Annotated in this window: 441 protein-coding genes, 16 tRNA genes, 3 other RNA genes, 9 pseudogenes, 1 riboswitch and 1 other annotated feature (1 of these 471 cut by a window edge); of the genes and pseudogenes, 304 read left to right on the top strand and 165 right to left on the bottom strand. The window is 58.5% G+C overall.

From position 1 onward, the window contains the following. Positions 1-145 precede the first annotated feature (145 nt). Positions 146-232 (bottom strand) — tRNA-Leu (locus MTP38_RS11075). Between the two features lie 234 nt (positions 233-466). Between MTP38_RS11075 and MTP38_RS11070 the strand changes: the two genes are divergently transcribed. From MTP38_RS11070 to MTP38_RS11055, 4 genes are all read left to right on the top strand, one after another. After that, on the top strand, positions 467-841 hold the full coding sequence (locus MTP38_RS11070) for a DUF3592 domain-containing protein (protein ID WP_249233586.1): 375 nt from the start codon (positions 467-469) through the stop codon (positions 839-841). 16 nt (positions 842-857) lie between these two features. Beyond that, positions 858-1,808 carry an FKBP-type peptidylprolyl isomerase gene (locus tag MTP38_RS11065; RefSeq protein ID WP_249233585.1) on the top strand — a complete coding sequence of 317 codons (951 nt, stop codon included), beginning with the start codon at positions 858-860 and terminating at the stop codon, positions 1,806-1,808. 303 nt (positions 1,809-2,111) lie between these two features. Continuing rightward, positions 2,112-3,947, top strand: coding sequence for an ATP-dependent zinc metalloprotease FtsH (ftsH, locus tag MTP38_RS11060; protein WP_249233584.1), 1,836 nt, complete (start codon positions 2,112-2,114; stop codon positions 3,945-3,947). A 155-nt stretch (positions 3,948-4,102) separates the two neighbouring features. Further along, positions 4,103-4,702: a transcriptional regulator, IclR family protein gene (locus MTP38_RS11055; RefSeq protein ID WP_249233583.1), complete on the top strand. Its 600-nt coding sequence runs from the start codon at positions 4,103-4,105 to the stop codon at positions 4,700-4,702. Positions 4,703-4,793: 91 nt separating this feature from the next. Here MTP38_RS11055 and dnaK read toward each other — a convergent pair whose 3' ends face one another. Continuing rightward, a complete protein-coding gene (gene dnaK / locus MTP38_RS11050; protein ID WP_249233582.1) occupies positions 4,794-6,608 on the bottom strand; it encodes a molecular chaperone DnaK in 1,815 nt (604 codons plus the stop codon). A 101-nt stretch (positions 6,609-6,709) separates the two neighbouring features. After that, positions 6,710-7,771: an SseB family protein gene (locus tag MTP38_RS11045; protein ID WP_249233581.1), complete on the bottom strand. Its 1,062-nt coding sequence runs from the start codon at positions 7,769-7,771 to the stop codon at positions 6,710-6,712. Positions 7,772-7,920: 149 nt separating this feature from the next. Here MTP38_RS11045 and MTP38_RS11040 point away from each other — a divergent pair, with 149 nt between their 5' ends. The 5 genes from MTP38_RS11040 (at position 7,921) to leuD (ending at position 15,669) form a co-directional block, all read left to right on the top strand. Continuing rightward, complete coding sequence (locus MTP38_RS11040; RefSeq protein WP_330221118.1) at positions 7,921-9,660, top strand: ABC transporter ATP-binding protein; 1,740 nt, start codon at positions 7,921-7,923, stop codon at positions 9,658-9,660. Beyond that, on the top strand, positions 9,657-11,432 hold the full coding sequence (locus tag MTP38_RS11035; RefSeq protein ID WP_249233580.1) for an ABC transporter ATP-binding protein: 1,776 nt from the start codon (positions 9,657-9,659) through the stop codon (positions 11,430-11,432). Before MTP38_RS11040 ends, MTP38_RS11035 begins: the two co-directional genes overlap by 4 nt. A 128-nt stretch (positions 11,433-11,560) precedes the next feature. Beyond that, positions 11,561-11,824, top strand: a binding site (T-box leader). A 211-nt stretch (positions 11,825-12,035) separates the two neighbouring features. Next, positions 12,036-13,688 (top strand): 2-isopropylmalate synthase, encoded by a 1,653-nt coding sequence (locus MTP38_RS11030; RefSeq protein WP_249233579.1) that lies wholly within the window; start codon positions 12,036-12,038, stop codon positions 13,686-13,688. A gap of 215 nt (positions 13,689-13,903) precedes the next feature. After that, positions 13,904-15,163, top strand: coding sequence for a 3-isopropylmalate dehydratase large subunit (gene leuC, locus MTP38_RS11025; protein ID WP_249233578.1), 1,260 nt, complete (start codon positions 13,904-13,906; stop codon positions 15,161-15,163). 17 nt (positions 15,164-15,180) lie between these two features. After that, positions 15,181-15,669, top strand: coding sequence for a 3-isopropylmalate dehydratase small subunit (leuD, locus tag MTP38_RS11020; RefSeq protein WP_227621538.1), 489 nt, complete (start codon positions 15,181-15,183; stop codon positions 15,667-15,669). A 97-nt stretch (positions 15,670-15,766) separates the two neighbouring features. Here the strand turns inward: leuD and MTP38_RS11015 are convergent, their stop codons facing one another. Then, positions 15,767-16,054 (bottom strand): hypothetical protein, encoded by a 288-nt coding sequence (locus MTP38_RS11015; protein ID WP_249233577.1) that lies wholly within the window; start codon positions 16,052-16,054, stop codon positions 15,767-15,769. Between the two features lie 296 nt (positions 16,055-16,350). Between MTP38_RS11015 and leuB the strand changes: the two genes are divergently transcribed. From leuB to ilvA, 4 genes are all read left to right on the top strand, one after another. After that, positions 16,351-17,424 (top strand): 3-isopropylmalate dehydrogenase, encoded by a 1,074-nt coding sequence (leuB, locus tag MTP38_RS11010; protein ID WP_227621864.1) that lies wholly within the window; start codon positions 16,351-16,353, stop codon positions 17,422-17,424. Positions 17,425-17,805: 381 nt separating this feature from the next. Beyond that, a complete protein-coding gene (locus tag MTP38_RS11005) occupies positions 17,806-18,282 on the top strand; it encodes a hypothetical protein (RefSeq protein WP_249233576.1) in 477 nt (158 codons plus the stop codon). 250 nt (positions 18,283-18,532) lie between these two features. Then, positions 18,533-18,655, top strand: a complete 123-nt coding sequence (locus MTP38_RS13645) for a hypothetical protein (protein WP_256466375.1) — start codon at positions 18,533-18,535, stop codon at positions 18,653-18,655. Positions 18,656-18,960: 305 nt separating this feature from the next. Further along, complete coding sequence (ilvA, locus tag MTP38_RS11000; protein ID WP_227621861.1) at positions 18,961-20,166, top strand: threonine ammonia-lyase; 1,206 nt, start codon at positions 18,961-18,963, stop codon at positions 20,164-20,166. Between the two features lie 53 nt (positions 20,167-20,219). Here the strand turns inward: ilvA and MTP38_RS10995 are convergent, their stop codons facing one another. Continuing rightward, positions 20,220-20,393, bottom strand: a complete 174-nt coding sequence (locus MTP38_RS10995) for a hypothetical protein (RefSeq protein WP_015565547.1) — start codon at positions 20,391-20,393, stop codon at positions 20,220-20,222. Between the two features lie 21 nt (positions 20,394-20,414). Then, entirely contained in the window at positions 20,415-20,720 is a 306-nt protein-coding gene (locus MTP38_RS10990) for a hypothetical protein (protein WP_227621860.1), read from the bottom strand. 178 nt (positions 20,721-20,898) lie between these two features. Here MTP38_RS10990 and MTP38_RS10985 point away from each other — a divergent pair. Further along, a tRNA-Gln gene (locus MTP38_RS10985) sits at positions 20,899-20,969 on the top strand. Between the two features lie 61 nt (positions 20,970-21,030). On the opposite strand, the gene thiC is transcribed toward MTP38_RS10985, so the two are convergent. From thiC to thiW, 5 genes are all read right to left on the bottom strand, one after another. Further along, positions 21,031-22,341: a phosphomethylpyrimidine synthase ThiC gene (gene thiC / locus MTP38_RS10980; protein ID WP_227621859.1), complete on the bottom strand. Its 1,311-nt coding sequence runs from the start codon at positions 22,339-22,341 to the stop codon at positions 21,031-21,033. A 27-nt stretch (positions 22,342-22,368) separates the two neighbouring features. Beyond that, positions 22,369-23,202, bottom strand: a complete 834-nt coding sequence (gene thiD, locus MTP38_RS10975) for a bifunctional hydroxymethylpyrimidine kinase/phosphomethylpyrimidine kinase (protein ID WP_249233575.1) — start codon at positions 23,200-23,202, stop codon at positions 22,369-22,371. Positions 23,203-23,291: 89 nt separating this feature from the next. Continuing rightward, entirely contained in the window at positions 23,292-23,945 is a 654-nt protein-coding gene (thiE, locus tag MTP38_RS10970) for a thiamine phosphate synthase (protein WP_249233574.1), read from the bottom strand. Then, on the bottom strand, positions 23,932-24,753 hold the full coding sequence (gene thiM / locus MTP38_RS10965) for a hydroxyethylthiazole kinase (RefSeq protein ID WP_249233573.1): 822 nt from the start codon (positions 24,751-24,753) through the stop codon (positions 23,932-23,934). Before thiM ends, thiE begins: the two co-directional genes overlap by 14 nt. Before the next feature lie 21 nt (positions 24,754-24,774). After that, complete coding sequence (gene thiW / locus MTP38_RS10960; protein ID WP_227621855.1) at positions 24,775-25,290, bottom strand: energy coupling factor transporter S component ThiW; 516 nt, start codon at positions 25,288-25,290, stop codon at positions 24,775-24,777. A 574-nt stretch (positions 25,291-25,864) separates the two neighbouring features. Between thiW and MTP38_RS10955 the strand changes: the two genes are divergently transcribed. The 3 genes from MTP38_RS10955 to MTP38_RS10945 are packed head-to-tail and all read left to right on the top strand — an operon-like array spanning position 25,865 to position 29,052. After that, a complete protein-coding gene (locus MTP38_RS10955; protein WP_249233572.1) occupies positions 25,865-27,151 on the top strand; it encodes an SPFH domain-containing protein in 1,287 nt (428 codons plus the stop codon). Positions 27,152-27,166: 15 nt separating this feature from the next. Further along, on the top strand, positions 27,167-28,252 hold the full coding sequence (locus MTP38_RS10950; RefSeq protein WP_249233571.1) for a hypothetical protein: 1,086 nt from the start codon (positions 27,167-27,169) through the stop codon (positions 28,250-28,252). Positions 28,253-28,269: 17 nt separating this feature from the next. After that, positions 28,270-29,052: a TPM domain-containing protein gene (locus tag MTP38_RS10945; RefSeq protein WP_249233570.1), complete on the top strand. Its 783-nt coding sequence runs from the start codon at positions 28,270-28,272 to the stop codon at positions 29,050-29,052. A 190-nt stretch (positions 29,053-29,242) separates the two neighbouring features. Here MTP38_RS10945 and MTP38_RS10940 read toward each other — a convergent pair whose 3' ends face one another. The 4 genes from MTP38_RS10940 to MTP38_RS10925 form a co-directional block, all read right to left on the bottom strand. Beyond that, positions 29,243-30,007 (bottom strand): amino acid ABC transporter ATP-binding protein, encoded by a 765-nt coding sequence (locus MTP38_RS10940; RefSeq protein WP_330221117.1) that lies wholly within the window; start codon positions 30,005-30,007, stop codon positions 29,243-29,245. Further along, positions 29,997-30,761 carry an amino acid ABC transporter permease gene (locus tag MTP38_RS10935; protein WP_227620553.1) on the bottom strand — a complete coding sequence of 255 codons (765 nt, stop codon included), beginning with the start codon at positions 30,759-30,761 and terminating at the stop codon, positions 29,997-29,999. Before MTP38_RS10935 ends, MTP38_RS10940 begins: the two co-directional genes overlap by 11 nt. Before the next feature lie 108 nt (positions 30,762-30,869). Next, positions 30,870-31,712 carry an amino acid ABC transporter substrate-binding protein gene (locus MTP38_RS10930; protein ID WP_249233569.1) on the bottom strand — a complete coding sequence of 281 codons (843 nt, stop codon included), beginning with the start codon at positions 31,710-31,712 and terminating at the stop codon, positions 30,870-30,872. A 475-nt stretch (positions 31,713-32,187) separates the two neighbouring features. Beyond that, on the bottom strand, positions 32,188-32,763 hold the full coding sequence (locus MTP38_RS10925) for a nitroreductase family protein (protein ID WP_249233568.1): 576 nt from the start codon (positions 32,761-32,763) through the stop codon (positions 32,188-32,190). A gap of 305 nt (positions 32,764-33,068) precedes the next feature. Between MTP38_RS10925 and MTP38_RS10920 the strand changes: the two genes are divergently transcribed. Then, positions 33,069-33,428 (top strand): twin-arginine translocation signal domain-containing protein, encoded by a 360-nt coding sequence (locus MTP38_RS10920; protein WP_249233567.1) that lies wholly within the window; start codon positions 33,069-33,071, stop codon positions 33,426-33,428. Positions 33,429-33,530: 102 nt separating this feature from the next. Here MTP38_RS10920 and MTP38_RS10915 read toward each other — a convergent pair whose 3' ends face one another. Both MTP38_RS10915 and MTP38_RS10910 read right to left on the bottom strand, forming a co-directional pair. Further along, on the bottom strand, positions 33,531-33,992 hold the full coding sequence (locus MTP38_RS10915) for a threonine/serine exporter family protein (protein WP_249234688.1): 462 nt from the start codon (positions 33,990-33,992) through the stop codon (positions 33,531-33,533). Continuing rightward, on the bottom strand, positions 33,992-34,783 hold the full coding sequence (locus MTP38_RS10910) for a threonine/serine exporter family protein (RefSeq protein WP_249233566.1): 792 nt from the start codon (positions 34,781-34,783) through the stop codon (positions 33,992-33,994). Before MTP38_RS10910 ends, MTP38_RS10915 begins: the two co-directional genes overlap by 1 nt. 183 nt (positions 34,784-34,966) lie before the next feature. Between MTP38_RS10910 and MTP38_RS10905 the strand changes: the two genes are divergently transcribed. The 3 genes from MTP38_RS10905 to MTP38_RS10895 all read left to right on the top strand — a co-directional run bounded on the left by MTP38_RS10905 (position 34,967) and on the right by MTP38_RS10895 (position 39,627). After that, the gene (locus MTP38_RS10905; RefSeq protein ID WP_249233565.1) at positions 34,967-36,046 is read left to right on the top strand and encodes a SpoIID/LytB domain-containing protein; all 1,080 of its coding nucleotides are present in this window, start codon (positions 34,967-34,969) and stop codon (positions 36,044-36,046) included. A 149-nt stretch (positions 36,047-36,195) separates the two neighbouring features. Beyond that, the gene (locus MTP38_RS10900; RefSeq protein WP_249233564.1) at positions 36,196-38,622 is read left to right on the top strand and encodes a glycosyltransferase family 2 protein; all 2,427 of its coding nucleotides are present in this window, start codon (positions 36,196-36,198) and stop codon (positions 38,620-38,622) included. 213 nt (positions 38,623-38,835) lie between these two features. Beyond that, on the top strand, positions 38,836-39,627 hold the full coding sequence (locus tag MTP38_RS10895) for a glycosyltransferase (protein ID WP_249233563.1): 792 nt from the start codon (positions 38,836-38,838) through the stop codon (positions 39,625-39,627). A 130-nt stretch (positions 39,628-39,757) separates the two neighbouring features. Here the strand turns inward: MTP38_RS10895 and MTP38_RS10890 are convergent, their stop codons facing one another. Then, positions 39,758-39,898: a hypothetical protein gene (locus tag MTP38_RS10890; RefSeq protein ID WP_249233562.1), complete on the bottom strand. Its 141-nt coding sequence runs from the start codon at positions 39,896-39,898 to the stop codon at positions 39,758-39,760. Between the two features lie 135 nt (positions 39,899-40,033). After that, positions 40,034-40,294 (bottom strand): hypothetical protein, encoded by a 261-nt coding sequence (locus MTP38_RS10885; RefSeq protein ID WP_249233561.1) that lies wholly within the window; start codon positions 40,292-40,294, stop codon positions 40,034-40,036. A gap of 35 nt (positions 40,295-40,329) precedes the next feature. On the opposite strand from MTP38_RS10885, the gene rfbA reads away from it, so the two are divergent. From rfbA to rfbB, 3 genes are read left to right on the top strand one after another with little or no spacing between them, the layout of a single operon-like run. After that, positions 40,330-41,217, top strand: coding sequence for a glucose-1-phosphate thymidylyltransferase RfbA (gene rfbA / locus MTP38_RS10880; protein WP_227620545.1), 888 nt, complete (start codon positions 40,330-40,332; stop codon positions 41,215-41,217). 16 nt (positions 41,218-41,233) lie between these two features. Continuing rightward, the gene (gene rfbD, locus MTP38_RS10875; RefSeq protein WP_249233560.1) at positions 41,234-42,151 is read left to right on the top strand and encodes a dTDP-4-dehydrorhamnose reductase; all 918 of its coding nucleotides are present in this window, start codon (positions 41,234-41,236) and stop codon (positions 42,149-42,151) included. A gap of 21 nt (positions 42,152-42,172) precedes the next feature. Beyond that, a complete protein-coding gene (rfbB, locus tag MTP38_RS10870; protein ID WP_158395064.1) occupies positions 42,173-43,237 on the top strand; it encodes a dTDP-glucose 4,6-dehydratase in 1,065 nt (354 codons plus the stop codon). A gap of 122 nt (positions 43,238-43,359) precedes the next feature. Here the strand turns inward: rfbB and MTP38_RS10865 are convergent, their stop codons facing one another. After that, positions 43,360-44,439 (bottom strand): 6-phosphofructokinase, encoded by a 1,080-nt coding sequence (locus tag MTP38_RS10865; RefSeq protein ID WP_227620539.1) that lies wholly within the window; start codon positions 44,437-44,439, stop codon positions 43,360-43,362. Positions 44,440-44,674: 235 nt separating this feature from the next. Here MTP38_RS10865 and MTP38_RS10860 point away from each other — a divergent pair. From MTP38_RS10860 to MTP38_RS10850, 3 genes are all read left to right on the top strand, one after another. Continuing rightward, positions 44,675-44,748 (top strand) — tRNA-Gln (locus tag MTP38_RS10860). 29 nt (positions 44,749-44,777) lie between these two features. Next, positions 44,778-44,850 (top strand) — tRNA-Pro (locus MTP38_RS10855). A 287-nt stretch (positions 44,851-45,137) separates the two neighbouring features. Beyond that, on the top strand, positions 45,138-45,983 hold the full coding sequence (locus MTP38_RS10850) for a CPBP family intramembrane glutamic endopeptidase (RefSeq protein ID WP_249233559.1): 846 nt from the start codon (positions 45,138-45,140) through the stop codon (positions 45,981-45,983). 37 nt (positions 45,984-46,020) lie between these two features. On the opposite strand, the gene tsaD is transcribed toward MTP38_RS10850, so the two are convergent. From tsaD to MTP38_RS10835, 3 genes are all read right to left on the bottom strand, one after another. Next, positions 46,021-47,028, bottom strand: coding sequence for a tRNA (adenosine(37)-N6)-threonylcarbamoyltransferase complex transferase subunit TsaD (tsaD, locus tag MTP38_RS10845; protein WP_249233558.1), 1,008 nt, complete (start codon positions 47,026-47,028; stop codon positions 46,021-46,023). A gap of 4 nt (positions 47,029-47,032) precedes the next feature. Beyond that, positions 47,033-49,618, bottom strand: coding sequence for a DNA polymerase I (gene polA, locus MTP38_RS10840; protein WP_249233557.1), 2,586 nt, complete (start codon positions 49,616-49,618; stop codon positions 47,033-47,035). A 278-nt stretch (positions 49,619-49,896) separates the two neighbouring features. Then, complete coding sequence (locus MTP38_RS10835) at positions 49,897-50,082, bottom strand: ferredoxin (RefSeq protein WP_227620535.1); 186 nt, start codon at positions 50,080-50,082, stop codon at positions 49,897-49,899. A 137-nt stretch (positions 50,083-50,219) separates the two neighbouring features. Here MTP38_RS10835 and MTP38_RS10830 point away from each other — a divergent pair, with 137 nt between their 5' ends. The 3 genes from MTP38_RS10830 (at position 50,220) to MTP38_RS10820 (ending at position 52,456) form a co-directional block, all read left to right on the top strand. Continuing rightward, the gene (locus tag MTP38_RS10830) at positions 50,220-50,561 is read left to right on the top strand and encodes an arsenate reductase family protein (RefSeq protein ID WP_249233556.1); all 342 of its coding nucleotides are present in this window, start codon (positions 50,220-50,222) and stop codon (positions 50,559-50,561) included. A 269-nt stretch (positions 50,562-50,830) separates the two neighbouring features. Further along, a complete protein-coding gene (locus MTP38_RS10825; RefSeq protein WP_249233555.1) occupies positions 50,831-51,703 on the top strand; it encodes an Ice-structuring protein in 873 nt (290 codons plus the stop codon). A gap of 135 nt (positions 51,704-51,838) precedes the next feature. Beyond that, the gene (locus MTP38_RS10820; protein WP_249233554.1) at positions 51,839-52,456 is read left to right on the top strand and encodes a sugar O-acetyltransferase; all 618 of its coding nucleotides are present in this window, start codon (positions 51,839-51,841) and stop codon (positions 52,454-52,456) included. A gap of 65 nt (positions 52,457-52,521) precedes the next feature. On the opposite strand, the gene MTP38_RS10815 is transcribed toward MTP38_RS10820, so the two are convergent. Then, entirely contained in the window at positions 52,522-53,520 is a 999-nt protein-coding gene (locus MTP38_RS10815) for a glycosyltransferase family 2 protein (RefSeq protein ID WP_249233553.1), read from the bottom strand. Between the two features lie 150 nt (positions 53,521-53,670). Here MTP38_RS10815 and MTP38_RS10810 point away from each other — a divergent pair, with 150 nt between their 5' ends. From MTP38_RS10810 to MTP38_RS10785, 6 genes are all read left to right on the top strand, one after another. Continuing rightward, positions 53,671-54,051, top strand: coding sequence for a GntR family transcriptional regulator (locus tag MTP38_RS10810; protein WP_249233552.1), 381 nt, complete (start codon positions 53,671-53,673; stop codon positions 54,049-54,051). Beyond that, positions 54,044-54,745 carry an ABC transporter ATP-binding protein gene (locus MTP38_RS10805; protein ID WP_227620525.1) on the top strand — a complete coding sequence of 234 codons (702 nt, stop codon included), beginning with the start codon at positions 54,044-54,046 and terminating at the stop codon, positions 54,743-54,745. The genes MTP38_RS10810 and MTP38_RS10805 overlap by 8 nt, the downstream gene beginning before the upstream one ends. After that, positions 54,739-55,572 carry a hypothetical protein gene (locus tag MTP38_RS10800; RefSeq protein ID WP_227620523.1) on the top strand — a complete coding sequence of 278 codons (834 nt, stop codon included), beginning with the start codon at positions 54,739-54,741 and terminating at the stop codon, positions 55,570-55,572. Before MTP38_RS10805 ends, MTP38_RS10800 begins: the two co-directional genes overlap by 7 nt. Positions 55,573-56,021: 449 nt before the next feature. Next, positions 56,022-57,119, top strand: coding sequence for an ABC transporter substrate-binding protein (locus MTP38_RS10795; protein WP_227620521.1), 1,098 nt, complete (start codon positions 56,022-56,024; stop codon positions 57,117-57,119). Between the two features lie 30 nt (positions 57,120-57,149). Beyond that, positions 57,150-58,079, top strand: a complete 930-nt coding sequence (locus MTP38_RS10790; protein WP_227620519.1) for an ABC transporter permease — start codon at positions 57,150-57,152, stop codon at positions 58,077-58,079. 7 nt (positions 58,080-58,086) lie between these two features. Next, positions 58,087-58,905 carry an ABC transporter ATP-binding protein gene (locus MTP38_RS10785; protein ID WP_304999964.1) on the top strand — a complete coding sequence of 273 codons (819 nt, stop codon included), beginning with the start codon at positions 58,087-58,089 and terminating at the stop codon, positions 58,903-58,905. Between the two features lie 51 nt (positions 58,906-58,956). Here MTP38_RS10785 and MTP38_RS10780 read toward each other — a convergent pair whose 3' ends face one another. Both MTP38_RS10780 and MTP38_RS10775 read right to left on the bottom strand, forming a co-directional pair. Beyond that, entirely contained in the window at positions 58,957-60,285 is a 1,329-nt protein-coding gene (locus tag MTP38_RS10780; RefSeq protein WP_249233551.1) for an MATE family efflux transporter, read from the bottom strand. 32 nt (positions 60,286-60,317) lie between these two features. Beyond that, on the bottom strand, positions 60,318-61,226 hold the full coding sequence (locus MTP38_RS10775) for a pyridoxal-phosphate dependent enzyme (protein WP_227620513.1): 909 nt from the start codon (positions 61,224-61,226) through the stop codon (positions 60,318-60,320). Positions 61,227-61,451: 225 nt separating this feature from the next. Between MTP38_RS10775 and MTP38_RS10770 the strand changes: the two genes are divergently transcribed. The 16 genes from MTP38_RS10770 to MTP38_RS10695 all read left to right on the top strand — a co-directional run bounded on the left by MTP38_RS10770 (position 61,452) and on the right by MTP38_RS10695 (position 75,968). Further along, complete coding sequence (locus MTP38_RS10770; protein ID WP_227620511.1) at positions 61,452-61,835, top strand: sigma factor-like helix-turn-helix DNA-binding protein; 384 nt, start codon at positions 61,452-61,454, stop codon at positions 61,833-61,835. A 27-nt stretch (positions 61,836-61,862) separates the two neighbouring features. Beyond that, positions 61,863-63,218, top strand: a complete 1,356-nt coding sequence (gene ffh / locus MTP38_RS10765) for a signal recognition particle protein (RefSeq protein WP_227620509.1) — start codon at positions 61,863-61,865, stop codon at positions 63,216-63,218. An 86-nt stretch (positions 63,219-63,304) separates the two neighbouring features. Next, positions 63,305-63,547 (top strand): 30S ribosomal protein S16, encoded by a 243-nt coding sequence (rpsP, locus tag MTP38_RS10760; RefSeq protein WP_015565585.1) that lies wholly within the window; start codon positions 63,305-63,307, stop codon positions 63,545-63,547. 16 nt (positions 63,548-63,563) lie between these two features. Next, positions 63,564-63,797: a KH domain-containing protein gene (locus tag MTP38_RS10755; RefSeq protein WP_015565586.1), complete on the top strand. Its 234-nt coding sequence runs from the start codon at positions 63,564-63,566 to the stop codon at positions 63,795-63,797. Between the two features lie 181 nt (positions 63,798-63,978). Further along, positions 63,979-64,515, top strand: a complete 537-nt coding sequence (gene rimM / locus MTP38_RS10750) for a ribosome maturation factor RimM (RefSeq protein ID WP_249233550.1) — start codon at positions 63,979-63,981, stop codon at positions 64,513-64,515. A gap of 3 nt (positions 64,516-64,518) precedes the next feature. Beyond that, positions 64,519-65,754 (top strand): tRNA (guanosine(37)-N1)-methyltransferase TrmD, encoded by a 1,236-nt coding sequence (trmD, locus tag MTP38_RS10745; RefSeq protein ID WP_249233549.1) that lies wholly within the window; start codon positions 64,519-64,521, stop codon positions 65,752-65,754. Positions 65,755-66,036: 282 nt separating this feature from the next. Further along, complete coding sequence (locus MTP38_RS10740; RefSeq protein WP_005920365.1) at positions 66,037-66,300, top strand: HPr family phosphocarrier protein; 264 nt, start codon at positions 66,037-66,039, stop codon at positions 66,298-66,300. 84 nt (positions 66,301-66,384) lie between these two features. Next, positions 66,385-66,627, top strand: coding sequence for a hypothetical protein (locus MTP38_RS10735; protein WP_227620504.1), 243 nt, complete (start codon positions 66,385-66,387; stop codon positions 66,625-66,627). Continuing rightward, complete coding sequence (gene uvrC / locus MTP38_RS10730) at positions 66,624-68,477, top strand: excinuclease ABC subunit UvrC (protein ID WP_249233548.1); 1,854 nt, start codon at positions 66,624-66,626, stop codon at positions 68,475-68,477. Before MTP38_RS10735 ends, uvrC begins: the two co-directional genes overlap by 4 nt. A gap of 64 nt (positions 68,478-68,541) precedes the next feature. Continuing rightward, positions 68,542-68,769, top strand: a complete 228-nt coding sequence (locus MTP38_RS10725) for a DUF1653 domain-containing protein (protein ID WP_227620500.1) — start codon at positions 68,542-68,544, stop codon at positions 68,767-68,769. A 117-nt stretch (positions 68,770-68,886) separates the two neighbouring features. Then, positions 68,887-70,368: a C69 family dipeptidase gene (locus MTP38_RS10720; RefSeq protein WP_249233547.1), complete on the top strand. Its 1,482-nt coding sequence runs from the start codon at positions 68,887-68,889 to the stop codon at positions 70,366-70,368. A gap of 256 nt (positions 70,369-70,624) precedes the next feature. After that, positions 70,625-71,380 carry a DeoR/GlpR family DNA-binding transcription regulator gene (locus MTP38_RS10715; RefSeq protein ID WP_249233546.1) on the top strand — a complete coding sequence of 252 codons (756 nt, stop codon included), beginning with the start codon at positions 70,625-70,627 and terminating at the stop codon, positions 71,378-71,380. After that, complete coding sequence (gene pfkB / locus MTP38_RS10710) at positions 71,377-72,282, top strand: 1-phosphofructokinase (RefSeq protein WP_249233545.1); 906 nt, start codon at positions 71,377-71,379, stop codon at positions 72,280-72,282. Before MTP38_RS10715 ends, pfkB begins: the two co-directional genes overlap by 4 nt. Positions 72,283-72,314: 32 nt before the next feature. Further along, entirely contained in the window at positions 72,315-74,234 is a 1,920-nt protein-coding gene (locus MTP38_RS10705; RefSeq protein WP_249233544.1) for a PTS fructose transporter subunit IIABC, read from the top strand. Between the two features lie 599 nt (positions 74,235-74,833). Further along, on the top strand, positions 74,834-75,274 hold the full coding sequence (locus MTP38_RS10700; protein WP_227620491.1) for an Lrp/AsnC family transcriptional regulator: 441 nt from the start codon (positions 74,834-74,836) through the stop codon (positions 75,272-75,274). 136 nt (positions 75,275-75,410) lie between these two features. Next, on the top strand, positions 75,411-75,968 hold the full coding sequence (locus MTP38_RS10695; RefSeq protein WP_249233543.1) for a DUF4358 domain-containing protein: 558 nt from the start codon (positions 75,411-75,413) through the stop codon (positions 75,966-75,968). A gap of 64 nt (positions 75,969-76,032) precedes the next feature. Here MTP38_RS10695 and MTP38_RS10690 read toward each other — a convergent pair whose 3' ends face one another. The 11 genes from MTP38_RS10690 to glgB form a co-directional block, all read right to left on the bottom strand. Continuing rightward, positions 76,033-77,145: an SGNH/GDSL hydrolase family protein gene (locus MTP38_RS10690; RefSeq protein WP_249233542.1), complete on the bottom strand. Its 1,113-nt coding sequence runs from the start codon at positions 77,143-77,145 to the stop codon at positions 76,033-76,035. Positions 77,146-77,168: 23 nt separating this feature from the next. After that, positions 77,169-78,896: a class I adenylate-forming enzyme family protein gene (locus MTP38_RS10685; protein WP_249233541.1), complete on the bottom strand. Its 1,728-nt coding sequence runs from the start codon at positions 78,894-78,896 to the stop codon at positions 77,169-77,171. A 144-nt stretch (positions 78,897-79,040) separates the two neighbouring features. Continuing rightward, a complete protein-coding gene (locus tag MTP38_RS10680) occupies positions 79,041-79,973 on the bottom strand; it encodes an ATP-binding cassette domain-containing protein (protein WP_249233540.1) in 933 nt (310 codons plus the stop codon). Between the two features lies 1 nt (position 79,974). Next, complete coding sequence (locus MTP38_RS10675) at positions 79,975-81,027, bottom strand: ABC transporter ATP-binding protein (protein ID WP_249233539.1); 1,053 nt, start codon at positions 81,025-81,027, stop codon at positions 79,975-79,977. Positions 81,028-81,039: 12 nt separating this feature from the next. Next, positions 81,040-82,071 carry an ABC transporter permease gene (locus tag MTP38_RS10670; protein ID WP_227620480.1) on the bottom strand — a complete coding sequence of 344 codons (1,032 nt, stop codon included), beginning with the start codon at positions 82,069-82,071 and terminating at the stop codon, positions 81,040-81,042. Further along, complete coding sequence (locus MTP38_RS10665; RefSeq protein WP_227620478.1) at positions 82,071-83,012, bottom strand: ABC transporter permease; 942 nt, start codon at positions 83,010-83,012, stop codon at positions 82,071-82,073. Before MTP38_RS10665 ends, MTP38_RS10670 begins: the two co-directional genes overlap by 1 nt. A gap of 183 nt (positions 83,013-83,195) precedes the next feature. Further along, the gene (locus MTP38_RS10660; RefSeq protein WP_249233538.1) at positions 83,196-85,232 is read right to left on the bottom strand and encodes an ABC transporter substrate-binding protein; all 2,037 of its coding nucleotides are present in this window, start codon (positions 85,230-85,232) and stop codon (positions 83,196-83,198) included. 195 nt (positions 85,233-85,427) lie between these two features. After that, complete coding sequence (locus MTP38_RS10655) at positions 85,428-86,711, bottom strand: 4Fe-4S dicluster domain-containing protein (protein ID WP_249233537.1); 1,284 nt, start codon at positions 86,709-86,711, stop codon at positions 85,428-85,430. Positions 86,712-86,718: 7 nt separating this feature from the next. After that, positions 86,719-87,702 (bottom strand): trigger factor, encoded by a 984-nt coding sequence (gene tig, locus MTP38_RS10650; protein WP_249233536.1) that lies wholly within the window; start codon positions 87,700-87,702, stop codon positions 86,719-86,721. A 99-nt stretch (positions 87,703-87,801) separates the two neighbouring features. Then, entirely contained in the window at positions 87,802-89,724 is a 1,923-nt protein-coding gene (locus MTP38_RS10645; protein ID WP_249233535.1) for a hypothetical protein, read from the bottom strand. Between the two features lie 161 nt (positions 89,725-89,885). After that, on the bottom strand, positions 89,886-91,850 hold the full coding sequence (gene glgB, locus MTP38_RS10640; RefSeq protein WP_249233534.1) for a 1,4-alpha-glucan branching protein GlgB: 1,965 nt from the start codon (positions 91,848-91,850) through the stop codon (positions 89,886-89,888). 174 nt (positions 91,851-92,024) lie between these two features. Between glgB and MTP38_RS10635 the strand changes: the two genes are divergently transcribed. From MTP38_RS10635 to MTP38_RS10625, 3 genes are all read left to right on the top strand, one after another. Further along, positions 92,025-93,380 (top strand): alpha-amylase family glycosyl hydrolase, encoded by a 1,356-nt coding sequence (locus MTP38_RS10635; protein WP_249233533.1) that lies wholly within the window; start codon positions 92,025-92,027, stop codon positions 93,378-93,380. Positions 93,381-93,398: 18 nt separating this feature from the next. Then, positions 93,399-93,920, top strand: a complete 522-nt coding sequence (locus MTP38_RS10630) for a transcription repressor NadR (protein ID WP_227620464.1) — start codon at positions 93,399-93,401, stop codon at positions 93,918-93,920. 98 nt (positions 93,921-94,018) lie between these two features. Further along, positions 94,019-94,561, top strand: a complete 543-nt coding sequence (locus MTP38_RS10625; RefSeq protein ID WP_249233532.1) for a TetR/AcrR family transcriptional regulator — start codon at positions 94,019-94,021, stop codon at positions 94,559-94,561. A 77-nt stretch (positions 94,562-94,638) separates the two neighbouring features. On the opposite strand, the gene MTP38_RS10620 is transcribed toward MTP38_RS10625, so the two are convergent. Then, positions 94,639-95,550 (bottom strand): LysR family transcriptional regulator, encoded by a 912-nt coding sequence (locus tag MTP38_RS10620; RefSeq protein ID WP_249233531.1) that lies wholly within the window; start codon positions 95,548-95,550, stop codon positions 94,639-94,641. A gap of 197 nt (positions 95,551-95,747) precedes the next feature. Between MTP38_RS10620 and MTP38_RS10615 the strand changes: the two genes are divergently transcribed. From MTP38_RS10615 to MTP38_RS10605, 3 genes are all read left to right on the top strand, one after another. Then, positions 95,748-97,049, top strand: coding sequence for an adenylosuccinate synthase (locus MTP38_RS10615; RefSeq protein ID WP_249233530.1), 1,302 nt, complete (start codon positions 95,748-95,750; stop codon positions 97,047-97,049). Continuing rightward, complete coding sequence (pyrB, locus tag MTP38_RS10610) at positions 97,040-97,990, top strand: aspartate carbamoyltransferase (RefSeq protein WP_249233529.1); 951 nt, start codon at positions 97,040-97,042, stop codon at positions 97,988-97,990. Before MTP38_RS10615 ends, pyrB begins: the two co-directional genes overlap by 10 nt. A 292-nt stretch (positions 97,991-98,282) precedes the next feature. Next, positions 98,283-99,515 carry a glycerate kinase type-2 family protein gene (locus tag MTP38_RS10605; protein WP_249233528.1) on the top strand — a complete coding sequence of 411 codons (1,233 nt, stop codon included), beginning with the start codon at positions 98,283-98,285 and terminating at the stop codon, positions 99,513-99,515. 46 nt (positions 99,516-99,561) lie between these two features. Here the strand turns inward: MTP38_RS10605 and MTP38_RS10600 are convergent, their stop codons facing one another. The 3 genes from MTP38_RS10600 to MTP38_RS10590 are packed head-to-tail and all read right to left on the bottom strand — an operon-like array spanning position 99,562 to position 101,928. Continuing rightward, on the bottom strand, positions 99,562-100,377 hold the full coding sequence (locus tag MTP38_RS10600; protein WP_249233527.1) for a transporter substrate-binding domain-containing protein: 816 nt from the start codon (positions 100,375-100,377) through the stop codon (positions 99,562-99,564). A gap of 39 nt (positions 100,378-100,416) precedes the next feature. Next, a complete protein-coding gene (locus MTP38_RS10595; RefSeq protein ID WP_249233526.1) occupies positions 100,417-101,226 on the bottom strand; it encodes an amino acid ABC transporter ATP-binding protein in 810 nt (269 codons plus the stop codon). 18 nt (positions 101,227-101,244) lie between these two features. Further along, the gene (locus MTP38_RS10590; protein WP_249233525.1) at positions 101,245-101,928 is read right to left on the bottom strand and encodes an amino acid ABC transporter permease; all 684 of its coding nucleotides are present in this window, start codon (positions 101,926-101,928) and stop codon (positions 101,245-101,247) included. A 390-nt stretch (positions 101,929-102,318) separates the two neighbouring features. On the opposite strand from MTP38_RS10590, the gene MTP38_RS10585 reads away from it, so the two are divergent. The 15 genes from MTP38_RS10585 (at position 102,319) to MTP38_RS10515 (ending at position 119,334) form a co-directional block, all read left to right on the top strand. Further along, positions 102,319-103,344, top strand: coding sequence for an NAD(P)H-dependent glycerol-3-phosphate dehydrogenase (locus MTP38_RS10585; protein WP_227620449.1), 1,026 nt, complete (start codon positions 102,319-102,321; stop codon positions 103,342-103,344). An 18-nt stretch (positions 103,345-103,362) separates the two neighbouring features. Beyond that, the gene (locus tag MTP38_RS10580) at positions 103,363-104,148 is read left to right on the top strand and encodes a zinc dependent phospholipase C family protein (RefSeq protein ID WP_249233524.1); all 786 of its coding nucleotides are present in this window, start codon (positions 103,363-103,365) and stop codon (positions 104,146-104,148) included. A gap of 12 nt (positions 104,149-104,160) precedes the next feature. Then, positions 104,161-105,414 carry an MFS transporter gene (locus tag MTP38_RS10575; RefSeq protein WP_249233523.1) on the top strand — a complete coding sequence of 418 codons (1,254 nt, stop codon included), beginning with the start codon at positions 104,161-104,163 and terminating at the stop codon, positions 105,412-105,414. Between the two features lie 334 nt (positions 105,415-105,748). Then, entirely contained in the window at positions 105,749-106,345 is a 597-nt protein-coding gene (locus tag MTP38_RS10570) for a twin-arginine translocation signal domain-containing protein (RefSeq protein WP_249233522.1), read from the top strand. A gap of 189 nt (positions 106,346-106,534) precedes the next feature. After that, the gene (locus MTP38_RS10565; protein WP_249233521.1) at positions 106,535-109,291 is read left to right on the top strand and encodes an insulinase family protein; all 2,757 of its coding nucleotides are present in this window, start codon (positions 106,535-106,537) and stop codon (positions 109,289-109,291) included. 259 nt (positions 109,292-109,550) lie between these two features. Next, entirely contained in the window at positions 109,551-109,802 is a 252-nt protein-coding gene (locus tag MTP38_RS10560) for a chemotaxis protein (RefSeq protein ID WP_249233520.1), read from the top strand. Next, a complete protein-coding gene (locus MTP38_RS10555; RefSeq protein ID WP_442900524.1) occupies positions 109,799-111,247 on the top strand; it encodes a phage terminase large subunit in 1,449 nt (482 codons plus the stop codon). The genes MTP38_RS10560 and MTP38_RS10555 overlap by 4 nt, the downstream gene beginning before the upstream one ends. Positions 111,248-111,360: 113 nt before the next feature. Beyond that, a complete protein-coding gene (locus MTP38_RS10550) occupies positions 111,361-113,127 on the top strand; it encodes a portal protein (RefSeq protein WP_249233519.1) in 1,767 nt (588 codons plus the stop codon). Continuing rightward, positions 113,124-114,065, top strand: a complete 942-nt coding sequence (locus MTP38_RS10545) for a ribosomal-processing cysteine protease Prp (protein ID WP_249233518.1) — start codon at positions 113,124-113,126, stop codon at positions 114,063-114,065. The genes MTP38_RS10550 and MTP38_RS10545 overlap by 4 nt, the downstream gene beginning before the upstream one ends. Before the next feature lie 58 nt (positions 114,066-114,123). Further along, complete coding sequence (locus MTP38_RS10540) at positions 114,124-115,143, top strand: N4-gp56 family major capsid protein (RefSeq protein ID WP_227620434.1); 1,020 nt, start codon at positions 114,124-114,126, stop codon at positions 115,141-115,143. Positions 115,144-115,254: 111 nt separating this feature from the next. Next, positions 115,255-115,470, top strand: coding sequence for a hypothetical protein (locus tag MTP38_RS10535; protein WP_227620432.1), 216 nt, complete (start codon positions 115,255-115,257; stop codon positions 115,468-115,470). Positions 115,471-115,550: 80 nt separating this feature from the next. Further along, a complete protein-coding gene (locus MTP38_RS10530) occupies positions 115,551-115,934 on the top strand; it encodes a hypothetical protein (protein WP_227620430.1) in 384 nt (127 codons plus the stop codon). A 14-nt stretch (positions 115,935-115,948) separates the two neighbouring features. Beyond that, complete coding sequence (locus tag MTP38_RS10525) at positions 115,949-117,832, top strand: hypothetical protein (protein WP_249233517.1); 1,884 nt, start codon at positions 115,949-115,951, stop codon at positions 117,830-117,832. A 1-nt stretch (position 117,833) separates the two neighbouring features. Continuing rightward, positions 117,834-118,022 carry a hypothetical protein gene (locus tag MTP38_RS10520; protein WP_227620426.1) on the top strand — a complete coding sequence of 63 codons (189 nt, stop codon included), beginning with the start codon at positions 117,834-117,836 and terminating at the stop codon, positions 118,020-118,022. A 13-nt stretch (positions 118,023-118,035) separates the two neighbouring features. Further along, positions 118,036-119,334 (top strand): cell envelope biogenesis protein TolA, encoded by a 1,299-nt coding sequence (locus MTP38_RS10515; protein WP_249233516.1) that lies wholly within the window; start codon positions 118,036-118,038, stop codon positions 119,332-119,334. Positions 119,335-119,580: 246 nt separating this feature from the next. Here MTP38_RS10515 and MTP38_RS10510 read toward each other — a convergent pair. From MTP38_RS10510 to MTP38_RS10495, 4 genes are all read right to left on the bottom strand, one after another. Then, positions 119,581-119,657: transfer RNA gene (locus MTP38_RS10510), tRNA-His, on the bottom strand. 8 nt (positions 119,658-119,665) lie between these two features. Then, positions 119,666-119,739 (bottom strand) — tRNA-Arg (locus MTP38_RS10505). Between the two features lie 135 nt (positions 119,740-119,874). Continuing rightward, entirely contained in the window at positions 119,875-120,414 is a 540-nt protein-coding gene (locus MTP38_RS10500; RefSeq protein WP_249233515.1) for a phosphatase PAP2 family protein, read from the bottom strand. A 21-nt stretch (positions 120,415-120,435) separates the two neighbouring features. Continuing rightward, positions 120,436-121,002 (bottom strand): DUF1643 domain-containing protein, encoded by a 567-nt coding sequence (locus tag MTP38_RS10495; protein ID WP_249233514.1) that lies wholly within the window; start codon positions 121,000-121,002, stop codon positions 120,436-120,438. A 165-nt stretch (positions 121,003-121,167) separates the two neighbouring features. Between MTP38_RS10495 and MTP38_RS10490 the strand changes: the two genes are divergently transcribed. Genes MTP38_RS10490 through MTP38_RS10480 form a run of 3 tightly spaced genes read left to right on the top strand, consistent with a single transcriptional unit; the run spans position 121,168 to position 125,280 of the window. Beyond that, entirely contained in the window at positions 121,168-123,090 is a 1,923-nt protein-coding gene (locus MTP38_RS10490) for a BMP family ABC transporter substrate-binding protein (protein WP_249233513.1), read from the top strand. A 27-nt stretch (positions 123,091-123,117) separates the two neighbouring features. Next, positions 123,118-123,771, top strand: a complete 654-nt coding sequence (locus tag MTP38_RS10485; RefSeq protein WP_249233512.1) for a metallophosphoesterase family protein — start codon at positions 123,118-123,120, stop codon at positions 123,769-123,771. Between the two features lie 12 nt (positions 123,772-123,783). Beyond that, the gene (locus MTP38_RS10480; RefSeq protein ID WP_249233511.1) at positions 123,784-125,280 is read left to right on the top strand and encodes a carboxypeptidase M32; all 1,497 of its coding nucleotides are present in this window, start codon (positions 123,784-123,786) and stop codon (positions 125,278-125,280) included. Positions 125,281-125,340: 60 nt separating this feature from the next. Here the strand turns inward: MTP38_RS10480 and MTP38_RS10475 are convergent, their stop codons facing one another. Continuing rightward, positions 125,341-125,643, bottom strand: coding sequence for a DUF6465 family protein (locus MTP38_RS10475; RefSeq protein WP_227620413.1), 303 nt, complete (start codon positions 125,641-125,643; stop codon positions 125,341-125,343). Positions 125,644-126,402: 759 nt separating this feature from the next. On the opposite strand from MTP38_RS10475, the gene MTP38_RS10470 reads away from it, so the two are divergent. After that, positions 126,403-126,481 (top strand) — tRNA-Leu (locus MTP38_RS10470). 62 nt (positions 126,482-126,543) lie between these two features. On the opposite strand, the gene MTP38_RS10465 is transcribed toward MTP38_RS10470, so the two are convergent. The 9 genes from MTP38_RS10465 to MTP38_RS10425 form a co-directional block, all read right to left on the bottom strand. Further along, the gene (locus tag MTP38_RS10465; protein WP_097775163.1) at positions 126,544-128,040 is read right to left on the bottom strand and encodes a tyrosine-type recombinase/integrase; all 1,497 of its coding nucleotides are present in this window, start codon (positions 128,038-128,040) and stop codon (positions 126,544-126,546) included. A gap of 2 nt (positions 128,041-128,042) precedes the next feature. Further along, positions 128,043-128,408 (bottom strand): helix-turn-helix domain-containing protein, encoded by a 366-nt coding sequence (locus tag MTP38_RS10460; protein ID WP_113993110.1) that lies wholly within the window; start codon positions 128,406-128,408, stop codon positions 128,043-128,045. A 113-nt stretch (positions 128,409-128,521) separates the two neighbouring features. Next, the gene (locus MTP38_RS10455; RefSeq protein WP_249233510.1) at positions 128,522-129,331 is read right to left on the bottom strand and encodes a DUF6551 family protein; all 810 of its coding nucleotides are present in this window, start codon (positions 129,329-129,331) and stop codon (positions 128,522-128,524) included. After that, a complete protein-coding gene (locus MTP38_RS10450; protein ID WP_097771475.1) occupies positions 129,322-129,996 on the bottom strand; it encodes a type II toxin-antitoxin system PemK/MazF family toxin in 675 nt (224 codons plus the stop codon). The genes MTP38_RS10455 and MTP38_RS10450 overlap by 10 nt, the downstream gene beginning before the upstream one ends. An 86-nt stretch (positions 129,997-130,082) precedes the next feature. Further along, positions 130,083-130,310 carry a hypothetical protein gene (locus MTP38_RS10445; protein ID WP_097775161.1) on the bottom strand — a complete coding sequence of 76 codons (228 nt, stop codon included), beginning with the start codon at positions 130,308-130,310 and terminating at the stop codon, positions 130,083-130,085. Positions 130,311-130,684: 374 nt separating this feature from the next. Continuing rightward, entirely contained in the window at positions 130,685-131,176 is a 492-nt protein-coding gene (locus MTP38_RS10440; protein ID WP_015565818.1) for a sigma-70 family RNA polymerase sigma factor, read from the bottom strand. 533 nt (positions 131,177-131,709) lie between these two features. After that, positions 131,710-132,417, bottom strand: a complete 708-nt coding sequence (locus MTP38_RS10435) for an ImmA/IrrE family metallo-endopeptidase (RefSeq protein WP_097784816.1) — start codon at positions 132,415-132,417, stop codon at positions 131,710-131,712. After that, on the bottom strand, positions 132,417-132,698 hold the full coding sequence (locus tag MTP38_RS10430; RefSeq protein WP_097775158.1) for a hypothetical protein: 282 nt from the start codon (positions 132,696-132,698) through the stop codon (positions 132,417-132,419). Before MTP38_RS10430 ends, MTP38_RS10435 begins: the two co-directional genes overlap by 1 nt. 43 nt (positions 132,699-132,741) lie before the next feature. Continuing rightward, a complete protein-coding gene (locus MTP38_RS10425) occupies positions 132,742-132,939 on the bottom strand; it encodes a hypothetical protein (RefSeq protein WP_097775157.1) in 198 nt (65 codons plus the stop codon). Positions 132,940-133,148: 209 nt separating this feature from the next. Here MTP38_RS10425 and MTP38_RS10420 point away from each other — a divergent pair, with 209 nt between their 5' ends. The 41 genes from MTP38_RS10420 (at position 133,149) to MTP38_RS10220 (ending at position 165,617) form a co-directional block, all read left to right on the top strand. Then, entirely contained in the window at positions 133,149-133,976 is an 828-nt protein-coding gene (locus MTP38_RS10420) for an XRE family transcriptional regulator (protein ID WP_097776430.1), read from the top strand. Between the two features lie 19 nt (positions 133,977-133,995). Beyond that, positions 133,996-134,199, top strand: coding sequence for a helix-turn-helix domain-containing protein (locus tag MTP38_RS10415; RefSeq protein ID WP_223383275.1), 204 nt, complete (start codon positions 133,996-133,998; stop codon positions 134,197-134,199). Between the two features lie 275 nt (positions 134,200-134,474). Continuing rightward, positions 134,475-134,810 (top strand): hypothetical protein, encoded by a 336-nt coding sequence (locus MTP38_RS10410; protein WP_015565819.1) that lies wholly within the window; start codon positions 134,475-134,477, stop codon positions 134,808-134,810. 191 nt (positions 134,811-135,001) lie between these two features. Next, the gene (locus MTP38_RS10405; protein WP_015565820.1) at positions 135,002-135,790 is read left to right on the top strand and encodes a DUF975 family protein; all 789 of its coding nucleotides are present in this window, start codon (positions 135,002-135,004) and stop codon (positions 135,788-135,790) included. Next, the gene (locus MTP38_RS10400; protein ID WP_431733468.1) at positions 135,717-136,109 is read left to right on the top strand and encodes an SLOG family protein; all 393 of its coding nucleotides are present in this window, start codon (positions 135,717-135,719) and stop codon (positions 136,107-136,109) included. The genes MTP38_RS10405 and MTP38_RS10400 overlap by 74 nt, the downstream gene beginning before the upstream one ends. 107 nt (positions 136,110-136,216) lie before the next feature. Then, positions 136,217-136,387: a hypothetical protein gene (locus MTP38_RS10395; RefSeq protein ID WP_008723379.1), complete on the top strand. Its 171-nt coding sequence runs from the start codon at positions 136,217-136,219 to the stop codon at positions 136,385-136,387. A gap of 15 nt (positions 136,388-136,402) precedes the next feature. After that, complete coding sequence (locus MTP38_RS10390; protein ID WP_249233509.1) at positions 136,403-137,518, top strand: hypothetical protein; 1,116 nt, start codon at positions 136,403-136,405, stop codon at positions 137,516-137,518. 61 nt (positions 137,519-137,579) lie between these two features. Continuing rightward, positions 137,580-137,858 carry a hypothetical protein gene (locus tag MTP38_RS10385; protein ID WP_024739416.1) on the top strand — a complete coding sequence of 93 codons (279 nt, stop codon included), beginning with the start codon at positions 137,580-137,582 and terminating at the stop codon, positions 137,856-137,858. A gap of 18 nt (positions 137,859-137,876) precedes the next feature. Next, entirely contained in the window at positions 137,877-138,389 is a 513-nt protein-coding gene (locus MTP38_RS10380) for a hypothetical protein (protein WP_223383279.1), read from the top strand. Continuing rightward, complete coding sequence (locus MTP38_RS10375; protein ID WP_015563522.1) at positions 138,386-138,619, top strand: immunity 17 family protein; 234 nt, start codon at positions 138,386-138,388, stop codon at positions 138,617-138,619. Before MTP38_RS10380 ends, MTP38_RS10375 begins: the two co-directional genes overlap by 4 nt. 13 nt (positions 138,620-138,632) lie before the next feature. Next, on the top strand, positions 138,633-139,175 hold the full coding sequence (locus MTP38_RS10370) for a hypothetical protein (protein WP_006773020.1): 543 nt from the start codon (positions 138,633-138,635) through the stop codon (positions 139,173-139,175). Positions 139,176-139,216: 41 nt separating this feature from the next. Further along, a complete protein-coding gene (locus MTP38_RS10365; protein WP_227622993.1) occupies positions 139,217-139,630 on the top strand; it encodes a hypothetical protein in 414 nt (137 codons plus the stop codon). After that, positions 139,566-140,645 carry an ankyrin repeat domain-containing protein gene (locus tag MTP38_RS10360; RefSeq protein ID WP_097791864.1) on the top strand — a complete coding sequence of 360 codons (1,080 nt, stop codon included), beginning with the start codon at positions 139,566-139,568 and terminating at the stop codon, positions 140,643-140,645. Before MTP38_RS10365 ends, MTP38_RS10360 begins: the two co-directional genes overlap by 65 nt. A gap of 11 nt (positions 140,646-140,656) precedes the next feature. Further along, the gene (locus tag MTP38_RS10355; RefSeq protein ID WP_097838497.1) at positions 140,657-141,277 is read left to right on the top strand and encodes a hypothetical protein; all 621 of its coding nucleotides are present in this window, start codon (positions 140,657-140,659) and stop codon (positions 141,275-141,277) included. 12 nt (positions 141,278-141,289) lie between these two features. After that, positions 141,290-142,129: a DUF2262 domain-containing protein gene (locus MTP38_RS10350; protein ID WP_097838498.1), complete on the top strand. Its 840-nt coding sequence runs from the start codon at positions 141,290-141,292 to the stop codon at positions 142,127-142,129. A gap of 13 nt (positions 142,130-142,142) precedes the next feature. Further along, positions 142,143-142,646 (top strand): DUF2004 domain-containing protein, encoded by a 504-nt coding sequence (locus MTP38_RS10345; RefSeq protein ID WP_097838499.1) that lies wholly within the window; start codon positions 142,143-142,145, stop codon positions 142,644-142,646. A gap of 36 nt (positions 142,647-142,682) precedes the next feature. After that, positions 142,683-143,009 (top strand): DUF5713 family protein, encoded by a 327-nt coding sequence (locus tag MTP38_RS10340; RefSeq protein ID WP_249233508.1) that lies wholly within the window; start codon positions 142,683-142,685, stop codon positions 143,007-143,009. A 122-nt stretch (positions 143,010-143,131) separates the two neighbouring features. Further along, entirely contained in the window at positions 143,132-143,776 is a 645-nt protein-coding gene (locus MTP38_RS10335; protein WP_249233507.1) for a hypothetical protein, read from the top strand. Between the two features lie 24 nt (positions 143,777-143,800). After that, complete coding sequence (locus MTP38_RS10330; RefSeq protein ID WP_025543807.1) at positions 143,801-144,265, top strand: hypothetical protein; 465 nt, start codon at positions 143,801-143,803, stop codon at positions 144,263-144,265. A 19-nt stretch (positions 144,266-144,284) separates the two neighbouring features. Next, positions 144,285-144,959 (top strand): hypothetical protein, encoded by a 675-nt coding sequence (locus tag MTP38_RS10325; RefSeq protein ID WP_243140403.1) that lies wholly within the window; start codon positions 144,285-144,287, stop codon positions 144,957-144,959. A 23-nt stretch (positions 144,960-144,982) separates the two neighbouring features. Then, positions 144,983-147,415 carry a DUF6892 domain-containing protein gene (locus MTP38_RS10320; RefSeq protein ID WP_156072598.1) on the top strand — a complete coding sequence of 811 codons (2,433 nt, stop codon included), beginning with the start codon at positions 144,983-144,985 and terminating at the stop codon, positions 147,413-147,415. 11 nt (positions 147,416-147,426) lie between these two features. Next, entirely contained in the window at positions 147,427-148,287 is an 861-nt protein-coding gene (locus tag MTP38_RS10315; protein WP_249233506.1) for an NADAR family protein, read from the top strand. 6 nt (positions 148,288-148,293) lie between these two features. Further along, on the top strand, positions 148,294-148,674 hold the full coding sequence (locus MTP38_RS10310) for a hypothetical protein (protein ID WP_156072604.1): 381 nt from the start codon (positions 148,294-148,296) through the stop codon (positions 148,672-148,674). A 46-nt stretch (positions 148,675-148,720) separates the two neighbouring features. Continuing rightward, positions 148,721-149,422, top strand: a complete 702-nt coding sequence (locus MTP38_RS10305; protein WP_249233505.1) for a hypothetical protein — start codon at positions 148,721-148,723, stop codon at positions 149,420-149,422. Positions 149,423-149,436: 14 nt separating this feature from the next. Further along, a complete protein-coding gene (locus MTP38_RS10300; RefSeq protein WP_243140404.1) occupies positions 149,437-149,712 on the top strand; it encodes a hypothetical protein in 276 nt (91 codons plus the stop codon). A 13-nt stretch (positions 149,713-149,725) separates the two neighbouring features. Then, positions 149,726-150,619 (top strand): hypothetical protein, encoded by an 894-nt coding sequence (locus tag MTP38_RS10295; RefSeq protein WP_442900523.1) that lies wholly within the window; start codon positions 149,726-149,728, stop codon positions 150,617-150,619. A gap of 122 nt (positions 150,620-150,741) precedes the next feature. After that, the gene (locus MTP38_RS10290; RefSeq protein ID WP_156072612.1) at positions 150,742-151,701 is read left to right on the top strand and encodes an NTF2 fold immunity protein; all 960 of its coding nucleotides are present in this window, start codon (positions 150,742-150,744) and stop codon (positions 151,699-151,701) included. A 14-nt stretch (positions 151,702-151,715) separates the two neighbouring features. Beyond that, complete coding sequence (locus MTP38_RS10285) at positions 151,716-152,285, top strand: hypothetical protein (protein ID WP_097777486.1); 570 nt, start codon at positions 151,716-151,718, stop codon at positions 152,283-152,285. 41 nt (positions 152,286-152,326) lie between these two features. Further along, complete coding sequence (locus tag MTP38_RS10280; RefSeq protein WP_249233504.1) at positions 152,327-156,748, top strand: suppressor of fused domain protein; 4,422 nt, start codon at positions 152,327-152,329, stop codon at positions 156,746-156,748. 15 nt (positions 156,749-156,763) lie between these two features. Continuing rightward, the gene (locus tag MTP38_RS10275) at positions 156,764-157,627 is read left to right on the top strand and encodes a CbrC family protein (protein WP_015565834.1); all 864 of its coding nucleotides are present in this window, start codon (positions 156,764-156,766) and stop codon (positions 157,625-157,627) included. A 9-nt stretch (positions 157,628-157,636) separates the two neighbouring features. Further along, on the top strand, positions 157,637-158,188 hold the full coding sequence (locus MTP38_RS10270; protein WP_006059611.1) for a DUF4304 domain-containing protein: 552 nt from the start codon (positions 157,637-157,639) through the stop codon (positions 158,186-158,188). A gap of 26 nt (positions 158,189-158,214) precedes the next feature. Then, positions 158,215-158,751 carry an SF0329 family protein gene (locus MTP38_RS10265; protein ID WP_006059612.1) on the top strand — a complete coding sequence of 179 codons (537 nt, stop codon included), beginning with the start codon at positions 158,215-158,217 and terminating at the stop codon, positions 158,749-158,751. A gap of 11 nt (positions 158,752-158,762) precedes the next feature. Continuing rightward, the gene (locus MTP38_RS10260; RefSeq protein ID WP_015565835.1) at positions 158,763-159,122 is read left to right on the top strand and encodes a hypothetical protein; all 360 of its coding nucleotides are present in this window, start codon (positions 158,763-158,765) and stop codon (positions 159,120-159,122) included. Positions 159,123-159,137: 15 nt separating this feature from the next. Continuing rightward, positions 159,138-159,743 (top strand): DUF3885 domain-containing protein, encoded by a 606-nt coding sequence (locus MTP38_RS10255; protein WP_015565836.1) that lies wholly within the window; start codon positions 159,138-159,140, stop codon positions 159,741-159,743. A gap of 451 nt (positions 159,744-160,194) precedes the next feature. Beyond that, on the top strand, positions 160,195-160,728 hold the full coding sequence (locus MTP38_RS10250; protein WP_249233503.1) for an RNA polymerase sigma factor: 534 nt from the start codon (positions 160,195-160,197) through the stop codon (positions 160,726-160,728). After that, a complete protein-coding gene (locus tag MTP38_RS10245; RefSeq protein ID WP_097791873.1) occupies positions 160,721-161,410 on the top strand; it encodes a DUF4367 domain-containing protein in 690 nt (229 codons plus the stop codon). The genes MTP38_RS10250 and MTP38_RS10245 overlap by 8 nt, the downstream gene beginning before the upstream one ends. Positions 161,411-161,582: 172 nt before the next feature. Beyond that, positions 161,583-161,969, top strand: a complete 387-nt coding sequence (locus tag MTP38_RS10240) for a hypothetical protein (protein WP_227612091.1) — start codon at positions 161,583-161,585, stop codon at positions 161,967-161,969. Between the two features lie 117 nt (positions 161,970-162,086). Further along, positions 162,087-162,932 carry a hypothetical protein gene (locus tag MTP38_RS10235; RefSeq protein ID WP_143406017.1) on the top strand — a complete coding sequence of 282 codons (846 nt, stop codon included), beginning with the start codon at positions 162,087-162,089 and terminating at the stop codon, positions 162,930-162,932. A gap of 913 nt (positions 162,933-163,845) precedes the next feature. Beyond that, positions 163,846-164,358: a hypothetical protein gene (locus MTP38_RS10230; protein WP_015565839.1), complete on the top strand. Its 513-nt coding sequence runs from the start codon at positions 163,846-163,848 to the stop codon at positions 164,356-164,358. Between the two features lie 95 nt (positions 164,359-164,453). Beyond that, a complete protein-coding gene (locus MTP38_RS10225; protein ID WP_005929376.1) occupies positions 164,454-164,894 on the top strand; it encodes a hypothetical protein in 441 nt (146 codons plus the stop codon). A gap of 336 nt (positions 164,895-165,230) precedes the next feature. Next, positions 165,231-165,617 (top strand): hypothetical protein, encoded by a 387-nt coding sequence (locus MTP38_RS10220; protein ID WP_097785778.1) that lies wholly within the window; start codon positions 165,231-165,233, stop codon positions 165,615-165,617. A 112-nt stretch (positions 165,618-165,729) separates the two neighbouring features. Here the strand turns inward: MTP38_RS10220 and MTP38_RS10215 are convergent. From MTP38_RS10215 to MTP38_RS10170, 10 genes and pseudogenes are all read right to left on the bottom strand, one after another. Continuing rightward, positions 165,730-166,794 (bottom strand): annotated as a pseudogene (locus tag MTP38_RS10215) (relaxase/mobilization nuclease domain-containing protein); the annotation flags it as partial. A gap of 58 nt (positions 166,795-166,852) precedes the next feature. Next, positions 166,853-167,638 (bottom strand): hypothetical protein, encoded by a 786-nt coding sequence (locus MTP38_RS10210; protein WP_249233502.1) that lies wholly within the window; start codon positions 167,636-167,638, stop codon positions 166,853-166,855. 171 nt (positions 167,639-167,809) lie between these two features. Continuing rightward, positions 167,810-168,532, bottom strand: coding sequence for an AAA family ATPase (locus MTP38_RS10205; protein ID WP_097782402.1), 723 nt, complete (start codon positions 168,530-168,532; stop codon positions 167,810-167,812). A gap of 34 nt (positions 168,533-168,566) precedes the next feature. Then, positions 168,567-168,953, bottom strand: a complete 387-nt coding sequence (locus MTP38_RS10200; RefSeq protein WP_005921746.1) for a DUF2500 domain-containing protein — start codon at positions 168,951-168,953, stop codon at positions 168,567-168,569. 1 nt (position 168,954) lies between these two features. Continuing rightward, entirely contained in the window at positions 168,955-169,302 is a 348-nt protein-coding gene (locus MTP38_RS10195; RefSeq protein WP_249233501.1) for a DUF6054 family protein, read from the bottom strand. Further along, positions 169,203-169,892: a recombinase family protein gene (locus MTP38_RS10190; RefSeq protein ID WP_442900522.1), complete on the bottom strand. Its 690-nt coding sequence runs from the start codon at positions 169,890-169,892 to the stop codon at positions 169,203-169,205. The genes MTP38_RS10195 and MTP38_RS10190 overlap by 100 nt, the downstream gene beginning before the upstream one ends. Before the next feature lie 93 nt (positions 169,893-169,985). Beyond that, entirely contained in the window at positions 169,986-170,168 is a 183-nt protein-coding gene (locus tag MTP38_RS10185) for a hypothetical protein (protein ID WP_005945116.1), read from the bottom strand. Positions 170,169-170,391: 223 nt separating this feature from the next. Then, positions 170,392-170,733: a replication initiator protein A gene (locus MTP38_RS10180; RefSeq protein ID WP_097786354.1), complete on the bottom strand. Its 342-nt coding sequence runs from the start codon at positions 170,731-170,733 to the stop codon at positions 170,392-170,394. A 797-nt stretch (positions 170,734-171,530) separates the two neighbouring features. Then, positions 171,531-173,108, bottom strand: coding sequence for a MobQ family relaxase (mobQ, locus tag MTP38_RS10175; protein ID WP_442900567.1), 1,578 nt, complete (start codon positions 173,106-173,108; stop codon positions 171,531-171,533). Between the two features lie 269 nt (positions 173,109-173,377). Beyond that, positions 173,378-173,695: a DUF3847 domain-containing protein gene (locus tag MTP38_RS10170; RefSeq protein WP_316541617.1), complete on the bottom strand. Its 318-nt coding sequence runs from the start codon at positions 173,693-173,695 to the stop codon at positions 173,378-173,380. Positions 173,696-173,781: 86 nt separating this feature from the next. Between MTP38_RS10170 and MTP38_RS10165 the strand changes: the two genes are divergently transcribed. The 5 genes from MTP38_RS10165 to MTP38_RS10145 all read left to right on the top strand — a co-directional run bounded on the left by MTP38_RS10165 (position 173,782) and on the right by MTP38_RS10145 (position 176,613). Next, positions 173,782-174,321, top strand: a complete 540-nt coding sequence (locus MTP38_RS10165; protein ID WP_223383315.1) for an RNA polymerase sigma factor — start codon at positions 173,782-173,784, stop codon at positions 174,319-174,321. Then, positions 174,314-175,009 carry a DUF4367 domain-containing protein gene (locus MTP38_RS10160; RefSeq protein ID WP_005924698.1) on the top strand — a complete coding sequence of 232 codons (696 nt, stop codon included), beginning with the start codon at positions 174,314-174,316 and terminating at the stop codon, positions 175,007-175,009. The genes MTP38_RS10165 and MTP38_RS10160 overlap by 8 nt, the downstream gene beginning before the upstream one ends. A gap of 171 nt (positions 175,010-175,180) precedes the next feature. Beyond that, complete coding sequence (locus MTP38_RS10155) at positions 175,181-175,567, top strand: hypothetical protein (protein ID WP_223383317.1); 387 nt, start codon at positions 175,181-175,183, stop codon at positions 175,565-175,567. A 156-nt stretch (positions 175,568-175,723) separates the two neighbouring features. Continuing rightward, positions 175,724-176,116, top strand: a complete 393-nt coding sequence (locus MTP38_RS10150) for a hypothetical protein (RefSeq protein ID WP_223383318.1) — start codon at positions 175,724-175,726, stop codon at positions 176,114-176,116. A gap of 11 nt (positions 176,117-176,127) precedes the next feature. Further along, on the top strand, positions 176,128-176,613 hold the full coding sequence (locus MTP38_RS10145) for a hypothetical protein (protein WP_249233499.1): 486 nt from the start codon (positions 176,128-176,130) through the stop codon (positions 176,611-176,613). Here the strand turns inward: MTP38_RS10145 and MTP38_RS10140 are convergent. The 12 genes and pseudogenes from MTP38_RS10140 to MTP38_RS10085 form a co-directional block, all read right to left on the bottom strand. Next, positions 176,607-177,245: pseudogene (locus MTP38_RS10140) on the bottom strand (ParA family protein); the annotation flags it as partial. The gene MTP38_RS10145 and the pseudogene MTP38_RS10140 overlap by 7 nt on opposite strands. Next, positions 177,245-178,114 carry a DUF6017 domain-containing protein gene (locus MTP38_RS10135; RefSeq protein WP_097791888.1) on the bottom strand — a complete coding sequence of 290 codons (870 nt, stop codon included), beginning with the start codon at positions 178,112-178,114 and terminating at the stop codon, positions 177,245-177,247. The pseudogene MTP38_RS10140 and the gene MTP38_RS10135, both read right to left, overlap by 1 nt. Positions 178,115-178,239: 125 nt before the next feature. Beyond that, entirely contained in the window at positions 178,240-178,854 is a 615-nt protein-coding gene (locus tag MTP38_RS10130; RefSeq protein ID WP_249233498.1) for a helix-turn-helix domain-containing protein, read from the bottom strand. After that, positions 178,814-180,310 (bottom strand): tyrosine-type recombinase/integrase, encoded by a 1,497-nt coding sequence (locus tag MTP38_RS10125; RefSeq protein WP_249233497.1) that lies wholly within the window; start codon positions 180,308-180,310, stop codon positions 178,814-178,816. Before MTP38_RS10125 ends, MTP38_RS10130 begins: the two co-directional genes overlap by 41 nt. Then, positions 180,307-180,678 carry a helix-turn-helix domain-containing protein gene (locus MTP38_RS10120; protein ID WP_156072646.1) on the bottom strand — a complete coding sequence of 124 codons (372 nt, stop codon included), beginning with the start codon at positions 180,676-180,678 and terminating at the stop codon, positions 180,307-180,309. Before MTP38_RS10120 ends, MTP38_RS10125 begins: the two co-directional genes overlap by 4 nt. Positions 180,679-180,793: 115 nt before the next feature. Next, positions 180,794-181,603 (bottom strand): DUF6551 family protein, encoded by an 810-nt coding sequence (locus MTP38_RS10115; protein ID WP_112145401.1) that lies wholly within the window; start codon positions 181,601-181,603, stop codon positions 180,794-180,796. Next, the gene (locus MTP38_RS10110; protein ID WP_097839050.1) at positions 181,594-182,268 is read right to left on the bottom strand and encodes a type II toxin-antitoxin system PemK/MazF family toxin; all 675 of its coding nucleotides are present in this window, start codon (positions 182,266-182,268) and stop codon (positions 181,594-181,596) included. The genes MTP38_RS10115 and MTP38_RS10110 overlap by 10 nt, the downstream gene beginning before the upstream one ends. Before the next feature lie 86 nt (positions 182,269-182,354). Beyond that, a complete protein-coding gene (locus MTP38_RS10105) occupies positions 182,355-182,582 on the bottom strand; it encodes a hypothetical protein (RefSeq protein WP_005927345.1) in 228 nt (75 codons plus the stop codon). Positions 182,583-182,957: 375 nt separating this feature from the next. Then, on the bottom strand, positions 182,958-183,449 hold the full coding sequence (locus MTP38_RS10100; RefSeq protein ID WP_249233496.1) for a sigma-70 family RNA polymerase sigma factor: 492 nt from the start codon (positions 183,447-183,449) through the stop codon (positions 182,958-182,960). Positions 183,450-183,985: 536 nt separating this feature from the next. Then, positions 183,986-184,693: an ImmA/IrrE family metallo-endopeptidase gene (locus MTP38_RS10095; protein ID WP_178845264.1), complete on the bottom strand. Its 708-nt coding sequence runs from the start codon at positions 184,691-184,693 to the stop codon at positions 183,986-183,988. Continuing rightward, on the bottom strand, positions 184,693-184,974 hold the full coding sequence (locus MTP38_RS10090; protein WP_120081417.1) for a hypothetical protein: 282 nt from the start codon (positions 184,972-184,974) through the stop codon (positions 184,693-184,695). Before MTP38_RS10090 ends, MTP38_RS10095 begins: the two co-directional genes overlap by 1 nt. A 44-nt stretch (positions 184,975-185,018) precedes the next feature. Next, the gene (locus MTP38_RS10085; RefSeq protein ID WP_097839054.1) at positions 185,019-185,216 is read right to left on the bottom strand and encodes a hypothetical protein; all 198 of its coding nucleotides are present in this window, start codon (positions 185,214-185,216) and stop codon (positions 185,019-185,021) included. Between the two features lie 208 nt (positions 185,217-185,424). Here MTP38_RS10085 and MTP38_RS10080 point away from each other — a divergent pair, with 208 nt between their 5' ends. The 8 genes and pseudogenes from MTP38_RS10080 (at position 185,425) to MTP38_RS10045 (ending at position 193,367) form a co-directional block, all read left to right on the top strand. Further along, positions 185,425-186,252, top strand: coding sequence for an XRE family transcriptional regulator (locus tag MTP38_RS10080; protein ID WP_249233495.1), 828 nt, complete (start codon positions 185,425-185,427; stop codon positions 186,250-186,252). Between the two features lie 19 nt (positions 186,253-186,271). Continuing rightward, the gene (locus tag MTP38_RS10075; RefSeq protein ID WP_249233494.1) at positions 186,272-186,475 is read left to right on the top strand and encodes a helix-turn-helix domain-containing protein; all 204 of its coding nucleotides are present in this window, start codon (positions 186,272-186,274) and stop codon (positions 186,473-186,475) included. Between the two features lie 381 nt (positions 186,476-186,856). Then, positions 186,857-188,416, top strand: a complete 1,560-nt coding sequence (cls, locus tag MTP38_RS10070; protein WP_005921174.1) for a cardiolipin synthase — start codon at positions 186,857-186,859, stop codon at positions 188,414-188,416. Between the two features lie 210 nt (positions 188,417-188,626). Beyond that, positions 188,627-190,060 carry a phospholipase D family protein gene (locus tag MTP38_RS10065; RefSeq protein ID WP_249233493.1) on the top strand — a complete coding sequence of 478 codons (1,434 nt, stop codon included), beginning with the start codon at positions 188,627-188,629 and terminating at the stop codon, positions 190,058-190,060. After that, positions 190,039-190,749 carry a response regulator transcription factor gene (locus MTP38_RS10060; RefSeq protein WP_005929827.1) on the top strand — a complete coding sequence of 237 codons (711 nt, stop codon included), beginning with the start codon at positions 190,039-190,041 and terminating at the stop codon, positions 190,747-190,749. Before MTP38_RS10065 ends, MTP38_RS10060 begins: the two co-directional genes overlap by 22 nt. Further along, positions 190,749-191,792, top strand: coding sequence for a HAMP domain-containing sensor histidine kinase (locus tag MTP38_RS10055; protein ID WP_005929825.1), 1,044 nt, complete (start codon positions 190,749-190,751; stop codon positions 191,790-191,792). The genes MTP38_RS10060 and MTP38_RS10055 overlap by 1 nt, the downstream gene beginning before the upstream one ends. Positions 191,793-191,825: 33 nt before the next feature. After that, positions 191,826-192,889: pseudogene (locus MTP38_RS10050) on the top strand (FUSC family protein). A gap of 142 nt (positions 192,890-193,031) precedes the next feature. Next, positions 193,032-193,367 (top strand): hypothetical protein, encoded by a 336-nt coding sequence (locus MTP38_RS10045; RefSeq protein WP_217211257.1) that lies wholly within the window; start codon positions 193,032-193,034, stop codon positions 193,365-193,367. A gap of 252 nt (positions 193,368-193,619) precedes the next feature. Here MTP38_RS10045 and MTP38_RS10040 read toward each other — a convergent pair whose 3' ends face one another. The 4 genes from MTP38_RS10040 to MTP38_RS10025 all read right to left on the bottom strand — a co-directional run bounded on the left by MTP38_RS10040 (position 193,620) and on the right by MTP38_RS10025 (position 196,285). Continuing rightward, on the bottom strand, positions 193,620-194,117 hold the full coding sequence (locus tag MTP38_RS10040; RefSeq protein ID WP_249233492.1) for a hypothetical protein: 498 nt from the start codon (positions 194,115-194,117) through the stop codon (positions 193,620-193,622). Further along, positions 194,098-195,603: a Y-family DNA polymerase gene (locus MTP38_RS10035; protein WP_249233491.1), complete on the bottom strand. Its 1,506-nt coding sequence runs from the start codon at positions 195,601-195,603 to the stop codon at positions 194,098-194,100. Before MTP38_RS10035 ends, MTP38_RS10040 begins: the two co-directional genes overlap by 20 nt. A gap of 162 nt (positions 195,604-195,765) precedes the next feature. Further along, a complete protein-coding gene (locus MTP38_RS10030) occupies positions 195,766-195,936 on the bottom strand; it encodes a type I restriction enzyme endonuclease domain-containing protein (protein WP_249234686.1) in 171 nt (56 codons plus the stop codon). A gap of 142 nt (positions 195,937-196,078) precedes the next feature. Then, positions 196,079-196,285 carry a DUF6219 family protein gene (locus tag MTP38_RS10025; protein WP_097839462.1) on the bottom strand — a complete coding sequence of 69 codons (207 nt, stop codon included), beginning with the start codon at positions 196,283-196,285 and terminating at the stop codon, positions 196,079-196,081. Positions 196,286-196,560: 275 nt separating this feature from the next. Between MTP38_RS10025 and MTP38_RS10020 the strand changes: the two genes are divergently transcribed. From MTP38_RS10020 to trxB, 19 genes and pseudogenes are all read left to right on the top strand, one after another. Next, on the top strand, positions 196,561-197,340 hold the full coding sequence (locus MTP38_RS10020; protein ID WP_249233490.1) for a DUF134 domain-containing protein: 780 nt from the start codon (positions 196,561-196,563) through the stop codon (positions 197,338-197,340). Between the two features lies 1 nt (position 197,341). Further along, a complete protein-coding gene (locus tag MTP38_RS10015) occupies positions 197,342-197,998 on the top strand; it encodes a Crp/Fnr family transcriptional regulator (RefSeq protein ID WP_097771467.1) in 657 nt (218 codons plus the stop codon). Between the two features lie 79 nt (positions 197,999-198,077). Beyond that, on the top strand, positions 198,078-198,620 hold the full coding sequence (rbr, locus tag MTP38_RS10010; RefSeq protein WP_158394941.1) for a rubrerythrin: 543 nt from the start codon (positions 198,078-198,080) through the stop codon (positions 198,618-198,620). A 21-nt stretch (positions 198,621-198,641) separates the two neighbouring features. Next, positions 198,642-199,016, top strand: coding sequence for a desulfoferrodoxin family protein (locus MTP38_RS10005; RefSeq protein WP_005921786.1), 375 nt, complete (start codon positions 198,642-198,644; stop codon positions 199,014-199,016). Next, positions 199,004-199,336, top strand: a complete 333-nt coding sequence (locus tag MTP38_RS10000) for a ferredoxin-thioredoxin reductase catalytic domain-containing protein (protein ID WP_330221116.1) — start codon at positions 199,004-199,006, stop codon at positions 199,334-199,336. The genes MTP38_RS10005 and MTP38_RS10000 overlap by 13 nt, the downstream gene beginning before the upstream one ends. 18 nt (positions 199,337-199,354) lie before the next feature. Then, the gene (locus MTP38_RS09995; protein ID WP_005946404.1) at positions 199,355-199,558 is read left to right on the top strand and encodes a 4Fe-4S binding protein; all 204 of its coding nucleotides are present in this window, start codon (positions 199,355-199,357) and stop codon (positions 199,556-199,558) included. Next, a complete protein-coding gene (locus tag MTP38_RS09990; RefSeq protein WP_249233489.1) occupies positions 199,555-200,130 on the top strand; it encodes a 4Fe-4S binding protein in 576 nt (191 codons plus the stop codon). Before MTP38_RS09995 ends, MTP38_RS09990 begins: the two co-directional genes overlap by 4 nt. A gap of 28 nt (positions 200,131-200,158) precedes the next feature. Then, positions 200,159-200,479, top strand: a complete 321-nt coding sequence (trxA, locus tag MTP38_RS09985) for a thioredoxin (RefSeq protein ID WP_249233488.1) — start codon at positions 200,159-200,161, stop codon at positions 200,477-200,479. Further along, the gene (locus tag MTP38_RS09980; protein ID WP_249233487.1) at positions 200,476-202,170 is read left to right on the top strand and encodes an FAD-dependent oxidoreductase; all 1,695 of its coding nucleotides are present in this window, start codon (positions 200,476-200,478) and stop codon (positions 202,168-202,170) included. Before trxA ends, MTP38_RS09980 begins: the two co-directional genes overlap by 4 nt. Then, positions 202,167-202,838: a GTP pyrophosphokinase gene (locus MTP38_RS09975; RefSeq protein WP_249233486.1), complete on the top strand. Its 672-nt coding sequence runs from the start codon at positions 202,167-202,169 to the stop codon at positions 202,836-202,838. The genes MTP38_RS09980 and MTP38_RS09975 overlap by 4 nt, the downstream gene beginning before the upstream one ends. 342 nt (positions 202,839-203,180) lie before the next feature. After that, positions 203,181-203,612: an RrF2 family transcriptional regulator gene (locus MTP38_RS09970; protein WP_015553424.1), complete on the top strand. Its 432-nt coding sequence runs from the start codon at positions 203,181-203,183 to the stop codon at positions 203,610-203,612. A 22-nt stretch (positions 203,613-203,634) separates the two neighbouring features. Beyond that, positions 203,635-205,548 (top strand): acyl-CoA dehydrogenase family protein, encoded by a 1,914-nt coding sequence (locus MTP38_RS09965; RefSeq protein WP_005946387.1) that lies wholly within the window; start codon positions 203,635-203,637, stop codon positions 205,546-205,548. Positions 205,549-205,571: 23 nt separating this feature from the next. Further along, on the top strand, positions 205,572-206,783 hold the full coding sequence (locus tag MTP38_RS09960) for an FprA family A-type flavoprotein (protein ID WP_005946385.1): 1,212 nt from the start codon (positions 205,572-205,574) through the stop codon (positions 206,781-206,783). A 165-nt stretch (positions 206,784-206,948) separates the two neighbouring features. Next, on the top strand, positions 206,949-209,465 hold the full coding sequence (locus MTP38_RS09955) for a ribonucleoside-diphosphate reductase subunit alpha (RefSeq protein WP_249233485.1): 2,517 nt from the start codon (positions 206,949-206,951) through the stop codon (positions 209,463-209,465). A 10-nt stretch (positions 209,466-209,475) separates the two neighbouring features. Beyond that, positions 209,476-210,519, top strand: a complete 1,044-nt coding sequence (locus MTP38_RS09950; RefSeq protein ID WP_005946381.1) for a ribonucleotide-diphosphate reductase subunit beta — start codon at positions 209,476-209,478, stop codon at positions 210,517-210,519. Between the two features lie 34 nt (positions 210,520-210,553). Next, positions 210,554-211,417, top strand: coding sequence for a nitroreductase family protein (locus tag MTP38_RS09945; protein ID WP_097777347.1), 864 nt, complete (start codon positions 210,554-210,556; stop codon positions 211,415-211,417). Positions 211,418-211,545: 128 nt separating this feature from the next. After that, positions 211,546-212,727, top strand: coding sequence for an FprA family A-type flavoprotein (locus MTP38_RS09940; protein WP_249233484.1), 1,182 nt, complete (start codon positions 211,546-211,548; stop codon positions 212,725-212,727). 161 nt (positions 212,728-212,888) lie between these two features. Next, a pseudogene (locus MTP38_RS09935) lies at positions 212,889-213,212 on the top strand (thioredoxin family protein). A gap of 14 nt (positions 213,213-213,226) precedes the next feature. Further along, on the top strand, positions 213,227-214,156 hold the full coding sequence (trxB, locus tag MTP38_RS09930; protein WP_249233483.1) for a thioredoxin-disulfide reductase: 930 nt from the start codon (positions 213,227-213,229) through the stop codon (positions 214,154-214,156). 500 nt (positions 214,157-214,656) lie between these two features. On the opposite strand, the gene MTP38_RS09925 is transcribed toward trxB, so the two are convergent. Continuing rightward, on the bottom strand, positions 214,657-215,994 hold the full coding sequence (locus MTP38_RS09925) for an FMN-binding protein (RefSeq protein WP_249233482.1): 1,338 nt from the start codon (positions 215,992-215,994) through the stop codon (positions 214,657-214,659). 233 nt (positions 215,995-216,227) lie between these two features. Next, a pseudogene (locus MTP38_RS09920) lies at positions 216,228-216,350 on the bottom strand (sugar kinase); the annotation flags it as partial. Between MTP38_RS09920 and MTP38_RS09915 the strand changes: the two are divergent. Continuing rightward, a complete protein-coding gene (locus MTP38_RS09915; protein ID WP_249233481.1) occupies positions 216,343-216,981 on the top strand; it encodes a hypothetical protein in 639 nt (212 codons plus the stop codon). The pseudogene MTP38_RS09920 and the gene MTP38_RS09915 overlap by 8 nt on opposite strands. Here MTP38_RS09915 and MTP38_RS09910 read toward each other — a convergent pair. The 6 genes and pseudogenes from MTP38_RS09910 to MTP38_RS09885 all read right to left on the bottom strand — a co-directional run bounded on the left by MTP38_RS09910 (position 216,978) and on the right by MTP38_RS09885 (position 220,938). Further along, positions 216,978-217,829 (bottom strand): PepSY domain-containing protein, encoded by an 852-nt coding sequence (locus MTP38_RS09910; RefSeq protein ID WP_249233480.1) that lies wholly within the window; start codon positions 217,827-217,829, stop codon positions 216,978-216,980. The genes MTP38_RS09915 and MTP38_RS09910 overlap by 4 nt on opposite strands. A gap of 171 nt (positions 217,830-218,000) precedes the next feature. Next, positions 218,001-218,204, bottom strand: a complete 204-nt coding sequence (locus MTP38_RS09905; RefSeq protein WP_154244646.1) for a transposon-transfer assisting family protein — start codon at positions 218,202-218,204, stop codon at positions 218,001-218,003. Next, entirely contained in the window at positions 218,194-218,709 is a 516-nt protein-coding gene (locus tag MTP38_RS09900; protein WP_249233479.1) for a YodL domain-containing protein, read from the bottom strand. The genes MTP38_RS09905 and MTP38_RS09900 overlap by 11 nt, the downstream gene beginning before the upstream one ends. An 8-nt stretch (positions 218,710-218,717) precedes the next feature. Continuing rightward, the gene (locus MTP38_RS09895; RefSeq protein ID WP_249233478.1) at positions 218,718-219,605 is read right to left on the bottom strand and encodes an LPD16 domain-containing protein; all 888 of its coding nucleotides are present in this window, start codon (positions 219,603-219,605) and stop codon (positions 218,718-218,720) included. Then, a pseudogene (locus MTP38_RS09890) lies at positions 219,605-220,384 on the bottom strand (replication initiator protein A). The gene MTP38_RS09895 and the pseudogene MTP38_RS09890 overlap by 1 nt, the downstream one beginning before the upstream one ends. 125 nt (positions 220,385-220,509) lie before the next feature. Continuing rightward, entirely contained in the window at positions 220,510-220,938 is a 429-nt protein-coding gene (locus tag MTP38_RS09885; protein ID WP_249233477.1) for a helix-turn-helix domain-containing protein, read from the bottom strand. Between the two features lie 13 nt (positions 220,939-220,951). Between MTP38_RS09885 and MTP38_RS09880 the strand changes: the two genes are divergently transcribed. The 3 genes and pseudogenes from MTP38_RS09880 to MTP38_RS09870 all read left to right on the top strand — a co-directional run. Further along, positions 220,952-221,194 carry a hypothetical protein gene (locus MTP38_RS09880; RefSeq protein WP_249233476.1) on the top strand — a complete coding sequence of 81 codons (243 nt, stop codon included), beginning with the start codon at positions 220,952-220,954 and terminating at the stop codon, positions 221,192-221,194. A gap of 241 nt (positions 221,195-221,435) precedes the next feature. Then, positions 221,436-221,972 (top strand): phosphatase PAP2 family protein, encoded by a 537-nt coding sequence (locus tag MTP38_RS09875; protein ID WP_249233475.1) that lies wholly within the window; start codon positions 221,436-221,438, stop codon positions 221,970-221,972. Between the two features lie 54 nt (positions 221,973-222,026). Further along, positions 222,027-222,134 (top strand): annotated as a pseudogene (locus MTP38_RS09870) (recombinase family protein); the annotation flags it as partial. A 147-nt stretch (positions 222,135-222,281) separates the two neighbouring features. Here MTP38_RS09870 and MTP38_RS09865 read toward each other — a convergent pair. Continuing rightward, positions 222,282-222,357 (bottom strand) — tRNA-Ala (locus tag MTP38_RS09865). 72 nt (positions 222,358-222,429) lie between these two features. Then, on the bottom strand, positions 222,430-223,272 hold the full coding sequence (locus MTP38_RS09860) for a DNA-3-methyladenine glycosylase family protein (RefSeq protein ID WP_249233474.1): 843 nt from the start codon (positions 223,270-223,272) through the stop codon (positions 222,430-222,432). Positions 223,273-223,567: 295 nt separating this feature from the next. Here MTP38_RS09860 and MTP38_RS09855 point away from each other — a divergent pair, with 295 nt between their 5' ends. From MTP38_RS09855 to citC, 3 genes are read left to right on the top strand one after another with little or no spacing between them, the layout of a single operon-like run. Next, positions 223,568-224,422, top strand: coding sequence for a LysR family transcriptional regulator (locus tag MTP38_RS09855; protein WP_249233473.1), 855 nt, complete (start codon positions 223,568-223,570; stop codon positions 224,420-224,422). 12 nt (positions 224,423-224,434) lie between these two features. Beyond that, positions 224,435-225,802 carry a triphosphoribosyl-dephospho-CoA synthase CitG gene (gene citG, locus MTP38_RS09850; RefSeq protein WP_249233472.1) on the top strand — a complete coding sequence of 456 codons (1,368 nt, stop codon included), beginning with the start codon at positions 224,435-224,437 and terminating at the stop codon, positions 225,800-225,802. After that, a complete protein-coding gene (citC, locus tag MTP38_RS09845; protein ID WP_249233471.1) occupies positions 225,795-226,838 on the top strand; it encodes a [citrate (pro-3S)-lyase] ligase in 1,044 nt (347 codons plus the stop codon). The genes citG and citC overlap by 8 nt, the downstream gene beginning before the upstream one ends. Positions 226,839-226,908: 70 nt before the next feature. On the opposite strand, the gene MTP38_RS09840 is transcribed toward citC, so the two are convergent. Then, positions 226,909-227,763: a hypothetical protein gene (locus MTP38_RS09840; protein ID WP_249233470.1), complete on the bottom strand. Its 855-nt coding sequence runs from the start codon at positions 227,761-227,763 to the stop codon at positions 226,909-226,911. A gap of 140 nt (positions 227,764-227,903) precedes the next feature. Here MTP38_RS09840 and MTP38_RS09835 point away from each other — a divergent pair, with 140 nt between their 5' ends. Beyond that, the gene (locus MTP38_RS09835; RefSeq protein WP_249233469.1) at positions 227,904-228,446 is read left to right on the top strand and encodes an AAA family ATPase; all 543 of its coding nucleotides are present in this window, start codon (positions 227,904-227,906) and stop codon (positions 228,444-228,446) included. Here the strand turns inward: MTP38_RS09835 and MTP38_RS09830 are convergent. The 3 genes from MTP38_RS09830 to MTP38_RS09820 form a co-directional block, all read right to left on the bottom strand. Beyond that, positions 228,406-228,735 (bottom strand): hypothetical protein, encoded by a 330-nt coding sequence (locus MTP38_RS09830; RefSeq protein ID WP_249233468.1) that lies wholly within the window; start codon positions 228,733-228,735, stop codon positions 228,406-228,408. The genes MTP38_RS09835 and MTP38_RS09830 overlap by 41 nt on opposite strands. 318 nt (positions 228,736-229,053) lie before the next feature. Beyond that, positions 229,054-229,737 carry a gamma-glutamyl-gamma-aminobutyrate hydrolase family protein gene (locus tag MTP38_RS09825; RefSeq protein WP_249233467.1) on the bottom strand — a complete coding sequence of 228 codons (684 nt, stop codon included), beginning with the start codon at positions 229,735-229,737 and terminating at the stop codon, positions 229,054-229,056. Between the two features lie 85 nt (positions 229,738-229,822). Next, a tRNA-Ser gene (locus MTP38_RS09820) sits at positions 229,823-229,914 on the bottom strand. A gap of 253 nt (positions 229,915-230,167) precedes the next feature. Between MTP38_RS09820 and MTP38_RS09815 the strand changes: the two genes are divergently transcribed. Beyond that, positions 230,168-231,187, top strand: coding sequence for an alpha-hydroxy-acid oxidizing protein (locus MTP38_RS09815; RefSeq protein ID WP_249233466.1), 1,020 nt, complete (start codon positions 230,168-230,170; stop codon positions 231,185-231,187). A gap of 69 nt (positions 231,188-231,256) precedes the next feature. Here the strand turns inward: MTP38_RS09815 and MTP38_RS09810 are convergent, their stop codons facing one another. Beyond that, the gene (locus tag MTP38_RS09810; protein ID WP_249233465.1) at positions 231,257-232,207 is read right to left on the bottom strand and encodes an RluA family pseudouridine synthase; all 951 of its coding nucleotides are present in this window, start codon (positions 232,205-232,207) and stop codon (positions 231,257-231,259) included. A gap of 173 nt (positions 232,208-232,380) precedes the next feature. On the opposite strand from MTP38_RS09810, the gene MTP38_RS09805 reads away from it, so the two are divergent. The 8 genes from MTP38_RS09805 to MTP38_RS09770 all read left to right on the top strand — a co-directional run bounded on the left by MTP38_RS09805 (position 232,381) and on the right by MTP38_RS09770 (position 242,731). Next, positions 232,381-233,115 carry a hypothetical protein gene (locus MTP38_RS09805; protein ID WP_249233464.1) on the top strand — a complete coding sequence of 245 codons (735 nt, stop codon included), beginning with the start codon at positions 232,381-232,383 and terminating at the stop codon, positions 233,113-233,115. 420 nt (positions 233,116-233,535) lie between these two features. Further along, positions 233,536-236,196 carry an alanine--tRNA ligase gene (gene alaS / locus MTP38_RS09800; protein ID WP_249233463.1) on the top strand — a complete coding sequence of 887 codons (2,661 nt, stop codon included), beginning with the start codon at positions 233,536-233,538 and terminating at the stop codon, positions 236,194-236,196. 278 nt (positions 236,197-236,474) lie between these two features. Next, positions 236,475-236,807, top strand: a complete 333-nt coding sequence (locus MTP38_RS09795; RefSeq protein WP_227621261.1) for a histidine triad nucleotide-binding protein — start codon at positions 236,475-236,477, stop codon at positions 236,805-236,807. 28 nt (positions 236,808-236,835) lie between these two features. Continuing rightward, the gene (locus MTP38_RS09790; protein ID WP_249233462.1) at positions 236,836-237,375 is read left to right on the top strand and encodes a phosphoribosyltransferase family protein; all 540 of its coding nucleotides are present in this window, start codon (positions 236,836-236,838) and stop codon (positions 237,373-237,375) included. Positions 237,376-237,462: 87 nt separating this feature from the next. After that, positions 237,463-239,490, top strand: a complete 2,028-nt coding sequence (locus tag MTP38_RS09785) for a ComEC/Rec2 family competence protein (protein WP_249233461.1) — start codon at positions 237,463-237,465, stop codon at positions 239,488-239,490. Between the two features lie 69 nt (positions 239,491-239,559). Beyond that, the gene (gene holA / locus MTP38_RS09780; protein ID WP_227621258.1) at positions 239,560-240,588 is read left to right on the top strand and encodes a DNA polymerase III subunit delta; all 1,029 of its coding nucleotides are present in this window, start codon (positions 239,560-239,562) and stop codon (positions 240,586-240,588) included. Next, complete coding sequence (locus MTP38_RS09775; RefSeq protein WP_249233460.1) at positions 240,585-241,202, top strand: toprim domain-containing protein; 618 nt, start codon at positions 240,585-240,587, stop codon at positions 241,200-241,202. Before holA ends, MTP38_RS09775 begins: the two co-directional genes overlap by 4 nt. A 158-nt stretch (positions 241,203-241,360) precedes the next feature. After that, positions 241,361-242,731 carry a sodium-dependent transporter gene (locus MTP38_RS09770; protein ID WP_249233459.1) on the top strand — a complete coding sequence of 457 codons (1,371 nt, stop codon included), beginning with the start codon at positions 241,361-241,363 and terminating at the stop codon, positions 242,729-242,731. A gap of 116 nt (positions 242,732-242,847) precedes the next feature. Here MTP38_RS09770 and MTP38_RS09765 read toward each other — a convergent pair whose 3' ends face one another. Next, entirely contained in the window at positions 242,848-243,252 is a 405-nt protein-coding gene (locus MTP38_RS09765; RefSeq protein ID WP_249233458.1) for a DUF1284 domain-containing protein, read from the bottom strand. Next, the gene (locus tag MTP38_RS09760) at positions 243,249-243,821 is read right to left on the bottom strand and encodes a biotin transporter BioY (RefSeq protein ID WP_249233457.1); all 573 of its coding nucleotides are present in this window, start codon (positions 243,819-243,821) and stop codon (positions 243,249-243,251) included. Before MTP38_RS09760 ends, MTP38_RS09765 begins: the two co-directional genes overlap by 4 nt. A 240-nt stretch (positions 243,822-244,061) precedes the next feature. On the opposite strand from MTP38_RS09760, the gene guaA reads away from it, so the two are divergent. After that, positions 244,062-245,612 (top strand): glutamine-hydrolyzing GMP synthase, encoded by a 1,551-nt coding sequence (gene guaA / locus MTP38_RS09755; protein WP_249233456.1) that lies wholly within the window; start codon positions 244,062-244,064, stop codon positions 245,610-245,612. A 258-nt stretch (positions 245,613-245,870) separates the two neighbouring features. Here guaA and MTP38_RS09750 read toward each other — a convergent pair whose 3' ends face one another. Then, complete coding sequence (locus tag MTP38_RS09750) at positions 245,871-246,764, bottom strand: LysR family transcriptional regulator (RefSeq protein ID WP_249233455.1); 894 nt, start codon at positions 246,762-246,764, stop codon at positions 245,871-245,873. 202 nt (positions 246,765-246,966) lie between these two features. Here MTP38_RS09750 and MTP38_RS09745 point away from each other — a divergent pair, with 202 nt between their 5' ends. The 6 genes from MTP38_RS09745 (at position 246,967) to MTP38_RS09720 (ending at position 252,171) form a co-directional block, all read left to right on the top strand. Next, positions 246,967-248,259, top strand: coding sequence for an aminotransferase class V-fold PLP-dependent enzyme (locus MTP38_RS09745; RefSeq protein ID WP_249233454.1), 1,293 nt, complete (start codon positions 246,967-246,969; stop codon positions 248,257-248,259). Between the two features lie 51 nt (positions 248,260-248,310). Next, the gene (locus MTP38_RS09740; protein ID WP_249233453.1) at positions 248,311-249,540 is read left to right on the top strand and encodes a dicarboxylate/amino acid:cation symporter; all 1,230 of its coding nucleotides are present in this window, start codon (positions 248,311-248,313) and stop codon (positions 249,538-249,540) included. 42 nt (positions 249,541-249,582) lie between these two features. Further along, positions 249,583-250,350, top strand: a complete 768-nt coding sequence (locus MTP38_RS09735; protein ID WP_249233452.1) for a threonine/serine exporter family protein — start codon at positions 249,583-249,585, stop codon at positions 250,348-250,350. Next, a complete protein-coding gene (locus tag MTP38_RS09730) occupies positions 250,350-250,787 on the top strand; it encodes a threonine/serine exporter family protein (protein ID WP_158405175.1) in 438 nt (145 codons plus the stop codon). Before MTP38_RS09735 ends, MTP38_RS09730 begins: the two co-directional genes overlap by 1 nt. A 217-nt stretch (positions 250,788-251,004) precedes the next feature. After that, positions 251,005-251,640: a DNA-3-methyladenine glycosylase family protein gene (locus MTP38_RS09725; RefSeq protein WP_249233451.1), complete on the top strand. Its 636-nt coding sequence runs from the start codon at positions 251,005-251,007 to the stop codon at positions 251,638-251,640. A gap of 21 nt (positions 251,641-251,661) precedes the next feature. Further along, positions 251,662-252,171 carry a methylated-DNA--[protein]-cysteine S-methyltransferase gene (locus MTP38_RS09720; protein WP_249233450.1) on the top strand — a complete coding sequence of 170 codons (510 nt, stop codon included), beginning with the start codon at positions 251,662-251,664 and terminating at the stop codon, positions 252,169-252,171. A 47-nt stretch (positions 252,172-252,218) separates the two neighbouring features. Here the strand turns inward: MTP38_RS09720 and gltA are convergent, their stop codons facing one another. Then, positions 252,219-253,613, bottom strand: coding sequence for an NADPH-dependent glutamate synthase (gene gltA, locus MTP38_RS09715; RefSeq protein WP_227621243.1), 1,395 nt, complete (start codon positions 253,611-253,613; stop codon positions 252,219-252,221). A 1-nt stretch (position 253,614) separates the two neighbouring features. After that, on the bottom strand, positions 253,615-254,460 hold the full coding sequence (locus MTP38_RS09710; protein WP_249233449.1) for a sulfide/dihydroorotate dehydrogenase-like FAD/NAD-binding protein: 846 nt from the start codon (positions 254,458-254,460) through the stop codon (positions 253,615-253,617). Between the two features lie 316 nt (positions 254,461-254,776). Here MTP38_RS09710 and MTP38_RS09705 point away from each other — a divergent pair. From MTP38_RS09705 to MTP38_RS09675, 7 genes are all read left to right on the top strand, one after another. Continuing rightward, positions 254,777-254,852, top strand: a tRNA-Gly gene (locus MTP38_RS09705). 7 nt (positions 254,853-254,859) lie between these two features. Beyond that, positions 254,860-254,935, top strand: a tRNA-Val gene (locus tag MTP38_RS09700). A gap of 3 nt (positions 254,936-254,938) precedes the next feature. Next, positions 254,939-255,012, top strand: a tRNA-Asp gene (locus MTP38_RS09695). An 8-nt stretch (positions 255,013-255,020) separates the two neighbouring features. Beyond that, positions 255,021-255,093: transfer RNA gene (locus MTP38_RS09690), tRNA-Phe, on the top strand. Between the two features lie 31 nt (positions 255,094-255,124). Beyond that, positions 255,125-255,200, top strand: a tRNA-Gly gene (locus MTP38_RS09685). A 198-nt stretch (positions 255,201-255,398) separates the two neighbouring features. Continuing rightward, complete coding sequence (locus tag MTP38_RS09680; protein WP_249233448.1) at positions 255,399-257,180, top strand: ABC transporter ATP-binding protein; 1,782 nt, start codon at positions 255,399-255,401, stop codon at positions 257,178-257,180. Beyond that, on the top strand, positions 257,177-259,063 hold the full coding sequence (locus MTP38_RS09675; protein WP_249233447.1) for an ABC transporter ATP-binding protein: 1,887 nt from the start codon (positions 257,177-257,179) through the stop codon (positions 259,061-259,063). Before MTP38_RS09680 ends, MTP38_RS09675 begins: the two co-directional genes overlap by 4 nt. 50 nt (positions 259,064-259,113) lie before the next feature. Here MTP38_RS09675 and MTP38_RS09670 read toward each other — a convergent pair whose 3' ends face one another. The 3 genes from MTP38_RS09670 to MTP38_RS09660 all read right to left on the bottom strand — a co-directional run bounded on the left by MTP38_RS09670 (position 259,114) and on the right by MTP38_RS09660 (position 261,806). Continuing rightward, positions 259,114-259,674, bottom strand: coding sequence for a GNAT family N-acetyltransferase (locus MTP38_RS09670; RefSeq protein WP_249233446.1), 561 nt, complete (start codon positions 259,672-259,674; stop codon positions 259,114-259,116). A gap of 188 nt (positions 259,675-259,862) precedes the next feature. Further along, the gene (locus MTP38_RS09665; RefSeq protein WP_249233445.1) at positions 259,863-260,792 is read right to left on the bottom strand and encodes an AEC family transporter; all 930 of its coding nucleotides are present in this window, start codon (positions 260,790-260,792) and stop codon (positions 259,863-259,865) included. 18 nt (positions 260,793-260,810) lie between these two features. Then, positions 260,811-261,806, bottom strand: a complete 996-nt coding sequence (locus MTP38_RS09660) for a nucleoid-associated protein (RefSeq protein ID WP_249233444.1) — start codon at positions 261,804-261,806, stop codon at positions 260,811-260,813. Positions 261,807-262,205: 399 nt separating this feature from the next. Here MTP38_RS09660 and MTP38_RS09655 point away from each other — a divergent pair, with 399 nt between their 5' ends. Further along, positions 262,206-262,583, top strand: a complete 378-nt coding sequence (locus MTP38_RS09655) for a PH domain-containing protein (RefSeq protein WP_249233443.1) — start codon at positions 262,206-262,208, stop codon at positions 262,581-262,583. 102 nt (positions 262,584-262,685) lie between these two features. Here the strand turns inward: MTP38_RS09655 and MTP38_RS09650 are convergent, their stop codons facing one another. Then, positions 262,686-262,925: a hypothetical protein gene (locus MTP38_RS09650; RefSeq protein ID WP_227620193.1), complete on the bottom strand. Its 240-nt coding sequence runs from the start codon at positions 262,923-262,925 to the stop codon at positions 262,686-262,688. Positions 262,926-263,196: 271 nt separating this feature from the next. On the opposite strand from MTP38_RS09650, the gene MTP38_RS09645 reads away from it, so the two are divergent. From MTP38_RS09645 to fabZ, 13 genes are all read left to right on the top strand, one after another. Beyond that, positions 263,197-264,093 (top strand): helix-turn-helix domain-containing protein, encoded by an 897-nt coding sequence (locus MTP38_RS09645; RefSeq protein WP_249233442.1) that lies wholly within the window; start codon positions 263,197-263,199, stop codon positions 264,091-264,093. A gap of 25 nt (positions 264,094-264,118) precedes the next feature. Then, positions 264,119-265,450: an MATE family efflux transporter gene (locus MTP38_RS09640; protein ID WP_249233441.1), complete on the top strand. Its 1,332-nt coding sequence runs from the start codon at positions 264,119-264,121 to the stop codon at positions 265,448-265,450. Beyond that, positions 265,447-265,830 carry a VOC family protein gene (locus MTP38_RS09635; protein WP_249233440.1) on the top strand — a complete coding sequence of 128 codons (384 nt, stop codon included), beginning with the start codon at positions 265,447-265,449 and terminating at the stop codon, positions 265,828-265,830. Before MTP38_RS09640 ends, MTP38_RS09635 begins: the two co-directional genes overlap by 4 nt. 273 nt (positions 265,831-266,103) lie before the next feature. Beyond that, entirely contained in the window at positions 266,104-266,337 is a 234-nt protein-coding gene (gene acpP, locus MTP38_RS09630; RefSeq protein WP_149794608.1) for an acyl carrier protein, read from the top strand. A 2-nt stretch (positions 266,338-266,339) separates the two neighbouring features. Beyond that, entirely contained in the window at positions 266,340-267,215 is an 876-nt protein-coding gene (gene accD, locus MTP38_RS09625) for an acetyl-CoA carboxylase, carboxyltransferase subunit beta (RefSeq protein WP_249233439.1), read from the top strand. Next, on the top strand, positions 267,212-268,177 hold the full coding sequence (locus tag MTP38_RS09620; protein WP_249233438.1) for an acetyl-CoA carboxylase carboxyltransferase subunit alpha: 966 nt from the start codon (positions 267,212-267,214) through the stop codon (positions 268,175-268,177). The genes accD and MTP38_RS09620 overlap by 4 nt, the downstream gene beginning before the upstream one ends. Then, positions 268,174-269,127, top strand: coding sequence for a beta-ketoacyl-ACP synthase 3 (locus MTP38_RS09615; protein WP_227620199.1), 954 nt, complete (start codon positions 268,174-268,176; stop codon positions 269,125-269,127). The genes MTP38_RS09620 and MTP38_RS09615 overlap by 4 nt, the downstream gene beginning before the upstream one ends. Then, on the top strand, positions 269,124-270,059 hold the full coding sequence (locus MTP38_RS09610) for a nitronate monooxygenase (protein ID WP_249233437.1): 936 nt from the start codon (positions 269,124-269,126) through the stop codon (positions 270,057-270,059). Before MTP38_RS09615 ends, MTP38_RS09610 begins: the two co-directional genes overlap by 4 nt. Beyond that, positions 270,053-271,120 carry an NAD(P)H-dependent flavin oxidoreductase gene (locus tag MTP38_RS09605; protein WP_227620201.1) on the top strand — a complete coding sequence of 356 codons (1,068 nt, stop codon included), beginning with the start codon at positions 270,053-270,055 and terminating at the stop codon, positions 271,118-271,120. The genes MTP38_RS09610 and MTP38_RS09605 overlap by 7 nt, the downstream gene beginning before the upstream one ends. After that, complete coding sequence (gene fabD / locus MTP38_RS09600) at positions 271,117-272,055, top strand: ACP S-malonyltransferase (protein WP_249233436.1); 939 nt, start codon at positions 271,117-271,119, stop codon at positions 272,053-272,055. Before MTP38_RS09605 ends, fabD begins: the two co-directional genes overlap by 4 nt. Then, positions 272,052-272,801 carry a 3-oxoacyl-[acyl-carrier-protein] reductase gene (gene fabG, locus MTP38_RS09595; protein WP_249233435.1) on the top strand — a complete coding sequence of 250 codons (750 nt, stop codon included), beginning with the start codon at positions 272,052-272,054 and terminating at the stop codon, positions 272,799-272,801. The genes fabD and fabG overlap by 4 nt, the downstream gene beginning before the upstream one ends. Before the next feature lie 14 nt (positions 272,802-272,815). Next, a complete protein-coding gene (gene fabF, locus MTP38_RS09590) occupies positions 272,816-274,054 on the top strand; it encodes a beta-ketoacyl-ACP synthase II (protein WP_249233434.1) in 1,239 nt (412 codons plus the stop codon). 3 nt (positions 274,055-274,057) lie between these two features. Beyond that, positions 274,058-274,522: a 3-hydroxyacyl-ACP dehydratase FabZ gene (fabZ, locus tag MTP38_RS09585; RefSeq protein WP_227620205.1), complete on the top strand. Its 465-nt coding sequence runs from the start codon at positions 274,058-274,060 to the stop codon at positions 274,520-274,522. Positions 274,523-274,585: 63 nt separating this feature from the next. Here the strand turns inward: fabZ and MTP38_RS09580 are convergent, their stop codons facing one another. The 3 genes from MTP38_RS09580 to MTP38_RS09570 are packed head-to-tail and all read right to left on the bottom strand — an operon-like array spanning position 274,586 to position 276,647. After that, the gene (locus MTP38_RS09580) at positions 274,586-275,434 is read right to left on the bottom strand and encodes a bifunctional 5,10-methylenetetrahydrofolate dehydrogenase/5,10-methenyltetrahydrofolate cyclohydrolase (RefSeq protein WP_249233433.1); all 849 of its coding nucleotides are present in this window, start codon (positions 275,432-275,434) and stop codon (positions 274,586-274,588) included. An 18-nt stretch (positions 275,435-275,452) separates the two neighbouring features. Then, entirely contained in the window at positions 275,453-276,085 is a 633-nt protein-coding gene (locus MTP38_RS09575) for a cyclodeaminase/cyclohydrolase family protein (RefSeq protein WP_249233432.1), read from the bottom strand. Continuing rightward, the gene (locus tag MTP38_RS09570) at positions 276,060-276,647 is read right to left on the bottom strand and encodes a 5-formyltetrahydrofolate cyclo-ligase (protein ID WP_249233431.1); all 588 of its coding nucleotides are present in this window, start codon (positions 276,645-276,647) and stop codon (positions 276,060-276,062) included. The genes MTP38_RS09575 and MTP38_RS09570 overlap by 26 nt, the downstream gene beginning before the upstream one ends. Positions 276,648-276,902: 255 nt before the next feature. On the opposite strand from MTP38_RS09570, the gene glyA reads away from it, so the two are divergent. Both glyA and MTP38_RS09560 read left to right on the top strand, forming a co-directional pair. After that, positions 276,903-278,156, top strand: coding sequence for a serine hydroxymethyltransferase (gene glyA, locus MTP38_RS09565; protein WP_249234685.1), 1,254 nt, complete (start codon positions 276,903-276,905; stop codon positions 278,154-278,156). A gap of 505 nt (positions 278,157-278,661) precedes the next feature. Further along, the gene (locus MTP38_RS09560; RefSeq protein WP_249233430.1) at positions 278,662-279,189 is read left to right on the top strand and encodes a hypothetical protein; all 528 of its coding nucleotides are present in this window, start codon (positions 278,662-278,664) and stop codon (positions 279,187-279,189) included. Between the two features lie 197 nt (positions 279,190-279,386). Here the strand turns inward: MTP38_RS09560 and MTP38_RS09555 are convergent, their stop codons facing one another. Continuing rightward, a complete protein-coding gene (locus MTP38_RS09555; protein WP_227620210.1) occupies positions 279,387-279,839 on the bottom strand; it encodes an S-ribosylhomocysteine lyase in 453 nt (150 codons plus the stop codon). A 17-nt stretch (positions 279,840-279,856) separates the two neighbouring features. After that, positions 279,857-281,611 carry a pyruvate kinase gene (gene pyk / locus MTP38_RS09550; protein ID WP_249233429.1) on the bottom strand — a complete coding sequence of 585 codons (1,755 nt, stop codon included), beginning with the start codon at positions 281,609-281,611 and terminating at the stop codon, positions 279,857-279,859. A gap of 313 nt (positions 281,612-281,924) precedes the next feature. On the opposite strand from pyk, the gene MTP38_RS09545 reads away from it, so the two are divergent. From MTP38_RS09545 to MTP38_RS09535, 3 genes and pseudogenes are all read left to right on the top strand, one after another. Then, complete coding sequence (locus tag MTP38_RS09545) at positions 281,925-283,103, top strand: phosphopentomutase (protein WP_249233428.1); 1,179 nt, start codon at positions 281,925-281,927, stop codon at positions 283,101-283,103. Positions 283,104-283,148: 45 nt separating this feature from the next. Then, positions 283,149-283,333: pseudogene (locus MTP38_RS09540) on the top strand (TnpV protein); the annotation flags it as partial. A gap of 142 nt (positions 283,334-283,475) precedes the next feature. Beyond that, complete coding sequence (locus MTP38_RS09535) at positions 283,476-283,991, top strand: GNAT family N-acetyltransferase (protein WP_249233427.1); 516 nt, start codon at positions 283,476-283,478, stop codon at positions 283,989-283,991. 343 nt (positions 283,992-284,334) lie between these two features. Here the strand turns inward: MTP38_RS09535 and MTP38_RS09530 are convergent, their stop codons facing one another. The 4 genes from MTP38_RS09530 to rnpB all read right to left on the bottom strand — a co-directional run bounded on the left by MTP38_RS09530 (position 284,335) and on the right by rnpB (position 288,926). Beyond that, the gene (locus tag MTP38_RS09530) at positions 284,335-286,098 is read right to left on the bottom strand and encodes an LCP family protein (RefSeq protein WP_249233426.1); all 1,764 of its coding nucleotides are present in this window, start codon (positions 286,096-286,098) and stop codon (positions 284,335-284,337) included. 30 nt (positions 286,099-286,128) lie between these two features. Beyond that, complete coding sequence (locus tag MTP38_RS09525; RefSeq protein ID WP_249233425.1) at positions 286,129-286,485, bottom strand: NusG domain II-containing protein; 357 nt, start codon at positions 286,483-286,485, stop codon at positions 286,129-286,131. A 6-nt stretch (positions 286,486-286,491) separates the two neighbouring features. Further along, complete coding sequence (locus MTP38_RS09520; RefSeq protein ID WP_249233424.1) at positions 286,492-288,417, bottom strand: NAD(+) synthase; 1,926 nt, start codon at positions 288,415-288,417, stop codon at positions 286,492-286,494. A 171-nt stretch (positions 288,418-288,588) separates the two neighbouring features. Then, an RNA gene (gene rnpB, locus MTP38_RS09515) (RNase P RNA component class A) lies at positions 288,589-288,926 on the bottom strand. Between the two features lie 99 nt (positions 288,927-289,025). Between rnpB and MTP38_RS09510 the strand changes: the two genes are divergently transcribed. From MTP38_RS09510 to MTP38_RS09460, 11 genes are all read left to right on the top strand, one after another. Further along, entirely contained in the window at positions 289,026-289,937 is a 912-nt protein-coding gene (locus MTP38_RS09510; RefSeq protein ID WP_249233423.1) for an RluA family pseudouridine synthase, read from the top strand. 184 nt (positions 289,938-290,121) lie between these two features. Then, positions 290,122-292,011 carry a M23 family metallopeptidase gene (locus MTP38_RS09505; RefSeq protein ID WP_249233422.1) on the top strand — a complete coding sequence of 630 codons (1,890 nt, stop codon included), beginning with the start codon at positions 290,122-290,124 and terminating at the stop codon, positions 292,009-292,011. A 24-nt stretch (positions 292,012-292,035) separates the two neighbouring features. Continuing rightward, complete coding sequence (deoD, locus tag MTP38_RS09500; RefSeq protein ID WP_249233421.1) at positions 292,036-292,755, top strand: purine-nucleoside phosphorylase; 720 nt, start codon at positions 292,036-292,038, stop codon at positions 292,753-292,755. 170 nt (positions 292,756-292,925) lie between these two features. Then, positions 292,926-293,375, top strand: a complete 450-nt coding sequence (locus MTP38_RS09495; protein ID WP_227620298.1) for a cytidine deaminase — start codon at positions 292,926-292,928, stop codon at positions 293,373-293,375. A 212-nt stretch (positions 293,376-293,587) separates the two neighbouring features. Continuing rightward, positions 293,588-294,760: a BMP family lipoprotein gene (locus tag MTP38_RS09490; protein ID WP_249233420.1), complete on the top strand. Its 1,173-nt coding sequence runs from the start codon at positions 293,588-293,590 to the stop codon at positions 294,758-294,760. Positions 294,761-295,006: 246 nt separating this feature from the next. Further along, a complete protein-coding gene (locus MTP38_RS09485) occupies positions 295,007-296,521 on the top strand; it encodes an ABC transporter ATP-binding protein (protein WP_227620299.1) in 1,515 nt (504 codons plus the stop codon). After that, a complete protein-coding gene (locus tag MTP38_RS09480) occupies positions 296,522-297,688 on the top strand; it encodes an ABC transporter permease (protein ID WP_249233419.1) in 1,167 nt (388 codons plus the stop codon). It abuts the gene before it with no gap. 1 nt (position 297,689) lies between these two features. Beyond that, positions 297,690-298,607 (top strand): ABC transporter permease, encoded by a 918-nt coding sequence (locus MTP38_RS09475; RefSeq protein WP_249233418.1) that lies wholly within the window; start codon positions 297,690-297,692, stop codon positions 298,605-298,607. Positions 298,608-298,793: 186 nt separating this feature from the next. Next, positions 298,794-300,116 carry a thymidine phosphorylase gene (locus tag MTP38_RS09470; RefSeq protein ID WP_249233417.1) on the top strand — a complete coding sequence of 441 codons (1,323 nt, stop codon included), beginning with the start codon at positions 298,794-298,796 and terminating at the stop codon, positions 300,114-300,116. 182 nt (positions 300,117-300,298) lie between these two features. Beyond that, positions 300,299-301,657 carry a Trk system potassium transporter TrkA gene (gene trkA / locus MTP38_RS09465; RefSeq protein WP_249233416.1) on the top strand — a complete coding sequence of 453 codons (1,359 nt, stop codon included), beginning with the start codon at positions 300,299-300,301 and terminating at the stop codon, positions 301,655-301,657. Positions 301,658-301,672: 15 nt separating this feature from the next. Continuing rightward, a complete protein-coding gene (locus MTP38_RS09460) occupies positions 301,673-303,115 on the top strand; it encodes a TrkH family potassium uptake protein (RefSeq protein ID WP_249233415.1) in 1,443 nt (480 codons plus the stop codon). 63 nt (positions 303,116-303,178) lie between these two features. Here the strand turns inward: MTP38_RS09460 and MTP38_RS09455 are convergent, their stop codons facing one another. Next, entirely contained in the window at positions 303,179-304,723 is a 1,545-nt protein-coding gene (locus tag MTP38_RS09455; protein WP_249233414.1) for a YifB family Mg chelatase-like AAA ATPase, read from the bottom strand. Positions 304,724-305,031: 308 nt separating this feature from the next. Here MTP38_RS09455 and MTP38_RS09450 point away from each other — a divergent pair, with 308 nt between their 5' ends. The 25 genes from MTP38_RS09450 (at position 305,032) to glmS (ending at position 331,026) form a co-directional block, all read left to right on the top strand. Beyond that, positions 305,032-305,424, top strand: a complete 393-nt coding sequence (locus tag MTP38_RS09450) for a hypothetical protein (protein ID WP_249233413.1) — start codon at positions 305,032-305,034, stop codon at positions 305,422-305,424. A 73-nt stretch (positions 305,425-305,497) separates the two neighbouring features. Then, on the top strand, positions 305,498-307,180 hold the full coding sequence (locus MTP38_RS09445) for a phospho-sugar mutase (protein WP_249234684.1): 1,683 nt from the start codon (positions 305,498-305,500) through the stop codon (positions 307,178-307,180). Between the two features lie 181 nt (positions 307,181-307,361). Next, positions 307,362-308,525, top strand: coding sequence for a 2-C-methyl-D-erythritol 2,4-cyclodiphosphate synthase (gene ispF, locus MTP38_RS09440; protein WP_249233412.1), 1,164 nt, complete (start codon positions 307,362-307,364; stop codon positions 308,523-308,525). A 17-nt stretch (positions 308,526-308,542) separates the two neighbouring features. Then, positions 308,543-309,442, top strand: coding sequence for a diadenylate cyclase CdaA (gene cdaA / locus MTP38_RS09435; RefSeq protein WP_227620227.1), 900 nt, complete (start codon positions 308,543-308,545; stop codon positions 309,440-309,442). Then, positions 309,439-310,734, top strand: coding sequence for a CdaR family protein (locus MTP38_RS09430; protein ID WP_249233411.1), 1,296 nt, complete (start codon positions 309,439-309,441; stop codon positions 310,732-310,734). The genes cdaA and MTP38_RS09430 overlap by 4 nt, the downstream gene beginning before the upstream one ends. Before the next feature lie 4 nt (positions 310,735-310,738). Further along, positions 310,739-312,334, top strand: a complete 1,596-nt coding sequence (locus MTP38_RS09425; RefSeq protein ID WP_249233410.1) for an NAD(P)/FAD-dependent oxidoreductase — start codon at positions 310,739-310,741, stop codon at positions 312,332-312,334. An 8-nt stretch (positions 312,335-312,342) separates the two neighbouring features. Beyond that, positions 312,343-313,683: a 5-bromo-4-chloroindolyl phosphate hydrolysis family protein gene (locus tag MTP38_RS09420; RefSeq protein ID WP_249233409.1), complete on the top strand. Its 1,341-nt coding sequence runs from the start codon at positions 312,343-312,345 to the stop codon at positions 313,681-313,683. Next, positions 313,680-315,812: a single-stranded-DNA-specific exonuclease RecJ gene (gene recJ, locus MTP38_RS09415; protein WP_249233408.1), complete on the top strand. Its 2,133-nt coding sequence runs from the start codon at positions 313,680-313,682 to the stop codon at positions 315,810-315,812. The genes MTP38_RS09420 and recJ overlap by 4 nt, the downstream gene beginning before the upstream one ends. Before the next feature lie 2 nt (positions 315,813-315,814). Beyond that, a complete protein-coding gene (locus tag MTP38_RS09410) occupies positions 315,815-318,169 on the top strand; it encodes a RelA/SpoT family protein (protein ID WP_249233407.1) in 2,355 nt (784 codons plus the stop codon). Between the two features lies 1 nt (position 318,170). After that, the gene (gene dtd, locus MTP38_RS09405; protein ID WP_227620233.1) at positions 318,171-318,635 is read left to right on the top strand and encodes a D-aminoacyl-tRNA deacylase; all 465 of its coding nucleotides are present in this window, start codon (positions 318,171-318,173) and stop codon (positions 318,633-318,635) included. 3 nt (positions 318,636-318,638) lie between these two features. Next, positions 318,639-319,244, top strand: a complete 606-nt coding sequence (locus MTP38_RS09400; RefSeq protein WP_249233406.1) for an MBL fold metallo-hydrolase — start codon at positions 318,639-318,641, stop codon at positions 319,242-319,244. 16 nt (positions 319,245-319,260) lie between these two features. Then, the gene (gene hemZ / locus MTP38_RS09395; RefSeq protein WP_249233405.1) at positions 319,261-320,730 is read left to right on the top strand and encodes a coproporphyrinogen dehydrogenase HemZ; all 1,470 of its coding nucleotides are present in this window, start codon (positions 319,261-319,263) and stop codon (positions 320,728-320,730) included. Then, a complete protein-coding gene (locus MTP38_RS09390) occupies positions 320,696-321,631 on the top strand; it encodes a uridine kinase family protein (protein WP_249233404.1) in 936 nt (311 codons plus the stop codon). The genes hemZ and MTP38_RS09390 overlap by 35 nt, the downstream gene beginning before the upstream one ends. 204 nt (positions 321,632-321,835) lie before the next feature. Then, on the top strand, positions 321,836-322,285 hold the full coding sequence (locus MTP38_RS09385; RefSeq protein WP_249233403.1) for a zinc ribbon domain-containing protein: 450 nt from the start codon (positions 321,836-321,838) through the stop codon (positions 322,283-322,285). A gap of 174 nt (positions 322,286-322,459) precedes the next feature. Continuing rightward, positions 322,460-323,185, top strand: coding sequence for a MazG family protein (locus tag MTP38_RS09380; RefSeq protein WP_249233402.1), 726 nt, complete (start codon positions 322,460-322,462; stop codon positions 323,183-323,185). A gap of 32 nt (positions 323,186-323,217) precedes the next feature. Next, a complete protein-coding gene (locus tag MTP38_RS09375; protein ID WP_227620239.1) occupies positions 323,218-323,487 on the top strand; it encodes an HU family DNA-binding protein in 270 nt (89 codons plus the stop codon). 206 nt (positions 323,488-323,693) lie between these two features. Further along, positions 323,694-323,981 (top strand): RNA-binding S4 domain-containing protein, encoded by a 288-nt coding sequence (locus MTP38_RS09370; protein WP_249233401.1) that lies wholly within the window; start codon positions 323,694-323,696, stop codon positions 323,979-323,981. 57 nt (positions 323,982-324,038) lie between these two features. Then, positions 324,039-324,323, top strand: a complete 285-nt coding sequence (locus MTP38_RS09365; RefSeq protein ID WP_227620241.1) for a YabP/YqfC family sporulation protein — start codon at positions 324,039-324,041, stop codon at positions 324,321-324,323. Continuing rightward, positions 324,320-324,781: a hypothetical protein gene (locus tag MTP38_RS09360; protein ID WP_227620242.1), complete on the top strand. Its 462-nt coding sequence runs from the start codon at positions 324,320-324,322 to the stop codon at positions 324,779-324,781. Before MTP38_RS09365 ends, MTP38_RS09360 begins: the two co-directional genes overlap by 4 nt. A 47-nt stretch (positions 324,782-324,828) precedes the next feature. Next, positions 324,829-325,137 carry a septum formation initiator family protein gene (locus tag MTP38_RS09355; protein WP_249233400.1) on the top strand — a complete coding sequence of 103 codons (309 nt, stop codon included), beginning with the start codon at positions 324,829-324,831 and terminating at the stop codon, positions 325,135-325,137. A 63-nt stretch (positions 325,138-325,200) separates the two neighbouring features. Then, complete coding sequence (locus MTP38_RS09350) at positions 325,201-325,743, top strand: S1 RNA-binding domain-containing protein (protein ID WP_249233399.1); 543 nt, start codon at positions 325,201-325,203, stop codon at positions 325,741-325,743. A gap of 100 nt (positions 325,744-325,843) precedes the next feature. After that, the gene (locus MTP38_RS09345; RefSeq protein ID WP_249233398.1) at positions 325,844-327,064 is read left to right on the top strand and encodes a THUMP domain-containing class I SAM-dependent RNA methyltransferase; all 1,221 of its coding nucleotides are present in this window, start codon (positions 325,844-325,846) and stop codon (positions 327,062-327,064) included. A 259-nt stretch (positions 327,065-327,323) separates the two neighbouring features. Then, positions 327,324-328,196: a DUF5685 family protein gene (locus MTP38_RS09340; RefSeq protein ID WP_249233397.1), complete on the top strand. Its 873-nt coding sequence runs from the start codon at positions 327,324-327,326 to the stop codon at positions 328,194-328,196. Beyond that, positions 328,193-328,750 carry a hypothetical protein gene (locus MTP38_RS09335; protein WP_227620247.1) on the top strand — a complete coding sequence of 186 codons (558 nt, stop codon included), beginning with the start codon at positions 328,193-328,195 and terminating at the stop codon, positions 328,748-328,750. The genes MTP38_RS09340 and MTP38_RS09335 overlap by 4 nt, the downstream gene beginning before the upstream one ends. A 443-nt stretch (positions 328,751-329,193) precedes the next feature. Then, positions 329,194-331,026: a glutamine--fructose-6-phosphate transaminase (isomerizing) gene (glmS, locus tag MTP38_RS09330; RefSeq protein ID WP_249233396.1), complete on the top strand. Its 1,833-nt coding sequence runs from the start codon at positions 329,194-329,196 to the stop codon at positions 331,024-331,026. 439 nt (positions 331,027-331,465) lie between these two features. Here glmS and MTP38_RS09325 read toward each other — a convergent pair whose 3' ends face one another. From MTP38_RS09325 to MTP38_RS09290, 8 genes are all read right to left on the bottom strand, one after another. Beyond that, positions 331,466-332,947, bottom strand: coding sequence for an Ig-like domain-containing protein (locus MTP38_RS09325; protein WP_249233395.1), 1,482 nt, complete (start codon positions 332,945-332,947; stop codon positions 331,466-331,468). Between the two features lie 32 nt (positions 332,948-332,979). Next, positions 332,980-334,092 (bottom strand): HlyD family secretion protein, encoded by a 1,113-nt coding sequence (locus MTP38_RS09320; RefSeq protein ID WP_249233394.1) that lies wholly within the window; start codon positions 334,090-334,092, stop codon positions 332,980-332,982. Between the two features lie 2 nt (positions 334,093-334,094). After that, complete coding sequence (locus MTP38_RS09315) at positions 334,095-334,550, bottom strand: hypothetical protein (RefSeq protein WP_227620251.1); 456 nt, start codon at positions 334,548-334,550, stop codon at positions 334,095-334,097. A gap of 62 nt (positions 334,551-334,612) precedes the next feature. Next, entirely contained in the window at positions 334,613-334,990 is a 378-nt protein-coding gene (locus MTP38_RS09310; RefSeq protein WP_227620252.1) for an endonuclease domain-containing protein, read from the bottom strand. A 418-nt stretch (positions 334,991-335,408) separates the two neighbouring features. Next, entirely contained in the window at positions 335,409-335,816 is a 408-nt protein-coding gene (locus tag MTP38_RS09305; RefSeq protein ID WP_249233393.1) for a hypothetical protein, read from the bottom strand. Positions 335,817-335,930: 114 nt separating this feature from the next. Next, positions 335,931-338,267 carry a peptidase domain-containing ABC transporter gene (locus MTP38_RS09300; protein ID WP_249233392.1) on the bottom strand — a complete coding sequence of 779 codons (2,337 nt, stop codon included), beginning with the start codon at positions 338,265-338,267 and terminating at the stop codon, positions 335,931-335,933. 448 nt (positions 338,268-338,715) lie between these two features. Beyond that, a complete protein-coding gene (locus MTP38_RS09295) occupies positions 338,716-339,120 on the bottom strand; it encodes a hypothetical protein (RefSeq protein ID WP_249233391.1) in 405 nt (134 codons plus the stop codon). Between the two features lie 671 nt (positions 339,121-339,791). Further along, positions 339,792-339,865, bottom strand: a tRNA-Asn gene (locus MTP38_RS09290). A 366-nt stretch (positions 339,866-340,231) separates the two neighbouring features. On the opposite strand from MTP38_RS09290, the gene MTP38_RS09285 reads away from it, so the two are divergent. The 3 genes from MTP38_RS09285 (at position 340,232) to sigG (ending at position 342,758) form a co-directional block, all read left to right on the top strand. Further along, on the top strand, positions 340,232-341,065 hold the full coding sequence (locus tag MTP38_RS09285; protein WP_249233390.1) for a sigma-E processing peptidase SpoIIGA: 834 nt from the start codon (positions 340,232-340,234) through the stop codon (positions 341,063-341,065). 7 nt (positions 341,066-341,072) lie between these two features. Further along, the gene (locus MTP38_RS09280; protein WP_249233389.1) at positions 341,073-341,792 is read left to right on the top strand and encodes a sigma-70 family RNA polymerase sigma factor; all 720 of its coding nucleotides are present in this window, start codon (positions 341,073-341,075) and stop codon (positions 341,790-341,792) included. A gap of 198 nt (positions 341,793-341,990) precedes the next feature. Then, complete coding sequence (sigG, locus tag MTP38_RS09275) at positions 341,991-342,758, top strand: RNA polymerase sporulation sigma factor SigG (protein WP_249233388.1); 768 nt, start codon at positions 341,991-341,993, stop codon at positions 342,756-342,758. Positions 342,759-342,793: 35 nt separating this feature from the next. Here sigG and MTP38_RS09270 read toward each other — a convergent pair whose 3' ends face one another. Next, positions 342,794-343,045 (bottom strand): sporulation transcriptional regulator SpoIIID, encoded by a 252-nt coding sequence (locus tag MTP38_RS09270; protein ID WP_015565655.1) that lies wholly within the window; start codon positions 343,043-343,045, stop codon positions 342,794-342,796. Between the two features lie 108 nt (positions 343,046-343,153). After that, positions 343,154-343,254, top strand: a riboswitch (TPP riboswitch). An 85-nt stretch (positions 343,255-343,339) separates the two neighbouring features. Here MTP38_RS09270 and thiT point away from each other — a divergent pair. Next, entirely contained in the window at positions 343,340-343,912 is a 573-nt protein-coding gene (thiT, locus tag MTP38_RS09265; RefSeq protein WP_227620259.1) for an energy-coupled thiamine transporter ThiT, read from the top strand. Between the two features lie 140 nt (positions 343,913-344,052). Continuing rightward, a tRNA-Ala gene (locus MTP38_RS09260) sits at positions 344,053-344,128 on the top strand. Between the two features lie 194 nt (positions 344,129-344,322). Here the strand turns inward: MTP38_RS09260 and MTP38_RS09255 are convergent. Next, positions 344,323-345,210, bottom strand: a complete 888-nt coding sequence (locus MTP38_RS09255; protein WP_249233387.1) for a GDSL-type esterase/lipase family protein — start codon at positions 345,208-345,210, stop codon at positions 344,323-344,325. A gap of 168 nt (positions 345,211-345,378) precedes the next feature. On the opposite strand from MTP38_RS09255, the gene MTP38_RS09250 reads away from it, so the two are divergent. Beyond that, a complete protein-coding gene (locus MTP38_RS09250) occupies positions 345,379-345,666 on the top strand; it encodes a hypothetical protein (RefSeq protein ID WP_227620261.1) in 288 nt (95 codons plus the stop codon). A gap of 106 nt (positions 345,667-345,772) precedes the next feature. Here the strand turns inward: MTP38_RS09250 and MTP38_RS09245 are convergent, their stop codons facing one another. The 4 genes from MTP38_RS09245 to MTP38_RS09230 form a co-directional block, all read right to left on the bottom strand. Beyond that, positions 345,773-347,497 carry a recombinase family protein gene (locus MTP38_RS09245; protein ID WP_442900519.1) on the bottom strand — a complete coding sequence of 575 codons (1,725 nt, stop codon included), beginning with the start codon at positions 347,495-347,497 and terminating at the stop codon, positions 345,773-345,775. Next, entirely contained in the window at positions 347,494-347,958 is a 465-nt protein-coding gene (locus MTP38_RS09240) for a hypothetical protein (RefSeq protein WP_097774989.1), read from the bottom strand. Before MTP38_RS09240 ends, MTP38_RS09245 begins: the two co-directional genes overlap by 4 nt. A 188-nt stretch (positions 347,959-348,146) precedes the next feature. Continuing rightward, a complete protein-coding gene (locus MTP38_RS09235; protein ID WP_097781461.1) occupies positions 348,147-348,401 on the bottom strand; it encodes a CPCC family cysteine-rich protein in 255 nt (84 codons plus the stop codon). Positions 348,402-348,449: 48 nt separating this feature from the next. Further along, positions 348,450-348,884: a hypothetical protein gene (locus tag MTP38_RS09230; RefSeq protein WP_097773868.1), complete on the bottom strand. Its 435-nt coding sequence runs from the start codon at positions 348,882-348,884 to the stop codon at positions 348,450-348,452. 676 nt (positions 348,885-349,560) lie between these two features. Here MTP38_RS09230 and MTP38_RS09225 point away from each other — a divergent pair. From MTP38_RS09225 to MTP38_RS09210, 4 genes are all read left to right on the top strand, one after another. Next, a complete protein-coding gene (locus MTP38_RS09225; protein WP_249233385.1) occupies positions 349,561-350,712 on the top strand; it encodes a cysteine desulfurase family protein in 1,152 nt (383 codons plus the stop codon). Positions 350,713-350,869: 157 nt separating this feature from the next. Continuing rightward, positions 350,870-352,069 carry a tRNA uracil 4-sulfurtransferase ThiI gene (gene thiI, locus MTP38_RS09220; RefSeq protein ID WP_249233384.1) on the top strand — a complete coding sequence of 400 codons (1,200 nt, stop codon included), beginning with the start codon at positions 350,870-350,872 and terminating at the stop codon, positions 352,067-352,069. A 3-nt stretch (positions 352,070-352,072) separates the two neighbouring features. Continuing rightward, the gene (locus MTP38_RS09215) at positions 352,073-353,398 is read left to right on the top strand and encodes a competence/damage-inducible protein A (protein ID WP_249233383.1); all 1,326 of its coding nucleotides are present in this window, start codon (positions 352,073-352,075) and stop codon (positions 353,396-353,398) included. A gap of 17 nt (positions 353,399-353,415) precedes the next feature. Next, on the top strand, positions 353,416-354,354 hold the full coding sequence (locus tag MTP38_RS09210) for a CinA family protein (RefSeq protein ID WP_249233382.1): 939 nt from the start codon (positions 353,416-353,418) through the stop codon (positions 354,352-354,354). Between the two features lie 133 nt (positions 354,355-354,487). Here the strand turns inward: MTP38_RS09210 and MTP38_RS09205 are convergent, their stop codons facing one another. The 7 genes from MTP38_RS09205 to MTP38_RS09175 all read right to left on the bottom strand — a co-directional run bounded on the left by MTP38_RS09205 (position 354,488) and on the right by MTP38_RS09175 (position 365,245). Next, positions 354,488-355,429, bottom strand: coding sequence for an ATP-binding cassette domain-containing protein (locus tag MTP38_RS09205; RefSeq protein ID WP_227620266.1), 942 nt, complete (start codon positions 355,427-355,429; stop codon positions 354,488-354,490). Then, on the bottom strand, positions 355,422-356,477 hold the full coding sequence (locus MTP38_RS09200) for an ABC transporter ATP-binding protein (RefSeq protein ID WP_255668054.1): 1,056 nt from the start codon (positions 356,475-356,477) through the stop codon (positions 355,422-355,424). The genes MTP38_RS09205 and MTP38_RS09200 overlap by 8 nt, the downstream gene beginning before the upstream one ends. 24 nt (positions 356,478-356,501) lie before the next feature. Further along, a complete protein-coding gene (locus tag MTP38_RS09195) occupies positions 356,502-357,443 on the bottom strand; it encodes an ABC transporter permease (RefSeq protein ID WP_227620267.1) in 942 nt (313 codons plus the stop codon). Beyond that, entirely contained in the window at positions 357,443-358,393 is a 951-nt protein-coding gene (locus MTP38_RS09190; protein WP_227620303.1) for an ABC transporter permease, read from the bottom strand. Before MTP38_RS09190 ends, MTP38_RS09195 begins: the two co-directional genes overlap by 1 nt. Before the next feature lie 27 nt (positions 358,394-358,420). Then, entirely contained in the window at positions 358,421-360,448 is a 2,028-nt protein-coding gene (locus MTP38_RS09185; RefSeq protein WP_249233381.1) for an ABC transporter substrate-binding protein, read from the bottom strand. Between the two features lie 429 nt (positions 360,449-360,877). After that, the gene (locus MTP38_RS09180; RefSeq protein WP_249233380.1) at positions 360,878-362,905 is read right to left on the bottom strand and encodes a peptide ABC transporter substrate-binding protein; all 2,028 of its coding nucleotides are present in this window, start codon (positions 362,903-362,905) and stop codon (positions 360,878-360,880) included. 312 nt (positions 362,906-363,217) lie between these two features. Next, positions 363,218-365,245 (bottom strand): peptide ABC transporter substrate-binding protein, encoded by a 2,028-nt coding sequence (locus MTP38_RS09175; RefSeq protein ID WP_249233379.1) that lies wholly within the window; start codon positions 365,243-365,245, stop codon positions 363,218-363,220. A 353-nt stretch (positions 365,246-365,598) separates the two neighbouring features. On the opposite strand from MTP38_RS09175, the gene MTP38_RS09170 reads away from it, so the two are divergent. The 4 genes from MTP38_RS09170 (at position 365,599) to MTP38_RS09155 (ending at position 370,352) form a co-directional block, all read left to right on the top strand. Then, entirely contained in the window at positions 365,599-366,018 is a 420-nt protein-coding gene (locus tag MTP38_RS09170) for a hypothetical protein (protein ID WP_249233378.1), read from the top strand. A gap of 11 nt (positions 366,019-366,029) precedes the next feature. Beyond that, entirely contained in the window at positions 366,030-368,648 is a 2,619-nt protein-coding gene (locus MTP38_RS09165) for a translation factor GTPase family protein (RefSeq protein ID WP_249233377.1), read from the top strand. Positions 368,649-368,650: 2 nt separating this feature from the next. Continuing rightward, positions 368,651-369,550, top strand: coding sequence for an NAD(P)H-hydrate dehydratase (locus tag MTP38_RS09160; protein ID WP_249233376.1), 900 nt, complete (start codon positions 368,651-368,653; stop codon positions 369,548-369,550). Between the two features lie 76 nt (positions 369,551-369,626). Continuing rightward, complete coding sequence (locus tag MTP38_RS09155) at positions 369,627-370,352, top strand: NAD-dependent protein deacylase (protein ID WP_249233375.1); 726 nt, start codon at positions 369,627-369,629, stop codon at positions 370,350-370,352. 110 nt (positions 370,353-370,462) lie between these two features. Here MTP38_RS09155 and MTP38_RS09150 read toward each other — a convergent pair whose 3' ends face one another. Next, a complete protein-coding gene (locus tag MTP38_RS09150; RefSeq protein WP_249233374.1) occupies positions 370,463-371,155 on the bottom strand; it encodes a peptidoglycan-binding domain-containing protein in 693 nt (230 codons plus the stop codon). A 3-nt stretch (positions 371,156-371,158) separates the two neighbouring features. Beyond that, positions 371,159-373,777 carry a peptidoglycan-binding protein gene (locus tag MTP38_RS09145; RefSeq protein ID WP_256466365.1) on the bottom strand — a complete coding sequence of 873 codons (2,619 nt, stop codon included), beginning with the start codon at positions 373,775-373,777 and terminating at the stop codon, positions 371,159-371,161. 148 nt (positions 373,778-373,925) lie between these two features. On the opposite strand from MTP38_RS09145, the gene MTP38_RS09140 reads away from it, so the two are divergent. Beyond that, on the top strand, positions 373,926-374,807 hold the full coding sequence (locus tag MTP38_RS09140) for an aldose 1-epimerase family protein (protein ID WP_249233373.1): 882 nt from the start codon (positions 373,926-373,928) through the stop codon (positions 374,805-374,807). An 87-nt stretch (positions 374,808-374,894) separates the two neighbouring features. On the opposite strand, the gene MTP38_RS09135 is transcribed toward MTP38_RS09140, so the two are convergent. The 3 genes from MTP38_RS09135 to dapF all read right to left on the bottom strand — a co-directional run bounded on the left by MTP38_RS09135 (position 374,895) and on the right by dapF (position 377,924). After that, positions 374,895-375,446, bottom strand: a complete 552-nt coding sequence (locus MTP38_RS09135) for a hypothetical protein (protein ID WP_249233372.1) — start codon at positions 375,444-375,446, stop codon at positions 374,895-374,897. A 225-nt stretch (positions 375,447-375,671) separates the two neighbouring features. After that, entirely contained in the window at positions 375,672-376,859 is a 1,188-nt protein-coding gene (locus tag MTP38_RS09130) for an LL-diaminopimelate aminotransferase (RefSeq protein ID WP_249233371.1), read from the bottom strand. A 225-nt stretch (positions 376,860-377,084) separates the two neighbouring features. Further along, positions 377,085-377,924 (bottom strand): diaminopimelate epimerase, encoded by an 840-nt coding sequence (gene dapF / locus MTP38_RS09125; RefSeq protein WP_249233370.1) that lies wholly within the window; start codon positions 377,922-377,924, stop codon positions 377,085-377,087. Between the two features lie 410 nt (positions 377,925-378,334). Between dapF and acpP (MTP38_RS09120) the strand changes: the two genes are divergently transcribed. From acpP (MTP38_RS09120) to mgtE, 3 genes are all read left to right on the top strand, one after another. After that, positions 378,335-378,568 carry an acyl carrier protein gene (gene acpP / locus MTP38_RS09120; protein WP_227620281.1) on the top strand — a complete coding sequence of 78 codons (234 nt, stop codon included), beginning with the start codon at positions 378,335-378,337 and terminating at the stop codon, positions 378,566-378,568. A 127-nt stretch (positions 378,569-378,695) separates the two neighbouring features. Continuing rightward, positions 378,696-380,135: a proline--tRNA ligase gene (gene proS / locus MTP38_RS09115; RefSeq protein WP_227620282.1), complete on the top strand. Its 1,440-nt coding sequence runs from the start codon at positions 378,696-378,698 to the stop codon at positions 380,133-380,135. A gap of 342 nt (positions 380,136-380,477) precedes the next feature. Next, on the top strand, positions 380,478-381,857 hold the full coding sequence (mgtE, locus tag MTP38_RS09110) for a magnesium transporter (protein WP_227620283.1): 1,380 nt from the start codon (positions 380,478-380,480) through the stop codon (positions 381,855-381,857). A gap of 49 nt (positions 381,858-381,906) precedes the next feature. Here the strand turns inward: mgtE and MTP38_RS09105 are convergent, their stop codons facing one another. Continuing rightward, on the bottom strand, positions 381,907-382,872 hold the full coding sequence (locus MTP38_RS09105; RefSeq protein WP_249233369.1) for a GNAT family N-acetyltransferase: 966 nt from the start codon (positions 382,870-382,872) through the stop codon (positions 381,907-381,909). A 456-nt stretch (positions 382,873-383,328) separates the two neighbouring features. Here MTP38_RS09105 and MTP38_RS09100 point away from each other — a divergent pair, with 456 nt between their 5' ends. Further along, positions 383,329-383,652: a PadR family transcriptional regulator gene (locus MTP38_RS09100; protein WP_178682898.1), complete on the top strand. Its 324-nt coding sequence runs from the start codon at positions 383,329-383,331 to the stop codon at positions 383,650-383,652. Position 383,653: 1 nt separating this feature from the next. Further along, positions 383,654-384,241 (top strand): DUF2812 domain-containing protein, encoded by a 588-nt coding sequence (locus tag MTP38_RS09095; protein WP_178682900.1) that lies wholly within the window; start codon positions 383,654-383,656, stop codon positions 384,239-384,241. A gap of 51 nt (positions 384,242-384,292) precedes the next feature. Here the strand turns inward: MTP38_RS09095 and MTP38_RS09090 are convergent, their stop codons facing one another. Both MTP38_RS09090 and MTP38_RS09085 read right to left on the bottom strand, forming a co-directional pair. Then, entirely contained in the window at positions 384,293-384,958 is a 666-nt protein-coding gene (locus tag MTP38_RS09090) for a sigma-70 family RNA polymerase sigma factor (protein ID WP_120119672.1), read from the bottom strand. Further along, a complete protein-coding gene (locus tag MTP38_RS09085) occupies positions 384,942-385,772 on the bottom strand; it encodes a helix-turn-helix domain-containing protein (protein WP_249233368.1) in 831 nt (276 codons plus the stop codon). Before MTP38_RS09085 ends, MTP38_RS09090 begins: the two co-directional genes overlap by 17 nt. 248 nt (positions 385,773-386,020) lie before the next feature. Here MTP38_RS09085 and MTP38_RS09080 point away from each other — a divergent pair, with 248 nt between their 5' ends. The 5 genes from MTP38_RS09080 (at position 386,021) to MTP38_RS09060 (ending at position 391,680) form a co-directional block, all read left to right on the top strand. Then, positions 386,021-386,629, top strand: coding sequence for a CHC2 zinc finger domain-containing protein (locus tag MTP38_RS09080; RefSeq protein WP_249233367.1), 609 nt, complete (start codon positions 386,021-386,023; stop codon positions 386,627-386,629). A gap of 73 nt (positions 386,630-386,702) precedes the next feature. Continuing rightward, positions 386,703-388,019, top strand: a complete 1,317-nt coding sequence (locus MTP38_RS09075; RefSeq protein ID WP_156070283.1) for a DNA primase family protein — start codon at positions 386,703-386,705, stop codon at positions 388,017-388,019. Between the two features lie 365 nt (positions 388,020-388,384). Beyond that, positions 388,385-389,650 carry a plasmid recombination protein gene (locus tag MTP38_RS09070; protein WP_227619541.1) on the top strand — a complete coding sequence of 422 codons (1,266 nt, stop codon included), beginning with the start codon at positions 388,385-388,387 and terminating at the stop codon, positions 389,648-389,650. A gap of 17 nt (positions 389,651-389,667) precedes the next feature. Continuing rightward, positions 389,668-389,961, top strand: coding sequence for a hypothetical protein (locus MTP38_RS09065; RefSeq protein ID WP_097782879.1), 294 nt, complete (start codon positions 389,668-389,670; stop codon positions 389,959-389,961). 96 nt (positions 389,962-390,057) lie between these two features. Further along, the gene (locus tag MTP38_RS09060; protein WP_097782878.1) at positions 390,058-391,680 is read left to right on the top strand and encodes a recombinase family protein; all 1,623 of its coding nucleotides are present in this window, start codon (positions 390,058-390,060) and stop codon (positions 391,678-391,680) included. Positions 391,681-391,738: 58 nt separating this feature from the next. On the opposite strand, the gene MTP38_RS09055 is transcribed toward MTP38_RS09060, so the two are convergent. The 6 genes from MTP38_RS09055 to MTP38_RS09030 form a co-directional block, all read right to left on the bottom strand. Further along, positions 391,739-391,876 (bottom strand): helix-turn-helix domain-containing protein, encoded by a 138-nt coding sequence (locus MTP38_RS09055; RefSeq protein ID WP_249233366.1) that lies wholly within the window; start codon positions 391,874-391,876, stop codon positions 391,739-391,741. 202 nt (positions 391,877-392,078) lie between these two features. Next, positions 392,079-392,549 (bottom strand): YhcH/YjgK/YiaL family protein, encoded by a 471-nt coding sequence (locus tag MTP38_RS09050; protein ID WP_249233365.1) that lies wholly within the window; start codon positions 392,547-392,549, stop codon positions 392,079-392,081. A 12-nt stretch (positions 392,550-392,561) separates the two neighbouring features. Further along, entirely contained in the window at positions 392,562-393,470 is a 909-nt protein-coding gene (locus MTP38_RS09045) for an SPFH domain-containing protein (protein WP_227620285.1), read from the bottom strand. Positions 393,471-393,487: 17 nt separating this feature from the next. After that, positions 393,488-393,946 carry an NfeD family protein gene (locus tag MTP38_RS09040; protein ID WP_249233364.1) on the bottom strand — a complete coding sequence of 153 codons (459 nt, stop codon included), beginning with the start codon at positions 393,944-393,946 and terminating at the stop codon, positions 393,488-393,490. A 217-nt stretch (positions 393,947-394,163) separates the two neighbouring features. Continuing rightward, positions 394,164-396,020, bottom strand: coding sequence for a glycoside hydrolase family 13 protein (locus MTP38_RS09035; RefSeq protein ID WP_249233363.1), 1,857 nt, complete (start codon positions 396,018-396,020; stop codon positions 394,164-394,166). A gap of 206 nt (positions 396,021-396,226) precedes the next feature. Next, a complete protein-coding gene (locus tag MTP38_RS09030; RefSeq protein WP_249233362.1) occupies positions 396,227-398,623 on the bottom strand; it encodes a glycogen/starch/alpha-glucan phosphorylase in 2,397 nt (798 codons plus the stop codon). A 446-nt stretch (positions 398,624-399,069) separates the two neighbouring features. Between MTP38_RS09030 and zapA the strand changes: the two genes are divergently transcribed. From zapA to mgsA, 9 genes are all read left to right on the top strand, one after another. Further along, positions 399,070-399,423 (top strand): cell division protein ZapA, encoded by a 354-nt coding sequence (gene zapA, locus MTP38_RS09025; protein WP_227620289.1) that lies wholly within the window; start codon positions 399,070-399,072, stop codon positions 399,421-399,423. Between the two features lie 38 nt (positions 399,424-399,461). Beyond that, positions 399,462-401,528: a U32 family peptidase gene (locus tag MTP38_RS09020; protein WP_249233361.1), complete on the top strand. Its 2,067-nt coding sequence runs from the start codon at positions 399,462-399,464 to the stop codon at positions 401,526-401,528. A gap of 11 nt (positions 401,529-401,539) precedes the next feature. Next, a complete protein-coding gene (dut, locus tag MTP38_RS09015) occupies positions 401,540-401,986 on the top strand; it encodes a dUTP diphosphatase (RefSeq protein ID WP_227620291.1) in 447 nt (148 codons plus the stop codon). A gap of 12 nt (positions 401,987-401,998) precedes the next feature. Next, positions 401,999-402,550 (top strand): Maf family protein, encoded by a 552-nt coding sequence (locus MTP38_RS09010; RefSeq protein WP_227620292.1) that lies wholly within the window; start codon positions 401,999-402,001, stop codon positions 402,548-402,550. Positions 402,551-402,725: 175 nt separating this feature from the next. Beyond that, complete coding sequence (locus MTP38_RS09005) at positions 402,726-403,748, top strand: rod shape-determining protein (protein ID WP_227620293.1); 1,023 nt, start codon at positions 402,726-402,728, stop codon at positions 403,746-403,748. A 132-nt stretch (positions 403,749-403,880) separates the two neighbouring features. Further along, positions 403,881-404,711 carry a rod shape-determining protein MreC gene (mreC, locus tag MTP38_RS09000; RefSeq protein WP_249233360.1) on the top strand — a complete coding sequence of 277 codons (831 nt, stop codon included), beginning with the start codon at positions 403,881-403,883 and terminating at the stop codon, positions 404,709-404,711. A 12-nt stretch (positions 404,712-404,723) separates the two neighbouring features. Further along, positions 404,724-405,257, top strand: coding sequence for a rod shape-determining protein MreD (gene mreD / locus MTP38_RS08995; protein ID WP_227620295.1), 534 nt, complete (start codon positions 404,724-404,726; stop codon positions 405,255-405,257). A 27-nt stretch (positions 405,258-405,284) separates the two neighbouring features. Then, the gene (locus MTP38_RS08990) at positions 405,285-407,471 is read left to right on the top strand and encodes a peptidoglycan D,D-transpeptidase FtsI family protein (protein ID WP_249233359.1); all 2,187 of its coding nucleotides are present in this window, start codon (positions 405,285-405,287) and stop codon (positions 407,469-407,471) included. 146 nt (positions 407,472-407,617) lie between these two features. After that, the gene (gene mgsA, locus MTP38_RS08985; RefSeq protein ID WP_158405691.1) at positions 407,618-408,022 is read left to right on the top strand and encodes a methylglyoxal synthase; all 405 of its coding nucleotides are present in this window, start codon (positions 407,618-407,620) and stop codon (positions 408,020-408,022) included. 271 nt (positions 408,023-408,293) lie between these two features. Here mgsA and MTP38_RS08980 read toward each other — a convergent pair whose 3' ends face one another. Then, positions 408,294-408,812, bottom strand: a complete 519-nt coding sequence (locus MTP38_RS08980; RefSeq protein ID WP_249233358.1) for a hypothetical protein — start codon at positions 408,810-408,812, stop codon at positions 408,294-408,296. Beyond that, complete coding sequence (gene rnhA, locus MTP38_RS08975) at positions 408,809-409,273, bottom strand: ribonuclease HI (protein ID WP_249233357.1); 465 nt, start codon at positions 409,271-409,273, stop codon at positions 408,809-408,811. Before rnhA ends, MTP38_RS08980 begins: the two co-directional genes overlap by 4 nt. A gap of 399 nt (positions 409,274-409,672) precedes the next feature. Here rnhA and MTP38_RS08970 point away from each other — a divergent pair, with 399 nt between their 5' ends. The 11 genes from MTP38_RS08970 to MTP38_RS08920 all read left to right on the top strand — a co-directional run bounded on the left by MTP38_RS08970 (position 409,673) and on the right by MTP38_RS08920 (position 424,188). Further along, positions 409,673-411,469, top strand: coding sequence for a ribonuclease J (locus tag MTP38_RS08970; RefSeq protein WP_249233355.1), 1,797 nt, complete (start codon positions 409,673-409,675; stop codon positions 411,467-411,469). Positions 411,470-411,496: 27 nt separating this feature from the next. Further along, positions 411,497-413,503: a DHH family phosphoesterase gene (locus MTP38_RS08965; protein WP_249233354.1), complete on the top strand. Its 2,007-nt coding sequence runs from the start codon at positions 411,497-411,499 to the stop codon at positions 413,501-413,503. Continuing rightward, on the top strand, positions 413,503-414,606 hold the full coding sequence (gene glf, locus MTP38_RS08960) for a UDP-galactopyranose mutase (protein WP_249233353.1): 1,104 nt from the start codon (positions 413,503-413,505) through the stop codon (positions 414,604-414,606). The genes MTP38_RS08965 and glf overlap by 1 nt, the downstream gene beginning before the upstream one ends. A gap of 287 nt (positions 414,607-414,893) precedes the next feature. Next, positions 414,894-415,349, top strand: coding sequence for a 50S ribosomal protein L9 (gene rplI / locus MTP38_RS08955; RefSeq protein WP_249233351.1), 456 nt, complete (start codon positions 414,894-414,896; stop codon positions 415,347-415,349). A gap of 83 nt (positions 415,350-415,432) precedes the next feature. Continuing rightward, positions 415,433-416,830 (top strand): replicative DNA helicase, encoded by a 1,398-nt coding sequence (gene dnaB, locus MTP38_RS08950; protein WP_015564739.1) that lies wholly within the window; start codon positions 415,433-415,435, stop codon positions 416,828-416,830. Continuing rightward, on the top strand, positions 416,830-418,305 hold the full coding sequence (gene tilS, locus MTP38_RS08945; protein WP_249233350.1) for a tRNA lysidine(34) synthetase TilS: 1,476 nt from the start codon (positions 416,830-416,832) through the stop codon (positions 418,303-418,305). The genes dnaB and tilS overlap by 1 nt, the downstream gene beginning before the upstream one ends. Next, positions 418,292-418,840, top strand: a complete 549-nt coding sequence (gene hpt, locus MTP38_RS08940; RefSeq protein ID WP_227621440.1) for a hypoxanthine phosphoribosyltransferase — start codon at positions 418,292-418,294, stop codon at positions 418,838-418,840. The genes tilS and hpt overlap by 14 nt, the downstream gene beginning before the upstream one ends. A gap of 94 nt (positions 418,841-418,934) precedes the next feature. Then, the gene (gene ftsH / locus MTP38_RS08935) at positions 418,935-421,007 is read left to right on the top strand and encodes an ATP-dependent zinc metalloprotease FtsH (RefSeq protein WP_227621458.1); all 2,073 of its coding nucleotides are present in this window, start codon (positions 418,935-418,937) and stop codon (positions 421,005-421,007) included. A gap of 21 nt (positions 421,008-421,028) precedes the next feature. Continuing rightward, positions 421,029-422,114 (top strand): hypothetical protein, encoded by a 1,086-nt coding sequence (locus MTP38_RS08930; RefSeq protein WP_249233349.1) that lies wholly within the window; start codon positions 421,029-421,031, stop codon positions 422,112-422,114. Positions 422,115-422,319: 205 nt separating this feature from the next. After that, complete coding sequence (locus tag MTP38_RS08925) at positions 422,320-423,126, top strand: hypothetical protein (RefSeq protein WP_249233348.1); 807 nt, start codon at positions 422,320-422,322, stop codon at positions 423,124-423,126. A gap of 84 nt (positions 423,127-423,210) precedes the next feature. Next, a complete protein-coding gene (locus MTP38_RS08920) occupies positions 423,211-424,188 on the top strand; it encodes a Na/Pi cotransporter family protein (RefSeq protein ID WP_249233347.1) in 978 nt (325 codons plus the stop codon). A 495-nt stretch (positions 424,189-424,683) separates the two neighbouring features. On the opposite strand, the gene MTP38_RS08915 is transcribed toward MTP38_RS08920, so the two are convergent. Continuing rightward, the gene (locus MTP38_RS08915) at positions 424,684-426,015 is read right to left on the bottom strand and encodes an MATE family efflux transporter (protein WP_249233346.1); all 1,332 of its coding nucleotides are present in this window, start codon (positions 426,013-426,015) and stop codon (positions 424,684-424,686) included. A gap of 362 nt (positions 426,016-426,377) precedes the next feature. Here MTP38_RS08915 and yfcE point away from each other — a divergent pair, with 362 nt between their 5' ends. The 3 genes from yfcE to MTP38_RS08900 all read left to right on the top strand — a co-directional run bounded on the left by yfcE (position 426,378) and on the right by MTP38_RS08900 (position 428,308). Further along, positions 426,378-426,926, top strand: a complete 549-nt coding sequence (yfcE, locus tag MTP38_RS08910; protein ID WP_249233345.1) for a phosphodiesterase — start codon at positions 426,378-426,380, stop codon at positions 426,924-426,926. 103 nt (positions 426,927-427,029) lie between these two features. Further along, a complete protein-coding gene (locus MTP38_RS08905) occupies positions 427,030-427,287 on the top strand; it encodes a heavy-metal-associated domain-containing protein (RefSeq protein WP_227621446.1) in 258 nt (85 codons plus the stop codon). 46 nt (positions 427,288-427,333) lie between these two features. Then, complete coding sequence (locus MTP38_RS08900) at positions 427,334-428,308, top strand: ketopantoate reductase family protein (RefSeq protein WP_249233344.1); 975 nt, start codon at positions 427,334-427,336, stop codon at positions 428,306-428,308. Between the two features lie 310 nt (positions 428,309-428,618). On the opposite strand, the gene MTP38_RS08895 is transcribed toward MTP38_RS08900, so the two are convergent. The 3 genes from MTP38_RS08895 to MTP38_RS08885 form a co-directional block, all read right to left on the bottom strand. Further along, complete coding sequence (locus MTP38_RS08895) at positions 428,619-431,105, bottom strand: ATP-dependent DNA helicase (protein WP_249233343.1); 2,487 nt, start codon at positions 431,103-431,105, stop codon at positions 428,619-428,621. Positions 431,106-431,135: 30 nt separating this feature from the next. After that, positions 431,136-432,227, bottom strand: a complete 1,092-nt coding sequence (locus MTP38_RS08890) for a hypothetical protein (protein ID WP_249233342.1) — start codon at positions 432,225-432,227, stop codon at positions 431,136-431,138. Between the two features lie 66 nt (positions 432,228-432,293). Further along, positions 432,294-432,860 (bottom strand): uracil-DNA glycosylase, encoded by a 567-nt coding sequence (locus MTP38_RS08885; RefSeq protein WP_227621450.1) that lies wholly within the window; start codon positions 432,858-432,860, stop codon positions 432,294-432,296. Between the two features lie 188 nt (positions 432,861-433,048). On the opposite strand from MTP38_RS08885, the gene pta reads away from it, so the two are divergent. The 5 genes from pta to MTP38_RS08860 all read left to right on the top strand — a co-directional run bounded on the left by pta (position 433,049) and on the right by MTP38_RS08860 (position 436,984). Beyond that, entirely contained in the window at positions 433,049-434,074 is a 1,026-nt protein-coding gene (gene pta, locus MTP38_RS08880; RefSeq protein ID WP_227621451.1) for a phosphate acetyltransferase, read from the top strand. 141 nt (positions 434,075-434,215) lie between these two features. Beyond that, entirely contained in the window at positions 434,216-435,523 is a 1,308-nt protein-coding gene (locus tag MTP38_RS08875; RefSeq protein WP_249233341.1) for a glycoside hydrolase family 55 protein, read from the top strand. Positions 435,524-435,550: 27 nt separating this feature from the next. Next, positions 435,551-436,150: a hypothetical protein gene (locus MTP38_RS08870; protein ID WP_249233340.1), complete on the top strand. Its 600-nt coding sequence runs from the start codon at positions 435,551-435,553 to the stop codon at positions 436,148-436,150. Between the two features lie 314 nt (positions 436,151-436,464). Next, on the top strand, positions 436,465-436,749 hold the full coding sequence (locus MTP38_RS08865; RefSeq protein ID WP_249233339.1) for a BrnT family toxin: 285 nt from the start codon (positions 436,465-436,467) through the stop codon (positions 436,747-436,749). 10 nt (positions 436,750-436,759) lie between these two features. After that, positions 436,760-436,984 carry a BrnA antitoxin family protein gene (locus MTP38_RS08860; protein WP_249233337.1) on the top strand — a complete coding sequence of 75 codons (225 nt, stop codon included), beginning with the start codon at positions 436,760-436,762 and terminating at the stop codon, positions 436,982-436,984. 129 nt (positions 436,985-437,113) lie between these two features. Here the strand turns inward: MTP38_RS08860 and ssrA are convergent. The 8 genes from ssrA to MTP38_RS08820 all read right to left on the bottom strand — a co-directional run bounded on the left by ssrA (position 437,114) and on the right by MTP38_RS08820 (position 442,474). Then, positions 437,114-437,462, bottom strand: a transfer-messenger RNA (tmRNA) gene (ssrA, locus tag MTP38_RS08855). Positions 437,463-437,528: 66 nt separating this feature from the next. Next, positions 437,529-438,011, bottom strand: coding sequence for an SsrA-binding protein SmpB (smpB, locus tag MTP38_RS08850; RefSeq protein ID WP_227621454.1), 483 nt, complete (start codon positions 438,009-438,011; stop codon positions 437,529-437,531). A 112-nt stretch (positions 438,012-438,123) separates the two neighbouring features. Next, positions 438,124-438,723, bottom strand: coding sequence for a recombination mediator RecR (gene recR / locus MTP38_RS08845; protein WP_227621455.1), 600 nt, complete (start codon positions 438,721-438,723; stop codon positions 438,124-438,126). A 15-nt stretch (positions 438,724-438,738) separates the two neighbouring features. Continuing rightward, positions 438,739-439,077 carry a YbaB/EbfC family nucleoid-associated protein gene (locus tag MTP38_RS08840; protein WP_015563753.1) on the bottom strand — a complete coding sequence of 113 codons (339 nt, stop codon included), beginning with the start codon at positions 439,075-439,077 and terminating at the stop codon, positions 438,739-438,741. A 165-nt stretch (positions 439,078-439,242) separates the two neighbouring features. Beyond that, positions 439,243-441,099, bottom strand: coding sequence for a DNA polymerase III subunit gamma/tau (gene dnaX, locus MTP38_RS08835; RefSeq protein WP_249233335.1), 1,857 nt, complete (start codon positions 441,097-441,099; stop codon positions 439,243-439,245). Positions 441,100-441,178: 79 nt separating this feature from the next. Next, an RNA gene (gene ffs / locus MTP38_RS08830) (signal recognition particle sRNA small type) lies at positions 441,179-441,278 on the bottom strand. Between the two features lie 97 nt (positions 441,279-441,375). Beyond that, positions 441,376-442,059, bottom strand: a complete 684-nt coding sequence (locus MTP38_RS08825) for a sigma-70 family RNA polymerase sigma factor (RefSeq protein ID WP_249233334.1) — start codon at positions 442,057-442,059, stop codon at positions 441,376-441,378. A gap of 34 nt (positions 442,060-442,093) precedes the next feature. Further along, positions 442,094-442,474: a recombinase family protein gene (locus tag MTP38_RS08820; protein ID WP_330221115.1), complete on the bottom strand. Its 381-nt coding sequence runs from the start codon at positions 442,472-442,474 to the stop codon at positions 442,094-442,096. 169 nt (positions 442,475-442,643) lie between these two features. Between MTP38_RS08820 and MTP38_RS08815 the strand changes: the two genes are divergently transcribed. The 15 genes and pseudogenes from MTP38_RS08815 to MTP38_RS08745 all read left to right on the top strand — a co-directional run bounded on the left by MTP38_RS08815 (position 442,644) and on the right by MTP38_RS08745 (position 450,971). Beyond that, positions 442,644-442,847 (top strand): transposon-transfer assisting family protein, encoded by a 204-nt coding sequence (locus MTP38_RS08815; protein WP_118658790.1) that lies wholly within the window; start codon positions 442,644-442,646, stop codon positions 442,845-442,847. 110 nt (positions 442,848-442,957) lie between these two features. Then, entirely contained in the window at positions 442,958-443,707 is a 750-nt protein-coding gene (locus MTP38_RS08810) for an SDR family NAD(P)-dependent oxidoreductase (RefSeq protein ID WP_249233333.1), read from the top strand. 86 nt (positions 443,708-443,793) lie between these two features. Next, positions 443,794-444,141: a DUF6054 family protein gene (locus MTP38_RS08805; protein ID WP_249233332.1), complete on the top strand. Its 348-nt coding sequence runs from the start codon at positions 443,794-443,796 to the stop codon at positions 444,139-444,141. A 1-nt stretch (position 444,142) separates the two neighbouring features. Next, complete coding sequence (locus MTP38_RS08800; RefSeq protein WP_249233331.1) at positions 444,143-444,502, top strand: DUF2500 domain-containing protein; 360 nt, start codon at positions 444,143-444,145, stop codon at positions 444,500-444,502. Between the two features lie 51 nt (positions 444,503-444,553). Continuing rightward, positions 444,554-444,712 carry a hypothetical protein gene (locus MTP38_RS08795; protein ID WP_055186498.1) on the top strand — a complete coding sequence of 53 codons (159 nt, stop codon included), beginning with the start codon at positions 444,554-444,556 and terminating at the stop codon, positions 444,710-444,712. 119 nt (positions 444,713-444,831) lie between these two features. Further along, on the top strand, positions 444,832-445,269 hold the full coding sequence (locus tag MTP38_RS08790; protein WP_249233330.1) for a radical SAM mobile pair system MarR family transcriptional regulator: 438 nt from the start codon (positions 444,832-444,834) through the stop codon (positions 445,267-445,269). Beyond that, entirely contained in the window at positions 445,266-445,955 is a 690-nt protein-coding gene (locus MTP38_RS08785) for a radical SAM mobile pair protein A (protein ID WP_249233329.1), read from the top strand. The genes MTP38_RS08790 and MTP38_RS08785 overlap by 4 nt, the downstream gene beginning before the upstream one ends. Beyond that, positions 445,943-446,851, top strand: a complete 909-nt coding sequence (locus MTP38_RS08780) for a radical SAM mobile pair protein B (protein ID WP_112115496.1) — start codon at positions 445,943-445,945, stop codon at positions 446,849-446,851. The genes MTP38_RS08785 and MTP38_RS08780 overlap by 13 nt, the downstream gene beginning before the upstream one ends. Positions 446,852-446,952: 101 nt before the next feature. Further along, positions 446,953-447,216: pseudogene (locus MTP38_RS13725) on the top strand (hypothetical protein); the annotation flags it as partial. Between the two features lie 13 nt (positions 447,217-447,229). Beyond that, a complete protein-coding gene (locus MTP38_RS08775) occupies positions 447,230-447,739 on the top strand; it encodes a TnpV protein (RefSeq protein WP_442900566.1) in 510 nt (169 codons plus the stop codon). Between the two features lie 437 nt (positions 447,740-448,176). Next, positions 448,177-448,638, top strand: coding sequence for a DUF523 domain-containing protein (locus MTP38_RS08765; RefSeq protein ID WP_249233326.1), 462 nt, complete (start codon positions 448,177-448,179; stop codon positions 448,636-448,638). Continuing rightward, positions 448,623-449,399: an HAD hydrolase family protein gene (locus tag MTP38_RS08760; RefSeq protein ID WP_249233325.1), complete on the top strand. Its 777-nt coding sequence runs from the start codon at positions 448,623-448,625 to the stop codon at positions 449,397-449,399. The genes MTP38_RS08765 and MTP38_RS08760 overlap by 16 nt, the downstream gene beginning before the upstream one ends. A gap of 57 nt (positions 449,400-449,456) precedes the next feature. Further along, a complete protein-coding gene (locus MTP38_RS08755) occupies positions 449,457-449,906 on the top strand; it encodes a low molecular weight protein-tyrosine-phosphatase (RefSeq protein WP_005946296.1) in 450 nt (149 codons plus the stop codon). Positions 449,907-449,918: 12 nt separating this feature from the next. After that, positions 449,919-450,506 carry a pentapeptide repeat-containing protein gene (locus MTP38_RS08750; RefSeq protein ID WP_249233324.1) on the top strand — a complete coding sequence of 196 codons (588 nt, stop codon included), beginning with the start codon at positions 449,919-449,921 and terminating at the stop codon, positions 450,504-450,506. Between the two features lie 12 nt (positions 450,507-450,518). Beyond that, on the top strand, positions 450,519-450,971 hold the full coding sequence (locus tag MTP38_RS08745; RefSeq protein WP_249233323.1) for an aminoacyl-tRNA hydrolase: 453 nt from the start codon (positions 450,519-450,521) through the stop codon (positions 450,969-450,971). 80 nt (positions 450,972-451,051) lie between these two features. On the opposite strand, the gene MTP38_RS08740 is transcribed toward MTP38_RS08745, so the two are convergent. Then, positions 451,052-451,707 carry the 3' portion of an alpha/beta hydrolase gene (locus tag MTP38_RS08740; protein WP_249233322.1) on the bottom strand. The gene runs 85 nt beyond the window's last position, so the window shows 656 of its 741 coding nt (coding positions 86-741); its start codon lies off the right edge, out of view; it ends in the stop codon at positions 451,052-451,054.

Below are 451,707 nucleotides of genomic sequence, written 5' to 3'. Positions count from 1 at the left end.
CACTCTTACAGTGGTCTGTCGTGCTTTCTTATGATAAGGTCTGGGACGTTTTTCGATGGAAGCAAGAGATTCATTTTGTTTTCCGAAGAATACAAAAAATCCGAACCCTTCGCCTATTGGAAAAAAAGTTCGGATTTTGTTGATGTGGTGCGGATAAGAGGACTTGAACCTCCACCGAGTTGCCCCGATTAGAACCTGAATCTAACGCGTCTGCCAATTCCGCCATATCCGCATATTCTGTCTTTGTTCGTGGCCATTCGGCTCGGAACGATAATTATTATACCACGAATGCAGAGAAAGTCAAGCACTTTTTTCAAAAATCATGCTACAAATTTTCGAGCGAAAATTGTTGCATTCCGTATAGGCCGAATGGGGCGAAAAATCTGGCGGGATATGGTACAATAAATATCACCCCCTGCGGGGCAGGCGGCCCGGCGGGACTATTTACGGAAGAGGGAAACTACAGATGTTCAATATCATTATCTTTCTCATCGGCGCAGGCATCATGTTCTATATGGCGTGGCGGAGCTGGTCGCGTCGGCGCAGGCTCATGACCCGGGGCGAAAAAGTAGAGGCCGCAGTGGCGGGCACGGTGCAGAGCCGGGACGGTGAAGCCTATCTGCTGGAATTTTCCACCGCAGGCGGCATCCACCATCTCCATTATCCCAAGCCCGCAAAGGGCAGAGAGCTGGCGCAGGGCGCGGTCGTCACCCTTTATTATGACCCGGACGACCCCGCCGAGATGTACGTCGAGGGCGATAAGTCCGTTCTGGGCGCGGAAGTGCTGTACATCGTGCTGGGCATCGTGCTGCTGGTGCTGATGGCCGGCATCGTCCACTGAGAGGGGGAAAAGAAAGATGAAACTCGAACATTTTGGAATGGCAGAGCCGGGCGACTGCCGGGTGGTCTTTTCCGCGACGGCGGCAGAGCTGGAAGAAGCCGTGCAGGCCGTGAGAGCCGCCCCGGGGGCTGCGCAGGACGAAGATGACCTGCTGACGGCGGCGGTGAACCGGGCGATCCTGGAGGGATTTTCGCCCTTGTTTGCTCAGCTGATGGAAGAGCATGGCTTGCAGCCTGTCACAGACCCGGATTTTGAGCTTCTGGCGGTGAACCGGACCGAGGGATTCCGGGTGGGGGCGCAGTTCTTCTGTCTGCCGCCGCTGGAGCTGGGGGGATACACCGGCTTTGTCCAGCCCATCCAGCCCCGGCCCATCCGGGAACTGACCATCGAGTTGGAGATCAACCGGAATCACGGCGACGAGGACCGTGCCGCCGACGCCGAGGGCAGGCGAGAACTCCGGGCCAGAGTGACGCAGGAAATCTACGCCCAGCGCTGCCAGCAGGCCCGCGCCGTGGCCGAACAGGCCCTCATCGCCCAGCTGGGCACACAGGTCACAGGCCCGCTGCCCAAGCAGCTCGTGGCGGGCAACTACTTTGCCGAACAGCGTCAGTTCAACCTGCGGATGCAGGCCAACGGCATCAACTTCGACCAGTATCTGAAGGTACAGGGCCAGACCGTGGAGGAGTTCCGCGCATGGCTCCACACCGAGGCGGAGCGCAAGCTGCGCAGCCGGATGGGCCTGCTGCTGGTGGCGCAGCGAGAGCAGCTCTGGCCCACGGAGGCCGAGGTGGAGGAAGAACTGGCCCACTGGGACGACAAGCGGGACGGGGAGCACACCTTCCCCTCAAACGACCGCCGCCGCGCCGCGCAGCGCATCGCGTCCAGCCGGGCCGCTGCCTTCGTGCTGGCCCACTCCACTCTCACGCCGCCGCCCGCTGAGCCGACGGTGCTGAAGGCCGAAAGCTGAATCTCATCCTCCGGGAAAACCGCAGGGTAATAAAAGACAGGGGAAGCCTGCCGGATGGAAAATGCATCCGGCGGGCTTCTTTGTTAAGAATCTGCGAAGTTTTTGCAAAGTTACCCTCGAAACGCTGGTTTCTTAAATAGCGTCGTGGTATGCTACTATCAAACTCACAGGGAACTGCAGGGCACTGCCGTTTCCGAGATCATAAGCTTTGGTCGTCCCGCTTCAGCCTGCCCGGCACGCCAGTGCCTCTCCCCGTGGGAGAGGTGGCTGCAAAGCAGACGGAGAGGGCGAGGAGGGAACCCCATGAAAGAAGTCAAGACCCCAAAAAAGCCGCTGGCCATCTATTACGCCATCGTGCTGCTGGTGCTGATGCTGCTCAACTTCGTGCTCGTGCCGTGGATGAACGAACGGCAGATCAAGGAAGTGGACTACGGCACCTTCATGTCCATGACCGAGGAGAAGGACATCGGCCGGGTGGATGTGGAATCCAACCAGATCCTTTTTACCGATAAAGACGAAACGCAGGTCTACAAGACGGGCCTCATGAACGACCCTGACCTGACCCAGCGCCTCTACGACGCAGGCGCACAGTTTTCCAGCGAGATCGTCGAGCAGGCCTCGCCGCTGATGAGCTTTCTGCTGAGCTTCGTGCTGCCCATCGTCCTCTTCGTCTGGCTGGGCAATGTTATGAACCGGAAGCTGATGGAGAAGGCCGGCGGCGCGAACTCGATGATGTTCGGCGGCGTGGGCAAGTCCAACGCTAAGGTCTATGTCCAGTCCACCCACGGCATCCGCTTCGCGGATGTGGCCGGCGAGGACGAGGCCAAAGAGAATCTGCAGGAGATCGTTGATTATCTGCACGACCCTAAGAAATACGAGGAGATCGGCGCTTCCATGCCCAAGGGCATCCTCCTCGTCGGCCCTCCGGGCACCGGCAAGACCATGCTGGCAAAAGCCGTGGCCGGTGAGTCCAATGTGCCCTTCTTCTCGATCTCCGGCTCGGAGTTTGTGGAGATGTTCGTGGGCATGGGTGCCTCCAAAGTGCGCGACCTGTTCAAGCAGGCGAAGGAAAAGGCTCCCTGCATCGTCTTTATCGATGAGATCGACGCCATCGGCCAGAAGCGCAACAGCGGCCAGCTGGGCGGCAACGATGAGCGGGAGCAGACCCTGAACCAGCTGCTCACCGAGATGGACGGCTTTGAGGGCAACACTGGCGTCATCATCCTCGCGGCCACCAACCGCCCGGACTCCCTCGACCCCGCCCTGACCCGTCCCGGCCGCTTCGACCGCCGTGTGCCGGTCGAGCTGCCCGACCTCAAGGGCCGCGAGGAGATCCTGAAGGTCCATGCCAAGAAGGTGGCGCTTGCCCCCGGCATCGACTTCAACACCGTGGCCCGGATGGCCTCCGGCGCTTCCGGCGCAGAGCTGGCCAACATCGTCAACGAAGCCGCTCTGCGGGCCGTCCGCTCGGGCCGCAAGAGCGTGACGCAGGCTGACCTTGAGGAGAGCATCGAGGTGGTCATCGCAGGCTACCAGAAGAAGAACTCCATCCTCACCGACAAGGAAAAGTGCATCGTGGCCTACCATGAGGTCGGCCATGCGCTGGTGGCGGCGCTCCAGAGCCACTCCGCTCCCGTCCAGAAGATCACCATCATCCCCCGCACCTCGGGTGCGCTGGGTTATACCATGCAGGTCGAAGAGGGCAACCACTACCTCATGACCAAGGAAGAGCTGGAAAATAAGATCGCCACCCTCACCGGCGGTCGTGCCGCCGAGGAGGTGGCCTTCCAGTCGGTCACGACCGGTGCATCCAACGACATCGAGCAGGCCACCAAGCTGGCCCGCGCCATGCTCACCCGCTACGGCATGAGCAAGGAGTTCGACATGGTAGCCCTTGAGACGGTGAACAACCAGTATCTGGGCGGCGACACCTCGCTGGCCTGCTCGGTCCAGACCCAGAGGGAGATCGACCAGCGGGTCGTGGAGCTGGTGAAGACCCAGCACGAAAAGGCCATCCGGATCCTGACCGACAACCGGGCCAAGCTTGACGAGCTGGCAAAGTACCTCTACGAGAAGGAGACCATCACCGGCGACGAATTTATGGCCATCCTCGAAGAAAAAGCCTCAGATGAAAAATAAAAGGAAAGCGCTGCAATAATCTGACCGCCGTATCCGTATTCATTACAGATACGGCGGTTTTCTGATGCGCCGTGTCGCAAATAAGATAGTAATTTGGGAAGACCCCTCCGTCAGCGCTGACGGAGAGGTCATCCCCCTACAGGAGGATACGACATATGAGACTGAACAAGAACACTGCACGCCGTGCCGCTGCTGCGGCCGCTCTGCTGACCATGACCGCTGCAATGAGCGTGGGCGCTTTCGCTGCCGATGACACGGTCGTCGAGGGCTATCTGCCCCCGCAGGCCGAGAGCGTCATGACGCAGGGCGACATCGCCCTCCACTCTGACGTTCCGGTGGGGGAGGTAGACCCCAACTACGGCGGCTACGCCTCCCCGGTGGAGAATCCCATTCAGGGCAACGTCATGATGATCTCCGACGCAGCGGAGGAAAAGCACGAGGCCCGTTACACCGTCAAGGGTCTGCTGGGCAAGCAGGTGCTTTATACCGCCCGTCAGGAAGGCCAGGTGCTGACGCTGGACGCTCCGGATGACAACGCTACCTTCCGGGCCACCATCCTCGATATGCAGGCCCTGCTGGATCAGGGCGTGAGCACGCTGGTGTTCAAGACCGGCAAGACCTCCACCACCCTGAACCTGACCCTCCTGTGCGAGGGCCAGAAGTCCGGCACCAAAGTGACCCTGCGCCACCTCGGCAGCAGCGCCCGCCTCACCGTGGGCTTCCGCAGCCGCCGCGACCTCATCGTCGGTCGCTGAGCCGCAAACGAACCGTTTTCTCTCCTCTTTTCCACTGATACGAACAGCAAGAAGGCCCGCTGCATTCATCGCAGCGGGCCTTCTTGTGTGTTCAGATGGTATCGTCCGGGCCGCTCCCGCCCTGCTCCGAGGCATAGAGGAGCATCAAATGGTTTGCGCTGGCCTCCAGCTGGCTCTTGGCCTGACGGAGGTTCGCTTCCTCCGTCTCGTTCATCTTCTCGGGCTTGTCCTTCCGCAGGCAGCGGCGGAGGTTCGCCACATCGGCTTTGATGCGGTTCTTCTCCTCCTTGTCCAGCTCCTTCTTGCACTTCGAAAGGGCTTCGTCTACCTTATAGGCCAGCACTTCGGCCTGATTGTGGAGATCGAGACGCTCCTTGCGGCGGCTGTCCTCGGCCTCGTAGGCGGCGGCGTCCGCCATGGCGCGCTGGATCTCATTCTCCGAGAGGTTGGTGCTGCCGGTGATGGTGATGTTCTGCTCCCGGCCCGTGCCGAGATCCTTGGCTGATACCTTGACCACGCCGTTGACGTCGATGTCAAAGGTGACTTCGATCTGAGGCTTGGACGAGAAGCTGGCCCGGATGCCGTTCAGCTTGAACTTGCCGAGGCTCTTGTTGTCCCGGGCAAAATGCCGCTCGCCCTGCAGGACGTTGATCTCCACGCTGGTCTGCATGGGGCGGGCCGTGGTGAAGAGCTGGCTCTTGCGGGTGGGGATCATGCTGTTGCGGGTGATGAGGGGGGTGGCAACGCCGCCCAGCGTCTCGATGGAGAGGGTCAGAGGGGTGACATCCATCAGCACGAGGCCCTGCGCCGCTGCACCGGTGGCACCGGCCAGCTTGCCGCCGCCCTGCAACAGGCCGCCCTGTACGGCGGCACCCATCGCCACGCACTCGTCGGGGTTGAGGCTGTGGCTCGGCTCACAGCCCAGCAGTTCTTTTACCTGACGCTCGACGGCAGGCATCCGGGTGCTGCCGCCCACCAGAAGCACCTTGCCCAGCTGGGAGGCCGAGATGCCGGCGTCCCGCAGTGCGTTCTGCACAGGGGCCACGGTCCGGGCCAGCAGGTCGCCGGTCATCATTTCGAACTGGGGGCGGGAGAGGGTCAGGTCGAGGTGGTGGGGGCCGTCCTTGCCCACCGCGATGAAGGGGAGATTGAGCTGGGCCGAGAGGGCGCTGGACAGCTCCTTCTTGGCCTTTTCGGCCTCTTCCTTCAGGCGGCCCATGGCGGCGGGGTCGCGGGAGAGGTCGATGCGGTCAGATTTCTTGAACTCGGCCACCGCATACTCCACGATGCGCTGGTCGAAGTCGTCGCCGCCCAGACGGGTATCGCCGCCGGTAGCCAGCACCGTGAAGGTGCCGTCCTCGATCTCGATGATGGAGACATCGAAGGTACCGCCGCCGAGGTCGTAGACCAGGATCTTCTGGGGTGCTTCGTTGTCGAGGCCGTAGGCCACGGCTGCGGCGGTCGGCTCGTTGATGATGCGCAGGACGTTCAGGCCCGCGATGCGGCCCGCGTCCTGCGTGGCCTTGCGCTGGCTGTCGTCGAAGTAGGCCGGGACAGTGATGACGGCCTCCGTCACCGGCTCGCCCAGATAGCTTTCGGCGTCGCGGCGGATCTTGGTCAGGATCATGGCGCTGATCTCCTGCGGGGTCAGGTCCTTGCCGTCGATGTGGACGCGGTAGTCGCTGCCCATATGCCGCTTGATGCTGGACACCGTCCGTCCGGAGTTGGCGGCGAGCTGGCGCTTGGCCGCGCCGCCCACCAGCCGCTCGCCGTCCTTGGTAAACGCCACCACACTGGGGGTGGTGCGTTCGCCCTCTGCGTTGGTGATAACGACGGGCTTGCCGCCCTCCACCACGGCTACGCAGCTGTTGGTGGTGCCAAGGTCAATACCGATCACTTTGCTCATTCTGGTCGTCCTCTCTGCTTTTGCGACGCGCATATTTTCTCATAGGTATCATATCGGTTCCGTATGACGATTCCTTGGAGCATTTGTAAAGATTTTGTGTTTCAGCCCGACTCGTTCTCGAGCAGCTGGCGAATGACGCGCTCGGTCTCATCCAGCCAGCTCCGGGCTGTCTCGTCGCCCTCCTTTTGGCGGATGAGGAAGCCCTGTTTTGCCTCGGCCAGCTGGGCCAGCGCCTGCTTGCGGGAGATATACTGCGTCTCATACTGGGCCACCCGGAGGCAGACCTGCGGCATATAGGCGATGTCGGGGGTGGAGGCGCAGAGCTTCTGGGCCTTGCGGTAGGCCCGCAGGGCTGCGCCCACGCCCTTGCCCTGTACCATGGCGTCGTCGCCCAGCGCCACCCATGCGGCTACGTCTCCGGCATCGGCGGCTTTTTTCCAGAACTTCCGGGCCTGCGCGGGGCTTTTGCGGCAGCCTTTGCCCTCGTAGAGCAGCTCGCCCATCATGGCGAGACCCTCGGCGCAGCCCTCCTCGGCGGAGAGCTGATAGAAGTGCATCGCGTCGTCCCAGCGGCCCTCGGCCATGGCCCGGTTCCCGGCCCGCAGCTCCTCTTCGCCCGGCTCGCTGGTGTCGTGGCCGGCATGGAGCAGGCCGTTGAGGAGCGAACAGTCCAGCGTGGCCGAGCTTGTCCATGGGTCGATGACTACGCCGTCGATGTGGTCGGAGTCCAGCGCCGACTGCATGGCGGCAGACAGAAGCATTTCGGCCATAGGGCGGCTGGCGGTGCCCTTGTCGGCCTCCGCCGCCCGCACCGAGGTGAAGAGGGGCAGATAGCACCGGCCCTTCTGGGTGTGCAGGGTCCAGAACGGCAGGTCCTTGGCCTTTTCCGCCGGGACGGGGTGCTCGGCCCACGGGGCCGCGCCGTCCGGCTGGTCGGACGAGGCTTCCAGCGGCACCAGCACCCGGGTGTCCAGCTCGAGGGCATAGTTGATGGCGTTCATCAGCGCCCAGAAGCTCTCCTCGTTCTGGCCCTTATAAAGCGCAGCCACTGCCCGCTCCACGGCGGGGCAGCCTGTGCCCAGCGGCCCATACTCCGGCAGCTTTTTGCGGTCTGCCGCGCCCACCGGGCGCAGCCGCAGCCGTGCTGCTCCATCCTTTGCCATAGCATCCACCATTCTTTCGTTTGAGATTCCTTTCCAGTATAGCAGGATTTTCCGTTTTTCTCAATCGGAAACATGGCATTCTGGTTTGGAATGCGCTATAATAAAAACTGTTTTGACTGAAATACATCAGAGAAAGGGAGAATCGAGCCTTGAATAAAATGCTTCGCTACCTCAGCGGCTATAAGCGCGAGAGCGTGCTTGCGCCGCTTTTCAAGATGCTGGAAGCCACCTTTGACCTGTTCGTGCCGCTTGTGATGGCCGACATCGTCAACGTGGGCATCGCGGCCCACGACTTCCGCTACATCCTCGTGCGGTGCGGCATCCTGCTCCTGCTGGCCTTCGTGGGCCTTGTCTGTAGCCTGACCGCCCAGTATTTCTCGGCCAAGGCCGCAGTGGGTTACGCCACCGGCCTGCGCCACGCGTTGTTTGAGCACATCCAGCGCCTGAGCTTCACCGAGATGGACACCATGGGCACCAGCACCCTCATCACCCGGATGACCAGCGACGTCAATCAGGTGCAGAGCGGCCTGAACCTCTTCCTCCGGCTGTTCCTGCGCAGTCCCTTCGTGGTGTTCGGCGCGATGGTCATGGCCTTTACGGTCAATTTCCGCGCCGCCCTCATCTTCGTGGTGGCCATCCCGCTGCTGAGCGTCGTGGTCTTCGGCGTCATGGTCATCACCCGACCCCTGTATAAGGCGGTGCAGGCGCGGCTCGACCGCGTGCTGGGCCTGACCCGCGAGAACCTCACCGGCGTCCGCGTCGTCCGCGCCTTCGACAAGGAGAAGACCGAGGTGGACCGCTTCGAGGACGCCAACGAGCTGCTGACGAAGATGCAGCTCCACGTCGGCCACATCTCTGCCCTGATGAACCCGCTGACCTATGTCATCATCAACCTTGCCATCGTGGCGCTGCTGTATGTGGGCAGCATCGAGATCAACATCGGGGGCATGGCCTCCGGCGACGTTATCGCGCTGGTCAACTATATGAACCAGATCTTGATCGAGCTGGTCAAGCTGGCCAACCTCATCGTGCAGGTGAGCAAGGCGCTGGCCTGTGCAGGCCGTGTGCAGGCCGTGCTGGACACCGAGCCGGGCATGGAGTTCCCGCGGGAGCCTGCCGGTGAAGTCCCGGCGGAAAAGGCCGGCGACGCCGTCCGCTTCGACCATGTGGGCCTGACCTATCAGGGCGCAGGCGCACCCAGCCTCTCCGACATCAGCTTCACGGCCAAGCGCGGCCAGACCATCGGCATCATCGGCGGCACCGGCAGCGGCAAATCCAGCCTCATCAGCCTCATCCCCCGCTTCTACGACGCCACCGAGGGCAGCGTGGAGATCATGGGCCGCCCCGTCCGGCAGTACCCCCGGGCCGACCTGCGGGGCAGGGTGGCCGTGGTCATGCAGAAGGCCCAGCTCTTCGGCGGCACCATCCGCTCGAACCTGCTCTGGGGCAACCAGAACGCCTCCGAGGCTGACCTCTGGGCCGCGCTGGAGACGGCGCAGGCTGCGGAGTTCGTCCGGTCCAAGCCCCTCGGCCTCGATGAACCGGTGGAGCAGGGGGGACGAAACCTCTCCGGCGGCCAGAAGCAGCGCCTGACCATCGCCCGCGCCCTCGTGGGCAGGCCCGACATCCTCATCCTCGACGACAGCGCCAGTGCACTGGACTACGCCACCGATGCGGCCCTGCGCAAGGCGCTGGCCGCGCTGCCGGGTGCTCTGACCGTCTTCATCGTCAGCCAGCGTGCCGCCAGTCTGCAGCACGCAGACCAGATCATCGTGCTGGATGACGGCCATATGGTGGGCCTTGGCCGTCACGCCGAGCTGCTGGACAGCTGCCCGGTCTATCGTGAAATTTACGAGAGCCAGTTCAAGAAAGGGGATGCGCAGAAATGAGTGCAAAAGCAAAAAGCAGGCTGACCCCTGAGCAGCAGAAGGCCACTATGACCCGGGTGCTCCAGAAGATCAGGCCCTACGGATTTTTTGTGGGGTGCAGCCTCATCGTGGCGGCGGTGAGCGTCGCGGCCCAGCTGTATATCCCCATCCTCTGCGGCGACGCCATCGATATGATGCTGGGCAAGGGGGACGTGGACTTCGCGGGCGTGCTGCGCATCGTGTATGAGATCGTGGCTGTGGCCGTGACCGCCGCCTTTGCGCAGTGGCTGCTGAGCGTCTGCAACAACCGCATCACCTTCGCGGTCAGCCGCGACCTGCGAAACGCCGCCATGCGGAAGATCCAGACCCTGCCCCTCTCCTACCTCGACAGCCACCCCTCCGGCGACATCGTGAGCCGGATGGTGGCCGACGTGGATACCTTCGCCGACGGCCTGCTGATGGGCTTCACCCAGCTGTTCTCGGGCGTGCTGACCATCCTCGGCACCCTGCTGTTCATGCTGCGGCAGAACGTGCCCATCACGCTGGTGGTGGTCTGCATCACCCCCCTGAGCCTCGTGGTGGCCAGCTTCCTCGCCAAGCGCAGCTATGGCTACTTCCAGAGCCAGAGCACCGTCCGCGGCGAGCAGACCGCCCTCGTCAACGAGATGATCGAGGGCCAGAAGGTCGTGCAGGCCTTCGGCCATGAGGCCCAGAGCCTTGCGGCCTTCGATGAGGTGAATGGCCGCTTGCAGGACGTGAGCCTGAAGGCCATCTTCTTCTCCAGCCTGACCAACCCCGCCACCCGCTTCGTCAACAACATCGTCTACGCAGGCGTCGGCCTTGTGGGTGCGCTCTACGCGGTGGGCGGCGGCATCTCCATCGGCCAGCTGAGCATCTTCCTGAGCTACGCCAACCAGTACACCAAGCCCTTCAACGAGATCTCCGGCGTCGTGACCGAGCTGCAGAACGCTCTGGCCTGCGCGTCCCGGGTGTTTGAGCTGCTGGACGCCGAGGACCAGTGCCCCGAGGTGGAAAACGCTGTCCGCCTCGAGCCGGACGGCCACGTCCAGATCGAGGACGTCTCCTTCCGCTACCTGCCCGACCGCCCGCTCATCGAGGGGCTGTCTCTGGACGTCAGGCCCGGCCAGCGCATCGCCATCGTCGGCCCTACCGGCTGCGGCAAGACCACCCTCATCAACCTGCTCATGCGGTTCTATGACGTCAACGGCGGTGCCATCAAAGTTTCCGGCACCGACATCCGGGATGTGACCCGCGCCTCCCTGCGGGGCAGCTACGGCATGGTGCTGCAGGACACCTGGCTGCGGGCCGGTACGGTGCGGGAGAACATCGCCTACGGCAGGCCGGACGCCACCCTCGACGAGGTGGTGGCCGCAGCCAAGGCCGCCCACGCCGACAGCTTCATCCGCCGCCTGCCCGAGGGCTATGACACCGTCATCGCCGAGGACGGCGGCAACATCAGTCAGGGCCAGAAGCAGCTGCTCTGCATTGCCCGCGTGATGCTCTGCCTGCCCCCGATGCTGATCCTCGACGAGGCCACCTCCTCCATCGATACCCGCACCGAGGTGCGCATTCAGGCGGCCTTTGCCCGGATGATGCAGGGCCGCACCAGCTTCATCGTGGCACACCGCCTGTCCACCATCCGGGAGGCCGACGTCATCCTCGTGATGAAGGACGGCCACATCGTGGAGCAGGGCGACCACGACACGCTGCTGGCACAGGGCGGCTTCTACGCCAAGCTCTACAACAGCCAGTTCGAGGGCGTGGAGACCTGAGCGGGGAGAAACGCAAATTTTGGAAAATTTCACCGCTGTTCACATGAAATCGTTTCAGCTTCGTCATGAGGCAAACTTCTTGACAGGGACGGCAGGTTTTGCTAAAATGAGGTCACTTTGAACAAAGCGCAAATGCGTTGACGGGGAAAAAACGATCTTCTTCTGCGTGCAGAGAGCCGCCGGGTGGTGCAAGGCGGTGCAGAGGGTTTCGGTTACTGGCCCCTGAGCGGCAGGGCTGAAGCAGACAGTAGGCCCTGACGGAAGCCCACCGTTATCCGGGCAGCGATTCGCCCCAAAAAGCCGATCGTGCAGAGCGGCTGTGTGTTGAGCACAGCAAAGAGAGTGGTACCACGGGTGCCCTGTAACAGAAATTACAGGCTCTCGTCTCTCAGGGGATTTCGTCCTTTGAGAGACGGGAGCCTTTTCGTTTGTTAATAGGAGTCAACCTCTCCGTCACGCCTACGGCGTGCCACCTCTCCTATCGAGGAGAGGCCTTGGCATTCCGGAAAGCTTTCCCTCTTCGCCAGAGGCTCCCCTCGGTAGGGGAGCTGTCGAGCGGATGCGAGACTGAGAGGTTGATACAGAAAAACGGAGGAAAACAACATGATGGACGCTACCAAATACGCACCGGGATATTACCCCGTGCCCGCCGGTTATGACAGCTGGGTCAAGAAGGACCACATCGAGAAAGCTCCCGCATGGTGCAGCGTGGACCTGCGGGACGGCAATCAGGCCCTGATCGTCCCCATGAGCCTTGAGGAAAAGCTGGAATTTTTCCAGATGCTGGTGAAGATCGGCTTCAAGGAGATCGAGGTGGGCTTCCCCGCCGCCAGCGAGACGGAGTACGAGTTCCTCCGCACCCTCATCGAGAAAAACATGATCCCCGAGGACGTCACCGTGCAGGTGCTGACCCAGTGCCGTGACCACATCATCCGCCGCACCTTCGAGGCGGTCAAGGGTGCGCCCCGGGCTGTCATCCACTTCTACAACTCTACTTCCGTCGCCCAGCGTGAGCAGGTGTTCCATAAGTCCAAGGAGGAGATCAAGCAGATCGCCGTGGACGGCGCAAAGCTGGTCAAGCAGCTGAGCGAGGAGTACGAGGGCAATTTCCTCTTCGAGTACAGCCCCGAGAGCTTCACGGGCACCGAGGTGGACTACGCCGTGGAGGTCTGCAATGCGGTGCTGGACATCATGCAGCCCACCCCCGACCGCCCCATGATCATCAACCTGCCGGTCACGGTGGAGATGAGTATGCCCCATGTCTACGCCAACCAGATCGAGTACTGCGACAAGCACCTGAAGTACCGCGACAGCGTCATCATCTCCACCCACCCCCACAACGACCGCGGCACCGGCGTGGCCTGCGCGGAGCTGGCGGTTCTGGCAGGCGCACAGCGGGTGGAGTGCTGCCTCTTCGGCAACGGCGAGCGGACCGGCAATGTGGACGCTGTGACCCTCGCTATGAATCTGTACAGCCACGGCGTAGACCCGAAGCTGGACTTCTCCGATATGCCTGCCATCTGCGCCACCTACGAGCGTGTCACCCGGATGCACATTTATGAGCGCACCCCCTACGCCGGTCAGCTGGTCTTTGCCGCCTTCTCGGGCAGCCATCAGGACGCCATCGCAAAGGGAATGGCCTACCGCAAGGAGAAGGGCGACCATCGCTGGACCTGCCCCTACATCCCGGTGGACCCCCACGACATCGGCCGCACCTACGACGCCGACGTCATCCGCATCAACAGCCAGAGCGGCAAGGGCGGAATCGGCTTCGTGCTGGAGCAGAACTACGGCTACAACCTGCCCGCCAAGATGCGGGAGGCGCTGGGCTATAAGGTCAAGAGCGTGTCCGACCACAGCCACAAGGAGCTGAGCGCAGGCGAGGTGCTCCACATCTTTGAGGAGGTCTTCCTCAACAAGACCAAGCCCCTGTCCGTCGTCGAGGCCCATTTCGCGCAGGTCAACGGCATCACCGCCACCGTCACGCTGGACATGAACGGCCAGCGCAAGGTCATCACCTCGGTGGGCAATGGCCGTCTGGATGCCGTGGCCAACGCCATCCAGAGCGCCACCGGTATGGAGTTCCATCTGGAAACGTATTCGGAGCACAGCCTTGACGAAGGCTCTACCTCCCGCGCAGCCTCCTATGTGGGCCTCGAGTGGGGCGACGGCACCGTCACATGGGGTGCGGGCACCGACACCGACATCATCGTTGCCGGTGTGCACGCGCTGGTGAGTGCCATCAATAATAAGTAACGAGAGTAAATAAGGGGCAGCTCTGCACAACCTCTCCGTCATTGCTTCGCAATGCCACCTCCCCTATCGAGGGGAGGCCTTGGCATTCCCCGCAAAGTAAGCGGTTTCGCCAGAGGCTCCCCTACTAGGGGAGCTGACGCCGCAGGCGGCTGAGAGGTTGGACAGAGGAGAGACTGACCATAGAGAACAAGCTACGATAAAAGGAGAGTACCATCATGGGAATGACCCAGACGCAGAAAATTCTGGCCGCACACGCGGGCCTCGCCGAGGTCAAGGCGGGCCAGCTCATCAACGCCAAGCTCGACATCGTGCTGGGCAACGACATCACCACACCGGTGGCCATCAACGAGTTCGAGAAGGCAGGCTTTGACGGCGTGTTCGACAAAGAGCACATCGCCATCGTTCTCGACCACTTCGTGCCCAACAAGGACATCAAGAGCGCGACCCAGTCCAAGCAGTGCCGCGAGTTTGCCAACAAGTACGACATCCTCAACTTCTATGATGTGGGCCAGATGGGCATCGAGCACGCGCTGCTGCCCGAAAAAGGCATCGTGACAGCGGGCGACTGCGTCATTGGCGCAGACAGCCATACCTGCACCTACGGTGCGCTGGGCGCTTTCTCCACCGGTGTCGGCTCCACCGATATGGCGGCCGGCATGGCCACCGGCATGGCATGGTTCAAGGTGCCGGCTGCCATCCGGTTCGTCCTGACCGGAATGCTGCCCCCGCGGGTGTCCGGCAAGGACCTCATCCTTCACATCATCGGCATGATCGGCGTGGACGGTGCGCTGTATAAGTCGATGGAGTTCACCGGCCCGGGCGTCGCTTCGCTGTCGATGGATGACCGCCTGAGCATCTGCAACATGGCCATCGAGGCGGGCGCAAAGAATGGCATCTTCCCGGTGGACGACGTGACCAAGGCCTACCTCAAGGGCCGCAGCCAGCGGGAGCCGGTGTTCTACGAGGCCGACCCGGACGCCGAGTACGAGAAGGTCATTGAGATCGACCTGTCGGCCCTCGAACCCACCGTCAGCTACCCTCATCTGCCCGAGAACACCCACCCCGCCAGCGAGGGAAAGGACATCAAGATCGATCAGGTGGTCATCGGCAGCTGCACCAATGGCCGCCTCGAGGATATGGAGGCTGCTTACAACATCCTGAAGGGCAAGCACATCGCAAAGGGCGTGCGCGGCATCATCATCCCCGCCACCATGGCTGTGTATAAGGAGTGCATCCTGCGCGGCTGGACGACGGCCTTCATTGACGCGGGCTGCATCGTCTCCACCCCCACCTGCGGCCCCTGCCTCGGCGGCTACATGGGCATCCTCGCCGAGGGCGAGCGCTGTGTCTCCACCACCAACCGCAACTTCGTGGGCCGTATGGGCCATGTCAAGAGCGAGGTGTATCTGGCATCGCCCGCTACCGCTGCCGCCAGCGCACTGACCGGCTATATCACCGACCCCCGCACGGTCTGAGAAAAGGAGAGTCACCCATGAACAACGCAAACGGTTCTGTTTTTAAATACCCGGACAACGTGGATACCGATGTCATCATCCCGGCCCGCTACCTGAACACCCAGAACGCCAAGGAGCTGGCCGCACACTGCATGGAGGACATCGACAAGGACTTCATCAACAAGGTGAAGGAGGGCGACATCATGGTGGGCGGCTGGAACTTCGGCTGCGGCTCCTCCCGTGAGCACGCGCCGCTGGCCATCAAGACCGCAGGCATCTCGGTCGTCATCGCCAAGAGCTTTGCCCGCATCTTCTACCGCAACAGCATCAACATCGGCCTGCCCATCATGGAGTGCCCCGAGGCTGTGGACGCCATCGGTGCAGGGGACACCGTCAGCGTGAACTTCGACACCGGCGTCATCACCGATGAGACCACCGGCAAGACCTTTCAGGCCGAGCCTTTCCCGCCCTTCATCCAGAAGATCATCGCCGATGGCGGCTTGATGAAGTCGCTGACGAAAAAGTAAAGTTTTTGCTGCGGCGGCGCGGTTTCGCGGGGTTAAGTTTTCTTATGAACGGCTTCACGCGCTTGTGGCGCGGATTAAATCGCTCTTACGGTGGGGCTTAGTTCTCTTTTGCGTGCCAAAAGAGAACCAGAAAAGCCCCCGCTACTTTCGAGGCGCGGGAGGCACGAATCAAGGGCTGCTCGCCCTTGATAATCCCGGAGGAGATGTCGAAACGGAAAAAAGCTAGCCGCTGCGCTAAACGCTTTTTTCTCGTTTCTCCGACTTGCTGCTTCGCAGCTGGTGTTACGCCCTTGCAGGGCGTGAAGTTCAGCAGAAAGGTGAAATCTTCGGCGGAGCCGTAAATAGGAGAAGCACAAAAAAATGCGTTTAGCGCAGCGGCTAGCATTTTTGGGCTTCGACTTCCGTTTTGGGTTTGTTAAGGGCGAGCAGCCCTTAACTCGTTGCGGGGAGAGTGGAGTCCAGAGGTAGGGAGGGGGGAGTCGAAACACCCCTCCCTGCCTCTGGCCCGCGCGGAGCGCAAGCCGCTTGACCTCAAGAAAAAACATCCCCCGCGCCACCAGCGCGAGAACCTACTTAAAGAAAAAACAGCCCTACTGCAACGGCAATCTGCCCCCGCACCCACCCAAAAGCAAGAATCCTGTCATAAATCGCTGCCCAATCGAAGAAAGGATGCCCATTATCATGGAAAAAAATATCGCTGTCATCTGGGGCGACTGCTCCAGCCCCGAGATCGTGAAGCAGACCCTCCGCGTTCTCGATAAGGTGGCCGAGAAGTACGGCCACACCTTCCACTACACCGACGCCGCAATGGGCGGCGAGGCCATCGACAAGTACGGCGACCCGCTGCCTCAGCACGAGCTGGACAAATGCCTTGCGGCAGACAGCGTTCTTCTGGGCGCAGTGGGCGGCCCCAAGTGGGAGGGCCTGCCCGGCGAGCAGCGCCCCGAAAAGGGCCTGCTCCGCCTCCGCGCCGGGATGGGCCTCTACTCCAACAACCGCCCGGCCAAGATCTGGCCTCAGCTGGCCCCGGCCAGCCCCCTCAAGCCCGAGATCGTGGCCAAGGGCATCGACTTCATCATCGTGCGTGAGCTGATCGGCGGCGTCTACTTCGGCAAGCACGAGACCTATACGCTGGAAAACGGCGAGAAGCAGGCCGTGGACTCCATGCCCTACTCGGAGCACGAAATCGAGCGCATCGGCCGCATCGGCTTCGAGACGGCGATGAAGCGCCGCAAGAAGCTCTGCTGCGTGGACAAGGCCAATGTGCTGGACACCAGCCGCCTCTGGCGTGCCGTTATGCACCGCCTGCAGGCCGAGTATCCCGAGGTGGAGTACAGCGAGATGTTCGTGGACAACTGCGCGATGCAGGTCGTGAAGGACCCCAGCCAGTTTGACGTCATCGTCACCGAGAATATGTTCGGCGACATCATCTCCGACGAGGCTTCGATGATCACCGGCTCCATCGGCATGATCCCCTCGTCCAGTCTGGGCGACGGCACCCGGGGTCTGTATGAGCCGATCCACGGCTCTGCTCCCGACATCGCGGGCAAGGACATCGTCAACCCCACCGCCTGCATCCTCTCCGCCGCCATGATGCTGCGGTACTCCTTCGGCATGACCGAGGAGGCCGACGCCATCGAGAGCGCGGTGAACAAGGTGCTGGACAAGGGCCTGCGCACTGCCGATAATATGAGCGAGGGCTGCACCTGCCTCGGCTGTACCGCAATGGGCGATGCCATCCTCGCGGAGATCTGAGCCAGAGCAGGCAATGTACGAGCGCCGCAGACGGCAGAGCACAATAGGCTGTTCCGGCAGGCACTGTTTTTATCGCAAGGCAAGAAATTAGTGCAACATGAAAACAGCATATTTGCGATATGCAATTCAACGCTGTTGCTGTTGCATTAAAAAGTTGAATTGCTATAAAACTTGCGATAAAATAAAATGCACCGCCGTCTCTCACGATTTTGTGGGAGGCGGCGGCTTTTTGTATCCCAGAGATAAAAAGTATGTCTTATAATTTTAACAAAATGCCAAAATCGAAAAAATAGGGTAGATAATATTGACGAAAGTTGCCCGAAAATGTATTATTGTGATATGGAGGCAGAACGCTTCCTAAATTATAAGGAGGAATTTTTTATGATGTTGCGGTTCAGAAAAATGATGGCAGTCCTGTTGGCGGCGGCGCTGACACTGACGATGCTCACTGCCTGCGGCGGCGGTGGCAGCGGAAGAGGAAAAGCGGTCAACGAAAAGGTCGAGCTGACAAAGAGCGTGAATGAAGCCTTAAAGAAGGATAAGTATAGAGTAAGTCTAAACTACAATGCAGAATTGGATGACGTTGCATCTAACTATCATATAAATGATGTCGGAAATACAAATGCTGATTGGAAGAACAAGAAACTCGATCGCGAAATGTTCAGAGTGGATATTCCGGAAGTAGAAAAAGCGGATAGCGCAAGTAAAATTGCCAAAGAAATAGAGCCTACTTTGACAAATATGAAAGACTACGAGTGGAGCATCGGATACTACGTAGAGCCTAAGGAGAATGGCAAAAAAGAGGTAGTAAGCAGAGAGTTTACGATTATTTTGGAGTGGAAAGAAGTTACTAAATAATAAACCCTGCATAAATTGAAGTAAGAATAGAACCGCCGCCTCTCACAGTTTCGTGGGAGGCGGCGGCTTTGTATTGTGCTTTGCAGGATTTTGTGTTATTCTGTAACTAATGCCAGCAATGGCAGGAAAAAGGCGCTGTGTCTAAAACGCAGGCGGCTGACTCCTTACCGGCACCTAAGCGCCGGGCAAGGCAGTTTTTCTTGAAGTTGCCACTCCCCGGATGCTCAAGGGCAGGAAGGGGGTGTGGTTCATGACGTTCTCCGATGTTGCAATTTTACTGACGCTTCTTGGCGGAGCAATTTTTGTTACATTTCAGATCACATGGACGATCGCACATGAGAACCATGACGATAAAAAACGCAAGAAAAAATGACCGCCTTCAAGTTCCCCAACTCGGTCGGTCATTTTCTCTTGACTAATCTGGTAAGGAGCTAGTCGTTTTGCAGACACAGCGCCTTTCTATATGTAGTATAGTCAAATTTCTTTGGGTTGTCAAGCGGGGTCGGCATCCTGCGCAGACAAATACAATGTTTGCAAATTCCGCTTTCGGCCTTAAAGTGTGAAATAGATTCATTTGACAAATCAAATTATGTAAACTATACTAAGTCCTGTCTTTAACGATGAAAAAATACCCCGTGTGCCGGGATGGATAAAAAGAGATAGGATGGGAAAACCGATATGCTGACACTGGATAAGATCTACCACGCCGCCTTTGTCCTCAAGGATGTAGCACGCAAGACAGACCTCATCGAAGCCCCCAAGCTCTCGAAGGACTGCCAGCTCTACCTCAAGACCGAGAACCTGCAGGTGACCGGCAGCTTCAAGGTGCGCGGCGCTTATTATAAGATCAGCCAGCTCTCCAAGGAGGAGAGCGACAAGGGCGTCATCGCCTGCTCGGCAGGCAACCACGCACAGGGCGTGGCGCTGGCCGCTACCCGCCGGGGCATCCGGAGCATCGTCTGTATGCCGGACGGCGCACCCATTATGAAGGTGGAGAACACCAAGAACCTCGGCGCGGAGGTCTGCCTCGTGCCCGGCACCTATGACGATGCCCACGACAAGGCCGTCGAGCTGCAGGAAGAGACGGGCATGACCTTCATCCACCCTTACGACGACGAGCAGGTCATCGCCGGTCAGGGCACCATCGGCCTCGAGATCCTCGACCAGCTGCCCGATGTGGATGCCGTCATCGTGCCTGTGGGCGGCGGCGGACTCATCTCCGGCGTGGCCTTCGCCATCAAGAGCCTCAAGCCGGAAGTCAAGGTCTACGGTGTGCAGGCCGAGGGCGCACCCAGTATGTACCGCTCCCTCCATGAGCACAAATATCAGACCCTTTCCGCCGTCTCCACCTTTGCGGACGGCATTCAGGTCAAGACCCCCGGTGAGCTGACCTACAAGCTCTGCGAGGAGTATGTGGACGACATCGTCACTGTCACCGAGGACGAGACCGCAGCGGCCATCCTCTCCCTGATGGAGAACCAGAAGCTGGTGGCCGAGGGCGCGGGGGCTGTGCCTGTGGCGGCGGCGCTCTTCCACAAGCTGCCCATCGAGGGCAAGAAGGTCGTCTGCCTCATCTCCGGCGGCAACATCGACGTGAACATCCTCAACCGCGTCATCACCCGCGGCCTCGTCATGAGCGGCCGCAAGGCCAATCTGACCATCGCGCTGGAGGATAAGCCCGGCCAGCTGCAGCAGGTGGCCAACATCGTCTCCCGCTGCGGCAGCAACGTGGTGTCCGTCCTCCACGACGGCTCCGACCCCAATATGCCCATCTCCAGCTGCTTCCTCAAGCTGACCCTTGAGACCCGCGACAATGCCCAGATCGAGCAGATCCGGCAGGAGCTTGCCAAGGCGGGCTTCCAGCTGGTGGCAGAGCGCGTATAACGAATCAGAAGACACAGAAAAGCCGCCCGGATGGGCGGCTTTTCTGTGGTTTGTCAGCCGATGATCTCGTACTGGAAATATTCGCACTTGAGCTTGCTGCCTACGTCGATCTCCGGCGGCAGGAGCGCCAGCGCCACCGGGTTCAGCTCGTCGCTCTCGATGTCGGTGCGGCGCAGGTTGACGTAATCGCCGTCAAAGCTGACGACTTCATAATACCAAGGCCCCATAGGTGAACTCCCTCTCTCGTGTCAGGTGTCGTTTTCTTTTTCCTGTTTCCGCCAGTGGTAGTACGGCCCGAGGATGCAGACCGCCGAAAGGATCATCACGGCGAGGAGGATGCTGGTGACGGTCGGGTCGTCGGAGAAAAAGCAGAACAGCACCTGTACGCCGCCTACGATGAGTTCCAGCACGCCCAGAAGCCGCTGCCAGAGGCGGCGGCCCTCTTCGCTGGACGCTTCCAGCCGCCGCGCCAGCACGCCGGGCAGCTGGACGCGGAGGACGTCTGCAATGCCCCAGACGAGGAAGATAACGCCGATGACAAGATGGTGCACCATAAGCCGCGCTCCTTTCTGCGCTGTGCGCTGAACAGGAAAACTTTTACACAGCAAGTATACCATATCCGCCGTCCCCCGGCAAGGATGGGGAACGGGCGGAATAGAATAGAAAGTTTTTGCGGAAGCCCCGGCGGCTCTTGTGGAATCCGGAAAAATATGCTATACTATTCTCTACTGATGCGCCATCGCCAAGCGGTAAGGCAGGGGACTTTGACTCCCCCATCGTAGGTTCGACTCCTGCTGGCGCAACTGTATGAAAAAGCCCCCGGATGCATTGTTTTCAGTGCACCCGGGGGCTTTTTATCTTATCTTACAGGATGTCGATGTACTCACCGGCCAGAGCTTTGTTCATGCTGCGGACGGCGCAGAACTTGCCGCACATGGAGCAGGTGTCGCTGTGGTCATCCTCGGGCAGGCGGGCGTCACGGATGGCCTTTGCGGTCTCGGGGTCGAGGGCACAGGCGAACTGTGCGTCCCAGTCCAGCACACGGCGGGCGTCGCCCATCTTGTCGTCGATGTCCCGGGCGTGGGGGATGCCCTTGGCGATGTCGGCGGCGTGGGCGGCGATCTTGGAGGCCACGATGCCCTGCTTGACGTCGTCCACATTGGGCAGAGCCAGATGCTCGGCGGGGGTGACATAGCACAGGAAAGCCGCACCGCTCATGGCTGCGACAGCGCCGCCGATGGCAGCGGTGATGTGGTCATAACCGGGGGCGATGTCGGTGACGATGGGGCCGAGGACATAGAAGGGCGCGCCCATGCAGATGGTCTTCTGGATCTCCATGTTGGCGGCGACCTGATTCAGGGGCACATGGCCCGGGCCTTCCACCATGACCTGAACATTGTGTGCCCAAGCCCGCTTGGTCAGCTCGCCCAGACGGACCAGCTCTTCGATCTGGCAGACGTCGGTGGCGTCGGCGAGGCAGCCGGGACGGCAGGCGTCGCCCAGAGAGATGGTGACATCGTGCTCCTCGCAGATGTCGAGGATCTCGTCGAAGTGCTCGTAGAAGGGATTCTCATTGCCGGTCATACACATCCATGCAAAGACCAGAGACCCGCCGCGGCTGACGATGTTCATCTTCCGCTTGTGCTTGCGGATCTGCTCGATGGTCTTGCGGGTGATGCCGCAGTGGAGGGTGACGAAGTCCACGCCGTCCTCTGCGTGCAGACGCACCACGTCGATGAAGTCCTGCGCGGTCAGGGTGGCGAGGTCGCGCTGGTAGTGGATGACCGAGTCATACACCGGCACGGTGCCGATCATGACAGGGCACTCGTGGGTCAGCTTCTGGCGGAAGGGCTGGGTGTTGCCGTGGCTGGACAGGTCCATGATGGCCTCTGCGCCCATGTTGACCGCGCTCATGACCTTCTGCATCTCGATGCTGTAGTCCTTGCAGTCGCGGGAGACGCCGAGGTTGACATTGATCTTGGTGCGAAGCATGGAGCCGATGCCCTCGGGGTCGAGGCAGGTGTGATGCTTGTTGGCCGGGATGGCCACCTTGCCCTCGGCGACCAGCTGACGGATCTCCTCGACGGTGCGGTACTCCTTCTTGGCGACCGTCTCCATCTGGGGCGTGACGATGCCCTTGCGTGCGGCATCCATCTGTGTGGTGTAAGTCTGCATGGTTCAAATCCTCCGAAAATACGCTCTTTATTTATCCTGTACAGCGTCTGGGACGCCGTGCATCCAGTTTTCGACCCCTGTGCCGCCCAAGGTGTGGTCCAGCGGGCCGGAGCCTTGGCCCAAGTCGAGCTGAGCGTTCAGCGCGTCGGTCAGATAGGCCTTGGCCCGGGCGATGGAGTCCGCCAGCCCGAAGCCCTTGGCGAGGTTTGCCGCGATGGCGCTGGACAGGGTGCAGCCGGTGCCGTGGGTGTTGGGGTTATCGACCCGCTGCCCCGGGAACCAGAGCAGCTGCCCGTCCCGGAGCGCCAGAAGGTCGTCGGCGTCGGTGTCGCTGTGGCCGCCCTTCAGCAGGACGTTGCAGCCATAGCGGCCGGCGATGGTCTGCGCGGCGCGTACCATGTCATCGCGGCTATGGATGGCCATTTCGGCCAGGACTTCCGCCTCGTGGCGGTTGGGGGTAATAAGCACCGAGAGGGGGAACAGCTCCCGGCAGAGGGTGCGCACAGCGTCCGAGGCGATGAGGTCAGAGCCGGAGGTGGCTACCATCACGGGGTCTACGACGATGTTCTCCGCCTTGTAGAAGCGGAGGCGCTCGGCGATGGTCTCGATGAGCGGGGCCGAGGACACCATCCCGATCTTGACCGCGCAGGGGCGGATGTCGGTAAAGACAGCGTCGATCTGCTGGGCCAGAAACGCGGGGCTGACCTCATAGATGCCGGACACGCCGGTGGTGTTCTGGGCCGTCAGGGCGGTGATGGCGCTCATGGCGAAGACGCCGTTCATGGTCATGGCCTTGAGGTCGGCCTGAATGCCGGCGCCGCCGCTGGAATCGCTGCCCGCGATGGTAAGTGCAGTTTTCATGGGTTTGCTCCTTTATCGCAAGTCAAGAAATTCGTGCAACATTCAAACAGCATATTTGCGATATGCAATTCAACGCTGTTGCTGTTGCATTAAAAAGTTGAATTGCTATAGATGATCTGTTCCGCCAGCACCTTCAACTCCCGGCACTCGGCTTCGATGTCCTCGGCACCGAAGATGGCGCTCACGAGGGCCACGCCGTCTGCGCCGGAGCCTTTCAGCTGGAGGATGTTGTCCTTATGGATGCCGCCGATGGCGACGACCGGCACATCCACAGCGTCGCATATCTTTTTCAGCTCGCCCTCGGGCAGGACGTCCACATCCGTCTTGGTGTGGGTGGAAAAGGCTGCGCCGACGCCGAGATAATCCGCGCCGTGGGCCACAGCCAGCTGGGCCTCCTCCACCGAGTGGGCCGACACGCCGAGGAGCATATCGGGGCCGACTTTGGCCCGGACATCGGCTGCGGCCATGTCCTCCTGCCCGACGTGGATGCCGTCCGCATGGCACTGGATGGCGATGTCCACGTTATCGTTGATGATGAAGGGGACGCCATAGCTGCGGCAGAGGGCAGAAAGTTCCATGGCTTCCTGTAAAAATGCCGCATCGTCCAGCTCTTTTTCCCGCAGCTGGACGCAGGTGACGCCGCCCTTCAGCGCATCCTCCACCTGCTGGCGGAGGGTCTCGCGGCCCGTCCATGCCCGGTCGGTGACGGCGTAGAGAAGCATGGTGTGTTTATCGCATTTCATAGCGTGCTCCTTCCTCGAGCTGCTCGGGGGTCATGTTGTAGATGGCGTCGATGATATAATTGCGGTAGGTGGCGCTGCCGTCCAGCTTCGTAAGGCGGCTGTGGGCCACTTCTCCCGCAAGGCCCATGGCGCAGACAGCCGCCGCCGCAGCCTCCAAGGGCTTGTCGGGGTTGGCGGCGCAGAAGGCCGCCGTCAGGGCCGAGAGCTGACAGCCGGTGCCGGTGACGGCGCTCATCATGGGGTGGCCGTTGCGGATGCAGAACGCCCGCTGGCCGTCGGCTACGATGTCGATGGCCCCGGTGACGGCGATGACCGCCCCAGTGCGGGCCGCGAAGGACTTGACGAAGGCCACGGCCCGGTCCAGAGTCTCTTCCGTGATCTTGTCGGATGCGTCGGCGTCCACGCCCTTGGTGGTGCCGCTGCCCACCGCCAGTGTCCGCATCTCGGAGATGTTGCCCCGGATGACGGTAGGCTTTACCTCCCGCAGCAGCCGCAGGGCCGTCTCGGTGCGGAGATGGGACGCTCCCGCACCCACCGGATCCAGCACGACGGGCCGGCCCAGCCGGTGGGCGGTATGGCCCGCCAGAAGCATGGAGGGGATGGTGCGGCTGTTCAGAGTGCCGATGTTCAGGTTCAGCCCGGCACACAGAGAGGTGATGTCCTCTACCTCGGCGGCATCGTCCGCCATGATGGGGGACGCGCCGCAGGCCAGCACCATGTTGGCGCAGTCATTGACGGTGACGTAGTTGGTGATGTTATGGACGAGGGGGCTTCGGGCCCGGACGTTGGCGAAGATGCTCTGGAACATGGGTCGTGTTACTCCTTCCGCTCAGCTCAGGCTGGCCTGCATGGCGCGGAGGGCGCCTGCACGGGAAAGTGCGGCCAGCAGCACGCCTGCGATGACCGCGCCGCCTGCGGTAGAGACGAGGAAGGGCACGATGTAGGCGTAGAAGGCGATGTCACCGGCGCTCTTGCCCATCAGCAGGATGGCGACGGGATAGGCGCACAGACCGCCGAGGATGGAGGTACCGAACACCTCGCCCACGAGGGTGGGCAGCAGCTTCTTCGTCTTGTGGAAGACGAGGCCGCAGAGCAGCGCGCCGAACATACTGCCCGGGAAAGCCATCAGGCTGCCCAGACCCAGCAGGTTGCGCAGCAGGGAGGCCACGAAGGCTACGCCCACGCCATAGTAAGGCCCCAGCAGGACGGCACAGAGGATGTTGACCATGTGCTGGACGGGGGCGCATTTGCTGCCGAAAACGGGGAAGGAGAAGACGCTGCCCACGACGGCGAGGGCGCAGAACATACCGGCCAGCGCCAGCTTTTTTGCAGAGTAGTGTTTCATGATGAGTGCTCCTTTTCAATAAAAATATCATGCGGGAGCAGACAGACCGCCGCCCCCGCACACGAACAGAACCGGCACCCGCGCAGATGCCAGAAACGGAAGAAGCGGTCGAGGCTCATTGGCCTCCTCTCACGCCGGAACACGGCTTCCCATCGCAGCATATAACCCAGACTCAGGGCGCTCCCCCTCAGCCGGTAACACGAGAAGCCGTTTTCTAAGCGCTGCACGCCGCCTGAGCGGCCTTTTTGCCCGCTTACGAAAACAGCTTCTAACAAAAAACAGGAGACGCCCTCTGCGGCGTCTCCTGTAAAAATCCATAAGCAGCGTTATGACTTCCTACGGCGGCATTATCCGCATCAGGTGCAGAGGCTGTCCAAAGACAGCCTCCAAGGGTCGAAGTTCGAGAACTTCCTCTCAGCCTGCGTTTACAAGCTCCCCTGTATTTGTTTGTCGGGAGTATTCTACACCCATCGGGGAGAAAATGCAAGGGTTTTCTTTTTTCGCCGCCTGTTTTGTGGTATACTGAGGGAAAGCCCACGCGCAGAACAGCGGGCAGAAAAAGGAGATATGGCTTATGGGTCTTGTCAAAGCGGCATTGGGTGCAGCATCCGGAGTGATGGGCGACCAGTGGAAGGAATACTTTTATTGCAGCGCTCTCCCGGCGGAGGTGCTGGCCGTCAAGGGACAAAAGAAGGTCTCCGGGCGCTCTTCGAACCGTCACGGCACCGAGAACGTCATCACCGATGGCTCCATCGTGGCGGTGGCCGAGGGCCAGTGCGCCCTCATCGTGGAGCAGGGCAAGGTGGTGGACCTCTGCGCCGAGGCGGGCGAGTACACCTACAACACCGGCACCCAGCCCTCTCTGCTGAGCAAGGGTCTGGCCAAGAACATCGACGAGGTCTTTGCGGAGATCGGCAAGCGGTTCAGCTTCGGCGGTCAGGCCGCCACCGACCAGCGCATCTACTACATCAACACCAAGGAGCTGATGGGCAACAAGTACGGCACTCCCAGCCCGGTGCCCTTCCGTGTGGTGGACCAGCGGGCAGGCATCGACATCGACGTGAGCATCCGGTGCTTCGGCGAGTACAGCTACCGCATCGTCAACCCCATCCTGTTTTACACCAACGTCTGCGGAAATGTGGAAAATGAGTACACCCGCGACGCCCTCGAGGGGCAGATGCGCACCGAGATGATGACGGCGCTGCAGCCTGCGTTCGCCCGCATCAGTGAGATGGGCATCCGCTATTCGTCCCTGCCCGGCCACACCGCCGAGCTGGCCGAGGCCCTGAATCAGGAGCTTTCCGAAAAGTGGAGCAAGCTGCGCGGCATCGAGATCGTCTCCCTCGGCGTGTCCGGCGTCAAGGCCAGCGAGGAAGACGAGCAGATGATCAAGGAGCTGCAGCGCAGCGCCGCCTTCATGGACCCCACCCGCGCTGCCGCCCATATGGTGGGCGCACAGGCCTCGGCCATGCAGGCCGCGGCGTCGAACACCTCCGCCGGCCCGGCCATGGCCTTTATGGGGATGAATCAGGCCGCAGCCGCCGGGGGCATCAACGCACAGGCCCTCTACCAGATGGGCGCACAGCAGCCTGCTCCCGCCCCTGCCGCCCCGGCAGCGGGCAGCTGGAGCTGCTCCTGCGGACAGACCGGCAACACCGGCAAATTCTGCACCGCCTGCGGCAAGCCCCGCCCCGAGGCGGGCTGGGTGTGCAGCTGCGGCACACACAACACCGGCAAATTCTGCTCGGAGTGCGGCAGGCCCCGCCCGGCGGCCAAGTGCCCGAACTGCGGCTGGACGCCCGCCGACCCCACGAACCCGCCGAAGTTCTGCCCCGAGTGCGGCAAGCCCTTCGGCGCCTGAAAGGGGGCCTGAACGATGGCAGAAAACACCACGAATTACCAGTGCCCGGCCTGTACCGGCCCGCTGCGGTTCGACAGCGCCAGCGGCAAGCTCTGCTGTGATTACTGCGGCTCGACCTACGATGTCGCACAGGTAGAGGCCCTCTACGGCGAGAAGCAGACACAGGCAGACAAGGCCGCCGAAGCAGCCGAAAAGGCTGCGGCCAATGGCCCGGTCTGGGGAGAGCGGGAGGTGGGAGGCCTCAGCAGCCGCACCTGCACCTCCTGCGGCGCAGAGCTGGTCTGCGGCCCCGAGACAGCAGCCACCACCTGCCCCTACTGCGGCAACCCCACCGTGCTGGGCGGACAGCTTTCCGGCAAGCTCAAGCCGGAGTACATCATCCCCTTCAAGATGGACAGGAAGACGGCCATCGAGAACCTGAAGAAGTATTATAAGGGCAAGGCCTTCCTCCCCAAAGCCTTCAAGGACGGAAACCACATCGAGGAGATCCAGGGCGTCTATGTGCCCTTCTGGCTCTACGATGGCCGGATGGAGGCCCGGGGCGCTTACAAAGCCGAGATCAGCGAGAGCCACCGCGAGGGCGACTATGTCGTCACCACCACCAAGCACTTCGATGTGGCCCGCGTAGGCGATGCGGACTTCGTCCGGGTGCCGGTGGACGGCTCCAGCAAGATGCCGGACACCCACATGGACGCCATCGAACCCTTTGACTACAGCGCCCTCAAGCCCTTCTCCACGGCCTACCTGCCCGGCTTTCTGGCCGACCGGTATGACGAGGACGACAAGAAGTGTGCCGCCCGCGCTCTGGGCCGGATGAAGCACAGCGCCGAAGCGGCCCTCCACGGGACGCTGGGCGGCTACACCAGCATCCAGACCCTCTCGGAGCAGATCGACCCGCGGACCCTCGAGCCGCACTACGCTCTGCTGCCGGTCTGGATGCTCCACACCCGCTGGAAGGAGCAGGACTTCCTCTTTGCCATGAACGGCCAGACCGGCAAGCTCATCGGCGACCTGCCCGTGGATAAGGGCAGGGTGGCCGCGTGGTTTGCCGGCATCAGCATCCCGCTGATGATCCTGACGGCCCTGTTCATGCTGCTGTGAGAGGGGGAGACGGGAATATGAAACATTGCAAAAAACTGTTTGCCCTTCTGGCAGCGGCCCTGCTCTGCATGGCCCTGACCCTGCCGGCCGGGGCAGCCGCCCCGCTGGTGCGGGACGAATGCGGCATCTTCGACGCCGACACGCTGGCCGACCTCGAAGAGGAAGCCGAGAGCGCCTCCGACGGCCACGGTGTGGATGTCTATTTCCTCGTGGTGGACAGCATCGGCGACGCAGACCAGCGGGAATACGCCAAGAATTATTACATCTCCAACGGCCTCGGCTATGGCGACGAGCAGAGCGGCATCCTCTTCCTGCTGGCCGTCGGCTCCCGCAAGTATGTCACCATTACCTACGGCGGGGGCGTCACCGCCTTTACCGATTACCGCATCGAGCAGCAGGAGGACGAGATCGTCCCGCTGCTCTCCGATGAGGAGTGGGAGGATGCGGCAGATACCTACATCGAGATGTGCGATGAGGCGCTGGACTACTACGCCGACCATGGCGAACCCATCGACATAGACAATGACGTCGGGCTGGGAGACCTGATGGTTGCCATGCTCGTTCCCCTCGGCATCTCGGCCATTATCTGCTTTGTCCTGTACAGCCAGATGAAGACGGCCAAGCGGAAGACCCGGGCCGATGAGTATATGCCCGGCTTCGCTCTGCGGGTCAAGCGCGACCGCTACACCCACACCACCCGGGAGCGGGTCTATGACCCGCCCAAGAAGGAGTCAAGCTCCTCCGGCGGCTCGTCCACCGACTCCGACGGCTTCGGCGGCTCGTCGGGAGGGTCGTTCTGAAATAACCTCTCAGTCTCGCATTCGCTCGACAGCTCCCCTACCGAGGGGAGCCTCTGGCGAAGAGATGAAGCTTTCCGCCATGCCAAGGCCTCCCCTCGATAGGGGAGGTGGCACGCCGTCAGGCGTGACGGAGAGGTTGAAAAAAGCACCATGTTGCGTCATGCAGCATGGTGCTTTTTCGATTTCGGATTTACAGCATCTTGGAAAGGAATGCCTTCAGGCGGGGATGCTTGGGGTTGGTGAACAGCTCCTGCGGCGGCTCATCCTCCTGAATGCGGCCCTCGTCGATGAAGATGACGCGGTTGGAGACTTCGCGGGCGAAGCCCATCTCGTGGGTGACCACCAGCATGGTGATGCCGGTGTGGGCCAGCTCTTTCATCAGCTCGAGGACCTCGCCGACCATCTCGGGGTCGAGGGCGCTGGTCGGCTCGTCGAAGAGGATGACGTCCGGGTCCATCGCCAGCGCACGGGCGATGGCGATGCGCTGCTGCTGGCCGCCGGACAGGCTCTTGGGGTAGGCGTTGGCCTTGTCGGCCAGACCCACGCGGGCCAGAAGCTCGTCGGCGCGGGCAGAGATGGCCTCTTTGTCCTTGAGCTTGAGGAGGCTGGGGGCCAGCTCGAGGTTCTTCTTGACGGTCAGGTGGGGGAAGAGGTTGAAGTGCTGGAACACCATGCCCATCTTCTGGCGGACGGCGTCGATGTGGTCATCGTCCACCTCCACGCCCTCAAACTTGATGCTGCCGCCGGTGGGGATCTCCAGCCGGTTCAGGCAGCGCAGGAAGGTGGACTTGCCGCAGCCCGAGGGGCCGATGAGGCAGACCACGTCGCCGCGGTAGATATCGATGTCGATGCCCTTCAGCACGTCGAGGGTGGGGGTGGGCTGCTTTGCGCCCTTCCGCTTTTCGCCGCCGTAGGTCTTGGTCAGACCGCGGACTTCAAGGATCTTATCGGTCACTTTGTGCCAGCCTCCTCTCAAACTTTGCGAGCAGCCATGTGAACAGCATCACCAGCACCAGATAGATGAGGGCGACGCCGCACAGGGGGAACATGGCCTCGTAGGTGCGGTTCATGATGCCCTGTGCCGCATACAGCAGCTCCTTGCCGCCGATGACGGTGATGAGGGACGTATCCTTCAGCAGCATGATGAACTCGTTGCCGAGGGCGGGAAGCACGGCGCGGATGGCCTGCGGGATGATGATGACCACCATCGTGGTTATGTAGTTGAGGCCGAGGCTGCGGCCGGCCTCCATCTGGCCGGGGTCAACGGCCATCAGGCCGCCGCGGATGATCTCGGAGACATAGGCGCCCGAGTTGATGCCCAGCGCCAACGCGCCGACCATCGTGAAGTTGCGGCTGTTGGCAAAGATGACCATGCTCATGATGAGCAGCTGCACCATCATAGGCGTGCCGCGGATGATAGTGGTGTACACCTGACACACCGCGTTGAAGAAGCCCAGCACCGGGTTCATGCGGCCGGTGCGCTGCTGGTCGTGGGCCACACGCACCAGCGCCACCACGCTGCCCAGCGCGACGCCCATCGCCAGCGCGATGGCTGTGACCAGCAGGGTGGTGCCCACGCCGTTGATGTACTGGAGCCAGCGGTCCTTCAGGATGAATGCCTGATAAAACTTAAAGAAAATGTTCTGCCCGAAGCTGAGCGGCGTCCCGCTGTTGAGAAGCTCTTTCAGCAGCTCGTATTGTGCGGCCATTCGCATCCTCACCTTTCTTTTTGTAAAAATTTTGTAACCGGTGGATTTCAAAAAAGGGGAGGAGCCTTTTCAGGCCGCCTCCCCCTGACGCGGAAAGAAACGCGCTGATTATTCAGCGGTGATGTACTTGTCCACGATGGACTGCAGGGTGCCGTCTGCCTTCAGCTCCTCCAGAGCAGCGTTGACAGCGTCTTCCAGAGCGGTGTTGCCCTTGGCCATGCCGATGGCGTAGTCCTCCTCGGCGTAGCTGGTGTCCAGAAGGACCAGACCGGGGTTGGCAGCGACGAACTCCTTGGCGGGGGCATTGTCGATGACGACAGCGTCCACCTGACCGTTGTTCAGAGCCTGCACAGCGGTCAGACCATCGTCGTAAGCCACGACTGCATCGTCGCCGAAGTCATCGGAGCAGTAGATGTAGCCAGTGGTGCCGCGCTGGGTGCCGATCATCTTGCCGGCCAGATCGTCGGGAGAAGCGATGTCAGAACCCTCGGGCACGATGATGGACTGGATGCCGGTAGCGTAGCTGTCGGAGAAATCCATGACGTTCTTGCGCTCGTCGGTGACGGTGACGCCAGCCATGGCGATGTCGGCCTTGCCCTGCTGGACGCTCAGAAGAGCAGCGTCAAAGTCCATGTCGTCGATCTGCAGCTCGAGGCCCAGCTTGTCGGCGATGGCCTGAGCGGTATCGATATCAATGCCCTCAAATGCGCCTGCATCGGTGGTCATCTCGTACGGAGGGAAGGCGGCGTTGGTGGCCATGGTCAGCTTGCCAGCCTCAACGGTGGTCAGCTCAGCAGCAGCAGCGCTGGTGGAAGCAGCCTCGGAAGAAGCAACCACAGAGCTTGCAGCGGAAGAAGCGGTGGAGGCAGAGCCGCCGCAGGCAGTCAGAGCCAGAGCAGCAATGGTCAGGCCGGAAGCAGCGAGAAAGCTGCGGCGAGAGATCTTTTTCATATTCAAACACTCCTCTTTATGTGCATATCATTTGCAGTTCTCTGCTGCGATGCGATTCATCGAAAAATCAGAGAGCGTGTTTAGTATAGGTTGTACAATTTGAAAAGTCAAGTGTTGTGCAAAAATTCCATCAAATTGAAACCGAATTGCAAACAATTATGCAGAATATTGAGGATGAAGTATGAATATATGCAAAACCTCTCCGTCACGGCTTCGCCGTGCCCCTGCCCGGGTTGCGGCTCCCAGCGTCTGCTTCGCTGCCGCTTGCATCCTGCTGGCCGCTGCCCCAACAGCGATTCCCTGTTTCCGCCACTGGCGGCGGTCGTCGCCGTTGCCTACCGAGGAGAGGCCTTGGCATTCCGTAAAGCTTCATCTCTTCGCCAGAGGCTCCCCTACAAGGGGAGCTGTCTGCGAAGCAGACTGAGAGGTTGTACGAAGGAGCGCCTGCCCTACGCCGTCAGGCGTGACGGAGCGGTTAAATCTCTCGCGCCAGCTCCTCCCTGCTCCGCTTGGGCACACAGTAGTTGCGGTCCTCGTCCAGATAATATTTGATGCCCGTCTCTTCGGTCATGGGGACGACCTTGGCGGTGTGGGCGGGGTAGCCCAGCGCCACCATGAAGGCCAGCTTGTCCGGCTCGGCGATGCCCAACAGCTCGCTCAGGGCAGGCTTGTTGATGGCACCCATGATGCAGCTGCCCACGCCCTTGTCCCACGCGGCAAGGGTGATGTTGGCCAGCGCGATGCCGGTGTCGGTGTTGAGGTCGCCGGGGATGGCGCTGTCCTGCACGACGGCCAGATACATCACCGGCTGCTCGTCGGCTTTGGGCGTGCCCTGCTCCGGCGGCAGATAGCCGGCCCACTTGACCAGCGGGTGGACTTTCGCCACCATCTCAGGGCTTTGCACCACCACCAGCTTCACGGCCTGACGGTTCGCGCCGCAGGACGAAAGGCGCAAAGCCTCGACCATATCCTCCACCACATCCTGCGGCACCGGCTTCTGGGCGAAGCGGCGGTAGGTGCGGCGGGCGGCAAGCGTTTCCATAATAGACATCAGCGGACACTCCTTTACTATATAAGTACAGCCTGATTATAGCATAGGAGCAGACGCGGTGCAAGAAATTTGGAATCAGCGGAAAACACGGGAAAGGCCTGTCTGAGAAATGAAGAAATGAGAGAAAAATCCATAAACCGGAGATAAAAAATGATGATATAATGTTAATGAACGCTAACATACTGGAAAAATATTGACAAAAAGCAGGAGATGGCCTATTATTAGTTTCGGCAAACTAACCGTCCTCTGTGGAGATGCGCAGAGGAAAACAAGAAGAAGCAAAACAGTTTATGAGGTGCAAGAAAATGACTAATATGACTCGTCGTAATTTCCTGAAGAGCGCTGGTGTGATGGCTCTGGCCGTGGCAGCAGCGGGTGTTCTCTCCGGCTGCGATAGCAGCAAAAACCCTGTGATGGCAGATGTTGAAGTCCAGTACTGGTATGAAAGCCTTATTTTGGGTCAGAAGCAGGTTGACGACGGCTCGTATACGGAAACCGTTAGTGTCGTCAAGGGCGGCACGGTCAAAAAGGAGCAGATCGAGGAGACTCTGAAAAAGATTCGTACAAATCAAGGCTTTAAGCTGAAGAACGAGGGGCTGACAGAGTTTGACGTTGACTGGACGGCAGAAAAGCCAGTTGCGAAAATTGAGATGGTCATTGCATAATTGAAACTGCGCGATAAAGCGCATTTTTGAACAAAGAAACACCCGCAGCACGTTTCCATATCATGGGGAAACAGCGCTGCGGGTGCTTTTTGTTGTTACAGCTTATTTGCTCTTCCACCTATGCCCCTTCGGCATGGGCAGGCCCAGCACCAGCGCGATGCCCACGGCCAGCGAAACGGCGACCTTGAAGGTGGAGATGCCGTTGGCCAGCGAGAGGGCGTTTTCGCCTTGGATGAAGTAGTAGGCCGTGTAGTAGATGCCTGCGCCGGGCACGAGGGGGAAGATGCCGGTGAGCAGAAAGACCGTTACCGGCGTTTTGAGCAGGATGGCGAAGAGCCGGGACACCAGCGTCAGCGGGATGACCGCGATGAGGGAAGCCGCCGCGGCATCGGCTCCGTACAAGACCGCCAGCTCATAGACGAACCAGCCCGCTGCGCCCACCAGTGCGCAGCAGGGGAGGGTGCGCCGGGGGCAGGCGAAGAGGATGGCGAAGCTCAGCGTCCCCGCCCCGGCCAGAAAGAACTGGGCCACCAGCTGGCCGATCTGGGCATTTGTCATCGTCATCATACCACCGTCACCCCCGTCAGGATCGAAGTAAGGCTCAGCACGAGACCGGTGCCGATGGCGATGCTGGCTGCAATCAGCAGGGCGTCGATCATCCGGATGGTCCCCGAGAGGTAGTCGCCCTGCACGAAGTCCCGGATGCCCATGGTGAAAGCGATGCCGGGGGTCAGGATCATCAGGGTGCCGATGATGGCATGGCTGGACTCGATGCCCAGCAGGGAGCACCCGACGATGCAGACCAGCGTGATAAGGGCCGCCGCCGAGATCTTGCGGAAGCCGCTGGATAACCCCTTTTTCTCGCAGAGCAGCAGATAGCCGCTGACGAGGAAGCCGGCCACAGCCGCCGCCAGCGCCGAGTGCACCGTGCCGCCGAAGATGAGGGCGAAGCAGGCTGCGCCGCTCATCCCGGCCAGAAGCTGGGTCCGGCCCTTGGGGAAGGGGATGTGCCGGGCCTCGGCCAGACGGCACTCGGCCTCGTCCAGCGTGACGCCCCCGGCGGCGATCTGACGGGAAAGGGCGTTCACCGCCACCACCCGGCCCAAGTGGGTCGTCCGCACCGGTACGTTCCGCACCTCGGCGATCTCCGCCGTGCCTGCGCTGGCGAAGATGCCGTTGGTCAGCACATAGACGTGGAACTCCCGCAGATGGAAGCTGCGGGCCATGATCTCCATCGTCTGCTCCACCCGAAAGACCTCCGCTCCGTTTTCCAGCAGCGTCTCGCCTGCCGCCATGATGAAATCCATGATGCGGCGGCGCTGCTCGTCGGTGGGGTATAACTCTCTGCTGTCCATTCCGGCCCTCCTTGTCCTGCCTGTCAGAGGCGGACCTGTTCTCTCCTGCTATACTTTATCACAATTCCCGGAGCTTGCAAAGGCGTCTTTTCACATTTTCGCACAACTTCCGTCCTTGCCGTCGGGGGCGCAGTGTGTTACACTGATACTGACTATAGAAATGTCGAAAACGACAGGAGGAAAATGACTGTGAAGCAGAGTCTGAGTTTCGCGCGCCGTCTGGCGGCGCTGGTGCTGGCAGCGGTGATGCTGTGTGTGGCTGTCCCGGCGGTGTTTGCCGAGGATGTCGCGCCCGGGGCCACCACCATCGGCGGCGCAAACACCACCCTCGTCCCGGGGGAAGAAGAAAATTGTCTGAGCTGGCTCTTCGGCTCCAAAGATAAGATTACCATGCCCTATCTGAACATCAAGGGCAAGGGCCTGCGCAGGAACGTGACCCTCGACCTCGCGGACTGCCTCGTGGGCATCACCTACACCGAGCTTGGCTCCATCGGCAGCTATGTCAGCGCCAGCGCGGCGCAGGAGGCGTGGAAAGCGCAGGCCGTGGCCATCCACTCCTACCTCGAGTACCACAAGCAGTATGGCTCTTCGGCCAACGCCCTCATCTACACCCCGGTGGAGGACATCCCCGCCTCGGCCCGCTCGGCCATTCGTAAGGCGGTGGAGTCGGTGAAGGATGAGGTGCTGACCTACAACGGCAGCGTCATCGACGCCGTCTGGTCGGCCAGCGCGGGTTATAACACCCAGACCGGCGTTTACGGCACCTGCTCCAGCCTCGATGCGTGGGGTTCGGATGTGCCCTACCTCAAGAGCGTCGAAAGCCCCTACGAGCGCCAGTACCACGAAAAGCTCCGCCGGGTCATCGGCAAGGACTACGACTACACCGAGTACAAGGACAGCCGCACCGGTGAGCCTTACCAGAGCGCCGATACCACCCACAAAGACCTCGGCGGCTTCGTCCAGTACAACACGCTGGTGTCCAACGGCCGCAGCTACCGCTACATCAACCAGTTCGTGTCCTCCCGCTACTGCTTCGATTTCAGCGCAGATGCTGCAGGCGTGCCCTGCATGAACTACTATGGCTTCGGCCACGGCGTGGGCATGAGCCAGTGCGGCGCGGTGGGCTATGCCGCCGAGGAGGGGATGGGCTATCGCGACATCCTCAAGCACTACTACTCCGGCGTTTCCATCCGGACGGTGGGCAGCGGCAGCTCTTCCGGCGGTGGACTGTTCAGCTGGCTGCGCCGCCTGCTCGGGATGTAAAAAACGAAAGGAATTGCGCAAAATACTTCTCAAATGAGGCGCGATTTGGTATACTGTACACGTTTGTACTCAAGAAACGGCTCTTTTGCGCTTCACGTCCCGAAATCGCTGGGACGATACGATAAATGATATTAGGTGGAGAGAACGGAATGCAGTTGGAGAAGGAAAAAAAAGAAAAGCAGGAGCGGGAGCGCTGCCGTGCACTGGCGCAGCGCATCGCAGAGGAGGCGGCTGCCGCCTCGGCGGCCCTGCTGGGAGAGCAGAGCCTTCTGCTGACCAAGGCGCTGCGCCGGGCAGGCGTAGCGGCGGAGGCGTGGGCGGAAGGCTCAGAGGCAGAGCTTCTGGTCGTGGTGGACCCGGCCTATGAGACGCTGCCGGAGAAGCTGCCCGCCCGGGTGCTGCTGGTGAGCAGTGAGAGCACCGTCATGGCGGGCTGGGCCGAGCAGCTGGCGCAGAGAGGATATTTCCGCGACTTCGGCTGGCGCAGCAAGGGCCGCGCCCAGCAGTCCGCCCTCTTCTGCGCCTCCCAGCCCACCGGGTATAAGATGGTGCGGGGCTATGAGCTGGAAATGGACATCCTGCGCGACCGGATGGTGCGCGCCGAGCGCACCTGCGGCGAGGAAGCCGAGCTGATCGCCCGGCTGCGCAGCGACCTTTCCCTCAGCCGCAGCCACGAGCAGCAGCTGGAAAAGACGCTGGCCGAAGTGACCGGCTCGACCTTCTGGAAGATGACATGGCCCATGCGCTACGCCGTCAGCAAGAGCCGCCAGCTCTGGCACACTCTGCCCCTCTTCGTCCTGCTGCGGGAGCTGCGCCGGGGCGGGATCGAGGGCGTGCGGGAGCAGGCCCGCGCCCGCCGCGAGTATGCCGCCCTCTTCCCGGGCAGGGTCATGCGCGCGGACCGCTTCGCCTCGGTGGAGCTGCTGGTGCATCAGGCGGAAGATCAGCCCGCAGGCCCCAAGATCAGCATCGTGGTGCCTCTGTACAACACCCCGCTGGACTTCCTTGAGGAGCTGCTGGACTCGGTCGTGAACCAGACCTACCGGAACTGGGAGCTTTGCTGTGTGGACGCCGGCACTGCCCCGGGCGTGGGGGAGATGGTCCGGCAGCGTGCCGCCGCAGACCCCCGCATCCGCTACCAGAAGCTGGAAAAGAACGAGCTGATCCCCGGCAACACCAATAAGGGCATCGAGATGGCCACCGGCGACTTCATCGCCCTGCTGGACCACGACGACATCCTCCACCCCTGTGCCCTCTGGTATGCCGCCAAGGCCATCGCCGAGCAGGGGGCCGACTTCGTCTACACCGACGAGGCGACCTTCGAGGGCAAGGTGGAGAATGTGGTGCTCTACCACTTCAAGCCCGATTTCATGCTGGACAACCTCCGCTCCAACAACTATATCTGCCACCTGACCCTCTTCAGCCGTCGGCTGATGGACGCCGCAGGCGGCCCCGAGCGGATGGAGTACAACGGCAGTCAGGACTACGAGCTGTTCCTCCGCCTGACGGAAAAGGCGAGGAAGATCGTCCACATCCCCCATGCCCTCTATTACTGGCGCTCCAGCCCCGGCAGCACGGCCAGCGACATCTCCGCCAAGACCTACTGCATCGACGCGGGCATCGCGGCCCTCAAGGCCCATTATGCCCGCTGCGGCGTGGCCGTGGACGATGTCTCCCTCATTCCGGGTACGCCGGGCTATTACAAGACCGACTACACCATCGCCCATCCGGGCCGGGTGAGCATCCTCATCCCCACCTGCGATCACATCCACGATCTGGAGACCTGTGTGGAGTCCATTTATGCCCGCACGACCTATCCGGATCTTGAGATCATCCTCATCGAAAACAACAGCAAGGCCCCCGAGACCTTCCGGGCCTACGAGCGGATGCAGAAAGAACACCCCGACACCCTCAAGGTCGTCACGTGGGAGGGCAAGGGCTTCAATTACAGCGCCCTGAACAACTTCGGCGAGAAGTTCGCCACCGGCGAATATCTGCTGCTCCTCAACAACGACACTGAGGTCATCACGGCCGCATGGCTGGAAGAGATGGTCATGTACGCCCAGCAGAAGCGGGTGGGCTGCGTGGGCGCAAAGCTGCTCTACCCGGACGATACCATCCAGCACGCCGGCGTCGGCTTCGGCATCGGCGGTGTGGCGGGCCATCTGCACAAGTATTATCCCGCCAGCTCCGACGGCTATATGGGACGGCTGAACTATGTACAGGACGTCTACGCCGACACTGCCGCCTGCCTGCTCATCCGCAAGGAGATCTACGACGAGGTGGGCGGTCTGGATGAGAGCTATGCCGTGGCCTTCAACGATGTGGACTTCTGCGTCCGCGTTCGTCAGGCAGGCTACACCAACGTCTTCACTCCCTTCGCCCAGCTCTACCACTACGAGAGCAAGAGCCGCGGCGTGGAGGACAACCCCGAAAAGCAGAAGCGCTTTCAGGGCGAGGTGCTGCGTTTTCAGGCCCGCTGGGGCGACCTGCTGGCTGCGGGCGACCCCTGCACCAACCCCAACTTCGACATCCAGCGCGAGGATTTCAGCTTGAAGATCCTGCCGCTGGAATAAACAAAAGAGGAACAACCTCTCAGTCTCGCTTCGCTCGCCAAAGCCGGGTTGCGGCTCCCAGCATCCGCGGCGCTTCGCTCGCGTCTTGCTGGCCGCTGCCCCAACAATGACTCCCTGTTTCCGCCACTGGCGGCGGTCGTCATTGTTGCCCCATCGAGGGGGAGCCTTTGGCATGGCGGAAAGGTCTGAGCCATAAAACAAGGAGCATAAAACTTGGAACTCTCTGCTTGCATCGTTGTTTATAACGGCTGCGACGAAGCCCTCCGGGCGGCGCAGACGGTGCTGCAATATACCCGCCGCCACCCGCTGACCCTCTATCTGGTGGACAACGCCAGCCCCGACGGCAGCGGTGCACGGCTGGAAGCCGCCGTCCGGAGCGGCGCTCTGAGCACCCTGCCGGGCCAGCGGGTGGAGGTGCGCTGCCGGAAGGAAAACGGCGGCTTCGGCACCGGCCACAACACCATCCTGCCCGAGCTGACGAGCGATTATCACTTCATCCTGAACCCCGACATCCAGCTCACCGCCGACACCCTCAGCGATCTGGCCGACTGGATGGCCGCCCACCCGGATGCTGTGATGGCCCGGCCGGGGCTGTGCTTCCCGGACGGCCGCACCCAGCATCTGCCCCTGCGGCGCTGCGCCCTCCGGCCGATGGTCTACCGTCAGCTGCCGTTCCTGAAATTCTGGGAAAAATATAACCGCGCCTATCTCATGGAAGGGGAGGACCTGTCAGCCCCCGTGGAGATCGAGTTCTGCACCGGCAGCTTCTCAGCGGTGCGGACGGCAGAGTTCAAGGCTGTGGGCGGCTTTGATGAGCATTACTTCATGTATGTGGAGGATGCGGACCTGACCCAGAAGATGCGCACCAAGGGAAAGGCTTATCTCGTGCCCCAGTACACCGCCATCCATGCATGGCATCGTGCGGCCCACCGCAGCCTCAGGCCCTTTCTGTGGCAGACCGGGAGCCTGCTGCGGTACTTCTTCAAATGGGGGTTCAAGTTCTGAGTCCTTGACAGGCGGCACTGAAACGTCTATAATAAAAACAGCAAAGGCGCTGGCCATACAAACGGCTGGTTCCTTACCTGTTACATTTCAAAAAGAAAAGTAACCGCTTGGGTTGGGGAACTGTGGGCGGTTACTTTTTCTTTTTGTCATTTCTGCCATCATCATGAGAGAGTCTCCATACAATGTCGAACGTGACATGGACGACATCGACCAGCAGCGCCAACAAGCTGACGATGAAAGCCAAAAGCGTGAACAGCTCTACAAGATTCATGTGGCATTCCCTCCCTTCGCCGAAAGCGTCGGGAGTAAACTTCAAAAAGCGCCCTCCCGATGCCTGCTTCGTTCCAGAGAACTAAGTATGCTTTGTCGGTAAGGGATAGCCGCCTGCGTTTGATTGGACAGCGCCTTAGGAGGACAAAATGCCTCCTGCAAAGAGAATAACATAAAACAGCATGGATAGCAAGAGAGCGCCCGCCACAAAATTTTTGAGGCGGGCGCTCTTTCCTTGCTTTTTTTTCGATTTGATAGTAAAATAAGGTGTAATACTATCGCAAGCCTGCACGGTGAGCAGAGTGTATTGCGCAACATTGTTTACAGCGGACGCAGCTCCGCTTTGAATCCATACAGGGCAGGGCGGACACGCCGCCGTGCCTTGTACAAGCTGCACAACTTTTTTATTTCATAATATAAGGAGTGCACAAAATGAAAGGTATCATTCTGGCCGGCGGTGCCGGCACCCGGCTTTATCCGCTTACGATGGTCACCAGCAAGCAGCTGCTGCCCGTCTACGACAAGCCGATGATCTACTATCCTCTGTCCACCCTCATGCTGGCGGGCATTCAGGACATCCTCATCATCTCTACCCCCACCGACACGCCCCGCTTCGAGGCGCTGCTGGGCGATGGCAGCCAGTACGGCATCCATCTGCAATATAAGGTCCAGCCGTCTCCGGACGGTCTGGCGCAGGCCTTTATCCTCGGCGAGGAGTTCATCGGCGACGACTGCTGCGCCATGATCCTCGGCGACAACATCTTCTACGGCAACGGCTTCTCCAAGATCCTGAAGACCGCTGTGGCCAACGCGGAGAACAAGGGCCGCTGCACCGTCTTCGGCTACTATGTGCCGGACCCCGAGCGCTTCGGCATCGTGGAATTCGACGGAAACGGCAAGGTGCTCAGCGTAGAAGAAAAGCCCCAGCACCCCAAGAGCAACTACGCCATCACCGGCCTGTACTTCTACAACAAGGAAGTCGTCCGGATGGCAAAGCAGGTCAAGCCCTCCGCCCGCGGAGAGCTGGAGATCACGACCCTGAACGATATGTACCTCAAGCAGGATGAGCTGGACGTCCAGCTGCTGGGCCGTGGCTTTGCATGGCTGGACACCGGTACGATGGACAGCCTCGTGGAGGCAGCGGACTTTGTGCGGATGATCGAGAAGCGTCAGGGCATCAAGATCAGCGCTCCCGAGGAGATCGCATTCAAGTACGGCTGGATCGACCGCGACACCCTGCTGGAAAGCGCCGAGCGCTACGGCAAGAGTCCCTACGGCCAGCACCTCAAGAATGTGGCTGACGGCAAACTGAAGTATTAAGAGAGGCGGTATCCGCATGAAAATCATTGTTACCGGCTGCAAGGGCCAGCTTGGCACCGAGATCATCAAGCAGCTCCGGGAGGGCCGCAGCGAGCTTGGCCCTCTCCCTGAGAAGCTGATGAACGCCACGGTCATTCCGGTGGACCTGCCGGAGCTGGACATCACCAACTATAAGATGGTGGACGACTTCATCCGCCGCCAGCGCCCGGATGTCATCATCAACTGCGCCGCCTTCACCAACGTGGACGGCTGCGAGGTGAACCATGACGCCGCTTTCAAGGCCAACGCCATCGGCCCCCGCAATCTGGCGCAGGCTGCCACCAAGACCGGCGCACGGCTGGTGCACGTCTCCACCGACTATGTCTTCTCCGGCCGTGAGAACGGCGGCATCCCGCAGGATGAGGCCACCATCCCCGGCCCCATCAGCGCCTACGGCTCCACCAAGCTCATGGGTGAGAAGTACGTCGAGCAGTTCTGCCACCGCCACTTCATCGTCCGCACCGCATGGCTCTACAGCTACTACGGCAAGAACTTCGTCAAGACCATCGTGAACGCGGGCCGAAAGTTCGGCAAGCTGGAGGTCGTCAACGACCAGTGCGGCAACCCCACCAACGCCGTCGATCTGGCCCACGAGATCTTACAGCTCTGCGTCACCCACGAGTACGGCCTGTACCACTGCACCGGCGAGGGCATCTGCTCCTGGTATGATTTCGCGTCTGAGATCATCCGCCTGTCCGGCGTGGACGCTACCGTGGCCCCCTGCACCAGCGAGGAGTACAAGTCGAAGCACCCGGACAGCGCCGACCGCCCCAAGTGGAGCGCTCTGGACAACCGGATGCTCCGCTGCACCGTCGGCAACGATGTCCGCGACTGGAAGGACGCGCTGGCCTGCTTCTTCGAGCACTGGGACGGCGACAACGGGATGAAAGCTTAAATTCAAGAGGAAAATCTGATTATGAAAAAATATCTTATCACCGGCTGTGCCGGTTTTATCGGTTCCAACTTCGTGCATTATATGCTCAAGAAGTACCCTGAAATTTTGCTGGTCAACCTCGACAAGCTGACCTATGCCGGCAACCTTGAGAACCTGAAGGACGTTGAGGGCGACCCCCGCCACGTCTTTGTGCAGGGCGACATCTGCGACAAGGAGCTGGTCGAGAGCCTGTTCGCAAAGTACGATTTCGACTATGTCATCAACTTCGCCGCCGAGAGCCATGTTGACCGCTCCATCAAGAACCCCGAGATCTTCGTCCAGAGCAACGTGATGGGCACCGTCAACCTGCTGCAGCGTGCCAAGGAGGCTTGGTACGACGCCGACGCCAAGACTTGGAAAGAGGGCAAGAAGTATCTGCAGGTGTCCACCGATGAGGTCTACGGCGCTCTGGGTGCCGAGGGCTTCTTCATGGAGACCACCCCGCTGTGCCCCCACAGCCCCTACTCCTCCTCCAAGGCCAGCGCCGATATGTTCGTTATGGCATTCCACGATACCTACGGGATGCCCATCAACATTACCCGCTGCTCCAACAACTACGGCCCCTACCAGTTCCCCGAGAAGCTCATCCCGCTGATGATCAACAACGTCAAGCATCACAAGCAGCTGCCCGTCTACGGCGACGGTATGCAGATCCGCGACTGGCTGTACGTTGAGGACCACTGCAAGGCCATCGACATGGTCTGCAACGGCGGCAAGGTCGGTGAGGTGTACAATGTCGGCGGCCACAACGAGCGCCCCAACATCTTCATCGTCAAGACCATCATCGAGCAGCTCCACGACCGCCTCAAGGACGACGGCATCAGCGAGGACCTCATCAAGCACGTCGCCGACCGTCTGGGCCACGACCGCCGCTACGGCATCGACCCCACCAAGATCAAGAACGATCTGGGCTGGTACCCCGAGACTCCCTTCGAGAAGGGCATCGTCCTGACCATCGACTGGTATCTCGACCACGAGGAGTGGATGGAGCACATCACCAGCGGCAACTACCAGAAATACTACGAGGAAATGTACAAGAATAAGTAACTTCTTGTACATTCGCAAGTGAAAAAAAGAGCACTCCCGTATCGACACGGGAGTGCTCTTTTTTGTATGGAACTGTTTTACGGTGCATTAGAAAAGTGATCCGAACCGCTGGAATGTGGGACTCAGCCGAGACTCACGCCCATCCGGCGGGCGACGGTGAGCAGCTCGCAGCCTTCGGGGACGTTGCGGGTCTTGCCGGCGATGTCCTCGAGGCGGTTGGCGATGACGCGGTTGTTGACCATGGCGACGGTGACGCCGTAGCGCTCCATCTCCACCAACTTGGCGGCGTAGCTGCCGAACTGGGTGGCCAGCACGCGGTCGTAGGCGCTGGGGCTGCCGCCGCGCTGCATATGGCCCGGGATGCAGACGCGGGTCTCCATGCCGGTCTTCTTCTGGACGGCGGCGGCGATGCGGTTGGTGGCGGTGGCACCGTAACCGGCCTCCGTGCGCTTGGCCATCCACTCCTTCCGCTTCATACCGGCCTCTTCGGTGTTGATGGCACCCTCGGCCACGGCGATGATGGAGAAGTTGGAACCCTTGCGGGCGCGGCGCTCGACGGCGCTGCAGACGCGGTCGATGTCATAGGGCATCTCGGGCAGCAGGATGATGTCCGCGCCGCCGGCGATACCGGAGTAGAGGGTCAGCCAGCCGGCCTTGTTGCCCATGATCTCGATGCACATGACGCGGCTGTGGCTGCCGGCAGTGGTGTGGATGCGGTCGATGACCTCGGTGGCGATGTCCACGGCGGTGTGGAAGCCGAAGGTGACGTCGGTGCCGTAGATGTCGTTGTCGATGGTCTTGGGCAGGCCGATGATGTTCAGGCCCTCCTGCGCGAGAAGGTTGGCCGTCTTGTGGGTGCCGTTGCCGCCGAGGCAGAGCAGGCAGTCGAGCTTGGCGTCCTTGTAGGTCTTTTTCATGGCGGCGACCTTGTCGATCTTGTCCTCTTCCACCACGCGCATGAGCTTGAAGGGGGTGCGCTTGGTGCCGAGGATGGTGCCGCCCAGCGTCAGGATGCCGCGGAAATCGTCCTCCGTCATCTCCTTGTAATCGCCGGTGATGAGGCCGTGATAGCCGTTGAGGATGCCCACGATCTCGACGTTCTCGCCGAACCGTGCATACAGGGCCTTTGCCACGCCGCGGATGGTGGCGTTCAGGCCGGGACAGTCGCCGCCGGAGGTCAGGATGCCAACACGTTTTTTCATATTGAATAACCCTCGTTTCTTCCGATTTCAGGAGCAGGTAAATGATACTATAAGAGTATTCCCAAAGGGGGCAGGTGTCAAGAGGCGGGGCCGAAAAAAGCTGTGAAAACGCCGGGGCGGGCGGGGGCGAAAAAACATGAGCAAAAAAATCAAAAAAGTGGTTGACAAATGGGAGAAGAGGCTGTATAATATTCCTCGTCAGCAGCGCTTCGGTGCTGAGGGCGGAACCAAATAGTGGGGATTTGCATAGTGGTAGTGCGGTAGACTCTGACTCTACTTGTGGGAGTTCGATTCTCTCATCCCCAACCAGACCGCAGCCCGTTGGGTTGCGGTATTTTCGGGGCATAGCGCAGTTGGTAGCGCGCCTCGTTCGGGACGAGGAGGCCGTGGGTTCAAATCCCGCTGCTCCGACTGAAAAAGACCGGTACACATTTGTGTGCCGGTCTTTTTCTATCTTCGCAAGGCAGCGGGATTTGAACAGGGCGGCCTTGCGCAGCAAGGCAAGCAATCAGCCCAGTGGGCTGTTGCTTAGCCCGCGGGTCCCAACGGCTAGGAATGTCAACAGTTGGTGACTACCGTACACATTCGTGTACCGGTCTTTTTCTATCTTCGCAAGGCAGTGGGATTTTTAGGTTTCTCTATCTCTTTCCCTGAAAATATGGTAGAATAGTACCACTACGACACAGGGAGGTCTTTCTATGCTCAAACGTCTGCGCAGCGCCCACCCGATGCTCTACTGCCTCGGGGCTGAGGTGCTGTTTCTGGGGATGCTGTTCGTGGCGTCGATGGTGTCGCTTCTGGGGATCTTATTCGTCCTGCGCGACCTCGAGATGGCCGACGACTATCTGCTGACGACCCTGCAGGAGGCGGCAGGCATCCTGACGGCCTGCTTCCTTCTGGCCCGCACCGGGAAGATCGGCCTGCTCCGCCGCCGGGGCAGCGGCTTCTTAAACGGCCTGCTGGTGGGCCTGTACCCCATCGCACTCATCAGCTACAACGCCTATAACACCCTGCTGTTCGGCCGCCCGGAGGGCGATATGCTGCCCGCGTGGCGCATCGTGTGGTTCCTGCTGGGCATGACCAGCGTGGGCGTGGCCGAAGAGTTTCTGTTCCGGGGGGTCATCGCCCAGACCCTGCTTGAGCACTTCGGCACCAGCCGGGGCGGCGTCTGGAAAGCCTGTCTGCTGTCGGGCCTGTACTTCGGCGCGGCCCACCTGACCAACCTCACCGGCAGCGCGCCGCTGGGCGTGCTGATGCAGTGTGTCTTTGCGGCATCGCTGGGCACCCTGCTGGCGGCAGTCTATTTCCGCACCGGCAACATCTGGGTGACGGTGTTCATCCACGCCGCGATGGACATCACCTCCATGCTGGTGGGCGGCTTATACGGCACCCAGTCGGTGGCCGACAGCATCAGCACCTACGACATCACCATGCTGGCGTCGGTGGCGGTCTATCTCATCCCCACAGCGTTCCTGCTGCGGAAAAAGAAGATCGGCGAAGTGGAGCTTTACTTCGGACGGGATGCAGCGTCAGAGAATGCATAAGAAAAAGGAGCCGCGAGGCTCCTTTTTTCGCTATACCTTATTCGTAATCAATGGGCAGCGTGGGCAGGCCGTTCAGCTCCAGCCCGGCGGTATGGCCTGCGATGTACTGGTAATACCCCTGCGCCGCGATCATGGCGCCGTTGTCGCCGCAGAACTTCAGCTCAGGCAGATAGACCTTTGCACCCAGCTTCTGGGCACCGTCGTTGACCAGCTGGCGCAGACGGCCGTTGGCTGCGACGCCGCCCGCGAGGCAGACCTGCTTTGCGCCGGTGTCGGCGGCGGCGAGGAGGAGCTTTTCGGCGAGGATGCCTGCGATGCGCTCCTGAAAGCTGGCCGCAAGGTCGGGCACATGGATCTCAGTGCCCTTCATCTGGGCCTGATTCACCTCGTTCAGCACAGCGGTCTTGAGGCCGGAGAAGCTGACGTTGTATCGGCCCTCGACGTGGGGGACGGGCAGGCGGTAGGCCTTCGGGTCTCCGGTCTTGGCGGCGTTGGCGACGCTGGGGCCGCCGGGATAGGGCAGGCCCAGCGTCCGGGCCACCTTGTCGAAGGCCTCACCGGCGGCATCGTCCACCGTGTGGCCGAGGATGTGGTAGTGGGTGTAGTCCTGTACCTCCACGATGTGGCTGTGTCCACCGGATGCCACAAGGCAGAGGAAGGGCGGCTTCAGCTCGGGGTGGGTGAGGTAAAGGGCCGCGATGTGGCCCCGCAGGTGGTGGACCGGCACCAGGGGTTTGCCCGCCGAGTAGGCGAGGCCTTTGGCGAAGTTGACGCCCACCAGCACCGCGCCGATGAGTCCGGGCGCGAAGGTGACGGCCACGGCGTCCACGTCGTCGATGGTCTTTCCGGCGTCCAGCAGGGCCTTTTTGACGGTGGCGCTGATGAACTCGCAGTGGCGGCGGCTGGCGATCTCGGGCACGACGCCGCCATAAAGCGCCTGTTCCTTGACGCTGGTGGAGATGACGTTGCTCAGCAGATGCCGTCCATCCTCCACCAGAGATGCGGCGGTCTCGTCGCAGGTGGATTCGATTCCTAGAATGATCATGGTCTTAGTGGGCCTCCAGCCAGTTTTTGCCCTGATGCACCTCGGTGCTCAGGGGCACAGCGTAATTGACACAGCCTTCCATCTCTTCTTGTAAGATAGAAGCGGCCTTTGCGGCCTCCGCCTCCGGGGCCTCCACGATGAGTTCGTCGTGGACGGTCAGGATGAGGCGGCTCTCCATCTTCTCGTCCCGCAGACGCCGCCAGACCCGCACCATCGCCAGCTTGATGACGTCGGCGGCAGTGCCCTGAATGGGGGTGTTGCGGGCCATCCGCTCACCGCTGGCCCGGATGTTGTGGTTGTTGCTGGTCAGCTCGGGCAGGGAGCGGCGGCGTCCGAAGAGGGTGGACACATAGCCGCAGGCCCGGGCGTCGGAGATGGTCTTGTCCATATAGCCGCTCACCTTCGGGAAAGTGGCCAGATAGTTTTTCAGGAAGGCGTCGGCCTCCTTGACGCTGACGCCGATGTCCTTCGAGAGGCTGTACGCGCCCTTGCCGTACATGATGCCGAAGTTGATGGCTTTGGCAGAGGAGCGGAGACGGGGCGTGACCTGCTCGAGGGGCAGGTTGTAGATCTTCGCGGCGGTGCTGCGGTGGATGTCCTCGCCGGTCAGGAAGGCCTGCTGCATATGCTCGTCGCCGGTGACGTGGGCGAGGATGCGCAGCTCGATCTGGCTGTAATCGGCGTCCACCAGCACGCAGCCGGGCCGCGCCACAAAGTAGGCGCGGAGCTGGCTGCCCAGCTCGGTGCGGATGGGGATGTTCTGCAGGTTGGGGTTGTCGGAGGAGAGGCGTCCGGTGCGGGCTTCGGTCTGGTTGAAGCGGGTGTGGATGCGCCCATCCTCCGCGATGACTTTCAGAAGACCCTCGACATAGGTGGAGTTGAGCTTCTGGTAGGCGCGGTACTGCAAAATGTCCTCCACCAGCGGGTAGTCCCGCAGGGACTCCAGAGTCTCGGCGTCGGTGGACCAGCCGCGCTGGGTCTTCTTGCCGTGGGGCAGGCCCATGGTGTCGAAGAGCATCTCGCCCAGCTGCTTGGGGCTGTTGGGGTTGAAGCTGGCGCTGCCTGTCTCCATATGGATGCGGGTGAGGACGTCTTCCAGCTCGGCCCGCATTTTCACGCCGAACTTCTCGATGCCCTCCCGGTCCACGAGGATGCCGATGCGGGTCATGTCGGCCAGCACCTGTGCCAGCGGGAACTCGATGTCGTTGTAGAGCGCGTCCTCGCCCAGCGCGGTGATCTCCGCCTTCATCTTGGCGAAGAGGTCGGCCAGAGCACCGGCGTCCGGCCATGCCTCACAGGTGAAGGCAGCGTCGGCGCGGTAGCGGATGATCAGCTCGGAGAGGTTGTACTTCGAGGCCGAGGCGTCCAGCAGATACGCCGCCAGCTTGCCGTCCCAGACGATGCTGCTGCCCCAGCCGCCCGCCGCCATCGCACGGGCGTAGAGAGGGGCGCTGTCGAAGACGTCGAGGGTGACGTCCGCGTTGTCCAGCAGGCGGAGGAGGTCGTCGGCCTCCAGCGGGAAGACGGTCCTGTCCTGCACGGCATACCATGCGGCAGGCTGCAACTCCACGATGCGGGTGCCCTGCTTTCCCATGACGGCAGGCCGGGCCGCCACGAGGTAATGGCCCTTTGGCTCTGCGGGCAGAGCGGCGATCCCGGCCTCCGGCAGCGGCCCGGCGCTGGCCTTGGCCGGGTCTGCAGCAGGCGCGACGTCGCTGAGGCCGAAGCGGGTGATGAGGGAGTGCAGCTCCAGCTCCTGCATCAGCCGGACGGCCTCGGCCTTGTTGCCCTCACCCACGACATACGCACCTTCGGCGGTGTCGATGGGGGCGTCGGTGCGGATGGTGCCCAGCGTGTAGCTCAGCTCAGCCATCGCCCGGTCCTCGGCCAGATGCTCCCGCTGCTTGGGCTTGATGGTCTTGTCGGCGGTGTCGTCGAGGTGGGAGTAGACCCCTGCGAGGCTGCCGTATTTCTGGATGAGGGTGACGGCGCTCTTCTCACCGATGCCCTTGACGCCCGGGATGTTGTCGGAGGCGTCGCCCATCAGGCTCTTGATGTCGATGAGCTGGCGGGGGGAGACGCCGTATTTCTCCTTCACGGCCTCCACGTCCATGGTGACGGTCTTGCTGCGGCCCATGGCGGTGGTGGCCAGCAGGACGGTGGTGGTGTCGCTGACCAGCTGCAGGCTGTCCCGGTCTCCGGTGGCGAGGAAGCAGTCGTCGCTGCGGGCGGCGCAGGCGGCGGACAGGGTGCCGAGGATGTCGTCGGCCTCCCAGCCCTCCGCCGTCACCTCGCGGTAGCCCAGCGCAGCCAGAAGCTCTTTCAGCACTGGCATCTGTGCAGCCAGCTCGTCGGGCATCTTGTGGCGGGTGGCCTTGTAGCCGTCGTACATTTTGTGGCGGAAGGTGGGGGCCTTGAGGTCGAAGGCCACGGCCACCTCGTCGGGGTCACATTCCTTGAGCAGGGAGAGCAGGATATTCAGAAAGCCGAAAATGGCGTTGGTGTAGCGGCCGTCCTTGGTGGTCAGCAGCTTGATGCCGTAAAAGGCACGGTTGGCGATGCTGTTGCCGTCGATGACCAGTAAACGCATAGCTTGTGGTCCTCCATTCCATAATTTCACATCTTATAGTATAGCACAAAATAAGGCGGATGGGGGAGGGATTACGCAAAAAAAGCCTCTCCCTTTGGGAGAGGTGTCACCGAAGGTGACGGAGAGGGCAAGGACGCTGACGGAGAAGAATGGACAGAGTGATAGTTTCGCTCTGACAAAGAATCTGCTTATCGCTGCGCAGTGCTTCTGTCGTAGCAGCTTTGCCCTCTCAGTCATCGCTGCGCGATGCCAGCTCTCCCAAAGGGAGAGCCTTTAGGTCACTCCACCCTTATCGCCCCCACGGGGCAGGCGTTGGCGGCGTCTACGGCCAGCGGGACTTCGTCGGGCGGGATGTCGCCGGGGATGGCGACGGCCAGCGTGCCCTCCATCTGGTACACGCCGGGGCAAAGCCCGGCGCACTGGGTGCAGCCGATGCAGAGTTCAGGGTCTACGAAAGCTTTCATAAAAAGCACCTCCCATGCATTCACGCAGAGCGTGTTGAAAGCAGTTTGGGCCGGGTGGGGGCAAAATATGCGCGCAGGTATAGGCTTTCGGGCGCAGATATGCTACAATAGAACAGAATCAACAGGAGGGTAAGACCATGAACATCCAGATCTTCGGCACCACCAAGTGCTTCGATACCAAAAAGGCGCAACGCTATTTCAAGGAGCGCGGCATCAAATTCCAGATGATCGACCTGAAAGAAAAAGAGATGAGCCGGGGCGAGTTCGAGAATGTGTCCCGGGCGCTGGGCGGCTGGCAGGCGCTGGTGAATCCCAACGCCAAGGACAAGCAGACGCTGGCGCTGCTGGACGCGCTGGTGGATTGGCAGAAGGAAGACAAGCTCTTTGAGAACCAGCAGCTGTTCCGCACCCCCATCGTCCGCAACGGCCGTCAGGCCACCGTGGGCTACCAGCCCGACGTCTGGAAAAGCTGGGATTGAGAAGCTGTTTTCATAACCATTGCGCACCATCTGGGCGGTCTTTTCGCTGGCATACTGCGTTGTTTTCCCTTGCAATCCGCCAAGGATTGCTGCGGAAAATCGCCTTGTCTGCCGGCGAAAAGCTTCGCCCATCTGGCACACTCTGGCTATAAAAACAGCTTCTGAGGCAGTTTCACCAAAATAACACCGGCGGGGTTTTGCACCCTGCTCAGGAATGTGGTATACTGTTTCTATCTGAAAAGTGCAATAACGCAGGAGACGATAATCATATGAAGATGGAAATGACCCCGGAAGAACACGCCCGGCTCCACCGCCGCCGCGGCCGTCAGGCCCTCGGGCTGCTCATCGCCGTGCTGGTGCTCATCGGTACGCTGACGGTGCTGCACGCAGGTGTGAGCGCTGTGGCAAAGCTGTTCGACGACACCGCCCAGCGGCAGGAATACGAAGATAAGCTGGAGGGCCTTGTGCTGTTCGACCCGGTGCCCTTCGACGGCATCGAGAACATCGACGACCTGACCCTCCGCGAAGCCGCAGTCTGGGGCTGCGTGTACAGCATTCAGGAGACGCAGGGCGGTTTCGAGGGCTACAACACCGACCCCGATACCGAACAGCTGCTCATCCCGTCGGTGGACGTGGACGCCTACCTTGCAAAGCTCGTAGGCCCCAGCTTCCGCATGACCCATAAGACGTTCGAGATGGAGGATATGACCATCGAGTTCGACGACGCCACCCAGTGCTACAAGATCCCCATCACCGGCGGCGTGGGCAGCTACCGCGCCACCGTTACCAAGCTGTTCAAAAAGGGCGGCCTTCTCCACGTCACCGTGGGCTACATCCCCACCCAGAACGCGGACGACAGCATCCTCGTCACAAATTCGGACACGCCGACCAAGTACATGGACTACCTCTTCAGCCGTCAGAGCGGCAGCTGGTATCTCACCGGCCTGACCGAGAGCGAGACGAAGCCGGAGCAGACGGCGGCATCTGCCGCCAGCCAGCCCGCACCGATGGCGGACAGCGATGTGGAGGATGCCATCCTCGCTACCGGCGGCGAGGCCCCGGCAAGCTCCGCAGCGGCCTCTGCGGAGGCCGCTGCGGAAGCCGAGCCACAGGCCGAGAGCGCAGCCAGCCCGGCGGCGTAAAGACGCAGAAGAAAATCCCATGTCTGTACCATACGGTATCGGACATGGGATTTTTGTGTACAGAAGTATTCTTTTGTCGGAACGTGTGGTATACTCGGCTTAGTTCAACAAATCGGAATTTGGAGGCTATTGGAAATGACTGAAAGAGAAAAAATGCTAAGTGGGAAGTTATACGATCCAACGGATAAAGAATTGGAGCAATTACGCCTGAACGCACGTAAATTGGCAAGAAAATACAATTCGACAGATGAAGATCAGCCAGAAGAGCAAGCACAGATATTGCAAAAATTACTGCCAACAACAGAGGAGCTTCCGTATTTGCAGGCGCCTGTTTATTTTGATTATGGATGTAATACTTACTTCGGAAAATTCAGCTCTGCTAATTTTAATTTTACATGTTTGGATGTATGCGAAATACATATAGGCGATAATGTGATGATTGGTCCCAATGTTACATTGGCAACTCCTATGCATCCATTGTTACCTGAAGAACGCAATGTCCGAAAGAGAGAAGATGGAAGTTTTTATAATCTTGAATATGCGAAGCCAATCACTATAAAAGATAATTGCTGGCTGGCATCTAATGTGGTTGTTTGCGGTGGTGTCACCATAGGAGAAGGGTGTGTGATTGGTGCAGGAAGCGTTGTAACAAGAGATATTCCACCCTATAGTCTGGCAGCGGGAAATCCATGCCGGGTTATTCGCAAGATAACTGAGAAAGATCATATGCCAGACGGAATTGAAAAGAATTGAAAAATTCCAGTTTGTATGAGTAAGCCCGCCCCTGCTGTGGCTTTCACAGTGGGGCGGGCTTATTGTTATTTCAGATCAAATCTCACGACCACCAGCCGGTACCACAGATAGGGTACCATGTTCCAGATCATCCACAGTTCCATGAGGATGTAGTTGGGCAGGTCACACAGGCGGAAGGGGCGCTTGCCGAGGCGGCCGCTTCGGAGCAGGTCGAAGGCCTCGTGCATCCCCTTGTCCCATGCTTCGCCGAAGCCCTGCTTGTGGAACTTGTAGCACTTGAGCAGATAGCCCAGCGCCAGCGGGATGAAGTTGAGGAGGAGCATCAGAAGAGGCTCGTTTTTGAGGGGGAGGAGGATGCTGTTCCGGCCGCTCTGCTGGCTCTTGAAGGCGTTGTACCGCACCGCGCCGGTGCTGGCCCCGCAGATGTGGTAGCACTTGGCTGTGGGGCAGAGGATGTTTTTGTAGCCCGCGTTGTTGGCCCGCCAGCTGAGGTCTACGTCCTCGAAGTAGGCGAAGAAATTCTCATCAAAGACGCCGATCTCGTCGAGGATGCTCTTGCGGTAGAGGGCCGCGCCGCCGCAGGCCGAGAAGATGCGCTTCTGTCTGGTGTACCGGCTGGCCCGGCGTCCGTCGCCGGTCTTGCAGGCAAAGCCCATCCATGTGACGTAGTCGCCGGCGTCGTCGGCCAGCTCCCGGTCGAAGTGGCGGATCATAAGGCTCTGGACGGCAAAGATCTTCTCGTCGCTCTCGGCGGCGCGGAGCAGCTCGGCCAGCCACTGAGGCTCGGCAAAGGCATCGTTGTTGAACAGCACCACGAACTCGCTCTTCGCCCGGGCGATGCCCTGATTCACGGCATGGGAGAAGCCGGTGTTGCAGCCGTTCTCGATGAGGGTGAAGTTGGGCCGGCTGCAATAGCTGCGGGCCTGCTCGAGGCTCTCGTCGGTGGAGCCGTTGTCCACCACGATGAGTTCGAAATCCTGTTCGGTCTGGGCGTAGACCGACTCGATGGAGTCTTTGAGCCAGCCTTTGCCGTTGATGTTGGGGATGATGATGGTCGCTTTCATAGTTTTCTGTGCTCCTGCGCATGTTCCTTTAGCATACAAGAGATAGTATAGCATATTTTGCAGGGATTGGAAATTCCCCTCTTGACAAAAAAACAAAAACGAGTATTATTGTATTAAGCGCTTAACACAACAACACAAGGAGATGAGAGGATGGGAGAACGATTCGACACGAGCCGCCCCATTTATGCGCAGATCGTGGAACGTCTCAAGGCAAAGATACTGGCGGGGGTCTATCCGCCCGGCGGGCATCTGGACTCGGTGCGTGATCTGGCGGCGGCAGCGGGGGTCAACCCCAACACCATGCAGCGGGCGCTGGCCCAGCTGGAAACGGAGGGCCTCGTCCGCACCGAGCGGACAACGGGCCGCTTCGTCACCGAGGACACCGCTTTATTGGAAAAGCTGCGGGACGAGATGGCCCGGGCTGTGACCGCTGAATATCTGGAAAAAATGCGCGGCATCGGCTACGGCCCGGCACAGGCCGCCGCGCTGGTAACGGGCTGGGAAACAAAGGAGAGTGAACGGAATGAGTGAACTTCTGACCTGTGAGGGACTGACGAAATCCTACCAGAAAGGGACGAACGCCCTCGACAGCATCGACCTGCACATCGGCTTTGGCCGCATCGTGGGCCTGCTCGGCCCCAACGGCAGCGGCAAGACCACCCTCATCAAGCTGGCGAACGGCCTTTTGCAGCCCACGGCGGGAAGCATCAAAGTGGCGGGCATGGCTCCCGGCCCGGATACCAAGGCCATCGTCTCCTATCTGCCGGACGCCCAGTGGCTGCCCGACTGGATGCGGGTGGAGCAGCTGGTGGAGATGTTCCGGGATTTTTACGCCGACTTCGACACCGCAAAGGCCAGTGAGATGCTGGAAAAGCTGGAGCTTTCGCCCAAAGCCATCCTCAAGAGCCTCTCGAAGGGAAACAAGGAGAAGGTCCAGCTCATCCTCGCCATGAGCCGGAACGCCCGGCTCTATCTGCTGGATGAACCCATCGGCGGCGTGGACCCGGCGGCACGGGATTACATCCTGAACACCATCCTCACCAACTACAGCCGGGATGCCTCGGTCATCCTCTCCACCCACCTCATCGAGGATGTGGAGCCGGTGCTGGACGAGGCGGTGTTCCTGAAAAACGGAAAAGTCTTCGCCCATCGGTCGGTGGAGGAACTCCGTGAGACTGAGGGCATGAGCGTGGATGCGTATTTCCGGGAGGTATTCAAATGCTGAAAAAATTACTGAAACATGAGTTCCGGGCCACGGCCCGCACCTACGGCGGGCTGTATCTGGCTCTGCTGGCGGTGTCGGTGCTGTTTGGTGCCTCGATCCGGGGCTGGAACGGCACAAACAGCGACGCCTATTCTACCGCCGTGGGCCTGCTGAGTCTTGCGTACACGGCGGTCCTCATCGGCACGGCAGTCGTCACCGTCATGACCATCGTGCAGCGGTTCTACGGCAACTTGCTGGGCCGGGAGGGCTATCTGATGCATACCCTGCCGGTGACGGAGGCTCAGCTCGTGGGGGCAAAGCTCATTTCGGGCACGGTGTGGAGCGTGTGCAGCATCTTTGCGGCGGGCCTCTCCTTCGGCATTCTGGCCATCCTGATGATGGCGGAGATAGACCTGCTCGACCAGCTGCCGTGGATGCTGTCGCAGCTCCGGGAGGCATTTGCGCGGTACGACATGGCGTTCTGGGAGACGATGCTCTTCAGCGGCCTCGTCTGCTTCGTGCGGATGGTCAGTGCCATCGCCTGCATCTATGCCGCCTGCATGGTGGGCCATCAGTTCAAGAGCCACCCTGCGCTGGCGGGCATCCTGAGCTTTTTCGGGATGCAGTACGTTCAGGGCTGGATCGAAAAGCTGCTGCGTGTGGGTGCCAGAGTCTATGAGACGGCCCTCTATACCGTCGTGGGCGATGCCGGAAGCATCCAGACCACCCTCTCTGCGCAGGGCTTCATGGGCTGCGCGGCCCTCACGCTGGGCATCGCGGCAGCGTTCGGGGTGTTCTGGTTCGGGCTGACGGTCTGGCTGATGCGAAACAGGCTCAACATGGAGTGACACAGCGTGAAAAATCTGACGGAAAATTTGAGATTTCCTCTTGACTTTACACGGATAAAGTGTATAATGCAATCAAACCGATGAGGCGGAAGAGAACCTGCACAGCGCATCTTCAGTGAACCCGGACAGTGAAAACGGGTGAGAGCGGGGCAGAGATTCGTGGGCCGCCGAGGGCCGGGCAAATGAGGCAGAGCCTCTAGTAGCTTGGGACGGAAGCCTCCGTTACAGGGCAGGGGAGTGTTGGCTCTCCGTGAGGGGCTTTGCAGCTTCCGGGGGAAGACGGGCAAAGCAAGCAAGGTGGCACCGCAGATTCGAATTTCTCGACTCTGTCCTTGTGGATGAACACACAGGGACAGGGTCGTTTTGTTATACGAGAACAAAAGCCCGTCCCGCAGGTGGAGCGGGTTTTTATTTTATATGCCGCCCGCTCCAAGGAAGGAGCAACCGCTATGAAAACCATGAACATGATCTCCCGCCGCAGTTTTCTGAAGGTGGCAATGGCCGCCGCCACGGTTTCCGCTCTGGGCCTGACCGGCTGCGGCTCTTCGGCCTCGGGTACTGCGTCCGGCACCGCCTCCAGCGCAGCAGCTTCTTCTGCTGCCGCCAGCGAGGCAGGGCAGACCTTTAAGGTCGGCATCGTCAACTATGTGGACCACGCCTCCCTGAACCAGATCGTCGAGTCGGTGGAGAGCCGTCTGGACGAGGTGGCCAAGGAGAAGGGCGTCACCTTCGACTACGCCGACTATTACGCCAACGCACAGGCCGACCAGACCAACCTGAACCAGATCGGCGCCGACCTCGTGGCCGATGGGGTAGACGTCATCGTGGCTGTGGCCACTCCCACCGCCGCCACCATGCTGGCTGCAGTGGAGGACACCGACATCCCCGTGGTCTACTCTGCCGTTACCGACCCCGCCGCCGCCGGCTTCGACACCGAGCCGAACATCACCGGCACCTCCGACGCCCTGAATACGGACGCCATCATGAACCTCATTCTGGCCGTCAACCCCGACATCGACACCATCGGCCTGCTGTACGACCTGAGTCAGGATGCCTCCACCCAGGCCATCGCCGACGCCAAGGCCTTCTGCGACGGCAAGGGCATCAAGTACATCGAAAAGAACGGCACCACCACCGCCGAGGTGCAGATGGCCGCCGAGGCCCTCATCGCTGCCGGTGTCAAGGCCGTCTTTACCCCCACCGACAATACCGTCATGACCGCGGAGCTGTCCATCTACGAGACCTTCATCGAGGCAGGCGTCCAGCACTACACCGGCGCGGACAGCTTCGCACTGAACGGCGCATTCGTGGGCTACGGCGTCGATTACGTCCAGCTGGGCGAGGCCACGGCCGATATGGTGGTGGAGCTGCTCTGCGACGGCAAGACCCCCGCAGACCTGCCCTTCCAGACCTTCGACAACGGCATCGCTACCATCAACACCGAGACCTGTGAGGCTCTGGGCCTCGATCTCGACACCGTGAAAAAGGCCTTCGCGCCCTACTGCACCGAGGTCGTGGAAGTGACCACGGCGGAGAACTTTGGCTGAACTGTACATTAACTGTTAAAGGAGCACACCATGCTGGCGAGTATCTTTTCGCTCAATGTCATCCAGACCGCGCTCGAGCTGGGCTGCATCTACGCCCTCGTTGCGCTGGCCCTGTTTCTGAGCTATTCCATCCTGAATATCGCGGACCTGTCCACCGACGGCTGCTTCACCCTTGGCTGCGCCGTCGCCTGTCAGGTGGCGCTGACCGGCCACCCCTTCCTCGCCTTGCTGGCGGCGATGGCGGCTGGCGTGTGCTCCGGCTTCGTTACGGCTTTTTTGCAGACCCGGCTCGGGGTTGAAAGCATCATGGCCGGCATCATCGTCAACACCGGCCTGTATACGATCAACCTCGCGGTGATGGGCTTCTCCTCCACCATGTCGCTGGTCAAGACCGAGACGGTCTTTTCCATCGCCAAGCGCGCCCTGAGCTTTACGGGCGGCTGGTATAAGCTGGTGCTGGCGGCGGCGGTCATCGCACTGGCCGGGGCTGCGATGGTGGGCTTTCTCGGCACCCGCCTCGGCCTGTCCATCCGCGCCACCGGCGACAATGCCGCGATGGTGCGGGCTTCCAGCATCAACCCGGCCTTTACCATCACGGTGGGCCTGTGCATCTCGGGCGCACTGACCGCCCTGTCCGGCGGTCTGCTGGCCCAGTACCAGAAGAGCTGCGACATCAACGTGGGCACCGGTATGGTGACCATTGCGCTGGCCTCCCTCATCATCGGCGAAACGCTGGTGGGCAGGCGGACGATGGTGCGCCGGGTGCTGGGCGTCGTCTTCGGCAGCTGCCTCTACCGCTTCATCGTGGCGGTGGCCCTCCGCTTCAACGTCCCGGCGGCTGCGATGAAGCTGGTAAGCGCCATCATCGTGGCTGTGGCCATCTCGATGCCTGCGATCAAAGAAAAAATCGCCTTTGAGAAGCGCCGCAGTGCGGCCCGAACCCGGAAGGAGGGTGTGTGAGATGGAGATGCTTGAGCTTCGCGGTCTGCACAAGACCTTCAACCCCGGCACCGTCAACGAAAAGATCGCCCTGAACGGTGTCAGCCTGACGATGGAGGCGGGAGACTTCGCCACCATCGTCGGCTCCAACGGCGCGGGCAAATCCACCCTCTTCAACGCCATCACCGGCGGTTTCATCGCCGACGAGGGCAGCATCACGCTGGGCGATGAGGACATCACCTTTACGCCGGAATACCAGCGCAGCCGGGTCATCGGCCACCTGTTCCAAGATCCCCTCAAGGGCACGGCCCCCAACATGACCATCGAGGAGAATCTGGCGCTGGCCTATCTTCGCGCCGGAACTGCCCCCAACGCCATCTTCTCCCGCATCTCCCGCAAAGACAAGGAGATCTTCCGCGAAAAGCTGGCCCTGCTGGACATGGGCCTCGAAGACCGGATGAAACAGCCGGTGGGTCTGCTGTCGGGCGGTCAGCGTCAGGCGCTGACCCTGCTGATGGCCACCCTCGTCACCCCGAAGCTCCTGCTTCTGGACGAGCACACCGCCGCCCTCGACCCCGCCACGGCGGAAAAGGTGCTGGATCTGACCAAGAGCATCGTGGCCGAGAAGAAGATCACCTGCCTGATGGTCACGCACAATATGCATCAGGCGCTGGAGCTGGGCAACCGCACCCTCATGATGGACGCAGGACGCATCGTTTTCGACGTCAAGGGCGAAGCCCGGAGCCGGATGACGGTGGACGACCTGCTGGAAAAGTTCCGCGAGAACGCAGGCAAGGCCCTCGACAACGACCGCATCCTCCTGAGCAAGGTGGAAAAGGATAACTGAAACCAAAAAAGACCTCTGCACGAGATGGCGTGCAGAGGTCTTTTGCTGTCTTTACAGCTTGTCTTCCTTCAGGTAGCGGATGAGCAGGGGCAGCTCGTAGATCAGCATGGAGAGCCAGCCGATGCCGTAGCTCACGGGCAGGAACCGAAGCTCGACCTTGAGCAGCAGGATCAGAATGGCGGCGGCCAGCACCCGGAAGCCCATGTTGAGCATACTGCTGGTCAGGGTGACCTTCAGGTCGCCCAGACCCCGGAAGCCGCCCTGAATGCCGTTGGTCACACCGGGCATCAGGTAGAAGAGGGAGGCGCACCGCAGGAACCGGACGCCCAGTTCGATGACAGCGGGGTCGTCCACGAAGAGGGAGATGATGGGGCGGGCAAAGAGCAGGCAGACTGCCATCAGGAGCAGGCCGTAGACAAGCTCGATGCGCAGGCCGCAGAAAAAGCCCTGCCGCACCCGCTCTTTTTTGCCTGCGCCGTGGTTCTGGGCCATCAGGGTGGTCATGGCGTGGGCGATGTTCTGCTGGGGCATATAGGTGAAGTCGTCCACCCGGCTGGCGGCGGTGAATGCCGCCATGGCGTTGACGCCAAGCGTGTTGACGATGGCTTGCACGGCGATCTTGCCCAGCTGGACGGTGGCCTGCTGCATGGCGCTGGTCCAGCCATACTGGACGGTGCTGCGCAGCAGCGAGCTGTCAAAGACCAGCCAGCGCCGACCCAGCTGAAGGACAGGGATCCTGTACTGGATGTAAATGACGCAGAGCACGCAGCAGAGGGCCTCGCTGAGGACGGTAGAGAGGGCGCAGCCCTCGCTGCCCCAACCCAGCACCTCGACGAAGAACAGGTCGCCGCCGATGTTCAGCACGGAGCTTATCATCAGGAAGTAGAGGGCGCTCTTGCTGTCGCCCAGCGCCCGCATGGTGGCCGCGAGGAAGTTGTAGAAGAAGGTGAAGATAAGCCCGGCAAACACGATGCGGAGGTACTGCACCGCGATGGGCAGGATCTCCGTCGGCACCTGCATCAGCCGCAGCAGGGGCGTCGCCAGCAGGACACAGAGGGCCGAAAAGACCAGCGAGAATACGGTACCCGCGATGGCGGTGGTGGAGACCTGACGCTCCACCCGCTGGGTGTCGCCCGCGCCGTAGGCTGTGCTGACGAGGATGCCCGCGCCGAGGCAAAGCCCGTTGATGAAGAGGATGGCCAGCGTCATCAGCGGATTGGAGGTACCAACGGCGGCGAGGGCGTCCTCGCCCACGAATTTGCCCACGATGATGCTGTCGGCGGCGTTGTAGGTGAGTTGGAACAGGTTGCCCAGTACCAGCGGAACGGTGAAATCGACCAGAAGGGGCGTGATGGCCCCGGTCGTCATGTCTTTTGTCATGCGTCCTTCTCTTTTCCTTTTAATAAATATGCTTATAAGATGCTCTGTCGTCCGCTGAATACCGCCAGCGCCGAGCGGCTGGTGCCGTTGGCGATGAGCTGCGCTGCTGCATGGAGGGCTGCGCCTGCGCTGGGGGAGGCCGGGATGGCATCGGTGCGCAGGACCCGCTGCGCGGCCCGGGCTGCGTCGGCGGTGGTGACGGCGGCGATGTTGTCCACGACGTAGGCGTTGTAGTTGCCGGGCACGAGGCCGAAGCCGATGTCCGGGATGCCGTGAGGCCCGGTGAGTCCGCCGCTGAGGGCCTGACTCTCGTATGGCTCCACCGCCACGATGCGGACATCGTTCGTCCACGCCTTGACCGTCTCGCCCACGCCGGTGATGGTGCCGCCGCTGCCCACCCCGATGACGATGCTGTCCACGATGCTCGAGCCTTCCCGGGCGATGGAGCGCACCAGCGCAGGCCCGGTGACCCGGCGGTGGTAGGTGGGGTTGTCGTCACTGCGCAGCCAGTCCATGTAGAACCAGCCCTTCTCGGCGGCCTTTGCCTCGGCCTCCGCCCGCGCCCCGGCAGGGCCTGCCTGCGCGGGGGTGTGGAGGATCTGTGCTCCGAGGCGGAGCAGGCTTTCCTGCCGCATGGCAGGGGCATCCTCCGGCATGACCAGAACCACCGGGTGGCCCGCCGTCTGCCCCGCCAGCGTCAGCGCCGTGGCAAAGGGGCCTGACACGGCCTCCACGATGGGCTGGCCGGGGGTCAGCGCCCCCCGCGCAAGGGCCAGCGCCAGCATCCCCTCGGCCAGCTCGTCCCGGGCGGTGCCGGTGGGGCCGTTGCAGTTCAGATAGGCGTACAGCCGTCCCCGCAGCCCGCAGGCCGCAAGATAACCCCGCAGCTCGACGATGGGGCCGGGCAGCAGGGTCTGGTAGATGTTGGGGTAGATGGGCACGGGCGGCCTCCTTTCGTCTTCCGGGATACAACAAGGGTCAGCACCTATAACTTTAGCGCAAAGGGCCGGAAGCGTCAAGCGGGATTTGGGCAGAAAAGAGAAAAATGCGGAGAAAATCTGGCAAAATGACGCAAAAAGTTCTTGACAAAGGGGGCGGCGTCTGCTATACTCCGTATGTAAAGCAAAAAACCTTTACAAACAGCGGAGGTCAGAGCAGGACAGAACATGGCAAAAGACTTTGAAATGGGCTATCTGCTCGATTTTTACGGCGAGGTGCTCACGCCCAAACAGCGCGAGATGCTGCGCCAGTATTACAACGACGACCTCTCCCTCAGCGAGATCGGAGAAAACTTCGGCATCACCCGGCAGGGGGCGCGGGACGCCATCAAGCATGGCGAAACGACCCTCAAGGAGCTGGAAGACAAGGTGGGCTTTGCTGCCCGGTACCGCCGGGTGCAGCAGACACTGGAAGAGCTGGAGCAGCTGGTCATTGACGCTCGGTTCGAATGCACCGGCCCCGGTGCCCGGCTGACCACCACCGAGTATGCCGCCACCCTGACCAAGATGCTGAGGCTCATCCGCTCCATCGACGAAGTGAATGAGAGCTGAAAATGGATTTGAGAGGAGCACCGCACAATGGCATTTGAATCTTTGACCGACCGCCTTGCCGGTGTGTTCAAAAAGCTGCGCGGCCACGGCAAGCTGAACGAGGCGGACATCAAGGCCGCCATGCGCGAGGTCCGGATGGCCCTGCTGGAAGCCGACGTCAACTACAAGGTGGCGAAGGACTTCTGCGCAAAGGTCTCGGAGCGTGCGATGGGGCAGGAGGTCATGGAGAGCCTGACCCCCGCCCAGCAGGTGGTCAAGATCGTCAACGAAGAGCTGATCGCTCTGATGGGCGGCGAGGAAGCCCCCCGTCTGGTCATCAAGAACAAGGGCCAGACCATCATCATGCTCTGCGGCCTGCAGGGCAACGGTAAGACGACCCACGCAGCCAAGCTGGCCAAGTATTACATCAAGCAGGGCCGCCGCCCGATGCTGGTGGCCTGCGACATCTACCGCCCCGCCGCGATCGATCAGCTGCAGGTGGTGGGCAAGCAGGCCGGTGCGCCGGTGTTCACCCTGCCGGGTGCCAAGCCCCCGGAGATCGCCCGCAAGGCGCTGGCCCACGCCAAGGACTACGGCAACGACATCGTCATCCTCGATACTGCAGGCCGACTGCAGATCGACGAAGTGCTGATGCAGGAGCTGGTCCAGATCAAAGAAGCCGTCCCCGTGGACGAGACGCTGCTGGTCGTGGACGCCATGGCCGGTCAGGACGCGGTGAATGTCGCCAAGACCTTCAACGAGACGGTGGGCATCGACGGCATCATCCTCACTAAGACCGACGGCGATACCCGCGGCGGCGCAGCCCTCTCGGTGCTGTCCGTTACCGGCAAGCCCATCAAGTTTCAGGGCACCGGCGAAAAGCTGGACGACCTTGAGGTCTTCCACCCCTCCCGCATGGCAAGCCGCATCCTCGGCATGGGCGATGTGCTGAGCCTCATCGAGCGCGCACAGGACGCCGCCGACGAGAAGCTGGCCGAAGAGACCGCCAAGCGGATGATGGAAAACAAGTTCGATATGAACGATATGCTGGCCCAGTTCGCCCAGATCCGCAAGATGGGCGGCGCAGGTGCTATGCTGAGCATGCTGCCCGGGATGTCCGGCATCGACGCCAGCCAGATCGACGAGAAGGCCTTCGACCGCATCGAGGCCATGATCTACTCGATGACCAAGGCCGAGCGCGAGGATCCCTCCATCATCAACCCCAAGCGCAAGCGCCGCATCGCAGCGGGCAGCGGCACGCAGGTGTCTGACGTCAACAAGCTGCTCAAGCAGTTTGAGATGATGCAGAAGATGATGAAGCAGCTCAAGAAAAGCCCGAAGGGCTTTGCCCGCAAGCTGGGCGGCATGATGGGCAACCCGGGCGCCTTCCGGGGCATGAAATAATTACGGTATACACCCCGGCACGGGGTTGTACAGATAGATTTAACCCCCGCAAGCCGGGGAACAAGAAATTTTTGGAGGATATTACCATGGCAGTTAAGATTCGTCTGCGCCGCGTCGGCGCCAAGAAGGCTCCCTTCTATCGTGTTGTTGTCGCTGACAGCCGCTTCCCCCGCGACGGTCGTTTCATCGAGGAGATCGGCACCTACGATCCCAATCAGGAGCCTTCCGTTGTGAGCATCGACGGTGAGAAGGCCAAGGCTTGGATCGCCAACGGCGCTCAGCCCACCGACACCGTCCGTGTGCTGCTGAAGAAGTCTAACATTCTGTAAGGTGGAGGGCTGACTCATGCAGGAGCTGTTGCTGGCAGTTGCCCGCGGCCTCGTGGAGGATAAGGACGCCGTCAAGGTCACGGTGGACGCTCCCCGCGAGGACGGCACCATCGTCTACCACCTGAGCGTGGCAGAGGGAGATATGGGCCGTGTCATCGGCAAGCAGGGCCGGATCGCAAAAGCCATTCGTGTGGTGATGCGCGCGGCTGCTGTGCGGGTCGATGAAAAGGTCCTTGTTGAGATCGACTAAGCACCCTACAGGCCCTTTGCTGTAATGGCAAAGGGCCTTTTTGATTTATAAACGAGCTTGCCCTCTCAGGCGCTTGCGCGCCAGCTCCCCCAAAGGGGGAGCCAAAAGCCTCTCCCTTTGGGAGAGGTGGCAATGCGAAGCATTGACGGAGAGGGCAAGGACGCTAAACAGGAGCGAATTTATGCAGCAATATCTGGAAGCAGGCAAGGTCGTCACCACCCATGGCGTGCGCGGCGAAATGAAGCTGGAGCTGTGGTGTGACGGCGTGGATTTCCTCAAAAAGACGGGCCGCCTCTATGCCTCGGCAAAGGGCGGCAAGTGCTATAACATCGCCTCCATCCGCCCGCAGGGGCAGATGGCACTGCTCCAGCTGGAGGGCGTGAATGACATGGACGCCGCCCGCGCCCTGCGGGGGCAGGTGTTCTACTTCGACCGCAATGACGCCACCCTGCCGGAGGGCCGGTGGTATGTGGCCGACCTCATCGGCTGCGAGGTGCGGGACGCCGACACCGGCAAGGTGTACGGCGTCGTCACCAGCGTGGATCATCCCGGCGCACAGGACATCTACACGGTCAAAGCCCCCGGCGGAAAAGAATATATGTTCCCCGGCGTGGACGCTTTCCTGAAAGAGCGCAACCCGCCCGAGGGCTATATCCTCGTCACCCCCATCCCGGGCCTGCTGGATGACGACTGTGACAGTGAGCGGGAGGGGGAGTGAGCGATGGGAATGCGCGTGGACATCGTGACCCTTTTCCCCGAAATGTGCCAGCAGGTGCTGGACGCCAGCATCATCGGCCGCGCGGCCAAGCGCGGCTATATCGAGACCCACTGCCATCAGATCCGGGACTACACCCTCAACAAGCAGAAGCAGACCGACGATTACCCCTACGGCGGCGGCTGCGGCATGGTGCTCTACGCCCAGCCCATCGCCGACTGCCTGCGGGCCGTCCAGAAGGAAGTGGCGGAACAGGGGCGTCCTGCCCCGCATATCGTGTTCTTGACGGCGGGTGGTCAGCGCTACACCGAGGAGCACGCCCGCAGACTGGCCGAGTACGACAACCTCACGCTGGTCTGCGGCCACTATGAGGGCATCGATGAGCGGGTCATCGATGCTTTTGCGGACGAAGAGATCTCCATCGGCGACTATATCCTCACCGGCGGAGAGCTGGCCAGCCTCGTGGTGGCCGACAGCGTGCTCCGCCTCAAGCCCGGCGTTCTGGCCGAGCAGAAGGGCTACGAGGAGGAGAGCTACTGGGACGGCCTGCTGGAATATCCCCAGTATACCCGCCCCGAGGTCTGGGAGGGCCGTGCCGTGCCCGACGTCCTGCTGGGCGGCGACCACCAGAAGATCGACGCATGGCGGGGCGAAAAGAGCCGGGAGCGCACCCGTCTGCGCCGCCCGGAGCTGTATGAACAGTGGTGTGAGACCCACCCCATCACCGAGCTGCCCAAGTGGAAACGGGGCGAAAACGTCCGCCTCGTCCGGACGGAGGAACAGTATCAGGCGGCGGCGAAGCTCTTTTGTGAGGGACGCCGCACCATCTGCGCCGGGAACTGGACGGCAGAGTATTGTGCGGGTCTGCGGGAGGAAGCCTTCCTCGCCCAGCTCAAGGCAGAGAAAAAAGAGGGCTGGGCCTGCTATCTCCATACCACGAAGGATGTGCCGGACGGTATGGTGAGCGTAGACCACAAGACGGGCCGCATCGAACATCTGTTCGTCGCGGCAGACGCCCGGGGAAAGGGCATCGGCCAGAAGATGCTGGACTTTGCCCGCAAAAAGCTGGAAGAGCATGAGCATCCGACCCTGACCGTGCTGGACCAGAACACCCGCGCCATCGCCCTTTACCGCCGGATGGGCTGGAAGCTGACCGGGGAGGCGGCACGGGTCTTTGACCCCGCAGAGGACGGCTTCGTGCAGCAGCGCTGTGAGCTGCTCGTGATGCGCTGGGAGGGCTGAAAAGCCTGTCAGACGCAGTCAGAGGAGCAGGAAGAATGTCATAGTACGGCCTGTGGTCGAAAAAATGTTGAAAACTTTTGTATTGCCTCGCCAACACTGGGGGAATAATTTTGTTGTCTTTGTATAAAAGGTGAAAAATGCCCCCCTCATCCTTGGGAAAACCGCCAAAAATGCGTCCGGGGTCTGTACAACGGTTTCGCTTTGCGCTAAAATAATCACAACGCAACAGGCGCGAAACATAATTACATTCCTTAGAACGATAATAGATAGGAGCGTTTTACTATGTACGTCAAAGAAGTTACCGTTGAAAATCAGGTTGGTCTGCACGCCCGTCCGGCAACCTTCTTTATTCAGAAGGCCAATGAGTTCAAGTCTTCCATCTGGGTCGAGAAGGAAGAGCGCCGCGTGAACGCTAAGAGCCTTCTGGGCGTCCTGTCTCTGGGCATCGTGGGCGGCACCACCATCCGCATCATCGCCGATGGCGCCGACGAGCAGGCTGCTGTCGATGGCCTCATCAAGCTGGTCGAGTCCGGCTTTGCAGAGTAATCCAGTTCCATTCGTGTATGAGCGGCGGGGGTCATCCTTGCCGCTTTTTTGGTATTTTGCGTCAGAACAAAGGGAGGCATTTCCATGAAAAGACTGAGTGAAGAGACCCTGCGCAAGTATGTTGATTTCTGCGATTCCGGTCGTCCTTGGTATTTTGCGCTGGGTGTTTTTGTGACCCTGCTCATCGTGCAGACGGCGCTGTGGTTTGCGGCCGATGAGGACGAGAAGCCCAGCCAGTGGGCCACTCTGCCCGCATGGTTCGGCATCTTCCAGTCCATCGGATGCATCCGCAAGGCCCGCGAGAACCGGAAGCAGAGCGCAGAATGACCAAGGCGGAGTTATACCAAAAGGCGTGTATGCTGCCGCTTTTGCCCGGAGTATATATCATCCGGGACAAAAGCGACACCATCATCTATATTGGCAAGGCCAAGCGCCTGCGCATCCGGGTGAGCCAGTATTTCCGGGAGGGCGTGCCCCACGACAACAAGGTCAGCCAGATGATCGCCCACGCCTACGCCTTTGATGTCATCGTCTGCCAGAGCGAGTTTGAGGCGCTGGTGCTGGAAGCCAGTCAGATCAAGGCCCACACCCCCAAGTACAATATCCTGCTCAAGGACGATAAGGGCTACAGCTATATCAAGGTGACGAAGGACGAGTGGCCCCGCCTCTCGTTTACCCTCCAGAAGGAGGACGACGGCGCGGAGTATATCGGCCCCTACACCTCGAGCTTTGCGGCCCGGCAGATGGCCGAGACGGCGATGGACGCTTTCCTGCTGCCCCGGTGCAACCGGCGGTTCCCGCAGGAGATCGGCCGGGGACGCCCCTGTCTGAACGCCCACATCGGAAAATGCATGGCTGTGTGCAGCGGAAAGATCAGCTGCGAGAACTACAACGAGGCCGTCAAAAGCGCCGTCCACCTCATCCGTTACGGCAAGAAGGACATCCTGAAGCTTCTCAGCGAGCGGATGCAGGAGGCCTCCGACCGGCTGGAATTTGAGACAGCAGCCCTCATCCGCGACCAGATCGCCGCCATCACCAAGGTGACGGCGGGGCAGAAGGTCGTGGTGGACCCCGACGTGGAGATGGACGTGGTGGCGCTGGCGGGCACGCCCGGCAGCGTCTGTGCAGCCGTTCTCCGGTTCCGGGAGGGACGGCTGACGGACAAGAGGGAGTTCCTTTTCCACGATACCGCCGACATCCCGGCGGTGCGGGAGGAGTTCCTGCCCCGGTACTACCTTGACGACGAGCAGATCCCGAAGGTCATCGCCGTGGACGAGCTGCCGCCGGACGCCGACGCCCTGCAGCAGGCCCTCAGCGAAAAGCGGGGCAGCGAGGTGCAGCTTTACGTCCCCCAGCGGGGCGATAAGGCGCATCTGGTCGAGATGGCCCACACCAACGCCGTCGAGCGTCTGGCCCGGGAGAGCGGCCGCTATGCCCGGGAGGAAAAGCTTCTGGACGAGATGGCGCAGGTGCTGGGCCTGCCGAAGCCTCCCCGCACCATCGAGAGCTACGACATTTCCAACTGGGGCGACGGCACCAGCGTCTGCGGCATGGTCACATTCCGGGACGGCAAGCCCTATAAGGCGGGCTACCGGAAGTTTCGGATGAAGACGGTGGCCGGTACGGACGACTACGCCTCGCTGGCCGAGACCGTCTCCCGCCGTGCGGCTGAATACGAAAAATACTCCGGAATGGCCGCGAATGGCGAACCCAGCAGCAACTATTTCGGCCAGAAGCCGGACCTGCTTCTGATGGACGGCGGCAGGGGACAGGTGAGCGCCGCCAAAGCCGCTCTTGCCGGGACCGCGCTGGCGGATGTGCCGCTCTATGGCATGGTGAAGGACGACCACCACCGCACCCGCGCCATCGTGGACAGCGAGGGCCGGGAGATCGCCATCAACATGAACCGGGGGACGTTTACCTTCATCACGGCCATTCAGGACGAGACGCACCGCTTTGCCAATGCGTACCGCAGGCAGCAGATGAACAAAAAGAGCTATTCGTCCACCCTTACCGAGGTGCCGGGCGTCGGCCCCAAGACGGCCAAGGCCCTGATGGCCCAGTTCAAGAGCGTGGGAGCCGTAAAAGAGGCGACCCCCGACCAGCTGGAGAACACCCCCGGCGTGGGGCGGCAGATGGCCCAGACCATTTACGAATATTTCCACCCGCAGGGGTGAAGCAAGTGGAAAAGTCCGGCGCAGACCAGTCTGTGACCGGGCTTTTTGCAGGGAAGGAGTTCTTATGTACCAGTTCCAATACGACATCCGCCCGGGCCGCTACCGGCACTTCAAGGGCAACGAGTATCAGGTCCTCGGGATGGCCCGCCACAGCGAGACCGAGGAGGAGATGGTGGTCTACCGTCCCCTGTACGGTGAGGGCGGGCTTTGGGTGCGCCCGGCGGCCATGTGGGCCGAGGTGGTGGAGCGGGATGGCAGACGTCAGCCGCGCTTTGCCTATATCGGCGAGTGAGGACTTGCACTGTCTGCCGAAACGCGATACAATGGGTTTTGCAGGGCAAACAGACCTGCGAGACGGGATCCACAAAACTTCGGCATAGAAAAAGAAAAACTTCGGAGGATAAAAGCTATGGCTTGTACTACCATCCTTGTGGGCAAAAAAGCCTCGTATGACGGCTCGACCATGATCGCCCGGAACGACGATTCCGGCTCCGGCCACTTCACTGCGAAAAAGTTCGTCGTCGTCCAGCCGGAAGAGCATCCGGCTGTCTACAGATCCGTCCTCTCCCATGTGGAGATCCCCCTGCCGGGCAATGCCCTGCGGATGACCGCAATGCCCAACGCCGTGGAGGGCAAGGGCATCTGGGCCGCTTCGGGCGTCAACGCCGCCAACGTGGGCATGACGGCCACCGAGACCATCACCTCCAACCCCCGGGTGCTGGGCGCGGACCCGCTGGTGGTCTACCAGCCCGCGCAGGACGGTCAGCCGGAAGTGCCCGGCGGCATCGGCGAGGAGGACATCGTCTACCTCGTCCTGCCCTACATCCACTCTGCCCGGGAGGGCGTGCTTCGTCTGGGCAGACTGCTGGAGGAGTACGGCACCTATGAGATGAACGGCATCGCCTTTCAGGACGTGGACGAGATCTGGTGGCTCGAGACCATCGGCGGCCACCACTGGATGGCCCGCCGGGTGCCGGACGACGCCTATGTGGTCATGCCGAACCAGCTGGGCATCGACGCCTTCGACCTCGAGGACGCTTTCGGCGCACAGGAAAACTATCTCTGCTCGTCCGACCTGCGGGAGTTCATCCGGGACAACCACCTCGACCTTTCGCTGGACGGCTGCCTGAACCCCCGGGACGCTTTCGGCAGCCACGACGACGCCGACCACGTCTACAACACCCCCCGGGCATGGTTCATGCTTCGCCACCTCAACCCGAATACATGGGTCTGGGACGGCCCTGCCGCCGACTACGGTCCCCAGTCGGACGACCTGCCCTGGTGCATGGTGCCGGAGCGGAAGCTGACCCCGGAGGACGTGAAGTATGTGCTGTCCTCCCACTATCAGGGCACTCCCTTCGACCCCTACGCCAGCTATGGCGACAAGAGCATGAAGGGCGCTTACCGCTCCATCGGCATCAACCGCAACGACTTCATGGCCCTCATCCAGATGCGGCCTGACCTGCCCGAGGACATCCGTGCGGTGGAGTGGATCGCCTACGCATCCAACGCCTTCAACACCATGGTGCCCTTCTACACCAACGTGGAGCGTACCCCGGCCTACCTCGCCTGCACCACCGGCGAGGTCTCCACCGACAGCTTCTACTGGGTGAGCCGGATGATCGCCGCCATGGCCGATGCCTCCTATGCCAAGAGCCTCATCCATGTGGAGCGGTACGAGGAGGGCGTCCTTTCCGCCAGCCGTGCCCTGCTGAACCAGTACGACAGAAAGATCTCTGCCGCCGAGGAGGGCCAGCGTGCCGCCCTGCGGGAGGAGGCCAACACCGCCATCGCCGCCGAGCTGAAGAAGCGTGCCGCCGATACGCTGGACAAGGTCCTCTTTGAGCTGAGCAGCGGCATGAAGAACGCCTACGCCCGTTCGGACGCTTGAGAAGCCGTCAAAATCGGTCAGACAGAGTCATAAAATCGCCATCCGCCCCGGGACAGAGCGCGCCGGGGCGGATTTTTTGTGCTCTTTTGCGGGTTGTATCCTACTGTTTGTGCAGAGTGACTGATTTTAGGAGATATATTTTGGCAGACGAATTGACGGAAGGTGATTGATTTTGACGGAGGATTTGCTATAATACAGACAGAAACAGTCAAAACGATTCAAACACAACCAGAATCGTGCAACAGGAGGGATAAAGATGTTGGCAGAAGAGAGGCTGGCCCGCATCATGAAGCTTCTGAGCCAGCAGCGCACCGCGACGGTGCAGGAGCTTTGCGAGGCGCTGGATGCCAGCGAATCCACCATCCGCCGCGACCTGAACGAGCTGGACCGGATGGGCAAGGTGAACAAGGTGCACGGCGGTGCGACGCTGCCCGACAGCCAGTTCCTCGCCGACGAGCCGACGATGGCCGCGAAGGAAGCGCTGGCCGTCGCCCAGAAAAAGTGCATCGCCAAGGCGGCTGCGGCCCTCATCACCGCAGAGGACTTCGTCTTTCTGGATGCAGGCAGCACCACGCTGGCCCTCGTCCGGGAGCTGAACGGCCCGGCGCTGGATGCCCGGTACGTCACCAACGGCGTGGCCCACGCCCGGACGCTGGCCCAGAAGGGCTGCAAGGTCTTTCTGCTGGGCGGGCTGCTGCGGCCTGAGACAGAGGCCATCATCGGCGCTGCGGCCCTTTACAGCCTGCAGCAGTACAACTTCACGAAGGCCTTTCTGGGGGCCAACGGTGTGGCGCTGGACGCCGGATTCACCACCCCCGACCCCGAAGAGGCGGCGGTCAAGGCCACGGCGGTGCGGCGGGCCAGAGAAGCGTGGTTCCTTGTGGATGACTCCAAGTTCGCCCGCGTCTACCCGGCGGTCATCGCCGAGCTTTCCGGCGGCGCGATCCTGACGAACCATTGTCCGAATCCAAAATACAGACAATTCACTCTGATAAAGGAGGCAGCAGAATGATCTACACGGTAACATTCAACCCGGCCATCGACTATGTCGTGCGGCTGGATAGGCCGCTGGAGGTAGGCGAGGTGAACCGCGCCAAGGGCGAGGACTGCGTGCTGGGCGGCAAGGGCATCAATGTGTCCGGCGTGCTGGCCGAGCTGGGATGCCGGAGCACGGCGCTGGGCTTTGTGGCCGGTGAGACGGGGGCATGGCTCGAGCGGGGCTTGGCCGCGCAGGGCATCACCACCGACTTCATCCATCTCGCGCAGGGCATGACGCGCATCAATGTCAAGATCAAGGCCGGGCAGGAGACCGAGCTGAACGGTGCAGGCCCCGACATCCCCGAGAGCGCGATGGAGCAGCTGGAAGCCCAGCTCGACCAGCTGGCAGAGGGAGACATCCTCATTCTGGCGGGCAGCATCCCGTCCAGCCTGCCCCAGACCACCTACGAGCGTCTGCTGGCCCGTCTGGAAGGCCACGGCGTCCACACGGTGGTGGACGCCACCCGCGACCTGCTGGTGAACGTATTGCAGTATCACCCCTTCCTCATCAAGCCCAACAACCACGAGCTGGGCGAGATCGTGGGGCGCACCCTCACCACCGACGCCGACATCACCGCTGCTGCCCGCACATTACAGGAAAAGGGCGCACGGAACGTGCTGGTGAGCATGGCCGGGGATGGCGCGCTCCTGCTGGACGAGAAGGGCGAAGTCCACCGCATCGGCACCCCCAAGGGCAGGGTGGTCAACAGCGTGGGCGCAGGCGACAGCATGGTGGCCGGCTTTGTGGCGGGCTACCTGCGCAGCGGCAGCTATCGGGAGGCCCTCCGGCTGGGCACTGCCTGCGGCAGCGCCACCGCATTCAGCCTCGGGCTGGCAAAAAAGGAAATGATCGACGCCCTGTTGGCGACGATTTAAGAGATAGAAGGAAACAAGGAGAGGAGAACACTATGCGAATCACGGAATTGTTTACGGCACAGTCCATCGCACTGGACGAGGCCCAGCAGGACCGCAGCCAGATCATCGACCGTCTGGTGGAACTGCAGGCGACCCATGGCAACATCAAGGATAAGGAGGCCTACAAAAAGGGCCTCTACGCCCGCGAGGACGAAGGCTCGACCTATGTGGACAACGGCATCACCGTCCCCCACGCCAAGTGCGACTGCGTCACCCGGCCCAGCCTTGCGGCCCTCCGCCTGAGCACCCCGGTGCAGTACAACGCCGAGGACGACGGCAAGACCGACCTGCTGTTCGCCATCGCAGCGCCCCAGAATGGCAGCCTCCACGTCGATATGCTGGCCCGCATGATGCAGATGCTCATGAATGAGGACTTCGTGGAGAAGCTGCGCACCGCCAAGACCCCGGCGGACTTCCTCGCCGCCATCGACGCGCAGGAGGAAGAGCAGTTCGGCGATGAGAGCTTCACCGATCAGGAGGTCAATGTGGGCTACCGGGTGCTGGCTGTCACCGCCTGCGTCAACGGCATCGCCCACACCTACATGGCCGCTGAGGCCCTGAACAAGGCTGGCGCAAAGATGGGCGTGCCCATCAAGGTGGAGACCAACGGCTCCGACGGCGCAAAGAACATCCTGACCAAGGACGAGATCGCCAACTGCGACGGCATCATCGTGGCGGCGGAAAAGAAGATCGAGACGGCCCGCTTCGACGGCAAGCCCGTCCTCTTCACCCGGGTGGATGACGGCATCCACAAGCCCGAGGAGCTTATCCGGAAGATCACCTCCGGCGAAGTCCCCGCTTTCCACGCAGAGGGCGGCGCACAGGCCGCAGAGGACGCCTCTGCCACCGACAGCTTCGGCCGCAGCCTCTACAAGAACCTGATGAACGGCGTCTCCCATATGCTGCCCTTCGTGGTGGGCGGCGGTATCATGATCGCGCTGGCCTTCCTACTGGACGATTACAGCATCGACCCCGCAAACTTCGGCATGAACACCCCGCTGGCCGCCTTCTTCAAGACGGTGGGCAGCGCAGCCTTCAGCTATATGCTTCCCATTCTGGCGGGCTTCATCGCCATGTCCATCGCCGACCGTCCGGGTCTGGCCGTCGGCTTCGCAGGCGGCGTGCTGGCCATGAACGGCACCAACTTCGCCGGCATCGCTGCCGGTGAGACCACCGGCGTCTCCGGCGGCTTCCTCGCCGCCCTGCTGGCCGGCTTCGTGGCCGGTTATGTGGTGGAGTTCCTCAAGAAGATCACCGAGAAGCTCCCCGCCAGCCTCAACGGCATCCGTCCCATGCTCATCTACCCGCTGGGCGGCATCCTCATCGTGGGCGCGGTCATGTGCGGCATCAACCCCGTCATGGGCATGATCAACACCGCTGTGACCAACTGGCTGAACGCCATGGGCGGCACCTCCAAGGTCCTGCTGGGTGCGATCGTGGCCGGTATGATGAGCATCGACATGGGCGGTCCCTTCAACAAAGCAGCTTACGTCTTCGGCACCGCAGCCCTCGCCTCCGGCAACTATGAGGTCATGGCCGCTGTTATGGTGGGCGGCATGGTGCCTCCCATCGCCATCGCCCTCTCCACCACCTTCTGCCCCAAGAAGTGGACGGCCGATGAGCGCCGCAACGGCATCGTGAACTACGTCATGGGCCTCTGCTTCGTCACGGAGGGTGCGATCCCCTACGCCGCTGCCGACCCGCTGCGCGTCCTGCCCAGCTGCGTCATCGGTGCAGCCCTCTCCGGTGCCCTGTCCATGACCTTCGGCTGCGCCCTCCGCGCTCCTCATGGCGGCATCTTCGTCTTCCCGGTGGTGGACCATGCGGTGATGTACTGTGTGGCTCTGGCCATCGGCAGCGTCGTGGGCGCGGTCATCCTGAGCCTGCTCAAGAAAAACCGCACCGAGGAGTAACGAAAAGCCATCCTCTTCTTTTTCAGGTATCAATCGCCAAAGGCCCCCACCCGGCAGCACCGGGTGGGGGCCTTTGGTATGAGAAAAAGATAACCTCTCCGTCATTGCTTCGCAATGCCACCTCTCCTATCGAGGAGAGGCCTTGGCATTCCGGAAAGCTTAATCTCTTCGCCAGAGGCTCCCCTCGGTAGGGGAGCTGTCGAGCGAAGCGAGACTGAGAGGTTGCTTCTCATAAAACACAAAAACCCGCCTGGCAGCGGGTTTTTGTGTATAGAGGGGTGGGAAAGTATATAAAGTGGTGAATCGCATCATTGGACGGCAGCGTGTCGTGCCCGAACACCGGAAGACCGGCGGCACAGCGGAAACTCTGAGGCGTTGCCTTGCAGTATGTATTATACCCGAATTTGTTTTCTTGTCAAATGCAAAATTTTGGTTTTGCTTTAATTTAACACTTTACTTTTTGACCAAAACTTTATATAATTAAAGGCGGCAAAACGAAAACTGACTTTTGCGCGGGTTGTGCTATTGCTACAACAATAAAACTTTACTTTCGAAAAATTTTGGATAATGTAACATATTTCAAAAGGAGTACTTTTCCCATGGACGATTTGGACCGCAAGATTCTCGCCCTCCTCGCAAAGAATGCCCGTATGCCGGTGAAGGAGATCGCCGAAAAGGTGGCACTGACCAGCCCCGCCGTCTCCAGCCGCATCCATAAGCTGGAAACAGACGGCATCATCAGCGGCTACACCGTGATGCTCAACCGCCCCGCCGACCGGGTCTATGTGGACGCCCTCATCAGCCTGTCGGTGGCCCCGTCCCAGCGCGACGAGCTGGTGGAGCTGATGCAGAACAGCAAGGAGGTGCTGCAGTGCTACCACGTCACGGGCGCTTACACCTTCCTCATCAAGGTGAGCTGCGGCAGTATGCCTCAGCTGGAGCACCTGATCTTGCAGTTCCAGAAACTGGGAACGACCAGCACCCAGATCATCCTCTCGACGCCCGTGAACCACGGCGACCTTGAGGCCATGATGCTCTGAGTTCACAGAACTGTTACATCTGCGGTGCAATTTTCGCCCGCTGCGGGACGTTTATCGAATAGCAGCGCTGAAACATCAAATACTATCGCTGTGTACCGAAAAATTCCACCCTGCGAACGAAAGGATAAAACTGAATATGAAACGTATCATTGCTTGTCTGATGGCCGGTATCCTGATGCTGGCTCTGGTGGGCTGCGGCACGTCCGGCAGCTCTTCTGCGGCCGCAAAGAAGGACTATACCCAGATCCTCCACGACGCCCGCAGTGACGAGGACAACGAGTATCTGATGATCTTCACCAAGGGAGAAGACGGCAAGTTCACCGCCCAGTACGGCTACAGCGCCGAATACGAGGCTGACCAGCTCTCCGATGAGGTGGCCAACATGATGATGCCCCTGCTGGGCCTCGAGGACGGTATGTACGACGACTTTGCCGCCTCCGTCTCCGGCATGATGGTCAGCGTCTACGGCGTGGCCATCGTCAAGCCCGCAGAGGGCAGGACGCAGGACGTCGTCGATGCGATGGATGCCTACGTCCAGAGCCAGCAGAAGGCGATGGAGCGGTATCTGGAGGACCAGTACGAGATCGCCAGCGCAGCCCGGGTCGTGACCGTCCCCACCGGTGAGGTGGTCATGGTCTGCTGCGAGGACAGCGACACCGTCCTCGAAAACATCAAAAAAGCTCTGGCTGCATAATCCCCCTGTGCACCAAAAAAGCCCCCGCTTCCGGCTGGAAGCGGGGGCTTTGCGTTATCGGTCGTTACGGATTCTCGATGGCGTTCACGAGCTTGTTTGCGATGTAGGCATGGCCCTTGATGGTGGGATGCACGTCAAGGGTGGTCTCGGTGTTGGGGATGGCCACATAGGTCAGGTCGTAAGTCTTTGCGATCTGCTTCTCAAACTTGTTCAGCTTGCTGAAGTAGCTGCGCCAGCAGGGGATGAGAGGCACGGGGTTGGTGTAGCCGATGAGAATGATCTGCGCGTCCGGGTTCAGCTTGCGGATCTCCTGCACGATGGAGATGAGGGCGGCGGAGGTCTTGGGGTAAGTCTCGTCACAGATCTTGCTCATGCCGGAGAAGAAGAGGTTCCATGTGGCGTCCGTCTCTGCCTTGGTCAGCTTCATGTCCTTGATGCTGCGGTAGATGGTGGACATGGTGGAACCGGAGCCTTCGCTGCGCAGATCACCGGCCAGAATGGTGGCGGCCAGCTTCTCGCTCTTCCAGTTGGTGGCGTTGCCCAGACCCACGATGCAGGGGACGAAAGCGTCGTTGGAGCCGATCTGGACCGAGATGACGTCGGCCTTGCGGATGTAATCCTGAAACTCCGGGTAGTTGTACTCGCAGCCGGAGGCCATATTCATCTGCGGCATCTTGCCATACTGGATCATATCCGCGAGGTCGGGGGCCGTCAGGGCCGGCAGACCGAGGTTGATGGCGTGGTCACGGTCGAGGCCGAGCGTCTCCGCCACCTTGCCGACGTAGCAGTCGGGGGAGTAGCCTTTGAAGTTGGGGACCATATCGACGCTGTAGCCAGCGCGTGCGCTGTACTGGACATCGGCCAGACCGACGCCGGCGCAGATGCTGTCGCCCAGTGCGACGTAGGTGAGCTGCTTATCCTCTTTTTCTTCAGAGACCGCAGCTTCGGTGGCAGAGGGGTCCGGGTCGGCCTTGGCCGTCTCAGTGGCAGAGGCCTCGGCGTCTGCCGGGGTCTCGGGCTGCAGGGCAGCTTCCGGATTCAGGGTAACGATAACGTGGTCATCGCTGGCGGCAGCGGTATCGGCGGCTGCGTCAGCGCCCTCAGCCAGTGCGGGGACGCTGAACATCGACACCAGCAGCAGGGCGGAGACGGCCAGACTTGCAAAACGCTTGTTCATGGCAGAAAAATCCTTTCGTGAGATCAATAGTCGCGGGGAGAGATGTCGGCCTCGAGCTGACGGTAATCGATCTTGCCCACAGGGGTCATCGGCATCTCAGGGATGAACTTGTAGGCCACGGGCTGGACATATTCGGGCAGCTCCTCGGCGCACATCCGCTCCAGCTCCCGCACCACCTGCTTTTTCTTGGCCGTGGTGTCAGGTTTGAGCACGACGTAGACGAAGGGCAGACGGCCCTGCACATGATCCTTGTCGGCGCAGCCCACCACAGAGCACTGATGGACAGCCGGGTGGCGGCTGATGACGTTTTCGATCATAGAGGGGAAGACCTTGAAGCCGTCGTGGCGGATGATGAGGCGCTTGATGCGGGAGTCGAGGAAGACGAAGCCGTCCTCATCCAGATAGCCGATGTCGCCGGTGTGCACCCAGATGCGGCCATCGGGGTGGCGGCGGAGGATCATGTCCGTCTCGTCGGGCTTGTTGTAGTAGCCCTTCATGGTGGTGGGACCGGAGATGCACAGCTCGCCCCGCTCGCCGATGGGCAGCTCCTTGTCCGTGCCCGGCTCGAAGGCGGCGACGAGGGTGTTGACCATAGGGATGCCGACGCTGCCCAGCTTGTTGTTCGTGCCGGCGGCGACGGTGGCAGCGGAGGCCACCTCGGTCATGCCGTAGCCCTTGGCGATCGGGTAGCGGACGCCATGGGCGGCGAGGAAGTCGTTGACGGTCTGCTCTGCGCCCCGGGCGATGGCGTCGCCGCCGGCGGCGTAGTTGAGGATGAAGGAGAGGTCCTTATCCCGCAGCTTGGGGTCAGCGGCCAGCTGCTGGTAGTGGGCGGGCACGCCGAACATATGCTCGGGCTTGTACTTGAGCACCAGACTGCCCAGCTTGGCCGGGTCGAGATTGGGGATGATGATGACCGTGAAGCCCAGCACCAGCGGCAGATGGACGCCGCAGGCGTAGCCGTAGGCGATGAAGGGGGGCATGATATTCATGAGCTTCTGGCCCCGGTGGAACAGCTTATCGTAGGCGCGGAACTGCTGCGCGATGGCGTTGAAGCTGTTGTCGGTGAGCATGACGCCCTTGGGAGAGCCGGTGGTGCCGCCGGTGTGGACCACGACACAGGCATGGTCGGGGTCGTAAGGCTCAGCAGCGGTGCTCTGGTTCTTGCCGTTTGCGATGAACTGCTTCCAGCGGATGGCGTTGGAGGCGTACTTGTTCTTGTCGGGGGTGGTCAGCCTATAGCCCACGGCCATCACCGGGGGCAGGGAGTCGGCCGGAGAGAGGACGATGACCTTTTCCACGTTGGTGCGCTTGGCGGCCTGACGGCAGCGCTCGTACACGACGTTCAGGCAGACCAGAAGATGGGAGTCCACCTCCTCGATGTACTCGTGGATGCCCTCGACGCTGTAGCGGGGGTCTACGAGGTTCAGGGTAGCGCCGATCATGTCTGCTGCATAGAACAGGGCGATGACCTCGGGGGTCATGACGCTCACTACCGTTATGATGTCGCCCTTCTGGACGCCGACGCCCCGCAGGGCGGCGGCAGTCTTCTTGACGTTGACGATGAGGTCAGCATAGGTGAACTTCCGGCCGTAGTAATCCAGCGCGGTGTCGTTCAGATGGTTTTTGTTCCGCTGGCAGACATATTCGAATGCCGAGACGGTGGGAAGGGTCTGCTCAATGTACTTCTGGTCGTAATATTTGAGCCAGGGCCGAGCCTGAGATGCGTAAATGGGATCCTGCGTCATCATCGATTCCTCATTCCTTTATGTTTGTAGGCCCCGGAAGGGGCGGGTCTTCTGTTTTGTTCCAATGCCACTCCTGCTATTGTAGTAGAGCGGGGGACAAAAGTCAATAAACAGGGGAAGAACAATGAGGAAAACGCAAGAAAAAGTTTACAATTCGCGGCACCATGCCTCGGCCTCGGCGGCACTGCAGAGCACCCAGTGACGGGGCCGCAGCTCCCGCCACTGGGGAGCCTCGGCGGAGTAGTCGTGGATGGCGGGGTCGTAGACCAGCAGCTTTTTCTGCCGCTCGCGGCGGGGGCTGGGCATCGGGATGGCCGACAGCAGGCTCCGGGTGTAGGGGTGGATGGCGTGCGTCACCAGCTCTTCGGCGTCGGCCAGCTCCACGATGTCGCCCTTGTGGATGACGGCGATGCGGTCGGAGATGTACCGCATGACCGAGAGGTCGTGGGCGATGAAGAGGTAGGTGATGCCGCGCTCTTTTTGCAGGTGGCGCAGCAGGTTGAGCACCTGTGCGCGGATGGACATATCCAGCGCCGAGATCGGCTCATCGGCGATGATGAACTCCGGCTCCACGATGAGGGCGCGGGCGATGCCGATGCGCTGCCGCTGGCCGCCCGAGAACTCGTGGGGGAAGCGGGAGGCGAACTCCGGCAGCAGGCCCACATCCAGCAGCGCCTGCCGGACTTTTTCGTCCCGCTCGGCGGCGGAGAGGTCGGGCCGGACGTTCATCAGGCCCTCGCCCACGATGTAGCTCACCTTGGCGCGCTCGTTCAGGGAGGATTGGGGGTCTTGGAAGATCATCTGGATCTCCTTGATGACCTGCCTGTCCAGCGCGTGGGAAATTTTGCCGTTGATCTGCTGGCCCTTGTAGAGCACCTGACCGCCGGAGGTGGGCAGGATGCGCATGATGGCCCGGCCGATGGTGGTCTTGCCCGAACCGGACTCGCCCACCAGACCGAAGGTCTCGCCCTTATAGATGGTAAAGTTTGCGTTCTTGACGGCCTTGTAGGCTTTGCGGCCGGAGCCGTAAGTCACCTCGAGGTCTTTCACCTCGAGCAATACTTCGCGTTCGTCTGCCATGTTACTTGCCCTCCTCTTGCAGCATCCGCACAGCGGCGGGCGGCTCTATCTTGGGTGCGCGGGGGTCGAGCAGCCACGTCTTGGCCCGGTGGGTCGCGCTGACGTCAAAGTAGGGGGGACGCTTGACGAAGTCGATCTTCAGGGCCAGCGGGTTGCGGGGCGCGAAGGCGTCGCCGTGGATCTCCGTAAAGAGGTTCGGGGGCGTGCCCTGAATGTTGAACAGGTCTTCGCCCTTCACGCCCATCTGGGGCATACTGGACAGCAGCGCCCATGTATAGGGGTGGCGGGGGTCGTAGTAGATCTCGTCGGAGGTACCGATCTCCACGATGTCGCCTGCGTACATGACGGCCACCCGGTCGGCGATGTTGGCCACGACGCCGAGGTCGTGGGTGATGAGGATGATGGTCAGATTGTACTTGACCCGCATCTCCTTCAGCAGCTCGAGGATCTGGGCCTGAATGGTCACGTCCAGAGCCGTCGTCGGCTCGTCGCAGATCAAAATCTGGGGGTTGCAGGCCACGGCGATGGCGATGACGACGCGCTGGCGCATACCGCCCGAAAACTCGTGGGGATACTGTTTGAAGCGGACCTCCGGGTCGGCGATGCCGACATCCCGCAGGTATTCCAGCGTTTTCTCCTTGGCCGCAGCGCCTTTGAGGCCCTGATGCAGCTCCACGGCTTCCATGATCTGGTCGCCGATGGTCTTCAGGGGGTTCAGGCTGGTCATGGGGTCCTGCATGATCATGGCGATCTCATGGCCCCGGACCTTCAGCCAGTCCTTCTCCTTTTTCAGCGCGGAGAGGCGGATGGGCTGGTGGTCGTCAGCCCCGAAGTAGTCGATGGTGCCCGAGGTGATGGAGCCGTTGGAGTCCAGCAGGCCCATGAAGGACTTGGTGAACACGCTCTTGCCCGAGCCGGACTCGCCCACGATGGCGAGGACCTCGCCGTGGTAGACGTCGAGGTCGATGCCGCGGATGGCGTGGAGGATCTTTCCACGCAGATTGAATTTGATGTTGAGATCCCGCACCGAGAGGATCAGTTCGTTCTTTTTCATCCCTGTGCCTCCTTACTGCAGATGGTTCTTCGGGTCGGCTGCGTCGGAGAAGGCGTTGCCGATGAGATAGAACGCGATGGTGACGAAGCTGAGGATGATGGTGGGGTAGAGCAGCTGATAGCGCAGTCCGGCCTGCATCATGACCTTGCGGCCATCGTTGATGAGGTTGCCCAGCGAGGGAGTCTCCACCGAGAGGCCGAGGCCGATGTAGGTGATGAACACCTCACTGCCGATGGCGGCGGGGATGGTCAGGGCCATCCGCAGCATGATGACCGATACGAGGTAGGGCAGCAGGTTGCGCAGCACGATGCGGGCGGTGGGGGTGCCGATGCAGCGGGATGCCACGTTGTAGTCGCGGTCGCGGATGATGAGGATCTGGTTGCGGATGAAGCGCGCCATGGCGATCCAGCCTGTAATGGACATACCGAGGATGAGGGTCTTGACGCTGGGGCTGGCGACGTAAGAGATCAGGATGAGGATGATGGTGGAGGGCACATTGTCACAGATGTTGTACAGCTCGGTGAAGAAGAAGTCCAGCTGGCGGACATAGCCCCAGAGCACGCCCACCGTGATGCCCACGACGGCCTCGATGAGGGCCACGAAGAAGGCGATGGTCAGGCTGGTGCGTGCGCCGGCCCAGATGCGTGCCCACAGGTCCTGTCCGATGGCGTTGGAACCCCAGATGAAGCCATCCTCACCGGGGGCAATGTTGCGGTACTGGACGCCGGTGAGGGGGTCCACGGCGCAGAAGTTGGGGTCTGCCTGCCCGGGCAGATAGGGCTGAAGGAATGCGAAGGCCACCACGGCGATGAGGGCGGCGAGGAGGATGACCGCGATGCGGTTCTTGAAGAATGCACGGAAGGTGCTGCCCCAGTAGCTGTAATTGGAGTAGGAGGTGGCCTCGGCCCGCTCCTCGCTGAACCCGGCGGGGGTGAACAGCTCTTCTTCGGGCAGCTCTGCCCATGCGGCGGGGCCGTCCGCCTGCAGTTTGTCCAGCTGTGCTTCCAGCTGGTGCGCTTTTTCATCTTTCATACGGAAAAGCATTATCGGCCACCTTCTTTCTTGCCAAAGCTGATGCGGGGATCGATGAGCACCATGAGCAGGTCGCCCAGAATGAGGCCGATGATGCCCACGCAGGCGTAGAGCAGGACGATGCCCTGCACCATCGTGTTGTCGTGGCGCTGGACGCAGGTGACCAGCAGACCGCCCATGCCGGGGATGCTGTAGAGGCTCTCGATGTAGATGGAGCCGACTACCGTGTTGAGGAAGGCGGAGGGGATGTACTGCACCAGCGGAACCATCGCGTTGCGGAAGATGTGGCGGAGGGCGATGTTGTTCTCGCTGACGCCCTTGGCCCGGGCGAGACGGACGTAATCCTTGTTGCTCTCGTCCACCATGTACCGGCGCAGCCACATGGCGTAGAACGCCACATTGCCGAGGCTCATGGAGCAGACGGGCAGCACCCAGTACTTCCAGTTGGAGGTGTCGAAGAGCAGGCCCACGCCCAGCGCGGTGGTGCCGTACATCTGGATGTAGAGGTAATACACCGCCGCAGGCACGGCCTGAATGAGCACGATGATGGCCGTGCCCAGCTTGTCGGGCCAGCGGCTCTTGAACCGTCCCATGAACAGGCCCATCGGGATGCCGATGACAAGGCTCAGCAGCATGGCAAAGACGCCCATCTGGATGGAGATGGGCAGCTTCTTGGCAAGGATGCTGGTGACGGAGGCGTTGACCTTATAGATGTGGCTCACGCCGAGGTCGCCGTGGAGGGCATTCACCCAGAAGCGGCCGACCTGCACCGGCAGCGGGTCCAGCAGGCCCATCGACTGCAGGCCGGCCTGTATCTGGGCCTCGGTCATTTTTTCGTAGTTTGCAAAATAGCCTTCTACCGGCATCAGCCGCAAAAGGCAGAATACGAGCGTGACGATGACAAACAGGGTCAGGATCGAGCGCCCGATGCGTTTCGCCAGATATTTGAGCATATCTGTGCGCACCCCTCTCTTTTATTTAATGAATGTCGGATAGGAATAGAATACAACAAAAAACTACTTTTGGAAAGTGATTTGGCAAAGTTTGCTCTAAAAATTCATCTGAGAGCCTTCAGAAATAAAAAGCCCTCCGCTTTCCCGGGGGAAAACGGAGGGCGGCAGAACGGTCAGAAAAGCTTAGCGGGCGTCGCGGTTGGCCTCGTACTCGCTCATGGAGACATAGTGGTCGAGGACGTGGATGCCCTTCAGGCGCTTGTTGGAGAAGCCGGTGGAAGCATACTGGCCCTCCCAGTAGTTCAGGCGGGTGGCGATGTAAGCCGGGACGCTCATGCCCATGGGGACGACGAGGGCGTTGTTGATGAGGGAAGCCTCGGCGTTGGCGAAGGCATCGTAGCGGGCGTTGATGTCATCGGTGATCTCCACAGCGGCTTCGATGGCCTTCATGTAGTTCATGACGGCGTCAGCGGTGTCGCCGGTGATGAAGCCGTCCTCGACGCCGGTGCGCAGGAAGGCGTAGCGGCTGCCGCGTGCGCCCTCGGCCTGATAGAAGGGGTCGGTCTCGGTCTGGGGGTCGGAGTAGTCTGCGCCCCAGTTGCACAGCAGGAAAGCGAACTTGCCGTTGCGGCGGACGCTGGACAGGAAGCTGTCGGAGGGGCCGGCGGTGATGACGATATTGATGAAGTCAAAGCCGTCGTTCAGCACACCCTCGAGCTGCTGCTTGAGCACCTGACACTGCTTGTCCCAGTCGGTGGAGGAGGGGTTGTAGGGCAGCTGGACCTTGATGGGGAAGGTGACGCCTGCGGCGGTCAGCTCGGGGATGGCGGCGTCACGGTACTCCTTGGCCTTGGCCTCGTCGAAGAACTCGGTGATGTTGGCGAGGTCGCCGCACTTCAGGTAGTCCACGCCGTCAGCGTTGGCGCAGAAGCTGGGGGGCGTGATGGTGTTCAGCTTGTAGTTGTCGTAGCCCTCGGGTGCCTTGACGGCCAGCGTGACGGAGTTGTTGATGCCGTAGAGGAAGGACTTGCGGAAGTTGGTGTTGTTGATGGCCTTGGCCCAGTTCTCCGGCTCATACTCGGCGTCCATGCCCTCCACGCTCCAGTTGGAGAACTCGTGGGAGAAGGGCATGAAGTTGAACATATAGAAGTAGGTGTAGTTGGTGTTGGGGCGGTCCATGGACACCATATCCTTGGTGGTGTCGTCGGCCAGCCAGCTGTCGAGGATGTCGGAGCCGATGGTGGCCTCATCGATCTCGCCGCGCTTGATCATCTCGGGGCCGTTGACGCTGGCCTCGGCGTTGTAGATGCGGCTGATGGTGTCGATGAAGACGTTGGCGGCGTCGTAGTTCTCGGGGTTCTTCTTCATGACCCAGGTCTCCAGAGACTCGTAGGCGGCCAGATAGAATGCGCCGCAGCTGTAGGTGGTCTCTGCGCTGGTGGCGAACTGGTCGCCGGTCTCCTCCAGCAGCGGGCCGTAGGCCGGCTCATAGGGCAGGTAGCACAGCAGGCTCAGGAAGCCCGGGAAATCGTAGGTCAGGGTGTAGGTCAGGGTGTGCTCGTCCACAGCGGTGACGCCCACGGTTTCGAAATCCACGGGTGCATAGGTGGCGGGGTCTGCGCCGGGGGCGGCGACGGTGACGACGCCGTCGGCATCCACGGTGTAGGTGGTGCCGTCCTCGTCCACGACGCCGGTGTTGGCGTTGTTCAGGTAGACGTGGTAGTTGTAGTAGTCGTCAGCGCCTGCGATGTAGCCGGTGACGTGGCCCACATTGGAGGCGGCGTAGTCCGGGGTCAGGACGTACTTCAGGGCGTCCACGAAGTCCTGCGCCGTGACGGGGGCGACGACCTCGCCGTTGCAGTCCACCCAGTTCTCATCCCGCAGATGGAACGTCCAAGTCAGGGTGTCGGCATCCCAGTCCCAGCTGGTGGCCAGACCCTCGCGCATGACGCCCTTGTTGTCGTACTCGACCAGAGTGTCCACGCAGTTTGCGCCGACGACCATCTCAAGGTCGGTGCCGGTGGTCAGGTAGTTCAGGGTGGCAGGCTGGCTGGCGTACAGGATGGTGTAGCTGGAGCCGGAGCCGGAGGAGGCTGCGCCGGAGGCGCTGCCGGAAGAAGAGCCGCCGCAGCCGGTCAGCAGGCCGGCTGCGCAGGCACCGGCGGCTGCCAGACCGCTGGCCTTCAGGAACTGACGGCGGGAGATGGAAGTGTTCATCATAAATTCCCTCTTTTCTTGTTGTTGCTGTACAGGGACAGCATTCGCGTTGCGCGGTGCCCGCTGTTTCCCGTCAGCGGACAGTTGGGCTGTTTTTATGAAAAAAGAGCAACGGAAAACCATCCGTTACTCCTTTGTAACAGTCCCGGCCATCAAATAAGTGGTCAAGACTGAGTATAGCATTGATTTGCGGCCGCGTCAATCCTTTTTGGCAAGAGCGGCTGTTTCTGGTGCGGCAACAGTCGTCTCCGCAACGGCGGCAGGCGCTGCGACGGCCGGGGCAGCGGCTTCTGCGGCAGCTGCATTCTCCGCGGCCAGCTCTGCGGCAGCGGCCTTGGCGGCTTCTTCCGCAGCCTTGCGGGCCTCCCGCTCGGCGATCCGCTCTTTGGCGCGGGCAGCGGCCTCCTCCTGACGCTGCTTGGTGCGGCGCTTGATGCGGCAGACCGAGCAGATGCCCTCGGTGCTGTTCGGCGCGATGGGCTTGCCGCAGTCGGCACAGAGAGTCTTGCTGCATTTGTAGACGCTCACCGGGCCGAGGGTGGTCAGCTGACGCAGCTTCATGCCGTCGATACCGCTGTTCGAGCAGGCTGCGACACAGACGCCGCACTCGCTGCACTTCCACGGCGTGACAACCACGCGGGTCTGCCCGTCGGGCAGGTCCTCCAGCTTGAGCGCGCCGGAGCGGCAGGCCTTTTCGCACTTGCCGCAGCCGAAGCACTTCTGGGTGAAATTGGGCAGATACCAGCCGTAGCGCAGCGGCGTCTCGGAGGCAGCCTTGAGCTGCTTGGTCCGCTGGTGGAGCATGAGGCGGAAGTCGGCGGCGCTGTCCTCCTCGCTGCGCAGGCCAGGCAGCATCTGCAGCAGCTTCTTGGTGCCGGCGCGGGAGCCTTCGGTCATGTGGGAGAACATCTCCCGGCGGCTCAGCTCCTGCACATGGTAGGGGGCGTCCTCCTGCTGGTAGGCCAGCGTGACCCGGCTCTCGAAGAGCTGGGGGCCGAGGAACTCCACGAGGCGGGTCAGCTCCTTGCGCAGCTGGGCAGCGCAGGCGTCGTTCTCGCACTCGCCGCAGGGGGTCAGGTCCAGCACGAGCTTCTTGTTCAGGGCGAGATAGGCCAGCGTCTCCCACGAGAAGGCGGCCACGCAGGCGCGGACGGCGGTATTCTTCCGGCTGCTCTTCTCGCAGCCCAGCCAGAGGGTGTCATTGTCGGTGTCGGCCAGCGAGGTGTCCCGCTGCACCTGTTCGGGCGAGGGCACGATGCAGCCCGAGCGGCAGACCGAGACGCAGAGGCCGCAGTCGGTGCAGGGATCCCAGTCCTTGACGAGGTTGGGGCGGGTGAAGATGGCGTCGCCGTAGGGGCAGATGTCCTTGCAGTCGGTGCAGGGGGTGCGGTGGGGGTGGAGGTTCCAGCACTGACGGCGGACCACCTCGGGGTGGGAGGTCTTCATCAGGGCATCCATGGCATAGCGGGTAAACAGACCCATAGCGGTATCACTCCTTTTCGGGGGCATCGGTCACGGTGGTGACCTGAGCGTTATCCAGCAGGAAGCGCTGCACCTTCTTTGCGGCCAGCGCAGCGGCCACAGCGTCCTCGGCCAGTGCCTTGCGGATCTCGGCTTCGGGGGTATCCTGCAGCTGGGAGAGGCGGCGGTACTCCGCGTTGACCTCCTCGGGGTGGACGACGATGCCCTCGGCCTCGGCGATGGCCCGGGCTGCCAGCACGAAGCGGATGCGGCTCTCGGCCTGTGCGCGGTAGTCCTTCTCGAGGGCTTCCGGGGTGGTGTGGCTGTTCTTGCAGTGCTGCTCGAGGGTGATGCCGCTGCGGGAGAGGCGCTCGGTCAGCAGCTTCATCTCGTTCCGGGCCGTGCGGTCGAGGATCTCAGCGGGCAGGTCTACGGTCAGGTTGGCACCGGCCATGTCCAGCAGCTGCTTTCCGGCGGCGCGGTCGGCGCCCTCCTCGTGGATCTTCTGCTTCTTGGCGCGGAGGTCGGCCTTCAGCGCGTCGAGGGAGCCGAAGCCCAGACTCTTGGCAAAGGCCTCATCGGGGGCGGGAGTGACCTTCTCGGCCAGAGAGCGGAGGTTGATCTCGAACTGCGCGGTCTTGCCGGACAGCTCGGGCAGGCGGAAATCCTGCGGGTAGGTGAAGTCGAAGCGGAACACCTCACCGGCACAGTGGCCGTAGATGGCCTGCTCGGCGGCGGGCATCAGCTTGCCGTCGCCCAGCACCACCATGACATTCTCCATCCGGCTGTCAGGGATCTCCTTGCCGTCCATGTAGCCGACAAAATCCAGCAGGGCACGGAAGCCGCGCTTGGCCGGGGCGGTGGTGGGGTGGTAGACGGCGTGCATCCGGGTCTGATGCAATACCTCGATGTCCACGGTCTTGTCGGTGACAGGGCGGACGTGGCGGGTGACGGCGAGGCCCTTGTACTGGCCCAGCTTTACTTCGGGCAGATTCTTTTTCTTCTGTTCCATAGCGGCATACTCCTTATGACATAAGCAGCCCGGCGTGCGGCGCTGCGAGTCTTATAACAATACGTTGAATTATACACGTTTTCAGTAAAAAGGGCAAGGTCACAGCCCGTGGGCGGTGAGCCACGCTTCGGCCACCTGCGAGAACATCTCGGGATACTGGGCATCTTCTGCGGCAAAGGCGCTCAGGTAATACTCCACCTCTGCGCGGGTGGGGGCGGCGGTGCGCCGCCAGATGGTGAAGGTGGTGCCGTTGCCCATGTCGAAGCTCTGCTCAAAGGTGAAGGCGTCGTCCTTTGCGGCGAGGAAGCGCTCGTTGAGCTTGATGGACATCTCCCCGCTGCCCGCATAGGTCTGGGGGAAGGGGTCGCAGGTGATGACGTACTTCGCCTCGAAGAACTGCATGGGGAAGTTGTGGGTGCCGGGCACCGAGAATCCGAAGGCCAGCTTGTCGTTGATGGAAGCCTCCGGCAGGCGGCAGTTCTTGAAGTGGTCGGGGTTGTAGAGCATATCGTGGGGGATCATGTAGCTGATCTCGCCCACGTTGCAGTGGGCGTCGATCCAGTCGGCGATGGCCTGGATCTGGCCGATGTCCTTCCGGTCGTAGATGAGCTTATCCAGCGAGATGAAATACCGGGTGGCGGGGATCTGGATGGGAAAGTGCTCGATGACGAAGCCCGGCATGGCCAGCGTGGTCAGGGGCGAGCAGCGCACCGACATGGACAGCATCAGCACGAAGGCCCAGCAGCCCAGTTTGAGGGTACGATGGCGCTGGATGCCCTCGGCCAGTGCGGCTGCACCCAGCAGGAAGAGGAGAAAATACCCCGGCAGGAAGAGCAGGAACTGATGAGAGCCGGTGTTCTGGACCCGGGTGAAGAGCAGCAGGCTCACGACCAGCTCGCACCCTGCCAGACAGGGCAGAGCGGGCAGCTTTCGCTTTGCTGCAAAGACGAGGCCCAGCGCGATAAGGATGAGATTGAACAGGCCCAGCCGTCCGAGGTGGTAGAATGCCTCGAGGGCCAGACCGCCGCCGTTATAGTAGGAATAGCGGCCCGCGTAGTTATAGGTGAGGATGTGGGATACCATGGGCCAGAGCAGGATGACCATGGCGGCGACGGACGCAAGGCCGAAGAGGATGAGGTTCTTCCCCCGGCGGAGGGCGGCAGAGACCGCGCCGCCCTTTGCCAGCCGCACACAGCCTGCGACGAGCAGCAGCACATAGGCGAAATAGTAGCCCACCACGAAGTAGAGGAACCACCGGCGGGCGAGGATGATGGCGGCAGTGGCGAGGAAGATAAGGCCAAACCGGGCCGGTTCGAGGGTGTCAAAACGGAAGTCCAGCGTCAGCAGCAGGATGGCGAAGGCGAAGATGAGGCCGAACCAGTCCGGCTGTGCCAGCACGGCGCTCATCCGCAGGAAGGGATAAGCCGCCGTCAGGGTCATGCCGAAGAGGAAGTAATACATCCGGTTCTTCACGTTCAGGAGCTGGCCGACCTTCACCACGAGGCCAGCCAGAAGCACCAGCAGGGCCGGCAGGATGCAGAACACCTGACTGAAGGAGTAGGCGTCGCCGGTGTGGTCGGTCAGGCAGAAGGGAAACTCGGTGAAGAGGGTGATGAAGTTGGTGTAATCGTCGGCCATCGAGCCGAAGAGATAACGGAGGCCCCCACCGGTGCTCTGGGCAAAAGCGGCTTCGGCGTCATATTGCTTGAGCAGGTAGTTGGCGTAGTCCCAGACGTAGATAAAGCTCCGGCTCGATAACGTCCAGTAGAAATAGACGACGGCCACGGCCCAGATGCCGAAGACGACGGCCCAGTGGAAGAAGCCCAGCTCGACGCCCGCCGTGCGGAGGACGCAGACCGCCAGCACGAAGAGGACGAGACAGGCCCAGAGACTGAGCAGCGGAAAAAAGAACGGGCTGGCCGGGACACCGACCCCCAAAAGGAGGAGCGCCACGGCACAGAGGCCGAGGTCCAGCCCTGCCCATTGCAGGGGCGAGAACCGACGGAGAGCAGCAGATGGCATAGAAGGACGGTTCCTTTCGTTCAGCTTGTAAAAAGGGTGAAGCACACAACTTTCCATCTAACAGTATAATGGCTGCGTCAAGGCTTGTCCAGCTGCAGAGGGCGCTGAAACGCAGAATATCCCGCCGCATTCTCAGCAGACGGGATATTCTTTACCAAATATTACTTTTTGGAGTTGTGCGCTGCGGCGTCAGCCTTGGCGTTCTGGGTGCGTGCGGCCTTGCGGCGTGCGGCAGCGGCCCGCCGTGCACTGGTCTGTGCGGCCTCGGGGCGGGGCGCTTCGGGGGTGAGCCGGAACATCCGGCTGCCCATGGCAGGCAGGTCCACCGTGAGGGTGTAGTCCCGGCCATAGACGCCGCCGTCGGTGGTGTGGAGGGCCTTGGGCTTTGACTTGTCCGCACCGCCCCAGCAGGGGGCTTCGGTGTTCAACAGCTCTTCTGCCCCGGCGGGGAAGCGCAGGTAGAGGGGGAACTTCTTGTGGGCGGTGTTCTGGGTGTTCATGACGCAGAAGATGGTCTGGCCTGCGCCCTTGCGCAGCCATGCATACACGCCCTCGTCCCGGCTCTCGCTGGCGACCCACTCAAAGCACCGGGGGTCATATTCGCCCGCATAGAGGGCAGGCTGGGTGGCGTAGAGGCGGCTGAGGGAGGCGAAATACTTCTGGAAAGCGTCGTGGAAGGGATACTGGAGCAGGCCCCAGTCCAGCTCCCGCTTTTCGTCCCACTCCCGGAAATGGGCGATCTCGTTGCCCATGAAGTTGAGCTTTTTGCCCGGGTGAGCATACATATAAAAATAGAGGGTGCGCAGCTGGGCGCATTTTTCCTCGTAGGTGCCCCAGAGCTTGTCGATGATGGTCTTTTTGCCGTGGACGACTTCGTCGTGGCTCAGGGCCAGCAGGTACAGCTCGTTGTAGAAATAGTGCATACTGAAGATGATCTTTCCGTATGCATTGGGCCGCTCGCCGAAGGGGGTGGCAAAGTAGTCCAGCGTGTCGTGCATCCAGCCCATGTCCCACTTGTAGTCGAAGCCGATGCCGTCGTAGCGGGTGGGGGCCGTCACCTTGAGGAAGTTGGTGGAGTCCTCAGCCATGTAGATGCCGGTGGGCCAGCGCTCGTTCAGGCCGTGGTTGAGGTTCCGCAGGAAGGTGACTGCGCCCTCGTTGACGCCCCGGGCGGGGTCGCCCTGCCAGTAGAGGGCGCGGGAGATGGCGTCCATCCGGATGCCGTCGCAATGGTAGACCTCCATCCAGAGGGCGGCGGCGCTGCTGAGGAAGCTGCACACCTCCCGGCGGTAGTAGTTGAAATTGCAGGTGCCCCACTCGCTGTGGCCCACGTCGCTGTCGTACTCATAGAGGTGGGTGCCGTCGAAGTTGGCCAGCGCGTCGGCGTTGGCGGCAAAGTGGACGGGGACGAAGTCCATGATGACGCCGATGCCCATCCGGTGGCAGGCGTTGACGAAGGCGGCGAACTGGGCCGGGGTGCCGTACCGGCTGGTGACGGCGAAGTAGCCGGTGGTCTGGTAGCCCCAGCTGCCGTCGAAGGGGTGCTCGGCCAGCGGCAGCAGCTCCACATGGGTGAAGTGGTGCTCCAGCAGCCACGGGATCAGCTCCCGGGTCAGTTCTTCGTAGTCGTACCAGCCGTCCGAGCCGTCGGGCCGGGTGGAGCCGGGCTTATGCTTCCAGCTGCCGACGTGCAGCTCGTAGATGTTCATGGGCAGGTTGCGGCACTTGTCCCGCCGCTCCATCCACGCGCTGTCGTCAAAGGCGAAATCCAGCTTGGTCAGGCGGCTGGCGTTGGCGGGGCGGACTTCGGAGGCAAAGGCGTAGGGGTCGGCCCGCATAACGACGCTGCCGTCGGCGCCGTGGATGCGGTATTTGTAGAGGTCGCCCTCGCACAGCCCGGCCACAAAGCCACTCCATACGCCGGTGTCGGCCTTCTGGAGAGAGACGCCGGCACCCCAGCCGTCAAAGCCGCCGCAGACCTCCACGGCGGTCGCGCCGGGTGCCCAGACGGCAAAGCGCCAGCCCTCTTCGCCGCGAGCGCCCTGCCAAGGGTGTGCGCCGAGGACGTGGTAGGCGTCGAAGCAGTCGCCGCTGAAGAAGGAACGGGGGATAGAGGGAAGATTCATACGAAAGACTCCTTTTATCGCAATTTTTACAGAGAGTATCGGTTCGGGAGGGAATAATGTGAGAAATATACAACACTATTTCCACACTTTTGTCGGAAAATGTGCTATACTGAATACAACACCGGGGCTTCGAGAAGCCCGGCAGAACTTTTGAAAACAGGAGCGGTACAGACAATGGCTTGGTATGACAATGCGGTATTCTATCACATCTATCCTCTGGGACTGTGCGGCTGCGCGCATGAAAATGACGGGCAGCCTGTCCCCGGGGCATTCAAGAAGCTGGATGCGTGGGCAGAGCACGCGGCGGAGCTTGGCTGTACGGCGATCTATATCGGCCCTCTGTTCGAGAGCGGCTCCCACGGCTATGACACCATCGACTACCGGCAGGTAGACCGGCGGCTGGGCACCAATGAGGAGTTCAAAAAATTCGTCGCCGACTGCCATGCGCGGGGCCAGCGGGTCATCGTGGACGGCGTGTTCAACCATGTGGGCCGCGATTTCTTCGCCTTCCGGGAGCTGAAGGAGCACCGCGAGAACGCCCGCTATAAGGACTGGTTCTGCGATGTGAATTTCTGGGGCAACAACGAGTACAACGACGGCTTCTCCTACGGCAACTGGGGCGGCTTCAACCTGCTGGTCAAGCTGAACCAGCGCAACCCCGAGGTGCAGGACTACCACTTTGATACCGTCCGCTTCTGGGTGGAGGAGTTCGACATCGACGGCATCCGTCTGGACGCTGCCGACGTGCTGGACTTTGACTTCATGAAGGGACTGTGCCGCCTTGCCAACGAAGTGAAGCCGGAGTTCTGGCTGATGGGCGAGGTCATCCACGGGGATTACAGCCGCTGGGCCAACCCCGAGATGCTCCACTCTGTCACCAACTACGAGCTGCACAAGGGCCTGTGGAGCGGCCACAACGACCACAACTATTTTGAGATCGCCCACACCATGCGGCGGCTGCAGGGCCTCTGCCATGACACCCGGCTCTACAACTTCTCGGACAACCACGATGTGGAGCGTCTGCCCAACAAGCTGCGCAACCGCGGCCACATCCGGCATATTGCTCTTCTAGTATATACGCTTTGGGGCATTCCGTCCATCTATTACGGCTCAGAATTTGGGATCGAGGGCAAAAAAGAGTGGGGCAGCGACTGGCCGCTCCGCCCCTGCCTCGAGCTGGCCGACTATGCCGACGCCGAAAAGACGAATCCTGTCACCAGCGTCTACGCTGCACTGGGCAGGCTGAAGGCCGAGTGCCCTGCGCTGAGCTGGGGCGAGGTCAAGGAACTGACCCTGACCACCCAGAGCTACGCCTACGCCCGGGTGCTGGACGGCAAGGCCGTCGTGGCCGTCTACAACAACGGCGACAGCCCGGTGTCGATGGAGCTCCAGCTGCCGGTGGAGGCCGCGGGCGTGAAAGATCTGCTGGCCGGCTGCGTGGGCAGCCAGCCCATCCTGACGCAGGTGGAGTGGGGGAAGCTGAAGGTCCAGCTGCCCTCCAACTACGCCACCCTGCTGCAGCTGGTGTAAAAAGGAGGAACGCGGAAGATGAATGCTGCGCAGCGCAGAAAAGCGATTTTAGAGCGGCTGACGGAGGCCAGCGCCCCCCTGAGCGCCAGCGTGCTGGCCGGTGCGCTGGGAGTGTCCCGGCAGATCGTGGTGGGCGATGTGGCCCTGCTGCGGGCCGCAGGCACCCAGATCGACGCCACGCCCCGGGGCTATCAGCTCCACCCGGCGGCACGGGGCTGTACGGGCATCCTCGCCTGTGTCCACAGCACCGCCGACCAGATGCGGGAAGAGCTGTATACGGTGGTGGATCAGGGCGGCGTCGTGGTGGATGTGGCCGTGGAGAACCCGCTTTACGGCGAGCTGCGCGGCAATCTCAACCTCGCCAGCCGGTACGATGTGGATCACTTTATCCAGCAGGCGGCGGATACGCCTGAGTGCCTGCTGAGCCGGATGACCGGAGGTGTGCACCTGCACACCCTGAGCTGCCCCACGGAGGAGGCGTTCCACCGCATCGAAGCGGCACTGGACGCCAAGGGGCTGCTCTATAAAAAAGAGGAATAAGGGACTGCTTTCATTGTAAAAAATCCACGGGGGCTTGTCCATCGACGAAAGACGAAAACCGTTGGATAATCAACTAAAACACGGAAGAGGTGGATTTTGTGGACATCCGTATCGCGCGCACCGACCGGGCCATCGAACAGGCATTCATGGAGCTGCGGGAGAAGAACCCTCTGGAGCGGATCAAAATAAAGGACCTGTGTGCGCTGGCCTGCATCAACAAATCGACGTTCTACGCCCACTATGAGGACATCTATGCGCTGGCGAACGCGCTGGAAAACAAGCTCGTCGAGTCGATCCTCGCCAGCGTGCCCCACACCCATGACGATGAGGCACTGCATCAGACCGATGCACTGACAAGGGAGCTGTTTCAGGCCTTCGTGCAGAACCAGCGGGCCGTGAATATCCTGTTTTCGGGCAACCGGCAGGGCATCTTCGCCAACAGCATCGAAAAGGGCCTGCGCCAGCGGTTCGAGGAGGCAGACCCGACCTTTGCGGCCGACCTGAACCGGGGCATCCTGCTTTCGTTCTGCGTGCAGGGCTGCTTCTACGCCTTTACCAACAACAGCGGTCGGATGGACGAAAGCAAGCTGGTGGCCCTGCTGGGGGCCATCGCCAAGGCGGCACAAAAGATCGAATTATAGCAGAGGGGCTGGGTAAGCCCGGACAAAAAGACCAGAGCTGCTCGGCCGAAAAGGCTTTGCAGCTCTGGTCTTTTGCGTTATTTCTGCGTTCTGGGCGGGGCGGTCCGCTCGGTCAGCAGCTGCTGGAACTTCCGGGCTGCTGTGTTCAGCGGGCGGTGGTGGTCGTAGACGAGGCAGATGCTGCGCTGGGGGATGATCTCCTGCAGGTGCAGCTGGACGAGTTCGCCGCGTTCCAGCGCAGCTTTTGCCATCGGTTCCGGCACGAAAGCAAGGCCCAGCTCGCTTTTTACAAGGGTCAGCATCTGGTCGGTGGTGGCGGCCTCGGTGTCGGGCCGGAGGACGGCATCGTGGTCAAGGAAGAACTGCCGGTAGAAGCTGCGGGTCATGCTCTCGTCGCTGAGGGAGATGAGGGGGTAGTTGACCAGTTCTTTCAGGGTCAGGTTCTGGCTTGCCAGTGCGGTGAAGGTCCGGCCGCCCACCAGAACCTCGTAAAAGGGCATCAAATCCACCATTTTCAGCCCCGACTCAAGCTCTGCGGGGGTCGAGATGACGGCAAAGTCCACCTCGCCGTTCTTCACGGCCTGCACTGCCTGCGGGGTGGAGTGGTTGGAGATGCGCAGCCGGATGCCGGGATATTCGGTGTGGAAGGCCCGCAGTTTTTCGGACAGATAGATGTTCAGCGCCGTTTCCGTTGCGCTGATGCTGATCGCGCCGTGCTCCAGCGTGGCGCTGGCACTCAGCTCCTCCTCGGCGTCCTGAATCTGCACCGCCGCCGACGCAATGCGGGAATAGAGCATCTCGCCCTCCGGTGTCAGGGTGACGCCCCGGTTGGAGCGGATGAAGAGCACACAGTTCAGCTGACTTTCCAGCCGGTTCATCGAGTGGGTGATATTGGGCTGGTTGTTCCCCAGCACCCGCGCCGCCTTGGTAAAGTTCTGATACTTCGCCACATAATAGAAGATCTTATAATATTCCCAGTCCACATACATGATGCTTTTCCGCCTTTCATGTAAAAATTACATCGCTGCCATACACAGGATACTTTTTACACATTCTTTCTCTGCTCGTATAATAGCAATTGCGACTGGAAATTGCAAGAGGAAAATCGAAGGATGAGGCCCTGCGGCAGCGCAACAGCTTTTGCCGCAGGCCATCGCAAAATGTGAAAAGAAGGAAATTGAAGTTTATGCTGACTGCTGTTACTGGAATCAACTGGGGCGATGAGGGCAAGGGCCGCGTCATCGACCTGCTGGCCGAAAACGCCGATGTGGTCGCCCGCTATCAGGGCGGCAACAACGCCGGCCATACCGTCGTGACCGAAAAGGGTAAGTTCATCCTGAACCTGCTGCCCTCCGGCATCCTGCACCCGGACGTCACCTGTGTGCTGGGCACGGGAATGGTCATCGACCTTGACCATCTTGCAGGCGAGATGCAGGCCATCGAGGCCCGCGGCGTGGAGATCAGCCCTAAGAACCTGAAGCTCTCCGACAAAGCTACCATCTCCATGCCGTGGCATAAGGTGCAGGACGGGCTGGAAGAAGACCGCCTTGCCCAAAAGGGCAGTGCCTTCGGCTCCACCCGGCGCGGCATTGCCTACGCTTACAGCGACAAATACCGCAAAAAGACCCTGCGTTTGGGCGACCTGCTCCATCTGGACGAGGAGCGCACCCAGAACCGTCTGCACATGATTTTGGACTCCAAGAACATGGAGCTGGCGGGCTGCTACCATCAGGAAAAGATGTCCTACGATGCGCTGCTGAGCTGGTGCAGAGCACAGGCGGAGCAGTTTGCACCGTACATCTGCGATGTGGGGGCCTTTTTGCAGGAAGCTCACGACAGCGGCAAGCGCATCGTGCTGGAAGCCCAGCTGGGTGCGATGCGGGATATTGATTACGGTATCTTCCCGTTTACATCCAGCTCCAACACGCTGGCAGCTTACGCACCGCTGGGGGCCGGCATCCCCAACTGCCGCCTCGACCATGTGGTGGGCGTGCTGAAAGCGTATTCCACCTGCGTAGGTGCCGGTCCTTTTGCCGCTGAGAACGCCATGGGCGAGGACTGGAACGAGAAGCTGCGCAAGGCAGGCGGGGAATACGGTGCGGCCACAGGCCGTCCCCGCCGGGTCGGCCCCTTCGACTGCGTGGCCAGTCGGTACGGTCTGGCCTGTCAGGGGGCGGATAAGATCGCCCTCACCAAGCTGGATGTCCTCAGCAGCATGAAGGAGATCCCGGTCATCACCGGTTACAGGCTGGATGGTGTGGAAGTCCCCCGCTTCGATACCCTGTCCGACCTCGACCGGATGGAGCCGGTGGTCACGATGCTGCCCGGCTGGAACAGGGATATTTCCGGCTGCAAGAGCTGGGATGACCTGCCCAAGGAAGCGAAGGGCTATGTGGAGTTCCTCGAACAGCAGCTGGGCCATGCGATCCAGTTCATCTCCACGGGCGCGGAGCGCGAGAAGTTTGTGCTGAAAGGAGAATGGCTGTGAGACACTTTATTGAGCCGAACAGCTTTTCTCTGGACGAACAGCTGGCCCTTCTCGACCTTGCAGACCGGATGGAGGCAGACCCCGCGCCCTATGCACATCTCTGCGATGGGCGCATTCTGGCGACGCTGTTCTACGAGCCGTCCACCCGCACCCGGCTTTCCTTCGAGTCGGCCATGCTGCGGCTGGGCGGCAAGACGCTGGGCTTTGCCGGGGCACAGCTGTCCAGTGCCAGCAAGGGTGAGACGGTGGCAGATACTGCCCGCGTCGTGAGCAATTATGCCGATGTCATCGCCATGCGCCACCCGAAAGAGGGCGCACCGCTCCGGGCGTCCCTGTATGCACGGGTGCCTGTCATCAATGCAGGCGACGGCGGGCACGCCCACCCCTCCCAGACCATGATCGACCTGATGACCATCCGCCAGCGCAAAGGGCGGCTGGATCACCTGACGGTGGGCTTCTGCGGCGACCTCAAATTTGGCCGGACGGTCCACTCCCTGACCGCAGCCCTCAGCCAGTTCGAGGGGAATCGCTTCGTGTTCATCTCGCCGGAGGAGCTGCGCATCCCCCAGTACGTCAAGGACGAGACCCTGACGCCGCTCCATCAGACCTACAAGGAGACGGCAGACCTCGAAGCCGAGCTGCCGCATCTGGACGTGCTCTATATGACCCGCATCCAGCAGGAGCGCTTTTTCAACGAAGAGGACTACCTCCGGTTGAAAGGCTGCTACTCCCTGAACGCCAAGCTCTTGGAGCTGGCCCCATCGGATATGCCGGTGCTGCACCCGCTGCCCCGCATCGACGAGATCAAGCTGGACGTGGACAGCGACCCCCGTGCCGCCTACTTCGACCAAGTCCACAACGGCGTTTATATCCGGATGGCCATTATTCTGGCCCTGCTGGGCATCCCCGACCCTGTGACCGGAACTAAAGTGCTGAAATAAGCTCTGACCGGAAAAACAATGCCGCCCGCCTGCGCTGTTGTCACGCAGGTGGGCGGCATTTTACGTTATTGGCCCGGAAAGCACCGTTCAGACAAGGCTTTCCATGATCTTGGCACACGTTTCGATGCCGATGACCCCGCTGTCCAGCGCGATATGATAGTTGGCGGCGCTGCCCTCTGGAGCAAGGTGAAGGAGCAAAAAATTCCCCACAGACCGGCAGATCCGTGCTATAATCAGAGCAAAAGGGCCTGCGCCGGAAGAGCGGGGCTCCGCAAAAATGGAGGACATGAGGATGAACGAAACGCTGCGAAGGGATGCCGACGCCATCATCGGGGCCAGCCTGAGCGCTGTCCTGCCGGACGAGGCCGTCCGCCGTGCACTGAAAGCCTTTCAGCCCAAGGGCGGCAAGGTGCTGCTGGTGGCAGCGGGCAAGGCCGGATGGCAGATGGCCCGCGCCGCCGTGGAAGCACTGGGCCGGGTGGACGGCGGCGTGGTCGTGACCAAGTATGGCCACGTCAAAGGCCAGATCTCCGGGGTGGACTGTTATGAAGCAGGCCATCCCGTCCCGGACGAAAACGGCTTTGCGGCCACCGAAAAGGCGCTGGAGCTGGTGCAGGGGCTGACCGCAGAAGATACGGTACTGTTTCTGCTCTCGGGCGGCGGCAGCGCGTTGTTTGAAAAGCCGCTGCTCCCCGGCGGGGAATTGCAGGACATCACCCATCAGCTCCTTGCCAGCGGGGCCGACATCGTGGAGATGAACACCATCCGCAAGCGGCTTTCCGGGGTCAAGGGAGGGCGGTTCGCACAGCGCTGCGCTCCGGCAAACGTATTCAGCATCGTCCTCAGTGATATTCTGGGCGACCCGCTGGACATGATCGCCAGCGGCCCGGCGGTGCCGGACTCCTCCACCTGCGCGCAGGCGCTTGCCATTGCGGAAAAGTATCGGCTGAACCTGTCGGAACAGGCGAAAGCGCTTCTGGCACAGGAAACGCCGAAAGCGCTCGATAACGTGACGACCCGGATCACCGGCAGCGTCCGGGAACTGTGTGCAGCTGCAGCCAGTGCCTGCCGGGCGCGGGGCTATGAGCCGGTCGTCCTCACCGACCGGCTCTGCTGCGAGGCACGGGAGGCAGGCAGCTTCCTTGGCTCCATCGTCCGCACCCATGCGGGGCAGGGCCGGAAGCTGGCCTTTATCGCAGGCGGCGAGACTGTGGTGCACCTGACCGGGAAGGGTCTCGGCGGCCGCAATCAGGAGATCGCCCTTGCGGCGGCTCCGGCTCTTGCCGGGCTGGACGCGGCAGTCTTCTCAGTGGGCAGCGACGGCACCGACGGCCCCACCGATGCCGCTGGCGGCTATGTGGACGGCGATACCGCCGCCGCTCTGGCGGCAAAGGGCTGGAACGTGTTCGACACCCTGAAAAATAACGATGCCTATCACGCCTTACAGGCGGCAGAGGGGCTGATCATCACCGGGGCCACCGGAACAAACGTCAACGACGTGGCAGTGGCGCTGATCACAGGATAAAGAGAGACTGCTGCGCAGGTCGTAATGTGCCTCCGGTGGGCCGGGATCAGTTCTCGGAAGAGATGTCCTCGCCGAAGTACTTTTCGCTCAGCTCCTTGAGGGTGCCGTCGGCACGCAGTGCTTCGATGGCGCTGTTGAGGGCGTCGAGGAAGGAGGTGTCGTCACTCTTGAGCACGGGGATGGCGACATGGGAGGCCTCTTCAGTCTGGGCCACCAGCTTGAAGTTGGCGTCCGGATGGACATTCAGGTAGTCGTAGAAGGAGACGTCGGCGTTCAGGGTGGCGTCGATGCGGCCGGCAGTCAGCAGCTGGATGGTCTCCTCCAGCGTGTCGATGCCCTGCACGGTAGCGCCGTAGCTCTCGGCCAGCTCCATATAGGTGGAGGCAGGGCTATTAGCCGTGGTCTTGCCTGCGAGGTCCTCAAAGCTCTTGATGTCCTCGTTGTCCTTGCGGACGGCGAGAGCGGTGTGGATGTAGCCGTAGGGGGTGGTGAAGTCGTAGGTCTTGGCGCGCTCCTCCGTGACCTCGACGCCGTTGCAGACGAGGTCATAGCGGCCGGCGTCCAGACCGGCGAAGAGGCTGTCCCAGTCGCTCTCGACATACTCCGGCTCGACGCCCAGCTTTTCGGCGATGGCGCGGGAGACCTCGACGTCGTAGCCGACGAGGGTGTCGCTGTCATCGTGGAAGCTCCAGGGCTGCCATGCGCCTTCCAGCGCGACGACCAGCTTGCCGTTGGACTGGATGGTCTCCAGCTTGTTGGCAGCGGCGGAGGAAGCGGACTTGCTGGAAGAGCAGCCAGCCAGCGAGAGGGCCCCGGCGGCAGCCATGACACTCATCAGGGAGATAAAGGTTCTGCGTTTCATAATAATAGTCCTTTCTGTGGTAAAAGCTTGGGAGAGGCGTCAGGCTTCGGTATGCGAGATCTTTTGCAGGAACTCGCGGGTGCGGGCCTCTTTGGGGTGGGCGAAGAACTCCTGCGAGGGGGCTTCCTCCACCACGACGCCGTTCTCCATGAAGACAGTGCGGGAGGAGACGTTGCGGGCAAAGCCCATCTCATGGGTGACGACCAGCATGGTCATCCCCTCCTGTGCCAGCTGCCGCATGACAGCCAGCACCTCGCCGGTCAGCTCGGGGTCGAGGGCGCTGGTCGGCTCGTCGAAATAGATGATCTCGGGGTCGGAGGCGAGGGCACGGGCGATGGCCACACGCTGCTGCTGACCGCCCGAGAGCTGGCGGGGGTAGTAGTCGGCCCGGTCGGCGAGGCCGACCTTTTCCAGCATCTTCATGCCGATGGCGTTGGCCTCGTTTTTGGGCATTTTCCGGGCAACGATGAGGCCCTCGGTGACGTTCTGGAGGGCCGTCTTGTTGCGGAAGAGGTTATAGTTCTGGAAAACGAAGGCCGTTTTCCGACGCAGCCGTGCGATGGAGGCCCGGTCGGCGTGGGCAAGGTCGAAGGCCTCACCGTCGAAGGTGAGGGTGCCCGCGTCGGCGGTCTCGAGGAAGTTGAGACAGCGCAGCAGGGTGGTCTTGCCGGAGCCGGAGGGGCCGAGGATGGCGACGACGTCGCCTTTTTCCACCGTCAGATCGACGCCGCGCAGCACGTCAAGGCTGCTGACCGGCTTCGGGGCACGGCCAAAGATGCCGGGACGGACGCCGGGCTTTGCATATGTATGGAAGGATTTGCGGACGCCGCGGATCTCTAACATTGCCATAACAGCCATACTCCTTTCTTACTGGAAGCCGTGGGCGTTGAGCTGGCGCTCCAGCAGCCCCTGCAGCTTGGTGATGACGGTACAGAACAGCAGATACACCACCGCCACCTCGCAGTAGATGGGCAGGAAGATGTAGGTGCGGGCCGCGACCCGCTGGCCGGCCATGAACAGCTCCGCCACGGTGATGTTGGAGGCCAGAGAGGTGTCCTTGATCATGCCGATGAGGGAGTTGGAGAGGGCGGGCACGGCGGTGCGCAGGGCCTGCGGCAGCACGATGCGGCGCATGATCTGCCACCAGCTCATGCCCACGCAGCAGCCGGCCTCCAGCTGGCCCTGCGGCACGCTTTCCAGCGCACCGCGCATGGTCTCGGCACAGTAAGCGCCCTCGTTGAAGGCGAAAGCGATGACCGCCGCCGGAAAGGCGTCCAGCATGATGCCCACGCTGGGCAGGCCATAGAAGATGATGAAGAGCTGCACCAGAAGCGGTGTGCCCCGGATGACCCAGATGTAGAACCGGGCCAGCTGACTCAGCACCGGCACCCGGGCGTACTGCACCAGAGCCACGGCTACGGCCAGCACCATCGCCAGAGTGAACGAGACGAGGGTGAGGGGGATGGTCATGGTGAGGCCCGCCGACAGGATGCGGGGCAGGGCCTCCCAGAGCACGCTGATGGTGCGGTTGGATAACAAAGATTCCAGCATGGATGATGTCCTTCTTCAAAATGAAAAATAGAGCAGTTCGACTTTTTATCGCACTTTTTGAAAAATGCGATAAACCGATGGAACAGCAGGAAAGCTCATGATACACCTTTAAACCATACTTTCAGTCAAGGGTCTGAGCAGAAAATCCTACAAATCCTACCAGAATACTATAGCATGATTCCCGGGGGAACGCAAATGGTTTCGAAAAATTGCATGGTATGGATGAAATGAATGAAAAAGATGCATGAACTTTGTGCACAACGGCGGAACAGTTGACGCGGCAGGGGCTTTCGGGTACAATAGAATCGAATAGACCTGTGCGGTGGCACGGGCAGAACAGGCCGCACGCCCCGGCAGATGGGAGCGCGGCGGATACGGAGGACAAACGTGATGAAACGTATTGGTATTCTGGGCGCTGGAACTTGGGGCATGGCCCTTGCACGGATGCTGACGGTGAGCGGGAACGATGTGCTGGTCTGGTCGGCCATCGAGAAGGAGATCGATGACCTTTCGACGACCCGCGTCCACCCCAACCTGCCGCAGATGAAGATCCCGGAGGAGCTGCGGTTCACCAAGAGCATCGAGGAGGTCTGCAAGGACAAGGACATCCTGCTGTTCGCGGTGCCGTCGGTCTTCGTCCGCTCCACGGCAGCAAAGGCCCGGCCCTATGTGGCCGACGGCCAGATCATCGTGGACGTGGCAAAGGGCATCGAGCCGGACACGCTGTACACCATGACGGAGATCCTTGCCGATGAGCTGGGCCGGGAGGGCGGCCCGAAGAATGTCCGCCTTGTGGCCCTGTCCGGCCCCACCCACGCAGAGGAGGTGGCCATCGACCTGCCCACCACCATCGTGTCGGCCAGCAAGGACGCCGAGGCTGCGGCCTTCGTGCAGGAGGTCTTTACCAACAACGTCATGCGCGTCTACACCAATGACGACATCAAGGGCGTGGAGCTGAGCGGTGCCATGAAGAACGTCATCGCGCTGGGCGTCGGCATCTCCACCGGCCTCGGCTACGGCGACAACGCCCGCGCCGCCCTCATCACCCGGGGCATCGCCGAGATCGCCCGTCTGGGCGTGGCGATGGGCTGCAACATCCACACCTTTGCGGGTCTGGCCGGCATCGGCGACCTCATCGTGACGGCCACCAGTATGCACAGCCGCAACAACCGCGCCGGTATCCTTATCGGTAAGGGCGAGACCCCGGAGCACGCCGTCAAGGAAGTGGGCATGGTGGTGGAGGGCATGAACGCCCTGCCCGCCGCGCTGGAGCTGGCCGAGCGGTATCAGGTGGAAATGCCCATCGTCCAGACCGTCAACGCCATCGTCAACAAGGGGATGAGCGCGGCGGAGGCCGTCAAGTCCCTGATGGAGCGCGGCCTGAAGAACGAGCTGCCGCAGGAATACGAAAAATAAACGAAAAGGGGCGGTATCATGCCTTCTACCTACGCACACCGCCGCTTTGGCGCGGATGTTCTGGCCCTGCTTCCGGACGGGCTGCGCCAGACGCTGGAGCAGCACCGGGAGCTCTACGATATGGGCCTCCACGGGCCGGACCTGATGTTTTATTACAAGGCATTGCAGACGAACCCGGTGAACCGTTTGGGGAATGCCATGCACGAGGAAAAGGGCGAGGTATTTTTCACCCGCGCCCGGGCCGTGGTGGAACACGCGGCGGATAAGGACGCTGCGCTGGCCTACGCGCTGGGCTTCGTCTGCCATTTTGCGCTGGACAGCACCTGTCACCCCTATGTGGAGGCCTATGTCCGGGAGAGCGGCGTGAGCCACTGTGAGATCGAGACAGAGTTCGACAACGCCTTGCTGCGGGAGGACGGCTATGACCCTATGAAGTTCTTCACGGCCAGCCACATCAAGCCCAGCCGCCAGCGGGCGGAGGTCGTCGCGCCTTTTTATGAGGGCGTCACGGTGGACGAGACGCTGGCGGCGATGAAGGGGATGATCTCGGTGCACCATATGCTGCAGGCGGCGAACCCCGTCAAACGCTGGGTGGTGCTGGCCGGGATGCGCGCCGCCGGGAAGTATGAGTTTATGCACGGCCTTGTGGCGAACCCGCAGCCCAACCCCAAGTGTGTCCAGAGCAGCCGGAAGCTCGAGGAGCTGTACAAGACGGCTGTGCCGCTGGCGGTGCGGCTCATCGGCGAGTATGCCGGAGGAAAGCCGCTGGGGCCGGAATATCAGCACACGTTCGGGGAAGACTGAGAGGAGCACTGGATGGGAAAGAATGGCAATTTTCGCCTGACGAGGCTGGAACGGAACTGGATCCTGTACGACGTGGGAAACTCGGCCTTTGTGCTGATGGTGGCGACCCTTATCCCCATTTTCTTCAACGCACTGGCAGAGAGCGGCGGCCTGACCTCGGTGGAGTATCTGGCCTACTGGGGCTATGCCAGCTCGGTCGTGACCATCATCACGGCCATCCTCAGCCCGATCCTCGGCACGGTGGCGGACACCAGAGGCTTCAAGAAGCCCATCTTCATGCTCTGCGTCGGCGTGGGCATCGTGGGATGCTGCGCCATGGGCGCGGCGTCGGCGTGGCTGCCCTTCCTCGTCATCTTCGTCATTGCGAAGGTGGGATTTTCGGGCAGTCTGGTGTTCTACGACTCCATGCTCGGGGATGTGACCACGCCGGAGCGGATGGATGAGGTGTCCAGCCGGGGCTATGCGTGGGGCTACATCGGCAGCTGCGTGCCCTTCGTGGTCTGTCTCGGCCTTGTGCTGGGGGCGGGGGCCATTGGCCTCAGCCAGATGACGGCGCTGAACATCGCGCTTATCCTGACGGCGGTGTGGTGGCTCGTGACCACCCTGCCGCTGCTGAAAAGCTACCGACAGATCCACTATGTGGAGGTGGAAGAGCACGCAGTACGCCAGAGCTTTGCCCGCATCGGCCAGACCCTGCGGCATCTGCCGGAGGACAAGCAGGTGTTCTGGTTCCTGCTGGCGTTCTTCTGCTACATCGACGGCGTGTATACCATTATCGACATGGCCACGGCCTACGGCACGGCGCTGGGGCTGGACACCACCGGACTGCTGCTGGCGCTGCTGGTGACGCAGATCGTGGCGTTCCCGTCGGCCCTCATCTTCGGGCGGCTGTCCAACGAGTATCCCTCGTCGAAGCTCATCCCGGTCTGTATCGCGGCCTATGCGGGCATCGCGGTGTTTGCGTTCTTTCTGACCCGGCAGTGGCAGTTCTGGGTGCTGGCCGTCATCGTGGGGATGTTCCAAGGCGGCGTGCAGGCCCTCAGCCGCTCCCACTTCGCAAAGATCATCCCGCCGGAGAAGTCGGGCGAGTACTTCGGGCTTTTCGACATCTGCGGCAAGGGGGCATCCTTCCTCGGGACGATGATCGTCAGCGTGGGGAGCCAGCTGACCGGCAGCGCCAATGTGGGCGTCGGCTCCCTCATCGTGCTGTTCGTCGTGGGATTCGTACTGTTCCGGGTGTCCTGCCGTCAGGGAGAAACGGCATAAATTTCATAAAAAGCGGAAACGGAGAGAGCTGTCCTGCACAGCTCTCTTTTTATTGTGACTTTCAAAAATAGCGCCTATCAAAACGGCATAGCTGCGATACGCAGCTTGCGGATGGTGCTTGTGCATTCAAAACACAAACTGCTATATTTTGTGGAAAACGCAGAAAAGCCGGGCGATTTTTTATGCAGAAAGCCGCCACAAAAATACTGAAACCTCTTGACAAATATAATCGGGGGGGGGGGTATAATGAATCAGAACAGAGGTTTGCCTTACGCCCGGAAGGAAGAAAATGCGAGCGGGGAAAGACCTCTAAAACAATGTGGAGGTTTTAATTATGAGACTGGATATGATTTCCCGCCGCCGTTTCCTCAAGAGCGCTGGTGTTGCGGCTCTGGCTGTTGCCGCAGCAGGTGTGCTGGCAGGCTGTGATGGCGGCGACAGCAGCAGTAAGGTCCCCGGTACGGAAGTTCCGGATGTGCCGGGCACGACGAGCAAGTCGGTAAAGATTATCTTTGCTGATGTTGACAATGGCGGCGCAGGCGTTGGAAATGGCGGCGATGATTATGAGCATCCCGTTCTGAAGGATGCTACCGTCGTTGACCCCAAGAGCATTCCTGCGGACAAGATCCCGCAGGGCTATGAGCTGGCCGACACTACTCCGGTCGAGATCATTGACAATGGTAACACGCTTTTGGCTATCGTTAAGGTGAAGAAGACGGTCGATACTTCGATCAATGTCAGAGTTACTTTGCAGCTCATCAACGGTACTGCTGCTGACAACCAGCGCAAGCTGGTTGTTAAGATGCCCGGTGATGCAGCATATATCTCTACGGACGACATCACTCTGCCTGAGGATTTGATTTGGGCACCCGGTATGGAAGGCGAAAAGCGTCCGATTGGCAGAGCTATCTTCCTGGTTCAGAAGGTTTGATTTCCAAATTTGCATCTCATAGAGCAACGAAAATTCCTTCAATAATTCCCGATACATGCAGAGAGGCTTCCCCTTCGAGGGGAGGCCTTTTTGCGTCCGGGAAGTTATGATTCACAAACCGTTCATTGTGTTTTGGCGGGCAGGATGATACAATAGAGAAAAATCCAGAAAACGCAAAGGAGCAAGACCATGAAACAATATCCCGGCTATACCCTCGTCAAGCGCGAGGAGTGCCCCGAACAGCACGGGACGCTGACTGTGCTGACCCACGACGTCAGCGGGGCGGCTGTCCTGCTGGTGGAGAACGACGACGACAACAAGGCCTTCGGCATCGGATTCGGCACCTTTCCCTCCGACGATACCGGCGTGTTCCACATCCTCGAGCACTCGGTGCTGGCGGGCAGCGAGAAATACCCGGTGAAGTCGCCGTTTTTGCAGCTGCTCAAGAGCAGCATGGCCTCCTTCCTGAATGCCATGACCTTCCCGGACAAGACGGTCTACCCCTTCGCAACGCCCAACGAGACGGACTTCAAGAACCTGATGGACGTCTACCTCAACGCGGTGTTCTGCCCGCTGGCGATGGTGGACCGGGGCGTGTTCGAGCAGGAGGGCTGGCACCGGGACGAGGACGGCACGGTGAGCGGCGTCGTCTACAACGAGATGCAGGGCGCACTGGCGACGCCGGATGCCCAGCTGCAGAACGCCCTGAGCCGGGCGATGTTCCCGGACACGGCCTACGGCTTCGTCTCCGGAGGCGACCCGGCCTCCATCCCGGCGCTGACCTATGAGAAGTATGTCCGGGTCTACCGCCGTCATTACAGTGCGGACAACTGCTGCATTACCCTCTACGGTAAGATGGACATGGCCGAGAAGCTGGCCTTCCTCGATGAGCAGTATCTGAGCCATATGCCCAAGAGTGTCAGCCGCCTCCGGCTGACGGTGCAGGACGAGCAGGCCGGTGTGCGGCTGCACATCCCCTACTACACCGAAAAGCCCGAGCCGGACGAGGCACAGTGCGCGCTGGCGTGGTACACCGGCGCGTTCGCGGACCGGGAGCGCCAGCTGGGTGTGGAGATCCTGCTGGACGCCCTGCTGGGCAACAACCAGTCGCCCCTGAAAGCCGCCCTGCTGGAAGAGAAGCTGGGGGCGGACATTGATGTGGGCTTCGACGACAGCACCTTGCAGCCGACGCTGGAGCTGGTACTGCGGGGGGCCACCGAGGCGTCGGCAGGGAAATTCGCTGCCGCTGTCCGGAATGCTGTGGACGGCATCCTCGAAAAGGGCATCCCCGAAGAGCTGCTGATGGCAAGCCTCAACTCCACCGAGTTCGCTTCCCTTGAGCGCCCGGGCAGCATCCCGGACGGTGTGCTGGACGCCATCCATGCATCCACCGGCTGGCTCCACACCGGCGACCCGGCCCTGCTGCTGCATACCAACGGGCTGTTCGCCTCGCTGCGGGAGAAGCTGGAAAAGGGGTGGTTCAACGAGCTGCTGCGGGAGCTGTTCGCGCCCGCGCCGGTGGAGGTCATCCAAGTGCCCGCCCTGCCCAAGAAGGAGGAAGAGGGCCGGGCCGCCCGCACCGACGGCAAGCTGGTGCTGGACCATCCGTTGACCGCTGCCGACCTCGGCGAGGGCAAGAAGCTGACCCCGGGCCGGGGCGGGATGCTGGCCGGGGCCGAGCTGCTGCATCACCCTTCGGCGGGCAGCACCTACCTGAACTTCTACTACGACATCGGCAATGCAGCGCCGGAGGAGATGCCCTATCTGAACCTGCTGACCGATGTGGTGGACGAGCTGGACACCGGGAAGCACACGGCACAGGAGCTGAACACCCTGCGGAACACATGGCTGGGCCGCAGCGGCGCATGGGTGGACGGCTGGACCGGCCGCCAGCCGGGCCGACCGGTCCATGCAAAGCTGGTGGCCGGGATGAGTCTGCTGGAACGCAGCCTCGAAAAGGCTGTGGAGCTGGGCGGCGAGTGGCTGTATGAAACGAAGCTCACCGGCCCGCAGGCAGAAGCCGCGATGGAGCGGGTGGTCAGCCAGCAGAAGCTGATGATGGAGCAGAGATTCCTGCGGGAGGGCCATGCCTTTGCGTCGATGCGTGCGGCGGCCCACTTCTCGGTGGAGGCCGCCATGAACGAGCGGTGCAGTGGCGTGAGCTACTACCACTTCCTCTGCGGGCTGCAGGAAGAAGCCGACTGGGCCGGACTGGGCCGGAAGCTGGAAGCGCTGCGGGAGAAGGTGCTGGGCGGGAACGCCCTGACGGTCAGCCTCCACGGCAGCGATGCAGCACTGGACACCCTGAAAAAGCTGCTGCCCGGCAGTGCTTTTGCGGCCGGAGAGCGCCGCGCAGCGGTGCCCTACCGGGAAGCGCTGGCCCCGGCGGTGAACGAGGCCTTCGTCATCGACGGCGGCGTGAACTATGATGTTCTGGCATGGCCGATGGAGCGGCGCTTGGAGCGGAAGGTTCTGGCCCGGGTGATGAGCTACGAGTATCTGTGGCACAGCATCCGGGAGGTGGGCGGCGCTTACGGCACCGGCATGGTGACCCAGAACGACGATGTGGAGTACCTCTACACCTACCGTGACCCCCATCTGGCGGAGAGCTACGAGGCCTTTGCCGCCGGGCCGGCAGAGCTGGCGGGGCGCGATTACACCGAAAACGATATGAACGAATTCATTGTGGGCGCTGCGGCCAAGCTGGACACCCCGCGCAAGCCCCGGGACGAGGCTGCGGCCACCGACTGCAAGTATTTCTGCGGCATCACCGACGAGATGAACGCCGCCGAGCGGAAGAGCCTGTGCAGTGTGGATGCTGCCGCCCTCAAGGCTGAGGCGGCGGACCTGTCTGCCCGGATGGAGAAGGGCGTTCGGGTGGCGTTCGGCAGCAAGGAGGCCGTGGAAGCCGCGAAAGCGCTGTTCGACCGGGTGGAAACGCTGTAAAAGAAAACGGAGCGCCTCCCGGAGACTTTGCGCAGAAAATCGTGCAAAAAGCCCCTGTCTGTGGAAAAGAACACAGGCAGGGGATTTTTCTTACCTGAAAATATTACTATAGGGATAAAACGCAGCGAAAGATACAAAGACGAATCAAAAAGTATGTACTCCTGCGGAGGGAAAAAGCGTGGTATCCTTTTGCCAACGAAAGAACGAAAGGATGTGAGAACACAGGATGGGGCAGGAAAAACAGGAGGCGTCCAATGGGATGAAAAATCTTCAGAAGGCCGCAGACACCCTGAGCACCATGCTGGTGCAGGAGATCAAGGGCCTGAACGCCCGCCAGCGTGCGGCCCGGAAGGAAAAAAGCACCGACACCGGCCTCATGAAGGATCTCAAGGAGGCCACCGCCGTGCTGAAAGACCTGACAGGCGTGACGAAGACCCTGAACGACCAAGAAATGGAGGAAGAAGGGCGGGAATGCGGCGTGGTGCTGCTGCCGCCGGTGGAGGAGGCATGATGGAAGAAAACAAGGAGCGGAACATCGTCTGGAAGCCCCAGCCGAGGCAGCTGGAATTTATGCGGCGGCCTGAGCCGGAGGCGCTTTACGGCGGCGCGGCAGGCGGCGGAAAGAGCGACGCCCTCGTCATCGAGGCACTGCGGCAGGTGCACATCCCCCACTACCGGGCGCTCATCCTCCGCAAGACCTACCCGCAGCTGTCCGACCTCGTGGACAAGAGCCAGCGCTACTATCTCCGGGCTTTCCCGGAGGCGCAGTACAACGCCACGAGTCATGTGTGGGTCTTCCCCAGCGGGGCGAAGATCTACTTCGGCTCGATGCAGTACACGAAAGACCGGACGAACTATCAGGGCAAGGCCTTCGACTTCATCGGCTTCGATGAGCTGACCCACTTCGAGTGGGAGGAGTACAGCTATATGATGAGCCGCAACCGTCCCACCGGCCCCGGCACACGGGTGTACCTGCGGGCCACCACCAACCCCGGCGGGGTGGGCCACGGCTGGGTCAAGGCAAGGTTCATCACTCCTGCCCCGCCCGGAACCCCCATTGAGGAGGAGTGCACGGTGCAGATGCCGGACGGTACGGAAAAGATGCTCCGGCGGGCGAGGGTGTTCATCCCGTCCAGCGTCTTTGACAACCCCGCCCTGCTGAAGAACGACCCGGGCTATCTGGCCAGCCTCGCAGTCATGCCGGAGGCGGAAAAGCAGGCGCTGCTCTATGGCAGCTGGGACAGCTTTTCCGGGCAGGTGTTCACCGAGTGGCGGAACGACCCGAAGCATTACGAGGACCAGCGCTGGACCCATGTCATCGCGCCCTTTGCCATCCCGAAGCACTGGAAAATCTACCGGGGGTATGACTTCGGCTATTCGAAGCCGTTCTCGGTGGGGTGGTACGCGGCGGACGAGGAGGGGCGGCTCTACCGCATCAAGGAGCTTTACGGCTGCACGGGCCGACCCGACGAGGGAACGCACCTCGACCCGGTGGAACAGGCCCGGCGCATCCGGGAGGCCGAGCAGAACGACCCGATGCTCCGGGGGCGGGTGATCACAGGCATCGCCGACCCGGCCATCTTTGACCAGAGCCGGGGCGAGAGCGTCGCGGATATGCAGGAGAAAAGCCCGAATTTCCTGCATTGGAGGCCCGGCGACCACACCCGTCTGGCGGGCAAGATGCAGTTCCACTACCGGCTGCATTTCGACGAGGAGGGCAGGCCGATGCTGCAGGTGTTCCATACCTGCAAACACTTCATCCGCACCATCCCGAACCTTGTGTACGACGAGAGCAATGTGGAGGACATCGACACCCGGCAGGAGGATCATATCTACGACGAGTGCCGCTATGTGCTGATGGAGAACCCCATCTCGCCGCCCCGGCAGATCGCCGAGCCGACGGTGCGGGATGACCCGCTGGAGCTGCATGGGAGGGCGAGATTTCTGAGGGTGTGAAAGGGAGAGGCGTTGGCAGGCCGGGCAGGTCTGAGCTGGACGAGCAAAGCCCGCCAGCGGTAGAAACGGAAGTGCCCTGCGACAGAGGGCAGAAAGGAGTTACATTGGACGAGATGAGAGAAAAGCCGCCCATCGGGCCGGAGGAGGTGGGCGAGGCGGCACAGATCTTGCAGCGGTACAAGGCAGGCAAGGCGGCGCTGGACAAGCGCTTGGTGGATAACGAGCTGTGGTTCCGGATGGGGCACTGGAAGAACTACCAGAACCCCATGATGGAGGGCAAGCCCCAGCCGTCCAGCGGGTGGCTGTTCAACTCCATCGCCAACAAGCACGCCGACGCGATGGACAACTACCCCAGCCCCAACGTCCTGCCCCGGGCCGAGGACGATGAGGCTGCGGCACAGGCGCTTTCCAGCGTTTTGCCCGTAGTGCTGGAACAGGCTGACTACGAGCAGGTGTACAGCGACACATGGTGGCGCAAGCTCAAGCAGGGCACCGGCGTCAAGGGGGTGTTCTGGGACCCGGAGCAGCGGGGCGGCGTGGGCGAGATCAGCATCCGGCCCATGAACCTGCTGATGCTCTACTGGGAGCCGGGCGTGGACGACATTCAGGCGTCGCCCCATTTCTTTTCGCTGAGTCTGGCGGACTCGAACCAGCTGGAAGAGCGCTGGCCTCAACTGGCAGGGCACACCGCCAGCGTCCTCGATGTGCCCCGCTACATCCACGACGGCGGCCTCGACACCAGCAGCAAGAGCGTCGTGGTGGACTGGTACTACAAAAAGCTCTCGCCGGAGGGCCGGAGCGTGCTGCACTACTGCAAGTTCTGCAACGGCGTGGTGCTCTACGCCAGCGAGAACGACACGGCACTGGCCGAACGGGGATTCTACGACCACGGCAGGTATCCTTTTGTGTTCGACCCGCTGTTCATGGAGGAGGACAGCCCGGCTGGTTTCGGGTACATCGACGTGATGAAGGAATGCCAGACCGCCATCGACCGGATGAACCACGCCATGGACGAGAACGTCCTGCTCTCGGCCCGGCAGCGGTATGTCCTGAGCGACACAGCAGGGGTCAACGAGGAGGAGCTGACCGACCTGTCCCGAGACATCATCCATGTGGCGGGGCGGCTGAACGACGACAGCTTCCGGCCGATGCAGACGGCGGGACTGCAGGGCAACAGCCTGAGCTACCGCAACAGCCGCATCGAGGAGCTGAAGGAGATCAGCGGCAACCGCGACATGACGCAGGGCGGCACTGCCGGAGGCGTCACGGCGGCTTCGGCCATCGCTGCTTTGCAGGAGGCGGGCAGCAAGCTCAGCCGGGATATGCTCAAGAGCGCGTACCGGGCATTTGCCAAGGAGTGCTACCTCATCATCGAGCTGATGCGGCAGTTCTACGACGAGGAGCGCATCTTCCGCATCACGGGAAAGGGCGGCGAGAGCGAGTTTGTCCGGTTTTCGGGCGAGGTGCTCCGCGCCCGGCCGGCGAAGGTCGTGGGCGGTGTGGAGCTGGGCAGCCGTGAGCCGGTGTTCGACATCGTGGTGAGCGCGGAGAAGAAGTCTACCTTCAGCCGTCTTTCCCAGAATGAGACGGCCAAGGAGTGCTATCAGCTGGGCTTTTTTGCCCCGGCCAACGCCGATGCGGCGCTGGCGGCACTGGAAATGATGGACTTCGAGGGCATTGAGAAGGTGCGCCAGCGGGTGCGGCAGAACGGCACCCTTGCCCGGCAGCTGGCACAGATGCAGGCTCAGATGGCCCGGCTGACGGGCCTGCTGGAAGCGCAGGAACAGCCTGCCCCGCCCAAGCTGAGCGGCCCGGCGGAGGAACTGAGCACGGCGGCGATGGCGAGGGCGATGAAGACGCAGAAAGGAGAAATGAGATGATAAAAGTGAACTATACCGAGCTGGACGGCCCGGCAGGCCCCACCTGCCGGTTGGAGGCCTCGGGCCACGCGGGCTATGCCCCCGCTGGGCAGGACATCGTGTGTGCAGGAGCAAGCACCCTGATGCAGACCCTCTGCGCCCTGCTGGCGGGCGAGGAGGGGACAAAGAGCGGCGCATGGGACGAGCCGGACGGCCCGCGTCTGGCGGTGACGGCGGCTGCGCCCCAGAAGCCGTGGGTGGAGGGGGCCTTCGAGTTCGCCAAGGCAGGCTTTGCCCTGCTGGCAGAGCGCTACCCGGACCATGTCCGCTTTGCCGACCTGAGCGGCCGGGGCGAACAGGCGATGGTGGACTTGCAGATGTTTGCAGATGGCGGTGAAGGCACTTCCGCCCCCGCCCTCAGCCACGCACAGGCCCAGCAGGCCATTGCCTCCGGCACCATGAGGGCCGACGAGGGCAGCGGGGAGACTCCGGAGGTGCCGGCGCAGACTGCACCGGAAAAGCCGGAAGAGCCGCCTGCACCGCAGGAACGTCCTGCGCCGCTCCCGCCTGTCCCGGGCCTGCAGGCGGGAGAAAACACCGTCCGTGCCCTCCACGCCCGCTGGGCCGCAGAGGAAGCGATGATCCGCCGGGACGTCCCGGGCTTCTCGCTCCGGCAGGAGCTTGCGAACCCCGAAATGCGCCGTCTGATGGAACTGCCCGGGATGCGGATGGGGGATGCCTACCGTCTGGCCCATTACAGTGATGCGCTGCAGCAGACTGCCCGGACTGTGGAGCAGGGCGTCGTGGAGCGCATCCGCCAGCGCTCGGCCCGCCCGGCGGAGAACGGCACCAGCCCCAGCGGCGCAGCCGTCACCCGCGCCGATGTGGCCAACATGACCCGCGCCCAGCGCGAGGCGCTGGAACGCCGTGCGATGCACGGGGTAAAGATCAGTTTCTGAAGAAAACCTCTCCGATGCAGGAGGGGTCAAAAAGCAAGGAAAAGAAAGGACAAATGACATGAAAAACGACAATATGAAGATGGATCTCCAGCTCTTTGCCGACGCTTCTGCAAGCCTGCAGAACACCACCGGCACCATGACCAAGGAAATGAAGACCTTCTACGAAAAGCGCCTCATCGATCAGGCCGAGCCGCGTCTGGTGCACGATCAGTTCGCGGACTACTACCCCGTGCCCCAGAACGGTGGCAAGACCATCGAGTTCCGCAAGTACGACAGCCTGCCCAAGGCCGACACCCCGTTGACCGAGGGCGTGACCCCCAACGGTCAGGCCCTGAATGTCACCACCATCACCAGCGACCTCCACCAGTATGGCGGCTGGACCCCGCTGACCGATGTTTTGCAGATGACCGCCATCGACAACAATGTGGTGCAGGCGACCCGTGTGCTGGCCAGTCAGGCCGGCCGCACCATGGACAGCATCACCCGCGATGTGCTGGCCGGCGGCACCAATGTCATCTATGCGCCGAAGCTGGGGGAGGATGGCACCGAGACGGCTGTCACCAGCCGCAAAGCGCTGGATAAGAGCTGCACCCTGACCCCGAAGCTGTTCTTTCAGGCGGCGGCGCAGCTGGGCGCGATGAATGCTGACCCCATCGGCGACAGCTACATCGCCATCATCCACCCCTATGCGGCCTACGACCTCAAGACCTGCAAGGAGTTCATCGAGGCCCACAAGTACGCCGACCCCGAGACCATGTACCGCGGCGAGATCGGCAAGCTGGGCAACATCCGCTTTATCGAGACCAGCGAGGCGAAGATCTGGAAGGACGGCACCTGCCCGACGGGTCTGGCCGTGTTCGGCACTCTGGTGCTGGGTGCCCACGCCTACGGCGTCACCGAGCTGGAAGGCGGCGGTCTGGAGCACATCGTCAAGCAGCTGGGCTACGGCGACGACCCGCTGAACCAGCGCGCTTCCGTGGGCTGGAAGGGGATGCGTGCGGCGGAACGTCTGGTGGAACAGTATATGGTGCGTATTGAGAGCGTGTCCAGTTACTCGGGTACTGCGGCGGCGAATTAAGCCCTCTCAGTCACCTGCGGTGACAGCTCTGCGCTGGACGAGAAAGGTCCGGTAAAAAACAGAAAGGGCGGGCCTCGCTTACAAGAGCAGGCCCGTGGGAAGGAGAAAGCCATGGAAGAAAAGAAGAATGTCCGCATCCGGCTGTTCAAGGACAACAGCCGCTACAAGGGCGACCTGTTCGTCAGCGTCAACGGCGTGAACTACAAGATCCGCCGGGGCGTGGAGGTGGAGGTGCCGCCTGAGGTGGCTGAGGTGCTGGAGCACAGCCAGCAGCAGGATGAGTACACCGCCGCCCGCATCGCTGCAGCAGAGACTGCGGCCCAGTAAGAGAAACGCGGCCCGGCAGAAACGGCAGAGAAAGGCCGCCGCTGCCGGGCTTTTTTGGAAAAAGCGAAAGGAGGCTTTTTATGACGGTAGGAGAAGCGATGGAGCGGGCTGAGGAGCTGCGCCCGGGCAGCCGTGTCGCGGCCCGGACCCGGCAGCGGTGGCTGTGCGAGGTGGACGGGATGCTGCGGGAGCGGTTCTTCCGCCCCAGCGGTGCCGACAGCCGGGAGGGCGTGGGGGCGGATCTCGCATGGGACGACGGCCTGCGGGACGACGATGTGCTGCTGGTGCCGCCGCCCTTCGACAGCTTGTACCCCCACTACCTGTGCGCCATGACCGACGCCGCGCTGGGAGAGAACGACCGCTACGCCGGGGAGCAGGCTCAATACAACAGCATTCTGGCCGAGCTGGCCGGGTGGCTGCGGCGGAACTACCGGCCCGTACGGGGCAGTAGGTGGCGCTGGTGAAGGAGGGCTGACAGATGATCCTTGCGAACCGGAACGGCCTGAAGAACACCCGGAATATGCTGCGGGTGTTCGGCGGGCTGAACGAGACGTACAGCTGCACCGAGGCGGAGTACAGCGCGGGCATCAACTTTTCGGCCCGGAACTTCCCGGCCCTGAGCACCCGTCTGCCCCGCCGGAAGCTGCGGGAGACGGCAGAGCTGAACGGGATGTATCACCTGAACGGCCTGCTGATGGTCTGCGGCACCAGACTCGTCTACACCCCGGACGACCCCGACGAGCTGGAAGTGACCCTAGAGAACGCGGTGGAGGACGGAAAAAAGACGCTGGTGGGCATCGGGACAAAAATTCTGATCTTCCCGGACAAGCTGGCCTTCGACACCGTCAGCCGGGAGGTGAGCGCACTGGGGGCGGTGTGGTCGGGGGCGAACGCCAGCGTGGAGTTTGCACCCTGCGACGCCGAAGGCAGGGTCTACGAGGTGAGCGGAAGCGGCCCTTCGGAGCCGGAAGATCCGAAGGATGGGCAGCTCTTCCTCCGGGTGGAGGACCCGGAGAAGCCATGGAGCAGCGAGAGCACGCTGGAGGTGTACAGCGAGGCGTCGGGCAACTGGTCGGCGGTGGTGCTGGACTGCTGCCGCATTTCGGCCAAGGGCGTCGGCGCAAATTTCCGGGCCGAGGACACCGTGGCCCTCAGCGGCTCGGGTGCAGAGCAGGCCGGGCAGTGGAGCGGGCTGGACGGCGACCGCATCGTCTGCGACGCCAGAGAGGACGCCCTGCGGGTCAGGGCCGACCCCGGCGGCGAGTGGTTCTATGGCCGTCTGACCCGCACCGGCGCAGCGGTGCGGTGGGTGAGTCTAGACGGCAGCGTCAGACGGGAGTTCGTCTCGGCGGAGACGGTGAGGCTGGAGCGCCGGGTGCCGGACATGGACTATCTGACCGAGTGCGACAACCGGATATGGGGCTGTTCCAGCAAGGAGAACGTCATCTACGCCTGCAAGCTGGGCGACCCGTCCAACTGGTTCTCCTACCGGGGCATCGCCGCCGACAGCTATGCTGTGACCGTGGGCAGCGACGGGGCGTTCACTGGCGCGGCCACCTGCATGGGATATGCACTTTTCTTCAAGGAGAATACTCTCCACAAGCTCTATGGCTCCAAGCCCTCGGATTTCCAGCTGAGCAGTCTGCGCTGCCGGGGCGTGGCAAAGGGCGCGGCCCGGAGCCTCTGCGTCATCAACGAGACGCTCTACTATCTCTCGCCCGACGGCGTGATGGCATGGGATGGAAGCATCCCCACCAAGGTCTCGACGGCCCTCGACCCGGCCCGGCTGCGGAACGTGAAGTCAGCTCTGGGCGGTGCGCTGGACGGGCGGTATTACCTGCATCTCGTGCGGGGCAGCGGCGAAGCCCAGACCGTCCGGCTGCTGGTCTACGACACCGAGCGGGGCTTGTGGCAGGAGGAGGACGTCTGCTCCTACGAGATGACCGGCAGCGGCGGACAGCTCTACCTCTGGGATGGCAAGGCGGTCTGGGCGGCGGATGCGGAGCGGGAGGAGAACTGGCAGCGGGCCGACGGCCTCGAAGAGGAGGTGCGGTTCGAGCTGGTCAGCGGGGACATCGGGCTGGACCGCCCGGAAGAACAGTATCTTTCCCGGCTGACCCTCCGGCTCGAGGCCGAGGCGAAGAGCCGCTTCGAGCTGGCGGTGAGCTATGACGGCGGGGCGTGGGAGACACTGGCCCAGAGGACGGCCGACGGGCGGCGCTGCTTCGACATCCCCTTCGTGCCCCGGCGGTGCGGGAGCCTGCGGCTGCGGCTGAAGGGCCGGGGGCAGATCACCCTGCGCAGCCTGACCCGGACGAGCGCCGCCGCGAGAGGCGGCATTCTGGCACAGGAGGTGAACTGATATGGCAAGTGTCACAGGGCTTTCGAAGATCGGCCTGCCCCATCTGAGCGAGAACATGGACGCGGAGGATGCCCGTGCCATCCGCAACTACTTATACCAGATGCAGGAGCAGCTGCAATATGTGCTCTGCAATCTGGACGTGGAAAATATGTCGGAATCGCTGCGCACCCGGCTGAACAGCATCCAGTGAGAAAGGAGAAGCTATGAGTACCGAGAAGAAGAAAGAACAGCAGCTTTTGGAGGAGCTGAGCGCCCAGCCTGCGGCCCGGTCTTCCTACAGCACGGCAGGCCTGAGCAGCCGCAGGGAGGTGGAGAATGCGCTGGCAAAGGCGGAGTACAGCCCCAGCCAGAGTGTGACCGACGCGGCGGCCGACCTGAAGAACTGGCAGCAGAACCGTCCGGGCCAGTACGAGAGCGCCTATCAGGGCCGGATCGAAGACCTCATCGGTCAGCTGCTGGGGCGGGACAGCTTCCAGTACAGCTACGCACAGGACCCGCTCTACCGCCAGTATGCCCGGCAGTACACCCAGAACGCCCGCAATGCCAGCGCAGATGCCGCCGCACAGGCAGCGGCCCTGACCGGCGGCTACGGTTCGAGCTATGCGGTCAGCGCGGCGCAGCAGGCGTATCAGCAGCAGATGGGTGCCCTGAACGACGCTTTGCCCTCCCTCTACCGGCTGGCGCTGGATACCTACAACAGCGAGGGCGACGATGTCGTGACCCGCATCGACCAGCTCAATGCGCAGGAACAGAACGCACAGGCGCGGTATAATGCGGAGCTGTCGGACTACTATAGTCAGCTCGACCGGAAGGGCAGCGCCTACAACGCCGCCTATGAGCAGGACTATGGCCGCTATCAGGACTATCTGGGTCGGCTGGACACCCTCTACGGCTATTACTCCGCGCAGGAACAGCAGGCGCGTGCCAAACGTCAGCAGGCATTCAGCAATGTGCTGAGTGTTCTGGGCGTCATCGGCGACGCGGTGCAGCTGGCCATCACCGGCACCACCGGCATCGGCTCGCTGGTGGGCAGTCTGGCGAATACCGGCTACAATATGTACGCCAAGGACCGCGCCTATGAGGCCGAGCGTGCTGATGCTGCGTGGAGCCAGCAGATGCAGGAGAACCAGCGGCAGGACAGTCTGGCCCAGCAGAAGTACAAGAACGAGCTGGCCGAGCGGCAGTATCAGGACACCCTGCGTCAGCAGGAGTTCAACAACAATGTCACCAACGAGAAGCTGAACATCGCCAAGGGCGAGTGGGCGCTCAAGCAGTCCAAGGCGGCCCAGAGCGCCCAGCAGGCCGCGGCAAACGCCGGGGCAAAGAGTGCGGGCGTCTCGGGTGGGGAGCCGGTGCTGACTTTGGGCGGTACGGTCGTGCCCTACAGCGCCGCACGCCTCTACCGTCAGGGCAGGAGCGATACGGCCATCCGGAGCGAGCTGCTGAAGGAGGGCTACTCCAACGAAGAGATCCAGAATATCCTGAAGCAGCTGGGAAGCTGAGAAAACGGAAAAAGGCCGCAGCACGGAACACGGAAGGGTGTTCTGGGCTGCGGCCTTGGTCTGGTTTGAGTTGTTTTGGAGCTGTTTATAAAGTGGAGGAGGGAAGCGGCCTACGAGTTGCGGCACCCGGCATCCGCTGCACGGGACGCTCCACGGAGTTACCACGGTAGACATTCCTACAGGTTGGTTCGAGTCCCACTGGGCACCTAAAAGAAAAAGTCCGCTGCATTGCAGCGGACTTTTTAGTGGGGTGCCCAGTGGGACTCGAACCCACGGTCTCCAGATCCACAATCTGGCGCGTTAACCGACTACGCTATGGGCACCACATCAATGCGCCCGAAGGGACTCGAACCCCCGGCCCACTGCTTAGAAGGCAGTTGCTCTATCCACCTGAGCTACGGGCGCACGTTGTTATCCCATTGGGTTCCGATATGGTTCGCAGCTGTGAGTCGAAGCACGCTGCGAGAAGTATAATACCATAGCCCCAGGGTTCTGTCAAGGGAAAATCAAAACTTTTTTGCACTTTCTTCAAAAACTGCCTCACAGCAGCCACATCCCTGCGAAGCCGAAGGCCAGCCCGAAGGCTGTGCCGACCAGCACATCCCGGATGAAATGCACCCCGGACAGCACCCGCAGCAGACAGATGAGGGCGGCGATAGCCAGCATCCCGACGCCGACGGCGGGGTAGAAGTAGAGCCACACCATCCCAAGGACGGCGGCGCTCAGAGCGTGGCGGGAGGGGCAGGAATTGCCGCGGGTGCTCTTCGGGACGAGGGGGACAAAGCCCGGCTGCTCATAAGGGCGGGGAAAGTTGAGTCTGGCCCGCAGGAGGGTGCCCATCCAGAATGCCAGCCCCGGCACAAGGATGGCCCGGGCGATGACCTGCATAAAATCAAGAGCGCCGCCGCCCCGCCCGACACGGAGCATCGCAAACCACCGGAGGTTGAGCAGCAGAAGGAGCGCCGGATAGCAGACGAAGGGCACGAGGGGGAGCCAGCGGTTGAGCAGGATGATGCCCTCCCGGAGGGCGGGATGCCCCTCGAGCCAGTCGGTCAGCTTCTTGTATCGTTCCGGTGTCATGGTGCTTCCTCCCTGAGAAGATCAGTCAAAGCAGGTGTTGAGGTAGTTTTCCACATCAAAAGGCTCAGGCGTGGAGTCCTTGCGCAGGTAGAGGGGGTGATGGGGGTGGCCCTTCTTGCTGCGGGGGCCGAAGGTCACCCACGGGATGTCGCGCTCCCGTGTCAGGGCCACCATCTCCCGCATCAGGCCGGGCAGATAGGCCCGCTTTTCGATGAGGGTGCCCCATGCAGCCCACATGGTGGGCTCGGTCTGGGCCAGCACGGCCCGCAGCCAGCGGAGGTTCTCGTCGCAGAGGGCACGGTCGGGGGTCTTGTCCATATCGTTGGGGTTCGTGGCCCGCTGGGGGTAGACGTTGAACATGATCCAGCTGTCGAAGCCGTTGGCACTGGCCAGACGCTCCACGCTCTTCAGGGTGGGGTCCAGCGCGCCGGGCTGGGCGGTGCTGGGGTTGATGCCGATGCAGACCAGCGGGCGGCGGCCCACCCGGCCCAGCACATAGCGGTAGGGCTGGTAGGTGTGCGGCTCGTAGTACCAGATGCCGCCGGGGTATTCGCCGGCTTCCAGCCGGGGGAGAGTGTCACAAAGCATAGATTACCTCGCAAAAAATGGATGTTTCCTTTATCGTACCTTAAAATTTGCGGGAAAGCAACACCTTGCGGCGAGAAAGTCTCCCATATTTTTGATTTTCATGCTATACTAATCCTGTGAAGCTATCCCTCTTCATTTGCTGAAAAAGCAGAAGGAGTTTTATCTATGATGGAAGATTACCGCAGCGCCCTGCGTGCAGGCCAGCGTGCCTACCGGGCCAGTGTGGCCCGGGGCCAGTCGCCCTATCTCGCGGTGCTGGACGAGATCATTGCCGACGCAGACATCGTGGCGCAGGAGCCTCTGGGGCTGGTGGACATCCCGGCCGAGAGCATCGTGGGCACCAAGACCGCCGGACGCCACACCGCATTTGCCTCCAACTTTATGCCCCTCCTCGAGGACGACACCGAGTTTGCCGTCAAGTGGTCGAACCTCTGTGAAGCCCATCTGGAAGAGGGCATCCATACCCCCATCATTGCCTTCGAGTACATGAACCGATTCTATGTACAAGAGGGCAACAAGCGGGTCTCTGTCCTCAAGTATTATGAGGCCGTCAAGATCCCCGGCACCGTCACCCGGCTCATCCCGGCCAGAAACGACACGCTGGAAAACAAGCTCTACTATGAGTTCCTCGATTTCTATAAGCTCTCCCGCATCAACAACGTCAGCTTCTCCCGGCTGGGCGGCTATGCGAAATTGCAGACGCTGGCCTGCAAGGCCACGGGTGAGGCGTGGACGGAGGACGACCGGCTGAATTTCTCGGCCCTCTACACCATGTTCAGCCAGCAGTTCTATGCGCTGGGCGGCGGCTCGCTGGGGCTGACGCCGGGAGATGCTCTGCTGGTGTATCTGTCGGTGTACCGCTATGCCGACGCCTGCCAGTCCACCCCCACGAAGGTGCGGGAGAATCTGGCCCGGCTCTGGGATGAGGTGAAGATCCTTGCCGAACCCCACGCCGTGGAGCTGCTGCTGGAGCCGAAGCGCAGCGCAGAGCCGCTGCTGAGCAAGCTGAACATCTTCAGCTCCCGGCCCAGCGAACTGCGGGTGGTCTTCCTCCATGAGCACAATGCCCAGACCAGCGCGTGGGTGCGCGGACAGGACAAGGGCCGCGCTGCGCTGGTGAAGGCGTTCCCCGACAAGCTCTTCGTCAGCTGCCGGGAGAACATCAACCCCGAGGTGGATGCCGAGCAGGTGCTGGAAGAGGTGGCCCACGACCATGCGGACATCGTCTTTACCACCAGCTCCCGGATGCACACCGCCTGTCTGAAGGTGGCGGCCCAGCACCCCAAGACCCGCTTCCTCAACTGCTCCCTCAACGCACCCCATCCGCTGGTGCGCACCTACTACCCCCGCACCTACGAGGTGACGTATCTGCTGGGGATGCTGGCGGGCATCGTTTCCCGCAGCGACCGGGTGGGCTATGTGGCCGCGAACCCGGTGTACGGCGTACCGGCGGCCATCAACGCCTTTGCACAGGGCGTGCGGGCTGTCCGGCCCGAGAGCCGGGTGGTGCTGCGGTGGGCCTGTCTGTCGGATGAGAGCCATCCGCAGGACTTCTCCGACCGGAAGGACATTGAGGTCTTCTACAGTCAGGACTTCCGGGAGCCGGAAGGGACATACCGGGATTACGGACTCTGCCGCCGCCTGCCCGACGGCGTATTGCAGCCGCTGGGCCTGCCGGAGTGGCGGTGGGATGTCTTTTTCACCGAGATCGTCCGGTCGGTGTTTGCCGGGACGTGGGACAGTGCCCCCGGCGGCAGGGCCATCAACTACTGGTGGGGCCTCAAGAGCGGGGCCGAGCGGGTGGAGTACCCCATCCGGCTGGGCAGCGGCACGGTGCAGCTGCTCAGGATGGCCGAGCGTCAGCTCTGCGAGGGAGAGCTTCAGGTCTTCCCCACCGAGAGCTACAGCCAGAGCCATGTCCTCCACCATGCGGCTTCCGGCATCTATACGCCCAAGGAGCTGATGGAGATGGACTGGCTGGACGAGTGCGTGGAGGGCGAGCTGCCCAGCTACGACGCACTGGACGCCAAGACCCGGGGACTTCTGGAAATCAACGGTCTGGACATCGTGAAAGGGACGCCGCAGTAACAGGCGATGCCTCAAGGATAGAAAAGAATGGAGCAAAGCAGCGTGAAAATACTTGCGATCTCGGATGTCCCGTCCGAACTGCTCTGGGACGAGAGCGCCCGCAGGCGGCTGGAGGGCATCGACCTCATCCTCTCCTGCGGCGATCTGCCGAAAAAATATCTGGAATATCTTACAAACTTTACCGCCGCCCCCATCCTGTACGTCCACGGCAACCACGACGGCAGCTACAAAGGGGCAGAGCCCGGGGGCTGCATCTGTGTGGACGATGCAGTCTATGTCTGGAAAGGCCTGCGCATCATGGGGCTGGGCGGATGCAGCCGGTACAACAAGGAAGACACCTTCCAGTACACAGAGGGCGAGATGCGGCGGCGTGCCCGGCGGCTCTGGCTGGCGGCCCGGCGGGCCGGGGGAGTTGACATCCTGCTGACCCACGCCCCTGCCAGCGGACTCAACGACGGCACCGACCGGGCGCACAAGGGCTTTCAGGTGTTCAACGACCTGATGGACCTGTATCAGCCCAAGTGGTTCATCCATGGGCATATGCACCTGAATTATGGGGCGAATCTGCCCCGGGTCTGCACCCGGGGCGGCACCACCGTCATCAACGCCACCGAGCGGTATGAGTTCGAGATCCCCGACCCAGTGCAGATACCGAAGCGGAAGCTCTTCGGGAGAGAATGAGGAGACAAAACAATGGAGACAGAACGCGCATTGCAGCAGCTGGAATTGCTGCAAAAGAAATTGTACGCCTATCACTGTGCAGACAGCTCCCTCTATCTGGATGCTGTGACCACCGCGCCCAGCGGCACCGCCGAGGGCCGGGGCGTGGCCATGAGCATTCTGGCCGGTGAGAGCCAGAAGCTGATGACCTGCCCGGAGACGAAGGCACTGCTGGACGAGCTGAGCGCCCGCGCCGACGAGCTTGACCTTGTCCACCGCCGGGAGGTGGAAGAGCTTCGCCGCAGCTGTGAGCAGCTGACCCGCATCCCGGCCGAGGAATATATGGCCTATAAGGAGCTGTGCAACCGGGCGGACGATGTCTGGCACAAGGCCAAGGCGCAGGACGATTTTGCCCTGTTCTGCCCGGTCTTACAGGAGCTGGTGGACTACAACCGCCGCTTCGCCGGGTATTATGACGCCTCGAAGGCTCCCTATGACGCTCTGCTGAACGAGTACGAGCGCGGCGTGGATATGGAGAAGCTGGACCGCTTTTTTGAGACGCTGCGGGACGGGCTTGTGCCGCTCATCCGGAAGATTGGCGAAAAGCCGCAGATCGACGACAGTTTCTTGTATCAGGAGTACCCGGCGGCGCAGCAGAAGGTTTTCGCCGACTATCTGATGGAGGTGATGGGACTCGACCGCCGTCACTGTGGTCTGGGCGAGACCGAGCACCCCTTCACACTGGAATTCAATAATAAGGACGTCCGCATCACCACCAACTACGACGAACACAACGTGGCGTCCTCCATGTACTCCGTCCTCCATGAGGGCGGCCACGCCCTGTATGAGCTGGGCATCCGGGACGATCTGCAATATACCTGCCTCGCGGGCGGCGTCTCCATGGGCGTCCACGAGAGCCAGTCCCGGTTCTACGAGAACCTCATCGGCCGGTCGCGGCCCTTTGTGGAGGCAATCTTTCCCAAGATGCAGGCGTTCTTCCCCCGGCAGCTGGGCGGCGTCAGCGCGGAGCAGTTCTACCGCGCGGTCAACAAAGCCCAGCCCAGCCTCATCCGCATCGAGGCCGATGAGCTGACCTACTGCCTCCACGTCATGGTGCGGTATGAGATCGAAAAGCAGCTCATCGGCGGCACGCTGGAAGCCAGAGATGTGCCTGCCGTCTGGGCGAAGCTCTACAAGGAGTATCTGGGCGTTGAGGTGCCCAATGACCGAGATGGCTGCTTACAGGACAGCCACTGGTCGGGCGGCTCCTTCGGCTATTTCCCGTCCTATGCGTTGGGCAGTGCCTACGGTGCCCAGATGCTGCGACGGATGGAGCAGGATGTGGATGTCTGGGGGGCGGCTGCGCGGGGCGACCTTGCGCCCATCACCGGCTGGCTGCGGGAAAAAGTCCACCAGTACGGCGGGCTGATGGAGCCTGCCGATGTGGTGAAGAACGCCTGCGGAGATTTCAGCCCCGAGGATTATATCCAGTATCTCACCCAGAAATACACTGAGCTGTACGGCTTATAAAAACAGGAAAAGGCGTCTGCACAAACGGATGTGCAGACGCCTTTTTTGCAGTGGAAAGCATCACAGCTCCAGCTTGCCGGAGACCTTGTTGATGACATAGTAGGCAGCGCCCTCTTCGGGCTTGACGTAGACCTTGCAGGACTGGACGCCCACCTTGTGGGTGGTGCGGTAGTCGGCCTTGGCGCGCTCGACGACATCGGTGATGTTGTACTGACTGGTGCCGAATTCAACGTAGACCTCCGGGGTGAGCGGGGGGCGGCCGCGGCGCTGTGCGGTATCGGAAGCCTTGCGCTTCTTCGGCTCTGCCGCAGGAGTTTCGGGAGCAGCGGCCGCTGCGGGGACAGCAGACTTTTTCTCAGACATAGCGTATACCTTCTTTCCTGTATTCCTCTGCAAATGGAAAACGCGGATGATTTCCGGGCCGGAAGCTGTAGCTCGGTCTGCCCGGCCATTTTCTGAATGTGCCAACGATTCAGGGCACTATACTTATATAATAGTTATTTCTTTGACGTTTGTAAAGTGTTTTTTGGAAAAATCATCCGCTTTGCCCGGTCAAATGGGGGCCAAATTCCGACAAAACGAGGAAGATACAGAGGGAAAAAAGAAACTGGCAGGATTTGTGCGAGTCTCGAAGGGCTATCCGGAAGGACAGCGGCGGGAAAAAGCAGAAATTTGCCGAGTTGCAAGCTGCATCTTGATTTTAGGCGAAGAATCCGTTATAATATCTATGTTATCCATACAACAGAATACGCCGGTGTGTCGGAATGGCAGACGAGGGGGACTCAAAATCCGCTTCGTGATTTTCTGTGTCTGTGCGAGAAATTCACGAGTGTCCGTTGAATTTTGAAGGTTTGTCGAAGCAGGATTTCTTACATCCCTCCTGAACATCCCTCCAATCCTCAGAAACCGGTACTAATGTCCCAAAATTGAATATAAGCCGATGTGGCGGAATGGCAGACGCAAACGACTCAAAATCCGCTTCGTGATTTTTCATGTCTGTGTGAGAAATTCACGAGTGTTCGTTGAATTTTGAAAGTTTGTCGAAGCAGGATTTCTTACATCCCTCCTGAACATCCCTCCAATCTTCAGAAACCGGTACTAATGTCCCAAAATTGAATATAAGCCGATGTGGCGGAATGGCAGACGCAAACGACTCAAAATCGTTCGGGAAACCATGTGGGTTCGAGTCCCACCATCGGCACTCCATCATAAAACAGCTTAGAATCGAAAGATTTTAGGCTGTTTTTCTTTTTTGCCCATTTTTTATACTTTGGCGTTTTCTGGGAAGATATTGACGATTGCATTCGCCGAAGATACCTTACTGGAGAAATCCAGATGTGTATAAATGTTGCTTGTCGTGCTGATGTCGCTGTGCCCCAGCCACTCCTGAATCTCCTTCAGGCTCACGCCATTGGCATAGAGCAGACTGGCGCAGCTATGGCGCAGATCGTGAAAGCGGATACGCTTCATCTGGTGTGCGACCAGAAAATCCGGGAAATGTTGGCTCAGGAAATCGGGCCGAATCCGTTTTCCCATCGGGTCTACATAGATATAGTCAAGATAATCGGTGCAATAGCTTTTGCCGCAGACCTTCCGATTCTGCTCCTGCTCCTTTTTCATTTTATTGAGCATCTGCTCACAGGCAGGGATTAGGGGAAGTGTCCGGCAGCTCGACTTTGTTTTTGTCTTATCTCGTGCGATTTCTGTTAGCGTTCCGTTGACCTTTGCGGTCACAACCGTATGCTGAATGCTGATTTTCTTGTTTTCAAAGTCAATGGCATCCCATTTCAAGCCAACAACTTCACTGCGCCGCAGGCCGTAGAATGCAGCCATGATAACGCCAAACTCCGAAGGGTCACCTTGAATCGCTTTGAAAAGCTGCTCCAGTTCTTCACCGCTGTAAATCTCCGACTTGAACTTTTCCTTACGAGGACGTTCAACGCGATCTGCCGGGTTGGAACGGATCATGCCGATTTGAAAAGCGTACTGCAAGCATTTGCGGATGTTGGCGTGATAGTGAATGACGGTGTTTGCCGTAAGGCCACGATCCAACTCATGCTGGTAGAAGTCTTGGATGTATTTGGGATGCTGTTCCATATCCTGCAATGTATAGTGGAGCGGTTCAAAATATGGGACGATCTTGTGAACGATTGCTCTTTCATAGCTGGTATAGGTTGTGATTTCCACTCGTGACTTCATCATTTTCAACCAGTCCGTGATGAAGTCGGTGAAAAGTACCGGGGAGTTATCAAGGCAGGGGTCAACTTCTTTGATGGGGCTGACCTTCAGCCAATTATTGTCAACGGCATATTGTAGGGCATCGGTCAACTCCTTGTGCCAATCCAGAAGCTGCTGTACACTGGCCTCCTCCTGCTGACGCTCATAGCGGAAGAACGTTTCCAGATCGCGCGGAGAGAGTGCTTTCAAAGACAGCCGCTTCTTTTCAAAGTATGGGACAACTACTCTTCCCAGATCATAAGCATATCTGCCATAGGTTTCGGGCGGAAGGTTCATCACGCTTTCCCGAAGCCAGCGGTTCAGATATTCCGATACCGGCAGGTCGGAAACCTGCTGCATCGTTTCAGGGTTAAACTCTTTTTGTGTTTTACGCAACAGAGATTCAGCTCTTTTTTTGTTTCCTTTAACAGGAAGTCCTGTGCTGATGGATTTGGTTCTGCGCTTTCCATCTGTGTCTTTCCAGCTCAGAATCATCTGATACATACCGTTTTGTTCTCTTAAATGTCCGGCCACATTTGTCATAGTTATGCTCCTTTCTGTTCGCAGCCAAACGTCCTTTGCTTAGGCATCATAAGTTTAGAAGATTCTGGAGTGTTTTGCAAGGATGGCACAAGGGAGTTTGAAAGGTGCATCCCTCCAAGTTGCCGATCCTGATCGAGCAGGTACTCTACCACGCAGAGTTTTGGTATCTTATAGCTGCGTCCTACACGCGCCGAGTGGATCTTATTCTGCTTGACCAACAGATACGCATTCTTCCGGCAGATGCCAAGCATTTCCTGAAGATGCTCCACCGTCACCACATCCGGGTAGTCCTTGAACATCGTCAGATACCTCTCCGTCTTTCGGTCAGGCTCTTCCTGAATCAAAGTGCAGGCTGCGATCTCGCTCATTCCTGTCCTCTCTTTCTAGTTCAATATGTCGATTATTCAGCAAAAAATACTATATGTAAAGTGTGATGGTCTTTTTCGGGGACCATCTCACTTGCCAAAGGAGATATTTGAGCTTAGAACTTCATCGGCAGTGCGTCTTTCCTGCACTTGCCGTTGTAGGTGGTGTAGATGGGGTAAACGTACCGCCGCCAGCCCGGAAGCTTGGCGGGGTTATCCCGGCTGACACGGTAGAGCTCCATGGGATGGACGCCGCTCAGCGCACGGACAAGCCGCTCCTCGCTGTACTGCCCATGATACAGCTGCACAAAGTACATCACGCCCCGCAGGACAGCCGCCCGGAAGGAATCCGGTTTGCCCTCCCACGCTTCCACGATGTGCCGCAGAGCTTCGCAGTAGATCTCTTCGCCCAGCTGGTCGTACAGCTTCAGCGCCGTGCCCACGCAGCTGATGCGGTAGTCGCTCAGCTGCATACTGTCGTAGTTGAGGGAAAGCCCCGCCCGGTTAGTGGCTGCGACAAACGCCTTGGAAGGCGCATCGCCGCCCACCACCTTGGCGCGCAGCTTGATGCCCGCCGACAGGGGTGCGGCGTGACCGTTCTGCTCGGCAAAGAGCAGGGCTTCCTGCTCCATCGTCAGACCGGTGTAGACCTTGCAGAGGATCGGGCGGTCCTCGCCGCCGTTGAGGAGGATGCAGCCCTCGATGGTGTGCTGCCCATCCATTACATAGTACCTGCCGTTGCGGAAGCTGACCTTCGGCTCGTTAACGATGTACTCGTTGAAGTCCCTTGCAATCAGCTCCACCCTCTTGCGCTCTACGCCCCGCTGGTAGATCTCGCGGGGATAGATCAGCTTGCTGCTGTGGATGACCGAAAGCTGGTACGGCGGGTTGATACCAATGAAAGTATTGTTGTCGTTCAGGCGCATCGCATTTCCTCCTTGATTCTCCAAATGTACTTCTCGGCTTCCTCTAAGATCTCAGTCACCTGCTGCTTCCGCTTCGGGCTGGTGAGCAGGCTGGGATTGAAGGTGAAGCTATATTCGAGCCGCTGGATCATGGCATGAACCGCGGATTGCAGTTCGGTGTACAGCATCATTTCCTCGATGCTTCCGGCGTTCTCAAAGGACGACCGGATGGGCGTATAGGGGTAGACAGGCGGTTTGCCATCCACCACCTCAGGCGGCGCATAAACCGCCGTAGAGCGCCGGATAGGCTCTATCTGCTGGATGCTGCCCATAGGGTTCAGCGCAAGGCTGATGCGAACCGCATCATCCACCCGGCGCATCTCCTCTGGGGTCAGATGCCCCAGATACTTCAGTGCCCGGCTTTTGTCGATGGTGAAGATCTGCTCTGCCTGCACAACGGACGGCATATTCAACCCTGCGTTTTCCAACAGGCAGTGGGTCGGCTGGTTTACTTTCTTTTCCGCCTTGCTTGTCATGGTCGCAACGATCAGGGTCGGAGAGTGATAATTGCCCACGTCATTCTGAAGAATGACCGCCGGGCGGTCACCGTGCTGTTCCGAGCCGGTGCTCGCCCCGAAATGGGTGAAGAAGATGTCTCCGCGTTGGAATTTCCAGTTTTGCTGCAAAATTGTACCTCCATGTTGTTATGTGCAAAGCCCGCTGCCGGATGTTCCGCAACGAGCTTCGTTCAAGGTATGGTGGTATGGTTGGGTCAGCGGTGCATGACCACATAATCATAGCCGCGCCGCATCTGGCAGACGGTGCATGTGTCCATGCTCCGGTCTGGGCTGGGTACAAGCGCGATTTTGAAAGCCTTTGCATCCACAAAGTGCCGCAGACAGGTACCGCAGAGAGTTCGGATGGACTTGACCATCTCAGGGGTCAGCTCCATCTCCTCGTAGATCTCCTGCTCGCGCACCGTGGGGTTCAACTCGTCCATAAAAGTGTCCTCCTATGTATCAAAAGTGAATATTCGGATAAAGAATAAATAAGAGTACGTAAAAAAACGGGAACTGCCGGATGCGTGGAACGTACCCGACAGTTCCCGGATCAATATGATTAAAGGTCTCGCATATTCGCCCTCGGCTCCCTGCGAGTGGGGCATGAACATCTGGCAGCGGACTTGTACCGCTTCATTGGCATTTCAGCCACCCCGTCTGCTTTGTGACCGGGCCGCGAATTACGGAAGTATCATTATCGGAGTACCAGATGACGGAACTATTCAGTTTTCAAGGTCCCTGAGGTCGGACGTTTCGCCCTGCGGCAGGTGCCGCTTGGGAAATCGTCCTCTCACTTGGTAGCCGACGAGAAAGGTCAATTCGTAGCATTGAAATTGAAGTTTTTCAAAAATTTAGTAATTCTCTTGATTTTGATACTAATAGTGGGCCGAGATACGCCGTAGACTTTAGAAATTTCAGTGATGTCGTATCCCTCGTAAGCGTACATGGTGATGATTTCCAAATCTTCGGTTTTCAAAGTTTCGAGTGCAGTAAGCAACTGCTCGTTCTCAATCTCACCAATCCATGCAAAACGGCTTTTAGTTTCGTGGTAAGTATCTGTCACGGTAATCGCATCCTGATAGCGTAGCATCAAAGGCGACGCTTCTTCCTCAGAGCTTTCATACGCAGGAGCGGTGAATTCCTGCGTCCGCTCGATAAAGGTACGCTCCGAATTGAATTGCTGACGGTCATAATCGTACATCTTCTGGATGGCCTCTTTCGTCATTCCCGCAGCTGCGTACTCGATGCGCAACTTTTCCCAGTGTGCTTCAAACTTCTTCAACTCATAGCCTTTATTAAAAGACATCGTAAACCTCCAAATTTTCGATAAGTCGTAAAAAGTCGAAAATTTGGAAGGCTACGGATATTTCGCCGCTTGGGGCATCCATGAAAAACGGACAAACATAAAGCCTGCTCCTTTTTACGGGAGCAGGCTACCTGAAGGCTAAAAAAATAGCCGGACAACCAACTAACAGAGCGGTTCTAAAGCAGAATCACTCTATCAGCTGTTGCCCGGCTATTTGGTGCGCGTTTCATACATTGCCTTGCGGCAATGGCCCGTTGCTCGGTGACGAACAGTCCATATTCAGGGTGCAATGCACCCGATTTTTGAAATTGTGGTTTGTCTAAAAAAGTCAGCGTCTGCGGTAGGCTAAGTCAACTGTTGCTATGTTACCGCACTTGAGGCACTTTATGCGGATAGTGCCTGAACAGCTCTCGTTTTTTTGGTAGAGCTTGTGTCCGCAAACCGGACAAAACCTCCAGCCAATGCTGAATTGTGCCTGCTGTATATTGTTCAGCGGTTTACTCTTAAAAGAGCGATTATTTGACCAAGTCATATTATTCTCCAAATCGAATGACGTCCAATGGATGGCAGTGGATGGGTTTTCCGTTGATGACCTGCATCTGCTGTAATCTGATCCTGATCGCAGACCACGATACCCCGATCCGTGCAGCCATCTCCAGAATTCTTTCATAGTTCGGGTCCGATGCGGATTTGTACAGGATTCCATTTGGCAGGCACAGCGCTGCACGTTCTATTTCGGCGTTGACCAGAAATGTTGGCATCAGCAGCTCCGCTGCAAGGGTATTCGCCTGCCATTCTTCCCATGAGGGCTGTCCGTTTCGTTCCCGATAGGCAATGTGCCCACGGCACTTGACTGCTTTTCCGTAGTCGTTCGGAAACAGGTCAGCCAGTATATGGTGCGCCGCTTCATGCGCTATCGTGAAATTCCGGCATCCGGTGCAGCTGTCTGACGCAAGGGCGGAATCGATTACAACGTCCTTCGGCATGAACACCTCCACAAGCTTTGTCCCATCCCCCAAGGTTACGGTAAAACCGCATTTCTGGAAAACAGTCAGTCCTAGAATACTTCCATCGCTGCATAGCGGCAGCATTTTCACATTCAGCCCAAGAACAGAACTTGCGAGCCGTTCAGGGTCAATGGGTTCTGGGTCATCTTTACTGATCCCGAAACGGGTATAGTACTGGTCGATATACTTACCCGCTATGTGCGAAAGATCTGCGCGGGATAAGTATCTTGCCATTACGAAGCACAGCTTTCCGGCACGGAGCAGTAGGCTTCCACGAACCACTTGCCCCGTTCAAGCCAAAGATTCCGCTTCTGACCGCAGATCAGGCAGGTGAAGCAGTGACCTTTTCCGCCTAGGCGTGATGTCCCATGTTTGACTGCCAAGACACGATCAATTCCATAAGTGTGAGCCTTGTCATAGTTTATGGCAAGAGGGCGGATCTTACCGTCAGGAGTAAAACGAACGTCCACTTCGACGTATCTTTTCTCACGGCGAAGGTTGTAATCACCACACATCAGAATTCCTCCTTTTTGCGGATTTATCAAAACACGGCGTGCATTACTTGCGAATCATACTGCGTGCCACGAGCTGTTTTTCGTTCAACAGCGGAACGGACACTGTATGTTTTTTCCACTCATCCATAGAGCAGGTCACTGCTTTGCACAGACGGCATTTTGTCCAGCCACCGGTTTCATCAAGATCCACATCATAATTCATGGTTCCGCACATTGGACATCTTACATTTTCTTTTCTCATAGTATCACCTCGCAAAAAAACGCCAAACAAACACAATCCCATACGAAAATAACACCAAAAGGCTGTTATTTGTGGATTTGGTTTGATTATACACCCACTTTATGGAGATGTCAATTACGCATTTGTCTCCATTTTAGAGATTTCCTGTTGATTTCTTATATTTTCTATACTATAATAGAGCTACCGGATCACAAAGGAGTGTTCTTGTTATGAAAAAGAAAACCACGCTCACCAAAATGCACATAGCCCCATCCACAGTGCGCTATGATGCAGTCGCTGCGAGGGATAGCAATGAGGTTGGTCAGATTCTCGCAGGCACACGAAAAAGGAATGGCTATTCACTTGTAACTTTCTCTGAACTTCTCCGTCACTATGGCGTCGATGTCAGTGATAAAGGAATCAGCAAATGGGAAAAAGGCTATACCACTCCTAGCATCTACCAACTAGTTGCAATCTGCTACGCATTGAACATCAAGGAGGGTCCTTCCTACTTTACAAAGAACTTCCAGAAACCCGCCCTTCTAAATGACATCGGGCAAAAAAAAGTCGCTGAGTACGAAATGGACTTGATTGCATCCCGGCGCTACCAGCCAGACGCAGAAGAGCCCGCGGAAATCGACTACATAATGATGCCTGTATCAGAGTTGCCAGTATCGGCAGGTCTAGGAGCTTTTCTTGAGGGTGAAATGTTCCAGCAGATACAAGTGCCTGCCAGTAGCGTTCCGGCTGGTGCCGAGTTCGGGATATATGTTAGCGGTGATAGTATGGAGCCACGCTATCATAACGGACAGATTGTATGGGTGAAGCGCTGCGAAGAACTTGAGTGCGGGGATATCGGGATATTCGTATATGATGACTGTGGATATCTGAAAAAATACGATGAACATACCCCAGACAAATCCCAAGCAGAGTTCCTTACCGACAGCTATGGCGTGGTGCATAACCAACCGGTTTTGGTTTCTCTTAACACCAAATATTCGCCGATCCTTATATCTCCAGAGCAAAGATTCGAGGTTGTTGGAAAAGTTTTGAACTAAAAAGATGGGAGGAGTTTTTGTGGATACGATCAAGCGTGTTCAGGATTTGATGCAAGTGCGTGATATGAATCTATGTGTATTGGCAAAGAAATGCGGAATATCGTACTCCACGATTCAAACCACCGCCCGTCGGGGAGGGCAGTTAAGCGTAGAGACGATTGAAAGAATTTGTCAGGGTTTAGGAATTACATTAAAAGACTTCTTCGATTCCTCCTACCTGTAAATATAGGGGCAGCAAAAAAGCCGTTCGCCACGCTGGAAAATCTGCGTGGTGAACGGCTTTAATACTGCTTCTATTTATCCTTTGGTAATCTCCAGATAAACACTAATCTCCATGATTGTTACCATTGAAGGAATACATTTGCGACGATCTTCGGGCATACCGAATAAGATTTGCATTGGCAGTTGAAGACGGCTCATGTTACCTATTGCAATTCTGACTATTTGGAAATATACTTGTAAGTATCAAATTATTTCACTTTATGGGAGGAAATTATTATGGCAAGACCCAAGGGAAGCAAGAATAAGGCTCGTACTGTAAAGGCCAGCGTTGATTATGTAGCAGTCATTGCAGAAAAGGCCGCAAAAAAAGAGAAAATCGAATCTGAGGTTGCTACGTTGACTGCAAATCTCGATGATCTGAAGACGCAGCTGAAAGCCAAGAAAGCAGAATTGAAAGCCGCCACCAAGGAACTTGCCAAAGCCGAAAACAAAAAAGCTGCCGCCGAAGCAAAAGCAGCAGAAGAAGCAAAGAAGGGCGAAGCAGAAGATGTGCTGAAGAAGCTGCTTGCCAGCGGTATGACGGCTGAAGAAATCCTTGCAAAGCTCCAGTAATGCAATATGATGAACTGGACAAGCTGCTGAAGTAAAGGAAGGGGCTGTTGCACAAGGATAAAACCGGTGTAACAGCCTCTTTTTCATTCATGCTGCAATTTTTTCAGCTTTTCAAACGTATCTAAATTAAAGTGGCATATCATCTTCCTATTTCACAAATCCTTGCCGTTTTCAGACAGGAGGTTGCTTTTATGAAAGTATCTGCCGACTATCGTATGCTCGCTCTCGATGCCCTGCGCGGAAAATGGAAAACTGCTGTTTTGACAGGTATTGCCGCCAGTGCGCTCGGTGCTACCATTGTGAGCAGTTCCAACAGTGCCGTATCCAATTCCAATCAGGCAAAGGACATCCATTTTGAACTGTTCTCCCAGCCCAACGGCGGTCGGCTGCTTGCTGTTCTGCTTGCCGGCATTGTTCTGTGGGCAGTCCTCCAACTGATCGTGGGCGGTGCAGTTCAACTGGGATATGCTCATTTTAATCTGAACCTTGTAGATGGAAATGATGCTGCCATCTCGGACTTGTTCTCTCAGAAAGACCGTCTGTGGGATGGCTTCTGCATGAAATTCCTGCAGGGTCTGTACATCGCCCTCTGGTCGCTGCTGTTGGTGATTCCGGGAATCGTGAAAACATACAGCTATGCGATGACACCTTACATCATGTCCGAGCATCCTTCGCTGACCGCAAATGAAGCGATCACAGAATCCCGGCGGATCATGAATGGCAACAAATGGCGGCTGTTCTGTCTGGATTTCAGCTTCATTGGCTGGGAGCTGCTCTGTTCGGTGCCACTGTATGCCGAGGGTTTTCTGGTTCTCAAATATTTCACCGGTTCAGAGGCTCTGGCGATTTCTCTTGTTCTTCTGCTGACAATTCCATTGAGCATTGGCTTCTTTTTTGTACACCCCTATGAGGAAGCTGCATGGGCTACTTTCTACCGCGATATTACCGCAGCACCTACCGAACCGGATGAAGCATATTGACTTTTATATTAAAATTATCGTTGTAGTTCCCTTCATCGGCTATGACTCTAAATGGCCGGATCAGAGTAAACATAGATTGAAAAAGCTGATCCAAAACGCAAACGATTCTATTGTTATTTCACACTCTGCGGATGTTTCCAGTTATAAAAAAAGAAATTATTATATGGTCGATCATGCAGAGTACCTTATCGGTGTGTTTGATAATCAGAAAAAGCTGCGCTCAGGTACAGCACAGACAGTCAACTATGCCTTGCATCAGGGAAAAGTAATCACTCTGATCCATCCAGACACTATGGAGATAACAGCCCCTGCGCCTTAACAAATTCACAAAAATTTTTCATTAGCATTTCCAACAAAATATTTTCATTGAAGGGGTGCTGTGATATAATAAGATATAAAACTACGCTCAGAACAAATGGTGCCGCTATGAACAAATATATTGGACAGCAATTTGCTGCTTTAAGATACGAAAAAAATATTTTGGTTGTTGAAGAAACTACATCTGCTGGTGGATGCGGCTCCTTCAACGCGGCTTCTTCATGTCCTGCGTCAGCCTGTCTTTATGACAGTGCGGCGTGGGGCTTTTTTATTGCCTGAAAGGAGTATGAGAACATGAGTCTGAAATATACCTGCCCCAGCTGTGGAACCCCATTGGGTTATGAGGGATTGTGTTGGAAATGTAAGTGCGAGCAAGAACGGCAAGCTGCTCTGGCCTGGATGCCGGAACAAATTGTCGAAAAACAAAGAAACTTGATACAGAACATCCAGAGGCTGGCTGATATGGAGGACCCAGAGTTCGCCGACTTTTGGCAGCTGCTTGGCTACCATGATGCCATCACCCCGGAGATTCAGCGAGTGGCACTGGCCGCAGAGGTGTTCTGGCCCTGTGAGATCTATTATCATGCTCCCGCCGATGTGCGGGATGGTCTGATCCATGCGCTGTTGTCCGCAGAATATTCCAGCGCGGCCTCCAACCTGATGAGTTGCCTTGCTATGCAAGGAGATGACAAGGCAATGGAGACTCTGCTGGAGCTGGAGCGAAATCCCCGGCCCTGGCGCAAGGGCCTCTATGTAGACCCATCCAGCTATGCGCAGATCGGAGGCTGGACCTTCGACAAGGAGGGCCAGAAAATCCAGCTCAACTTCGATACCTGCTATCCTATGGTCAAAGGAACCACCAGCGAGAAATCTCCCGTCCGCATTGGCCGGGCACGGGAGGACACATGCCCCCACTGTGGCGGACGCATGGTGGACATGCTGGTGCTGGATGGCCGGGATGAGCGGCTGAAATTTCTGGGGTTGGATGGTATTCTGACTGCCACCTGCTGCCCCAACTGTGTGGGATTCTTGAAAGGTCCAGCCTTTAACAGTTTTACCCTGGATGGCGGCGTGGAAGTCTTTCCCTCCGAGTTCTTTGAAGGGGCGGAGAAAACGGATTGCTATGTCAGTCCCGAGGACTACAAGGCCCTCACGGAAAATCCCTTTGTGCTGGGCGAAGCGCCCGTGCCCCTGTTTTACGGTGCGGCCTGCCAGGATGTGAACACGGTGGGTGGCTTTGCCAACTGGGTACAGGACGCGGAATATACGACCTGCCCCCACTGCGGGAAACCTATGAAATATCTGGCCCAGATTCAGTGGGATACGGTGTTTGACTGTGCGGAGGGCACGCTCTATGTGGAATTCTGCCCGGACTGCCATATCGTGTCCATGCAGCACCAGCAGACCTGAAAAAGTCGCACAGTATGAAAAGAGAAATACCAGCAGGTATTTGCGTAAGGAGGCGTCCACTATGTGCGAGCACTGCCGAAACATTCAAACATGGAGAAAATTTGACGCCCCAAAGGACTATCTGGCCTGTATTGCTTACATTCAGCAGTTGGTGTCGGAGGGGGAATTTGAACTGATGCAAGAGGAATCCACCTGCCCACTGGAGAAGGTAAAGACAGAGGATGGCTGGGCGGATGAAATCATGGCCCACATGATCCGGTGCAAGCACTGCGGCCAGATCTTCACCTGTGTGGTCAACACCTGGCGAGGCAGCGAACACTTCAGAAAAGGCAAGGGATAACACAGAAAAGGCGGTGAAATGATGAATCAGACAGAAGAAACAAAACTGCTGGAGCAGACTGAGGAGTGGAATGATGCGGACGAGTTCTCACGATGTATTGAGGCCATCGAGGCTATCCCGGAGCAGGAGCGAGATTATTTGCTAACCGTCAAGTTGAGTCGGGCTTACAGCAATCTGGCGGTCCTGGGAGATCATGGAGAGCACGGAACCGACAGTGAAGTGGACGGAAATCTCATCCAGCACGCCATCCGACTGCTGGAGTCCGTTCGCACCCAGGGAGAAAACGACCCTTACTGGAACTCCCGGATGGGCTATTCCTGCCTGATGGCATACAGCTCCGCAGCCATCGCCTATGAATACGCAAAACGCTGGCTGGCCCTGGCCCCGGATGACCCAGCCGCCCAAAAGCTGGTTCGGGACTGCGAGGAATATCTTGAGGAGGAAAAAGCCTTGGAAATAGATTTGAAAGAACGGGAGGAATTTATTCGGCGGGAAACTCCCGATGATGAAAAGGGGGTTATATGTAAATGAACAGCGAACAGATCACAGTATTTTTGCAAGAGCATTGGTATATTGCCTCGGTGCTCATCGGGGCCGTGATTTTAATTGGAGCGACCCGCAACTGGAACTGGCTCTGCGACCCCACTGGTACGCGGGATGCCCACCGCCACAGCAGAGGATACCGGCGGGTGGTGTTCTTTCTGTTGGGTGTTCTCCTGATTGTGGTGAGTATCTGGGGATTTGTGCTGAAATTGAAATAGGAGGAGAAAGACTATGATGACTGAGAAATATCCCACCTGGCTCATCGGCCATGTGAAAGAATGGGCGGAGAAGCGTTTGCCCACCGTGATACTTTGTTCCACCACCGGCAATGAACTGCTGGAGGTTTGGTATTACGGAGATCTGCTCACGGTGAAAGGAGAACCCCAATCCTATATCATAGATAGCGACGAGGCCCCCGGACTGGTGACAGCCCGTGACCCGGAGAGCGGCGAGGAGTTCGTCATCTTTGACGGTGGACGGCATGGCTACGACAATATGTTCTGCGATGAACATGATCCATCCGAGCTGGAGCACCGCCCCCTCAAGCGGTATGAGATCCCCGCCTCCAAGTTGGTGCTGGAGCTGGGGTACAGCATTGACTATGAGGACGAAAAAGAGAACTTTGAACCGGATGAGGCGGATACCGTGGAACTGATCAACGGTGAACGGATGCCGTGGGAGCAGGCCAAGCGGGACGGCATCGACTATATCGCCCTTTACTATGTGAACGAGAAAGGAAAACCAGTCCAGATCCTGGACGCAGAGCTGGCCTGAGTATACCGCAGCCAGATGACGGGATAAAGGAGGGCGACAGCGTGATCGGGACAGATGAAAACCGGGCGGTGCTCCATGTGGAGGTCATCTTCTGGAGCGGCAAACGAAAAATACCACCCAGCCTGGTCAGCGGAAAGTATTGTCCCCATTTTGTGGTCACAGGAACTACAGAATATTTGGGTGTATGCTTTCTGGACGGAACCGAGTGTACATTTGATACACCAGCTTTGGGAAATGCCCAACCCCTATATCCAGATACCATTGACTATGCCCCGCTGGAAAACAATGCGGAATTTTTGATCTATGAGGGAGCCAATGCCGTTGGCAAGGGCCGGGTGCTGGGCCGAACCGTTCCCTATAAAGTGAAACAACAACGAAAGCAGGTGCCTTATGTACCAAATTGCATATATTGGCCGCTGGGAGACCCTTCCGGAAACGGCTGCTGCCATCTGTGACCATGACACTCCCAAGTTGGAGGCGTTGCTACAAGGCGGTCTGGATTTAGATGTTCCCATCCAGCTCAGCGAATACATCAAGCTGATGCCATTGGAGATCGCGGTTTTTCGGAATGATGTGCCCATGATCCACTTCCTGCTGGAGCATGGAGCTGATCCCGGTCTGGCAGAGGAACAGCCCCTGCTGCTCACCGCCGCCCGCTGTTGTGGGCCGGAGGTGGTGGCGCTCTTTGCTGGACAGGCCGCAAAACTCAGCTCGAAGCAGAAAGAGCGGGCCTTCCAGGAAGTACGCTGGGGACAGCGAGCGGAGAATATCCAGGTGCTGGAGCAAGCTGGGATCACAGTGGACAAGTTTGGCGGCGAGGCATTCCGGGCCGCTGTGTCCGAGGGCAACACCAAACTTGCCCGGCTGCTTCTGGAAAAAGGGGCAGACATCAATTACCACAAGCCGGACATGGTGTTTCCGAACGCCCCCACCGCTGTCACCGAAGCGGCTCGGCATAAGAATCTCCCCATGGTGCGCTGGCTCATTGAGCAAGGAGCCGACATCACCATTGCTGACAAATACGGCGACCGGCCTTACACCGTGGCGGTGCAGAACAAGAATCAGGAGATGGCCGACTACCTGAAAGCCCTGGAGCCGGAGGAATGGCACAACAAGCAGGAAAAGATCCGGCAGCTTATGCCCTACAAGCTGCCTGCCAAGCTGGTGGAATACTTGAAGACCGGCCCCCTGCGGCTGGAGTTCCCGGATCAGGAATGGGTGAAGTGGGCGGAGCTCTACTCCTTCATGGATGTGCAGGAGATGACCTGGAAACGGAAGAAGCTGCTCTCCCTGATGGTGCAGATGGACAACTACAGCGACTATCTGCTGCTGTGGAGCCCCAGGGACAAAAAACTGTGGTATCTGGACATCGAGCATGAGGAATTCCACCCTCTGGCCAAATGGGATGACTTCATCGCAGATCCCGGACGATATCTGAACGGGATGATCGAGGGTGAGTTTGAGGAATAAGGAGCAAGACCATGACATCCATAGACTTTCTGAACAAGGTACATAAAAGCCTGGACTCCCAGGAATATAACCTCTCTTATTCTCCGGCCAAGTCCAAGAATTATATGCTGTACTGCAATGGTAACTTTATCGGTGGTCTGTTCGACGAGGAGTTGTGCTTCGTCTACGCCGACAGTGTGAGTGAACTGCTGGGGCAGCCGGAACCCGTCTACCACGGCTACTCCAGCACCGCCCAGCACAGGATGCTGGTGATCCCGGAGGAACATTGGGCGAAGGCGCTGAAACTTCTCTATGCCGAGAAATTTGATTGGAGCCGTTTGGTGTACGACATCACCTACACCAGCATCGGCGCGGCTGTGGTGGAGGACTTCTACGACGAGAATGTGGTATTCCTGCGCTTCTGCTTTGAAAAGGAACTGCTGAAAAAGGACCCTCTGGACCGGCAGGGCCGTATCCTGCGGATGGTCTATCTCAATCAGGATCTGACAAAAGCGGGCAAATATCTGTTCCCCAGACTGATGCAGAAGTTTCTTGTTTTTACAGATCGCAACGGAAAGACCAGTCTGGAAACCATGCTGAAACGGTGGTACACCCAGCTTGAAAAGGAATACCGCAATCATATAGAGGGATGAGGAGAATGATCTATGTTTGAAGAATTTTATGAGATGTACGAGTCCGAGGAGCAGGAAGTGGTCGCTTTGATCAATCGCTGCATTGGGGGCGGATTTAACTGGAAAGGTAACTTTTGGGAAATGACCGTTGTGACGCTGGGCATAGTGTCCTGTGACACCGGCAAGGTCAGCACCAAAGAGGAGCGACTGGATTGGCCGGTCACCGACGAGGAGCGTCACAGTGACAAGGGCTGGGGACGCTTTCAAAACGAGCAGATCTGCCGCCTGAAGATTCGCCGGATGAAAGAAGAATGGGCAAAGGATCTGGTGGTGCAGCCCTGGTGTATCTCCCAGGTGGTCAAGGCCCACGAGGACTGCCCGGAACTCCAGGCCGTTCTGGACGAGTACCACAAGCCAGTGGTGATCCAGGACCAGGTGCTGGGAGAACTGACACTGGACAAGGACTATGATACCTTCGAGGGCGAAATCCAGTGGTGCGGAAAGGATGTGAGCCTTTCTCTGGAGGTCAATGCCGAAAGCAAGCCCTCCTGGACCCGCGCCCGTAGCGCCGCCAAAAAGCTGCTGGCCGACTGTGACACCTGGGATAAGGCCATGCGGGAGCTTGCAGCCAAGAACCTGACCGAGCTGGCCAACAACTGGCTCTCCCAAGATGAGGAAAACCCCCGCAATCCGGAAACCGACCCCATCACAGAGGACGAACTTGCCCGGCGAATCAGCCTGACGAGTCTATCCGTCACCTCCGGCGGCAGCTTCACTGCCTGGTTTGACTGCGACGAGATGTTCACCGACCATGCGGTGACGGTCTACGGCTCCTTGAAAAAGGGCCTCAAAACTGCCAACATTGAGGGGTAAGGAGGATAACATTATGAAACTGAGCTGTAAACGCATTGATTTTACATATACACCCGGTGAGGAAATCTTCAACTTTCCCGAGGAATCGGGACTACCCTTTATCTTCGATGTAGAGGAAGAACTGACCGGCGATCCTGCTGTCATGGATGCGGTGGGAGAAATGCTGGATGAGGCGGAGAAATTGGCGGAGAAGGCCAAAGCCGCCATCAAAGCGGCGCTGGCAGACGAGGACAGCCGCTACCATAGCGTTGTGACATTTTTCATGGAGTTCCATCGGGACGATGTAGGCCCGGATATTGTGGCGGAACTTTTTCCGGGAACCGACCCAGCCAAACTGTCCTTTGCTGAGATGGTTGACTTTTTGAAGCTCAAGCGGTTCGGCAGTCTGGTGGATAGCGAGATGAACCAGCAAGTTTTCATTCTGGATCTGTCCTTTAACCCGGAGATTACCGACGAACTGATGGTAATCTACTTTGATTTGAACAAGGAGATTTTCTGTATCACACATGAGAGCTGAGCGTGACTGACATACACGAGGAAAGGAGCAATCCCTATGAAAGCATTTGACCCCAATTACAAGCTGCTGGACGAGATGTATCAGGACGATTACTATCCTGCTTTTCTGGTGGACAAGGTAAAGGACGAGCTTCAGAAGGTCATCGCCCTGCTGGAGAGTGGCGAAACCGACACCGAAGTGGTGCAGGAAACGCTGGACGAGGCGGTCTGCGGCATCAATGATCTCCAGGAGGAGTTTGACGAGAACGACAGCGAGATCGAAACGGTGGCCCGGGATTGTATCGGAGTTACCGTGGCCTACATTCTGGAGTGGTTCGGCATCCCGATTGACATGGAGGAGGCTATCCGAGAACGGGACTGGTGATTTTTATAAAAATAGAGTTCCCTCTTAGCACCGCAGTTTTCTGGCGCGGCGGAGAAAAGATTGATCTGAATGGACTAAAAACAGATGCGGTACGGTGTCTGTCTGTGACGGGAGAGCGGAAGGTGAATCTGTCCTTCCTGCGAGATTATCCCAATCTGGAGGAACTGACCCTAATGGAAAAATGTGAGGGTGTAGAAGTTCTCTCCGAGCTAAAGCAGCTTCGTACACTGTCCCTATGGCTGTCGGCCCCTGTTTCCTGGGACAATGTTTCTCTCCCCAGCCTGCGTGTTCTCCACCTGCGTGGGGAAAAGAATGGCGACATCACCCCACTTCTCACCAGCATTACCTATCTCCATTTGGAGGAAATGCGGAAAACGGAAGATCTCACCCCTTTCCTGACTCCGGCGACCCGGCTTCAGAAACTCTATCTCCAGTCGCTCCCCGTTGTTCAGGTTCTTCCGGAATTGGATAGGCTTCCAGCTCTTTATGCCCTGAAACTCTATGAGCTGCATAAACTCAGCGATCTGTCCGCCCTCTCTCACAGCTATCTGCGCTACTTTGCCGCCTCTCTGATTGCGGATAAACTCTCCGCCAAGGCGCTGGCAGATGCTGTGATGGCGATTCCCAATCTGGAGGCAGCCGCGCTCCAGCTGGCGGATCGCTCCGAGCGGCGCTATGGCGGTGTCCAAAAAGCCTTTGCCGCCGCTGGGAAATCCGCATTGCTGTGGGAGGAAATTAGTGTTTTGACCACATGGCTGTCGCTGTAACCTGGGGATTGGGGCAAGAATGATATGGAACAGTTTTTTGAACATTCCGATTTGGGATTGGGAGCACTGACCTTTCAGAAAGGACCAGGGACCATCCACTGCTGGACTGGAAGAATCGCAGACACAGAGATCCTGTTTTCCATTATTTTGAACACATCTGAACTCCGGTCGGCAAACCTGGATTTTATCCGTTCTGTGCTTCAAAACTGGCGGGAGTATCTTTCAAAAGCGGAGCATGAGATTCAGGCGCAGATTGGTAAAAGCCCTGAGAAGTTTGGATTGCAGCGCGCTCCATTCCCTGAAACGGAGATTCCCGCCGAGCAGCCGCAATTTCTGTTTTATGATGAGACAGAATGGGGCCTGCACTTTGAGATTTGTACCCTTCCTGTGGGGGAGCCATTTGGACTTATGGTTGAGTTTTCAGGGGATACGCCAACGGATGTATATGGCTTGTCGGAAGCGGAAGAAATAGAAGCGGACATGGAATAATATAAAGGAGCCGATCAGATTGTGTGAGAATGCGAAAATTCTTTGTCCTTACTGTTTGACGAGAGAAATTGACCCGGCACAGGCGATATGCTCTGCTTGTTATTCAAAAGAGGATAAATGGGAGCGAGGCAGTTGGAATGACCTACGCAAGCGCAAGAATGCCGATGAAATCCAGATGTTTACCATAGCCAAAAAAGTAGATGAAGCGTTCCAGATACCAGAAAATGAAGCTTATGCCTGTATAGAGAAACACGAAATGATTCAGGCTGAGGCCTTGGAACGGGAAATGGAGGCTTTTCACCGGCGGCGCATCCTTTGTATGATGGAGATATTTTCCAAGATTGATTGCGGCATCCTCTTTTCTGGCTATGTAGAACTGGATACCTATTTCAAGAATGTGTGGGATTATGCCCATCAGCGCATTGCCGCAGAACAGCTCAGAGAGGTTCAGGAGTATCTGCGGTCACAGATTCCATGGAAATCCCTATCCAGTCAGCGGATGGATCTGGGGGCAGAACTTCTCAACTTTTGGTGCGGAGAAGATGAGTTGGATTGGGGCTATTCTCAATATTTTGAGATTGCAGCAGGTAATCTCAAGCCGTTTCTTGCAATGACCTTATTCACAGAGATTCTGTGTAAGCATTTTCCAGATGTAATGTCTGCGCCAGTCAAGCGGCTGAGCAGCAAACTTTGAGGCACTAAAAAGGGGGTACTTTCATGCCAGACTGGGCACAAATCATATCCGATGCGCTGGACATTCTAAAATTTGACGGAGCCGTACAGGACACTCTGGCGGAACTTCGAGGGAAATGGGGCGCACAGGTCCCGGCGCTGCTGGATGAACGCTTTGACGCTATCGGCATCCAATATATGAAATTGCCCCATGAAAAAGGAGCGGCGGCCTTGGGGCAGGAACTCTCTGCCTTCGGCTGGGCGTTGTATAACCTGGACGATGAGGACGAGTATCTGTTTGCCTTGATCCCAGAAGAAGAACGCAACGAATGGGAACGCTACTGCAAAAAGCAGGGGCAATATTGCCACCTGATGAAACAGCAAGGGCGAAAATGGGGCGACCATGCCAAGGAGCAGGACCCTGGGAAGCTGATGCCCTGCGAGGAATACATACTTCAGGATGAGTACGATTATTTCTTCAACTCCCTGGCGGGTGATTTTGCGGCGGGCGAATGGAAAAACCAGGATGCAGAAGAATGGAAAAACGGCTGTGTGGCCGATCTGCGCCAGCGTCCACCCCAGGTGACCCGCGCCCACAGTTTGCCGCACCTTGGGTGCCTTACCTATTCCCCGGAACATGAACTATATGCTGCATCAAGGGCCGCTGGCAGCGGGACGATTGGCCGGGCATTACTGAGCAAGAATCCAGCCACGCTTAACTGGGCCGAACCGTCCCCCATTGGATATGACGGTCCACCCCAGACCCTGTGCTGGGCTGACCATTCCCTCTGGGTGGGTGATCCCACCAACGCTACACGGATTGAACTGACAGACCGGGGCGCCTGCCAGGATGTGAAAAACTGGACTCTGCCGGAAGATGGATGGAGCACCAAATACCATTGCGGCATTACGACAGACGGTCTGGGCCGGGTCTACTTTTCCAACGAGTGGTACAAGGGGCAGATTTACCGCTGGGAAAACGGCAAGGTAACAAAACACACCTTCTCTCTGGATGGATACGACCATCTCTCCGAGGCCGTTCCCGTTCCCGGCACAGGCCGCATTACCATGATCCACGCAGTCAGTGGCAAGGGGCGGATGGAAGAATGCCTGCTGGAACTGGACATGGACACCGGGCGGTGCCGCATCGCCTCCCTGCCCGGAATGGGCGAGGGGCTGAAACTACGCTGGTTTACCGGGGACTGGCTGCTGGTGCAGGGAAACGGCGAGATTCTTTCCGATGACTTTGCCCAGCTCATCAATAGGAACACCCGTGAAGTGCTGCGTATCCGTCCGGGAATGTTCGGCGGGGAGAAAATGCAGCACATTGGAATACTCACCGATGGCACAGTGGTCATCGTCACCCGGCGGGATAGGGTTGGGCCGGTATTTCGTTATCCCATCGACTTCTGGGGCTTCCTGCGGACGGCAAACAAGCCCAAAAAGCTGGAATGGCGGGAGTACAAAGAAATGTACCCGAATCTGCCCATCTTCCTACCGCCCAAGGCCACAGAGCGAAAAATCGTGCTCAAAAAAGACAGCCTGACCATTCTGGGGTCGGTATTTACGCCGCCGTTTACCCTTTCGCAGCTGGCGGAAAAGCTGGGGCCAGCCCGCATCGTCCTGCAAAATGGAACACGGAAAAGCCCCATCACAGGCCAGGAGAGTCCCTATACCCAGGCCCTTGCTTTGTGGGACGAGCTTGGACTCCAGGGCTGGTTGGATGAAGATGAACAGACCATCAAAACCATTGGCGTCCGGGTAGCTGAGCAGGGAGAGTATGCGGTCCGGCAGCCATTTGACGGGGCAGTTTGGATCGGCTCCAAAGATTATCGGGAAGCCAAATGGAAGGATTTCGCTGGCTTTGCCCATACCCTCAAATTAGGCGGCTTTACCGTTTATACCCGCTTGCCGGGTCCCGTTCCAGAGGAGCAGGCAGAGCGCAGAAAGCAGCTGGAGGCCCTCTCCGCCATGGTGCAAATCAGTTGGAAAGAGCCAGAGAAAAAGACGGCGAAAGCGCAGAAATACAAGTTATCCAAGCCGACTGAGCCAGTGCTCACCTTTACCAGCTTCAACTTCAAGCTGGCGGTCATGGAAGTCCTGATGTACGAGAAAGGCTTACTGGCTCCTAAACTGGATGCCCATAAGTTTGCCAGAGAGTATAGCCGCCGCAAAATCGACATTGACGCAGAAGGGTATGAACCCATCCCAGAGATTCGGAAGTGGCTGGAGAAATACCCGGTCCCGGCGCGGCTGGCCCCGGAGGTGACGGAGATCGAGATGGATGGCGGCAGCGAGATCTATACCCAGCTCTGTCCCTTCTGGGATGGCGAGGACGGAGCCTTTGATCTCAACACCATTACCGAGGCGGAGCTGCGCCAGTTCCCCAATCTCAAACACATTACCCTCATGTCCTCCAAGCCGGAACAGGTGCTGCCGGTTCTGGAACGGTGCGGAATTGAGGCAGAAATGTTGTGAGGTGAAACGATATGGCATTACAGAAAAAGAAAATCATGCCTCCCCCTTGGCTGGCCCACCGGGAAATCGAGCGATACTCTATTGGCTGGCGCATGGGCTATGGGGAGGATTACATATACCGATTTGGCGATTGGCTGGACACCCTCTCCCCGGATGAGCGGACAGAATACCGCACCCTCTTTCCCGAGCCGGTAACCTGGAAGGGCTGGTGGGATGACGAAGATAGCAGCGAAGTGCTGGAACATGGGGATTTCTGGGTGAATGCGTGGCAGCCGGAAGGAAGCCCTAAGTACACTCGCCAGTGGCTCCAGCAGGAATTTTCCATGGGGAGAAAGCGGGAACTGTGTCTGTTCTGGGGCCATCAGCCTGCCGAGGACGGCCAGCTGACAAAAAGCTGTCTCAGCCAGTGGTGGATGGAGGATTTCTGGTCCGTTACCAATACCTATCTTTGTATGGAGCAGTATATGATGGCAGGCAAGGCGGAACTGTTCGGCGATCAGGAGATTCGGGAGCAAATTTTGAAATGCAGCGACCCGAAACAGATCAAGGCCCTGGGCCGCAAGGTGCGGGGGTTTGACCAGAAGGTATGGGACAAGTTCAAATACGCCATTGTATTGAATGGCAACTGGTGCAAATTCAGTCAGAACCGCGACCTGCGGGATTTTCTCCTCTCCACCGGAGACAGCGTGCTGGTGGAAGCCAGCCCTTATGATAACATCTGGGGCATTCGTCTCGCAGCCAGCTCCCCGGAGGCCCGGGACCCCATAAAGTGGCGGGGACAAAACCTGCTGGGCTTTGCTCTAATGGAGGTACGGGACGAGCTGCGCCGGGTCACGCAGAATGAAATGTTGTGCGACTGGAACGCAGTCTGAGGTAAAATGATGGAATTATTTTCAAAAAGAATGACTTGGGAGCTGGACAATGATAAAGGGCTGTCCTGCCTGTTCTTTGAATGGGAGGATGGTTACTTTACACTCTCCCGCAAGACCGGCGCGGACGCACTCCGCTTGGAAATAAATGATCCAGCCAATGGCCAGTTGATTGACCCGGACTGTTTTGAATATGCCCTTGATAATACCAGTTTTCGTCTAAATATCGTGCGGAACAACCGAAAGGTTCTGCGGTATCTGGAAGAACACCACATCAATACGGAGTTGTATGGAGAAATCGTCCTTCACTACACGCCTCTCAGCAAGCCACAGCTTGAAACATTATCTGCCGTGGTTCTTAGACTGTTTTTCGGTGAACTACTTTTTTAGGCGGAAACAGAAGTGTCGTTGGCAGAAATTACGCGAGGGGATAACTATGGTTAAAATTTATCGTATTTGGTTCAATACGGAGAGAATGGACAGAGAGGATCACTACAAGATCACATTATTCAGTCGCCCTCGTGTATCTATTCATGTGGACGAGTACATTTGGAGTTTCATCGAAGAAAACATTGTGAAGCCACACAAGCTTATGCGCAGTGAGAAGCATGGGTATCTGTTGAACATTTCGTTTGACCAGTTTGACCCGGCAAAACACCGATATTTTCCGCTTTCCCCATACAACGGCTTGCTTCGGGAAGGGGTTGAGATGGACAGCGCAAACAGAAGCTATTTCCGCGAGGACTTTGCAGGCGGCAAGGATCGGACTACCTGGTTCTCTCCCAATAAAATATGGACAAACTGCGGCGACAAGGTTCTGAATGTGGACATCAAAGCTGCCAATGTGAGCGAGAATATTACCCCCAGAGAATACACAGATTTGCTTTTCGATGGAATTGGAGCGGCCTTGGTGTTCAATTTCAAAAGGCTCAAGCGCGAGGAGTTTGATGGGCTGAAGCCCAAGATTGACTGGAGCATCGTAGAAAGCTTCCCCTTTCCCGCACCCTTTGAGGAACAGCGGTACATTGGGGATGGTGGCAAAATTCATGTATATTCCTGGGATGGCCGACAGAAAAAGACTCTTGTAGGCCCCCATTCCGTGCGAGAGTTATATCTGGAGCATTTCGGAGAATCGTGAGGAGGAATTTTGCTGTGCAAAGCTGGTCCAGAATGGATTTTGGCACTGGAAAGATCATCTTTCTGGATATCACACAAAAAGAAGATATGCTGCAAGTGGAATATCCGAACGGCTTTCTGCTGGATATGGGCTGGTATCAGGACAGATACATCATTTCTATCATTCAAAATTTTGATTGGACGCATCCAGTCCAGCAGTATGAAACAGTAGAAAGGAATCAGCTCCCCAAGCTGTTGACGGAGGCGGTTCGCCTTGTGGAAAAGGAATCACAGTCTGCCGGAGCAAATTGAAAGAGGTCTTGTTATGAACGAGAATTTATTTCGACCACAATTTGATACATTGAAACTGTCCGATAAGCTCTGGCTGATGCAGACGCTGGCGACTCGTTATCATTTGACATTCAAGGAACTATACGCCTTTTCCCGCTGGGGACAAAGCTGCACCACCGGCCTATTTGAAAAAGGTGGCCGGGAGTTTGTCTTTGTCCCAGGCGATACCGTGATTCTTGGCTGGGAGAGCTTTGTCCAAGGAATGGACAAGGCCAACCAAGAGGAACTGGCGGATATTTTTGCGGAAATCGAATATGAGGGCTCTGCGGAGGAATTTCTCAGGCAGAGCATGACCCCAGTACGCCAGGTGACCATCGGCCCCATGTTCGTAGGCAGAAAACTGGAGGAGATCGGCTGGGAAAGCGTACCCATGAACGATCCCCGCATCACCGCCCGCCCCGATTGGCTGGAGAACTTGCAGAAGTTGGACAGCAAGGATGGCCGAAGCGTTGAAATCAACCAAACGGTCCGCTTTAAGCGCAATGGCGATAGCTGGCAGGCGTGGCTGTGCCATCCCATGACCTACCCAGAGTTTCGGCGATACCTGTTGTGGGATTTGACAGCCACCCTTCCCACGCCGGATGAGTGGGCCTATCTGTGCGGGGGCGGATGCCGTACCCTGTTTCCCTGGGGGGATGGGCTGGACCGCAAGATGAAACTGCACCACTTTGAAGGCCCGGAGGATCAGAGTAAGCCATACGACATGGAGCAGCCCAACTTCTTTGGCCTGTCTATTGCCTACGACCCTTATCAGCAGGAACTTGTAGACGGAAAAACATTGACCACCTGCGGTGGCGACGGAGGCTGCAATATCTGCGGCGGGTTGGGGCCTTTGCTTGGCTTTCTGCCCTGTTCCCCCTCACTGTAAACCGGAGGTTCGGGAGGATAACGAGATTCACAATGACTATGACTTTTTCCGTCCCGTTATCCGGGTGCAGACATCCGGGTGGAGAATGGTAATAGATAGAGCGCAAGAGTAAGGAGTAAACTATGGAATGGCCAAAACGGACACGAACAGCGGATTGGGAAAACGGTGTCCTAACTTTAGATGGAGAAAAGAAATTTGATATTCCGAAGCTGACCGCAGAGATCGTGGAGCGGTTGGCCGGTTACACCCTAGTGGGCTTCCATGTGAAAGGGTATCCGGTGACGGATGAACTGCTGGCCCCCTTTGCCGGGCATAAAAGCATGGTCAACTTCGGCGTGGAAAACGGCACCCTTACCGACGCCTGTTTCCCCGTTTTTTCCGCCATGCCCAAGCTGCGCATCCTGCTGCTGACCGGGAACGCCGGGATCGACGGCAGCGGCCTGTCCGCCCTGCAAGGCTGTAAGCTGGACCTGCTGACCCTTGACCACACTGGGCTGGATGATGCCGGTCTGCTCCAGGCAGCCTCCATCCCCAAGCTCTCTCATATCTGGATCGACCACACTGCTGTTACTTATGATGGACTACTGGCTGTCGCCGGCAACAACTACATCAAGCCGGTGGCCCATGTGCAATTTACCAAGGAGCAGATGGAACACTTCTCCCAGCTCCAGCGGGAAAAGGCCAAAAAGCCCGTCCAGCTGGATGAGCAGGCAGCGTCGGAATGCCGCAGTGTGTTGTCCGCTTTCTTTGCCGAAATGACAGAATGGGAGCAGTACATGGAGCAGGTTGGGTTTGAAGATGCCGAGGCTGTGCCCCGCCTGCTGGCGATCTGGGAGAAGTATGTGAGCGAAAAGCCCCGTCTGGGCTATCGGCCTCTGGCCCTCTCATACAGCGCCCAGGGCACCTACAACGGGGAAGAATTCCTTGACGCGGAGCAGATCACTAAGAATAAGCTCTACATCTACACCAGAGAGAAAAATACCAGCTTTGACCGCCGCTTTCTCATGAAGCGCGTGGGCGAGGGTTGGATGATTGACGCGGTGCAGGAGCGGCTGAACGGCTGGCAGCGGACAGGATTGTAAGGGAGGCATAATGGATGATATATAGGTTTACGGAAGTATTAAACGATCTTGTTAATTATTTTCTCCTTGGTGACATTTTGTTGCTGGAGGACTGGAAGCAGGCAAATCATCTTTCAGATGATTTAGCGATGGAGTTTACCACAAACGAAAGCGGCGACAGGGTATTTGACGAAGGAATTGTAATCCCAATGGCCGGTATTGAAAACTATCCCTATACCATATTGTTCAATCTCTCTGGTGATAGACCGGAGCTGTGCAAAGAAAGAAACCGATTGCAGCTTAGAAAAAGTGGCTATTCCCTCAAAGTAGATCATAATATGCTGATGCTTTTTACATGGCCAATATTGGAGCAGTTTACGCCTGAAAAGGTGAAAGATCTGATTTCTTACTATAGAGTGCATAAGAAGCCGATGATTGAGCTTGCAAATGGCTGGTATCATATCGAGATTTTGGGTGGAGAAACCTTGCAGGATGGGGACTATGAACCTACATTTGAGTTTGTGATACAACCAGCCACAAATGAAGAAGTCACCATAAATGCAGATATGAATTTTAGCTTTGAAATTACAAGCTCTGCTTATTAGTGAAACCTATCCCTACCGAAGATGGAAAAGGAGATTATGATATGGATTTATTGAAACAATGCCAGCAATGGTTTGAACAGGATGAAGCGCAGAAGGTAATCGACACCCTGGAAGCGATTCCTGCCGAGGAGCGCACCCCGGAACTGGACAGTGAGCTGGCCAAGGCATATATTGCCGTTGCACATATAGGAGAACGGGAGCCTTTTGAAAAGGCGCTGGAACTTCTGGCTCCCCATGAGGAGCATTTTGCCGAAGATCACTGCTGGAATTATCGGATCGCTTCCGCTTATTATTTTCTGGATGAGGAAGGTCCCGCCCTGCGTTACTTTGAAAAGGCCCTGAAAGCCCGCCCCGGAGACAAAGATACCCAGGAGTACATAGACGATTGCCGCCGTCGTTTGTCCCTGCCCCGTTTTGAAAAGAACTTCCGTGAAAGGACGCAGGAAGGATGGGCAGCCTTTTCTCAGATTGAGGCAGAACTGCGTCAAATCATAGATACGGACGAAACGCACCAGCGCGGCGAAGAACTGGTTGAAAAATGCGGGAATGCGCTCAAAACGGCCCTGCGTGATACTTCTTTTGAGCTGGGCTTCAATGGCGAAAAGTATGAATTGATCCTCAGTCCAGAGGGCCTTCGCTCCCGCCTGTTCCCGTTGGTGTACTTCCAGAAGCAGGCCCCAGAATCGGTGCTTGAGCATTGGAATATCTGGGTAGGCCGCCAGCCCTGTGAGGGGTTCGAGCTGCGGGCTGGAGAGATCGAAGTTCGGGCTGATGATGTGCAGATGTGGGCAGAGGAAACAGAGGATCATCAGGTAAGTCTGGTCCTTTACTGTGAAAAGCTGACGCCGATCTTGAAAGAGGACACAGACAAGGTCTGGTGGGCACTCTCTATGCTGGTGGATCAAACCATCGGAGAAGTTTCCGCTATCGCCTTTGTTGCTGGGTTTGATGTTTATGCTCAACCGAAAGACGAACCGGCCAAGCTGCTTTCCGAACTGCCGGAGTTGCTGCAAAGCATGGGGCTTTCTCTCTGGCGGGATGGCAGCGACTACTTGGAAAACAGTTATCTTGCCTATGAACTGGAACCGGTGGAGGACCCGGAGGCTGACTGGCGGCTGGATGTTTATACTGGAAGCTGCCGCCTGCCGGTGCTCATCAACGACTACCTGACTGCCCGCAGTGATATGGTGGATGAGTACCACAAGGATGGCATTGCCGCTGGATTCCTCCTGTACCCGCTGTCCGGTTTTACCGGTGAGGAACGAGTGAAAGCTATTCTGGATTTCCGGGATAACCTGCGGGATGCCATCCTACGGGATGCAGGAGAGGAAGCCGTGACCTTCCTGGGTGGGGCCACTGGTCTGTATTGTGGGTATCTGGATTTTATCGCCTGGGATCTGCCCGCTGTACTAACAGCGGCACAGGCATTCTTTGAGGGAAGCGACCTGCCCTATGCTCACTTCCACGCATTTCGGCGGGATGTGGGCGGTGTGCCGCTACTGGACGAGAAAGAACCGGAGCCTGATATTCATGAGGAAACTGGCTCCCTGCTTTCGACAGAGGATATTGAAATACTGGAGTCCTTTGACGAAGGAACTGCCGCTTACTTTGGGAAAATGCTCGACTGGCTGGAGAATTTTATCAAAAGCGGCGTAGAAGAAGGACGATTCAGCGAAAAACAGGCTCACCAGGATTTACAGATTGCCCTCTGGTATGCCTTTGCCTGCCTTAACCTGGACGATTACATCCACTACTACCGCGCTGCGGAATGGATGAAGGATTCGGAGAAAAACGCCACGGGCTGCGCTACCTGGTACTACCGGTATTCTGTGGCGTTGATGTATTGCGGCAGGCTGGAAGAAGCACTGGAATATGCGGAGCGGGGCGCTCTGGAGGAGCCGGACTACCCCTGGATCTGGCTCCATCTGGGCAAGCTACGGGCGCATTTTGGCGATAAATCCGGTGCGCTGGATGCCGTCAAGCAAGGATTAAAACTGGAACCGGGAGATTATGAGTTCCTGACCTTAAAAAAAGAGATCAAAGCCGGAGCTACCCTGGAACAGATGGAATATCATTGGATCAATCCCGATGCTGACCAAACGCTCCAGCGGGGACTGGACGAGAATGCGGATGATAAACAATGCGCCATAGCCTGCATTCGGGTGGACGAAGCGGGACTTGCCGAATTTTATGAACTGTTCCACCCAGAGCGGTATAGCTATAAGAAAAATTCCCCCTGCTGTGAATTCCAATACCCGGTGAAGGAACATCTTGTGGAGCTTTCCTTCCGTATGAACGAAGCTGGACTCTCCAAGATGGGAACCGACTGGCTGCGGCAGCTCAAGGAACGGCTGGACAGCGGTGAATGGCTGACCCACACCCCTGAAGGAGAACCAGAGGGCATTCTAACAGGTGTGTTTGTGGATCAGCTGCGACGCATTGGTCTTGTCTATCAACAGCCGGGAGACGATCAGTATTTTCAGATTTTCCTGAACCCGGACGGCACGAAGGCGGATGCCTTCTGGTCCTCAAGAAAAAACAGCGAGCCGGAGGTTTATTCGGAGGATGAGATGTCTGCGATAGAGCAGCACATCAAAAACACCTTTGGCGAGTTTGAGAATGTGTTCCATGAGCTGGTTTCCCCCGACATTCATGTGGACATCTGCGTTGTGCCGCCCTCTGAGGAGCGGGACTACTGCACCCTGGTCACCATGGGCATGGGCGCTCACCGGATGAATGTGCCGGAGGAACTGGCGGAATATAAGCTGGAGCGGGCGGAGCTGGCCATTGCCCTGCCTGCGGACTGGAAGCTGGATCAGGAGTCCATGAAAGACGAAAAGTGGTACTGGCCCATCCGCCTGCTGAAATCCTTGGCCCGCCTTCCCATTGCCAGCGATACCTGGCTGGGCTTTGGACATACCATGGATAACAAGGAGAACTTTGCGGAAAATACGAAGCTGTGTGCCGCCATTCTCACCGGCCCCCAAAGTACAGAGGAGGGCGGCGAGGTCTGCACCCTGCCGGGCGGCGAGGAGGTCAACTTCTATCAGGTCATTCCGCTTTATGAGGACGAGTTGGACTATAAACTGGAACATGATGTAGACGCTCTGCTGAACAAGATGAGGGGGATCAGTTTTGTTGTAAACCCCACTCGTCAGAATGCGATCACCCGTGGCACCCTTTCCAATGATAATTTTGACGGTGAGATGGACGACGCTTCCTATCACCTTGAGAGCATTGAGGAGAAGGAACTGCCTATTGACCCCATCAATGCTTATAACCACATGGCCATCTACTTGCGCTGGTGCATGGAGCACGACCTGATGGGCGAGGACTTCCTGAAAGAATACAGCGAAGTGGCCAAACAGGTCAAAGCCGACCCTGCCAGCGTGGATCTGCGGGAGTTTATCCGGGATGAGCTGGACGGCTGTCTGTTCTCTGTGCTGTTCAATCAGCAAGGCCGTGCCTTTGCAGGCTATTACTACGGAGAGGGCGACAGTCCCTACTATCCTGCCGACATTGATGACTATGCCCTGAAATATTTTGGTCCGTCCCGATACCACTCCAATGAATTTCAACAGGAGGCATACTTATTCATCCCATTTGATGAGAAATACTATCAGACCATGGCTCAAGTGATTGAGGAACGCTTTGAAAACTGGCAGGGACAGGACTTCGACGAGGACACGCTGGAGCCTTCCGAAGTGGCTCATGCCATCATGGAGTATCTGGACTGCGAGTGTACCTATTTCCCATCCATGGCAGATGATGACCCCATCATGTCGGCATACAGCTACGCCCAGCGGCTGGGGGTACGGGAGGGCTTTGTTCCCGTACTTATCCAGGCGGATGATGAAACGCTGTTGGAATGTCTGGTAATGAACGCCGACCCGGAGCATGATGCGGACTGCTATGAATTTGACCTCAAAACGGTAGAGGAGTACCGGAAGAAGATGCTCTCCGCTCCTGTTAAGGACGGAAAGGCGATTTTGGAGGAATTGACCGGCCAGCGCAAGGAAGAAGCCGAGGACGATGATCTGGACTGGGAGGAGGAAGTCCTGGGCGAGATGGAGGGCGGAGAACCCAACGACCGCTTCGCAAACTATTGGAACGATGATACCGGAATGACATATCCGCTCATTCTGGCTAAAATTCCGGTAAAGAACCCCTGGGAGATCTTCGCCTACCTGCCCTTTGGAAATTGGAATGAGTGTCCCGACACACCGGACCTGATGGCAGTGGCGAAATATTGGTTCGAGCAACATGGTGCCATCCCTGCCGCCATGAGCCACGATGAATTGGAGTTTGAACTTCCAACTCCGATCTCCAAGGAAAGAGCTATGGAGGTGGCTGTGGAGCAATATGGTTTCTGCCCAGATCTGGATCAGAATGAGGATGGAAGCATTGGCTCCTTGGCAGATGTCCTGTGGCAGTCCACCGTCTGGTATTTCTGGTGGGATTGATGGGAGATTGTGACCATGAACGAATACCTGAAGCAATATATTGAACTCCAAAAGCAGTTTCGGGAGACAGAAGGAGATCCGGACAGTGTCCGTGCTCTCTATACCTTCAAGGAGAAACTGGAGCTGTCGGAAGACAAGCAGGCCAAGGAAGTGCTGGTGGATGTGTATGATCTGCTGGACTTCAAGAAGGATGCCTACGAACTGCTCTGCCAAATCGGAAATCGTTCCGACAAGAAGACCCTCAAGCGGCTGGGCATCTTGAAGGACTATGCGGAAAACTGGGGCAATCATTATGCCCTCCCCAGGCCCAAAACGCCGGAGGAGAAGCAGAAAGAGAAGGAACGGCAGGCCCAGCTGGGCCTGCCCGCCTTCCGGTATCACCCCAATCCTCTGGAAACTGGGGCTTTTGAGGAATCCGCAGACGGCGTTGTCTGCGACTGCTGTGGCAAGACGACCCATATTTTCTATACAGCCCCCTTTTACGCCGTGGAGGATATTGCATATCTGTGCCCAGAGTGCATCGCCAACGGCGAAGCAGCCCGGAAATATGACGGTAGTTTTCAAGATGATTTCTCTGTGGATGATGGTGTAGACGATCCGGAGAAGCTGGACGAGCCGATCCACCGCACCCCGGGCTACTCCGGCTGGCAGCAGGAATACTGGCGCGCCCACTGCGGCGACTACTGCGCCTACCTGGGCCATGTGGGTGCCAGGGAACTGCGGGCCCTGGGTGTGCTGGAGGAGGTACTGGACGATCCGATGTGGGACGATGAGCAAAAAGAAATGATCCGGGAATCTGTCAATGGCGGGCATCTGCAATGCTATCTGTTCCAGTGCCTCCACTGCGGAAAACACCTGGTCTGGATGGATTTTGATTGAGGTGGCAACATGGAGAAGAAGGATTTTCCCAAGGGAACCAAGCCCCGTGAGATCTTCGTCTATACCTGTGAGCGGATCGCGGAGCCTTTGAACCCGCTGGGCTACAAATACCGCAAGAGCAAAAATGACATCTACAAAAAAGACGGCATCTTTGTGTTCTCCTTTTACTTTTCCCCCTCCATCCGCTTTGGCTCCACCACTTTTACTGCCTTCTTCGATGTGAGTTCCCCGGTGATTGCCCAGTGGCGCAGTGAGCAGGAAGGGACGGAGGAAACCTATGATGGTATCGTGGGTACCTCCATCGCCCGGCTGACCCACCGGTATGATGACTTCCCCCGCTATGAGGTATCTACTCTGCTGGAGCGGGAACGCTCTATCCAGGAAATTTCCGGGCAGATCCAGGACTATGCACTACCATTCTTTGCCCGGTTTTCCAATCTGCCCAAGCTGCTGGACGATGTGGAACAGGAGGGGTTCTTCCCCCATCGGAAGGGGTTCGATGTCCCTAAGCGGAATCGGGAGTTCATCGAATGCTTCCGGGAGTATCTCCAAAAGCAGTAGGAATCAGCAGAAAGGAAACAACACCTATGTCAAACAGTAGAGTATCCACTTGGAGTGGAATCCGGAACAAATTGGAGAATGACTACCTGTGCCCGGCACTCCGGGGCCACATCCAGTATTTTGCCACCAGTTACAGCAAAAGCGCCGACCATGAGGGCCGGGCCGCCATTCGTGTGGACGGCGTGGAAGTGCTGCGGAGCAACTACTACACCTATTTTGAAAATGTGTGGACGAAATTTCATCACTTGCGCTCCACCACGCTGAAAGATCACGACTCCGCAAAAGAGGCCATCAATCAGGCTCATGCCTATGCGCTGGAGCAGGGCACCTTTGACCAAAAGGTGTTCTATGAGGCGTTTGGGATCTTTGACAACCAGAGCATCGAGAAAAGCCTTGTCAGCGAGAATCCCCTTGTCCGTATCTTTGCCCTTCTGGATCGCAGGCTTGGCAAGCGCCGCCTGCTGGCTTTGGAGGACTCCATGGAGCAGGAACTGGACTGGGTGCGGGCTTTCTATGTGATCCGGTTGCAGGCCGAAGGGCTGATGGAAGCGAATAACATTTAGGAGGAACCACCATGTCACAGATCGCGTCCTTTTATCTGATAAAAAATAACCAGCGGCAGGAGTTGTCCGACGGTGACTGCTCCGGCGCGGTCTATATGGCCATCTGGGACTGGTGTGAGAGCGAACTGGATCTGGATGTCCGTTTTCCTGCTCCCCAGACGGAAGACACCCTGGACTGCGCTCTGCTGGAGGGAGAGCTGGCGTCTCAACTGCTGGCAGCTCTGCGGGAGCAGGATCTCTCGGAGCTGGCCGCTGAAATTGCCCCGGACTGGGATCTGCCCACCGAGGCGGTGCAAAGCGGGCTTAATACGCTGCGCTCCCATCTGGAACTGGTGCAGGGCGATGCTGCTCTGCTGTATGAAATGACATGAGAACGGAGGGATACCATGCTGGCAAAGCGGTTTGAACACATTTTACATGATCTGGGCATGGCTGGGCTGGAACACCCTCTGTTCTACCATGCACCGGTGGGCATTCGTTTTAAGATCGGCGGGGAGGAACCAATCTATCTGGATAGGCGTGCGGCGAAGCTGAAAACCAACCCCGCTTATGTTCAGGGGGCGCTGGACCGAGCCGCCGCGATCTATCGGGCACTTCCGGCGGTGCCGGACCTTCTGCGGATCGACGGGTATCCCGATGAAGAACCCGCCGAGTCCCTGCTGACCGTTATCCGGCAGCGAGTGGGCCTCCCAGTTCCCGATGAACAACTTTCGGCCACAGAGCAGGATGAAGATGGGGATACCCATGCACAAGTGCAGTTTTACTGGGATCTCAGCAAGATCAGCTTTCAACCAGAGCTGCTTCTTCGGGAAATCATTCTGGGGGACATCGGCGGCTGGAACGGCTTTGTGTCCAGCGTCTATCTGGCTGGGCCGGGGCCGTTCCTCTACCATTTGTACGATGACCGTGGGCTGGATGTGCTGGGCGGCTCACAGAAGCTGCTATCACGCTTTTCAAAGAACGAGCCGGAGTTGCGCGCAGCGCGCAGATAATCCCGGCAGTTAAACAAAATCTAATCAAGGTTGAGAGCTTTTTCTTCAGCCTTCGTCTTTGCCATGGCGTTTTTCTCCAATCTGAAAATTACAAATTGCGGACAAAAAGGACGCATTGTTGTGGCAAGCAGGGCTTTTGTCTATACAAACGCCATTTTTGCGTTGCAAAATGCTTGTTGGGCTGTGCCCAATCCCCTTCATTCTGCACCGTTCCGATGCAGGCTGCGCGTTTTTTCAAAACGCTTCTATTTATATAAGGTAGAGCTTCAAGACATTTGCACTCTGCAATTTTGATGGAAACATCTCAAACCAAACGAACAGCCAGCAACGGCCTCAACAGTAAGTGAGGTCATGATGCTGGCTGTTCTTCGTTCAGAACGGAAAACATTCGACATTTTCGCTGGTTCATGGTACACTACATCCAATCCATGCGAATCAGTTGGAGGTGATTGTGTTGCTTTCCCTGTACTTAGCTGTTCTTGACGATCAAAGCAAAGAAGAACAATTTATAGATGTATATAATATCTACAAACGGCTGGTCTACCATACCGCTTACAAAATTATGGGCGATTCGTATCTGGCAGAAGATGTACTGCAAGAGGTGTTTTTGTACGTTGCCAAAAATTTTTCTAAAATTCATCGAGAAAACTGTCACGAACTCGCTGCTTATCTCGTTAGTTGTAGTAGAAGCCGTGCATACGATATGCTTCGCAAGCAGCGAGAAGAACCGCTGGAAGAAGTCCCGGACGCACCAGATGATGCCCCGGTGCCGGATGATGCAGCAGTCAGCACCGATAACATCCAATACCTGACAGAACTGATCGGACAGATGAAACCGATGTACTGTGATCCACTGCGCCTTTTGGCGATGGGCTACACCAACCGGGAGATTGCCGAATCGCTTGGACTGACAGATGAAGTGGTTCGGATGCGGCTTTTCCGTGGAAGAAAACTATTGTGGAAGGAGCTGAACAGCCGTGAGTGAGCGGACAGAGATTTCTTTTGATGCAGCTTTGATGATGGCACTCCGTGCAGATGCACAGAAAGAACTGGACGAGCTGCCAACTCCGGCCCAGCTTAAGGAACGCTACCCGGACACTTCCCGATGGGATGCTCGCCTGAAAGCGGCATTGCATAAACGCTGTCCGGTGCTGAAACGAGTGCTTGTTGTAGCCATGACGCTGGTAATTTTAACTCTCGGCGCGCTTGCAGTAAGTGCAGACTTCCGCAAGGCAGTCTACACGATGATTCAGAAGTTCTTGCCGATTGAGATGCAGCTGACGTATCAAGTGGACGGCGAACCGTTGGAACGATTACCGGATGGATACAGCGATCATTATGTGCTGGACGGCTTTGAAATGGACGATGCGCAGAAATTTGAACGAGCAGAAAACTTTTTACATGTTTACTCGTCAAAAGAAACAGAGGAAAGCTACACTGTCCGTTGTTCAATTATCCAGCCGGGGCAGCAGTCCCTATTTGATAATGAGCATACAGTGTACGAAACCGTAAAGGTCGGAGAAGCAGATGGCGTACTTGGAACTAGTACGGATGAACATGGAAAGAATGTTTATACTCTAAGTTGGGAATATCAGGGGATTACACATACCGTTATGGGAAACATTCCATACGATGAGATTATGAAAATTGCGGAAGGTATCCGTTAAGAAAGCCGGACACTTGTGAGAGTACACAAATGTCCGGCTTTCTTTTTGTCTGAACTTACAAAGATGGAAAATTTGAAAAAAATTTCTCCTGAAAATTGAAACGAAGCGAATGCGAATTGCGTTGATTATACAAAGGCTCTTGTTAGGAGCAAAAAAACGGAGGTGTATGTCTATGTCGAAAAAGCGTTTGTTGTCCATTGTTATTTCAGCGGTGATTCTCTTGAGTTTTGCCTGCACCGCAATGGCCGCTGAAAAGTCTGAGCGGTATGTAGGTGATAGTACGGTCAACGGATCCATTTACCAAACATACTATCAGGTTGATGCCCAGACACGAACTGGAGTAAAGAAAATCAGCGTTTCAGGCGTTCTCTATGAAAAGGGAACAATTGGAACATGGCAAAAAGTAAGTAGCTGCTCGAACAGCAGCACGACCTCAACCTGCATGGTGAGCAGTAACTTTAACACTAAGCCCGGAAAATCTTATAGGCTGGAGTATTCTGCGACCTTTAACTATTCCGATGGACGGAGTGAAACCATTACTGGAAGTGCCAGTAGATAAGTGAGGTTATTCATTTTAAAAAACTAATCCTAGAGATGATAGGTGAAGCCTTATCTTTGGAATAGAACACCTAAAGTATACCATTTCTATTAGAATAATCTACAGTGAGGGTTAATTATGAAAATTTGGAATAGATTCATATCGTTTGCACTTGCAACCACGCTTTTGCTAACCGTTCCTTTGGTCTCTTTTGCAGCAGGAACTAAAAACAGCACGAGTTCTGACTTCACGACCGTACAAAGCGCGTCAGGTGAATTGCTTGTTAGAGCCTATGATCTTGACAATGGTGACTCGGTTTTTGAACAGTACAATGATGGAAAATTGGTAAGCCGTTATACGGTTGACCGATCAAAAAATGTTATAAATGAATTGGTTTATTCTTCGGATGGAACATCAAAACAGCTGCAGCGATTTATTCCGACAGAGAAGAATTTTGATATAGTCTTACCGCAATCTACAATGTCGCGTCGGTTGGGAAGAATTCGTTTCCAATATACAGATGGAACCGGAACGGGAATCTGCGGAGCATATGTGGATTATGTGAAAGAAACAGGAAACAAAAAATATGATATTAATGGAACATATAGAGATTTGGCAGGGTTGGCATCAGTTGTAGCAGGTGCCTTGTCATTACCTGCTGCTCCGGCACTTGCAATTTCCAAAACTGCACTCGCATATTTTGGTTTTGCTATGACGGCCGTGCAATTCACCATTCCACAGTGTAACCTTAATTCGCAGTATGAACAAATTGAATACACATTGACTGATATTAACCACTCTTCTCACAAAAATAGTTTTTGGGGAACCAAGTATGTTATAACGGAAAGTGGAAATAAGTTTAATAACACCTACACGGATGGCGAGTATTACCCCACAACATCTTGGGGAAATCAAAATTTTGGAATGACAATCTATAATTATCTGTTTACATACAGTAATTGGAATATTTATGCGTGGAACTAAAAAATATAAGATTGTTAAATGTTTCAGACATTTCGGTGCTATTATAATATTGCTATGGCTAATTTCTATCGTAAGATTTCCGTATTCTTTTGATAAATTGCAAGTGTTATCAAATAAAAATTTTGAAAGCGTTTCAAATTCTATGTTAACTCTTGTTGATTGTAAATCGACCGAATCGAAGTCTTCAATTGATTTTTTACTAACCGATGGAAAGCAATATTATATTATAACGGCAAAACGTTTCTTTATATGGAACCGATATGATTTATCTCAGCTGATGCCCTTCTCAGAAGAAACAAGTTATAGCTATACAGATTGTTTCACCAAGGTGAATGTTGTTCAATCAGGCAATACATTGTGTTTATATGAGGAAGGATATGTTCAACCTTATATCTTATCGTTTCTCTTTTTGTGCGTTGTGTTAATGCTCAATATTTTGGGAGATAAATCCACTCCAGAGGAATAGAGATAATGAAGTGCATTTATTGTGGAAGCGATATGCAGCTTGGAGGAATCGTCACGCAGGGAGTTTCAGCGATGTGGTTTCCTCAAGAAAGTCTGAAAAAATCACGTCTTTCAAAAATCATTTTTGAAGGCGGGATAGCTATAGGAAAGAAAGACTATTTATGGGGGACCGACGATACTAACAGATGCTTATTACTGTCGAAAATGCAAAAAATAATAGGAGTCTTTAGCATATAAATGCTTCAGATGGAGGTGATTCCAATGCAGATAATTTCCTTGAAAACAAGTTGAGCATGAGTTGAGGTACATTTATGAAATTTAGCGTACCGGAAATCTTGACAATTGTATCGACAGCAACAGTCATGGCGATTGCTTTTCTTGTGATTGCAAAGTACCTTATTCGATATGCTGTCACATTTTATGCAAAAATAAAAGGAGATGACTCAAAATGACCTTGAAGAAAAGATTGCTTGCGCTTTGTATGGCGGTGGTTATGGTCTTTTCGCTTTGTTCTATCTCTGCTTTTGCAGCGGCCCCAACGGATGACAAACAACCTGTTGTTATTGGAAGGTATGATGCACCTCTAAGCGAGTGCTTGGAACCTGGCATGGCTATGCAGGTAGGAATTGCTAACGTTCGGGTTAATTCCTACGCAACCTATGATAAGAATGATGGCGTACAGGTTCATGTTGAACTTTACGTTCCGTGGTACTCATCGCCAAAGCCGGAATTTACAGGTATGACAGGAAATGTCAAACTTACCATGAATGGCCAATCGACAAGTAAATACTTCTCTGAAGTCGCAACCGGGGACGAAACGATTAGTACAGATGTGGATACCGGTAGGAAAGCTAGTAGCGGAACAAGCGGTACAGTATTTGTTTCTGGAACTGCTGTAGCATTGAATGCTTTGGCAAACGGTGGCCAGTTCTCCATTTCCTACGACATCACGATTCCGTAATAAAAGCATTAGATAATGGGGATAAAAGCCACGATTCTTTAGAGCCGAAAGAAAAGAATCGTGGCTTTGTACGTTTGAATTATGGAGCAAGCCAAATGAATAAGAAATTGGAATTTTTTAGCAGTATGGCGGTTGCCTTTATAGTTTTGATATTGGTCTTTCTTTGCATTCGTTTTTCAGGTCAGGGAAAATTTGCTACACATGGAGGAACCAATCCGTCTGATGTAAAATGTATTTATACTTCAGTTTGGCCGGATAATGAATACACTAGGCTTATTTGTGAGCCGGAAAGTGGAACGATAGAATATATATTGGATGGTTCTAATGCTGGGTATTATGCAATCTTTTATAATAATATCTCTGAAGAAGAAATACAAAAATATATTGACCAATTGAAAACCTTAGGATACGCTGAAGAGGCATCGGCTTCAGAAAGCGTTTCGACAGGCGTTTTGCTAAGAAAAGATGAAACATGGATAAGCATTGCATACTCAGAGGGAGGATTTGGAATCCGGATTTCAGTAGAAAAATCCTGAATAAAAGAGATGCTGGGGAATTCCGGTTATCCCTATATTGGGGCGGCAGAAGAAAAAATACTCTTTACAAATATTTGAAATCTATTTCTACAGATGAAGAATATGCTGAAATAGCATCAAGAATCCTAGACGAATGGCTGTCGGAAAGTGATGGCTCCTAATTTTATCAAAAAAGTGGTGATTCCAATGCAGAAAAAATAGAATACATATTTCGAAAATTGCTACCATCAAACTGTCAAAGAATACAAGTCAAACGGTTCTTTGATTCGTTCTAAAACGGATTACTATCAGGCCATTGGTGGTTAAGTCACTCCGTTTGTAAGGAAAGGGTTGAAAATGGATTTTCTTAAACAAAAAGGGCCATTAGCAAGAGAATTCTGCAACACGTTGATTTACATTATTTCGTTAGTGTCATTAAAGCCTTCAAGCCTTCAGAGGGTGTTGACAGAACTTCAATGGAATGGGATGTGGTTCTTTTCTCTGGCATTTTTCGCTGTCATCTTTATGGAAATGCTGTCCGATTTTTTGCTGGTTACAGATCGCTGCACTGCATGGAAAGCATTAAATGGAAATGTCAGCGAAGCCGAATTTCACAATCTTCAGCAGATTGTCCTATGCAAAAATCAGAAAGTTTCCATTGAGAAGAAACTTGCAAGTACGATACTACTGGTTCTGATGATATGTGCAACTGCTGCATTTGTGTGGTTTACCTTTTTGGCTTGACTGAATAATTTTGGTATTTTGAATTCACATTCTTAGAAATCAGTTTTCAAAAGCAAAAATCCGCCGAGGAATCCTCCCGAAAAAAACGGGAAGAATCCTCGGCGGATTTCGTTTATCGTGTTGGCTCTTTTTCGGCTGTGTCTTTTTCCTCTGCAAAAAACATCTCTACATTTTTCTGAGCTTTCATCAACTCCTGCATCTCATCTTGTGCCTTCCGGTAGTCTGGGTATGCTTCTTTCTTCTTTTTCAGAAGTTCAGCGTATTCGATGCTCAAGTCCTTAGTCTTTGGCAGCTTTTTCAATCCAGCTTCATCAAAAGCAGCTTTTGCAGCCTTATGCAGCGTGATTTCTTCCCGGTGGGCTTCCAGAAATCTCTTACTGTACCCGGCTTTGCGGTAGGCATCATAAACCGGACGTGTCCGGGCGTAATTAACGATGTGCGTCCGCAGAACGGCAATCTCGGTCATGCGCGCTTCTGCAGCTTTAATGGAATCGCCCAACTCGTGATAGCGAGCAGTTGCTGCATCCACACGTTCCTGCATTTCTTTAATGCTGCCGATTTTATGCTCCTGTAAGAAAATCAGCGTCTTGGACATTTCTTTCAGATTATATCGCTTTGCCCAGCGAGCATACCCCATGCTCTTTCCCTCGGCCAGCTTTGCCTGAATGTCCACCAGCATCTGAAACTTTTGTTCCGGTACGATGCGCTTCTGCTTCTGCCGGGGATGGTGTTCGGCTTCCCCAGAGATAACAGCTTTCAGTTCTTCTTCACTATATCCTGCGCCCAAAGTGCGGAACCGGATGAATCGCTTCTGCCGTGCGCCTTTGACGGAGGTGTATTTTCCACGCTTGACCTCATAACCCTGCTGCTCCAGTCCTTGCAGAAAATCTTCGTAGTCTTTGGGCTTTTCCGCCAGAACAGTGTCAATCACGCCACATAGACGGTCACGATTGCTTTCTTTGGGCGGGTAGAGTGTGCGCTTCTGCCGCTCCCGATAGGGCTTTATCTCAATGACGGAAAGCTGATGCTCTAAGCAGATCAGATCGCTCAACCGTTGCACAGCCAGCCCGGACAATAAAAAATCCCGGAATTTCCGGATGCTGTCCAACGCAGTGGAGTTGTAGATAATGTGATTATGAATGTGTTCCCGGTCCGTGTGGGTTGCAACGATAAACGCATCTCCAAAATTTCCAATTCATTGAGTTGAGCATATTACATACGCGAACACTCCAAACCTACAGCTCAGTTTCCACCGCAAGCTGCTCCTGCTTCTCTTTTTCATCAGCGATTTGGACATCAACATCTTCGCGCATCTTTTTCAGAAGTGCAAGGACTCGCTTGATTTGGCTCTTGGTGTTTTCCACTCTGCTCTGCGCCTGATTGATGTGATCCAGAACTGCCCAGTCTGCAAAGAGGCCATCAAAGAAGAAATCTGCGAATTTCAAAAAACTGTCTACCGCAACCTGAAGGTCTGCGGTGATCTCAACATCGGCAAGCTCAGTTTTGAACCGCCGCAGTTCCACTTGAAGCTGTTCCACCTGCTCCTGTGCATTGTCCAGTTCCTCATACTTGGCAAGATCAGCCATCAAACCGCCGCCCATTACGTCCCATGTACTCCAGCCCTCGGCATTATCCAGCGTTTCCAGAACTTCATTGACCGTGTGCAAGGCGGTCTTTCCGGCGTTGATGGCTTCCAGCAGCTCCCGCTTTTGGACTTTCAGTGCGGCAATGCGGCTTTCGCTTTCCACAATCTGCTGTGCGGCAGGGTGGGCAGAGACTTTGATGCTTTTGATTTTTTCGGAAAGAGCAGCTTGATACTGCCTTTCGCAATCGGACAGCCGTTCCAGTCTATTTTGAATCTGCTCCAAGTCGGCATCAACGGAAGAAAGGTCATGGAAAGCAGCATCGTACTTGACACGGGCTGCATAGGCTTCCTGCCGTTCCTTGTCCAGCTTTTCGTCCATTTTTCCAATCACTTGATAGAAAAATGCGGCAAGGCTGTGCCCCTCCAGACGATCCACATCAGCCTGTTCTGCCAGCTTGGATTTTTCCAGCTTTTTCAGGCGGTCCGCAAGCGTATCTCTCTGGGCGGTCAGTTCTTTCTGCTTTGCTTCACAGTTCTTCTTTTCTGCGACCTGCTGCCAAAGCTCTTTCAACGTAGAATCACTCATAAGGAATGTCCTTTCCCGGCATTACGTTTCTTCGTTCAGAAGCTGGTTCAAAAAATGCTGCCGATTATTTACAAATGTTTTGGTGATAACGTAGCTGTCCGTATCTTCATACTGACAAGGATGAATCGTGCCATTGTCGAAGCTAAAAATTTCAGCATCAGGCATTCCGAGGAGAATGGGTGAATGTGATACGATAATGAATTGCGCCCCTTCTTGGGCACACCGATGAATGTTGATCAGTAACGTGAGCTGCCGCTGCGGGGATAAAGCGGCTTCCGGCTCGTCAAAAATATAGACTCCATCTGCACCCATGTAGTCCTGCGCAATAGCGAGGAAACTTTCACCGTGTGATTTTTGGTGATAGCCTTTGGAGGGATGATCGTCATCGGAATAGTCGATTTCCTTGGTGGCTACATTGTAGAAGCTCTCTGCCCGGAGAAAATACCCGAACTTTGGTCTGCGATACCCCTTGGAAATCGTCATAGCCTCACATAGTTCCGAATGGGAGTTGTATGTGGAAAATGAATAGTTCTTCGTTCCACCCTCTGCGTTGAAGCCGTAAGCAACAGCGATTGCTTCCAGAAGCGTAGATTTTCCGCTTCCATTTTCGCCAACAAAGAACGTAATGGGCTTATGGAATGTAAAAGTGTCGATTCCGCTGATGGCAGGAATCTGACGAACATAATTGTATGGGCGCACTCTGTTCCAGTCGATGGTCAGCCCTTGGATAAACAGATCGTTCATACAGCACTCCTTACTATATAATGTAGGAGAACGATTAGTTCCGCTCAAACCCAAGATAGCGGGTGCCCTGAAAACTCAGCTTTCCGATGTCGCCCTGCACGAGCAGACCATAATCGCTTCCGTCCACTTCAAATTCCATCCGGTCGCCGCTCTCCACCTGAAAAGTCACATAGTACGATGTAAATGTGCTAGTGTCGTATCCGTGCGCACCGGACATATCTCCGGCATTGGCACTGCTGGAATGCGAAACATCGGTGCGCTTTGCTACCACTGTTGCCGGAACGGTAAGCCGCGGCGAGTGGTTGTTTTTGTTCCATGTGCGGAGATTTGAAATTAGAGCAAAGAAAAACATTCCAATAAAAAGCAGGAACAGGATTGGGAAAATGAAGCTGAATATAGCGTCAAACCATCCAAAAAACATTTTACTCCTCCAGAATCTCTTCCAGCAGCTCTTTTACATCGTCCAGAAAAGATTCTTCTCCGAGGGTGTTCACCTTGAAGAACACCGCCTGACTGCCGCCTGCGGTGATGGCAGACAGGCGGATCGGACTGTCTCCATTCTGGAACAGGGTCAGCGTCAGGCTCAGGCGGTTGCCGCCCATCATGCTGTACCGTTCAAACACCCGGACACTGCACCGGGCATCGCCCTCTTTGAAATCACTGCCTGCCTCTAAATCTGCCGACCAACTGCTGTCCGGGATTTCTTGTTCCAGTTTCCGAAGCAGCTTGTCAAAATTCTTGTTTCGGATGGTCTTTTCAAAGATTGCCATAATGGTTCCTCCGTTCTGACAATTAAAAATCGGTCCCTTATTTTTGATACGAGCAGAGCCACAGGAAAATTGCGGAGAAATCGCTTGAAGAGAGGAATTTTGTCTAATTTGATTATATACTTTCCGCTTTTCTTGCGTGTCCGAAGGGCACTCTTGATTTTTCGGGAAGTGTCTTTGGCGTACATTTCATTGATGATGTTTCGGAACGGGGCAATATCCATCTGGGATTGCTCGTTGGAATCATAACCATCATTGATTGCAATATAGCGGACACCGTGCTCAGGAAAGAAGATTTCCATATACGTTCCGGTTTCGATGTGGTTGCGTCCAAGTCGGGACTGGTCTTTGGTAATGACTGTTGCCACCTTTCCTTCCCGGATATCATCCAGAAGTTCCTGAAAGGCAGGGCGGTCAGAGTTCGTACCGCTGTAACCATCATCGACATAGTACTGGCAATTCCCGAAACCGTTGCGTGTGGCATACTCCATAAGCATCGACTTTTGAGTGCGGATGCTCAGGCTTTCGCTGTTTGAACCGTCATCTTTTGACAGTCGGCAGTATAAAGCAGTTACTTTTTTGTCCTTTTCCATGTGTACCTCCATAATGGAAAAGAGACCTCATCAATCACATTGTAGCGGATGCTGCGTGACGATGCAAGCCCTTTTCCGCAGTAAAACGTCCAATTAGCCAGCGGCGAGATACGATTCGGCAGTTTTACGAATTTCTTCTTCCACAAGCCGCTGAAAAAGCGTATTCATCGGCACATTGCCGATATAATGGCGTTCCACGATCAGGCGCACGGACTTCGGACTTCTCGGCGCACGTTTGCGTGTGGTGGGCTTCTTCTCAGATTTTTCTTTGTTCAAGGGCAGACCTCCTCATTCATGTGGTGCAAATACGGAAAGGAATGGATGGATTCTATTCGTTTTTCTCTTTTTGTTTTATTACGTTGGTTAGGTGAAAGTTTTCTTCGATACAGTCTTAAAGGCTGCTATACTGCATAGGAAAAATATCTTTTGCAGATGCCATTAAGAATCTGCATCACAGAATCGTGATTTTGGCGGTTCTTGAATCGTGAAAAACGCAGAACTATTCAACATTTGGAATTTTCACAAAGATGTGATTGGGCGAAGAAAACCGCGTTCGTCTGCGCTCAATCAATCCTGCAGCGTCCAATTCCTTAAGCGCACTGGAAACACTGACAGTGCTGCGCCCTAGCTGCTCAGCCAAAGAGCAAATCGTAAAAATGACAAACACGAAACCGCGTTCATCTATCCAGAGATTTTTCTGCGAGAGCGTGGCACGGTCGAGCAGCAGCACATAAGTCATTTTTGCAGTCTGGCTCAGGTCAAGTTCCAAAAGGAAGCGTGGGTATGGGAGAAACGGCGGCAGCAGAGTTTGCGTGGTAAGATATTCTGAAATGTTGATCACCTCCAGCTGAAGCAGAAATCAGAAACAAAGAGTATGTAACGAGAATTGGTGGGTTCCAATTCTCCAGTCGCAGAAAAGCACGAAACAAGTGCTCAACTGCGTTAATAAGTTAAGGTCTCCCATATTGGTCCTCGACTTCCCTAGGAGTGGGGAATCGTCCGGCGGCGGGCTTGCACCGCACCATTGGCATTTCAGCCACCCCGTCTTCGTTATGACCGGGCTGCGAGTTACAGAAGTACCTTTTGTGAAGTACCGGACGATTGAACTATTCACTTGTCAAGGAACATATGGAAGATTTCTGGACTTTGACGGACGAAAAACATCCTTCTACTTGGTAGCCGATGAAAAAGGCCATTTCGTAGCATTGCAAGCAATTTTGTAAACAAAACGTCATAATAGTCCGAGAATGGTCTTGAAAAAGATGCCCTACACTTGGTAGGCATCGAAAACGCCTGTTTCGTAGCATTGGTGAGAAACTTGTAATTGAATTGTAATTCTTGAGACCAAATCTCCGCTTTTGAAAAAATCCTCTCAATAGGTAGGCAACGAAAACAGCCCAAAGACAACCATCTTTTTGAGAATTAACAAAAAGGTCACAAATGACCGGCTTTCAAAGAGGCGCTTCTACTATTAACAGAAAAAGTGGCCTAAAATGGGGGGTGTTGGAGAAAATTTCTGCCTTAAAAGTACGCCTCTACTCACTAGCCGACGAGAACAGGCAAAGGCCAACAAAAAAACATACGAATTATGTATTTCTGCCACTGATTGCAACGGCGTATCGGTGACAGAAAGATCGTTTAGAGCGATTCTTCGCGGTTTGGGGTAGTGGAAGTCGCTTTGTGGTGGGACTTTTTCTGCTGAAGCTGCTCCAGCTGTTTCAGCACCGATTCTTTTTCCGAGGTCTTGCCGTTCGGTGCGGAAAGCTGCTGCTTATTCAGCACCATGTCGATATACTTGCGGATATTTTTCAGTGCAGAGATGTCCGGCTGCAAGGTTTCCAGTTTGGTACGCAGTTCTGCGCTGTCAGATTGCAGCGCAGAAAATTCGGCATCCAATGCCGAAAAATCCACCGCTGTACTGCCGTTCAGCTTCATCAGGGTGCGGACAGCTTTATTGAAGGTGTCCAGTTCCTCTTTGTGCTGGGCGGCGTAAGCGTCCTTGGTCAGCTTGAAGTTCTTCTTGATAAAGGTGTCGTGGATGGGCTTCAGCTTGGCATGGGCGGCGGCAGCATCCTTGATCTGGGCGATTGCCCGCATACGGTTTTCGTTCTGCTTCAACTGCCTACGGAGAGGGGCGGCGGTCTGGTTCAGGTTAGAAATTGCGGTATCCAGATCCTCGATGGTGTTCAGAGAATGGGCTTTCAGATAGTCCACCGCCCGTTTGACTTCCTCAAAGTCTCGGACAGTGCATTTCAGTTTTGCCTTGCCAGACCAATCGCTGCGCTGCTCGTTGCGGAGGTTGAAGTAATCCACCAGCAGGTCGGACAGCATTGGCTCCTTGGCTTGTTCCAGTGCATCCAAAAGAATCTGCTTCTTTTCATTCAGGTCTGCGATCCAGCGTTGCAGCCCACGAATCGCACTGCGGATGGACTGCATCAGGCTATTGGCGGCGCGAATATCCCGGTTCAGGTTGCCGAGAAAAGTTTCCACTCCACGCTTTTCCATCTGGTGTGCGGCGGGACCGAGATGCACGGTCGGTATCTGCTGGATGCCCTGTCGCTCAAAGGAGCGCAGGTCAACACGTTCCGGGCGGCCAGCCGCTTCCAAATAGCGGTTGGTAATGGTCTCCCAGCCATGCCGCCAGACCTCGGCATACTTCTGGTCGTTCCAGTCCACCGTGTTTTCCTTGTGGCACTTCCAGTTGCCGGAAGCGAGCCGGATGCGCTCACCGTTCTCGTCAAGGTCGTACACCTTTCTGGCTTTCGGGAGCCACTTGCCGTGTTCATCTATTGCCCGGAGCGTCAGCAGAATGTGAGCGTGTGGGTTTCCATCTCCCTTGTCGTGGATGGCAAAGTCGGCAATCATCCCTTTGGAAACAAACTGCTCCTGACAAAACTCTTTTATCATGGACAAATACTGCTCCTTCGGCACCTCCACCGGGAACGCCAGCACGATGCGCCGGGCAAGCTGGGAGTTCCACTGGTTCTCCACAGCTTCTACGGCGTTCCAGAGGGTCGCCCGGTCTGCATATCCGGGCGGCGCATAGGATGGCAGCATGATCTCAGCGTGGACAAGCTCTTTCTTCTTGTTGTAGAATTTTGTTCTCTGGTCGTACTCGCTGAACAGCCGTTCGCCGCTTTGGTAAGCGGCCCCGGCAACAGCGGACTGCCCTTGGCTGCGCTTGACGATGGTAATTTTGAAATGCGGACACGGAATAGGCATCACCCCCAAACAAAAAGACCGCCCAGCAAGATTGCTCTTGGTGAACGGTCTGGAATTGTATTCGGTTTTGCTCGCCGCCTTAGAACGGAGTGCCATGCGCTTCGATCTCAGGCGGGAGCCGCAAAAGGATAGCTGCAAAGCAGCGCAAGGAAAATGCAGTTTTCCTTGGGATGGAATCGGGCTGGCGCACAAACGCCAGCTTCGATTTCATCGAGCCGTCTGCAAGACCGCAATTTCACCGGAACGGTGTATAATTGCGCCCTTTATTCTAAAGGGTGCGGAACGCTGCGGCTTTCGTGCAGGTCGTGAATCATCTTTGCAAGAGCCAGCGCAACTTCCGGCTGACGGAACGCAATTTTCAGCAGCTCCATCACCTGATCGTTGGTGAGTTCTTCCGGCGCAATCAGAAAACTTTCCAGCATTCCGGCACGGGTACACAGCCGATGCACACGGGCCTTGCGGGTCAGCTCCGGTATCTGGTGTTCCAGAATTTTCTCCCGGTGCTGGTAGTAGCGCAGCTGCTGTTCTGCTTTGGCTTTCTCGCTGCGGAGATAGGCGAGATCGGTTTTCGGTTGGGTCAATGGCATCACGCTCCTTTTCAAAAGTTGGTTGTATTCGACATTTTTATTGGTTCGTGGTACACTACACACAATCAATGTGAATAGAGGTGACTGCGTTGCTTGCGTTATATCTAAGTGTGCTTGATGATCGAAACTTTGAAGAAGATTTTACCGAGGTGTACAATACATACAAACGGCTGGTTTACCATACCGCTTACAAAATCATGGATGATTCGTATCTGGCAGAGGATGTGCTACAAGAGGTATTTTTGTACGTTGCAAAAAATTTTTCTAAAATTCATCGAGAAAACTGTCACGAACTCGCTGCTTATCTCGTTAGTTGTAGTAGAAGCCGTGCATATGATATGCTTCGCAAACAACGAGAAGAATTGCTGGAAGATGTCCCAAACGAACCAGATGCCGCTCCGGTGCCGGATGATGCAGCAGTTAGCACCGATAACATTGAACGTCTAACAGAACTGATTGGCCAAATGAAACCGATGTACCGTGATCCGCTACGCCTTTTGGCAATGGGATATACAAACCGTGAGATTGCAAAATCGCTGGGATTAACGGATGAAGTGGTACGAACACGGCTCTTTCGAGGACGAAAACTATTATGGAAGGAGATGAACAGCCATGAGTGAGCGGACAGACATTTCATTTGATGCGGCTTTGATGATGGCACTTCGTGCAGATGCGCAAAGAGAACTGGATTCGCTTCCAACGCCAAAGCAGTTTGAGGAAATCTACCCAGATACGTCCCAATGGGACGAACGAATGACAGAGGCCTTAAAGAAGAAAAAGCACCACCCAGTGTTGAAACGAGTACTAATTGCGGCATTGACACTCGTAATGCTGACGGTTGGTGCTCTTGCGGTCAGCGCTGATTTCCGCAGGGCAGTCTATACGATGATTCAAAAATTTCTGCCCATTGAGATGCAGCTGACTTATCAGGTGGATGGCGAACCGCTGGAGTGGCTCCCGGATGGATACAGCGACCATTATGTGCCGAACGGCTTTGAAATGGACGATGTGCAGAAATTTGAGCGAGCAGAAAACTTTTTACATGTTTACTCGTCAAAAGAAACAGAGGAAAGCTACACAGTCCGTTGCTCAATTATCCAGCCAGGGCAGCAGTCCCTGTTTGATAATGAGCATACAGTGTACGAAACCGTAAAGGTCGGAGAAGCAGATGGTGTACTTGGAACCAGTACGGATGAACATGGAAAGAATGTTTATACTCTAAGTTGGGAACATCGGGGGATTACACATACCGTTATGGGAAACATTCCATACGATGAGATTATGAAAATTGCGGAAGGTATCCGTTAAGAAAGCTGGACACTTGTGAGAGTTCACAAATGTCTGGCTTTCTTTTTGTCTGAACTTACAAAGATGGAAAATTTGAAAAATTTTCTCCTGAAAATTGAAACGAAGCGAATGCGAATTGCGTTGATTATACAAAGGCTCTTGATGGGAGCAAAAAAACGGAGGTGTATGTCTATGTCGAAAAAGCGTTTGTTGTCCATTGTTGTTTCAGCGGTGATTCTCTTGAGCTTTGCCTGCACCGCAATGGCCGCTGAAAAGTCTGAACGGTATGTAGGCGATAGTACGGTCAACGGATCTATTTACCAAACATACTATCAGGTTGATGCCCAGACTCGAACTGGAGTAAAGAAAATCAGCGTTTCAGGCGTTCTCTATGAAAAGGGGACAATTGGAACATGGCAAAAAGTAAGTAGCTGCTCAAACAGCAGCACGACCTCAACCTGCATGGTGAGCAGTAGCTTTAACACTAAGCCCGGAAAATCTTATAGGCTTGAGTATTCTGCGACCTTTAGCTATTCCGATGGACGGAGCGAAACCATTACCGGAAGTACCAGTAGATAAGTGGAGTTTGTTATATATTTCAGCAAGTTAGAAAGGTGTGAGGTAATTATAAAGGCGAGACCAACGCGAGTTATCCGATACCTAGCTATAGTCGCACTGTGCTTGCTTTTGGGCTTTATGCTTGGAAGAAAAAGCAAATATGAAAAACGAGATTATTTGAAACAATTCAAAATTGGAAAAGCAACATACTCTGAATCGTTGATATATGAGGCTTATGGCGGATTGCAAAATGATGGGATAATGTTAGCGGTATACTACGATGTGGATGCAGCCAAAATTATTCATCAACTCGATTCATGGGAGAAAATTAATGATTCTCCAACCATATCTTCTATATTAAAAAATGTGTCGTCATATTTTGGATTAGATTTTGTGATTCCTGAAATTGCAAGTGGAAATTTTTTTCTTTATGATAATAGTCAGCATAAGGAACTACGCTCGGAAGCCGAAATGAATACATTGCTTTTACATTCTGAAGATGTGAATTTTAGTCTCGTTGTCTGGGATGATGAGAAGCACACAATTTATATAGTAGAGTACAGAATTTAAGGAGGTTCGTTATGAAGAGGTTCGTATCATTAATTCTTTCAGTGTGTTTTTTGTTTTCGATAAATACTGTGTCTTATGCTGCTAACATAAGCAGCCGTAAAGCTAGCAATCCTGTTATTCAAAGCATGAATGATAAGTATCATGTTGATTTTTCGGGAATGTCGATAGATGAATTAAATAAGTTTATCGATAAGATGAAAGATGAAGATCAAACACGTGCATCTGGAAATTTGTTAAATAATACACAGCTTGCATGGTTGGCAGCTGCGCAAATTGCACGGGATAAGGGATATGAATGTGCGGCTCTTATGGTTGAATTCTCTGTATATAATATTGACTATTCTGAGAGTGTGACGGATTCTTCGACGCCATTGCTTGACAAGTTAAACACGACAACAGTTTTTAATAATTATAAAAACAAAGTACTTAATAGTGGCTTGAAAGATTTTAGTGGAGGAAGTTGGTCTTTTACAATTCAAAAGTCTGATAATGCCTGACGAATCAAAGTGTCGATCTGCTTTCCATAGTTGGTGCGGCTGTCCGTCATGGTGAGCAGGATGCCCTCGATTTTCAGCTTTGGGTTGATCTGCCGATGCACCTTGTTGATGGTCTGCAAAAGCTGTTCCAGACCTTTCGCGGAAAGGTACTGTGCCTGTACGGGTATCAGAGCAGTGTCTGCCGCCGCCAGCGCGTTAATGGTCAGCATCCCAAGGGAGGGAGTGCAGTCCAACAGAATATAGTCATAGTCCTGCTTTGCACTGTCCAAGACTTGCTTCAGCATTTTTTCCCGGCTCATGGTATTGACAAGGGCAACTTCCAGCCCTGCCAGCTCAATGTTGGCCGGGATGAGGTCTACACCCTCTGCATGGTGCAGCACACCTTCACCGGGCGGAATGCACTGGTCGTTCATGGCTTTCTGCATCAGGGTAGAAAGAGTAACGGGCAGTTCGTCCGGCTTCTGCCAGCCCATACTAATGGTGAGTGAACCCTGCGGGTCAGCGTCTACAAGTAGGACCTTCTTACCCTCGGCGGCAAGACCGACACCCAAGTTTTCACAGGTTGTTGTTTTGCCAGTGCCTCCCTTTTGGTTGACAATGGCAATCGTGGTTGCTTTTTTGGAAATTTTTATCACCCCCGTTTCGCTAAATCGTGGTTGGTCTGATTCTGATAGTAAAGCTGCATGGTGGTCGTTGCGTTGTACAGAGAAGCGAGCAGGTATTGCTTCATGTTCCTGATTGGGCTGCTGTTCTCTGCAAGGCACTTCAACACAAATTTGATGTGGTCAGCGTTCAGCTTCATAAACCGACTGCGTACCACCTCGGCGGGCTTATCGTCCCCAGCAATGTGCAGCAGCTTACGGTTGGTAGCGCAGGTGTCCACCAGCAAGTCTACGATCTGGTAGATAATGTCCTCGTCATCCGGGCAGAGCCGGAGCAAAAGGTCTATCTCCAAAGACTGAGAAAAATATTCTTCCAGTTGGGTGCGTTTGCTCATCCCATCCGCTTCTTCAGAATAGAATGGATCAGTCTCACTCATTTCAGTATCATTCTCTTTAGTCTTATTACATCGTGATTTTGAAGGGTCTTGACTTGCGTTTTTGAAGCCTCCAGAATCGTGAAAATCACGATTCTGGAATATTGATTTTGACGATTCTGCCGAAAAGTTCTTCACATACACCAAACTTGGCTTTCCCAGACCTCTGCGTTTTCGTTCAATCAGACCAAACTTTTCGAGTTCCCGGAGCAGCTTGGTCGCTTTGTTGTCTGCGCAACACAACGCCCTCTTGACATCCTCTATCGTGAAGATAATGAACACCCGGTTCTGCTCGTCCAGCCAGCCGTTTTTCACAGACAGGCTCATGCGGTCCAGCAGGATGCCGTACAGGGTTTTTGCATCGGTGGACAGACTCTGGAACCGTGGCTCCTGAAAAAGAGCCTTGGGAATGCGGTAGAACGAAAACAGTTCTCCGGCTTGTCCGTAAAAGTAGTCAAGGGTCATGTGGCTTTTTCAACGTTTTGCTCCAGCTTGTGTTCAAAAAATCAACCGCCTTTCGTTTGAAAATAAAAAGCGCACTCTTTTCTTATTGAAAAGTGGTGCGCTATGTAATATAATGGCTATATAATTTAGCTATCCAAAAGATAGTCGATGAGATATTCTTTCGGAATCATGAAAGATCGTCCGACTTTCAGGCAGCGAATTCTATGTTGATGGATTCTTCTGATGATGGCAGTCTGGCTTTTGAAACCGAGTAAAGTTGTTGCTTCTTCGACAGACAGCACATCAGGATAGTTCACAAATAATTTTTTATAATACTCTTTTGCTTGATTTTGATTCATTATCCTTGACTTTCCTTTCGTTTTGTGCCTAAGCAGAGGAGCGTTTTGCCCTGCATCCCTCCTGAACATCCCTCCAATTTCCATTTGGGCGGTCCAAACCGAAAAAACAGAGTAGAGGAAAAACGCATCGAAAAATCGTGGATATTTCAAATTATTGTTCGTTGAGGCGTGAATTTTGCCTTTGCAGAGTGGGAACCAGATATCACTAGATATCACTGGATGACACCAGATGGAAGATGCGGATAAAAACTCAAAATCTATTGGTAGTAATACCGTGTGGGTTCGACCCCCACCATCGGCACTAAAAAGCAGCTTGAAATCGAAAGATTTTTGGCTGCTTTTCTTTTTAACACACTTCTTCTCATACTTTTGTGTTCTCGGGGAAAATGCTGACGATGGCATTGGCAGAGGACACTTTGCTGGAGAAATCCAGATGTGTATAAATGTTGCTTGTTGTGCTGATGTCGCTGTGACCGAGCCACTCCTGAATCTCTTTCAGGCTCACACCATTGGCGTAGAGCAGGCTGGCGCAGCTATGGCGAAGGTCATGGAAACGGATGCGTTTCATGTTGTGAGAAACAAGGAAATTGGGAAAATGCTGGGTAAGATAATCCGGATGAAAGCGCATTCCCATAGGGTTCACATAGATGTAGTCGAGATAATCCGTGCAGTAATCTTTGCCGCAGACCTTCCGATTCAACTCCTGCTCCTTTTTCATCTTTTTAAGCATTTGCTCACAGGCAGGGATAAGGGGAAGTGTCCGGCAGCTCGATTTGGTTTTGGTCCGGTCGCGTGCTACATCCGTCATAACGCCATCGATTTTCACACCGACAACGGTATGCTGAATGCTGATTTTCTTGTTCTCGAAGTCAATAGCATCCCATTTCAGTCCGACGATCTCACTCCGGCGCAGGCCGTAGAATGCTGCCATGATAACGGCAAACTCTGCAGGGTCACCTTGAATGGCTGTGAAGAGCCGTTCCAATTCTTCTGCACTGTAGACCTCTGATTTGAACTTTTCCTTACGAGGACGTTCAACGCGGTCTGCAGGATTAGAACGAATCATACCAATCTGGAAGGCATACTGTAAGCATTTGCGGATGTTGGCGTGATAGTGAATTACGGTGTTTGCCGTAAGGCCACGATCCAACTCATGCTGGTAGAAGTCTTGGATGTATTTGGGATGCTGTTCCATATCCTGCAATGTATAGTGGAGCGGTTCAAAATATGGGACGATCTTGTGAATGATTGCTCTTTCATAGCTGGTATAGGTTGTGATTTCCACTCGTGACTTCATCATTTTCAACCAGTCCGTGATGAAGTCGGTGAAAAGTACCGGGGAGTTATCAAGGCAGGGGTCAACTTCTTTGATGGGGCTGACCTTCAGCCAATTATTGGCGACGGCATATTGCAGGGCATCGGTCAACTCCTTGTGCCAATCAAGAAGCTGCTGTACACTGGCCTCCTCCTGCTGACGCTCATAGCGGAAGAACGTTTCCAGATCGCGCGGAGAGAGTGCTTTCAAAGACAGCCGCTTCTTTTCAAAGTATGGGACAACTACTCTTCCCAGATCATAAGCATATCTGCCATAGGTTTCGGGCGGAAGGTTCATCACACTTTCCCGAAGCCAGCGGTTCAGATATTCCGATACCGGCAGGTCGGAAACCTGCTGCATCGTTTCAGGGTTAAACTCTTTTTGTGTTTTACGCAACAGAGATTCAGCTCTTTTTTTGTTTCCTTTAACCGGAAGTCCTGTGCTGATGGATTTGGTTCTGCGCTTTCCATTTGTGTCTTTCCAGCTCAGAATCATCTGATACATACCGTTTTGTTCTCTTAAATGTCCGGCCACATTTGTCATAGTGATGCTCCTTTCTGTTCGCAGCCAAACGTCCTTTGCTTAGGCATCATAAGTTTAGAAGACTCTGGAGTGTTTTGCAAGGATGGCGCAAGAGAGTTTGAAAGGCGCATCCCTCCAAGTTGCCGATTCTGATCGATCAGGTACTCTACCACGCAGAGTTTTGGTATCTTATAACTGCGTCCTACACGCGCCGAGTGGATCTTATTCTGCTTGACCAGCAGATACGCATTCTTCCGGCAGATGCCAAGCATTTCCTGAAGAATGTCTACGGATACCACATCCGGGTAATCCTTGAACATCATCATGTACCGCTCTGTCTTGCGGTCGGGCTCTTCCTGAATCAAAGTGCAGGCTGCGATCTCGCTCATTCCGGTCCTCTCCTTTCCAGTTCAATATGTCAATTATTTGAAAGAAAATACTATATGTAAAGAGCAATGGCCTTTTTCCGGGTACCATCGCCCTTGCCAAAGGAGATATTTGAGTTTAGAACTTCATCGGCAGCGCATCCTTCCTGCACTTGCCGTTGTAGGTGGTGTAGATGGGGTAAACGTACCGCCGCCAGCCCGGAAGCTTGGCGGGATTATCCCGGCTGATACGGTAGAGCTCCATGGGATGGACTCCGCTCAGCGCACGGACAAGCCGCTCCGCGCTGTACTGTCCATGATACAGCTGCACAAAGTACATCACGCCCCGCAGGACAGCCGCCCGGAAGGAATCCGGTCTGCCCTCCCACGCTTCCACGATGTGCCGCAGGGCTTCGCAGTAGATTTCTTCGCCCAGCTGGTCGTACAGCTTCAGCGCCGTGCCCACGCAGCTGATACGGTAGTCGCTCAGCTGCATGCTGTCGTAGTTGAGGGACAGCCCCACCCGGTTGGTGGCTGCGACAAACGCCTTGGAAGGCGCATCGCCGCCCACTACCTTGGCGCGCAGCTTGATGCCCGCCGACAGGGGTGCGGCGTGACCGTTCTGCTCCGCAAAGAGCAGGGCTTCCTGCTCCATCGTCAGTCCGGTGTAGACCTTGCAGAGGATCGGGCGGTCCGCGCCACCGTTGAGGAGGATGCAGCCCTCGATGGTGTGCTGCCCGTCCATCACATAGTATCTGCCGTTGCGGAAGCTGACCTTCGGCTCGTTAACGATGTACTCATTGAAGTCTCTGGCGATCAGCTCCACCCGCTTGCGCTCCACGCCCCGCTGGTAGATCTCGCGGGGATAGATCAGCTTGCTGCTGTGGATGACCGAAAGCTGGTACGGCGGGTTGATACCAATGAAGGTATTGTTTTCGTTCAGGCGCATCGCATTTCCTCCTTAATTCTCCAAATGTACTTCTCGGCTTCCTCTAAGATCTCAGCCACCTGCTGCTTACGCTTCGGGCTGGTGAGCAGGCTGGGATTGAAGGTGAAGCTGTATTCCAACCGCTGGATCATGGCATGAACCGCGGATTGCAACTCGGTGTACAGCATCATTTCCTCGATGCTTCCGGCGTTCTCAAAAGACGATTTGATGGGCGTATAGGGGTAGACAGGTGGTTTGCCATCCACCACCTCAGGCGGCGCGTAAAGCGCCGTAGAGCGCCGGATAGGCTCCATCTGCTGGATGCTGCCCATGGGGTTCAGCGCAAGGCTGATACGCACTGCATCATCCACCCTGCGCATCTCCTCCGGGGTCAGATGCCCCAGATACTTCAGCGCCCGGCTCTTGTCGATGGTGAAGATCTGCTCTGCCTGCACAACGGACGGCATATTCAACCCTGCGTTTTCCAACAGGCAGTGGGTCGGCTGGTTTACTTTCTTTTCCGCCTTGCTTGTCATGGTCGCAACGATCAGGGTCGGAGAGTGATAGTTGCCCACGTCATTCTGAAGAATGACCGCCGGACGGTCACCGCACTGTTCCGAACCGGTGCTCGCCCCGAAATGGGTGAAGAAGATGTCTCCGCGTTGGAATTTCCAGTTTTGCTGCAAAATTGTACCTCCATGTTGTTATGTGCAAAGCCCGCTGCCGGATGTTCCGCAGCGGGCTTCGTTCAAGGTATGGTGGTATGGTTGGGTCAGCGGTGCATGACTACATAATCGTAGCCGCGCCGCATCTGGCAGACGGTGCAGGTGTCCATGCTCCGGTCTGCGCTGGGTACAAGTGCGATCTTGAATGCCTTTGCATCCACAAAGTGCCGCAGACAGGTACCGCAGAGGGTGCGGATGGACTTGACCATCTCAGGGGTCAGCTCCATCTCCTCGTAGATCTCCTGCTCGCGCACCGTGGGGTTCAACTCATCCATAAAAGTGTCCTCCTATATGTATCAAAGTGGATATTCGGATAGAGAATAAATTGGGATACGTAAAAAACGGAAACTGCCGGATGCGCAAAAACGTACCCGGCAGTTCCCGGATCAATATGATTAAAGGTCTCGCATATTCGCCCTCGGCCCCCTACGAGTGGGGCATAAACATCTGGCAGCGGACTTGTACCGCTTCATTGGCATTTCAGCCACCCCGTCTGCTTTGTGACCGGGCCGCGAATTACGGAAGTATCATTATCGGAGTACCAGATGACGGAACTATTCAGTTTTCAAGGTTCATGAGGTTGGACGTTTTTCCCTGCGGCGAGTGCCGCTTGGAAAATTGTCCCTTCACTTGGTAGGCATCGAGAAGGGTCAATTCGTAGCATTAAAATTGAAGTTTTTCAAAAATTTAGTAATTCTCTTGATTTTGATACTAATAGTGGGCCGAGATACGCCGTAGACTTTAGAAATTTCAGTGATGTCGTATCCCTCGTAAGCGTACATGGTGATAATTTCCAAATCTTCGGTTTTCAAAGTTTCGAGTGCAGTAAGCAACTGCTCGTTCTCAATCTCACCAATCCATGCAAAACGGCTTTTAGTTTCGTGGTAAGTATCCGTAACGGAAACGGCTTCCTGATACTTGTTCATCAAGGGCGAGTAGGATTCTTCGCTCTGCTCAAAGGACGGCGCAGCCATTTCCTGCGTATGGTTCTGGTAAGAGCGATTAGCGTTAAAAACAGACCAGTCGTAATCGTACATTGCCTGAATCGCTTCGCTGCTCATACCGGCATCTTCATACTGCTTGCGGGTCATAGCCCACTGACTATCAAAATTCTTCTTTTCCAAACCATAGTTGAAGCCCATGTTAAACCTCCAAATTTTCGATAAAGCGTAAAAAGTCGAAAATTTGGAAGGCTACGGATATTTCGCCGCTTGGGGCATCCACGAAAAACGGACAAACATAAAGCCTGCTCCTTTTTACGGGAGCAGGCTACCTGAAGGCTAAAAAAATAGCCGGACAACCAACTAACAGAGCGGTTCTAAAGCAGAATCACTCTATCAGCTGTTGCCCGGCTATTTGGTGCGCGTTTCATACATTGCCTTGCGGCAATGGCCCGTTGCTCGGTGACGAACAGTCCATATTCAGGGTGCAATGCACCCGATTTTTGAAATTGTGTTTTGCCTATAAAGCAATCAACGCCTGCGATAGGCTAAATCAACCGTTGCTACGTTGCCGCACTTGAGGCACTTTATGCGGATAGTGCCTGAACAGCTCTCATCTTTTTGGTAGAGCTTGTGTCCGCAAACGGGGCAAAACCTCCAGCCGATGCTGAATTGTGCCTGCTGTATATTGCTCAGCGGTTTATTTTTAAAAGGACGATTATTTGACTGAATCATGTTTATTCTCCAAATCGGATGATGTCCAATGGATGGCAGTGGATGGGTTTGCCTTTTATGACCTGCATCTGCTGTAGTCTGATCCTGATAGCAGACCACGATACTCCCATCCGCACAGCCATCTCCAGAATTTTTTCATAGTTCGGGTCAGATGCGGATTTGTATAGGATTCCATTCGGCAGGCACAGCGCTGCCCGTTCTATTTCGACGTTGACCAGAAATGTCGGCATCAGCAGCTCTGCTGCAAGGGTGTTTGCCTGCCATTCTTCCCATGAGGGTTGTCCGTTTCGTTCCCGATAGGCAATGTGCCCACGGCACTTGACTGCTTTTCCATAGTCGTTCGGGAACAGATCAGCTAAAATCTGGTGTGCCGCCTCATGCGCTATCGTGAAATTCCGGCATCCGGTGCAGCCGTCTGCCGCAAGGGCAGAATCGATCACAACGTCCTTCGGCATGAATATCTCTACAAGCTTTGTACCATCCCCTAAAGTTACGGTAAAACCGCATCTTTGAAAAACGGTAAGTCCGAGGACGCTGCCATCGCTACATAGCGGCAGCATTTTCACATTCAGCCCAAGAACAGCGCTTGCAAGCCGTTCAGGGTCAATGGGTTCCGGGGCATCTTTGCTGATCCCGAAGCGGGTATAGTACTGGTCGATATACTTACCCGCTATGCGCGAAAGGTCTGCGCGGGATAAGTACCTTGCCATTACGAAGCACGGCTTTCCGGCACGGAGCAGTAGGCTTCCACGAACCACTTGCCCTGCTCAAGCCAAAGATTCCGCTTCTGCCCGCAAATCAGGCAGGTGAAGCAATGCCCTTTCACGCCAAAACGTGATGTACCGTGCTTGACTGCCAAGACACGATCAATGCCATAAGTGTGAGCCTTGTCATAGTTTATGGCAAGAGGGCGGATCTTGCCATCAGGAGTAAAACGAACGTCCACTTCGACGTATCTTTTCTCACGGCGAAGGTTGTAATCACCACACATCAGAAATCCTCCTTTTTTGCAGATTTATCAGAACGCAGCGTGTATTACTTGCGAACCATGCTGCGTGCCACGAGCTGCTTTTCGTTCAACAGCGGAACGGACACTGTATGTTTTTTCCACTCATCCATAGAACAGGTTACCGCTTTGCACAGACGGCATTTTGTCCAGCCATCGGTTGCATCAAGATCTACATCATAGTTCATGGTTCCGCACATCGGGCATCTTACGTTTTCTTTTCTCATAATATCACCTCTTAAAAACACCGAACAAATACGATTTCGGTCCAGAATCAACACCAAAAAGCTGTTATTCGTTGATTTGATTCGATTATATACCTACTTTATGGAGATGTCAATTACGCATTTGTCGCTATTTTGGAGATTTCTTATTGATTTCCTGTATTTTCTATACTATAATAGAGCTACCGGATCACAAAGGAGTGTTCTTGTTATGAAAAAGAAAACCATGCTCACCAAAATGCACATAGCCCCATCCACAGTGCGCTATGATGCAGTCGCTGCGAGGGATAGCAATGAGGTTGGTCAGATTCTCGCAGGCACACGAAAAAGGAATGGCTATTCACTTGTAGCTTTCTCTGAACTTCTCCGTCACTATGGCGTCGATGTCAGTGATAAAGGAATCAGCAAATGGGAAAAAGGCTATACCACTCCTAGCATCTACCAACTAGTTGCAATCTGCTACGCATTGAACATCAAGGAGGGTCCTTCCTACTTTACAAAGAACTTTCAGAAACCCGCCCTTCTAAATGACATCGGGCAAAAAAAGGTCGCTGAGTACGAAATGGACTTGATTGCATCCCGGCGCTACCAGCCAGACGCAGAAGAACCCGCGGAAATCGACTACATAATGATGCCTGTATCAGAGTTGCCAGTATCGGCAGGTCTAGGAGCTTTTCTTGAGGGTGAAATGTTCCAGCAGATACAAGTGCCTGCCAGTAGCGTTCCGGCTGGTGCCGAGTTCGGGATATACGTTAGCGGTGATAGTATGGAGCCACGTTATCATAACGGACAGATTGTATGGGTGAAGCGCTGCGAAGAACTTGAATGCGGGGATATCGGGATATTCGTATATGATGACTGTGGATATCTGAAAAAATACGATGAACATACCCCAGACAAATCCCAAGCAGAGTTCCTTACCGACAGCTATGGCGTGGTGCATAACCAACCGGTTTTGGTTTCTCTTAACACCAAATATTCGCCGATCCTTATATCTCCAGAGCAAAGATTTGAGATCGTTGGAAAAGTTTTGAACTAAAAAGATGGGAGGGATTTTCGTGGATACGATCAAGCGTGTTCAGGATTTAATGCAAGAGCGTGATATGAATCTATGTGTGTTGACAAAAAAATGCGGGATATCGTATTCAACGATCCAAAGTACTGCCCGTCGGGGAGGTCAGTTAAGCGTAGAGACGATTGAAAGAATTTGTCAGGGTTTAGGAATTACATTAAAAGACTTCTTCGATTCCGCCTACCTGTAAATATAGGGGCAGCAAAAAAGCCGTTCGCCACGCTGGAAAATCTGCGTGGTGAACGGCTTTAATACTGCTTCTATTTATCCTTTGGCGATCTCCAGATAAACGCTAATCTCCATGATTGTTACCATTGAAGGAATACATTTGCGACGATCTTCGGGCATACCGAATAAGATTTGCATTGTCAGTTGAAAACGGCTCATGTTACCTATTGCAATTCTGACTATTTGGAATATACTTGTAAGTATCAAATTATTTCACTGTATGAGGACATCCGCACCAAACTTATCCAGTCCGGTGTAATGAAATGCAGAGAATAAAAGACAAAATTGGTATGTTCCACGAAATTTAGGGAGAAAACTGAGCAAGTAGGAAGGCGGAATATATATGAAACAAGATACTTTAGAGGGCAAAGCAAAAACAAAAAATGGGGTAAAACGGCTGTGTTTTTCCATAATCTGCATTCTTCTGGAAGTGATTTTTATTATTACTATCGTAACACGCTTGAATGAATATGCAGAAGTCATAAATTTATTTACAAGGATTTTGAGTGGGATCTTGGTTTTGGGATTGTACGCATCAAATAAGACATCCTCTATGAAAATGCCTTGGGTCATCTTAATTCTAATTTTCCCAATTATGGGTGTAGGCCTGTATTTGTTGATTGGTTTGAATGGTGGCACACATAAAATGCGTGAGCGGTATGCAGAAATTGATAGCAAATTGTTACCAATGCTTCCGGACAGTCAGGAGTGTTTGAGCAGAATAAAAGAAACAATTCCGAAAGCAGGAAATATAGCAAGTTACATACAAAGAAATTCGCAGTATCCAATCTATCAGAATACGGATATTGTGTATTTTGATGAAGCAGTGAAAGGATTAGAGGCACAGCTTAAGGATTTGGAGAAAGCACAAAAGTTTATCTTTATGGAATATCATGCGATAGAAGACGCTGAAGCATGGCATAAGATTCAAGATGTTCTGGAAGAGCGAGTAAAAGCAGGTGTGGAAGTTAGAGTATTCTACGATGATATGGGTTCTATAGGCTTTATTAACACAGATTTTGTGAAAAAAATGGAGACAATAGGAATTCATTGCCGTGTATTCAATCCGTTTATGCCAGGTTTAAATCTGTTTTTGAACAATCGTGATCATAGAAAAATAACAGTTATTGATGGAAAAGTCGGATTTACAGGTGGATATAATCTAGCAAACGAATATTTTAATTACACACACCCGTATGGACAGTGGAAAGATACAGGTATTCGTTTAGAAGGAGATGCTGTTCAGTCGCTTACAGTGACATTTTTAGAAATGTGGAATGCTGTTAGTGAAAAAGCTACGAATGATACTGATTTTAGTAAATACATTATTCATTACGATTATAAAGCACAGCAAACAGGTTTTGTTCAGCCTTATGCAGACAGTCCTATGGATAATGAGCAGGTCGGAGAAGAAGTTTATATCAGTATGATAAATAAAGCTGAAAAATATTGTTGGTTTATGACTCCATATCTAATCATAACAGATGAAATGACGCATGCGTTATGTCTGGCTGCTAAGCGAGGGGTAGACGTAAGAATTATCACACCTGGTATCCCTGATAAAAAATTCATTTATAATGTAACTCGTTCTTTTTATCATGGATTAGTTAAACATGGTGTTCGTGTTTATGAGTGGACTCCTGGTTTCTGTCATGCAAAAATGAGTGTGGCAGATGACTGTATGGCAACTTGTGGAACAATTAATTTGGATTATCGAAGTTTATATCACCATTTTGAAAACGGCTGTTTTATGGCAGATTGTCAGGCAGTTGTGGAAATAAAAAATGATCTGATAAGAACGATGGGAGAATGTCGTGATGTGACAGACCAATATCAAACCGGACGAAGTGCATATTTGCGACTGGGACAATTATTTATGAGATTATTTGCTGGATTGCTATAAGAATCTGATGAAACGACCTTTCAAAAAACAGTTGATTTAGAAGTTAACTGTTTTTGAAAGGCCGTTTTTGCTATATCTAACAGTCTGTTGTACAAAGAAGATTTTGCATGGATGAAAAAACAAACCTTGTTGAGGTTAAATTGAGTTTTCTATTGTATTGTATTGCTAATGAATAAGAATAAGAAATAAAAATGAATCCGGTGATGTACAATGAAAAAGCATAAAATATGTAAAATCCTTCTTGTTATACTGGCAATTTTTTTATGTGTGGCTTTTTATGAATTGCTCGGAATCTGCGTTGCATATAAAAAGCAGCCGGAAGTGTCCAATACAACCAAAAAAGAAACAAAAAATGGGTCATGGAACGAATGCAGTGAAAATACAGAACGGGCAGTAATCATAGAAAAGAATCCAGAAGCGCTTTTACAAAGAGTGCGTTTGATCAAGAATGCAAAAAAGGAAATTATTCTTTCTACTTTTGCATTTCAATCCGATGAAAGTGGAAAATTGATCTTAGGAGCACTGCATGATGCGGCAGACAGAGGTGTACATATTCGTCTGTTAGTAGATGGAATGGAGAGCTGGATTGATATGGAAGGAAATCCGTATTTCTATGGATTATCTTCCCATGAGAATGTTGAAATTAAACTGTATAATAAGGCCAATCCGTTGAAACCGTGGAAAATGATGGGTAGAATGCATGATAAATATTTGATTGCAGATGGAAAGAGATATATTCTTGGGGGAAGAAATACATACAATTATTTCCTGGGTGATTTTCCGGGACATAAGAACTATGACAGAGACGTGTTAGTGGTTTGCGATGAACCTGAGAAAGAAAATTCAGTTAACCAGTTGTTAGAGTATTTTGAAACGATATGGAAACAAGAAGACAGTGATTATTTTCATGACAATAAAAAACTGGCAAATAGAAAATCTGTAAAGAACGCAGTTTTAGAGCTGCAGAACGGCTATCAGAAATATTTTGAAGAGAATAAGGAAAGAATCTGCGATACCGATTACACGGACGAAACTTTTGAGACAGAAAAGATTGCATTAGTGTCAAATCCTATTCACACAGGTTCCAAAGAACCAGTAGTGTGGTATCAGTTGGGAGAATTGATGAAAAATGCAAAAAATCGTGTGAAGATCCACACGCCATATATTATCTGTAATGATATGATGTATAACACATGGGAGGAGATTGCAGAGAACGTTTCAGATTTTTCTATCATGACAAATTCAGTTGCGAATAATGGGAATCCATTTGGGGCTGCCGATTATGCGAAAAACAGAAATAGAATCTTAAGTACAGGAATTAATATCTGGGAATATGAAGGCGGTTATTCATACCACGGAAAAAGTATTCTGATTGACGATGATCTGTCTGTAATCGGTTCCTTTAATATGGACATGAGAAGTGCATATCTGGATACGGAACTGATGCTTGTAATTCGCAGTAAAGATATTAATAAACAGTTGGAAGAGGGCATGATGGAATATGAAAGAGTGTCCCGCCAGGTATTGGAAGATGGAACCTATCGTGATCCATATCATGTAGAGCCAATCGAATTAACAAAGAAACGTCAGAGAAAAATATTTTTGGTACAGCATCTGCTTGGATGGGCAAGGTATCTGTTTTAATAAGGAGGAAGGAAAACGTGTTTCAAATATTGATTGTAGAAGATGATAAAGAATTAAGCCAGCTATTCCAAAAAGTGCTTGAGAAGAATGGATATCAAGTCAAAAGTGCATCGGATGGAGCAGAGGCATTAGAAGTATTGGTTAAGGAATATATTGATCTGATCATTTCTGATATTATGATGCCGGTTATGGATGGCTATGAACTGGTGTCAGAACTTCGCTCAGCAGGATATCAGATACCAGTGCTTATGATCACTGCGAAAGGTTCCTTTGATGATATGCGCCAGGGATTTCTTTCGGGAAGTGACGATTATATGGTAAAACCGGTAAATGTGAATGAAATGGTTTTAAGAGTCGGAGCACTGCTTCGCCGTGCACAGATACTGAATGAACACAAAATTGTGATCGGTTCAACAGAGTTTGATTATGATGCAATGACGGTTACAACTGATAAGGAAAGTCTTGTTTTGCCTAAAAAAGAATTCCTGCTTTTATATAAGCTTGCAGCTTCGCCAGGCAGAATATTTACAAAACAACAGTTGATGGATGAAGTATGGGGATACGAGACGGAGGCAGACCCACATACGATAGAGGTACATATAGGAAGAATCAGAGAGCGTTTTAAAGATAACCCTGATTTTGAAATCGTAACAATGCGTGGAATTGGATACAAGGTGGTGAAAAAATAATGGAACAAAAGAAAGAAAAAGGATTGCGGATCCGATCCTGTCTGACTGGTGCAATCTGGCTGGCACTTGTATTTTCAACAGTCATATCTGCTTTATTATTTGCTTTTTTGAATCATTTTTTTAATCTGCCGGGCAGCATACCTGTGCTTGGCTGGCTTTTGATTTTCAATACATTGATTGCAGGGCTGATCACTTCCTTTATTAATGCAAAGTTACTGGAACCAATTACAAGACTTAGTAAAGCAATGAAGGAAGTTTCTCGGGGAGATTTTGAACAGCATTTGGAAACGAACAGCCGTATAGCAGAAGTTGGAGAATCTTATCAAAGTTTTAACGTTATGACAAAAGAACTTCGTGCAACAGAGGTGCTGCAGATGGATTTTGTATCTGATGTTTCTCATGAGTTTAAGACCCCGATTAATGCCATTGAAGGATATACAATGCTGCTTCAGGGAGAAGAACTGTCTCCGGATCAAGAGGAATATGTAGAAAAAATCTTATTTAACACCCAAAGACTTTCCGGATTGGTTGGTAATATTTTGCTGTTATCCAAGTTAGAGAATCAGAATATACCAATGAAAAAAACAGAATATCGTCTGGATGAACAGATCCGCCAGGCAGTTCTTTCATTGGAAACAAAATGGACAGAAAAAGAAATTGGTTTTCAGGTAGAATTGGAGGAAGTTAAATATACTGCGAATGAAGGACTTTTTATGCATATCTGGATAAATCTTTTAGATAATGCGATTAAGTTCAGCCCTTCAAAGGGGACAATTACGATGTTTCTGAAACAAGAACAGGATTCTGTTAAGTTCATTCTGGAAGATGAAGGACCAGGAATAGAGGATGATGTAAAATCCAGAATATTTGACAAGTTCTATCAGGTAGATGGATCTCATAAAGCAGAAGGAAATGGCCTAGGTCTTGCACTTGTAAAACGGATTGTAGATAGTGCCGGAGGAACAATCAAAGCAGAAAACCGTGAATATGGTGGATGCAGATTTGTTATAGAGCTGCCAAAGCAGAAAGATGAGATTATCTAGTTTTAAGATAAATTAGAAGATGGGAGGATTTATATGACATTTTATCAGGAGTTGCAGTTAAATCAGGCAGGTTCTAAAAACCTGTTGAAAAAGAGTGAAACACTAAAAGAAAAACTATATCATATGTGGGTATATCTGGTGAAGATAGCTGCTACAATGGCATTTTGTTTTTTCTTTGTTAGTATTTTCAGCATCCTATTTGGAAATGAGAACAGCATTGTAGGTGTAGTAGTCTTATTATGTCTCATGGTGTTTAGGAATGCGGATCTGGGGATCCACACCGGACAATCTACGATGCTTTTGGCTTTGTTCTTTGTAATTATGACTGTATGTCCGCATTTAGCAAATCAGTTTTCACCGGTATTGGGAATGCTGTTAAATATTGCGGCACTGGCTGTGTTGATTCTGTTCGGATGCCATAATCCATCCATGTTTAATCAATCTACATTGGTTCTTGGGTATCTGCTGCTATATGGTTATGATGTTACGGGAAAAAGCTATCAGATGCGATTAGTCGGAATGGCTTTAGGTGCAGCACTTACCTGCTTCGTATTTTATCGAAATCATAAAAACAGAACTTATAAAAGAAATCTGAAAGATCTGATACAAGAATTTGATATCACTTCTTCCAGAACAAAATGGCAGATATGTCAGATTTTATGCGTACCGATTGTCCTTTGCATTGCAGAACTTTGTAATATGCCACGTGCAATGTGGGCTGGTATTGCGGCCATGTCCGTGATTTTGCCGTCTATGGAAGATATGCACTACAGAGTCCGTAAAAGGATTGTCGGAAATATTGCAGGTGTTATATGTTTTACAGTATTATATTTTCTGCTTCCTTCGTCAATCTATGCATATATAGGAATTCTTGGTGGAATCGGTGTAGGATTTTCAGCACAATATGGCTGGCAGGCAGTATTTAACACATTTGGTGCTTTAGCCATTGCTGCAGAGACATATGGACTACAAGGAGCGGTTAGTCTTAGAGTGAGTCAAAATGTTTTTGGTGTTGTGTTTGCTTTAGCATTTTGTGTTATATTTTATTGGTTTATGCCTAAAAAAAGGAAAGTGAGGTGACCGTACATGCAGAGTGAAGTGAATCAGGAAGAAAATTTGAATACCACTGATTTTGACGAGCACTTCGCTAAAATTTCGTCCTATACCTATTGCAATTCTGACTATTTGGAAATATACTTGTAAGTATCAAATTATTTCACTGTATGGGAGGAAATTATTATGGCAAGACCCAAGGGAAGCAAGAATAAGGCTCGTATTGTAAAGGCCAGCGTTGATTATGCAGCCGTCGTTGCAGAAAAGACCGCTGAAAAGGAAAAAATCGAATCTGAGGTTGCTGCGCTGACTGCAAATCTCGATGATCTGAAGACGCAGCTGAAAGCCAAGAAAGCAGAATTGAAAGCCGCCACCAAGGAACTTACCAAAGCCGAAAACAAAAAAGCTGCCGTCGAAGCAAAGGCAGCAGAAGAAGCAAAGAAAGGCGAAGCAGAAGATGTGCTGAAGAAGCTGCTTGCCAGCGGTATGACGGCTGAAGAAATCCTTGCAAAGCTCCAGTAATGCAATATGAGGGGCAAGTAAACATATCTGCCCAAACTGCGGGCGCAAGATGAAACAGCAGTTCACAGGGCTGTTCCATTGCAAGTGTGGGACAAGCTGGCGGCGTGATATAGGATTTTTGAAACGTACTCCAGATATGGTGTTCTCACTGGAACGCAAAAAAGTCGGAAATAAAATCAAGCAGCTGCCGACGATACATCATAAGTAAGCAAGACCACCAGCCGTTTTTTCGACTGGTGGCCTTTTTTGTGCTTAATCCTCTGTAATGCCTAGATATTGGTCAATCTCCATGATGCTTTCCCCACTGATCTCAACCAGATCTTCAAAGGGCACCACGGTGTCGCCCACTTGCAAGGTGCGGAACATCGGGTCGATGCGGTCTGCTTTTCCGGTCAGTGTGATGTAGTTACCCACTGCTGGAACCTCCGGGTGGGCGGTGTCTTCCTTGAAGTAGCGCACCGTGATGGTCATGCCCTTGGTGACCTGCATCAGCCGATCGGACAGAGCCGACATTTCTTCCTCAGTCAGAATGCGCTTGGGCACACGCTCGGTGCGCTGCTTTTCTGCGGCAAGCTGCTCATCATAACCACGCAAGGCTGCAAAGGGAGAGAAAATCTTTGCCCGGTTCTGTAAAGTCATGCGGGGGTGCTTGCGAAGGGATTCTTCGGTCTGGGGGCGTTCCATCTCTATGATGTCCCCGTACTTTTGGGCGGTCTCTTGTCCGATCTTGCTACTTTTGTAGTTTTCCATCCGAACCTCCTGCGCTGTGACCACCGATCTGCGCATTGCGTTGGCGCATGGTGGCACCTTCCTCGTAGCTGCTGGCTTTCAGTACGGCATTTTTGCCGTACTTGTTCTTGATGCCAAGCATGGCTTGCTGGAGTTTTTTCTCCTTTTCCAGCTTCTTGGTGTCGGTGAAAAAGTCCACCTGATAGATGCCCTCGTCCGGCGTGACCTTGTTGGCGTTGATAGTAATGCGCCGCACCGTCAGCGCCGGGTCGGTGATGCGCTCAAACAGCTTTGCGCTTTCGTTGATGAGGGTACTGCCCAGATTGGTAGGGGCATCAAACCGGACGGTGCCGTGTGCCGCCTTGGGGATGATTCTGCCGTAGCGGTCGGTCTGGGTCAGACCACGATAGCCGCCCTTGTCCACGTTCTCCCGGTCGTAGCCCACCTCCAAGGTGATGGATTCCGCCACCAGCTTCTTTTCCGTGAGCCGGAACATCAGAATCTCCGCCATCTCCCGGACAATGAGTTTTGCTTTATCATACGGGTAAGGAGTGGATAGTACCTGCCCCTCGCTGATGCTGTTGGTGCTGGGCTTGTAGCTTTTGATCTGCTCCATGCCGCAGGGTTCGTAGCCCCATGCGTGGTCGATGAGGATTTCTGCATCCACGCCGAAAATCTCATACAGACGATCCTCTCCATGGATGGAGAACCGTGCCAAGTCCCCCATGGTGTAGATGCCATGAGCTTCCAGCCGCTTGACGGTTCCGGGACCGGTCATCCAGAAATCCGTCAGGGGTCTGTGGTTCCACAGCAGATACCGATAGGACTGCTCATCCAGTTCCGCAATGCGGACACCATCTTTGTCTGCCGGGATGTGCTTTGCCACAATGTCCATGGCCAGCTTTGCAAGGTAGAGGTTAGTGCCGATGCCTGCCGTTGCGGTGATGCCGGTGTTGTACAGCACCTTCCGCACCATGGTCATGGCAAGTTCATGGGCGCTCATGTGATAATAAGGCAGATAGCCCGTCACATCAATGAAAACCTCGTCGATGGAGTAGGGGTAGATATCCGCCGGGGACACATATTTGAGGTAGGTCTTGTAGATTTGGGTAGAAACGTCCAGATACCGCTGCATCCGGGGCGGCGCAACGATGTAGCTCAGCCCCAGTGCAGGGTCTGCATTCAGGGCATTGGCATCAAAAGAGGTGCTGGCAAAGTGGTATTTTCCATCCTCTTCCCGGACTGCCTTGTGCTGCCGGATGGCAGTTTGCAGCCGCTGAGCGTTGACCTCTTTCACCCGCTGAACGGCTTCAAACAGCCGTGCTCTGCCGGGTATCTTGTAAGCTTTCAGGGAGGGCGACACCGCAAGGCAGATGGTCTTTTCGGTGCGGGAGGCGTCCGCCACCACCAGATTGGTGGTCAGGGGATCCAGATGACGGTCTACGCACTCCACCGAGGCATAGAAGCTTTTCAGGTCGATTGCCAGATAGGTGCGCTGCGCTGCCATACTTCAGCCCTCCTTTGCAAAAGCAACAACTATTTATCTTATTATAATAAATCTTTACGCTGTTTTCAAGAGAAGACACAACAATTATTAGCGATGCAAAAAATACAGCTATATTTCAGTGTGAAGCCTGAATATAGCTGTATTTTTTTCTTTATGGATGATTTAATTGTTCTCCTCAAAGTTCTCGACCTGCTCCATGACCTTTTTGAAAACTTCGGGGCTGTACTGTGGAGGATAGCTGTTTTTTACAAGGCAGATCTTGATCTCCAGCCTCAACTGATCGCGGACGTTCTGATTGTTCAGCCAGTCAGCAAACGAAGATTTGGTGTCGATAATCTCTTTGACCTTTTGCGCCAGAGCCTTGCACTTGTCGTTGATGACAGCACACCGTCAACCTCTTTATCGGTTCCGTATTCAAAATCATACTGGTCCCGCAGGGCAAGGAGAATAAAGATAAAGAAAGGAATTTTTTTGTTTAACTATTCTCACTATTATTTGATTTAGTGATTTTTTTCTTCTTTGGAGAAACCAGTTTGTGACCGGAATAAATGGACATGCCCATACAAATCAATGAAGAATAGGCAAAGTATTTATGCGCAGTCATAGATTTTTTGATTCCAGAATAAATGCATCCCAACATACAGAAAAGTGCGCCTAAGGCCCAGTATTTATGTGATTTCATGATTTGATGCCTCCTTTGATTTAACTGATTCAATTATAACGTTTTTTTACGAAAATGCAAGCATTACCGGGAACGCTTTCATGTGGATGCTGTGACTGCCGCTACGGTCATGATCGGTGGGCATTACGAACAAGGCTCACATGTAGCATTCGACTCCGAATATCAGCCGGCACACATATGAGGACGGAAAATGTAGCAGCTTTTGAAAAAATTGCTTTTTTCTGCTCAAAGTGCTACAATCGGAATATACCGAATACAAAGGGAAGAAAGCTCCCATGCCAAGACCGCCACGGTGCCGTCAAATTTGTGGCGTATCACAGGTCGATACATTCTGTCCCAACGGGTGCGAGAATACCGAGCCGATCCTGCTGACGCTGGACGAATACGAGGTCATTCGGCTGGTTGACTTGGAGCAGCGAACCCACGAGCAGTGTGCCGCGCAGATGGACATTTCACGCTCTACCGTGCAGGAGATTTACGAAGGCGCACGGCGCAAGATTGCAGCGTGTCTTGTCCACGGGAAACCGCTGCACATCACCGGGGGAAACTACCGCATTTGCGGAGGACAGGAGGCAGCTCACTGCGGACGTTGCTGCCGGATGCAGAGAACCAACATGGAAAAATTAGGCAAAACTTGCAAAGGAGATTCCATTATGAAAATTGCAGTTACCTATGAAAACGGTCAAATCTTTCAGCATTTCGGTCACACCGAGCAGTTCAAGCTTTATGAAGCTGTGGACGGCAAAATCACTCATGCGAAAGTCGTTGACACCAACGGCAGCGGTCACGGCGCACTGGCAGGCTTCCTGATGCAGAACGGCGTGGACACTTTGATTTGCGGAGGCATCGGCGGCGGTGCGCAGGCAGCTCTGGCCGAAGCGGGCATCAAGCTCTACGGCGGTGTCAGCGGGGACGCTGATGCTGCGGTGAGCGCATTGCTCAACGGAAATCTGGGCTACGATTCCAATGTTCACTGTGACCACCATGATCATGAGCACGGCGAGGCTGGTCACTCCTGCGGTGACCACGGCTGCGGCAAGCATAGCTGCCATTGATATGGAACGCACACTGACACAACTTCCGTTCTGGTCATCCTTGACCGAACGCGAAATGGACACACTACGCCGAAGTGCCTTTGTCCGTCATTATAAAAAGGGTGCGTTCGTTCACAGCAGCGACAATGAATGTCTCGGAATGCTGTTTATTCTTTCCGGCGAGATTCGCACCTATCTTCTCTCTGATGAGGGGCGGGAGGTAACGCTGTTCCGCCTGTATCCGGGCGAACTATGCGTGCTTTCCGCCTCCTGCGTGATCAGTCAGATCACCTTTGATACGCAAATGACTGCCGGAATGGATACGGACGTTCTGATTATCCCTGCAAATGTCATTGCTGCACTCAAGGAGAAAAATCTCCATGTCCGCTGTTTTCTCTATGAACTGGCAACGAAACGGTTTTCTGATGTGATGTGGGCGATGCAGCAGATCATGTTCAAGGGGCTGGATCAGCGGCTGGCAGAATTTCTCTTTGCCGAAGCGGAACGTACCGGCTCCGACACGATACGTATGACCCATGAGCAGATTGCCCAGCACATCAGCTCGGCACGGGAGGCAGTGGCACGGATGCTCAAAAGCTTCTCGGAGGACGGACTGGTGGAGCTGAAGCGTGGTGCAATCACGCTGCGGGATAAGAACAGACTAAATCGTCTAAAATAAAAAGGAATGTGACTTCGTCACGGAATAAAATCATAGATTTGCTACAATAAAAGCAGAAAAACAGGACGGAGTATCCACCATGAAAGAAACGAAATACGCAGGAACTCAAACCGAAAAAAACCTGATGGCTGCCTTTGCCGGTGAGTCCGAGGCACGCAATAAGTACACCTATTTTGCATCCAAGGCCAAGAAGGAAGGCTTTGAGCAGATCGCGGCACTGTTCCTCAAAACCGCTGATAATGAGAAGGAACACGCCAAGCTGTGGTTCAAAGAACTGAACGGCATTGGCGACACCGCAGAAAACCTTCTCTCCGCCGCTGAGGGTGAGAACTACGAGTGGACGGATATGTACGACGGCTTTGCCAAAACAGCCGATGAGGAAGGTTTCCATGCGCTGGCCCAGCGTTTCCGCCTGGTCGCCGCCATTGAAAAGCACCACGAGGAGCGCTACCGTGCCCTGCTGCACAATGTGGAGATGGCGGAGGTCTTTGCCAAGAGCGAGGTCAAGGTGTGGGAGTGCCGCAACTGCGGTCACATCGTCGTGGGCGAGAAGGCCCCGGAGGTTTGCCCCACCTGCAACCATCCCCAGAGCTATTTTGAAATTCACGCAGAAAACTATTAAAGAAAGAAAAGGAGAATTATCATGGAGCAGAAGTTTTACATTTGCAAGCATTGCGGTAACATCATTGCCAAAGTTAAGGACGTAGGCGTCCCTGTCGTCTGCTGCGGCGAGCCGATGAGCGAGATCGTTCCCGGCACCACCGACGCCGCCGTGGAGAAGCATGTTCCTGTCTGGACGGTGGAAAACGGCATCGTCCATGTCAAGGTCGGCTCCGTAGAGCACCCCATGCTGCCGGAGCACTACATCGAATGGGTATCTCTCCAGACCAAGCAGGGCAATCAGCGTAAGGAACTGCATCCCGGCGAAAAGCCGGAGGTCTGCTTCGCTCTCTGCGAGGGCGATGAGGTCGAGGCGGTCTACGCCTACTGCAACCTCCACAGTCTGTGGAAAGCGTAATTCACATTCTTAAAATCCGGTGCTCAAAAAGCACCGGATTTTTTTATCAATGTAACCTCGTCACAGAAAAAGACTTTGTCCTGCGGTATGATAAAGCCACAATCAAGAAAGAGCTGACGAACATGAAAATCAAGCTCAATCCCGATCAGGAGATTGTCAGCACCATCAGAAAAGGACTCAAGCGCACCGGCGGGTACTGCCCCTGCCGCAGGGAGCGCACAGAGGCAACCAAATGTATGTGCCAGGAGTTCAAGAATCCCATTGCAGATCCGGGCTTCGAGGGGGTCTGCCACTGTATGCTCTATTACAAATCCTTGTAGGATTAAGGGAGGAAAGCTATGCTGTCAAAGAAACTGGCTGCCATAGATAAGACGCGGTGTGTCGCCTGTGGTGTATGTGAAAATACCTGTCCACTGGGGGCCGTCAAGGTGCGCCGTGGCTGCTACGCCGCCGTGGAGGCGGAACGCTGCGTAGGCTGCGGCAAGTGCGCAAAGCTCTGTCCCGTCGGCTGCATTGAGGTGAAAGTGAGGGCTGACGCATGAAAGCAAAGCATTGGTACGATTACCTGTGGGTATATGCCATCATCTATTTTGCACTGGGCTTTTTCAATATCCTGTTCGCGTGGCTGGGTATGATCGATTTTCTTCTGCCGCTGCTTTTAGCCATCTTTGGCGGGAACAAATTCTTTTGCAACCACCTCTGCGGACGGGGTCAACTGTTCAGCAAGCTGGGGACAGACCTTAAATGCTCCCGCTGCAAGCCCACGCCCCGCTGGATGTCCTCCAAGTGGTTCCGTTATGCCTTTTTGCTCTTTTTCCTGACGATGTTCGGCAACATGGTGTTCCAGACCTATCTGGTCGCTGCTGGTGCTACGTCCCTGCGGGAGGCCATTAAGCTGTTCTGGACATTCCGTGTGCCGTGGAGCTGGACTTATACAGCCGGTACGGTCACTGACTGGGTGGCGCAGTTCAGCTTTGGCTTTTATAGCCTCATGCTGACCTCTCTGCTGCTGGGTCTGATCGTTATGGTGCTCTACATGCCCCGCACATGGTGTGCGTTTTGCCCGATGGGAACCATGACGCAGGGCATTTGCATGCTGAAAAACAAAGAATAAACAAAGATAACAGAACGGAGCCTTTCTCATGGCTGAACTGAAAATTACCGCTGCGAATTTTGAAAATGAGGTACTGCATTCCGACAAGCCCGTCCTGCTGGATTTCTATGCGGACTGGTGCGGACCGTGCAAAATGCTCTCTTCCGTACTGCATGAGCTTGCCGAAGAAAAAAGCGGTACGCTCAAGGTGGGCAAGGTCAACGTGGACGAGCAGATGGAGCTGGCAATGCGTTTTCAAGTATCCAGTATCCCGATGCTGGTCGTATTCAAGGATGGAAAGGCCGTTGCCAAATCGGTCGGCTATCGGCCTAAGTCGGAGATCGCCGCAATGGTGGAGGGCGTGAAATGAAGGTCGTAATTGTAGGCGGCGTGGCGGGCGGTGCTTCTGCTGCTGCCCGCATCCGCCGTTTGGATGAACACGCGCAGATCATCATGATCGAGCGTAGCGGCTATGTGTCCTATGCCAACTGCGGTCTGCCGTATTATGTGGGCGGTGTGATCAAGGAGCAAGAAGAACTGACACTGCAAACTCCGGAGAGCTTCTGGGACCGCTTTCGCATTGATGTGCGGGTACGGCAGGAAGTAACTGCGATCAATCCCGCAGAGAAAACCGTCACGGTCCGCACACTGGACAGCGGGAAGATCTATACGGAAACCTATGACAAACTGCTTCTTGCCCCCGGCGCAAAGCCGACGGTTCCTGCGCTTTCCGGCGTCAGCAGTGAGCGTGTTTTCACGCTGCGCACCGTGGAGGATACCCTCCGCATTAGGCACTTTGTAGAGGATCAGAAGCCGAAAAACGCTGTTTTGGCTGGCGGCGGCTTTATCGGTCTGGAAATGGCGGAAAACCTTACAGAAATGGGCGTTTCTGTCACCATCGTTCAGCGACCCAATCAGCTATTAGCACCACTGGATGCGGACATGGCGAGCTTTGTCCATGCGGAAATGCGCAGACACGGCGTGACTCTGCGGTTGGGGGAAACCGTCACCGGATTCCGACAGGACGGAGATTCCGTGCTGACTCTGTTGGAGAGTAGTGAGCCGCTGCATTCGGATATGGTGTTGCTGGCCATCGGTGTTACCCCGGACACGCATTTAGCAAAAGATGTCGGTCTTGAGCTTGGTATTCGTGGAAGCATCGCTGTCACCGAACGGATGGAAACCTCCGTGCCGGACATCTATGCTGTGGGCGATGCCGTAGAGGTCACCCATTTTGTAACCGGGCAGAAAGCGTTGATTTCGCTGGCGGGACCCGCCAACAAGCAGGGACGCATTGCCGCTGACAATATCTGCGGCGGCAACAGCCACTTTACCGGCTCTCAGGGTTCGTCTGTTCTGAAACTGTTTGGCTTGACAGCGGCCTCCACGGGTATCAATGAAAAGGCAGCGCAGGCAGCAGGAATCGCTTACGACAAAGTCGTACTTTTCCCAGCATCCCACGCTGCCTATTATCCCGGCGCACGGTCAATGGCAATGAAGGTACTGTATGAAAAAGAAAGCCTGCGGTTGCTCGGTGCGCAGATCGTTGGCGGCGACGGTGTGGACAAGCGTATTGATGTACTGGCTACGGCCATTCGCGCAAAAATGACAGCTTTGGAACTGACGGAACTTGACCTTTCCTATGCGCCGCCCTATTCCTCTGCCAAAGATCCGGTCAATATGGCCGGTTTTATGATCGAGGATTTGGAGAGCGGGAAAGTGCAGCAGTTCCATTGGAATGATATTGAGGACTTGCCCTGCGATGGCAGTGCGACGTTGCTGGACGTCCGCACGGAAGGCGAATATCGGCGTGGGCACTTGAATGGATTCCGCAATATTCCACTGGACGATCTGCGGGAGCACTTGGACGAGTTAGAGCGGGACAAGCCTATCTATGTGAATTGCCAGACTGGGCTTCGCAGTTATCTGGCCTGTCGGCTTTTGACGCAGTATGGTTTCAGCTGTTCCCATCTCTCCGGCGGATACAGTTTTTATCAGGTCGTAACACAAGAGCAGCAGACAGCGCGGAGCGCCTATCCCTGCGGAATGGAGAAACTATGAGTGAAAATTTATTTGGCTTGACGGTTGCGGCAGATAAAGGCTTAGATGATCTGCAGTGCCAGCGCCTTTTAAGCGAAAATCGCAGGTATCAGGAAGTCATGCTGCAATACCGATGTGCGCTGAAAGCACTGGAAAGCAGGTTGGAAATTCTAAACGAAGAGTTTTCATTGCAGCATTATCGCAATCCGATAGAAAGTATGAAAAGTCGCTTGAAGTCGCCGTCCAGCATTATGAATAAGATGCAGAAGCGCGGACTTTCTCTGGATTTTCCGACCATGCAGGCAAATATCATGGATATTGCCGGTGTGCGGGTGATCTGCTCTTTCGAGGAGGATGTGTTCTTTTTGGCAAAGTGCTTAAAAGATCAGTCTGACATTGAAATCATCACGGAGAAAGATTATATTTCACACCCTAAGCCAAATGGCTATCGCAGTCTGCACCTGACGATCCGGCTGCCGGTATTCTTTGCGGAAAAAGAGATCCATGTGCCAGTGGAGATACAACTCCGTACAATCGCTATGGACTTCTGGGCAAGCCTTGAGCATACCATCCGCTACAAGAAAAACTTGCCGATAAATGCTGAAGTCGAAACTGAATTGAAAGAGTGCGCCGATTCCAGCAGAGAATGGGACAGAAAAATGGAACATCTACTGCACATCTTAACATAGTGCGTCGGATATAAAATGAAAAGCACGCACTTTGGTGCTTGCCTTGGACTTGCCAGGGATCGCCTCATCCGCCTTGGATGGGCGACCCCTGCGAGCCCCAACCAATTTCTCCGCTTTCTGGTTTTCAGGCATAGTCTTTTCTGCTTTCGGCGGACTGCCACGGCACAGCTTTTTCGGCTTCTATAATTGTAAGGAACATGGCTTTTCGCTGAATGGAAAGCGAAGCTGACCCGGGCTGGGGCGGTCTGTATGAAAGCAATATTTTTTTTGAAATAATCTTGACAAAATTTATCAAGATTGATATGATAGTATTAACAAGCAAGCGAAAAGAGGATGTAGAGCATGATCATCACCAAAGAGACGGACTACGCGCTGCGCATTTTGCGGGTGCTGCTGGACGGGGAGAAGCATTCGGTGGCCGAGATGTCGGAAACGGAATTGATCCCCAATCAGTTTGCCTACCAGATTCTGCGCAAGCTCTCCGCCGGCAATTTGGTGCGGGTGAGCCGCGGCGCTCTCGGCGGCTGCGCGCTGTCCTGCGATCTGGACGCGACCTCCCTCTACGATCTCATGGGGGTCGTGGGGGAGCGGGGCATCCTGTGCGCCTGCATGGAGCCGGGATATGAATGCCGCTGGCAGGACAAGCATGGGCGGTGCGCCATCCACTGTCAGCTGGCGGCCTTGCAGCAAAAGCAGGACGAGGCGTTCCGTGCCGTGAGCCTGCGCAGGCTGCTGACCGGCGGATCCGATCCCCAAGATACAAGCAAGCTGTAAAATTTTAAAAGGAGGTACCCGTATGCTGTTTCAAACCACGTCGGCGCACGAAGAGCTGCGCGCGAAGATCCGGAGTTTTGCGGAGGAGGAGATCAAGCCCCTCGCATTTTTAATGGATCAGAACAATGAGTTTCCCGAGGAGGCTGTCAAGAAGCTGGGTAAGCTGGGCTGGATGGGCATTCCCTACCCCAAGGAGTACGGCGGTGCCGGTCTTGATGCCCTGAGCTACGCCATCGCGGTGGAGGAGCTGGCCCGTGTGGACGGCGGCACGGGCGTAATCCTCTCCGCCCATGTCTCCCTCGGCTCATGGCCCATTTTCGCCTATGGCACCGAGGAGCAGAAGAAGAAATATCTGGTTCCGCTGGCCAAGGGCGAGAAGATCGGCGCCTTCGGCCTTACGGAGACCAACGCCGGATCCGACGCCGGCGGCACGGAGACCACGGCGCTGGATAAGGGGGACTACTACCTCCTCAACGGCGGCAAGATCTTCATTACCAACGCCCCTAAGGCGGACACCTATGTGGTTTTCGCCGTCACCACGCCGGACATCGGCACCCGGGGCATCTCTGCTTTCATCGTGGAGAAGGGCTGGAAGGGCTTTGAGTTCGGCGACCACTATGACAAGATGGGTATTCGCTCCTCCTCCACGGCGGAGCTGATCTTCAACAACGTGAAGGTTCCCAAGGAAAACCTATTGGGCAAGGAGGGCGAGGGCTTCAAGATTGCCATGTCCACGCTGGACGGCGGACGCATCGGCATCGCCGCGCAGGCGCTGGGCATCGCCCAGGGCGCGTTTGAGCACGCGTTGAGCTATTCCAAGGAGCGCGTCCAGTTCGGCAAGCCTATCGCGGCCCAGCAGAGCATCGCCTTCAAGCTGGCAGATATGGCAACCAAGCTGCGCTGCGCCCGGTTCCTCATCTACTCCGCGGCGGAGCTGAAGGAGCAGCACGCGCCTTACGGCATGGAGTCCGCCATGGCGAAGATGTACGCCTCGGACATCGCGCTGGAGGTCACCAACGATGCCTTGCAGATCCACGGCGGCAGCGGCTACCTCAAGGGCATGGAGGTGGAACGGGCCTACCGCGACGCCAAGATCACCACCCTCTACGAGGGCACTAACGAGATCCAGCGGGTGGTCATCGCCTCTCATCTGTTGGGCAGGCTGGGCAAGAGCTCCGGCGGCGAGAGCCGTTCGGCGGCCAAGAAACCCGCGCCCATCACCGGCATTCGCAAAAAGACTATCTTCCGGGAGGGGGATGCTGCCCAGCAGGTGGCCGACCTTGTGGCGGCGCTGAAGAAGGATGGTCACGACTTCTCCGTGGGCATCCCTATGGATACGCCCATCCCGCAGGCGGAGCGGGTGGTCTCCGCGGGCAAGGGCATCGGGGAGAAAAAGAACATGAAACTGGTAGAGTCGCTGGCCAAGGCCGCCGGCGCGGCCATCGGTTCTTCCCGCCCTGTGGCGGAGACTCTCAAATATCTGCCGCTGAACCGCTATGTGGGTATGTCCGGTCAGAAGTTCACCGGCAATCTGTACATCGCCTGCGGCATCTCCGGCGCATCCCAGCACCTTAAGGGCATCAAGGACGCCTCCACCATCGTGGCCATCAATAAGAACGGTAACGCGCCTATCTTCAAGAACTGCGACTACGGCATCGTGGGCGACGTGGAGGAGATCCTGCCCCTGCTCACTGCCGCGCTGGATAGCGGCGAAAAGCTGCCCGCGCCGCCCATGGTAAAGATGAAGCGGCCCACGCCGCCGAAGCCCGCCCCCATCGGCGACCGCTACGTCTGCAGCGGCTGCGGCTACGAGTATGTGCCGGAGTTGGGCGACGAGGACGGCGAGATCGCGCCCGGTACGCTCTTTGAGCAGCTTCCCGCCGAGTGGGTGTGTCCCGAGTGCGCGGAGACGAAGGATCAATTTGTAAAGGCTTGAGGCCGTGAAGGAGGCAAGATAAGATGTATTGCGTACGTAAAGTAACGAACGACCTCTACTGGGTGGGCGCCAACGACCATCGCCTGGCCCTGTTTGAAAACTGCTTTCCCATTCCCCGGGGCGTAAGCTACAACGCCTACTGCCTGCTGGATGAAAAGACGGTGCTCTTTGACACGGTGGACTGGTCTGCCTGCCGCCAGCTTTTGGAAAATCTGGCGTATGTGCTGGATGGCCGCGAGCTGGACTACCTGCTGGTCAACCATCTGGAGCCGGATCACGCCGCCTGCATCGAGGAGATCCTGCTGCGCCATCCCAAGGTGAAATTGATCTCCAACGAGAAGGCATTCATGCTCATGCGGCAGTTCGGCTTCCATGTGGACGGACATGAGTGCATCGAGGTGAAGGAGGGCGACACCTTCTCCTTCGGCAAGCACACCGTCACCTTTGTGGGCGCGCCTATGGTTCACTGGCCGGAGGCCATGGTGACCCTCGACGTCACCGACGGCGTCCTCTTTTCCGCCGACGCCTTCGGCACCTTCGGCGCGCTGGACGGCAAGTTGTTCGCCGACGAGGTGGACTTCGAGCGGGACTGGCTGGACGACGCCCGCCGTTACCTCACCAACATCGTGGGCAAGTACGGCCCCCACATCCAGCTCCTGCTGAAAAAGGCCGGCGGCGTTTTGGATCAGATCAAGTACATCTGCCCGCTCCACGGCCCCGTGTGGCGCAAGGATCTGGGCTGGTTCATCGAAAAATACGACACATGGAGCCGCTATGCCCCTGAAACCCAGGGCGTGCTCATCGTCTACGCCTCTATGTATGGCAACACGGAGAACGCGGCGCAGGCGCTGGCGACGTCGCTCTGCGATAAGGGCATGAGCAAGGTGGCGATGTACGATGTGTCCTCCACTCATGTCTCCCAGCTGATCTCCGAGGCGTTTAAGTACAGTCACATTGTCCTGGCCTCTGTGACCTACAACCTCGGCATCTACCCCGCCATGCATGACTTCCTCATGGATATGAAGGCACTGAATCTGCAAAACCGCACCTTTGCCATCATTGAAAACGGCTCATGGGCGGTGAAGTCCGGTGACCTCATGCAGAAATTCGTCAACAATGAGCTTAAGAACATGACGGTGCTCAACGAGCGGCTCAGCCTCGCCTCGTCCATGGGCACGGACAAGCGCACTGAGCTGGAAGCACTGGCGGACGCCATTCTGGAATCTATGAAGTAACTGGCAGGAAAGCCAAAACCAAGACAACAGACAACAAACAGCCCCACCGCGTCGGCTGCAGAAAAACCGGCTTTCAAAAACAGAGCGGGCAAGCGTGATACTGCGCTTGCCCGCTCTTTGCCCAAAAGGACATGAGAAGTGACCGGAGAAGATGAGAGGATCGAAATGGAGATCAGAAAACGAAACGGGGAGTCTGTTCCCTTTCAACAGGAGAAAATTTTCAACGCCATGAAAAAGGCGTTTGACGGACAGGGCAGGGAGATCGGGAGCAGAGAGATGGATGAGATCCTCGCCACTGTTCTCAACAATCTCTCCGTCACAGTGCCGCTCACCGTAGAACGTGTGCAGGACGAGGTGGAGCGAACGCTCATGGAGCGCGGACACTATGAGGTGGCCAAGGCGTACATCCTCTACCGCGAAAAGCGGTCTGCGCTGCGCCGTGTCCGGCATACCATCGCGCGGATGGTGGGGGATGACTCGCTTGACGAGGTGCTGCGCCGCATCCAGATGGATTTTACCGAGGAAGTCTACTCCCTCGCGGCGCTTCAAATGAAGTTTGAGAGTTTCTGTCGTCTGGGCATGACGGAGGATGAGCGGGCTGAGGCACTGACCAAGGCGGCGGTAGAGCTGACTACGGCAGAGGCACCCAAGTGGGAGTTCATCGCGGCGCGGCTTCTGAACCACTCCTTTCGCTGTCGCAACGCACAGGAATGGGAGGGGCGCGGCGTCGGCGACCTCTATGGCAGGCTTCGCTATCTGACGGATAAGGGACTCTACGGTGACTATATCCTTGCCCACTATACCCACGAGGAGATTGCCATGGCGGAGGACTTTCTCTGCCCGGAACGGGACGAGCTGTTCACCTACTCCGGCCTTGACCTGCTGCTCAAACGCTATGTGATCCAGTCACGCAGCCGCGTGCCGCTGGAAACACCGCAGGAGATGTTTTTGGGTATCGCACTGCATCTTGCTATGAACGAAGGCTCTGACCGCATGGGGTGGGTAAAACGCTTTTACGATATGCTCAGCCGTATGGAGGTCACGATGGCGACACCTACCATGTCCAACGCACGAAAGCCCTACCATCAGCTTTCAAGCTGCTTTGTGGACACTGTGCCGGACAGTCTGGACGGCATCTACCGCTCGCTGGACAACTTCGCAAAGGTCTCTAAATTCGGCGGTGGAATGGGGATGTACTTCGGTAAGGTGCGCGCTGCAGGCAGCACCATCCGCGGCTTTCAAGGGGCGGCGGGCGGTGTTATCCGCTGGATTCGGCTGGTCAACGACACCGCCGTGGCGGTGGATCAGTTGGGGATGCGGCAGGGCGCTGTGGCGGTTTACTTAGACGCATGGCACCGGGATCTGCCGGAATTCCTTCAACTGCGCACCAACAACGGCGACGACCGCATGAAGGCACATGATGTGTTTCCCGCCGTGTGCTATCCGGATCTCTTCTGGCGACTGGCGGAGGAGAACATAGACGCGCCGTGGCATCTCATGTGTCCGCATGAGATCCTCACGGTCAAGGGCTACGCACTGGAGGATTACTGGGGTACAGAATGGGAGAAGCGGTATCTGGACTGCGTCAATGACCCGCGCATCGAAAAGCGCAGCGTCACCGTCAAGGACATCGTGCGGCTGGTGCTTCGCTCGGCAGTGGAGACCGGCACACCCTTCGCTTTCAATCGCGACAGTGTAAATCATATGAACCCAAACGGCCACACGGGAATGATCTATTGCTCCAATCTCTGTACGGAGATCGCGCAGAACATGGCACCCATCGAGCACATCAGCACTGAGGTGCACACGGAGAACGGCGACACAATTGTGGTGACGGCCACACGCCCAGGTGAGTTTGTGGTCTGCAACCTGGCGAGTCTGTCTCTCGGTAATCTGCCGGTGGAGGACGAGGCCTATATGGAACGCACGGTGGAAACGGCCATCCGCGCACTGGATAATGTGATCGACCTCAACTTCTACCCGTTGGAATACGCGCGGCTTACCAATCAGAAGTACCGCAGCATCGGCCTGGGCGTCAGCGGCTACCACCACATGCTGGCAAAGCGCGGCATCCGCTGGGAGAGCGATGAGCACCTTGCCTTCACCGACGCAGTGTTCGAGCTCATCAACTACGCCGCCGTCAAGGCGGACACAGCACTGGCACGGGAAAGGGGTCGTTACGCGCTCTTTGAGGGCAGCGACTGGCAGACTGGCGCGTATTTTGAAAAGCGGGGTTATACCTCCGAAAAGTGGCGGGCGCTTGCGAAAACGGTGGCGGTGCAGGGAATGCGCAACGCCTATCTGCTGGCGGTCGCACCGACCTCCAGCACATCTATCCTCTCCGGCACGTCGGCGGGCATAGATCCAATTATGAAGAAATTCTTTTTAGAGGAAAAAAAGGGCAGCATGCTGCCCCGCGTTGCTCCGGAGCTTTCCATGGATACATGGTGGTGCTATAAGGCGGCGCATCTGATCGACCAAAGCTGGTCGGTACGCGCCGCGGGCCTTCGCCAGAGACATATTGACCAGGCGCAGAGCATGAATCTCTATATCACCAACGACTATTCCATGCGTCAGGTGCTTAGACTGTATTTGGAGGCGTGGAGGGCCGGCGTCAAGACCATTTACTATGTCCGCAGCAAGGCCCTTGAGGTCGAGGCCTGCGAAAGCTGCTCGTCATAAGGAGGATAGCATGACGGAACTGAAGAAAAAGCCCCTTTTTAACCCGGAGGGCGACCCTGATGTGCGCCTGCGGCGCATGATCGGCGGCAATACCACCAACCTCAACGACTTCAACAATATGAAGTACGCTTGGGTCAGCGACTGGTACCGGCAGGCCATGAACAACTTTTGGATCCCTGAGGAGATCAATCTCTCGCAGGATGTGAAGGACTATCCCCGCCTGCTGTCAGCCGAGCGCAGCGCCTACGATAAAATTCTGAGTTTTCTTGTCTTTTTGGATTCCATTCAGACAGCGAACCTGCCTAATATCGGCGCCTACATTACCGCCAACGAGGTCAATCTCTGCCTGTCCATTCAGGCGTTTCAGGAGTGTGTCCACTCACAGAGCTACAGCTATATGCTCGACACCATCTGTTCCCCCGTGGAGCGCAATGACATCCTCTACCAATGGAAAACGGACGAGCATCTGCTGCGCCGCAACACCTTCATTGGGGACTGCTACAACGAGTTTCAGGAGAGGAAGGACGCTCCCACGCTGCTGCGCGTGATGATGGCAAACTATATTTTGGAGGGCATCTATTTTTACAGCGGCTTTATGTTCTTCTACAATCTCTCCCGAAACGGGAAGATGCCCGGCTCGGCGCAGGAGATTCGCTACATAAACCGCGATGAGAACACGCACTTGTGGCTGTTCCGCAATATCATCACGGAGCTGCAAAAGGAGCAGCCGGAGTTGTTCACCGCCGAGAGCGTACAAGCGCTGCGCGAGATGATGCGTGAGGGCGTGGAACAGGAGATCGCATGGGGGCATTATGTGATCGGCGACGACATCCCGGGGCTGAACCGGCAGATGATCAGCGATTACATCCGCTATCTCGGCAACCTCCGCTGGACGAGCCTTGGCTATCCCGCATTGTATCCAGGCTTTGAGAGCGAACCGGAGAGCATGGAATGGGTCAGCCAGTACGCCGACGCCAACATGGTCAAGACCGATTTCTTTGAGGCACGCAGTACCGCCTACGCCAAGAGCACCGCACTGATAGACGATTTATAAGAAAACCAAAGACATCAGAATAGGAGATACTACTATGAATTACAGCGCTATGATTCAAAATCGCAGATCCGTTCACGCATTCCGCGAAAAGGAAGTTCCGAGCGAGGCTATCGGCCAGCTCCGATCCTACTATGAAAAGACCTGCCCCCGTCTTGTCCCGGAGATTGCAACGGAGTTGATCGTCTTGGACAAGGATGCACAGCCGGCGCTGGAGAGCTCAGCGGGCTATAATCAATTTCTCATCGGAGCACCGCACTACCTGCTCCTTATGTCTGCCCCGCATTCCTATGCGGCCATCAACGCCGGCTACATGATGGAAGATCTCGTCCTCAAGCTGACTGAGTTGGACATTGACACCTGCTGGATGACCTTCACCGACAGCGACAAAATCAAAAAGGCACTGTCTCTCGCCACCCCGTTAGAGGTGGCGGCAATCGTTGCCTTTGGCTACGGGGAAAAGACCGCAAAAAAGCTGCGGCTGAATATCCTAAGTATGTCTCAGATCGATGTGCGGGCCGAGCAGCAGTACTACGCGCCCAAAAAAGGCGTGAACGATTTGGTTCACATGGGGAGCTGGAGCAACAAGTCTGGGCTTGACGAGATGATGGACTTCTACGACGATATGCTCTGGCAGTCCTTCTACGCCGCTTCGCTCTCCCCCAGCTATCTCAACCGTCAGCCCTATGGCTTCCTTGTGCAGGATCACAGCATCTATTTGGTGCAGCAGGAGGATGCCTACACCGATAATTTGGATGCCGCATTGGATCTCGGTATTGTCATGCTCCACTTCTCCGCCGTCGCCTCCCAGTGGGCGGGGCAGGTACGCTGGGAACTTTCACCTGCTGCGCCCGACGGCCTGCCGGAAGGACTTCGCTCCGCTGCGGTGTACCACATGTAACGACTCTGGGGGAAGCAAGGCAACGGTAAAATGCGCGACCGTCGATCCGCGGTTGAGCGTATGTTTCGTTAGAAAAGAAGAACCTATCAGTCAGAGTCTGAGTAAGGAAAATAGGAGGTATATTTTATATGGCTATCCAAACGGTAACAGATGCCATCCGCTATGTAGGGGTGGATGATAACACATTGGCACTCTTTGAAAACCAGTACCCCGTCCAGCCTATGGGAGTGAGCTACAACTCCTATGTCATTCTGGATGAGAAGATTGCCGTGATGGACAGCGTGGACGCACGGGCAACGGAAGAATGGCTTTCCAATGTGGCGCGGGTGTTGGAGGGGCGCAGGCCCGACTATCTTGTGGTCACACACATGGAGCCGGATCATTCCGGCAGTCTCATGCGGCTGGCACAAAAGTACCCGGAGATGAAGATCGTGGGAAACGCGAAAACATTTACCCTGATCAAGCAGTTCTTCGGCACAGGTGCATTGTCGGAAGACCGTATGCTGGAGGTTGGCGAAAGAGATACGCTTTCCTTGGGTTTGCACCGGCTGCGCTTTCTGCTGGCGCCGATGGTACACTGGCCGGAGGTGATGACGGCGTATGAGGAAACGGAAAAAATCCTGTTCTCGGCGGATGCCTTCGGACGCTTTGGCTCACTGGAACGGACTGCCCGTGCCCCCTGGGTGCCGCAGGCCCGACGGTATTATTACAATATTATCGGGAAATATGGCGCACAGGTGCAGGCTCTGCTGAAAAAAATCTCCGCGCTGGAGATCAAAACGATCTGCCCGCTCCATGGCCCCATGCTCACAGAAGACTTGGGGGAGTACCTGCGGCTCTATGATCTCTGGTCACAATGGAAACCGGAAGAACCGGAGGGCATCCTGATCGCTCACGCATCCATCCATGGAAATACTGCCCATGCGGCGAAGACCCTCAAGGGTAAATTAGAGAAAAAAGGCGTACAGGTCAACATATGTGATCTCACTGTGACAGATCTTTCCTACGCTGTTGCCAGTGCGTTCTACTGCGGGAAGTTGATTTTAGCCAGCTCCACCTATGACGGAGGACTGTTTCCGCCCATGAGGGAGTTTTTGGAACATTTACGGACAAAGGGATTCCGAAACCGCCGGGTTGGCATTATTGAAGACGGCTCTTGGGCACCTGCTGCCGCGCGGCTGATGCGCACCAAATTGGAGGAGATGAAGGATATCCACCTTTACGAAACGGTAGTGTCTCTGCGTGGTGCATTGAACCAAACCAGCGAAGCGCAGATGGACGCTCTGGTGGCTGAGCTCTGCGCAGAATAAGCTGCAACAAACCGCAGCTATTCTCGTACAGATGATGGTCTTACTCATCTGCTTTATGTCCCAAGGGCAGAGTACCGTCATCTCAGGTTGAGGTCACGATGTGGTGTGGGGCGAGACCGGAGTCTTGAGAATACCCAAACAAAGGAAAGAAGCTGACAGATATGGCAGCTATCAATATGAATCAGGAGCAGTTTGAGCAGGCGACCCGGGGCGAAAAGCCCGTTTTGGTGGATTTCTGGGCGCCCTGGTGCGGCTATTGCCGGAGGATCGGTCCTGCGTATGAGAAGATTGGAGAGGAATAAGTGGACAGCCTCGTTGTCAGCAAGATCAATATTGACGAGGAGCCGCGGCTGGCGGGGGCCGAGGGGATTGAGGTCATCCCAACTCTGGTGCTGTACAGGAACGGAAAGACCGTGGATTCCATCACTGCGCCCGGCTCAAAGGCAGAGACCGACCGCTTCATTCAGGAAGTATTGGCGAAATAACGGAGGGTTCAGATATGAACAACAATCATGTTTATGATATGCTCGTGGTGGGCGGCGGCCCGGGCGGCTACACCGCCGCCCTGTACGCGGCACGGGCGGGGCTGGATACCGTCGTGCTGGAAAAGCTGTCTGCTGGCGGGCAGATGGCCCTGACCGAGCAGATCGACAACTACCCCGGCTTTGAGAACGGGATCGACGGCTTCTCTCTGGCGGAGAAGATGCAAAAGCAGGCGGAGCGTTTTGGGGCACGCAGCGAATACGCAGAAGTCCTCCGCATGGATCTGACGGCGGTTCCTAAGCTCGTGGAGACCAGCGAGGGGATCTTCCTGGGGAAAACCGTGGTGCTGGCCACCGGCGCAGACCCCAGAACGCTGGGCGTTGCCGGAGAGACGGAGCTGTTGGGCCGGGGCGTGGCCTACTGCGCCGCCTGCGACGGGATGTTTTACAAGGGCAAAACGGTGGTCGTGGTGGGCGGCGGCAATTCCGCCGCGGCAGATGCCCTCCTTCTCAGCCGCGTGGCGAAAAAAGTGATCCTCGTCCACCGCAGAGACACCCTGCGGGCCACCAAGATCTATCACGAGCCGCTGGCACAGGCCGAAAACGTGGAATTCCGTTGGAACAGCGTCGTTTCTGCGCTGCTTTCCGGGGACAGACTGACCGGCGTCCGCCTGCGGGACACCGTCACCGGTGAGGAAAGCGTGGTGGACTGCGACGGCGTATTTGTCAGCGTGGGCCGACAGCCCGCCACGGCGCTGGCGGTGGGTCAACTGGAGCTGGACGGCGGCGGCTATATTGTGGCCGGAGAGACCACGGAAACCAGTATTCCCGGCGTTTACGCCGTGGGCGACGTGCGGACGAAGCCCCTCCGTCAGGTGGTCACCGCCGTGGCGGACGGCGCGGTGGCAGTCCACATGGCGGAGAAATATATCGCGGAAAACCGATAAGGGAGGTAGATTGAAAAAGCCATGTTTAAGGTCAGGCCGGATACGACCGCAGTGGGGATGCCGACATATCTGCAAGGCAAACTGCCAGAGTGATGGCAGATAAGATAACCCATGTAAGATCGGGAGATATGTTGTCTCTCCATATCCAGTCCACGCAACAGTGAGCAACTGAGTCAAAACCACCGGCTGAGCCGGTGGCTTGAGTAAGCCCTAGAAGGGCACCTTACCAGCAAAGCCCCTATAAGAGGCCACGAGCAAGCATCTTTCATCTGCATTACCTGCCCTACCGCTCTAACGAGCTATGTTGCAAAGTGCATCTTCTAAGATGACAATTTCTTTGTCATCTCGCTTTGCTCGAATCTTATAGCTAAAGCATTTTCTACTCCACCAGCGGAGCTGGTGGTTGTCGCTCGCTCAAGCTACCCAATAAATAAGCAGCGCCCGCCGGGAGATCTCCCGGCGGGCGCTGCTGTGTTCAGAGGAATGTTATTTTTCTTGCCTTACTTTGCGGCATCCACCAGCACACCAATGTAGCCGGCAGTATCCACCAGCGTGGCACCGGAAACGGCGTCCACAGCCTTTTCATCTTTGCTCAGAGCCTCGGCGTCGGCAATGCTCATGCCGTTCACGTGGTTCTGGATGGCGTCGTAGTTGGCATCCAGCGAAACGGTGGAACCAGCCTTTTCGGCCATCATCTTGCTGTAGTAATCGGCGTTGACCCGCTTGGACATCAGCACCTTGCCCTCGGCGTAGCCTGCGCCGAAGTCGGAATCGGAGTTGGGCACACCGACGACCCCGGCGTCCGAACCGGCAAACTGGAACTCGTCAATGTAGCTCAGCACGATGGTGTCCCCGGCGGTGGCGACAGCGCCGGAGGTGAAGCACTTGGTGCCGTGTGCGGCCCCATAGACCACATTCAGCTTCAGGTCCTCGGAGCTGCCGTTGAACTCCACGGCCTGCGTGGTCTGGGCATTTTTGGCGGCATCCACGATGGCGGAGAGATAACCGGCGGTATCCACCAGCGTTGCGCCGGAGACGGCGTCCACAGCCTCGGCACCCTTGGCGGCCACATCCTCCAGCTCGGAGATGGTCTTGCCGACAGCAAAGTTCTGGATGGCGTCGAAGTTTGCATCCAGAGCGACCGTGGAGCCGCCCTTTTCGGCCATCATCTTGCTGTAATAATCAGCGTTGGCCCGCTTGGACATCAGAACCTTGCCCTCGGCGTAGCCTGCGGCAAAGTCGGAGTCGGAGTTGGGCACGGCGGTCACGCCTGCATCGGCGCTGGTGAACTGGAAATCGTCGAGGTAGGCGGCGAGGATGACGTCATCCTTCACCACAGCCACCGCTTCGGTGAAGCACTTGGTGCCGTGGGCGGCAGCATAGGCCTGACCGATCTGGATGCCGCCTTCCACCGGGACGATGGCGGCGGGTTCAGCGGGGGCTGCGACAGCAGAGTCGGCGGGGGCTTCTTCGGCCAGCTCCACACCCAGTGCGGCGGCAACGGCCTTCCGGACGGCCTTGGTGGTCACCGTGGCACCGGCAACACCGTCGATGGCGGGGCCGTTGGCGGCTACGACCTGCTTGGACAGCTCTTCCAGTGCAGCGCCGCCGATGCTCTCGGTCTCCTGTGCACCTTCCAGCTTGCAGTCGGTAACGGTGCCGTTGGCATCCACGGTCAGGGTGGCAGTGACAGCACCGCCAAAGCCTTCGGCAGAGCCGGTCTTAGTCACACCGGCAGCGGTGGAGCTGCTGCTGCCGCCGCAGGCGGCCAGAGAGACGCCAACAACGAGGCTCATGGCCACGGCAGCGCTCAGTTTGCGGATGATCTCCTGTTTCATGGGTCTTTCCTCCAGAGAAAAATCGGTTTGTGTTCGGCCCCCAGAAAAGGTCATACCTTTTCAAGGATGCTTACAAAAGATAACATATTTTGTGATGTGCTGTCAAGAGATTTTGTCACATACTTCGTGGAGAATGATAAATTGGTGTCAATTTGTGACGCTGACGGCATAAAAAAGCCGGAAACCAACGTACAGCGGTCGGTTCCCTGCAGACGGAAGCGCTGAGGCGAAACTCAACGCTTGATGTCGTAGTTCATGTTCATCAGGTTGCGGATGGAGCTTACATCGTCGGTGATGTTGGCATCGCCGTGGATGGTGTGCTTGATGGCGCTGCTGGCCACGGCAAAGTTGATCATAATCCATCAGGAGCGAGCCGTCAACGATGGCGCGGATGTCTCCACCGTTGTTGTCCCAGTAATCTGCCACCAATTTCCCGGTAACATCGGCAAGCTGCTGGCTGACACGCTCCCCGCTGATGCCGTAGGTCTTGTTCAACATTTCCGAAGCCGCCTGTTTCAGGTCGTCGTTAAACTGCCACACCTCCGGGTCACGGGAATTGCGGCGCACCCCGGTGTCGCTTACGTCAAAGACGTAATGCAGCCGGGGGAATCCGCTGGATTCGTCCAGCAGAGCGATGCCCTTAGCACCCCGGCGCACATAACGGTTCATCCGGTTGTTCCAGATGTCAAAGTCGGCGCAGGCGGTGGCATCCGGGCGCTGGGCGTAGATCATCAACTGGTCCGCAAAGGGGTACTTGTACAGTCGGGATGCGGTGGTCAGGTAGTCCGTCCAGCTTTCCCAATACCGGGTCAAGCCGTTCGCCGTGCGCTGGGCAAGGGCGAGATATTCTTCGGTTTTGCTTGGCATAGCGTTCCTCCCTTCAATCTCGTTGTAAACAAAAACGCGAGCGGCCTTTTCAGGTCACTCGCTTATGGAATCTATGGTAGTTTAATCTTTGTACACAACTACTTCTCCTGTCTGTCTTAACGGACCTTCTCAGCATCCCACTCCATTACGGATCCGGTCGCTGCATCAATCGTGAATTCGTATTCCGTTCCACCGTAGATGATCTTTCCTTCGTATTCCGGACGTCCGTCATCATAATCAAGCTTCCATTCGTAGAGATCCTTGTCCGTTGCTCCGCTTACACGGTCAAGGGCTGTTTTCTTTGCATCTGCCTCACTGACCGTAACGTTCTTGCTGTCTGTTCCCATCGTTTTTTCTTCATATGCGGAGCTGATGATCTCTCCGGTGTCTGTCGCAATCTCATAGTCATACTTTGCACCGCCTGCATACCATTCAATGTCATATACCTGACGTCCGTCTTCATAGTCAAGCTTTGACTTGGTGATCGTTGCATCCGCTGCCTTCACTCCGGCATGCTCCAGTGCGATCTTCTGTGCTGCTGCTTCATCCACGGTTCCGGTACCTGTTGCATTCTGTGCCGGAGCAGGGGCAGCGGGGTCTGTCGTCTCCGTCTGTGTCCCGGAAGCCTGCGCATTCTGTTCTTGGCTGCTCATTTCCATGACAGCTCCTGTCTCTGCATTGATCGTGTAGGCGTAGGCATACTCTCCGGAAGTAAATTCTACCTTATAGCAGGCCACTCCCGCCACCTCACTTAAGGTCGTGGCTGAAATGTCTGCATCTGCCGCTACAATATCCGCTGCTTTTAACGCCGCTTCCTGTGCCTCCTCCATAGGGATCATCTGTGTCTGCTCCTTCGTCTGCTCCTGGCTGCTTTGCTGCGGAATACTGGCTGCCGCATTATATCTGTATCCGGTCAGGGTCATTGCAAGTGCAAATGCCGCTCCGATAAAAATCCATTTCTTTCTCATATTCTTTCTTATCCTTCCTATCAGATTGGAATGTGTAAAGTGTAGCCGATATCCTGCCAGATCACAAGTGAAATTTTTGTGTACAGGGTATATACGATTTGTCGAGTTCAGTATACCACACCGAATCCCATTGTAAAAGAGCCTATGTACGCCGCCCGCAGGCGGCAAATTTCAGTCGAGCGGAAATTCCAGTTCGGCAAACTCTGCATCGGTCAGCAGTTTCAGCTTTTCGATAACGCCCTCCGACAGTTCCCGCAGGGCAGTTTCATCGGGCATCAGGTAGCACTGCATGAGCCGCAGTTCATGGATAAGCCCCAGCCGGGTGCCGGTGTTGTAGAGCATCATCAGGGTCAATTCCTCGTGGTCAAAGTTCATGTTCATCCCTCGCTTTCCGGCAGACGGTAGGATTGCACTCCGGGGCATCGCACTTTTCTTTGAGATTCATCAGCACCGAAGGACGTTCCGGCTTTGTATCCAGAAATCCCGGCAGTTCCTTGAAGCCGATGCTGTCCACATAATGCACAGACACTTCGCCATTGCGTTTGAGTGCGATCACATCGCTGACCGACAGGCTGTGCCCCTCAAAATCCTGCGGGCGGGAGAGGTTGAACATCTGAAATAGTTCTTCCAAAATCTCGTTGTTCGGCACATCCTGCCACATGGTGGGCAGATCGGCATAGTAGGTGACCTCGTAATGCTCCGGGTCGGGCATTTTGCCTCGACGATTCAACTCCCGCATAGAAGCAAATCTTTCATCGAGGATTTTTTCGTCATGCCGCAGCTGCATCACCATATAAACATCGCACCCTGCGTTCAGAAATTTTTGTGGGATGTCCGTCATGGGTTCACCGTCAAAATTCTGGTTCCATTTTTGCTGCATCGTCCACCTCACAGTTCTGGCGCAGAACGTGCAGAGGATTTTGGCGCAGACGTATCACTTGCCAGTTCTGCCAGCTTTTCCAGTGTGGAAGGGCGATGGTCTGCACTCAGTTCCTCGGCTTCCGCAACTTTATCCATGACTGCATCGTAGTTCTGCAGTAGCCGCCGGCCCTTTTCCATGTGGTGTGCTTCCAGAATCTGCTCACGGGCTTCCTGAATGGTCAGTTCCGGGGCATCCAGTTGCCCACCATCCATCACAGAATAATCGCTGTGGTAGAGAGTGTAGTCCCATCCATCCTCACAGGACTGGATGGCAAGGTAGCCTTTGCCGCCCAGTTCCCATGCAGCCTTCTCGTCTTGCGTCTGAATTTCCGGGTAGAAGTCGGCATGGTTCCGTTCCATGACCTCGGCAAACTGGCAGATGTGGAACACATTGCCCAGACCGCCCATGTCAAAGTGATAATCATCCAGATGTTCCACCCGTGCCGTAAAACTGCGCCCATCCGGGTAATCCATCTGAATCACGCCGCCATCGGGAATGCGATAGAGGTCATCATAGTGGCTGTTGATGAGACGAATATCCTTCGGCAGCGTTTCCGGCTCCCAGATGCGCCGTCTGCCGATGCCCGCCTGCGGGATGTTTTCGAGGATCTTTACGCTTTCCTGTTGGATGACCTTACGATCATCGTCCGAAAGTTCAAACAGATACCAGTTCCGGGCGGCAGGAATGGTGTTTTGTCCATCTGGCGGCAGATTCTTTTCCGAGATCTGCCCACTTTCCAGCGGCTCGCCAGTTACCTTGTTATAAGTGGCAAAGCCGACCCCTGCACCGTTTTCCCGGAGATGCAGATAGCGTTCATCGTTGATAAGGTAGACAGCTTCTTTTATCTGCTCCATCAGCACCCACCTTCAAATTCCAGCGAAAACTTGCTGCGGCCATCGGCTTCACAGGACAGCAGCACGGTGGCATTGTAGGTCTTGCCCTTGACGCTCTTGCAGTCCTTCAAGCGGACACGACCATCCCGCAGCAGCTTGCGGTTGGTAGCGCAGGTGTCCACCAACAAATCTACGATCTGATAGATGGTGTCCTCATCATCCGGGCAAAGCCGGAGCAGAAGGTCTATCTCCAAAGACTGAGAAAAATATTCTTCCAGTTGGGTGCGTTTGCTCATCCCATCCGCTTCTTCAGAATAGAATGGATCAGTCTCACTCATTTCAGTATCATTCTCTTTAGTCTTATTACATCGTGATTTTGAAGGGTCTTGACTTGCGTTTTTGAAGCCTCCAGAATCGTGAAAATCACGATTCTGGAATATTGATTTTGACGATTCTGCCTAAAAGTTCTTCACATATACCAAACTTGGCTTTCCCAGACCTCTGCGTTTTCGTTCAATCAGACCAAACTTTTCGAGTTCCCGGAGCAGCTTGGTCGCTTTGTTGTCTGCGCAACACAACGCCCTCTTGACATCCTCTATCGTGAAGATAATGAACACCCGGTTCTGCTCGTCCAGCCAGCCGTTTTTCACGGACAGGCTCATGCGGTCCAGCAGGATACCGTACAGGGTCTTGGCATCGGTTGACAGACTCTGGAACCGTGGCTCCTGAAAAAGAGCCTTGGGAATGCGGTAGAACGAAAATAGTTCTCCGGCTTGTCCGTAGAAGTAGTCAAGGGTCATGTGGCTTTTTCAACATTTTGCTCCAGCTTGTGTTCAAAAAATCGACCGCCTTTCGTTTGAAAATAAAAAGCGCACTCTTTTCTTATTGAAAAGTAGTGCGCTATGTAATATAATGGCTGTATAATTTAGCTATCCAAAAGATAGTCGATGAGATATTCTTTTGGAATCATGAAAGATCGTCCGACTTTCAGGCAGCGAATTCTATGTTGATGGATTCTTCTGATGATTGCAGTCTGGCTTTTGAAACCGAGTAAAGTTGTTGCTTCTTCGACAGACAGCACATCAGGATAGTTCACAAATAATTTTTTATAATACTCTTTTGCTTGATTTTGATTCATTATCCTTGACTTTCCTTTCGTTTTGTGCCTAAGCAGAGGAGCGTTTTGCCCTGCATCCCTCCTGAACATCCCTCCAATTTCCATTTGGGCGGTCCAAACCGAAAAAACAGAGTAGAGAGAAAACGCATCGAAAAATCGTGGATATTTCAAATTATTGCTCGTTGAGGCGTGAATTTTGCCTTTGCACAGTGGGAACCAGATATCACTAGATATCACTGGATGACACCAGATGGAAGATGAGGACAAAAACTCAAAATCCCTTGTGCTAATAACACGTGTGGGTTCGACCCCCACCACCGGCATAGAGAAACGGGTCAGGAAGCATCGCTTTCTGGCCCGTTTGTTTTTACTGGAAGCAAAGCTCCTCCGCCGTGCTTTTGGCCATGTGAAATGGGGCTCTCATCAAGAGAGCTTTCCGGCAGGAAAAGCCATTTTATCGCAGGGCAAGAATTATAGCAGTTTGCGTTTTTAATGCACAAGCAACATCCGCAAACTGCATATCGCAAAGATGCCGTTTTGATAGGCACTATTTTTGAAAATTGCGATGGTGCAGCATGAAAACAGCATATTTGTGATATGCGATTCAACGCTGGTGCATAAAAGGTGAACTGCGATAATGACTGTTTAAGACTTGGTCGATTTTTGTTCACAAACTTCTGGTATCCTGTAGATGGTATCCTGTAGACAGAACGAAACGAGAAAGAGGAAACTTCATGAACGCCGAACTCACTTTCCTGAACGCTCTGCAAGCCCTGCGCACACCTGCGCTGGACGGAGTCATGCGCTTTTTCACCCATCTGGGCGACTCCGGTTTTGTCTGGCTGGCGCTGACCGCTCTGCTGTTGGCCTTCCGCGGGACGCGGCGGGCGGGCTGGGTGCTGGCGGCGGCACTGCTCTTCGACGCCGTCCTCTGCAATATCCTTCTCAAGCCGATGGTGGGCCGCATCCGCCCCTGCGACATCCTCACGGAGGTGGAGCTTCTTATCCCCCGCCCGGAGGATTTCTCCTTCCCCTCGGGGCACACGGCGGCATCCTTCGCGTCGGTGACGGCCCTCTGGCTGGCAGGGAAAAGGCAGTGGGCAATGGCAGCGCTGCCGCTGGCAGTGCTGATCGCGTTCTCCCGGATGTACCTCTGCGTCCACTTTCCGACGGATATTCTGGGCGGCGCGGTGCTGGGCACTGCCTGCGGCTGGCTGGGCGCGTGGTCTATCAAAAAGCTGAAAGAAAATAAAACGGTGCGCCCCCGCTGAGCGCACCGTAGATGGAAGAGGCGCAGTTCAGCTCCTGAGCCTGATAAAGATTATGCCCGAAAAGGCAAGTTTGACATTCTGCTGGTGTTCATGTTCGACCAAATCGGACGCATCGCAGATGAAACGCCGTTTGTTGTAGAACGGTTTGTGCGAAACGGCATCTTTGCGATATACAGTTTGCGGATGTTGCTTGTGCATTAAAAACGCAAACTGCTATAAAAACGGTGCAGGCGAAGCAATACAGCCCCCCAAAAATCGGCTTCAGTAAAAAGAAAAGCACTGTACTTCCTGCGAAGTACAGTGCTTTTTTGGTGGAGAATAGCGGGATCGAACCGCTGACCTCTTGCATGCCATGCAAGCGCTCTCCCAGCTGAGCTAATCCCCCAGAGCTGGTGTGTCGTCCCTGACGACGTTGATTATTATACCAGCCTGAGACCCGGTTGTCAACAGTTTTTTTTCATTTTTTCTGCGTGGAAGTGCTGCGCTTATAGTAGAACAGATACTGCTGCACGATGCCGGCCTGCTGGCCGTAGGCGGGGAAGGGGTCGCGCCCGCCAAATTCCTCGTCGATGAGACGCTGGATCCAGACGTCGATGGGGGCCATCGCGGTGCGGCCATAGCCGAAGAGGCAGACGCAGTTGGCGACTTTTTTGCCGACGCCGTCCAGCGTGAGCAGGCGGGAAAAGAGGGCGTCGTCGGGGAGGCCGGCCAGCGCATCGAGGTCGAGGGTGCGGGCGGAGGCCTGCGCGGCGGCGTGCTGGATGTAGCGGGTGCGGTAGCCCAGCCCGCAGCCCGTCAGCTGCGCTTCTGTGAGGCCGCAGAGCTGCTCCGGGGTGGGGAAGAGGAAGACCTCATCGCCCTCTGCACAGAGCGACTCGCCGCAGCACCGGGCCAGCTGCTCGACGGCGGTGCGGATGGCCGGGATGCTCTTGCGCTGGGAGATGATGAAGGTGACGAGCATCTCCCACGGGTCCTGACGCAGCACCCGGATGCCCTGCCCGAAGGCCAGCGCTGCGTCGAGATAGGCGCTCTGGCCCGTCAGACTCTGCCGCAGGGCGGCGTAGCTGCGGCCCAGATTGAAATATCCGGCCCAGACATCCCAGTCCGCGCCGTACCACGCGGCGTCGTACTGCCCGCAGCCCAGCGGGGTCAGATAGAGCAGCGCTTTGCCGGAAACGAAGCGGCAGCGCCCGTCGGCCAGCTTCCGGGGGCGGAAGCACTGGCCGCTTTCGAGGATCTTGTCGAGGTCGAAGTCGTCTTGGATGGTGACGCGCTGATGGGTGAGTGGAACGGTGCGCATGGGAGACTCCTTTCGGAAGAAGGTCGTGTTCGTCTGGGCTTATTGTAGCACAGAAGCAGGCAGTTTTCCACAAGGAGGACGTGCCGAAGGGCATATTCCGGAAAAGAAGAGATGCTGGACGCAATAATATTCCATTTCGGAATGGACTTTCCGGAAAATCAAGGCGAATATCCCCCTTTTCATTTGGGAAAATCTGTTGTATTATGAATAACAGGTATGGAACGAGACGAAAATGCGCCGGGACAGAGCGCGAACAGGAATGATAAGAAAAGTTAAGGCATGAGGGGAGAGCCACATGGACGAAAAAGATTACGAGCTGCTGCACGCACTGGACGAGACCCGCAACATCACCCATGCAGCGGATAAGCTGTATATGACCCAGTCGGCGCTGTCCAAGCGCATCAAGGCACTGGAGCAGGAGCTTGGGGTGGAGATCGTGCTGCGCTCGCGGCAGGGCATCCGCTTCACACCGGCGGGGGAGCAGGTGCTGCTCCACAGCGCCGCCGCTGCCCGGGAGATGGAGAAGATGCGCCGCCAGCTGGCCTCGATCCAGGGCGAAGCCTGCGGCACCCTGCGGGCGGGCATCTCGGTGAACTTCTCCTATTACCGCCTGCCCGAGGTGCTGACAGAGTACCACAGGGCCTACCCGAAAGTCCGTCTCGACATCGCCACCGGCCACAGCCGGAACATCTACCAGCAGATGCTGGACTCATCGCTGGACGTTGCGGTGCTGCGCGGCGAGTACCCGTGGGACGGCACCCAGTTCCTGCTCTCGCAGGAAAACATCTGCCTCATTTGCAGTGAGGAGAACAAGGAACGTCCCATCTCCGACTACCTCTATATCGACCACAGCAGCGACGCTACCATCAGCGCCCAGATGGCCCGCTGGCGCTACGAGAACGGTGTGACCAACGACACAGGCAACTTTGTGGTGGATAACATCATGGTCTGCCGCGAGATGGTGGAGCGGGGTCTCGGCTGGGCGCTGATGCCGGAAGTGGCGCTGGATGGCTTCAAGGGAAGCGTCAAGCCCTGCACCTTCGAGAATGGCGAGCCGTTCGTCCGACGCACCTATATTTTCTGCCAGAGGGACGCTGCGGCCCTGCCGCAGGTGCAGCTTTTTATGGATATGCTCAAGAAGCATCGTTGAGAGGAGAAGAAAATGGAGACAACTGTTTCGCTGGTCCAGATGCTGGATGCGCGGGAGCGCCGGGTGCAGCACCAGCAGGCATTGCTGGCCCAGTACCACAAGCCCCTCATCTGCTTTACCATGAACATCTGCGGCCCGGTGAAGGATTCACCCCTCATCCGGCGGGGCTTTGCGCGGGGGCGTCAGCTGCTGCGTCAGCAGTTCCTGCGGGCGAAGCTGGTGCCACTGCGGGAGGACGCCATCCGGGAGGACACGGGCTGCGAGGCGTTCTATGTGCTGGACGCCGACCCGCTGACCATCAAAAAGTTCACCACCGACATCGAGGACGCCACACCGCTGGGGCGGCTCTTTGATATGGACGTCATCCGCCCGGATGGGCGGAAGGTGGACCGGGAGGAGCTGCATCTTGAGGGGCGCCGCTGCCTGATCTGCGGCGGGCCAGCCAAGGTGTGCAGCAGCCGCCGCGTCCACACCGTGGCAGAATTGCAGGAAAAAACCACCGAGATCCTGACCGATGCCCGGGATGCGCAGGACATCGCCGACGCGGCCCGTCTGTCTGTCCGCGCTCTGCTGTATGAGGTGACGACCACCCCGAAGCCCGGCCTTGTAGACCGGCGGAACAGCGGCAGCCACAAGGATATGGATGTCTTTACCTTCATGGACAGCGCCGCCGCCCTCTACCCCTATTTTGAAGCCTGCGCCCGGATGGGCCGCGGCACGGCAGAGCGGCCCGCCTCCGAGACTTTCGAGGCCCTGCGGCCTCTGGGCTGTGAAGCAGAGGGGGAGATGCTGGAGGCCACCGGCGGCGTCAACACCCACAAGGGCGCTGTCTTTTCGGTGGGCATCGTCTGTGCGGCGCTGGGCCGTCTCGACCGTGCACTCTGGGCCGATGCAGCCCGGGTGCTGGCCGAGGTGTCCGCCATGACGGCGGGCCTTACCGAAAAGGACTTTGCGGACGTCACGGCGGAAAACGCCGCCACCACAGGCCAGAAACTCTATGCCGAATACGGCATCACCGGCGTGCGGGGGCAGGTGGAGGCCGGGCTTCCTGCCGTGCTGAACATCGGCCTGCCGACGCTGAAAGCCGGACTCGCCAAGGGCTATGACTTCGACCGGGCAGGCGGCGGGGCGCTGCTGGCGATTCTGGCTGGCAGCACCGACACCAACATCATCGCCCGTTCGAGCCGGGCGCGTCAGCAGGCCCTCGCCGAGGAGCTGAAGGCCCTTCTGGCCGAGACGCCCTACCCGGACAGGGACGCGCTGGCGGCGCTGGATGACCGCTTCATCGCGGAGAATCTTTCGCCCGGCGGCAGTGCCGACCTGCTGGCGCTGACCTATCTGCTCCATTTTATCACGACGGAGGGGAATAACGATGAGTGAATATACCATTTCGCAGGTCTGCCCGACCGATCGGACCGTTCTGGCCCAGATCGATGCGCTGCTGCAGCAGGAGGGCATCCGCCGCGACGGCAATCTGGACTACATCTGCGCCATGTTCGACGAGGAGTACAATGTCATCGGCACGGGCAGCTGCTTCGGCAACACCCTGCGGTGCTTTGCGGTCAGCAGTGCCCATCAGGGCGAGGGCCTGCTGAACCAGATCATCACCCACCTCATCGAGGTGCAGTGTGCGCGGGGAAATCTGCACCTGTTTTTATACACCAAGGTGAAAAGCGCAAGATTTTTCGGCGACCTCGGCTTCTATGAGATCGCCCGGGTGGAGGATACCCTCGTCTTTATGGAGAACCGCAGGGACGGATTCGGGGCCTATCTGCGCGCACTCGAAAAGACAAAGACTGGGGGAAAGTGCGCGGCCCTCGTCATGAATGCCAACCCCTTCACCCTCGGCCACCAGTACCTCGTGGAAAAAGCTGCGGCTGCCTGCGATACCCTCCACCTCTTCGTGGTCAGCGAGGATGCCAGCCTCGTGCCCTTTGCGGTGCGCAAAAGGCTGGTGGAGGCGGGGGTGGCCCATCTGCCCAATGTCGTACTCCACGACAGCGGCCCTTATATCATCTCCAACGCCACCTTCCCCAGCTATTTCCTGAAGGACGAAGCCGCTGTCATCGACGGCCACGCCCGGCTGGATCTGGCGGTGTTTACCAAAATCGCGGCGGCCCTGAACATCACCGCCCGCTATGTGGGCGAAGAGCCGACCAGTCAGGTGACGGGCCTTTACAATAAGATCATGTGCGAGCAGCTGCCCAAGGCGGGCATCGAATGCATCGTTGTGCCCCGCAAGGAGGCAGACGGCAAAGCCATCAGCGCCTCCACGGTCCGCCAGTGCTTGCAGTCTGGCGATTGGGAAACGCTGAAGACCCTGCTGCCCCAGACCAGCCTCGACTACTTCCGCAGCCCGGAGGCCGGGCCGGTGCTGGCCCGCATCCGCAGCGCGGGCAATGTCGTCCATTATTGAGAAGAGATTCTCCCTCTCTATAGACCCATCAAAAAAGCAGACGCGGAAGTGCGTCTGCTTTTTTGATGGGTCAGTTTGTGGTCTGGGTGGCCGACTGGATCATCTTCCAGATGGCTTCGAGGCTCTGGCGGATCTGGGCCAGCGTGGCAATGTCGCCGTCGTTCATCCGGGAGGCCGGGGGAGAGAGAACAGTTTTAGTGGCGGTAACGGTGCCGGTGAGCTGGATGTGGACGTTGTGCTCCGGGATGGTCAGCAGGATGTGGACAGGGGTGGTGTCCGAGAAGAGGCTGTCCATCGGGAAACCCAGCACGAGGGTCGTGCCGTCGGCTGCGGCGGGGAACTGATAATAACGGTAGCCGTCCCGTGCGCCGGAGGGGGAAGTCTTTTTCAGCCCTTTGAGGGAGAGGGTGAAGCCGGAAAGCTCCTGCAGCTCGACGGTGTTGGTCTCGACGCCCAGCACAGCGGCGGCCTGCGTCTGGGAGATGTAGTCGCCCAGACTCCAATCCGGCAGCAGAACGCCTGCGATGGAGAGCTTATCTGTGACCGACTGGCGCAGGACGGTGTAGAGCTGGCCGACGTCGAAGAGGGTCTCTTCTGCGTCGATGTACACCCGGGTGAAGGGAGACGCCTTGACCGAGCCGTCCGCGTTGAGCTGGTAGAAGGACAGCTGCAGTCTGCCGGGGGCATACTGGCCGCTGACGCTGCCGCTGGAGGCGTTCACCCGGTTCAGGATGCTCAGCAGCGGGGGCGTCTGGGGGCTGTTGGGAGTGATCTCGTAGCGGAGCGTGAAGGATGCGCCGCTTTGCAGGGCGGTGACTTTGCTGTGGAGCTTTGCGAAGACCACGCCCACGGCGACAGCCGCGGTGAGCAGCACGGCCAGTAAGACGATAAGCAGAGGATTGACACGTTTTTTGGGAGATGCCATCTGCAAGACCTCCTATCATGGTTTCTGTGATTATAGCATACGGGCCGGGCGGCGAAATGTCAAGCCGGAACTTGACGCCGCAGGGCAGCGGGCGTATACTGACTAATACGTCTATTTATATAAGGAAAAAGGAGGCAGATATGAAGATCGTAATTCTGGGGACCAGCGGCAGCGGGAAATCCACGCTGGCAAAGCGTCTGGGCGAAACATACGGCCTGCCGGTGCTCCACATGGACACCGTACATTTTTTGCCCGGCTGGGTGGAGCGGCCCTTCGCCGAGGAAGAAGCCATTGTCCGGCAGTTTCTCGACGAGAACGCAGGCGGCTGGGTCATCGACGGCAACTACACCAAGACCTGTTACGCCCGGCGGCTGGAAGAAGCGGATAAAATCATCGTGCTCTGGTTTTCGCCGCTGGTCTGCCTCTGGCGGGCGGTACGGCGCTGGCAGCAGAACAAAGGCCGTGTGAGGGAGTCGTCTGCGCCCGGGTGCGAAGAGAAGATAGATGCCGAATTTGTCCGCTGGATCCTCCACGATGGGCGTACCGCCAAAAAGCGGGCGGAGATGGAGAGGATCGGGGAAGAGTATCCTGAAAAGTATGTGATGATACGAAACCAGCGGGAGCTGGATGGGTTCTTGGAGTTTATAAAATCAAAGGATTCTCGCGCTGGTGGCGCGGGGTAAATCGCTGTTGCGGTAAGGCTAAGTTCTCTTTTGCGTGCCAAAAGAGAACCAGAAAAGCACCCGCTACTTTCGAGGCGCGGGAGGCACGAATCAAGGGCTGCTCGCCCTTGATAATCCCGGAGGAGATGTCGAAACGGAAAAAAGCTAGCCGCTGCGCTAAACGCTTTTTTCTCGTTTCTCCGACTTGCTGCTTCGCAGCTGGTGTTACGTTTTCGCAGGGCGTGAAGTTCAGCAGAAAGGTGAAATCTTCGGCGGAGCCGTAAATAGGAGAAGCACAAAAAATGCGCAACAGCGACGACCGCCGCCTGCGGCGGATACAGGGAGGAGCTGTTGGGGCCGCGGTCAGCAGGACACGAGTGCCGCTCAAGGCACGAAGTGGACGCTGGGCACCGCAACCCGTCTTAGCGCAGCGGCTAGCATTTTTGGGCTTCGACTTCCGTCTTGGGTTTGTTAAGGGCGAGCAGCCCTTAACTCGTTGCGGGGAGAGTGGAGTCCAGAGGTAGGGAGGGGGGAGTCGAAACACCCCTCCCTGCCTCTGGCCCGCGCGGAGCGCAAGCCACTTGACCGAAAGAAAAAACATCCCCCGCGCTACCAGCGCGAGAACCATTTACCCTCTGCAAGCCTCCACAAACGCATCAAACAACCCCTGCTGCGCCGGGTCTGCATCGCTGAGCCACTCCGGATGCCACTGGACGCCGAGGCAGAAACGTGCGTCCGACTTTTCCAGCGCTTCCACGATGCCGTCCTCACTGAGGGCGGCGACCTCCAATCCGGGGGCGGTGCGGTCGGCGGCCTGATGATGCTGGCTGTTCACGAGGACGGTGTCCTGCCTCAGCAGACGGGAGAGCAAAGTGCCCCGCCGCACCGTGACAGTGTGGACTTTCGCCCAGTGGTCGTTGTGGGGGACGTGCTCGAAGGGCTTGATGTCCTGATACAGGGTGCCGCCCAGCACGGCGTTCATCACCTGAATGCCCCGGCAGATGCCCAGCACCGGCTTGTCTGCGGCGAGGAAAGCCCGCAGCAGCTTCGGTTCGGCGGCATCCCGCAGAAGATTCGGCTCACCGCAGGCGGGGATGCGCTCCTGCCCATAAAAAGCGGGGTCCATGTCACCGCCGCCCGGGAGCAGCAGGCCGTCACAGGTCAGCGCTTCGGCCACAGCGGCGTCCGGGTCAGAAAGCTCTACCCAGTGCACCTCGGCCCCGGCCCGGGCCAGACTTTCCAGATATTTCGACTGCGCGGTGGTAAGCTCCGGGTCGGTGCTCATCCGGGGCATGGCGATGCTGATAGACATATAGACTATCCTTTCTGTCCTCTCCCTCTGGGAGAGCCTTTTTCGGAACAAAACAAAAACCCAGAACCATCGGTTCTGGGTTTTGTGGCGGAAAGATGGGGATTCGAACCCCAGAACGCTTTTGACACGTTACACGATTTCCAGTCGTGCGCCTTAGACCAACTCAGCCATCTTTCCACATCTTCAGTTCTCACCGCTTCAGGCCGTGGCCCTCAGCGCTCCACTATAATACCTGAAAGAAGGTCTTTTGTCAAGCTTTTTTTCAAAAAAGTTTGTATTTTTTCAAAAATGACGAAGCAGCGAATGCGGTGGGGCCGAGAGCGTCGAAAAAGCTCTTGACGCAGGCGCGAAACGGGACTATGATGAGGGCAGAGAGTATGCAGGGCGCAGAAGCTCCGCGAAAGACAAGGAAAATCAGGAGGAAAAACAGATGAATTATTCAGATGTTTTGGCCAATGCCCGCCAGTGCATCGGCAAATACTGCAAGGCCTGCCCCGTATGTAACGGCGTGGCCTGCAAGAACCAGATCCCCGGCCCCGGTGCAAAGGGCGTGGGCGACACGGCCATCCGCAATTACAATAAGTGGGCCGACATCCGGGTGAACATGGACACGCTGTGCGAGAACGGCACCCCCGACACCCACGTCGAGCTGTTTGGCCGCAGCTTTAAGTATCCCTTCTTCGCCGGCCCGGTGGGCGCGGTGAATCTCCACTACTCCGATACCTACACCGACATGACCTACAACGACGTGCTGGTGCGGGCCTGCGCCGAGAGCGGCATCGCCGCCTTCACCGGCGACGGCACCAACCCCGACGTCATGACCATGGCCACCAAGGCCATCGGCAATGCCGACGGCTGCGGCGTGCCCACCATCAAGCCGTGGAACATCGACACCATCAAGGAGAAGATGGCGCAGGCCAAGGCCAGCGGCTGCTTTGCCGTGGCCATGGATGTGGACGCCGCCGGCCTGCCCTTCCTCAAAAACATGACCCCTCCGGCGGGCAGCAAGAGCGTGGCCGAGCTGGCCGAGATCGTTAAGCTGGCCGAGCGGCCCTTCATCGTCAAGGGCGTCATGACCGTCAAGGGCGCGCTGAAGGCCAAGGAGGCCGGTGCTGCTGCCATCGTGGTGTCCAACCACGGCGGCCGCGTCCTCGACCAGTGCCCCACCACTGCCGAGGTCCTGCCTGAGATCGCCGCCGCCCTCAAGGGCACTGGCGTCAAGGTCCTCGTGGACGGCGGCATCCGCACCGGCGTCGATGTCTTCAAGGCGCTGGCTCTGGGTGCTGACGGCGTCCTCATCTGCCGCCCCTTCGTCACGGCTGTCTACGGCGGCGGCGAGGAAGGCGTCAAGTGCTACATCGACAAGCTGGCCGGTGAGCTGGCCGACACCATGCAGATGTGCGGTGCGCACTCCATTGAGGAGATCACCGCAGATATGGTGCGGGTCTGATACGAGATAAGAACGCAAAAGGGACGGCGCAGTGGTGAAACTGTGCCGTCCCTTTTGTATGATCAAAAATTACTTCAGAGTCCCATCCAGCACCTGCTGATAGTACCACGGCTTCGGGGCGTGGAAGGTCTTGCCGCTGAGGAACTCGAAATCGGGCTGATTGAAGTGAGGCATGGTCAGCTCCCACGCGCAGAGGGCCTGATACTTCAGCTTCAGCTCGCGGTTGGCAGTATTGTTGCCGTACTTGCTGTCGCCGAGGATGGGGCAGCCGATGCTGGCCATGTGGGCACGGATCTGGTGGGTGCGGCCGGTGATGAGCCGCACCTTTAGCAGGGCCAGACGGCCCGAGACGGCGATGGTCTCATACTGGGTCTCCACATCCTTCGCGCCGGGCTGCTTGTCCTCCACGATCTTGACGATGCCGCGGTCGGCGTCCTTGAGCAGATAGCCGCCGAGGGTGGCGTCCGGGGGCGTAGGACGGCCAAAGGTGACGCAGAGGTAGGTCTTTTTCACCTCGCGGCTCTTGATGGCGGCGAGGAACAGCTCCTCGGCCTCGGGGGTCTTGGCGATGATGACAAGGCCGCTGGTGCCGGTGTCGAGACGGTGGCAGAGGGCGGGGGTGTAGATGTCGTTCTCCTTATACTCGCCCTGCTGGCTGAGGTAGAGCAGAGCGCGGTTGAGCAGGGTGTCGTCGTCCGGGCCGTCCACAGCGAGGCCGGCGGGCTTGTTGACGATGAGGATCTGAGGGCAGTCGTAGACCACCTGTGCCGGGCCGCGGGCGTTCTTCCACGCTGGGCCTTCCACCCGTCTGTCGGCGTCCAGCACATCGTCGAGGATGAATAGCTTGATCTCGTCGCCCGCCATGACACGGGTGGAGAGGGGCTGCTTTTTGCCGTTGAGCTTGATCTTGTTTTCGCGCAGGGCTTTGTTCAGCCGACCGGGGTTCAGCGCGGGGAACTGCTGCATCAGATAGTTGTCCAGCCGGGTGGGGGCGAGACATTTTACTTTCAATATTTTCACGGAAGTTTCCTCTCTAAGGTTAAGAATGAGTTAAGATTTGCTTTTATTGTAGCGAATCCAACTTCCTGCGTCAAGTTGGGAGTTTACTTTTTCCCAAAACAAGTGTATACTGTGCCAGTGCAAAACAAGTTAGGCATGAAATACCTATTATAGAGAGGGAAGAAGGTATCGATATGAAGAACGATAAGAAACGGATGCTCCTTGCAGGCGTTCTGGCGCTGAGTGTTCTGACCGGCTGCAGCTCTGCCAGCGCGGCCAGCGCCACCAGCAGTATGGCCGCTTCGATGGCTGCGGCCAGCCCTGCCGCCAGCAGTGAGGTCGTCTCCCAGCCCGAAACGGCGGAGGGCGTCGTCCTGCCCATCGCTCAAGGCAGTCTGGAAGAGATGAAGACCGGCTCCGATCAGTTCGCGGCGGACATCACGAGCGTGGATGCCAAAAAGCACCAGATGACCATGACGGTCTACGCCTACGACACCTATCGGACCGAAGACATCGACGGGCTGGAAGCAGGCAAGGCCATCCGCATCCATCCGGACGGGGCCGTGGAGGCACAGGACCTGACCGTCGAGAGCATCGAGCGGGACGAGGAGACGGGCATCGTTTCCATCAACGGCGGCATCGAGCAGGGCGGCGTGGACCTGTGGCGCAGCAATGACGTCTACCGCACTGTCACCTACGACGATTACCCGGTCTATTATATGGTGGGCGAGCTTGTCCTGCCGATGGATGAGAACATCACCCTCAGCGACAGCTCTTCCGGTGTGGACGCTGCATCGGTGGAGACCGACGGCACCAACGGCGTGGCCAGCGCCGTCGGTGCGGATCTGGACAGCTGGACGGAGTACAACACCACCGTCTCCACGACCGACGGCAAGGTGAGCAATATCCTCCGCATCTGGGTGCCGTAAGGGGAGTTTTTTGTAAAACCCGTTGACAAATGGCCTGACTATGCTATAATCTGAAATGAGCGCAGAGGAGCAGGGTGCCCCTTTGCGTGTGAACGGAAATTATGGCAAATGGCAAGGATGGGGCCAGAAGGATGTGTGCCGCCGCCCAGAGAGAACGCCCTTGGCTGAAAGGCGTTCCGGCAGAGCATTTTTTACGCCACCCCGGAGCTTCCGGCGAAACGAACCGGACGCTGCGCAGCGTTACAGCGCACAAAGCGGCAGAGGCCCGGCGGGCTTTTCTGCAATTTGGGTGGTACCACGGAGCTTTTCAGACAGCCTTCGTCCCTTTTCGGGATGAGGGCTGTTTTTTGTTTTTTGTCAGCCTGCCATAACAAACTGCGTCCGGAGGAGGACGCCGATACACGAGGAGAGATAAAAACTATGCAATGGACCGGTTTGAACGAACTGCGTGACAAGTACCTTACCTTCTTTGAGGGCAAGGGCCATCTGCGTCTGGACAGCTTCCCGCTCGTCCCGAAGAACGACCCCAGCCTGCTGCTCATCAACAGCGGCATGGCCCCCATGAAGAAGTGGTTCCTCGCTCAGGAGGAGCCTCCCCGCCACCGCGTGACCACCTGCCAGAAGTGCATCCGCACCCCTGACATCGAGCGCGTGGGCATCACCGCCCGCCACGGCACCTTCTTCGAGATGCTGGGCAACTTCTCCTTCCAGGACTACTTTAAGGAGGAGGTCATTCCCTGGGCTTGGGAGTTCCTGACCAGCGACGAGTGGATGGCCATCCCGAAGGACAAGCTCCACATCTCGGTCTACAAGGAGGACGACGAGGCTTACGACATCTGGACCAAGAAGGTGGGCGTCGCCCCCGACCACATGGTCCGTCTGGGCAAGGAGGACAACTTCTGGGAGCACGGCTCCGGCCCCTGCGGTCCCTGCTCTGAGATCTATTTCGACCGCGGCCCCGAGTACGGCTGCGGCAAGCCGACCTGCGGCGTGGGCTGCGACTGCGACCGCTATATGGAGATCTGGAACCTCGTGTTCAGCCAGTTCGACGCCGACGGCAAGGGCCACTACGAGCGTCTGGCCCGCCCCAACATCGATACCGGCATGGGTCTGGAGCGTCTGGCCTGCGTGATGCAGGGCGTGGGCAACCTGTTCGAGGTCGATACCGTCCAGAGCGTGCTGCACCATGTGGAGCACATCGCGGGCAAGACCTACGGTGCTGACCCCAAGGAGGACATCTCCATCCGCGTCATCACCGACCACATCCGCAGCTGCACCTTCATGGTGTCCGACGGCATCCTGCCCTCCAACGAGGGCCGCGGCTATGTGCTGCGCCGTCTGCTCCGCCGCGCTGCCCGCCATGGCCGGATGCTGGGCATCAGCCGCCCCTTCCTCGTGGAGCTGGTGGAGACGGTCATCCAGTCCAGCGAGTCCGCTTACCCCGAGCTGCGTGAGCACGACGCCTATATCAAGAAGGTCATCGGCACCGAGGAGGCAAACTTTGCCCGCACCATCGATGCCGGCATGAACATCCTGAACAACATGATCGACGGTCTGGAGAAGGCTCACCAGCACCTGCTGAAGGGTCTGGACGTCTTCAAGCTGAACGACACCTTCGGCTTCCCCCTCGACCTGACCAAGGAGATCGCCGCCGAGCAGGGCATCGAGATCGACGAGGAGGGCTTCCACGCCGAGATGACCAAGCAGAAGGAGCGTGCCCGTGCCGAGCGCCTCAAGAAGAACATCTCCGGCTGGAGCGAGGACCTGTTCGGCGCTCTGACCGCTGACCTCACCGAGTTCGTGGGCTACGACAGCCTCAAGAGCGACAGCGTCGTCGTGGCTCTGAGCGACGAGGAGACCCTGACCGACGCCATCGCCACCGACGAGCAGGCCAAGGAAGGCGTGCTGGTGGTTCTGGACAAGACTCCCTTCTACGCTGAGATGGGCGGTCAGGCCGCAGACCACGGCGTCATCACCGGCCCTGAGTGCGTGCTGCGGGTGCAGGACGTCAAGAAGACCCCCAAGGGCTACTACGTCCACACCTGCACCCTCGAAAGCGGCATCGTCCATGTCGGCGACCACCTGACCGCCTGCGTGGATAAGGAATACCGTATGGCTATCGCCCGCAACCACACCGCCACCCACCTGCTGCAGGCTGCTCTGCGCGAGGTGCTGGGCGACCATGTCCATCAGGCAGGCTCTTATCAGGACGCCGAGATCACCCACTTCGACTTCACCCACTTCAGCGCAGTCACCCCCGAGGAGCTGGCCCGGGTGCAGAAGATCGTCAACGATAAGATCTACGAGTCGATGAACGTCACCGTCAAGGAGATGCCCATTGAGGAGGCCAAGAAGCTGGGCGCAATGGCCCTCTTCGGCGAGAAGTACGGCAAGGTCGTCCGCGTGGTTGACATCGAGGGCTGGTCCACTGAGTTCTGCGGCGGCACCCACGTCAAGAACACCGCCCAGATCGGCGGCTTCAAGATCGTCAGCGAGTCCTCCGTTGCCGCCGGCATCCGCCGCATCGAGGCTGTCACCGGCCGCAACCTGCTCATCCGTGCAAACCTGCAGGAGGCAATGCTGCACACCGTGGCCAACACCCTGAAGGCCAACAACATCACCTCTCTGCCCATCCGTGCCGAGGCCGTCATGGCCGAGAACAAGGCCATGAGCAAGGAGCTGGAGGAGATCAAGGCCAAGGTCGCCGCCTCCAAGGTGGACAGCCTGTTCGACAATGCCGAGGAAGTCGGCGGCGTGAAGATCGCTTCTGCATACTTCACCGGCACCTCCGGCGACACCCTGCGCGGTATGTGCGACTCCATCCGCGACAAGGCCGTGAACCCCTGCGTGGCGGTTCTGGTCGGCAAGACGGACGATAAGATCACCATGGCTGTCACCGTCAACAAGCTGGCACAGGAAAAGGGTCTCAAGGCAGGCAATCTGGTCAAGGAGATCTCTGCCATCGCAGGCGGCAAGGGCGGCGGCAAGCCCGACTTTGCTATGGCCGGCCTGAAGGAGGAGACCAAGATCGACGAGGCTCTGGCTGCGGTCAAGGGCATCGTGGAGAAGCAGCTGGGCTAAGGATAACCTCTCCGTCACGCCTGACGGCGTGCCACCTCTCCTATCGAGGAGAGGCCTTGGCATTCCGGAAAGCTTTCCCTCTTCGCCAGAGGCTCCCCTCGGTAGGGGCAACGACGACGACCGCCGCCAGTGGCGGAAACAGGGAGTCGCTGTTGGGGCAGCGGCCAGCAAGACGCAAACGAAGTGCTGCGGATGCTGGGTGCCGCAACCCGGCCTTGTCGAGCGATAGCGAGACTGAGAGGTTGACTCATTAAAAAATATTGGAAGGAGCGATTCCCATGGAAGATTGTCTGTTTTGCAAAATTGCAGCGGGGGAGATCCCCTCGAAGAAGCTCTATGAGGACGAGCAGGTGGTGGCATTCTACGACATCGCCCCGCAGGCCAAGGTGCATTTCCTCGTCATCCCGAAAAAGCACATCCCCTCGGCCGCTGCACTGACTGAGGCTGACGGCGCTCTGCTGGGCCATGTGTTCGCGGTCATCGCAAAGCTCGCCAAGGAGCAGGGCCTCGACAACGGCTACCGCGTCATCTCCAATGTGGGCGAGGACGCCGGCCAGACCGTCAAGCATCTGCACTTCCATGTTCTGGGCGGCGAGAAGCTGCCTGTCTGATTCCGGAAAATGAAGGAGATCGTTGAATATGGCTAAGACTTATACCCTGAACGTCGCGGGCCTGACCCGTGAGCTGACCATCTGCAAGGTGGACGACCACTTGGACATCGCAGCCTTCATCATGCTGGGCGACGCCGAGCTGACTGTGGCTGCTGCCGCCGAGCTGCTCAAGAAGTGCCCGGAGTTCGACATCCTGCTGACCGCTGAGGCCAAGGGCATCCCGCTGGCCCACGAGATGAGCCGCCAGAGCGGCAAGCCCTACGTCTGCGCACGCAAGGGCGTCAAGCTGTATATGCCCGACCCCGTCGTCGTCGAGGATCAGTCCATCACCACGGCAGGGAAGCAGAAGCTGGTCATCGACCGCAAGGAGCTGGACAAGATGAACGGCAAGCGGGTGCTGGTCGTGGATGACGTCATCTCCACCGGCGGCTCCCTGAAGGCTTTGGATGAGCTGGCCGAGCAGACCCAGTGCACCATCGTGGGTCAGGCGGCCGTTCTGGCCGAGGGCGATGCAGCACAGCGCAAGGACATCATCTTCCTTGAGCCGCTGCCGCTGTTTTTCCACTAAGCTGAGATGCGACGCCCGCTCTGCGCGTTCTGCCTGAGTGCGCTGGGTGTGTTAGCATTATGCTCATTTTTGCCGCAGACGGGGCTTTTGCTGCCGTCTGCGGCAATTTTTGTTGTCTTCTGCCTGCTGGTCGGGTGGAAAGGCGGGGCTGCACGAGGTTATGCGGTCTGTCTGCTGCTGGGCGCTCTGGTTGGCGTCGGCATCCGGGAGACCACCGATGCCCGGCTGGCGAAAATACAGGGGTCATACGCCGGACAGGAAGCAGTCCTGACCGCCGAGGTGGAGAGCATCGGCCGCGCCTATGGGGCGGGCCGGGTGAGCGCTGTGCTGCGGGTGGAGACGGTAGACGGAGAGGCTGTCCGGTTCCGTGTGGAGTGTGTCAGTCTGCCCCGATGCGAGGCAGGCGGCCGCATCCGGGGCCGCTTCGCGCTGGACCTGCCGGACGCCACCCAGCGCCTCAGCGACTACGCCGACGGCATCGCCCTGAGCGCGGAGTATCAGTCGGGGATGCTGCGGCTTGGGCCGGGCCGAAGCTTCCGTGCCCGGACGGCCCGCCTCCAAGCGGCCTTGAGTCGCGCCCTGCGCGGCGGCATGGCAGAAAACACCGGCGGTGTTCTGGCTGCGATGGCCGCAGGAGACAAGAGCCATCTTTCCTCCGCCCTCCGCAGCGCCTACCGGGGCGCAGGACTTTCCCATGTGCTGGTGGTGAGCGGCCTGCACGTCACCATCTTCTGTGGTCTGCTGGACGCTCTGCCCTGCCGGGAGCGGGAGCGCAGCCGGGCCTATCGGCGGGCGAGGTCTCTGCTCCGGGCCGGGACGGCTCTCCTGCTGGTGGGCATCACCGGTGTGACGCCCTCGGTCCTCCGGGCAGCGGTGGCGGTCTGGATCAGCTCCCTCGGGGTCTGGCTGGGAGGCCCGGCGGACACCCTCACCTCGCTGGGTGCGGCGGGCGTCCTCATGTGTCTGGGCAACGGGTACGCTGTCTGTGACGTGGGCTTTGAGCTGTCCTTTGCGGCAGTGCTGGGCACGCTGGCCGGGGGAGTGTGCGCAAAGCGAGGCCGGAAAGCCTACTATAATAAGAAGAAAAAGCAGGGGAAGAAGCCCTCCCGCCCGGTGCTGCTCCTCCGCCGTCTGGCGGGCGGCGTGTGGGATGCGCTCTGCGTCTCCTTCTGCGCCTCGGCGGCGACCTTCCCGGTGCTGGTGCTGCGGGGGATGAGCGCGACGGTCTGGGCCGTGGTGTCGGGCGTGGCGGTCCTCTGGATGGTGGGGCCGATGCTGGGACTCAGCCTCGGCGCGGCGCTGCTGGGTCTGGCGGCCCAGAATTTCGGATCCCTGCCCTTGTTTGAAATTCTTCGCAGCCCCATAGCCTTCTGTGCCGAGGGGCTGGCGTTTGGGATGAACGAGTGGGCCTTCCGGGTGTCCGGTCTGCCGGGGGCGTCGCTCTGGTTCGATGGCGGGTATGCCGCACTGGTGTGCCTCGTGCTGTTCTTGCTCTGCGCAGCGGCGATGCGGTGGAATGTCCGCCTCCGGGCGGCACTTCCTACGGTCGTTTTACTGATGGCGCTGGCCTTCGGCCTTGAAACGGCCCTGAGCTGGAACGTGGTGAACATTGAGCTTGTGGGCACGCAGGCCGCGCCCGCCGTCATCATCACCCGGCGGGAACAGGCGGTCGTTCTCTTCCGGGGCAGCAGCATCACCCAGCGGGCCGTGGAGACCCAGCTGGAAAAGCGGGGCGTGAAGCGGGTGGAGCTGCTGGTGGACCTGCGGATGCAGCCGGAGACGCCCTGCGATCTGAAAGCCGAAACGCGCATCGAAGCCGCTGCGCTGGCTGCGGACACCACCCGCCGTGCCGCCTGCGGAGGGATGGACTTGGAGCTTTACCGCACCCGGCAGGGCTGCATCGTCCGGCTGACCATCGGCGGGCAGCGTTTTGTCACGGTAAGCGGCACCGTCCGGCCCGCGAAGCCCATCCGGGCCGAGTGGCTGCTGGCGTCGATGGCGCGGCCGGACAACATCCGGTACACCGACTGCCTGACCCTGAGCCGAAAGTACCGCTGGATGCGGGAGAGCGACGCTGTGCCCGTCTCCCGCCTGCGTTTGCGCCTCGCAGGGTGAGCGCTTTTCAAAGCGGGCGGAGTATGATAAAATAAGGCCATCACCTTAATAGAAAAAGGAGCCGATGATTTGGCAACGGAAACGAAACTCCGGCAGCTGGCCCAAGGGGGCTGTCCGGTCTACTATTTTTATTCCAGTGAGCGGTATCTGGTCCGGCAGGCCGTGGCCCGGGCGTCGAAGCTGCTGGCCGAGGGCGAGGACGAGGAAACGACGGTGCTGGACGGCGCGACGCCGGAAATCGAGCAGCTCATCATGGCGGCGGGCACCATCTCTTTCTTCGGGACGCGGCGGGTGGTGCTTCTGCCCGAGGTGGACCCTGCCGCCTACAGCGACAAAGACCTCGACGAGCTGTGCGCTACGCTGGCCAGCCTCGAAAACGCTGTGGTGGTGCTGGGCAGCGTGTTTGAGTTGGAACGCAATAAGCTCAAGCTGGGCAAGCGGGCACAGAAGCTCGTCGCCCAGTGCACCAAGGTCGGCTTTGCCGAGGAGCTGGCCAAGCCCAAGCCCTACGAGCTGAAGGTCATGATGATGGACCGGGCCAAAGCGCAGGACACTACCCTTTCCGAGGGCACGGCGGCGGCCCTGCTGGAACGCTGCGGCGAAGACCCCTTCCTGTTGGAAAACGAGGTGGATAAGCTCTGCGCCCTCTCGGGTTATCAGACTGTGACCACGGCGATGGTGGCCGAGATGGGCACCGTGAGCCTTGAGGCCGATGTCTTCGAGATGATACGGATGATCACGGCGAAAAACGCTACCGGCGCGTGCAAAAAGCTCCAGACCCTGCTGCGCTTACAGCAGGAGCCGATCCCCATCACTGCTGCCATGATCGGCAGCTACGTCGATCTGTACCGGGTCAAGCTGGGCGCGGCCAAGCGGAAGAACTATAACACCGTGTTCAAGGACTTTGGTTACAAGGGCAGCGACTACCGGCTCAAGCGCTCGGCGGAGACAGCCAGCCACTACACCCTGCCCCAGCTCGAGGCCTGTATGCAGATCCTTTTGGAGCTGGACAAGAGTCTGAAAAGCCAGCCGGTGAGCGCCCAGACCCTTCTGGAAACGGCGCTCTGCCGCTTGGCCATGGCGGGAGGAAGACGATGAGCGAAAAACAGGAACTGCTGCACACCGACCGTGTGCTCATCGTGGAGGGCAAGTACGACGCTGCCCGCCTGTCTCATCTGACAGACGCCATGATCCTGCTGACGGACGGCTTCGGCATCTATAAGGACAAGAAGCGTCAGCAGCTTTTCAAGACATTGGCCCGCAGGAACGGCCTCATCCTGCTGACGGACTCCGACGCGGCGGGCTTCCGCATCCGCACCTACATCACGAATCTGGTGGGGGAAAAGAATGTCGTGCAGGCCTACGTCCCGGCCATCCACGGCAAGGAAAAGCGGAAGGCTCAGCCCGGCAAAGAGGGGCTTCTGGGGGTCGAGGGCGTGGACGACGCCCTTGTCCTGCAGGCGCTGCGGGATGCTCTGGGCGAAGAGGCCGATACGGCCCCGGTGAAGCCGGAGGGGCGGCAGATCACCTACACTGACCTCTACGAGTGGGGGCTTTCGGGCACGGCAGGCTCGGCGGAGCGGAAGATGAAGCTGCTCTCAGCCCTCGGGCTGCCACCCCGGCTCTCGAAAAAAGAACTGGTGGAGGCCCTTAACCGCCTCTACAGCTACGAGCAGCTGGACGAAATGCAGGCGGAGCTGCTCAAAGGGTGAAGATACAGTTGGATTTTTTGAGAAAATATGAAAAAGATTCAAGTGAGACTTCTGGAAAACTTGCCGCAAGCTGTGATATAATCAATACACTGTGCGCCCGTCGTGTACGAAGCACGACGGGCGCAGATCTTTGCATGGTGCAATAAAGGAGACAATCAATGGAACGCGAAAAACTCAAATCGAGACTCGGGTTCATCCTCCTTTCCGCCGGCTGCGCGATCGGCATCGGAAATGTGTGGAAGTTCCCCTATATGGCAGGTCAGGGCGGCGGCGGCGCGTTCGTGCTGTTCTACCTGCTCTTCCTCGTGATTCTGGGCCTGCCCATCATGAGCATGGAGTTCGCTGTGGGCCGCGCCAGCCACAAAAGCCCGGTGCGCGCCTATCAGGCCCTCGAGAAGCCCGGCCAGAAGTGGCATATCCACGGCTACTTCACCCTCATCGGCTGCTATCTGCTGATGATGTTCTACACCACGGTGTCGGGCTGGATGCTCCACTACTTCTACATGACCGCCGCCGGAAAGCTCTCCGGTCTGGATGCCGGTCAGGTGGCAGACGCCTTCACCGAGATGCTGGCAAGCCCGCTCATCATGGGCTTCTGGATGGTGGTGGTCGTGGTGTTCGGCATCTTTGTCTGCGCTCGCGGCCTGCAGAACGGCCTCGAGAAGGTGACGAAGGGGATGATGATCGCCCTTCTGGTCATCATGGTGGTGCTGGCCGTCAACAGCCTGTTCATGCCCGGCGCAAAGGAGGGCCTGCGCTTCTATCTTGTGCCCGATTTTGGCCGCATGAAGGAGGTGGGCGTCGTCAACACGCTGGTAGGAGCCATGAATCAGGCCTTCTTCACCCTGAGCCTCGGCGTCGGCGCAATGGCCATCTTCGGCAGCTACATCGGCAAGGAACACGCCCTGCTGGGGGAGAGCGTCCGTGTCGTGGTGCTGGACACCTTCGTGGCTCTGACCTCCGGCCTCATCATCTTCCCGGCCTGCTTCACCTACGGCGTGGACCAGACCAGCGGCCCCAGCCTCATCTTCATCACCCTGCCCAACATCTTCGCCAATATGTCGATGGGCCGTCTGTGGGGCAGCCTGTTCTTCCTGTTCATGGCTTTTGCGGCCCTTTCCACCGTTCTGGCCGTCTTTGAGAACATCATCTGCTGCGGCATGGAGCTGACCGGCTGGAGCCGTCAGAAGTCCAGCCTCGTCAACCTCTTCCTCATCATTGCCCTCTCACTGCCCTGCGTGTTGGGCTACAATGTCTGGGCATGGGACGGTTTCGCCATCTTCGGCGGCGCAGTGCTGGATCTGGAGGACTTCCTCGTCAGCAACCTCTTCCTGCCTCTCGGCTCCCTCGTCTACCTGCTGTTCTGCGTCACCCGCTACGGCTGGGGCTGGGACAACTACAAGAAGGAAGTCAACACCGGCGACGGCCTCAAGGTGCAGGACTGGATGCGCGGCTATCTGACCTATGGCCTGCCCCTCATCGTCCTGTTCATCTTCGTGTTCGGGCTGTACGACAAGTTCATCGCCTGATCAGATTGGAAAAAGACCCGTGGTGCGGAGAAGCTCTGCACCACGGGTCTTCTGTTATATGCAAAAAGTCCCGTGTTCACACTGTCGTGGGAACATGGGACTTCAGAGCTTGCAGCTTACTTCACATACCGGCCTTCGCAGATGTTCTTGCAGCAGGCGCTGACGGGAAACCAGCAGCAGTCGCGGCAGATGTCGGCGAGGATCTCGGGCGTGGCCTTGGCGTCGATGGCACAGATCAGGTCCTGATAGACGTATTCCTTTTCCTCGAGGCCGAAGTATTCCACTGTCTTTGCGTCGTAGCGCTTGACCTTTTCCTGCGTGTCGCAGAGATCCTCGCCCAGCTTGTTGGGGCAGCAGGAACAGAGCGTGTCGGTGGAGAAGGTGAGGCGGATGGTGGTGCCGGGAACATCCCGGAGCTGGTGCACCACATCGGTCATGTGGGCGACAAAATCGTTGTCGTAGCCCTTGCCGGAGTAGCCCTGCGTGCAGAGCAGATGGTGGGGACGAAGTACGATGCTCATGCCTTCAGACCCGGGATACGCTTCCGCAGATTGAGACCGATGGCGCAGGCCAGCACAGCCTTGATGATGGCGGTGGGGATGAAGGGCAGCACGCAGGCAGAGATACCGACGGCGATGGTGCTGTGGGCCACCACCACGAAGAGGGCGACGCCCACCACATAGTTGACCAGAGTGCCCACCACGACAGCGGTGACGAACGCGCCCTTGAAGGCGTTGCGGTGCTCGACGCCGAGGCCGATGATGTAGGCCATCAGGGGGAAGGAGATGAGGAAGCCGCCGGTGGGGCCGACGAACTTATCAAAGCCGCCGGAAAAGTTGGCCAGCACCGGCACGCCCACGGCACCCAGCGCCAGATAGACCAGCGTAGCGATGGCAGAAAGCTTGGAGCCCAGCACCACAGCAGCCAGCGTGATGGCGAAGGTCTGCATGGTCATGGGGACGCCCAGAGGCATCGGGATGGAGATCTGGGCCATCACTGCGATGACGGCGGCGAACAGGCCCGCGTAGCAGATGTCGCGGACGGAAAACTTGGATTTGCTGGCCGAAACGGCCTGTGTGGTTTGACTCATAATGAATGCTCCTCCTATACTTGCGGCCCCGGGGGGCCGGTGTCTGGCCCAAAGCGGCCATACGCCCAGTATGACAGACTGGAGCAGCGGCGTCAACTTGAGAGTTGCAAAAAGGTTTACAATTCAAAATGAAAAACAAAAACAGGAAAATATACAAAAGATGTCGCTTTTGGTTGTGGAATGTGCTATACTAAAGCCAGCTATAGAAAGCACATCAGGAACAACAGAGAGGAGAACATCATGCAGCATGAAACCGTGATCGTGCTGGACTTTGGCGGCCAGTACAATCAGCTCATCGCGCGCCGCGTCCGCGAGAACAATGTCTACTGTGAGATCTATTCCTATAAGACAGATCTTTCCGTCATCAAGGCAAAGAACCCCAAAGGCATCATCTTCACCGGAGGCCCCAACAGCGTCTATCTGGAGGATTCGCCCACCATCGACCCCGAGATCTTCCGCTGGGGCGTGCCTGTGCTGGGCATCTGCTACGGCAGCCAGCTCATGATGCACCTGCTGGGCGGTCATGTCTGCCGCGCACCGGAGCGCGAGTACGGCAAGACCGAGGTCTTCGTGGACAACAGCAGCAAGATGTTCACCGATGTGCAGCCTTCCACCATCTGTTGGATGAGCCACAACGATTACATCGAGCAGGCAGCGCCCGGCTTCAAGATCACGGCCCACACCGTCAACTGCCCGGTGGCAGCGGCCGAGAATGAGGAGAAGGGTCTGTACGCCGTCCAGTTCCACCCCGAGGTGCTCCACACCGCAGAGGGCAAGAAGATGCTGCGCAACTTCGTGTACAATGTCTGCGGCTGCACCGGCGACTGGAAGATGGACTCTTTCGTGGAGAACAATGTCAAGGCCCTGCAGGAGCGCATCGGCGACGGCAAGGTGCTCTGCGCCCTGTCCGGCGGCGTCGATTCCTCGGTGCTGGCCGCCATGCTGGCCAAGGCCATCGGCAAGCAGCTGACCTGCGTTTTTGTGGATCACGGCCTGCTGCGCAAGAATGAGAAGGAAGAGGTCTGCTCGGTCTTCGGCCCCGGCAACGCCAACGGCTTTGACATCAACTTCATCTGTGTGGACGCCCGTGAGCGCTACTTTGCAAAGCTGGCCGGTGTCACCGAGCCGGAGCGCAAGCGCAAGATCATCGGCGAGGAGTTCATCCGCGTCTTTGAAGAGCAGGCCAAGCAGATCGGCAAGGTCGATTTCCTCGCACAGGGCACCATCTACCCCGACGTGGTCGAGAGTGGTCTGGGCGGTGAGTCCACCGTCATCAAGAGCCACCACAATGTCGGCGGTCTGCCCGACACTGTGGACTTCAAGGAGCTGGTGGAGCCTCTGCGCAACCTGTTCAAGGACGAAGTCCGTCAGGCTGGCCGTGAGCTGGGTCTGCCCGAGTATCTGGTCAGCCGCCAGCCCTTCCCCGGCCCGGGTCTGGGCATCCGCATCATCGGCGAAGTGACTCCCGAAAAGGTCGCCATCGTACAGGATGCCGACGCCATCTGGCGCGAGGAGATCGCCAAGGCGGGTCTCGATAAGGAGATCAGCCAGTACTACGCCGCACTGACCAATATGCACAGCGTCGGCGTCATGGGCGACGAGCGCACCTACGACTACGCCGTGGCCCTGCGCGCCGTCACCACCACCGACTTCATGACCGCCGAGAGCTACAATATGCCTTGGGATGTGCTGGGCACAGTCACCAGCCGTATCGTCAATGAGGTCAAGCACGTGAACCGCGTGTTCTATGACTGCACCGGTAAGCCGCCGGCTACGATCGAGCTCGAGTAATCTGCAAATCCTGAAAAGTATTGATGCAATGCAATATTTTGAGAGCCGAAAGACTCTGTGATACTGCTTTGATACGATCAGGCGATTATTCATAAAGAGAGACATGAAAATGAGGCTGCTGCAAAATAAAAATGCAACAGCAATAGAAACCCGGAACCCTTTTTGAGCTGTTTTGACTCTGAAAAGGTTCCGGGTTTTGTGCAATATTTTTCGAGGAACTATTTTGCAACAGCCCTTTTTCGCATATCCATATCCTTCTTACACACCCGATGGCAGTAGGCCATTCTCCTTCGAGTAGGCATACGCCTCCTCCTTAAAATGCCGGATGGCGAGGGCGTTTAGGTGGTCGGGGAAGGCGCTGGAAATAAGGTAGCAGATGCGCGTCGGGGGCGGGTCGAGAAGCTCGTAAATTTGGACAGGAAACTCACGGGTCAGTTCAGGAAGGTTGCTACGCTGGACGATGGCCCAGCTGCCGGGCTGCTGGAGGAACTGCTTCATCACGTTGCAGGAGTCTACATGGATGAGGTAGTTGCGGGTGCCAAAACGGCTGTTGTGCCATGTGTCGAAAGCGGGATTCCAGCGCTGGTAAATTTCAGCTTTGGGGTCGAAGCGGTCGAGGGTGGTGTGGATGGGTGGGCTGGGCTGCTCGCAGGCCTGCACGACCACATAGTCCAGCCGAAAGAGAGCATCACAATCGACGCCCGGCACCTCGGAGGAGGTGGAGACAAAGGCAAGGTCAAGCTGCTTGTTGGCTACCATCTGGTAGGCCTCAATGCTCTGGTAGACAAGAAGAGACATCTTGGTGTGGTGACGGGAGATGACCCGGTTGCAGATGTCCGGCACGAGGGTGGCGCTGAGGCTGCCAATGGTCGAGATGGTGATGGAGTTGGAGAGGAAGAAGCGCGTTTCATCTATCTCACCATAAAGCTCTATGAATTTTTGCGCAGTTTTCAGGAATGCCTCGCCGCGCGGGGTGAGAATGATGCTCTTTTTGCCCTTTTCGCGGTGGACGAGGGTACAGCCCAGCTCGTTTTCCAGTTGCTGGATGCGGGCAGAGATGGCAGGCTGGGTCTTGTAGAGCAGATCTGCCGTCTTGGTGATGCTGCCCGTTTCACAGAGGACGACATAGGTCTCGAAAAGGTCATGGTCCACAAAAAGTCCACTCCTTCTTTGTCAAATATAAGCATTTTTTATATTATAGAGAAAAATAATCGATTTGTCAATAAATGCAAAACATAGTATAATATGCATAAAGAAAGCGGCGGATGTGAGCAAAATTAAGAAATTTTGCTGGCAAAAACTGCAAAAACAGACAAGCGACCCCGAGCACATCAGGACAAAAGGAGTAATTACTATGGCTGCAAGCAAGTACACCGCAAACATGTTCGACGCAGAGGAACTGGCCGCTCTGCGTGAGAAGTTCAACTATGTTGATACCGACATCAAGGGCCGTCACCGCTTGTTTATGGACAATGCCGGCGGCTCCCTTCGCCTGAAGGCCGCAGAGGACGAATTTAAGCGTGTCAGCGAGATGCCCGATGCCTCTGAGCACTCCAACGAGCTGGCTCTGGAACTGCTGGCACTGGAAGATAAGGCCCGCATCGACATTAAGAGCGTTATCTTCGGCGCAAAGACCGGCGTTATCTACCCCAGCTACACCGCCTCCCAGATCATGATGGATGTGGCCCGCATCTTCGCCGACCATGCCAAGGGTACCAACTATGTTACCACTGTGCTGGAGCACCCCTCCTCCTTCGACGCGATGACCTACAACGCCCGGAAACACGGCTGTGAGTTGCGTGTGGCACAGGCCAACCCCGCTACCGGCGGCGTGGACGCTGAAGCAGTCCTCGACCTCATCGATGAGAATACTGCTGTGCTGAGCTGCATGGCCGCGTCCAATATTTCCGGCTACATCTACGACCTGAAAACCATCTGCAAGAAAGCCCGCGAGAAGAACCCTGACATCTTCATCATCTGCGATGCCGTTCAGCATGCCCCCCACGGTGCCCTGAACCCCGAGGAACTGGGCGTGGACATGATGCACTTCGCCCCCTACAAGTTCTTCGGCGTACGCGGCTTTGCGCTGGCATGGCTGTCTGACCGTGTGGCCGAGTTTGACCACTATCGCCTGCTGGGCAAGGCCAAGAACGACTGGGAGATCGGCAGCCCGGCCACCGCACAGTTCGCCGCCGTGCAGCAGATCATCGAGTACGTCGTTGCTCTGGGCAAGGTGAAGGATCCCGATGAGACGGACCGCCGCGCCCTGTACGAGGTCGGCATGAAACGGATCGCCGATCACGAGCGCGGCCTGCTGGAGCTGATGCTGGATGGCACCGACAAGATGCCCGGCCTGCGCCACATGGAGGGCGTTACCGTTCAGATGGATGGCAAGGACCTGACCACCCGCGACCTCATCCTTGGCATCGAGCTGGCTAACATTTCCTGTGAGCAGGCTGTTAAGGAGTACGATAAGCGCGGCATCGTCACGTTCGACCGTTCCGCTTCCAGCTTGTACTCGCGCCGTATGCTGGACGCTTTCGGTCTGAAGGGCGTCGTCCGCCTTTCTCCCCTCCACGTCAACTCGGTGGAGGACATCGAGGAGTTCCTGCAGATCACGGCTGACATGGTCAAGGCTGCAAAGTAAGAAAGAATCGGATAAAAAGAGAAGAGTAAATTTGATATAGGAGAAAATACCATGACTGAGTCTAAGAAACAAAAGAAACTCGGCCTCGGTGGCCGTATCCTCATTGGCATCGTCATCGGTCTTGCCATCGGCTTTATCTCGCCCTCTCTCGCCTCTGCCTTGTCCCCGCTGGGCACCATTTTCCTTCGCTTACTGAAAATGATCATGGTCCCGTTGGTTTTCTTCAGCATCACCAGCGGCGTCTGCAAGATGGGCGACATCAAGCAGTTGGCCTCTGTTGGTCTCCGCTTTGTCCTCTATATCCTCTTCACCTCGGGTCTGGCCTCTGCGGTTGGCGTCATCGTGGGCCTCATCTTTCAGCCGGGAAAAGGCACTACCGAGTTTCTGGACGCGTCGGCTAACGTGGAGAGCGTGACCTATAACTTTATCGACAACGTCGTCTCATGGGTGCCAGATAACGTCGTCAACGCGATGGCAACGGCCAATATGCTGCAGGTCATCGTCTTCGCCCTCTTCCTCGGCGTGGCCCTGCTGAGTCTGGGTGAGAAGGCGAAGGTCTTTACATCCTTCATCGATCAGGGCAGCGACGTCATGCTGAAGATCGTCGAGTACATCATGGCAGTCTCTCCCATCGGCATCGCCTCCCTGATGGCTACGATGGTCTCTACTATCAGCGGCGCTACTATGAAAGAGGTCGTCTCCTTTATCATCATGGATTACGGCTGCGGCATTACGATCCTGCTCATTGTCTATCCGCTCCTCATCAAGCTGCTGGCCCGCGTGCCGGTCATCTCCTTCATGAAGAAGATTTCTGAGCCTATGATCGTTGCTGTCACCACCACTTCTTCTGCCGCCACTCTGCCCATCTCCATCAAGGTCGCCGGCGAGAAGCTGGGTGTCCCCGAGAACATCTATGGCTTCACCCTGCCTCTGGGCAACACCTGCGGTATGAACGGTTTCGCTATGTTCATCGGCCTGTGCTGTATCTTCGCTTCCAACCTCTACGGTATGCCTGTCACGGTTGCCTCTCTGGCCCAGTTCATCTTCCTCGGCATCATCCTCTCGGTAGGCGCTGCAGGCGTAAAGGGCGCAGGCATCGTCATGTCCACCGTCCTGCTGGAGGCCATAGGTATGCCTTTGACCCTTATCCCCATTCTGGCTGCGATCTGGCCAGCCATCGACCCCATCCATACCCTGATGAACAACACCAGCGACCTTGTGGGCACTATGCTCATCGCTCGTCAACTGGACAAGGTGGATATGAATGTTTATAATAGCTGATAGGAACAGCCACAACAAGTAACACACGAAAGAGTACGCAAGATGAGAACACCGGAAGAACAGCTGGTCGATGCCAGCCTTGATATGGGAAAAGCCCTGCTTCTAGCAGGCGGCGAGGTGACGCGGGTGGAGGACACCATCACCCGCATCCTCCACGCCTATGGGATGCATAAGGTGGGTGTGTTTACCATTACCTCCCTTATTGAGGTCACGGCACGTACGCCGGACGGCGATGAGATCGTCAAGGCCCGGCGCATCGCCGGAGGCTATGCCACCAACCTCGACCGGGTAGAACAGTTGAATGCTCTCTCCCGCGAAATTTGCGCCACCTGCCCTCCGCCGCAGGACATCATTTCCCGTATAGAGGCCATCAAGTACCCGAAGCCGGAGGCGGCGTGGATCAGCTACGTCGGCGCGATGCTGGCAGCAGGAAGTTTCACTGTCTTCTTTGGCGGCAGGCTGGCCGATGTCCCGGCGACGATCATCCTCGCCTGTTTCATCAACTGGATGGATCGGAAAGGCATCTACAAAAAGGAGAACCAGCTGCTGTTTTATCTGGTCTGTTCCATCGTGACGGGCTTTCTGGGCTGTATCCTCGTCCGGGTGGGCATCGGTGTCCATCTGGACAAAATTCTCATCGGATGCATCATGCTGACCATTCCCGGCATCCCCATTACCTACGCGATGCGGGATATGCTGCTGGGCGAGAGCATCACAGGTCTGTTTCGGTTTGTGGAATCCCTGCTCATTGCGGCCAGCATTGCGGGCGGCTTCCTGCTTGCGACCGTCCTTGCAGAGGGGGTGCTGTGATGGGGCAGATATTAGCTGGTGCGCTGGGAGGCCTCGGCTTCTCCATTGTCTTCGGTGTGCGCAAAAAGTACATGGTGCTCATCGCCCTCAATGCTGGCTTGTCGTGGGCCGTCTATCTGGCTGTGAACGCGCTGGCCGGGGACTTCGCAGGCAATATGGCGTCGGCCATGTTCTGCAGCCTAATGGCCGCAGTTCTGGCCCGGCGCATCAAGGTCCCTACCGTCGTGCTCCAGATGCCCGCCACCGTGCCCATGATTCCCGGTGGCAGCCTCTACTACACGATGCTCTATGTCTTCTCGGGCGATATGCTCAATGCCAAGCTCTATTTCCTCTCTACCATCCGCGCTATCTTCGGTATGGCCATCGGTTTTGCTGTGGTGAGTGTCCTGCTCAGGACGCTGGCCGAAAAGCGTACCCACGCCACGCACGGCGCTTGATCTCAGGTCTCTCATGCGGGGAGCTGTATTTTCGGCTGATTTTCTCTATATTTGCACCACATCCCATTCCTCCCCGTGGAAAAGATGACCCGCTTGCTGTACGGCATAACTCTGTGCAGCGGGCGGTTTTTGTGTTGCGGATACGCTCATTTTCTGCTATAATCAAATCGACAACTGAAACTCAAACAAAAAGTTGTAGCACGAAGGGGGCGTCCATATGCATTTCCAATACGGCGAAGCAGAGACGGGATACCTGAGCCGCAGGGACGAGCGGATGGCGGCGGTCATTGCGCAGGTGGGGCACATTGAGCGGGAGGTGGATGCCGACCTCTTTTCAGCGGTGGTACACCACATCGTCGGCCAGCAGATCTCCACCAAGGCACAGGCCACCATCTGGAAGCGGATGCGGGACGAGCTGGGGACGGTGGATGCTGCCGCCGTCCTCGGGGCAGGTGTGGAGAAAATGCAGAGCTTCGGCATGACCTTCCGTAAAGCTGGGTACATCACCGACTTTGCCCGGAAGATCGAGAGCGGGGAATTTGACCTTGACGGCATCTGGGAAAAGCCCGATGACGAGGCAATCCGGGAGCTAAGAGGTCTGAAGGGGGTCGGCGTCTGGACGGCGGAGATGATACTGCTCTTCTGTATGCAGCGGCCCAACGTGTTCAGCTACGACGACCTTGCGATCCAGCGGGGCCTGCGGATGGTGTACCATCACCGGAAAATCGAGCGGAAGCTGTTCGAAAAGTACCGCCGCCGGTTCAGCCCCTATTGCAGCGTGGCGAGCCTCTATCTCTGGGCGGCGGCAGGCGGCGCGGTGCCGGGCCTGAAAGATCACGCGCCCGCGAAATGAAAGAAGGCAGGGTGAGCCGCGATGATGTACACGATGCGCTATGATTCGCCGCTGGGTGGGATCCTGCTGGCAGCGGACGAAGAGGGCCTGACCGGGCTGTGGTTCGAGACGCAGAAATACTTTGCGGCAAAACTTGCTCCGGAGCATGAGGAGAAGATGACACCGGCGCTGGACGCCGCCTGCCGCTGGCTGGATGTCTATTTTTCGGGTCGGGAGCCGGACTTCACGCCGAAGCTCCATCTCGTCGGCTCGGACTTCCGGCAGGCGGTGTGGGCGCTGCTGCGGAAGATCCCTTACGGCCAGACCACGACTTACGGCGCGCTGGCGGGACAGCTGGCCGAGCAAAGCGGAAAGCGCGTCTCGGCACAGGCGGTGGGCGGCGCTGTGGGGCACAACCCCGTCTCCCTCATCGTGCCCTGCCACCGGGTGGTGGGCAGCGGCGGAAGCCTGACCGGCTATGCAGGCGGGGTGGAAAAGAAGATGCGCCTGCTGACGCTTGAAAACAGCGAGGCAGCGAAATTTTATCGATAAAAAGCAGGGCATCCCGCCGGGATGCCCTGCTTTTTGGTTATCTGAAATTACTTGTTCCGGATGTACTCATCGATGGCCTTGGCGGCAGCCTTGCCTGCGCCCATGGCCTTGATGACGGTGGCTGCGCCGGTGACAGCGTCGCCGCCGGCATACACGCCCTCGCGGCTGGTCTTACCCTCGTCGCCCTCGGTGACGATGCAGCCGTGCCGGTTGGTCTCGAGGCCCGGCGTGGTGGAGCGGATGAGAGGATTGGGGCTGGTGCCCAGACTCATGATGACGGTGTCCACGTCCATGGTGAACTCGCTGCCCTTCTTCTCGATGGGGCGGCGGCGGCCGGAGGCATCCGGCTCACCCAGCTCCATCTCGATGCATGTGATGGCCCTGACGAAGCCGTCCTCGCCGGGCAGGATCTCCACGGGATTGCAGAGGGTCTTGAAGATGATGCCCTCCTCCTCGGCGTGCTCGACCTCCTCCTTACGGGCAGGCAGCTCGGCCATGCCGCGGCGGTAGACGATGTAGACCGTCTCCGCACCCAGACGGAGGGCGCTGCGGGCAGCGTCCATTGCCACATTGCCGCCGCCCACGACCGCCACCTTTTTGCCGGTGCGGATGGGGGTCTTGCTGGTGGGGAGATAGGCCTTCATCAGGTTGGAGCGGGTGAGGAACTCGTTGGCGGAGTAGACGCCCTTCAGGCTCTCGCCGGGGATACCCATGAAGCGGGGCAGACCGGCACCGGAACCCACGAAGACGGCCTCGTAGCCGTACTCGCCCATCAGTTCGTCGATGGTCAGCACCTTGCCGATGACCATGTTGCACTCGAAATCGACGCCCATCTTCCGGAGGCCGTCGATCTCCTGCTGGACGATGGCCTTGGGCAGACGGAACTCGGGGATGCCGTACATCAGCACGCCGCCAGCCACGTGCAGGGCCTCGTAGACTGTGACCTTGTAGCCCAGCTTGGCCAGATCACCGGCAGCGGTCAGGCCGGCAGGGCCTGCGCCGATGATGGCGACCTTGTGGCCGTTGGGTGCAGGCACGATGGGAGCAGTGTGGACGTTCTCGCGGTGCCAGTCGGCCACGAAGCGCTCCAGACGGCCGATGCCGACCGGCTCATTCTTGATGCCGCGGGTGCACTTGCCCTCGCACTGGCTCTCCTGCGGGCAGACGCGGCCGCAGACGGCGGGCAGGGAGGAGGAGCGGTTGATGACCTGATAGGCGGCCTCGAAGTCGCCCTCGGCCACATGGCCGATGAACTCGGGGATGTCGATGCCGACGGGGCAGCCGGTCTGGCAGGGCTTATTCTTGCAGTGGATGCAGCGCTTGGCCTCGTTCACGGCCATTTCGGCGGTGTAGCCCAAAGCCACTTCCTCAAAATTCTTGTTGCGGACGTTGGGGTCCTGAGTGGGCATGGGGCACTTTTTGGGGTCCATATTGAAAGCCATCTTACATTCCCTCCTGAGTCTTGAACAGGTTGCAGGCCTTTTCGCGGGCCTTGGCCTCAAAGGGGCGGTACATGGTGCCGCGGGCCATGGCCTCGTCGAAATCCACGAGGTAGCCGTCGAAGTCGGGGCCGTCCACGCAGGCAAACTTGGTCTCGCCACCCACGGTCAGGCGGCAGCCGCCGCACATGCCGGTGCCGTCGATCATGATGGGGTTCATGGAGACGATGCTCTTGAGGCCGTGCTTCTGGCAGGTCTTGACCACGAACTTCATCATGATGAGAGGGCCGATGGTGATGACGAGGTCGTACTGGTTGCCAGCGGCTACCAGCTCATCGAGGGCGGCGGTGACAACGCCCTTGGTGCCGTAGCTGCCGTCGTCGGTCATGATGCGCAGCTCATCGCTGCAGGCTTTGAACTCATCCTCGAGGATGAGCAGATCCTTGCTGCGGAAGCCCACGACGCTGTGGACGACGCAGCCCTGCTCGTGCAGCTCCCGGGCGATGGGCAGAGCGATGGCGCAGCCCACGCCGCCGCCGACGACGCAGACCTTCTTCAGGCCCTCGGTCTCGGTAGCGCGGCCCAGCGGGCCGACGAAATCGTGGACGCTCTGGCCCACCTCAAGGCTGTTCAGCTCCATCGTGGTGCCACCGACGATCTGGAAGATGATGTCCACGGTGCCCTTCTCCCGGTCATAGCCTGCGACGGTGAGGGGGATGCGCTCGCTGTCCTCGAGCGGGCGCACAATGATAAACTGGCCCGGTTTTGCCTTTTTGGCAATGAGGGGGGCTTCAATGACCATCTTTGTAACGGTGGGGTTGAGCGCCACCTTTTCCGTGATCTTGTACATTGCGTTTGCTCCTTTTTCTGACGACATATTCCCATGCATGAAAACACGCCTGATCCCCGGTGCGGCCCGAAGCAGCAGGCGCGAAAGTTCAGCAACGATTTGACAACCTTAATTATAATGGCTTTAAAATAGGAAAGCAATTAAATTTTCTTCGCGTCAGTCCGGACAAACTTGAACGACGGCGCAGTTTTGTGCGCAGCAGGGGGACGGCGACGGCTCTTTTTTCGAAAAATGCAAATTTATGGTTGACAAGGGCAAAAAACTGCGGTATAATAATCGACGTCGCCGGGAACACCCGGCACGCCACAATGGATCTGCGGCCGTAGCTCATCTGGTAGAGCGCCACCTTGCCAAGGTGGAGGTAGCGAGTTCGAGCCTCGTCGGCCGCTCCATTTTTGTGGAAGTTTAGCTCAGCTGGGAGAGCATCTGCCTTACAAGCAGAGGGTCAGCGGTTCGAGCCCGTTAACTTCCACCATGTGGCCCGGTAGCTCAGTTGGTTAGAGCACCAGCCTGTCACGCTGGGGGTCGTCGGTTCGAGCCCGATCCGGGTCGCTTTGTATGCCTCTGTAGCTCAGTCGGTAGAGCAGGGGACTGAAAATCCCCGTGTCATTGGTTCGATTCCGATCGGAGGCATCCCCAAACGGTGCAGTGCTGCACCGGATCTGCGGCCGTAGCTCATCTGGTAGAGCGCCACCTTGCCAAGGTGGAGGTAGCGAGTTCGAGCCTCGTCGGCCGCTCCAACATGAAGCCATCGTTTGTGCAGTGATGTACGACGATGGCTTTTTTCAACATTTCCGGCAGCAGATGTTGACAACTCTGTGTCCCGGGCCGTATACTGGGGCTGTCGTGCAACAAACAGAGGCGGGCTGACCGCCTGCGGGAGTTCTGCCCGCGGGCGTCGGCTCGCCTCTGTGCTCTGGGAAAAGGAGGGAAAAACAGTGATCTTCGGCAAGTACATCAACCGCTATTACCTGCGCCACGCGCCCACGTTGCTGCTGGGCATCCTGTCGCTGCTGATGGTGGATTATATCCAGCTGCTGGTGCCCCAGCTCTACCGGCTGGTCATCAACGGCGTCAACCTCGGGCAGGTGGTGGTGAAGGGCAAAACGATGCCCTTTACCCGAGAGGTGCTCTTCCAGCACATCTGCCTGCCCATGATCTGGATCGTGCTGTTCATGGTGGTGGGGCGCTTTTTGTGGCGTATCTGCTTTTTCGGCACCAGCATCCGGGTGCAGGCCGACCTGCGGGAGCGGATGTTCGACCACAGCCGCCGCCTGTCGCAGCAGTATTATCAGGTGAATAAGGTCGGCAACCTCATGAGCCTCTACACCAATGACCTCGACACCATTCAGGAGTGCTTCGGCGATGGCATCCTGATGTTCTTCGACGCGCTGGTGCTGGGCCTGCTGGCCCTTTATAAAATGTGGCGGATGGACACCCGCCTGACCCTGCTGGCCCTCATCCCGGCGGCGTTTATGTTCGCTATCGGAACGGTAATGGGCAAGACCATGACCAGAACGTGGGAGAAGCGCCAGCAGGCGTTCTCGGATCTGTCCGACTTTGCGCAGGAGAATTTCTCCGGCATTGCGGTCATCAAGGCCTTCGTCAAGGAGCTGAAAGAGCTGATCGCCTTCCGGAAGCTCAATAAAGAAAACGAGGAAGTCAACGTGGAGTATACCCGCATCTCGGTGTTACTTGAAGTATTGGTGACGTTCTTCGTGGAGTCGGTGGTCTGCGTCATCCTTGGCTACGGCGGCTTCCTCGTCTACAAGGGCGATTTCAACGCGGGCCAGCTGGTGGAGTACATCGGTTACTTCGAGGCCATCGTCTGGCCCATTATGGCCATCTCGATGCTCATCGAGAAGACCTCCCGCGGCAAGGCCTCCCTCAACCGCATCACCGAGCTGCTGGACGCCCCCATTGATGTGGCCGACCGGGACGGCGTGCCCGACCTCGAATCCCCCAAGGGAGGCATCGAGTTCCGCGGCCTGACCTTCCGCTACCCCGATGGTGAGTTCGATGTGCTGAAGGACGTCTCCTTCACCGTCGCCCCCGGCGAGAGCGTGGGCATCGTGGGCAAGACCGGCGCGGGCAAGACGGCGCTGGTGGACCTGCTTCTCCGCACCTACAATGTGCCCGACGGCACCCTCTTTGTGGATGGAAAGGACGTCAACCGCGTTTCCATCCGCTCGGTGCGACAGGCCTGCGCCTATGTCCCGCAGGACAACTTCCTCTTCTCGGATACCATCGCCCACAACATCGCCTTCGGCGTAGACGAAGCCTCTCCGGAGGACATCGAGCGGGCGGCCCGTCTCGCTGACGTCCGGGACAACATCGTGGATTTCAAGGACGGCTATGAGACCGTTCTCGGCGAGCGCGGCGTCACCGTCTCGGGCGGCCAGAAGCAGCGCATCTCCATCGCCCGTGCTCTGCTGAAGGACGCGCCCATCCTGATCCTCGATGACTCCGTCTCTGCGGTGGACACCCGGACGGAGAAGATCATTCTGGACAACCTGAAAAAGAGCCGGGCCGGAAAGACCACCCTGCTCATCGCCCACCGCATTTCGACGGTGGAAGGACTGGACAAGATCGTCTTCCTCGAGGACGGCAGAGTGGAGGCCGTCGGCCCCCACGACCAGCTCTATGCCTCCTGCCCGGAGTACCGCAGGATGGTCGATCTGCAGAAGCTCGAGGACGAAGTGGGAGGTGGCAACGCATGATGAGTCTGAATCCGCTTCTTCTGGTGGGGGGCGTCATCGGCACCGTGTCGGTGCTGCTGCTCATCGCCTACGTCTGCGTCAAGGATAAGAAGACCTCCATGGGCTTCGAGCGCAGCATGACCGACGGCGAGATCCTGCGCCGTCTCTTCGGCTACGCCAAGCCCTATCGGAACCAGTTCATCGTGGTGGGTTTTCTCGTCCTCTTTTCCATCGCCTATGACATCGCCTCGCCCCTCATCGTGGGCTATATCGAAGAGCTTGTGGGGGGCGATTTCGCGCTCCGGAGCCTCTATGTCAGCGTGGCCGTCTATGGGGGCGTGCTGGTCTTTTCGATGGGCAGCACCTATTTGCAGGCGGTCATCCTGCAACGGGTGGGCCAGCGCATCATCTCCGACCTGCGCGAAGACCTCTTTACCCACATCGAATCCCTCTCCCATGGCCAGCTGAACGACATCCCGGTGGGCAAGCTGGTCACTCGTGTGACCAACGACACCAACGCCATCTCCATGATGTTCACCAACCTCTTGGTCAACCTGACCAAGAACGCCTTCGTCATTTTGGGCATTCTGGCGGCGATGCTCTGTCTGAACTACGCCCTGACCCTGATGGTGCTCTGCTTCGTGCCCTTCATCCTCCTCTTCACGGTCATCTTCCGCAAGTTCTCCCGCCGTGCCTACCGCAAGGTGAAGGACGCCACCACCGACATCAATACCTATCTTTCCGAGAACCTCTCGGGCATCAAGGTCACCCAGATCTTTGGCCGTGAGGACGAAAAGATGGAGGAGTTCCGCCAGAAGAGCCAGACCCTCGCCAAGGCCACGCAGGAGCAGATCTTCGTCTTCGGCGTCTTCCGCCCGCTGGTGTATATGCTGTACATCAGCTCCATCCTCTGCCTGTTCTATCTGGGCGGTATGGGCCATCTGGACCATGTTTCTTTCCTCGGGCAGACCATTTCCAGCGGCACCATCGTCACCTTTTATATGTACATCTCCAAGTTCTTCACCCCCATCCAGAACCTCGCCGAGCAGTTCAACTGGCTGCAGTCGGCGCTGGCGTCCTCGGAGAAGGTCTTTTCCATCATGGACATCCAGCCCCAGATGACCGACGCCCCCGATGCCATCGAACTGGACGAGGTGAAGGGGGACATCGAGTTCCGCGACGTCTGGTTCAGCTACGTCCCCGGCGAGTGGGTGCTGCAGGGCGTCTCCTTCCATGTCGAGCCGCGCCAGACGGTGGCCTTCGTCGGCTCCACCGGTTCGGGAAAGAGCACCATCCTCTCCCTCATCTGCCGCAATTACGAGTTCCAGAAGGGTGAAATTTTGATCGACGGCATCGACATCCGGAAGATCAAGATCTCCTCCCTCCGCCGCCACTTCGGCCAGATGCTGCAGGATGTGTTCCTCTTCTCGGGCACCATCCGCAGCAACATCGTCCTGCGGGAAGAGAACATCTCCGACGACGAGATCATGAAGGTCTGCCGGTACGTCAACGCTGACCACTTCATCGACAAGCTGGAGCACGGCCTTGACGAGGAGGTGCGGGAGCGGGGCAACAACTTCTCGGCGGGCCAGCGCCAGCTGCTCAGCTTTGCCCGCACCATCCTCCATAAGCCCAGTGTTATGATACTGGACGAGGCTACCGCCAACATCGACACCGAGACGGAACTGCTCATTCAGGACTCCCTCGAAAAGATGCGGAGCGTGGGCACCATGCTCATCGTGGCCCACCGCCTCTCCACCATCCAGCACGCGGACAACATCATCGTCCTGTCTCACGGCAAAATACTCGAGCAGGGCACCCATCAACAGCTTCTCGCCGCCCATGGCCGGTATTATCAGCTGTATACGCTGCAATACCATAAGGAGCAGCTGAAGAACGAATAACGCAAAAAGCAGGTGCACCCGATTGGATGCACCTGCTTTTTGGTTTGGGGTCAATACGGATACGGCACGACATCCGGCTGGTCGGGCTTGTGCTCGCCGATGATCTTCTCCATACAGATCATATCGTACCAGCGGCCGAACTTGTAGCCGCAGTTGTGGAAGGTGCCCGCGAGGGTGAAGCCAAGATGGGCGTGGAACTGGGCACTGTTTTTTGTGAGGTATTCGTCCTCTTTCTGCGGGTAGCCGATGCGGGCGTAGAGGTTCAGGACGCCCATCCCCTTGAGCCGGTCGGCCAGCGCCTCGTAGAGGGTACGGCCCAGTCCGCCGCGCCGGGCATCGTGGTCGAGGTAGATGGTCAGCTCAGCGGCCCAGTCGTAGGCCGCGCGGCCCACGAAAGCGTGGGCGTAGGCGTAGCCTTCGATGCGTCCGTCCCGCTCGATGACGAGGTAGGGGTACTTCTGCATGGTGTCCCGCATCCGGTCCTCGAACTCGGCCAGCGACGGCACATCGTACTCGAAGGTGATGACCGTGTGCTCGACGTAGTAGGCATAGATCTCCAGAATGCGGGGCGCGTCGGCTAAGGCGGCGTTGCGGACGGTAATATCGGACATGGTTTCTACTCCTTTGACCCTAGGCAGCAGGGCACTATCGTTTCTAAAACAGAAAACTTTGTTCGTCCAGCATGAGCCTGACCGGCACGCCAGTGGCTCTCCCTTTGAGGAAAGACTTCCCCCGACCGGGGGAAGATGTCGCGCAAGCGACAAAAAGGGGAATCTGGCGCGAAGCGCCTGAGAGGAAATCAGAACATCGTAAGTGCAAGCGCGCACAGCGGCAGGAACAGGATGCTCAGCAGGGTGGTCAGCACGACGCTGCCGGCGGCGAACTGCTCATCGTGCCGGAACTGGACGGCGAACACCGAGGTGATGGCGGCGGCGGGGCAGCATTCCAGCAGCAGCACCACCTGCGTGGCCATGCCATAGCGGAAAAGGCCCAGCGCAGCAAAGGCCGCGATGGTCAGCACCGGGATAAAGAACATCCGGACGACGGTAAGCTCCCAGATGTGCTTGTCGGTGAGGATGCGGCGCAGGTCGCCCGAGGCGATGAGCATTCCGGTGATGAGCATGGAGAGGGGAGTGTTCATGTCGCCCAGAAGCTCCATTGGCTGGGTGATGAGAGTGGGCAGCGGGATCTGGAAGAGGTAGAGGACAAGGCCCACGACGATGGCGTAGATGGCCGGGCAGCGCAGCAGGCTTCCGGCCACCTTTTTGGGGTCAGAGCTGCCGCTGACGATGCTGTAGCCCAGCGTCCAGAGCAGAAGATTGAAGATGGTAAAGTAGGCGCTGGCGTAAAGCAGGCCCTCGGAGCCAAACAACGCCGAGATGAGGGGAAGGCCCATGTAGCCTGCATTGGAGAAGATGCAGGCGAACCGGAAGATGGGGGTCCGGCTGTCCTTGCTGCGGGCCGTGAACAGCAGGGTGATGACAAGGCCCAGCAGGCTGGACAGGATGCTCAGGGCGAAGGCAGCCAGAAGATTGCGGAGGATCTCGGGGCTGAAATCCATCCGGTAGGAGTTGATGATCATAGCGGGCACGACGAGGTTGACCAGCAGATTCGAGAGGGTCTGCTTGCCTTCGGGGCGCAGCAGGCCGGTCTTGGCACCGAGGGCACCCAGCCCCATGAGGATGAAAAGCTCCGCCACCTGCTGGGCGGTGATAAGGGCGAGGTCCATGAGGGGGACTCCTTTCTGTTACAGGATGACATTCTTGATGAGCAGGGAGACGCTGCCGTCCTCGGCGTGGAGGAACTCCACCGCCGAGTCCTCGGAGAGGATCTCGGTGGGGATCTTCACCTCAATGCCGCTGGCGGTGTGGATGCTGCGGCTCTCCATCCGGCGGATGCGGGAGGGCGAGACGGTGACGGGCTGCTGAGCCTGCGCCGGCTCGAGGATATCGCTCTTTTCCACATAGTCGTCGAAGGGAACGGCGGCCAGCGGGTATTCTTCGGCCAGCTGCTGGCGCACCTGTTCCACCGTCACCTTGTTGTCGTTGTCGGCGGCCTGATTGGCGATGAGCATGGCCACCTGCGCCTCGACATGGGGCTCGTCCTGATAGTTTTCCTGCACGGCCTGCACGGCGGCATCCTGAATGGCCTGAAGCTTTTTCTTCTCCGGCTCGGCGGTGGTGTACTGGAAAACGACGGTAGAGAGATAGAACTCCTTGTGGCCGTCGATGTCGAATTTCTTTTCCAGCAGCTTCATGGAGTAGTCGGTCAGGTCCACCAGTGCGCCCTCCTCCACCTTGCCGCTCTGGGTGGGCAGGCAGGCCCGTTGCTGGATGATGGAGTTGACAGGTGCACCGTCCACGCTCTCGGTGTAGTGGGTGTAGCCGTTTTTGTAGTTCAGTTTGAGGACGGCGAGCCACGGCTGACCGTCCCGGGTAAAGTCCACCACGGCGAGGTCGGCCCCGGGGATGGTGGTGTGGGCGTGCATATAGTCGAACAGGACGCCCGCGATGCGGCAGGACAGGTCGATAAAGTCCTTGTTCTGCTCCAGCTCGTACCGGAAAGCCGAGTCCGGCAGGGGGCGGCACTGGCGGATGTCGTCGCTGGCCAGCAGTTTTTCGATGTGGTACTGTAAATAGGCTGTCTTTTCGGCGGTCATCTCCATGCAGCTGCCGCTGAGGACAGGTGCGTCCAGCGTGGTGTCCAGAACGTGGAGAATGGCCTGATGAACGATGATCTCCATATGATAAACCTCTTTTCTAAGGAAATAACCTCTCAGTCTCGCATTCGCTCGACAAGGCCGGGTTGCGGCACCCAGCATCCGCAGCACTTCGTTTGCGTCTTGCTGGCCGCTGCCCCAACAGCGACTCCCTGTTTCCGCCATTGGCGGCGGTCGTCGTTGTTGCCCCTACCGAGGGGAGCCTCTGGCGAAGAGATTAGGCTTTACGTACTGCCAAAGCCTCCCCTCGATAGGGGAGGTGGCATCGCGCCGGCGATGACAGAGAGGTTGAAACTCTAAATCAGCTCTCAGTATAGCACAACCCGGCCCAAAAGGCGAGAACGACTTGAAGCGGAGGGGGAGAAATGCTATACTTAGCCCAGAATACCTTATTATAAAGGATAAAGGAAGGGGAGACGCTGTATGGAATTTCGGGAAAAGCCGATGCAGAACCTTATGCGCATCAAGGAGAAGGAGATCTGCAAGAATGTGCAGGCGCTCCTGCTGGACGGCGAGAGCATCGTGGGCGCATACAAGACGGTGCGCGATCAGGCTGTTTTCACGAGCCACCGCATCTTTATCGTAGATATGCAGGGAGTCACCGGCACCCGGCAGGAGATCTTCGTCCTGCCCTACCGGAAGATCGTCCATTTTGGCATCCAGACCGCCGGCTTCGGCGACCCGCTGCAGACCTCGGAGCTGACGGTCTGCTACGCCGACGAGCACGAGATGAAGTTCGGCTTCATCGGGCAGGAGGAGCTTCTGGCTGTGGCCCGCGCCATCAGCCGGTGCATCCTGTGACATCAAAATAGGACAAAACGGGACGGCCCGCTCTGACAAATGCCAGAGCGGGCCGTCCCGTTTTGCTGTGATGATGAATAATGAAGAATAGTAGATGACTGTTTAGCAGGCGCGGCCAGCCTCGAGCATATAGCGCAGGAAGCCGGTGACATCAGCGGGGTCGCTGACGCTGATGCTGAAGCCCTTCTTGGGGGCGTCCATGGTCTGGAAGATGGCGGACGCCTCACGGTCCTTCTTGAGGTCGCAGGTGGTGCCATTGTCCAGATGGAGGATGATGCTGCCGCGGCTTGCGGCAACCTGTTTCATAAAGCGGTTTTTATCAAAATATTCGATGCGAAGCATAATAAATACCTCCGTAACTGATATGTTTTTTGCGGGTCGTGGTGCAGATCGGACATCGCGGCCGCTGCATGGGGAGCGGTCACCCCGCGCGGAAAAGAACCGGCGTCAGGGGTTGTAACTGCCCGGAAACGGTGCTATACTGAGCTTATCCGTTCCGATGAAATAATACCACGAAACCGGCGGAGAAGATAGAACAAAAGCAGATTTTTTGTACAACAAAATCGGCTTTGACAAAAAAGCTTCAATGTTTTGGGGAAAGGAATTGGCGAATATGGCACTAAACATCTGCCACGATGTCATTGTGGACAGCGAGAGGGGCCGGGAGCTGGCGCAGCACGGCAGCGCCCTGTTTCCCATCGCCTGCTACGCCGAAGATCTGTCCAGCTACTCGGTGGCGTGGCACTGGCACGAGGAATTTGAATATGTGCTCTGCATGAAAGGCCCCCTCCATGTGGACGTAAACAAGACCCGCCTGACCTTGCAGACCGGGCAGGGCGTCTTTATCAACTCGGGGGCCCTCCACGCGGTGGAACAGGCATCGGAGGGCACGGCCCTGCTCCACTCGGGAGTGTTCCACCCGCGGCTCACGGGGGGCATGGATACCATCTTCTGGCAGAAGCTCATCCGCCCCATGACCCAGCCAGACGCCCCGGCCTTCTTTCTGCTGGACGAGTCGGTGCCGTGGCAGCGACAGGTGCTGGGCTGCCTGCACGACAGCTGGAAGGAAGTGTCCGACGAACCCTTCGACTACGAGAACCGGGTGCGCTATCATCTTTCGCTGGCTCTGCGGCTGCTGAGCACCCAGTGCGTGGGCGGGCGGACGAAGGTGTCCCAGCAGGAGCAGATCGCCTCTGAGCGGATGAAGCAGATGCTTCGGTTCGTGGAGGAGCACTATTCCGAGGAGCTTACCGTCCAGCTCATCGCGGACAGCGTGGCCCTCAGCGAGAGCGCCTGTCTGCGCAGCTTCCGGCAGATGCTGGGCATCACGCCCATCCAGTACGTCAAGCAGTACCGGGTGGAAAAAGCCGCCGAGCTGCTTCGCTCTACCCGGCTCAAGACCGGCGAGATCGGCGCGGAGTGCGGCTTTACAGACAGCAGTTACTTTATCAAGATATTCCGGGAGATCAAACACTGTACCCCCAAAGAATACCGCATGAAATTCTGTTGAACTGTAAATAAGGAGAATTTGTCCCATGCAGCGTACATTGACCTCAGGCCCCATCACCAGCAGCATCCTGCTCTTTGCCCTGCCTCTCATGTTCGGCAACCTGCTGCAGCAGATGTACAACATCGCCGACACATGGGTGGTGGGGCGCTTCCTCGGCGCCGACGCGCTGGCGGCGGTCGGCTCGTCCTACACCCTCATGACCTTCCTCACCTCGATTTTGCTGGGCCTGTGCATGGGCAGCGGCGCGGCCATCTCGATGCAGTATGGCAGCGGCGAATCCGAAAAAATGCGCCGGAGCGTGTTCCAGTCCTTCGTCCTCATCGCGGGGATCGCGCTGGTGCTGAACCTGCTGGTCTATCTGGGGCTGGACGGCATCCTCTGGGTGCTGCGGGTGCCCGAAGAGCTGAAGCCTCTGATGAAGGACTACCTCCTCATCATCTTCCTCGGCATCACGGCCACCTTCCTCTACAACTACTTTGCAAACCTTCTCCGCGCCATCGGCAACTCGGTGGTGCCGCTGGTCTTTCTGGCCGTGTCGGCCATCCTGAACGTCTTCCTCGACCTGTTCTGCGTCATCGTCCTCGGCTGGGGCATCAAGGGGGCGGCAGGCGCGACGGTATTTTCACAGTTCGTATCGGGCGTCGGCATCGGCGTCTATACCCTGAAAAAAGTCCCGGAGCTTTGCCCCCGTCGGGAGGACTGCCGCTGGGATAAGCAGAATCTCGCGGCCATCCTGAACCTTTCGGTCATGACCAGCGTCCAGCAGTCCATCATGAACTTCGGCATCCTGATGGTGCAGGGCCTCGTGAACAGTTTCGGCACGGTCATCATGGCGGCCTTCGCAGCAGCGGTGAAGATCGACTCCTTCGCCTATATGCCGGTGCAGGATTTCGGCAATGCCTTCTCCACCTATGTGGCCCAGAACTACGGCGCAGGCCAGACCGACCGCATCCGCAGGGGCATCCGCAGCGCAGGGCTGACCTCGGCGCTCTTCTGCATCTTTATCAGCGTGATGGTCTGTCTCTTTGCAGCCCCCCTCATGGGCATCTTCATCGACCCCTCGCAGGCGGACATCATCGCCGCCGGTGTCCACTATCTGCGCATCGAGGGCGCGTGCTATATCGGCATCGGCCTCCTCTTCCTGCTCTACGGCTACTATCGCGCCGTCAACCAGCCGGGAATGTCGGTGGTGCTGACCATCGCCTCTCTGGGCACCCGCGTTGCGCTGGCTTACTTGCTGTCGGCCACCCCGCTGGGCGTCACCGGCATCTGGCTCAGCGTCCCCATCGGCTGGGCGCTGGCGGATGTCATCGGCATCGGATACTATCTGGTAAAACATAGGAAGGTGACACAATGAAAATCGAACACGCTGCGTTGTATGTCAACGACCTCGAGGCAGCAAAGGACTTCTTCGTCCGCTACCTCGACGCTGTGCCGAACGAGGGCTACCACAACCTGCGGACGGACTTCCGCTCCTACTTCCTTACCTTCGGGGAGGGCGCACGCCTTGAGCTGATGAATAAGCCCGGTATGTCCGACCTGCCCAAGCCTGCCGTCCGCACCGGCTACGCACATATCGCGTTCAGCGTCGGAAGCCGAGAGAAGGTGGAGGAATTGACGGCACGCCTCAAGGCGGACGGCTACGAGATCCTCAGCGGCCCGCGCACCACCGGCGACGGATATTATGAAAGCTGTGTCCTCGCGGTGGAAGGAAATCAGATCGAGATCACGGTATAAGAAATACAAAGATCCCCCTGAGTGGTTGCTTAGGGGGATCTTTTTCTGTTTTCACCCCGATTTACGCAACTTATATAATGTTTAAGTTGCGTAAAAACCTGTGAAAGAACCGTGAAAGCTAAAAATTTTTAGATAAAACTATTGACAATCCTGGACGGTCGAGTATAATGACCTTGTTGAATCACTCAAAACATTTAACTAAACAGCCTGAGATGATTCGCCCGTATCAGACACAATATCACAACACATACAAGATAAAAGGAGAAGCTTACCATGACTTTTGAGGATATGAAGAAGATCGTCGTTGACACCCTGAACTGCGAGGAGGAGAAGGTCACGATGGAGGCCAGCCTGACCGAGGACCTCGAGGCCGACAGCCTCGACGCTGTGGAGCTGAACATGGCTCTGGAGGATGCCTTCGGCGTCTCCATCCCCGACGAGGAGCTGGCCAACATGAAGACCGTCGGCGACATCTTCAACTACCTGACCGCACACGCTGAGGCATAACGATGAACGACATCAGAGACCTGCTCCCGGGCCGGATGCGGGAGCGCACCTTCCAGCTCAAAGCCCGGCGGGACGCCGGTGTGGCGTGGCATGAGCCGCAGTTTGTGGAATGCAAGCAGTGCGGACGCCGTGCCACTCGCCAGATCTGGGCCAAGAGCCTCTTCGTCTGCCCCAACTGCGGCAATCACCAGCCCATCGGCGCGTACTACCGCCTGAGCCTCGTGCTGGACAGCGGCAGCTTCCGGGAGCTGGACGAAGAGCTTGCCCCGCAGGATGTGCTGGGCTTCCCCGGCTACACCGACAAGCTCGCCGCCCAGACCCAGAAGACAGGCCTCAGTGAGGCTGCTGTCACAGCTGTGGGCCGCATCGGCGGCGTGGCCGTGGTGGCCGCAGTGCTGGACAGCCGCTTTTTCATGGGCAGCATGAGCACGGCTGTGGGTGAGCGCGTCACCCGCGCCATCGAATATGCCGCTGCCAAAAAGCTTCCGCTGGTCATCTTCTCGGCCAGCGGCGGCGCCCGGATGCAGGAGGGCATCTTCAGCCTTATGCAGATGGCCAAGACCAGCGCCGCCATCGAGCGCTTTTCGGCCAAGGGCGGGCTGTACATCAGCGTGCTGACCCACCCCACCACCGGCGGCGTCACCGCCAGCTTCGCCAGCCTTGGCGACATCATGCTGGCCGAGCCGGGAGCGCTCATCGGCTTCGCCGGTCCCCGCGTCATCGAGCAGACCATCGGCGAGCGCCTGCCCGAGGGCTTCCAGCGCAGCGAGTTCCAGCTGGAACACGGCTTTGTGGACAAGGTCGTGCCCCGCAGCGAGCTTCGCGCCACCCTCATCCAGCTGCTGCAGCTCCATGCAGGCGGGAGGAAAACGGAATGATAAAAGAACTTCTGGAGCAGCTTGCTCCTTTGGACGCCCAGATCGCCGCCCTGCGGGGCGGCGCACAGGACGAGGACAGCCAGATGGCCGCCATCACGGCCCACGCCTCTGAGCTGGCCGAGCTGGCCGTGGAGGAGGATGAGATCCTCCGCTGCTGCGGCCCGCTGACTGCCGAGGATCGGGTCTTTCTGGCCCGCCATCCCGAGCGCCCCCACATCGATGAGACCATCAACGCCATGTTCACCGACTTCTTTGAGCAGTGCGGCGACCGTCAGTGCCGGGAGGACAGGGCCATTCTGGGCGGCATCGCCCGCTTCCACGGAATACCCGTGACCGTCATCGGCCACCGCAAAGGCTCCACGCTGGAGGAGAATATGGCCTGCAACTTCGGTATGCCGGGGCCGGAGGGCTACCGCAAGGCCCTCCGCCTCATGAAGCAGGCCGAAAAGTTCGGCCGCCCCATCATCACCTTCATCGACACGCCGGGCGCATACCCCGGCAAGGAGGCGGAAGAGCGGGGACAGGGCGAGGCCATCGCCCGCAACCTCATGGAGATGAGCGGCCTGACCGTCCCGGTCATCGCCGTCGTCACGGGCGAAGGCTCTTCCGGCGGCGCACTGGCGCTGGGTGTGGCGAACCACATCCTCATGCTGGAAAATGCCGTCTACTCGGTGCTCAGCCCCGAGGGCTTCGCCAGCATCCTCTGGAAGGATGCCTCCCGCAGCGGCGAGGCCTGCGAGATCATGAAGCTGACCGCGCAGGACCTCTATAAGGACGGCATCGTGGAGGAGATCATCCCCGAGCCGGTGGGCGGCGCACAGCGCAGCCACGCGGCCCTCTTTGCCGCGCTGGACACGGCCCTGAAAGACCACCTCACCGCCCTCTGCAAGATGAGCGGCAAGGCACTGGCCGACCAGCGGTACAAAAAATTTCGTCAGATCGGAGAAGCGAAACGAGCATGAACGGTTTGCAGTTGATCGCCACAGGCGGGGCCTTGCCCGGCCGCACGGTCACAAATGAAGAGCTGAGCCGCACCGTGGACACCAGCGACGAGTGGATCACCACCCGCACCGGCATCCGCGCCCGCCACTGGTGCACAGAGGAAGAATCTGCCGCCACACTGGCCATCGCAGCGGCAAAGCAGGCGCTGGAGCGCAGCGGCCTCGGGCCGCAGGACATCGCCTGCTGTGTCTGTGCCACCCTTTCGGCCCCCGACGCGACCCCCAGCGTGGCCTGTCAGGTGCAGCGTGCCCTCGGCCTGCCGGAGGACCGCCCCGCACTGGACGTCAATGCAGCCTGCTCGGGCTTCATCTACGGCACCGCCGTGGCCCGCGGTCTGCTGGCGACGCTGGGCGGGCGGTATGCCCTCGTGGTGGGCTGTGAGGCGCTGTCCCGCCTGATGGATCAGACCGACCGCTCTACCTGCGTCCTCTTCGGTGACGGGGCGGGCGCAGCGATCTTTGAACGGTGCGACGCACCCTTTGCCATCACGCTGGGAGCACGGGGCGACGAGGCCATCCACGCAGGCGGCCCCTGCCGCACCGGCTCGGCCCCTATCAGCATGGACGGCAGGGCCGTCTTCCGCTTCGCGGTGGACGCACTGCCCCGCTGCCTGCACAAGGTATTGGAGGAGACGCAGCTGACGCTGGACGAGGTGGACTGGGTGGTCTGTCATCAGGCCAACAGCCGCATCATCGACCACTGTGTGAAAGCGCTCCACGCCGACGCCGCAAAATTCTACAAGAACATGGATCGCCACGGCAACACCAGTGCGGCCAGTATCCCGGTGGCCCTCAACGAGATGGCCGAGGCCGGGCTGCTCAAGGCCGGACAGAAGGTGTCCTGCATCGGCTTCGGCGGCGGCCTGACATGGGGCGGGATGCTGATTACTTATAAGGGATGTATCAGATGAAACTTTTGAACGAAATTCTGGGCACGAAATACCCCATCATTCAGGGCGGCATGGCCAACATCGCCACCGGCGAGTTCGCCGCCGCCTGCTCCAACGCCGGTGCGCTGGGCCTCATCGGCGCAGGCGGCATGAACGTCGAGACCCTGCGAGAGAACATCCGCCGCTGCAAGGCGCTCACCGATAAACCGTTCGGCGTCAACATCATGCTGATGCATCCGCAGGCCGACGAGTTTGCGAAGATCGTCGTGGAGGAGGGCGTCAAGGTCGTCACCACCGGCGCAGGCAACCCCGGCAAGTACATCTCCATGTGGAAGGAAGCCGGCATCAAGGTCATCCCCGTGGTGGCAGCGGCCGTTCTGGCCAAGCACCTCGTCCCGCTGGGCGTGGATGCCGTCATCGCAGAGGGCACCGAGAGCGGCGGCCATGTGGGCGAGATGACCACCATGGCACTGGTGCCGCAGGTGGTGGACGCAGTGGATGTCCCTGTCATCGCGGCAGGCGGCATCGCCGATGGCCGTCAGCTGGCCGCAGCCTTTGCGCTGGGAGCCTGCGGCGTGCAGGTGGGCACCTGTCTGCTGGTCAGCGAGGAGTGCCCCGTCCATGAGAACTACAAGGCCGCGCTCCTGCGGGCCAAGGACAGTGACACCATCGTCACCGGCCGCATCGGCGGCACCCCCGTCCGCGTCCTGAAAAACCGGATGAGCCGCGAGTACGTCCGGCAGGAAAAGGCCGGTGTCGACAAGATGGAGCTGGAAAAATACACGCTGGGCAGCCTGCGGCGCGCCGTCTTTGAGGGCGACACCGCCACCGGCAGCCTGATGGCCGGTCAGGTGGCCGGTATGCTCCACGAGGTGCGCCCTGTGGCCGACATCCTCGACGAGCTGTGGGAGAGCGGGAGGCAGCGGATGAAATCGCTGGGCGAATTATGCTGACCCTCGCAGGAAAGCCGCTGGCTGTGCCCATCTTACAGGGCGGCATGGGCGTCGGTGTCTCCCTCGGCGGGCTGGCCGGTGCCGTCGCGGCCTGCGGCGGCATGGGCTGCATCTCCACGGCCGATGCAGGCTACCGGGAGCCGGACTTTGCCCGTGACCCCGCCGCTGCCAACCTCCGCGCCCTGAAAAAAGAGATCGAAAAAGCGAAAGAGATCGCAGGCGGCGCAGGTCTGGTGGCCATCAACGCGATGGTCGCCACCCAGAACTACGCCGACGCCGTCCGCACCGCCGTGGAGGCGGGGGTGGACGCCATCGTATCGGGTGCGGGCCTCCCGCTGGAGCTGCCCGGGCTCGTGAAACGTGCCGACGTGGCGCTGGCTCCCATCGTGTCCAGCGGCCGTGCGGCAAAGCTCATCCTCCGCCGGTGGGCCAAGGCGTTTGACCGCGCCGCCGACTTCGTGGTCATCGAGGGCTGCAAGGCAGGCGGACATCTGGGCTTTTCGGAGGAGGAGCTTCTGGCCGGGAAATGCCAGACCCTCGACGAGATCCTGCCCGAAGTCTTGGCCGAGGTAAAGCCTTTCGAAGAGCAGTTCGGCCACGCCATCCCGGTCTTTGTGGCCGGAGGCATCTACACGGGCGAGGACATTGCCCACTATGCAAAGATGGGTGCTGCGGGCGCACAGCTCGCCACCCGGTTCATCCCCACCTATGAGTGCGACGCCAGCCAGACCTACAAAGACGTCCTGCTGGCCGCAAAGCCGGAGGACGTCCGCATCATCCACAGCCCTGTGGGGATGCCGGGCCGTGCGCTGGCGACCCCGCTGGTGCAGAAGCTCGAGCAGGGACTCCGCTTCCCGCCGAAGCACTGTGCCCGCTGCCTGAAAGCCTGCGAGCCGGCCAAGGTGCCCTACTGCATCACCCACGCCCTCATCGAGGCCGTGAAGGGCAACGTGGAAGAGGGACTCTTCTTCTGCGGAGCCAATGTGAGCCGTCTCGACCGGATGCGGAGCGTCCGGGAGCTGATGGAGGAACTGATGGACGATTGGAGGAAACACCAATGAAGCTTGCCATTCTGTATGCCGGCCAAGGCTCTCAGCACCCCGGCATGGGCAAAGACCTTTACGAGAGATACCCCGCGTTCCGGGAGGCGTTCGACGCCGCAGACCTCGATTTTGATCTGCGGAGCGTCTGTTTCGACGACCCGGAAGGCGTTTTGAATCTGACCCAGTACACCCAGCCCTGCATGGTGGCCTTTGCCGCCGGTGTCACGGCTGTCCTGAAGGAAAACGGTGTGAAAGCCGACGATCTGGCCGGTCTGTCGCTGGGCGAATACTCCGCGCTGGAAGCAGCCGGAGTCTTTACCGCGAAGCAGGCGGTGGAGCTGGCCGCATTCCGCGGCAGGGCCATGGCCGACGCGGCCAAGGGCATCGAGTGCGGCATGACCGCCGTGATGAACCTCGACCGCGACGCACTGGCAAAGTGCTGCGAGGAGGCCTCCGCTCTGGGCTGCGTGCAGATCTGCAATTACAACTGCCCGGGCCAGCTGGTCATCGGCGGCGAGAAGGCCGCAGTAGAAAAGGCCGCCGAGCTGGCGAAAGCCGCCGGCGCCCGCCGCTGCATCCCCCTGAAGGTCAGCGGCCCCTTCCACACCCGCCTGATGCACCCCGCAGGGGATGCGCTGGCAAAGCGCTTTGAGACCGAGCACTTCGGCGAGATGGAAACGCCGGTCCTCTTCAACTGCCTCGGCCATGAAAAGGCCGAAAGCGACACCATCCCGGCCCTGCTGGAAAAGCAGGTGCAGAGCAGCGTCTACATGGAAGACACCCTCCGCCGTCTGGGCGAGCTGGGCGTCACCGACGTCCTCGAGGTCGGCCCGGGCAAGGCCCTGAGCGGCTTCGTGAAAAAGACGCTGGGAACGGATGTCCGCTGCACTGCCGTCGAGACGGCAGAAGAGCTGGAAGCCTTCCTCACCGGCTGGAAGGAGGCACAGGCATGAGCGAAGAAAAGCTGACCCGTGCCGCCGTCGTCACCGGCGGAAGCCGGGGCATCGGCCGGGCCGTCTGCCTCGCGCTGGCAAAGCAGGGCTGCAATGTGGTGGTCAACTACTGCCACGGCGAGGCCGCCGCTGCCGAGACGGCCGCCCTGTGCAAGGAGCAGGGCGTGGAGGCTGTCACCGTGCAGGCTGACGTCTCCACCGCCGAGGGCTGCAAGAAGCTGTTCGAAGAGGCAGTGAACGCCTTCGGACGGGTGGACATTCTGGTCAACAACGCGGGCGTCACCCGCGACAACCTCATCCTCCGCCTTTCCGAGGAGGACTTTGATACCGTCCTGAACGCCAACCTCAAGGGTGCGTTCCTCTGCTGCAAGGAGGCTGCACGCCGGATGGTGCGCCAGCGCTATGGCCGCATCGTCAACCTGAGCAGCGTGGTGGGCCTGCGGGGCAACGCGGGCCAGACCAACTATTCCGCCAGCAAGGCGGGCCTGATCGGCCTGACCAAGAGCCTCGCCAAAGAGCTGGCCAGCCGGAACGTCACCGTCAATGCGGTGGCCCCCGGCTTCATCGCTACGGATATGACCGCCGCCCTGCCGGAGGCCGTCCGCACCGAGATGTGCAAGACCATCCCGGAGGGACACGCCGGACAGCCGGAGGACGTGGCAAACGCGGTGGCCTTCTTTGCCGCCGAACAAAGCAGCTATCTCACCGGGCAGGTGCTCTGTGTGGACGGCGGCATGGCAATGTAAAAGGAGCTTTTTCTATGGAAAAACGCAGAGTCGTCATCACCGGTCTGGGAACCGTGAACCCTCTTGGTAATAACACCGCCGACAGCTGGGCTGCCGCCCGCGCAGGCAAGTGCGGCATCGGCCCCATCACCCAGTTCGACGCCAGCGAGTTCAAGTGCAAGCTGGCGGGCGAGGTCAAGGACTTCGACCCCGAGACCGTCGTGGACAAAAAAGAGGCCCGCAAGATGGCCCGCTTCACCCTGCTGGCACTGGGCGCTGCCGCCGAGGCCATTCAGGACAGCGGCATCGACTGCGAGGCGGAGGCCGAGGACATCGGCGTCATCGTGTCCAGCGGCATCGGCGGTCTGCCCACCATTGAGGAGCAGCACGCCCGGGGCGAGGAGAAGGGGATGGAAAAGGTCAGCCCCTACTTCGTCCCCATGGCCATCGCTAACATGGCTGCGGCCCAGATCGCCATCCGCTTCGGCCTCAAAGGCATCTGCACCTGCCCGGTGACGGCCTGCGCCGGCGGCACCAACGCCGTGGGCGACGCCTTCCACCGCATCCGGGACGGCTATGAGCCGGTCATGGTCTGCGGCGGCGCAGAGAGCTGCATCAGCCCGCTGGGCATCGGCGGCTTTACCAGCATGAAGGCCCTTTCCACCTCCACCGACCCCGACGCGGCTAGCCTGCCCTTCGACGCACGGCGCGGCGGCTTCGTCATGGGCGAGGGCAGCGGCGTGCTGGTCCTCGAGGAGCTGGAGCACGCCAAGGCCCGCGGCGCACACATCTACGCTGAGGTGGTGGGCTACGGTGCCAACTGCGACGCCTACCACTTCACGGCTCCCGCACCCGGCGGCACCGGTGCCATCGGCTGCATGAAGCTGACCCTGAAGGACGGCGGCATCGCCCCCGAGCAGATCGACCACATCAACGCCCACGGCACCGGCACCCACATGAACGACAGCTGCGAGACGGCCGCCATCCATGCCGTCTTTGGCGACCACGCCAAGGACATCGCCGTGGTCAGCACCAAGAGCATGACCGGCCATCTGCTGGGCGGCGCAGGCGGCATCGAGGCCGTCTTTACCGCACTGGCTCTCCGGGATCAGTTCGCGCCCCCCACCATCCACTATGAGCAGCCCGACCCCGAGTGCGATCTGGACTATGTGCCCAACGTCGGCCGGGAGATGAAGATGGAGTACGCCCTGAGCAACAGTTTGGGCTTTGGCGGGCACAACGCCTGTCTGGCCTTCAAGAAGTGGGAGGGCTGAGCGATGGCAGAACCCCGCACCGTCCGTGAAACCCCGAACTGCCTGACCAGCGAGGAGATCGCGGCCATCCTGCCCCACCGGTATCCCTTCGCCCTCGTGGACCGTATTCTGGACTACGAGCCGGGCCAGTGGGCCATCGGCCGCAAGTGCGTCTCCCGCAATGAGGAGTTCTTCTGCGGCCATTTCCCGGGCACGCCGGTCATGCCCGGCGTCCTCATCCTTGAGGCGCTGGCCCAGACCGGTGCCGTCGCGGCCCTGAGCCTGCCGGAGAATCAGGGCAAGCTGGCCCTCTTCGGCGGCATCAAGAATGCCCGCTTCCGCAAGCAGGTCACTCCCGGCGATGTGCTCACCCTCCACTGTGAGCTGGTGGAGCAGCGCGGCCCGGTGGGCATCGGCAAGGCCTCAGCTTATGTGGACGGCAAGTGTGCCGCTTCGGCAGAGCTGACCTTCGTGCTGACAGAACGATAAAACAAAAACAGAGAGGATCGTCCTTCGCGGACGGTCCTCTCTGTTTTTGTTTTGATAAAGAAGTTATACGGTCTTTTCTGCCGCCTCCACCACATGGCTCACCAGCACGGAGGTGGTCACGGTACCCACGCCGCCGGGAACGGGGGTGATGGCCTCCACCAGCGGCTCGGCTTCGCCGAAGCGGACGTCGCCGCAGAGCTTTCCTTCCTCGTTGACATGAATGCCCACGTCCACGACCACCTGCCCCTCGCGCAGATGCTCGGCACCGACGGCGCCGGCCTTGCCCATGGCCACCACCACGATGTCGGCCTCACGGCAGACCTCCGGCAGATCCCGGGTGCGGGAGTTGCAGAGGGTGACAGTGGCGTTCTCCCGGTCCAGCATCATGGCGGCGGGCTTGCCCACCACAAGGCTGCGGCCCACCACAACGGCTCGCCGACCCGAGAGGGGGATGTCGTAGAACTTCAGGATCTCGAGGCAGGCCTGTGCCGTGCAGGGCGGGTAGCCGAGGGCCGTGTTGGTAAAGACACCGGCCAGCGAGCCGTCGGTGATGCCGTCGATGTCCTTCTCAGGCGCGAGGGCGGCGCGGACGGTGCGGTCGTCGAACTGCCGGGGCAGGGGACGGAAGAGCAGACAGCCGTGGATGGAGGGGTCAGCGTTGATGCAGGCGATGACGCCCAGCAGCTCCTCCTGCGCCGCGTCGGCGGGCAGAAGGAACTGCTTCACCTCGACGCCCACCTTGGCGCAGCGGGCCATGACGCCCTTCTCGTAGGAGAGGTCGTCCTCCCGTGCGCCCACCCGGACGACGGCCAGTGTGGGGACGACGCCCTTTTCCCGCAGCGCGGCGCAGCGGGCGGCGTTTGCTTCGTTCATGGCGGCCACGACGGGCGCACCCTTCAAAATCACAGACATAGAGATCCCCTTTCTGGATCAGACCCGCAGGCGGCTTGCCACGGACTGGTAGACTTCATCGGCCAGCGGTACATACTCCGCCAGCATCCGGGCAGCCTTTTCGTCCAGCCCGGCGGCGTGGGGGCGGTCGGTCATGAGTTTGGTGTTGATGGCGACGTTCAGCCCGGCGGCCTGAAGGGCGGCCTTGCAGAAGAGGGCCGCACAGCCCGCGTCCGACACGGCCAGCACGCTGCCCTTTGCGGCGTAGTCGGCCGCGAGGCGGATGCCCTCACAGCAGGCGTCCATGATGTCCAGAGGCACAGCGCAGGCCCCATCCAGCGCCTCGGCCAGAACCGCGGCCTTGTGAGCCTGCTGCTCGGGCGTCTCCTTGGGCAGGCCGTAAGCTGCGGCCAGCGGGGCGAACGCCTCCGCGTCGGCCTGCACGAGGGCTTCGAGCCGCCGCCGCAGGGCCTCGGCCCGGGCGTTGAGGGTCTGAATGTCTGCCTCGACGGCGGCATACTTCTTTTTGCCGGTGGTCAGACTGCCCACCATATTGCCCAGCGCTGCGCCTGCCGCCCCCACAAGGGCCGCTGCGCCGCCGCCGCCCGGGGCGGGGGCTTTGCTGGCAAGCTGGCTCAGAAATTCCTCACAGCTCAGTTGTGTCAGTTCCAAAATAAAGTCCTCCCTCTGTCACGAATCCGTCCAGCCGCTGGTCGTGGGCGTCCACAGCCGCCGCCTCCACCCGCTGGGCCTCAAAGGCGACGCCGATCTTTACAGCCCGGGTGCAGCGGGGAAGATAGCGGTCGTAGTAACCCTTCCCCATGCCCACCCGACGGCAGGCGGCGTCGAAAGCTGTGCAGGGCACCAGCACGAGGTCGAGCTGGTCGGGCCGCAGGAGGGCCGACCGGCGCAGGACGGGGGTGCGGATGCCATATGCGCCGACCTCCCAGCCGTTGGCCTCCGGCACGGCGGCGGTCAGTGAGAAACCCTCGCCGCAGACGGGCCATGCCAGTATTTTGCCCTGTGCTGCGGCCTGTCCGGCCAGCGCGGAGAGGTCGGCTTCGCCCCCGAATGCGGCGTAGAGCAGAATGTTCTGCGCCGTCCGGAAGCAGTCCAGCCCTGCGATGCGGGCACAGAGCGCCGCGTTGGCCGAGGTCCGGTCTGCTTCCGACAGCGCCCGGCGGGCTGCAATGCCCGCTTTCCGCTGCGCCGCTTTTTGCTCTGCGATGGTCATGGAAAAACGCCCCTCTCTGCGCCCGGCGGGCAGAACTGCACAAAAACCGGAACGGATTTTTATAGATGTATAATAAACGCTGGGCGCAGAAAAAGCAAGGCTTTGGGCCGAAGGGTGAAATATCTTCATCCGACCGAAAAGAAAGGGGCCAAAGCGTATTGGTTTGTGCGAAATGCTGTTGAAGAATTTTACGTTGTCTGGTATTATGGAGAAAAAGCTGATCTCAGCATCAGCATCAGAGAGGGGTAATGTATGATGTACAACGATATGATGGATACCATTGGCCTCGTGGACAAGGCCGACCCGGAGCTGGCTGCGGCCATGAACCGTGAGCTGACCCGCCAGCGGGAGAACATTGAGCTGATCGCCAGCGAGAACATCGTCTCGCCCGCCGTCATGGCCGCGATGGGCAGCATCCTCACCAACAAGTACGCCGAGGGCCTGCCCGGCAAGCGCTACTATGGCGGCTGCGCCTATGTGGATGAGGTGGAGAACATCGCCATCCAGCGCGCCTGCAAGCTGTTCGGCGCAAAGTACGCCAACGTCCAGCCCCACTCCGGCGCACAGGCCAATCTGGCCGTCTACTTTGCCCTGCTGGACCTCGGCGATACCGTCATGGGCATGGACCTGTCGCAGGGCGGTCATCTGACCCACGGCTCGCCGGTGAATATGTCCGGCAAGAACTACCACTTCGTCTCCTACGGCGTCGGTGAGGATGGCCGCATCGACTACGCCGAGCTGGAAAAGCAGGTCCGGAAGGTGCGCCCGAAGATGGTCGTGGCGGGCGCTTCGGCCTACCCCCGCGCCATCGACTTCGAGAAGCTGGCGGAGATCGCCCACGGCTATGGCGCTTATCTGATGGTGGACATGGCCCACATCGCGGGCCTCGTGGCCGGCGGGATGCACCAAAGCCCCGTGCCCTATGCCGATGTCGTGACCACCACCACCCACAAGACCCTGCGCGGACCCCGCGGCGGCCTCATCCTGACCAACAACGCCGTGCTGGCCAAGCGCATCAACTCCGCTGTCTTCCCCGGCACGCAGGGCGGCCCGCTGGAGCACGTCATCGCGGCTAAGGCCGTCTGCTTCGGTGAGGCCCTCAAGCCGGAGTTCAAGGATTACGCCCGTAAGATCATCGAGAACGCACAGGCCATGGCCGCGCAGCTGCAGGCCCGGGGCGTCAAGCTGGTGTCCGGCGGCACGGACAACCACCTGATGCTGGTGGACCTGCGGGAGGAGGAGTGCACCGGCAAGGAGCTGGAAGCCCGCCTCGACAGCGTCCACATCACCGCCAACAAGAACACGGTCCCCGGCGAGACCCGCAGCCCCTTCGTGACCTCCGGCGTCCGTCTGGGCACTCCGGCCGTCACCACCCGGGGCATGGGCGAGGCCGAGATGAAGGTCATCGCGGACTGCATCGCCGACTGCATCTGGCACTACGACGAGAAGAAAGACGACATCTCCGCCCGCGTGCTGGCCCTGACCAAGGCATTCCCCCTGTACGAATAAGAAAAGCCTCTCCCTTTGGGAGAGGTGGAATTGCGAAGCAATGACGGAGAGGGCAAGCCCGTCCTCTGAGAGCAACTGCACAGCGATAATATCGGCTTTTGCCAGAGCTGATGTTATCGCTGTGCTTTTGTTTTTTGGCAGCGTCCTTGCCCTCTCAGTCACCTTCGGTGACATTGCCCGGGTTGCGGCTCCCAGCGTCTGCTACGCTGTCGCTTGCATCCTGCTGGCCGCTGCCCCAACAGCTCCTCCTTGTTTCCGCCGCTGGCGGCGGTCGTCGCTGTTGCTCCCAAGGGGAGAGCCTCTGACGAAGCGGGCAAATTTTTCTGCAATTTTGTGAAACCTGCATAGCGGATACAGGGCCAATTTGGGAATATCATGAAAATCAAGAATAATATTGACAAAATCACAGGGGGAGGGGGGGGGTATAATGCTTTCATAGGCTGATGGTCGGAAACGGACGGTCGGCCCCTAAAATTCATTTTATCATCATGTGGGAGGAAACAACATGAAAATGGCAAAGAAACTTCTGGCCGTCGTCCTCGCTGGCGTTCTGGCCCTGTCTGTCCTGACGGGCTGCGGCAACGCTGCAAGCACCAAGACCATTGCAGATGTACTGAGCGATATGAGCAAGGGACAAGAGATAGTATACAAGGCAGACTCCAAGCTGAACGGTAAGGCAAAAGAGCTTGGAGAGTATGCTGTCAAGTTTGGGAAGGAACATGAAGGTGAAGATTTTGATTTTGAGGAACTGAAGAAAGGTATCATGGCAGATGTCATGAAGGACTATAAAGACAAGTTTGTTTATTTTGCAGAGACGGAGACTAAGGGCTATAATGCTACGACGCAGGCTTACACTCTGCTCGAAGCATTGTATGGTGATGATGATGGTGGTAATATCAACAGCGCAGTCGTCGGGAAGGGCAAAAAACCTGCAAGCGTTCGTTACATCGGCACTGCCACCATCGAAGTGGAGGGTGAGACCTGGCGTATTGCTGTTGTCACTGCGGATGCTGAAGATATCAAAAAAGCATGATTGATACTGAGAAGAAATGACTTTTCTCATCTGTCATAACAACAAATAATAAAACAGCGAGGCCCGGAGCGTTTCCACTCCGGGCCTCGTTTGTTTTTATCGCAAGGCAAGAAATTAGTGCAACATGAAAACAGCATATTTGCGATATGCAATTCAACGCTGTTGCTGTTGCATTAAAAAGTTGAATTGCTATAAAATCAGTAGTGCAGGTCGTCGGCAGTCAGTGCCTCGAGCACGGGCAGCATGGCGGCGGCCTCTGCCTTTGCGGCGGGCAGGTCCATGTCGCGGTAGTTGCCGCACTCCACCTCGCTTGCGCCGGGCACATCGCCCTCGAAAGCGGCCATGAAGCGGAAGGACTCCACCGTCAGGGCCAGAGCCTCTGCAGGGGAAAGGCCCCGGGTGAGCAGGTAGAAGCCGGTGCGGCAGCCCATGGGGCCGACGTAGACCACGCCGTCCTTGTACTGGCTGTTGCGGGCGTAGGTGGCGAAAAGGTGCTCCAGCGTGTGGGCGGCACCGGTGGAGAGATAATCGCCGTGGTTCGGCTTCTTCATCCGGATGTCCCACGTCAGCACGTCGCCGTCCTGACGGCTCAGGTACATACCCCGGCCGAGCTTGGTGTGGTCTACGCAGAAGCTTGCGATGCGTTCCATGCTGCGCCTCCTAAAAATCAGGCCTGCAGGCGCTGGACGCTGCCGTGTGCGCAGTCCACAGCGACCATCAGGCCGTCGCGGATGTGGGCGGTAGCGCCGACAGCACCCACGATGGTGGGCTTGAGCAGGGCCTTGCCTGCGATGGCGGCGTGGCTGTTCAGGCCGGCTTCCTCGACCACCAGAGCGGCAGCGTCGCGGACGTAGCTCAGCATCTCGTTAGAGGTGGAGGGCACCACAAGCACCATGCCGGGCTTGAACTTTGCGCGGATCTCCTCGAGGGTGTGGCAGACGCAGGCCTTGCCGGTGGCGTTAGCCAGAGCAGCGCCATCGGGGCCGATGCCGACGCCGGTGGACAGGCAGTTGCCGATCATGTGGATCTTGATCATGTTGGTGGTGCCGGAGACGCCCACGGGGACGCCTGCGGTCACGACAGCCAGCTCGCCGTCGTGGAGGTAGCCGTTCTCCTTGGCCAGAGCGGTGGACTTCTCGATCAGCTCATCGGTGCTGGTGGCGAGGTCCATCATGAGCGGGGTGATGCCCCAGGAGATGGAGAGCTGGCGCTGCACCTGCTCGTCCATGACGCAGGCGATAATGGGCTGTGCGGGGCGGTACTTGCTCAGCAGGCGGGCGGTGTTGCCGGACTCGGACACGGTGACGATGGCAGAGGCGTTGACGTCCTTTGCGGTCAGACAGGCGGCGTGTGCGGTGGCGTCGCTGACGCTGATCTGGCCGGCGGCGTCGGTCAGGCGGTTGTCGCGGTAGTGCACCTCGTTTTCGGTGCGCTCGGCGATGGCGGACATGGTCTTCAGGGCCTCAACAGGGTATGCGCCCGCAGCGGTCTCGCCGGAGAGCATGATGGCAGAGGTGCCGTCGTAGATGGCGTTGGCCACGTCGGAGATCTCGGCGCGGGTGGGGCGGGGGTTGACCATCATGCTGTCCAGCATCTGGGTGGCAGTGACGATGGGCTTGCCGAAGGAGAAGGAGCGGTCGATGACGCTCTTCTGGATGCCGGGCAGCTCGGTGAAGTCGATCTCGACGCCGAGGTCGCCGCGGGCGACCATGACGGCGTCGGCAGCGGCGAGGATGCTGTCGATGTTGTTGACGCCCTCGCGGTTCTCGATCTTGGCAATGATGCGGATGTGGGAGTCATACTCGTTCAGCAGGTTGCGGATGTCGTAGACGTCCTGTGCGGTGCGGACGAAGGAAGCGGCGATGAAATCGAAGCCCTGCTGGATGCCGAAGATGATGTCATCGCGGTCGCGCTGGCTCAGGTAGGGCATGGACAGGTGGACGCCGGGGACGTTAACGCCCTTCTTGGTCTTGATCTTGCCGCTGTTCAGCACCTCGCAGACGATGTCGGTGTCGGAGACGCTCTTGATGGCCAGCTTGATGAGGCCGTCATCCAGCATGATGATACCGCCCTCGTGGACGTCCTGCGGCAGGTCCTTATAGGTGATGGAGCAGATCTCCTTGGTGCCCTCCACCTCGCGGGTGGTCAGGGTGAAGGTCTGGCCGGCTTCCAGCATCTCGACGCCGTTCTTGAACTCCTTCAGACGGATCTCGGGGCCTTTGGTGTCCAGCAGAGCGGCCACGGGCTTGCCCAGCTCGGTGCGGATGGCCTTCAGCATATCCAGACGGCCCTTGTGCTCCTCGTAGGAGCCGTGGGAGAAGTTGAAGCGGGCCACGTTCATGCCGTTGGCGACCAGCTCGCGCAGCACGCCGTCCTTATCGGTGGACGGGCCAAGGGTGCAGATGATCTTCGTTTTTCTCATAATATACCTCCAACAATATCTTCTTATCCTCTATGACGAGCCGCAGGGGCCGGACAAGGCCCCTCGGCTTCTGGCCGGACATCGGCCCGGTCAGGTAGTATTTCAAACCTTACCAATCTATATTATAACCGCTTGTGTACAAGAGAGCAAGAAAAAATTCGGCAAAGAAAACCTTAAATTTTCGTGATAGATGCCGGGGCGATATTGCGAAAAACAGCCCCATCGCCTATAATAAGGATAAGGAAAAGTCTCACTTCTGCCCTTTTCCGGGCGGGAGCGGGCGCGAAACTATAGAAACGGAGTGAAAGCGTAAATGGAAAAGCGCGTTTTTCTGATCGTTCTGGACAGCTTCGGCATCGGTGCAGAGCCGGACGCCGCCGCCTTTGGCGATGAGGGCACCAACACCCTCGGCGCCATCGCCAAGCACCCCAACTTCAACTGCCCCAATCTGAAAAAGCTCGGACTGTTCAACATCGACGGCGTGACCGCCGGTGAAAAGGACGCCGCCCCCACCGGCTCCTTCGCTCGCCTGCAGGAGCAGAGCATGGGCAAGGATACCACCATCGGCCACTGGGAAATTGCGGGCGTGGTCAGCCCGAAACCCCTGCCCACCTTCCCGGACGGCTTCCCCGACAGCCTCATCCACGAGTTTGAGGAAAAGACCGGCCATAAGGTGCTCTGCAACAAGCCCTACTCCGGCACACAGGTGCTGAAGGACTACGGCGAGCAGGCCATGAGGGAGGATGCCCTCATCGTCTACACCAGCGCCGACAGTGTGTTCCAAGTTGCCGCAAACGAGGAGCTTGTGCCGGTGCATGAGCTGTACCGCTATTGCGAAATTGCCCGCGAGATGCTGAAGGGCGAGTACGGCGTGGGCCGCGTCATCGCACGCCCCTTCCTCGGCCATACTGCCGATACCTTCTACCGCACCACCAACCGCCACGACCTGAGCCTCAAGCCGCCTCGCAAGACCATGCTGGACCTGCTGAAGGACGCGGGCAGGGACGTCATCGCGGTCGGCAAAATTTTCGACATCTTCGACGGCGAGGGCGTGACGGAAAAAATTAAGACCACCGGCAACACCAACGGCATCGCCTTCACCAAGGCATTGCAGACCCGCGACTTCGAGGGTCTGGCCTTCGTGAACCTCGTCGATTTCGATATGCTCTACGGCCACCGCCGCGATGTGGCAGGCTACGCTGCTGCTGCCACCGAGTTCGACAAGTTCCTTGCCGACTTCATTCCCGGGATGCGGGAGGGTGACATCCTGATGGTCACGGCCGACCACGGCTGCGACCCCTCCTACACCAAGACCACCGACCACACCCGCGAGTATGTGCCTTACCTCATCTGCGGCAAGGGCGTCAAGCCGGGCGTTGACCTCGGCACCAAGCTCTGCTTCGGCACCATCGCACAGACCATCTGCGACTATCTGGGCGTGGATGCCTCCACGCTGGATGGCAAGAGCGTGCTGGGCGACATTCTGGCTTAAATCTGAATAAAAAATGGCTCGCTGCATTGCTGGGTGTACGTAAGACAGTATTGCGCTAAGATTGACGAAGCGGCACGAAACCGCATGGAGCTGATCGTGCCGGAGTTGGCGAAGCGAAACGGCATGACCGAGAAACTGAAAGCCGACACCCAATGGAATGGGTACGGCAGATGAACGCTTGCAAGGCACAGGCAGAGGAAATTGTGAAAATCGAATTGATTTATGATTGAGCGAGGAAGTCCGGGCAGAAAACTGTTCGGACTTTTCTCATATAGTCCAAAATGACGGTAGAATTGTTCACAAGTTTTATGGTATAATTTAAATATGAAAATTGAGCAACAAATCGGAATTTGTGGAGGAGAACAATACGCAATGCTTCTTATCAAAAACTTGGAAACGCCAAGATTGACGATTCGTTCTTGGCAGAAATCCGATAAAGACTTTACGCTCTCTCTATGGGGAGACAAAGAAAACGGGAAGTATATGAGCGACCCTATCCGTGAGAACATGGATGAAGCGTATCTCAAATGTGTCGATGAGATGGAAGACAACCCGGAGGGATATTATCTGGTTGCTGAATGGAAAGAGGATGGTACGCCTGTCGGTACCTGTTGCATATTCCCCGAAAACGAGAATTACGATATCGGGTATTGCGTCTCAAAAGACCATTGGAAAGAAGGCCTCGGAACCGAAGTGATTGATGCTATCATTCGCTGGGTTAAGGCGGAAGGCGGCAAGTCCATCACGGGAGAAGTGGCAGATATCAATCTTGCGTCGGTTGCGCTACTTCGCAAATTTGGGTTTTCAGAGGACAGAAAAACGCGCTATAAAAAATGGGGAGAAGAAACCTATTTTGATGCCCATTATTATAAGCTGAACTTAGAGTGAGCATTCTATTCCGCACAACCAAACACCTGTTTGGCGAACTGATAAAATCCCTTTAGGAACTAAAGGGCGCACTTCTATACTCTCTGTCGAGAGTAGTGCGTCCTGGGTCGCTTCATTCCCGGTCAGCAGAGGAAAACTGCCTGACCGAGAATGTTTCGTCACGACCTTCCGTCAAGGTGGCTACACCCCCTTGCGCTGCTAAAGCGGCTATCCCCTGTGGACTTGCCGCCAGCAAGTTTGAAGATTAGACATAAACAAATCCTCCGCATGGTCTAAGCCATACGGAGGATTAACTGTTTTACGGACACCCGTCTATCGCAGCGGGCCATTTTTATTCCTTTGTTCATGCGGCGGGGGTCGAAGCGCTGGAGGCGTCGCCGCCCGTGCCGGAGCCGAAGAGGGCGTCCAGCACGGTGGAAGCGGCCTGATGCAGGGACGAAGCCGCCTGCTCGACCTGCTCCTGTGTCGGCATACTGAAGGACGGCGACTCGGTGGAGTCTGCCGGGGCCTCTTCGCTGCCCTCTGCGGGGACTTCGGTGGAGGCGTTTGGCTCGCCGGAGGTGCTGCCCTCGGCGGGCTGGCCGTCAGCGGCCTCGCTCTCCGCGGGGACGTCGCTCGGGGCAGGCTCTTCCACGATCACGCTGTCGGGAGACTCCTCCGGGACGGACGCGGCGGCGTTGGGGTCGGCCGTCGGGGTGTAGACCTCGGTCTTTTCGTGGGTCTGGCTGGTGCTGGTGAGCTTGTCTTCGCCGCCCAGCACCGCAGCGATGAGGGCTTTGGCCTCATTGACCGAGTTCTCATCCGGCTTCATGACGTAGAGGCTCTGGCCCTTGGCGGAGTAGCACTTGGAGCTTTTTGCGCCCGAGCCGGTGACGGTGTAACTCTGGATGTCCCAGCTGGCGAGGTCGCCCAGCTGCATCCGCACCAGCGCGGAGATCTGCTCCTGCGAGAAGCTGGTCACGAAGCAGTCGGCAGCGGCGTCCATCAGCTTGGAGAAGCTCATCAGCAGGGTGGGGGACTTGAGCTTGTTGGCCATCGCGTCGATGACCTTCATCTGGTTGATGCCGCGCTGGATGTCGCCGGTCTTGAAGGCGTGGCGCTCCCGGGCGAAGGCCAGAGCAGACTTGCCATCCAGATGGTTCCAGCCCTCGGCGAAGGTGGTGGGGTCATAGTAGCCGGGGCTGCCGACGGAGGTGAAGGCCTGATCGGAGTAGACGTCTACGCCGCCGATGGCGTCGATGATGCTGATGAAGCCCGCAAAGTTGATGCGGATGTAGTGGCCCACGTCCACACCGTAGAGGTTGCCCAGCGTCGCCATGCTGGTCTCGACGCCGTAGAGTCCGGCGTGGGTCAGCTTGTCCTTGCTTTCCGTGCCCGCGAGGTCAACGTAGTAGTCGCGGGGGGTGTTGATGAGGGCGGCCTGCTTGGTGACGGGGTTGACGACCGCGAGGATGTTCACGTCGCTGCGGGCATTTTCGGTCAGCTCACCGCGGTTGTCCACGCCGCTGAGGTAGACCACGAAAGGCTCTTTGGTGATCTTGTTGGCCTCTGCGCCGGTGAGCAGACCGGAGGTGACATTGTTCAGGGTCGTGAGGCCCTGCTGTGCCCAGACGCAGCCCACAGCCAGCGCGGCGCAAAGCATGACGGACAGAACCCGTGCTACGACCGCACCGGTGCGGGAAGCAAGGCACTTGCGCACCAGCAGCCAGAGCAGCACCAGCAGCGCCGTGATGATGACGAGATAGAGCACCGGCAGCATCTGGGTGCGCCAGAGCTGCACCAGTGCGGCAAGGCTCAGGACGGCCTGCAATCCCAGCAAGACCATTCCTCCTTTCGGGAGCTTATCGGCAGAAGGAGCGGCCTCACTGGGGTGCAGCGGCTCCCACTGTTTATGGGGCGGGACGGGAGACTTCGGCGGTTCAGGCGGAAGCCCGGCCTCCGGCTGCGGCGCAGATGCGGGCCGGGAGGGCCGGGGCGGCTCCGGGGAGAAGAAGTCGGCGCTGTCCACCTCGACCTCGTCCGGCTCGCTGCGCTTGATGCCCCGATGGATATGCCGGGGGCCTTCGTCGTTGTTCTGGGGATGGGTATGCTCGTTTTCGTCAAACATAGGCGTTCTCTCCTTTGGATGCGTATGCCATCAGGTGGTGGGGAGGATGGTCAGCACCGCCCGCGCGGGCAGGCAGGTGGCCGTCTGGTCTTCTTCGCTCAGCCAGCCGAAGGACTCGCAGACATGGTCCGGGCAGGGCGAGTCCACAAAGCGGGCCGCGCCGTTCTGAATGCGGATATGGACGGTGAGATAGCCGGTGTCCACATCATAGTCGGCGTCCGTTTCGAGGGGGAAGGTCAGCTTGGTGTTGGCGTCGCCATAGATCAGCTCGGCACAGAGTGGGGCACCGGTCTGACCGGCCCTGCGCACCAGCAGCAGCGCGGCGGCTGCGGCCAGAATGACGGCGGCAAAGACCAGATTTAGCAGCAGTTTTTTGTGTCGTTTCATAGAAGATCATCCTTTGAGGGGGATCTGCTCCAGCTCGGCCAGCCAGAGGGCGGCGGCGGCGTCGCTGGGCATCCGCCAATCGCCGCGGGGCGAGAGGGTGACGCTGCCCACCTTGGGGCCGTCGGGCAGGCAGCTGCGCTTGAACTGCTGGGCAAAGAACCGCCAGTAGAAGTTGCGCAGCCAACGGTAGAGCACCTCGTCCGGGTACTCGGCCCGGCCTGCGAAGGCCGCCTTGGCCAGCCGGAAGATCTTCGCCGGGCCGAAGCCGAAGCGGAGGACGTAGTAGAGATAGAAGTCGTGCAGCTCGTAGGGGCCGACGAGGTCTTCCGTCTTCTGGGCGATCTCGCCGTCCTTGGCGGGCAGAAGCTCAGGGGAGACGGGGGTGTCGAGGATGTCCAGCAGCACCCGGCGCAGCTCGGCGGAGGCGGCGATGTCGGCCTCGTACCGGACGAGGTGGCGCACCAGCGTCTTGGGGACACCGGCGTTGACGCCATACATGCTCATGTGGTCGCCGTTGTAGGTGGCCCAGCCCAGCGCCAGCTCGGAGAGGTCGCCGGTGCCGACGACGAGGCCTCCGGTGCGGTTGGCCGTGTCCATCAGCTCGAGGGTGCGCACGCGGGCCTGTCCGTTCTCGAAGGTGACGTCCAGCACCTGCTCGTCCTGCCCGATGTCCTTGAAGTGGCTGTGGACGGTGTTGGCGATGTCGATCTCGGTGAAGCTGACGGCCAGCTCGTCGCACAAAATTTCCGCATTGCTGCGGGTGCGGCGGGTGGTGCCGAAGCAGGGCATGGTGACAGCCAGCACGTCGCTGGTGGGACGGCCCAGCTGCTTCATGGCGCGGACGGCTACCAGCAGCGCAAGGCAGCTGTCCAGACCGCCTGAGATGCCGATGACGGCTGTTTTGGCGTGGGCGTGCTCAAGACGCTTGGCGAGGCCGTCGGCCTGCATCTTCAGGATCAGTTCGCAGCGCTCGGCCCGGCGGCGCTCGTCGTGGGGAATGAAGGGGGTGGGGTCCACCCAGCGGGAGAGGGGCGTTTCGGTGAGGGTGAGGTCGAAATCGACGGTCAGATAGCCCTCGGTGCTGGGTTCGAAGCTGGTGTTGCGCACCCGCTCCGACTCCATCCGCTGGCAGTCCAGCTCGGTCTCGGCCCAGCCGCCCTCAAACGGCGAAGTCTCAGCGAGGAGCGTGCCATTTTCGGCGATGAGGTCGTGACCGGCAAAGACCATATCCTGCGTGCTCTCACCGTGGCCCGCCGAGGCGTACAGGTAGCCGCAGAGGAGACGGGCGGACTGGTTGGACACCAGCGTCCGGCGGTACTCGGCCTTACCGACGGTCTCGTCGCTGGCCGACAGATTGGCGATGACCGTAGCACCGGCCAGCGCATGGAAGGTGGAGGGAGGCAGGGCGCTCCAGAGGTCTTCGCAGATCTCCACACCCAGCACGAAGCTGGGCATCTGGCGGCAGCGGAAGAGCAGCGAGGTGCCGAAGGGAACCTCCTGCCCGCAGACTGTCACGGTCTCCACCTCGGTGCTGCCCGGGGTGAACTGGCGCTTTTCGTAGAACTCGCCGTAGTTGGGGAGGTAGGTCTTGGGCACGAGGCCCAGCAGACGCCCGCTGCAGAGGACGGCGGCGCAGTTGTACAGCTTGCCCCGCACCAGCAGCGGCAGGCCCACGAGGGCCACGACGTCCAGCTCCCGGCTGGCGTCCAACAGGGTCTGCAAGCCATCCAGTGCGCCCTGCTGCAACGTGCGCTGTAAGAACAGGTCGCCGCAGGTGTAGCCGGTGAGGCAGAATTCGGGAAAAACTGCCAGTCTGACGCCCCGGGCGGCGGCATCCTTCAGCTGGGATAAGATCTGGGAAGTGTTATAAGCGCAGTCGGCCACCCGCAGAGAGGGCGAGAGGGCAGCTGCTTTCAAAAAACCATCATTCATCGGAGGATTTCACATCCTGTCTGTTTCATTGTGCCCCGGCAGAGCGATGCTCGGCGGGGTTTTGCTCAGTATACCACAAAACGGCTCAAACGAAAAGTGACAGTATGGGGAAAGAAAGAAAAAAACGCCGCCTGCACACCGCAGACAGCGCGTTCAAAGCTCAAAAGATGGAAAACGAGATAGACCGTAAGCCGGGTTCTGTATTAAACGACGATCTGTCTAGACCTGCCATTGCTGACAGGTTCGTGCCGCCTTCGGGACACGCGAGCAGCGCTGTACGTCCCATATAGGCGTTGCTTCCGGTAGGGTTTACAAAGCCGCATAGTCACCCATGCGCTGGTGAGCTCTTACCTCGCCCTTTCATCCTTACCGCATTGCTGCGGCGGTTTCCTTTCTGTTGCACTTTCCCTGAGGTCACCCTCGGCTGCCGTTAGCAGTTACCGTGCTCTGTGAGGCCCGGACTTTCCTCAGAGCGGTCAAAGCCGCCCCGCCGCCGTATGTTCCACTCGTTTTCCGCTCCCAATCATACCATAAAAAAACAAGATTTGCAAGAGAAAGAGAATTTTGATATACTTATCCTATATATTGCCCGCGCTGGAGGTGGGAAGATGAAGCTCTATTTCAAGGTCCCGCCCGAGGCGGATGGGGCGCTGCTGCGCAGCTTTCTGCGCCGGTGCAGCGTCTCTGCCGACCTTTCCCGGGCCGTGAAGTTCCGGGGCAGCGGCTTTTTTGCCGACGGCGTGCCCATTCTGGCCAACCGCCGGGTCGAGGCCGGGCAGGTCATCTCCTTCGAGCTGCCGCCAGAGGGGGAGGGCGTCGCGCCGCAGAGCGGCATCCCGGTGAACGTCGTCTATGAGGACGCCTTTGCCCTCGTGCTGGAAAAACCGCCCCGCCTCGCTGTGCACCCCACCCTGAACTACCCGCTGGGCACGCTGGCGAACGGCTATGCGGCATGGGCGGCTCAGCGGGGGAACAGCCCGGTCTTCCGCCCGGTGAACCGGATCGACAAGGATACCAGCGGCCTCGTGCTGGCGGCGCAGAACGGCTACGCCGCCCCGCTGCTGGCCGGACGGGTGGAAAAGCTCTACTACGCCGTCGTGGAGGGGGAGCTTCCCCTTGGCCAGGGCGTCATCGACGCGCCCATCGGGCGGCAGGGCGGGAGCATCATCGGTCGCTGCGTCACGCCCGACGGCAAGCCCAGCCGGACGGAGTATACTATTTTAAAGGCAGAAAACGGCCTCAGCCTCGCGGCCTGCGTGCCGGTGACGGGCCGCACCCATCAGATCCGGGTGCATTTTGCTTCCATCGGCCACCCGCTGGCCGGGGATGACCTCTACGGCGGGAGCAGGGCACGCATCGGACGGCAGGCCCTCCACTGCGCCCGCCAGACGTTCCGAGTGCCGCGCTGTGAGACGCTGGAAGACGGCATCTGCATCGAAGCGCCGGTGGACGAGACGACCCTGCGCACGGTGACGGTGGAAAGCCCGCTGCCCGCCGATATGGCGCAATTCTTTTGCTGAATTTGTGAATTTCGTGAAAAGTAGGTGAAAGCTTGGCCCAAATTTTGTGTCAATGCTTGTTTCGGCGCGGGCAGGGTGTATAATAAATAGAGTGTTCTTGTAAAAAAAGCTGCACTTATGCGGCAGCATGTCGATGTGAGAGATAAATCAGAATCTCCTGAAGATACAGGAAGGAGCATCCTTTTTGCTGGAAGATAAAACAACTGAAACGCGGCAGGACGTGCCGGCCGCTGCGCCGCAGCACAGCAGCTTCCGCGCAAGGCTGCGCTCACGGTGGGCGCAGTTCCAGTGCGTCCGTCTGCTGCGCCGCCACCGGCGCTTCCGCCTCCGCCGCCATCGGCTGGACAGCGCAGCCAAGAAGCTGGGGGCTTCGCCGCTGGCGGCACGCATCGGCGCAGTGCTCTATGCACTGGGCTTTGGTGCAGAGTATGCTGCAGTGCGGGCCGGGCGAGGCGTCAAGCACTTGGCCCTCTTGGGCGTCCGGGGCATCTGCCGCTTTGCAAAAGACCTGACCGAGACGGCTTTCCCGGGTGCGGCACAGGTCGTCAAGGATCTGTTCGGCCCCTTTGTGCTGCTGGTGAAGGGCATAGTGGCCCTTCTCATCCACGCCCACCACATCCACCGGGAAAAAGGCCTTGGCGCGGCACTGAAGGCCAGCGCCCACTATCTCGCCAGCGGCGTCCGCCGTAACCTCCGGCTGCTGCCCCGGATGGCGATGTACATCCTGCCGGTCTGTGCGCTGGCACTGGGCAGCATGGTGTTTGAATATGTCATCAACCAGCCCTACGCGCTGGCTGTGCAGGTCAACGGCGAGACCGTGGGCTATGTGGCCAACGAGGATGTCTTCGACACAGCCCGCGAGGACGTGATGGAGCGTATCAGCTACGCAGGCTCCGATAAGACGGAGCTGACCATCGAGCCGAGCTATACCATTGCCGTCGCCCATCATATGCTGGATGAGAACGAGATGGCCGACGCCATCATCCAGAGCGCAGGCGACCAGATCGGCGAGGGCACGGCCCTGTATCTGGACGGTGAGCTGACAGCGGTATGCAACGACGGTGATGCACTGCGCGCGTACTTCACCAGCCGTCTGGAACCCTACGAAGTCCCCGATGACCCCAACGTGAGCGTGGGATTCAACAAGCAGGTCACACTGGAGGACGGCCTTTACTTCAAGGACAGCCTACAGGATTATGCGGACGTCGAGAAGGAGCTTTCCGGCGTCAAGCAGGCCCAGAAGGTGTACACGGTCAAGACCGGTGACACGCTCTGGGACATTGCCCATAAGAATGACCTGACCTTCCGGGAGCTGTGTGCGCTCAATACGAACTTCAAGGGCGAGCCGCTGAACGAAAAATCCAGCATCCGTGAGGGCGATGAGCTGATCGTCACCAAGGAAGAAGCGGCCCTCGAGGTGCGGATCACCTGCATCGAGACCCGGGAGGAGGAGGTCGCCTTCGCCATCGAAACGACCAAATCCAACGAATATACGAAGGGCACCACCAAGGTGCTGCAGGAAGGCCAGAACGGCCTGCGCCGCGTGACCTTCCAGAACGTCTACGATACAAACAATGTCCTCGTGGAGCAGACCATCCTCTCCACCGAGGTCATCAAGGAGCCGGTGAATAAAAAGGTGGTGCAGGGCACCAAGAAGGTGAAGTCCAGCACCAAATTCATCACCGGCAGCGGCCAGTTCATCTGGCCTGTGCCGAATTACCGCTACTGCTCGCGCTGGTATGGCGGACGCCACCGGGGCGTGGACATCTGTGCCCCGGCGGGTACGCCCATCTACGCCTCCGCAGGCGGCACCATCACCAAGGCGGGTTACAACAAGGCCGGTGCGGGCACGGGCTATGGCTACTCGGTCATCATCAACCACGGCGGCGGCTACAGCAGCGTGTATGCACACTGCCTGTCCCTGACCGTCAGCGCAGGCCAGACCGTCAAGCAGGGCCAGCTCATCGGCTATGTGGGCAGCACGGGCCGTTCCACCGGCAACCACTGCCACTTTGAGATCCGTCTCAATGGTTCGTACATTCCCCCGCAGAACGTGTTCCCGGGGAGAAAATAATTCTATAAAAAGGAGAAATTTATTATGGCTACTCCTCACATCAGCGCCGAAAAGGGCGATTTCGCAAAGACTGTCCTGATGCCGGGCGACCCCCTGCGCGCAAAATTCATTGCAGACACCTTCCTGAAGGATGTCCGTCAGGTGACGGGCGTGCGAGGGATGCTGGGCTTCACCGGTACCTACGAGGGCCGTCCCATCAGTGTGATGGGCAGCGGCATGGGAATGCCCTCCATCGGCATCTACTCCTATGAGCTGTTCAAGTTCTACGATGTGGACAACATCATCCGCATCGGCTCCGCCGGCAGCTACACCGACAGCGCCAAGCTGTTCGATACCGTGCTGGCCACCGGTGCGGTCAGCGAGTCCAACTATGCCCGCGTCCAGAGCGGCAACGACCACGACATCACCTTCCCCAGCGAGGAGCTGAACGACAAGCTGCGTGCCTCCGCCAAGAAGCAGGGCATCAAGCTCATCGAGGGCAACATCCACTCCTCCGATGTCTTCTATCGTCAGCCCTCCGACGCAAAGCCCACTTACTGGGAGCTGCTGCGGGACGAGCGCGGCTGCCTCTGCGTGGAGATGGAGAGCTTTGCACTCTTCGCCAACGCTGAGGTGCTGGGCAAGAATGCCGCCTGCCTGCTGACCATCTCGGACAGCTTCGTCTCCCCGGAGATCACCACCGCAGAGCAGCGCCAGAAGAGCTTCACCGATATGATGAAGGTCGCGCTGGGGGCGGAGTACTAAGCGTTTTTGAACCAGAGAGGGTCGCTGTGTTTTGCAGCGGCCCTCTTTTTTGACGGAGGCTTTGCTTGCACTTCTGAAAAGAATGATTTATACTTAAATAAGCAAAAAATGCTTCGCCCGTCAGGACGAGGAACAATATATCTGTAAACTGCAAAAAAGGAGAACCGACCATGACAAAACTGACTCTGGAAGAAAAGCAGGAGCTGATCCGGATGGCTCTTGCGGCCCGGGAAAAGGCCTATGCGCCCTACAGCGGCTTTATGGTGGGCGCAGCCCTGCGGGCCGAGGATGGCCGCATCTTCACCGGCTGCAATGTGGAGAACGCTGCCTTCACCCCCACCAGCTGCGCCGAGCGAACGGCACTGTTCAAGGCTGTGGCGGAGGGCGTGACCAAGTTCACCGACATCGCGGTGGTGGGCTCCCGCCGGGGCGAGGTCAACAAGCAGATCACCTCGCCCTGCGGCGTCTGCCGTCAGGCGCTGTTCGAGTTCGGCGGCCCGGAGCTGAACGTCATCATGGCAAGAAGCCCGGAGGACTTCATCGAGCGCAGCATGGACGAGCTGCTGCCCTTCGGTTTCGGCCCCTCCAATGTGGCGGGCAACAAGGCCGTGAAAGACTGAACGCAGCTGCGCGAAAAAGACCGGACGGAGCGGATTTTCCGGGATAAGTGTGATTTTTATACAATTTTGATAAAATATTTGTAAATGTTTTGTAATCGGAAAAGACTTGCATCTGTCACTTCTTCCCGCTATACTTGAGCCAGTAAATGTGCAGGTGCGCACATTTCGTCAATAAGACGCGATTATATTAAAATAAAAGGAGAGTTTTCATTATGATGATTTCTCGTCGTAACTTTCTGGCAGTGGCTGGCGCCGCTGCTGCTGCCGCTGCTCTGACTGCCTGCGGCGGTTCTTCCTCTTCCACCGCTTCCTCCGCAGCTGCTTCCACCAGCACTGCCGCTTCCACCGCTGAGGGCGGCGAGAAGATCGTGAAGGTCGCTCTGACCTGCGACACCGGCACCATCGACGATGAGAGCTTCAACCAGGCTTGCTGGACCGCTGTTTCCGGCTACATGGGCGATGACTGCCAGTACTACATCCCCGAAGCTGACGCTTCCGATGAGGACCGCGAGACCATGATCCGTCAGGCTGTCAACGACGGCGCTGACGTCATCGTCTGCGTCGGCTACCTGTACGGCGCTTCTCTGGCATGGGCTGCTGACCAGTACCCCGATGTCAAGTTCATCGCCGTTGACGTCACGCAGGGCGACATCGGCACCGACAGCATCCCTGCAAACTGCTACTGCATCACCTTCAAGGAGGAGCAGGCAGGCTATCTGGCAGGCTATGCCATCGTCAAGGACGGCAAGACCAAGCTGGGCTTCCTCGGCGGCATGGCTGTTCCCGCTGTTATCCGTTACGGCTACGGCTATGTTCAGGGCGCTGATGCTGCTGCTCAGGAGCTGGGCACCAACATCGACATCAACTACTTCTACGGCGGCCAGTTCTACGGCGATGCAAACATCACCTCCCGTATGGAGGGCTGGTACTCCAACGGCACTCAGGTCGTCTTCGCCTGCGGCGGCGGCATCTACACCTCCGCTGTTGAGGCTGCTTTGAAGAGCAACGGTTATGTCATCGGCGTTGACGTTGACCAGAACTACATCGGTGTCAACGGCGTGGCTGACGGCTCCTTCGCTTACAACCCCTTCATCACCTCTGCAATGAAGGGCCTGACCGAGGCTGTCAACACCGCTCTGTCCGACATCGAGGCAGGCGATTGGAGCGACATCGCTGCTTCCAACGGCAACTTCGGTCTGGAGGACGGCGACTACATCGGTCTGCCCACCGATGCTGACAGCTGGAACTTCGAGACCTTCACCACCGACGAGTACGAGGCTCTGAAGAGCAAGATCAAGAGCGGCGAGATCGTTGTGGACAACAACTCTGACGACAGCACCAAGCCTACCGTCAGCGAGTTCACCACCGTCAACTACATCCAGTAATCAAGGCTTTCCCGGGCGGGATGCTCTGCAAAGGGCATCCCGCCTTTTTGCGTTCTTTCGGGCAGCGGGAGAGGACTGTTTGGCAAAATGCACAAAAGTAATACTTATGATATGGCAAAACACTAAATTTTCAAAAAGAAGTGTGCAAAACGACAAAAATACGGTATAATGGTCACTAGAATAGTATAAGTGTCGCTTGGACACGAAAGGAGAGTGAGCAGATTGGCAGAGGATTTTGTGATCGAGATGCTCCATATCACCAAGGAGTTCCCGGGCATCAAGGCCAACGACGACATTACCCTGCAGCTGCGAAAGGGCGAGGTCCATGCCCTGCTGGGCGAGAACGGTGCAGGCAAGAGCACGCTGATGAGCGTGCTGTTCGGCCTGTATCAGCCGGAGGAGGGTAAGATCCTCAAGAACGGCAAGGAGGTCGCCATCCGCAACCCCAACGATGCGAACGCACTGGGCATCGGTATGGTCCACCAGCACTTCAAGCTGGTGGAGTGCTTCAGCGTGCTGGACAACATCATTCTGGGTGTGGAGCCGAACAGGATGGGCTTTTTGCAGAAGGCCGAGGCCCGCAAGAAGGTCATGGCCCTGAGCGAGAAGTACGGCCTGCGTGTTGACCCCGATGCCCTCATCAGCGACATCTCGGTGGGTATGCAGCAGCGCGTGGAGATCCTGAAGATGCTCTACCGCGACAACGAGATCCTGATCTTCGACGAGCCTACCGCTGTGCTGACCCCGCAGGAGATCGATGAGCTGATGGAGATCATGCGCGGGTTCAAGAAGGAGGGCAAGTCCATCCTTTTCATCACCCACAAGCTCAACGAGATCATGGCGGTCGCCGACCGCTGCACCGTCCTGCGCAAGGGCAAGTACATGGGCACCGTGGACATCAAGAACACCACCAAGGAGGAGCTTTCCCGCATGATGGTCGGCCGCGATGTCCAGCTTCAGGTCGATAAAAAGCCCGCCCACCCGGGCGAGGTCGTGCTGGACGTGGAGGGCGTCACCATCCACAACGACCAGCGCAAGAAGGACTCCGTCAAGGACGTCACCTTTCAGGTCCACGGCGGCGAGATCGTCTGTCTGGCGGGCATCGAGGGCAACGGTCAGACCGAGTTCGTCTACGGTCTCACCGGCCTTGAGAAGCTGTCGGGCGGCAAGATCACGCTGGACGGCAAGGACATCACCCACGCCAGCATCCGCCAGCGCTCCAAGGACGGCATGAGCCACATCCCCGAAGACCGCCACAAGCACGGTCTGGTGCTGGACTACAGCCTCGAGAACAACATGGTGCTCCAGCGCTACTGGCAGCCCGAGTTCCAGAAGGGCGGCTTCATCCGGTCCGAGAAGGTCCGCGAGTATTCCGATAAGCTCATCGCCCAGTATGACGTCCGCAGCGGTCAGGGCAGCGCCACCATCGTGCGCAGTATGTCCGGCGGCAACCAGCAGAAGGCCATCATCGCCCGCGAGATCGACAGAGACCCCAAGCTGCTGGTGGCTGTTCAGCCTACCCGCGGCCTTGATGTCGGCGCCATCGAATACATCCACAGACAGATCGTCGCCGAGCGCGACAAGGGCAAGGCAGTCCTGCTGGTCAGCCTTGAGCTGGATGAGGTCATGAACCTGTCCGACCGCATCCTCGTTATGTACGAGGGCGAGATCGTCGGCGAGTTCGACCCCAAGACCACCACTGTGCAGGAGCTGGGCCTCTACATGGCCGGCGCACGCAAGCAGGGAAAGGAGAACAACTAAATGAACAAGAAAAAACTTTCCCACAGCAACCTCAACAGCTCCATCACCAGTGTGCTGGCCGCGCTGCTGTGCATCGTCATCGGCATGGCTGTGGGCTTCCTCGTGCTGCTGGCCATCAATCCGGCCCACGCATGGGGTGACGGCTTTGTCCGCATCGTCAAGGGCGGCTTCCATGATGCGCCCTACGGCGTCGGCAAGGAGCTGGCCAACGCAGCCCCCCTCATCATGACCGGCCTGTCCGTGGCCTTCGCGTTCAAGACCGGCCTGTTCAACATCGGTGCAGCTGGTCAGTACACGCTGGGCGCTTACGGTGCCCTCTACTGCGCCATCATGCTCAAGATGCCATGGTTCGTCTGCCTCATCGCGGCAACCATCCTCGGCGGAATCTGGGGCGCGATCCCCGGCTTCTTCAAGGCCTACTTCAACATCAATGAGGTCATCACCTCCATCATGTTCAACTGGATCGGCCTCTATCTGGTCAACGAGCTCATCTACCAGAACGGCACCGGCCCCATGTACGACGCGCGCAACACCCGCACTCTGAACCTCGGAAAGAGCGCCGAGCTGTCCAAGTCCCTCATTCCGGACTTCGGCCTGAACAAGATGTTCCAGACCAACAGCACCACCATCGCCATCTTCCTCGCAGCTGCGGTGGCCGTCCTCATCTGGGTCATCCTGAACAAGACCACCTTCGGCTATGAGCTGAAGGCCGTCGGCCTGAACAAGAGCGCAGCTCGCTATGCCGGCATCAACGAGAAGAAGAACATCATCCTCTCGATGGCCATTGCAGGCGCACTGGCCGGTTTCGGCGCAGGCCTCTACTACCTGTCCAATGTGTCCCAGTGGAACCCGCTGAACTCCACCAGCCTGCCCACCATGGGCTTCAACGGCATTTCCGTGGCCCTGCTGGCAAGCTCCAACCCCATCGGAACCATCTTCTCTGCGATCTTCATCTCCCACATCTCGGTCGGCGGCTCGTTCCTGTCCACCAAGTACTATCCCACGGAGATCTCCGACCTCATCAGCGGCATCATCATCTACCTGTGCGCATTCTCCATGCTGTTCCGGGGCAAGATCCACGCCCTGCTGTTCAGGAATGCGGACAAGACCAACGTGAATGCAGAGCCTGCCCCTGCTGAGACCAAAACCAAGAAGGAGGGCAAGTGATATGCTGCTTCTCATCAAGTATACCCTGCTGTATGGCATCGTGCTGATGCTGGTCGCTCTGGGCGGTATGTTCAGCGAGCACTCCGGCATCATCAACATCGCACTGGAAGGCATCATGGTCATCGGCGGCGTGGCGGGTGTCCTCACCCTCACTATGCTGCCTGCAAGCCTGCCTGCGTTTGCTACGGTCCTCATCGCCGTGCTGGTGGCGGCTCTCGCCGGTATGGTCTACAGCCTGCTGCTGGCCTTTGCCTCCATCAACCTGAAGGCGGACCAGACCATCGGAGGCACAGCCTTGAACCTGCTGGCGACGGCCATCGCCGTGGTCATCGCCAAGTATTTCAGCACGAGCGGCAGTGCCAAGCTGAACTACTCCAACAAGCCCTTCCTGTTCAGCCTCGGCGGTTTGGAGCTGAGCATCTTTGTCCCGCTGGGCATCGTCCTGCTCATCGTCAGCTATGTCGTGCTGTACAAGACCCGCTTCGGCCTGCGTCTGCGTGCCTGCGGCGAGCATCCGCAGGCAGCGGACTCCGTGGGCATCAACGTCTATAAGATGCGCTATGCCGGTGTCGTCATCTCGGGCGCACTGGGTGCCGTCGGCGGTCTGGCTTACATCGTGCCGCCCGTCCAGACGTGGAACTTCGAGGTCGGCGTAGCCGGCGCAGGCTTCCTTGCGATGGCCGTTATGATCTTCGGTCAGTGGAAGCCCTTCAACATCTGCGGCGCGGCCATGTTCTTCGCCGTTTTCAAGAGTCTGGCCAACATCGCTGACTCCACCTTCCTCGCACAGCTCCACTGGTCCAGCAACATCTACAACATGATGCCCTTCGTGGCATCGATGGTCATTCTGGCCTTCACCTCCAAGAACAGCATGGCCCCCAAGGCCGAGGGCATCCCCTACGATAAAGGTTCCCGCTGATCCGAGGGCGTTTTTTCGGGGCGCAGCTGCTTTCCGGGCGGCTGCGCCTTTTTCGTTCTTTTTTCAACAGATTCCACAAAACGATGCTTGCTTTTGCGGGAGAATTTGCTATACTTGAAGTACAATGTCATACTTATTGCCGACGGCAGAGCGTTGGCGGAGAATACGATTTAGGAGCGTGAACTTATGCGCATTTACGATCTGATCGCAAAAAAGCGGGACGGCGGCACCCATAGTCGCGAAGAACTGGAAGCCATCGTCAACGGCTTCGTCAGCGGCGAGGTGGCCGATTACCAGATGGCGGCATGGATGATGGCCGTCTATCTGCGGGGCATGACCGACGAGGAGACTGCCGAGCTGACCGACGTGATGGCCCACAGCGGCGTCATGGTCGATCTTTCGCCCATTCCGGGCATCAAGGTGGACAAGCACTCCACCGGCGGCGTGGGCGACAAGACCACGCTGGTCATCGCGCCCATCGTCGCGGCCTGCGGCGTCAAGATCGCCAAGATGAGCGGCCGCGGCCTCGGCCACACCGGCGGCACCATCGACAAGATGGAGAGCGTCCCCGGCACCAAGACCGCCCTCTCGCAGGAGGAGTTCTTCGCGCAGGTGAACAAGATCGGCCTGTCGGTCATCGGCCAGAGCGAAGGCATCGCCGTGGCGGATAAGAAGATGTACGCCCTCCGGGACGTCACCGCCACCGTCAGCTGCATCCCCCTCATCGCGTCCAGCATCATGTCCAAGAAGCTGGCCTCCGGCTCGGACGCCATCCTGCTGGATGTCACCACCGGCACCGGCGCGTTCATGAAGACCGTGGAGCAGAGCATCGAGCTGGCCAAGCTGATGGTCTCCATCGGCACCCATCACGGCCGCCGCGTCGCTGCCATGATCACCGACATGGACACCCCGCTGGGCCGCAACATCGGCAACAGCCTCGAGGTCATGGAGAGCATGGATGTGCTCAAGGGGCATGGCCCCGCCGACCTGACTGAGGTGTGCTTACAGCTGGCCACCAATATGCTGGTTCTGGCCGACAAGGGCACCCCTGCCGCGTGCCGCGCCATGGCCGAGGCCGTCCTCGCGGACGGCTCCGCCTATGCAAAGTGCAAGGAAATGTTCGCAGCACAGGGTGGCGACATCCGGGTGCTGGACGACTACAGCCTCTTCGAAAAGCCCGCCGCCAGCTATGAGCTGCTGGCCGAGGAGGACGGTTACATCATCGCCAACGACGCCGAGAAGATCGGCTCGGCCAGTGTGCTGCTGGGCGCAGGCCGTCAGAAGAAGGGCGACCCGCTGGACTTCGCCGCCGGCATCACCCTCCACAAGAAGCGCGGCGACTATGTCCATAAGGGCGAGAGCCTCGCTACCTTCTACGGCGCAGCCGACCGATTCGACGCTGCCGCCGCCGAGTACCGCAGCGGCCTCGTCTACGGCCCCGAAAAGCCCGAAGAGGCCCCGCTGGTCTACGCCCTCGTCACTAAGGACGGCGTGGAGCGGTACGAATAAAGCCTGAAAATGCCTGACAGCCCCGGGGTGTGCGCACCCCGGGGCTGCTTTTTCCGCCGAAATGGTGCTTTGCAGTGGATAAAACAGGCAGAAGGGCCGATTTTGTAGATATTTGGCCCGAGATATGCTATAATCAACTCAATAGCGCCCAGACGGCGCAGGAGAAGAGAAAGGGTTATTCTATGAAGATCGTTTTGGTGGGCGGCGGCAAAGTCGGCACAGCGCTGGCGCGGCAGCTCAGTGAAGAGGGTCATAATGTGACCGTTGTCGATACGAACAAGGCCCGTGTGGAGCACATCGGCGAATCCTACGACGTGATGAGCATTCTCGGCAACGGCTCGTCCATCACCACCCTGTCTGAGGCGGGCGTGGAGGAGGCGGATGTCTTCATTGCAGTCACCGGCTCGGACGAGCTGAACCTGCTGTGCTGTATGTTCGCAAGAAAGGCGGGCCACTGCCACGCCATCGCCCGTGTACGCAACCCGTCCTACAGCCATGAGCTGGACTTTATCAAAAAGCAGATCGGCATCTCGGCCATCATCAACCCTGAGATGGCAGCGGCGAAGGAGATCTCGCATCTGCTGCGCTTTCCGGGTGCAAGTAAGATCGACACCTTTGCGGACGGGCGCGTGCGGCTCATCAAGTTCGCCCTGACCGAGCAGCAGGGGCTGGACGGTGTGGCCATCCATGAGATCCCCACCCAGCTCAAGAGCGACATTCTGGTCTGCGCCGTGGAGCGTGACGGCGGGGTCATCATCCCCAACGGCAACTTCGTGCTGAAGAACGGCGATCAGGTCACCTTCCTCGCTACGCAGGAGAAGGCCCACGAGTTCTTCCAGCGCATCCATATGCCGGTGCGGCCGGTGCGCAATGCCTTCATCGTGGGCGGCGGTGCCATCGCCTACTACCTGAGTCAGGAGCTGCTGGAAAACCACATCCGCGTCCGCATCGTGGAGCGCGACCCGGCCCGCTGCAATGTGCTGGCCGAGTCCCTGCCCGAGGCACAGATCCTCAATGAGGACGGCTCCAACCGCGACTTCCTGCTCTCGGAGGGACTGGAATCCACCGAGGCCTTCGTGGCCCTGACCAACATCGACGAGGAGAACGTGCTGCTGACCCTGTTTGCCAAGAAGCACTCCAAGGGCAAGCTGGTCACGAAGATCAACCGCCTTGAGTTCGATGATATTCTGGCCGGGCTGGATCTGGGCAGCATCGTCTACCCCAAGTACATGACCTGCGATTACATCGTGCAGTACGTCCGTGCATTGCAGAACGAGGCCGGCAACAACATCAAGACCCTCTACCGCATCCTCGATGACCGCGTGGAGGCGCTGGAGTTCACCGTCCACGAGGAGAGCCGGGCCACCGGCGTGCCACTGAGCCAGCTGCATCTGAAAAAGAACCTGCTGCTCTGCTGCATCACCCGCGGCGACCGCATCCTCATCCCCCGCGGCGGCGACCGCATTCAGGTGGGCGACAATGTCATCGTCGTCACGCTGGAGCACGGCCTGCACGACCTGCGGGACATCGTGGAAGGGTAACGGGGGACAGAACGTATGAATTATGCGATCGTCTTTCGTCTGCTGGGCTATATCCTGATGATCGAGGGCGTTTTGCTGCTGCTTCCGGCGGTGACGAGCCTCATCTACGCCGAGTGGGCTGTCATGGGCGTGTTCCTGCTGACGGCGGCCATCAGCGCGGCGCTGGGCCTCGGGCTGCGGACCATCAAGCCCCGCAGCAAGGTGTTCTATATGCGGGAGGGCTTCGCGGCCACGGCGCTGAGCTGGATCGCCATCAGTATCGTAGGCGCCGTACCCTTCGTCCTCACCGGCTGCATCCAGAACCCGGTGGACGCCCTCTTTGAGACGGTGTCGGGCTTCACCACCACCGGTGCCAGCATCCTGCCCGCCGTGGAGGGCCTGCCCAACGGCATCCTGTTCTGGCGCAGCTTCACCCACTGGATCGGCGGCATGGGCGTTCTGGTCTTTCTGCTCTCGCTGCTGCCCCTGACCGGCGGCTCTCACGTCAACCTGATGAAAGCGGAAAGCCCCGGCCCGCAGGTGGACAAGCTGGTGCCGAAGGTGCAGTCCACGGCGAAGATCCTGTACGGCATCTATTTTGCACTGACGGTAGTGGAGTTCTGCTTCCTGCTGGCAGGCGGCATGAATGTATTCGACTCGATGCTCACGGCCTTCGGCACGGCGGGCACCGGCGGCTTCGGCTTCAAGAACGACAGCTTTGCCAGCTTCTCGCCCTACATCCAGTGGGTCGTGACCATCTTTATGATCCTCTTCGGCGTCAACTTCAACGCTTATTTCCTCCTGCTGCTGCGGAGGTTCCGCCGCGCAGCGTCCAGCGAGGAGGTCCGCGCCTATTTCGGCATCATTCTGGCGGCGGTGGCCGTCATCACGGTGAACATCCGCAGCCTCTACGGCACCTTCGGCGAGGCACTGCGCCACGCGGCCTTTCAGGTCGGCTCCATCATCACGACCACCGGCTTTTCCAGCTGTGACTTCGACCTCTGGCCCACGCTGGCCAAAGAGGTGCTGGTGCTGCTGATGTTCGTGGGTGCCTGTGCGGGCAGCACCGGCGGCGGCATCAAGGTCAGCCGTTTCCTGCTGCTGGGCAAGACGCTGGGCAAGGAGCTGAAACAGGCCCTTCACCCGCAGGTGGTGGCTCCCGTCCGGATGGACGGCAAGCTGGTCAACCACGAGACCATCCGCACCACCAACGTCTATATAGCGGCCTACATCTTCCTCTTTGGAGCGAGCCTGATGCTGGTGAGTCTGGACGGCTTTGACATGGTGACAAACTTTACCTCCGTCGCCGCCACCCTGAACAACATCGGCCCCGGCCTCAATCAGGTCGGCCCTATGATGAACTTCGGGGCTTATTCCAACTTCGCAAAGCTGGTGCTCATCTTCGATATGCTGGCCGGCCGTCTGGAGATCTTCCCGATGCTGGTGCTCTTCCTGCCCGATACATGGCGGAGATTCTAAAAAACTGCTATAGCAACGACAAAGCTCCCCCGGCTTGGACTGCCGGGGGAGCTTTTTGCGGTCTCAGAACGTCAGCTCGACCTTTTCCTGTGCGCGGTACTGCAGCGCTTCCAGCAGGGAATCCTCGTCGAGGAGGCGCTTGCCTGCGAGGTCGGCCACGGTGCGGGCCACCCGGAGGATGCGGTCGTGGGCGCGGGCCGAGAGGCCCAGCGTCTCGTAGGAGGCCCGCAGGAGCTGCTCGGCGGCAGGGGTCATCCGGCAGATACGCCGCACCTGCCCGGCGGTGAGCTGGGCGTTGCAGTGCACGCCCTCGTAGCCGGGGGCGGCGTACCGCTGGGCCTGAACGGCCCGCGCGGCAAGGACCTGCCTGCGCAGCTCGGCACTGCTCTCAGAGGGAGAGACGCTGTGCAGCTCGTCAAAGGCGACGGGGTCCATCTCGACGCAGAGGTCGATGCGGTCCAGCAGCGGGCCGGACACCCGGCTGCGGTACTGCCGCACCGCGCTGGGGGAGCAGGTGCAGGCCCGGGTGGGGTGGCCGTAGTAGCCGCACTTGCAGGGGTTCATGGCGGCAACGAGCTGGAAGCGGCTGGGGTAAGTGGCGCTGCCGGCGGCCCGGCTGACCGTGATGCAGCCGTCCTCGAGGGGCTGGCGCAGCACCTCGAGGCTCTCGCGGGAAAACTCGGGCAGCTCGTCGAGGAAGAGGACGCCGCAGTTGGCCAGACTGCACTCGCCGGGGCGGAAGAGTGTGCCGCCGCCCGCCAGCGCCGCCGAGCTGGCCGAGTGATGGGGACTGCGGAAGGGCCGGGCCGTCACGAGGCCCCGGCCTGCGGGCATCTGCCCGGCGATGGAATAGATCTTGGTGGTCTCCACGGCCTCCTCCCGGCTCAGCGGGGGCAGGATGCCGGGGAGACGCCGGGCCAGCATGGATTTGCCGGTGCCGGGTGCGCCGATGAGCAGGACGTTGTGCCCGCCTGCAGCGGCAATGACCATCGCCCGGCGGGCCAGCGGCTGACCGCAGACGTCGGAGAAATCGGGGACATGGTTCCATGCGTCGGCAGGGTCGAAGGGAACAGGAGCCGTAGGCGGGATGGGCTGGACGCCCCGCAGAGCGTCCACGACCTGACGGGCCGTTGCAGCGGGGAAGACCTGCATCTCGCTGCCGCCGGCCTCAGCGGCCTCGGCGGCGTTCTCCGCCGGGACGTAGAGCGCCCGCACCCCGCTGGCGGCGGCTTCCAGTGCCATCGGCAGCACGCCGGACACGGGCCGCAGGCTGCCGTCCAGCGCCAGCTCACCCAGAAAGGCGGTGTCCTTCGGCGGCGTTTCCAGCTGCCCGGAGGCCGCCAGCACGGCCAGCAGCAGGGGCAGGTCGTACACCGGGCCGGTCTTGCGGACATCGGCCGGGGCGAGGTTGATGGTGATGCGGCGGTCGGGCCACTTGAAGCCCAGATTCTTCAGGGCCGCATGAACGCGGTCGCCGCTCTCCCGGACGGCAGAGTCCGGCAGGCCGACGATGGAGAGGGCGGGCATCCCGCCCGAGATGTCGGCCTCGACCTCTACCGGGAAGCCGTTGAGGCCCTTGAGGCCGAAGCTCTTGAGGACTGCGTACATGGGGGCGCTCCTTTCTGCCCGACAGGGGGCGGCAGGGCCATTAAAATTTTTGATTTGTGCTGTTGTATCCATCTCAAAAAAAGAATCACTGCATGATTCTACGTAGTTCCGATATTTATTTTGAGATAACGGACGAAAAATGTAAAATCGTTGGATAAGAAACGACTAAGAAATGGAAAAAGCAGGGCATTGCCGTCCGGGTTCGACACAATTTTTTATCTGAATCTATTATATTAGAGGGCATGTGAGATGTCAACGAGACACGCGCAATGAGAACAGGCAAAAAACAAGATCGGAGGAAGGATCATATGGTTGCGAAAGAGTACTGCTGTTATACCCGGCCCTATTCGAATATCGAAGGCTATCAGCGCGCATACACGCTGTGCTATTACGCAAGCCTGAAGGAAGAGGGTGTCGTGTTGGCAGTGCAGCGGCAGCAGGGCGGGGAATGCACGACGGAACAGGTCATCTGCCCGACGGGCGACTTCGGGCGGCTGATGCCTTTGATGCGGTATCTGTGCGAAAATGGCGTTGGACTGGGCCATTGGATGGAAGTGCTGGACGACGCAGGGGTGACCTACTGGCCCTGTATGGCAGCAGAGGGAGGCCGGCAAAGCGGAAAGCCGACGCGATTTGTAGCATTTGCTGGTTTTGAGGGGGAAAACTTGGTACATAATCCTGAATTGACACAAAGCGTTTAAAAGCTTATAGTATAAGTAGACTTGGATGAATTTGTCCATTATGGTCAAAAATAACAAAGGTAAGGTGTGCAATATGTATCAGGATGAGTATAAGCGCTGGCTGGCAGCAGATCTGGAAGACGCAGATCTGAAGCCGGAACTGGCCAAGATCGAGGGAAATGACGACGAGATCAAGGACCGCTTCGCCGTTGCGCTGAAGTTTGGCACCGCCGGCCTGCGCGGCGTGCTGGGCGCTGGCACCAACCGTATGAACATCTACGTCGTGCGTCAGGCCACGCAGGGTCTGGCAAACTGGGTCAAGACGCAGGGCGGCAGCCAGACCGTGGCCATCAGCTACGACAGCCGCCTCAAGAGCGACATCTTTGCCAAGACGGCTGCCGGGGTCCTGGCAGCGAACGGCATCAAGGTGCGCATCTACGACGCGCTGATGCCGGTCCCGGCCCTGAGCTTTGCCACCCGTTACTACGAGTGCAACGCGGGCATCATGGTCACAGCTTCGCACAACCCCGCCAAGTACAACGGCTACAAGGCCTACGGCCCCGACGGCTGCCAGATGACTGATGACGCCGCCGCTATCGTCTACGATGAGATCCAGAAGACCGATGTCCTCACCGGCGCAAAGTACATCTCCTTTGCAGAGGGTGTCGAGCAGGGCCTCATCCGCTTTGTGGGCGACGACTGCAAGAACGCCCTCTACGCTGCCATCGAGGCACGTCAGGTGCGCCCGGGCCTGTGCAAGACGGCTGGCCTGAAGCTGGTCTACAGCCCCCTGAACGGCTCCGGTCTGGTGCCGGTCACCCACGTCCTGAACGATATGGGCATCACCGACATCACCATCGTGCCGGAGCAGGAGTATCCCAACGGCTACTTTACCACCTGCTCTTACCCCAACCCTGAGATCTTCGATGCCCTGAAGCTGGGCCTCGACCTCGCCACCAAGACCGGTGCAGACCTGATGCTGGCCACCGACCCCGACGCCGACCGCGTGGGTATCGCTATGAAGTGCCCGGACGGCAGCTATGAGCTGGTCTCCGGCAACGAGATGGGCGCTCTGCTGCTGGACTACATCTGCGCAGGCCGTATCGAGAAGGGCACCATGCCGAAGGACCCCGTCGCCGTCAAGTCCATCGTCTCCACCCCGCTGGCCGACGCCATTGCCGCTCATTATGGCGTGGAGATGCGCAGCGTGCTGACCGGCTTCAAGTGGATCGGCGATCAGATCGCAAATCTGGAGGCTGCCGGTGAGGTGGATCGCTTCATCTTCGGCTTCGAGGAGAGCTACGGCTATCTGGCCGGTCCCTACGTCCGCGATAAGGACGCCGTCATCGGCTCCATGCTCATCTGCGAGATGGCCGCTTACTACCGCAGCATCGGCTCCTCCATCAAGCAGCGTCTGGAAGAGATCTACAAGGAGTATGGCCGCTACCTGAACAAGGTGGACAGCTTCGAGTTTCCCGGCCTGACCGGCATGGAGAAGATGGCCTCCATCATGCAGAAGCTGCGCGACGAGCCGCTCACCGAGCTGGCCGGCCACAAGGTGGTCAAGGTCACCGACTACAAGAAGCCCGAGGAGACCGGCCTGCCTGCCGCAAATGTCCTCATCTACGCTCTGGACAACGGCGCTACCGTGGTCGTCCGTCCCTCCGGCACTGAGCCGAAGATCAAGACCTACTTCACCACGCTGGGCAAGGACCTCGCCGAGGCACAGGCTCAGAAGGATGCTCTGGCTGCTGCCATTGAGCCCATCCTCGCATAACACGGAAATCCCATCAGAAATTTATGCCCCCGTTCAGCGCCAAAAGTGCTGCACGGGGGCATTTTTGATGGGTGTGGGCGGTTGCAGTTTAGGGCCTGATACGCTATAATATTCAATGAGTCATAATAAGCTCCGGGCAGTGTGGCACGGGGCAGGAAGAAAATGGGGCAGGTGTAAGAAATTGGACTATCGTGTGACGGCTGTTCTGGTGGCGGCAGGCTCCTCCACCCGGATGGGATTTGATAAACTGAGCTTTGATCTGGGCGGCGAGACCGTGCTGGAGCGGAGCGTCCGGGCTTTCGACGAGTGCCCGGAGGTGGACGAGCTGGTTCTGGTGACTGGCGCGTCGGGCGAGAACGCAGAGCGGGCCGCAGCCCGGTGCAAAAAGCCGGTGCAGCTGGTGCGGGGCGGTGCGACCCGGGCCGAAAGCGCCCGGAACGGCGTAGCCGCTGCCCACGGGGCGCTGGTGGCCGTCCACGATGCGGCCCGGCCCTTCGTGAGCGGGGAGGTCATCGCCGCCGTGCTGAAGGCGGCTGCCCGCTGCGGGGCTGCCGCCCCGGCAGTGCCGGTGAAGGACACCATCAAGCAGGCAAAGGGCGGCAGCGGCAAGACGGTGCCCGCCGGCTGCATGGTGGAGGATACCCCCGACCGCAGCACCCTTTATGCGGTGCAGACGCCCCAGTGCTTCGACCGCGCAGCCTATCTGGCGGCGCTGGACGAGCTGGACGAGGCCCGCGCCCGCCTCGTCACCGACGATTGCAGCCTGTTCGAGTTAACGGGCCGTCCGGTGGAGCTGGTGCAGGGCGACTACGCAAACATCAAGATCACGACCCGGGAAGACCTGCCCCGGGCGAAGAACGGAGGAAAGAAGATGCGCATTGGTCATGGTTACGACGTCCATCGTCTGGTGGAGGGCCGCAAGCTCATCCTTGGCGGCGTGGAGGTGCCCTATGAGAAGGGCCTGCTGGGCCACTCGGACGCCGATGTGCTGGCCCATGCGGTGATGGATGCCGTGCTGGGCGCGGCAGCGCTGGGCGACATCGGCCAGCACTTCCCCGATACGGCGGAGGAGTACGCCGGGGCGGACAGCCTCGTGCTGGCCCGCCGGGTGGCGGAGATCGTCGCCGCACAGGGCTGGCGCATCGAGAACATCGACGCCACCATCCTCTGCCAGCGCCCCAAGCTGGCCCCCTACATTCCGGTCATGCGGGAAAAGCTCGCCGCCGCCTTCGGGCTGCCGGTGGAGGCTGTGAGCGTTAAGGCGACCACCGAAGAGCATCTGGGCTTTACCGGCGAGGGGCTGGGCATCGCAGCCCACGCCGTCGCCCTCATCGAAGCTGTGTGAACGGGAGAGTGTGACCCATGACTCTGAACTCTATCGTAGCAAACTTTCAGACCTTCAAGCTGGTAGACCTGCTGGACATCCTCATCATCGCGTTCCTCATCTACCAGCTTCTGGGCATCGTCAACCGCACCCGGGCCGGTCAGCTGGCCAAGGGCGCGCTCATCGTGCTGGCGGTCTATCTGGTGGCCAACATCCTGAATATGCGCACCGTTACTTGGCTGCTGAACTCGCTGCTGCAGGTCGGTCTGCTGACGCTGGTGGTGCTGTTCCAGCCTGAGATACGGCGTGCGCTGGAACGGATGGGCCAGACCGACCAGTGGGCCTACCGCTTTTTCAACAAGAGCCGCTACAACGACACCAGCCTCAAGGGCGCGTGGCGCAGCGCCATCATCGCCATCTGCGATGCCGCCGAGCGCTTTTCGGAGACCAAGACCGGCGCCCTCATCGTGCTGGAACGGAATACCAACCTCTCGGAGATCGTCCGCACCGGCACGCCCGTGAACAGTGCGGTCAACCTTGAGGTACTGGGCACCATCTTCTACGAGGGCACCCCCCTCCACGATGGAGCGGCCATCATCGAAGATGGCCGCATCAAAGCCGCAGGCTGCGTGCTGCCCCTTTCCAACAACCTCGACCTCGGCAAGGACATGGGCACCCGCCACCGCGCCTGCCTCGGCATCGCCGAGAATTCCGACGCCATCGCCATCGTGGTCAGCGAGGAGACCGGCATCATCTCGATGGCGAAGAACGGCGTCCTCATCCGCCACTTCGACCGCCAGACCCTCTACACCCGTCTGGTGGATGAGATGATCCCCAAGGAGACGGCCAGCGAGAAGAGCGCCGCCGAGGGCTGGAAGGCCCGGGGCAAGCGCCTGCTGAACTGGGTGAACGCCAAAGAGGAGGAAGAGCAGCAATGAGCACCGAGCAGAACAACGGCATGAAGCCTGCCGTGCCCCCCAAGCGCAGCCTGCTGAGCGACCGCCGTGTCCGGCTGCTGCTGTCGCTGCTGGGCGCAGTCATCGCGTGGATGGCTGTCACCATCGTGGTGCAGCCCGGCACGACGACCACCATCTATAATGTCCCGGTGGACTTTACCTACGATTCGTCCGCCTACACCTCCCGCGGCCTGAGCATCGTCGATGCAGAGGAAAAAACGGTCAACTTAAAACTTTCCGGCGACGGCTACACCATCGGCAGCCTGTCGGCCAACGACTTCGTCGTTTATCCCGACTGGTCCAGCGTCCGCGACAGCGGCGAAAAGACCCTCCGCCTTCAGGTCCGCAGCCAGAGCACCCTGCTTACCGGTGTGGCCGTCTCCATCGACGGCAGCAACACGGTGGACGTGGTGTTCGATGTGGTGGAGGAGAAGACCCTGCCCATTCAGGTAACGACGAACTATCTGAAGATCGCCGACGGCTATATCCTCTACGGCACCGAGGTCTCCAAGGAGACCGTGACCCTCTCCGGCCCCAGCACCGAGCTGAGCAAGGTGGAGACCTGCACCGCCGAAGTGACCCACAACGGCGAGCTGACCAGTCCTGTCACGCTGGACACCGACCTGCGGTTCTACACCCGCAGCGGCAGCGAGGTGAAATTTGAGTATACTACCCTCGAGGCGGACAGCGTCGAGGTCACGCTGCAGGTGTACAAGCTGGCGACATTGCCGGTGAAGGTGAGCTTCATCAACGCCCCCCGGGACTTCGACCCCTCGGTGCTGGTCTACTCCCTGAGCAAGAAGACCCTCAACGTGGCCGGGCCGGAGTCGCAGATCGATAAGCTGTCCACCCTGTCGGTGGGCACCATCGACCTTTCCACCTTTGCGCTGGATAAGGTGTATGAGATGCCCATCGAGCTGCCCAGCGGCATCCGCCTGCTGGACAATATCTCCACCATCACGGTCAGCTTCGACAGCTCCCGTCTGGAGACCAAGACCATGAACCTGCCCGCCAGCTGTGTGCAGGTCGTAAACCTGCCCTCTACCTACACCCTGACCGTGGGGACCGAGCGGCTGATGAACGTCACCCTCTGCGGCCCGGCCGGTTCGCTGGAGGCCCTGACCCCGGAGCAGGTGGTCATCGAGATCGACGCCGACGACTTCTACGTTGCCATCGGCCAGCAGAACATCGCCTGCCGCCTCTATGTGCCCTCCAACGATAAGATCTTTGCGCTGGGCAGCTATGTGGTGCAGTGCAAGATAGAAAGTAACTGAGTATATGATCCTGATTCGTGATATTCGCCTGCCCCTCTCCGCCGGGGAGCAGCAGGCCTATGAAAAAGCCCTCCACCTCGCCCGGATCCCCCGCAGCAGGGTGAGCCATCTGGGCATCGCCAAACTCTCGGTGGACGCCCGCCACGGCCAGCCCAAGCTGGTCTACACCGTGGCGGTGTCCCTGAAGGAGGAAGGAGAGGAGCCTGCCTATGCAGGCGCTTCGCCCAGCGTCACCGTCCGGGGCAGGACCGACTTTTCGGTGGAGAACGGCACCCAGCCGCTGGCCCACCGGCCCGTGGTCTGCGGCCTCGGCCCGGCCGGACTTTTTGCAGCGCTGCTGCTGGCCCGTCAGGGCTACCGGCCCATCGTGCTGGAGCGCGGCCCGGCGCTGGAAGAGCGCGTCAAGGCTGTGGAGCATTTCTCTGCCACCGGTGAGCTGGACGAGAACGCCAACATCCAGTTTGGCGAGGGCGGCGCAGGCACCTTTTCGGACGGTAAGCTCACCACCCGCATCGGCGACGAGCTGTGCGGCTTCGTGACCGAGGTGTTCCTCGAGCACGGCGCCCCCAGGGAGATCGCATGGCAGCAGAAGCCCCATGTAGGCACCGACCTGCTCCGGGGCGTCATCACCTCCATCCGCAGGGAGATCGAGGCGCTGGGGGGCGAGGTCCACTTCAACACGGCCCTCACCGGCTTCGAGCGCCGGGACGGCCGCCTCGTCGGCATCCGGACCACGGGCGGTGCCTTCCCCTGTGAGGCACTGGTCTTTGCGGTGGGCCACTCGGCCCGCGATACCTTCGGGATGCTGATGGACAGCGGCCTCGTGCTGGAATGCAAGCCCTTCAGCGTCGGCTTCCGGGCCGAGCATCTCCAATCGGAGATCGAAAAGAGCCTTTACCACGAGGCAGCAGGCCACCCGGCCCTGCCGCGGGGCGAATATCAGCTTTCGCAGCACGTTGAAAAACGGTGCGTCTATACTTTCTGTATGTGTCCCGGCGGTCAGGTGGTGGCTTCGGCCAGCGAAACGGGCCGCGTCGTGACCAACGGCATGAGCTACCACGCCCGCAGCGGCAAAAACGCCAATGCGGCGGTGGTGGTCAGCGTGGGCGGCGAGGACTTCGGCGGCGACCCCCGCAGGGCTATCGCCTTCCAGCGAGAGCTGGAAGCGAAGGCCTACGCGGCAGGCCGCAGCGCGGGCGAGTATGCCGCCCCGGCGGAGAACATCCAGAGCTTTTTGGAGGGCAGGGGGCAGCTGAGCATCGGCCGCGTCCAGCCCACATATGACCGCGGCGTCCGGGCCGCCGACCTCGGCGCACTGCTGCCGACGGAGCTGGCTGACACGCTGCGGGCGGGACTGCGCGCCTACGAGCGGAAGATCGCAGGCTATACCGCCCCCGAGGCCATCCTGACAGGTCTTGAGACCCGCACCAGCAGCCCGGTGCGGCTGAAGCGGGAAGAAGACTTTGAATGTGCCCAGCTGGCGGGGCTTTACCCCTGCGGCGAGGGCGCAGGATATGCGGGCGGCATCATGAGCGCCGCCGTCGATGGCCTGCGGGTGGCCCGCGCCATCATCAGCCGGTACAGTCCGGCAGAAGGGTGAGAAGTTGAATGACTGATCGTGAAAACGATTTCCAGAATCGTTCCGGCCAGAGCAGGGCACAGGACAGCGAGGGCCGTCAGGTGCAGCAGGAGCTGGAACGCCAGCTTCGGGAGCTGGGCGATACCATGTCCGACGCCTTCCGCCACGGCTTTGAGGGCCGGGGGAAGGAACTCGGCGACCGTGCATGGGACGTGGGCCGCGCCGCTGCGAATGCCGCAAGCTACGGCATCTCGGAGGCAGGCCGGGCGTTTCAGGCTGGGAAGCAGCAGTATCAGAAGCGGGCTGAGGAGGCCCGGAACGCAGCCCCGAGCGGGGAGAACGCCGGCGGGATGCCGGGCTGGGCGCGGAGCTTTTTCGCAAAGAAGCCGGTGCCGACCCCCATCGACAATCTCCGCACCAGCGCAAAAAAGCGCCACAACGCAGGCGTCGCCATGCTGGCGACCGGCATCACTTTCGCCGTCCTCTTCGGCATTACGGCCATCGCCTGCTTCGGCACGGCGGGGATGTTCACCTCCGGCAGCGCGGCGGGGGCGGCTGATATGACGGTCCTCGGTGCCATCGGCGAGTTTGCCATGAGCGCCACCCGGGCCACCGGATGGTGCTCGGCGGCGGTGACGGCCGTGTTCGGCTGGCTCACGGCGGCGGGCGCTTCCCGGATGAAGGCCGCGAAGACGCTGGAGCTGTATGCCGACACTGCCGAGGGCTTCGACTGGCACAAGGGCCTCTCCCTCTCGATGCTGGCCGAGCTGACCCATAAGAAGAAGGCCAAGGCCCTCCGGCTGCTGCGGAAGTTCATCCATAAAGGATGGCTCAGCGCTTGGATGGACGAGAAGAACGACAAGCTCTACCTGACGGCGGAGGACTACCGCACTGCGCAGGAAAATCAGCCGGAGCCTGAACCGGAAAAAGCGCCGGAACAGGCCGAGGATGTCCCCCTGAACCTTGAGACGACCCGCCGCTTTGCGCAGGTGCTCGAGAAGGAGACCTCTCTCATGGAGGATGAGCGGGCGGTGGAGGAGCTGCAGCATATGCAGAAGACCACCGAGTCCATCGGTGCGTGGCTGGAAGCCCACCCCGAGAGCCTGCCCAAGGCCCGCCGCTTTGCGGAATACTATATCCCCACTACCCTCAAGCTCCTGCACACCTACAACGACGTGCAGGGCCAGCAGGGCGAGAACGCCGAGGCCATCCGCAGGGACATCGCGGGCATCCTGCATACCCTGAATCAGGCCTACGACAACCTTTACGATAAGCTTTTGTCGGACATGGCGCTGGACGTTTCCAGCGAGATCGCTGCGCTGCAGGGGATGCTGGCCAACGATGGTCTGGCCGGGGAGGAAATGCGATGACCTACCGGGCTTGGAACACCAAAGAAGTTGACCGTGCGGCCCTGAAGGAGCTGACCGCCGCCATCGCCCAGCAGAACACCGAAGAGCTGGAAAACCAGAGCATGGACGATGGGCCGTGGAGCGAGGAGAAATACCGCTCGGTCTTTGCGGCCCAGCAGAAGGAGGCCGGTCTGCTGGCCGGCATCCTCGCTGCCCGGGGCATCACCGACCCCGCCGAGGCGCTGACACTGCTGGCGGGCGAGGAGGAGCTGAGCGACCCCATGCTCCTGACCGACATGGACAAGGCCTGCGCGCGCATCCTGCGGGCCATCGACGAGGGCGAGACCATCGTGGTCTTCGGCGACTACGATGTGGACGGCGTGACCGCCACCGCCCTGCTCTATCAGCACCTCAAAGGGATGGGGGCCAGCGCCAAGTGTATGCTGCCCAGCCGGGAGGGCGACGGCTACGGCCTGTCGAAGAACGCCATCCAGTCCATCTATGATAAGGGGTGCCGCCTCATCGTCACGGTGGACAACGGCATCTCGGCGGTGGAGGAAGCCGCCTTTGCGGCCAGTCTCGGCATCGACCTCATCATCACTGACCACCATCTGCCCCACGAGAGCCTGCCGCAGGCGGTGGCCATCGTAGATCCCCGCCGGGCAGACGACCACAGCCCCTTCAAGGGCCTGTGCGGCGCGGGCGTGGCCTTCAAGCTCTGCGCTGCGCTGGACGGATGCCCGCCGGAAGAGATGCTGGAATACTGCGGCGACCTCGCCGCTGTGGGCACGGTGGCCGACGTTATGCCCCTGACCGGCGAGAACCGCACCATCGTCAAAGCCGGTCTGCGCCAGCTCCAGAACACCGACCGGCCCGGCTTCTGCGCCCTGCTGGAAGAGGTGGGGCTTGCGGGCAGGCCGGTGACGGCGGAGAACGTCAGCTATGCCATCGCTCCCCGCATCAACGCGGCGGGCCGGATGGACAGCGCCGTCACAGCCCTGCAGCTGGTGCTCTGTGAGGACGAAGACCGGGCCGAGGAGCTGGCCCATAAGCTGACCGACATCAACAGCCAGCGGCAGGAGACCGAGATGGAGATCGTCCGGGCCGCGCAGGAGCTGCTGGATGCCGAGCCGGAGCGCCTCGAGGACCGGGTCATCCTGCTCTGGGGCAGGGACTGGCACCCCGGCGTCATCGGCATCGTGGCCTCCCGCCTTGTGGAAAAGACGGGACGCCCGGTCATCGTGGTGTCGGTGGATGAGCACGGCGAGGGCAAGGGCAGCGGCCGCAGCGTGCAGGGCTTCAACCTGCACGAGTGCATCGCCTCCTGCGCCGACATCCTGCTCCGCTTCGGCGGCCACGCCATGGCGGCGGGCCTCTCGGTGCGGGAGGAAGACCTGCCCACCCTCCGTCAGCGGCTCAACGACTGGGCGGCACGGGAGTGCCCCGTGCTGCGCACACCGCCGCTGGAATGTGACCTGTCCGTCCACCTCGACCGCCTTACGGTGGAGAGCGTCCGCCGCCTCGACCAGCTGGCCCCCTACGGTGCCGACAACCCCAGCCCGGTCTTCGTGCTGGAAAAGGCTGTCGTGGAAGGGGTGTATGCGGTCTCGGAGGGCAAGCACTCCCGCCTGCGGCTGCGGCAGGGGAACGCCAGCCTCTATGCGGTCTGGTTCGGGATGCATCCCGAGCAGGTGCCCTATGCCGCCGGCGACGTCGTGGATGCGGCAGTGAGCCTGTCGGTCTACGATTCGGCCCGGGGGCCGCAGCTGTCGGGCCGTATTCTGGAGCTGCACCCGGCGGGCCTCGGCAACATTGCGGCGGAGCAGGCAGCTCTGGTGCAGGCGCTGCGCCGGGGCGCGCCCCTGACTCCAGAGCAGAAGGAGGCTGTCGCCCCGGCGCGCAGCCATATCATCACCGTTTACCGGGAGCTGCAGGCGCGGCGCTGGCACGCCGAAGATCTGCAGCCCCTGTTCGCAAAGCTTGGCGAGGAGAACACCGGAAAGACGCTGGTGGCGGTCGCCGCGCTGGAACAGGTCGGCCTCATCACAGCGGCCGACCGGGGCGGGGCCAAGTTCTGGGAGCTTGTGCCAGCCACCGGCAAGAAGAACCTCGCCGATGCGCCCATCCTGAAATGTCTGGAGGATCGATAAAGATGCCTGAGGGAAAGAAAATCACCGCCCCTGTGCCCGCAGCGTCGGCTGCGGCGGGAGAGGACAGCTACTCTGCAAAGACCCATCTCCACCAGCCCATGCCGGTGACGGAGATGGCGACCGTGGCCGCCACGGCCCTGCCGGCCAACGCCCCTGAGGGGACGCTGCCCTCGGAGGTGCGGCCCGAGATCGTGACGTGGGACAAGCTGGTGGAGGCCATCAAGGCCAGCGGCAAGGCCTACAACATGGCCATGATCGAAAAAGCCTACAATATGGCCAACGACGCCCACAAGGGCGTCTGCCGCCGCAGCGGTGAGCCCTATATCTGCCACCCGCTGGCCGTGGCCCGCCTCGTGCTGGACCTCGGCATGGACACCGAGAGCATCGCCGCCGCCCTGCTGCACGACGTGGTGGAGGATACCCCCACCACACTGGCCGACCTGACCGCCGCCTTCGGCGAGGAAGTGGCCCTGCTGGTGGACGGCGTCACCAAGCTGACGAAGATCCAGTTCTCGAACATCGAGGAGCTGCAGGCCGAGAACCTGCGCAAGATGCTGCTGGCCATGAGCCGGGACGTCCGCGTCATGATCATTAAGCTCTGCGACCGTCTCCACAATATGCGCACCGGCGATGCATGGCCGGAGCAGAAGCGCCGCGACAAGGCCCGGGAGACCATGGAGGTCTATGCCCCCATTGCCAACCGGCTGGGCATCCTGAACGTCAAGGAGGAGCTGGAAGACCGCAGCCTCCACTACCTCGACCCTGTAGGCTACGGGGAGATCAACAAGATGCTCAGCGAGCGCGCCGGGGACGAGTTCCTCGCCAGCGTGTCGGGCGTCATCAAGAACCGCCTCGAGGAGAGCGGCATCGAGGGCGCCACCATCAAGCGGAGAGTCAAGAGCATCTACGGCATCTACCGCAAGACCATCATGCAGAACAAGTCCTTCGACGAAATTTATGACATCTATGCGGTGCGCATCATTCTGGATACGCTGGCCGAGTGCTACAGCACGCTGGGCCTCATCCATGATATGTACCACCCCCTGCCCAACCGCTTCAAGGACTATATCTCTACCCCCAAGCCCAACGGCTACCAGAGCCTCCACACCACGGTCATCGGACACGAGGGTATCCCCTTTGAGGTGCAGATCCGCACCCGGAAGATGGATGAGCAGGCCGAGTACGGCGTCGCCGCCCACTGGAAGTACAAGGAGGGCCTCGACGGCCACGATAAGCTGGACGAGCGTCTGGCATGGGTGAGCCAGCTGCTGGAAAATCAGCGCGTCAGCGAGGATTCCGGCAACCTGCTCCACGACCTGAAGAGTGACCTGCTGCCGGAGGAGGTCTTTGCCTTTACCCCGAAGGGCGACGTCATCAACCTGCCTGCCGGTGCCAACTGCATCGACTTCGCCTATGCCATCCACTCTGCCGTCGGCAACCGGATGGTGGGCTGCAAGGTCAACAACCGCATCGTCCCCATCGACCATGTCGTGGCGACGGGCGAGATCATCGAGGTCATCCTCGGCCCGGCGGACAAAGGCCCCAGCCGCGATTGGCTCAAGATCGTGCGCACCAGCGAGGCCAAGAGCAAGATCCGCAACTGGTTCAAGAAGATGCGCCGGGAGGAGAACATCCAGCAGGGCCGCGACGCGCTGGCCAAGGAGCTGCGCCGAGAGATGATCTTCATCCCCGACGACCAGCTGGACGAGTTCGTGGGCAGCTGCAGCCGCCGCCTGCGCCAGAACAGCGCAGAGGAGATCTATGCCGCCATCGGCTACGGCGGCATGACCATCGCCAACTGCCTGCCCAAGCTGAAAGAGGAGTGGCAGAAGCTCAAGGCCGCCGAAGCCGCCGAGAACAAGACAATCGAAGATCTGCCGAAGGTGGACCTGAGCCGCGTCCACGCCACCGACGGCGTGGTGGTGGAGGGCTTCGACAACACCCCCATCAAGTTCGCCAAGTGCTGCTCGCCCCTGCCCGGTGACCCCATCGTGGGCTTCATCACCCGGGGATTCGGCGTCTCCATCCACAAGCAGAGCTGTGCCAACGCGGTGGCCAGCATGAAGGACCCCTCCAACGCCCCCCGCTGGGTCAAGGCCTACTGGGCCGACAGCGTCCGGGACAGTTACAAGGCGGGCCTCGAGATCATTGCGCTCAACCGCAACGAGCTGCTGTCCGATGTGCTGGCCGCACTGGCAGACATCCGCGTCCCCATCTACGCCATGAACGCCCGTCAGGTGGAAAACAACTGCGCCATCATCAGCCTGACCATCGGCATCAACAACACCGAGCACCTCAACCGCGTGGTGGCCCGCCTGTCCAAGGTGCGGGATGTGCTCAAGGTAACAAGGAGCTAATATGCGTGCAGTCATTCAGGCCGTATCCTCGGCCAGCGTCCGGGTCAACGGCGGCGAGCCGCGCCCCATCGGCCCCGGCCTCGTCATCCTGCTGGGCGTCAAGGACACCGACACCCTCGACATCGTGCCCAAGCTGGCCGAAAAATGTGCGGGCCTTCGCATCTTCAAGGACGAAAACGACAAGCTGAACCTCAGTGCGAAGGACCTCGGCTACTCGGCGCTGGTGGTGAGCCAGTTCACCCTTTACGGCGACACCAAAAAAGGCTTCCGCCCCAGCTTCATCAAGGCGGCAAAGCCGCCTCTCGCCGTGGACGCCTACGAGCTGTTCCTCGCCGAGATGAACAGGCAGGGCCTCAAGAGCGTCCAGCACGGCGAGTTCGGCGCAGACATGCAGGTGTCGCTGGTCAACGAGGGTCCCTGCACCATCGTCATCGACACCGACGAGTGGCACAAAGGAGAGAAGTAAACCATGAAGGCATTTCATCTGGTCGGCCCCGCGCCGTTTTACACCAACAGCTTCCTGCTCATCTCGGACGCGGGCCATGCAGTTGTCATCGACCCCGCCGTAGAGGTGCAGGAGTACGACAAGATCCTGAAAGAGCAGGGCGGAAAGCTGGCCCTCATCCTCTGCACCCATGGCCACTATGACCATGTGGGCAGCGCGGGGGTCCTCAGCCGCGAGTGGGGTGCAAAGCTCTACTGCGAGGCCGCCGACTGTCAGGGTACCCAGCTGCTGCCCCTCAGGGAGTCGGACAGCGGCTACGCGGAGGGCGGAGTCCTCACACTGGACGAGCTGCGCTTCACCGTCTGGCACACCCCCGGCCACACCGAGGGCAGCGTGGTGCTGCTCTGCGAGAACTATTTCTTCGTGGGCGACACCGTGTTTCAGGGCAGCATCGGCCGCACAGACCTCGAGGGCGGCGACAGCCGGAAGATGGACGAGAGCCTGCGCAAGTTCGCAGCCCTGCCCGTCCCGCCCGAGGCGCAGATCCTGCCCGGCCACGGCGATTTCTCCACCTTCGGGCAGGAGGTCGCCACCAACTTCTATATCCGAAATGCACTGAGAAACGCATAAAAAGGCGGGAACACACATGAATATCTATATCACGGGCCTCAGCTCGGGCTACGAGGTGGAGCACCTCGTCCGCCTGTTCTACCCGATGGCCCCGCTCACCCTCACCCCGCCCGAGGAGGGCACAGACTGCGTCTGGGCTGAGAAGCGGCCCGACAGCCTCTGGGCCATGGTACGGCAGGGCGGAAAGAGCCAGACCGCCGAAGCACCGCTGCCCGCCCCGGCAGAGGAGGGCGGCGAGACGCCGGAGTTCGCGCTGGCCAGCCTGACCTATGACCTGCTGCGCCGCTGGACGGGCATCCGCCCCCCTTGGGGCAAGATGACCGGCGTGCGGCCGGTGCGCCTCGTCCACGACAAGCGGGCCGCAGGCTGGACGGAGGAGCAGATCGACGACTTTTTCCTCAAGCGGTTCGACTGCTCGCCCGAAAAGTACGGGATGGCCAAGGCCATTGCCGACCTACAGGAGCCGATTTTAAAAGCGGGCAGCGCCCCCAAGACCTACAGCCTCTACATCGGCATTCCGTTCTGTCCCTCCCGGTGCAGCTACTGCAGCTTCGTCAGCTGCAACCTCGACCGGGACCGCAAGCTGGTGCAGCCCTATGTGGACTGCCTCTGCCGTGAGGTCGAGGCCATCCGGGAGGAGGCAGACAAGGCCGGGCTGAAGCTGTGCAGCATCTACATCGGCGGCGGCACCCCCACCAGCCTCTCGGCGGCGCAGCTGCGCCAGCTCATGGGAACAGTGCGGGACTGCTTCGACCTTTCCGCTCTCGTGGAGTATACGGTGGAGGCCGGACGCCCCGACTGCACTGACGCCGAAAAGCTGGCGGTCATCAAGGAGTACGGCGCGACCCGCATCTCTATCAACCCCCAGACCTTCTCCGACGAGGTGCTGGCGAACATCGGCCGGAAGCATTCGGCGCAGGACATCCTCGACTGCTACGCCGAGGCCCGGGCCGCAGGCCATGACGACATCAACATGGACCTCATCGCGGGTCTGCCCGGCGACACGGTGGAGGGCTTCGAAAAAAGCCTGCGTCAGGCCATCGCCCTTAACCCCGAGAACATCACCGTCCACACCCTGACCCTCAAGCGGGCCTCCCGCATCGTCATCGAGGACCAGAAGGAGAACGACTACGCGGACGTTGCCGCCATGCTGGAAAAGTGTCATCTGCTGGCCGAGGCAGGCTACCGTCCCTACTACCTCTATCGTCAGAAAAACACCCTTCAGAATCTGGAAAATGTGGGCTGGTGCAAGCCGGGCCACGAGGGGTATTATAATATCTATATCATGGAAGAGGTCCAGACCATCCTCTCGGCTGGCGCAGGCGGCAGCACTAAGCTGGTGGCCGACGGCGGCAGGCGGATGCAGCGCATCTTTAATTTCAAGTATCCGACGGAATACATCCAGCGCTTCGATGAGGTGCTGGAGCGGAAAAAAGGAGTGGCTGATTTTTATGATCACGATTTGGGTACCGAAACGTCTGGTTGAGATCGACCTGTATAATGTTGCAGCCCAGAATCCGGCGGCGCTGGCGCAGATGAGCGAGCAGAGCTACCGCCAGCGGGTGGAGTATGCCGCCCGGAAGATCAGGGATTCCCGCGCCAAGATCGTCATGCTCACCGGCCCGTCGGCCAGCGGCAAGACCACCTCGGCGCACAAGGTGGCCGAGGCGCTGGAAGCCTCCGGCACGCCCGCCCACGTCATCAGTCTGGACAATTTCTTCAAGGGGGCGCAGTATTACCCCCGCCTGCCCGACGGCACGCTGGACTACGAGAACCCCGACACGCTGGATATGCCCCTCATCCGCCAGTGCCTCAGCGAGCTGAGCACCACCGGCAAGACCGTGCTGCCAATCTACGACTTTGCCACAGAGTCCCGCTCCTCCGAGACGGAGGCGCTGGACCTCGAGGGCGGCGTCTGCATCGTGGAGGGCATCCACGCCCTGAACCCGGAGCTGACGGGCCTCGTAAAGGGTGACGACGTCTACCGCATTTATGCCGGTCTGCGGGAGGAATACTGCATCGACGGCCGCCGGGTCATCAACACACAGGACATCCGCCTGTGCCGCCGCACCCTGCGGGATGCTGCCGCCCGGGGTCGCAGCCCCGCCAAGACCCTCGCCATGTGGGACCGGGTCCTCGACGGCGAGACGCGGTATATCAAGGGTTTCAAGACCACGGCAGATTTCCTGCTGGACACCTCCTTCACCTATGAGCTGGGCCTGATCGCCAAGCTGCTGCGGAAGGTCTGCCAGCGCTTCACGCTGGAAGGCCACAACGCCGAGCTTTGGGACGAGACGGCCCGCCGCTTCGAGCACGTCACCCCGGTGGAGCTGGATCTGCTGCCCGCCGGCAGTATGCTGCGGGAGTTCTACGCAGGCGAGCTTTAAAGGACGTCAGAACGCCGAAACTGGGCAAATTGCGAAAAAACTGTTTCCAAATCCGCACCATTCTGTAAAACTTGGGTGGGATTCGTTGCATTCCCCCGGGGAGTGCGCTATAATGAAAATAATCTCCGGCGGCACAGGGACAGCCTGAGCAGAAAACGCAGAGGAGTGCTGCCCACCCGGGCACAGACAAGTGAGGTGTCTTTTATGGACTTCAATAAGATCAAGGAAATGGGCCTCGAGTATGCCGAGAAAGGCAAAAATGCCGCGCTGGATCTGGCCGAAAAGGGCCGGACGCAGGCCAAGATCGTGAACGCACAGGGCAAGCTGTACAAGGCGCAGCGCCAGCTGGGCGCTCTGGTGTATAGTCTGGCCAAGGGCAACGAGGAGAACCAGCCCCTTGTGGACAAATACATCGAGATGATCGCCAACATCGAGCAGGAGCTTGCCGACCTGAAAGCCTCTCTCGAGCCGGATGTCATCATCGAGACCACCTTCGAGGAGAAGGACGAGGCCGACGCCGACGTGACGGAGGATGCCCCCGCAGCGTCTGCCGAGGAAAAGCCTGAGGCCGACGAGGCCAAGACCTGCCCTCAGTGCGGCGCACCCGTCTCGGACGATGCGCTGTTCTGCAACAAGTGCGGCGCACAGCTGTAACAGACCTGCGCAGGGCGGTGTCCCCCGGGGGGATGCCGCCTTTTGTTGTGAATGAAATGAAAATTTTGCCGCAAAAAGCCGGAAAATAGGCTTCGGCCCTTGCATTCCGGTGGATTCTGCGGTACAATTTGAATCTGTTCGCAGATGCTTTCGGCACGCAGAAAGGAGACGGCCATGCAGGACTGGACGCCGCGTGAACACTATACGGCGGAGGACCTCGTGGAGATCATCCGCATCCTGCGGGACAGGGACACCGGCTGTCCGTGGGACAAGGTGCAGACTCATGCCTCCATCCGGAAAAACTTTCTGGAGGAGACCTGCGAGGCGCTGGAGGCCATCGACGCCGACGACCCGGCCATGATGCAGGAAGAGCTGGGCGACGTCCTGATGCAGGTGGTGTTCCACACCGTCATCGAGGAGGAGCGGGGCCGCTTCGATATGGAGAAGGTCTGCCGCGAGGTGTGCGAGAAGCTCGTCTTCCGCCACCCGAACATCTTCGCTTCCTCGGCGGCGGAAAATGCTGGTATAAACGGCTGGGATGCGCTCAAGAATAAGGAAAAGGGCCGCACCACGCTGGCCGACGAGCTGGACACCGTGCCGCTGACCCTGCCCGCCCTGATGCGCGCCCAGAAGCTCCAGAAGCGGGCCGCGCGGTTCGGCTGCGGGCCGGAGGATGCCGCCGGGGCAGCCAGAGCGCTGGACAGCGCCAAAGCCGGGTGGGACGAGGCACAGACGCAGGAGAGCGCCGGTGAGCTGCTGCTTGCCGCTGCAGACGCCATGCGGCTGGCCGGTGTGGACGCTGAGGAGGCCCTGACCTTCGCGGCCAAGCGGTTCACCCAGAGGCTGGAAGCAGACGAAACGGAAACGGGTACCAGACGGATACACCGTCTGCTCGAATAGAAAATGTTGAGAATATTGTGGAGGCTTTTATTATGACCAAGACCGATCTGATCGCACAGGTTGCGGCAAACACTGAGATGAGCAAGAAGAGCGCCGAGATGGCTGTCAACGCCGCATTCGAGGCACTGGGCAAGGCGATGGCCGAGGGCGAGAAGATCTCCATCTCCGGCTTCGGCACCTTCGAGGTGCGTGAGCGCGCAGAGCGTCAGGGCATCAACCCCCGCACCCGCGAGCCGATCACCATCGCTGCTTCCAAGAGCATCGTGTTCAAGCCGGGCAAGTCTCTGAAGGACACCCTGTAAGAGAGGCCCCACCGCCGCCGGAACCTTTAGGCCCGGCGGTTTTTTTGTAGGAGGGATAACCTCTCCGTCACGCCTATGGCGTGCCACCTCTCCTATCGAGGAGAGGCCTTGGCATTCCGGAAAGCTTTCCCTCTTCGCCAGAGGCTCCCCTCGGTAGGGGAGCTGTCGAGCGACAGCGAGACTGAGAGGTTGATAAGGAGTTTAGAATGCGCTTAGACAAATATCTGAAGGTTTCGCGGCTCATCAAGCGCCGCACTGTGGCAAATGAGGTGGCCGATGCGGGCCGCATCCTCATCAATGGCAAGACAGCCAAGGCCAGTCAGGCCGTCAAGGCCGGGGACATCATCGAGGTGACGTTCGGCAACCGGCCCATCAAGGTCAAAGTCCTCTCCGATGTGGAGCCGCGCACCAAGGACGTGGCCCGGGAAATGTACGAGATCATCGAGCAGGACAGCGTCCTCGCTGCCGCCCACGACCCGGCACAGGCCGAGTAAAACGGCATAAGCAGGCTCCTCCCCGCATAGGATGACAGAAAAGGGGAGGGGTGTGCCATGAAACAGCAGGACGCAAAGCCGGAGCAGGCCCTGCCGCATGACCTCATCTTGGAGGGGCGGAACAGGCTGACCGCCACCGGCGTGCGGCGGGTCCTCCGCTGCGACGCAGAGGGCGCGGCCCTCCTGACCTCGAAGGGCACGCTGGAGCTGACCGGGGCAGAGCTGAGCATCACCAGCCTCGACCTCGACAAGGGCGAGGTAAAGCTTGCAGGCCGGGTGGACACGCTGGAATATACCGCAGAGCACACGCCGGGCGGTTTTCTGCGCCGCCTCGTCCGATGATGGGTCCAGCCCTCCCGCCCGGTGCGGTGGGGCAGGAGATGCTGGCCTGCGGGCTGCTGGGCGGTGTGCTCGGCGCGGCCCGGGCCGTCCTGCCCACCCGGGGGCGGGCGGCCTTTTTGCCCGACCTGCTCTTTGTGGGCTGCGTGCTGATGGCCCTGCAGGGCTATGCCGTCTCCCAGAGTCAGGCCGGGCAGCTGCGGGGCTATATGGCGCTGGCGGCGTTCTGCGCCGCCGGTGCGGTGCAGGCGGTGCTCCGGCCTCTGTTTGCGGAGGCAGAGGCCTTGGCGGGCCGGGTGCTGCTGGGGCCTGTAAAGCTTGCGGCCCGGTGCATCGCCCCGTGGAAAGCCGCCCGTGCCGCCGCCAAAGTACGGCGGAACGAAAAAAGACTTGCAAAAAAACCGAAAAAGAGCTTGCCAACACCGCCGCGTATGTTGTATAATTCAAACGTATCAAAGTAAGAGTACAGGCGCATTGGGCCTGCTGTTGAAAACGGGGGCACTGTGTTATGGCAAATCCGAGCCGGAGAAAGCGGAAAAGAAAGGCATCCGTCGTGGGTGCTGTGCTGAAGATGCTGTTCGCTCTGTTTTTGTTGAGTATGCTGGCGGCATACATCGCAAATCAGGTGGCGCTCAGCTCCAAGAAAGCGGAGCTGGACACCCTGCAGGAGCAGATCGAGCAGCAGAAGACCCAGAACGAGGAGATGCAGCGCATCCTCAGCGGCGATTCGGATGACGTGACCGAGTGGGTCGCCCGGGACTCTTATAATTATGCGGCGGCCAACGAGCGCATCTTCGTGGATGTGACGGGCAACTGATGCCGCGCCCCCGGCGGCTTGCGGCCGGAGGAAAACATATTAGTCAACAAGGAGTATTGAGTTTTGGCGATTGAGGTAGGGAATATTTTTGAAGGCCGTGTCACCGGCGTAAAGCCGTTTGGCGCATTCGTTGCGCTGCCGGAGGGCCGCGTGGGCATGGTCCACATTTCTGAGGTGTCCAACGAGTATGTCCAGGACATTGCAACGGTGCTGCACGACGGCGACACCGTGAAGGTGCAGGTCATCAATGTGGCACCGGATGGCAAGATCGCACTGTCCATCAAGCGGCTGCTGCCTCCGGCACCCCGCGCCCCGCGGGAGGGCCGAGGCCCCCGCCCCAACAGTAACAGTAACGGCCCGCGGGAGGGCGGCTTCCGCCGCAACGGCCCCGGCGGCCGTCCGCAGGGCGGACGCGGCCCGGCCCGGGACGCTGCGCCCCGGGTATGGCAGCCCAAGGCCCCGGCCAAGAGCGATAACCTGAGCTTCGAGGACATGATGAGCCGCTTCAAGAGCCAGAGCGAGGAGAAGATGGCAGACCTCGACCACGAGACCAACAACCGCCGGGGCGGCGGCTATGCTCCCCGGGGACGCCGCGGCAGCCGCTGAGCCGTCCGCACAAGACGAAGAAGCTTTGGGCCTGCCCCCAGCGGGGCGGGCCTGTTTTTTGGTGCGGCAGCTGCTGCACCCGACAGGAAAGGAAACCAGAATGCCTGCAAAATTTGAACTCATCGCCCCCTGCTTTTTCGGGTGCGAATCCACGGCCAACTTTGAGCTGCGCCGCATCGGTGCCGAGGACATCCGGGTCAGCGACGGTCGTCTGACCTTCAAAGGCGGTGCGGAGATGATCGCCGCCGCCAACCTCAACCTCCGCACGGTGGAGCGGGTCATGCTGCTCCTCAACACCTATACGGCCACCACCTTCGACGAGCTGTTCGATGGAGTCTACTCCATCCACTGGGAGGAGCTTCTGCCCGCCGATGCGGCTTTCCCGGTCACTGGTTCCTCGCTGAACAGCCAGCTGTCCAGCGTGCCGGCCTGCCAGAGCATCATCAAGAAGGCGGTCGTCAAGCGCCTGATGCAGGGCCACCGCACCACCAGCCTGCCCGAGACCGGTGCAGAGTATAAGATCCGTTTCATGCTCCGCAAGAATGTCTGCGAGATCATGCTGGACACCACCGGCGACGGCCTCCATAAGCGCGGTTACCGCCGCAACTCCATGGAGGCCCCCATCCGCGAGACGCTGGCTGCGACCATCGCCGACCTTGGCCGTGTCCGCCGCGACAGCCTCGTGGAGGATCCCTTCTGCGGCAGCGGCACCCTCCTCATCGAGGCTGCTCAGAAGGCCATGAACATCGCCCCCGGCCTCAAACGCCGGTTTGCCGCCGAGCGGTACAGCTTTGTGCCCGCCGCCGTCTGGGCCGAGCAGCGCCAGAAGGCTCTGGCGGAATCCAAGCTGGACGTGGGCTTCGAGGCTTTCGGCTACGACATCGACCCCGCCGCAGTGGCTCTCGCCAACGCCAACGCCAAGCTGGCCGGTGTGGAGAAGCGCTGCCACTTCGAGGTGGCTGATGTGGCCGACTTCGCAGCCCGAAGCGAGGCCATCGTCCTGACCAATCCCCCGTATGGCGAGCGGATGAGCACCATCGAGGGCGCTGCCAAGCTGGCCCGTACCCTCGGCCAGCAGATGGAGCTTCACCCCTGCGCAGGCGTCTACGCCATCACCGCTGATATGGACTTTGAGCACCACTACGGCAAGCGGGCCAACAAGCGCCGCAAGATGTACAACGGCATGATCCCCTGTCAGCTGTATATGTACTACAACGCCCCTAAGTCGGAGCAGGCCCGTCCCGCAAAGCCGATGCCCAAGAGCGGCTTTGACGGCAAGCGCACCCAGCCCGGCCACACGGGCCGTTTTGAAAAGAAATAAAGTCCCGAAAGACCGCACGACGAATGAGCAGCGTGCGGTCTTTTTCCTGCTTATCGCAGGTCAGTAAAACCGCGAAGCACGAAAACGGCATCGCTGCTGCCGTCGCAGGAGATGTTGAATTGCTGTAAATTTACAAGAGAATGGTTGAACGCAGGCGAAAAATAGATTATACTAATATTCATGGCTGTGGGAGGCGTAGGCCTCCGAAAAAGAGGCTGCGCCCAGCTCGTCGGCGCGGCGGACGAAAGGAAAGATCAGAATGAGAGGACGTATGCGGCCCTATCTGCCGGAGCTGACCATCCGGGACTACAACACCTATCAGTGGTATCTGCGGGGCGTACGCCGTCAGCTTTACACTACCTATGGGATCTATCCCTGTTATTATGGCCTGCGCTACAACGGCGTGCTGTTTGCACTGCTGGCCGATAGTCTTGCAGGCCGCCCGGCGACCTGCAAGCGGATGCGGGTGCCCGGCACACTGCTCTGGCAGAATATGATGTGTCAGACGCAGGGCATCCGGCTGGCCGCACAGGTGGAAATCCTGCTCAGCTGGCACCGCATTCAGGATGCCCAATGGGCGGATCTTCCGGTCGGCAAAAAGGTGCGCCGGGTGGTGGACACCGTGCTGCTGCGCAGAGCCTATAAAAAGGCTGCGGCAGAAAATCCGGCGCTGGAGCGTATCTTCGCGCAGGAGCGCGATCAGGCCAACGTCCAGATGGCCCTGAACGCCAAGAACTACCTGCTGGCCGCAGAGCCGAAGGGCAACCTCTACGGTGCGCTCTACTCGCTTCTGGCCACGGACGACCCCAACCAGCGCAAGAGTATGCACTATATCGGCAGCTGCATCGGCCGTGCGGCCTACCTGTTGGACAAAGCCGAGAGCTTTTCCCGGGACAAGGACAAGAAACGCTACAACATCTTCCTCGTGAACGGCATCTATGACCGGAACGCCGCCCGGGAAAACGCCCGGCGGCAGGCCCTTGCCATCGCCAACGACCTCGTCCGGGCCTATGGGATGCTGGACGTCAAGCTCAACCGCACCCTGCTGGACAACATCATGCTCCTCGGCCTCCGACACGCCATTGAGCCGCTGGACGCCGAGAACCAGCCGGTGCGCTGGGAGCTGCCGTGAAGGGCCGCAGAAGCAAGAGCTGGGCAATGGCCTACTGCGGCATGGCCGCAGCGCTCAGCGTGGCCATGATGCTTATGGGAGCGGTCTTTCCCATCGCAATGTTCATCGCCCCGGCGGTGGCCAGCTTCCTCATCGCCACGGTCTGCGTGGAGTGCGGCCGGACGATGGCCCTGACGGCCTACGGCGCGGTGAGCCTGCTGAGCCTGCTCTTCGTGCCGGACAAGGAGGTGGCGCTGACCTTCGTGTTCCTGCTGGGGTACTATCCGCTGGCAAAGCCTTATTTCGAGAAAATACGCCCCGCTCTGCTGCGGGCCGTCTGCAAGCTGCTGCTCTGCAACGGCGCTGTGCTGGCGATGTACGGGCTGGTGCTGCTGTTGGTGCCGGCAGGCAGCATCGCCGAGGAGCTGCGCACCACGGCGCTGGCCGTCTCGCTGGTGACGCTGGCGATGGGCAATGTGGCCTTTCTGCTCTACGACCGCGCACTGCACAATATGCTGATGCTCTACCATCTGGTCTGGCAGCCGAAGCTCCACAAAATGCTGGGCGTCCATTGACGAGCGGCCCATTTTATGATATAAATAAAACCGACCTTTTCTGTCGGCTTCTGACAGCTCCGGAAGGAGCTGTTTTTTGTTTTTGGAAGTCGGCAGGAAGAGACAGAAAGAGGGGATAAGACTACTTCAGTTGACGAGAAAGCGCCGGGCCACGCGGGTGACAGCCGTGAGGGTGACGAGGAGAGGGATCATCGAAAGTTTCGGCGGGTGTCCCTCCGGTTGAAAGAAGGGGCTTTCATCGTCAGAGCGTGCCGGATAGACGGGATGCTATGGCAATGAAAGTCGCTTCTAAGGCTACCAGCCGCAGAAAAAGGAGAAAAAACGGCAGCAATACCGCAACAGACTCCTTTCAAAGAAAGCCATACAAGAACATAAACTTATCGTAAGAGGCTGACAGCCGCAGTGCGCGTTCGCGCCGGGCTGTCGGCATGGAGGTGTTTTGTATGTGTGGCATCGTAGGTTATTCGGGAAAGCGCAGTGCGCAGGAAGTGCTGCTGAACGGGCTGGAAAAGCTGGAATATCGTGGGTATGACTCCGCAGGCGTTGCACTGGCGCTGGAGGGCGGCATCCACGTCGTCAAGAGCAAGGGACGGCTGGAGGTGCTCCGCCGCAAGCTGGAGGCAGAGAACCTGCCCGAGAGCTTCTGCGGCATCGGACACACCCGCTGGGCCACCCACGGCGAACCCAGCGATGTGAACAGCCATCCCCACTCCACCCCCCGCGTGAGCATCGTCCACAATGGCATCATCGAGAACTACGGCCCCCTGAAGGCCGACCTGATGGCCAAGGGCGTCACCTTTGAGAGCGAGACGGACACCGAGGTGCTGGTCAGGCTCATCGACTATTTCTGTTGCACCCAGCCCAAGGCAAGCCCGCTGACGGCTCTGCGGGAGGCGCTGGGGATGGTGCGCGGCAGCTATGCGCTGGGCGTGCTGTTCCGGGCCGAGCCGGACACCATCTACGCCGTCAAGAAGGAAAGCCCCCTCATCGTGGGCTGGGGCGAGGGAGAGAACTTCGTGGCCTCCGACATCCCGGCCCTGCTCAAGTATACCCGCCGCTACAGCGTCCTCGAGGAGGGCGACATGGCGGTGGTCAAGGCCGACGGCATCCGGTTCTATGATGCCTTTGGCAAGCCGGTGGAGCGGGAAGTGCTGACCGCCGACTGGGACGAGGAGGCCGCGGAGAAGGGCGGCTATCCCCACTTCATGCTCAAGGAAATCCACGAGCAGCCCGCCGCCATCACCGCCACCGTCAGCCCCCGTGTGGAGGATGGTATGCCCGACCTCCGCCTCCCGGAGCTGACCGACGAGCGGCTGCGGAAGATCAGGAACATCCACCTCGTAGCCTGCGGCACGGCCATGCACGCCGGTATGGTGGGCAAGACCGCCATCGAGCGGCTGGCCCGCGTCCATGCCGAAGTGGACATCGCCAGTGAGTTCCGCTACCGTGACCCCATCCTCGACCCCGAGGATCTCGTTATCATCATCAGCCAGTCGGGTGAGACCAGCGATACGCTGGCGGCTCTCCGCCTCGCCAAGAGCCGGGGCGTCCCGGTGCTGGCCATCGTCAATGTGGTGGGCAGCTCCATCGCCCGCGCGGCGGACTACGTCCTCTACACCTATGCCGGCCCGGAGATCGCTGTGGCGTCTACCAAGGCCTATATGGTGCAGCTGTGCACCCTCTACCTCTTCGCGTTCCGTCTGGCCTACGCCAAGGGCCGTCTGAGCGAGGCTGAGACCAAGCGCCTGACTGCCGAGCTGCTGCGGGCCGGGGAGGTCATCCAGCCCCGTCTGGCGGACTGTGAGCAGATCAAATACCTCGCCAGCCGCTTTGTCAACACCCAGAGCTGCTTCTTCATCGGACGCGGTTTCGACTACGCCCTCTCGCTGGAGGGCAGCCTGAAGCTCAAGGAGATCAGCTACGTCCACTCGGACGCCTACGCTGCCGGTGAGCTGAAGCACGGCACCATCAGCCTCATCACCGAGGGCGTGCCGGTCATCGCGCTGGCGACCCAGAAGCAGGTGTACGAGAAGACCATCTCCAACGCCAAAGAGACCAAGAGCCGGGGCGCACGGGTCATCCTCTTCACCACCAAGGACGCCGTCGTTCCCGACGGCGTGGCCGACTATGTGGTGCGTCTGGACGACTACGAAGAGCTGCTGATGCCCCTGCAGCTCATCGTGCCGCTGCAGCTGTTCGCCTACTATATGGCCGTCCTGCGCGGCTGTGACGTCGATAAGCCCCGCAATCTGGCAAAGAGCGTGACGGTGGAGTAAACCTCTCCGTCTGCCTGCGGCAGACAGCTCCCCGGCAGCGGCTTGCCCTCTCAGTCACGCCGCAGGCGTGACAGCTCCCCCAAGGGGGGAGCCACTGGCGTGCCGGGAAACTCTGCGCTGACCGCTGGAAGCTCAATATAACGTAAAAGATAGTGCCCTGCTACAGAGGTTCACAGCAGCTTGACAAGGAATATGTCCTGAAGCTGCTGCCCTCTATAGCAGGGCACTATTTTTTATGAAATATCAGAGACTTTCGGTGGTCAGCAGGATGTTTCTCGTCCTGCCAATGGCTCTCCCTCTGGGGGCAACGGCGACGACCGCCGCCAGCGGCGGAAACAGGGAGGAGCTGTTGGGGCAGCGGCCAGCAGGATGCAAGCGACAGCGAAGCAGACGCTGGGAGCCGCAACCCGGCCTTGGCGCGTCAGCGCCTGAGAGGGTATTACCAGAACCAATAGCGTTTCTTGATGGCGATATAGGCGATGATGATGCCTACGATGACCACAAGACCCGCGATGAAGAAGGTAAAGTCCACATGGACGAAGCGGAGATTCTGGGTGGTCAGCAGATATTCGCCCGCCGTGTCTGCCTCGAGGACATGATCCCTGTAGCTGTTGAGGAACTGCCACTTGCCCTTGACGGCGTTGTGGAGGTAGACGCGGGTGTAGGCGGCGTTGTCGCCGGTCATCTCGACCTGAACGACGCCGGGCAGAGCTGCGCCGCCGTTGAGGGTGAAGGTGACGCCGTACTCAGAGGGGGCAAAGCTCAGGGCAGTGCTCACCTGTGCGGCGGTGTTCTTCACGCCGGTGCCTGCGATGCGGATGGTGTAGCCGTCGGCCTCCACCGCGAGGGTCTTGCCACTGAGGCGGAGGGCGTTCAGCATCTCGCTGGTGACGACGGGCACTTCGCGCTGTGCGAAGGCTACCTCATCGCCTTCGGCAGCCTCGATGGCCTCCACGACGGGGTCGATGAGGGCCTCTCCGCTGCCGTCGCCGCTGTTGTCACCGCTGCCGGAGCCGCCGCTGGATGCGCTGCGGTTGACGATGACCGTCACCGAGGCGGACGCCGTGCCGTTGGACACGACCACAGAGGTCGCGCCCGTGCCCACAGCGGTGATGACGCCCTTGGCGCTCACAGAAGCCACCTTGGAGTCGTTCGACTTGAAGGTAAGGGACTGGGAGGCCGAGGAGGGAGTCACTTTTCCGGTGATGGTGCGGCTTGCGCCCGGCTTCAGGACGACGTAACTGGTGTTCAGGTCAAGGGACTGACGATCCACGCCGCTGTTGACGACCTTGATGGTGGCCGAGGCGGTCACATCGCCGCAGGTGGCGGTGATGGTGGCGGTGCCGGGGGCAACGCCGGTGACTTTGCCAAAGTTGTTGACGGTGGCCACAGCCGGATTCGAGGAGCTGAGGCTCACGCTGGCGTAATTCGATGCACTGGTGGGCAGCACGCCCAGCGACAGGGAAGTGGTGTCGCCGACGGAGATGGTGTTCGAAGCCAGCGTGATGTCCATCTCTTTGACGATCATGGAGTCGTCCAGCTCGGTGGTGATGGTGTAGACGCAGCTGACGCCGTTCGCGCTGGCGACGACCTGCGCCGTGCCGACGCCCACAGCCTGTGCCACGCCCTCAGACGTCACGGACACGATGGTGGGGTCATTGGACAGGAAAGTCACCGTGGCGGTGCGTGCGGCCTTGGCGGGCAGGATGACGGGCGAGAGCTGCTGCGCCGTGCCCACCGTCATGGTGGAGGCGTAGCTGCCGGTCTCGACGCTCTCCACCTCCGCAGCAAGCCACGGCAGAGAGATGGCAGCCGGGGCGGCCGCAAAGGGGCTGGCGGCTCCGGCCGGAAGCGCAGCGCCGCCGGCCAGCAGACCCAGCAGAGCGGCGCTTACGGCCAGCATTTTCGGGTTCAGTTTCATTCTTTCGTACCTCTTTGGGCGTTGGTGTGCGCTCAGCGGAACAGGACGCCCAGAGCCTCCATCGCGTATTCAAAATAGGTCAGCTTGTCGTACTCCACACGGGCGGTGACGCTCATGCCGTTGGACAGATCGACCTTGTCGCCGCTGTTGCTGATGACATAGGTGCTGTCCGGGGTGATGGTCATTTTGTAGTAGGAGCCAGAGGAGCTGGCGGTCACATCGCTGTCGATGGAGGTCACGGTACCGGTCAGGGTGCCGTAGGAGTACTCCGACAGGCCGGTGATGGCGATCTTGCAGGGGTCGCCCACATGGAGGAGGGGCCGGTCGCTGAGGGTGACGTAGGCCACCACCTCGAGGTCGCTGTTCTCGCTGGCGACGGTGGCCAGCGGGGTGCCGGCGCTCAGCACCATGCCCACCTTATAGGGCGTGTCCATGTGGATGACGCCGGAGGTGGGGGCGTAGATGTAATAGTCGTTGGCGCCGGTGTTCAGGGCGTCCAGCTGGCTCTGCAGATTGTCGATGTTGCTCTGCACGCTGGTCAGGCTGGCGGAGATGGACTGCAAGGTGGAGTAATACAGCGCCTCCACCTCGCTCTGGTTCTGCTCCATCAGGGCTTTGATCTGCTCGTCGGAGTAGCCTGCGGCCTGATAGGGCGAGGCGTCGAAAGCCTTCTGCGCCACCTGACTCTTGTAAGTCTCATACTGGTAGTAGTAGGGCTGATCGTCGATGTCCGTTTCGCTGAAATAGTTCTTGTCGTCCTGAATGGACTTTACCAGCTTCTCGTACTGGGACTTCTGCTTTTTGTAGATGTCCAGCTGGCTCTGGATGCTGTCCTGCTGCATATCGAGGTCGGTGCTCTTGATGTGGGCGATGAGGTCGCCCTCGTTGACGTAGGTGCCCTCAGAGACATTCAGCTCGGTGATGGAGCCGGAGTAGCTGGACATGATGTAGGTCTTGTTGGCGGCCTGCACCGTGCCGCTGGACTGGCTGACGTAGGTGCGGTAGTTTTTGGTGCTCCACACCACGAGGAAAAGCATCAGAGCGGCCGTCAGGAGGATGAGCGCATACCCAAAGGGGGGCAGCTTCTTCTCCATCATGATGCGGCGGTCCTGCAGCTCGGTGATGTCGCGGATGGTCGTCGTCATAATCACTTCGTCTCCATAAAGGTATCGACCACGCCCTCGTCGTCGTCCTGATTGACGAAGACGGTGTAGACGGTGCCGGTCAGCTCCAGCTCATGCTCGAAAGCCATGATGTTCAGCTTCTGGGAGGCAAGGCCGCTCTGGCTCATGGGGCCGACGTAGTGGGCGTACAGGCAGTTGCGCACCCGCAGCACGGCGTCCATGGTGTAGCCGGCCTCCATGCGGGGGATGAGCTGGGTAGCCTGCTGCATCATGTAGACCTCGGGCTGGGGGTTGGGGCCAGCAGGGATCTTGACGCACTGGATGATGGGGCCGAGGGGCTGCGCGCCGCTGCTCTTGATGAAGTTGTGCAGCTGGGTCAGCACGATCTGCATATTGTTGAACTCCTCGGGCTGGATGCGGCGGCTGACCACGTTGGTCAGCTTGAGGGTCTTGTTTTCTGCGGTCTGGATCTCTCTCATGATTTTATACCACCTGTTCTTGGTTTCATTGCTTGTAATAGGCAATAGCAAAAGGTAGAATCTTATTCTGCGGGGGCAATGCGCCGATGGATCGTGCAGTCGATTTGTCCGCAGACAGCTTCAAACTGCTGATTTACTTCACGGTTGGAGAAGCGCAGCACTTCAATGCCATATTGCTCGATGATGCAGCTTCGCTCGTGGTCGTAAAGCACCCCCTGCTCAGTATAGTGCTGAGAGCCGTCTAATTCAATGACCAGCTTTGCTTCTGCGCAATAAAAGTCTACGATAAAAAATTCTATCACGCGCTGTTTGTAGATTTTTATCGGATAATTGCGCAAAAAGCCAAACCAAAGTTTGCGCTCCTGCGGCGTCATTTCGTGACGAAGGCCCCTTGCACGAGAATTTAAGCGGCGGTCATAGGGCAGGTTGTGCACAGGCATAGAACATCTCCTGTTTCTCGATGACCACAAGCCAGAGGCTGCCCGGTCAGGCTGTCCTTCGTCCAACCTCTCAGTCTGCTTCGCAGCCAGCTCCCCTAGTAGGGGAGCCTCTGGCGAAGAGGTGTGGCTTCGCGGAATGCCAAGGCCTCCCCTCGCTAGGGGAGGTGGCGCGGCGTCAGCCGTGACGGAGAGGTTTCTACATTTTGCTATCACCTATTACTCATCCTACGATGAATATTAGGCATCACTTTATTATAACGGTTTGGCGGTGTGGAATAAAGAGCCAAACTGTAAATTTTATAAAAAAATAAGATATGCCCGGAGGCAGGTGCCTCCGGGCATACCATTACGAGGCATTGTCATCCGGCGGCCCGAGAGCCGCCGGACGAAATACACTTCAGATTTTAGGGGTTACCGATTACTTCAGCTTAGCATCGAAAGAGGCGACGCCGTCGTTGAAGTCGATCTTGGCAGGAGCGGTGCCCAGGGTGTAGACGACAGAAGCCAGACCCAGAGTACGCATGACCTTGTTGCCGAAGCCCATGTCGTCATCGCCGTACAGAGCCAGCTTCAGGGTGCCCTCGTCGCCGAACAGCTTGACGCCGTCGTCGCCGCCCCAGTTGCCGCTGAACATGGTGCCCAGAACCTTTTCGGTGAAGATAGACTGGAAAGAGTTGCTGACCAGAGTGATCACGTTGGTGTTGAACTGCTTGACGTTAGCAGCGTTCCAGATAGGAGCGGTGGTGTCAGCCAGAACGGAGAACAGGTCAGCGCCGCCGTAGACGACCTCAGAGTTAACAGCAGTAAAGTTTGCAGGCATCATCATAATGAATTACTCCCTTCAAATGAATGAAAAACAAATTTAGTCGGCCCAGTTCCCAGATGCGCATCCGGAAAGAAAGCCATTTATGTAACCGCGTGCGCACGCGGCTGCAACGAATTAGTAGGTGATGGACTCGCCATCGTCCTCGTCCTCCACCACTTTCGCGGCGGCGGCAGGTGCGGGCTGTTCCGCTTTTTTCTTGTTGCGGAAAATGCCCTGCTGCAGGCTCCAAAGCTCGTAGTACTTGCCCTGTTTTGCCAGCAGCTCTTCGTGAGTGCCCCGCTCCACGATCTCGCCGTGATCCATGACCAGAATGAGGTCACAATCCCGGATGGTCGAGAGGCGGTGGGCGACGATCAGCATCGAGCGGTCTGCAAGCTGGTTGTAGATCATATCAAAGATGGTATTCTCTGTGCCAAAGTCCAGACTACTGGTGGATTCGTCCAAGATATAGAGGTTCGCATCCTTCAGGAAGGCCCGGGCCAATGCTAAGCGCTGCTTCTCGCCGCCCGAGAGGCCGTTGCCGGCTTCCTCGAGGTAGGTGTTGTACTGCAGCGGCAGCTTCCGGATGAACTCGTGGGCATCTGCCTTTTTGGCAGCAGCCTTGACCTCATCGAGGCTGGCCTCCGGTCGGGAAATGCGGATGTTGTCGTAGATGGTCTTGCTGAACAGCTCGACGTTCTGGGGGACATAGGCGATGGCGCGGCGGACAGAGGCATTGCTGTACTCGTCCAGCGGGACACCGCCCACGCTGATGGAACCCTCCTCCGGCTCATAATACTTGAGCAGAAGCTTGGTGATGGTGGATTTGCCGCTGCCGCTGCTGCCCACGAGGGCCACCTTCTTGCCATAGGGGATGGTGAAGGAGACGTGGCTCAGGGCCGGAGAACGGCTGCCGTAGCGGAAGGAGACATCCTTGAACTCAATATCACCGTCGATCTTTTCCATCTCGGTGTATTCCCGGGTCTCGTCCTGCTCGGACTCGTAATCCATGATCTCGGTCAGACGCTTGATGGAGATCTGTGCCTGCTGGATGGACATCTGCAGGCTGACCAGCTCGCTGACCGGAGAAGTAAAGTAAGAGGAAAGGGTGCTGAACGCCATATAGCTGCCCAGCGTCATCTCACCATTCAGCACCTGCATGATACCGACGTAGGACGTTACCATGCCGAGGATGGTGGTGATGAGGGTGGAGATAAGGGACTGCACCGTGCTGATCTTGCTGGAGCGCAGGCTTATCTTCAGGCTCTTGATGTACTCCCGTTCCAGAGCTTCCAGCTCCCGGTCTTCCTCTGCATTGCACTTGACCGTCTCGATGCCGCGCAGACTTTCGATCATCTGGCTGTTCAGGATGGCCGACTGCTGCATCGTCTCTTCGTTGATCCGCTTGAAGGGCTGCTTGAAGATGAAGACGAGCAGGATGCTCAGCAGGGTGGTGAAGATGGAGATGGAGAAAAGGGTGGCATTCATCCGGAAGAGGATGACGCCGGTAACGCAGGCCATCACAATATCCATCGCAACGCTCAGTGCGATGCTGGTGAACACCGATTTGATGGTGCTGGCGTCGGAGTAGCGGGTCGTAATTTCGCCGGTCTTGCGGGTGGCGAAGAACTTCATGGGCAGCTTGAAGACGTGCCCGAAGTAGCCCAGCATCAGCGGGATGTCGATCTTGATGGACAGATAGATGAGCACCCACTGCCGCACCATGCTGATGAGGGCGCTGGTGACGCTGACTAAGCTGAACACCAGAATCATCGAGATCAGCAGACTCTTCAGACCGTAGGGGAGGATCTCATCCATCAATATCTTGTTGAACATCGAGGATGCGATTCCCAGAACTGTCATGATGACCGAGCTGAGGATGGCGTAGAAGAATAGCTTTTTCTGGGGGAGCAGCAGGTCGAGGAAACGCTTGACCATACTGCCATGCTCCTGCTTGCCTGCCTTGAACTCCGAGGTGGGGGTCAGCAGGAGCAGGACGCCGGTAAAGTTCTTATAGAACTCATCGAGGGAGATCTTCTTCAGCTCTTTTGCCGGGTCGCCGATGATGACGTAATCCCGACACTTGAACTTCTTCCCCTCGTCGGCGCATTTTTTCCGTGCCTCCTCTTCCTTGAGGACGTGCCGCCGGCGCTCGCCGTCGTCCTTGATGGTCGTCTTTTTAAAGACGGTCACGAAATGGGCGAGGCCCTCGTCGGTGATGACCTGCGCGATGCAGGGGACGGAAAACTCACTGAGGAAATTTTCGCGGTCTACGCGGACGGCGGCGGTGCTGAACCCCAGCTCCTCCGCGGCCTTCTGCAGACCGGTCAGGTTTGTGCCTTTCAGGTCCGTACCCATCATGTCCCGCAGGCGGGTGATGGTGATCTCCTTTTTGTAATGGAGGCACACCATTGCGAGACAGGCGGCAGCGCAGTCCGTAGTGTCGTGCTGCCGGACGTAGGTATAACGCATAGATGCTTCCTTTTTGGTTTCTATCTCAAAACGCCCCTGCGCCAGCTGGCGGACGGACGGTTTGGCGAAGAAGAAAGGGCTTCTGACTGCTGCGCCTTACACACTTCCCGATAAAAGCAGCATACAGCTCTCTGCCTCGCCCCGCCCTGCGGCCAAGCGGAGCAGAGAGCAGCTGCTATCAAAAGAAGGGAGCGCCTACCCTTTGATCATTTTGGTCGGCCCGGAGAAGGTATTTTGACGTATCATCTCCTGAACCTTAGGCATAGTATAACACATTCTGTCGGCTTGTTCAAGAGGACAATTTTTAATAAACCCTTAAATTTTGAAAAAAATGTGAAAAAAGTCTCAGTTTGGTAACAAAAGAAATGCACAAAAAGCGCGGCGGACCGCGAAAGTCCGCCGCGCTTTTTTACAGATCGTGCAGAATGATAAAACAATTACAGCTCGATCAGATCTTTTTGATAGTGACGGGGAAATTGGCGGGATTCTTCTCGAAGCCGACCTTAGCAGATGCGGTGCCCAGAGTGTAGACGAAAGAAGCCAGACCCAGAGTACGCATGGTCTTGTTCAGGAAGGACATATCGCCAGCGTCAGCGCCGTACAGCCAAGTCTTCAGGGTGCCGTCAGAGCCGAACAGCTTGAGGCCGTCGTCGCCGCCCCAGTTACCACCGAACATGGTGCCCAGAGTTGCGTTGATAATACCCTCCTGGAAGCTGTTGCTGACCAGAGTGATGACATTGGTGGAGAACTGCTTCACGTTAGCAGCAGTCCAAGCGTTGGGCAGGTAATCGGCCACGGCACCGCCGTAGACGACCTCTGCGTTGACAGCAGAGAAGTTTGCAGGCATCATCATAATGAATTACTCCCTTCAAATGAAAAAAAACGAATATGATCGGTCTCCTCCCGGTTGCGCAACCGGGAAAACCTATGTAACCGAGTGCGCACTCGGCAACATCACGAGTTAAGTGGGCTGTAGTGCCTTTTTGGAGACACCTCTACTACATTTTACCATACTTCCCCATCTGCCACAAGGCCAAACGGCCAAGAAAACAGCCAAAACAGGGAAAAAGTAGAAAAAATGCGTGGAAAATACGCTGCCGCCTGCCCCTCACAGCCGCTCGGCTGGGGCAAAAACGCCAGAATCTCCAAAAAAGCCATTACAGCTTGGATGTAGTGTAACACAAATACGCCATTTCTTCAAGAGGACTTTTTTTAATTTACCCTTAATTTTTGAAAATAATGTGAAAAAGGCTACAGTTTGGTTACACGAGAGGGACGAAATCTACCGGTTTCGCAAAGCCTCTCCCTCTGGGAGAGGTGTCACCGCAGGTGACGGAGAGGGCAAGCCCGTGGCGATAGAGCCGCATACATAGCGATAGGCAGGCTCTTTGTCAGAGGGATGTTATCGCCGCGCAGCAGTTTCGCTGTGAGCGTCCTTGCCCTCTCAGGCGCTTCGCGCCAGCTCTCCCAAAGGGAGAGCCTTTGAAAACAAAAAGCGGCGGGGAAAGCTCCCCGCCGCAAAAGCGCCTCTTGCCTGACTCGAACAGGCGACACCCTGATTAACAGTCAGGTGCTCTAACCGACTGAGCTAAAGAGGCAGATATTCATTTCTCTGCGGCCTTGCCGCGAGAAGTATTATACCGCATCTCGGGAAAGTTTGCAAGGGGTTTTTGTGATTTTTTGCACACTTATTGGTTTTGTAGTGCTCCTGTAAGGCTCTCCCCTTGGGAGAGCTGGCGCGAAGCGCCTGAGAGGGCAAGGACGCTGCCAGCGACACGACCGCGCTGCGGTACTATCGCTCTGACAAAGGCCGCTGCATATCGCTGTGCCTGCAGCTCTATCGCCATGGGCTTGCCCTCTCCGTCACCTGCGGTGACACCTCTCCCAAAGGGAGAGGCTTTGTCCCCCCTCCCGACTCTTTTCCCCCTCCCGCTCTGCTACCATAGAGAGAGGGGGTGGGGCTTGTGCGGACGGTCATCTATCTGGACGTGCTGCTTTTGGTGAATTTCGTGGTGGGGGCAGCGTTCCTGCTGGCGGCGGGGCTGCTGTGCGGGGCGTGCTGTTCGCCGCTGCGGCTGGTGGGCGGCGCGGGGACGGCGGCGGTGTCGTCGCTGGTCCTTTTGGCCCCCACCGCGCCGTGGCCGCTGGCCCTTACTTATAAAGGTACGACTGCCGCCCTCTGCGTGGCTGCGGCCTACGGCTGGCAGGGCGTGCGGAACACCGCCCGGCTGACGGCATGGTTCATCCTGCTCAACCTGACCCTTACGGGGGCGCTGCTCCTGCCCGGTGCGGCCTGCAACAACCTCAGCTTCTACCTGCCGGTGTCGCCGGGGCTGCTGCTGGCGTCCACGGCGGGGGTCTGCGGCGGGGTGCAGGGGGTGATGCGCCTTCTGGGGCGCAGCGGCTCGGCCTGCTTCGAGGCCCGGCTCCGTGTAGCGGGGCAGAGCGTGGAGCTGAAAGCCCTCTGCGACACCGGCTTCCACGTGCAGGAGCCGCTTTCGGGCCGGGCCGTGGTGTTGGTGCGGTTGGGGGCGGTGCGTCTGCCCGAGGCGCTGCAAACCTATCTGGAACGCTGCCTCGCGGGCGGCGGGGAAGAGCCGAGGCCGGAATGGGGCGTGCGGTTCGTGCCCTGCCAGACCGTTGCGGGCCACTGTCTGCTGCCCGCCCTGCCCGCTGCGCTTTCCTGCGGCGGCAGGGCACAGGAGGGCATCTATGCGGCCTTCTGCGATACGCCGCCCCCGCAGGGCGGCTGGACGGCCCTCGTCAGCGCGGAGATGGCGTCGCTGTTGGGGAAATGAGGATACGATGGGAGGAAATCTGCCTGTGTTTCAACGATTTGTAAAGTTTTTGCAGGGCCTTTGGGCCAGACTCAGCTGGACGGGCGGCGCGCACTACCTCAGCGGCGGGCCGGGGCTGCCCCCGCCCCTGACCCCGGAAGAGGAAAAAGCCCTTCTGGCCCGGATGGCCGACGGTGACCCCGACGCCCGGGATGCGCTGATCACCCACAATCTGCGGCTGGTGGTCTACCTTGCCAAGAAGTATGAGGGCAGCGGCGTCCCCTCGGAGGATATGGTGTCCATCGGGACGATCGGCCTCATCAAGGCCGTGAACACCTTCACCCCGGAGCGGAGCATCAAGCTGGCCACCTACGCCAGCCGCTGCATCGGCAACGAGATCCTGATGTACCTGCGCAAAAGCTCCAACCGTCGGCAGGAGGCCAGCATTGACGAGCCGCTGAACATCGACGGCGACGGCAACGAGCTGCTGCTGTCGGACGTGCTGAGCAGCGAGGAAAATCAGGTGGGCCAGCGCCTTGAGCAGGACGCCGAGCGGGCCAGCCTCCGCCGCTCGGTGGAGCAGCTCTCGCCCCGGGAGCGGCAGATCATGGAGCTGCGCTTCGGCCTGCTGGACGGCGTGGAGCGGACCCAGAAGGAGGTGGCCGATGCCATCGGCATCAGCCAAAGCTACATCTCCCGACTGGAAAAGCGCATCATACGGCAGCTGAGGGAGCAGCTGGGAGAGTAGCCCTCTCAGGCGCTTTGCGCCAGCTCCCCCAAAGGGGGAGCCATTGGCAAGCCGGGTCACTTTCTGCTGACTGCTGGAAGTGCAATTTTGCACAAAAGACCGGGCCTTGCTATAGAGGCCAACAAAATTTGGAATGAATGTTACCCCGTCCCTGCGGCCATACTTCCGGTGAAACTAAGACACCGGAGGCTAGAGAGGATGTACAACAAGGTGGAACTGTGCGGTGTGAACACCGCCGAGCTGCCGATCCTGTCCGAGCAGGAGAAGCGCGACCTGCTCACCCGGGCGCGGGCAGGGGACAAGGCGGCTCGTCAAAGCATGATCGAGGGCAACCTGCGGCTGGTGCTCAGCGTCGTGCAGCGCTTTTCGCAGCGGGGCGAGAACATGGACGACCTCTTTCAGGTGGGGTGCATCGGCCTCATCAAGGCCATCGACAACTTCGACCCGGCCCAGCAGGTGCGGTTCTCCACCTACGGTGTGCCGATGATCATCGGCGAGATACGGCGATTCCTGCGGGACAACAACGCCCTGCGGGTGAGCCGCAGCCTCCGGGACACGGCCTACCGGGCCATGCAGTCCCGCGAGGAGCTGGAAAAGCAGCTGGGCCGTGAGCCGACCGTGGAGGAGATCGCCCAGAAGACCGGCCTGCCCCGCCGGGAGGTGTCGGCGGCGCTGGAATCGGTGGTGGAGCCGTTGAGCCTCGAGGAGCCGGTCTACGCCGACGGCGGGGATGCCGTCTACGTCATCGATCAGGTACGCGACCCCGACGGCGAGGACAGCTGGATCAGCGGGCTGCAGTTCCGCCAGACCGTGGCGGGCCTCACCCCGCGAGAGAAGCGTATCATGGAGCTGCGGTATCTCAAGGGTAAGACGCAGATGGAGGTGGCGCAGGAGATCGGCATCAGTCAGGCGCAGGTGAGCCGTCTGGAAAAGGCGGCACTGGAGCAGTTCCACCGGCAGACATGACAAAAGCGGCGGTACACAGTGCACCGCCGCTCTTGTTATCGGGGCTTATGGTACTTCTCCCGGGTGGCTGCGCCGCCCCGCAGGTGGCGCTCGGCTTTGTTCCGGGCCAGCACCATCTGCACCTGCCGGAACAGCTCCGGCCCTACCGTCCGCAGCCGCACCGACACGTCCTTGTGGACGGTGGATTTGCTGCATCCGAAGGCCCGCGCCGCCGCCCGCACGGTGGCTCCATGCTCCACGATGTACTCTCCCAGCAGCAGCGCCCGCTGTTCCGGATCACCTTTCATGACTGCTCCCTCCCGCCAAAATGTGCTTGTTCCAGAATATGTGTCCGGCTGGCCCGATATGCTGCCGGGGGCTTGACTTTTGACGCAGAGCGGCTATACTGAAAGCGGACATGAAAACAGGGGCGCCGTGAGGCTGAGATCTGCTGTAAGCAGAGACCCTTGAACCTGATCCGGGTAATGCCGGCGTAGGTAGTTTGCGGAAAGGTCCCGATTTTCACAAACAGCCCGTGCGCCTGCCAGAAAAGCAGGCGCATTTTGTTTTTGTGTACTATTGTTATGAGAAGAGGAATCCTCATGTCGAAATCTTACTCCAAGACCCGGGTGCTGGTGGAGTGCGCGCTGATGATCGCCATCGGCACCGTGCTGTCCAACATCAAAATTTTCACCATGCCCAACGGCGGCAGCGTCACTCTGCTGAGTATGCTGCCCTTTGTGCTCGTCTCCTTCCGCCACGGCGTCAAGTGGGGTCTGTTCACCGGTCTGGTGAACGGCTGCCTGCAGATGCTTCTGGGCTTCTGGGCACCCCCGACGCCCACCTTCCTCTATTTCCTCGGCGAGATCCTGCTGGACTATCTGGTGGCGTTCATGGCGCTGGGCACGGCGGAGTTCTTTGCCCGCCCCTTCAAGAACCGGATGGTCGGCGTGGCCGTCGGTACGGCTGTTGCAGGCTTCCTGCGCTTTATGTGCAGCTTTTTGTCCGGCGTCCTCGTCTGGGGCAACCTGAATGAGGGCCTGAGCGCATGGACCTACAGCCTCGGGTACAACGCCAGCTATATGCTGCCGGAGACTCTCCTGACCGTGGTGGGTGCTGTGCTGCTCATCAAGGCGGCCCCCCAGATCTTCGACCGCCAGTATGCTAAGGCCTGAATGATACCGGAATAAGAGTCCCGCCGGAGCCTGAAAAGCTCCGGCGGGATTTTTTTGCACGATTTTGAAAAAAAGATGTTGACAACTGCTCTTTTGACTGGTATAATAAACCACGTCGTCAGGGACGACACACCAGCTCTGGGGGATTAGCTCAGCTGGGAGAGCGCTTGCATGGCATGCAAGAGGTCAGCGGTTCGATCCCGCTATTCTCCACCAAAAAAGCACCGTACTTCGCAGGAAGTACGGTGCTTTTCTTTTTGCTGAAGCCGATGGGGGCTGCATTGCTTCGCCTGCAGCGTTTTCGGCCCAGTTACACCCCGAAAAAAATATGCTGCCCCGGAGCAGACCGGGCAAAGCAAAGCCTCGGAAAGCTCTGGGGGCAGCATCTCTCATTTATGTTTATGGTTCGGTCAGGTGTGGGTGCAGAGATACTCCACCCATGCGTCATACCCAGCGGGCAGCAGATGGTAGCCGTCCGGCTGGGCGTATTCGGCGATCAGGTCGCCGTTCTCGTCGGCCAGCGCCTCCCAGAGGTTCAGGAAGGTGCAGCCCTTTTCCAGTGCGATGGCCGAGAGGGCGTCGTTGATCTCACACAGGCGCTGTTTGTAGAGACCGGGGGACTTCTGGCTCACTTCAGGCCGGACGGGGGTGATGGACTGGACGTAGATCTTCGTGTTGGGCAGCGCCTGCGAGATCATGTCCAGCATCAGCCGGTAGTAGGTGAGGAAGCTGGAATAGTCGTTGTCGGCGGTGAGCACATTGGTGCCCAGCAGGATGTAGAGCGCCCGGGGCTGCTGGGAGGCCAGCGCCTCCATCGGGATCTCCTTTTCGCCGTCGGCCCGGCGGCAGGTGGTGTTGTTGACGACGGCGTTGGGGCCGACGCCCTTGTAGGCGCAGAAATGGGCGTTGGGCAGGCCGGTGTCGTACAGCTGCATCCCCTGCGTTAGGCTGTCGCCCAAGAAGCTGACGTCCGAAAAGCTGCTCCGCTCCACGGCGGGGCTGGCGGTCTGGGCTGCAAGGCGGAAATCCATCGCGGTCATGCCGTTGTCGAGGGTCTGGACGTTGAGGCGGCGGGCCGGAGTGTAGCTGATGGTGTTCCACTCGCTGCCGGTCAGCTCCTGCTGCAGGATGGTGGGACCTTGCTGGGCGGTATTGGGGGACGGCTCACGGTGGAGACGCTTCCAGAGGATGCCCACAGCGGCCAGAAGCACCAAAAGGATGAGCAGCGCGGCGGTGATGAACACCCTGCGCCAGCGCCGGTGAAGGATGCGGCGGCGATATTCCTGATAATCTGCCATAATGTCCTCCTGTGGCGGAACGATAGCTTTCACCCCTATTATACAGCACCGCTCCGGCCCGTGCAACCCGTGAGGAAAAATTCCTATATTCAGGGGGCCTGCCCTTGCGTTTCCTATTATAAATATGATATACTAAAGTGAATCAAATATGATAGGGAGGCTTTCACGATGCCATTTACTCCGAAATTGACTTATAAAGGCAAGCCCCTCGTCCGCAAGGACAATGAGCTGTATTATGGCTGTATGACCGACCCGTATGTGCTTTATCTGCAGATCCAGTCCACCAAGACGGTGGGCGGCGTGGATGTGGCAGACAAGGTCCATCTGCAGCTGCTCTCTACCGATGAATCCAAGCCCCGTGAGGCCCGCGTGGCCCGTCAGACCACCAAGAACGGCCTGTACAATGCGCTGGACATCGGCAGCATCTGGCTGCAGAAGGCAAACGAGAACGTCTGAACCCAAATCGCAAGCTGCTGAAAGGGGCTGCCCCGCAAGAGCAGAGTTCCCATAAAACAGTATTTGCAAAAGTTCCCTAAATGGGGAAGATTTGGCGTGACTTCGGTCACGCCTTTTCTTTTGCTTCCAGTTCATCCAGAGGGATGTACCCCAGCCCGTCGTACTTGATATGGATGTGCTGCACCCGCTTTCCGCTGGACTTATCCGGGGCATCTACATAGATAGCCGACACCAGTTCACGGAGAGCATAGGGAGTGAGTTCTTCAATATGAACGTACTTGTGCGCTTTCTGGACGAATTTTTCAATATTCTCGATTTGCTGTTCCTGTACTTCGATTTCCTGTTGGATAGAGAGGGATTCCTCTTCCAGCTGCTTCTGTTCGGCATCGTAGCTCTGGCTCATCATGTCGAAGCGGTCATCGCTCAGCTTTCCATTGGCGTTGTCCTCGTAGATTTTCATGAACAGCCGTTTGAGGTCTACAATCCGCTTCTCATTCCGGGCAAGCTGCTTCTTCAGGACGGTCAGCTTTTCGGTGCTTTCCACCCGAAGCTGCTCCTCCATGACCTTGCGGAAGTAGTCTTCATGACGGAGAATGTAGTCCGTCACCCGCTGAACATGACTCAGTACACGTCCTTCCAGAACCTTTACTCGGATGAAGTGTCCCTTGCACTTGCTCCCGTTCTTCTTGTGCAGAGAGCAATCAAAGAAGTCTTGACTGAAGTCCCTGTTGTTGGACGAACCATATTGCATCTTGGAACCGCAGTCAGCGCAGTAGACCATACCGGAGAAAATGCTGCTCTTGCCTGTCCGAGTCATGCGGTGACGCTGGTTACGAATCTCCTGAACCTTTTCAAACACATCATCGTCAATAATGCGCTCATGTGTATCCGGGAAGATAGCCTGATTTTCCACAGGATTCAGATGTCTCTTTTTATCCCAGATAGAGTTAGTATAGGTCTTGAAGTTGACTGTGCAGCCAGTGTACTCCCGGCGTTCCAGAATCAAACTTACTGCTCTTTTATCCCAGCGGTAAGGGTCTTCCGGGGCAGGTGCGTTTGTACTCCGGCCATGGCTCAGCTTGTAGGCGGTGGGAGTCAGAACATTGTCCACCCACAGTTGGTTTGCAATTTGGGTCGGGCCACGTCCCTCCATGCACATGGAGAAGATGCGCTTCACAATCGCAGCCGCTTCCGGGTCAACAAGCCAATGCTTCGGGTTCTCCGGGTCTTTTACATAGCCGTACGGAACATTGACCGTCAGCGGCACTCCACGCTCTCCCTTGGCCTTCTGGACAGCCCGAATCTTGCGGCTGGTATCGCGGGCGTAAAACTCGTTGAACCAGTTCTTAATACCCGCAAAATCGTTGTTTACGCTGTTCGGGTCAATGGTGTCGTAATTGTCGTTAATGGCAATGTAGCGAACGCTATACTGGGGAAAGGTAAAGTTTGTGTACAGACCCGTCAAGGCAGAGTTGCGCCCCAGTCGGGACAGGTCTTTCGTGATAACGATTCCTACACGCCCTGCTTCGATCTCGACCAGCATACTCTGAAAGCCGGGGCGGTCATAGTTCGTGCCGGAGTAGCCATCATCCACAAAGAACACCGGGTTCGGGAAGTGGTTCTTTTTGGCGTATTCCAGAAGGATAGCCTTCTGGTTCTCAATGGACAGGCTTTCGCCGAGCCGTGCGTCCTCTTGCGACAGTCGGCAGTAAAGTGCGGTGATTTTATTCGTTGCTCCAGACATTGTTGTGTCCTCCTTACTCTGTGGAGCAACTGTCAGTACAGGATTGGTTACCGGGTCAAGTATAGCAGAATTGGGCGCAGTTGTCATTCGTCTGCACCCTCATCTTCAAATTTTTGCTGGGCGTTCTTGGCAACAATGCGCTCCAGCTTCTTCAAAAAGGATTCCTTGCCCTCATAGCTGCCGGTCACGGTGTAGGTGGTGTGACCGACTTTCTCCGTGGTGGTCAGTTCCGGAATCCAGAAAGCGGACAGGTTCTTGACATGGAGGTTGCCGTTCTCGTCCACATAAGAGCCGTGTTTCTTCTGCTCTTCGGTCAAGGGCTTCCGCTTGAAGTAGATTTCATTTTCGGAGATGCTCACAGTCTCGCTGGTCTGCTCTTTCGGGGCATCGTCATACAGCTGGGCGAAAAATGCCAGTGCATCTTCGGGTGAGTCTTCCTCCATGAGTTGCTCGAAAACTCGCTGTTCCTCTGCCGAGAGGTTGTTCCATGCGGCTTCCAACTCCTGCTCGTTGGCTGCGTTGACAAAGGCTTCGATCTCTTTTTTCATGGTGCATCCTCCTTTGGCTGCGGAAAGCGTTTTTTCAAAAATATGGGTTTTCGTGAGAGCAAGAATCGTCCCGTGGCCACAAATTTTCAATACTCGAAAATTTCCTGTCCCCTTTGGGACTGTTTCTTGTTGGGGCGTGCCTGCCCCAAACCCTGCTTAGAGCGAGTACGGCAAACTAGAAGTTTGGGTTACGAGTGTCCATTCTCATCGCTTTCGGGCGGACGAACATAACGCAACATTTCTTCTTCACAGGCGCCAAATTCCAAATAATTGGCTTTTGCTTCGTTTAGAGTTATTCCGTGGTTTGAGTCGCTGGGGTCATCATCAGAAGCAATAAATGGATCGTTTTCCCAAAAGCAAACGGGGCAAATATACCCGCAGTCTTCTTCCGGTGGAACAGTATAGGTAAAATGCCCACAACATGGACATTGATGTTTTTTCAAATATGCTCACCTCTGCAAGTACTATTTTATCGAGTTTAGCTAGTCGCGCTATTTGGTATATGGCTCTGTGTCTTTTCCATCATATACAACGACCCTAATGTCAGCAGCTACACCAACATCCGCATGAATACCCACCGTATATTCTTTATCCGTAACATTCGTAAAAGAATAAAAACTGTTCGCCGGAATATTGTCAGATACGACTTCCTGTTCACCTTCGCAAAGCAAATGAACTACAATGTCAAAATCATTTTTATTTTGAATTGTTAGTGTACCTGTTTTGGATAAAACTTTTACATCAGAGTATGTGATTACATACTTAGCAGAAGTTGATTCTTCTGTACAGGTCACAGAGCAGTCCCACTGTATTGCTGCCTTTGCCTTTCTATAGGATTCCGAAGACCGGTATGCAGAAAATACAATAATTGCAGCTACAGCAAGAATCCCAATGATAACAGACACTATTGTTGCTTTTTTCTTCATAATCTTTGCCTCCGAAAATTTCGATTTACTGGGCTAAGCCGAGTATACCATACTCTCCGATGAAAGAACACCCCTATATAGGAGAACTTGGCCGTTTTATTGCGTACGTGCGTACCAACTTCTCCCGTACGCACGTACACAGCGATTTGCTCGAAACGCACCCTATACAGCCGTTCCCCCTCGGAGAGCCCACTACACTTTGCAGACCGCAGGGATGAAAGTGTCATAGTGGGTTATTACACTTCCGCAGAAGTGCCTTTTTCTCGCCGCAGACAACCGGGTATGCCTTTTGTGAGAGCTTTCTGTCCGGCGAATCCACATCGCCCACAGGCGATGTGAGCAGGGATTCCAAAGGGGCGCAGCACCCTTGGCACACGACTTTGGTACAAAGTCTAGTGTGTTACACCTTTCCAGAGGTGTATACGTTCCTGAAATGCAAAAAGCCCCATACCCAACACCTTAACGGTGCGGACATGGGACTTGATGCTTCCTCGGCCTAGCCGGGTACTCCGTAACCAATCCTGACAGGCAGTTGCCGTGTCATTTTTCGAAAACTGTTTTACGGATACCCAGCAAGGGGGCGGCCCCTTTTTTGCTGCACGAATATTTTGCGTTCTGCGGAACTTTGTGGTATACTTAATCTGATATTTTATGCACAAAAGGCAGGAATGAAATTATGCTGCAAAATCCAGAACTGCATTATCTGGACAACGCCGCCACCACCATCGTTGCTCCCGAGGTGGCAGACGTGATAGACAAGGCCATGCGGGAGCACTGGGCCAATCCGTCCAGCCTCTACGCCCCGGGAGCGCGGAGCGAAGAGGCCCTGAACGCGGCCCGCGCTGCTGTGGCCCGCACGCTGGGCTGCAAGTCGAAGGAGCTGTACTTCACCTCCTGCGGCAGCGAGGGCAACAATCTGGCCCTTCTGGGCGCGGCCCAGACCCGCACCTTCGGCAAGGGCATCGTGGTGTCGGGCTTCGAGCACCCCAGCGTCCAGCGCCCGCTGGAGCGTCTGGCCGCGCAGGGCTATCATGTCACTGTGGTGGCCCCGCAGCCTGACGGCACGCTGGACATGGGCAGGATGCTGGAAGCGGTGGACAAGAATACCATCCTCGTGGCCTGTATGATGGTCAACAACGAGATCGGCACCCGCAACGATGTGGAGCGTCTGGCCGCGGAGGTCAAGCGCCGCAACAGCCGCACCATCGTCCATGTGGACGCGGTGCAGGCGTGGATGCGGGTGCCCATCAAGCTGGACAACATCGACACGATGGCGGTCAGCGGCCACAAGATCCACGCGCCCAAGGGCGTCGGTGCCCTCTATCTGAGCGACCGGCTGGTGCAGGCGTTCCAGCCGCCTTACCTCGGCGGCGAGCAGGAGCGCGGCCTCCGCCCCGGCACCGAGAACCTGCCCTACGCGATGGGCCTCGCCGCCGCAGCCACCCGCCTTGCGGGCAGCATCCGGAGCCGCGACAAGGCCATGCGTGCCCTCAACGACCGTCTGCGCGCCGGCCTTTCCATCTTCCCGGAGGTGGAGATCAACAGCCCGGCGGGGGCGGTGCCTGAGGTGCTGAACTTCAGCGAGAACTGCATCAAGAGCGAGACCATGCTGGCGTGGCTGTCGGAGAAGCAGATCTATGTCTCGTCGGCCAGCGCCTGCGGCAGGGGACAGCCCAGCCACACGCTGGCGGCGATGGGCCGTGACCCGCTGGCCATTGATACGGCCATCCGAGTGTCCTTCTGTGCCGACAACACCCCGGAGGACGTGGATGCCTTCCTCGAGCGCTTTGAGGACGGCATGAAGCATTTGCAGAAAATCAGAAAGTAAGGGGCGTGTTCCGGGAGCTTTCTCCTCGGACACGAATCGGGCCATTCCATCGCCCGCCCTATTGCCTTCGGCAACAGGGTCCCACCCCAGCGGACGGTCCTCGGAGAAACTCCCGGAACACCGACGAACGCACAACATAATATCAGGAGTAACTACTATGCGAGAAGTCATTATGGGCTATCAGGGCGAGATGTCCCTGAAGGGCCTCAACCGCAACCAGTTCGAATCGACGATGATGAAGATCCTGCGCTACCGCCTCAAGACGGTGGGCAAGTTCCGCGTCTACTGCACCCAGTCCACCTTCTACATGGAGCCGGAGGAGGACGACATCGACATGGACCTCGCCTTTGAGCGGGTGAGCAAGGTGTTCGGTCTCGCCGCGCTCAGCCGCGCCGTGGTCTGCGAGAAGGACTTTGACACCATCTGCCAGACCGCCGAGGACTATCTGGGCGACAGTCTCCATGGCATCAAGACCTTCAAGGTGGAGGCCCGCCGCTCGGACAAGACTTTCCCCATGACCAGCCCTGAGCTGATGCGGGAGCTGGGTGCTTACCTGCTGGGCAAGCACAACTACCTGCGGGTGGACGTCAAGAACCCGCAGTTCAAGGTCATCGTGGAGATCCGCGATTACGGTGCGTATATCCACGGCCCGAAAATACAGGGTGAGGGCGGCCTGCCGGTGGGCACCTCCGGCCGCGCCCTCAATATGCTCTCCGGCGGCATCGACAGCCCGGTGGCGGCGTACCGGATGGCAAAGCGCGGTCTCGGCCTCGACCACATCCATTTTGCGTCCCCTCCGTATACTTCGGAGCGTGCAAAACTGAAAGTCAAGGCGCTGGCCCAGCGGATCACCCCCTATACCGGCAGCACCAACCTCTTTGTGGTGCCCTACACCAAGCCGCAGGAGTACATCCGCGACAACGCTCCGGACGTCCTCTTTACCGTCCTGATGCGCCGCAGCATGATGCGCATTGCCAACATCATCGCCAAGAAGCAGGGCTGTGAGGCCCTCGTCACCGGCGAGAGCCTTGCACAGGTGGCCAGCCAGACCGTCAAGGCCCTGCAGTGCACCGATGCCGCGCAGGACCTGCCTATCCTCCGCCCCCTGATCGGCATGGATAAGACCGAGATCGTCGAGACGGCCCGCCACATCAATACTTTTGAGACGAGCATCCTGCCCTACGAGGACTGCTGCACCATCTTCACCCCGCCGCACCCGAAGATCCGCCCCGAGCTGGAAGAGATCCTTGAGGCCGAGGCCGGGATGCCCGGTCTGGCCCAGCTGGAAGCCGAAGCTGCCGAGGCCACCGAGCGCATCCGTCTGCGCATCACCGACGACGTGGAATTCGAGGGCTGAGCCATGACAGCAGAGATCATCAGTGTGGGCACCGAGCTTCTTCTCGGCAATATCCTCAACACCAACGCGCAGTACCTCAGCCGGGAGCTGGCCGATTTGAGCATCACCGTCCAGCGGGAGAGCACCATCGGCGACAACCATGACCGTCTGGCCGACTTCGTTAACGAGGCCAAGAGCCGCTGCGACCTGCTGGTCTTCACCGGCGGCCTCGGCCCCACGGCGGACGACCTGACCAAAGAGACCGTCGCCGCCTGCTTCGGCGACGAGCTGGTCTTCGATGCGTCCGAGTGGGAGAAGATCACCGGCTACTTTGCCCGTACCGGCCGCGAGACGACCCCCAACAACCGCAAGCAGGCGATGGTGCCCGCCAAGGGCCATAAGATCATCAACAACCATGGGACTGCGCCCGGTGCATGGTTCGAGCAGGATGGCCGCTGTGCTGTCCTCATGCCCGGCGTGCCCCACGAGATGAAAGCCATGTGGACTGAGAGCGTCCGCCCCCTGCTGATGGAGCGCCAGAACTGCACCCTCCACTCCGTCACCCTCCGGGTGCTGGGCGGCGAGAGCGACATCGAGTATAGAGTCCGTGACCTGCTGGAAAACCCGAATCCCACCGCCGCCATCTACTGCAAGACCGGCGAGTGCGAGATCCGGATCACGGCCCGCGCCCGCTCCGACGAGGACGGCGAAAAAATGTGCCGCGCATATGCCAAAAAGTTCTATGATACGCTGGGCGATGCGGTGTATGATGAGGATGTGGCCGGGCTGGAAGAGACGGTGGTGGATACCCTGAAGGAAAAGGGTCTGACCATCTCCACCGCTGAGAGCTGCACCGGCGGACTCATCGCCCAGCGGCTGACCTCCGTGTCCGGTTCCAGCGAGGTGTTCGGCTATGGCTTCGTGACCTACTGGGAGCAGGCCAAGACCAAGCTCGTGGGCGTGGACCCGGCGGTCATCGGGAAATACAACGTCGTGTCCGCTCCCGTGGCGGCACAGATGGCGCTGGGCGCGGCAGCGGCCTCGGGGGCCGACATCGCCCTGAGCGTCACCGGCGTGGCCGGCCCGACCGGCGGCGATGAGGTCCGCCCTGTGGGCACCGTCTATCTCGGCGCTGCCCGGGATGGCGTGGCCTATGTCAAAAAGCTCTTCGTCTCCCGGCCCGACCGTGCGCTGGTGCGTGCCCGGGCCGCACAGGCGGCACTGGAGATGGGGCTGCGTCTGGCGCAGGGCAAGATCCCCGAAGGGACGCAGGCCCTCACCGCCGCCCGGCAGTCGGACGACGCGGCGCTGGCCGCGCTGGACAGGGCTTTCGTCCGGGAAACATCATAATAAGGGGTTGATGGGATTTGGCAGAGGAGACCCGCTGTGTGCTGCGCCTGTACGGTGCGCCGCAGGGACGGCTGGCAGCTGCGGTGGCGCGGTTTGCGCCCCAGTGGAGGGCAGAGGCCCAGTGGAAGTGCCGGGGCGCAGAGACGCTGCTGGCTGTCCATGCAGACACGCCCTCTGGGCTGAAGAAAGCGGCCCAGAGCCTGCGCAGCAGCTTCGGTGCAGATGTGTATGGGGCAGGGGATACCAGTCTGGCGGCAGCCGCCGTGCAGGCGCTGGAAGCCCATGACCGCCTGCTGGCCTGCGGCGATGCCGCCGCTGGCGCTCTGCTGGAAGCCCGGCTCGAGAAGGTGCCCGGCGCGGAGAAGGTCTACGACTTCGGCACCATGAGCTACGCCGACGCCAAGACCGGCCCCCAGATCGAAAAGCGTGCCCGGGCCAAGCTCGGCGGGGAGGGGGACAAGCCCGAACCCGTCCGTCTGGCCCTTGCCCGGGCGCAGGCGGCCCGCCGCATCGTGGGCACAGAGCTGGCTGTGGCCTGTGCGGAGCGGGAGAGCGACCATGTTCTGGTGCTCAGTGCGAAAAAGGGCTGCTGGCTCCGCACGGTCCCCGCAGCGGACAACGCCGCGCTCTGGCTGCTGGACATGATACGCCGCGCCGCCGCCGGTCTGCCGCAGGCAGAGGGGACGGGCTTCCTCCCCGCCGGACAGGCCGCCCAGAACCACGCCGAAACCCCGCCGCAGGGCGGGGCCAAGCCCCGGCCACAAAAGAAGAAGCATCCCCTCCGCGTCCTGTTGGCAGTGCTCTTGCTGCTGGCGCTGGCGGCTCTGGGCGGTGGGTGGTATCTCACCGGCGGCGACCTTGCCGCCCTCCCGGAGCGGCTGAAGGCCCTGCGCCTGCCCGAGTGGATCACTCTCTGGCAGGCCCACGAGCCGAAGCCCGGTGCAAGACTGATATAAAACACAAGGAGGCCGCTTCCCGGCGCAGAGTCGGGAGGCGGCCTCGTTTTTCTACAGCACAAAACCCCGCCGCAAAAGGGAGATTCCCAATGCGGCGGGGCATTTGTGTTAAAATACAGTCAAGTGACCGTGCTTAGAGCTGGCTCTGGTATTCCTTGCGGTAGCCTTCCAGCTCCTTCTGGTTGCCATAGACGAAGTGGCCGTTTGCGATCTCTTCCCAGACCGGCTTGTCCACGCTGTAATCGTGGCAGGAGGGGTCGTAGACCAGAAGCTTCTTCTTCTTTTCCAGACCCGGGTCGGGGATGGGGACGGCGCTCAGCAGAGCCTTGGTGTAGGGGTGCAGGGGATGGAGGAACAGCTCTTCAGCCTCTGCAAGCTCCACGATGCGGCCCTTGCTGATGACGGCGATGCGGTCGGAGATGAACCGGACGACCGACAGGTCGTGCGCGATGAACAGGTAAGTCAGACCGCGGGACTTCTTCATGCTGTTCAGCAGGTTCAGCACCTGTGCACGGATGGAGACGTCCAGTGCGGAGATCGGCTCGTCGGCCACGATGAACTCCGGCTCCATGACCAGCGCACGGGCGATGCCGATGCGCTGGCGCTGGCCGCCCGAGAACTCATGGGGGAAGCGGGAGGCAAACTCCGGTAGCAGACCGACCTCGTGCAGAGCGTTCATGACCTTTTCGTGCAGGTCATCCTGATCTTTGTACAGGTGGTGGTTCAGCAGACCCTCCGCCACGATGTACTCGACCTTGGCGCGCTCGTTCAGAGAGGCCATGGGGTCCTGAAAGATCATCTGCACCTTGCGGATGACCTCGCGGTCCAGCTCCTTGGGGATCTTGCCGTTGATCTTCTGGCCCTTGAAGAAGATGTCGCCGCCCGAGGTCGGGTTGATGCGGCAGATGGCACGGCCAATGGTGGTCTTGCCGGAGCCGGACTCGCCGACCAGCGAGAAGGTCTCGCCCTTGTAGATGTCAAAATTGACGTGGTCCACGGCCACGAACTTCTTTTTGCCGGAGCCAAAGGTGATCTGAAGGTCTTTCAGCTCAATCAGCTTTTCGCGTTCAGCCATTTAAGTTGGAACCTCCCATCTTTCCCATTTTTTCACGCAGGTTCTGGATGGAGTGCGGACGCTCGATCTTGGGAGCGCGCGGGTCCAGATACCAAGTCTTTGCCGCGTGGGTCTCGGACACCTGAAAGAACGGAGGTTCTGCCACGAAGTCGATAGCCAGCGCGTGCTTGTTGCGGGGCGCAAATGCGTCACCCTTGATCTCATTGAACAGGTTCGGCGGCGTGCCGTCGATGGTGGGCAGAGCCTCGCCCTTGGTGCCCAGCTGAGGCAGAGCCTGCAGCAGCGCCCAAGTGTAGGGATGCCATGCATCGTAGAAGATCTCCTCCACGGTGCCGTACTCGACGATCTGGCCGGCGTACATGACGGCCACGCGGTCGGCCACGTTGGCCACAACACCCAAGTCATGGGTGATGTAGATGACCGACATGCCCAGCTCTTTCTGCAGGTCGCGGATGAGCTGCAGGATCTGTGCCTGAATGGTCACGTCCAGAGCGGTGGTCGGCTCGTCGCAGATGAGCACCTGCGGACGGCAGGCAGCAGCGATGGCGATGACCACGCGCTGACGCATACCGCCGGAGAACTCATGAGGATACTGCTCGTAGCGGCGCTCCGGGTCGGGGATGCCGACCTTGGCCAGCATCTCGATGGCGGCCTTCTTGGCGGCCTCGCCCTTCAGGCCCTGATGGTGCTCGATGCTCTCCTGGATCTGCTTGCCGATTTTCTTCAGCGGGTTCAGGCTGGTCATCGGGTCCTGCATGACCATGGCGATCTTCTTGCCGCGCACGCCCAGCCAGTCCTTCTCGGTGAACTTGGTCATGTCGCGGCCCTCGTACAGGATGGAGCCGCCGGTGATCTTACCGTTGACATCCAGCATACCCACGAAGGTCTTGGTGAATACGGACTTGCCCGAGCCGGACTCGCCCACGATGGCCAGTGTCTCGCCGTCGTACAGGTCCAGCGAGCACTTGCGGATCGCGTTCAGCTTTTTGCCGCGCAGGCTAAAGGTGATCTCCACGTCTTTGGCAGAGATGATCGGTTGTCTATCCATTTTTGTGATTTTCTCTCCCATCTGTTAAACGTGGTTGCGCGGGTCAGCAGCATCCGAGAAAGCGTTGCCCATGATATAGAAGGAAATGGAGATGATGGACACGATGGATGCGGGGAAGACCAGCAGGTAGGGGTAGTCGAGGAAGAAGCCGCGCACCTTGCTCAGGATGAGGCCCAGCGACGGGGTCTCGATGCCCAGACCGATGCCCAGATAGGACAGGGTGGACTCGAGGTTGATGGTGGCGGGGATGCTCAGCGCCATGCGCAGGATGATGACGGAGACCAGATACGGCAGGATGTTCTTGGTCAGGACGCGCCACAGCGGGGTGCCAAGGCAGCGGGACGCGAGGTTGTACTCGCGGTCGCGGAACATGAACACCATGTTGCGAACGCGGCGGGCCATGACCAGCCAGCCGATGGCGATCATCGAGACGGCCATGATGGTGAAGCTCTGGCCGACGACCAGTGCGATCAGGGTCATGTAGATGATGTAGGGCACATTGTCGATGAGGTTGTACAGCTCCGTGAAGAAGCGGTCCAGCTCACGGACATAGCCCCAGATCAGGCCGATGATGACGCCGAGGATGCTCTCGCCCACGGCGACGATGAGGGCCAGACGGATGGACACCTGCGTGGCGTACCACACCTGACACCAGTAGTCGCGGCCGAGGTTGTCGGTGCCGAACCAGTATTCACCGTTGGGCTTCTGGAACGCCAGAGAGGAATCCGTCACCAGCGTCTGATAATCGTACTTGCCGATGGCCAGTGCGATGAAGGAGAAGACCACGAGGAACAGGAACAGGAACAGGCAGACGACAGCAGCCTTGTGCTTGAGGAAGTTCTGGACGACAGAACCCCAGTAGCTGTAGTTGGAGTAGCCGACACGCTCGGCTTCCTCCGGAGAGTACTCGACGAAGTAGAACAGTTCGTCCTGCTTCTTGCCCTCAAAATCCGATGCTTTTGCCATCAGCGTGCGGCCTCCTTTCCGGTCAGAGTAATGCGCGGGTCAACGAGCATCATCAGCACGTCGCCCATAAAAACACCCACGATGCCCAGTACAGCGTAGAGGATGACCAGCGTCTGCACGACGTTCAGGTCATAGCGCTGGATGGCGTCGGTCAGCAGGGGGCCCATGCCGGGGACGGAGAAGAACCGCTCCATCAGCAGAGAGCCGCCCACCGTCAGCAGGATGGACTGGGGGATATACTGCACCATGGGGACCATGGCGTTGCGCAGGACGTGCTTGAACATGATCTCGCTGGAGCTGAGGCCCTTGACGCGGGCCAGCTTGATATAGTCGCGGGTCAGCTCATCCACCATGTAGCGGCGGGTCCACAGGGCATAGCCTGCGATGGAAGCCAGCGACAGGCAGACGATGGGCAGCACGCTGGACGGGCCGACGTTGCGGGTCGAGTACAGCGTGGGGAAGCCCAGATACTTGGAGCCGAACACCAGCACCAGCGAATAGGAGACCAGAGAGGGCACCGCGTTGACGAAAACGGTGTAGGCAGTGCCGATCCAGTCAAAGACCTTGTCCTTGAAGGCGGTCTGCAGGATGCCCAGCAGAACGCCCACCACCAGCGAGATGCCGGCAGAGATCAGGCCGAGGCGCATGGAGACGCCGAACTTCTTGCCGATGACCTTCACGACGGAGGCACCGTTCTGGATGCGGCGGGACGTGCCGAAGTCCAGATGGAGCAGGTCGTTGTAGAAGTGCAGCAGCTGGGTGCCGATGGGGTCGGTCAGACCGGCGGCTTCCAGTGCGGCGTATTTCTGCTCTTCGGTAAACTTCATGAGCTGTTCTTCCGTGAAGTAGTAGTCCGTAGGCAGGCAGCGCATCAGCAGAAAGACGATGGTTGCGATCAATAAGATCGTGACGAGCGACTGAGCCAGCCGCTTGACGGTGTATTTTAACATGATAACCAAACCTTTATAAAATAATCATCAGGCTTTGGTTGCTGCATCGAATGCAGCGGAGAAAGCCTCGTACTCCTCGGTGGTGTAGCCGTCGCCCTGACGGGTCTCCCAGTTGACGGCCTTGTAGTTGCAGGGACCGTACATGGCGTTGATCTTGGTGTACTCGTTGACATGGGTCAGGCACCAGAGAACCTCGTACAGGCAGGGGATGCACAGTGCGTTGTTCAGCATGGAAGCCTCAGCCTTTGCGAATGCGGCATAGCGTGCATCGGTATCGGTGACAATAGCCTTTGCCTCAGTGACCAGATCGGTGAACTCCTGATAATCTGCCAGCAGATCCTTCTGGTAATCCTTCGGGTCGGCCTCGACGGCTGCGATCCAAGAGGTGGTCTGAGCGTAGTAAGCGTTGTCGTCGCTCAGGACTTCCTGACCGAGGAAGTTGACGGGATCGCCGAAGTCAGCGCCCCAGCCGTTCTGCAGGATGGAGTGCAGCTGGACGTTACGGACTTCCTTGTAGAGGGAAGAGACGTAGGTGCCGATGTCCAGCACGACGAAGTCATCGCCGAAGCTCTCGGAGAAGCACTGCTTCAGAACGGTGGCGGTATCCAGAGCAGTGGTGTCGCCGCTCTTGATGTAGTGGTAGCAGTGGACGGGGAAGGTGACGCCGATGGCGCTCAGCTCTTCCATGGCCTGCTTCTTCAGGTCGGCGATGTCGCCGCCGTTGTCGCGGTGGCGGATCATGGTCTTGCCGTCGTAAGCCTGACCGTCGAAGCCCATCTCCTTGGCGACCAGAGTGGTGTACTCCTCACCCTTGGTGTTGTAGCAGACACCGGGCATGGTGTAGTAGTCGTTCTCGCACTTCAGGGGGTTGATCTTGTTGGTGCGGGCGTAGTAGTTGGTGAAGTCGATGCCCTTGTAGAAGCACTGACGGAACGCGCGGTTGGAAACAGCCTTGTTCCAGTTCTCGTCCAGATTGCCGTTCTCATCCTTGCGCTGGAAGTTCAGGTGCATCTGGAAGCTGTACTTGGTGGGGCGCTTCTCGCACAGGAACTTGTTGTGCTCGTTGTTGGAGTCAGAGGTGATGGTGGTCAGGTTGGACTCGGTCAGGTCGATGTTATCGACTTCGCCGTTCTCGTACAGCTGCAGGCCCATGGACAGGTCGGGGATCATGGTGATGGTGTGATGCTCGAAACGGGTGCAGTCGTTTGCAGCGTAGTAGTTGGGGTTGGGGATGAAGCTCTTGGTGTTCTGCTGGATGTACTCCTCGATGAGGTACGGACCATTGTACCACATGGTGGAGTAATCGCAGGCACGGAAGCCATCGATGCCCAGCTCATTGATGAGGTCCTCAGAGGCGGGGTAGAAGCTGTTATAGGCAGCGACAGTGTCGAAGTAGGGGCAGGGGTCCTTGCAGGTAAAGACCAGAGTGTAGTCGTCCGGTGCCTCGACGCCGACACCGGCAGCCAGCATATCCTCGTAGGTCATGTCAGCAGCAGCGTCGCCCTTGTCCTTGGTCAGGTCGTAGTACTCAGCAGCGCCCACGACGGTCTCAGAGGGCATGGAGGTGTTGAAGGCCTCGTTCTTGAGGGCGTTCAGGACCCACTCGAAGCCCACGAGGAAGTCCTTGGAGGTCAGGTGAGACTTGACCTCGCCGTTGACGTCGCACCAATCGACATTGTCGCGCAGGTGGAAGGTCCAGACGGTGGAGTCCTCGTTGTGCTCCCAGCTGGATGCGATGGCGGGGACTGCCTTGCCGTAGCAGTCGAAGCTCAGCAGACCGTCCCAGCAGTTGGTGGTGACGTTCAGGTCGGAAGCGGACTGGCTGTACAGGAAGTTCCAAGTCTCCAGCTCACGGTTAGCGGTCTCGAAGGAGACGTAATCGGTGATGGCGTCGGCTGCGGGTGCGGCTGCGCCGGAGGCAGCACCGGAGGTGCTGGCAGCAGTGCTGCTGGAAGAACCACCGCAAGCGGCCAGGATGCTTGCAGCGCCCACGACGCCGGAAGCCTTGAGGAAGCTGCGGCGGCTGATGGAATGAGACTCAAAATTTGCGTTCATTGTGTTTTCCTCCCAATTATTCTTTCGTGTCTCGGCTCTATGGCGCAGGGTACAGTGCCCTGCCGATTTCCCACTCTTTTACGAGATCATCTGCCCTCCCTGTATTGCCAGAGAATACAAAAGAGCGCAGAAACAGACCCCTCTGTCTGTGCCTGTGCTCCTCCCGTAAAATCCTTAACACGACATATATTGTACCATCGAAATAAATGGTTGTCAATGGAATGGAAATCGCTTTTTCTTCTAAAAGAAAGGAATACGCCGTACATGCATGAAATAAATTTACTTTACCGCAATGAAGGGTGACGAAAATAAGACAAAGCGGCCAAAAAACAAAACAGCGGGAGCTGTTCTCGAGATGAGAACAGCTCCCGCTGTGTGGGATATAGGCCGGGGACAGGAGATCCCGGCGGGGAAAAAGTTCAGAAAAAGTTAAGCTTTTGCTGCGTCGAATGCCTTGGCGAACTCCTCGTACTGGGCCGTGGTGTAGGCGTCCTCGCTGGTCTCCCAGTTGATGTACTTGTAGTTGCAGGGGCCGAACATGGCGTTGATCTTGGTGTACTCGTTGACATGGGTGAGGCACCAGTGGACGTCGTAGTAGCAGGGGACAGCCAGCGAGTTGTTGATCATGTAGGCCTCGGCCTTTGCGAAGGCCTCGTAGCGGGCATCGGTGTCGTCCACGATGGCGTTGGCGGCGTTGACGAGGTCGGTGAACTGCTCGAACTCCTCTACCAGCTCCTTCTGGTAGTCGGCGGGGTTCTCCGCCACGAGGGGGATGTTGGAGTAGTTGACGGCATAGTAGGCGTTGGAGTCATGCAGGATCTCCTGACCGAGGAAGTTGATGGGGTCGCCGAAGTCTGCGCCCCAGCCGTTGATGACGAAGCCGTGCAGCTTGGGGATGCGGACCTCCTTGGCAAGGCTGGAGACGTAGGTGCCAAGCTCCAGCTGGATGAAGTCGTCGCCGAAGCTATCGGTGAAGCACTGCTTGAGGACGGTGGCGTTGTCCTGCTGGACGGTGTTGCCGGCCACGAAGAAGAAGGGGACTTTCACCGGGAAGGTGACGCCGACGGCGGAAAGCTCGTCCATGGCCTGCTTCTTGAGGGCGGCGATGGAGTCGGCGGTGGACTTGCGCAGGTGGATCATGGTCTCGCCGTCGTACTTCTCGCCGTCGATGCCCAGCTCCTTGGCCACCAGATCAACGTAGTCGGTGCCTTTGGAGTTATAGCAGACGCCCTTCATGGTGTAGAAGCTGTTTTCGCACTTGAGGGGGTTGATCTTGTTGAAGCGTGCGTAGTAGGGGATGAGGTTCAGGCCCTCTTGGAAGCAGCGGCGGAACGCCCGGTTGGCCACGGCCTTGTTCCAGTTCTCGTTGGGGGTGCCGTCGGAGTTGAGGCAGTTGAAGTTGAAGTGGAAGTCGTAGGCGTACTTGGTGGGGCGCTTCTCGCAGAGCTGGTCATTGTAGGCGTTGGAGCTGTCGGAGGTGATGGTGGTCAGGGTGCTCTCGCTCAGCTCCAGCTCGTCCAGCTCGCGGTTCTGGTACAGCTGGTAGCCCACGGTCAGGTCGGTGATCATGCTCAGGGACACGCGCTCGAAGCGGGTGCACTCGTCTGCCGCATAATAGTGGGGGTTCGGAATGAAGCGCTTGGAGTTGTCGGCCACAAATTCCTCGATGAGGTAGGGGCCGCAGCACCACTGCTGGGTGTAGTCCACGCCGCGGAAGCCCTCGACGCCCAGCTTTTCCACCAGAGCCGGAGGGGCCGGGTAGCAGCAGACGTAGGAAGCCACGGTGTCGAAGTAGGGGCAGGGGTTCAGGCAGGTAAAGACGACGGTGTAGTCGTCCGGTGCATCGATGCCGACGCCTGCGGCCAGCATATCGTCGTAGGTCAGGGCCGCGGCGGCTGCGTCGTCCATCGCATAGGTCTTGTCATAGTAGTCGGCTGCGCCCACGACGGTGGTGGAGGGCATGGAGGTGTTGGAGGCCTGATTCTTCTTGGCGTTCAGCACCCACTCGAAGCCGGTGAGGAAGTCCTTGCTGGTCAGATGATCCTGCACCTCGCCGTTGATGTCCACCCAGTCCACGTCATCCCGCAGGTGGAAGGTCCAGACGGTGGAGTCTTCGTTGTGCTCCCAGCTCTTGGCGATGGCGGGGACGGGCTTGCCGTAGTTGTCGAAGCCGATGAGGCCGTCGATGAGGTTGGTGGTGACGTTGAAGTCGATGGCCTGCTGGCTGTAGAGCATATTCCAGCTCTCGATCTCGCGGCCGGAGGTCTCGTAGGTGAACAGCTCGCTCAGGCCCTTGCCGGAGGCCGCTGCACCGGAGGATGCAGAGGAGGCGCTGGCAGCAGTGCTGGAAGAGGAGCTGCCGCCGCAGGCGGCCAGCAGACCGGCTGCGCCCACAGCGCCTGCGCCCTTGAGGAAGCTGCGGCGGGTGATGGCGTGAGACTCAAAATCGTGGTACATATTCTTTCCCTCCTGTAATTGCTGGTACGGCTCTGCGCGCTCCGTTTCTCTATCCCAATAGTGATCCCAATAGTGCCAGTTTACTCTCCCACAGAGTAAAAATGGGTACAAAAAGGGCGCAGAGACAGATTTTTAATGACCTGTTTCTGCGCCTTTGCAGAATCCGTATCGGTTACAAGTATTCTATCATCCCATCGCCGGGAAGTCAAGAAAAACCACTCTGGTACGGATTGAATCTTATTGACTCAGCAGACATATGAAAATGAAAATGTTTCATGTGAAAGCTGAAATTGTATGACTTTTCGCGCCGGATCAGCCCTGAGAAGCCTGATCGAATGCCTTGGCGAACTGCTCGTACTGGACGGTGGTGTAGGCCTCTTCGCTGGTCTCCCAGTTGACGGCCTTGTAGTTGCAGCCGCCGTACATGGCGTTGATCTTGCTGTACTCGTTGGCGTGGGTCAGGGACCATGCGATGTCATAATAGGTGGGGCTGACCAGCACGTTCTCCAGCATATAGGCCTCAGCCTTGGCGAAGGCCTCGTAGCGGGCGTCGGTGTCGTTGACGATGGCGTTGGCGGCATTGACCAGATCGGTGTACTGCTCGAAAGCGTCCATCAGGTCTTTCTGGTAGTCGGCAGGAGCCTCAGCCACCCGGGCGATGTTGGAGTAGTAGTGAGAGTAGAAAGCGTTGTCGTCGTGGAGGGTCTCCTGACCGAGGAAGTTGATGGGGTCGCCGAAGTCGGCGCTCCAGCCGTTGATGACAAAGCTCTGGAGCTGAGGAGTGCGGACCTCCTGCGTCAGGCTGGAAACGTAGGTCTGGACGTCCAGCTTGATGAAGTCGTCGCCGAAGCTGTCGGAGAAGCACTGCTTCAGGATGGTGGCGTTGTCCAGTGCGGAGGTGCTGCTGGCGATGATGAAGTAGGTGGCCTTGACGGGGAAGGTGACGCCGATGGCGCTCAGCTCCTCCATGGCCTGCTTCTTCAGGGCAGAGATGTCGCCGCCGTTGGCACGCAGGCGGATCATGGTCTCGCCATCGTACTTCTCGGTGTCGAAGCCCATCTCCTTGGCCACCAGAGTGGTGTACTCAGCGCCCTGCGTGTTGTAGCACAGGCCCTTCATGGTGTAGTAGTCGTTCTCGCACTTCAGGGGGTTGATCTTGTTGTAGCGGGAGAACCATGCCTTCAGGTTCAGGCCGCGGTAGAAGCACTGACGGAAAGCGGTGTTGGCGATGGCCTTGTTCCAGTTCACATCGGGGGTGCCGTCGGCGTTGTTCTTCTGGTAGTTGAAGTGCATGGCGTAGGCAGAGGGGCGGGCGCGCTTCTCACAGAGCTGGCTGTTGTATTCGTTGTTGGGGTCGGAGGTGATGGTGGTGATGGTGCTCTCGTTCAGGTCGATCTCGTCCAGCTCGCGGTTCTGGTAGAGCTGGAATGCGATGGCCTGATCGGAGATCATGGTCACGGTCAGACGCTCGAAGCGGCTGACGTTGGCAGCATCGTAGTAGTGGGGGTTGGGGATATAGCTCTTGGTGTTGCCCTGAATATACTCCTCGACGATGTAGGGGCCGCAGTACCACATATTGGTGTTGTCGCAGCCGCGGAAGGTCTCGATACCCAGCTCGTCGATCAGCGCCTGAGAGGCGGGGTAGAAGCTGGTGTAGGAGGCCACGGTGTCAAAGTAGGGGCAGGGATCCTTGCAGGTGAACACCAGAGTGTAGTCGTCGGGAGCCTCGATGCCCACGCCTGCGTCCAGCATATCCTGATAGTGCAGGTCGGCGGCGGCAGCGCCCATATCCTTGGTCTTCTCGTAGTACTCCTCAGCGCCCACGATGTACAGGGTGGGCATGGAGGTGTTGTTGGCCTCGTTCTTGGAGGCGTTCAGCACCCACTCCAGACCGACCAGAAAATCGGTGGCGGTGATGTGCTCCTTCACCTCGCCGTTGCAGTCCACCCAGTCCACATCGTCGCGCAGGTGGAAGGTCCAGACGGTGGAGTCCTCGTTGGCCTCCCAGCTGGTGGCGATGGCGGGCACCAGCTTGCCGTAGCAGTCGAAGCTCATCAGGCCGTCCCACAGGTTGGTGACGACGTTGGCGTCGCTGAGGGTCTGGCTGTACAGCAGATTCCAGCTCTCGATTTCACGGTTGGCAGACTCCCAGGAAATGTACTCCTTGAGGGGGGTGGCACCGGTGGAGTTGGGGGCCTCCACGCCGGAAGCAGCCGTGCTGCCGGAGTTGTTGGACTTGCTGCCGCCGCAGGCGGACAGCAGGCCGGCGGCACCCACGACGCCGGCGCCCTTCAGGAAGCTGCGGCGGGTGATGTTGCGGGACTCAAAATCGATGTTCATTGAGATACGCTCCTCCGAGATATTGTTTTCCTTTTTTCCTATCCTAAATGCAAAAAACGGCGCGCTCCGGGTGCCAAAACGCACAAAGCGCCCGGGGCCGCACCTTTCGTATTCTAACATTGTGGGCAAAAGAAGTCAATGACATACAGCCCTAAAATAAAAACAAAATAGTAACGGATGCTTTTCTCTGAAAAATGACGGCAAAAAAACGGTAAAGAATGAAAAGAAGTCGTACTTTTGCAGGACGAAAGATGGATACAACGAAAGTTGGAAAACGCAAAGCGGCTATCTTTTTTCACAAAATCATGCTACAATAAAAAAGAATGTTACTTCTATAAAAGGAGCGTCCTTGGATGAAAAAGCTGATCTCGATGTATCAAAAATATATGTTCCGCCCCGTTCTGTATAAATCCGTCACCCGGGTGTCGGTCGTGGCCGTCCTGATGCTGCTGTGGGACCGCTACGTCAGCGACGGCAGATTCACGATGTGGCAGGCCCCGGCCCTGCTGCTGGGCGTCGTGCTGCTGGCGTGGGCGTGGGTGAATTACCTCCGTCTGGACGGCGTGACCGTCCACCATCTGGGCGAGGAGTTCAAGGACATGGGCAAAAAGAAGAAGCTCCACGCCACCAAGTCCATCGTGGACTTTGCGGACGAGCGCATCGTCTCCTTCGAGGAGTTGGAGCCGGAGGAACGCATCTATTGCAGTATGCTTTCGAATTTGCTCTTGGGCGCAGCGCTGCTCATCATCAGCCTCATCGCAGGCGCAGTGTGAGGGCGGAAGACATGGCGGAAAAAAGCGAAAAACAGCTGGTGGTGGGCATCCTCGCCCATGTAGACTCCGGCAAGACCACTCTCTCCGAAGCAATGCTCTACCGTGCGGGCAGCATCCGCAGGCTGGGCCGGGTGGACAACAAGGATGCCTTCCTCGACACCGATACGCTGGAAAAAGCGCGGGGCATCACGATCTTTTCCAAGCAGGCCCTGCTGAAGACGGGCCGCACCGGCATCACCCTGCTGGACACCCCCGGCCATGTGGATTTTTCCACCGAGACAGAGCGGACGCTGCAGGTGCTGGACTACGCGGTGCTGGTCGTCAGCGGCACCGACGGCGTCCAGAGCCACACCGAGACCCTCTGGCGTCTGCTGCGGCGGTATCATATCCCCACCTTCGTCTTTATCAACAAGATGGACCTGCCCGGACCGGGGAAAGAAGCCCTTCTGGGGCAGCTTTCCCGCCGTCTGGGCGAGGGCTTCGTGGACTTCGGTGCCCCGCAGGCCGAACGGGACGAGGCACTGGCCCTCTGCGACGAGCGCCTGATGGAGACGATGCTGGACGCAGGCGGCCTGACGGCGGAGGACATCATCCCCGCCATCGCCCGGCGGCACGTCTTTCCCTGCTGGTTCGGCGTGGCCCTTCAGCGGGAGAACGCAGGCGGATTGCAGGGCGTGGATGAGCTGCTGGAGGGGCTTGACAGATACACCCGTGCCGCCCCGGCGCTGGAAGCCTTTGGTGCCCGGGTGTTCAAGGTCTCGCAGGATGAGCGGGGCGAGCGGCTGACGTGGCTGCGGGTCACGGGCGGGGAGCTGAAGGTCAAGGCCCAGCTCACCGGCGAAGCGGACGGAGAGCCTTGGGCCGAAAAGGCCAACCAGCTGCGGCTCTATTCGGGTGCAAAGTATACGCTGGCAGAGGCCATCGGGCCGGGACAGGTCTGCGCCGTCACCGGCCTGACCAAGGCCCGCCCCGGCACCGGCCTCGGCGCCGAGCGGGACAGCGACCTCCCGGTGCTGGAACCGGTGCTGAGCTACCGGGTCTGCCTGCCCGAGGGCGCGGACGTCCATGCCGCGCTGGGCAGGCTCCACCGTCTGGAAGAGGAAGAGCCGCAGCTCCACGTCGTCTGGAACGAGACGCTGGGCGAGATCCACGTCCAGCTCATGGGCGAGATCCAGCTCGAGGTACTGAAAAGCCTGTTGGCGGAGCGGTATGGGCTGGACGTGGAATTCGATTCCGGCGGCATACTATATAAGGAAACGATAACGGAGGCCATCGAGGGCGTGGGCCATTATGAGCCGCTGCGCCACTACGCCGAGGTCCATCTGAAGCTGGAGCCGCTGCCCCGGGGCAGCGGGATGCAGTTTGCCGCCGACTGCCGGGAAGAGGAGCTGGACAAGAACTGGCAGCGCCTCGTGCTGACGCATCTGGAAGAAAAGCAGCATGTCGGCGTCCTCATGGGCGCACCGCTGACGGACATGAAGATCACCCTTATCGCGGGCCGCGCCCACCTCAAGCACACCGAGGGCGGCGACTTCCGTCAGGCCACCTACCGCGCCGTGCGGCAGGGCCTGATGATGGCAGACCAGATCAAAAAGACCCAGCTCCTCGAGCCGTGGTATTCCTTCCGGCTGGAAGTGCCTGCGGAGAACATTGGCCGGGCCATGAGCGACATCCAGCGGATGGAGGGCAGCTTCGACCCGCCCGAGACCGCCCCCGACGGCCAGACGGCCACTCTCACCGGCTTTGCGCCGGTGGCAGCCATGCGCAGCTACCCGATGGAGGTGGTGAGCTACAGCCGGGGCCGGGGACATCTGAGCCTGACGCTGGACGGCTACCGCCCCTGCCACAATGCGGCGGAGGTCATCGCGGCGGCGGGCTATGAGCCGGAGCACGACTTGGACAACCCCGCCGATTCGGTCTTCTGCTCCCACGGCGCGGGCTTCGTCGTGCCGTGGGAACAGGTGCGCAGCCATATGCACGTGGACAGCGGCTGGGGCCACACCGCCCCGACGGCAGAAGAGAGCGCCGCCCGGCCCCGCCGGATGGCCGCGTACCGTGCCACGCTGGAAGAGGACGCCGAGCTGCTGAAGATCTTCGAGCGCACCTATGGCCCCATCAAGCGGGATCCGCTGGCGGCGTTTCGCCCGGTGCAGAAGAAGGAGCGGCCCGATTTTGCCGCCGAACAGTGGGAGATCGCGCCGGAATACCTGCTGGTGGACGGCTACAACATCATCTTCGCGTGGGACGAGCTGAATGCACTCGCCAAGGAGAGCCTCGACGCCGCCCGCCACCGGCTGATGGACATTCTTTGCAACTATCAGGGCTTCAAGAAGTGCGTCCTCATCCTCGTCTTTGACGCCTACCGCGTACCGGGCAGCCCCGGCAGCATCGAGGAGTATCACAACATCCATGTCGTCTATACGAAAGAGGCCGAGACGGCGGATATGTTCATCGAGCGCGTTACCCATGAGATCGGCAGGAACCGCCGGGTGCGGGTGGCGACCTCCGACGGTATGGAGCAGGTCATCATTCTGGGCCACGGTGCGCTCCGCGTCTCGGCCCGGATGTTCCACCAAGAGGTGCAGGACGTAGAAAAAGAGATCAAGCGCTACATTCAGGGGGAGGCGTGAGCATGACACCGGACATCACCGCTGGATCTGTCTGGTCCCGCATCCCGAAGCGGGGCCGCGAGAGCAACAAGGGCAGCTTCGGGGCAGTGCTGGCGGTGGCGGGCAGTGCCTGCTACCGGGGTGCTGCGGCGCTGACCGTGGAGGGTGCCCTGCGCACCGGCGCGGGCATCGTCACGCTGGCCAGCGTCGAGCCGGTGATGGCGGCGGTAGCGGCCCGCCTGCCGGAATGCTGTCTCTGCCCCTGTGAGCCGGGGGCAGAGGGGGGCATCTCGCCCCAGAGCATCCCCCGCATCCTCCGGCAGAAGGCCACCGTCCTTCTCATCGGGCCGGGGCTGGGGTATCTGGCCCAGAGCAGCGCCCGCGCCGCTGAGACGCGGACGCTGGTGAAGAAGCTGCTCACCGGTTTTTCGGGCAGTGCGGTGCTGGATGCCGACGGCCTGAACGCTGCTGCCAGCCTCATGAATGGGGGCGAGGAGCTGCCCCGCCCGGCAAAAGAGCTGATCCTGACGCCCCACCCGGGCGAGATGTCCCGGTTGACCGGGCTTTCGGTGGAGGCGGTCCAAGCCGACCGGGAGGGCATCGCCCGGCGGTATGCCGCCCAATGGAACGCGGTCGTGGTGCTGAAGGGAGCGCGGACCGTGGTCGCCGGGCCGGATGGGCGGGCCTGCATCAATCCCACCGGCAACCCGGGCCTCGCCCGGGGCGGCAGCGGCGATGTGCTGGCCGGTATGACGTCGGCCCTGCTGGCCTGCGGCCTGCCTGCCTACGATGCCGCCGCCTGCGCGGTCTGGCTCCACGGTGCCGCCGCCGACCGGGCTGCTGCCCGGAGGGGCGAGTATGGAATGCTCCCGCAGGACATTTTTCCCCAGCTGGGGCAGATGTTTGCGGAGAACGACCGCTGAAACGTGGAGAATGACGCGCAGAATATACAAAATTTTAAGTCGTTTTCCGGCAAGTAATACAAAAGAGGTGTTGAATATGGTTGAAAAGTTAGAAAAAATCATTTCGCAGAGCCAGAACATCGTCTTTTTTGGCGGTGCAGGTGTGTCCACCGAGAGCGGCATCCCGGATTTCCGCAGCGTGGACGGCCTCTACCATCAGAAATACGACTACCCGCCCGAGACCATCCTGAGCCACACCTTCTGGGAAACGCACCCCGAGGAGTTTTACCGCTTCTACCGCGATAAGCTCATTGTCCGGGGCGCAAAGCCCAACGCGGCCCACCTCCGTCTGGCCAAGCTCGAGCGGGAGGGAAAGCTGAAGGCCGTCATCACCCAGAACATCGACGGCCTCCATCAGGCCGCAGGGTCACAGAAGGTATACGAGCTGCACGGCAGCACGCTGCGCAACTACTGCGTGAACTGCGGCGCGTTCTACGGCGTGGACTTCATCGCCAACAGCACCGGTGTGCCCCGCTGCCCCAAGTGCGGCGGCATCGTCAAGCCGGACGTGGTCCTTTATGAAGAGGGCCTCGACGAGCAGGTACTGTCCGGGGCTGTCTCGGCCATCCGTCATGCCGACACCCTCATCATCGGCGGCACCAGCCTTGTGGTCTACCCGGCGGCGGGCCTCATCCGCTATTTCCGGGGCGACCACCTCGTGGTCATCAATATGCAGCCTACGGGCGCAGACGCCGAAGCCGACCTGTGCATCGCAAAGCCCATCGGGCAGGTGCTCCGCGAGGATGTGGTGCTGGAGGATTGAACCATAAAAATAAGAGACTGCTGCAAGCAACCTCTCCGTCACGGCTTTGCTGTGCCGGAGAGGTCGTACTTTGCAGCAGCCTTTTTGTTTTCTGCTACTATATATGAAAATCAATCAATGGTCGTTCTGGTTCGTCCCACGCCCAGCACGGCGGTGGAGATCTTTTTCCAGCTGTTGCAGCCGCAGACGCCGTCCACGCGGAGGCTGGTGCGGCGCTGATAGCCCCGGAGGGCTTCCTCCGTCCGGCTGCCGAAGATGCCGTCGATGCGGCTGCCGGTCTGGTAGCCCAGCGTCGAGAGGGCATCCTGAAGGATCATGACGTAGCAGCCCCGGCTCCCCCTGCGGAGGGTGGGGTAGCCCGCCGTGGTGCCGCTGCAGGCGGGGGTGCCGTAGCGCCGGTCGAGGTGCACCCATGTGGGGGTCTGGCTCAGCGGCTCGACGTAGCCCCACGCCCCGGTGGAGCGGGCGGCTCTGTAGATGGCAGTGCGCTGGGTCTGGCTGAGGCGCTGCCCCACATCGAAGGACACGCCTGCGTAGTGCTGGCTGCGGGTGCCGTGGCCGCCCTCCCAGATGCGGCGGAAGGCGTACCCCACCGGGATGCCTCTGCCGTACTTGCGGCGGGTCAGGTTCCATGCCTCCATGGCCGCAATGGTCGTCCAAAGCACCGGACTGTTGGACCTGCCCCGGAACTCCCGGACGGTCAGGGTCGTTCCGGTGCTGTAGGGCATGGGGTCGTTTTCGTTCAGGCTGGAATAGGTGTAGACCTTGTTCTCGTAGGCATCATAGACCAGTAAGCGTGCCATCTCTCATCCCTCCTCGGTGCAGCTGTCGCAGGCAGTGTGGCTCTGGGCGCGGAGCGCGGCCCAAGTGGGCCGGTCTACGACGCCGTTCGTCTCAAGGCCCGCCCGCTGCTGCGTCTCTTTCACGGCGGCGGTGTCCTCCGGACCGAAGGAGGCATTGTCGGTGACGTAGTCCTCCTCGCAGTAGAGCTGGGAGCGGTCGTTGACCCAGCCCTCGATGAGGCTGACGTCAGGCCCCACGCTGCCTTCCTTCATGGCCCGGCCCGGGTAGTCCGGCCCCTGCTCAGGATGCCGGTCAGGGTTGGGCGTAAAGGCCGCCAGCTGTAAGCTCAGAGCCTCCACCGCCGTCCACGTCTCGGCGTCGGCTGCGCCGGTGGCGGGCAGGCCCAGAAGCTCCTGTGCACTGGCGGTGGCGTCTGCCGTTTCCTGGGTGTATTGGCTGGAAAGCGCGGGGGACGCCACGCTGTCGTAATAGTAGGCGATGCGCTGCAAAAGCAGGGCGTAGTAGAGCACGGCGCTGCTGTCGCTGCCGATGGTCAGCGGCGTGCCAGGATAGGGCAGGCGCTTGAGGGTGACCACAGGCCCGGAGGAGCGGAGAGCCGAGGCTTTTCCGTAGAGCGAATCCCATGTTTTCCGGCCCACGATGCCGTCCACCGTCAGCCCGGCGAACCGCTGGTAGGCCCGGACGGCGGCCTCGGTGGCCGCGCCGAAACGGCCATCGATGGAGACGGAGGGGATGCTGCTCTGGTAGGCGCTCATGAGATAGAGGTAGAACTGCAGCTCCCGCACCGCTGTGCCGGTGGAGCCGCTGCGCAGCAGGCCCGGATATTCGCCGGGCCGCAGGCTGGACGAGAGCAGGCGGTTGGCGATGTCGTTGTAGACCTCGTAGAGCTTGTTCCACGTCGTGCGGCCCACGACGCCGTCACTGGCAAGGCCGAAGTAGGTCTGGAACCGCCGCACCGCTGCCGTCGTGGCCGGGCCGAAGATGCCGTCCACCGTCACATTGCTGAGGCTCTGGTAGACCGTCCGCGCGATCTTGAGCCAGAACTGCACCAGCCGGACGTTCTGGCCGCTGCTGCCTTGGCGCAGGGCAGAGCCGGGGTAGGCGTTGGGGGTGCCGTTGTCGGACTGGATGCTGCGGAACTGGTCGTACAGCTCGGTCCATGTGGCCCGCCCCACGATGCCGTCCGCAGTCAGGCCGTAGCGCCGCTGGAACGCCCGCACCGCCGCCGCAGTGCCGCTGCCGAAGATGCCGTCCACCGTGACGGAGGGGATGTTGCTCTCGTACTGGGCCAGTGTGCTCAGCCAGAACTGCACCTGCTCCACCTCCCGGCCGGTCGAACCCACCTTGAGGGGCGCGCTGCCGGGGTCCCATGTGCCGTTGGAGAGGGCGCCGTTGGACGTCTCCCCCTCGCTGGTCAGCTCGGCGAGGTCCTTGACCGAGACGTAGATGTAGCTGATCTTGTACCATGTGCTGCGGCCCACCACGCCGTCGGCGGTGAGGCCGAACTGCTTCTGGAACTTTTTGACCGTCGCGGTCATCCGGCTGCCGAAGATGCCGTCCACCGTCAGCAGCCCGAGGAAGGGGTAGTCCTTTGTGATGCGGTTGAGCTGGCGCTGTAAGGTGAACACCGCGCTGCCGGTGCTGCCCTGCCGCAGGGGGCTTCCGGGGTAGCTCCGGGGGATGGACTGGATGTTGTTCGTGCGGACGATCTCGATGTTGTTTCCGTAGTAATATTTGAGGATGCTGAGGGCGTTCCGGCCCTGATTGGCCAGCGTGACGGTGCCCCACTGTTTGAGGCCGGGGCAGGTGACGCTCTTGCCGTCGCAGTACTCGGCGTAGTAGGGGTTGACGGTGCCGGTCTTGCGGATATAAGTGTTGAAGATGTCGTCCGTCAGCCGCACCATGACGTCGAACACGGTCCGGCCGTGCACATAGTACTGGTCGTAGCTGGTGGAGTTGGTGATGTTGAAGGTGTAGCCCTTGCTGGGATACCACTCGGTGTAGATGCGGTTGAGGGCCAGCGAGATCTGGCAGTGGATGTTGGCGCGGAGGGCCTGCTCAGGCCAGGTAGGATACACCTCGCTGGACGCCACATTGGCGATATACCTGCGGAAGGAGACGGTGACGTTCTGGGCCGATGCGGCGGGGCGGCCGAGGTGGACGGTGATGTTCTTGGGGATGATGACCCGGTCCAGCACCCTCGGCACACAGGCGAGGGCGGGGGTCGGGCCGCTGCCGCCGTTGCCGGTGAAGAGGCTGTGGGGCGGGATGATAATGGGGGCGTTGAGGGGGTCCCGAATCTCTTCCGTGTCGGGGATCATTTCGGGCTGAGCCAGCGTCACCTGCCCGGGAAAGACCTGCACGCCCTGAATGCGGACGGTGCGGTAGCCGGGTTTGGAGGCCACAAGGCTGCAGACCGCGTAGGGGGCCTGCGTGGTGTTGTCCTCGTCCAGCGAGAGGGCGCAGGCGGGTGTGGTGAGGGTGACGTCGGCGGCATTGCCCTCGGCGTCGGTGAGACGGGTGGCGGTGAAGCCGTCGCCGCTGACATTGACGGTCACGCCCTCGATGGGGCTGGACTGGCGGGCCGCGAAGGCTTGGATGCGCAGGATTCCGGTAGCCATATAAAAACTCTCCTTTGCGTAAAATCAGAACAAGGCTCGGTACAGCCTATTCCGCTGGGAGAGAATGGGTGAATCCCCTTGGCTTTTCGGGGCAGGGGGAGTATACTGGAAGCAGCAAAAACACACTGAAAAAGGAGAGTGCAGACAAATGCAGGCGACCATTCACAACGAATATCTGACCCTTACGGTGGACACCCATGGTGCCGAGGCCGTTAGCCTGAAGAACGCAGCGGGAGAAGAGCTACTCTGGCAGGCAGACCCGGCAGTCTGGAAGCGCCACGCGCCCATCCTCTTCCCGTGGACGGGCAAGCTCAAGGACGGCAGCTTCACCCACGGCGGCAAGACCTACAAGGGCGGGCAGCACGGCTTCGCACGGGATGTGGAGCACACCCTGCGAAAGGCCGAGGGCGATACCGTCCAGCTCGAGCTGCGTCCGGACGAGACCATGAAGGCAGAGCGGTTCCCCTTCGACTTCGTCCTCACCAGCACCTTCCGGCTGGACGGCAAGACCCTCCACCACACTCTCACCGTCTCGAACCCCGGCAGCGAGGAGCTGCGGTTCGGCATCGGCTACCATCCGGCCTTTTGTGTGCCCTTCGATGCAGAGCACACCGTCGAGGACTACGAGTTCCGCTTCGACCAGCCCGAAAGCCCGGTCATCCTCGACGCCAGCGGGGGCGGTCTGCTGACGGGCAAATGCTACTACCAGTGGAAGAACCAGCAGGCCATCCCGCTGACCAACGACCTCTTCGACAACGACAGCTTCTGCATGGCAGGCCTGCGCACCAAGACGCTGGGCATCTACGAGAAGGACACCGGCCGCAGCATCGTCTGCGATGTAGCCGGCTTCCCCTATACCCTCATCTGGTCGGCCCTGTCGAAGCCGCTGCGCTTCGTCTGCATCGAGCCGTGGAACTCTCTGCCTGCCTCGGTGGACGACCCGCAGGAGTGGAGCCAGCGGGCCGCTGCGGCCTGCCTCGCCCCCGGCGGGGAGTGGAGCACGACCCTCAGCACGACATTTGAGCGGTAAAGTAAAATAAAAGCCGTCCCCGCAGCATTTTTCGCTGCGGGGACGACTTGCTTATATGAGGTCAGAGTGTGTCGCTAGAATAAAAACTCAGTTGACAGAAGATCTGCGCTGGATAACAAGACAATATGTATATCCTCCGATTTTGCCCTGAGCTATGCTGACATGAATCGTATCTTCAAAGGTAAGCGAAGAGTTGAAGGCTTCGTAACTGTTTGTGCCCTCAATAAAAGCGTCCTGCATGACAGCAGCGGCAATGACTTGAGGATCTTTGTAATACTGGCTCTTGGGGTCAGAAGGAAGTAACGTCCAACTGATGCGATACCGAGAGGTCTCCTGATCTGGAAGAAGGGCCAAAAACTCTTTTCCGTTCTCGGTCGGAGTCCACTTCCAGTTTTTGGTTTTACCAAAGAAGTTCTTATCCAGCTTGCCTGTGCAGCGACTGCTGAGGAAATGAAAGGCGGTCTCAGCAATGCTATTATCTTTTTCTTTTTCGACCTTTAACCCAATGGTCTCGCCGTAGTCAGCCATCTGGTTGAACAGTTCATCCTCCAGCTTTACTTTTTTGTCACATCCTGTAAAAAGTGTGAGAGCGAATGCGCTGATAAGGAGCGCGGATAGAATGCGTTTCCAGTGCTTCATGATGATTCCTCCTGTAAGTAATAGATGGATGTTCATGGCCGCAAAGGACAGTTGCCCATCTGTCTAACATTATCTTATCATTTTTTCGGGGGAGGGACAAGAGTATGGTTAAAAATCGACGATTTGCAGTAAAGAACGACTGATTTTTGTGACAAGCTCACAAATCGTTGGATGCAAAAGAGGGAGGCCCCCGGCGGGAGCCTCCCTCTTTTTGTGCGATAAAATTTACAGAGCCTTGATAGCGGCCTTGATGCGCTCGGCGGCGGTCTTGGTCTTCTCGGCGTCACCGAAAGCGGTCAGGCGGAAGTAGCCCTCGCCGCACTCGCCGAAGCCCACGCCCGGGGTGCCCACGACGCCGCAGTTCTCCAGCAGCCAGTCGAAGAACTCCCAGCTCTTCATGCTGCCGGGGCAGCGCAGCCAGATGTAGGGGCTGTTCTTGCCGCCGCAGTACCACACGCCGCACTCGTCCAGCGCGTCGGCGATGACCTTGGCGTTCTGGCGGTAGTAGTCGAGGTTGTGCTGGATCTCAGCCATGCCGCTCTCGGTAAAGACGGCGGCTGCGCCGCGCTGCACGATGTAGGGCACACCGTTGAACTTGGTGGTCTGGCGGCGGAGCCAGAGCTTGTTGAGGCTCATGCCGTCACGCTCCAGCTCCTTCGGCACGATGGTGTAGCCGCAGCGGGTGCCGGTGAAGCCTGCGATCTTGGAGAAGGAGCAGATCTCGATGGCGCACTCGCGGGCACCCTCGATCTCGAAGATGCTGCGGGCCAGCTCGCCGTCGGAGATGAAGCACTCGTAGGCAGCATCGTAGAGGAGGATGGCGTTGTTCTTTCTGGCGTACTCCACCCATGCCTTGAGCTGGTCGCGGGTGTAGGCCGCGCCGGTGGGGTTGTTGGGGCTGCAGATGTAGATGATGTCAGCCTTCACGCTGTCGTCGGGCATCCCGAGGAAGCCGTTCTCCTGACTGGTGCGGCCGTAGATGATCTTGCGGCCGTCGGTGACATTGTCGTCCACATAGGTGGGGTAGACGGGGTCCGGAACGAGGACGGTGTTGTCCACGTCAAAGAGGCCCAGCAGATTGGCGAGGTCGCTCTTTGCGCCGTCGGAGATGAAGATCTCATCTTCCGCCAGCTGGGTGCCGCGGCCTGCGTAGTAGCCCTTAATGGCCTGCTTGAGGAAGGGGTAGCCCTGCTCGGGGCCGTAGCCGTGGAAGCCCTCTTTGGTGCCCATCTCGGTGACGGCGTCGTGCATGGCGTCCACGACGCACTTGGCCAGAGGCTGGGTCACGTCGCCGATGCCCAGACGGATGATCTCCTTCTCGGGGTGGGCCTCCTGATAGGCGGCGACCTTGTGGGCGATGTCCACGAAGAGGTAGCTGGCCTTCAGCTCGTTGTAGTGCTTGTTCATTTTCATAATACTTTCCCTCGATTCTTGTATAGATGCTGTTCAAAATATGTTGTACGACTTGACCTCTTTGCCAAAGGTGCTAAAGCACCCGGGTTGCGGTGCCCAGCATCCGCGCGCTCTGCTTGCGTCTTGCTGACCGCTGCCCCAACAACGCCTCCCTGCTTCCGCCACTGGCGGCGGTCATCGTTGTTGCCCCTCGATAGGGGAGCTGGCGCGAAGCGCCTGAGAGGTTTATACCTCAGCGGTGCCCTCGCATACGGTGACCGCACTGCCGGTCATGAGCAGTTTTTTGTCCGGCAGGACCCGGATGATAAGCTCACCGCCCCGCAGCTGGACATGGACGTCCTCTCCGGCGGGGCAGAGGCCCAGCTCGGTCAGCGCCGCCACGGTGGCGCAGGTGCCGGTGCCGCAGGCCCATGTCTCGCCGCTGCCCCGCTCCCACACCCGCATTTTCAGGTGGGTGGCGTCCACCACCTCCACGAACTCGGTGTTGACCCGCTCCGGGAAGTTGGCGTGGCGCTCGAATGCGGGGCCGATGTCCTCAAGCTTCAGGCAGTCTACATCCTCCACCACGGTCACGCAGTGGGGGTTGCCCACGCTGATGCAGGTGACGCGCCACGTCCTGCCCTCCACGGTGAGGGGGCAGTCCACCAGCGGCCCTTCGCCCATGTTCACAGCGGGCAGGGCCGCAGCCATGGCGGAGTATCCGCCCATCTCCACCTGCCAGAGCTGTGCGCCCCTGTGGGTGATGGTCTTGGTGCCGCTGTTGGTGTCGATGCGGAGCGTCTCTTTCGCAGTGCCGTGGGTGTAGAGCCATTCGGCCACGCAGCGCACGCCGTTGCCGCACATCTGCGCCTCGCTGCCGTCGGCGTTGAAGATGCGCATCCGCCCGTCCGCGCCCTCCGTCACCGGGGCGCAGATACAGATGATGCCGTCTGCGCCGATGGAAAAGTGGCGGCGGGAGAGCTTCTGCGAAAGGGCCGCGATGTCCCCCGGCACGCCGCTGGTGCGGCAGTCGAGGTAGATGTAATCGTTGGCGCAGCCCTGCATTTTGGTGAATGAAAGCTTCATGTTGAAAACTCCTTTGGCCTCTCTTAACGACCTGATGGATAAAGCGGAGCGAAGCTGTGCATCGCAGCATGGGCTTTTTCATCCAGAACAGACCTGACCGGCACGCCAGTGGCTCTCCCTCTGGGAGAGCTGGCGCGCAAGCGCCTGAGAGGGCTACTATTACTATAAGAACGAACGGCGGTTCTGTCAAGCAAAAAAAGAGGCGGCAGATGGATTTCAACTGGAATTTTTGCCCGGAAAACGACCCGGAGAGAAAAACGGGGCTTGACAACAGCCATGTCATGGGATATAAAGAAAGAGAGCATTCTGCGCAGGGGGACGGCCTGCCCGCCAAAGGGGAGGCGGGGAGAGATGCCCGGCCTGCGCAGCGTGAAAATGCGAAATTAAAGCACAAAAAGGAGACCGCGATCATGGATACGTTTGAAAAGATCCGCGCACTGCTGGCAGAACAGCTGGACGTCGATCCTGCTAAGATCACGATGGACAGCGACATTATGGGCGATTTTGAGGCCGACAGCCTCGACATCGTGGATATGGTGATGACGCTGGAGGATGAGTTTGGCATCGAGGTGCCCGACGACGCCATCGAGAACCTGCGCACGGTGGGTGATGTGGTGAACTTTGTGGACAGCCACAAGGGCTGAGCAACAGATGCAGAAAAGCCCCGCATCCGCGACTCTGCACACGGCAGAGAGAGCGGCGGGGCTTTATATATGGGTTCGTGCGGAACGATGAGCGTTTGGCGCACGGCCTTGGGAGGATAAGATTAAAATGGCAAAAGACAACAAAAAGCTCGTACAGGCGATCACAAGCCAGGAGGAAAACTTTGCACAGTGGTATACCGACATCTGCGTCAAGGCAGAGCTGGTCGAGTATTCCAGCGTCAAGGGCTTCATCATCCTGCGCCCCTACGGTCAGGCCATCTGGGAGCTGATCCAGAAAGACATGGATGCCCGCTTCAAGGCCACCGGCCACGAGAACGTGGCGATGCCCGTACTGATCCCTGAGAGCCTGCTGCAGAAGGAAGGCGAGCTGGTCAATGGCTTCGCGCCGGAGGTGGCGTGGGTCACGATGGGCGGCTCGGACAAGCTGGAAGAGCGTCTGGCGGTCCGCCCCACCAGCGAGACCATGTTCTGCGATCACTGGTCCCGTGTGCTGCACAGCTACCGCGAGCTGCCCATGAAGTACAACCAGTGGTGCAGCGTCGTGCGCTGGGAGAAGACCACCCGCCCCTTCCTGCGTAGCCGCGAGTTCTGGTGGCAGGAGGGTCACACCATCCACGAGACCGCTGCTGAGGCTGAGGCTGAGACCCAGCAGCAGCTGAACTGCTACGCAGACGTCTGCGAGCAGGATCTGGCCATCCCTGTTGTCAAGGGCCGCAAGACCGATAAGGAGAAGTTTGCCGGTGCCGAGGCCACCTACACCATCGAAGCCATGATGAAGGACGGCAAGGCCCTGCAGAGCGGCACCAGCCACTACTTCGGCGATAAGTTCAGCAAGGCTTACGACGTGACCTTCACCGGCCGCGACAACCAGCTGCATCACCCGTTCCAGACCAGCTGGGGCGTTTCCACCCGTCTGGTGGGTGCGATCATCATGACCCACGGCGACGACGACGGCCTCATCCTGCCCCCGGCTGTCGCCCCCGTTCAGGTCGTGGTGGTGCCCATCGCTGCCCACAAGCCCGGCGTTTCCGAGAAGGCTGCAGAGCTGGCCGAGAAGATCAGCAAGTACGCCCGCGTCAAGCTGGACGACAGCGACAACGCCCCCGGCTGGAAGTTCTCCCAGTGGGAGATGAAGGGCGTGCCCCTGCGCCTCGAGATCGGCCCCAAGGATCTGGAGAAGAACCAGTGCGTCCTCGTCCGCCGCGACACCCGCGAGAAGGTGTTCGTCTCTCTGGACGAGCTGGAGACCGCCATCCCGGCCCAGCTGGAGGCCCTGCGCAAGGACCTGTACGAGCGCGCTCTGGCCAACCGTGAAGCCCGCACTTGGCCCGCCACCACCATGGACGAGGTCAAGGAGCTGGCCAAGGCCAACACCGGCTACATCAAGACCATGTGGTGCGGCGATCTGGCCTGTGAGATGAAGATGAAGGAAGAGGCTGGCCTGTCCAGCCGTTGTATGCCCTTCGAGCAGGAGCATCTGAGCGATGTCTGCCCCTGCTGCGGCAAGCCTGCTAAGACTATGGTCTACTGGGGCGTCGCATACTAAGCGTCAAAATAAACGAGAGCAGCCGCTTTTCCTCCGGGGAGGGCGGCTGCTCTTTTGTGCATTCTGGCAAGAAAGCAGTAAAAAATTTGTAAAAGGGGTTGAAAAATCCGTCCCAGCGTAGTATGATGACCTAGCTGAAAAGGCAAATACATTGACAGGAGGAAACGAGACGAATGTCCGGCGACCATTTAGACCAACCCAAACAACGCTCCTCCTGCGATGCGGGCAGCAACGAATAGCTCTGCCGCGTCCTGAATGCATCTGCCCAGATACACCGCAGGAGTCTGACCAGAAGACGACGCGGTGTATTTTTATGCCCCAAAAGGGGAGGAGGAACCCAAGATGCAGAAGAAGAACTACCAGCAGGAGATACTCGACCTCATCCACAGCGGCCTGCCGCAGGCTGAGCTGGCCGAAAAGCTCTCCGATTACCATGAGAATGACCTTGCCGACGCCCTCGAGGCCCTGACGCCTGATGAGCGCCAGAAGCTCTACACCGTGCTGGGCGTGGAGCGTGTGGCCGAGATCTTCTCCTATCTGGATGACGCGGAGCCCTACCTGAAGGAGCTGCCCAGCGAGAAGGCCGCAAAGGTCGTCTCGAACATGGACTCGGACGACGCTGTGGATGCGCTGGACGACCTCGAGGAAGAGGATAAGGCCAAGATCGTCGGCCAGTTGGACAAGGACTCCGCCGAGGACGTGAAGATGCTGCTGTCCTATGGAGAAGACGAGATCGGCAGCAGCATGACCACCAACTACATCTGCATCCGGAAGGACATGACCATCCGGCAGGCCATGAGTGAGCTGGTGAAGCAGGCCGGCGAGAACGACAACATCTCCACCCTCTATGTCGTGGACGAGAACGAGAAGTTCTACGGTGCCATCGATCTGAAAGACCTCATCATCGCCCGGGCGGACGACAGCCTCGAGAAGCTCATCGCCCGGTCGTACCCCTATGTGACCGACCACGAGAAGATCAGCGACTGCATCGACCGTATCGTGGACTATGCCGAGCGTTCGCTGCCCGTCCTGAACGACACCGGAGAGCTGGTGGGCATCATCACCTCGGCGGATGTCGTCGAGCTGGTGGATGATGAGATGGGCGACGATTACGCAAAGCTGGGCGGTCTGACCAGCGAGGAGGACCTGAATGAGGGCGTGTTCGAGAGCGTCAAAAAGCGCCTGCCGTGGCTGATCGCCCTGCTTTTCCTCGGGATGCTGGTGTCCTCGGTGGTGGGCGCCTTCGAGTCGGTGGTGGCCGTCCTGCCCATCGTCATCTGCTTCCAGTCCATGGTGCTGGATATGGCGGGCAATGTGGGCACCCAGTCGCTGGCCGTCACCATCCGCGTGCTGGTGGATGAGAACCTGACCACCTCCAAAAAGCTGCATCTGCTCTGGAAGGAGATGCGGGTGGGTCTGGTCAACGGAGCGCTGCTGGCCGTCATGGCGCTGGGTTTCCTCGGCTGTTATATCCACTTCTTCAAGGCATACGCTTGGGGAGAGGCCTTCCTGCTCTCCGGCTGCGTCGGCATCTCCCTCATCGTGGCGATGGTCATTTCCAGCTTGGTGGGCACCATCATCCCCATGCTGTTCCACAAGATCCACATCGACCCCGCCGTGGCGTCCGGCCCCCTCATCACCACCATCAACGACCTCGTGGCCGTTGTGGTGTACTACGGTCTGGCTATGGTCGTGCTCATTGATATGTTCCATCTGGGCTGATTTTTGAATAAGAGCAAAGGCTCCGGCGCTGCCGGAGCCTTTTTGTATATTATCGATTCTCTATCCAGTACCGCTGAGTCAGCATCCCATCCGAGGAGTCAAACATCTCATCTTCCAGTACACCGCCGTTAGACTGAATCGTCTTTGCCGAGGCGATGTTATAGTGGTCACAGCAGATGCGCACCTTGGAGATGCCGCGCTCCTTGGCCTTTTCGAGGGTCATGCAGAGCATCTGGCTGGCGTAGCCGTTCTTCCGCTCCGAGGGGCGGACGCTGTAGCCGATGTGACCGCCGTAAGCCAGCAGATAGTCGTTGAGATGGTGGCGCAGGTTGGTCATGCCGACAAGATGCTCCTGCTCGTCCAGAGCCAGATACTGGGTGGCCGGTACGAACCCGGCAGGTGTGGTGGCTGGGTCTTTCAGCTTGCGGATGTTAGCCAGCCACTGGTCGAAGTCGTCGTATTTGTCCAGCGCCGACGTGCCGTCGAGCCGGGAGCTGATGGCAAGAAATTCTTCCCGGTAGGCCATGACCTGTTCGCGGTCGCCCTCGTCCGGCTCCCGCAGGTGGAGCTTCTGGGGCGGCGTATGACGAGCCGCTGCCCGGAAGTCCGGGGCCTTCATCAGGCCGTGGCGGTTGCAGTAGAAGTAGAGTACGCCCGCACCGGTGATTTTGAAACGGCAGCTGACGTCGCCCTCAGGGTAAAGCTTGACCAGCTGTAATTTGTCGCCGGTAAGGCAGGCGATGAAGGAAATGTAGTGGTCTTTGGTCATGGGGTGGTGAAGGGTGACGAAAAGCTCATCTTCCACCCGTTCCAGTGTCAGCTGATGGTGCTCGTCGGCGTCGTCCGCCTCAGAGATGTCCAGCGGCGGCAGGGTGATGCCGCAGCAGCTCACGACAGCCTGCCCGGTGGCGTGGAGCACATTGCCGCACAGGGGGCAGACGTAGAGCTTGGAGCGAAGCAGGTTGGCGGAGCGGTTCCGGTTGACGACGGCTTCGCCCTGCATCAGCTCGAGCACGCTGACGCCCAGAGCCGCCGCCAGCGGCTCCAGCAGTGAGATGTCGGGCAGGCCGCGGCCCGTTTCCCTTAATTAAAGATACCACTTATTAAGTTGTAACCCACGCTTACAATACTTTGACATGATATTTCACAAAAAGCTTTTCTATAACTTATTCAATGTCACAAAATTCAAAGCCACGCTTTATAAACTCTTGATTGCTATTACGGTTAACGATATAATTAGCTTGGACGAATCAATGAGTACGGTTCTCCATGCCGAACGGTTTCGTGAAGCATCAACCTCAGCGTAAACGAGCTTTCATAGTGACTAAGCCACATAGCATAGCTGCTTCCTATGAATAGTTTCACGCACAAAAAGGAGATTTCTCATGGAAACTGAATACCTTGGTAATGCGTATTTAGCCGATGTGACAATCAATTTGGATAAAGGGCACATATTCGAAGCGGAGGTTCTATGAAAGACTATGTGCAAGGGGGAACCCTTACAGAAGTTACAGATTTAATACTTTTGTCCCTTTATGAACCACGGCATGGATATGCAATCATTCAATTTGTTGAGGAAGTAACAAACGGAAGGGTATTATTAGGAGCAGGGACATTATATGGTGCTCTATCCTCGTTAGAAGAAAAAGGATGGATTAAATTACAAAGCACTGAAAGTACAAGCAGAAAAAAAGTGTATTTAATAACATCTTCTGGAAAGGAGGCTGTCCAAACCGAAATAGATCGACTTCATCAATTAATCGACTTAGCGGAAAGGATTTCAAAGGAGATTTAATATGCGCTACAAAAAGGTACGTTTTTTTGGTTGTCTATTATCCTTACAAGAGAAATGGCTTAATAGGATGTCCCAACAAGGGTATCACTTAATAAATACATCACGGGCTATCTATGAGTTTGAAACATGCACTCCGGGGGAATATCAATATAAGATTGATTATATTGGTCACAAGAGTCGTGAAAGCTCAGACAAGTATGTTGAATTTCTTCAAAGCTTAGGATACGTTGTTTTTTTCAAGAACATTAATCTAAACTACTCTCTTGCCAAAGTACAATTTCGTCCGTGGGCTGAATCAGGTGGAAAGCTATCAACGCCTAAGACGACACTTAACAAAGAATTATTGATTGTCGAAAAAAAGAATGATGGAAAGCCATTTGAATTATATACTACCCTTGATGATAAATTAGCTTTGTATAAATCAGCACAGTCGCCGTGGATATTCTTTTTTTTCATCTTTATGATTATGGCTGTGCTTATGAAATCTTTCATCTATAGTGCGTTAGCAATCACATGTCTTATCATCGTTATTGTCTATTGGTTTCCAATTTATAAGATTATTAAAGAGCGTCGAACAAGGGAAGATTAGCTTTTGTTCTCTATCGTAATTCACTCAATTTAATACAATCTCTCTGCCTATTCATATAAACCACCACGGCAATTCCAGCCACAGGTTATCCATAGCCTGTTCCTCGGTCTTTTGGGCGCGGCCTTTTGTCAGGTGGAAATATATCGCCGTACCAATCAAAGGATGTTCCTTGCCATCAGTAAAGCCATAGCGGTACAGCAGATAGGTCTGCTCCCGTTGGGTCAACCGTTTCAGGCCATCGTACAGTTCCCGGCGCGATTCCTGATCCTCCATAATGCTCTGCGGCTGCATGGCGTAGGGGTCGGCTATGGCTTCGATGCGCTGCAGTTGTTCCTCTCCCGGCAGAACATCATCCAGCGAAACGCGCTGGTAACAGATACCATCCTTGTCCTCTGTCACCATCCGCTGCTCAAAAGCGGCAAAGGCATCCCGAACCATATCCATCATGGCGTTGCGGATGGCCGGAGCCGCGTAGGTCAGGAACTTCATGCCACGCGCTGCATCGAACTTCGGCACGGTCTTCCACAAGCCCAGATTGCCCGCCTGTTTCAAATCGTCCGTGTCAAGGTTCAGGCCGGACTGTGCCAGATTCATGCTGCGGAAAAGGTCATTTGCCACCTTGCCAATAAAGGACTTGTTGTTGTCGATCAGGCTGTCCAGTGCGGCGGCATCGCCTTTCTGCGCCAGCGCACAAAGCCGTTCATTCGTCTGCTTCATGGGCGTTTTCCTGCTCTGCGGCAGACTGCAAGATTCCCAGCAGACCGTTCCGCAGCTGTTCCAGTGCTTCCGGCGTGGCTCCTTCCATACCCGAAACGCTGTCCAACATTGCATCTGTCAACTGCTCTGCCGTAATCGTTGGGTGCTGCACATCCTGCCCTTTGGTCAATTCGGTGAACATCTTCTCCGCCGCTTTCTTGCTCATGGCTTCCTGTTCGGCGTAATGGCTCCCGATACCCTTTTTGATTTCCTTGACCGCCGCCATGAAGTACATTTCAATATCATCAAGGTCGCCTTGGTACACTGGCTTTCTTCGGAGACTGATGTCCTTTGCGGCTTTGGCTGCTTCCGGGGTCTTGACCTTTGTGCGCAGCAGGGTGCTCAATGTCGTGAGCATGGCGTTCTGTGCCGCAATACCGGACGCAAAGGTATCATCAAAATACTGCGCTATGCGGTAAGTAAGCTCTGCGAAACGGGCATTTTCCAGCAGCAGATTGACTACCTCTGTATTGACACGCCCCGTGTAGAGGTTCTTTGCAGCTTCTACGGACAAGCCCAGTTCGGCAATGTCGTAATTTTTGCGGTCGGGGATGTTGGTTTCTCCCAGCAGGAAATCCGTGGACACATTAAACAGCCTTGCGATTTTCAGCACCTGCTCGTGGGTCAGCGTCCCTTTTGCGCCGCTGATGAAGCGGCTGATGGTGCTTTTGGAGCAGCCGATTTCCTTGGCAAGCTCCGGTTGGCTGATGTTGTGCTCTTTCATCAAGTCTGCAAGACGGACGTTGGACGGTGCGGGCAGATATTCCTGTGCCATGTGGTCGGCCCTCCTTTTTGAGTTTTTTCCTCATTATAATACGCTCTGCCGTTTTGTTCAATATACGGTTTCCTCTCCGCCCTTGCTGTTGCAGCCCTGCAACCAGTAAGGGCTTTTTTCTTTTTTCGTTGCAGTTCTGCCGTTTTTTTGCTCTTTCTGCAAAATTCCCCGTATATTCAGGCACAAGTCAAAAAACACCAGAGTTCCTACGCGGGGTGCTCTGGTGCAACGCACGAAACAAAGGAGGAATGCCCTTGAGCCTGTATCAAACTGTCAAGTTCGCCATCACCGTTCGGCAGGTGGGAGAGATGTACGGCATGGAGCCCGACCGCCATGGCATGGTGTGCTGTCCGTTCCATTCTGACAGCGACCCCAGCATGAAGCTGAACGACACCTATTATTACTGCTTTGGCTGTGGAGCCAACGGAGATGCCATCGACCTCACCGCTAAGCTGTTCGACCTGAACCCACGACAAGCCGCCGAGAAGCTGATACACGACATCGGGCTTGACCCGGACAAGCCGCCCGCCAATGCCATCGCCCTGCCGCCACCCAAGCGTGGCCTGACGGACGAGCAGTGGGCAGACATCGCCTACTGTCTGCGGGTGCTGACCGATTATCTCGACCTTCTGCACGACTGGCGAGAGCGTTACAAGCCCGCCAGCCCGGAAGAACCGCTGGACGAGCGGTTCGTGGAAGCCCTCCACATGACCGAGACCATCGAGCACCTGACGGACTGCGTTGCATTTGGGACGCCTCAGCAGAAGGCCGATGCCGCTGCACGGCTGCTGTCCGGGTCGTACCTGCTGATGCTGGAGGAGCGCACCGACCGCCTTGCTCTGGCAAAGTGCGCCTGATAATTTATTCACCTGAAGTGGTGGGTCTCACCGTGAGACCCACCACTTCACTTTTCCAAAGGAGAACCACCACATGAAGAAAAACATTTCCCGCAACCCTTTATGGCCGGACTGGTACAACGGTAAGAAGATCGATGAAGTCCAGTTTGGCCGCGCCTTTCTGGAACAGTGGCCGCTGAAATGCGTCAACGGTACGCTGTACACACTGGACGGCCCGGTAGAGGACGAAAGCGAGATCAAGCAGCGCATCTTGGAGAACATCGAGGAATACGTCACCTCTGGCCTGTCCAAAAAGGTCACCAACATTCTGGAGACCATCAAGCTGCTGGCTTTTTCCGACCCGTTCCCCATCGAACAGGAGTGCATCCATCTCCAGAACGGCGTGTACCATCTGCCGGACGGCTCTTTTCAGGAGAGCCGCCTGTTCTGCCAGAACCGCCTGCCTGTGAGATATGACCCCAAAGCCGCCAGCCCTGACCGTTGGCTGACCTTCCTGCACGAGCTGCTGGACGAAGCCGACATCCCTACCTTACAGGAATATCTGGGCTACTGCCTGATCCCCAGCACCAAGGGACAGAAGATGATGCTCATCGTTGGCAAGGGCGGCGAGGGCAAGTCCCGCATCGGACTGGTGCTGAAACGGCTCATGGGGGATGCCGCCAGCAACGGCAGCGTCCAGAAGGTGGAGAACAACCGCTTTGCCCGTGCCGATCTGGAACGCCGCCTGCTGATGATCGACGACGACATGGACATGAACGCCCTGCCCAAGACGAATTATATCAAGACCATCGTGACCGCCGAAGCCAAGCTGGACTTGGAGCGCAAGGGTGTCCAGAGCTACCAGCGGGACATCTACGCCCGGTTTCTCTGCTTCGGCAACGGTGCGCTGACTTCGCTGTATGACCATTCGGACGGCTTCTTTCGCCGCCAACTTATCCTGACCACCAAGGACAAGCCTGCCGACCGCACAGACGACCCCTTCCTTGTGGAGAAGATGTGCGCCGAGTTGGAGGGCATCCTGCTCTGGTGTCTGGAAGGGCTGCACCGGCTGGTGCAGAACAACTTCCGCTTCACGGTCAGCAAACGAGCCGCCGCCAACGTGGACACCATCAAGCGCAGCAGCAACAATGTCATTGACTTCATGGAATCCGAGGGCTACTTCCGCTTTAAGGCAGACTACTCCATCAGTTCCAAGGAGTTCTACGACATTTATAAGCAGTGGTGTGAGGACAACGCCTGCCACAGCGTATCGGCGATCCGTTTCAGCGCAGAACTGCGCCAGAATGACCGCCGCTATAACCTTGAAGCCACCAACAACATCTATCTGCCCGGTGGCCGCAGGGTGCGGGGTTTTGTAGGCATCGAGCCGCTTGTCCACCCCTGTCCGTAAAAAGTGCATTTTTTCACGGAAGAAGTTCGTACAACCTGTACGGTCTGTACTTGTACGCATCTGTACGGAAAATTCAAGTAAATTAAAACGTGCTATCGTTCATATTTCAAATTTCCGTACGCCGTACGAACCGTACAGGTTATTTGAAGTCCGTACGCGATTTTTTCAGATGCGTACGGAGCAATCAAGTTCGCATTGTGCGAACTTGATTGTAACTCTCCCGCAGGAGACGTTTCCCCTCGGAGAGCCCACTACACTTTGCAGACCGCAGGGATGAAAGTGTCATAGTGGGTTATTACACTTCCGCAGAAGTGCATCTCCGTTCCCCGTCACCTCCCGATGAACCTTGAAAGGAGGGATGCCTTTTGGCAAGAAATGATGGTATTGACCGCACCAGTGTCCGAAATCTCGCCGTTTCGGATAAGGCTGTTGGCAACACCCAGCAGCACAACGAGCGTGAAAAGGACAGCTATCGGAACCCCGACATTATCCCCCAGCGCGCTGCATGGAACGTCCACTTCAAGAAGCCAACCGCCAGCTATACTGACCTGTTCGCCCAACTGGAAGCCGATGGAACCATCTCCACGCGCGGCCTGAAGCCGGATGCCACCCATTACTGCGAACTTGTCTTTGATGTCAACTCAGCCTACTTTGACAACCACGGCGGCTATGAGTTCGCCAAACAGTTCTATGAGGATGCCTACAGAGCAGCCGTTCAGATCGTTGGTGGTGAGCAGTATATCCTTTCGGCAGTCATGCACTCCGATGAGATCAACCGTGCCATGACCGAAGCACTAGGCCGGGAGGTCTACCACTACCACCTCCATGTGGTCTATGTGCCTGTGGTTGAAAAGCAGATCCTCTGGTCGAAACGCTGCAAGGACAAGGCGTTGGTCGGCACAATCAAGGAGACCGTCATGCAGGTCAGCCGAAGCAAGAAGTGGGCATCCAAGCCCTTGCTGGACGATGCCGGAAAGCCTGTCCTGCAAAAGAATGGCAAGCCCGTCCTGAAGAAGTCGTACAGTGTCCTGCAAGACGATTTCTTCAACTATATGCGCAACGCCGGGTACACGGATGTAGAGCGCGGTGAACGCGGCAGCACCGAAGAACACCTGACCGTCACCCAGTTCAAAGTTCAGAGGGAGCAGGAACGGCTGGACACCCTGACTGCTCAAGCCGACCAGCAAGCACAGTCGCTTGCTAAAACCTGTCAGACCCTCTCCAAAAAGGAGAAGGAACTTGCCGCTGTTCAGAAAAAGACTACACTCACGAAAGAAGCCCTCATTCATGCGCGCGATCTGGATTATATTGGCAAGCGCACATTCCTCGGCAACTATTCGCTGACCGAAGAAGAATTTTCCAAGCTAAAAAAACAGGCTGACCACGGCTATATGATGGACGTGGAGAACCGTCGCCTGAAAGAAGAACTTTCCACGGCCAAGAAGGAGGCCGTTCGTTGGAGCAACAAGTACCACGACCTGTGGTACGACGTGAAACCCTATCTGGATGCTATGCGCCGTGCGCCAGAACTGGTGCGCGGTTTTCTGGAAAAGATTCTTGCCCCCAAGCAGGAGTGCACCATGAATGTGCCACAGCGAAACCGCAGGCATGGGCAGGATATGGAACTTTGATTTTCGGAGGATACTGAATGGATAATAGAAGTACTGATATGATGAACGATGCGATTGACCTTTGCTCCTGTTATGAGCCTATTTGTGAACCACCTGTCAATTTACTCGAAGAATGGCAGGATTCGGAGTACGCGGGTCCCGAACCTACTCTTGAGAACACGTCTTACTATGTTAAAGAGCCAGACGGTACGCTCTATTTTTACTGTGGCAACACCAAAATCAAAATGACCGAACATTTCGCAGAAAATGGAAAATCAGTCGGCACACTGCTGGAAGATGTGATTCAGTATTCAGCTAACCGATGCGCCTGATGATAAAAACGAATTGAATCCAGCCCACACTTACGGTATAATGGAAGCAGAAGTATTGTAAGCGTGGGCTGTTTCTTTTAAGAAGGAGGCTCTACTATGAAACAGCCTAACAATACGATGATCTATAACACTGCACTGTACCTTAGACTAAGCCGTGACGATGAATTGCAGGGTGAAAGCGGCAGCATCCAGACCCAGCGCATGATGCTTCGTCAGTATGCAGAGGAACACGGGTTGACCGTTGTTGGCGAATATATCGATGATGGTTGGTCTGGCACCAACTTTGACAGACCGGGCTTTCAACGGATGATCGACGATATTGAGGAAGGCAAAATCAACTGCGTTGTAACAAAGGATTTATCCCGTTTAGGTCGAAACTATATTCTGACAGGTCAGTACACGGAGATCTACTTTCCGAGTAAAGGTGTCCGCTATATTGCTGTCAACGATAATGTGGACACTCTCAACGGCGAAAGCGAACTCGCTCCGTTCCTGAACATCCTGAATGAGATGCACGCTCGCCAGACCAGCAAAAAAGTCAAGGCCGCTATGCGGACAAGATTTGCGAACGGTGCGCACTATGGTGCATACGCTCCTCTGGGATATATCAAAGACCCCGACAAGTCAGGGCATCTTCTGGTAGACCCGGAAACGAAGTGGATCATTGAGAAAATCTTTGATCTTGCGGTGCATGGACACGGTGCGGCCAGCATCACCCATATTTTAGTAGATGAAAAGGTTCCCACTCCCGGCTGGTTGAATTTTCAGCGGTATGGCACATTTGCTAACATCTATGCAGGAGCGTCGGAAGAGAAGTCCTACGCATGGACGGTAGCGCAGGTCAAAAGTATCCTGAAAGAAGAAACCTATATCGGTCACAGCGTTCACAATAAGCAGAGCAACATCTCTTTCAAGAACAAGAAAAAGGTGCGGAAGCCGCAGGAGGAATGGTATCGTGTGGAGAACACCCACGAAGCTATTATCTCTGCGGATGTGTTCCGACAGGTGCAGGAGCAGATTGCTCATCGCCGTAGAAAACAGAAAGACGGAACAACGCAAATCTTTTCCGGGCTTGTAAAATGTGCGGATTGCGGCTGGTCGATGGCCTATGGTATGAATAAGCAGAACAAAAAGCCCTACGGCTATTACCATTGCAGCAAAAACGGACAGGGCCTTCACCAATGTTCCATGCACTATATTCGATATGATGTGCTGTACACCTATATTCTGGCAAGAGTGCAGTATTGGTCGCAGCAAGCACAGCAGGATGGAGATAAACTCTTGCAGCGTTTACTGAATGCCAGCGACAAAGAACGCAACACCGCCAAGAAAAAACAGACTGCCGAACTCAAAAAGGCCACAAAGCGTAAGGCAGAGGTGGACAACCTGTTCGCCAAAATGTATGAGGACTGGTCTGTTGGACGCATTACGGAGTACAATTTCAATATGCTGTCCGAAAAGTATCAGGCAGAACAGCATGAACTGGACGAAAAGATTCAAGAACTTCAAGCCGAACTTGATGCAGCCGTTCAGACCGCTGTTGACGCTGAAAAGTGGATTGAGTTGATGAAAAAGTACGTCAACCCCACACAATTGACCGCCGAACTTCTAAATGCTCTGATTGAAAAGATTCTCATTCACGAAGCTGTCAAGCATGAAGATGGCACCAGAGAACAGGAAGTTGAAATTTTTTACCGTTTTATCGGCAAAGTCGAGTGACGCATTATAAAAGGGTGTGCAATCGAACGGTTGCACACCTAGTACATAACCAATATCTTTAAGTGAGGGATTCTCCTGTCTCCCACTTGGAGATGGCCTTTGCGCTGACGGCCAGCTTTTCGGCCAGCTCTGCCTGCGTCAGGTGTTTGGCTTCCCGCAGCTGCCGGATGGCAGTGCCGGTGACGTAAGAATCCATATAAACTCTCCTTTGCAGCCCTCTCAGTCACCTCCGGTGACAGCTCTCCCATAGGGAGAGCCATTGGCAAGCCGGGCAAGTCTGAGCGGAACGAAAAAGTAAATGTGTATACAAAAAAGCGGGGGCCTCGCTGTTGTTGCCAAGTATACTATAAGAAAAAGCTCCACACAACCTACGCTGCGTGGAGCTTTGCTTTTTGAAATTACTCGGCTTCCTCGTCTTCGTCCAGCTCGATGCTGAAGACGGCCTTTTTCAGCTTGCCGCAGCCCTGCGCTTTCAGGCCGGATTTGTACGGCTCACCGGCCAGATAGAGGGCGAAGCGGCCCTCGCAGAGCATCCCGGCGATGCTGGTGCCTGCGGTGCCGACGGTCAGGTCAGCGGCCTCGTCGGCGGGCTTGGTGGGGGTCAGCTCGCCCAGCGACACCTCGAACAGCTCGCTGCCTTCGAGGTCGGTCTCGAGGGTCAGGTGGCTGTCCCGGCGCTGGAACAGCGCCTTGTCGGAGGTCTGGGGGGTGACGGTGCTGACTGTGACCACAGCCTTGTCGCCGAGGATGCGGGTCTTGCCAGCGGGCAGGTTGTTGATGTCCCGGGCCATAACGAACTCAATGACGGCATCAAGGTTTTCGCTCATGCCGAGGTAGTTGGGAAGATTGTTCAGGGTGTCGTAGATCATAGCGTAAGCCTCTTATTCTGCGTCTTTCGGGTCGGTCATCAGTTCCTTGATGCTGGGCACGACGCCGCCGAGGTTTTGCAAGTCGGAAGGAATGATGATCTTGGTGGCCTTGCCGTTGGCGACCTTGGCCAGCGCTTCCAGACTGCGCAGGGCCAGCACCTTGTCGGTGGGCATGGCTTCGTTCAGCAGACGGATGGCGTCGGCGTTGGCTTTCTGGACGGCGAGGATGGCCTGTGCCTCGCCCTCGGCCTCGAGGATGCGCTGCTGCTTGACGGCGTCGGCGCGGAGGATGGCAGACTCCTTTTCGCCCTCAGCGGCGGTGATGGCGGCCTGCTTCTCGCCGTCGGCCTTCAGGATGACGGCGCGCTTCTCGCGCTCGGCCTTCATCTGCTTCTCCATGGCCTCCTGGATCTCACGCGGAGGGATGATATTCTTGACCTCGACACGGTTGACCTTGATGCCCCACTTGTCGGTGGCCTCGTCAAGGATGGCCGTGATCTTGCTGTTGATGGTGTCGCGGCTGGTGAGGGTGTGGTCCAGCTCCATCTCGCCGATGATGTTGCGCAGCGTGGTGGCGGACAGGCTCTCGATGGCCGCGATGGGCTGGTTGACGCCATAGGTGTAGAGCTTGGCATCCATCACCTGAAAGAAGACCACGGTGTCGATCTGCATGGTGACGTTATCGCGGGTGATGACCGGCTGAGGGGGGAAGTCGGCGACCTGCTCTTTCAGGCTGACCTTCTTTGCCACACGCTCGAGGAACGGAATTTTAACGTGCAGGCCGGCGCTCCATGTCTCGGAGTAGCTGCCAAGACGCTCGACGACGTAGACCATCGACTGGGGCACGATGACGATGTTGGTGACGACCACCAGCAGGACAACGAAGATCAGGATGAGGATCAGGAACAGCATGATAGGCATAGGGACGCTCCTTTCGTTCAGTGAGCCGCCCGGCGGGCGGTCTCGGTCAGGACAGGCTCCACGATGAGCAGGGTGCTGTGGATCTCGGCCACCCGGCAGCTCTGGCCCGGGGCGAGGGTATCGCCGGGGGTGGCGCAGCGGGCGTTCCAGTCCACGCCGTCCAGCCGGACACGGCCGGCGGCCTCAGCGGAGACGGGGGTGAGCACGACGGCCTCCCGGCCAAGGGCGCGGTCGCCGTTCGTGGCGGTGGGCGGCTTGCGCAGCCGGGCACACAGGGGCTTGAGGGCCAACAGACAGAGGATGCTGACGGCGATGAACACCACCGCCTGCACCCGGAAGGACGCCACCACAAGGCAGCTGAGCAGCGCGGCCGCACTGCCCACCGCGAACCAGATGGAGACGAGATTCAGCGTCATGGCTTCGAGAACGACGAAGCCGATGGCGGCCAGCAGCCAAAAAATGGGGTCAACAGACATCAAAGCTCCCTCCTTTGCGGGTGTCTGCCCTCATTATAGAGCAAACGGACGCGAAAGTACAGAGATAGATTATGAATAAACCTCTCAGTCTCGCTATCGCTCGACAGCTCCCCTATCGAGGGGAGCCTCTGGCGAAGAGATAAAGCTTTCCGCCATGCCAAAGCCTCCCCTCGATAGGGGAGGTGGCACGCCGTAGGCGTGACGGAGAGGTTAAGCCTTACTGATAATCGTAGTAGCTGTGATCCGGGTTATGGCCGATCTCCTCCACCACGATGGTGAAGCCCATGGGGTTCACCTCGGTATGCTTGCCGGAGGCCAGCGGCTCCACGATGATGTGCTCGGTGCGGTTGACGATGATCTCCGCCGTCTCGGCTTCGCCGATGCGCTGGTAGTGGAGGATGCCGCCCTCGGCCCGCAGGACGCGGAGCGCGCCGGTGCGGAAGGCTTCGCAGCTGTGGCGGAGCTGTGCCAGCTGGGCCAGCACCGGGCGCAGCCGCTCCTCGTGGCTGTCCCAGCAGTAGAAGCCCCGGTTGAAGGGGTCGCGGTAGCCCTGCATCCCGATCTCGTCGTCGTAGTAGAGGCAGGGGACGCCGGGCAGGGTGTAGATGATGGCATAGGCCATCCGCAGCCGGAGCATCCCTTCCTCGTAGGCGTCGCCGGTGACGCAGCGCCCGCTCTGCCATGCACGGCCCCGGCCATTGGCCGGTTCGTCGGCGATGACGGTCAGCGCCCGCTCGGTGTCGTGGGTGGAGAGGAAATTCAGGGCCGTGTCGAGGGCCGGGGCGGGGTAGTGCTCACAGAGGGTGAGGATGTCGGTCATGGTCTGCCCGGCGTCCCGGCCGCAGACGAAGCCGAGGACGGCGTTCTTGAAGGGGTAGTTCATCACGCTGTCGAGGCCTTTGCCCAGCAGGTAGGTGCGACGCTTGTCGAAACCGAATTTGGTGGTGGCGTCCTCCCAGACCTCACCCAGCAGGAATTTGTCCGGGCTGACCCGCTTGACGGCGGTGCGCACTTTTTCGATGAAGGAGTCGGGCAGCTCGTCGGCCACGTCCAGACGGAAGCCTGCCGCGCCCCGGCGCAGCCATGTGTCGATAACGCCGCCCTCGCCGGTAATAAATTCGACGTAGGAGGGCGTTTCCTCGTTGACCTCGGGCAGAGTCTCGAAGCCCCACCAGCTGCGGTAGCCGCCCTTATACTTGGGGTCGAAGTCGTACCAGCTGCGGTAGGGGGAGCTGGGGTCGCGATAAGCGCCGCCCTCGCCGTAGCGGCCCTCCCGGTTGAAATAGCGGCTGTCCGAGCCGGTGTGGCTGAAGACGCCGTCCAGCACGATGCCGATGCCGTACTTTTTGGCCTCGGCGCAGAGGGCCACGAAGTCCTCGTTGGTGCCCAGAAGGGGGTCTACGTTGAGATAGTCGGCGGTGTTGTACCGGTGGTTGGAGTGGGCCTCAAAGATGGGGTTGAGGTAGAGGTAGTCCACTCCCATCTTCCGCAGGTAGGGCAGCTTCATCTGGATGCCCTTGAGGTCGCCGCCGAAATAGTCCTCGTTCAGGTGGCCGCCCACCTCGTTGGGCTGCCAGAAGGGCTCGGCGTGCTTGTCGGCCTGATAAAGCCGGTCGGGGAAGGGCATGGGCTTGTTCTCCACACCCTCGCAGAAGCGGTCGGGGAAGATCTGGTAGAACACCTTGCCCTTGATGGGGGCGGGCGTCTCAAAATCGGCCTCGTAGACCGTGATCTGCCAGCTTTCGCCCTCCTGCCAGCTCACGACGCCGCAGTTGTCCGGCCCGCGGACGATGCGGCGGAAGTCGGTGTAGAGGTCGAAATAGTAGAAGTAGAGGCCCACATCGTTGAGGGTGACGTCCACCGAAAAGTGATTCTGATGAGGCGTCTGGCCGTCGAACTTCATCCGGTAGTGGACGGGCACGTCATACCGGCCCTCCTTCTGCAATACGAGGTGAGGGTCAACATAGCCCAGCTCTTCCGGGATGCAGAGGGACAGATGCACGCTCTGGCCGGCGCGTACCGCGCCGAAGGGCTGCTTGAAATAGGGGTCGAAGCTATTGAACAGACAAGGCAAAAAGGATCGTCCTTTCTCAAAAAAAGCCCCGGGCAGCGATGCCACGGGGTTTTCGTTCTTATTGGTGGGATAACCTCTCCGTCACGGCTTGCGCCGTGCCACCTCTCCTATCGAGGAGAGGCCTTGGCATACCGGAAAGCTTTCCCTCTTCGCCAGAGGCTCCCCTCGGTAGGGGAGCTGTCGAGCGATAGCGAGACTGAGAGGGCTTATTTCACAGCAGAAGCGTGCCAGATGTCGCGTGCGTAGTCCAGAACAGCACGGTCGGCGCTGAAGATGCCGCTGTTGGCGATGTTCTTCAGGCTCATCTTAGCCCAATGCTCACGGTCGGCGTACAGGCGCTGCAGGTCGGCCTGTGCACGGCGGTAATCCTTGAAGTCGGCCATGACCATATAGGGGTCGCTGCTGCGCAGGTTCTCGGTGACTTCGTGGAAGTTCTCGCCGTTCCAGCCGCGCTCGAGAAAGTTCAGCGCAGCATTTGCGACGTCGTCGCCCATGATGAAGGCGTTGGGGTGGTAGCCCACCTGCTTGAGGTTGTTGACCTCGGGCGTCAGCATACCGAAGATCAGCTCGTTCTCCTTGCCGGCAGCGTCTGCGATCTCGACGTTTGCGCCGTCCAGAGTGCCCAGCGTGATGGCGCCGTTCAGCATGAACTTCATGTTGCCGGTACCGGAGGCCTCAGTGCCAGCCAGAGAGATCTGCTCAGAGACCTCGGCGGCGGGCATCAGATGCTCGCTCAGGGAGACACAGTACTCTTCCAGATAGACCACGCGCAGTTTGTCGCGGACGGCGGGGTCGTTGTTGATGAGGTCACCCAGCTTGCAGATCATGCGGATCATCTGCTTGGCCATATAGTAGCCGGGGGCAGCCTTTGCGCCGAAGATATAGGTCTTGGGGATGAAGTCGGCGTTGGGGTTCTCCTTCAGGTACAGGTACTGAGCGGCGATGTTCAGCGCATTCAGATGCTGGCGCTTGTACTCGTGCATCCGCTTGACCTGACAGTCGAAGATGGAGTTGGGGTCGATGGACTGACCGGTGCTCTTCTCGAGGTAAGCGGCAAAGTTCTTCTTGTTGTCCAGCTTGATCTCGTTCAGGCGCTTGAGGACGGTCTTATCCTCGGCGAACTTATTCAGCTTGGACAGGTCGGAGGCGTCGTGCTTGTAGCCGGTGCCGACGGTCTCATCCAGCAGCTTGCACAGCTCGGGGTTGGAGGCCAGCAGCCAGCGGCGGTAAGCGATGCCGTTGGTCACGTTCTTGAAGGCCTGCGGCTTATACAGGTAATAATCGTGGAAGACGCTCTCCTTGATGATCTCGCTGTGCAGCTTGGAGACGCCGTTGATGCTGTTGGCGGTGTAGGCGCAGATGTTGGCCATGCGCACCTGATTGTCGCCGATGAGGGCCATATAGTTGATCTTGCCCTGATCGCCGGGGAAGGCTGCTTCCAGCTTCTCGCGGGCGCGGCGGTCCATCTCGGTCACGATCTGGTAGATGCGGGGCAGGGTCATCTTGAAGATGTCCACATTCCACTTCTCCAGAGCCTCGGCCATGACGGTGTGGTTGGTGTAGGAGAAGACCTTCTGGCAGATGTCAAAGGCCTTGTCCCAGCCGAAGCCGCACTCGTCCAACAGGATGCGCATCATCTCAGGGATGGCGAGGGTCGGGTGGGTGTCGTTCAGCTGGATGGCCACCTTGTCGGGCAGGTTCTCGAGGGTGCCGTAGGTGGACAGGTGGTTCTGGACGATGTCGCCGATAGAGGCAGCAGACAGGAAGTACTGCTGACGCAGGCGGAGGATCTTGCCCTCGACGTGGTTGTCGTTGGGGTACAGCACCTTGGAGATCAGCTCAGCGCTGGCGTTCTTGCTCATCGCGGTGTTGTAGTTGCCCAGAGAGAAGCTGGACATATCGAAGTCGGGTGCCTTGGCCTGCCACAGGCGGAGCTTGGCCACGCCCTTGCCGTCGTAGCCCTGAACATACATATCAGAGGGGATGGCCATGACGCTGTTGTAGTTGGTGTGCTGGATATAGTGGAAGCCGTGGTCCCAGTTCTCGTGGATCTCGCCGTCGAAGCGGATCTCCACAGCCTGATCGGGGTGGCTCTTCAGCCAGACCTGACCGCCGGGCAGCCAGTTGTCGGCGCGCTCCTGCTGCCAGCCGTCCACGATCTTCTGCTTGAAGATGCCGTACTCGTACAGGATGGAGTAGCCGGTGCCGCAGATGCCGGTGGTGGCCATGCCGTCGAGGTAGCAGGCAGCCAGACGGCCCAGACCGCCGTTGCCCAGACCGGCGTCCGGCTCTTCCTCATAGATGCTGTCCAGACTGATGTCAGCCTCGGCCAGAGCCTTCTGGGCGGCCTCGTTCAGGCCCAGATTGAACAGGCTCATCTTGAGGCTGCGGCCCATCAGGAACTCCATGCACAGGTAGTAGACCTGCTTGGAGCCGGTGCCGATGGCCTTGGACTGGAACTTCTTATGGTTCTCGCTCATCATCTGGCGGCAGATGAGGGCCAGAGCGCGATAGATCTGCTGATGAGATGCAACGCTCAGATCCACACCATACTCACTGGTGAGCTTGTCCTGAAGAATTTTTGCAAATTCTTTTGTAGTCATAAATGAACTCCTATCCGCACGAATGCTTAAATTTTTTGAATTAGTACGGTGACAGGGCATTTCTCCTCTATTCCCTCGCCCTATGCATAACCATATGCCACTGATATTATAATCGCTTCAGGTGTGGATTGCAAGAAAAAGAGACCATTTTTGCCGTATCTGACATTTTTTTAGCAATGTTTCTGACAAATATGCCAAAAATTCAAAAATAGCACTTTTTCTCGCGCACTATTTATATTATAATAAAGGGAGATAAGGGCCGCGTTTGCCCCGGAATGCGCCGGTTCGGGCGGGTAATTCGGGGACAAACTCCGCCAATAATGAAAAAGCCGCAGCAGAATGCTTCCGCAGGGGGTCAAAACTACGTCCGGGAATCCCGGAAATGGCTGGAACTGACCGGAAATGACCGGCCCGGCGGGGTGTGTGCCGCGCAAAGTGAGGACAACATGGTAAACAAAGTGAGAGTGACCATTGCAGGCGCACCTTACGCCATTGCAACGACCGATACCGAGAACTACATCACCGCGCTGGCCAAGAAGCTGGATGACGACATCACAAAGCTGCTGGACGGCAACGCCAACCTTTCTGTGACCAAGGCGGCGGTGTTCTGCGCCATGGACTATCTGGACGAGTACCGCAAGAGCGCAGGCAGCGCCGAAAATATGCGCAGCCAGATCCAGGACTACATCGCCGACGCCGCGAAAGCAAAGCTGACCTCCGACAAGGTCAAGGCGGAGAATGAGGTGCTCAAACGGGAGAACGCTGCCCTGCGGGAGCAGCTGGCGAAGCTCCAGAAGTGAGCGGTATATCATTATAATATAGGTATAAAAGGAGAGCTATGTCAAAGATCGAGATCCTTGCCCCGGTGGGCAGCGAAGAAATGCTCCGTGCGGCGGTGTTCAGCGGCGCGGATGCAGTATATCTGGGCTTTTCCGGCTTCAACGCCCGCACCGGTGCGGGCAATTTTGACGCCGACAGCCTGAAGGAGGCCGTCCGCTTCTGCCACGCCCGGGGCGTGGCGGTCCATGTGGCCCTCAACACCACCGTCTACGGCGGCGAGCTGAACGGGCTGGCCAACGCAGTGCGTGCGGTAGCCGCCAGCGGTGCGGACGCCGTCATCTGCCAAGACCTTGCAGTGGCGAAGCTCATCGGGGACATCGCGCCCCAGCTGCCCCGCCACGGCTCCACCCAGATGAGCGTCCATACGCTGCAGGGTGCGCTGGAACTGAAAGAGCTGGGCTTTGCCCGGGTGGTGCTGGCCCGTGAGCTGAGCCTGCCCGAGGTGGAGCACATCACCAAGAACTGCGGCATCGAGACGGAGTGCTTCGTCCACGGTGCCCTCTGTATGTGCGTCAGCGGCCAGTGCTATATGTCGGCCTTTCTGGGCGGACGAAGCGGCAACCGCGGCTCCTGCGCCGGACCCTGCCGCCTGCCCTTCGAGGCCAACGCCCTGCCGGAGGGCAAGCCGGGCCGGCTGCATCACCTGTCCCTCAAGGACAACTCCGTCATCGACAAGCTGGACAAGCTGCAGGCCATCGGCGTGGCTTCGGCGAAGATCGAAGGCCGTCTGCGGACGCCGGAGTATGTTGCGGCTGCCGTCAGCGCCTGTCTGGCGGGCCGCGAGGGCCGCGCCTACGACCGGGACCTGCTGAAGAATGCCTTCAGCCGCTCCGGCTTCACCTCCGGTTATCTGGACGGAAAGATCGATGGCACGATGTTCGGCGTCCGCAGTGAGGCCGACGCCGAGCTGACCAAGAAGACCCTGCCCGCCCTGCGGGAGCTGTACCGCCGGGAGCGCTCCCGCGTGCCGGTGGAGATGAAGATCGAGATCGAGGAGGGCGGCGAGAAGCTGACCGTCACCGACGGCACCAACAAGGCCTTCGCCTACGGTGACGCTGAGCCGCAGCCCGCCCGCACCGACCCCACCGAGAGCCTGAGCCGCAGCCTGAGCAAGACTGGCGGCACCCCTTTCGCGGCGGAGAAGATCGATGTGGAGATGGACGGCGGGCCGTGGTTCGTGCCGGGCAGCGCCGTCAACGAGCTGCGCCGTGAGGCGCTGGATGCCCTGCTGAAAAAGCGGGAGACCCTGCGCCCGTGGCCGGTGAACGAGGTGGAGCTTCCGCCTCTGCCCCTGCGCACCCTGCCGCCCCATCGCACCCTCCGCGCCCGGTTCGAGCGCTGGGAGCAGGTGCCGGAACAGGCCCTGAGCGGAGTGGAGTACCTCATCCTGCCCATCGGGCAAGCCGACCGCGTCCCCCGCGAGTGGCGGGAAAAGACACTGCTGGAGCTGCCCCGGGTCATGTTTGGTGCACTGGAGGAGGACACCGCCCGCCGCATCGCGGCCACGCAGGACGCGGGCTTTGCGGGCTATGAGGTGAGCAACATCGCCCACCTGCGGCTCTGCCGGGGTCTGCCCATGACCGGCGGCTTCGGCCTCAATGTCACCAACAACCTCGCGGCCCAGTATTATGCCGACCTCGGCCTTGGCTCGGTGCTCATCCTGCCCGAGGTGAAGGACAGCGACATCAGCACCATCGCGCCCACCCACGAGGGCAGACCTGTCCCCACCGGCGTCATCACCTACGGCCATATGCCGCTGATGGTCACCCGCGCCTGCCCGCTGCAAAATATCCACGACTGCGCCCACTGCGACAAGACCGGCCTGCTCACCGACCGCAAAGCGAAAAAGTTCCCGGTGCGGTGCGGGCTGGGCGTCCGTACTATTTATAATCCGGTGCCCATCTATATGGGCGACAAGCCCGGTGCGCTGACCGTGGACTACGGCGTGGCCTACTTCACGCTGGAAAGCAGGGAGGAGGCTGCTGCCATCCTCGACAGCATCCGACAGCACGCACCCTTCGAGGGAGAGTTCACGAGAGGACTCTATTTCAAGGGGACGAATTAAAGAGGTATACTATGGAACCCATTACTGTAAAATACAAAGTGTTAGACTCCCGGGCCAAGGTGCCCGCCTACGCCACCTCCGGCTCTGCCGCCGCCGACCTGTGCGCCGTGCTGGATGAGCCGCTGACCGTCCAGCCCATGCAGCGGGTGCTGGTGCCCACCGGCCTTGCCATCGAGCTGCCCGGCGCACACGCGGTGGCGCTGGTCTATGCCCGCAGCGGCCTGTCCATCAAGCACGGCCTTTGCATGGCCAACGGTGTCGGCGTCGTGGACAGCGACTACCGCGGCGAGCTGAAGGTGCCGATGGTCAATCTGGGGACGGAGGCCTATACCATCCAGCCCGGGGAGCGAGTGGCTCAGCTCTGCATCGCACCCGTGTATACAGCGGTTTTCGCGCAGGCCGACGCACTGGAGGAGACCTCCCGCGGCGAGGGCGGCTTCGGCTCGACGGGGAAATAAAAGGAGAACAGCATGGACCTGATCTTGGCCTCCGGCAGTCCGCGCCGGAAGGAGCTTCTGAGCTTATATACGACGGATTTCACCATCTGCGTGAGTGATTTCGACGAGAGCACCGTCACGGCGGACACCCCGGCCCGGCTGGTGGAAAAGCTGGCGCGGGGTAAATGCCTCGCCGTGGCAAAAGACCATCCCGGCGCGGTGGTGCTGGGCTGTGATACCGTCGTGGACGTGGGCGGCGAAGTTTTCGGCAAGCCCCACAGCGTGGAGGACGCCAAGCGGATGCTCCGCGCCCTGTCCGGTGCCACTCACGAGGTGCACACCGGTGTCTGCGTGTCGGACGGCCTGCGCACCGAGAGCTTTGTGGACAGCTGCAAAGTGACCTTTTTCCCCATCCCGGAGGAGGAGATCGACGCCTACACGGCCACCAAGGAACCCTATGATAAGGCCGGCGCTTACGCCATTCAGGGCCGCGCCGCCCTCTGGCTCGACCGGCTGGAAGGGGATTACTACACCATCATGGGCCTGCCGGTCAGCCGGACGGCCCGCCTGCTGGGCCGATTCTGATGCGGGATGCAGAAAAATGAAAAAACTCGAAAAAGTTTGCGGAAATGCTTGAGAAAAGCGCGTCTTGCGGCTATAATAAATACGTGTTATTCTGCGATGGGCTGCCGACTGGTCTGGGAGGGCGGCTCTGCATTTTGGAATAGACCTTGGAAATTCGTAAGGAGAGATAGAGAATATGAGCTTGTTTTCAAAGGATGTTGGAATCGATCTCGGTACGGCCAATACCCTCGTTTACATGAAGGGCAAGGGCATCATCATGCGTGAGCCTTCCGTCGTGGCTGTGGACACCAAGAGCGACGAGGTGCGCTGCGTGGGCGCCGAGGCAAAGGCCGTCATCGGCCGCACCCCCGGCAGCATCGTGGCGGTCCGCCCCCTGAAGGACGGTGTCATCGCTGATTTTGACATCACCGCCAATATGCTGGAGACCTTCCTGAAGAAGGCCTGCGGCAACAGCATGTTCTCCCGCCCCCGGGTGGTCATCTGCATCCCGTCGGGCGTCACCGAGGTGGAGCGCCGCGCGGTGCGGGAAGCTGCCCTGAAGGCCGGTGCCCGTCAGGTGTCGGTCATCGAAGAGCCGATGGCAGCGGCCATCGGTGCCGGTCTGCCCATCAGCGAGCCTACCGGCAGCATGATCGTGGACATCGGCGGCGGCACGGCAGAGATCGCCGTCATCTCTCTGGGCGGCATCGTGGCCTCCCGTAGCGTCCGGATGGCGGGCGATATGTTCGATCAGGCGATCATCGCCTTTATCAAGCGCAAGTATAATCTGCTCATCGGTGAGCGCACCGCCGAGCAGATCAAGATCGAGATCGGCTCTGCCTACCCGATGGAGTCCGAGATGACCCTCGAGATCAAGGGCCGCAACCTCGTGGACGGCCTGCCCAAGAATGTCATCGTCCACTCGGAGGATGTCCGTGAGGCCCTGTTGGAGTGTCTGGTCAAGATCACCAGCGCCATCAAGGAGACGCTGGAACGCACGCCGCCTGAGCTGAGCGCCGACATCATCGACCACGGCATCACTCTGACCGGCGGCGGCGCACTGCTGCGCGGCCTTGACAAGCTCATCGAGAGCGAGACCGGCATCGACGTCCATGTGGCCGAAGACCCGCTGGACTGCGTGGCCAAGGGCGCTGGCGCTGTGCTGGATCATGTGGACGTCCTGCATGATGTTCTGGATACCGACGGCGGTCATATGTAAGCTCTGGCTGTGCCATTTGCGGCGGCAGGCCGGGGAAAAGACCTTTGCGCTGCTGCGCCGCAGAAGATGAGACTTTGAGCGCGGATGGCACGGCTGTCCGCGCTTTTTTGCAGATTCGGAGGGGAGTCCGTCTTGAAGGATTTTTTTGACACATGGAAATTTAAGATACTCATCGCCATCGCGGTCTTCCTTGTGGGCATCATGGCCTATGCAGGCGCGAACGGCCGCCTCACCGCCGCCCCGCAGGAGCTGCTGAGCGTGGCGGTGGCCCCGTTCCAGCGGGCGGCGGCGAAGCTGAGCGGCGGGGTGGCCTCCCTGTGGGAGAACTACGCCGACATCGACGCCATTCTGGAAGAGAACAAGACCCTCACCGAGGAGAACGCCGCCCTCCGCGCCCAGATGGTGGACTACGACAAGCTCAAGGCGGAGAACGAGGCCTACAAGGCACTGACCAACATTCAGGAGCAGCACCCCGAGATGAGCTATACCTCCTCCTTCGTCATCGGCCGCGACCCGCTGGACTCCTTCTGGGGTTTCACGCTGGACCGGGGCACATTGGACGGTGTGGCCGTCAACGATGCGGTCATCAGCGACGAGGGCTATCTGCTGGGTGTGGTGCGGGAAGCAGACCTCACCAGCTGCAAGGTCATGACCATTCTGCACCCCAGCTTCAACGCCGCGGGCGTCGTGTCCCGCACCCGGGACAACGGCATCATCACCGGCAGCGCCGAATATGCCGCCGACGGCCTGTGCGTCCTGACCAACCTCGCCCGGAGCACGATGAGCAAGGCGGGGGATCAGATCATCACCACCGGTCTGGGCGGGGTGTTTCCGCCGGAGGTGCTGGTGGGCGTCATCAAGGAGCTGACCCCCGAGGCCAGCGGCAAGTCCATGCTGGCAGTCATCAAGCCGGGCGCAGACCCCCGCACGGTGCGCCATGTGTTCATCATCACCAGCTACTGAGGAGGGTCGGAGATGGAATCTCGCCGCAAACGCAGCCGCAGCCAGATGCTGAAATGGGGCTGCTATATCCTCCTGCTGGTAGTCTGCACTGTAGTGCAGACCACGCCGGGGCTGTTCCAGTTCGGAGCCGCAAAGCCGCTCTGGCTGCTGCCGCTGGGTCTGGCTGTGTCCGCCCTTGAGGGCGAGTTCGCCGGGGCCATCTTCGGCGCGGTGTGCGGCCTGATGTGGGACTACACTGCCGGCCGCACGGTGGGGATGCTGGCGCTGGAAATGATGATCCTCTGCTTCGGGGTATCGGTCATCGTCCAGCTCTACCTGAAGGATACCCCTTCCAACTTCGTGCTGCTGGCTGTGGGGGGCGCACTGCTGGTGCTGGCCGCAGACTGGCTGTTTTTCTACTATATGCCGGGCTACGCAGGGGCAGCGGAGCGCTTCCTCTGGGCCGTGCTGCCGTCGGCCCTGCTCACAGCCCCGGGGAGCTGGCTGCTCCACCGCGCCGTCCAACGCATCAGCGCGGAATTCAAGATCGATAACGGCGTGGTGTGATGCCAGACTCCGCCGGAAGGAGAACGGATGAATCAAGACGAACACAAGATCATGGTGCGCCGGATGGCTGCGCTCATCGCCGTAGCCTCGGTGCTCATCGCGGTGTATGTGCTGCGGCTGATCTTTCTGCAGCTGGTCAACGGGGAGAGCTTCAAGGCGCAGGCGACCAACACCACCGACTACAACTTTACCGTCACCGCCGCCCGCGGCGACATCGTGGACAGCGCCGGACGCCGCATCGCAGCCAGCACCACCAGCTACAATGTGGTACTGAGCAAGCTGCTGATGGGGGACGAAGACCTCGACACCATGCTCCAGAAGGTCGTAGACCTGCTGGAAGCCCACGGCGAGAGCTGGAACGACTCGCTCCTCATCGGGGAGCCGGATGCGGCGGGGCACTACAGCTTCACCGCACAGGCCGACAGCACCAGCGACCAGAAGGCCCTTGCGGCCATGAAGGACTCACTGGGCTTGCAGCAGTACGCCACCGCCGACGACGTGATGGAAAAGCTGGTGGAGGATTACAAGCTGGAAAATTACTCACTCCATTGGCAGAGAGTGCTGGGCGGCATCCACTATGAGATGCAGCAGCAGGCGTTCTCTAACATCAACAACTTCGTCATGTCTGAGAATGTCAGCGAAACGACGGTGGCGACCATCAAGGAGAACAGCCTGACGCTGCCCGGCGTGGAGATCGTGGAGACCAGCACCCGCAGCTACGACGAGGGGGACATCATCCCCCATGTGCTGGGCCGCGTGGGCAAGATCACCGCCGAAAAGTGGAAGGTGACGGACGAGAACGGTCAGACCACCTACCCTCTGCGGGAAAAGGGCTATAATATGAACGACATGATCGGCGTGTCGGGCCTTGAGGCCGTCTACGAAGACGAGCTGCGGGGCAGGGACGGCGTCGAGACCATCACCCGCAGCTCGGACGGCGTCATCGTGGGGACTGCGATGACCACCGTGCCGGAGCCGGGCCATACCGTACAGCTCACCATCGACAGCGCCTTCCAGCAGGCGGTGGACAGGGCGCTGGCCAAGAACATCGAGATGATAAACAGCACCTACAACAACAGCAGCTCTGCCAAGGCTGCCGCCGGTGCGGTGGTGGTCATCAGCACGAAGGACGGCAGTGTGCTGGCCGCCTCCAACTACCCCAGCTACGACCAGAACCTCTTCGCCACCCAGTACAGCCAGTACAGCTCGGACCCGGGCCTGCCCCTGCTCAACCGCGCGTTGCAGGGCCTGTACACCCCCGGCTCCACCTTCAAGCCTGCGGTGGCGGTGGCGGCGCTGGATTCCGGCGTCATCAACCGCTCTTCCACCGTCTACTGCAACGGTGTCTATACCTATTATGACGACTACCGCCCCAAGTGTACCCGCCACGGCCACAGCGGCAACATCGACGTCATCACGGCCATCAAGTGGAGCTGCAACATCTTCTTCTACGATGTGGGCCGCCGCACCACCAGCGATGTCTACGATGCCTACGCCTACAAGATGGGCCTTGGTACCCGCACCGGCGTGGAGGTCAACGAGGCCACCGGCCGCCTGACCACAAAGAACGACTCCAACTACATCGCTTCACTGGACGTCCAGGCCGCTATCGGTCAGGGCAATACCGTCGTCACCCCCGTCCAGCTGGCGACTTACGCCGGCACGCTGGCCAACCGGGGGGTGCGCTACCGCACCCACTTCGTCAAGGCCATCCTCGACACCAACACCGGCAAAGTCCTGCAGGAGACCCAGCCCGAGGTGATGGACGTCATCGAGGACCGGGGCGACACCTTCGACCTCGTGCGGCAGGGTATGATCGGCGTGTCGGAGACGGTGTCGGGCCTGAAGAACTACCCTGTCACCATCGCCTGCAAGAGCGGCACCCCTCAGCGCAGCGAGACGTACTACGTCGGCAGCACCCGCAAGCACTACACCAACACCATGATGGTGGCCTACGGCCCGGCCGAGGACGCTGAGATCGCCCTCGGCATCGTCATCGAGTACGGCGGCGGCGGCGCCCGCGCCGGCAACCTCGTGGCCGACATCTTCGACGCCTACTACGCCATGAAGGACGGCAGCCTGACGCTGGACGAGACAGGAGCAGGCGAGACGGCTGACACGACAGCCGGCGGGCAGGATGCTGTGCCGGAGACGGTGGAAAACAACGACGCCCTTGCAGACGACACCGCTCCCGCAGAGCAGCCCGCCGCCTGAGCGATGGTGCGTGGATTTGGCAGAAATCTATGAAAAATTAGAACTTTTGCTCGAAAAACAGTTGTAAAAAGACGGAAACTGTGATACTATGATATGTGCAAGATGATTGCCCCAGACAGGGGCGCGGGAAAAGGAGAGGTTGACCGATGACGATTGCACTGATTGCGCATGACTCCAAAAAAGAGCTGATGGTACAGTTCTGTACGGCGTACTGCCGGATTTTGAGCCAGCATAAATTGGTGGCAACCGGTACGACCGGCAAGATGATCGCCGAAGCCACCGGCCTGCAGGTGCAGCGCTTTCTGGCGGGCGTACAGGGCGGTGATCAGCAGATCGCGTCCCGCATCGCCTGCAATGAGGTCGATCTGCTGCTATTCTTCCGCGACCCCATCAACGCAAAGCCCAGCGAGCCGAACGAGATGACCCTGCTGCGTCTGTGTGATGTGCACAATATCCCGCTGGCCACTAACATCGCCACTGCGGAAGTCCTCATCCACGGCCTTGAGCGCGGCGACCTCGACTGGCGCGACATCGTGCATCCCCAGAACTGATGAAAAAATGAAATCCCCCGTGCGGCGCAGCTGCACGGGGGATTTTTTGACGCTTCTATCTGGGATAAAGGCGAAACTTTATGGAATGCCAAGGCCTCCCCTCGGTAGGGGAGGTGTCACGCCGCAGGCGTGACGGAGAGGTTGAGTCCAGCTGCGGTTTACAGTTAGGCTTTCCTTCATACAACCTCTCAGGCTCACTTCGTTCGCCAGCTCCCCTTGTAGGGGAGCCTCTGGCGAAGAGGGAAGGTTTTGTGCGATAACAGAAGGAATTTTACAACTTAAAATCTTTCGCCATCTCCTCCACATCCTCGGGCGCAAAATCGCCCAGCGGGAGGATGAGGCGGGCCAGAACCTCGGGGGAAAGAGCTGCGAGGCGGTCGCTCTCGTCCGGAGCGCCGCTCTCGGGCGGGAAGAGGTGGCTCACGCCCTGTGCGTCTGTCTCCATCCGGGCATAGTGGCCGGAGGCGACATACTGGATGCCCAGCTTGTCGGCGGCGGTGAGCAGGGCGGCAAAGCGGGCGGCTTCGGCGTCCTGCCCGGCCAGAGCCTCGGCGTTGAGGGCGATGCACTCCACGTCCAGCTTCTTGGCCAGCGCCTTGGCCGCCTCTGCGGCGGCGTGCTCTTCGGGGGTGTCGGCCAGTCGGACGACGGCTGCCGCCACGGCAAAGCCCTGCTGCTGCAGGATGCGGACCGCCACGCCGCTGCGCACACTGCCGCTCAGGCCCATCAGGACCCGGTCCTGTTCTTCGTAGGTGTCGAACCCGTTCCCGGGCAGAAAAGTATCGTTCATCGTCCCTGTCTCCCGCCATGTGCCTGGCTCTGGGCGACCGCAAGCTGGTCGCAGCGTTCGTTCTCCGGGTGGCCTGCGTGGCCCTTGACCCAGACGTAGGTGAGCTTGTGACGTGCCTCCTGCTCCAGCGCCTGTTCCCAGAGGTCGGGGTTCAGGGCGGGGGAGCCGTCGGATTTTTTCCAGCCCCGGCGCTTCCAGCCCTTGGCCCAGCCCTTTTCCAGTCCGTTGATGACGTACTGGCTGTCGGAGCACAGGCGGACTTCGCAAGGCTCCTTGAGCTGGCGCAGGGCCTCGATGAAGGCCGTCAGCTCCATCCGGTTGTTGGTGGTGGAGGCGTCTCCGCCGCTCAGCTCCTTCTCGTAGACCTTGCCGTTAAAGCGGTAGCGCAGCACTGCGCCCCAGCCGCCGGGGCCGGGATTGCCGCTGCACGCGCCGTCGGTGTAAACTTCAACCTGTTTCATGCGTTTCTCCTGAAATAAAATTCATACCTCTATTTAGAGCCATTTTGGCCCGTCTGTCAAGAGGGCAGGGCATAATTTGCCGCCGTCCGGCCCAAGCTTGGATTGACAAAAGAGATGAGAAATACTATACTTGTTGCAACGAAATGCGTATAGGGGCGTGCCGAGGGTGCGCTCACAGCGTTCCTGCCGAAGCGCCACGGTCGCATCGAACAGATGGACTGGATGGGCAAGAGGCTTCCTGCGGAACAGACAGTGCGGCAGAAAACCACACTGATAAAATAATTTCTATACGATGCATCCGACGGAAGCAGATGCGTTTTTATGCTTCCCCTAATGCAGGACAGGCAATCTTTTGCAGATGGGCCTGTGCTTTGCTGATTGAATTTTTGGAGGTTTTCGATGGCACAGACAAAAGAACAGAATCACGCACCCGCCCCGGCTCAGGCCAATGCGTCCGGCGAAAAGCGGCCCCGCACTTCCCGCCGGCCCCACTACACCCGTCGGCCCCCGCCCCCAGCAGCCCAGCCCAAGGAGGCTGCAACGCCCATCCATATCTATCCGCTGGGCGGCCTCGGCGAGGTGGGCAAGAATATGACGGTCTACGAGTGCTGTGGTGACATGATCATCGTGGACTGCGGCCTTGTTTTCCCCGACAGCGATATGTTCGGCGTCGATATGGTCATCCCCGACATGACCTTCGTGGTGCAGAACAAGGATAAGATCAAGGGTCTGCTCATCACCCACGGCCACGAGGATCACATCGGCAGCATCCCCTACCTGCTGCAGAAGTTCGACCTGCCCATCTACGGTACCCGCCTGACCTGCGGCCTCATCCGCAACAAGCTGGAGGAATTCGGCCTTGCGGGCAAGACCAAGTTCGTGGAGATCACCCCCAAGCAGAAGATCAAACTGGGCTGCTTTACGGTGGAGCCGATCCATGTGAACCACTCCATCCCGGACGCCGTGGCCTTCGCCATCGACAGCCCGGCGGGCACCATCATCCAGACCGGCGACTTCAAGATCGATTACACCCCGCTGGCCTGCGGCCCCACCGACCTTGCCACCCTGTCCGATTACGGCCAGAAGGGCGTTCTGGCCCTGCTGAGCGACTCTACCAACGCCGAGAAGCCCGGCTTTACCGCCACCGAGCAGAAGGTGGCCGCCAGCGTCCGCAATCTCTTTGCCCGGGCGCAGAACAAGCGCATCATCATCGCCTCCTTTGCGTCGAACATCTACCGCGTCCAGCAGATCATCGACCTCGCCGTGGAGGATGGCCGCAAGGTGGCCTTCAGCGGCCGCAGCATGGTCAACAACACGGCCATGGCGCAGGAGCTGGGCTATATGCACATCCCGGAGGGCACCCTCATCAGCATCGACGAGATCAATCAGTATCCGCCCGAGCAGGTGGTGCTGGTGACCACCGGCAGTCAGGGCGAGCCTTTGAGCGCGCTGAGCCGCATGGCTTCCTGCAGCCACCGTCAGGTGCGGGTCGGCCCCGGCGACTTCATCATCATCTCGGCCAAGCCCATCCCCGGCAACGAGAAGAGCGTGACCAAGATCGTCAACGGCCTGCTCTTGCTGGGCGCTGAGGTCATCTACGAGGGGATGTACGATGTCCACGTCTCCGGCCACGCCTGTCAGGAGGAGCAGAAGCTGATGCTCACCCTGACCAAGCCCAAGTATTTCCTGCCCGTCCACGGTGAATACAAGCAGCTGAAGAAGCACGCCATCACGGCGGCCAGCCTCGGCATCCCCACCAGCAACATCCTCATCGCCGAGAACGGCTCCAACATTATCCTCAGTCAGGACGAGATGAAGCTGGGCGAGCCGGTGACGGCGGGCGCTGTCATGGTGGACGGCCTCGGCGTGGGCGATGTGGGCAATGTCGTCCTGCGGGACCGCAAGCATCTGTCCGAGGATGGCCTCGTCATCATCGTGGCCACCGTGGACAGCAAGACCGGCAAGGTGCTGGCCGGCCCCGACCTTGTGAGCCGTGGCTTCGTCTATGTGCGGGAGAACGAGAGCCTGATGGACGGTGCCCAGAGCATCGTGGAGACGGCCCTCGACCGCTGCGTGGAGGAGCACGTCCGCGACTGGAACAGCGTCAAGACCCGCGTGCGCGAGGCCCTGAGCAGCTATATCTACCGCCGCACCAAGCGCAGCCCCATGATCCTCCCCATCCTGATGGAGGTCTGATGCTGCCCGCAGGAGGCATAATACTTCATGAAACAAAAACCAAGGTGGACTCTTGAAATGCTGACCGCTGCGCTGGCAGTGCTCTGCGCCCTTCTGGTGCTGGTGCTGCTGGTACAGCGCCCGGCCATCTGGCCGCTGCTGGCTGTGCTGGTGGTGCTGTGGGGCGTCCTGTTCGTCCTGTTCCGCTGCCGGCTGCGCAGCTGGGTGGCCCGCTGGGTGTGCGGCGGCAGCTTTGAAAAATCCAAGACCCAGTTCAGCCTCGAGCCGCTGAGCCAGCCCGCCGCCCTCCTGTCGGGGGAGACGGTGCTGTGGTACAACGCCGAGTTCCGCACCCGCCTGATGAAGGGAGAGTCCCTTCTGACCCCTCGGGTGCAGAAGGTGCTGCCCGGCCTCGACCTACAGGAATCCCGGACGGCGGGCGGCCAGCTGCTGAATCTGGCCGACGGGGCGTGGAGCGTCCACAGCTCCACGGTCCCCGGCGAGGCGGAGAGCATGACCCTCCTCGTACTGAACGAGGAGACAGCCCTGCGGAAGGTGGAGGCCGAGTACAAGGCCAGCCGCCCGGGCTATCTGGTCTTTCTCGTGGACGGCTACGACGATGTGTTCAGCGATATGCTGGACAGCGAGCGCGCCCGCCTGCTGGAGGGCATCAACCGGGTGCTGGAGGATATGATTGGCCGGGGCACCGGCTTTCTGCGCCGGGTGGCCAGCGGCCGCTATATCGCCGTGGTGGAGGAGCGCCAGCTGGAGCAGTTTGCCAAGCGGGGCTATGACGTGCTGGACAAGATCCGCGCCCTTGACCCCAGCGTGAACCTTTCCATCTCCATCGGCATCGGACGCGGGGCCAAGACCCTGCGGGAGGCGCAGGATATGGCCGTGCAGGCGCTGGACATGGCGCAGGGGCGCGGCGGCGATCAGGCTGCGGAGATGACTCCGGACGGCTTTACTTTCTACGGCGGCGTCAGCCATGGCGTGGAGAAGCGCAGCAAGGTGCGCAGCCGCATCGTGGCCGACCAGCTGGTCAAGCTCATCAAGGAGGCCGACCATGTGGTCATCATGGGCCACCGGATGAGCGACCTTGACGCCATCGGCGCGGCGGAGGGCGTGCTGCGCATCTGCAAGATCTGCGATGTGCCGGCTGTTATCGCCGTGCGCCGGGATGCCACCCTCGCCGGGAGCCTCATCAACGCCCTCGTCGCGGCAGGGCAGGAGGACGATTTCATCGACCCCAAGGGCGCGCTGCCCATCATCTCCCAGAAAACGCTCTGCATCATCGTGGATACATACCAGCTGGGGCTGGTGGAGAGCCGCGAAATTTTGGAAAAATGCGGCAAGGTGGCCGTCATCGACCACCACCGCAAGGGCGTCGGCTTCATCGAGAACGCCGACCTCGTCTGTCACGAGCCGTATGCCTCCTCGGCCAGTGAGCTTGTCACCGAGTTCTTGCAGTATGTGGGCGACCGGGACGACAAGCCCAACCGCATCGAGGCCGAGGGTCTGCTTTCCGGCATCATGCTGGACACCCGGGACTTCACCCTCCACACCGGCGTGCGCACCTTCGAGGCTGCGGCGGCCCTCCGCCGCTACGGCGCGGAGACCGAGCGGGTGCGCCAGCTCTTTGACGTGAGCATGGTGGAGTACACCACCAAGGCCATGCTGGTATCGGAAGCCCAGATGTACCGGGGCTGCGCTATCACCGTCAGCGGTGAGGTGGCCCCCGAGGCCCGCGTGGCCATCGCGCAGGCCGCCAACGACCTGCTGACCATCCAGAACGTGGAGGCCAGCTTCGTGGCCGTGCAGGTGGGCGGCGGCGTCAACATCTCGGCCCGGAGCCTCGGCGCGGTGAACGTGCAGGTCATCATGGAGGCTCTGGGCGGCGGCGGACATCAGACCATGGCTGCGGCCCAGCTCAAGCATATCACCCCGGAGGCGGCCCGCAGCCGCATCCAGACGGCCATCGACCAGTACCGGGAGGCGCAAAAGAAGAGCGGCCCCGAGTCGGAGCCGGAACAGAAGAAAAAGGACAAACAGTGATGAAACAGTACGATTATCTCATCGTCGGCGCCGGCCTGTACGGCGCAGTGTTCGCCCACGAGGCCAAGAAGGCGGGCAAGCGCTGCCTCGTCCTCGACAAGCGCGGCCACATCGCGGGCAACATCTACACCGAGCCGGTGGAGGGCATCAACGTCCACCGCTATGGTGCCCACATCTTCCACACCAACAACAAGGCCGTGTGGCAGTATGTGAACCAGTTCGCGGAGTTCAACCGCTACACCAACAGCCCTGTGGCCAACTACCACGGCGAGATCTACAACCTGCCCTTCAATATGAACACCTTCAACAAGATGTGGGGCGTCGTGACCCCCGCCGAGGCGAAGGCGAAGATCGAGGCCCAGCGCGCCGAGGCCGGCATCACCGAGCCGAAGAACCTCGAAGAGCAGGCCATCAGCCTCGTGGGTACCGACATCTACGAAAAGCTCATCAAGGGCTACACCGGCAAGCAGTGGGGCCGCCCCTGCACCGAGCTGCCCGCCTTTATCATCAAGCGTCTGCCCGTCCGCTTTACCTACGACGACAACTACTTCAACGCCCTGTATCAGGGCATCCCCAACGGCGGCTACACCGCCATGGTGGAGAAGATGCTGGACGGCGTGGAGGTGCGTCTGGGCGTGGATTATCTGGCCGGGAAGGCAGAGCTGGACAAGCTGGCCGACAAGGTGGTCTACACCGGCCCGGTGGATGCCTACTTCGGCTACCGGCTGGGTGCGCTGCAGTACCGCAGCGTCCGCTTCGAGACCGAGACGCTGGACACCGACAACTATCAGGGCAACGCCGTCGTGAACTACACCGACGCCGAGACCCCCTACACCCGCATCATCGAGCACAAGCATTTTGAGTTCGGCACCCAGCCCAAGACCGTCATCAGCCGGGAGTACAGCGCCGAGTGGAAGCCCGGCGACGAGCCGTATTACCCGGTGAATGATGATAAAAATGGCGCTTTGTACGCTGAGTATAAGAAGCTGGCCGATGCCGAGCCGGGCGTCCTCTTCGGCGGACGTCTGGGCGAGTATAAGTACTACGATATGGATAAGGTCATCGAGGTGGCCTTGGATGTCGTGGGCAAAGAGCTGGCATAACGTAAAAAGCCTCTCCCTTTGGGAGAGGTGTCACCATAGGTGACGGAGAGGGCAAGGATGCTGGCGGAGAAGTGCAGGCACGGCGATAGTATCGCTCTGACAAAGAGTTTGCCTATCTCCGCGCACCGGCACTGTCGCAACGGGCTTGCCCTCTCAGTCTCGCTTCGCTCGCCAGCTCTCCCAAAGGGAGAGCCTTTAGCAGGCGTTGACGGAACAGCCCGATTGCTGTATACTAACCATAGAAATCTTCGCCGGGCATATCCCGGCGGGAAGTGAGGGATACTATCATGAAAGTGATTCTGAAGCAGGACGTCAAGGGCATCGGCAAGAAGGACGAGATCCACGAGGTCTCCGACGGCTACGCCCGCAACTTTCTGTTCCCGCGCAAGCTGGCCGCTGTGGCCGACGCCAGCGCGGTGAATATCGCCCGGGGCAAGGAGGCCGCCGCAGACTTCCACGAGGCAGAGAATGTGGCCGCTGCACAGGCTGTGGCCGCAAAGCTCGAGGGCAAGACGGTGGTCATCAAGGCCAAGGGCGGCGCATCCGGCCGTCTGCACGGCAAAGTCACCGGCAAGGAAGTGGCTGAGGCTCTGGCCCAGCTGGCCGGTTCGCCCATCGACAAGAAGAAGATCGAGCTGGAGACCAAGGACATCAAGGACGCGGGCGTCTTCAACGGCAAGGTCCGCCTTTATGTCGGTGTCACCGCTTCCTTTAAAATTCAGGTCGAAGTGGAGCAGGCCTGATCCAGCCGTTCTCTGCGCCCCCTCTCGGCAGGGGGCGCTTTTTGGCTTTACGGACACGATAACGATTCAGAAGGATAACAGCCATGCCGAACGAACGACATTACAACGAACTCAACCTCGAGAGCGTGGGCATCAACCTGCCCTATAATATGCAGGCAGAGCAGAGCGTGCTGGGCGCAGTGCTGCTCAAGCCGGAGACCCTGACCGACCTGGTGGAGATCATCCGGCCCGAGATGTTCTATACCCGCCAGAACGCGCAGATCTACTCCGAGATGCTGCGGCTCTTTACCAGCGACCAGACCATCGACTTCGTGACCCTGCTGGACGCCGTCATTTCAGACGGCGTCTTCCCCAGCGCCGACGAGGCGAAGGTCTACCTGACCGGTCTGGCCGAGACAGTGCCCAGCATCTCCAACGTCAAGGCCTACGCCCAGATCGTGCAGGAAAAGTATCTGGTGCGCCAGCTCATGGGGGTGGCGAAGGACATCTTACAGGACGCCGGGGACGAGCCGGACGCCGACCTCCTGCTGGAAAACGCCGAGCAGCGCATCTATGAGATACGCTCAGGCCGGGATTCCAGTGCATTGACGCCCCTTTCTTCCAGCATGGTGGAGACGCTGACCAATCTTCAGAAGATCAGCGGCCCCGACGCCGACAAGTACAAGGGCATCCCTACCGGCTTCCGCCTGCTGGATACCGTCCTCACCGGCCTCGGCCGCGGCGACCTCATCATCCTCGCCGCCCGCCCCGGCATGGGTAAGACCAGCTTTGCGCTGAACATCGCTACCCGCGTCGCCATGCAGCAGAAGGTGCCGGTGGCTATCTTCAGCCTCGAAATGACCAAGGAGCAGCTGACCAACCGCATCCTATCGGCGGAGGCGGGCATCGACAGTCAGGCCTTCCGCACCGGCGCGCTCCGGGCTGAGGACTGGGAGTATCTGGCCCTCGCCACCGAAAAGCTCCACGACGCCCCCATCTATATGGATGATACCTCGGGCATCACCATCACCGAGATGAAGGCGAAGATCCGCCGGGTCAATCAGGACCCCGCCCGCCCCAACGTGGGACTCATCGTCATCGACTACCTGCAGCTGATGACCAGCGGCCAGCGCAGCGAGAACCGCGTGCAGGAGATCAGCTCCATCACCCGAAACCTCAAGATCATGGCCAAAGAGATGAACGTCCCCATCATCGCCCTGAGTCAGCTGTCCCGTGCCGTGGAAAAGCAGGGCAACAACTCCAGCCACCGCCCCCAACTGTCCGACCTGCGTGACTCTGGCTCCATCGAGCAGGACGCCGACTGCGTCCTCTTCCTCTACCGCGACTCCTACTACGCCAGCCAGAACCCCGACGGCGCGGAGGTGGATGCCGACACCGCCGAGTGCATCGTGGCAAAGAACCGTCATGGCGAGACCAGCACGGTGCCGCTGGGCTGGGATGGCGCCCACACCCGGTTCATGGATGTGGACTTCAAGCGCTGATGACGTGCGAAGAAATTTTGCAGACGGTGTGCGGCTTCTGCGCCCGGGAGGGGCTGCTGGAGGGCAGGCGGCAGATCGCGCTGGCCGTCTCGGGCGGGGCGGACAGCATGGCGCTGCTCTGCCTCATGCGCCCGCTGGCCGAGGAAAACGGCATCACACTCACGGTCTGCCATGTCAACCACGGCCTGCGGGGGGAGACAGCCGACCGGGACGAGGCCTTCGTCCGGGAGGCCTGCGCCCGGCTGGGTCTGCCGCTGCGGGTCTTCCATGCCGCTGAGCTGGAAGCAGAGGTGGGCAGGCCGCAGACCGGGGAGGACTGGGCGCGCCGTCTGCGGTACGCCTGCTTCGGGCGGCTGCTGGCAGAGGGGATAGACGCCGTCGCAACGGCCCATACTGGAAGTGATCAGGCCGAGACGCTGCTGTTCCGGCTGGCCCGGGGAACGGGCCTCCACGGTGCGGCGGGCATCCGGCCCAGCCGGCCGGGCTACCTGCGGCCCCTGCTCTGCCTGACCCGGGCCGACACCGAGGCCGTTTGCCGCGCCTGCGGGGAGACGTGGGTGACAGACGAGACCAACGAGGCCGACGACTACGCCCGCAACCGCCTGCGCCACGGCGCGCTGCCTGCCCTTTGCGCAGCCAACCGCGCCGCCGAGCGCAATCTGGCCCGCTTCTGCGAGAAGGCCGCCCGGGCGGACGAATACTTCGCCCGGCAGGCGGAAAGCCTGCTGGCCTCGGCCCGGGTGACAGACCCGAAGTGCCTGCCCGGCGGGGCAAGGTGCGCCCTGCGCACCGGACAGCCGGTGTGGTGGCTGACAGCTCTGCGACAGGCCGACCCTCTCATCCTCGACACGGCCCTCCACCGCCTCGTGGAGCCGGTGCGGGACGCGGAGGAAAAGTATATCCGGCTGCTGGCGGCTCTCGTGGAGAGAGGCAGCGGCGCGGTGCAGCTCACCGACAACATCCGCTTCTGTGGACGGGAAGGGCTGCTCTGGCGGGAGGAAAGCGACAACAACATCCGCCCGCAGGGGGAAAAAGCAGATGTTCCGGAGCGTGCAGTATCCCTGCCCGAGGGCGGCGATTACCCGCTGCCCGGAGGCGGAACGCTGCAGATTCGGGTGGTTTCGGCCTGTTTTGAAGAAAAAACACAGGTCGTTCATAAAAAAGACTTAAAAAATCAGGCGGATTATGCTAAAATAAACTTGATATGTCCTGCTCTGCGGCTGCGCTGCCGTCAGCCGGGCGACCGCTTCCGCCCGGCTGGGCGGGGGACAGACCGGGAGCTGCGCAAATGGATGAACGAGGCGGGTATCCCGCCCCGGGAACGGGACACGCTGCCGCTGCTGGCGGCAGGAAAGCAGGTGCTGTGGGTCTGCGGCGAGGGTTTTGCCGATGGGCTTGCCCCCGGGCCGGACACAGAGCGGCTGCTGCAAGTGAAACTGGAAAATTGGGAGGAATCGAATCATGACCATGCATGATGATATTATGAAGGTCCTCGTCTCGGAAGAGGAACTGAAAGCAAAGGTAGCAGAGCTGGGCGCTCAGATCAGCAGGGACTACGAGGGCAAGAACCTCGTCCTCGTCTCCATTCTCAAGGGGTCGGTGGTCTTTATGGCCGACCTGATGCGGGCTGTGACCATCCCGTGCAACATCGACTTTATGGTGGTGTCTAGCTACGGCGGCGGCAACACCACCAGCACCGGCCTCGTCAAGATCATCAAAGACCTGGACGGCGACCTGTCCGGCAAGGATGTGCTCATCGTAGAGGATATCCTCGACACCGGCATCACCTTGTCCAACCTTGTGCCCATGCTCAAGATGCGCAACCCGAACTCGGTGAAGATCTGCACCATCCTCGACAAGCCCAGCCGCCGCAAGGCGGACATCGCCCCGGACTACGAGGGCTTCGCTGTGCCGGACGAGTTCGTGGTGGGCTATGGCCTCGACTACGATGAAAAGTACCGCAACCTGCCCTACATCGGTGTGCTCAAGCCCCGCGTCTACGAAAAGTAAGAAATAAAACCAGAACTGGAGTTGATTCCTTTTGCAACCTAAAAGACCTCGTATCAATCCGCTCATCCTTGCACTGGCGCTGGCCGCTGTGCTGATGGTCTGGTCGGTGATGGGCAGCGGCTCGGGCAGCACCAGCGGCTCGACCATGAGCTACTCCACCGTCGTCCATTATTTTGAGCACAATCAGGTCACGGCCTTCACGCTGGACCGCAACACCAGCGTCATCACCCTGAACCTGAAGGAGGGCGACCTGCCCCTGCCGGACGTCTCCTCCACCCAGAGCACCACGCAGGCCACCGGCGGCCTGCTGAGCGGGATGTTCTCCACCTCGTCGGAGTCCACTGGCGCGGTACAGGAGGACGACGGCACTGTCACCGTCCGCTATAAGCTGCCCTACGCCTACGTTTTCATCGAGAACGTGGAGAAATATATCGAGTCCTACGACGCGGCGAACCCCGACGCGCCCATGACCTACGACTACACCTCCCTCAAGGAGACCATCCCATGGATGGAGATCATCTTCTATCTGGGGATGCTGGGCTGCACTGGCTTCCTGCTCTTCTCCATGATGCGGGGCGGCGTCGGCGGTGGCGGCGGCATCATGAATGTCGGCAAGGCCAAGGTAAAGGACGAGCACGAGAACAAGAAGACGGCCACCTTTGCCGATGTGGCCGGTGAGGACGAAGAGAAGGAAGAGCTGAAAGAGGTCGTGGAGTTCCTGAAGAGTCCCGACAAGTTCAACTCTCTGGGCGCACGCATCCCCCATGGCGTGCTGCTCGTCGGCCCTCCGGGCACCGGCAAGACCCTGCTGGCCCGCGCCTGTGCCGGTGAGGCCGGCGTGCCCTTCTACTCCATCTCCGGCTCGGACTTCGTCGAGATGTACGTCGGCGTGGGCGCATCCCGCGTGCGCGACCTCTTCGACAAGGCAAAAAAGACGATGCCCTGCATCATCTTCATTGATGAGATCGACGCAGTGGGCCGTCAGCGCGGTGCCGGCCTCGGCGGCGGCCACGATGAACGTGAGCAGACGCTGAACCAGCTGCTGGTGGAGATGGATGGCTTCGAGGCCAACGACGGCGTCATCGTCATGGCTGCCACCAACCGCGCCGACATTCTGGACAAGGCCCTGCTCCGTCCGGGCCGCTTCGACCGTCAGGTCTACGTCGGCCTGCCCGACGTCAAAGGCCGTGAGGAAATACTCAAGGTCCACACCAAGAACAAGCCCCTCGCCCCGGATGTCTCGCTGCGGGTCATCGCACAGCGCACCGCGGGCTTTGCAGGCGCTGACCTCGAGAACCTCGTCAACGAGGCCGCTCTGCTGGCTGCACGCCGCAGCCGCAAGGCCATCACGATGGAGGACATCGAGGAGGCATCCATGAAGGTCATGGCCGGCCCGGAGAAAAAGAGCCGGGTCGTCACCCCCGAGGAGAAGAAGCTCACTGCCTACCATGAGGCGGGCCATGCAGTGGCGGGCTTCTACTGCAAGCACCACCCCCGTGTGCATGAGATCACCATCATCCCCCGCGGTCAGGCAGGCGGCTACACCATGTATCTGCCCGAAAAGGACCGCAGCTACGTCACCAAGGGCGAGATGTTCGAGGATATTGTGTCCAGTCTGGGCGGCCGCGTGGCCGAGCAGCTCATCCTCGACGACATCTCCACCGGTGCGTCCAATGACCTGCAGCAGGCCACGAACATCGCCCGCCAGATGATCACCAAGTACGGCTTCTCCGAGCGCCTCGGCCCTGTGGTCTACGGCACCTCGCAGGAGGAGACCTTCCTTGGCCGCGATTTTGGTCAGGGCAAGGGCTACAGCGAGACCACCGCTGCCGAGATCGACAGCGAGATGCGGGACATCATCGACGAGGCCTACGAGACCTGCCGCCGCACCCTCACCGAGCACATCGACCAGCTCCATGCGCTGGCACAGGCTCTGATGGAGCGCGAGAAGCTGAACGAGAAGGAGTTCAACGCCGTGATGGCAGGCGAGACCCTGCCCCCGCGTGAGGACCCGGACGCAAAGCCCGCCGAGGCCGAGCCGACCGTCCAGCCTGTGGAGCAGGCTGAGGCCGCAGAACCTGCTGAGCCTGCCGAAGCTGCCGAGCCGGTGGACGCTGCCCCGCAGGCAGCCCCCGGGACGCCGGATGAGGGCGAAGCAGCCGAGTAAACCGAGAAAGGGGAGAGTCCTGTGGAGGAAAATTTTGAACCGGTCGCACGGACCCGGGCCAACTACTATACCCCGGGCAGCCCGGTGCAGTTCGTCTGCGTGGAGCTGCTCAAGGGCGAAGTCAGCGGCGAGCACGCGGTGTGTCTGACCTTTAAGAACATTTCCCGTGTGACTCTGACGGCACTGGAGATCCATTTCAAGTGCAAGGGCGTGGATGGCGTCATCCTCTGCGAGGATGCCTTTGAGTACCGCGACCTCGCTGCCAAGCCGGGCGAGAGCTTTGGCATGGACGAAGCCGTCTTTGTCACCCAGAAGGCCATCACCAGCGTGGACGTTACATTGCAGAACGTCTACAGCGGCAAGAAGGTCGTCCACCTCGAGAGCATCAAGCGGGTGCGCCTGCCGGCCCCCCGCCGCCTGAGTCCCGAGATGCAGAAGGCCCTCGAGGCCCGAATGAACCGCACCGGCATGAAGTTCATGCCGCAGGTTTTTGAGAATGGCTGGTACTGCGCCTGCGGTGCCTTCCACCCGAAGGAGGAGGACACCGTCTACTGCTCCGAGTGCGGCAGCGACCGCATCCTGCTGCAAAACGCACTGAACACCCTGCTTCAGCCGGAAGAGCCGGTGCGTCAGCCCGCGCCGCAGCCTGCGGCCCAGCCGACGGCATCCGCCGCCCCTGCCGAAGAGCCGACCCGCATCATGGGTGCGGCGCAGGAGGAGGCTACCCGCATCATCCCGCCCCGCCCGGAGGTGCGCTCTGCGCCCAGCTTTGCGCCTGCGGCACCGGAGGCCACCCGAGTGATGTCCAGCGCCCCGGAGCAGGAGGCGACCCGCGTCCTGCCCCGTCAGCTTGAGCCGGTGCGCCCGGCAGCCTTTGCGCCGGACGAGAGCGAGGAGAAGTACGGCACCCGTGTGATGCCTTCGGCCCACATCGCGCCGCCGTCCCGTGTACAGGCCCAGCCGCTGGATGAGGAGGACGACTACGAAGAGGAGGACGCCCGCGACAGCATCGCGGAGACGCTCATCCGCTGGGTGCCGCCCATCACCGCCATCGTGTGTGCAGGCATCGCCCTGTGGGGCTTCGTGTATTCCCAGTTCGTAATGTAGATCGCTGTACGGCGGAGGAGGCAGAGGCTTCCTCCGCCGTTGTTTTAGGGATAACCTCTCAGTCTCGCTTCGCTCGACAGCTCCCCTACCGAGGGGAGCCTCTGGCGAAGAGGAAAAGCTTTCCGGTATGCCAAGGCCTCCCCTCGGTAGGGGAGGTGGCACGCCGTAGGCGTGACGGAGAGGTTTAGCAAGGAGAAGTAAAGTTATGCCTGACGAAGCTTTGCAAGCCGCATTCGAGATCAAAGCGGCCTGCGACGACATCAGCCGGAAGCTGCTGCGCTGGCACTGGGAGCAGAAGCCCGGTGCCCACAGCGTGGACGCTCTGCTGAAGCATCTGGCCCAGCGCCAGAAGGAAAGCCCGGACTACTACGAGCGTCTGCCCGAGCTGAGCGGCCGCACCAGCTGGCAGCAGCTGGACACCACCCTCTGTATGCGTGTCCTGCTGGACCCGGAGAAGGACGCCGCCCGTCCATTGGACCTGCTGGGGGATACGCCCCGCCCGGCAGCGGCCCGCCGCGCCTGCAATGCGGTGCGGATGGCCCGCAACGAGGCCGCGCACGCCTCCGACAAGACCGCTGCCGCACAGGCGGCCCTCCGGTTCAACGAGGCCGTGGAGGAGCTGGAGGCGGGCTATGAGGGCACGGCCCTGACCACCGGCGACCTTGAGAAATATTACCGGATGGCAGAGGACTTTCTGGCCCGCTGCGGCGCTTCGGAGACCATCGAGCCGCAGAAAAAGGCCAGGGACGAGCCGCCCCGCCGCCCGAAGGCTCAGACGCCGCGGGCCGATGCCCCTGCCCGGAAGCGCCAGAGCAGCGGAGGCCGCACGGCATCCCGGGGAACGTCCGGCCGCAGCCGGAAGACCTCCGGGAAGACAGGCCGCAGCCGCCCGGCCACGGCTCGCCGCAAAAAACGTCAGCGCACCCAGAGCCGTGCCCTCACGGTGGTGCTGCTGGCTGTCGTTTTGCTGGGCCTGCTGGTCCGGGCATGGACGATGGGACTGATGAAATAGCAGCCCTGCTGCGTGTGGGCGAGAAGGTCTTTTCGCATCCCCGTGGGACATCCCTCATACACTGAGGGACAAGGGGGTGTGCGGATGGTGCAGGGGACGGAGATGCTTTTCGCGCTGTTCGGCGGGCTGGCGATGTTCCTCTACGGGATGGACCGGATGAGCCGTGCCTTACAGCGGGCGGCAGGCGACGCCATGAAGCGGCTGCTGGCCCGGCTGACGGCCACACCGCTGCTGGGGGTGCTTACCGGGCTGGCCGTGACGGCGGTGCTCCAGAGCAGCTCGGCGGCGACGGTCATGGTCATTGGCTTCGTCAGCGCCGGACTGCTGGAGCTGCCCCGGGCTGTGGCCGTCATCTACGGCATCAACATCGGCACGACCATGACGGCCCAGCTCATCGCCTTCGACGCCCAGCAGCTGGTGTATCCGGTGCTGTTTGCGGGTTTCGTCATCGATTTCGCGGCCCGCAAGGCCCGCTGGCAGGCCGTGGGAGAGGCGGTATTCTCCTTCGGGCTGCTCTTCGAGGGCATCGGCATTCTGGGCCGGGCCTTGCAGCCCCTCGCGGGGCAGGAAGTTTTTCTTGGGTGGATGACCCGGGTGAAGGCGTCGCCGCTGCTGGGCATCCTGCTGGGGCTGGGCATGACGATGGTGGTACAGAGCAGCTCGGCCACCATCGCGCTCCTGCAGAATGTGGCCCGGCAGGCCGGGCCGGACGGCATCCACAGCGTGCTGGGCCTCGCCGGGGCGGTGCCCGTCCTGCTGGGGGACAACATCGGCACTACAGTCACAGCTCTGCTGGCCTGCATCGGGCAGGGCAGGGACGCCGCCCGGGCTGCGCTGGCCCACAGCTGCTTCAACCTCAGCGGAAGCCTGCTGGCGGCGGCGCTGCTGCCCGGGTTCGTCCGGCTGGTGGAGCTGGTCTCCCCCAGAGGCCCGGAGCTGGAGATCATTTCCCGGCAGATCGCCAACGCCCACACCCTCTTCAACATCTGCTGCGCCCTGCTCTGGCTGCCCCTCCTGCCGTGGATGGTGCGGCTGGTCTGTGCGCTGGTGCCGGAGGAGTAGCCCTCTCCGTCACGCCGCAGGCGTGACAGCTCTTTCGTAGCGGCATGCCCTCTCCGTCATCGCTGCGCGATGCCACCTCTCCCATAGGGAGAGGCACTGGCGTGCCGGGCAACTCTGCGCTGACCGCTGGAAGTTCAATATGGCATAAAATATAGTGCCCTGCTACAGAGGGCAGCAGCTTATAAACAAGAACACCTTGTCAAGCTGTTGTGAATCTCTGTAGCAGGGCACTACTGTTTACGACAAAATCAGACTTTGCTCGTCCCGCGTGGGCCTGACCGGCTCGCCAGTGGCTCTCCCTATGGGAGAGCTGGCGCGTCAGCGACTGAGAGGGCAAGGATGCTGGCGAAAACGAAAAACACAGCGATAATAGCAGCTCTGACAAAAGTCGATATTATCGCTGCGCAGATACTCTCGGAAAACGGGCCTGCCCTCTCCGTCATTGCTTCGCAATGCCACCTCTCCCAAAGGGAGAGGCTTTTGCTCAAGGGCAGGTCACTTCTTGGAGACGCCCCTCCGATACACCGCGAACGCGATGATGGCCGACAGCACCTCGGTGGCCCAGAAAGCGTGCCAGACGCCGGTGGGGCCGAGCTGGCGGCAGAGCAGCCACGCCAGCGGCATGATGAAGAGGATGTAGCGGCAGAGGGAGATGACCAGCGAGGCCATGCCCTTGCCCAGACCTTCCAGCGCGCCGGAGGAGGTGGTGGACACCGAGGACACCACGAAGCCGAGGCAGATGATGCGCAGGGCCGTCTGGCCGATGGCGATGGTCTCGGGGTTCGAGGAGAAGAGGCCGATGAGGGGCGCGGAGGCAGCCATGCAGATGACCGTGCCCGCCGCCATGATGACGGTGCTCATGCCGAGGGTGAGCTGGTAGAGCTTCGCTACTCGGGCGTGCTCCTTCGCGCCGTAGTTGTAGCTGATGAGGGGGCGCATCCCCTGCACGATGCCGCTGACAGGCAGGTAAAGGAAGGTCTGGAGCTTGTAGTAGATGCCCAGCACCACCACATAGCTCTCGGAGAAGGCGGCCAGCAGGTCGTTCAGGAAGGTGACCAGCAGGGAGGGCAGGGCCAGATTCAGGATAGCAGGCACGCCGATGGCATAGAGGCGTCCTTCCAGCGAGGCGTCGGGCCGCAGGGCATTCCGGCGCAGGCGGACGGGCGATGCTGTGGTGCAGTAGACCACGAGGTAGAGGACGAGGGTGACGGTCTGACCGATGCCGGTGGCCAGCGCCGCACCGGCGATGCCCAGCGCGGGCACCGGGCCGAGGCCGAAGATGAGGATGGGGTCCAGCAGGATATTGCACACGCAGCCCGAGATGAGGGCGAGCATGGTGAGCTTCATCCGGCCCACAGCCTGAAAGATCTTCTCGAAGGCGAGGCTGGCCATGTTCACGATGGCAAAGAAGAAGACGATGGCGGAATAGGTGACGCCCATCGAGACGATGGTGCTGTCGGCGGTGAACCGGGCGAGGAAGCCGGGCATGATGGCCGTGGCCAGCAGGGTGCACAGGAGGCCGTGGAGCACCGAGAGGGCCATGCCGTGGGTGGCGGCTGCATCGGCCTTGTCATGGTCGCCTGCGCCCCGGTAGAGGGCGACAAGGGCGTTGATGCCCACGCCGAAGCCGATGGCGACAGCGTTCACGAAGTTCTGGATGGGGAACACGAGGGAGAGGGCCGTCATGGCCTGCTCATTGATCTGAGCCACGAAGAGGCTGTCCACGATGTTGTACAGCGAGTTCACCAGCATGGAGATGACGTTGGGCAGGGCCATGGACACGAGGAGCGGGAAGACGGGCCTTGTCTTCATAAAGGTATCGTTCATAGGGGGGTAAAAGCTTCCTTTCCTGAAAATTCCGCACAAGAAAAGCCACACAACGGCGGCTTTGAAGCGGGCCATTGTGTGGCGAAAAGTAGCAAGATCTATGCTGTAAAAATCCACACGGGTTTTATAAAGAGGGTGCAAAGAAATACGGTGCATCGACGACAGCGGCGTTACGGGACGCCGCCGGACAGCACCGGGACGTGGGCCGGGAGGAAAACCGGAAAAGCGGCCTTCCGACCAGCCTGCGATAGGATACCACGAAACGGAGAGATTGTCAAGTGAAAAGTATGACTTTTCACAAAAGACTTCTCAAGCGTCCATTTCGTGGTACAATGGAGCCAAACGAGAACGGAGGGAACGGAATGAAATGGATGATCGCATCCGACCTGCACGGGTCGGCGTACTATGGTAAAAGGATGGTGGAGGCTTTCGAGCGGGAGGGGGCCGGGCGGCTGCTCCTGCTGGGGGATCTGCTCTATCACGGCCCCCGGAACGACCTGCCCCGGGACTATGCGCCCAAGGAGGTCATCCCGATGTTGAACAGCCTGAAGAACAGGCTCTGCTGTGTCCGAGGCAACTGCGATGCCGAGGTGGATCAGATGGTGCTGGACTTTCCGGTGATGGCGGATTACTGCATCCTCCCGGCGGGCGAAAAGCTCATCTACGCCACCCACGGGCATATCTATAACTTAAAGAACCTGCCGCCGCTGGCCGAGGGGGACATCCTGCTCCACGGCCACACTCATGTCCCGGCGTGGACGGAGTTCGGGCAGGGAAACGTCTACATTAACCCCGGCTCCCTGAGCATCCCGAAAGAAAACAGTCCCCACAGCTATATGACGCTGGAGGACGGCGTATTTTATTGGAAAGACGTAGATACGGGAGAAATATACCGCACCCGTGTACTGTGAGCGGCGGTCTGTCCGCAGGCACTTGCAATTAGCATACCAGTGTGGTATGATGAAAATGAAAAACGCCCGGTGGGCGCGATCTAGGAGCAGGAGGTACGGACCAATGGTGCAGACGACGCTGAAAGTGAACGGGATGATGTGCGGGATGTGCGAGAGCCACATCAACGATGTGGTGCGCAAGACCGCGCAGGTGGAGAAGGTCACTTCTTCCCACACCAAGGGCGAGACGGTCATCGTCTCGGCCCAGCCGCTGGACATCGAAGCCCTGAAGGCTGCCATCGCAGCCACTGGCTACACGGTGACTGGCGCGGAGGAAAAGCCCTACGAGAAAAAGGGCTTCTTCTCGTTTTTGAAGCACTGAGGACTTCCGGCCCCGGAAGGGGGCCTGCGAAAGGAGGCAGGCAGAGATGAGGATACTGGTCTATGGTGCAGGGGTGCAGGGCTGTGAACTGGCCCACCGTCTGCTGCAGAACAAGAAGAACGTCGTCACCATGCTGGCGCGGGGTGAGTGGAAGGAAAGGCTCGACCAAAGGGGCCTCGTGATCCGCCACTGGGCGCAGTGCCGCACCACGGTGGATCGGGTGACGACCATCGACACGCTGGCCCCGGACGACTGCTACGACCTCGTTTTTGTGGCGGTGCAGGCCGGGCAGCTGCCCGATGTGCTGCCCATCCTCAAGCAGAATAAGAGCGAGTACTTCGTCTTTGTGGGCAACGACCCCCATGCGGTGGAGGTCATGCAGGCCATGCAGCGCCCGGCGGACAAGGTCGCGTTCGGTTTTCAGAGCAGCGGCGGACACCGGGATGTGGATAAGGTGGTCAGCGCCCATGTCGGCGTGGATATGACCGTCGGCGGGGCCACAGCACCCCTTTCGGGCGTCTTCCGCTACCGCCTCAAGACAGCCTTCGAGGGCGCAAAGTACAAGCTGAACTTTGTCAGCGACATGGACGCATGGCTCAAGTGCCACATCGCCCTCATCCTGCCGGTCTGCTATCTCTGCTACGCCTGCAAGGGCGACCTCTCCAAGGCCACCAAGGAGCAGCGGGAGCTGGTCCTCGATGCCGCGTGGGAGGGCTGCGAGATGCTCAAGGCCGCGCACATCCCGGTGGACGACAAGGAGAACACCGACTGCTACCGCGCCGGGACTCCCGGACGCCGGAAGATGGACGCCATGCTGCTGGCCATCTGCAAGACCCCGCTGGGCCGTCTCTGCGTCTCCGACCACGCGATGCACGCCGTGGCTGAGATGCAGTACCTCGACGAGGCCTTCGAGGGCCTCCGCGCCCAGACACAGACCCAGATGACCGCATGGGATACCCTGCGCGGGCAGATGCCCTCGTGGGACATCATACGGAAGAAAACGGCAAAAACAAGACGATGATATGATGAAAAAAGAGGCAGACGGCTTTTGTCTGCCTCTTTTTATTTTGGCGGCTCACGGTCAGGCCGTCCTTCGTCCAACCTCTCAGACGCTTCGCGCCAGCTCCCCTTGTAGGGGAGCCTCTGGCGAAGAGGCGAAGCTTTACGGTATGCCAAAGCCTCCCCTCGGTAGGCAACGGCGACGACCGCCGCCAGTGGCGGAAACAGGAAGGAGCTGTTGGGGCAGCGGCCAGCAGGGTGCAAGCGACAGCGAAGCAGACGCTGGGAGCCGCAACCCGGGCTGTGGCACGCCGTAGGCGTGACGGAGAGGTTTAGTCCTTCCAAAAAGCTTCCAGTTTCTTCTTTAAGTCCTCCGTATCCCGCAGATACTCCAGCTGCCGCCAATGCTTCGGGAAAAGGCGGGCATATTCGCTCTGGGCAAAGCGGTCATCCAAGAGCAGCACCACGCCTTTGTCCTCCTGTGTCCGGATGACCCGCCCGGCGGCCTGAAGGACCTTGTTCATTCCGGGCCAGCGGTAGGCGTAGTCGAAGCCTGCACCCTTCTGGGCGTCGTAATAGCGGCGGAGCATCTCCTGCCGGGGGCTGACCTGCGGCAGGCCCACGCCCACGATGGCACAGCCGATGAGCCGGTCGCCTGTGAGGTCCACCCCCTCACCGAAGATGCCTCCCATGACCCCGAAGCCCAGCAGCGTCTTTTCCGGGCGGGGCGAGAACCGCCCGAGAAAGGCCGCCCGCCCGGCGTCGTCCAGCCCGCTCTCCTGCACCAGCGTGTCGATGCCGGGGTAGCGGGCGGTGAAGTCCTCCCACACCTGACGCAGATAGGCATAGCTGGGGAAAAAGGCCAGATAGTTGCCCCTCCGGCCGGAGGCCAGCGCCGCGAGGGCGTCCGAGATGGGCTGGATGCTGGCCTCCCGCTGGCGGTAGCGTGTGGAGATGGAGGGCAGGCAGTAAAGCCCGAGATTCTCAGGAGGGAAAGGGCTTTCCAAAGCCACGGCCCGGGCCTCGGGGCAGCCGAGGACGGTGCGGTAATAACCCGGCGGCGTCAGGGTAGCGCTGAACAGGGCTGCGGCCCGCCCCGTCGAGAGGCTTGTGTCCACGAAGGGGGAGGGGTCGAGACAGAGCAGCTGCAGTTCCAGCTCGCTGCCCCGGGCGGTGAGCTGGGTGGCAAAGTGCTCATCGTACCGCTCCGCCGCCCGCAGGACATCCTGAACCTCGAAATAGAGGCCCAGAAGAGCCGTGTGGCCCTCGGCGTCGTCGGAGTCGTCCTCCAGCCAGTCCTGCAAAGGGGCCGTCAGCGCCCGCAGAGGCGCCAGCAGGGCCGAGGGCAGCTCTTTGCAGAACACCGTGCCGTCCTGCGCATAGTCGGCGGCAGGCAGCGCGAGCGTGGGCGTCTCCGCCTGTTCCAGAAGAGAGGTCTGGCCGCTGCCGTCCTCTCCGGGGGCAGCGCTGCCCCGCCGGGGCGCGAGGGCGCAGACGGCTTTCCGGCCCTCCAGAAAGGCTTTGTCGGCCTTGGTGAGGGCCGTTTTAAGAGTACTCCTGCCCCGGCCGAGGGCGCGCTTGGCCTCGGTAAGGCTGCTCTTGCAAAAGCGGGCGGAGTACATGGCGCGGGCACGCTCGGGCAGGTTGTGGGCCTCATCCACGAGGAAGAGCCAGTCGCCCGCGCTGTCAAAGAACCGCCGCAGGTGCACCACTGGATCGAAGAGGTAGTTGTAGTCCCCGATGATGACGTCACACCACTCGCTCAGGTCCAGCCCCAGCTCGAAGGGGCAGACCGTGAACTGCCGCGCAGCATCGGCCAGCGCGGCCCGGTCGAAGCAGCCGCTGCCCTCGTCCAGAAGGACTCGCAGGGCGGTGTTCACCCGGTCGTAGTAGCCGTTGGCGTAGGGGCAAAGCTCGGGCAGGCAGGCGGGATGGCCCTCGGCGTCCGGGTGGAGGCAGACCTTCTCCTTGGCCGTCAGGGTCACGCTCCGGAGCGCCAGCCCCGGGGCAGCTGCCCGCAGCCGCGCCACGGCGTCCTCGGCGGCAGACTGCGTGGTATTGCGGGCCGTGAGGTAGAACAGCTTCTCGCCGCAGCCGGTGCCGATGGCCCGCAGGGCGGGGAAGAGGACGCTCATGGTCTTGCCGATGCCGGTGGGGGCCTGACAGAAGAGCCGGACGCCCGCCTTCGAGGGTGCAGCAGTGCAGGCGCGGTAGACCTCGCCTGCCAGTGCCCGCTGCCCGGGCCGATAGGCCGGAAAAGGGAAGGCCAGCGCCGAGAGGCTCTCGCTCCGGCGCTCCTTCCACGCCAGCTGGCGCTGCGCCCAAGGGACGTACTGCCCGAGAAGGTCTTGCAGGAAGGCTTCCAGCTCCCCGAGGGTGAAATGCCGCAGGAAGCGGAAGACTTCATCGGTATCGATCTGATAGTATGTGAGCCGGACGTCCAGCCGGTCCAGCCCCTGCTGACGGCCATAGAGCGCCCCGTAGACCATCCCCTGTGCCCAGTGGCAGGGGTTCATGTCCTCAGTGATGGCGTCGGCGGGGACAGCGGTGGTCTTGATCTCGTCGATGACCGTCACCCCTGCCTCGTCGGAAAAGATGCCGTCAGCCCGCCCCTCGATGGTGAAGGTGATGCCCGACATTTCCCGCTCACCGGAGAGGAAAACTTCAGCGGCATAGCCCTCGCCCGCCGCCTTTTGCAGTCTGCGGTGGATGCGCGCGCCCTCGTTGGCGCGGTCAAAGCCGGTGAAGCGGCTGTCGATGCTGCCGGTGCGGAGCAGAAATTCCACCAGTTGACGGACAGGCAGACAAAACGCGGGCATAGGGGTCACTTCCTTTTATTTATTATTAAACTACCCCAGCCCCAGCATCTCGGCGCATTGGACGGCGGCTGCGTCCACCCGGTCGAAGTCTACGGCGGCGCGGTAGTAGGTCTCAAGCTCATCATGACAGGCCTTGGCCTGCGCCATCAGGTCGGCAGCCTGCTCAAGAAGCTCGGCGGCGGCCCGCTCGTTGAAGCGGAGACGGGCGCGGTAGCCCGCCAGATTCTCCCGGTCCACGAAGCGGGTGCACCGGACGGCCTGCACACCGGGCAGCTGGACGGGATGCCAGCGGTTGTCGGTGAGGAAAGCCAGCCGGAGGGCCGGGATGAAGAGATGGTCGATCTTGTCCTCGGGGTGCATGGCGCAGGGGCAGGTGATGATGTGGTAGCCCCGGGCCAGCGCCTCGGCCCGGATAAGCTCCAGCAGCAGCCGGGAGACGGCCCCGCAGTCGTCGTGGAAGACCACATACCGGTCGGCCAGCGCCTGCACCGTCCCCCGGTAGAACACCGGGCCTTTGGGGGTGATGGCCGACAGCAGCCGCAGCTCCTCACCGGCCTCGGCTCCGTCGGGCAGGCGGGGGAGGAGCCGGGCACAGAGCCGCTTGACGTACCGACGCACCTTTTCGAAGTTGGCGCTGCAGGCCTCGGCCCGGCGGCTGTCCAGCAGCAGGCTTCCTGCAGAGGCGATATACCGTGCGGCCCGGCTGCGGAGGGCGGCATTCTGGGCAAAGAGGTGCTTCACCTCGTCGGCGTGGGCGCGGAGGGCGTCGGCGTCCAGCGTGTGGTACAGGCTCACCACCTGCTCTTCTGCGCCCGGGGCGTCCGGCTCCAGAACGTGGGGCGCGGTGGCGTCCACGATGGCAGCGCGCTTGTCGAGGAAGATGACGCCATCCAGACTGTCGGGGTCGCTGGCGCAGTGGATGCGCTGGATGGGTTCGTCCTTCTGTTCAGCCTTGAGGGCCAGCCGTTTCATCAGAGTCGATTTGCCGCAGCCCGGCCCGCTTTTGATGAGATACATCTGCATCCCCGGTTCCCGCCGCAGAGGCTCAAAATACCCTTTGAACCCGGCGGGGGTGGTGGTCCCTAAGAAGAAATCGATCGAATCGCTGCGTACAGCACTCATATCTTAACACCTCACTTTTGTCTTAGGGTATGCAAAAGGGGAGGAAAAAGTGAGGGAGAGGCTTAATCAGTAGGTATGCACACACACCTCGCCGATCTTATCCCGCAGCGCCACGAAGTCGCCGAAGGCCTCGGGCTTGTTCTGGGGCTGGCGGAGAAGGGCAGCGGGATGGAAGGTGCCCATGAAGAGGACGCCGTTTTTCTCGATGAAGGTGCCGTGCTCCTTCGTCACCGAGAAGTCGGGGCGGATCATCCGCTGGGCAGCGATGCGGCCCAGACAGACCACGATCTTGGGCCGCAGCAGGCGGAACTGCTCCCGCAGCCACGGCATACAGGCCTCGCTCTCGGCGGGAAGAGGGTCGCGGTTCTGGGGCGGGCGGCATTTGACGATGTTGGCGATGTAGCAGTTGGAGGCGCGGTCGAGGTCGATGGCAAAGAGGTATTTGTCCAGCAGCTGGCCGCTGCGGCCCACGAAGGGCAGGCCCTGCTCGTCCTCGCTCTGGCCGGGGCCTTCGCCCACGAACAAGACCTCGGCGTTCTCCACGCCCTGCCCGAACACGACGCTGCGGCGGGTGGTGTGCAGCGGGCAGCGCTGGCAGGCGAGGCAGTCGGTTTTCAATGTTTCCCAATCCATAAGCGCAGTATTCTCCTATTAATTAAATGACATTTTCTTAACAAATTATCGCCGGATTTCTTCTTTAAAATATACCACAAAATTCAAGATTTGTCTTGAAGTTTTCTGACTCTGTGCTAGAATAAAAAGGAAGGGCACACCTGTGGTGCCCGGGAATAATTGCAAAGTAATTTCGGAGGTAATCAATAATGGCTGATATGTTTGCACCCCTGGTAGCCCAGCTGAAGGCAAACCCCAAGACGATCGTTTTCACTGAGGGTAATGACCCCCGCATCCTGGAGGCCGCAAGCAAGCTGCTGGCTGAGGGCGTGCTGAAGGTCGTCATGGTCGGCAACGAGGCAGAGTGCAAGGCTGCTGCCGCTGCGGGCAACTTTGATATTTCCGCTGCTGAGATCATCGACCCGGAGAACTACGCCGGTTTCGATGAGATGGTCAATACGATGGTCGAGCTGCGCAAGGGCAAGCAGAGCGCAGAGGAGTGCACAGCCCTGCTGAAGAAGTCCAACTACTTCGGCACCATGCTGGTCAAGATGGGCAAGGCAGACTGCCTGCTGGGCGGCGCCACCTACTCTACCGCCGATACCATCCGTCCCGCTCTGCAGCTGGTCAAGACCAAGAAGGGCGCTCATCTGGTCAGCTCCTGCTTCATTCTGGATCGTGACTGCGGCGAAGAGGGCCTGAAGCGCATCGCCATGGGCGACTGCGCCGTCAACATCGACTACACCGATACCGTCGATAAGGCGACCGGCGAGGTCAAGGTCACTGCTGCCGCCAAGCTGGCTGAGGTCGCTGTTGAGACCGCTAAGACCGCAAAGCTGTTCGGCATCGACCCGAAGGTCGCTGTCCTGAGCTTCTCCACCAAGGGCTCCGGCAAGGGCGGCACCGTCGCTCTGAGCCATGACGCTGTCATCAAGGCTCAGGAGATGGATCCCGAGCTGGCTGTGGACGGCGAGCTGCAGTTCGACGCAGCCGTTGCTCCCGAGGTCGCACAGGTCAAGTGCAAGGGCAGCAAGGTCGCTGGTCAGGCCAACACCTTCATCTTCCCCTGCATCGAGGCCGGCAACATCGGCTATAAGATCGCACAGCGTCTGGGCGGCTACGCTGCCTACGGCCCCATCCTGCAGGGCCTGAACGCTCCCATCAATGACCTGTCCCGTGGCTGCAACGCCGACGAGGTCTACAAGATGAGCCTCATCACCGCCTGCCAGTCCTGAGCTGACGCACGGATGAACTGAAAATTTCCGAAAGGGCCGCTGCCGCATCTCGCGGGCAGCGGCCCTTTTGCTGTACATCCGACCCGGTTTATGATAAAATAAAAGAAAGAATATCCCCCAGATAAGGAGAAAAAATCGAAGGTGAGAAGAAAGGCTCTGTCCCTTGGCCTCGCAGCGGTGCTGCTTCTGTGCGGCGGTACACAGAAAAACGAAAGGACGGCCGCAGCCTTGATGCAGGCTGCGGCCGCCTCCACCATCCAGAGCAGCACAGCAAGCCCGGAAAGCGGCAGCATCACGCCGGAACAGTTCGGGGCGAGGGGCGATGGCAGGGCAGACGACCGGCAGGCGTTGGAGTCCGCGATGCAGTGTGCCAGCGCCGCCGGTCTGCCCCTCGAGCTGACGGAGGGGGCGGTCTACCGCTTTTCCTCCCAGCTTGAGCTGCCCAGCGGCCTGACCATCCGGGGCAATGGGGCTGTCCTGCTCAGCGACATCCAGTATGAGACGCTGGGGCAGGACCGCCCGGCCGTCGGCATCATCGGAAGGTCCAATGAGGACCGCGCACACGACATCCGGCTGGAAAATGTCACCTTCCGGGCGGCGGACAGCTGCCAGAGCAACTGCCTGTTCTGGGTGATGCGCGCCTGCAATGTGGAAGTCGTGGACTGTACCTTCGACTGCCAGCCCAACGACTGGTGCCGGGGCGCTGCCGACCTGTACGGGGTCAATGAGAACATCCGCTTCGAGGGCTGCGTATTCCGCCAGCTGACGGGCGGTGTGGCAGGCGGCATCTGGGTGCGCAACTGGACGGATCAGGCAGAGAGCCGGAATATCCGTTTTGAGGACTGTGATTTTTACAAGTCCGGTGCAGACGAGGTCTTAGCCGTCTGGGGCTGGGGCAGCGCTGTGCGGGAGGTCGTCCTCTCGGGCTGTGGCTTTTATGAGACAGAGACGGAGGAGAGTCTGGCGGCAGGCAACCGTCCGGTGTGGTTCATCACACTGGGGCAGAGCGGCATCACCGATGTGCGGATGGAGCACTGCACCATTTGGGCGGACCGCTGCGAGGTCATCTTCCATATGGTGGGCGACAAGACCCATGCCGTCGTGGACAACTGCGACATCACCCTGAACCAGCCGGACGATGTGGCCGGGCATGACATCAGAAAGAGCGCAAATCCCATGCTGGCGCAGGGCAATGGCCGCGCCGACGGCAGTACGGTCATCCAGAACAGCCATATTATCCTGAGCGGCGACGATGGGCGGCGCATCAGCTATCGGCTCAGCGCCCTGAAGGACAATACGCTGGAAGTTTCCCTCGGGCACGGCATCGCCAGCACCAGCGAGGTCAGCGGCAATACCATCCGGGGCCGGATACAGCATAAGATCTTTGAGGACTGCTCCAACGTGTGGAATAATCATGTAAATGTGCGGAGATTCTCGCTTCCGGGATGAACCGCTTATAAAAAAGGAGGTCTTATCATGAGAAGAAAATTCATTGCGGCGGCTGCATCGGGGGTTCTGGCCCTGACGATGACAGCGGCTCTGCCCACCATCCATGCGGCGGCGGTGAGCATCTGGAACGACATTACCCCGGGAACGGAGAGCGTCGAGACGTTCCAGTACAAGGACTATGCCGACCGCTATTCGGACGCCTACGAGCTTTACGGCTACGACGCCGAGGCGTTGTTCAACCACTATGAGACGGTTGGCAAGGCCGAAGGGCGGGTAGGACGATTTAAGAAAACGGCGGAAGAAGATGATCGGCATCCCTATGTGTGGGACGCCGATGAGCCGTTGGATCCGCTGCCGCCTCTGGAATTTTCCGCGCAGCCGGATTGGTTCGATACCCGTACCCTCCCGGAGAACCTGTCCAACATTCGTATCGTAAAGGAATACGAGCAGCTGGAAGCCTTTATCGAGAGAGATGAATGGATCGGGGACCCTGTTCTGGTGCGGAAGTCAGAACTCCTGACCGAGATGAGCAGTCGTGTCCGGAATTACGAAGGCCGACGCGGCGGTGCCGACTATCTCCGTGCCATCAGTCAGGACATCGACGTATTGCTTGACTTCATGGGATAATGATATAGTATAAAAAGAAGAGCCTCACTGCAAAACAGCGAGGCTCTTTTCTGTTGGCAGAGCACAGTACGAAAATACAGGGTTTGTCTGGCTCTTTTTTGCTGCATGGACTTTGTTTATGATCGCCTGTAAATCGGCATCGGTGAAGGCGTTTGCCCGCTTTTTGCCGATGATCGGTAGCACCCAGATGCGACTATTTATAGCTGTCCGCGCTGGTGGTCTGCTTCAGGCCGTCAAGTCAGAACTTGTACACGCCCTCGACCCGGCCCACCTTTACCTCTTGACAATAATTAAAAAATAATTATAATATAAGTATGGAAACGATACAATTTGAGTGGGACGAAAACAAAAACCAGATCAATCAGCGTAAGCATGGTATTTCGTTCCGTGAAGCAAAAACGGTATTTTATGACGAAGAAGCACTAGTGATCGATGACCCGGAGCATTCGGAAACGGAGGATAGATTTATCATTCTCGGCCTGAGCAGCAAGGCGAATCTGCTTGTGGTGTGTCACTGTTACCGTGCGTCTGATACCGTTATCCGCATCATCTCGGCCCGAAAAGCCACTAAGACCGAATCTAAATACTATGGAAAGTGAGGTTTGTACTATGCTTCCTGAATATGATTTCTCTAACGCCAAGAAAAACCCCTATGCAAAGGCTTTGAAAAAGCAAATCACGATCAATATTGACAGTAATACGATCGACTATTTCAAGGCGCAGTCTGAAGATGTGGGCATCCCATACCAGACACTTATTAATCTGTATCTGAAGGACTGTGTGGCAAACAAGCGTCGCCTGTCCATGTCGTGGCCAGAAACCAAAATCGGCTGATACACACTATAACCCAAAAGTGTGGTCTGAAAAACGAAAACCACCTAGATTCGTTAAAATCTAGGTGGTTTTCGTTTGCGGAGCATAAACGACCTTGTGCGAACACACAGGGTTCGTCTGGCTCTTGTTTGGTGGAGGCGATGGGAGTCGAACCCATGTCCGAAAAGAGTTCAGCGTAGGTGTCTCCGGGTGCAGGCGATCTACAACATTCCCTCCGCGTCACGCCGGTCGTCAGGCTAACGCTTCAGTAGCTTCATGAGTTCCTGCCGGTCCGCAAAGCTTAGGTCCGTTCAGGTGCTGTGTCTAAAGGACGCCCCGGCCCCACACGACACAAGAGTGGGCGGAACGCGCAGCACTCAGGCTGCGAGCAACTGATAATTATTGTTGTCAGTTAATTTTTTGGAGGAGTTTAGAGCAGTTCCCCCACTGCTACCCGCTGCCCAGGCCTCGCTCCCCCCGTCGAAACCTTTACGCCCCCATAAAGCGCATGTCGCCATGCGCAGAAAGCTTGGTTTTCCGGGCAGGAATGCTGCCTGAAAGAGATCTAGTAGAATTTGCCGTTGGACTTCACAGCCCGGTCGATGGAGCGTTTGGCGTCACGCTTTGCAGCGTCGGCACGCTTGTCGTAGAGCTTTTTGCCCTTGCACAGGCCGACCTCCATCTTGACGCGGCCATGCTTGAAGTAGAGGGAGAGGGGAACAAGGGTGTAGCCCTGCAGTTTGCACTGCTGGTGCAGCCGCCGGATCTCGGTCTTGTGGGCCAGCAGCCGCCGCACCCGCAGAGGATCCTGATTGAAGATGTTGCCGTGGTCGTAGGGAGTGATATGCATCCCCTTGACCAGAAGCTCGCCGTCCTCAATATCGACCCAGCTGTCCTTTAGGTTGACGCCGCCCGCACGCAGGCTCTTGACCTCGGTGCCCTTCAGTTCAACGCCGGTCTCCAGCGCTTCGAGCACGAAGTACTCGTGGCGCGCCTCGCGGTTTGTGGCGATGGTTTTGGTCGCCGGACGTTCCTTGGTAGGTGCCATGAAGCGCGCCTCCTTTCCTTGACTTCTTACTGTCCTGTCATTATATCACATTTTGCTGGATTTTCAAGAGCGATTTTTGAAGAGACTGTTAATGTTCTCTAAAATCCGCCTGTTACAGCTCGTCGCGGCCGGAGAGGGCGCGGTAAAGCGTCGTCTCATCGGTATACTCGAGGCTGCCACCCACGGGCAGGCCGTAGGCCAAACGGGTCGTCTTGATGCCGAGGGGCTTGATGAGCTTGGCCAGGTACATGGCGGTAGCCTCCCCCTCGACGGTGGGATTCATGGCCATGATGACCTCCTTCACCTCGCCGCTGCCCAGCCGGGCCAGAAGCTCTTTCACCGAGAGCTGCTCGGCACCGATGCCGTCCATTGGGCTGATGAGGCCGTGGAGGACGTGGTAGAGGCCGTGATACTCCCGTGTGCGCTCAAAGGCCTGCACGTCGCGGGGGGTCTCCACCACACAGATGGTGGAGCGGTCCCGCTTGGCGCTGGAGCAGATGGGGCAAAGCTCCGCCTCGGTGTAGTTTTGGCAGACGCGGCAGCGGTGGAGCCGGGTGTGGGCGTTCTGGATGGCCTCGGCCAGCGCCGTGGCGTCCGCGTCCGACATGCTCAGCACCTGATAGGCCATCCGGGTCGCGCCCTTGCGGCCGATGCCCGGAAACTGGCTGAACTGCTCGATGAGCTTTTCCAGCGGCGCTGCGGTGTAACCCATGCGTATCCCTCCCGCTTAGAGGCCGGGGATGTTCAGGCCGCCGGTCAGCTTGCCCATCTCGGCCTCGGCGGTCTCGTCCACCTGCTTGACGGTAGCGTTGACGGCTGCGGCCACCAGATCTTCCAGCATCTCGATGTCGTCGGGGTCAACGGCCTCGGGCTTGATGGTGATGCCGAGGATCTCGTGTTTGCCGTTCATCCGGACCGTGACCATCTCGCCGGAGGCGCTGCCGGTGTACTCGGCAGCTTCCAGCTCGGCCTGCTTGGCCTTCATGTCATCCTGCATCTTCTGAGCCTGACGCATCAGGGCGTTCATATCGGGGCGGCCAAATCCTGCGGGCATTCTTGCTTTCATAGTTTGTGTTCTCCTTGTTTGTTCGTTTTATTTTTAGCGGCCTCGCCCTCTCCGTCCGCTTCGCGGCCACCTCTCCCAAAGGGAGAGGCTTTGCCTTGCGGTTTCGCTTTTGGCTCTCCCTTTGGGAGAGCTGTCACCGTTAGGTGACTGAGAGGGCAAGCCATTTTATCGCTTCTTTTTCGTGCTGTCCTCGATGCTCACCTCAAGGCCCAGCTTTTCCAGTGCGTGGAGGGACTGCTCGGCGTTGGAGGTGTGCTTCGCGGCGGTGCGGGGTTCGTAGGGGCCGATGGGCACCGCGACGCCCGACACCTGCGCGATGAGCTTTTTGATGAGGCGCTGACTGTCCTTGTTCACCCGGATGAAGTCCCGGAAGGTCTTGCCGCCGTCGATGAGCACCCGGGTGCCGTCGAAGTAAGCCTTCGACTTGCGCAGGTAGCTGTGGAGCATAGGGTCCTTCTCCTGTAAGAGCTTGACGACCTCGCTCCACTGCTCGAAGGGATTGATGCCCTCTGCGGCCACCTTTCGGGGGCGGCTGAAGGCTGGGTCGGCGGTGTATTCCGGAGCCGGTGCTGTGGGAGCAGAAGCCTCAGCGGGCGTTTCCTCCGGGAGGGGTGCTGTGACCGGCGCGGCCGGTTCATCCCACGGCAGGGGAGCGCTCTCTGCCACCGGCGGCTCGTCGGGCGGGGGCGGAAGCTCTTCTTCTGCGGGCGCGGGAGCCGGTTCCTCGGGAACCGAAGCGGGGGAGACCGCTGGCTCTTCCGGTGCAGACGTCGGTTCTGCGGCGGGCGCAGGGAGAGGCTCCTGCACAGCAGGCGGGGGCGCCACGGGTGCACTCACAAAGGGCTGCGGCGCGGGTTGTGCCGGGGCCGAGACAAAGGGCCGGACGACCGGTGCGGCAGGAGCCGCAGCCTGCACGGATACTGCTGCTGCGGGGGCGGCCTGCGGCGGCTCAGAGAGGGTGAAGAGGGCCAGCTCCAGCTCGATGCGCTGGTCGCTGCCCCGGGTCATGTGCTCGAGGGCGTTGCCCAGCGTGCGGATGGCCCGGACGGCCTCCCGCTGGCCCAGCTGAGGCCCTTTTTCGAGGTACTGCGCTTCCTCCTCGGGCGAGACGCCGGACAGCAGGCTCTGCCCGCCGGGCAGAGCCGCCAGCATCAGAGCGCGGTAGTGGGCGATCAGCTCTTCGGTCAGACGCTTCACGTCCACCGACTGCTGCCGTAGCGCGGCCAGCTGGGCCAGAGCAGCCGCGCCGTCCTGCGCTTCCAGCGCATCCGAGATGCGGAACAGGTAGCTCCGGTCGGTGACGCCAGCCATCCGGCGGACCACGTCGGCGTCGATCTTTGCCGTGACGCCGGCGCAGGTATCAAGGATGGAGAGGGCGTCGCGCATGGCACCGTCGGCCAGCCGGGAGATCAGCTCTGCGCCGTCGGTGGTCAGTTCCAGCCCCTCCTGCCCGGCAATGTACTCGACCCGCTGTGCGATGTCCTCCGGCCCGATGCGAGTGAAATCGTACCGCTGGCAGCGGGAGAGGATGGTGGCCGGGACCTTCTGGATCTCCGTCGTGGCGAGGATGAAGATAACGTGGGCAGGCGGCTCTTCCAGCGTCTTCAGCAGGGCGTTGAAGGCCGCTGTGGACAGCATGTGCACCTCATCGATGATGTATACCTTATAATGGCAGGCGCTGGGGGTATAGGCTGTCTCGTCCCGCAGGTCGCGGATGTCGTCCACGCCGTTGTTGGAGGCAGCGTCCATTTCCACCACATCGAGGATGCTGCCGTTGTCGATGCCTTTGCAGATCTCGCACTCGCCGCAGGGGTCGCCATCCTTGGGATGGAGGCAGTTGACCGCCTTGGCAAAGATCTTGGCGCAGGTGGTCTTGCCGGTGCCGCGCACGCCGGTAAAGAGGTAGGCGTGGCCCACGCGGCCCGACGCCACCTGATTGCGCAGTGCTGTGACGATGCCGCGCTGTGCGACGACGTCCTCGAACCGCTGAGGTCTCCATTTGCGGTATAATGCGCGATACATCGGCGATCCCCTCCTGTCGATAATAAAAAATCGGACAGCGCTGACGGGGTTTGACCCCCGCCTTGCGTAACTCGGCATACGGATGCAGGCTGACTGAAACGCACGGGGCGCGCCGCTTAAGGCTGCTTGGTTCCCCACCTGACCTGGTTCACTGCGGCTCCATCGTACAGGACCCACATCCGTATGCCGAACCACGCAGCAGGCGCTGTCCGACAAGACACACGGTTCGTGTGCTCCAATATTGTACCACAGTTCAGAGAGGAATGCAAGAGGGAGTCAGTCCTGCTCCCAACCGGCCCGCAAAAGCTCCAGTGCATGGGTCTCAAGGCGGGAAACATAGCTCCGGCTGATCTGGAGCAGCTTTGCCGTTTCCAGCTGGGTCAGCGGCGGCTGCCCCGCCAGACCATACCTTAATAATAGAAGCTTCCGCTCCCGGGCGGGCAGGCCTTCGATGAGGCGGCGGAGGCGCTGGGCATCCTCCTGTCTTTCGCAGCTTTCCTCCATGCAGAAGCCATCCTGCAGCACATCGGCGAGGGTGAGGGCGGAATCCTCTTTTCCGGCTTCCAGCGTTTCTTGGAGCGAGAGGGTGGGGGCGTTTTTCCGCTCCCGCCGGAAGTGCATCCGAAGCTCATTCTCAATGCATCGGCTGGCGTAAGTCGAAAATCTGGCCCGGCGGGTGGAGTCGAAGGTGTCCACGGCCTTCATCAGGCCGATGGTGCCGATGGAGATCAAATCGTCCTGCTCACCGGGGAGAGCGTAGTATTTTTTGGCGATGTGGGCCACGAGGCGCAGGTTATGACGGATGAGCTTTTCCCGGGCGGACGGGTCGCCCTCCCGCAAAGCGGAAAAGGTCTTGATCTCCTCCTGCGGGCTGAGCGGGCGGGGAAAGCTGCCGCTTTCCAGATGAAGCGCAAGAAACAGAAACTTTGTGGCAAAAAACTGCAAAAGAGATAAAAACATGGCGAGCCCCTCCCCAAAGCATCATAAATTGTTACTATAATTTATGAAGGAGGGCTTGCCCTTTTTCCTGACGTCGGGCAGGCACACCGTCAAAAATGGTCTCCCGTCCCAGTTCTTCAATCAGGCTGGAAAAGTCGCTGATGTTGCGGCTGATACGGTCCAGACGGTAGACCACAATGGCCTTGAATTTCCGTTCCTTGGCCGCAGTCATCATCTTTTTGAAGTCCGGGCGGTTCAGGTTGCCGCCGGAAAAGCCCTCGTCCTCAAAGACAACGGCATGTTCCGCGGCGGCATCGCCGTAGTGAGTGCGGATATATTCGCGGCAGAGGTCGATCTGATTTCCGATACTTTCGCCCTTGCCGGTATAGCGGGACTTGCGGGAATAGATGGCAATGGTGTCAGCAGTTTTGGCCATGAGATACTCCTTTCCTGTTGTCCGGTGGCCGTAGATGCGGCTATTGTAGCATGGCAGGCCATCTTTGGAAAGAAAAATAACGATAGTCATACATAGCTGAGCCAACTCAAGGCGAAATGCGATATGCCGGAATGCAATCCCACAAAGTGCCGGAAGGGGAGGAATGACCATGCAATTTAACCATGATGAGCTAATGCTGATGATGCTCTACAATACCGGCACCCGGCAGGGGCTGGTGCGGGAGCTGCGGCTGATGCAGTGCTACCTGATGCCGGATGAAACTGCTTTGCGGGAACTGTCAGAGCAGGTCATTGAAAAGCTGAAACGGCTGACGGATGCCGAGTTTGCAGGACTGGAATTTCCAATGAACTGATTTTTGCCGCCTGCGGGCGGCGTACATAAGAGCTTTCGCATCCTGCAAAGGTATGATATACTGAAGCTGACAGCTTTCAGGTCGCAGATAAAAGATGAGAGGTGCTTTTTATGGCAGGTTTGAAGGGAAAGACCGGTATCGTCACCGGCGGTAGCAGCGGGATCGGTTTCCAGATCGCAAATGTGCTGGCTCAGGCCGGCGCGACAGTTTATGTCATCAGCCGCACCGGCAAGCCCAAAGAGGGTGTAGGCGAAAGTGCACCGGGCGTTGTCCATCTGCGGGGTGACATCGGCAATGCAGAAGCTATGAAAACACTGGTGGCGGAGCTGGCCGCAAAGCATAACGGCTGTCTGGATTTTCTGGTAAACAACGCAGGCGTCAGCTATAAATGCCGGGCCGAGGACTTTCCCATGGAGCAGTTTGACAATATCATGAATGTGAATGTCAAATACCTGTTCCAGATGAGTGTGATTTGTTACCCCTATCTGAAGAAAAGTGCGGACAAGGGCCGCGTCATCAACATCACCAGCATGAGCGCCCATCTGGGCTTCAGCGAGGTGGTGCCGTACTGTGCCAGCAAGGGCGCTGTGCTGGCGATGACCCGCGCTCTGGCCGTGGAGTGGGCGCAGGACAACATCACCGTCAACAGCATTGCGCCGGGGTGGTTCCGCAGCAAAATGAACGAGCAGGTAGTGGACGCAGCCCGGGAGCAGAAAATTCTGAACCGGATGCCGCTGCACGCCTACGGTGACACCCGCGATTTGGGCAAGATGGCCGAATTTCTGGTGGGCGATGGCGCGGCTTACATCACCGGACAGGATTTTGCCGTGGATGGCGGCGCACTGGCTTTCGGTTATTGAGAGGAGCTTCTCTGCAATTTTTCGGCAGCTTCGCTCGTATTCCAGATAAAGGAACCGAATTTCGTTGGCATAACGGAGGAACCATTATGGCAATCTTTGAAAAGACCATCCGAAACAAGAATTTTGACAAACTGCTTCGGAAGCTGGAACAGGAAATTCCGGACAGCAGCTGGTCGGCCAATCTGGAAGCGGGCAGCGACTTCAAAGAGGGCAATGCCCGGTGCAGCGTTCGTGTGTTTGAACGGTACAGCATGATGGGCGGCAACCGCCTGAGCCTGACGTTGACCATGTTCCAGAATGGGGACAGCCCCATCCGGCTGTCTGCGATTACGGCGGGCGGCAGTCAAGCGGTGTTCTTCAAGGTGAACACCCTCGGAGAAGAATCTTTTCTGGACGATGTAAAAAACCTGCTGGAAGAAATTTTGGAGGAATAAGATGTTTTACGCTGGATTTGATATGCTGTTCAGCATTCTGTTTCCCATCCTGTTCCTTGTGGTTTTGGGTATGATCCTATACACCATCATCGGAAATATCAGCACATGGAATAAAAACAACCATTCGCCGCGGCTGACTGTTCCGGCAACGGTTGTGGCAAAGCGAACGGAAGTTTCTCGCCACCATACAGACAATACGATGGCGCATACGTTCACGACCTATTATGTGACCTTTCAGGTAGAGAGCGGCGACCGCATGGAGCTTACCGTAAGTGGTTCGGACTACGGAATGCTTGTGGAGGGCGACATTGGAAAGCTGAGTTTTCAGGGCACCCGCTACCTTGGGTTTGAGCGGAACTGAACATCCCTGTTCAATTTGATAAATCGGAATTTGACAAAGGAGTGTGATTATATGGGTAAAGCGATTTTGGCAGCAATCGTTACATTGATTGTTGGTTATTTAGGTATGGTCGTAGGACTTGAACTTTTAGGTAATTGGGTTGAGTTTGGATTGCTCATTGCTATTGCAGTAATGGGTGCTTTTATCATCTACTTCAATGACAAGAAGTAAGACAATTCCAGTTTGGAGAATTGAAAAAAACGGAATTTCCCTATTATGACATATAAACTCTTGACAATAAAGCTCCTATATAGTATGTTTTTAATAAACTACTATATAGGAGCTTTTGTATGGAAATGAATGGAGGATTTCTTGTCACCAAAATAAAACAGCTTGGAGACCGGATTTTCGAGAAGATTCTCAGCGAAAAAAATATTGATGCGTTTAATGGAGCCCAAGGGCGTATTCTTTATGTGCTGTGGCAGAAGGATGGTATCTCAATCAGGTCACTCTCGGTCAAATGCGGATTAGCGATAACATCTCTTACTACGATGCTGGAAAGAATGGAAAATCAAGGGCTGATAAGCCGTGTTCCGTCTGAAACGGACAAAAGGAAAACGCTCCTGTTTCTGACTGAGAAAGCACATTCCTTAAAGGGCGAGTACGATTCTGTATCTGATGAGATGGGCAGTATTTACTACAAAGGTTTTTCAGAGGAAGAAATTGCCCAGTTTGAGGAATGCCTCGACCGCATCAGAAAGAATCTTGAGGAGTGGCAGAAGTCATGAGTATTTGTATCAAAGAGCAGATTCAGAACATGAATATCGTCATTGGCTGCACAGTGGGGTGTACATATTGCTATGCCCGCAACAACGTGAAACGCTGGCATATGATGGATGACTTCGCTGACCCTGAATTCTTTCCGGGTAAGCTCAAGATGATGGAAAAGAAACGTCCGCAGAACTTTCTTCTTACCGGCATGAGCGATCTCTCCGGATGGAAGCCGGAATGGAGAGACGAGGTATTTGCAAAGATCCGTGAAAATCCACAGCATCAGTTTCTGTTTCTGACCAAGCGACCTGATCTGCTGGATTTTGATACCGATCTGGAAAACGCATGGTTTGGCGTTACGGTGACGAGGAAAGCAGAACTGTGGCGTATCGACGCCCTTCGGAAAAACGTCAGAGCAAAACATTACCATGTTACCTTTGAGCCGTTATTCGACGATCCCGGCACAGTTGACCTTTCCGGAATCAATTGGATCGTTGTGGGCACCATGACCGGAGCTCAGAGCAAGAAGATTCATACGGAGCCGGAATGGGCATGGTCTCTGGCGGATCAGGCACATAAGCTCGGCATTCCGGTGTTTATGAAGGAAGACCTTGTCCCTATCATAGGGGATGAAAATATGATTCAGGAAATGCCGGAAGGATTTAATAAAGTGTTAGAGGTACAGAAATCATGGAAGAAGTAATAAATGGAATCCTCATTCGTGAGGTGGAAACAAAGAACATTATGACGAAGTCTAGTCTGCCGGTAGGCGGTTACTCGGTCAATCCCTATGTGGGCTGTACACATGCCTGCAAGTATTGCTATGCTTCTTTTATGAAGCGATTTACCGGGCACACGGAAGAATGGGGCACATTCCTTGATGTGAAGCATTGGCCAGAAATTAAAAATCCGAAGAAATATGCCGGACAGCGGGTGGTCATCGGTTCTGTGACAGATGGCTACAATCCGCAGGAGGAGCAATTCGGGAATACCAGAAAACTTCTGGAGCAGCTGATCGGCAGTGACGCAGATATTCTGATCTGCACAAAGTCGGATCTTGTGGTACGGGATATTGATCTGCTGAAGAAGCTTGGACGTGTAACCGTTTCATGGTCGATCAACACACTGGATGAAAATTTCAAGAACGATATGGACTCTGCTTCGAGCATTGAGCGGCGTATCGCTGCTATGAAGCAGGTATATGAAGCAGGTATCCGTACAGTCTGTTTCGTATCCCCGGTATTTCCCGGTATCACGGACTTTGAAGCCATCTTTGAGCGGGTAAAGGATCAGTGCGATCTGTTCTGGCTCGAAAACCTTAATCTTCGAGGCGGTTTCAAAAAGACAATTATGGATTATATCGCCGAAAAACATCCTGATCTTGTACCACTTTACGACGAGATCTATAACAAGCATAACCGCAGTTACTTTGAAGCACTTGAAGTAAAAGCTGCGGAAATGGCTAAGAAGTATGATTGTCCCTTTGTGGATAATGAAATGCCTTATGGAAGAGTCCCGCAGGGACATCCGGTAATCGTGGATTATTTCTATCATGAGGAAATCCGTGGGACAGAGAATACCGGAAAAAGAAATCGCTAACTTCCAGTTTATCAAATAAGTAAATCATTCCATACCTCTGCGGGCAGCGATGAAACGGCTGCCCGCTCTTTTTGTACCCTGAAACCGAAAGGAGGCTTCAAATGCCAAACAAAACCGAAGAATATCTTGCACTTGCCTGCAAAACGGCAGACAGCTTTTCGCGACAGTGGGAGCACTGGGCAGAATTTCTGATCACAGCGGCACGGCTGTACAAATACAGTTACCCGGATCAGCTGATGATCTATGCCCAAAGACCGGATGCCACGGCCTGTGCCGAGTATGATGTATGGAACAATAAAATGAACCGTTACGTCCGGCGTGGTTCCAAGGGCATTGCGCTGCTGGAGCGATGCGGACTAGACCCCGCAGGCTGGTTTGATGAGAAAGATTTTCAGGCAGTCTACGATTTTACAACGCCGACAGCTGTCTATGCGCTGGGAACCGCCGTCAGTGACTGCAGCCGGGAAGTCTTACGTCAGATTGAGCGCACCGTTAAAACGACGATTCGCCGCAGAAACATTGAAAGGAGCCAAGAAGAATATGAGCAGCAATCTGAACTACACGAAGACCGGGGATTATTTTCTGCCGAACCTGACCTTGAATCAGCCCCGGAAGCAGCTGAACCGGTACGGAAGAATGCGCCGGAACTATCTGATGGAGCAGCGCCCGGTGGTGTACAGCACGATGCTGCTGAACGGGACCCTGTACCCGCACCTGTGGGAGGTGGAACAGACGGCAGAAAACAGGATGCAGCAACTGATGAAAGAACTGTTGGAGAGGAACCCGGCTCCGGACAAGGAGAAAAACCAGATGGCGTGGGTGCAGCACATGAACAGCCTGAAAGCGCAGGCGGAGGAAATGATCCTGACCGAGCTGATTTACAGCTGAGTTTTCTGGAGGCGGCCATCCCCACGGAAGCACAGCAAATCGAATCCATCGACCAAGCGGAGAGCGAGAAATCGTCCTCCGCTTTTGTTTTGTCACAGGCTGATATTGAAAAAGCACTGCGGAGAGGTTCTAACTCTGAAAACAGCAAGCTTCGGATTTGGGAGATTTATCAGACACAGCCTGACCGAAAACTCCGGGCAAAAGCGCTTGCCAAAGAATATGCACCGCACGGTCCCGGTGGATGTTCGCACACCTATCTGGACGGAAGCAGTGGTTGGCTCGACCACGACAGCAAGGGACTGACATTTGAACATTAGAAAAGATTACGGCGGACCTCCCGGTATGGGGATAGGAAAAGCAGAATCCTCTTTTTCAATGCCCAAAAGCGTGGTAGAATAGGTAAAAGATTCAGTATCTGAAAAACGGAGCGCGCAACAATGAAGATTCTGGTCAGCGCCTGCCTGCTGGGCGAAAACTGCAAATACAGCGGCGGAAACAATTACAATCAGGCGGTCTGTGATTTTGCGCGGGGGCATCAGGTGGTTCCGGTCTGCCCGGAGGTTTTGGGCGGCCTGCCCACACCGCGGTGCCCGGCGGAAATCGTGCAGGGCGTTGTCACGAACAAAGAGGGCATCAATGTGGACCGGGAGTTCCGGGCAGGTGCAGCGAAAGCCCTTGCCATTGCAAAAGAAAATGGGGTGGAGCTTGCCATCCTGCAATCCCGCAGCCCCAGCTGCGGCGTGAAGGAAATTTACGATGGAACATTTTCCGGGACAAAGATTCCCGGACAGGGCGTTTTTGCCAAGATGCTGATGGACGAAGGCGTCCGTGTTCTGGATGCCGGGGAATTGCCTAAAATTATCTTGAAAAATGAGGAAGGAAAATGTCAATCAGACTGATTTGCAGCGATATTGACGGTACGCTGCTGCGATACGGCAGGAAAGAGCTGGAAGGCGAGATCTTTGAACAGATACGGGAGCTGCATCGGCGCGGTATTTTGTTCTGCCCGGCATCCGGCCGGCAGTATACCAGCCTGCGCAAGCTCTTTGCACCGGTGGCAGACTGCTGTGTGTTTCTTTGTGAGAACGGCGGCGTGATCTATAAAGACGAACAGTGCATCGCCAAGAACCCGATGCCCCGTGCACTGGCCGAAGAAATTGCCAACGACCTGTGGACCCGCAGCGACGGGCAGGGCGAGGTAATGCTTTCCGGTCAGAATACTGCATACCTGATGGAGCGGGGTCTGGGAATGCTCAAGCGTATTCAGTTCATCGGGAACAATTATCAAATCATCCATGACCCTTCCGAGGTGCCGGAGGAGCTCACAAAAGTATCGGCGTATCTGCACGAAGGCGTAGAATCTTACACGGAACGGTTTGTCCCACGATGGAAAGAGGCGAACTGCGCTGTGGCAGGGCCGTACTGGATCGACACCACCTTTGCCAACAAGGGCATCGGTGTGAGCAGCATCTGCAAAACTCTGGACATCGACCTTGCCGATGTGATGGCTTTTGGCGACAACTACAACGATGTGTCGATGCTGGACATTGTGGGCGTGCCCTACATTATGGATGGTGCCGCCGCACCGCTGCGGGAAAAGTACCCGAACCATACACCCTGCCCAGAGGATGTGCTGCGGGAGTTCTTGAAGCAGAACTGAATTTTGCACGCATGTGTGCAAAATTCAAAATGATACGATATAAGGGAATATTTTGACATGACGAAAGTGCTTTTCATCTGCCATGGGAACATTTGCCGCAGCCCAATGGCCGAATTTGTAATGAAAGACCTTGTGGCCAAAGCCGGGCTTTCTGATAAATTTGAAATCGCATCCGCGGCCACTAGTACCGAGGAGATCGGCAACCCGGTCTATCCGCCCGCCCGGCGGAAGCTGGCCGAGCACGGCATCTCCTGCGAGGGTAAAACCGCCCGGCAGATGACCCGGCGGGATTACGAAACCTACGATTATCTGATCGCCATGGATCACAACAACCTGCGCAATATGGCGCGCTTTGTGGGCGGCGACCCGGAGCATAAAGTGTCTCTGCTGATGGATCATACCCGTCGCCCCGGCGATGTGGCCGACCCATGGTATACCGGGGATTTTGAGGCTACCTGGCAGGATGTGCTGGAAGGCTGCACGGCTCTGCTGGAAGAACTGCGCTGACAGGAGAATTTTATGACAGAGCGTTATTGTGAAGGTGAACGGTTTGCTGACCTGTCGTTCACCGAGGAGACTTTTGAGGATTGCGACTTTACCGACTGCGTGTTTGTGGATTGCTCCTTTACCAAATGCGAACTGGATCATACCACGCTGAATGAGTGCAAATTCGTGCGGTGTGAGATCACAGGTCTGCGCAGCACTCATTCTTCGGTGCAGTCGCTGGATTTTGAGGACTGCTGCCTGAATGAAATTGAGTGGGCACCGCTGATGTCCAACGGTGCCTTCCCGGACCCCATCCATACGCTGAAAGAGTGCAGTCTGAAATATAACACCTTCACCGAAATGAACTTCAACCGCTTCAACTTTTCAGACGGAAACGAGATCGTCGGCTCTATGTTTGCCAAATGCGAGATGCAGTTGGCGAATTTCAAGGGCGTGGAACTTCACGAAACGGAATTCTACCAGTGTGACCTGCGCAAGGCGGATTTCCGGGATGCCGCCGGTTATAAGGTGGACATTCTGGGCAGCCGCCTGAAGGATGCGAAATTTTCCCTGCCGGAAGCGGTGAATCTGTTGGCAGATTTGAAGATCAAGCTGTCGTAAGAAGGAGAAAAAATGCGTCAACTCATCATTGCACGAAAAGATCTGCAGATGTCTCCCGGTAAGCTGGCGGCGCAGTGCTGCCATGCTTCGCTGGCATTCCTCACCGACCCCATCGGCATGGGACAGGGCGTGGAACCCATTGAGAAAAACGGAGAAATTACCGGCTATCGGGCAGAAATCATGTTGGAGAAAGCAACCTATGAAGAATGGTTCGATGGCTCTTTTACCAAAACTATCTGCGGAGCAAAGAACCGCAATCAACTGCTGAAAGCAAAGACAATTGCCGAGAAATTGGGCCTTGTGGAAAACAAAGACTTCTTCCTTATCCGGGATGCCTGCCACACCGAGCTGGAGCCGGAAGAATTTGATGAAAACGGAGAAGGCATGACCCTGACCTGCATCGGTTTCCGCCCGCTGCCGGATGAAATTGCACACCAGATCAGCCATAAGTTCCATTTGTATTGAGTGCTGGTTCGCGGAATAATAAAAATAGTCCCGGCCATTCTCCTGTGACATACAGGAAAATGGTCGGGATATTTTGCTTTTTATTGAAGATTCATCCACGCCGCCAGCGCGTCCGCCGTCTGCCGCTGTTGTTCCTCGGCAGAGATGGTGGGTGTGCCATCGCCCTTCTGTGCACTGTAACTGCCGAACCCGGCATGACAGCCGCCGTCAATGACAGTTTCGGTGGTGTCCTGTGGGAGATTTGCGCGGTCTGCCTCGTACTTCTCACGGTTCAGCACGCCATCCTCGCTGCCGTAAGTGGAATAAACTCGCAGGCCGCTGTCGGTCAGGTCGGCGGTGGAGTAAGCGGCCAGAAGCACCAGACCGTCCAGTTCATCGGTGTGCTTGGCCGCATAGCTTGCCGCCATGGCTCCGCCCAGCGAGTGCCCACCGATGTACCAGTCTGTGACTTCGGAAAAGCGTTCCGGGATGCTGTCCGCCGCGTTCATGTCCAGTACGGCCAGATTGCAGGGCATCTTTACCAGCACGCACAGAATGCCGTCCTCGGCAAGGTCGTGCAGGAGGGGAGCATAGGCGGTGTTTTCCACCTTGCCGCCCGGATAGAAGATCAGCCCGGCGGTGGGAGATTCCGGCGCAAAGACCCAGTTGCCGTTCTGCTCGGTGACGCTCACGAAGCGGTCCGACACCAGTGCATCCTCGGCGGCGGGGTCTGTGTGGTAGTAGTCGCTGACGTAAA

The sequence above is a fragment of the Faecalibacterium sp. I3-3-89 genome (assembly GCF_023347275.1).
GTDB lineage: Bacteria > Bacillota > Clostridia > Oscillospirales > Ruminococcaceae > Faecalibacterium > Faecalibacterium butyricigenerans.
This window is presented reverse-complemented; position numbering and strand designations above follow the sequence as displayed.

What these genes read in the sequence shown, in the direction of transcription:
- MTP38_RS11070 (WP_249233586.1), top strand. Translation starts at nt 467, where the DNA reads ATGTTCAATATCATTATCTTTCTCATCGGCGCAGGCATCATGTTCTAT.
- MTP38_RS11065 (WP_249233585.1), top strand. Translation starts at nt 858, where the DNA reads ATGAAACTCGAACATTTTGGAATGGCAGAGCCGGGCGACTGCCGGGTG.
- ftsH (WP_249233584.1), top strand. Translation starts at nt 2,112, where the DNA reads ATGAAAGAAGTCAAGACCCCAAAAAAGCCGCTGGCCATCTATTACGCC.
- MTP38_RS11055 (WP_249233583.1), top strand. Translation starts at nt 4,103, where the DNA reads ATGAGACTGAACAAGAACACTGCACGCCGTGCCGCTGCTGCGGCCGCT.
- dnaK (WP_249233582.1), bottom strand. Translation starts at nt 6,608, where the DNA reads ATGAGCAAAGTGATCGGTATTGACCTTGGCACCACCAACAGCTGCGTA.
- MTP38_RS11045 (WP_249233581.1), bottom strand. Translation starts at nt 7,771, where the DNA reads ATGGCAAAGGATGGAGCAGCACGGCTGCGGCTGCGCCCGGTGGGCGCG.
- MTP38_RS11035 (WP_249233580.1), top strand. Translation starts at nt 9,657, where the DNA reads ATGAGTGCAAAAGCAAAAAGCAGGCTGACCCCTGAGCAGCAGAAGGCC.
- MTP38_RS11030 (WP_249233579.1), top strand. Translation starts at nt 12,036, where the DNA reads ATGATGGACGCTACCAAATACGCACCGGGATATTACCCCGTGCCCGCC.
- leuC (WP_249233578.1), top strand. Translation starts at nt 13,904, where the DNA reads ATGGGAATGACCCAGACGCAGAAAATTCTGGCCGCACACGCGGGCCTC.
- leuD (WP_227621538.1), top strand. Translation starts at nt 15,181, where the DNA reads ATGAACAACGCAAACGGTTCTGTTTTTAAATACCCGGACAACGTGGAT.
- MTP38_RS11015 (WP_249233577.1), bottom strand. Translation starts at nt 16,054, where the DNA reads ATGCTAGCCGCTGCGCTAAACGCATTTTTTTGTGCTTCTCCTATTTAC.
- leuB (WP_227621864.1), top strand. Translation starts at nt 16,351, where the DNA reads ATGGAAAAAAATATCGCTGTCATCTGGGGCGACTGCTCCAGCCCCGAG.
- MTP38_RS11005 (WP_249233576.1), top strand. Translation starts at nt 17,806, where the DNA reads ATGATGTTGCGGTTCAGAAAAATGATGGCAGTCCTGTTGGCGGCGGCG.
- MTP38_RS13645 (WP_256466375.1), top strand. Translation starts at nt 18,533, where the DNA reads ATGACGTTCTCCGATGTTGCAATTTTACTGACGCTTCTTGGCGGAGCA.
- ilvA (WP_227621861.1), top strand. Translation starts at nt 18,961, where the DNA reads ATGCTGACACTGGATAAGATCTACCACGCCGCCTTTGTCCTCAAGGAT.
- MTP38_RS10995 (WP_015565547.1), bottom strand. Translation starts at nt 20,393, where the DNA reads ATGGGGCCTTGGTATTATGAAGTCGTCAGCTTTGACGGCGATTACGTC.
- MTP38_RS10990 (WP_227621860.1), bottom strand. Translation starts at nt 20,720, where the DNA reads ATGGTGCACCATCTTGTCATCGGCGTTATCTTCCTCGTCTGGGGCATT.
- thiC (WP_227621859.1), bottom strand. Translation starts at nt 22,341, where the DNA reads ATGCAGACTTACACCACACAGATGGATGCCGCACGCAAGGGCATCGTC.
- thiD (WP_249233575.1), bottom strand. Translation starts at nt 23,202, where the DNA reads ATGAAAACTGCACTTACCATCGCGGGCAGCGATTCCAGCGGCGGCGCC.
- thiE (WP_249233574.1), bottom strand. Translation starts at nt 23,945, where the DNA reads ATGAAATGCGATAAACACACCATGCTTCTCTACGCCGTCACCGACCGG.
- thiM (WP_249233573.1), bottom strand. Translation starts at nt 24,753, where the DNA reads ATGTTCCAGAGCATCTTCGCCAACGTCCGGGCCCGAAGCCCCCTCGTC.
- thiW (WP_227621855.1), bottom strand. Translation starts at nt 25,290, where the DNA reads ATGAAACACTACTCTGCAAAAAAGCTGGCGCTGGCCGGTATGTTCTGC.
- MTP38_RS10955 (WP_249233572.1), top strand. Translation starts at nt 25,865, where the DNA reads ATGGGTCTTGTCAAAGCGGCATTGGGTGCAGCATCCGGAGTGATGGGC.
- MTP38_RS10950 (WP_249233571.1), top strand. Translation starts at nt 27,167, where the DNA reads ATGGCAGAAAACACCACGAATTACCAGTGCCCGGCCTGTACCGGCCCG.
- MTP38_RS10945 (WP_249233570.1), top strand. Translation starts at nt 28,270, where the DNA reads ATGAAACATTGCAAAAAACTGTTTGCCCTTCTGGCAGCGGCCCTGCTC.
- MTP38_RS10935 (WP_227620553.1), bottom strand. Translation starts at nt 30,761, where the DNA reads ATGGCCGCACAATACGAGCTGCTGAAAGAGCTTCTCAACAGCGGGACG.
- MTP38_RS10930 (WP_249233569.1), bottom strand. Translation starts at nt 31,712, where the DNA reads ATGAAAAAGATCTCTCGCCGCAGCTTTCTCGCTGCTTCCGGCCTGACC.
- MTP38_RS10925 (WP_249233568.1), bottom strand. Translation starts at nt 32,763, where the DNA reads ATGTCTATTATGGAAACGCTTGCCGCCCGCCGCACCTACCGCCGCTTC.
- MTP38_RS10920 (WP_249233567.1), top strand. Translation starts at nt 33,069, where the DNA reads ATGACTAATATGACTCGTCGTAATTTCCTGAAGAGCGCTGGTGTGATG.
- MTP38_RS10915 (WP_249234688.1), bottom strand. Translation starts at nt 33,992, where the DNA reads ATGACGATGACAAATGCCCAGATCGGCCAGCTGGTGGCCCAGTTCTTT.
- MTP38_RS10910 (WP_249233566.1), bottom strand. Translation starts at nt 34,783, where the DNA reads ATGGACAGCAGAGAGTTATACCCCACCGACGAGCAGCGCCGCCGCATC.
- MTP38_RS10905 (WP_249233565.1), top strand. Translation starts at nt 34,967, where the DNA reads ATGACTGTGAAGCAGAGTCTGAGTTTCGCGCGCCGTCTGGCGGCGCTG.
- MTP38_RS10900 (WP_249233564.1), top strand. Translation starts at nt 36,196, where the DNA reads ATGCAGTTGGAGAAGGAAAAAAAAGAAAAGCAGGAGCGGGAGCGCTGC.
- MTP38_RS10890 (WP_249233562.1), bottom strand. Translation starts at nt 39,898, where the DNA reads ATGAATCTTGTAGAGCTGTTCACGCTTTTGGCTTTCATCGTCAGCTTG.
- rfbA (WP_227620545.1), top strand. Translation starts at nt 40,330, where the DNA reads ATGAAAGGTATCATTCTGGCCGGCGGTGCCGGCACCCGGCTTTATCCG.
- rfbD (WP_249233560.1), top strand. Translation starts at nt 41,234, where the DNA reads ATGAAAATCATTGTTACCGGCTGCAAGGGCCAGCTTGGCACCGAGATC.
- rfbB (WP_158395064.1), top strand. Translation starts at nt 42,173, where the DNA reads ATGAAAAAATATCTTATCACCGGCTGTGCCGGTTTTATCGGTTCCAAC.
- MTP38_RS10865 (WP_227620539.1), bottom strand. Translation starts at nt 44,439, where the DNA reads ATGAAAAAACGTGTTGGCATCCTGACCTCCGGCGGCGACTGTCCCGGC.
- MTP38_RS10850 (WP_249233559.1), top strand. Translation starts at nt 45,138, where the DNA reads ATGCTCAAACGTCTGCGCAGCGCCCACCCGATGCTCTACTGCCTCGGG.
- tsaD (WP_249233558.1), bottom strand. Translation starts at nt 47,028, where the DNA reads ATGATCATTCTAGGAATCGAATCCACCTGCGACGAGACCGCCGCATCT.
- polA (WP_249233557.1), bottom strand. Translation starts at nt 49,618, where the DNA reads ATGCGTTTACTGGTCATCGACGGCAACAGCATCGCCAACCGTGCCTTT.
- MTP38_RS10835 (WP_227620535.1), bottom strand. Translation starts at nt 50,082, where the DNA reads ATGAAAGCTTTCGTAGACCCTGAACTCTGCATCGGCTGCACCCAGTGC.
- MTP38_RS10830 (WP_249233556.1), top strand. Translation starts at nt 50,220, where the DNA reads ATGAACATCCAGATCTTCGGCACCACCAAGTGCTTCGATACCAAAAAG.
- MTP38_RS10825 (WP_249233555.1), top strand. Translation starts at nt 50,831, where the DNA reads ATGAAGATGGAAATGACCCCGGAAGAACACGCCCGGCTCCACCGCCGC.
- MTP38_RS10820 (WP_249233554.1), top strand. Translation starts at nt 51,839, where the DNA reads ATGACTGAAAGAGAAAAAATGCTAAGTGGGAAGTTATACGATCCAACG.
- MTP38_RS10815 (WP_249233553.1), bottom strand. Translation starts at nt 53,520, where the DNA reads ATGAAAGCGACCATCATCATCCCCAACATCAACGGCAAAGGCTGGCTC.
- MTP38_RS10810 (WP_249233552.1), top strand. Translation starts at nt 53,671, where the DNA reads ATGGGAGAACGATTCGACACGAGCCGCCCCATTTATGCGCAGATCGTG.
- MTP38_RS10805 (WP_227620525.1), top strand. Translation starts at nt 54,044, where the DNA reads ATGAGTGAACTTCTGACCTGTGAGGGACTGACGAAATCCTACCAGAAA.
- MTP38_RS10800 (WP_227620523.1), top strand. Translation starts at nt 54,739, where the DNA reads ATGCTGAAAAAATTACTGAAACATGAGTTCCGGGCCACGGCCCGCACC.
- MTP38_RS10795 (WP_227620521.1), top strand. Translation starts at nt 56,022, where the DNA reads ATGAAAACCATGAACATGATCTCCCGCCGCAGTTTTCTGAAGGTGGCA.
- MTP38_RS10790 (WP_227620519.1), top strand. Translation starts at nt 57,150, where the DNA reads ATGCTGGCGAGTATCTTTTCGCTCAATGTCATCCAGACCGCGCTCGAG.
- MTP38_RS10785 (WP_304999964.1), top strand. Translation starts at nt 58,087, where the DNA reads ATGCTTGAGCTTCGCGGTCTGCACAAGACCTTCAACCCCGGCACCGTC.
- MTP38_RS10780 (WP_249233551.1), bottom strand. Translation starts at nt 60,285, where the DNA reads ATGACAAAAGACATGACGACCGGGGCCATCACGCCCCTTCTGGTCGAT.
- MTP38_RS10770 (WP_227620511.1), top strand. Translation starts at nt 61,452, where the DNA reads ATGGCAAAAGACTTTGAAATGGGCTATCTGCTCGATTTTTACGGCGAG.
- ffh (WP_227620509.1), top strand. Translation starts at nt 61,863, where the DNA reads ATGGCATTTGAATCTTTGACCGACCGCCTTGCCGGTGTGTTCAAAAAG.
- rpsP (WP_015565585.1), top strand. Translation starts at nt 63,305, where the DNA reads ATGGCAGTTAAGATTCGTCTGCGCCGCGTCGGCGCCAAGAAGGCTCCC.
- MTP38_RS10755 (WP_015565586.1), top strand. Translation starts at nt 63,564, where the DNA reads ATGCAGGAGCTGTTGCTGGCAGTTGCCCGCGGCCTCGTGGAGGATAAG.
- rimM (WP_249233550.1), top strand. Translation starts at nt 63,979, where the DNA reads ATGCAGCAATATCTGGAAGCAGGCAAGGTCGTCACCACCCATGGCGTG.
- trmD (WP_249233549.1), top strand. Translation starts at nt 64,519, where the DNA reads ATGGGAATGCGCGTGGACATCGTGACCCTTTTCCCCGAAATGTGCCAG.
- MTP38_RS10740 (WP_005920365.1), top strand. Translation starts at nt 66,037, where the DNA reads ATGTACGTCAAAGAAGTTACCGTTGAAAATCAGGTTGGTCTGCACGCC.
- MTP38_RS10735 (WP_227620504.1), top strand. Translation starts at nt 66,385, where the DNA reads ATGAAAAGACTGAGTGAAGAGACCCTGCGCAAGTATGTTGATTTCTGC.
- uvrC (WP_249233548.1), top strand. Translation starts at nt 66,624, where the DNA reads ATGACCAAGGCGGAGTTATACCAAAAGGCGTGTATGCTGCCGCTTTTG.
- MTP38_RS10725 (WP_227620500.1), top strand. Translation starts at nt 68,542, where the DNA reads ATGTACCAGTTCCAATACGACATCCGCCCGGGCCGCTACCGGCACTTC.
- MTP38_RS10720 (WP_249233547.1), top strand. Translation starts at nt 68,887, where the DNA reads ATGGCTTGTACTACCATCCTTGTGGGCAAAAAAGCCTCGTATGACGGC.
- MTP38_RS10715 (WP_249233546.1), top strand. Translation starts at nt 70,625, where the DNA reads ATGTTGGCAGAAGAGAGGCTGGCCCGCATCATGAAGCTTCTGAGCCAG.
- pfkB (WP_249233545.1), top strand. Translation starts at nt 71,377, where the DNA reads ATGATCTACACGGTAACATTCAACCCGGCCATCGACTATGTCGTGCGG.
- MTP38_RS10705 (WP_249233544.1), top strand. Translation starts at nt 72,315, where the DNA reads ATGCGAATCACGGAATTGTTTACGGCACAGTCCATCGCACTGGACGAG.
- MTP38_RS10700 (WP_227620491.1), top strand. Translation starts at nt 74,834, where the DNA reads ATGGACGATTTGGACCGCAAGATTCTCGCCCTCCTCGCAAAGAATGCC.
- MTP38_RS10695 (WP_249233543.1), top strand. Translation starts at nt 75,411, where the DNA reads ATGAAACGTATCATTGCTTGTCTGATGGCCGGTATCCTGATGCTGGCT.
- MTP38_RS10690 (WP_249233542.1), bottom strand. Translation starts at nt 77,145, where the DNA reads ATGAACAAGCGTTTTGCAAGTCTGGCCGTCTCCGCCCTGCTGCTGGTG.
- MTP38_RS10685 (WP_249233541.1), bottom strand. Translation starts at nt 78,896, where the DNA reads ATGATGACGCAGGATCCCATTTACGCATCTCAGGCTCGGCCCTGGCTC.
- MTP38_RS10680 (WP_249233540.1), bottom strand. Translation starts at nt 79,973, where the DNA reads ATGGCAGACGAACGCGAAGTATTGCTCGAGGTGAAAGACCTCGAGGTG.
- MTP38_RS10675 (WP_249233539.1), bottom strand. Translation starts at nt 81,027, where the DNA reads ATGAAAAAGAACGAACTGATCCTCTCGGTGCGGGATCTCAACATCAAA.
- MTP38_RS10670 (WP_227620480.1), bottom strand. Translation starts at nt 82,071, where the DNA reads ATGCTTTTCCGTATGAAAGATGAAAAAGCGCACCAGCTGGAAGCACAG.
- MTP38_RS10665 (WP_227620478.1), bottom strand. Translation starts at nt 83,012, where the DNA reads ATGCTCAAATATCTGGCGAAACGCATCGGGCGCTCGATCCTGACCCTG.
- MTP38_RS10660 (WP_249233538.1), bottom strand. Translation starts at nt 85,232, where the DNA reads ATGATGAACACTTCCATCTCCCGCCGTCAGTTCCTGAAGGCCAGCGGT.
- MTP38_RS10655 (WP_249233537.1), bottom strand. Translation starts at nt 86,711, where the DNA reads ATGGGTCTGTTTACCCGCTATGCCATGGATGCCCTGATGAAGACCTCC.
- tig (WP_249233536.1), bottom strand. Translation starts at nt 87,702, where the DNA reads ATGGAACAGAAGAAAAAGAATCTGCCCGAAGTAAAGCTGGGCCAGTAC.
- MTP38_RS10645 (WP_249233535.1), bottom strand. Translation starts at nt 89,724, where the DNA reads ATGCCATCTGCTGCTCTCCGTCGGTTCTCGCCCCTGCAATGGGCAGGG.
- glgB (WP_249233534.1), bottom strand. Translation starts at nt 91,850, where the DNA reads ATGAATCTTCCCTCTATCCCCCGTTCCTTCTTCAGCGGCGACTGCTTC.
- MTP38_RS10635 (WP_249233533.1), top strand. Translation starts at nt 92,025, where the DNA reads ATGGCTTGGTATGACAATGCGGTATTCTATCACATCTATCCTCTGGGA.
- MTP38_RS10630 (WP_227620464.1), top strand. Translation starts at nt 93,399, where the DNA reads ATGAATGCTGCGCAGCGCAGAAAAGCGATTTTAGAGCGGCTGACGGAG.
- MTP38_RS10620 (WP_249233531.1), bottom strand. Translation starts at nt 95,550, where the DNA reads ATGTATGTGGACTGGGAATATTATAAGATCTTCTATTATGTGGCGAAG.
- MTP38_RS10615 (WP_249233530.1), top strand. Translation starts at nt 95,748, where the DNA reads ATGCTGACTGCTGTTACTGGAATCAACTGGGGCGATGAGGGCAAGGGC.
- pyrB (WP_249233529.1), top strand. Translation starts at nt 97,040, where the DNA reads ATGGCTGTGAGACACTTTATTGAGCCGAACAGCTTTTCTCTGGACGAA.
- MTP38_RS10605 (WP_249233528.1), top strand. Translation starts at nt 98,283, where the DNA reads ATGAACGAAACGCTGCGAAGGGATGCCGACGCCATCATCGGGGCCAGC.
- MTP38_RS10600 (WP_249233527.1), bottom strand. Translation starts at nt 100,377, where the DNA reads ATGAAACGCAGAACCTTTATCTCCCTGATGAGTGTCATGGCTGCCGCC.
- MTP38_RS10595 (WP_249233526.1), bottom strand. Translation starts at nt 101,226, where the DNA reads ATGGCAATGTTAGAGATCCGCGGCGTCCGCAAATCCTTCCATACATAT.
- MTP38_RS10590 (WP_249233525.1), bottom strand. Translation starts at nt 101,928, where the DNA reads ATGCTGGAATCTTTGTTATCCAACCGCACCATCAGCGTGCTCTGGGAG.
- MTP38_RS10585 (WP_227620449.1), top strand. Translation starts at nt 102,319, where the DNA reads ATGAAACGTATTGGTATTCTGGGCGCTGGAACTTGGGGCATGGCCCTT.
- MTP38_RS10580 (WP_249233524.1), top strand. Translation starts at nt 103,363, where the DNA reads ATGCCTTCTACCTACGCACACCGCCGCTTTGGCGCGGATGTTCTGGCC.
- MTP38_RS10575 (WP_249233523.1), top strand. Translation starts at nt 104,161, where the DNA reads ATGGGAAAGAATGGCAATTTTCGCCTGACGAGGCTGGAACGGAACTGG.
- MTP38_RS10570 (WP_249233522.1), top strand. Translation starts at nt 105,749, where the DNA reads ATGAGACTGGATATGATTTCCCGCCGCCGTTTCCTCAAGAGCGCTGGT.
- MTP38_RS10565 (WP_249233521.1), top strand. Translation starts at nt 106,535, where the DNA reads ATGAAACAATATCCCGGCTATACCCTCGTCAAGCGCGAGGAGTGCCCC.
- MTP38_RS10560 (WP_249233520.1), top strand. Translation starts at nt 109,551, where the DNA reads ATGAAAAATCTTCAGAAGGCCGCAGACACCCTGAGCACCATGCTGGTG.
- MTP38_RS10555 (WP_442900524.1), top strand. Translation starts at nt 109,799, where the DNA reads ATGATGGAAGAAAACAAGGAGCGGAACATCGTCTGGAAGCCCCAGCCG.
- MTP38_RS10550 (WP_249233519.1), top strand. Translation starts at nt 111,361, where the DNA reads ATGAGAGAAAAGCCGCCCATCGGGCCGGAGGAGGTGGGCGAGGCGGCA.
- MTP38_RS10545 (WP_249233518.1), top strand. Translation starts at nt 113,124, where the DNA reads ATGATAAAAGTGAACTATACCGAGCTGGACGGCCCGGCAGGCCCCACC.
- MTP38_RS10540 (WP_227620434.1), top strand. Translation starts at nt 114,124, where the DNA reads ATGAAAAACGACAATATGAAGATGGATCTCCAGCTCTTTGCCGACGCT.
- MTP38_RS10535 (WP_227620432.1), top strand. Translation starts at nt 115,255, where the DNA reads ATGGAAGAAAAGAAGAATGTCCGCATCCGGCTGTTCAAGGACAACAGC.
- MTP38_RS10530 (WP_227620430.1), top strand. Translation starts at nt 115,551, where the DNA reads ATGACGGTAGGAGAAGCGATGGAGCGGGCTGAGGAGCTGCGCCCGGGC.
- MTP38_RS10525 (WP_249233517.1), top strand. Translation starts at nt 115,949, where the DNA reads ATGATCCTTGCGAACCGGAACGGCCTGAAGAACACCCGGAATATGCTG.
- MTP38_RS10520 (WP_227620426.1), top strand. Translation starts at nt 117,834, where the DNA reads ATGGCAAGTGTCACAGGGCTTTCGAAGATCGGCCTGCCCCATCTGAGC.
- MTP38_RS10515 (WP_249233516.1), top strand. Translation starts at nt 118,036, where the DNA reads ATGAGTACCGAGAAGAAGAAAGAACAGCAGCTTTTGGAGGAGCTGAGC.
- MTP38_RS10500 (WP_249233515.1), bottom strand. Translation starts at nt 120,414, where the DNA reads ATGACACCGGAACGATACAAGAAGCTGACCGACTGGCTCGAGGGGCAT.
- MTP38_RS10495 (WP_249233514.1), bottom strand. Translation starts at nt 121,002, where the DNA reads ATGCTTTGTGACACTCTCCCCCGGCTGGAAGCCGGCGAATACCCCGGC.
- MTP38_RS10490 (WP_249233513.1), top strand. Translation starts at nt 121,168, where the DNA reads ATGATGGAAGATTACCGCAGCGCCCTGCGTGCAGGCCAGCGTGCCTAC.
- MTP38_RS10485 (WP_249233512.1), top strand. Translation starts at nt 123,118, where the DNA reads ATGGAGCAAAGCAGCGTGAAAATACTTGCGATCTCGGATGTCCCGTCC.
- MTP38_RS10480 (WP_249233511.1), top strand. Translation starts at nt 123,784, where the DNA reads ATGGAGACAGAACGCGCATTGCAGCAGCTGGAATTGCTGCAAAAGAAA.
- MTP38_RS10475 (WP_227620413.1), bottom strand. Translation starts at nt 125,643, where the DNA reads ATGTCTGAGAAAAAGTCTGCTGTCCCCGCAGCGGCCGCTGCTCCCGAA.
- MTP38_RS10465 (WP_097775163.1), bottom strand. Translation starts at nt 128,040, where the DNA reads ATGACAAATGTGGCCGGACATTTAAGAGAACAAAACGGTATGTATCAG.
- MTP38_RS10460 (WP_113993110.1), bottom strand. Translation starts at nt 128,408, where the DNA reads ATGAGCGAGATCGCAGCCTGCACTTTGATTCAGGAAGAGCCTGACCGA.
- MTP38_RS10455 (WP_249233510.1), bottom strand. Translation starts at nt 129,331, where the DNA reads ATGCGCCTGAACGACAACAATACTTTCATTGGTATCAACCCGCCGTAC.
- MTP38_RS10445 (WP_097775161.1), bottom strand. Translation starts at nt 130,310, where the DNA reads ATGGACGAGTTGAACCCCACGGTGCGCGAGCAGGAGATCTACGAGGAG.
- MTP38_RS10440 (WP_015565818.1), bottom strand. Translation starts at nt 131,176, where the DNA reads ATGTCTTTTAATAAAGGCTATGAGTTGAAGAAGTTTGAAGCACACTGG.
- MTP38_RS10435 (WP_097784816.1), bottom strand. Translation starts at nt 132,417, where the DNA reads ATGGCAAGATACTTATCCCGCGCAGATCTTTCGCACATAGCGGGTAAG.
- MTP38_RS10430 (WP_097775158.1), bottom strand. Translation starts at nt 132,698, where the DNA reads ATGTGTGGTGATTACAACCTTCGCCGTGAGAAAAGATACGTCGAAGTG.
- MTP38_RS10425 (WP_097775157.1), bottom strand. Translation starts at nt 132,939, where the DNA reads ATGAGAAAAGAAAATGTAAGATGTCCAATGTGCGGAACCATGAATTAT.
- MTP38_RS10420 (WP_097776430.1), top strand. Translation starts at nt 133,149, where the DNA reads ATGAAAAAGAAAACCACGCTCACCAAAATGCACATAGCCCCATCCACA.
- MTP38_RS10410 (WP_015565819.1), top strand. Translation starts at nt 134,475, where the DNA reads ATGGCAAGACCCAAGGGAAGCAAGAATAAGGCTCGTACTGTAAAGGCC.
- MTP38_RS10405 (WP_015565820.1), top strand. Translation starts at nt 135,002, where the DNA reads ATGAAAGTATCTGCCGACTATCGTATGCTCGCTCTCGATGCCCTGCGC.
- MTP38_RS10400 (WP_431733468.1), top strand. Translation starts at nt 135,717, where the DNA reads ATGAGGAAGCTGCATGGGCTACTTTCTACCGCGATATTACCGCAGCAC.
- MTP38_RS10395 (WP_008723379.1), top strand. Translation starts at nt 136,217, where the DNA reads ATGAACAAATATATTGGACAGCAATTTGCTGCTTTAAGATACGAAAAA.
- MTP38_RS10390 (WP_249233509.1), top strand. Translation starts at nt 136,403, where the DNA reads ATGAGTCTGAAATATACCTGCCCCAGCTGTGGAACCCCATTGGGTTAT.
- MTP38_RS10385 (WP_024739416.1), top strand. Translation starts at nt 137,580, where the DNA reads ATGTGCGAGCACTGCCGAAACATTCAAACATGGAGAAAATTTGACGCC.
- MTP38_RS10380 (WP_223383279.1), top strand. Translation starts at nt 137,877, where the DNA reads ATGATGAATCAGACAGAAGAAACAAAACTGCTGGAGCAGACTGAGGAG.
- MTP38_RS10375 (WP_015563522.1), top strand. Translation starts at nt 138,386, where the DNA reads ATGAACAGCGAACAGATCACAGTATTTTTGCAAGAGCATTGGTATATT.
- MTP38_RS10370 (WP_006773020.1), top strand. Translation starts at nt 138,633, where the DNA reads ATGATGACTGAGAAATATCCCACCTGGCTCATCGGCCATGTGAAAGAA.
- MTP38_RS10360 (WP_097791864.1), top strand. Translation starts at nt 139,566, where the DNA reads ATGTACCAAATTGCATATATTGGCCGCTGGGAGACCCTTCCGGAAACG.
- MTP38_RS10355 (WP_097838497.1), top strand. Translation starts at nt 140,657, where the DNA reads ATGACATCCATAGACTTTCTGAACAAGGTACATAAAAGCCTGGACTCC.
- MTP38_RS10350 (WP_097838498.1), top strand. Translation starts at nt 141,290, where the DNA reads ATGTTTGAAGAATTTTATGAGATGTACGAGTCCGAGGAGCAGGAAGTG.
- MTP38_RS10345 (WP_097838499.1), top strand. Translation starts at nt 142,143, where the DNA reads ATGAAACTGAGCTGTAAACGCATTGATTTTACATATACACCCGGTGAG.
- MTP38_RS10340 (WP_249233508.1), top strand. Translation starts at nt 142,683, where the DNA reads ATGAAAGCATTTGACCCCAATTACAAGCTGCTGGACGAGATGTATCAG.
- MTP38_RS10330 (WP_025543807.1), top strand. Translation starts at nt 143,801, where the DNA reads ATGGAACAGTTTTTTGAACATTCCGATTTGGGATTGGGAGCACTGACC.
- MTP38_RS10320 (WP_156072598.1), top strand. Translation starts at nt 144,983, where the DNA reads ATGCCAGACTGGGCACAAATCATATCCGATGCGCTGGACATTCTAAAA.
- MTP38_RS10315 (WP_249233506.1), top strand. Translation starts at nt 147,427, where the DNA reads ATGGCATTACAGAAAAAGAAAATCATGCCTCCCCCTTGGCTGGCCCAC.
- MTP38_RS10310 (WP_156072604.1), top strand. Translation starts at nt 148,294, where the DNA reads ATGATGGAATTATTTTCAAAAAGAATGACTTGGGAGCTGGACAATGAT.
- MTP38_RS10305 (WP_249233505.1), top strand. Translation starts at nt 148,721, where the DNA reads ATGGTTAAAATTTATCGTATTTGGTTCAATACGGAGAGAATGGACAGA.
- MTP38_RS10295 (WP_442900523.1), top strand. Translation starts at nt 149,726, where the DNA reads ATGAACGAGAATTTATTTCGACCACAATTTGATACATTGAAACTGTCC.
- MTP38_RS10290 (WP_156072612.1), top strand. Translation starts at nt 150,742, where the DNA reads ATGGAATGGCCAAAACGGACACGAACAGCGGATTGGGAAAACGGTGTC.
- MTP38_RS10285 (WP_097777486.1), top strand. Translation starts at nt 151,716, where the DNA reads ATGATATATAGGTTTACGGAAGTATTAAACGATCTTGTTAATTATTTT.
- MTP38_RS10280 (WP_249233504.1), top strand. Translation starts at nt 152,327, where the DNA reads ATGGATTTATTGAAACAATGCCAGCAATGGTTTGAACAGGATGAAGCG.
- MTP38_RS10275 (WP_015565834.1), top strand. Translation starts at nt 156,764, where the DNA reads ATGAACGAATACCTGAAGCAATATATTGAACTCCAAAAGCAGTTTCGG.
- MTP38_RS10270 (WP_006059611.1), top strand. Translation starts at nt 157,637, where the DNA reads ATGGAGAAGAAGGATTTTCCCAAGGGAACCAAGCCCCGTGAGATCTTC.
- MTP38_RS10265 (WP_006059612.1), top strand. Translation starts at nt 158,215, where the DNA reads ATGTCAAACAGTAGAGTATCCACTTGGAGTGGAATCCGGAACAAATTG.
- MTP38_RS10260 (WP_015565835.1), top strand. Translation starts at nt 158,763, where the DNA reads ATGTCACAGATCGCGTCCTTTTATCTGATAAAAAATAACCAGCGGCAG.
- MTP38_RS10255 (WP_015565836.1), top strand. Translation starts at nt 159,138, where the DNA reads ATGCTGGCAAAGCGGTTTGAACACATTTTACATGATCTGGGCATGGCT.
- MTP38_RS10240 (WP_227612091.1), top strand. Translation starts at nt 161,583, where the DNA reads ATGTCGAAAAAGCGTTTGTTGTCCATTGTTATTTCAGCGGTGATTCTC.
- MTP38_RS10235 (WP_143406017.1), top strand. Translation starts at nt 162,087, where the DNA reads ATGAAAATTTGGAATAGATTCATATCGTTTGCACTTGCAACCACGCTT.
- MTP38_RS10230 (WP_015565839.1), top strand. Translation starts at nt 163,846, where the DNA reads ATGACCTTGAAGAAAAGATTGCTTGCGCTTTGTATGGCGGTGGTTATG.
- MTP38_RS10225 (WP_005929376.1), top strand. Translation starts at nt 164,454, where the DNA reads ATGAATAAGAAATTGGAATTTTTTAGCAGTATGGCGGTTGCCTTTATA.
- MTP38_RS10220 (WP_097785778.1), top strand. Translation starts at nt 165,231, where the DNA reads ATGGATTTTCTTAAACAAAAAGGGCCATTAGCAAGAGAATTCTGCAAC.
- MTP38_RS10205 (WP_097782402.1), bottom strand. Translation starts at nt 168,532, where the DNA reads ATGAACGATCTGTTTATCCAAGGGCTGACCATCGACTGGAACAGAGTG.
- MTP38_RS10200 (WP_005921746.1), bottom strand. Translation starts at nt 168,953, where the DNA reads ATGTTTTTTGGATGGTTTGACGCTATATTCAGCTTCATTTTCCCAATC.
- MTP38_RS10195 (WP_249233501.1), bottom strand. Translation starts at nt 169,302, where the DNA reads ATGGCAATCTTTGAAAAGACCATCCGAAACAAGAATTTTGACAAGCTG.
- MTP38_RS10190 (WP_442900522.1), bottom strand. Translation starts at nt 169,892, where the DNA reads ATGGAAAAGGACAAAAAAGTAACTGCTTTATACTGCCGACTGTCAAAA.
- MTP38_RS10160 (WP_005924698.1), top strand. Translation starts at nt 174,314, where the DNA reads ATGAGTGAGCGGACAGACATTTCATTTGATGCGGCTTTGATGATGGCA.
- MTP38_RS10155 (WP_223383317.1), top strand. Translation starts at nt 175,181, where the DNA reads ATGTCGAAAAAGCGTTTGTTGTCCATTGTTGTTTCAGCGGTGATTCTC.
- MTP38_RS10145 (WP_249233499.1), top strand. Translation starts at nt 176,128, where the DNA reads ATGAAGAGGTTCGTATCATTAATTCTTTCAGTGTGTTTTTTGTTTTCG.
- MTP38_RS10135 (WP_097791888.1), bottom strand. Translation starts at nt 178,114, where the DNA reads ATGACCCTTGACTACTTTTACGGACAAGCCGGAGAACTGTTTTCGTTC.
- MTP38_RS10130 (WP_249233498.1), bottom strand. Translation starts at nt 178,854, where the DNA reads ATGCCATCGTCAGCATTTTCCCCGAGAACACAAAAGTATGAGAAGAAG.
- MTP38_RS10125 (WP_249233497.1), bottom strand. Translation starts at nt 180,310, where the DNA reads ATGACAAATGTGGCCGGACATTTAAGAGAACAAAACGGTATGTATCAG.
- MTP38_RS10120 (WP_156072646.1), bottom strand. Translation starts at nt 180,678, where the DNA reads ATGAGCGAGATCGCAGCCTGCACTTTGATTCAGGAAGAGCCCGACCGC.
- MTP38_RS10115 (WP_112145401.1), bottom strand. Translation starts at nt 181,603, where the DNA reads ATGCGCCTGAACGAAAACAATACCTTCATTGGTATCAACCCGCCGTAC.
- MTP38_RS10105 (WP_005927345.1), bottom strand. Translation starts at nt 182,582, where the DNA reads ATGGATGAGTTGAACCCCACGGTGCGCGAGCAGGAGATCTACGAGGAG.
- MTP38_RS10100 (WP_249233496.1), bottom strand. Translation starts at nt 183,449, where the DNA reads ATGGGCTTCAACTATGGTTTGGAAAAGAAGAATTTTGATAGTCAGTGG.
- MTP38_RS10095 (WP_178845264.1), bottom strand. Translation starts at nt 184,693, where the DNA reads ATGGCAAGGTACTTATCCCGCGCAGACCTTTCGCGCATAGCGGGTAAG.
- MTP38_RS10090 (WP_120081417.1), bottom strand. Translation starts at nt 184,974, where the DNA reads ATGTGTGGTGATTACAACCTTCGCCGTGAGAAAAGATACGTCGAAGTG.
- MTP38_RS10085 (WP_097839054.1), bottom strand. Translation starts at nt 185,216, where the DNA reads ATGAGAAAAGAAAACGTAAGATGCCCGATGTGCGGAACCATGAACTAT.
- MTP38_RS10080 (WP_249233495.1), top strand. Translation starts at nt 185,425, where the DNA reads ATGAAAAAGAAAACCATGCTCACCAAAATGCACATAGCCCCATCCACA.
- cls (WP_005921174.1), top strand. Translation starts at nt 186,857, where the DNA reads ATGAAACAAGATACTTTAGAGGGCAAAGCAAAAACAAAAAATGGGGTA.
- MTP38_RS10065 (WP_249233493.1), top strand. Translation starts at nt 188,627, where the DNA reads ATGAAAAAGCATAAAATATGTAAAATCCTTCTTGTTATACTGGCAATT.
- MTP38_RS10060 (WP_005929827.1), top strand. Translation starts at nt 190,039, where the DNA reads ATGGGCAAGGTATCTGTTTTAATAAGGAGGAAGGAAAACGTGTTTCAA.
- MTP38_RS10055 (WP_005929825.1), top strand. Translation starts at nt 190,749, where the DNA reads ATGGAACAAAAGAAAGAAAAAGGATTGCGGATCCGATCCTGTCTGACT.
- MTP38_RS10045 (WP_217211257.1), top strand. Translation starts at nt 193,032, where the DNA reads ATGGCAAGACCCAAGGGAAGCAAGAATAAGGCTCGTATTGTAAAGGCC.
- MTP38_RS10040 (WP_249233492.1), bottom strand. Translation starts at nt 194,117, where the DNA reads ATGGAAAACTACAAAAGTAGCAAGATCGGACAAGAGACCGCCCAAAAG.
- MTP38_RS10035 (WP_249233491.1), bottom strand. Translation starts at nt 195,603, where the DNA reads ATGGCAGCGCAGCGCACCTATCTGGCAATCGACCTGAAAAGCTTCTAT.
- MTP38_RS10025 (WP_097839462.1), bottom strand. Translation starts at nt 196,285, where the DNA reads ATGAAATCACATAAATACTGGGCCTTAGGCGCACTTTTCTGTATGTTG.
- MTP38_RS10020 (WP_249233490.1), top strand. Translation starts at nt 196,561, where the DNA reads ATGCCAAGACCGCCACGGTGCCGTCAAATTTGTGGCGTATCACAGGTC.
- MTP38_RS10015 (WP_097771467.1), top strand. Translation starts at nt 197,342, where the DNA reads ATGGAACGCACACTGACACAACTTCCGTTCTGGTCATCCTTGACCGAA.
- rbr (WP_158394941.1), top strand. Translation starts at nt 198,078, where the DNA reads ATGAAAGAAACGAAATACGCAGGAACTCAAACCGAAAAAAACCTGATG.
- MTP38_RS10005 (WP_005921786.1), top strand. Translation starts at nt 198,642, where the DNA reads ATGGAGCAGAAGTTTTACATTTGCAAGCATTGCGGTAACATCATTGCC.
- MTP38_RS09995 (WP_005946404.1), top strand. Translation starts at nt 199,355, where the DNA reads ATGCTGTCAAAGAAACTGGCTGCCATAGATAAGACGCGGTGTGTCGCC.
- MTP38_RS09990 (WP_249233489.1), top strand. Translation starts at nt 199,555, where the DNA reads ATGAAAGCAAAGCATTGGTACGATTACCTGTGGGTATATGCCATCATC.
- trxA (WP_249233488.1), top strand. Translation starts at nt 200,159, where the DNA reads ATGGCTGAACTGAAAATTACCGCTGCGAATTTTGAAAATGAGGTACTG.
- MTP38_RS09980 (WP_249233487.1), top strand. Translation starts at nt 200,476, where the DNA reads ATGAAGGTCGTAATTGTAGGCGGCGTGGCGGGCGGTGCTTCTGCTGCT.
- MTP38_RS09975 (WP_249233486.1), top strand. Translation starts at nt 202,167, where the DNA reads ATGAGTGAAAATTTATTTGGCTTGACGGTTGCGGCAGATAAAGGCTTA.
- MTP38_RS09970 (WP_015553424.1), top strand. Translation starts at nt 203,181, where the DNA reads ATGATCATCACCAAAGAGACGGACTACGCGCTGCGCATTTTGCGGGTG.
- MTP38_RS09965 (WP_005946387.1), top strand. Translation starts at nt 203,635, where the DNA reads ATGCTGTTTCAAACCACGTCGGCGCACGAAGAGCTGCGCGCGAAGATC.
- MTP38_RS09960 (WP_005946385.1), top strand. Translation starts at nt 205,572, where the DNA reads ATGTATTGCGTACGTAAAGTAACGAACGACCTCTACTGGGTGGGCGCC.
- MTP38_RS09955 (WP_249233485.1), top strand. Translation starts at nt 206,949, where the DNA reads ATGGAGATCAGAAAACGAAACGGGGAGTCTGTTCCCTTTCAACAGGAG.
- MTP38_RS09950 (WP_005946381.1), top strand. Translation starts at nt 209,476, where the DNA reads ATGACGGAACTGAAGAAAAAGCCCCTTTTTAACCCGGAGGGCGACCCT.
- MTP38_RS09945 (WP_097777347.1), top strand. Translation starts at nt 210,554, where the DNA reads ATGAATTACAGCGCTATGATTCAAAATCGCAGATCCGTTCACGCATTC.
- MTP38_RS09940 (WP_249233484.1), top strand. Translation starts at nt 211,546, where the DNA reads ATGGCTATCCAAACGGTAACAGATGCCATCCGCTATGTAGGGGTGGAT.
- trxB (WP_249233483.1), top strand. Translation starts at nt 213,227, where the DNA reads ATGAACAACAATCATGTTTATGATATGCTCGTGGTGGGCGGCGGCCCG.
- MTP38_RS09925 (WP_249233482.1), bottom strand. Translation starts at nt 215,994, where the DNA reads ATGAAACAGGAGATCATCCGCAAACTGAGCGCTGCCGTGGCCATGAGC.
- MTP38_RS09910 (WP_249233480.1), bottom strand. Translation starts at nt 217,829, where the DNA reads ATGAGAAAGAAATGGATTTTTATCGGAGCGGCATTTGCACTTGCAATG.
- MTP38_RS09905 (WP_154244646.1), bottom strand. Translation starts at nt 218,204, where the DNA reads ATGAACTTTGACCACGAGGAATTGACCCTGATGATGCTCTACAACACC.
- MTP38_RS09900 (WP_249233479.1), bottom strand. Translation starts at nt 218,709, where the DNA reads ATGCAGCAAAAATGGAACCAGAATTTTGACGGTGAACCCATGACGGAC.
- MTP38_RS09895 (WP_249233478.1), bottom strand. Translation starts at nt 219,605, where the DNA reads ATGGAGCAGATAAAAGAAGCTGTCTACCTTATCAACGATGAACGCTAT.
- MTP38_RS09880 (WP_249233476.1), top strand. Translation starts at nt 220,952, where the DNA reads ATGGAAGATGAGGACAAAAACTCAAAATCCCTTGTGCTAATAACACGT.
- MTP38_RS09875 (WP_249233475.1), top strand. Translation starts at nt 221,436, where the DNA reads ATGAACGCCGAACTCACTTTCCTGAACGCTCTGCAAGCCCTGCGCACA.
- MTP38_RS09860 (WP_249233474.1), bottom strand. Translation starts at nt 223,272, where the DNA reads ATGCGCACCGTTCCACTCACCCATCAGCGCGTCACCATCCAAGACGAC.
- MTP38_RS09855 (WP_249233473.1), top strand. Translation starts at nt 223,568, where the DNA reads ATGGACGAAAAAGATTACGAGCTGCTGCACGCACTGGACGAGACCCGC.
- citG (WP_249233472.1), top strand. Translation starts at nt 224,435, where the DNA reads ATGGAGACAACTGTTTCGCTGGTCCAGATGCTGGATGCGCGGGAGCGC.
- citC (WP_249233471.1), top strand. Translation starts at nt 225,795, where the DNA reads ATGAGTGAATATACCATTTCGCAGGTCTGCCCGACCGATCGGACCGTT.
- MTP38_RS09840 (WP_249233470.1), bottom strand. Translation starts at nt 227,763, where the DNA reads ATGGCATCTCCCAAAAAACGTGTCAATCCTCTGCTTATCGTCTTACTG.
- MTP38_RS09835 (WP_249233469.1), top strand. Translation starts at nt 227,904, where the DNA reads ATGAAGATCGTAATTCTGGGGACCAGCGGCAGCGGGAAATCCACGCTG.
- MTP38_RS09825 (WP_249233467.1), bottom strand. Translation starts at nt 229,737, where the DNA reads ATGTCTATCAGCATCGCCATGCCCCGGATGAGCACCGACCCGGAGCTT.
- MTP38_RS09815 (WP_249233466.1), top strand. Translation starts at nt 230,168, where the DNA reads ATGAATTATTCAGATGTTTTGGCCAATGCCCGCCAGTGCATCGGCAAA.
- MTP38_RS09805 (WP_249233464.1), top strand. Translation starts at nt 232,381, where the DNA reads ATGAAGAACGATAAGAAACGGATGCTCCTTGCAGGCGTTCTGGCGCTG.
- alaS (WP_249233463.1), top strand. Translation starts at nt 233,536, where the DNA reads ATGCAATGGACCGGTTTGAACGAACTGCGTGACAAGTACCTTACCTTC.
- MTP38_RS09795 (WP_227621261.1), top strand. Translation starts at nt 236,475, where the DNA reads ATGGAAGATTGTCTGTTTTGCAAAATTGCAGCGGGGGAGATCCCCTCG.
- MTP38_RS09790 (WP_249233462.1), top strand. Translation starts at nt 236,836, where the DNA reads ATGGCTAAGACTTATACCCTGAACGTCGCGGGCCTGACCCGTGAGCTG.
- MTP38_RS09775 (WP_249233460.1), top strand. Translation starts at nt 240,585, where the DNA reads ATGAGCGAAAAACAGGAACTGCTGCACACCGACCGTGTGCTCATCGTG.
- MTP38_RS09770 (WP_249233459.1), top strand. Translation starts at nt 241,361, where the DNA reads ATGGAACGCGAAAAACTCAAATCGAGACTCGGGTTCATCCTCCTTTCC.
- MTP38_RS09765 (WP_249233458.1), bottom strand. Translation starts at nt 243,252, where the DNA reads ATGAGCATCGTACTTCGTCCCCACCATCTGCTCTGCACGCAGGGCTAC.
- MTP38_RS09760 (WP_249233457.1), bottom strand. Translation starts at nt 243,821, where the DNA reads ATGAGTCAAACCACACAGGCCGTTTCGGCCAGCAAATCCAAGTTTTCC.
- guaA (WP_249233456.1), top strand. Translation starts at nt 244,062, where the DNA reads ATGCAGCATGAAACCGTGATCGTGCTGGACTTTGGCGGCCAGTACAAT.
- MTP38_RS09745 (WP_249233454.1), top strand. Translation starts at nt 246,967, where the DNA reads ATGGCTGCAAGCAAGTACACCGCAAACATGTTCGACGCAGAGGAACTG.
- MTP38_RS09740 (WP_249233453.1), top strand. Translation starts at nt 248,311, where the DNA reads ATGACTGAGTCTAAGAAACAAAAGAAACTCGGCCTCGGTGGCCGTATC.
- MTP38_RS09735 (WP_249233452.1), top strand. Translation starts at nt 249,583, where the DNA reads ATGAGAACACCGGAAGAACAGCTGGTCGATGCCAGCCTTGATATGGGA.
- MTP38_RS09730 (WP_158405175.1), top strand. Translation starts at nt 250,350, where the DNA reads ATGGGGCAGATATTAGCTGGTGCGCTGGGAGGCCTCGGCTTCTCCATT.
- MTP38_RS09725 (WP_249233451.1), top strand. Translation starts at nt 251,005, where the DNA reads ATGCATTTCCAATACGGCGAAGCAGAGACGGGATACCTGAGCCGCAGG.
- MTP38_RS09720 (WP_249233450.1), top strand. Translation starts at nt 251,662, where the DNA reads ATGATGTACACGATGCGCTATGATTCGCCGCTGGGTGGGATCCTGCTG.
- gltA (WP_227621243.1), bottom strand. Translation starts at nt 253,613, where the DNA reads ATGGCTTTCAATATGGACCCCAAAAAGTGCCCCATGCCCACTCAGGAC.
- MTP38_RS09710 (WP_249233449.1), bottom strand. Translation starts at nt 254,460, where the DNA reads ATGTACAAGATCACGGAAAAGGTGGCGCTCAACCCCACCGTTACAAAG.
- MTP38_RS09675 (WP_249233447.1), top strand. Translation starts at nt 257,177, where the DNA reads ATGATGAGTCTGAATCCGCTTCTTCTGGTGGGGGGCGTCATCGGCACC.
- MTP38_RS09670 (WP_249233446.1), bottom strand. Translation starts at nt 259,674, where the DNA reads ATGTCCGATATTACCGTCCGCAACGCCGCCTTAGCCGACGCGCCCCGC.
- MTP38_RS09665 (WP_249233445.1), bottom strand. Translation starts at nt 260,792, where the DNA reads ATGGACCTCGCCCTTATCACCGCCCAGCAGGTGGCGGAGCTTTTCATC.
- MTP38_RS09660 (WP_249233444.1), bottom strand. Translation starts at nt 261,806, where the DNA reads ATGGAGATCATCGTTCATCAGGCCATTCTCCACGTTCTGGACACCACG.
- MTP38_RS09655 (WP_249233443.1), top strand. Translation starts at nt 262,206, where the DNA reads ATGGAATTTCGGGAAAAGCCGATGCAGAACCTTATGCGCATCAAGGAG.
- MTP38_RS09650 (WP_227620193.1), bottom strand. Translation starts at nt 262,925, where the DNA reads ATGCTTCGCATCGAATATTTTGATAAAAACCGCTTTATGAAACAGGTT.
- MTP38_RS09645 (WP_249233442.1), top strand. Translation starts at nt 263,197, where the DNA reads ATGGCACTAAACATCTGCCACGATGTCATTGTGGACAGCGAGAGGGGC.
- MTP38_RS09640 (WP_249233441.1), top strand. Translation starts at nt 264,119, where the DNA reads ATGCAGCGTACATTGACCTCAGGCCCCATCACCAGCAGCATCCTGCTC.
- MTP38_RS09635 (WP_249233440.1), top strand. Translation starts at nt 265,447, where the DNA reads ATGAAAATCGAACACGCTGCGTTGTATGTCAACGACCTCGAGGCAGCA.
- acpP (WP_149794608.1), top strand. Translation starts at nt 266,104, where the DNA reads ATGACTTTTGAGGATATGAAGAAGATCGTCGTTGACACCCTGAACTGC.
- accD (WP_249233439.1), top strand. Translation starts at nt 266,340, where the DNA reads ATGAACGACATCAGAGACCTGCTCCCGGGCCGGATGCGGGAGCGCACC.
- MTP38_RS09620 (WP_249233438.1), top strand. Translation starts at nt 267,212, where the DNA reads ATGATAAAAGAACTTCTGGAGCAGCTTGCTCCTTTGGACGCCCAGATC.
- MTP38_RS09615 (WP_227620199.1), top strand. Translation starts at nt 268,174, where the DNA reads ATGAACGGTTTGCAGTTGATCGCCACAGGCGGGGCCTTGCCCGGCCGC.
- MTP38_RS09610 (WP_249233437.1), top strand. Translation starts at nt 269,124, where the DNA reads ATGAAACTTTTGAACGAAATTCTGGGCACGAAATACCCCATCATTCAG.
- MTP38_RS09605 (WP_227620201.1), top strand. Translation starts at nt 270,053, where the DNA reads ATGCTGACCCTCGCAGGAAAGCCGCTGGCTGTGCCCATCTTACAGGGC.
- fabD (WP_249233436.1), top strand. Translation starts at nt 271,117, where the DNA reads ATGAAGCTTGCCATTCTGTATGCCGGCCAAGGCTCTCAGCACCCCGGC.
- fabG (WP_249233435.1), top strand. Translation starts at nt 272,052, where the DNA reads ATGAGCGAAGAAAAGCTGACCCGTGCCGCCGTCGTCACCGGCGGAAGC.
- fabF (WP_249233434.1), top strand. Translation starts at nt 272,816, where the DNA reads ATGGAAAAACGCAGAGTCGTCATCACCGGTCTGGGAACCGTGAACCCT.
- fabZ (WP_227620205.1), top strand. Translation starts at nt 274,058, where the DNA reads ATGGCAGAACCCCGCACCGTCCGTGAAACCCCGAACTGCCTGACCAGC.
- MTP38_RS09580 (WP_249233433.1), bottom strand. Translation starts at nt 275,434, where the DNA reads ATGTCTGTGATTTTGAAGGGTGCGCCCGTCGTGGCCGCCATGAACGAA.
- MTP38_RS09570 (WP_249233431.1), bottom strand. Translation starts at nt 276,647, where the DNA reads ATGACCATCGCAGAGCAAAAAGCGGCGCAGCGGAAAGCGGGCATTGCA.
- glyA (WP_249234685.1), top strand. Translation starts at nt 276,903, where the DNA reads ATGTACAACGATATGATGGATACCATTGGCCTCGTGGACAAGGCCGAC.
- MTP38_RS09560 (WP_249233430.1), top strand. Translation starts at nt 278,662, where the DNA reads ATGAAAATGGCAAAGAAACTTCTGGCCGTCGTCCTCGCTGGCGTTCTG.
- MTP38_RS09555 (WP_227620210.1), bottom strand. Translation starts at nt 279,839, where the DNA reads ATGGAACGCATCGCAAGCTTCTGCGTAGACCACACCAAGCTCGGCCGG.
- pyk (WP_249233429.1), bottom strand. Translation starts at nt 281,611, where the DNA reads ATGAGAAAAACGAAGATCATCTGCACCCTTGGCCCGTCCACCGATAAG.
- MTP38_RS09545 (WP_249233428.1), top strand. Translation starts at nt 281,925, where the DNA reads ATGGAAAAGCGCGTTTTTCTGATCGTTCTGGACAGCTTCGGCATCGGT.
- MTP38_RS09535 (WP_249233427.1), top strand. Translation starts at nt 283,476, where the DNA reads ATGCTTCTTATCAAAAACTTGGAAACGCCAAGATTGACGATTCGTTCT.
- MTP38_RS09530 (WP_249233426.1), bottom strand. Translation starts at nt 286,098, where the DNA reads ATGTTTGACGAAAACGAGCATACCCATCCCCAGAACAACGACGAAGGC.
- MTP38_RS09525 (WP_249233425.1), bottom strand. Translation starts at nt 286,485, where the DNA reads ATGAAACGACACAAAAAACTGCTGCTAAATCTGGTCTTTGCCGCCGTC.
- MTP38_RS09520 (WP_249233424.1), bottom strand. Translation starts at nt 288,417, where the DNA reads ATGAATGATGGTTTTTTGAAAGCAGCTGCCCTCTCGCCCTCTCTGCGG.
- MTP38_RS09510 (WP_249233423.1), top strand. Translation starts at nt 289,026, where the DNA reads ATGAAGCTCTATTTCAAGGTCCCGCCCGAGGCGGATGGGGCGCTGCTG.
- deoD (WP_249233421.1), top strand. Translation starts at nt 292,036, where the DNA reads ATGGCTACTCCTCACATCAGCGCCGAAAAGGGCGATTTCGCAAAGACT.
- MTP38_RS09495 (WP_227620298.1), top strand. Translation starts at nt 292,926, where the DNA reads ATGACAAAACTGACTCTGGAAGAAAAGCAGGAGCTGATCCGGATGGCT.
- MTP38_RS09490 (WP_249233420.1), top strand. Translation starts at nt 293,588, where the DNA reads ATGATGATTTCTCGTCGTAACTTTCTGGCAGTGGCTGGCGCCGCTGCT.
- MTP38_RS09485 (WP_227620299.1), top strand. Translation starts at nt 295,007, where the DNA reads ATGCTCCATATCACCAAGGAGTTCCCGGGCATCAAGGCCAACGACGAC.
- MTP38_RS09480 (WP_249233419.1), top strand. Translation starts at nt 296,522, where the DNA reads ATGAACAAGAAAAAACTTTCCCACAGCAACCTCAACAGCTCCATCACC.
- MTP38_RS09475 (WP_249233418.1), top strand. Translation starts at nt 297,690, where the DNA reads ATGCTGCTTCTCATCAAGTATACCCTGCTGTATGGCATCGTGCTGATG.
- MTP38_RS09470 (WP_249233417.1), top strand. Translation starts at nt 298,794, where the DNA reads ATGCGCATTTACGATCTGATCGCAAAAAAGCGGGACGGCGGCACCCAT.
- trkA (WP_249233416.1), top strand. Translation starts at nt 300,299, where the DNA reads ATGAAGATCGTTTTGGTGGGCGGCGGCAAAGTCGGCACAGCGCTGGCG.
- MTP38_RS09460 (WP_249233415.1), top strand. Translation starts at nt 301,673, where the DNA reads ATGAATTATGCGATCGTCTTTCGTCTGCTGGGCTATATCCTGATGATC.
- MTP38_RS09455 (WP_249233414.1), bottom strand. Translation starts at nt 304,723, where the DNA reads ATGTACGCAGTCCTCAAGAGCTTCGGCCTCAAGGGCCTCAACGGCTTC.
- MTP38_RS09450 (WP_249233413.1), top strand. Translation starts at nt 305,032, where the DNA reads ATGGTTGCGAAAGAGTACTGCTGTTATACCCGGCCCTATTCGAATATC.
- MTP38_RS09445 (WP_249234684.1), top strand. Translation starts at nt 305,498, where the DNA reads ATGTATCAGGATGAGTATAAGCGCTGGCTGGCAGCAGATCTGGAAGAC.
- cdaA (WP_227620227.1), top strand. Translation starts at nt 308,543, where the DNA reads ATGACTCTGAACTCTATCGTAGCAAACTTTCAGACCTTCAAGCTGGTA.
- MTP38_RS09430 (WP_249233411.1), top strand. Translation starts at nt 309,439, where the DNA reads ATGAGCACCGAGCAGAACAACGGCATGAAGCCTGCCGTGCCCCCCAAG.
- MTP38_RS09425 (WP_249233410.1), top strand. Translation starts at nt 310,739, where the DNA reads ATGATCCTGATTCGTGATATTCGCCTGCCCCTCTCCGCCGGGGAGCAG.
- MTP38_RS09420 (WP_249233409.1), top strand. Translation starts at nt 312,343, where the DNA reads ATGACTGATCGTGAAAACGATTTCCAGAATCGTTCCGGCCAGAGCAGG.
- recJ (WP_249233408.1), top strand. Translation starts at nt 313,680, where the DNA reads ATGACCTACCGGGCTTGGAACACCAAAGAAGTTGACCGTGCGGCCCTG.
- MTP38_RS09410 (WP_249233407.1), top strand. Translation starts at nt 315,815, where the DNA reads ATGCCTGAGGGAAAGAAAATCACCGCCCCTGTGCCCGCAGCGTCGGCT.
- dtd (WP_227620233.1), top strand. Translation starts at nt 318,171, where the DNA reads ATGCGTGCAGTCATTCAGGCCGTATCCTCGGCCAGCGTCCGGGTCAAC.
- MTP38_RS09400 (WP_249233406.1), top strand. Translation starts at nt 318,639, where the DNA reads ATGAAGGCATTTCATCTGGTCGGCCCCGCGCCGTTTTACACCAACAGC.
- hemZ (WP_249233405.1), top strand. Translation starts at nt 319,261, where the DNA reads ATGAATATCTATATCACGGGCCTCAGCTCGGGCTACGAGGTGGAGCAC.
- MTP38_RS09390 (WP_249233404.1), top strand. Translation starts at nt 320,696, where the DNA reads ATGATCACGATTTGGGTACCGAAACGTCTGGTTGAGATCGACCTGTAT.
- MTP38_RS09385 (WP_249233403.1), top strand. Translation starts at nt 321,836, where the DNA reads ATGGACTTCAATAAGATCAAGGAAATGGGCCTCGAGTATGCCGAGAAA.
- MTP38_RS09380 (WP_249233402.1), top strand. Translation starts at nt 322,460, where the DNA reads ATGCAGGACTGGACGCCGCGTGAACACTATACGGCGGAGGACCTCGTG.
- MTP38_RS09375 (WP_227620239.1), top strand. Translation starts at nt 323,218, where the DNA reads ATGACCAAGACCGATCTGATCGCACAGGTTGCGGCAAACACTGAGATG.
- MTP38_RS09370 (WP_249233401.1), top strand. Translation starts at nt 323,694, where the DNA reads ATGCGCTTAGACAAATATCTGAAGGTTTCGCGGCTCATCAAGCGCCGC.
- MTP38_RS09365 (WP_227620241.1), top strand. Translation starts at nt 324,039, where the DNA reads ATGAAACAGCAGGACGCAAAGCCGGAGCAGGCCCTGCCGCATGACCTC.
- MTP38_RS09360 (WP_227620242.1), top strand. Translation starts at nt 324,320, where the DNA reads ATGATGGGTCCAGCCCTCCCGCCCGGTGCGGTGGGGCAGGAGATGCTG.
- MTP38_RS09355 (WP_249233400.1), top strand. Translation starts at nt 324,829, where the DNA reads ATGGCAAATCCGAGCCGGAGAAAGCGGAAAAGAAAGGCATCCGTCGTG.
- MTP38_RS09345 (WP_249233398.1), top strand. Translation starts at nt 325,844, where the DNA reads ATGCCTGCAAAATTTGAACTCATCGCCCCCTGCTTTTTCGGGTGCGAA.
- MTP38_RS09340 (WP_249233397.1), top strand. Translation starts at nt 327,324, where the DNA reads ATGAGAGGACGTATGCGGCCCTATCTGCCGGAGCTGACCATCCGGGAC.
- glmS (WP_249233396.1), top strand. Translation starts at nt 329,194, where the DNA reads ATGTGTGGCATCGTAGGTTATTCGGGAAAGCGCAGTGCGCAGGAAGTG.
- MTP38_RS09325 (WP_249233395.1), bottom strand. Translation starts at nt 332,947, where the DNA reads ATGAAACTGAACCCGAAAATGCTGGCCGTAAGCGCCGCTCTGCTGGGT.
- MTP38_RS09320 (WP_249233394.1), bottom strand. Translation starts at nt 334,092, where the DNA reads ATGACGACGACCATCCGCGACATCACCGAGCTGCAGGACCGCCGCATC.
- MTP38_RS09315 (WP_227620251.1), bottom strand. Translation starts at nt 334,550, where the DNA reads ATGAGAGAGATCCAGACCGCAGAAAACAAGACCCTCAAGCTGACCAAC.
- MTP38_RS09310 (WP_227620252.1), bottom strand. Translation starts at nt 334,990, where the DNA reads ATGCCTGTGCACAACCTGCCCTATGACCGCCGCTTAAATTCTCGTGCA.
- MTP38_RS09305 (WP_249233393.1), bottom strand. Translation starts at nt 335,816, where the DNA reads ATGATGATGCCTGCAAACTTTACTGCTGTTAACTCTGAGGTCGTCTAC.
- MTP38_RS09300 (WP_249233392.1), bottom strand. Translation starts at nt 338,267, where the DNA reads ATGCGTTATACCTACGTCCGGCAGCACGACACTACGGACTGCGCTGCC.
- MTP38_RS09295 (WP_249233391.1), bottom strand. Translation starts at nt 339,120, where the DNA reads ATGATGATGCCTGCAAACTTCTCTGCTGTCAACGCAGAGGTCGTCTAC.
- MTP38_RS09280 (WP_249233389.1), top strand. Translation starts at nt 341,073, where the DNA reads ATGGGAGGAAATCTGCCTGTGTTTCAACGATTTGTAAAGTTTTTGCAG.
- sigG (WP_249233388.1), top strand. Translation starts at nt 341,991, where the DNA reads ATGTACAACAAGGTGGAACTGTGCGGTGTGAACACCGCCGAGCTGCCG.
- MTP38_RS09270 (WP_015565655.1), bottom strand. Translation starts at nt 343,045, where the DNA reads ATGAAAGGTGATCCGGAACAGCGGGCGCTGCTGCTGGGAGAGTACATC.
- thiT (WP_227620259.1), top strand. Translation starts at nt 343,340, where the DNA reads ATGTCGAAATCTTACTCCAAGACCCGGGTGCTGGTGGAGTGCGCGCTG.
- MTP38_RS09255 (WP_249233387.1), bottom strand. Translation starts at nt 345,210, where the DNA reads ATGGCAGATTATCAGGAATATCGCCGCCGCATCCTTCACCGGCGCTGG.
- MTP38_RS09250 (WP_227620261.1), top strand. Translation starts at nt 345,379, where the DNA reads ATGCCATTTACTCCGAAATTGACTTATAAAGGCAAGCCCCTCGTCCGC.
- MTP38_RS09245 (WP_442900519.1), bottom strand. Translation starts at nt 347,497, where the DNA reads ATGACAACTGCGCCCAATTCTGCTATACTTGACCCGGTAACCAATCCT.
- MTP38_RS09240 (WP_097774989.1), bottom strand. Translation starts at nt 347,958, where the DNA reads ATGAAAAAAGAGATCGAAGCCTTTGTCAACGCAGCCAACGAGCAGGAG.
- MTP38_RS09230 (WP_097773868.1), bottom strand. Translation starts at nt 348,884, where the DNA reads ATGAAGAAAAAAGCAACAATAGTGTCTGTTATCATTGGGATTCTTGCT.
- MTP38_RS09225 (WP_249233385.1), top strand. Translation starts at nt 349,561, where the DNA reads ATGCTGCAAAATCCAGAACTGCATTATCTGGACAACGCCGCCACCACC.
- thiI (WP_249233384.1), top strand. Translation starts at nt 350,870, where the DNA reads ATGCGAGAAGTCATTATGGGCTATCAGGGCGAGATGTCCCTGAAGGGC.
- MTP38_RS09215 (WP_249233383.1), top strand. Translation starts at nt 352,073, where the DNA reads ATGACAGCAGAGATCATCAGTGTGGGCACCGAGCTTCTTCTCGGCAAT.
- MTP38_RS09205 (WP_227620266.1), bottom strand. Translation starts at nt 355,429, where the DNA reads ATGGCTGAACGCGAAAAGCTGATTGAGCTGAAAGACCTTCAGATCACC.
- MTP38_RS09200 (WP_255668054.1), bottom strand. Translation starts at nt 356,477, where the DNA reads ATGGATAGACAACCGATCATCTCTGCCAAAGACGTGGAGATCACCTTT.
- MTP38_RS09195 (WP_227620267.1), bottom strand. Translation starts at nt 357,443, where the DNA reads ATGGCAAAAGCATCGGATTTTGAGGGCAAGAAGCAGGACGAACTGTTC.
- MTP38_RS09190 (WP_227620303.1), bottom strand. Translation starts at nt 358,393, where the DNA reads ATGTTAAAATACACCGTCAAGCGGCTGGCTCAGTCGCTCGTCACGATC.
- MTP38_RS09185 (WP_249233381.1), bottom strand. Translation starts at nt 360,448, where the DNA reads ATGAACGCAAATTTTGAGTCTCATTCCATCAGCCGCCGCAGCTTCCTC.
- MTP38_RS09180 (WP_249233380.1), bottom strand. Translation starts at nt 362,905, where the DNA reads ATGTACCACGATTTTGAGTCTCACGCCATCACCCGCCGCAGCTTCCTC.
- MTP38_RS09175 (WP_249233379.1), bottom strand. Translation starts at nt 365,245, where the DNA reads ATGAACATCGATTTTGAGTCCCGCAACATCACCCGCCGCAGCTTCCTG.
- MTP38_RS09170 (WP_249233378.1), top strand. Translation starts at nt 365,599, where the DNA reads ATGAAAAAGCTGATCTCGATGTATCAAAAATATATGTTCCGCCCCGTT.
- MTP38_RS09165 (WP_249233377.1), top strand. Translation starts at nt 366,030, where the DNA reads ATGGCGGAAAAAAGCGAAAAACAGCTGGTGGTGGGCATCCTCGCCCAT.
- MTP38_RS09160 (WP_249233376.1), top strand. Translation starts at nt 368,651, where the DNA reads ATGACACCGGACATCACCGCTGGATCTGTCTGGTCCCGCATCCCGAAG.
- MTP38_RS09155 (WP_249233375.1), top strand. Translation starts at nt 369,627, where the DNA reads ATGGTTGAAAAGTTAGAAAAAATCATTTCGCAGAGCCAGAACATCGTC.
- MTP38_RS09150 (WP_249233374.1), bottom strand. Translation starts at nt 371,155, where the DNA reads ATGGCACGCTTACTGGTCTATGATGCCTACGAGAACAAGGTCTACACC.
- MTP38_RS09145 (WP_256466365.1), bottom strand. Translation starts at nt 373,777, where the DNA reads ATGGCTACCGGAATCCTGCGCATCCAAGCCTTCGCGGCCCGCCAGTCC.
- MTP38_RS09140 (WP_249233373.1), top strand. Translation starts at nt 373,926, where the DNA reads ATGCAGGCGACCATTCACAACGAATATCTGACCCTTACGGTGGACACC.
- MTP38_RS09135 (WP_249233372.1), bottom strand. Translation starts at nt 375,446, where the DNA reads ATGAAGCACTGGAAACGCATTCTATCCGCGCTCCTTATCAGCGCATTC.
- MTP38_RS09130 (WP_249233371.1), bottom strand. Translation starts at nt 376,859, where the DNA reads ATGAAAATGAACAAGCACTACAACGAGCTGAAGGCCAGCTACCTCTTC.
- dapF (WP_249233370.1), bottom strand. Translation starts at nt 377,924, where the DNA reads ATGAAGCTTTCATTCACCAAAATGCAGGGCTGCGCCAACGATTACATC.
- acpP (WP_227620281.1), top strand. Translation starts at nt 378,335, where the DNA reads ATGGATACGTTTGAAAAGATCCGCGCACTGCTGGCAGAACAGCTGGAC.
- proS (WP_227620282.1), top strand. Translation starts at nt 378,696, where the DNA reads ATGGCAAAAGACAACAAAAAGCTCGTACAGGCGATCACAAGCCAGGAG.
- mgtE (WP_227620283.1), top strand. Translation starts at nt 380,478, where the DNA reads ATGCAGAAGAAGAACTACCAGCAGGAGATACTCGACCTCATCCACAGC.
- MTP38_RS09100 (WP_178682898.1), top strand. Translation starts at nt 383,329, where the DNA reads ATGAAAGACTATGTGCAAGGGGGAACCCTTACAGAAGTTACAGATTTA.
- MTP38_RS09095 (WP_178682900.1), top strand. Translation starts at nt 383,654, where the DNA reads ATGCGCTACAAAAAGGTACGTTTTTTTGGTTGTCTATTATCCTTACAA.
- MTP38_RS09090 (WP_120119672.1), bottom strand. Translation starts at nt 384,958, where the DNA reads ATGAAGCAGACGAATGAACGGCTTTGTGCGCTGGCGCAGAAAGGCGAT.
- MTP38_RS09085 (WP_249233368.1), bottom strand. Translation starts at nt 385,772, where the DNA reads ATGGCACAGGAATATCTGCCCGCACCGTCCAACGTCCGTCTTGCAGAC.
- MTP38_RS09080 (WP_249233367.1), top strand. Translation starts at nt 386,021, where the DNA reads ATGCCCTTGAGCCTGTATCAAACTGTCAAGTTCGCCATCACCGTTCGG.
- MTP38_RS09075 (WP_156070283.1), top strand. Translation starts at nt 386,703, where the DNA reads ATGAAGAAAAACATTTCCCGCAACCCTTTATGGCCGGACTGGTACAAC.
- MTP38_RS09065 (WP_097782879.1), top strand. Translation starts at nt 389,668, where the DNA reads ATGGATAATAGAAGTACTGATATGATGAACGATGCGATTGACCTTTGC.
- MTP38_RS09060 (WP_097782878.1), top strand. Translation starts at nt 390,058, where the DNA reads ATGAAACAGCCTAACAATACGATGATCTATAACACTGCACTGTACCTT.
- MTP38_RS09055 (WP_249233366.1), bottom strand. Translation starts at nt 391,876, where the DNA reads ATGGATTCTTACGTCACCGGCACTGCCATCCGGCAGCTGCGGGAAGCC.
- MTP38_RS09050 (WP_249233365.1), bottom strand. Translation starts at nt 392,549, where the DNA reads ATGATCTACGACACCCTGAACAATCTTCCCAACTACCTCGGCATGAGC.
- MTP38_RS09045 (WP_227620285.1), bottom strand. Translation starts at nt 393,470, where the DNA reads ATGCCTATCATGCTGTTCCTGATCCTCATCCTGATCTTCGTTGTCCTG.
- MTP38_RS09040 (WP_249233364.1), bottom strand. Translation starts at nt 393,946, where the DNA reads ATGTCTGTTGACCCCATTTTTTGGCTGCTGGCCGCCATCGGCTTCGTC.
- MTP38_RS09030 (WP_249233362.1), bottom strand. Translation starts at nt 398,623, where the DNA reads ATGACTACAAAAGAATTTGCAAAAATTCTTCAGGACAAGCTCACCAGT.
- zapA (WP_227620289.1), top strand. Translation starts at nt 399,070, where the DNA reads ATGGTAAACAAAGTGAGAGTGACCATTGCAGGCGCACCTTACGCCATT.
- MTP38_RS09020 (WP_249233361.1), top strand. Translation starts at nt 399,462, where the DNA reads ATGTCAAAGATCGAGATCCTTGCCCCGGTGGGCAGCGAAGAAATGCTC.
- dut (WP_227620291.1), top strand. Translation starts at nt 401,540, where the DNA reads ATGGAACCCATTACTGTAAAATACAAAGTGTTAGACTCCCGGGCCAAG.
- MTP38_RS09010 (WP_227620292.1), top strand. Translation starts at nt 401,999, where the DNA reads ATGGACCTGATCTTGGCCTCCGGCAGTCCGCGCCGGAAGGAGCTTCTG.
- MTP38_RS09005 (WP_227620293.1), top strand. Translation starts at nt 402,726, where the DNA reads ATGAGCTTGTTTTCAAAGGATGTTGGAATCGATCTCGGTACGGCCAAT.
- mreD (WP_227620295.1), top strand. Translation starts at nt 404,724, where the DNA reads ATGGAATCTCGCCGCAAACGCAGCCGCAGCCAGATGCTGAAATGGGGC.
- MTP38_RS08990 (WP_249233359.1), top strand. Translation starts at nt 405,285, where the DNA reads ATGAATCAAGACGAACACAAGATCATGGTGCGCCGGATGGCTGCGCTC.
- mgsA (WP_158405691.1), top strand. Translation starts at nt 407,618, where the DNA reads ATGACGATTGCACTGATTGCGCATGACTCCAAAAAAGAGCTGATGGTA.
- MTP38_RS08980 (WP_249233358.1), bottom strand. Translation starts at nt 408,812, where the DNA reads ATGAACGATACTTTTCTGCCCGGGAACGGGTTCGACACCTACGAAGAA.
- rnhA (WP_249233357.1), bottom strand. Translation starts at nt 409,273, where the DNA reads ATGAAACAGGTTGAAGTTTACACCGACGGCGCGTGCAGCGGCAATCCC.
- MTP38_RS08970 (WP_249233355.1), top strand. Translation starts at nt 409,673, where the DNA reads ATGGCACAGACAAAAGAACAGAATCACGCACCCGCCCCGGCTCAGGCC.
- MTP38_RS08965 (WP_249233354.1), top strand. Translation starts at nt 411,497, where the DNA reads ATGAAACAAAAACCAAGGTGGACTCTTGAAATGCTGACCGCTGCGCTG.
- glf (WP_249233353.1), top strand. Translation starts at nt 413,503, where the DNA reads ATGAAACAGTACGATTATCTCATCGTCGGCGCCGGCCTGTACGGCGCA.
- rplI (WP_249233351.1), top strand. Translation starts at nt 414,894, where the DNA reads ATGAAAGTGATTCTGAAGCAGGACGTCAAGGGCATCGGCAAGAAGGAC.
- dnaB (WP_015564739.1), top strand. Translation starts at nt 415,433, where the DNA reads ATGCCGAACGAACGACATTACAACGAACTCAACCTCGAGAGCGTGGGC.
- tilS (WP_249233350.1), top strand. Translation starts at nt 416,830, where the DNA reads ATGACGTGCGAAGAAATTTTGCAGACGGTGTGCGGCTTCTGCGCCCGG.
- hpt (WP_227621440.1), top strand. Translation starts at nt 418,292, where the DNA reads ATGACCATGCATGATGATATTATGAAGGTCCTCGTCTCGGAAGAGGAA.
- ftsH (WP_227621458.1), top strand. Translation starts at nt 418,935, where the DNA reads ATGGTCTGGTCGGTGATGGGCAGCGGCTCGGGCAGCACCAGCGGCTCG.
- MTP38_RS08925 (WP_249233348.1), top strand. Translation starts at nt 422,320, where the DNA reads ATGCCTGACGAAGCTTTGCAAGCCGCATTCGAGATCAAAGCGGCCTGC.
- MTP38_RS08920 (WP_249233347.1), top strand. Translation starts at nt 423,211, where the DNA reads ATGGTGCAGGGGACGGAGATGCTTTTCGCGCTGTTCGGCGGGCTGGCG.
- MTP38_RS08915 (WP_249233346.1), bottom strand. Translation starts at nt 426,015, where the DNA reads ATGAACGATACCTTTATGAAGACAAGGCCCGTCTTCCCGCTCCTCGTG.
- yfcE (WP_249233345.1), top strand. Translation starts at nt 426,378, where the DNA reads ATGAAATGGATGATCGCATCCGACCTGCACGGGTCGGCGTACTATGGT.
- MTP38_RS08905 (WP_227621446.1), top strand. Translation starts at nt 427,030, where the DNA reads ATGGTGCAGACGACGCTGAAAGTGAACGGGATGATGTGCGGGATGTGC.
- MTP38_RS08900 (WP_249233344.1), top strand. Translation starts at nt 427,334, where the DNA reads ATGAGGATACTGGTCTATGGTGCAGGGGTGCAGGGCTGTGAACTGGCC.
- MTP38_RS08895 (WP_249233343.1), bottom strand. Translation starts at nt 431,105, where the DNA reads ATGCCCGCGTTTTGTCTGCCTGTCCGTCAACTGGTGGAATTTCTGCTC.
- MTP38_RS08890 (WP_249233342.1), bottom strand. Translation starts at nt 432,227, where the DNA reads ATGAGTGCTGTACGCAGCGATTCGATCGATTTCTTCTTAGGGACCACC.
- MTP38_RS08885 (WP_227621450.1), bottom strand. Translation starts at nt 432,860, where the DNA reads ATGGATTGGGAAACATTGAAAACCGACTGCCTCGCCTGCCAGCGCTGC.
- pta (WP_227621451.1), top strand. Translation starts at nt 433,049, where the DNA reads ATGGCTGATATGTTTGCACCCCTGGTAGCCCAGCTGAAGGCAAACCCC.
- MTP38_RS08870 (WP_249233340.1), top strand. Translation starts at nt 435,551, where the DNA reads ATGAGAAGAAAATTCATTGCGGCGGCTGCATCGGGGGTTCTGGCCCTG.
- MTP38_RS08865 (WP_249233339.1), top strand. Translation starts at nt 436,465, where the DNA reads ATGGAAACGATACAATTTGAGTGGGACGAAAACAAAAACCAGATCAAT.
- MTP38_RS08860 (WP_249233337.1), top strand. Translation starts at nt 436,760, where the DNA reads ATGCTTCCTGAATATGATTTCTCTAACGCCAAGAAAAACCCCTATGCA.
- smpB (WP_227621454.1), bottom strand. Translation starts at nt 438,011, where the DNA reads ATGGCACCTACCAAGGAACGTCCGGCGACCAAAACCATCGCCACAAAC.
- recR (WP_227621455.1), bottom strand. Translation starts at nt 438,723, where the DNA reads ATGGGTTACACCGCAGCGCCGCTGGAAAAGCTCATCGAGCAGTTCAGC.
- MTP38_RS08840 (WP_015563753.1), bottom strand. Translation starts at nt 439,077, where the DNA reads ATGAAAGCAAGAATGCCCGCAGGATTTGGCCGCCCCGATATGAACGCC.
- dnaX (WP_249233335.1), bottom strand. Translation starts at nt 441,099, where the DNA reads ATGTATCGCGCATTATACCGCAAATGGAGACCTCAGCGGTTCGAGGAC.
- MTP38_RS08825 (WP_249233334.1), bottom strand. Translation starts at nt 442,059, where the DNA reads ATGTTTTTATCTCTTTTGCAGTTTTTTGCCACAAAGTTTCTGTTTCTT.
- MTP38_RS08820 (WP_330221115.1), bottom strand. Translation starts at nt 442,474, where the DNA reads ATGGCCAAAACTGCTGACACCATTGCCATCTATTCCCGCAAGTCCCGC.
- MTP38_RS08815 (WP_118658790.1), top strand. Translation starts at nt 442,644, where the DNA reads ATGCAATTTAACCATGATGAGCTAATGCTGATGATGCTCTACAATACC.
- MTP38_RS08810 (WP_249233333.1), top strand. Translation starts at nt 442,958, where the DNA reads ATGGCAGGTTTGAAGGGAAAGACCGGTATCGTCACCGGCGGTAGCAGC.
- MTP38_RS08805 (WP_249233332.1), top strand. Translation starts at nt 443,794, where the DNA reads ATGGCAATCTTTGAAAAGACCATCCGAAACAAGAATTTTGACAAACTG.
- MTP38_RS08800 (WP_249233331.1), top strand. Translation starts at nt 444,143, where the DNA reads ATGTTTTACGCTGGATTTGATATGCTGTTCAGCATTCTGTTTCCCATC.
- MTP38_RS08795 (WP_055186498.1), top strand. Translation starts at nt 444,554, where the DNA reads ATGGGTAAAGCGATTTTGGCAGCAATCGTTACATTGATTGTTGGTTAT.
- MTP38_RS08790 (WP_249233330.1), top strand. Translation starts at nt 444,832, where the DNA reads ATGGAAATGAATGGAGGATTTCTTGTCACCAAAATAAAACAGCTTGGA.
- MTP38_RS08785 (WP_249233329.1), top strand. Translation starts at nt 445,266, where the DNA reads ATGAGTATTTGTATCAAAGAGCAGATTCAGAACATGAATATCGTCATT.
- MTP38_RS08780 (WP_112115496.1), top strand. Translation starts at nt 445,943, where the DNA reads ATGGAAGAAGTAATAAATGGAATCCTCATTCGTGAGGTGGAAACAAAG.
- MTP38_RS08775 (WP_442900566.1), top strand. Translation starts at nt 447,230, where the DNA reads ATGAGAAAGATTTTCAGGCAGTCTACGATTTTACAACGCCGACAGCTG.
- MTP38_RS08765 (WP_249233326.1), top strand. Translation starts at nt 448,177, where the DNA reads ATGAAGATTCTGGTCAGCGCCTGCCTGCTGGGCGAAAACTGCAAATAC.
- MTP38_RS08760 (WP_249233325.1), top strand. Translation starts at nt 448,623, where the DNA reads ATGTCAATCAGACTGATTTGCAGCGATATTGACGGTACGCTGCTGCGA.
- MTP38_RS08755 (WP_005946296.1), top strand. Translation starts at nt 449,457, where the DNA reads ATGACGAAAGTGCTTTTCATCTGCCATGGGAACATTTGCCGCAGCCCA.
- MTP38_RS08750 (WP_249233324.1), top strand. Translation starts at nt 449,919, where the DNA reads ATGACAGAGCGTTATTGTGAAGGTGAACGGTTTGCTGACCTGTCGTTC.
- MTP38_RS08745 (WP_249233323.1), top strand. Translation starts at nt 450,519, where the DNA reads ATGCGTCAACTCATCATTGCACGAAAAGATCTGCAGATGTCTCCCGGT.